This is a genomic window from Ruegeria sp. L12, assembly GCF_056531745.1.
The window spans coordinates 57,672-399,013 of record NZ_JBQFMH010000004.1; the positions used below are offsets into that span (position 1 = coordinate 57,672).

Annotated in this window: 331 protein-coding genes, 5 tRNA genes, 1 pseudogene and 2 riboswitches (1 of these 339 only partly in view); of the genes and pseudogenes, 176 read left to right on the top strand and 161 right to left on the bottom strand. The window is 59.6% G+C overall.

Features of this window, described 5'->3' with window-relative positions; translation table 11 throughout:
- The 6 genes from ACR0K9_RS08025 to ACR0K9_RS08050 form a co-directional block, all read right to left on the bottom strand.
- Positions 1-2,494 carry the 5' portion of a reductive dehalogenase gene (locus ACR0K9_RS08025; protein ID WP_480822174.1) on the bottom strand. It extends 716 nt beyond the left edge of the window, so 2,494 of the gene's 3,210 nt are visible here — the first part of the coding sequence; the start codon lies at positions 2,492-2,494; its stop codon lies off the left edge, out of view.
- 6 nt (positions 2,495-2,500) lie between these two features.
- Complete coding sequence (locus ACR0K9_RS08030; protein ID WP_480781922.1) at positions 2,501-3,787, bottom strand: TRAP transporter large permease; 1,287 nt, start codon at positions 3,785-3,787, stop codon at positions 2,501-2,503.
- A complete protein-coding gene (locus ACR0K9_RS08035; RefSeq protein ID WP_480822176.1) occupies positions 3,784-4,314 on the bottom strand; it encodes a TRAP transporter small permease in 531 nt (176 codons plus the stop codon). Before ACR0K9_RS08035 ends, ACR0K9_RS08030 begins: the two co-directional genes overlap by 4 nt.
- A gap of 11 nt (positions 4,315-4,325) precedes the next feature.
- Positions 4,326-5,327 carry a TRAP transporter substrate-binding protein DctP gene (dctP, locus tag ACR0K9_RS08040; RefSeq protein ID WP_170456460.1) on the bottom strand — a complete coding sequence of 334 codons (1,002 nt, stop codon included), beginning with the start codon at positions 5,325-5,327 and terminating at the stop codon, positions 4,326-4,328.
- A 78-nt stretch (positions 5,328-5,405) separates the two neighbouring features.
- On the bottom strand, positions 5,406-6,365 hold the full coding sequence (locus ACR0K9_RS08045) for a hydroxymethylglutaryl-CoA lyase (protein ID WP_480781924.1): 960 nt from the start codon (positions 6,363-6,365) through the stop codon (positions 5,406-5,408).
- Positions 6,362-7,510, bottom strand: a complete 1,149-nt coding sequence (locus ACR0K9_RS08050) for a CaiB/BaiF CoA transferase family protein (protein ID WP_480781925.1) — start codon at positions 7,508-7,510, stop codon at positions 6,362-6,364. Before ACR0K9_RS08050 ends, ACR0K9_RS08045 begins: the two co-directional genes overlap by 4 nt.
- Before the next feature lie 103 nt (positions 7,511-7,613).
- Between ACR0K9_RS08050 and ACR0K9_RS08055 the strand changes: the two genes are divergently transcribed.
- On the top strand, positions 7,614-8,546 hold the full coding sequence (locus tag ACR0K9_RS08055) for a LysR family transcriptional regulator (RefSeq protein ID WP_170456454.1): 933 nt from the start codon (positions 7,614-7,616) through the stop codon (positions 8,544-8,546).
- A gap of 96 nt (positions 8,547-8,642) precedes the next feature.
- On the opposite strand, the gene ACR0K9_RS08060 is transcribed toward ACR0K9_RS08055, so the two are convergent.
- The 3 genes from ACR0K9_RS08060 to hppD form a co-directional block, all read right to left on the bottom strand.
- The gene (locus tag ACR0K9_RS08060; protein ID WP_480822178.1) at positions 8,643-9,005 is read right to left on the bottom strand and encodes a Rieske (2Fe-2S) protein; all 363 of its coding nucleotides are present in this window, start codon (positions 9,003-9,005) and stop codon (positions 8,643-8,645) included.
- A gap of 90 nt (positions 9,006-9,095) precedes the next feature.
- Complete coding sequence (locus tag ACR0K9_RS08065) at positions 9,096-9,638, bottom strand: VOC family protein (protein WP_480822659.1); 543 nt, start codon at positions 9,636-9,638, stop codon at positions 9,096-9,098.
- 109 nt (positions 9,639-9,747) lie between these two features.
- Positions 9,748-10,854, bottom strand: coding sequence for a 4-hydroxyphenylpyruvate dioxygenase (gene hppD, locus ACR0K9_RS08070; protein ID WP_170456450.1), 1,107 nt, complete (start codon positions 10,852-10,854; stop codon positions 9,748-9,750).
- Between the two features lie 759 nt (positions 10,855-11,613).
- Between hppD and ACR0K9_RS08075 the strand changes: the two genes are divergently transcribed.
- The 3 genes from ACR0K9_RS08075 to ACR0K9_RS08085 all read left to right on the top strand — a co-directional run bounded on the left by ACR0K9_RS08075 (position 11,614) and on the right by ACR0K9_RS08085 (position 13,692).
- Positions 11,614-12,246: a tyrosine-type recombinase/integrase gene (locus tag ACR0K9_RS08075; RefSeq protein WP_480822180.1), complete on the top strand. Its 633-nt coding sequence runs from the start codon at positions 11,614-11,616 to the stop codon at positions 12,244-12,246.
- Between the two features lie 358 nt (positions 12,247-12,604).
- Entirely contained in the window at positions 12,605-13,198 is a 594-nt protein-coding gene (locus ACR0K9_RS08080) for an ankyrin repeat domain-containing protein (protein WP_480822182.1), read from the top strand.
- Positions 13,199-13,212: 14 nt separating this feature from the next.
- Complete coding sequence (locus ACR0K9_RS08085; protein WP_480822184.1) at positions 13,213-13,692, top strand: YHS domain-containing (seleno)protein; 480 nt, start codon at positions 13,213-13,215, stop codon at positions 13,690-13,692.
- Between the two features lie 19 nt (positions 13,693-13,711).
- Here the strand turns inward: ACR0K9_RS08085 and ACR0K9_RS08090 are convergent, their stop codons facing one another.
- The 3 genes from ACR0K9_RS08090 to ACR0K9_RS08100 all read right to left on the bottom strand — a co-directional run bounded on the left by ACR0K9_RS08090 (position 13,712) and on the right by ACR0K9_RS08100 (position 17,586).
- Positions 13,712-16,090, bottom strand: a complete 2,379-nt coding sequence (locus tag ACR0K9_RS08090) for an adenylate/guanylate cyclase domain-containing protein (protein WP_480822186.1) — start codon at positions 16,088-16,090, stop codon at positions 13,712-13,714.
- 237 nt (positions 16,091-16,327) lie between these two features.
- Positions 16,328-16,882 carry an ActR/PrrA/RegA family redox response regulator transcription factor gene (locus ACR0K9_RS08095; protein WP_050604676.1) on the bottom strand — a complete coding sequence of 185 codons (555 nt, stop codon included), beginning with the start codon at positions 16,880-16,882 and terminating at the stop codon, positions 16,328-16,330.
- Between the two features lie 86 nt (positions 16,883-16,968).
- Positions 16,969-17,586, bottom strand: coding sequence for an SCO family protein (locus tag ACR0K9_RS08100; RefSeq protein WP_480822188.1), 618 nt, complete (start codon positions 17,584-17,586; stop codon positions 16,969-16,971).
- 89 nt (positions 17,587-17,675) lie between these two features.
- Between ACR0K9_RS08100 and regB the strand changes: the two genes are divergently transcribed.
- The 10 genes from regB to ACR0K9_RS08150 all read left to right on the top strand — a co-directional run bounded on the left by regB (position 17,676) and on the right by ACR0K9_RS08150 (position 30,277).
- On the top strand, positions 17,676-19,067 hold the full coding sequence (regB, locus tag ACR0K9_RS08105) for a sensor histidine kinase RegB (protein ID WP_480534864.1): 1,392 nt from the start codon (positions 17,676-17,678) through the stop codon (positions 19,065-19,067).
- A 65-nt stretch (positions 19,068-19,132) separates the two neighbouring features.
- Positions 19,133-20,641: a PAS-domain containing protein gene (locus ACR0K9_RS08110; protein ID WP_480822190.1), complete on the top strand. Its 1,509-nt coding sequence runs from the start codon at positions 19,133-19,135 to the stop codon at positions 20,639-20,641.
- A gap of 41 nt (positions 20,642-20,682) precedes the next feature.
- Complete coding sequence (gene tsaE / locus ACR0K9_RS08115) at positions 20,683-21,153, top strand: tRNA (adenosine(37)-N6)-threonylcarbamoyltransferase complex ATPase subunit type 1 TsaE (protein ID WP_480822192.1); 471 nt, start codon at positions 20,683-20,685, stop codon at positions 21,151-21,153.
- Complete coding sequence (locus tag ACR0K9_RS08120; RefSeq protein ID WP_480822194.1) at positions 21,150-22,154, top strand: aminoglycoside phosphotransferase family protein; 1,005 nt, start codon at positions 21,150-21,152, stop codon at positions 22,152-22,154. The genes tsaE and ACR0K9_RS08120 overlap by 4 nt, the downstream gene beginning before the upstream one ends.
- On the top strand, positions 22,151-22,837 hold the full coding sequence (locus ACR0K9_RS08125; protein ID WP_480822196.1) for a nucleotidyltransferase family protein: 687 nt from the start codon (positions 22,151-22,153) through the stop codon (positions 22,835-22,837). Before ACR0K9_RS08120 ends, ACR0K9_RS08125 begins: the two co-directional genes overlap by 4 nt.
- Positions 22,830-25,757, top strand: coding sequence for a double-strand break repair protein AddB (gene addB, locus ACR0K9_RS08130; protein ID WP_480822198.1), 2,928 nt, complete (start codon positions 22,830-22,832; stop codon positions 25,755-25,757). The genes ACR0K9_RS08125 and addB overlap by 8 nt, the downstream gene beginning before the upstream one ends.
- A complete protein-coding gene (gene addA, locus ACR0K9_RS08135) occupies positions 25,754-29,113 on the top strand; it encodes a double-strand break repair helicase AddA (protein ID WP_480822200.1) in 3,360 nt (1,119 codons plus the stop codon). Before addB ends, addA begins: the two co-directional genes overlap by 4 nt.
- A 60-nt stretch (positions 29,114-29,173) precedes the next feature.
- Positions 29,174-29,494: a thioredoxin gene (gene trxA / locus ACR0K9_RS08140; RefSeq protein ID WP_480471313.1), complete on the top strand. Its 321-nt coding sequence runs from the start codon at positions 29,174-29,176 to the stop codon at positions 29,492-29,494.
- Between the two features lie 73 nt (positions 29,495-29,567).
- A complete protein-coding gene (locus ACR0K9_RS08145; RefSeq protein WP_480534878.1) occupies positions 29,568-29,918 on the top strand; it encodes a Lin0512 family protein in 351 nt (116 codons plus the stop codon).
- Positions 29,915-30,277 carry a Lin0512 family protein gene (locus ACR0K9_RS08150; protein WP_480822202.1) on the top strand — a complete coding sequence of 121 codons (363 nt, stop codon included), beginning with the start codon at positions 29,915-29,917 and terminating at the stop codon, positions 30,275-30,277. Before ACR0K9_RS08145 ends, ACR0K9_RS08150 begins: the two co-directional genes overlap by 4 nt.
- Before the next feature lie 56 nt (positions 30,278-30,333).
- On the opposite strand, the gene ACR0K9_RS08155 is transcribed toward ACR0K9_RS08150, so the two are convergent.
- The gene (locus ACR0K9_RS08155) at positions 30,334-30,531 is read right to left on the bottom strand and encodes a DUF1127 domain-containing protein (protein WP_480534882.1); all 198 of its coding nucleotides are present in this window, start codon (positions 30,529-30,531) and stop codon (positions 30,334-30,336) included.
- A gap of 196 nt (positions 30,532-30,727) precedes the next feature.
- Here ACR0K9_RS08155 and hslV point away from each other — a divergent pair, with 196 nt between their 5' ends.
- The gene (gene hslV / locus ACR0K9_RS08160; protein WP_480822204.1) at positions 30,728-31,285 is read left to right on the top strand and encodes an ATP-dependent protease subunit HslV; all 558 of its coding nucleotides are present in this window, start codon (positions 30,728-30,730) and stop codon (positions 31,283-31,285) included.
- Here hslV and ACR0K9_RS08165 read toward each other — a convergent pair.
- Positions 31,277-32,518 (bottom strand): MFS transporter, encoded by a 1,242-nt coding sequence (locus ACR0K9_RS08165; protein WP_480822205.1) that lies wholly within the window; start codon positions 32,516-32,518, stop codon positions 31,277-31,279. The two genes, hslV and ACR0K9_RS08165, sit on opposite strands and share 9 nt — an antisense overlap.
- A gap of 102 nt (positions 32,519-32,620) precedes the next feature.
- Positions 32,621-33,019 carry a DM13 domain-containing protein gene (locus ACR0K9_RS08170; RefSeq protein ID WP_480534888.1) on the bottom strand — a complete coding sequence of 133 codons (399 nt, stop codon included), beginning with the start codon at positions 33,017-33,019 and terminating at the stop codon, positions 32,621-32,623.
- 192 nt (positions 33,020-33,211) lie between these two features.
- Between ACR0K9_RS08170 and hslU the strand changes: the two genes are divergently transcribed.
- The 3 genes from hslU (at position 33,212) to ACR0K9_RS08185 (ending at position 36,932) form a co-directional block, all read left to right on the top strand.
- Complete coding sequence (hslU, locus tag ACR0K9_RS08175; RefSeq protein WP_480822207.1) at positions 33,212-34,519, top strand: ATP-dependent protease ATPase subunit HslU; 1,308 nt, start codon at positions 33,212-33,214, stop codon at positions 34,517-34,519.
- Between the two features lie 98 nt (positions 34,520-34,617).
- Positions 34,618-35,715, top strand: a complete 1,098-nt coding sequence (locus ACR0K9_RS08180; protein ID WP_480822209.1) for an alpha/beta hydrolase — start codon at positions 34,618-34,620, stop codon at positions 35,713-35,715.
- Positions 35,712-36,932, top strand: a complete 1,221-nt coding sequence (locus ACR0K9_RS08185) for an MFS transporter (RefSeq protein ID WP_480822211.1) — start codon at positions 35,712-35,714, stop codon at positions 36,930-36,932. The genes ACR0K9_RS08180 and ACR0K9_RS08185 overlap by 4 nt, the downstream gene beginning before the upstream one ends.
- Here ACR0K9_RS08185 and ACR0K9_RS08190 read toward each other — a convergent pair.
- Genes ACR0K9_RS08190 through ACR0K9_RS08200 form a run of 3 tightly spaced genes read right to left on the bottom strand, consistent with a single transcriptional unit; the run spans position 36,929 to position 39,212 of the window.
- Entirely contained in the window at positions 36,929-37,516 is a 588-nt protein-coding gene (locus ACR0K9_RS08190) for a Smr/MutS family protein (protein ID WP_480534896.1), read from the bottom strand. The genes ACR0K9_RS08185 and ACR0K9_RS08190 overlap by 4 nt on opposite strands.
- Positions 37,516-38,556 carry a murein transglycosylase A gene (gene mltA, locus ACR0K9_RS08195; protein ID WP_480822213.1) on the bottom strand — a complete coding sequence of 347 codons (1,041 nt, stop codon included), beginning with the start codon at positions 38,554-38,556 and terminating at the stop codon, positions 37,516-37,518. The genes ACR0K9_RS08190 and mltA overlap by 1 nt, the downstream gene beginning before the upstream one ends.
- Positions 38,553-39,212 carry a Tim44/TimA family putative adaptor protein gene (locus ACR0K9_RS08200; RefSeq protein WP_480534900.1) on the bottom strand — a complete coding sequence of 220 codons (660 nt, stop codon included), beginning with the start codon at positions 39,210-39,212 and terminating at the stop codon, positions 38,553-38,555. The genes mltA and ACR0K9_RS08200 overlap by 4 nt, the downstream gene beginning before the upstream one ends.
- Positions 39,213-39,320: 108 nt before the next feature.
- On the opposite strand from ACR0K9_RS08200, the gene ACR0K9_RS08205 reads away from it, so the two are divergent.
- Positions 39,321-39,821 (top strand): FxsA family protein, encoded by a 501-nt coding sequence (locus tag ACR0K9_RS08205; RefSeq protein ID WP_480534902.1) that lies wholly within the window; start codon positions 39,321-39,323, stop codon positions 39,819-39,821.
- 54 nt (positions 39,822-39,875) lie between these two features.
- Positions 39,876-40,379 (top strand): protein-export chaperone SecB, encoded by a 504-nt coding sequence (gene secB, locus ACR0K9_RS08210; protein WP_480534904.1) that lies wholly within the window; start codon positions 39,876-39,878, stop codon positions 40,377-40,379.
- A gap of 27 nt (positions 40,380-40,406) precedes the next feature.
- Here the strand turns inward: secB and dnaQ are convergent, their stop codons facing one another.
- Genes dnaQ through ACR0K9_RS08230 form a run of 4 tightly spaced genes read right to left on the bottom strand, consistent with a single transcriptional unit; the run spans position 40,407 to position 43,141 of the window.
- The gene (dnaQ, locus tag ACR0K9_RS08215) at positions 40,407-41,129 is read right to left on the bottom strand and encodes a DNA polymerase III subunit epsilon (protein WP_480822215.1); all 723 of its coding nucleotides are present in this window, start codon (positions 41,127-41,129) and stop codon (positions 40,407-40,409) included.
- Positions 41,122-41,715 (bottom strand): dephospho-CoA kinase, encoded by a 594-nt coding sequence (coaE, locus tag ACR0K9_RS08220; protein ID WP_480822217.1) that lies wholly within the window; start codon positions 41,713-41,715, stop codon positions 41,122-41,124. Before coaE ends, dnaQ begins: the two co-directional genes overlap by 8 nt.
- Positions 41,712-42,545, bottom strand: a complete 834-nt coding sequence (locus tag ACR0K9_RS08225) for a shikimate dehydrogenase (RefSeq protein WP_480822219.1) — start codon at positions 42,543-42,545, stop codon at positions 41,712-41,714. The genes coaE and ACR0K9_RS08225 overlap by 4 nt, the downstream gene beginning before the upstream one ends.
- A complete protein-coding gene (locus ACR0K9_RS08230) occupies positions 42,542-43,141 on the bottom strand; it encodes a Maf family protein (RefSeq protein WP_480822221.1) in 600 nt (199 codons plus the stop codon). Before ACR0K9_RS08230 ends, ACR0K9_RS08225 begins: the two co-directional genes overlap by 4 nt.
- 405 nt (positions 43,142-43,546) lie before the next feature.
- Between ACR0K9_RS08230 and ACR0K9_RS08235 the strand changes: the two genes are divergently transcribed.
- The 7 genes from ACR0K9_RS08235 to ACR0K9_RS08265 all read left to right on the top strand — a co-directional run bounded on the left by ACR0K9_RS08235 (position 43,547) and on the right by ACR0K9_RS08265 (position 50,919).
- On the top strand, positions 43,547-43,996 hold the full coding sequence (locus ACR0K9_RS08235; RefSeq protein ID WP_480534914.1) for a CopD family protein: 450 nt from the start codon (positions 43,547-43,549) through the stop codon (positions 43,994-43,996).
- A 122-nt stretch (positions 43,997-44,118) separates the two neighbouring features.
- Positions 44,119-45,390, top strand: coding sequence for a transcription termination factor Rho (gene rho / locus ACR0K9_RS08240; protein ID WP_480534916.1), 1,272 nt, complete (start codon positions 44,119-44,121; stop codon positions 45,388-45,390).
- A 31-nt stretch (positions 45,391-45,421) separates the two neighbouring features.
- On the top strand, positions 45,422-46,708 hold the full coding sequence (gene mnmE, locus ACR0K9_RS08245; protein ID WP_480822223.1) for a tRNA uridine-5-carboxymethylaminomethyl(34) synthesis GTPase MnmE: 1,287 nt from the start codon (positions 45,422-45,424) through the stop codon (positions 46,706-46,708).
- Between the two features lie 12 nt (positions 46,709-46,720).
- Positions 46,721-48,589 carry a tRNA uridine-5-carboxymethylaminomethyl(34) synthesis enzyme MnmG gene (gene mnmG, locus ACR0K9_RS08250; RefSeq protein WP_480822225.1) on the top strand — a complete coding sequence of 623 codons (1,869 nt, stop codon included), beginning with the start codon at positions 46,721-46,723 and terminating at the stop codon, positions 48,587-48,589.
- Positions 48,586-49,209, top strand: coding sequence for a 16S rRNA (guanine(527)-N(7))-methyltransferase RsmG (gene rsmG / locus ACR0K9_RS08255; RefSeq protein ID WP_480822227.1), 624 nt, complete (start codon positions 48,586-48,588; stop codon positions 49,207-49,209). Before mnmG ends, rsmG begins: the two co-directional genes overlap by 4 nt.
- Positions 49,202-50,005 (top strand): ParA family protein, encoded by an 804-nt coding sequence (locus tag ACR0K9_RS08260; RefSeq protein ID WP_480822229.1) that lies wholly within the window; start codon positions 49,202-49,204, stop codon positions 50,003-50,005. The genes rsmG and ACR0K9_RS08260 overlap by 8 nt, the downstream gene beginning before the upstream one ends.
- A 20-nt stretch (positions 50,006-50,025) precedes the next feature.
- Positions 50,026-50,919: a ParB/RepB/Spo0J family partition protein gene (locus ACR0K9_RS08265; protein WP_480822231.1), complete on the top strand. Its 894-nt coding sequence runs from the start codon at positions 50,026-50,028 to the stop codon at positions 50,917-50,919.
- Here the strand turns inward: ACR0K9_RS08265 and ACR0K9_RS08270 are convergent.
- Genes ACR0K9_RS08270 through rph form a run of 4 tightly spaced genes read right to left on the bottom strand, consistent with a single transcriptional unit; the run spans position 50,909 to position 53,734 of the window.
- Positions 50,909-51,262: a YbaN family protein gene (locus tag ACR0K9_RS08270; RefSeq protein WP_480534928.1), complete on the bottom strand. Its 354-nt coding sequence runs from the start codon at positions 51,260-51,262 to the stop codon at positions 50,909-50,911. The two genes, ACR0K9_RS08265 and ACR0K9_RS08270, sit on opposite strands and share 11 nt — an antisense overlap.
- Before the next feature lie 3 nt (positions 51,263-51,265).
- Positions 51,266-52,420 carry a radical SAM family heme chaperone HemW gene (hemW, locus tag ACR0K9_RS08275; protein WP_480822233.1) on the bottom strand — a complete coding sequence of 385 codons (1,155 nt, stop codon included), beginning with the start codon at positions 52,418-52,420 and terminating at the stop codon, positions 51,266-51,268.
- A complete protein-coding gene (rdgB, locus tag ACR0K9_RS08280) occupies positions 52,410-53,024 on the bottom strand; it encodes an RdgB/HAM1 family non-canonical purine NTP pyrophosphatase (RefSeq protein WP_480822235.1) in 615 nt (204 codons plus the stop codon). The genes hemW and rdgB overlap by 11 nt, the downstream gene beginning before the upstream one ends.
- Entirely contained in the window at positions 53,021-53,734 is a 714-nt protein-coding gene (gene rph, locus ACR0K9_RS08285) for a ribonuclease PH (RefSeq protein ID WP_170712218.1), read from the bottom strand. The genes rdgB and rph overlap by 4 nt, the downstream gene beginning before the upstream one ends.
- Before the next feature lie 112 nt (positions 53,735-53,846).
- Between rph and hrcA the strand changes: the two genes are divergently transcribed.
- Together hrcA and ACR0K9_RS08295 are read left to right on the top strand one after the other, a co-directional pair.
- A complete protein-coding gene (hrcA, locus tag ACR0K9_RS08290) occupies positions 53,847-54,911 on the top strand; it encodes a heat-inducible transcriptional repressor HrcA (protein ID WP_480822237.1) in 1,065 nt (354 codons plus the stop codon).
- Positions 54,912-54,921: 10 nt separating this feature from the next.
- Entirely contained in the window at positions 54,922-55,485 is a 564-nt protein-coding gene (locus ACR0K9_RS08295; RefSeq protein WP_480534936.1) for a nucleotide exchange factor GrpE, read from the top strand.
- Positions 55,486-55,543: 58 nt separating this feature from the next.
- Here the strand turns inward: ACR0K9_RS08295 and mutS are convergent, their stop codons facing one another.
- On the bottom strand, positions 55,544-58,159 hold the full coding sequence (mutS, locus tag ACR0K9_RS08300) for a DNA mismatch repair protein MutS (RefSeq protein WP_480822661.1): 2,616 nt from the start codon (positions 58,157-58,159) through the stop codon (positions 55,544-55,546).
- Positions 58,160-58,272: 113 nt separating this feature from the next.
- On the opposite strand from mutS, the gene ACR0K9_RS08305 reads away from it, so the two are divergent.
- Genes ACR0K9_RS08305 through ACR0K9_RS08315 form a run of 3 tightly spaced genes read left to right on the top strand, consistent with a single transcriptional unit; the run spans position 58,273 to position 62,607 of the window.
- A complete protein-coding gene (locus tag ACR0K9_RS08305) occupies positions 58,273-59,475 on the top strand; it encodes an ATP-binding protein (protein ID WP_480822239.1) in 1,203 nt (400 codons plus the stop codon).
- A 3-nt stretch (positions 59,476-59,478) separates the two neighbouring features.
- Complete coding sequence (locus tag ACR0K9_RS08310; protein ID WP_480822241.1) at positions 59,479-61,734, top strand: NADP-dependent malic enzyme; 2,256 nt, start codon at positions 59,479-59,481, stop codon at positions 61,732-61,734.
- Between the two features lie 3 nt (positions 61,735-61,737).
- Positions 61,738-62,607, top strand: a complete 870-nt coding sequence (locus ACR0K9_RS08315) for a ribokinase (protein WP_480822243.1) — start codon at positions 61,738-61,740, stop codon at positions 62,605-62,607.
- Here ACR0K9_RS08315 and msrA read toward each other — a convergent pair.
- The 3 genes from msrA to ACR0K9_RS08330 form a co-directional block, all read right to left on the bottom strand.
- Positions 62,604-63,275 carry a peptide-methionine (S)-S-oxide reductase MsrA gene (msrA, locus tag ACR0K9_RS08320; protein ID WP_480822244.1) on the bottom strand — a complete coding sequence of 224 codons (672 nt, stop codon included), beginning with the start codon at positions 63,273-63,275 and terminating at the stop codon, positions 62,604-62,606. The genes ACR0K9_RS08315 and msrA overlap by 4 nt on opposite strands.
- A 105-nt stretch (positions 63,276-63,380) precedes the next feature.
- Positions 63,381-63,662: an SCP2 sterol-binding domain-containing protein gene (locus ACR0K9_RS08325; protein ID WP_480534946.1), complete on the bottom strand. Its 282-nt coding sequence runs from the start codon at positions 63,660-63,662 to the stop codon at positions 63,381-63,383.
- A 133-nt stretch (positions 63,663-63,795) separates the two neighbouring features.
- The gene (locus ACR0K9_RS08330; RefSeq protein WP_480822246.1) at positions 63,796-65,022 is read right to left on the bottom strand and encodes an argininosuccinate synthase; all 1,227 of its coding nucleotides are present in this window, start codon (positions 65,020-65,022) and stop codon (positions 63,796-63,798) included.
- Between the two features lie 139 nt (positions 65,023-65,161).
- Here ACR0K9_RS08330 and ACR0K9_RS08335 point away from each other — a divergent pair, with 139 nt between their 5' ends.
- A complete protein-coding gene (locus tag ACR0K9_RS08335; RefSeq protein ID WP_480822248.1) occupies positions 65,162-65,929 on the top strand; it encodes a hypothetical protein in 768 nt (255 codons plus the stop codon).
- 58 nt (positions 65,930-65,987) lie between these two features.
- Positions 65,988-67,214, top strand: coding sequence for a threonine ammonia-lyase IlvA (ilvA, locus tag ACR0K9_RS08340; RefSeq protein ID WP_480822250.1), 1,227 nt, complete (start codon positions 65,988-65,990; stop codon positions 67,212-67,214).
- 18 nt (positions 67,215-67,232) lie between these two features.
- Here the strand turns inward: ilvA and ACR0K9_RS08345 are convergent, their stop codons facing one another.
- On the bottom strand, positions 67,233-67,574 hold the full coding sequence (locus tag ACR0K9_RS08345) for an Hpt domain-containing protein (RefSeq protein WP_480822252.1): 342 nt from the start codon (positions 67,572-67,574) through the stop codon (positions 67,233-67,235).
- 142 nt (positions 67,575-67,716) lie between these two features.
- Between ACR0K9_RS08345 and ACR0K9_RS08350 the strand changes: the two genes are divergently transcribed.
- Entirely contained in the window at positions 67,717-68,991 is a 1,275-nt protein-coding gene (locus ACR0K9_RS08350; RefSeq protein WP_480822254.1) for a PP2C family protein-serine/threonine phosphatase, read from the top strand.
- Here ACR0K9_RS08350 and ACR0K9_RS08355 read toward each other — a convergent pair.
- Positions 68,988-69,431: an NUDIX hydrolase gene (locus ACR0K9_RS08355; RefSeq protein ID WP_480822256.1), complete on the bottom strand. Its 444-nt coding sequence runs from the start codon at positions 69,429-69,431 to the stop codon at positions 68,988-68,990. The genes ACR0K9_RS08350 and ACR0K9_RS08355 overlap by 4 nt on opposite strands.
- A 77-nt stretch (positions 69,432-69,508) precedes the next feature.
- On the opposite strand from ACR0K9_RS08355, the gene hslO reads away from it, so the two are divergent.
- From hslO to ACR0K9_RS08395, 8 genes are all read left to right on the top strand, one after another.
- Positions 69,509-70,495, top strand: coding sequence for an Hsp33 family molecular chaperone HslO (gene hslO, locus ACR0K9_RS08360; protein ID WP_480822258.1), 987 nt, complete (start codon positions 69,509-69,511; stop codon positions 70,493-70,495).
- Entirely contained in the window at positions 70,485-71,084 is a 600-nt protein-coding gene (locus tag ACR0K9_RS08365) for a CoA pyrophosphatase (RefSeq protein ID WP_480822260.1), read from the top strand. Before hslO ends, ACR0K9_RS08365 begins: the two co-directional genes overlap by 11 nt.
- Positions 71,081-72,235, top strand: a complete 1,155-nt coding sequence (locus ACR0K9_RS08370; protein WP_480822262.1) for a CCA tRNA nucleotidyltransferase — start codon at positions 71,081-71,083, stop codon at positions 72,233-72,235. Before ACR0K9_RS08365 ends, ACR0K9_RS08370 begins: the two co-directional genes overlap by 4 nt.
- Before the next feature lie 194 nt (positions 72,236-72,429).
- Positions 72,430-74,268 carry an ABC transporter ATP-binding protein gene (locus tag ACR0K9_RS08375; protein WP_480822264.1) on the top strand — a complete coding sequence of 613 codons (1,839 nt, stop codon included), beginning with the start codon at positions 72,430-72,432 and terminating at the stop codon, positions 74,266-74,268.
- Positions 74,265-76,097, top strand: coding sequence for an ABC transporter ATP-binding protein (locus ACR0K9_RS08380; RefSeq protein ID WP_480822266.1), 1,833 nt, complete (start codon positions 74,265-74,267; stop codon positions 76,095-76,097). The genes ACR0K9_RS08375 and ACR0K9_RS08380 overlap by 4 nt, the downstream gene beginning before the upstream one ends.
- Before the next feature lie 50 nt (positions 76,098-76,147).
- Positions 76,148-77,377 (top strand): class I SAM-dependent RNA methyltransferase, encoded by a 1,230-nt coding sequence (locus ACR0K9_RS08385; protein WP_480822268.1) that lies wholly within the window; start codon positions 76,148-76,150, stop codon positions 77,375-77,377.
- A gap of 17 nt (positions 77,378-77,394) precedes the next feature.
- Entirely contained in the window at positions 77,395-78,180 is a 786-nt protein-coding gene (locus tag ACR0K9_RS08390) for an ion transporter (RefSeq protein WP_480822270.1), read from the top strand.
- 57 nt (positions 78,181-78,237) lie between these two features.
- Positions 78,238-78,756: a L,D-transpeptidase family protein gene (locus ACR0K9_RS08395; protein WP_480534972.1), complete on the top strand. Its 519-nt coding sequence runs from the start codon at positions 78,238-78,240 to the stop codon at positions 78,754-78,756.
- Here the strand turns inward: ACR0K9_RS08395 and ACR0K9_RS08400 are convergent, their stop codons facing one another.
- From ACR0K9_RS08400 to cysQ, 6 genes are all read right to left on the bottom strand, one after another.
- Positions 78,757-80,190, bottom strand: coding sequence for a nodulation protein NodH (locus tag ACR0K9_RS08400; protein ID WP_480822272.1), 1,434 nt, complete (start codon positions 80,188-80,190; stop codon positions 78,757-78,759).
- 6 nt (positions 80,191-80,196) lie between these two features.
- Positions 80,197-81,894 (bottom strand): DUF5927 domain-containing protein, encoded by a 1,698-nt coding sequence (locus tag ACR0K9_RS08405; protein WP_480822274.1) that lies wholly within the window; start codon positions 81,892-81,894, stop codon positions 80,197-80,199.
- Positions 81,891-82,877, bottom strand: a complete 987-nt coding sequence (locus ACR0K9_RS08410; protein WP_480535072.1) for a glycosyltransferase family 2 protein — start codon at positions 82,875-82,877, stop codon at positions 81,891-81,893. Before ACR0K9_RS08410 ends, ACR0K9_RS08405 begins: the two co-directional genes overlap by 4 nt.
- Before the next feature lie 147 nt (positions 82,878-83,024).
- Positions 83,025-84,071 carry a glycosyltransferase family 2 protein gene (locus tag ACR0K9_RS08415; protein ID WP_480534977.1) on the bottom strand — a complete coding sequence of 349 codons (1,047 nt, stop codon included), beginning with the start codon at positions 84,069-84,071 and terminating at the stop codon, positions 83,025-83,027.
- A gap of 31 nt (positions 84,072-84,102) precedes the next feature.
- Positions 84,103-84,903 (bottom strand): 3-deoxy-manno-octulosonate cytidylyltransferase family protein, encoded by an 801-nt coding sequence (locus tag ACR0K9_RS08420; protein WP_480534979.1) that lies wholly within the window; start codon positions 84,901-84,903, stop codon positions 84,103-84,105.
- Positions 84,903-85,700: a 3'(2'),5'-bisphosphate nucleotidase CysQ gene (cysQ, locus tag ACR0K9_RS08425; protein WP_480822276.1), complete on the bottom strand. Its 798-nt coding sequence runs from the start codon at positions 85,698-85,700 to the stop codon at positions 84,903-84,905. The genes ACR0K9_RS08420 and cysQ overlap by 1 nt, the downstream gene beginning before the upstream one ends.
- Positions 85,701-85,823: 123 nt before the next feature.
- Between cysQ and ACR0K9_RS08430 the strand changes: the two genes are divergently transcribed.
- Positions 85,824-86,645 carry an ABC transporter permease gene (locus ACR0K9_RS08430; RefSeq protein ID WP_480822278.1) on the top strand — a complete coding sequence of 274 codons (822 nt, stop codon included), beginning with the start codon at positions 85,824-85,826 and terminating at the stop codon, positions 86,643-86,645.
- On the opposite strand, the gene ACR0K9_RS08435 is transcribed toward ACR0K9_RS08430, so the two are convergent.
- Positions 86,642-87,244 carry an alpha-ketoglutarate-dependent dioxygenase AlkB family protein gene (locus tag ACR0K9_RS08435; RefSeq protein WP_480822280.1) on the bottom strand — a complete coding sequence of 201 codons (603 nt, stop codon included), beginning with the start codon at positions 87,242-87,244 and terminating at the stop codon, positions 86,642-86,644. The genes ACR0K9_RS08430 and ACR0K9_RS08435 overlap by 4 nt on opposite strands.
- A 213-nt stretch (positions 87,245-87,457) precedes the next feature.
- Between ACR0K9_RS08435 and dnaK the strand changes: the two genes are divergently transcribed.
- The 13 genes from dnaK (at position 87,458) to radC (ending at position 99,062) form a co-directional block, all read left to right on the top strand.
- Entirely contained in the window at positions 87,458-89,365 is a 1,908-nt protein-coding gene (gene dnaK / locus ACR0K9_RS08440) for a molecular chaperone DnaK (protein ID WP_480534987.1), read from the top strand.
- 74 nt (positions 89,366-89,439) lie between these two features.
- Entirely contained in the window at positions 89,440-90,588 is a 1,149-nt protein-coding gene (dnaJ, locus tag ACR0K9_RS08445) for a molecular chaperone DnaJ (RefSeq protein ID WP_480822282.1), read from the top strand.
- 172 nt (positions 90,589-90,760) lie between these two features.
- A riboswitch (TPP riboswitch) is annotated at positions 90,761-90,867 on the top strand.
- Positions 90,868-90,913: 46 nt separating this feature from the next.
- Positions 90,914-91,717 (top strand): bifunctional hydroxymethylpyrimidine kinase/phosphomethylpyrimidine kinase, encoded by an 804-nt coding sequence (gene thiD, locus ACR0K9_RS08450; RefSeq protein ID WP_480822284.1) that lies wholly within the window; start codon positions 90,914-90,916, stop codon positions 91,715-91,717.
- The gene (locus ACR0K9_RS08455; RefSeq protein WP_480822286.1) at positions 91,714-92,691 is read left to right on the top strand and encodes an FAD-dependent oxidoreductase; all 978 of its coding nucleotides are present in this window, start codon (positions 91,714-91,716) and stop codon (positions 92,689-92,691) included. The genes thiD and ACR0K9_RS08455 overlap by 4 nt, the downstream gene beginning before the upstream one ends.
- Positions 92,675-92,869 (top strand): sulfur carrier protein ThiS, encoded by a 195-nt coding sequence (thiS, locus tag ACR0K9_RS08460; RefSeq protein WP_480822288.1) that lies wholly within the window; start codon positions 92,675-92,677, stop codon positions 92,867-92,869. Before ACR0K9_RS08455 ends, thiS begins: the two co-directional genes overlap by 17 nt.
- Before the next feature lie 2 nt (positions 92,870-92,871).
- On the top strand, positions 92,872-93,636 hold the full coding sequence (locus ACR0K9_RS08465; RefSeq protein WP_480822290.1) for a thiazole synthase: 765 nt from the start codon (positions 92,872-92,874) through the stop codon (positions 93,634-93,636).
- Complete coding sequence (locus tag ACR0K9_RS08470) at positions 93,633-94,229, top strand: thiamine phosphate synthase (RefSeq protein ID WP_480534999.1); 597 nt, start codon at positions 93,633-93,635, stop codon at positions 94,227-94,229. Before ACR0K9_RS08465 ends, ACR0K9_RS08470 begins: the two co-directional genes overlap by 4 nt.
- Positions 94,226-95,191 (top strand): ThiF family adenylyltransferase, encoded by a 966-nt coding sequence (locus ACR0K9_RS08475; protein ID WP_480822292.1) that lies wholly within the window; start codon positions 94,226-94,228, stop codon positions 95,189-95,191. Before ACR0K9_RS08470 ends, ACR0K9_RS08475 begins: the two co-directional genes overlap by 4 nt.
- Before the next feature lie 20 nt (positions 95,192-95,211).
- Positions 95,212-96,147 (top strand): ABC transporter substrate-binding protein, encoded by a 936-nt coding sequence (locus tag ACR0K9_RS08480; RefSeq protein WP_480822294.1) that lies wholly within the window; start codon positions 95,212-95,214, stop codon positions 96,145-96,147.
- A complete protein-coding gene (gene tenA, locus ACR0K9_RS08485) occupies positions 96,144-96,818 on the top strand; it encodes a thiaminase II (protein ID WP_480822296.1) in 675 nt (224 codons plus the stop codon). Before ACR0K9_RS08480 ends, tenA begins: the two co-directional genes overlap by 4 nt.
- Entirely contained in the window at positions 96,815-97,540 is a 726-nt protein-coding gene (locus ACR0K9_RS08490; RefSeq protein ID WP_480822298.1) for an ABC transporter ATP-binding protein, read from the top strand. Before tenA ends, ACR0K9_RS08490 begins: the two co-directional genes overlap by 4 nt.
- Complete coding sequence (locus ACR0K9_RS08495; protein ID WP_480822300.1) at positions 97,537-98,271, top strand: ABC transporter permease; 735 nt, start codon at positions 97,537-97,539, stop codon at positions 98,269-98,271. Before ACR0K9_RS08490 ends, ACR0K9_RS08495 begins: the two co-directional genes overlap by 4 nt.
- Positions 98,272-98,306: 35 nt before the next feature.
- On the top strand, positions 98,307-99,062 hold the full coding sequence (gene radC / locus ACR0K9_RS08500; protein ID WP_480822302.1) for a RadC family protein: 756 nt from the start codon (positions 98,307-98,309) through the stop codon (positions 99,060-99,062).
- A gap of 3 nt (positions 99,063-99,065) precedes the next feature.
- Here the strand turns inward: radC and ACR0K9_RS08505 are convergent, their stop codons facing one another.
- The 3 genes from ACR0K9_RS08505 to secA form a co-directional block, all read right to left on the bottom strand.
- On the bottom strand, positions 99,066-100,613 hold the full coding sequence (locus tag ACR0K9_RS08505) for a phosphate ABC transporter substrate-binding/OmpA family protein (protein ID WP_480822304.1): 1,548 nt from the start codon (positions 100,611-100,613) through the stop codon (positions 99,066-99,068).
- A 25-nt stretch (positions 100,614-100,638) separates the two neighbouring features.
- On the bottom strand, positions 100,639-101,559 hold the full coding sequence (locus tag ACR0K9_RS08510) for a hypothetical protein (RefSeq protein WP_480822306.1): 921 nt from the start codon (positions 101,557-101,559) through the stop codon (positions 100,639-100,641).
- A 100-nt stretch (positions 101,560-101,659) separates the two neighbouring features.
- On the bottom strand, positions 101,660-104,377 hold the full coding sequence (gene secA, locus ACR0K9_RS08515) for a preprotein translocase subunit SecA (protein ID WP_480822308.1): 2,718 nt from the start codon (positions 104,375-104,377) through the stop codon (positions 101,660-101,662).
- 176 nt (positions 104,378-104,553) lie between these two features.
- Here secA and ACR0K9_RS08520 point away from each other — a divergent pair, with 176 nt between their 5' ends.
- Genes ACR0K9_RS08520 through ACR0K9_RS08530 form a run of 3 tightly spaced genes read left to right on the top strand, consistent with a single transcriptional unit; the run spans position 104,554 to position 107,030 of the window.
- Positions 104,554-105,402, top strand: a complete 849-nt coding sequence (locus tag ACR0K9_RS08520; protein ID WP_480822310.1) for a peptidylprolyl isomerase — start codon at positions 104,554-104,556, stop codon at positions 105,400-105,402.
- 6 nt (positions 105,403-105,408) lie between these two features.
- On the top strand, positions 105,409-106,635 hold the full coding sequence (argJ, locus tag ACR0K9_RS08525; RefSeq protein ID WP_480822312.1) for a bifunctional glutamate N-acetyltransferase/amino-acid acetyltransferase ArgJ: 1,227 nt from the start codon (positions 105,409-105,411) through the stop codon (positions 106,633-106,635).
- On the top strand, positions 106,632-107,030 hold the full coding sequence (locus ACR0K9_RS08530) for a (deoxy)nucleoside triphosphate pyrophosphohydrolase (protein ID WP_480822314.1): 399 nt from the start codon (positions 106,632-106,634) through the stop codon (positions 107,028-107,030). The genes argJ and ACR0K9_RS08530 overlap by 4 nt, the downstream gene beginning before the upstream one ends.
- Positions 107,031-107,036: 6 nt before the next feature.
- Here the strand turns inward: ACR0K9_RS08530 and ACR0K9_RS08535 are convergent, their stop codons facing one another.
- Positions 107,037-107,501 carry a c-type cytochrome gene (locus tag ACR0K9_RS08535; protein ID WP_480822316.1) on the bottom strand — a complete coding sequence of 155 codons (465 nt, stop codon included), beginning with the start codon at positions 107,499-107,501 and terminating at the stop codon, positions 107,037-107,039.
- A 165-nt stretch (positions 107,502-107,666) separates the two neighbouring features.
- Here ACR0K9_RS08535 and ACR0K9_RS08540 point away from each other — a divergent pair, with 165 nt between their 5' ends.
- The 10 genes from ACR0K9_RS08540 to ACR0K9_RS08585 all read left to right on the top strand — a co-directional run bounded on the left by ACR0K9_RS08540 (position 107,667) and on the right by ACR0K9_RS08585 (position 118,638).
- Positions 107,667-109,658: an AMP-binding protein gene (locus tag ACR0K9_RS08540; RefSeq protein ID WP_480822318.1), complete on the top strand. Its 1,992-nt coding sequence runs from the start codon at positions 107,667-107,669 to the stop codon at positions 109,656-109,658.
- 67 nt (positions 109,659-109,725) lie between these two features.
- Complete coding sequence (locus ACR0K9_RS08545; RefSeq protein ID WP_480535025.1) at positions 109,726-110,544, top strand: ABC transporter ATP-binding protein; 819 nt, start codon at positions 109,726-109,728, stop codon at positions 110,542-110,544.
- 29 nt (positions 110,545-110,573) lie between these two features.
- Positions 110,574-111,560: a branched-chain amino acid ABC transporter permease gene (locus ACR0K9_RS08550; protein WP_480822320.1), complete on the top strand. Its 987-nt coding sequence runs from the start codon at positions 110,574-110,576 to the stop codon at positions 111,558-111,560.
- 3 nt (positions 111,561-111,563) lie between these two features.
- Complete coding sequence (locus tag ACR0K9_RS08555) at positions 111,564-111,821, top strand: hypothetical protein (protein WP_480822322.1); 258 nt, start codon at positions 111,564-111,566, stop codon at positions 111,819-111,821.
- A gap of 3 nt (positions 111,822-111,824) precedes the next feature.
- On the top strand, positions 111,825-112,901 hold the full coding sequence (locus ACR0K9_RS08560) for a branched-chain amino acid ABC transporter permease (RefSeq protein ID WP_480535029.1): 1,077 nt from the start codon (positions 111,825-111,827) through the stop codon (positions 112,899-112,901).
- A gap of 72 nt (positions 112,902-112,973) precedes the next feature.
- Positions 112,974-114,257 carry an ABC transporter substrate-binding protein gene (locus tag ACR0K9_RS08565; protein ID WP_480822324.1) on the top strand — a complete coding sequence of 428 codons (1,284 nt, stop codon included), beginning with the start codon at positions 112,974-112,976 and terminating at the stop codon, positions 114,255-114,257.
- Between the two features lie 109 nt (positions 114,258-114,366).
- On the top strand, positions 114,367-115,200 hold the full coding sequence (locus ACR0K9_RS08570) for an ABC transporter ATP-binding protein (RefSeq protein WP_480535033.1): 834 nt from the start codon (positions 114,367-114,369) through the stop codon (positions 115,198-115,200).
- Positions 115,201-115,219: 19 nt separating this feature from the next.
- Positions 115,220-116,437, top strand: coding sequence for a phenylacetate--CoA ligase family protein (locus ACR0K9_RS08575; protein WP_480822326.1), 1,218 nt, complete (start codon positions 115,220-115,222; stop codon positions 116,435-116,437).
- A gap of 105 nt (positions 116,438-116,542) precedes the next feature.
- The gene (locus ACR0K9_RS08580) at positions 116,543-118,207 is read left to right on the top strand and encodes an ABC transporter permease (RefSeq protein WP_480822328.1); all 1,665 of its coding nucleotides are present in this window, start codon (positions 116,543-116,545) and stop codon (positions 118,205-118,207) included.
- 80 nt (positions 118,208-118,287) lie between these two features.
- The gene (locus tag ACR0K9_RS08585; protein ID WP_480535039.1) at positions 118,288-118,638 is read left to right on the top strand and encodes a DUF2794 domain-containing protein; all 351 of its coding nucleotides are present in this window, start codon (positions 118,288-118,290) and stop codon (positions 118,636-118,638) included.
- A gap of 3 nt (positions 118,639-118,641) precedes the next feature.
- On the opposite strand, the gene ACR0K9_RS08590 is transcribed toward ACR0K9_RS08585, so the two are convergent.
- The 3 genes from ACR0K9_RS08590 to ACR0K9_RS08600 all read right to left on the bottom strand — a co-directional run bounded on the left by ACR0K9_RS08590 (position 118,642) and on the right by ACR0K9_RS08600 (position 121,357).
- Positions 118,642-119,523, bottom strand: a complete 882-nt coding sequence (locus ACR0K9_RS08590; protein WP_480822330.1) for a C40 family peptidase — start codon at positions 119,521-119,523, stop codon at positions 118,642-118,644.
- The gene (locus ACR0K9_RS08595; protein WP_480822332.1) at positions 119,520-120,902 is read right to left on the bottom strand and encodes a leucyl aminopeptidase family protein; all 1,383 of its coding nucleotides are present in this window, start codon (positions 120,900-120,902) and stop codon (positions 119,520-119,522) included. The genes ACR0K9_RS08590 and ACR0K9_RS08595 overlap by 4 nt, the downstream gene beginning before the upstream one ends.
- A 65-nt stretch (positions 120,903-120,967) precedes the next feature.
- Entirely contained in the window at positions 120,968-121,357 is a 390-nt protein-coding gene (locus ACR0K9_RS08600) for a hypothetical protein (RefSeq protein ID WP_480822663.1), read from the bottom strand.
- A gap of 143 nt (positions 121,358-121,500) precedes the next feature.
- Here ACR0K9_RS08600 and ACR0K9_RS08605 point away from each other — a divergent pair, with 143 nt between their 5' ends.
- Both ACR0K9_RS08605 and ACR0K9_RS08610 read left to right on the top strand, forming a co-directional pair.
- On the top strand, positions 121,501-122,151 hold the full coding sequence (locus tag ACR0K9_RS08605) for a carbonic anhydrase (protein WP_480535047.1): 651 nt from the start codon (positions 121,501-121,503) through the stop codon (positions 122,149-122,151).
- Positions 122,152-122,245: 94 nt separating this feature from the next.
- Complete coding sequence (locus tag ACR0K9_RS08610; protein ID WP_480822334.1) at positions 122,246-122,776, top strand: SRPBCC family protein; 531 nt, start codon at positions 122,246-122,248, stop codon at positions 122,774-122,776.
- Positions 122,777-122,827: 51 nt separating this feature from the next.
- On the opposite strand, the gene ACR0K9_RS08615 is transcribed toward ACR0K9_RS08610, so the two are convergent.
- The gene (locus ACR0K9_RS08615; RefSeq protein ID WP_480822336.1) at positions 122,828-123,706 is read right to left on the bottom strand and encodes a LysR family transcriptional regulator; all 879 of its coding nucleotides are present in this window, start codon (positions 123,704-123,706) and stop codon (positions 122,828-122,830) included.
- Positions 123,707-123,802: 96 nt separating this feature from the next.
- On the opposite strand from ACR0K9_RS08615, the gene ACR0K9_RS08620 reads away from it, so the two are divergent.
- Entirely contained in the window at positions 123,803-125,110 is a 1,308-nt protein-coding gene (locus ACR0K9_RS08620) for an aminotransferase class I/II-fold pyridoxal phosphate-dependent enzyme (protein ID WP_480822338.1), read from the top strand.
- Positions 125,111-125,222: 112 nt separating this feature from the next.
- On the opposite strand, the gene ACR0K9_RS08625 is transcribed toward ACR0K9_RS08620, so the two are convergent.
- From ACR0K9_RS08625 to ACR0K9_RS08635, 3 genes are all read right to left on the bottom strand, one after another.
- Positions 125,223-126,245 carry an aspartate-semialdehyde dehydrogenase gene (locus ACR0K9_RS08625; protein ID WP_480535055.1) on the bottom strand — a complete coding sequence of 341 codons (1,023 nt, stop codon included), beginning with the start codon at positions 126,243-126,245 and terminating at the stop codon, positions 125,223-125,225.
- A gap of 113 nt (positions 126,246-126,358) precedes the next feature.
- Positions 126,359-127,393 (bottom strand): glycosyltransferase family 4 protein, encoded by a 1,035-nt coding sequence (locus tag ACR0K9_RS08630; RefSeq protein ID WP_480822340.1) that lies wholly within the window; start codon positions 127,391-127,393, stop codon positions 126,359-126,361.
- 18 nt (positions 127,394-127,411) lie between these two features.
- The gene (locus ACR0K9_RS08635; RefSeq protein ID WP_480822342.1) at positions 127,412-128,584 is read right to left on the bottom strand and encodes an MFS transporter; all 1,173 of its coding nucleotides are present in this window, start codon (positions 128,582-128,584) and stop codon (positions 127,412-127,414) included.
- Positions 128,585-128,728: 144 nt separating this feature from the next.
- Here ACR0K9_RS08635 and ACR0K9_RS08640 point away from each other — a divergent pair, with 144 nt between their 5' ends.
- Positions 128,729-129,871: a DUF3095 domain-containing protein gene (locus ACR0K9_RS08640; protein WP_480822344.1), complete on the top strand. Its 1,143-nt coding sequence runs from the start codon at positions 128,729-128,731 to the stop codon at positions 129,869-129,871.
- Here the strand turns inward: ACR0K9_RS08640 and ACR0K9_RS08645 are convergent.
- Positions 129,868-131,277, bottom strand: coding sequence for a pyridoxal phosphate-dependent decarboxylase family protein (locus tag ACR0K9_RS08645; RefSeq protein WP_480822346.1), 1,410 nt, complete (start codon positions 131,275-131,277; stop codon positions 129,868-129,870). The genes ACR0K9_RS08640 and ACR0K9_RS08645 overlap by 4 nt on opposite strands.
- Before the next feature lie 140 nt (positions 131,278-131,417).
- Between ACR0K9_RS08645 and hpaR the strand changes: the two genes are divergently transcribed.
- Both hpaR and ACR0K9_RS08655 read left to right on the top strand, forming a co-directional pair.
- On the top strand, positions 131,418-131,852 hold the full coding sequence (gene hpaR / locus ACR0K9_RS08650) for a homoprotocatechuate degradation operon regulator HpaR (protein ID WP_480822348.1): 435 nt from the start codon (positions 131,418-131,420) through the stop codon (positions 131,850-131,852).
- Positions 131,853-131,936: 84 nt separating this feature from the next.
- Positions 131,937-132,827, top strand: coding sequence for a helix-turn-helix transcriptional regulator (locus ACR0K9_RS08655; protein ID WP_480822665.1), 891 nt, complete (start codon positions 131,937-131,939; stop codon positions 132,825-132,827).
- Between the two features lie 9 nt (positions 132,828-132,836).
- Here the strand turns inward: ACR0K9_RS08655 and ACR0K9_RS08660 are convergent, their stop codons facing one another.
- Entirely contained in the window at positions 132,837-134,048 is a 1,212-nt protein-coding gene (locus tag ACR0K9_RS08660; protein ID WP_480822350.1) for a winged helix-turn-helix domain-containing protein, read from the bottom strand.
- A 6-nt stretch (positions 134,049-134,054) separates the two neighbouring features.
- Positions 134,055-135,080, bottom strand: a complete 1,026-nt coding sequence (locus ACR0K9_RS08665; RefSeq protein ID WP_480822352.1) for a LacI family DNA-binding transcriptional regulator — start codon at positions 135,078-135,080, stop codon at positions 134,055-134,057.
- Between the two features lie 115 nt (positions 135,081-135,195).
- Here ACR0K9_RS08665 and ACR0K9_RS08670 point away from each other — a divergent pair.
- A tRNA-Arg gene (locus tag ACR0K9_RS08670) sits at positions 135,196-135,272 on the top strand.
- Positions 135,273-135,422: 150 nt separating this feature from the next.
- A complete protein-coding gene (locus tag ACR0K9_RS08675) occupies positions 135,423-136,910 on the top strand; it encodes an ArnT family glycosyltransferase (RefSeq protein ID WP_480822354.1) in 1,488 nt (495 codons plus the stop codon).
- Positions 136,911-136,936: 26 nt separating this feature from the next.
- Here the strand turns inward: ACR0K9_RS08675 and ACR0K9_RS08680 are convergent, their stop codons facing one another.
- A complete protein-coding gene (locus tag ACR0K9_RS08680; RefSeq protein WP_480822356.1) occupies positions 136,937-138,427 on the bottom strand; it encodes an ArnT family glycosyltransferase in 1,491 nt (496 codons plus the stop codon).
- 116 nt (positions 138,428-138,543) lie between these two features.
- On the opposite strand from ACR0K9_RS08680, the gene ACR0K9_RS08685 reads away from it, so the two are divergent.
- The 4 genes from ACR0K9_RS08685 (at position 138,544) to ACR0K9_RS08700 (ending at position 142,213) form a co-directional block, all read left to right on the top strand.
- Positions 138,544-139,305 carry a glycosyltransferase family 2 protein gene (locus tag ACR0K9_RS08685; RefSeq protein WP_480533755.1) on the top strand — a complete coding sequence of 254 codons (762 nt, stop codon included), beginning with the start codon at positions 138,544-138,546 and terminating at the stop codon, positions 139,303-139,305.
- Positions 139,302-139,601, top strand: coding sequence for a lipid-A-disaccharide synthase N-terminal domain-containing protein (locus ACR0K9_RS08690; RefSeq protein ID WP_480822358.1), 300 nt, complete (start codon positions 139,302-139,304; stop codon positions 139,599-139,601). Before ACR0K9_RS08685 ends, ACR0K9_RS08690 begins: the two co-directional genes overlap by 4 nt.
- A 128-nt stretch (positions 139,602-139,729) precedes the next feature.
- Complete coding sequence (locus ACR0K9_RS08695) at positions 139,730-140,365, top strand: GNAT family N-acetyltransferase (RefSeq protein ID WP_480822360.1); 636 nt, start codon at positions 139,730-139,732, stop codon at positions 140,363-140,365.
- A 78-nt stretch (positions 140,366-140,443) separates the two neighbouring features.
- Positions 140,444-142,213 carry an adenylate/guanylate cyclase domain-containing protein gene (locus ACR0K9_RS08700; RefSeq protein WP_480822362.1) on the top strand — a complete coding sequence of 590 codons (1,770 nt, stop codon included), beginning with the start codon at positions 140,444-140,446 and terminating at the stop codon, positions 142,211-142,213.
- Positions 142,214-142,267: 54 nt separating this feature from the next.
- On the opposite strand, the gene ACR0K9_RS08705 is transcribed toward ACR0K9_RS08700, so the two are convergent.
- The 4 genes from ACR0K9_RS08705 to ACR0K9_RS08720 form a co-directional block, all read right to left on the bottom strand.
- Positions 142,268-143,173, bottom strand: a complete 906-nt coding sequence (locus tag ACR0K9_RS08705; protein ID WP_480533749.1) for a pentapeptide repeat-containing protein — start codon at positions 143,171-143,173, stop codon at positions 142,268-142,270.
- 137 nt (positions 143,174-143,310) lie between these two features.
- The gene (locus ACR0K9_RS08710; protein WP_480533747.1) at positions 143,311-144,621 is read right to left on the bottom strand and encodes a gluzincin family metallopeptidase; all 1,311 of its coding nucleotides are present in this window, start codon (positions 144,619-144,621) and stop codon (positions 143,311-143,313) included.
- A gap of 12 nt (positions 144,622-144,633) precedes the next feature.
- Positions 144,634-145,959 (bottom strand): TfuA-like protein, encoded by a 1,326-nt coding sequence (locus tag ACR0K9_RS08715; RefSeq protein ID WP_480822364.1) that lies wholly within the window; start codon positions 145,957-145,959, stop codon positions 144,634-144,636.
- Positions 145,956-147,149, bottom strand: a complete 1,194-nt coding sequence (locus ACR0K9_RS08720) for a YcaO-like family protein (protein WP_480822366.1) — start codon at positions 147,147-147,149, stop codon at positions 145,956-145,958. The genes ACR0K9_RS08715 and ACR0K9_RS08720 overlap by 4 nt, the downstream gene beginning before the upstream one ends.
- A 294-nt stretch (positions 147,150-147,443) precedes the next feature.
- Between ACR0K9_RS08720 and ACR0K9_RS08725 the strand changes: the two genes are divergently transcribed.
- Positions 147,444-147,519 (top strand) — tRNA-Thr (locus ACR0K9_RS08725).
- Positions 147,520-147,711: 192 nt separating this feature from the next.
- Here ACR0K9_RS08725 and ACR0K9_RS08730 read toward each other — a convergent pair.
- The 10 genes from ACR0K9_RS08730 to ACR0K9_RS08775 form a co-directional block, all read right to left on the bottom strand.
- Positions 147,712-150,090 (bottom strand): DUF5906 domain-containing protein, encoded by a 2,379-nt coding sequence (locus ACR0K9_RS08730; RefSeq protein WP_480822368.1) that lies wholly within the window; start codon positions 150,088-150,090, stop codon positions 147,712-147,714.
- A complete protein-coding gene (locus ACR0K9_RS08735; protein WP_480822370.1) occupies positions 150,083-150,292 on the bottom strand; it encodes a helix-turn-helix transcriptional regulator in 210 nt (69 codons plus the stop codon). The genes ACR0K9_RS08730 and ACR0K9_RS08735 overlap by 8 nt, the downstream gene beginning before the upstream one ends.
- Before the next feature lie 421 nt (positions 150,293-150,713).
- Positions 150,714-152,075 carry a tyrosine-type recombinase/integrase gene (locus ACR0K9_RS08740; RefSeq protein ID WP_480822372.1) on the bottom strand — a complete coding sequence of 454 codons (1,362 nt, stop codon included), beginning with the start codon at positions 152,073-152,075 and terminating at the stop codon, positions 150,714-150,716.
- 30 nt (positions 152,076-152,105) lie between these two features.
- Positions 152,106-154,397, bottom strand: coding sequence for an AAA family ATPase (locus ACR0K9_RS08745; RefSeq protein WP_480822374.1), 2,292 nt, complete (start codon positions 154,395-154,397; stop codon positions 152,106-152,108).
- A 188-nt stretch (positions 154,398-154,585) separates the two neighbouring features.
- On the bottom strand, positions 154,586-155,869 hold the full coding sequence (locus ACR0K9_RS08750) for a ComEC/Rec2 family competence protein (protein WP_480822376.1): 1,284 nt from the start codon (positions 155,867-155,869) through the stop codon (positions 154,586-154,588).
- Positions 155,870-156,004: 135 nt separating this feature from the next.
- The gene (locus ACR0K9_RS08755; RefSeq protein WP_480822378.1) at positions 156,005-156,913 is read right to left on the bottom strand and encodes a NaeI family type II restriction endonuclease; all 909 of its coding nucleotides are present in this window, start codon (positions 156,911-156,913) and stop codon (positions 156,005-156,007) included.
- Positions 156,914-156,979: 66 nt separating this feature from the next.
- A complete protein-coding gene (locus ACR0K9_RS08760; protein WP_480822380.1) occupies positions 156,980-157,939 on the bottom strand; it encodes a DNA cytosine methyltransferase in 960 nt (319 codons plus the stop codon).
- 1,081 nt (positions 157,940-159,020) lie between these two features.
- Entirely contained in the window at positions 159,021-160,205 is a 1,185-nt protein-coding gene (locus ACR0K9_RS08765) for a M10 family metallopeptidase C-terminal domain-containing protein (RefSeq protein ID WP_480822382.1), read from the bottom strand.
- A 736-nt stretch (positions 160,206-160,941) separates the two neighbouring features.
- Entirely contained in the window at positions 160,942-161,406 is a 465-nt protein-coding gene (locus tag ACR0K9_RS08770) for a GNAT family N-acetyltransferase (protein ID WP_480822384.1), read from the bottom strand.
- Positions 161,407-161,517: 111 nt separating this feature from the next.
- Positions 161,518-161,603 (bottom strand) — tRNA-Leu (locus ACR0K9_RS08775).
- A 178-nt stretch (positions 161,604-161,781) separates the two neighbouring features.
- Here ACR0K9_RS08775 and ACR0K9_RS08780 point away from each other — a divergent pair.
- Complete coding sequence (locus tag ACR0K9_RS08780) at positions 161,782-162,813, top strand: pyridoxal-phosphate dependent enzyme (protein ID WP_480822386.1); 1,032 nt, start codon at positions 161,782-161,784, stop codon at positions 162,811-162,813.
- 93 nt (positions 162,814-162,906) lie between these two features.
- On the opposite strand, the gene ACR0K9_RS08785 is transcribed toward ACR0K9_RS08780, so the two are convergent.
- From ACR0K9_RS08785 to ACR0K9_RS08880, 20 genes are all read right to left on the bottom strand, one after another.
- Positions 162,907-163,803: an FAD:protein FMN transferase gene (locus ACR0K9_RS08785; RefSeq protein ID WP_480822388.1), complete on the bottom strand. Its 897-nt coding sequence runs from the start codon at positions 163,801-163,803 to the stop codon at positions 162,907-162,909.
- Positions 163,800-164,315 carry a nitrous oxide reductase accessory protein NosL gene (locus ACR0K9_RS08790; RefSeq protein WP_480822390.1) on the bottom strand — a complete coding sequence of 172 codons (516 nt, stop codon included), beginning with the start codon at positions 164,313-164,315 and terminating at the stop codon, positions 163,800-163,802. Before ACR0K9_RS08790 ends, ACR0K9_RS08785 begins: the two co-directional genes overlap by 4 nt.
- The gene (locus ACR0K9_RS08795) at positions 164,312-165,133 is read right to left on the bottom strand and encodes an ABC transporter permease (RefSeq protein WP_480822392.1); all 822 of its coding nucleotides are present in this window, start codon (positions 165,131-165,133) and stop codon (positions 164,312-164,314) included. Before ACR0K9_RS08795 ends, ACR0K9_RS08790 begins: the two co-directional genes overlap by 4 nt.
- On the bottom strand, positions 165,130-166,023 hold the full coding sequence (locus ACR0K9_RS08800) for an ABC transporter ATP-binding protein (RefSeq protein ID WP_480822394.1): 894 nt from the start codon (positions 166,021-166,023) through the stop codon (positions 165,130-165,132). The genes ACR0K9_RS08795 and ACR0K9_RS08800 overlap by 4 nt, the downstream gene beginning before the upstream one ends.
- Complete coding sequence (locus tag ACR0K9_RS08805) at positions 166,013-167,269, bottom strand: nitrous oxide reductase family maturation protein NosD (protein WP_480822396.1); 1,257 nt, start codon at positions 167,267-167,269, stop codon at positions 166,013-166,015. The genes ACR0K9_RS08800 and ACR0K9_RS08805 overlap by 11 nt, the downstream gene beginning before the upstream one ends.
- 3 nt (positions 167,270-167,272) lie before the next feature.
- Positions 167,273-169,180, bottom strand: coding sequence for a TAT-dependent nitrous-oxide reductase (nosZ, locus tag ACR0K9_RS08810; protein ID WP_480822398.1), 1,908 nt, complete (start codon positions 169,178-169,180; stop codon positions 167,273-167,275).
- Between the two features lie 14 nt (positions 169,181-169,194).
- The gene (locus tag ACR0K9_RS08815) at positions 169,195-171,318 is read right to left on the bottom strand and encodes a 4Fe-4S binding protein (RefSeq protein WP_480822667.1); all 2,124 of its coding nucleotides are present in this window, start codon (positions 171,316-171,318) and stop codon (positions 169,195-169,197) included.
- 44 nt (positions 171,319-171,362) lie between these two features.
- Positions 171,363-171,827, bottom strand: a complete 465-nt coding sequence (locus ACR0K9_RS08820; protein WP_480822400.1) for a DUF2946 family protein — start codon at positions 171,825-171,827, stop codon at positions 171,363-171,365.
- Positions 171,828-171,931: 104 nt separating this feature from the next.
- On the bottom strand, positions 171,932-172,195 hold the full coding sequence (locus tag ACR0K9_RS08825) for a hypothetical protein (protein ID WP_480533723.1): 264 nt from the start codon (positions 172,193-172,195) through the stop codon (positions 171,932-171,934).
- On the bottom strand, positions 172,152-173,675 hold the full coding sequence (locus ACR0K9_RS08830; RefSeq protein ID WP_480822402.1) for a cytochrome D1 domain-containing protein: 1,524 nt from the start codon (positions 173,673-173,675) through the stop codon (positions 172,152-172,154). The genes ACR0K9_RS08825 and ACR0K9_RS08830 overlap by 44 nt, the downstream gene beginning before the upstream one ends.
- 76 nt (positions 173,676-173,751) lie before the next feature.
- Positions 173,752-174,966, bottom strand: coding sequence for a heme d1 biosynthesis radical SAM protein NirJ (gene nirJ / locus ACR0K9_RS08835; RefSeq protein WP_480533719.1), 1,215 nt, complete (start codon positions 174,964-174,966; stop codon positions 173,752-173,754).
- Positions 174,967-174,969: 3 nt separating this feature from the next.
- Entirely contained in the window at positions 174,970-175,452 is a 483-nt protein-coding gene (ahbB, locus tag ACR0K9_RS08840; RefSeq protein ID WP_480822404.1) for a siroheme decarboxylase subunit beta, read from the bottom strand.
- The gene (locus ACR0K9_RS08845; RefSeq protein WP_480822406.1) at positions 175,449-175,898 is read right to left on the bottom strand and encodes an Lrp/AsnC family transcriptional regulator; all 450 of its coding nucleotides are present in this window, start codon (positions 175,896-175,898) and stop codon (positions 175,449-175,451) included. The genes ahbB (ACR0K9_RS08840) and ACR0K9_RS08845 overlap by 4 nt, the downstream gene beginning before the upstream one ends.
- Positions 175,895-176,884, bottom strand: coding sequence for a siroheme decarboxylase subunit beta (ahbB, locus tag ACR0K9_RS08850; protein ID WP_480822408.1), 990 nt, complete (start codon positions 176,882-176,884; stop codon positions 175,895-175,897). The genes ACR0K9_RS08845 and ahbB (ACR0K9_RS08850) overlap by 4 nt, the downstream gene beginning before the upstream one ends.
- A gap of 3 nt (positions 176,885-176,887) precedes the next feature.
- Positions 176,888-178,033 (bottom strand): cytochrome D1 domain-containing protein, encoded by a 1,146-nt coding sequence (locus ACR0K9_RS08855; protein WP_480822410.1) that lies wholly within the window; start codon positions 178,031-178,033, stop codon positions 176,888-176,890.
- Positions 178,030-178,326: a c-type cytochrome gene (locus ACR0K9_RS08860; protein WP_480822669.1), complete on the bottom strand. Its 297-nt coding sequence runs from the start codon at positions 178,324-178,326 to the stop codon at positions 178,030-178,032. Before ACR0K9_RS08860 ends, ACR0K9_RS08855 begins: the two co-directional genes overlap by 4 nt.
- 82 nt (positions 178,327-178,408) lie before the next feature.
- Positions 178,409-179,170, bottom strand: coding sequence for a uroporphyrinogen-III C-methyltransferase (gene cobA / locus ACR0K9_RS08865; RefSeq protein ID WP_480822412.1), 762 nt, complete (start codon positions 179,168-179,170; stop codon positions 178,409-178,411).
- 200 nt (positions 179,171-179,370) lie between these two features.
- On the bottom strand, positions 179,371-179,772 hold the full coding sequence (locus tag ACR0K9_RS08870) for a cupredoxin domain-containing protein (protein WP_480822414.1): 402 nt from the start codon (positions 179,770-179,772) through the stop codon (positions 179,371-179,373).
- 54 nt (positions 179,773-179,826) lie between these two features.
- Positions 179,827-181,611: a NapC/NirT family cytochrome c gene (locus ACR0K9_RS08875; protein WP_480822416.1), complete on the bottom strand. Its 1,785-nt coding sequence runs from the start codon at positions 181,609-181,611 to the stop codon at positions 179,827-179,829.
- 124 nt (positions 181,612-181,735) lie between these two features.
- On the bottom strand, positions 181,736-183,412 hold the full coding sequence (locus ACR0K9_RS08880; protein ID WP_480533703.1) for a cytochrome D1 domain-containing protein: 1,677 nt from the start codon (positions 183,410-183,412) through the stop codon (positions 181,736-181,738).
- A gap of 230 nt (positions 183,413-183,642) precedes the next feature.
- On the opposite strand from ACR0K9_RS08880, the gene ACR0K9_RS08885 reads away from it, so the two are divergent.
- The 7 genes from ACR0K9_RS08885 (at position 183,643) to ACR0K9_RS08915 (ending at position 190,370) form a co-directional block, all read left to right on the top strand.
- Positions 183,643-184,830, top strand: a complete 1,188-nt coding sequence (locus ACR0K9_RS08885) for an NnrS family protein (protein ID WP_480822418.1) — start codon at positions 183,643-183,645, stop codon at positions 184,828-184,830.
- A gap of 121 nt (positions 184,831-184,951) precedes the next feature.
- Complete coding sequence (locus ACR0K9_RS08890; protein WP_170398152.1) at positions 184,952-185,401, top strand: c-type cytochrome; 450 nt, start codon at positions 184,952-184,954, stop codon at positions 185,399-185,401.
- Positions 185,402-185,417: 16 nt separating this feature from the next.
- Positions 185,418-186,785, top strand: a complete 1,368-nt coding sequence (locus ACR0K9_RS08895; protein ID WP_480822420.1) for a cbb3-type cytochrome c oxidase subunit I — start codon at positions 185,418-185,420, stop codon at positions 186,783-186,785.
- Between the two features lie 5 nt (positions 186,786-186,790).
- Positions 186,791-187,600 carry an AAA family ATPase gene (locus ACR0K9_RS08900; protein WP_480533697.1) on the top strand — a complete coding sequence of 270 codons (810 nt, stop codon included), beginning with the start codon at positions 186,791-186,793 and terminating at the stop codon, positions 187,598-187,600.
- Positions 187,601-187,609: 9 nt separating this feature from the next.
- Positions 187,610-189,532, top strand: coding sequence for a nitric oxide reductase activation protein NorD (locus tag ACR0K9_RS08905; protein WP_480822422.1), 1,923 nt, complete (start codon positions 187,610-187,612; stop codon positions 189,530-189,532).
- Complete coding sequence (locus tag ACR0K9_RS08910; RefSeq protein WP_480822424.1) at positions 189,529-190,077, top strand: cytochrome c oxidase subunit 3; 549 nt, start codon at positions 189,529-189,531, stop codon at positions 190,075-190,077. Before ACR0K9_RS08905 ends, ACR0K9_RS08910 begins: the two co-directional genes overlap by 4 nt.
- A gap of 5 nt (positions 190,078-190,082) precedes the next feature.
- Positions 190,083-190,370 (top strand): cytochrome C oxidase subunit IV family protein, encoded by a 288-nt coding sequence (locus ACR0K9_RS08915; protein WP_480822426.1) that lies wholly within the window; start codon positions 190,083-190,085, stop codon positions 190,368-190,370.
- A 54-nt stretch (positions 190,371-190,424) separates the two neighbouring features.
- Here the strand turns inward: ACR0K9_RS08915 and hemA are convergent, their stop codons facing one another.
- Positions 190,425-191,648, bottom strand: coding sequence for a 5-aminolevulinate synthase (gene hemA / locus ACR0K9_RS08920; RefSeq protein WP_480822428.1), 1,224 nt, complete (start codon positions 191,646-191,648; stop codon positions 190,425-190,427).
- 186 nt (positions 191,649-191,834) lie between these two features.
- Here hemA and ACR0K9_RS08925 point away from each other — a divergent pair, with 186 nt between their 5' ends.
- A complete protein-coding gene (locus ACR0K9_RS08925; protein WP_480533687.1) occupies positions 191,835-192,536 on the top strand; it encodes a Crp/Fnr family transcriptional regulator in 702 nt (233 codons plus the stop codon).
- A 27-nt stretch (positions 192,537-192,563) separates the two neighbouring features.
- Here ACR0K9_RS08925 and ACR0K9_RS08930 read toward each other — a convergent pair whose 3' ends face one another.
- The 14 genes from ACR0K9_RS08930 to ACR0K9_RS08995 form a co-directional block, all read right to left on the bottom strand.
- On the bottom strand, positions 192,564-192,821 hold the full coding sequence (locus ACR0K9_RS08930; protein WP_480533685.1) for a hypothetical protein: 258 nt from the start codon (positions 192,819-192,821) through the stop codon (positions 192,564-192,566).
- A 13-nt stretch (positions 192,822-192,834) separates the two neighbouring features.
- Positions 192,835-193,530 (bottom strand): NapC/NirT family cytochrome c, encoded by a 696-nt coding sequence (locus tag ACR0K9_RS08935; RefSeq protein WP_480533683.1) that lies wholly within the window; start codon positions 193,528-193,530, stop codon positions 192,835-192,837.
- 26 nt (positions 193,531-193,556) lie between these two features.
- Positions 193,557-193,991 carry a nitrate reductase cytochrome c-type subunit gene (locus ACR0K9_RS08940; RefSeq protein ID WP_480822430.1) on the bottom strand — a complete coding sequence of 145 codons (435 nt, stop codon included), beginning with the start codon at positions 193,989-193,991 and terminating at the stop codon, positions 193,557-193,559.
- A 12-nt stretch (positions 193,992-194,003) separates the two neighbouring features.
- Positions 194,004-194,921, bottom strand: a complete 918-nt coding sequence (gene napH, locus ACR0K9_RS08945) for a quinol dehydrogenase ferredoxin subunit NapH (RefSeq protein WP_480822431.1) — start codon at positions 194,919-194,921, stop codon at positions 194,004-194,006.
- Positions 194,918-195,736 (bottom strand): ferredoxin-type protein NapG, encoded by an 819-nt coding sequence (gene napG / locus ACR0K9_RS08950; protein ID WP_480533677.1) that lies wholly within the window; start codon positions 195,734-195,736, stop codon positions 194,918-194,920. Before napG ends, napH begins: the two co-directional genes overlap by 4 nt.
- 27 nt (positions 195,737-195,763) lie before the next feature.
- Positions 195,764-198,256, bottom strand: coding sequence for a nitrate reductase catalytic subunit NapA (napA, locus tag ACR0K9_RS08955; RefSeq protein ID WP_480822432.1), 2,493 nt, complete (start codon positions 198,254-198,256; stop codon positions 195,764-195,766).
- A 17-nt stretch (positions 198,257-198,273) separates the two neighbouring features.
- Positions 198,274-198,546, bottom strand: a complete 273-nt coding sequence (locus tag ACR0K9_RS08960; RefSeq protein WP_480822433.1) for a chaperone NapD — start codon at positions 198,544-198,546, stop codon at positions 198,274-198,276.
- On the bottom strand, positions 198,543-199,052 hold the full coding sequence (gene napF, locus ACR0K9_RS08965; RefSeq protein WP_480822434.1) for a ferredoxin-type protein NapF: 510 nt from the start codon (positions 199,050-199,052) through the stop codon (positions 198,543-198,545). The genes ACR0K9_RS08960 and napF overlap by 4 nt, the downstream gene beginning before the upstream one ends.
- A gap of 205 nt (positions 199,053-199,257) precedes the next feature.
- Positions 199,258-201,186 carry a 1-deoxy-D-xylulose-5-phosphate synthase gene (gene dxs, locus ACR0K9_RS08970; protein ID WP_480822435.1) on the bottom strand — a complete coding sequence of 643 codons (1,929 nt, stop codon included), beginning with the start codon at positions 201,184-201,186 and terminating at the stop codon, positions 199,258-199,260.
- 16 nt (positions 201,187-201,202) lie between these two features.
- Complete coding sequence (locus ACR0K9_RS08975; RefSeq protein ID WP_480822436.1) at positions 201,203-202,069, bottom strand: polyprenyl synthetase family protein; 867 nt, start codon at positions 202,067-202,069, stop codon at positions 201,203-201,205.
- Positions 202,070-202,312, bottom strand: coding sequence for an exodeoxyribonuclease VII small subunit (locus ACR0K9_RS08980; RefSeq protein WP_170484940.1), 243 nt, complete (start codon positions 202,310-202,312; stop codon positions 202,070-202,072). It abuts the gene before it with no gap.
- Positions 202,309-203,235, bottom strand: coding sequence for a histone deacetylase family protein (locus ACR0K9_RS08985; protein ID WP_480822437.1), 927 nt, complete (start codon positions 203,233-203,235; stop codon positions 202,309-202,311). The genes ACR0K9_RS08980 and ACR0K9_RS08985 overlap by 4 nt, the downstream gene beginning before the upstream one ends.
- 67 nt (positions 203,236-203,302) lie before the next feature.
- The gene (locus tag ACR0K9_RS08990) at positions 203,303-204,004 is read right to left on the bottom strand and encodes a response regulator (RefSeq protein ID WP_480533658.1); all 702 of its coding nucleotides are present in this window, start codon (positions 204,002-204,004) and stop codon (positions 203,303-203,305) included.
- Positions 204,001-204,513 carry a MarR family winged helix-turn-helix transcriptional regulator gene (locus ACR0K9_RS08995; RefSeq protein WP_480533657.1) on the bottom strand — a complete coding sequence of 171 codons (513 nt, stop codon included), beginning with the start codon at positions 204,511-204,513 and terminating at the stop codon, positions 204,001-204,003. The genes ACR0K9_RS08990 and ACR0K9_RS08995 overlap by 4 nt, the downstream gene beginning before the upstream one ends.
- A 157-nt stretch (positions 204,514-204,670) precedes the next feature.
- On the opposite strand from ACR0K9_RS08995, the gene ACR0K9_RS09000 reads away from it, so the two are divergent.
- The 3 genes from ACR0K9_RS09000 (at position 204,671) to ACR0K9_RS09010 (ending at position 207,080) form a co-directional block, all read left to right on the top strand.
- Complete coding sequence (locus tag ACR0K9_RS09000) at positions 204,671-205,537, top strand: branched-chain amino acid aminotransferase (RefSeq protein ID WP_480533655.1); 867 nt, start codon at positions 204,671-204,673, stop codon at positions 205,535-205,537.
- Positions 205,538-205,652: 115 nt separating this feature from the next.
- Positions 205,653-206,603, top strand: a complete 951-nt coding sequence (locus ACR0K9_RS09005; RefSeq protein WP_480822438.1) for an AraC family transcriptional regulator — start codon at positions 205,653-205,655, stop codon at positions 206,601-206,603.
- Between the two features lie 111 nt (positions 206,604-206,714).
- Complete coding sequence (locus ACR0K9_RS09010) at positions 206,715-207,080, top strand: SPW repeat domain-containing protein (protein WP_480822440.1); 366 nt, start codon at positions 206,715-206,717, stop codon at positions 207,078-207,080.
- Between the two features lie 119 nt (positions 207,081-207,199).
- Here the strand turns inward: ACR0K9_RS09010 and cobO are convergent, their stop codons facing one another.
- The 5 genes from cobO to ACR0K9_RS09035 all read right to left on the bottom strand — a co-directional run bounded on the left by cobO (position 207,200) and on the right by ACR0K9_RS09035 (position 211,177).
- Positions 207,200-207,799 (bottom strand): cob(I)yrinic acid a,c-diamide adenosyltransferase, encoded by a 600-nt coding sequence (gene cobO / locus ACR0K9_RS09015; RefSeq protein WP_480822442.1) that lies wholly within the window; start codon positions 207,797-207,799, stop codon positions 207,200-207,202.
- Positions 207,800-207,856: 57 nt separating this feature from the next.
- Positions 207,857-208,792, bottom strand: a complete 936-nt coding sequence (locus tag ACR0K9_RS09020) for a DMT family transporter (protein WP_480822444.1) — start codon at positions 208,790-208,792, stop codon at positions 207,857-207,859.
- A 53-nt stretch (positions 208,793-208,845) separates the two neighbouring features.
- Positions 208,846-209,508, bottom strand: a complete 663-nt coding sequence (locus tag ACR0K9_RS09025; protein ID WP_480822446.1) for an HD domain-containing protein — start codon at positions 209,506-209,508, stop codon at positions 208,846-208,848.
- Complete coding sequence (aroC, locus tag ACR0K9_RS09030) at positions 209,492-210,592, bottom strand: chorismate synthase (RefSeq protein ID WP_480822448.1); 1,101 nt, start codon at positions 210,590-210,592, stop codon at positions 209,492-209,494. The genes ACR0K9_RS09025 and aroC overlap by 17 nt, the downstream gene beginning before the upstream one ends.
- Positions 210,593-210,736: 144 nt before the next feature.
- Entirely contained in the window at positions 210,737-211,177 is a 441-nt protein-coding gene (locus tag ACR0K9_RS09035) for a 6,7-dimethyl-8-ribityllumazine synthase (protein ID WP_480822450.1), read from the bottom strand.
- A 73-nt stretch (positions 211,178-211,250) separates the two neighbouring features.
- A riboswitch (FMN riboswitch) is annotated at positions 211,251-211,451 on the bottom strand.
- A gap of 54 nt (positions 211,452-211,505) precedes the next feature.
- Here ACR0K9_RS09035 and ACR0K9_RS09040 point away from each other — a divergent pair.
- On the top strand, positions 211,506-212,117 hold the full coding sequence (locus ACR0K9_RS09040) for an FMN-binding negative transcriptional regulator (protein WP_480822452.1): 612 nt from the start codon (positions 211,506-211,508) through the stop codon (positions 212,115-212,117).
- A gap of 19 nt (positions 212,118-212,136) precedes the next feature.
- On the opposite strand, the gene ACR0K9_RS09045 is transcribed toward ACR0K9_RS09040, so the two are convergent.
- Complete coding sequence (locus ACR0K9_RS09045) at positions 212,137-212,583, bottom strand: c-type cytochrome (protein WP_480822454.1); 447 nt, start codon at positions 212,581-212,583, stop codon at positions 212,137-212,139.
- A 451-nt stretch (positions 212,584-213,034) separates the two neighbouring features.
- On the opposite strand from ACR0K9_RS09045, the gene petA reads away from it, so the two are divergent.
- The 4 genes from petA to ACR0K9_RS09065 all read left to right on the top strand — a co-directional run bounded on the left by petA (position 213,035) and on the right by ACR0K9_RS09065 (position 216,336).
- Positions 213,035-213,619, top strand: a complete 585-nt coding sequence (gene petA / locus ACR0K9_RS09050; protein WP_480533635.1) for a ubiquinol-cytochrome c reductase iron-sulfur subunit — start codon at positions 213,035-213,037, stop codon at positions 213,617-213,619.
- A 14-nt stretch (positions 213,620-213,633) separates the two neighbouring features.
- Positions 213,634-214,965: a cytochrome b gene (gene petB, locus ACR0K9_RS09055; RefSeq protein WP_480533633.1), complete on the top strand. Its 1,332-nt coding sequence runs from the start codon at positions 213,634-213,636 to the stop codon at positions 214,963-214,965.
- Positions 214,966-214,982: 17 nt separating this feature from the next.
- Positions 214,983-215,771, top strand: coding sequence for a cytochrome c1 (locus ACR0K9_RS09060; protein WP_480822456.1), 789 nt, complete (start codon positions 214,983-214,985; stop codon positions 215,769-215,771).
- A gap of 151 nt (positions 215,772-215,922) precedes the next feature.
- Positions 215,923-216,336: a nuclear transport factor 2 family protein gene (locus ACR0K9_RS09065; protein ID WP_480822458.1), complete on the top strand. Its 414-nt coding sequence runs from the start codon at positions 215,923-215,925 to the stop codon at positions 216,334-216,336.
- Positions 216,337-216,345: 9 nt separating this feature from the next.
- Here the strand turns inward: ACR0K9_RS09065 and mtaB are convergent, their stop codons facing one another.
- Both mtaB and dapF read right to left on the bottom strand, forming a co-directional pair.
- Positions 216,346-217,602 (bottom strand): tRNA (N(6)-L-threonylcarbamoyladenosine(37)-C(2))-methylthiotransferase MtaB, encoded by a 1,257-nt coding sequence (gene mtaB, locus ACR0K9_RS09070; RefSeq protein WP_480822460.1) that lies wholly within the window; start codon positions 217,600-217,602, stop codon positions 216,346-216,348.
- On the bottom strand, positions 217,599-218,444 hold the full coding sequence (gene dapF, locus ACR0K9_RS09075; protein ID WP_480822462.1) for a diaminopimelate epimerase: 846 nt from the start codon (positions 218,442-218,444) through the stop codon (positions 217,599-217,601). Before dapF ends, mtaB begins: the two co-directional genes overlap by 4 nt.
- 212 nt (positions 218,445-218,656) lie before the next feature.
- On the opposite strand from dapF, the gene ACR0K9_RS09080 reads away from it, so the two are divergent.
- A tRNA-Lys gene (locus tag ACR0K9_RS09080) sits at positions 218,657-218,732 on the top strand.
- Between the two features lie 180 nt (positions 218,733-218,912).
- Here the strand turns inward: ACR0K9_RS09080 and ACR0K9_RS09085 are convergent.
- The 4 genes and pseudogenes from ACR0K9_RS09085 to ACR0K9_RS09100 form a co-directional block, all read right to left on the bottom strand.
- Complete coding sequence (locus tag ACR0K9_RS09085) at positions 218,913-219,164, bottom strand: RNA 2'-phosphotransferase (RefSeq protein WP_480822464.1); 252 nt, start codon at positions 219,162-219,164, stop codon at positions 218,913-218,915.
- A gap of 117 nt (positions 219,165-219,281) precedes the next feature.
- Positions 219,282-219,419, bottom strand: a pseudogene (locus ACR0K9_RS09090) (IS3 family transposase); the annotation flags it as partial.
- A gap of 38 nt (positions 219,420-219,457) precedes the next feature.
- The gene (locus ACR0K9_RS09095; RefSeq protein ID WP_480822466.1) at positions 219,458-219,991 is read right to left on the bottom strand and encodes a 2'-5' RNA ligase family protein; all 534 of its coding nucleotides are present in this window, start codon (positions 219,989-219,991) and stop codon (positions 219,458-219,460) included.
- A 2-nt stretch (positions 219,992-219,993) separates the two neighbouring features.
- Positions 219,994-221,007: a LacI family DNA-binding transcriptional regulator gene (locus ACR0K9_RS09100; protein WP_480822468.1), complete on the bottom strand. Its 1,014-nt coding sequence runs from the start codon at positions 221,005-221,007 to the stop codon at positions 219,994-219,996.
- Positions 221,008-221,150: 143 nt separating this feature from the next.
- On the opposite strand from ACR0K9_RS09100, the gene ACR0K9_RS09105 reads away from it, so the two are divergent.
- The 5 genes from ACR0K9_RS09105 to ACR0K9_RS09125 all read left to right on the top strand — a co-directional run bounded on the left by ACR0K9_RS09105 (position 221,151) and on the right by ACR0K9_RS09125 (position 225,969).
- Positions 221,151-222,323 (top strand): ABC transporter ATP-binding protein, encoded by a 1,173-nt coding sequence (locus ACR0K9_RS09105; protein ID WP_480822470.1) that lies wholly within the window; start codon positions 221,151-221,153, stop codon positions 222,321-222,323.
- A gap of 17 nt (positions 222,324-222,340) precedes the next feature.
- On the top strand, positions 222,341-223,483 hold the full coding sequence (locus ACR0K9_RS09110) for an extracellular solute-binding protein (RefSeq protein WP_480822472.1): 1,143 nt from the start codon (positions 222,341-222,343) through the stop codon (positions 223,481-223,483).
- Between the two features lie 74 nt (positions 223,484-223,557).
- Positions 223,558-224,394 carry an ABC transporter permease gene (locus tag ACR0K9_RS09115; protein WP_480822474.1) on the top strand — a complete coding sequence of 279 codons (837 nt, stop codon included), beginning with the start codon at positions 223,558-223,560 and terminating at the stop codon, positions 224,392-224,394.
- On the top strand, positions 224,391-225,194 hold the full coding sequence (locus ACR0K9_RS09120; RefSeq protein WP_480822476.1) for an ABC transporter permease: 804 nt from the start codon (positions 224,391-224,393) through the stop codon (positions 225,192-225,194). Before ACR0K9_RS09115 ends, ACR0K9_RS09120 begins: the two co-directional genes overlap by 4 nt.
- Position 225,195: 1 nt before the next feature.
- Positions 225,196-225,969 (top strand): inositol monophosphatase family protein, encoded by a 774-nt coding sequence (locus ACR0K9_RS09125; RefSeq protein ID WP_480822478.1) that lies wholly within the window; start codon positions 225,196-225,198, stop codon positions 225,967-225,969.
- Here the strand turns inward: ACR0K9_RS09125 and ACR0K9_RS09130 are convergent.
- The 3 genes from ACR0K9_RS09130 to ACR0K9_RS09140 all read right to left on the bottom strand — a co-directional run bounded on the left by ACR0K9_RS09130 (position 225,950) and on the right by ACR0K9_RS09140 (position 229,712).
- Positions 225,950-226,090: a hypothetical protein gene (locus tag ACR0K9_RS09130; RefSeq protein WP_480822480.1), complete on the bottom strand. Its 141-nt coding sequence runs from the start codon at positions 226,088-226,090 to the stop codon at positions 225,950-225,952. The two genes, ACR0K9_RS09125 and ACR0K9_RS09130, sit on opposite strands and share 20 nt — an antisense overlap.
- Positions 226,091-226,420: 330 nt before the next feature.
- Positions 226,421-227,836, bottom strand: coding sequence for an RtcB family protein (locus ACR0K9_RS09135; protein ID WP_480822482.1), 1,416 nt, complete (start codon positions 227,834-227,836; stop codon positions 226,421-226,423).
- Positions 227,837-228,155: 319 nt separating this feature from the next.
- Positions 228,156-229,712: an RNA-binding protein gene (locus ACR0K9_RS09140; protein WP_480822484.1), complete on the bottom strand. Its 1,557-nt coding sequence runs from the start codon at positions 229,710-229,712 to the stop codon at positions 228,156-228,158.
- A gap of 173 nt (positions 229,713-229,885) precedes the next feature.
- Between ACR0K9_RS09140 and rtcR the strand changes: the two genes are divergently transcribed.
- Positions 229,886-231,448, top strand: coding sequence for an RNA repair transcriptional activator RtcR (gene rtcR, locus ACR0K9_RS09145; protein WP_480822486.1), 1,563 nt, complete (start codon positions 229,886-229,888; stop codon positions 231,446-231,448).
- Positions 231,449-231,462: 14 nt separating this feature from the next.
- Here rtcR and ACR0K9_RS09150 read toward each other — a convergent pair whose 3' ends face one another.
- From ACR0K9_RS09150 to ACR0K9_RS09165, 4 genes are all read right to left on the bottom strand, one after another.
- Complete coding sequence (locus ACR0K9_RS09150; protein WP_480822488.1) at positions 231,463-232,707, bottom strand: AAA family ATPase; 1,245 nt, start codon at positions 232,705-232,707, stop codon at positions 231,463-231,465.
- A gap of 1 nt (position 232,708) precedes the next feature.
- Positions 232,709-233,350: a peptide chain release factor H gene (prfH, locus tag ACR0K9_RS09155; protein ID WP_480822490.1), complete on the bottom strand. Its 642-nt coding sequence runs from the start codon at positions 233,348-233,350 to the stop codon at positions 232,709-232,711.
- The gene (locus tag ACR0K9_RS09160; RefSeq protein WP_480822492.1) at positions 233,347-234,480 is read right to left on the bottom strand and encodes an RNA ligase RtcB family protein; all 1,134 of its coding nucleotides are present in this window, start codon (positions 234,478-234,480) and stop codon (positions 233,347-233,349) included. The genes prfH and ACR0K9_RS09160 overlap by 4 nt, the downstream gene beginning before the upstream one ends.
- 629 nt (positions 234,481-235,109) lie before the next feature.
- Positions 235,110-235,295 (bottom strand): hypothetical protein, encoded by a 186-nt coding sequence (locus ACR0K9_RS09165; RefSeq protein WP_480822494.1) that lies wholly within the window; start codon positions 235,293-235,295, stop codon positions 235,110-235,112.
- A gap of 159 nt (positions 235,296-235,454) precedes the next feature.
- Here ACR0K9_RS09165 and ACR0K9_RS09170 point away from each other — a divergent pair, with 159 nt between their 5' ends.
- A complete protein-coding gene (locus ACR0K9_RS09170) occupies positions 235,455-238,094 on the top strand; it encodes a hypothetical protein (protein WP_480822495.1) in 2,640 nt (879 codons plus the stop codon).
- A 460-nt stretch (positions 238,095-238,554) separates the two neighbouring features.
- Here ACR0K9_RS09170 and ACR0K9_RS09175 read toward each other — a convergent pair whose 3' ends face one another.
- The 4 genes from ACR0K9_RS09175 to ACR0K9_RS09190 are packed head-to-tail and all read right to left on the bottom strand — an operon-like array spanning position 238,555 to position 242,231.
- Positions 238,555-239,190, bottom strand: a complete 636-nt coding sequence (locus tag ACR0K9_RS09175; RefSeq protein WP_480822497.1) for a DUF3833 family protein — start codon at positions 239,188-239,190, stop codon at positions 238,555-238,557.
- Positions 239,187-240,410, bottom strand: coding sequence for an MFS transporter (locus ACR0K9_RS09180; protein WP_480822499.1), 1,224 nt, complete (start codon positions 240,408-240,410; stop codon positions 239,187-239,189). The genes ACR0K9_RS09175 and ACR0K9_RS09180 overlap by 4 nt, the downstream gene beginning before the upstream one ends.
- Positions 240,410-240,946, bottom strand: a complete 537-nt coding sequence (locus tag ACR0K9_RS09185; protein WP_480822501.1) for a hypothetical protein — start codon at positions 240,944-240,946, stop codon at positions 240,410-240,412. The genes ACR0K9_RS09180 and ACR0K9_RS09185 overlap by 1 nt, the downstream gene beginning before the upstream one ends.
- Positions 240,903-242,231 carry an NAD(P)/FAD-dependent oxidoreductase gene (locus tag ACR0K9_RS09190; RefSeq protein ID WP_480822503.1) on the bottom strand — a complete coding sequence of 443 codons (1,329 nt, stop codon included), beginning with the start codon at positions 242,229-242,231 and terminating at the stop codon, positions 240,903-240,905. The genes ACR0K9_RS09185 and ACR0K9_RS09190 overlap by 44 nt, the downstream gene beginning before the upstream one ends.
- A gap of 192 nt (positions 242,232-242,423) precedes the next feature.
- On the opposite strand from ACR0K9_RS09190, the gene ACR0K9_RS09195 reads away from it, so the two are divergent.
- A complete protein-coding gene (locus tag ACR0K9_RS09195) occupies positions 242,424-243,149 on the top strand; it encodes an SDR family NAD(P)-dependent oxidoreductase (RefSeq protein WP_480822505.1) in 726 nt (241 codons plus the stop codon).
- Between the two features lie 2 nt (positions 243,150-243,151).
- Here the strand turns inward: ACR0K9_RS09195 and ACR0K9_RS09200 are convergent, their stop codons facing one another.
- Positions 243,152-243,439 carry an I78 family peptidase inhibitor gene (locus ACR0K9_RS09200; RefSeq protein ID WP_480822507.1) on the bottom strand — a complete coding sequence of 96 codons (288 nt, stop codon included), beginning with the start codon at positions 243,437-243,439 and terminating at the stop codon, positions 243,152-243,154.
- 130 nt (positions 243,440-243,569) lie between these two features.
- Here ACR0K9_RS09200 and ACR0K9_RS09205 point away from each other — a divergent pair, with 130 nt between their 5' ends.
- Complete coding sequence (locus ACR0K9_RS09205) at positions 243,570-244,682, top strand: S-(hydroxymethyl)glutathione dehydrogenase/class III alcohol dehydrogenase (RefSeq protein WP_480822509.1); 1,113 nt, start codon at positions 243,570-243,572, stop codon at positions 244,680-244,682.
- A gap of 61 nt (positions 244,683-244,743) precedes the next feature.
- Here ACR0K9_RS09205 and ACR0K9_RS09210 read toward each other — a convergent pair whose 3' ends face one another.
- Positions 244,744-245,682, bottom strand: a complete 939-nt coding sequence (locus ACR0K9_RS09210) for a DMT family transporter (protein WP_480533592.1) — start codon at positions 245,680-245,682, stop codon at positions 244,744-244,746.
- A 184-nt stretch (positions 245,683-245,866) separates the two neighbouring features.
- Between ACR0K9_RS09210 and ACR0K9_RS09215 the strand changes: the two genes are divergently transcribed.
- Positions 245,867-246,334, top strand: coding sequence for a DUF1203 domain-containing protein (locus tag ACR0K9_RS09215; RefSeq protein WP_480822511.1), 468 nt, complete (start codon positions 245,867-245,869; stop codon positions 246,332-246,334).
- Here the strand turns inward: ACR0K9_RS09215 and ACR0K9_RS09220 are convergent.
- Positions 246,331-247,323, bottom strand: a complete 993-nt coding sequence (locus ACR0K9_RS09220; RefSeq protein ID WP_480822671.1) for an ABC transporter ATP-binding protein — start codon at positions 247,321-247,323, stop codon at positions 246,331-246,333. The genes ACR0K9_RS09215 and ACR0K9_RS09220 overlap by 4 nt on opposite strands.
- A gap of 87 nt (positions 247,324-247,410) precedes the next feature.
- On the opposite strand from ACR0K9_RS09220, the gene ACR0K9_RS09225 reads away from it, so the two are divergent.
- The 3 genes from ACR0K9_RS09225 (at position 247,411) to polA (ending at position 251,193) form a co-directional block, all read left to right on the top strand.
- Entirely contained in the window at positions 247,411-247,584 is a 174-nt protein-coding gene (locus tag ACR0K9_RS09225) for a zinc-finger domain-containing protein (protein ID WP_480533588.1), read from the top strand.
- A 45-nt stretch (positions 247,585-247,629) separates the two neighbouring features.
- Positions 247,630-248,328 carry a YrbL family protein gene (locus ACR0K9_RS09230; protein ID WP_480822513.1) on the top strand — a complete coding sequence of 233 codons (699 nt, stop codon included), beginning with the start codon at positions 247,630-247,632 and terminating at the stop codon, positions 248,326-248,328.
- Positions 248,329-248,391: 63 nt separating this feature from the next.
- Entirely contained in the window at positions 248,392-251,193 is a 2,802-nt protein-coding gene (gene polA / locus ACR0K9_RS09235; RefSeq protein ID WP_480822515.1) for a DNA polymerase I, read from the top strand.
- Positions 251,194-251,238: 45 nt separating this feature from the next.
- Here polA and ACR0K9_RS09240 read toward each other — a convergent pair whose 3' ends face one another.
- Together ACR0K9_RS09240 and ACR0K9_RS09245 are read right to left on the bottom strand one after the other, a co-directional pair.
- Positions 251,239-251,469, bottom strand: a complete 231-nt coding sequence (locus ACR0K9_RS09240) for a DUF2798 domain-containing protein (RefSeq protein ID WP_480533582.1) — start codon at positions 251,467-251,469, stop codon at positions 251,239-251,241.
- A gap of 73 nt (positions 251,470-251,542) precedes the next feature.
- Positions 251,543-252,298: a hydroxypyruvate isomerase family protein gene (locus ACR0K9_RS09245; protein WP_480822517.1), complete on the bottom strand. Its 756-nt coding sequence runs from the start codon at positions 252,296-252,298 to the stop codon at positions 251,543-251,545.
- A 240-nt stretch (positions 252,299-252,538) separates the two neighbouring features.
- Between ACR0K9_RS09245 and ACR0K9_RS09250 the strand changes: the two genes are divergently transcribed.
- Positions 252,539-253,417, top strand: a complete 879-nt coding sequence (locus tag ACR0K9_RS09250; RefSeq protein ID WP_480822519.1) for a DMT family transporter — start codon at positions 252,539-252,541, stop codon at positions 253,415-253,417.
- Here ACR0K9_RS09250 and ACR0K9_RS09255 read toward each other — a convergent pair.
- Positions 253,414-253,992: a DUF1285 domain-containing protein gene (locus ACR0K9_RS09255; protein ID WP_480822521.1), complete on the bottom strand. Its 579-nt coding sequence runs from the start codon at positions 253,990-253,992 to the stop codon at positions 253,414-253,416. The genes ACR0K9_RS09250 and ACR0K9_RS09255 overlap by 4 nt on opposite strands.
- 64 nt (positions 253,993-254,056) lie before the next feature.
- On the opposite strand from ACR0K9_RS09255, the gene ACR0K9_RS09260 reads away from it, so the two are divergent.
- From ACR0K9_RS09260 to ACR0K9_RS09280, 5 genes are all read left to right on the top strand, one after another.
- On the top strand, positions 254,057-255,064 hold the full coding sequence (locus ACR0K9_RS09260) for an AAA family ATPase (RefSeq protein ID WP_480822523.1): 1,008 nt from the start codon (positions 254,057-254,059) through the stop codon (positions 255,062-255,064).
- On the top strand, positions 255,061-255,936 hold the full coding sequence (locus tag ACR0K9_RS09265) for a DUF58 domain-containing protein (RefSeq protein ID WP_480822525.1): 876 nt from the start codon (positions 255,061-255,063) through the stop codon (positions 255,934-255,936). The genes ACR0K9_RS09260 and ACR0K9_RS09265 overlap by 4 nt, the downstream gene beginning before the upstream one ends.
- Positions 255,933-258,695: a DUF4159 domain-containing protein gene (locus ACR0K9_RS09270; RefSeq protein ID WP_480822527.1), complete on the top strand. Its 2,763-nt coding sequence runs from the start codon at positions 255,933-255,935 to the stop codon at positions 258,693-258,695. The genes ACR0K9_RS09265 and ACR0K9_RS09270 overlap by 4 nt, the downstream gene beginning before the upstream one ends.
- Positions 258,692-260,734: a hypothetical protein gene (locus tag ACR0K9_RS09275; protein ID WP_480822529.1), complete on the top strand. Its 2,043-nt coding sequence runs from the start codon at positions 258,692-258,694 to the stop codon at positions 260,732-260,734. Before ACR0K9_RS09270 ends, ACR0K9_RS09275 begins: the two co-directional genes overlap by 4 nt.
- Before the next feature lie 66 nt (positions 260,735-260,800).
- Positions 260,801-263,017, top strand: coding sequence for a response regulator (locus tag ACR0K9_RS09280; protein ID WP_480822531.1), 2,217 nt, complete (start codon positions 260,801-260,803; stop codon positions 263,015-263,017).
- 111 nt (positions 263,018-263,128) lie between these two features.
- Here ACR0K9_RS09280 and yaaA read toward each other — a convergent pair whose 3' ends face one another.
- The 3 genes from yaaA to ACR0K9_RS09295 all read right to left on the bottom strand — a co-directional run bounded on the left by yaaA (position 263,129) and on the right by ACR0K9_RS09295 (position 266,338).
- Complete coding sequence (yaaA, locus tag ACR0K9_RS09285) at positions 263,129-263,899, bottom strand: peroxide stress protein YaaA (RefSeq protein ID WP_480822533.1); 771 nt, start codon at positions 263,897-263,899, stop codon at positions 263,129-263,131.
- A 33-nt stretch (positions 263,900-263,932) separates the two neighbouring features.
- A complete protein-coding gene (gene recQ, locus ACR0K9_RS09290; RefSeq protein WP_480822535.1) occupies positions 263,933-265,972 on the bottom strand; it encodes a DNA helicase RecQ in 2,040 nt (679 codons plus the stop codon).
- A 78-nt stretch (positions 265,973-266,050) separates the two neighbouring features.
- Positions 266,051-266,338: a YggT family protein gene (locus tag ACR0K9_RS09295; protein WP_480471526.1), complete on the bottom strand. Its 288-nt coding sequence runs from the start codon at positions 266,336-266,338 to the stop codon at positions 266,051-266,053.
- 130 nt (positions 266,339-266,468) lie between these two features.
- Here ACR0K9_RS09295 and ACR0K9_RS09300 point away from each other — a divergent pair, with 130 nt between their 5' ends.
- From ACR0K9_RS09300 to smpB, 10 genes are all read left to right on the top strand, one after another.
- A complete protein-coding gene (locus ACR0K9_RS09300) occupies positions 266,469-267,836 on the top strand; it encodes an MFS transporter (RefSeq protein ID WP_480822537.1) in 1,368 nt (455 codons plus the stop codon).
- Positions 267,833-268,696, top strand: a complete 864-nt coding sequence (mepA, locus tag ACR0K9_RS09305; RefSeq protein WP_480822539.1) for a penicillin-insensitive murein endopeptidase — start codon at positions 267,833-267,835, stop codon at positions 268,694-268,696. The genes ACR0K9_RS09300 and mepA overlap by 4 nt, the downstream gene beginning before the upstream one ends.
- Positions 268,669-269,553, top strand: a complete 885-nt coding sequence (locus ACR0K9_RS09310) for an esterase-like activity of phytase family protein (RefSeq protein WP_480822541.1) — start codon at positions 268,669-268,671, stop codon at positions 269,551-269,553. Before mepA ends, ACR0K9_RS09310 begins: the two co-directional genes overlap by 28 nt.
- 91 nt (positions 269,554-269,644) lie before the next feature.
- Entirely contained in the window at positions 269,645-270,289 is a 645-nt protein-coding gene (locus ACR0K9_RS09315) for a queuosine precursor transporter (protein WP_480822543.1), read from the top strand.
- Positions 270,290-270,552: 263 nt separating this feature from the next.
- On the top strand, positions 270,553-270,972 hold the full coding sequence (gene arfB, locus ACR0K9_RS09320) for an alternative ribosome rescue aminoacyl-tRNA hydrolase ArfB (protein WP_480533553.1): 420 nt from the start codon (positions 270,553-270,555) through the stop codon (positions 270,970-270,972).
- 60 nt (positions 270,973-271,032) lie between these two features.
- Complete coding sequence (locus ACR0K9_RS09325) at positions 271,033-271,779, top strand: SDR family oxidoreductase (RefSeq protein WP_480822545.1); 747 nt, start codon at positions 271,033-271,035, stop codon at positions 271,777-271,779.
- A gap of 85 nt (positions 271,780-271,864) precedes the next feature.
- Positions 271,865-272,878, top strand: coding sequence for a P1 family peptidase (locus ACR0K9_RS09330; protein WP_480822547.1), 1,014 nt, complete (start codon positions 271,865-271,867; stop codon positions 272,876-272,878).
- Positions 272,879-272,991: 113 nt separating this feature from the next.
- Positions 272,992-273,405, top strand: a complete 414-nt coding sequence (locus ACR0K9_RS09335) for a c-type cytochrome (protein WP_480822549.1) — start codon at positions 272,992-272,994, stop codon at positions 273,403-273,405.
- A gap of 145 nt (positions 273,406-273,550) precedes the next feature.
- The gene (idi, locus tag ACR0K9_RS09340; RefSeq protein ID WP_480533545.1) at positions 273,551-274,093 is read left to right on the top strand and encodes an isopentenyl-diphosphate Delta-isomerase; all 543 of its coding nucleotides are present in this window, start codon (positions 273,551-273,553) and stop codon (positions 274,091-274,093) included.
- Between the two features lie 44 nt (positions 274,094-274,137).
- The gene (gene smpB, locus ACR0K9_RS09345; RefSeq protein ID WP_480822551.1) at positions 274,138-274,620 is read left to right on the top strand and encodes an SsrA-binding protein SmpB; all 483 of its coding nucleotides are present in this window, start codon (positions 274,138-274,140) and stop codon (positions 274,618-274,620) included.
- Here the strand turns inward: smpB and glpK are convergent.
- The 3 genes from glpK to panB all read right to left on the bottom strand — a co-directional run bounded on the left by glpK (position 274,617) and on the right by panB (position 277,852).
- Positions 274,617-276,095 (bottom strand): glycerol kinase GlpK, encoded by a 1,479-nt coding sequence (glpK, locus tag ACR0K9_RS09350; RefSeq protein WP_480822553.1) that lies wholly within the window; start codon positions 276,093-276,095, stop codon positions 274,617-274,619. The two genes, smpB and glpK, sit on opposite strands and share 4 nt — an antisense overlap.
- 78 nt (positions 276,096-276,173) lie before the next feature.
- Positions 276,174-277,016: a pantoate--beta-alanine ligase gene (panC, locus tag ACR0K9_RS09355; protein ID WP_480533539.1), complete on the bottom strand. Its 843-nt coding sequence runs from the start codon at positions 277,014-277,016 to the stop codon at positions 276,174-276,176.
- The gene (panB, locus tag ACR0K9_RS09360) at positions 277,013-277,852 is read right to left on the bottom strand and encodes a 3-methyl-2-oxobutanoate hydroxymethyltransferase (RefSeq protein WP_480822555.1); all 840 of its coding nucleotides are present in this window, start codon (positions 277,850-277,852) and stop codon (positions 277,013-277,015) included. Before panB ends, panC begins: the two co-directional genes overlap by 4 nt.
- Before the next feature lie 176 nt (positions 277,853-278,028).
- On the opposite strand from panB, the gene ACR0K9_RS09365 reads away from it, so the two are divergent.
- From ACR0K9_RS09365 to ACR0K9_RS09390, 6 genes are read left to right on the top strand one after another with little or no spacing between them, the layout of a single operon-like run.
- A complete protein-coding gene (locus tag ACR0K9_RS09365; RefSeq protein WP_480822673.1) occupies positions 278,029-279,510 on the top strand; it encodes an ABC transporter substrate-binding protein in 1,482 nt (493 codons plus the stop codon).
- 26 nt (positions 279,511-279,536) lie between these two features.
- Complete coding sequence (locus ACR0K9_RS09370; protein WP_480822557.1) at positions 279,537-280,559, top strand: hypothetical protein; 1,023 nt, start codon at positions 279,537-279,539, stop codon at positions 280,557-280,559.
- 40 nt (positions 280,560-280,599) lie between these two features.
- Positions 280,600-281,547, top strand: coding sequence for an ABC transporter permease (locus tag ACR0K9_RS09375; protein WP_480822559.1), 948 nt, complete (start codon positions 280,600-280,602; stop codon positions 281,545-281,547).
- Positions 281,544-282,359 (top strand): ABC transporter permease, encoded by an 816-nt coding sequence (locus tag ACR0K9_RS09380; protein WP_480822561.1) that lies wholly within the window; start codon positions 281,544-281,546, stop codon positions 282,357-282,359. The genes ACR0K9_RS09375 and ACR0K9_RS09380 overlap by 4 nt, the downstream gene beginning before the upstream one ends.
- A complete protein-coding gene (locus ACR0K9_RS09385; RefSeq protein WP_480822563.1) occupies positions 282,356-283,954 on the top strand; it encodes an ABC transporter ATP-binding protein in 1,599 nt (532 codons plus the stop codon). Before ACR0K9_RS09380 ends, ACR0K9_RS09385 begins: the two co-directional genes overlap by 4 nt.
- Positions 283,955-283,986: 32 nt before the next feature.
- Positions 283,987-285,438 carry an aldehyde dehydrogenase family protein gene (locus ACR0K9_RS09390; RefSeq protein WP_480822564.1) on the top strand — a complete coding sequence of 484 codons (1,452 nt, stop codon included), beginning with the start codon at positions 283,987-283,989 and terminating at the stop codon, positions 285,436-285,438.
- On the opposite strand, the gene pncB is transcribed toward ACR0K9_RS09390, so the two are convergent.
- A complete protein-coding gene (gene pncB / locus ACR0K9_RS09395) occupies positions 285,435-286,727 on the bottom strand; it encodes a nicotinate phosphoribosyltransferase (protein ID WP_480822566.1) in 1,293 nt (430 codons plus the stop codon). The genes ACR0K9_RS09390 and pncB overlap by 4 nt on opposite strands.
- A gap of 164 nt (positions 286,728-286,891) precedes the next feature.
- Between pncB and ACR0K9_RS09400 the strand changes: the two genes are divergently transcribed.
- Entirely contained in the window at positions 286,892-287,422 is a 531-nt protein-coding gene (locus tag ACR0K9_RS09400; protein ID WP_480822568.1) for a hypothetical protein, read from the top strand.
- On the opposite strand, the gene pncA is transcribed toward ACR0K9_RS09400, so the two are convergent.
- Positions 287,419-288,012, bottom strand: a complete 594-nt coding sequence (gene pncA, locus ACR0K9_RS09405) for a bifunctional nicotinamidase/pyrazinamidase (RefSeq protein ID WP_480822570.1) — start codon at positions 288,010-288,012, stop codon at positions 287,419-287,421. The two genes, ACR0K9_RS09400 and pncA, sit on opposite strands and share 4 nt — an antisense overlap.
- Positions 288,013-288,108: 96 nt before the next feature.
- On the opposite strand from pncA, the gene trhO reads away from it, so the two are divergent.
- Together trhO and ACR0K9_RS09415 are read left to right on the top strand one after the other, a co-directional pair.
- A complete protein-coding gene (gene trhO, locus ACR0K9_RS09410; protein WP_480533519.1) occupies positions 288,109-289,014 on the top strand; it encodes an oxygen-dependent tRNA uridine(34) hydroxylase TrhO in 906 nt (301 codons plus the stop codon).
- 64 nt (positions 289,015-289,078) lie between these two features.
- Positions 289,079-289,579: a potassium channel family protein gene (locus ACR0K9_RS09415; protein WP_480533517.1), complete on the top strand. Its 501-nt coding sequence runs from the start codon at positions 289,079-289,081 to the stop codon at positions 289,577-289,579.
- Positions 289,580-289,586: 7 nt separating this feature from the next.
- On the opposite strand, the gene ACR0K9_RS09420 is transcribed toward ACR0K9_RS09415, so the two are convergent.
- The 6 genes from ACR0K9_RS09420 to ACR0K9_RS09445 all read right to left on the bottom strand — a co-directional run bounded on the left by ACR0K9_RS09420 (position 289,587) and on the right by ACR0K9_RS09445 (position 295,116).
- Positions 289,587-289,916, bottom strand: coding sequence for a hypothetical protein (locus ACR0K9_RS09420; RefSeq protein WP_480822572.1), 330 nt, complete (start codon positions 289,914-289,916; stop codon positions 289,587-289,589).
- A gap of 560 nt (positions 289,917-290,476) precedes the next feature.
- The gene (locus ACR0K9_RS09425; RefSeq protein ID WP_480822574.1) at positions 290,477-292,609 is read right to left on the bottom strand and encodes a hypothetical protein; all 2,133 of its coding nucleotides are present in this window, start codon (positions 292,607-292,609) and stop codon (positions 290,477-290,479) included.
- Positions 292,606-293,475, bottom strand: coding sequence for a flagellar motor stator protein MotA (gene motA, locus ACR0K9_RS09430; RefSeq protein WP_480533511.1), 870 nt, complete (start codon positions 293,473-293,475; stop codon positions 292,606-292,608). The genes ACR0K9_RS09425 and motA overlap by 4 nt, the downstream gene beginning before the upstream one ends.
- Positions 293,476-293,515: 40 nt before the next feature.
- Positions 293,516-294,109, bottom strand: coding sequence for a MotE family protein (locus ACR0K9_RS09435; RefSeq protein WP_480822576.1), 594 nt, complete (start codon positions 294,107-294,109; stop codon positions 293,516-293,518).
- The gene (locus ACR0K9_RS09440) at positions 294,106-294,576 is read right to left on the bottom strand and encodes a hypothetical protein (RefSeq protein ID WP_480822578.1); all 471 of its coding nucleotides are present in this window, start codon (positions 294,574-294,576) and stop codon (positions 294,106-294,108) included. Before ACR0K9_RS09440 ends, ACR0K9_RS09435 begins: the two co-directional genes overlap by 4 nt.
- Before the next feature lie 9 nt (positions 294,577-294,585).
- Complete coding sequence (locus ACR0K9_RS09445) at positions 294,586-295,116, bottom strand: flagellar basal body-associated FliL family protein (RefSeq protein WP_480822580.1); 531 nt, start codon at positions 295,114-295,116, stop codon at positions 294,586-294,588.
- Between the two features lie 86 nt (positions 295,117-295,202).
- Here ACR0K9_RS09445 and fliF point away from each other — a divergent pair, with 86 nt between their 5' ends.
- From fliF to fliP, 4 genes are read left to right on the top strand one after another with little or no spacing between them, the layout of a single operon-like run.
- A complete protein-coding gene (gene fliF, locus ACR0K9_RS09450) occupies positions 295,203-296,792 on the top strand; it encodes a flagellar basal-body MS-ring/collar protein FliF (protein WP_480822582.1) in 1,590 nt (529 codons plus the stop codon).
- Positions 296,792-297,388, top strand: coding sequence for a FliH/SctL family protein (locus tag ACR0K9_RS09455; RefSeq protein ID WP_480822584.1), 597 nt, complete (start codon positions 296,792-296,794; stop codon positions 297,386-297,388). Before fliF ends, ACR0K9_RS09455 begins: the two co-directional genes overlap by 1 nt.
- Positions 297,381-297,668, top strand: coding sequence for a FliM/FliN family flagellar motor switch protein (locus ACR0K9_RS09460; RefSeq protein WP_480822586.1), 288 nt, complete (start codon positions 297,381-297,383; stop codon positions 297,666-297,668). The genes ACR0K9_RS09455 and ACR0K9_RS09460 overlap by 8 nt, the downstream gene beginning before the upstream one ends.
- Positions 297,668-298,390: a flagellar type III secretion system pore protein FliP gene (fliP, locus tag ACR0K9_RS09465; RefSeq protein ID WP_480822588.1), complete on the top strand. Its 723-nt coding sequence runs from the start codon at positions 297,668-297,670 to the stop codon at positions 298,388-298,390. The genes ACR0K9_RS09460 and fliP overlap by 1 nt, the downstream gene beginning before the upstream one ends.
- A gap of 173 nt (positions 298,391-298,563) precedes the next feature.
- Here fliP and ACR0K9_RS09470 read toward each other — a convergent pair whose 3' ends face one another.
- Entirely contained in the window at positions 298,564-299,172 is a 609-nt protein-coding gene (locus ACR0K9_RS09470) for an MlaC/ttg2D family ABC transporter substrate-binding protein (RefSeq protein WP_480533496.1), read from the bottom strand.
- Positions 299,162-299,977, bottom strand: coding sequence for an MlaA family lipoprotein (locus ACR0K9_RS09475; protein WP_480822590.1), 816 nt, complete (start codon positions 299,975-299,977; stop codon positions 299,162-299,164). Before ACR0K9_RS09475 ends, ACR0K9_RS09470 begins: the two co-directional genes overlap by 11 nt.
- Positions 299,978-300,272: 295 nt before the next feature.
- Between ACR0K9_RS09475 and ACR0K9_RS09480 the strand changes: the two genes are divergently transcribed.
- From ACR0K9_RS09480 to ACR0K9_RS09495, 4 genes are read left to right on the top strand one after another with little or no spacing between them, the layout of a single operon-like run.
- Entirely contained in the window at positions 300,273-300,728 is a 456-nt protein-coding gene (locus tag ACR0K9_RS09480) for a RidA family protein (RefSeq protein ID WP_480533492.1), read from the top strand.
- Complete coding sequence (locus ACR0K9_RS09485; RefSeq protein WP_480822592.1) at positions 300,725-301,495, top strand: glycerophosphodiester phosphodiesterase family protein; 771 nt, start codon at positions 300,725-300,727, stop codon at positions 301,493-301,495. The genes ACR0K9_RS09480 and ACR0K9_RS09485 overlap by 4 nt, the downstream gene beginning before the upstream one ends.
- Before the next feature lie 46 nt (positions 301,496-301,541).
- Positions 301,542-302,729 (top strand): GNAT family N-acetyltransferase, encoded by a 1,188-nt coding sequence (locus ACR0K9_RS09490; RefSeq protein ID WP_480822594.1) that lies wholly within the window; start codon positions 301,542-301,544, stop codon positions 302,727-302,729.
- Positions 302,726-303,019, top strand: coding sequence for a 4a-hydroxytetrahydrobiopterin dehydratase (locus ACR0K9_RS09495; RefSeq protein WP_480533486.1), 294 nt, complete (start codon positions 302,726-302,728; stop codon positions 303,017-303,019). Before ACR0K9_RS09490 ends, ACR0K9_RS09495 begins: the two co-directional genes overlap by 4 nt.
- Here the strand turns inward: ACR0K9_RS09495 and ACR0K9_RS09500 are convergent.
- From ACR0K9_RS09500 to ACR0K9_RS09515, 4 genes are all read right to left on the bottom strand, one after another.
- On the bottom strand, positions 303,016-303,327 hold the full coding sequence (locus tag ACR0K9_RS09500) for a hypothetical protein (protein WP_480822596.1): 312 nt from the start codon (positions 303,325-303,327) through the stop codon (positions 303,016-303,018). The two genes, ACR0K9_RS09495 and ACR0K9_RS09500, sit on opposite strands and share 4 nt — an antisense overlap.
- A 31-nt stretch (positions 303,328-303,358) precedes the next feature.
- Positions 303,359-303,706, bottom strand: coding sequence for an EF-hand domain-containing protein (locus ACR0K9_RS09505; protein WP_480533482.1), 348 nt, complete (start codon positions 303,704-303,706; stop codon positions 303,359-303,361).
- An 11-nt stretch (positions 303,707-303,717) separates the two neighbouring features.
- A complete protein-coding gene (locus tag ACR0K9_RS09510; RefSeq protein ID WP_480822598.1) occupies positions 303,718-303,963 on the bottom strand; it encodes a glycine zipper 2TM domain-containing protein in 246 nt (81 codons plus the stop codon).
- Between the two features lie 104 nt (positions 303,964-304,067).
- Positions 304,068-304,553 carry a redoxin family protein gene (locus ACR0K9_RS09515; protein WP_480822600.1) on the bottom strand — a complete coding sequence of 162 codons (486 nt, stop codon included), beginning with the start codon at positions 304,551-304,553 and terminating at the stop codon, positions 304,068-304,070.
- Positions 304,554-304,652: 99 nt separating this feature from the next.
- Between ACR0K9_RS09515 and ACR0K9_RS09520 the strand changes: the two genes are divergently transcribed.
- From ACR0K9_RS09520 to ACR0K9_RS09535, 4 genes are read left to right on the top strand one after another with little or no spacing between them, the layout of a single operon-like run.
- Positions 304,653-305,864 carry an NAD(P)/FAD-dependent oxidoreductase gene (locus tag ACR0K9_RS09520; RefSeq protein WP_480822602.1) on the top strand — a complete coding sequence of 404 codons (1,212 nt, stop codon included), beginning with the start codon at positions 304,653-304,655 and terminating at the stop codon, positions 305,862-305,864.
- Positions 305,861-306,418 carry a 16S rRNA (guanine(966)-N(2))-methyltransferase RsmD gene (rsmD, locus tag ACR0K9_RS09525; protein WP_480822604.1) on the top strand — a complete coding sequence of 186 codons (558 nt, stop codon included), beginning with the start codon at positions 305,861-305,863 and terminating at the stop codon, positions 306,416-306,418. The genes ACR0K9_RS09520 and rsmD overlap by 4 nt, the downstream gene beginning before the upstream one ends.
- Position 306,419: 1 nt before the next feature.
- Positions 306,420-307,055, top strand: coding sequence for an HAD family hydrolase (locus tag ACR0K9_RS09530; RefSeq protein ID WP_480822606.1), 636 nt, complete (start codon positions 306,420-306,422; stop codon positions 307,053-307,055).
- A gap of 7 nt (positions 307,056-307,062) precedes the next feature.
- Positions 307,063-307,260 (top strand): hypothetical protein, encoded by a 198-nt coding sequence (locus ACR0K9_RS09535; protein WP_480822608.1) that lies wholly within the window; start codon positions 307,063-307,065, stop codon positions 307,258-307,260.
- Here the strand turns inward: ACR0K9_RS09535 and map are convergent.
- On the bottom strand, positions 307,248-308,060 hold the full coding sequence (gene map, locus ACR0K9_RS09540; RefSeq protein ID WP_480822610.1) for a type I methionyl aminopeptidase: 813 nt from the start codon (positions 308,058-308,060) through the stop codon (positions 307,248-307,250). The genes ACR0K9_RS09535 and map overlap by 13 nt on opposite strands.
- A gap of 186 nt (positions 308,061-308,246) precedes the next feature.
- A tRNA-Ser gene (locus ACR0K9_RS09545) sits at positions 308,247-308,336 on the bottom strand.
- A gap of 307 nt (positions 308,337-308,643) precedes the next feature.
- Between ACR0K9_RS09545 and ACR0K9_RS09550 the strand changes: the two genes are divergently transcribed.
- Together ACR0K9_RS09550 and ACR0K9_RS09555 are read left to right on the top strand one after the other, a co-directional pair.
- On the top strand, positions 308,644-309,609 hold the full coding sequence (locus ACR0K9_RS09550; protein WP_480822612.1) for a FecR family protein: 966 nt from the start codon (positions 308,644-308,646) through the stop codon (positions 309,607-309,609).
- A gap of 48 nt (positions 309,610-309,657) precedes the next feature.
- Positions 309,658-311,892, top strand: coding sequence for a CHASE2 domain-containing protein (locus ACR0K9_RS09555; protein WP_480822614.1), 2,235 nt, complete (start codon positions 309,658-309,660; stop codon positions 311,890-311,892).
- A gap of 227 nt (positions 311,893-312,119) precedes the next feature.
- Here the strand turns inward: ACR0K9_RS09555 and hemC are convergent, their stop codons facing one another.
- The gene (hemC, locus tag ACR0K9_RS09560; protein WP_480822615.1) at positions 312,120-313,076 is read right to left on the bottom strand and encodes a hydroxymethylbilane synthase; all 957 of its coding nucleotides are present in this window, start codon (positions 313,074-313,076) and stop codon (positions 312,120-312,122) included.
- A gap of 107 nt (positions 313,077-313,183) precedes the next feature.
- On the opposite strand from hemC, the gene hemE reads away from it, so the two are divergent.
- Entirely contained in the window at positions 313,184-314,218 is a 1,035-nt protein-coding gene (gene hemE / locus ACR0K9_RS09565; RefSeq protein WP_480822617.1) for a uroporphyrinogen decarboxylase, read from the top strand.
- A gap of 56 nt (positions 314,219-314,274) precedes the next feature.
- Here the strand turns inward: hemE and ACR0K9_RS09570 are convergent, their stop codons facing one another.
- A complete protein-coding gene (locus ACR0K9_RS09570) occupies positions 314,275-315,369 on the bottom strand; it encodes a CaiB/BaiF CoA transferase family protein (RefSeq protein WP_480822619.1) in 1,095 nt (364 codons plus the stop codon).
- 138 nt (positions 315,370-315,507) lie between these two features.
- On the opposite strand from ACR0K9_RS09570, the gene ACR0K9_RS09575 reads away from it, so the two are divergent.
- The 8 genes from ACR0K9_RS09575 (at position 315,508) to uvrC (ending at position 322,797) form a co-directional block, all read left to right on the top strand.
- The gene (locus ACR0K9_RS09575; RefSeq protein WP_480822621.1) at positions 315,508-316,023 is read left to right on the top strand and encodes an SRPBCC family protein; all 516 of its coding nucleotides are present in this window, start codon (positions 315,508-315,510) and stop codon (positions 316,021-316,023) included.
- Positions 316,024-316,114: 91 nt separating this feature from the next.
- Positions 316,115-317,044, top strand: a complete 930-nt coding sequence (locus tag ACR0K9_RS09580) for an ABC transporter ATP-binding protein (protein ID WP_480822623.1) — start codon at positions 316,115-316,117, stop codon at positions 317,042-317,044.
- Positions 317,041-317,802, top strand: a complete 762-nt coding sequence (locus ACR0K9_RS09585; protein WP_480533454.1) for an ABC transporter permease — start codon at positions 317,041-317,043, stop codon at positions 317,800-317,802. The genes ACR0K9_RS09580 and ACR0K9_RS09585 overlap by 4 nt, the downstream gene beginning before the upstream one ends.
- A 104-nt stretch (positions 317,803-317,906) precedes the next feature.
- A complete protein-coding gene (locus ACR0K9_RS09590) occupies positions 317,907-318,704 on the top strand; it encodes a S49 family peptidase (RefSeq protein WP_480822625.1) in 798 nt (265 codons plus the stop codon).
- Position 318,705: 1 nt separating this feature from the next.
- Positions 318,706-318,876 (top strand): hypothetical protein, encoded by a 171-nt coding sequence (locus ACR0K9_RS09595; RefSeq protein WP_480822627.1) that lies wholly within the window; start codon positions 318,706-318,708, stop codon positions 318,874-318,876.
- Positions 318,873-319,835, top strand: coding sequence for a calcium/sodium antiporter (locus ACR0K9_RS09600; RefSeq protein WP_480822629.1), 963 nt, complete (start codon positions 318,873-318,875; stop codon positions 319,833-319,835). Before ACR0K9_RS09595 ends, ACR0K9_RS09600 begins: the two co-directional genes overlap by 4 nt.
- Before the next feature lie 17 nt (positions 319,836-319,852).
- The gene (locus ACR0K9_RS09605) at positions 319,853-320,632 is read left to right on the top strand and encodes an SDR family oxidoreductase (RefSeq protein WP_480822631.1); all 780 of its coding nucleotides are present in this window, start codon (positions 319,853-319,855) and stop codon (positions 320,630-320,632) included.
- A 290-nt stretch (positions 320,633-320,922) separates the two neighbouring features.
- Positions 320,923-322,797 (top strand): excinuclease ABC subunit UvrC, encoded by a 1,875-nt coding sequence (gene uvrC / locus ACR0K9_RS09610; protein WP_480822675.1) that lies wholly within the window; start codon positions 320,923-320,925, stop codon positions 322,795-322,797.
- Here uvrC and ACR0K9_RS09615 read toward each other — a convergent pair.
- Positions 322,794-323,678, bottom strand: coding sequence for a DMT family transporter (locus ACR0K9_RS09615; RefSeq protein ID WP_480533446.1), 885 nt, complete (start codon positions 323,676-323,678; stop codon positions 322,794-322,796). The two genes, uvrC and ACR0K9_RS09615, sit on opposite strands and share 4 nt — an antisense overlap.
- A 182-nt stretch (positions 323,679-323,860) precedes the next feature.
- On the opposite strand from ACR0K9_RS09615, the gene pgsA reads away from it, so the two are divergent.
- The 3 genes from pgsA to ACR0K9_RS09630 are packed head-to-tail and all read left to right on the top strand — an operon-like array spanning position 323,861 to position 325,223.
- Entirely contained in the window at positions 323,861-324,529 is a 669-nt protein-coding gene (pgsA, locus tag ACR0K9_RS09620) for a CDP-diacylglycerol--glycerol-3-phosphate 3-phosphatidyltransferase (protein WP_480533444.1), read from the top strand.
- A gap of 3 nt (positions 324,530-324,532) precedes the next feature.
- The gene (gene moaD / locus ACR0K9_RS09625) at positions 324,533-324,778 is read left to right on the top strand and encodes a molybdopterin converting factor subunit 1 (RefSeq protein WP_480533442.1); all 246 of its coding nucleotides are present in this window, start codon (positions 324,533-324,535) and stop codon (positions 324,776-324,778) included.
- A 1-nt stretch (position 324,779) separates the two neighbouring features.
- Complete coding sequence (locus tag ACR0K9_RS09630; RefSeq protein ID WP_480533440.1) at positions 324,780-325,223, top strand: molybdenum cofactor biosynthesis protein MoaE; 444 nt, start codon at positions 324,780-324,782, stop codon at positions 325,221-325,223.
- 7 nt (positions 325,224-325,230) lie between these two features.
- Here ACR0K9_RS09630 and ACR0K9_RS09635 read toward each other — a convergent pair whose 3' ends face one another.
- From ACR0K9_RS09635 to ubiA, 3 genes are all read right to left on the bottom strand, one after another.
- The gene (locus tag ACR0K9_RS09635) at positions 325,231-325,551 is read right to left on the bottom strand and encodes a hypothetical protein (protein ID WP_050603973.1); all 321 of its coding nucleotides are present in this window, start codon (positions 325,549-325,551) and stop codon (positions 325,231-325,233) included.
- A gap of 1 nt (position 325,552) precedes the next feature.
- Complete coding sequence (locus ACR0K9_RS09640) at positions 325,553-327,457, bottom strand: OmpA family protein (RefSeq protein ID WP_480822677.1); 1,905 nt, start codon at positions 327,455-327,457, stop codon at positions 325,553-325,555.
- A 66-nt stretch (positions 327,458-327,523) separates the two neighbouring features.
- Positions 327,524-328,486: a 4-hydroxybenzoate octaprenyltransferase gene (ubiA, locus tag ACR0K9_RS09645; RefSeq protein WP_480822633.1), complete on the bottom strand. Its 963-nt coding sequence runs from the start codon at positions 328,484-328,486 to the stop codon at positions 327,524-327,526.
- Positions 328,487-328,498: 12 nt separating this feature from the next.
- Here ubiA and ACR0K9_RS09650 point away from each other — a divergent pair, with 12 nt between their 5' ends.
- The 9 genes from ACR0K9_RS09650 to ACR0K9_RS09690 all read left to right on the top strand — a co-directional run bounded on the left by ACR0K9_RS09650 (position 328,499) and on the right by ACR0K9_RS09690 (position 338,948).
- On the top strand, positions 328,499-329,224 hold the full coding sequence (locus tag ACR0K9_RS09650) for a 16S rRNA (uracil(1498)-N(3))-methyltransferase (RefSeq protein WP_480822635.1): 726 nt from the start codon (positions 328,499-328,501) through the stop codon (positions 329,222-329,224).
- The gene (locus tag ACR0K9_RS09655) at positions 329,221-330,069 is read left to right on the top strand and encodes a GNAT family N-acetyltransferase (RefSeq protein WP_480822637.1); all 849 of its coding nucleotides are present in this window, start codon (positions 329,221-329,223) and stop codon (positions 330,067-330,069) included. Before ACR0K9_RS09650 ends, ACR0K9_RS09655 begins: the two co-directional genes overlap by 4 nt.
- Positions 330,066-330,593 carry a hypothetical protein gene (locus tag ACR0K9_RS09660; protein ID WP_480822639.1) on the top strand — a complete coding sequence of 176 codons (528 nt, stop codon included), beginning with the start codon at positions 330,066-330,068 and terminating at the stop codon, positions 330,591-330,593. Before ACR0K9_RS09655 ends, ACR0K9_RS09660 begins: the two co-directional genes overlap by 4 nt.
- A gap of 64 nt (positions 330,594-330,657) precedes the next feature.
- A complete protein-coding gene (locus ACR0K9_RS09665) occupies positions 330,658-332,028 on the top strand; it encodes a glutamate--cysteine ligase (protein ID WP_480822641.1) in 1,371 nt (456 codons plus the stop codon).
- A gap of 70 nt (positions 332,029-332,098) precedes the next feature.
- The gene (gene pheS, locus ACR0K9_RS09670) at positions 332,099-333,172 is read left to right on the top strand and encodes a phenylalanine--tRNA ligase subunit alpha (RefSeq protein WP_480822643.1); all 1,074 of its coding nucleotides are present in this window, start codon (positions 332,099-332,101) and stop codon (positions 333,170-333,172) included.
- 802 nt (positions 333,173-333,974) lie between these two features.
- A complete protein-coding gene (locus ACR0K9_RS09675) occupies positions 333,975-334,769 on the top strand; it encodes a CE1 family esterase (RefSeq protein WP_480822645.1) in 795 nt (264 codons plus the stop codon).
- 78 nt (positions 334,770-334,847) lie between these two features.
- Positions 334,848-337,244 carry a phenylalanine--tRNA ligase subunit beta gene (gene pheT / locus ACR0K9_RS09680; protein ID WP_480822647.1) on the top strand — a complete coding sequence of 799 codons (2,397 nt, stop codon included), beginning with the start codon at positions 334,848-334,850 and terminating at the stop codon, positions 337,242-337,244.
- Positions 337,245-337,377: 133 nt separating this feature from the next.
- Positions 337,378-338,472, top strand: coding sequence for a Hint domain-containing protein (locus tag ACR0K9_RS09685; protein WP_480822649.1), 1,095 nt, complete (start codon positions 337,378-337,380; stop codon positions 338,470-338,472).
- 29 nt (positions 338,473-338,501) lie between these two features.
- Positions 338,502-338,948, top strand: a complete 447-nt coding sequence (locus ACR0K9_RS09690) for a YtoQ family protein (protein WP_480822651.1) — start codon at positions 338,502-338,504, stop codon at positions 338,946-338,948.
- A gap of 59 nt (positions 338,949-339,007) precedes the next feature.
- Here ACR0K9_RS09690 and ACR0K9_RS09695 read toward each other — a convergent pair whose 3' ends face one another.
- Positions 339,008-339,706: a glutathione S-transferase N-terminal domain-containing protein gene (locus tag ACR0K9_RS09695; RefSeq protein ID WP_480822653.1), complete on the bottom strand. Its 699-nt coding sequence runs from the start codon at positions 339,704-339,706 to the stop codon at positions 339,008-339,010.
- A 151-nt stretch (positions 339,707-339,857) separates the two neighbouring features.
- Between ACR0K9_RS09695 and mscL the strand changes: the two genes are divergently transcribed.
- Both mscL and ACR0K9_RS09705 read left to right on the top strand, forming a co-directional pair.
- Entirely contained in the window at positions 339,858-340,286 is a 429-nt protein-coding gene (gene mscL, locus ACR0K9_RS09700; RefSeq protein WP_480822655.1) for a large conductance mechanosensitive channel protein MscL, read from the top strand.
- Positions 340,287-340,401: 115 nt separating this feature from the next.
- A complete protein-coding gene (locus tag ACR0K9_RS09705) occupies positions 340,402-341,196 on the top strand; it encodes a mechanosensitive ion channel family protein (RefSeq protein ID WP_480822679.1) in 795 nt (264 codons plus the stop codon).
- Positions 341,197-341,342: the final 146 nt, after the last annotated feature.

The following is a 341,342-nucleotide window of genomic DNA, read 5'->3' on the forward strand; positions in this document are numbered from 1 at the left end:
GCTTGGACCCACCGCGCCCTTCCTCCTCGCGCAAGACTGCGATCTGGTACTTGGTACGATCCGCCGGGTCGCCTGAAATTGAGTATTGCCTCAGGAATTCCGGCGCGATGACGATATCCAGATGTGCGCCCGCCTGCCATGCTGGCAGTGGTTCACCCGAAACGGCCTGAAACTCAAATTTCATGACGCCCTTCGCCGTTTCCTCAGCCAGAGTAACAATGCCCGGGATCACCGGGCTTTCCTCGTCATTGTTGTATCGGTGCAGCACACTCTCGTCCCCAGTCGCCACGCTCCGTTTATGCTCTTCGGCAGAGACCATCGCCTCGTAGGCCCTAATCCCTTTTTCCCGGTCCATCACGTGAGGGTAAAGATAGGGCGGCGGTGCCAGAGTCGCAGGATAGACGGCCAGGGTCTGATCCTCGAATTTGAGGTCCAGATCTTTTGAGAGGCCGCGCACATTCACTGGCTTTTTCGTAGGGCGAAAACCGCCGTCTTCCTCAAGTTCGAGGTCCCACCACCACTTCTTCACGGGGTTAAGTGAGCCGTTGTCGACCACGTCGTCGAGTTTGGCCAACGCCGGCGCGAGTTTAGGCACGTTCATCGCCGCCCAGCGAAAAGGCTTCTCTTTGAAAATCCCTTCTAGATTCCATGGGCAGGTCTTCATGCAGCGTCCACACATCGCACCGCCCTGATTTGTCAGGCGATAAGAGGTGCATTTCTGGCTGTCTGATTTCCAGATCTCATAACCATTGAACATGGTCTTTGGCCCGGCAGTGATCGCGCCAGAGGGGCATTCGCGGGCGCATTTGTTGCAGGAATTGCAGAATTTTTGCAGGCCAAAGTCGATGGGCTTGTCATGGGCCAGCGGCAGGTCGGTTGTGACCGTTCCCGATTTCAAACGCGGGCCGAGGAAGGGGTTGAGGATCACCTCGCCAATCCGGCTCACCTCTCCCAGACCCGAAAGCAGCAGCAGAGGCGGTTGCAACACCTCGCCATCCGTCACCGTGTGCGCCCTGGCGCTATAGCCCATATTGCGGATCTGCTTCGCAATCACGCCGCCCAAAAGCGAAAAGCGCAAATAGGCGCGCATGGACTGTACCACCGCGATCCAGTCATCGCCCGAGGCGCCTTCCATTGTTTCATAGCCCTGATCGATCACCAGATTGATCGCCTGGTCATGGGGCGGATCGATTGCATCTCCGCGCGCATCATGGCTGTACCAGGCCCAGTCCGGGCAGCGGGAGATGCCAACCGCATCAGCGCCAAGCCAATAACAGGTGGCCTTGATCAGTTCCGATGCTTCTTTTGGCGAAAGCGGCACACGCTCTTCGGCAACCTCGCCGTCTTGCAACAGAACAAAGGCCCCCAAGGGCTTGCGCGTTGCCATGGAGGGCGCTGATTTGATGACGTGGAGGCCGTTTTGGGACGCGTCCTGAACCTTTTTACCCAGATCGCCAAACTTGGCACGGGCGAACATGTCCGTGCGTTTTGGAACGCGGGGAATGTTGGGTTCATCGATATAGGTCGTAGGCGTATCCACGCGTTTGAGCGTCTCAAATGGATGTGCACCATCCACGAAGCGGCGCTTGGCATAAGGCACTGCATTGGCGGCATTTTTGATCGTTGACGTGCCAAATTTCCACGTGGGTCCAAAGGCGGATTTCGGCTGCTCGGCCATTGGGGCAAGCGGTTTGTCCGGCTCGATGACGAAAGTTGTGGTGACAGCGGCGAGGCCGAAGCGCGCCCCGATATAGGGATGGCTCAGCAAGCCGTCTTCCACCGTGGCCAGCCCGGCCGCAACGGCGAGTTTGTTAAGGTCCACGTCACTGCTGGAAACGGTGTGCCCGCGTGAATCGTATCCAAGGATGCGCAGGTAATTTGCCAGAACAACGGCAGTTTCAGCTGCGCGCAGACCGGCGCGATGCGCCTGGGCGCCCTGAATCCACGCGGTGCCAGCCTCATCAACGTCCGGCGTACGGGGGTTTTCGTAGAGGAAAACGAGGCAATGAGTATGGCCGTCGATGCTTGTGGGCGCCGCCTCAACCGCCTCTTTGAGGCTGGCCATGATTGTGTCGATCCCGGCAGAGAGGGTCTTTGTCTGCCGTGTCTTCAGGTCATGGGCCAGGCGGTTCACATCCGGGTTCTTATAGGGTGAAGGCAGTAAGGCGTCCTGCGGTAGAAGGCAGGTGCCAACGACGGCTGCATCCGCGAAGTAGCCGAATGCCTTCAGATGGTTCGCCCGCTCCACTGGGTCGGTCGGTGTATCGGCCATGGCCTTGTTGATATGCCCATCCCGGATCGCATCCATCATCGCCTGATGTTCACGCATGGCGTTGATGATAGAAGCCGGATCGACATCGTCGCGATAAGTCAGATGCGGCGCGGGCGGCACAGCTGACAGATCAGGAAGCTGTTCGGTACGTGCCAAAAGCTCGGTCGGATAAGGCCCCATATGGACAGGTCGGTCTTTGGTGGAAAAAAAGCGATTAGCCATGGGGTATTACCTTCCAAACCCGGCGGAATAAGGCAGCCATGTCGCAATTCCTGGAACCAGCAAGAGCAGAACCATGGCCATCAACATCAACACCACATAGGGAAAAGCCCCCCTCACCACATCCCAGAGCGGCGCGTTGGTTATACCCTTGATGACAAACAGGTTCATCCCGACCGGTGGCGTGATCATGGCCAGTTCGAGGTTGATCATCAACAGAACGCCGTACCAGATCAGATCGATGTCAAGCGCGGCCATCGTCGGCAAGAGGATCGGAGTTGTGATCAGAATGATCGCGATGGATTCAAAGAACATGCCCATCACGAAGATCATCGCCATCACAACCAGGATAAAGGCAAGCGGGCTGAGACCCATAACCGCCACCATCTCCGCAACCCCGTTGGGCAGACGGATGATTGTGATGGCATGGCCAAACATTGCCGCTCCCGCAATGATCATGAAGACCATCATCGACATGCTCATCGTTCTTGAGAGACACTCCCACAGGTCGGTAAGAGTGATGTTGCGGTAAATCACGAAGGCGACGAACAGGGCATAAAGGCACCCAACGGCCGCTGCTTCGCCCGCGGTGAAGATACCCAGGTAAATCCCGCCCATGACCACCGGCGGTGCCATGACAGCCCAGAAAGACCGTTTTAGGGCGCGTCCTACTTCCGGCAGACCCGCCCAGGGTGGCGAGTCAAACTGTGGGTTCAGCGACGATTTTATGATGCAATATGCTGAAAACATAACGGCCAACATCACGCCCGGAATGATCCCCGCGAGAAACAGCGCACCAATGCTGGCATCGCTGACAATGGCGTAAAGGATCATCGGACCGGACGGCGGGATGAGAATTCCAAGTGTGCCCCCAGCGGCGACAAGGCCAAGCGCGTCCTTTTCCGGGTAACCGAAACGTTTCATTTGTGGCACCGCGCTGGAGCCGATCGACAGCGCCGTAGCAACGGAAGACCCTGAAATGGCCGCAAAGATTGTGCAAGACAGGACAGTCGCCGCGCCAAGACCGCCCCGGATATGGCCTATCATAGTATGTGCCATACCAAAGAGATCGTCGATCACTTTGGCTTTGATCATGATCTGGGCCATGAAAACGAACAGCGGAACCGTCATCAGAACGGGCTTGTTGAAATGGGCGTAAACCGTTTCTGCCGCCGGATTTACGTCCCCTTCAAAGATCAAAAGGATACCCGTTGCTGTCAAACCAAGCGCCGCGAAAATCGGCATGCCTGTTAGAAGAAGAACGACCAGGCAAAGAAAGATCAAAAATGCGGTCACGACGCGCTCCTACCTAAAAAACACTCAAGAAGCTTGGAAAAGGCCGTAACACCCAGCAGAACCGAGCCCAGAAAAAGCGGAGCCTGCGGAATCCATAGTAGGATCTCGATCGAGCCAGAGGTGAACGCCTGCCATTCATAGGCGAAATGCACCATATGCCACGAGCTCATGGACAAAACGATGGCGACGGCGAGCACTGAAAGATGTGCCCAGACCACTTGAATTTTCTTAGCCTTACCGGCCAATCCTTCGGTAAGAAGGTCCATCGCGATATGATCGCCGCGACGATAGGCTTCGCTTACGCCAAGCATGATTAACGCCACAAGCGTCCAGCCAGTCATATCGTCGGTCCACAGAAGCGGGTCGGAAAGAACATAGCGCCAAAACACTGCGATGATCGTAATAAAGAAAGCGACCAGAATGAGAAGCGCGCTCAGCGCTCCCCCTAACCAGACCAGCCCGTAAATTAGCTTGATCGGGAAAGGGGCCGCGGATGCCGCCCCTTCGTTGCTAGGTTGAGTTAACATTATCCAGAGCCTCAGGAGCCGCTGCGCAGCTTGTCGATCAGGCCGATCAGCTCTTCTGCACCGTCGATGCCTTCGCCGAAATGCGCATCAAAGGCTGGTTGCATGATTGCCTCCAGAGCCGCGTTCTCTTCGTCGGTCAGACGATAGACATTCACGCCTTTCGCCGCGAGAGCTTCGGGCGCGCTTGCGGCGGCTTCGGCAGAGGCGTCAACGGCCCAGCCTGCGGCCAGCCTGCCCGCTTCGTCGAGCGCCGCCTTGGCCTCGTCCGAGAGGTTAGCGTAGAAGTCGGGGTTCACGTAGCCGTGGAAATAGACCGAGACGACCGGCACGATGCTGAAGTGATCCTGCACCTCGAAATACTTGCGCTTAACGGCGGCGCCGACGCCGGTCATGGCCGCGTCGATGACGCCGGTTGCCAACGACTGATAGACCTCGCCGCCGGACATCGAGACCGGGCTGGCGCCCAGGGCTTCGAGCGAGGCGTTAAAGGCAGGCACTAGGCCGCGCATTTTGATGCCTTCGAAATCCTCGGGCTCGGTCAGGTAGCCGCCCTTGGAGGTAAACACGGAGTCGCCGGCATCAAAGAGCCATACCACGTTCTCGACGCCGCGATCCCTAAGCTTGCCTGCCAGAAAATTCGCGGCTTCGGAGTCGTGCCAGTTGCGCGCGATGTTAGGGTCTTTGAACGCAAACGGCCGGGTCGTGACCGTCATGATCGGCAGCGTGCGACCCCATTGAAACTGTACCGAGAAAGCACACTCGATGTTGCCCGACGCGACGCTGAGGATGTTTTCCTTGGCACCAACCAAGCTGTTGGCGGGAAAGATCTGCACGTCGATTTCACCACCGGACCGGGTCTCGACCTCGGCCGCCCAGCGGTCGATCACTTGCGCGATGGCGTGCGACGGCGGCAATTGGTGGCTGCACCGCATGGGTGTCTCGGCCTGAGCTGCGGTGAAAGTGCCTGTTGTCAAAGCAGCGCCAAGCGCCGCGCTTAGTAGTGTTCTTTTCATGTCAGTTTCCTCCCGTTTGACATTCAATCCGAGTGTCGCCCAATGCGACCCGAAAATTGGATAAAGTGCGAAAAAGTGTCAGGCCGCACAGGCCCGCCAATTTGCAGTTTTTGGTAGACCGGCCTGCGCCATAGCTCCGTGGAGCGTCGCCTCCGGCAGGGCATCGGTCAGAAGCGCGCGCGTTTCAAACAACGCTTCGATGTCGATGCCGGTGTAAAAGCCCTTGGTCTCGGCAAGGAAAACAAGGTCTTCTAGCACGACATTTCCAGTTGCACCGGGCGCATAAGGGCAGCCGCCAAGACCCGCGATCGAAGCGTCAAAAATGCGACAGCCTGAGTCTAGCGCCGCTGAAGCATTGGCAATGCCCATGCCACGCGTATCGTGCAGATGGATCGCGTAGGGCAGACCCCCAAGACGCCTTTCCATGCGGGCACAAAGCGACGCAACCTGACGCGGCCCGCCATAGCCGACCGTGTCCGCAGGGGTGACCATGTCGACCCCAGCCTCAAAACAGCGATCCACCATGCGCATAACGTCATCTTCCGGGACGTCTCCTGACAATGAACACCCGAATGACATCGCGATGCCAGCGCTGATGATTGTGTTGCTGCCAAGGTCATTCCGAAGTTTTACGACGTTGGCGATCTCGGCTAGGCTTTGCTCTTGCGTGCGTCTGACGTTGGCCTCGTTGTGCGCTTGGCTGGCCGAGACGACGACGGTGATCTCTTCAACGCCGGTTTCCAACGCGTCGGCGGCTCCTCGTTGGTTCAGCGCCAGAGCAATCCCATGGGCATCACCCTTGGTCTGAACCGCCGCAATAACGTCGCGCACATCAGCAAAACGCGGGAACTTGTCGGCGGGCAAAAACGACCCGACTTCGAAGTAGCGGAGCGCCGCTTTGTAATCCCGGTTCACCCATTCGACTTTTTGAGCTGTGCTGGGCCAGGATTTCGTGAGTTGCAGGCCATCGCGAAGACCAACCTCGCGGATCGCGATGCCATCTTTCGGATAGGCATTGAAAACGTATTTCTGGCTCATTCGATAGCCTCCACCTTCAATGCGCCAAGGATCTCGGCGTTGTGCTGGCCAATCGCAGGGATGTCGACATCGTTGGAAACAAGGGGTGCTCCGTCCATCTCGAGAGGTAGTACAGGTGCGCGGAAATCCTTCTTGTCGGCATAATGCGACGTATAAAGCCCGCCAGGCCGGTTCACGTGAGGGTCATCATACATCTCGGCCGGACGAGCGACCGGCGCGAAGAGAAGATCGTTTTCTTGCATGATCTTCAGTGTGTCTTCATAAGGACGGCCCGCCACGATCTCTGCGATCATTGGCAATGTCCAATCTCGGGCGGCAATCTGGTCGCTCCGTGTCTGAAGACGCGGATCATCAAGCAGATGCGTTAGACCAAGGCCCTTGCAGAGTTTCTCCCACTGCCCATCAGTGGCTGCACCTAAAAAGATCTGGCGCCCGTCGCTTGTCGGGAAGAGGTCGTAAACCGGCCATGAAAAGACACGCTCGGGCATTGGTGGTGCCTCGGTGCCTTCGATATCAAATTGAACCATGTGTTGCGCAACGAGAAGCAGGCAGTTCTCAAACAACCCCGTACGGACAGCGGCGCCTTCGCCGGTTTTACAGCGCTGAATAAAAGCAGCAAGCACACCTAAAGCAGCAAAGAGTCCCCCCATGATATCGTTGGCCGATGAGCCAATACGTAGCGGACGATTGGTGGGGCCAGTCATATAGGCCATTCCTGTCATCATCTGCACCACTTCGTCCATGGCTGCGCGGTTCTCATACGGCCCCTTCAGGAAACCCTTGCACGAGGCCACGATCAGCGTCGGATAACACTCGCGCAGCTGATCAGGCGCCAAACCCATTTTGGCCAGCGTCTCATCACGGAAATTTTCAACGAAGACATCTGCGGTCTTCAGCAGAGCATGCAGCTTTGCCAGATCGTCAGCGTCCTTGATATTCAGAGTCACTGACTTTTTGCCACGGTTGAAGGTCGGAAAGAACCCAGCGCCCATACCCGTTAGATCGCGTGTCTTGTCACCCTGAGGAGGCTCGATCTTAATGACTTCTGCGCCAAGAAAACCAAGAAACTGTCCAGTCGATGGCCCCATCACCATGTGGCTCATTTCCACCACACGCACGCCCTCCAAGGGTAAAGCGTTTGCCATAAGTTCCTCCCGCGGTTTTATATTAAGGTAACCATGGCGGAACTTGAGCAATCGGAAAATAATATACTTTCGAAAATAGCGTTCTTGATATTAGAATGCACGTATGGACTCTCGACAACTTAGATATTTTGCTGCCGTATGCGAATTCCGAAATCTTTCGCACGCGGCTGACCACTGCAACACCGCCGCGTCAGCGCTGAGTCACCATATCGGTAGCTTGGAGGCAGAGCTTGGAACCAAGCTCTTTGTCAGAAAACCAAGGGGCATGGAGCCAACGGCTGCAGGACTGAAATTGCTTGAGCATGCGCAGTTTATTCTGGCGGCATTCGACACTGCCGCATCAGAGATTAAACATGGTCAAGCCGAAGTTTCTGGAAACATTGCGATCGGCATGCCCTTCTCGGTGATCAAAGTGATAGGTGGGGCGCTGATGCGCCAGGTTATTGAAGAGTTGCCCCTAGTCCATCTGGTTCTGAGAGAAGGGCTGTCCGGCGTGACATATGATGCCCTACGGTCCGGCGAGATTGATACTGCACTGATTTTCAACCCGCCTCCGGATACGCAAACAATTCGAACGCCATTAATCGAAGAGGAAATCTACTGTTTGGGTGCTCCAAACATCGTTGGCCATTCCAGCGAGCCGATCAGCCTTGAGCAAATGGCTCAGCTGCCTGTCGCATTATTGCAGAGTGGTGCGCTGTCCCGCGCGCTCGTTGATCGTCCTGCAGAACTGGCGAAACTCGAGGCAAACGCCCGCATTCAGCTGGCGTCAATCGCAGGTACGTTAAGTGCTCTGAAGGAGGGTTTAGCTTGCACTCTCGCACCTAAAATTCTAGTGAGCGAAGAACTTCGACGGGGCGAGCTTGTTGCTCGTAAAGTCGTGGATACACGGCTTATCCGGACACTCTATCTCGTGTCTGCACTCGGCACACGCCCGACGTTTTTAAGAGAAAGCATCTCAAATCTGGTGGTCGATTTTGTTCAGGACGCGGTCCGAAATGGCAACTGGGAAGGTGCAAAACTAATCGATATTTAAAGGGCGCACTTTAGTGCAGTCCTTGGCCAATCAGGGTCGCCGCTCGCCTGTCATGAGCATTCTGGCATGTCCCGTTCGTCCAAGAGAGCAACTTCGTCAGTCATCGATGACCAACTGCCCGTGTTCGTCCTCTTTCGTAGGCACCGGGTCCAGCGCGCAGCCGGTTCCGAAACCCGAAATGCCTGCGCCGGTCGCCAGATCGAATCCAGCTTCGTGATTTGAGCAAATCAACACACGACCATTAGATGAAATGACCGATCCGCCCCTATAGTCGAGCGGAAGGAATTGGTGCGGGCAGGCATTCACGTAGGCAAAAACACCGCTTTCGTTCCTTGCAAGAAGGATTGGAAAGTCGCCCAGTTCCACGCAATGTGCCCGGCCCTCGGGTACCTCCGAGGCCGCGCAGACGACCGTCCCTCCTGCTGGTGCTGATGAATAGCTCTTCCAATTGTCGTTCATAGCATGTGCATCATGGAAACCGTGAATGTGCCTTGTCGCTTATTCATAATTCCTCTCCCAAGGGGTGACGGAAATGCGGAAGGCTGCGCCTTACTCCCGGTTCAGTTCCTTGGCGTGAAGCCAGTCAGCGTGTTTCGGCGCCTTCTTGGTCTTCGACCATTCGTCCAGCATCAGCCATTTGACTTCATCCATGCGCTTGAGCATCGCTTCTTCCTCCGGGTCCGGGCAGGCCAGTTCAATTCGGTGGCCATTGGGATCGAAGAAATAGATCGAGTGGAATATCGAATGGTCGGTGACACCCAGAACCTCGACGCCGTCTGCTTCGATATGTTCTTTGAAGGCCACAAGGGTTTCGCGGTCCTTCACTTTGAAAGCAATATGCTGCACCCAAATTGGGGTATTGGGGTCGCGGCCCATTTCCGGTTTGGTTGGCAGCTCAAAGAAGGCCAAAACGTTGCCCATCCCCGCATCAAGAAACAGATGCATGTACGGGTCAGGCTCGTGGGTTGAGGGTACGTGGTCTTCTGCAATCGCCAGGATGAATTCCATGTTGAGGATACGGCCGTACCATTCGACCGTCTCCTTAGCGTCTTTGCAGCGATAGGCGACATGGTGAATTTTTTCGATTTTCAGGTCCATGAGACACTCCTTTCCGAAGCGCACCCGAGGGGTGCAAAATCAAGTCTGTCTGTGGAATACGCCGTGGGCGGGGGTGCGCCGCCCACGGCACGGGGAAATGGCGTTAGTCTGAAACTTTCAGAACGCCGCGCTGAATCTGGTCCTCTTCGATCGACTCAAAGAGAGCCCGGAAGTTGCCTTCCCCAAATCCGTCGTCTCCCTTTCGCTGGATGAACTCAAAGAAGATCGGGCCGATCACGGTTTTCGAGAAGATCTGGAGCAGGATGCGGGTCATTCCGCCGCCCACAACGCCTTCACCGTCAATTAGGATGCCGTGTTTCTTCATGCGTTCCAGCGGCTCTTCATGGTCCTTCACGCGAGCCTTGGATTTGTCATAGTAGATGTCCGGTGGTGCAGGCATGAAGTCGATACCGTGATTGCCAATTGTGTCGGTCGAGGCGTAGATGTCGTCGGTACCGATTGCGACGTGCTGGATGCCTTCTCCTTTGTATTCCTTCAGGTACTCCTCAATCTGGCTCTGATCATCCGAGCTTTCGTTAATTGGAATACGAATCTTGCCGCATGGCGAAGTTAGTGCGCGAGAGGTCAGGCCGGTCAGCTTGCCCTTAATGTCGAAGAATTTGATTTCCTTGAAGTTGAAGGCGGTGGAATAGAACTTGTACCAAGTGTCCATGTTCCCCTGCATCACGTTGTGAGTCAGGTGATCCATGTAGTAGAACCCTGCGCCGTTCGGCTTGGGATCACGTTTGTCGATCCATTCAAAATCGGTGTCGTAAGGTGATTTGCCTTCATCATAGTCCTCGATGAAGTAAAGCAGCGAGCCCCCGATGCCTACGACAGCTGGGACTTCGATGGATTTGCCGTCGCCGGTGTACTCTTCGGCACCATAATCTAAAGCGCATTGCAACGCGTGCTGCGCGTCAACGACACGCCAGGCCATTGCAGGCGCACAGGGTCCATGATCCTTAACAAATTGTGCGGCGTGGCTGTCTGGGTCGCGGTTGACCAGGTAATTCACGTTACCCTGACGATAGACTGAGATGTCCTTAGTCTTGTGTTTGGCAACTTCGACAAACCCCATTTGAGAAAAAAGCTCTTCTAACTTTCCTGCTTCGGGGTGCGCGAACTCGACGAATTCGAATCCGTCAGTTCCGGCGATATTAAAATCGTCGATTTTGGCCTTGGGTGCATCGTGCGGAAATGGTCCCATAGGAATTCTCCTGAACTTTGATGCGGCTTTCGTGCCCTCCACACCTTGATCTGGAACCCGGCCCGCGGGAAATTTCTCGCGAAATAAAACAAACGTAATTCGTTCTGGCAATTATTAAATATGAAATGTTGCGTTCTTGAATTTAGAAAACTCAGATTTTCCAGCATATTATCAATTAACTACCGAGACGAAATTGAGATAGAGACGGGGTCGCGACGCTGATCGCGATTTAAATTTTCGTGATTTCGAAGGCTGCTGGGGTCCCCATTGCATCTGTTGGATCTGCGAAGCGCTGACGCTCTGTGAAAGGTTAACTTGACCTCTCAAAGGACTGTGAACATTCAATGTGGTTATCTCAAATCGATGCAAATTAAATCAAATGCCGTAGTAGCAAGTTCGTTTTAGGGTGTTACCGTCCGTGATAATTCTCAGTGTAAACACACAATTATGTGTGAAATTTGCGCCGTAGTTTTGGTCGCGCAACAAGCGGCAGCTATTCGGGTTGATTCCGTGGCATATTGAATACCGCTTGAAAGCCCGGAATCGGCCGCTTCCCAACGCCAATGTCTGCAATCGGTGCTTCGCAGCTGTTTGCACACATTTCGGCATCTAGAACTAAGGGCTCAAAGCTGCCTAATGCCCATGCGGCATTCCGCCGATCGGCGGCTTCCCGGGACCTGACATTCGAAAGGGATGGTAAAATCGCCCGTCAGCACAGTGTTGATGTCTGGGCCTGGAGGGAGGGTTGGAGGCAAAACCATGCCTAGAATTCAACTTCCCGCAACCACTCCCAAGCGCCGCGCCTGGAACAAAGGCCGCATCATCGGCCAGAAACGCCCGCTCCTGCCAAAACAGGTTTGGGCGATCCGCGCACGATTGGAACTGGCAGGCAATCTGCGCGACCTAGCGCTCTTCAATGTCGCCATCGACAGCAAACTGCGTGGGTGCGATCTGGTTCGGCTGAAAGTGACTGACCTTGCGAGCAGCGACCGTGTTCGGGAGCGGGCGACAGTAGTTCAAAGCAAAACTGGTCAGCCGGTTCAGTTCGAACTTACTGAAAACACGCGCGATTCCGTGACGGCTTGGGTGAACGCCCCTGAGATGATCTGTTGTGCGTTCATGTTTCCAAGTCGGTTTCACAACCGACCGCACATTTCGACGCGCCAATACGGAAGGCTGGTCCGCGACTGGGTGACCGCGATTGGGCTGGAGCCGAGCGGATACGGCACCCATTCTCTGCGTCGAACCAAAGCGTCAGAAATCTATCGTAAGACCGGCAATCTGCGCGCTGTTCAACTCCTACTTGGCCACACCAAGGTGGACAGCACGGTGCGCTACCTTGGCGTCGAGCTCGAAGATGCGCTGAGCATCGCTGAAAAGATCGATCTCTGATCGAACCTGGCGGGCGGCTCTAGCCGTTCGCCATCCGGGACCGCCCATTCCCGAAATCAAAACGTTCGGCAGCTTCGAGCCCAAGGCAGACCTTCTCGAGTAGTAGACCTCGCCGCTGCAGCATTACTTTGCGTCAACCGGAGCATCGCGGCGCAGATTAAAGACCGGACATTCATGCTGGCTGCGGCGAAATTCGGAGGCACTACGTCTCCATCGCGGACAAAAAAACTCGTTGTCTCTGGGGCCGCTACATGGACTAAACCCACTCGACCGAAACCGTCTTCAACACCGTAGCAAATAACCCGTCGTTGCGCGCAACAGCGGCTCATTGTAGACTTTAAACAGGGGAGGTAAATCCATGCGTTGGATTAGTGCCATCTTTATAACGGCATTCTTTATGCTTGGGCCCGCTCAAGCAGGTCAGTTATTCGATGCTGCAAAGCAGGGTGATACAGCGACCGTTAAGGCTCTGTTGGAAAGCGGTACCTCAGTCGATGAGCGGGGGCCGAACAGGGCTACTCCCTTGATTGCCGCTGCGTTGGCTGGGAACACCGAGACCGCTGCGGCCCTAATCGAGGCGGGGGCTGATGTAATGGCCCGCAACCACAGCGGCTTCACACCGCTTCACGCAGCAGCTTTTGGCGGCAATGTTGAAACAGCGCGCCTGCTTCTCGCCCGTGGCGCAGATGTGAATGGGCGTATCAACAGGGCTGAAAAATCACCCATTTTCATGGCGGCCGACGAAGGCCATATCGAGGTGATCGAGCTATTGCTCGACCATGATGCGGATATAGTGACACTCGACAACGATGGCTTTTCGGTTCTGATCCGAACGATGTTCCGTAAACACTATGATATCGTTGGGCTCCTCAAGCAGAATGGGGCCACATGCCCCCCGCCAGACGCCTTCGGCCCGGAATTTCATCGCCTGTGTTTGGAGGCAGGCTCATAAGGGAAGGTCAATACATGAACTTTCGACTTCTGATGAGTGGCCTGTTTCTGGCAGGCATGACCATTGGCGCGCTGGCCAATGAGCCCATTAATACTGGGCCGTTCGGCGGTGTTGCGATCAAGGGCTATGACACCGTTGCCTATTTCACCGAAAACCGTGCGGTCAAGGGATCAAGTGATTTCGCATATGATTGGCTTGGCACGCCATGGCACTTCAACAGCGCGGAAAACCGCGACCTGTTTATGTCTGACCCAGCCAGATACGCACCGCAATACGGTGGGTATTGCGCATTGGGTGTCGGGCTTGGGGCCAACGCGTCCGAAAACATCGACCCAGTAAATTCCTGGCGGATCATCGATGGGAAGCTTTACTTCATATCGGACCCAACCGGCGCAGAAATGCTTGACCACCCAGAAGGGGCAGCGGTGATCGCCAAGGCGGATGCGAATTGGGAGAAAACCAAGCCGCTGGCAGCCAAGGATTACTCCAACTGACGCACACCTCGATTGAGGGTCATCCGCCCGGGCTAAAGTGAAACAGAATATGCGCGTTGACGTAGCTGTACGGCGAACCCGCTGCGGCTTCTTCTTCGGTACTTTTGTAGATTGGACCACAAGCAGGGCGTCCGAGCGCAAGACCTGGTGGTCTTATGCACAAAACATCATCTTTCACATATGCCGAGCCGGTGATGAACATCGTTGATGCGCGCAACGCCACGTTTCCGTTGTCGGAAATTTGCATCAAGCCAGGTCCGCGGCCTTCGAAGTTTCCCTGCCACACGTTCCCGTCGATCAGGGCGGTAACCGCGTCGGCAGATAGCTTTTCGCGCGCACCAGGTTGAAAATCAAAGGGCCATTCCTGCACGCCCGCATTCAACATTGCATTAAGGATCCGATCGAGTTCTTCCTGCTTACGAAAATGCGCAAACATGACCCTGTAGAGTTGCGCCGAAGTATGCGGTGCAAACCGCGCCACCTCATCTGCAGTTGTTTGCGCCTTTTGCGTTTGGCCAGCCTCCGCATAGGCGGCCGCGAGGATGTTGAAGTAGTCCTCGATGCCTTGAGAATTGCCCTTTATCTCCTCAAGGATTTCAACGGCATGTTGGGGACGACCTGCCAGAATATAGGACAGGCTTGCGATCTGCCGTGCATAGCCCGGCAATTGCGGGTTCAGGCGCAGCGCCGTTTCAAAATTCTCGATCGCCTCTTCGTGTTGCCCGTAGAATGTTTGCGCAAAGCTCAGCGCAAGATAGGCAGATGCTTCACCGGGGGCTTTTTCGACAGATAATTGCGCTGAGCGCATCGCTTCCTCATACCTTCGATCTACAGTTTGAAGCTCGCTCAATACGGCAAATGGCATTGCCGCATCGGGATCAATTTCTAAGGCACGACCGGCATGTTCGTAGGCACGTTTTCGGGCGACCGGAAACGGCAGGACATCGTCATAGTTGCGGCGCATGACTAATGCCTCGGCGCGCGCCTGTGCCGCGAAAGCCCTCGCAAAAGCCGGATCGATTGCGGTTGCGTCCGAATAGAGGCTCAACGCTTCGCGCAGCCCGGGCCGAAAGCCGCTGCGAGCGGCTTCTTCGGCCCTGAGGAAGAAGTCATATGCTTCCAGATCCCTTGTAGGGAGGCGTTCGATCCGCTCCCTTTCGGACATACTTACATCCACACCAAGTTGATCAATGATCTCGTTTATCAGACCAGCTTCCATGGAGAAAATCTCGGCTTCGTCTCGCTCCAGCCGCTTGGCCCATACTGTCTGCCCGCTGCTCACATCTGTCAGCCGCGCGTTGACCAAAAGCCGAGTTCCCGCTCTGCGCACGCTGCCTTCGAGAACATGGCCCACCCCCAACTCGCGACCGATGGCCCTGCTGTCGATTGTCCGGTCCCGATAGGAAAACGCGGTGCTGCTGCCGATCACCATCAGCCCGGCGACTTTCGAGAAATCTGTAATCAGATCGTCCGTGAGCCCATCTGCGATGTAGCGTTCCGCATCTGGCAGCCCGAGGTTTTCAAAGGGCAACACAATGAGAGAAGGCAGCCCGTCCTCTGCCGCGATGATTTCACTTTCAGTGCCGCCGAAAAGGGCAACTACGTCATCACGCAATATAAAAGCGGTACTTGAAAGAATGGCTATTACGGCCACCGCCGTGACAGCGCCTCGAACTTTGAAGCGAGACAGTGAAGTGTATTTCGAGCCATTCGGGTCCGCCATCCGAAATACCGTGAGAGGCTCAGGTATGTTTTTGACCCGGTGGACGCCCGCAGATTCAAATGGCTTACTGACTTTGCCGCGCGTGTGTTCGTACACCTCGCGCGAGATGCAGATGCCTCCGGGCGTAGCTAGGGGTTCCAGGCGCGCCGCAATGTTAACACCGTCTCCGTAAATGTCGTCGCCGTCGATGATCAGATCGCCTAGGTTGATACCGATCCGCAATTCGATACGTTGATGGGGATCAATGGTGTCGTTTCTGTCCTTAACCGCCTCCTGTATCTGGATCGCAGCCTCCACGGCATCAACAACGCTTGCAAATTCGGCCAGTAGCCCGTCGCCGATAAGCTTGACGACCCGCCCGCTCTTTTCCTCTATCCAGCGGGCGAGGATGTCCTGGCGTAACGTGGTCAAACGTTCGAACGTGCCCACCTCATCCTCGGCCATCATACGGCTGAAACCCACCACGTCTGCGGCAAATATGGCAGCAAGCCGGCGTTCCAAGGTTTGCCCCTCTCCTCCAAAATGCGGGCGGTACTGCGAAGGTAACACTGAAAAAACGTGACGGAAACTGCGCTCGCTCAAAATATTTAGCTGGGCGGGCACTTGTCGTTTAAAGGTACGGTGGGGCAACAAGCCAATTGTCTCCGCAGCAGCATAAGGCAGCTTGCTGCGCATGTGAGACATTATATCCGAGCGAAGCGAACGGCCGGATTGGGTTTTGGCCCATATGCATGATTTGAACGTCCGGTATCGAGAAATCGTGCTGCGCCGTCGCTGGCGATACCGTGACACTGTCGAGCAACCGATGTGGATTTCGCTGCATCAGCATCAGGCGGGTCTGTCCCGCTTAGCGGACTCGCTGATTTTTGCTAACTAGCCTTGAGTTTTAGTGCATCGCTTCTAGGCGGTTTCTTACCGAGGACTACGCTTCGCCAATATCCGCTGCAACGTCCGGCGATGCATGTTTAGCCTCCGCGCCGTCTCCGAGACATTCCGATCACACAGCTCATACACCCGCTGGATATGCTCCCAGCGCACGCGGTCCGCGCTCATGGGGTTTTCCGGCGGTGGGGGCAGTTCGTCGCCCTTGGCCAGCAGCGCGTTGGTGATGTCGGTGGCATCCGCCGGTTTCGACAGATAGTCCGTCGCGCCGATCTTGACCGCGGCCACGGCGGTGGCAATCGCGCCGTAGCCGGTCAGAACCACAACCCGGCTGTCGGGGCGTTTTTCGCGCAGCACTTCGACCACGTCCAGCCCGTTGCCATCCTCAAGTCGCAGATCGACCACCGCATAGGCCGGCGGGCGGGCGGTGGAAATGGCGCGGCCTGCAGCGACGGAGCCTGCGGTCTCAACCTCGAACCCGCGCTTTTCCATGGCCTTGGCCAGACGTCTCAGGAACGGCTCGTCGTCATCCACCAGAAGCAGGGACTTATCAGGGCCGATATCAAGCTGGGAACTGTCTGCCATATGTTGGTCTTTCCGCTATTTCATGCCTTTGGCTTGAGCATGAGTAATAGCAGCGCCATTCCAAAGGTCAAACAACCCGTTGCCACTCAGACCTGATCGAGGAAGCAGCCAACCTTGTCCGCCATCTGTTCAGCCGTGTCATCGCGTTTGAAAAACTCAAGGAATCCATCCTCGGGCGTGACCAGATAGGTGAAGGTGGAATGATCGACCAGATAATACTCGTCGCTTTTGTCCTGGGCCTTGTAATAGGTCTTGTAGGCCTTGCTGGCCGCCTTCACCTGCTCGGGTGAACCGGTCAGCGCGATCATGCGTTCATGCAGGTTGAAAGCATAGTCATCCACCACCTCGGGGGTGTCGCGGTCCGGGTCGATCGAGATGAACACGGGCGTCACGGACTGGCCGCGCTCGGCCAGAATGTCGACGGCTTCGGCGTTGCGGGACATGTCGAAGGGGCAGATATCGGGGCAGAACGTATAGCCGAAGTAAACCAGCGTCGGTTCCGTGATCACATCCTTGTCGGTCACGGTCTCGCCCTTGCCGTTGACCAGTTCGAACGGCCCGCCAATGGCAGCAGCACCGCCAGCGATCTGGCTAGACCGGCATTGCGCGAACTTGTCGCCCGACCCGCCACGCGTCAGCAGCCACATAGCACCCAGACCAATGGCCAGAACAACGGTTGCGAGGACGGCATAAAGGCGGATCATGGCGGTTTTCCCCACATGAAGGATGTTGATCGGTTCGGCCCGCACTCCTATCAACATGATGGGCGGACGCAATAGGACATAATCGACAGATGACGGATTCCAATATCAGCCTCTGGCGCGGACAGGAACGCAGCACCTGGATCAGGCTGCGCACCCTGATCTTGCTGCGCTGGGTCGCCATCATCGGTCAGTTCACCGCCATTACCGTTGCCCAGCAATATTATCATGTGCAGCTGGAACTTGGGCTTTGCTACTTCGCCATCGGTGTTTCGGTGATGGGCAACCTGACGGCGATTCTTCTGTTTCCGGAAAACAAGCGCCTGTCGGAGTTCGAGAACTTCCTGATGGTGCTGTTCGATCTGCTGCAGCTGTCGATCCTGCTGTATCTGACCGGCGGGCTGAACAACCCCTTCGCGCTGCTGCTGGTTGGCCCGGTGACGATCTCTGCCAGCGTCATGAGCACACGCTCGACCCTGATTATCGGTGCAGTCGCGGTGATCCTGACCACGCTGCTGGCGCAGTTTCATCTGCCGCTGCGCACCAATCTGGGGCTGGTTCTGGATATCCCGGCCATCCTGCTGTTCGGCAACTGGGCCGCGATAATCATCGCCATCGTGTTCATCGGCGCCTATTCCCATCGCATCAGTTCCGAGGTTCAATCCATGTCCGAAGCGCTGTCGGCCACGCATATGGCCCTGGCGCGCGAACAGAAACTGACCGATCTGGGTGGCGTGGTGGCCGCTGCGGCGCATGAGCTGGGAACACCTCTGGCCACGATCAAACTGGCCAGTTCCGAACTGATCGAAGAGCTTGAGGATCGGCCGGACCTGAAAGAAGACGCCGCTCTGATCCGCGAACAGGCCGACCGTTGCCGGGATATCCTGCGCGATATGGGCCGGGCGGGCAAAGACGACCTGCATCTGCGTCAGGCACCGCTGTCGACGGTCATACATGAAGCGGCGGAACCTCATATCAACCGCGGCAAAGAGGTATATTTTGCCGAAGGCCCGGTACTGGACGGCGATGTGCAACAACCCTCGATCCTGCGCAAGCCCGAGATCATTCACGGGCTGCGCAACCTGATCCAGAACGCGGTGGATTTCGCCCGCCACACGGTCTGGGTCGAGGCCGAATGGACCACAGACCAGATCATCGTCTTGATCATGGATGACGGGCGCGGATATCCGTCGCATATGATCGGGCGGATCGGTGATCCGTTCATGCGCCGACGGCGCGTGGATCGCAGCAGCCGACCGGAATACGAAGGTATGGGACTGGGCCTGTTTATCGCCAAGACCCTGCTCGAACGCAGCGGAGCGCAGCTTTACTTTGCCAATGGTGCAGATCCCTATCAGACGCTGACCGATCAGTCCGAAAGGATCGGAGCGATCGTCAAGGTGGTCTGGCCGCGCAAACTGATCGACGCACAAATCGGCGACACCCCGGTTCCCTCAGGGGCCAACCAGCCGTTTCAGATCTGAGTTAACAACCCGTTAACACTTGCCCGGCATACAGGTCCGGATGAGGCAACTGAGGCAATGAACCGATGGCCGACTGGATAATACTGGCTGCAATCAGCCTGGTTTCGGCGGGTTTTGCGATTCGCTGGCTGACACCCAGCCGTGTCTCGGTGCCCAAGGATTATGGGTTGTGCTGCCCCGGCGCACTGTCCTACGCGGTGTTTCTGTTCGATGGCAGCCGTCTGATCAGTCACTCTGACATCGCCCTGAACGGCTTCGAAACCGTCAACACCTGGGGCGATCTCAGGCGCTTGCTGCAACGGGATTTCCCGGCCTTTCCCGAAACCCCGGATCTGGTCCGCGCCAAGCGCAGCCTCGTGGTTTCGGCGATTGATTGCACCGTTGATCGCGAGGTTCGGTGCGAATGGATCGACGGGGTCATTCGGGTCGAGCTGCGCGACCTGACCGGGCAAGCGCCGGACCTGCGCCGGGACGTGAATGACCCGATCCGACTGGCGATGGATCAGGCACCTTACCCGGTTTGGCTGCTGGATGGGTCCAATCAGGTAAGCTGGTGCAATGCGGCCTATGTCGCGCTGGTGCGCAAGGTCGGCGGCCCCGACGCTGACCTGACCGAGCCGCTTATCCCCACGCTGGGGGATGAAGCGCAGCTGGGCCGCAAATCCCGTGTCTCTGTGGTGGTGAAGGACAGTGATGCGCGGCTCTGGTTCGATCTGACCCGTGTGATCCGTGAGGAAGGGCATCTGTGCTATGCGGTCGATATCAATGCGATTGTCGAGGCCGAAACCGCCCAACGCAAATTCGTTCAGACCATGACCAAAACCTTTGCCCAGCTGTCGACGGGGTTGGCCATCTTCGACCGCAACCGGCAGCTCGCCCTGTTCAATCCCGCGCTGATCGATCTGACAACTTTGCCACCCGACTTCCTGAGTTGCCGGCCCAGCCTGTCCAGTTTCTTTGACCGGCTTCGCGATCAGCACATGATGCCCGAACCCAAGAACTATCGCAGTTGGCGGCGGCAGATGAATGACCTGATCGAAGCCGCGCAGGACGGGAATTATCAGGAAACATGGTCGCTGCCTTCGGGGTCTGTATATTCCGTCAGCGGCCGCCCGCACCCGGACGGCGCGGTTGCGTTTTTGTTCGAAGACATTACCGCCGAAATCACTCTGACCCGGCGGTTCCGGTCCGAGATGGACCTGATGCAATCCATCCTCGACAAACTCGCCGATGGAATCGCGGTTTTTGCGGATGACGGAACGCTCGCATTCACAAACTACGCCTATCAGATGCTCTGGGGCGACACGGGCGAGGCCGGGCTTGAGTCCGCAACCGTGCTGGAGGTGACACTTAAATGGCAGGAACATTGCACCGCCACTCCGGTTCTGGGCGAAATTCGAGATTTCGTGCATTCACGCGAAAATCGCGCCGACTGGTCAGCTGAGCTGACCCTGAAAAACGGCACCAAAATGACCTGCACGGTCGACCCGATGCAAAACGGCGCGACCATCGTTCGGTTCAGCGCCCCCGATCTGTTCGAAAACCGTTTGGTGCCTGAAAAAATCAGCGCCTGAACCGGGTTGCAGCCGACCGGGCGCGGGTTCATTGTGGCGCCATGACTGCGCCGTTGACTCTGACCGTGAATTCCCCCGAAGAAACAGCCTCATTCGCCGCCCATCTGGGAGGCGCGCTGCAGCCGGGTGACACCATTTTGCTGGAGGGCACGATCGGCAGCGGCAAAACCCATTTCGCACGGTCACTGATACAATCCGTTCTGGCCATGCCCGAGGACGTCCCCTCGCCCACATTTACACTTGTGCAGGTCTATGACACCCGAATTGGTGAGGTCTGGCACTCTGATCTCTACCGTCTTTCGTCGGTTGAAGAGATCGAAGAGCTGGGGCTGACCGAAGCGTTTGAGACCAGCATCTGTCTGATCGAGTGGCCCGGGAAGCTGGACGCGCTGGCACCTCAATCGGCCCTGTTGATCCGGTTCTCGGCCGACGCAGACAGCCAGGACACAAGGCATCTGGAATTCGGCTGGACCGACCCGAAATGGAACCCCAGACTGGAGGGACTTGGATGACAAACCGCGCCGTTCTGGCCGAAGCCCTGATTGCCCGGACACCGTGGTGTGGTGCGCAGCACGCGCCTCTGGCCGGGGATGCCTCGAACCGCCGGTACGAGCGGCTGACCGATCCCGCGACGGGCCAAACCGCCGTGCTGATGGATGCCCCACCCGACAAGGGCGAAGACATCGCATCCTTTGTGCGCATGGCGAACTATCTGCGGTCGCTGGGCCTGAGCGCGCCGGAAATTTATGCCGAAGACACCGAATTCGGATTCCTGCTGCTTGAAGATCTTGGCGATGCGCTGTTTGCCCGCGTTCTGCGCGATGACCCCTCGCAAGAACGAACGCTTTATGACGCGGCGACGGATGTTCTTGTGCATCTTCACCAGGCTGCAACCCTGTCACTCGACAGCTATGACCCTGCCCTGATGACCGAATATGCAGCGCTGTCTTTCACCAAATATGCGCAGGGCATTCTCGGGTCTCATGACACCGAGGCACGCGGCCGGTTCGAGCAGCGTTTTGCCGATATCCTGCACCGGGAAACCGGCGGTACACGGGTGGTGGTGCAACGCGACTATCACGCCGAAAACCTGATCTGGCTGCCTGATCGCGAAGGATTGGCGCGGGTTGGCTTGCTGGATTTTCAAAGCGCGATGCTGGGTCATCCCGCCTATGATCTGATGTCCCTTCTGCAGGATGTGCGCCGCAACGTACCCGCCGGGATCGAGATGCGGATGATCGACCGTTATATCTCGGCCACCGGCGTGGACGGCCACGATTTCCGCACCGCCTATGCGGTGTTGGGTGCGCAGCGGAACCTGCGTATTCTGGGCGGTTTCGCGCGGCTGGCGACGGATTACGGCAAGCCGCACTACGTCGATCTGATCCCGGCCGCCTGGACCCATCTGATGCGCGATTTGGAACATCCGGCGCTTGTCCCGGTGGCCGATCTGCTGCGCGAGGCCCTGCCTGCCCCCAGCCCCGAAAACCTTAACAAGCTGAGGCCGCAATGACCGGTACGCCACAGGCCGTGATGCTGTTCGCTGCCGGTTTCGGCACGCGCATGGGTGCCCTGACCAAGGATCGCCCCAAGCCGCTGATCGAAGTGGCCGGGCGGCCTCTGATCGACCACGCGCTGGATCTTGCCGCGCCGCTGCAACCCTCACGCATCGTCGCCAACACCCATTATCATGCGGATCAATTGGCCAGACATCTGACCCCGAAAGGCGTGCTGCTGTCACATGAGTCCCCAAAGATTCTGGAAACCGGAGGCGGGCTAAAGGCCGCGCTGCCGATGCTTGGATCGGATCCGGTGTTCACCCTCAACAGCGACGCGATCTGGGCTGGGCCCAACCCGTTGCAAATGCTGCAAGATCATTGGGACCCCGGCCAGATGGATGCGTTGCTGATGTGCATCCCGACAGGTCAGACGCTTGGGCACACGGGATCGGGTGATTTCACGCAGGACGACTCCGGCCGGATCACTCGTGGTGCTGGTCTGATCTATGGCGGTGCGCAAATCCTGAAGACCGGTGGCCTGCATGACATCGCCGAGGATGCGTTCTCGCTGAACGTTCTGTGGGATCGAATACTGCAGGAAAAACGCCTGTTCGCGCTTTCGTATCCCGGTCGCTGGTGTGATGTCGGACGTCCCGAGGGGATCGCTCTGGCCGAAGGACTGATCGCGGATGTTTGAGCCCAGCCCCCAGCCCCGGGTCTTTGCCGTTCCACCGGGCGCGGACTTTCCGCAAGTGTTGGTCAACGGGCTGCGGAATCGATTTGCAAACCAGCCGCCCGAGGCGCTGGCGCGGGTTCAGCTGGTGGTCAACACCCGCCGCATGGCACGCCGTGTTCGCGAGCTGTTTGATCAGGGACCGCCCTGCCTGCTGCCGCAGCTGTCGCTGGTCACCGATCTGGGCGAAGGCGCTGATCTGGCACAGGTGCCGCCCGCAATTCCACCGCTGCGACGACGGCTGGAACTGACGCAACTGATCGCCAAGCTGCTGGATCAGCAACCCGATCTGGCCGCACGGTCGTCTCTGTTCGATTTGTCCGACAGTCTGGCGGCGCTGATTGACGAGATGCAGGGCGAAGGCGTCTCACCTGATGCGATCCGCAATCTGGATGTCAGCGATTTATCGGGCCACTGGGCGCGGGCGCAGGCCTTTATCGGGATCGCCGATCATTTCATGCAAACCGGCCCCGACGCGATGGACCCGCAGGCGCGGCAGCGGCGCGTGATCGAAAACCTTATCACACGCTGGCACGAGGCCCCGCCGCCGCACCCGATCATCCTTGCCGGGTCTACCGGATCGCGCGGCACGACGATGATGCTGATGCGAGCCGTCGCGCGCCTGCCGCAGGGGGCGCTGGTTCTGCCCGGCTACGATTTCGACCAGCCTCAGCACGTCTGGCACAGCCTCGATGATGCCCTGACCTCGGAAGATCATCCGCAGTATCGCTTTCGCAAGCTGATGTACGAACTTGATCTGACACCAGACCAGATTCTGCCGTGGACAGAGGATCACCCCCCCTCGCCCGCACGCAACAAACTGATTTCGCTAGCTTTACGCCCTGCGCCGGTCACCGATGCGTGGATGTCCGAAGGGCCAAACCTGACCGATCTGCAAGGCGCAACCAAAGACGTGACGCTGATCGAGGCCTCCTCGCCCCGGTCCGAGGCCTTGGCGATTGCGTTGCGTCTGCGTCAGGCCGCCGAGACCGGCCAGACCGCCGCGCTGATCACGCCTGACCGGATGCTGACCCGTCAGGTCAGCGCCGCGCTGGATCGCTGGAACATCCTGCCCGATGACAGCGCCGGCCTGCCGCTGCAACTGTCGCCTCCGGGGCGGTTTCTGCGCCATGTGGCTGGCCTGTTTGCCCGCCGTCTGGATGCCGAGGCGCTGCTGACCCTGCTCAAGCACCCGCTCTGCCATGACGGCGCGGATCGCGGTGCGCATCTGCTGCATACCCGTGATCTGGAACTCGACCTGCGCCGCCACGGCCCGCCCTTCCCCGACAGCGCCAGCCTGACTGCTTTTGCCATCCGCTCTGAAGCGCCCGAGGATTGGGTTCGCTGGATGATCCGGTCTTTCTGCGATCAACACAGCCCCGCGGAACGCCCGCTGACCGATTGGGTCGCACAATTGCGCAAACTTGCCGAGGCGATATCGGCTGGATCATCCGGTACGCCCGGTACGCTTTGGGACAAGAACGCCGGTCAAAAAGCACTGGCGGTCATGACCGCTCTGGAAGCCGAGGCGCAGCATGGCGGCGCGATGACGGCGCATGACTTCGCGGATCTGCTGGGCGCATTGCTGGCCGGTGAAGAGGTCCGTGACCGCGATGCACCCCATCCGCACCTGATGATCTGGGGTACGCTGGAGGCACGGGTTCAGGGCGCTGATCTGCTGATCCTCGGCGGCCTCAATGAAGGTAGCTGGCCCGAGGCCCCCGCGCCTGATCCGTGGCTGAACCGGCAGATGCGCAATGCTGCCGGGCTGCTGCTGCCCGAACGCCGCATTGGTCTGTCTGCCCATGACTTTCAACAGGCGGTGGGTGCCGCTGAGGTCGTCCTGTCCCGCGCCACCCGCTCGGATGACGCGGAAACTGTACCGTCACGGTGGCTGAACCGCCTGACAAACCTGCTGCAAGGTTTGCCAGATCAGGGCGGCACCGATGCGCTTGCAACGATGCGCGCGCGCGGGTCCAGGTTATTGGGCTGGGCAGAGGCGCTGGAACACGCCCCCCGGATCGACGCCGCGCATCGCCCCTCGCCGCGACCGCCTGTGGCCTCCCGCCCCCGGCGTTTGAGTGTCACCGAGATCAAGCGCCTGATCCGCGATCCCTATGCCATCTATGCCCGCCACGTTCTGCGCCTGAAACCGCTGGACCCTCTGGTCCACGCGCCGGACGCGTTGCTGCGCGGGATCGTTATTCACGAAGTGCTGGAGCAGTTCGTGCGTGACAGCGTGCTGGATCCGGCCCTGCTGACCCGCGACAATTTCCTGAAACGGGCCGAGGCGCTGCTGGAGGAGCATGTCGCATGGCCCACGGCACGAAAGCTCTGGCTGGCGCGGCTGGAACGGATCACCGACAGCTTTCTGTCTGCCGAAATCCAGCGCCGCACAGATGGTGGGCCCGTAGCCTTCGAGGTGATGATGAAACTGGCGCTTGCGCCGCTGGACTTCACCATCTCGGGTCGCGCGGATCGGATCGACCTGAACAGCCGGGGCGCGATGCGGATCATCGACTACAAGACCGGTGCGCCCCCAACCGAAAGTCAGCAGGCCAAATTCGACAAACAACTGCTGATCGAAGCCGCCATTGCCGAACAGGGCGGGATTGAAGGCTTCGACCCGTTGCCTGTCGCACAGGCCGTCTTCATCGGTATGGGCGGCAGCTATAAAGAGGTCGCTGCGCCGCTGGCGAAGGAACCGGCGGACAAGGTTCTGGACGAACTCAAACAGCTCATTTCCGCTTATTTAGAGCCTGATCAAGGCTTCTCATCCCGCCGGATGCTGCACAAGGATACGGACCTTGGCGATTATGACCATCTGGCCCGCTTCGGTGAATGGGACCGTTCTGCCGAAACCCTTCCGGAGGACCTGACATGAGCCCGCGCAATGACGCCACCGAACGACAGGTGCAGGCGGCGCGCCCGGATGCGTCAACCTGGCTGGCGGCGAATGCGGGGTCAGGAAAGACGCGGGTTCTGACCGACCGGGTGGCGCGGCTGCTGCTGGATGGGGTGCAGCCGCAGCACATTTTGTGCCTGACTTACACCAAGGCCGCCGCCAGCGAGATGCAGAACCGGTTGTTCAAGCGGTTGGGGCAATGGGCCATGCTGGGCGACGCGCCGTTGTTGGCGCAGCTCACTGATCTGGGGGTCGAAGGCCTCATCAGTGCCGACCGTCTGGCACAAGCAAGAACATTGTTTGCCCGCGCGATCGAAACGCCGGGCGGGTTGAAAATCCAGACGATCCACTCGTTCTGCGCCGCGCTGCTGCGGCGGTTCCCGCTTGAAGCGGGGGTCAGCCCTCAATTCGCTGAAATGGAGGACCGCGCTGCCGCGCTGCTGCGCGAAGAGATTGTCGAGGATTTTGCCGAAGGCATGCAGGCCGCGTTGGTCGAGGATGTCGCCCGGTTCGTCACCGATACCGGATTCGAAAAACTGACCGCCGCCATCACGCAGAAACGCAGCCATTTTACGCAGTCCTTGCAATGGGATGATCTGCTGCACTTGTTTGAACTGCCCGCAGGTTTTAACGAAAGCGCACTACTGGAACGGGTTTTTCTGGGCGGCGAGGTTGAACTGATCCAATCCATGCTGCCCGTCCTGATCGAAAGCGGCGGCAACAACGCCAAGGCTGCCGACAAACTGGCGGCGTTCACCGAAGCGCGGCTTGGCCATCTACCGCTGTTGGAAAGCGTACTCCTGACCGGAAAAGGTGCGAGAGAGCCGTTCACTGCCAAGATCAATGGCTTTCCCACCAAAGCCCTGCGCGAAGGCGCACTGGCGGATCGAATGCCCAAACTCGAAGCGCTGATGCTGCGTGTCGAAGCTGCACGGGAACAGCGGCTGGCGCTGGTTGCAGCGCAGAAAACGCATGTATTACACCGATTTGCCACGGCCTTCCTGCCGGAATACGAACGGTGCAAACAACTGCGCGGCTGGCTCGATTTCGATGACCTGATCCTGCGAGCGCGTCAGGTGCTGAACGATCCGGCGGTGGCGGAATGGGTGCTGTACCGGCTGGATGGCGGCATCGACCATATTCTGGTGGACGAGGCGCAGGATACCAGCCCGGATCAGTGGGACGTAATCGAAAAACTGGCGCAGGAGTTCACCAGCGGGGAAGGGGCGCGATCTGGGGTCGAGCGCACGATCTTCGTGGTTGGAGACAAGAAACAGTCGATCTATTCATTCCAAGGCGCCGACCCGCAGGCCTTTGATCGGATGCAGTTGGAGTTTGGGCGGAAATTGGAGGAATCAGGCTCTAAACTGTGGGATTCAACGTTGGAATATTCGTTCCGATCCTCCAGCGCGATCCTCGGGTTGGTCGATATTCTGTTCGAAAACCGCACGGATGCCGGGTTCCACAAGGAAGCACCGCACCGGGCATTCAAGGCCGATCTTCCGGGCCGTGTCGATCTGTGGCCGGTGGTCGAGAAGGTGGAAGACAACGAAGAGGGCGACTGGACCGACCCCGTGGACCGGCCCGGTGCAAGGCACCACACCGTCGTTCTGGCCGAGCAGGTGGCGCATTCGATCAAGAATATGATCGAGCAGGGTGAGACTATCCCGGAAGACGGCGACACGCCCGGCGCATTCGTGCGCAGAAAGGTACAACCGGGCGATTTCCTGATTCTGGTCCAGCGCCGCTCGGACCTGTTTGCCGATATCATTCGCGCTTGCAAGGCGGCCAATCTGCCGATCGCCGGGGCGGACCGTCTGAAGGTGGGCGCCGAGCTGGCGGTCAAGGATCTGGCCGCATTGCTCAGCTTCCTTGCCACGCCCGAAGACAGCCTGTCGCTGGCGACGGTTCTGAAGTCCCCTCTGTTCGGCTGGTCGGAACAGCAACTGTTCGATCTGGCGCACCGGCGGAATGAGGGGTTCCTGTGGGCGGCGCTGCGCAACCGGGCCGAGGAGTTCTCCGATACGCTCGCAATTCTGAATGATCTGCGTGGACAAACCGACTTTCTGCGTCCTTACGATCTGATCGAACGGATTCTGACCCGGCACGGCGGACGTCGGAAGCTGCTGGGTCGGTTGGGGGCCGAGGCCGAGGACGGGATCAACGCATTGCTGTCGCAGGCGCTGGCCTATGAGCGCACGGATATTCCCAGCCTGACGGGTTTCCTCGTCTGGATGCAAACCGATGATCTGGAGATCAAACGACAGATGAGCGGTGTCGGCAACATGATCCGGGTGATGACCGTGCATGGCTCGAAAGGGCTGGAAGCGCCGATCGTGATTCTGCCGGACACGGGCAAACGGCAGCCGCCGCGCGATGCCGAGATCATGATGGCCGGAGAGACGCCGCTGTGGAAAGTGTCCGCCGACGCATCGCCCGCTTTGGTTGCGGCAGCGCGGGAAGAGGCGCGCCAGAGGGAAGAAAACGAACGGCTTCGTCTGCTGTATGTGGCTCTAACACGAGCAGAAAAGTGGTTGATCGTCGCCGCGGCGGGGGATGTCGGAAAGGACGGCAACAGCTGGTATCAAATGGTCGAGGCCGCAATGGCCCGCGCCGGAGCAACGCAGATTCCCGGAACGCACACTCAAAGGCTGGCGCATGGTGATTGGGACGCACTGCCCCCAATCGAACGCCACGTTGATGCGCCCGAGCCGCTAAACCTGCCTGAGATGTTTTATCAAGCCGCGAAAGAACCGCACGCGCCCGCAGAAACGCTCAGCCCGTCCGATCTGGGCGGCGCAAAGGCGTTGCCCGGCGATGCGGGGCAGGACGAAGAGGCCGCCAAGCTGCGCGGAACACGTCTGCACCTGCTGCTTGAACATCTGCCCGCCATTGACCGAGGCCAATGGCCGCAGCTTTGCGCCCGATTGTTGCCGGATATGCATGACGTCGAAAGGCAGAACATACTGCGCGAAGCAGAAACAGTGCTGACCGCAGATCACCTGAAACCGGTCTTCGCGCCTGAGGCATTGGCCGAGGTTCCCGTCTCGGCCGATCTGAACGGCACAAGACTGCATGGCGTCATCGACCGGCTGATCGTCTCGGATACCGAGGTCCATGTCGTTGATTTCAAATCGAATGCAACCGTCCCGGAAACCCCCGAAACCTGCCCGGACGGCCTGTTGCGGCAGATGGGGGCCTATGCGCATGCGCTGGCGCAGATCTACCCGGATCACAGCATCCGAACTGCGATCCTGTGGACCCGCACGGCGCAGTTGATGTGGCTGCCACACGATCTTGTGACGGATGCGCTGACCCACCACCCGATATCTTGACCTCACCGAACACCGCACCTAGGTTCTGTTCCCAAGCATTCCCCATTCAGGAGACAGAATATGTCGACCGTTGCCGTCACCGACGATACCTTTGACGCCGAAGTCAAGAACTCTGACATCCCCGTTGTGGTGGATTTCTGGGCCGAATGGTGCGGCCCCTGCAAGCAGATTGGCCCCGCTCTGGAAGAGCTGGCCACCGAATATGGCGGCAAGGTGAAGATCGCCAAGGTTGACGTGGACAGCAACCCGAACTCTGCCGCCGCCATGGGCGTGCGCGGCATTCCTGCGCTGTTCATCTTCAAGGACGGTCAGGTCGTGTCGAACCGCGCCGGTGCTGCGCCCAAGGCGGCACTGCAAAGCTGGATTGACGAATCGATCTGATCCGATGTGATTTGACGATGATGAAAGGCGCCTGCAATCGGGCGCCTTTTTTTTGAGATATCGGAGGGGGCAGATGGCCAAGACACGGGTATTGGTGGAATTCGGGATGGGCACATCTTTGCGGCGGGCCGACTATACCGAGGCTGCGCTGCGTGCGATCCGGGATGCGCTGTGGCACAACTCGATCAACATGGCCGAACTGTTCGGTTTTCCAAAAGAGGCCATGATCATAGACGTCGAAATCGGCGTGCAGCAGCCGGAACAGGTCGAGATCGACAAGCTGACGTCGATATTTCCGTATGGGACGCCAAATATCACCGTCGCAAAAGGCGGGCTGGATATCGACAAACCGGGCAACGCCGGGCGCACGGTCATTGCCAACGCGGCGCTTGCGGTCTCGTTCGATATGGAGGACGCGCGATGAGTGAACAACGCATCATTCTGGAAATGGGTATGGGAAATGACCTCTATGGTCAGGATTATACCAAGGCAGCCCGGCGCGCGGTGCAGGATGCGCTGCATCATTCGTCGATCACATTGTTCTCGAAGCTGGGGATCGATCACAGCGATATGCGCGTGAAGGTGACCATCGGCGTCCAGAGCCCTGAAAAGGTGGATTGCGCCCTGGTGGCCGCAGACCTGCCCAGAGGGCGCGCCGAGGTACGGGCGGTTCTGGGTGGGCAGGACGTCGTGGATGACGCAGCGGGCACCCGCCACGTGGTCGCAACCGCCGCGATTGAGGCGTTTTTACCGTCTCAGGCCGGAAAATACGCGCTGCGTTGACAAAGAAAAAGCCGCTCGGGTGAGCGGCTTATCTTACGTTTGTGACTGAAGTCGGATCAGAACTTGGCGATGTCGCCGCGGTTCAGGCCGATATCGTACAGCTGCGCATCGGTCAGGTTTTCCAGTGCCTGGCGGGTTTTGCGGGACTGGTACCATGCGACAACGCCTTCAAAGCGATGGAAGATTGCGTCCACTGCGTGCAGGATGGTGACTGCTCCGAGCGGCGCATGGGTTTTTGCGATTGCGTTTGCCATGTGCTTATTCCTTTTGACAGAAACAGCCGACCCGTTGTCGGTTGTGAGGCTGATTTAGCTCTGACCCTCTGTTCTTACAAATGCCGACTCAACAGCCCTGGTTTGCACCTGTTGCATATCTTTTGGGCAGTTTAAGCACGGTTGCGCCGCCGGCGCGCGCGGCCCATATAGAACGCCAGAGAAAACGGAGGCTTCCATGGCAGACAGCGATTTTCCCGGATGGCACGGCACGACCATTATGGGCGTCAAGAAGGGCGGGCAGGTTGTCATCGCCGGGGACGGGCAGGTCAGCCTGGGCCAGACCGTGATCAAAGGCACCGCCCGCAAGGTACGCCGCCTGTCGCCGGGCGGGTTTGAGGTTGTCGCAGGGTTTGCCGGATCGACCGCCGACGCCTTCACGCTGTTGGAACGGCTGGAAGCCAAGCTTGAAGCAACACCGGGTCAGCTGGCCCGAGCCTCGGTCGAGCTGGCCAAAGACTGGCGCACCGACAAGTATCTGCAAAAGCTCGAGGCGATGCTGATCGTCACCGACGGTAAGGACCTGCTGGTGATCACCGGGGCAGGGGACGTGCTGGAGCCCGAGCACAATGTGGCCGCCATCGGATCGGGCGGCAATTTTGCATTGGCCGCGGCCCGCGCGATGATGGACAGCGACAAGGATGCCGAACAGGTCGCCCGCGAAGCGATGGCGATTGCCGCCGATATCTGTGTCTATACCAACGGCAATCTGACCGTCGAGACGATCTCAGGCTAAAAGCGCCTTTATCTCTTTACCTTTCCAGCGGATGTGCATTCCGATCAAGCCCATGATCGCGGTCGCAATCACGATGTAATAGGGCAGGCGGATATCGACGCTCATCAATCCACCACCGATCAGGGACATGACGCCACCCGCCAAGCAGAAGACGGCGGTGGTTACCCCCATGACCCAGCCTTGATCGGTTTCGCTAACCGCCGAAGAGAACAGGCCCAGCAGGGTCGGGTATGAGACGCCGAAGAAGAAATAGAAGAAGAAAACCGGAACGTAACTCAGCACGCCGCTGGGGCTGAAGGCGAAGGCAAAGCCACAGATCACCATCACCACCAGCGAGGTATAGATGATGGAATGTTTGCTAAACTTTTCCTGCGCGGGTTTGACGAGGAAGGTGCTGGAAAAGGCCAACGCAAAGCCGATCACCACCATCGCCATACTGCCGCCGATCACACCATAGCCCCAGGCGCTGGTCAGAAAATTGTCGACAAACACGTAGAACGTGACATTGGCAACCATGAACAGCGCATAGACCGGCAGGATTTTCAGCACCATCGGATGTCCGCGCACAGCAATCAGGCTGTCGGTGATGTCGCGGGGGCGGAAGACAAAGGGTTCGCGCTCGGTCCGGGTGTCCTTGAAGAAGGTCAGCACAAGGAAGATGGCGACCAGCACCAGAACAAAGGCACCGTAGAACGGGGTTTTCAGGGTCGCAAAGCTGCCAAGCAGGGCGGTGTCCGACAGGACCGCTCCGATGATGGGACCACCGACAAGGCCGAAACTGACCCCGGTGATGATATAGCCCATGTTGCGGTCGCGGTCGGCGGCATCGGTGCTGCCATCAATCATCGCCGCCTGCGCGATGGGCTGGTTTCCGGCTGTAAACCCGGTGATGGATCGACCGATGATCAGCAGCAGAAGACTGTTGAGATAAAGTGCGGCAATGGTCAGCGCATACCCCGCCAACGCGCCGCCAAGACAGACCAGCAGCGCGTTCTTGCGGCCGATGGAATCTGAGACTTTCGACACATAGACCACGCCCAGAAACCACGACAGGAAAAAGCAGCCGATCACCAGCCCGTAATACAGATGCCGGGTGCCAATGGCGGTGCTTTCCGGCAGGAACCCGGATTTCGTCTCCATGATCAGGGAATTGATGATGGGAAAGACCAGCCCTTGCCCGATCAGATCCACAAACACCACAAACAAAAGGGTAATCTTGGCAATTTTTGTCATCAAATACGTCCCCGGTTTCGGGGAGTGTAGCAGACAAGCGCCATGTCACCTAACGGCGCGTCAGGGGCGGGATGTACCCGCCCCGTACCGGCATTCCAGTGTTTATTTGTTCAACTTGGCAACGCCCAGCGGCACGCCTGCGACCTCGCACCAGATATAGACTTCATTGTATTTCGACACGTCCAGCGTCGGCGGCACCGCATAGGATTGCTTGCCGGTCAGGTTCAGCAACGCGCCCAGCTTGGTGTCGGGGTCGTACTTGCCATCCTTGCCCAGTGCCACGCGCGGGTCCGGACCACCGTCCAGCGAAAAGTCATCGCCCAGCTCGACGATATAGCGGTCGCCTTTCTTGACCACCTCTACCGATCCGCTGGTGACATGGTTTGACAAACCTTCGAAATGGCCCGCATGGCCACCGGCCAGGGCAACATTGGCGCTGGTCAGGGTCAGTGCGGCACCGGCAGCGGCGGCGGTCAGGAACAGTGAGCGGCGGTTGATCATGATGAATTCTCCCTTCAGAGGTAAAAGGCGTAGGCCCGTCGCTGTTTATGCTGGATATGACGCCGGGGAAGCCACTCACGTTACAACGCCATTGCGTGTAGATTCCGTGAATTTCCGTGAACTTCGCCCGCGTGGCTTGTGTTTTCGCGCCCCATGACTAGGTTCCGATGCGAAACAAACGGATGGACACGCATGACCGACCTGACCCCGCGCGAGATTGTCTCGGAACTGGACCGCTTCATCATTGGCCAGAAGGATGCCAAGCGCGCCGTGGCCGTGGCGCTGCGCAATCGCTGGCGGCGCAAGCAGCTGGCCGACGACATCCGCGACGAGGTCTATCCCAAGAACATCCTGATGATCGGCCCCACCGGCGTCGGCAAGACCGAGATCAGCCGCCGTCTGGCCAAACTGGCCCGCGCGCCCTTCATCAAGGTCGAGGCCACCAAGTTCACCGAAGTTGGTTACGTGGGCCGCGACGTGGAACAGATCGTGCGCGATCTGGCCGATGCCGCCATCATCCAGACCCGTGAATATATGCGCGAAGACGTCAAGGCACGCGCCCATCAGGCCGCCGAGGACCGCGTGATCGAGGCTATCGCAGGCGAAGACGCCCGCGAAGGCACGCGTGAGATGTTCCGCAAGAAGCTGAAAGCGGGTGAACTGGACGACACGGTGATCGAGCTGGAGCTGTCCGACACCTCGAACCCGATGCCGATGTTCGATGTTCCCGGCCAGCCCGGCAGCCAGATGGGGATGATGAATCTGGGCGACATCTTCGGCAAAGCCTTTGGCGGGCGCACCGTCAGGAAACGCATGACTGTCGCCGAAAGCTATGACGCGCTGATCGGGGAAGAGGCCGACAAGCTGCTGGATGACGAAACCGTCAACCGGGTGGCTTTGGAATCGGTGGAACAGAACGGCATCGTGTTTCTGGACGAAATCGACAAGGTCTGCGCCCGGGCCGAGGCCCGTGGCGGCGATGTCAGCCGCGAAGGAGTGCAGCGCGACCTGCTGCCTTTGATCGAAGGCACCACCGTCAGCACCAAACATGGCCCGGTAAAAACCGACCACATCCTATTCATTGCCTCGGGCGCGTTCCATATCGCAAAACCGTCGGACCTGTTGCCGGAATTGCAGGGCCGTCTGCCGATCCGTGTCGAACTGCGCGCGCTGACCGAAGAGGATTTCGTGCGCATCCTGACCGAGACCGACAATGCCCTGACCCGCCAGTACACGGCCCTGATGGGCACGGAACAAGTCACCGTCAGCTTTACCGAAAATGGCATCGCCGCATTGGCGCGTATCGCCGCGGACGTGAACCAGAGCGTGGAAAATATCGGCGCCCGGCGGCTTTATACGGTGATGGAGCGCGTGTTCGAAGAGCTTTCGTTCAATGCCCCCGATCAGGCCGGGGCCGAGATCACGGTGAACGCGCAGTTCGTCGAGGATAATCTGGGCGAGTTGACCAAATCCACCGACCTCAGCCGTTACGTTCTGTAACATGGCTCAGCCGGTTTTTGCCGGTTTCGGACGGGCCAAGGCTGGACGCGCGGCGGGAATACGGTAGCGTAGCGGCAGAACCGAGTAGGGACGGGCCCGTGCTGCGCTATCTGATCCTTGTTGCCCATCTGTGCCTGCTGACCGCCTGTGTCGATCGGTCGGTGTCGCGAACCGTGCCCGAAGCGCTGAAGGTCGGCACCCCCGCCACTGTCTTTGCCGCCACCACCCGCGCCCGCGAGGCCGACGGCATTTATGGCGCGCGCCGTGCCGAGGCGTTGCGCTATCTGGAACTCACGGTCTCGATCCCGCCGTCTCATACACCCGGCGAGTTGAAATTTTCATACGGCAACCCAAACCCCGACAAGCAGTTTGTGATGGCGGACGTTACCGAATTCTCGGGCCCGGACGAGTTGAAATCGCGCCTGCGCGGGGTCGAAGATGTCAGCATTTTCGTGCATGGCTACAACGCCACGCAGGCCGAGACTGCGTTTCGGGCGGCACAGTTGAGCCATGATATCGGCATTCCCGGCACCACCCTGATCTATTCCTGGCCCAGTCAGGCGCGCGGCACCGGCTATGCCTATGATCTGGACAGCATGTTGTTCGCCCGCGACGGGCTGGAACAGACGGTGCGCTATCTGAAATCCATGGGCGTCAAGCGGGTGATCGTGATCGCTCATTCCATGGGCGGCGCCCTGACGATGGAGATGATGCGGCAGGCCGAACTGCGCGAACCGGGCTGGGCGAACCGCAATCTGGAAGGGGTGATCCTGATCTCGCCCGATCTGGATGTGGATCTGTTCCGGTCGCAGATGAACAGCATCAAGACCCCGCCCGATCCGTTTGTGGTGATGGTGTCGCAGAAGGACAAGGTGCTGAACATCTCATCCCGCCTGCGCGGTACGGCGGATGGGGAAAGGCTGGGCAATATCAGTTCTGCCGAGGCTTTGGCGGAATATCCGATCAACGTGATCGACACGACCGCCTTCAACAGCGACGCAGGATCGTCACATTTCGTGGCCGCGACCTCACCGGCGCTGCTGGCCATCCTCAGTTCGGTTCGCCGGGTCAGCAACACCTTCGGGCCCGACCGCCCCGGCATCGACGTTCTGGTCCCGCCCAGCGAACGCAATACCGATGGCGCGACCGAGATCGTACTCAGCGAAACCGGTGAGGCGGAGGTCAGCTCTCCGTGACGCAGTTCAGACTGCGCCAGTATCTTGTCCGGAATGCCACCTGGCTGGGTGCGGGCGTCTTGCTGACCTTTCTGTCCAGTTTCGGCCAGACTTTTTTCATCTCGATCTTCGCAGGCGAGATCCGCGCCGAGTTCGGGCTGAGCCATGGGGCATGGGGCGGGCTTTATACGCTGGGCACCACCGCAGCCGGGCTGGTGATGATCTGGGCCGGCGGGCTGACCGATCAGTTCCGGGTGTGCGTACTGGGGCCGCTGGTCCTTGGCGGTCTGGCGCTTGCGGCGGCAGCCATGGCGCTGAACACGTGGCTGGCACTGCTGCCGCTGGTCATCTTCCTGCTGCGCATCTTCGGGCAGGGGATGACCACCCATCTGGCCCTGGTCGCCATGGCACGATGGTTTACCGTGACGCGGGGCAAGGCGCTGTCGATTGCCTCGGTCGGCTATACGATGGGCGAGGCGCTGCTGCCGCTGGGCTTTGTTGCGGCGATGGTGTTTCTGGACTGGCGCGTTTTGTGGGGGGTAGCAGCGGGCGTCACCCTGCTGGGCATCCCGGTTCTGATAGGCCTGCTCAGGCAGGAACGCACCCCGCAAAGTCTGGCCTCCGAATACTCCGCTACCGGTATGGAAGACCGCCACTGGACCCGGAAACAGACGCTGTTTCATCCACTGTTCTGGTTCATGGTGCCTGCGATCCTTGGTCCATCCGCCTTCATCACCGCTTTTTTCTTTCAGCAGGTCCATCTGGCCGAGGTCAAAGGCTGGCAACACCTGCAGCTGGTGGCGCTGTTTCCGGTTTATACCGGGGTATCCCTGCTTTCGATGTTCGCGGCTGGCTGGGCGCTGGATAAATGGGGAACAGCGCGGATAATGCCGTTTTATCAACTGCCTATCGCGTTGGGGTTTGTGATTCTGGGTTTTGCCGACACGATTGGCGGTGCCGCGTTGGGGCTGTTGTTTCTGGGGCTGACCGTCGGGGCCAATGCAACCCTGCCCAGCGCCTTCTGGGCCGAGTTCTATGGCACGCAGCATGTCGGAGCCATCAAAGCGATGGCAACAGCGGTAATGGTACTGGGCTCGGCCATCGGGCCGGGCCTGACCGGAGTTCTGATCGACCGGGGCGTCTCACTCGATACGCAATTTCTGTGGATCGGCGGCTTCTTCGTGCTGGTCAGCGCTGTGGTCTGGGTCGGCATATCCCGCGCCGCACGCAGCCTTTAACGCACGCGGCGCAGATAGACGTAATAGGCCCCGTCGCCACCATGGCTGATATGGGCGGGCGTGACCTGCATCACCGCCTGCGCCAGAGGCGGTATCGACAGCCAGTGCGGCACCTGATTGCGCAGCACACCCCGCGGCGTCGGGATCGGTCCGGGTTCGTCCCTGTCCTTGCCCTTGCCAGTGACCACCAGAACCAGCCGCTTTCCCTGCGCCTGCGCTGTCAGGACGAACCTGATCAACGCGGGGTGCGCCGTGTCCACGCGCATCCCGTGCAAATCAAGCTTGCCCTCGGGCTTCAGCTTGCCACGTTTCATCCGGCCAAACGCCTTGGTGTCCATCTGCACCGGACTGGCGCGCAAACCCTCGGTCACAGACGGTTTCAGACTATGCCGCGCAGGTTTCGTGGGTGCCGTCTGACCCAGTTCGAACGCTTCGATCCGGGGTTTCGGCGTTTTGGTCGGTTTCGGCTTGGGCAAGGTGGTGGGATGAACTGTCTGTGGCAATTCGGGATGCAGCCGCTCGGCCTGTTTGGCGACCTTGCGCCACAGCTCGATCTCATCCGAGGTCAGTTTGCGCCGGGTCATCAGAACTCATCCGGCAACAGGGCATAGGCCCGCTGGATCGGTAGCAGCACGACCATACGGCCGGGGTCTTTCAGACGACCGGCAGCCTGACCGGCCGAATCCCCGGTACCAAAGAAGATATCCGCCCGCTGCGCCCCTTTGATGGCCGATCCGGTATCCTGCGCAATCATCAATCGCCGCAAAGGGTCTTTGCCATCCTTCTCAACCCAGACCGGCGCGCCCAGCGGAGTGTAAGCCGGATCAGCCGCGATACTGCGCATTGTAGTGACCGAGCGGTTCATCGCCCCCAAAGGCCCCAGCTCGGGCGCAACGCGCGTCACCTCGCGGAAAAACACGTATGAGGGGTTGTGAAACAGCAGCTCGGCCCCGGCCTCGGGGTTTTTGCGCACCCAGGCCCGGATCATCTGCGCGCTGACCTGATGTGCGCCCAGCGTACCGCGCCGCACCAGTTCCGCGCCGATGGAACGGTAGGGGTGCCCGTTCGCACCGCCATATCCAACCCGCAGAGCACTACCATCGGGCAGCCGGATACGGCCCGAGCCCTGAATCTGCAGAAAGAACAGCTCGACCGGGTCATCGACCCATGCGATCTCGAGACCCCGGCCTGTCATCGCATCGCCGGTCAGCAGCTCGCGACGGCTGAGCCATTGGCCTGCCCCGCGCGCCTCGGGCGGCATGCGGTAAACCGGATAGCGGTAGGTGTCTGTCGGGGTTTTCGAGCCGTCCAGTTCGGGTTCGAAATATCCGGTGAACAGGGAGTCATTGCCGTCTTCCACCACAACCGGGCGAAAGAACAGCTCGAAGAAAGCCCGTGCCGCGTCCGGTTCATAAGTCTTCGCCACGCCGCACAGCGCTTGCCAATCCGGGTCATCCAGATCGCCGCAAGTGTTCAGAAAAACCGAAAGGGCCGCCCCGTGATCGTCGGCGGCCCAGCCATCGAGGTCATCGAATGACAGGATGGATCGCGTCGCCTCGGCTCCGGCGGCGCTGGCAGTGGTCATGGCGACCCCCAGAAAAAGCGACCGGAGCGCTGCAATCATGCGTCCGTGGCAACAAGCAGCCAGTTCGGATCGTCCGAGCCCATGACGCGGGCAAAGGTCCAGCTGTCCTTTTGACGTTTGACGGTGTTGGGGTTGCCTTCGATGATATCCCCGCCGCGATCCCGCACGACCGAGGTCAGCTCACCGATAAAGCGCATGGTGATCTCGGCCTGATTGCTGTCCTTGTCGAACGAGGCATCGACCAGAGCAGTTTCGCGCACGCCGATGAACTCGGCCTCGATTGTCAGGCCTTTGTCTTCACGATCTGCCACGACAGAGACAAAGCTGTCGAAGACTTCCTCGGACAGGAACGGTTGGATTTCGTCCAGATTGCCCTTTTCGAACCCCATCACGATCATCTCATAGGCGCCACGGGCACCCTGCACGAATTCACTGACGGAAAAACTGGGCTCGACCCGCTTCATCGCGGCCAGGGTTTGCGCCTGTTCGCTGTCTTCCGCAACATGATCGGTGATGTCATGATCCGGGCCGCCTTCGATCACTTCGAAGTCGCGGCGCGTACCATTGGTGTCGGGCTGCTGCTGAAGGGGCGGTTTCTCAAAACCTTCCCGCGTCCCAAGCACGCTTTTCAAGCGCAGGATCAGGAAAATGGCAATTCCGGCCAGCACCAGAAGCTGGATCAGGGGTGAGTTCATTTCGTCCTCATTTCAGAACCCGGGCTTTGTATACGCTGCCCTATGCCACTATGTAGGTGACAGTCGGGGCCAAGTCCACAGCCCGGACCATGCTAAAGGATACCGCAAATGTACTTGTTCCTGGCTTTTTTATTGGTTCCGATCATCGAGATCGCCCTGTTTATACAGGTTGGCGGTCTGATCGGGCTTTGGCCAACGCTTGCAATCGTGGTCCTGACGGCGGTTTTGGGCACGGTTCTGGTGCGGACACAAGGTCGCATGGCATTGGCCAATCTGCAGCGATCCTTCGCCGAACTGGACGACCCGACCGAGCCGCTGGCCCATGGGGCGATGATCCTGCTGTCCGGCGTGCTGCTGTTGACACCGGGGTTTTTCACCGATGCCGTTGGTTTTGCTCTGCTTGTTCCGGGCATCCGGGTCGCGGTGTTCCGTTATCTCAAGTCCAAGGCCACCATCACACATTTTCAGATGGGCACCGGCGCGCAGTTCCGGTCCGGGCCAAACCCGTTCAATCAGGACGATGTGATCGACGGCGAATATACCGAAGTGCGACCCCGTCAGGAGCCGTCGAAGCCTTCGAAATGGGTGGAAGGTCCGCACCAGCATTGAGCTACCCGGCCCAACTTGCTAAGCAGTGGCGAAATTCATTTTCGGAGTAGATCCATGGCCGACGAAGACGCCACAGAAAACACCGCGGCCCAGGCCGCCCCGCAGGTCCAGATGCGCGTGCTGGGACAGTTCATTCGCGATTTGTCCTTTGAAAACGTGATGGCGCAAAAAGGCGTCTCGGGTGACGTACAACCCGAGATTTCGGTTCAGGTGAATCTGGATGCCAAGAAACGCCCGGCGGATCACCAGTTCGAGGTTTCGGTAAAGCTGAACCTGAAATCCAAAGCCAAGGGCCTGGAAGATATCCTGTTCCTGTGCGAGCTTGACTATTGCGGTCTGTTCCACGTGGAGGGCGTGCCCGAGGATCAGATGCATCCGTTCCTGATGATCGAATGCCCGCGCATGCTGTTCCCATTCCTGCGCCGCATTGTCAGTGATGTCACCCGTGATGGCGGCTTCCCGCCGGTGAACCTCGACAATATCGACTTCGTGGCGCTGTATCGCAACGAACTGGCACGCCGTCAGGCCGCTGCACAGGCACAGCAGGCCGACGCCTGATCGCTTCTGACCCGCGCGTGGCCTGGGTCAGGCGCGGGTCCACAGGGCGTTTTCGCCCAGTTTCTCGACAAATTGCTGATGTGCCGCACGCTCGTCTTCGGTGATCCGGGACGGCAAAGCCGATGGCCGTGCCGTCGGGCGCCATTCATCTGCACCTCCGGCTGCATTTGAAGCCGCGGTCGACAGACCAAAATCGGGCTGACGCCCGCCGATCAGTTCAAGATAGACCTCGGCCAGAATTTCCGAGTCGAGCAGAGCGCCGTGCAGCACCCGGTTCGAGTTATCGATGTCAAACCGGCGGCACAGTGCATCCAGCGAGGCAGGCGATCCCGGGAACCGCTTGCGCGCGATGGCCAGTGTATCGATCGCCTGATCCATAGGGATCAGCGGAACACCCATCCATTTGAGTTCCGCATTCAGGAATTTCATATCGAACGCGGCGTTGTGGATCACCAGCTTGGCGTCGCCCACAAAATCCCGAAATCCCTGGCCCACCTTAGCGAAGACGGGCTTATCCTTCAGCGTGACCTCGCCCTTTTCCGGCGGGCGTGGATTTTCCAGCAGGTCCGGGCCGATACCATGCACGCCAAACGCCTCTTCCGGCATCGACCGTTCAGGGTTGATATAGACGTGATAGGTCTCGCCCGTGGCCACATGATTCCACAGCTCAACCGCGCCGATCTCGACAATCCGGTCGCCGCTTTCGGGGTCAAAGCCTGTGGTTTCGGTATCGAGCACAATCTCACGCATCTGCCATCCCCGCCTGTATCTGCCTGATCACATCCTGCACCTGCGCGCGGGCGTGGTCCAGAGTGTCCGTCACGATCACGAAATCCGACCGCGCACATTTCTCGGCATTTGGCATCTGTTTGGCGCGAATCTGTTCGAACTGCGCCTCGGTCATCGTGCCGCGCTCCATCACCCTGCGTTTTTGTTCTTTTGCCGGGATCGACACACAGGCAACGGCATCCATGGCGGCATCGCCTCCGGTCTCGAATAGCAAGGGAATGTCAAAGACCAGAATATCCGCCGTCGCCGTCGCGCGGAAGGCGGCCCGGTCCGCAGCAACCAGTGGATGCACAATCGCCTCGATCCGCCTCAATGCAGTGGCGTCCCCCGCGATGATCCGCTTCAACGCATCCCGGCTGACCACGCCGTCGATAACGGAACCGGGGAAGGCCGCGCGCATCGGCTCGACAGCAGCACCTGTGTCAGAATACAGCCGATGCACCGCTGCGTCCGCGTCCCACAACGCACAGCCCTCATCCACGAACATCTGCGCCGTGGTGCTTTTGCCCATTCCGATCGAGCCGGTCAGACCCAGCGCAAAGCTCATGCCAGCACAGCCGCGCGCAGATCGTCATCCACCTCGGGACGGATACCGAACCAGCGTTCAAATCCCGGAACCGCCTGATGCAACAGCATGCCAAGCCCATCGACCGTGGTGCAGCCAGTCTCTTCCGCGGTTTGCAGTAGGCGGGTTTTCAGCGGTGCATACACCAGATCGGTGACCACTGCACCGGGCTGCAACCCATCCAGCGGCACGCGTAGTTCCGGCTGGCCCTGCATCCCCAGCGAGGTCGTATTGACCACCAGTTCGGCGTTTTCGATCACATTGCCGGCCTGCACCCAGTCGACCACAGTGATCCGCTGCCCGAATTCCTCTTTCAGGTGGTCGGCACGGGTGCGGGTACGGTTGGTCAACAGAATCTCGGGCACACCAGCCTCCGCCAAAGCCTGCAATACAGCACGCGCGGCCCCGCCTGCGCCAAAGACAACCGCAGGCCCGTCGGATGGATTCCAATCCGGCGCGCCTGAGCGCAGGTTCTGCATGAACCCGTAACCGTCGGTGTTATCCGCATGGATCGAGCCATCTTCCCGGAACACCAGCGTATTCGCGGCCCCGATCACCGACGCCCGGTCCGAGACATGATCAGCCAACCTGAGCGCGGCTTCTTTATGCGGCACGGTGACATTGGCTCCGACAAACCCGGCCTTGGGCAAACTGCGCAAAACCGTCTCGAGGTCAGCCGGGGCAACGTCCATGGGGATATAGTGCCCGCGCAGCCCATAGGATTTCAGCCAATACCCATGAAGTGTAGGAGATTTGGAATGCGCAATCGGATGCCCGATCACACCGGCCAGAGGAATTCGGTTTTCTGTCATTGATCAATAACCCCTTTGACGGCCAGAAAATTCAACAGCTCCAACAGAGGCATACCCAAGACGTTAAAATAGTCCCCGTCAATGGTGGCGAACAGGCGCACGCCTTCCTCTTCCAGCTTGTAGGCGCCGACCGCATGGCGGATGCTATCCCAGTTGCGGTTTATATAATCGCGCAGATAAGCATCCGAACTCATCCGCATCCGCAGACGGACCTGACCGACATGCCGCCAGATCGGCTCGCCATCCTGATAGATCACGGCGGCAGAAAGCAGCATATGACGTTTGCCCCGCATCGCCTTCAATTGCGCCAGCGCGTCTTCGGGGGTTTCAGGCTTGGAAAGCAATCGGCCTTCGAAATCCAGCACCTGATCACATCCCAGAACCATTGCGCCGGGGAACTTGTCGCTGACCTTGCGCGCTTTCATCTCGGCCAGAGTGTCGGCAATATCGCGGGGTGCGGCCTGTTCGGCCAGCAACGCGCGCTTGGCAGTATCCTCATCCACGCGGGCGGTTTGAACCGTAAACGGCACTCCTGCATTGCGCAGCAGTTGCGCGCGGATTTCCGAACCCGAGGCCAGAACGATGGGGACAGACATGTGGAAAACCCCGTGTGCAAATCGATGACTGTTCTGGGGTGGTTTGTATGGTTTTCCGGTTGACACGCAACCCCGGGAATTTCGCCAAAAACTTCTCCGAGTCGCCCGGAGACTATCCAGCCGGGACAAGGATAAGTTTCATCCTCGGGATAACCTGAATGTCCCAGGTTGTTCCGCTGGTTATCCACATCGCCTTATATTCATAACCATGGTAATTTATTGTTTTTAAATGATAATAAATATACTCAACAGAAACACGACACCCTGCCGTGAACTTATCCATGCTGGGGAAAACAGATGGGTAAATAAGTAATCCACGGATTCTGATCACCCTACAAAACCATCATCCTTTTTCTTTTCATATTTTTTTATTAGGGAGGGTTCCGAACAACGTTCGGAGCCGGAATGACCGATCTTCTTTTCTCGATCTATCCATGGGTGAAAGCACTGCACATCATGGCCGTGATTTCTTGGATGGCCGGATTGTTTTATCTACCCAGACTGTTTGTTTATCATGTTGAAAAGGCGCAGGCGGTTGAGGGCGCAGAGCAGATATTCTTTGAAATGGAAGAAAAGCTGCTGCGTGTAATCATGCGCCCGGCGATGGTTGTGGCGTGGGTCTGCGGGCTGATCATGGTGTTCACCCCCGGCATTGTCGGGTGGGACTGGTCATGGCCCTGGATAAAGGGCGCGGCCGTGATCGGGATGACCTGGTTCCATCATTGGCTGATGGCCCGGCGCAGGGATTTCGTAGAGGGGCGAAATAAGCTCACTGGACGGCAGTATCGCATGATGAACGAGGTTCCGACCATTCTGATGGTTGCCATCGTCCTGGCGGTTGTTCTGAAGTTCTGAGGGCCTGTTTGACTCGGGCGGCTGTAGCGCTTATGTAAGGTGTCAACACGCCCGTCCGGGCGGCGTATCTTCCGTACTGAAATTCCACTTCGTGCCGCGCGTCAGCGGTGAAGGTATATATCATGTCCACTGAATCCCTGAATTTGGCCGACCTGAAGGCCAAAAGCCCCAAAGACCTTCTGGCCATGGCCGAAGAGCTGGAGATCGAAAACGCCTCGACCATGCGCAAGGGCGAGATGATGTTCCAGATCCTGCGCGAACGCGCGGATGAGGGTTGGACCGTTGGCGGCGATGGCGTTCTGGAAGTGCTGCAGGACGGGTTCGGTTTCCTGCGTTCGCCCGAGGCCAATTATCTGCCGGGTCCTGACGACATCTATGTCTCGCCCGACATGATCCGCCAGCACTCGCTGCGCACCGGCGACACGGTGGAAGGGGACATTAAAGCCCCGGATGAGAACGAGCGGTATTTTGCGCTGATCAAAGTTACCAAGATCAACTTTGAAGAGCCCGAGAAAGCCAAACACAAGATTCTGTTCGACAACTTGACGCCGCTGTACCCCGATGAGCGTCTGAAGATGGAGATCGAAGATCCGACCATCAAGGACAAGTCGGCCCGGGTGATCGATCTGGTTTCGCCCATCGGTAAAGGCCAGCGGTCGCTGATCGTGGCGCCACCCCGGACCGGTAAAACCGTCATCCTGCAGAACATCGCGCATTCGATCGAACAGAACCACCCGGAGTGTTACCTGATCGTCCTGCTGATCGACGAACGCCCCGAAGAGGTGACCGACATGCAGCGCTCGGTGAAGGGGGAGGTTGTGTCATCGACATTCGACGAACCGGCAACCCGTCACGTGGCGGTGTCCGAGATGGTGATCGAAAAAGCCAAGCGTTTGGTCGAACATAAACGAGATGTTGTAATTCTTCTCGATTCGATCACAAGACTTGGTAGGGCATTTAACACTGTGGTGCCTTCTTCGGGTAAAGTTCTGACCGGTGGCGTAGACGCAAACGCTCTGCAACGTCCCAAGCGGTTCTTTGGTGCTGCGCGGAATATCGAAGAGGGCGGTTCGCTGACCATCATCGCCACTGCGCTGATCGACACCGGCAGCCGGATGGACGAGGTGATCTTTGAAGAATTCAAAGGCACCGGTAACTCGGAAATTGTTCTGGACCGCAAGATCGCGGACAAGCGCGTATTCCCGGCCATCGACATCCTCAAATCTGGTACCCGGAAAGAGGATCTGCTGGTCGACAAGGGCGATCTGGCCAAGACTTTCGTGCTGCGCCGCATCCTCAACCCGATGGGGACCACCGACGCAATCGAATTCCTGTTGTCCAAGTTGAAGCAGACCAAGACGAACTCGGAATTCTTCGACTCGATGAACACCTGACGCCGGTCCGGCACTGACGCGGGGGCTATGCATGGATACGATATTCGCCCTGGCCAGCGCCCAGGGTAAAGCAGGTGTAGCGGTTATTCGCCTTTCGGGGCCTGAAGCCCATGAAGCGGCAAATGTTCTTGCGGGTGGCGGATTGCCACCACGCGGGATGCATTTGCGCACGCTGCGCACGCTTGACGGCGCGCGTCTGGATGATGGCTTGGTACTGACCTTTCAGGCACCGGCCAGCTTTACCGGCGAAGATGTGGCTGAGCTGCAAATCCATGGCAGTACCGCTTCGGTTGATGCGGTGTTGCGCTGCCTGTCGGACATGGCCGGTCTGCGATTGGCAGAACCGGGCGAGTTCACGCGCCGGGCATTGGAAAATGGCAAGATGGACCTGACGCAGGTCGAAGGGCTTGCTGACCTGATCGACGCTGAAACCGAAGCGCAGCGCAAACAGGCGCAGACCATTCTGGCCGGTGCGCTCGGATCCCTGGCTGAGGGCTGGCGACGAGACTTGATTCGCGCGGCGTCATTGCTGGAAGCTGTGATCGATTTTGCCGATGAAGAGGTGCCAACCGACGTCACCCCTGAAGTGCGCAGCCTGATCTCTGGCGTGAAGGCGGATCTGACGCGCGAGGCCTCCGGGGTTCAGATTGCTGAGCGAATCCGTACCGGATTTGAGGTGGCCATTGTTGGTCTTCCAAATGCCGGGAAATCAACATTGCTGAATGCTCTGGCGGGTCGGGAAGCCGCGATAACCTCGGAATACGCGGGTACCACGCGCGATGTGATTGAAGTTCGGATGGATTTGGCGGGATTGCCTGTCACCCTGTTGGATACGGCAGGGCTGCGCGAAACCGAAGATCATGTCGAAAACCTTGGAATCGAGCTCGCGCGCAATCGCGCCGAATCTGCTGACCTGCGCGTGTTTCTGACTGATGACCCGAATGCGTTGGGTATTGCGATGCAGGCGGACGACATTCATGTTTTACCCAAGTCCGATCTGCGTGAAGGCTCTGCAGATGGTATATCGGGTAAAACAGGGCAGGGGATCGATAGACTCATAAACAACATATCGCGTGTGTTGAATCAACGTACCACCAGCCATGGTATTGCGACGCGAGAAAGGCACCGCGCTGCCATGATGCGCGCCAGTGAAGCACTGGCTGCTGCGCAGGCGGTTCTGAAATCGGGCCCCGATATGTATGATATAGCAGCGGAAGAACTGCGGACTGCCATTCGCGCACTTGAATCCTTGGTGGGCAGGATAGACGTTGAAACTCTTCTTGATGAGATATTCGCTTCGTTCTGCCTGGGTAAATAAGGAGTGTTTCACGTGAAACATTCAGACTTTGACGTTGTTGTGATTGGTGCCGGCCACGCCGGAGCTGAAGCTGCCCATGCTGCTGCACGTATGGGTGTTTCGACGGCGTTGGTTACCTTGTCTGACAGGGATATCGGCGTGATGTCGTGCAACCCTGCGATCGGAGGACTTGGTAAAGGTCATCTGGTCAGAGAAATCGATGCGCTTGATGGGGTAATGGGCCGTGTTGCAGACAAGGCCGGGATTCAATTCCGTCTTTTGAACCGTCGCAAAGGTCCGGCCGTGCAAGGACCGCGCGCGCAGGCTGACCGCGCTTTGTATCGGGCGGCAATGGTTGATGAGACGCGGCACCAACCGAACCTGACGATCATTACTGGTGAGGTGACCGACTTTCAGTTAGATGGAAATCGTGTTACGGGCGTTGTTCTTGCGGATGGGTCTGAAATTTCATCAAAAACTGTGATCCTGACATCAGGAACCTTTTTGCGCGGCGTGATTCATATTGGCGACGTATCAAGACCTGGCGGCCGTATGGGGGATCGCCCTTCGGTAAAGCTGGCAGAGCGTTTGGATGGGTTCGAACTTCCGATGGCGCGCCTGAAAACAGGTACACCACCGCGACTGGATGGCCGAACAATCGATTGGGATAACCTCGAACGACAGGACGGCGATCCGGAGCCAACACTGTTTTCGTTCCTTTTCAAATCCGTTTCGGCGCCTCAAATTGCCTGCGGTATTACCCATACCAACGCACAAACCCATGAAATCATTGAGCGCAACCTGACGCGATCTGCGATGTATGGTGGTCATATTGATGGGGTCGGACCCAGATATTGCCCCTCGATCGAGGACAAGATCGTCAGGTTCGCAGATAAGGACTCGCATCAGATATTTCTGGAGCCTGAGGGTGTAAATGATCACACCGTTTATCCTAACGGTATTTCGACCTCGTTACCCGAGGATGTGCAACGGCAATATGTGCATTCGATCAAAGGGCTTGAGCGCGCAGAGATCCTGCAGCCGGGTTACGCGATTGAATACGACTATGTCGATCCGCGCGTACTGACCGCGTCCCTGTCGCTTCCTGATGTTCCTGGCCTATATCTTGCGGGTCAGATCAATGGGACCACAGGATACGAAGAGGCGGCAGCACAGGGGCTGGTGGCGGGATTAAACGCTGCATGTGAAGTTAAGGGACGGGAACCGGTGATGTTCACACGTTCCAATAGCTATATCGGTGTTATGATCGATGACCTGACAACGCGTGGTGTCGCTGAACCATATCGCATGTTCACGTCGCGGGCCGAATTCCGACTGTCCCTTCGTGCAGATAATGCGGACCAAAGGCTGACCCCATTGGGCATTGATATCGGGTGCGTGGGAGAACACCGCTGGGCCGTATTTTCGGAAAAGTCAGATAAGCTGCAGGATACTAAGGCAAAATTGACCGAGCGGACATATACCCCGAAAGAAGTTCGTGCTGCAGGCATCGACGTCAACCAGGACGGAAATCGTCGGGATGGTATGGCGGTTCTTGCATTTCCGGATGTCACCTTCGAAGATCTGATAGCGCTTGATCCGGAGTTGGCCGACACGGATACCGAGACGCGTCGCCAGATTGAACGTGATGCGCTCTATGCTAACTATATCGCTCGGCAACAGAGAGATGTTGAAGCCATGAAGCGTGACGAATCCTACGTGATTCCAAGGGATTTTGACTATTTCGGGCTTGATGGCCTTTCGGCAGAAATGAAGCAAAAACTGTCTCAGGCGAAGCCGGAAAACATCGCGCAAGCTGGGCGGGTCGAAGGTGTGACGCCAGCGGCGCTGACTCTTGTTCTGGCAAAGCTTCGTCGCGATATGAAAGTACGAAAAGCATGAGCGAAGAAAAGGGTGCAACACCTGACGCTCTGGATGTTTCACGTGAAACATTTGATCGGCTGAGTACATATGTCGATCTGGTTGAGCGCTGGAATCCAAAAATAAACTTGGTTTCCCGAAATAGCCTGAAGGAAATCTGGACCCGACATATTCAGGATTCGATTCAGGTGTTTCATTGCGCAAACCCGGCAAATCATTGGGTTGACTTAGGTAGTGGCGGGGGATTTCCCGGTTTGGTTTGTGCAATTATGGCGCAAGAGGTCGCGCCCATTATGCGTTTTACGCTTGTCGAGAGTGATCAGCGCAAAGCAGCATTCCTGCGCAATGCGGCACGCGAATGTGGTGCGAACTGCAAAGTCCTATCTCGGAGAATCGAGGCAGTCGAATCGTTGCAGGCAGATATATTATCGGCCCGTGCGCTCACAGATTTGTCTCGGCTATTGTCCTTTTGCGACAGACATTTAGCGCCAGACGGCATTGCTTTGTTGCCAAAAGGCGTAAGCTGGAAAAAAGAACTGGACGATGCGCGCAAGGAATGGAATTTCAATGCCGAGCCGATTACAAGTTTAACTGAACCCCAAGCCGTTATCCTTAGGATCAAAGGAGTCACTCGTGGTTGATCTGTCTCGCCCCACCGGGCCCCGGATTATCGCGGTCGCCAATCAGAAGGGCGGAGTGGGAAAGACAACGACAGCGATCAATCTGGCCGCTGGTTTGGCCGAGGCCGGATGCAAGGTTCTGGTCGTTGACCTTGATCCGCAGGGCAATGCGTCGACAGGTTTGGGTGTCGAGGATCGGGATTGGACGACCTATGATCTTATCCTGGATGATGCCCCGCTTGAGGCGGTCGTTCAGGAAACCGAGATCGGAGGTCTGTTTGTCGTCCCGGCGACTGTGGATCTTAGTTCGGCGGATATCGAACTGATTTCGAACGAGAAACGCAGCTATCTGCTGCATGATGCCCTGCGTCAGACCGCGATAGACGGTTTTGGGTTTGATTTCGTTCTGATCGATTGTCCGCCCTCTCTGAATTTGCTCACCGTGAACGCGATGGTTGCGGCGCATTCGGTGCTTGTGCCGCTGCAGAGCGAGTTTTTTGCTCTTGAGGGTCTGTCTCAGCTGATGTTGACCATTCGAGAGGTGCGGCAGACCGCTAATCCTGACCTCAGAATCGAAGGTGTTGTGTTGACCATGTATGACAACCGCAACAACTTGTCCCGTCAGGTCGAAAAGGATGCGCGTGACAATCTGGGTGAGATGGTATTTAAAACCAAAATACCCCGGAATGTGCGGGTCAGCGAGGCGCCGTCTTATGCGCTGCCGGTTTTGCAGTATGATTCCGGGTCTCTGGGGGCGATGGCTTATCGGCATCTGGCCCGCGAGATCATGCACAAGAACAACAAAATAGCCGCTTAAGCGGTCGTCAGGAGGGCATAATGAGCGTCAAGAAAAGCAAATCCCGTGGGTTGGGTCGCGGTTTGTCGGCGCTGATGGCTGATGTGGCGCCCGAAGCGGATGGCCGGATTTCAGCCGCGCCGCGCCGCCCGGATCTGAAGGTCCCGATTGAGAAATTGCAGGCCAACCCGGATCAGCCGCGCCGCCGGTTCGCACAAGAGCAGCTGGACGAGCTTGCAGCCTCGATCAAGGAAAAGGGGATCATTCAGCCTCTGATCGTGCGCAGCATCTCGGGTGGGCAGTACGAGATTGTTGCGGGCGAACGTCGCTGGCGCGCGGCTCAGATGGCGCAACTGCATGAAATTCCAGTCATTGTGCGAGAATTTGATGATACCGAGGTGCTGGAAGTCGCCATCATCGAAAACATCCAGCGTGCTGATCTGAACGCAGTGGAAGAAGCTGCCGGTTTCAAGCAATTGATGGACCGGTTTGGCCACACGCAGGAAAAACTGGCCGAGGCCTTGGGTAAGAGCCGCAGTCACATCGCCAATCTGCTGCGCCTGCTGTCATTGCCGATGGATGTGCAGACCTTGGTCATTGAGGGTAAGCTTTCAGCGGGTCATGCACGCGCCCTGATCACTGCGGAGAATCCCTCGGAACTGGCGAAACAGGTGGTTCGGGATGGACTGTCGGTGCGTGCGACCGAAGCTCTGGTGAAGAAGCAGCAAGGCGGGTCTGACAAGCCAGCGCCACGGTCCCGGGATCTGAATGCGGGCAAGGATGCGGATACAAGAGCGCTTGAGAAGGACCTGTCGGCCATTCTGGCGATGAAAGTGGCGATCAACCACAAGGCCGGATCGGAAACTGGGCAGGTTGTGTTGACCTATGAAAACCTGGATCAGCTGGATGATCTGTGTGCCAAGCTCAGCCGTTAGGGCGGGTCCAGATAAAGGCCATAACACAACCAAGCACCACGGCCTGGATGATCAGGACGTGGCTCGGAACCGAAATCAGCGCTGAGAAGCCAAATACGGCAGCAACCGAAACGGTGGCTGCCTTTTTTGCCGCTGGGCGGATTGCGCCCGAGCTTTGCCAGTCAACGATCATGGGTCCGAAGGTACGGTGCGTCAGCAACCAATTGTGCAGCCGCGACGATGAGCGGGCAAAGAAAAACGCGGCCAGCAGAAGGAACGGGACGGTCGGAAGCAATGGCAAGGCAACACCAATCATGGCAAGCGCAACGCAGAGCAATCCCAGACCGGCCCAGAGGTACTGCATAATCTACTCCAACAATTCCCGGATAACGGCATTCAGAATTGCACGCCCATCGGCGGTTGCGCACAATCGGTTATTTTCGATGGAAATCATGCCTAATTCAGCCAGAGATCTAAGCTTGTCCTGCGGTAAAGTCGCGTTCGACAGCGCATGATATCGATCTATATCTAGGCCTTCGGAGATTCGAAGACACATCATAAGGTATTCAGCAGCCTGATCCTGTAGGCTAAGCTCTGACCGATGGCTTTCCCCGGAACCGTCCTTTGCAGCATTGAGCCATTTTGACGGGGCCAGATGCGTCTCGGTCGCGAATTTATGACCGTTCAGTGTGACCCGCCCGTGCGCGCCGGGGCCGATGCCGACATAATCGCCATAGCGCCAATAGATAAGGTTGTGCTGCGATTCCGCGCCGGGACGGGCGTGGTTTGACACCTCATAGGCGGGCAGGCCATGCGCTTCGCAAATCTCCTGCGTGGCCAGATACATATCGGCGGCGTTGTCGTCTTCGGGCAGGCCGCGCAGCTTGCCCACCGCATAACGGTCACCGAAGGCGGTGCCGTCTTCGATGGTCAACTGGTAGAGAGACAGGTGATCAACGGCCATCGAAAGCGCTTCGGTCAGTTCTGCGCGCCAGTCGTCCAGCGTTTGGTGCTGGCGCGCATAGATCAGGTCAAAACTGACGCGATCAAAACAAGTGCGGGCGATGTCGAAGGCCGCGCGCGCCTCGGCGACGGTATGAATGCGGCCCAGACGGCGCAGGTCTTCGTCATTCAGGGCTTGCACGCCCATTGAGATACGATTGACCCCCGCGTCACGATAGGCTGCGAACCGCCCGGCCTCGACCGAGCCGGGATTGGCCTCAAGCGTGATTTCCATGTCGTTGGCGGGCCGCCAGATGGCGCGGGCGGCATCGATGATGGCAGCAACGGTTTCAGGGGCCATCAGCGACGGCGTACCGCCGCCGAAAAAGATCGTGTTCAACACCCGGTCCGGCGTTTCAGCGGCAGAGCGGCCCAGTTCGCTCAGATAAGCTTTAAGCCATTGTTTTTGAACAATACTTTTTGAAACATGACTGTTGAAATCGCAATAGGGGCACTTGGCCTCGCAAAAGGGCCAATGCACATACAGGCCAAAGCCCCCGTTGCGCCAATCATCCGCCAAAACAGCCTTTCACGAACATCTCCACCGCGCGTCCGCGATGGCTGATCTTGTTCTTTTCCCAGCGATCCATCTCGGCAAAGGTAATGTCATGGCCGTCGGGGACAAACATCGGATCATAGCCGAACCCGTCTTTGCCGCGGATCGGCCAGGTCAGATGGCCGGGGGCGATGCCCTCGAACACCTCGTCATGACCGTCGGGCCAGGCCAGTACCAGAGTGCACCGGAATTGCGCGGTGCGCGGATGCGGGGCGTTCTTCGCCTCCAACTCGGTATGCGCGCGAGTCATCGCCATCAGGAAATCGCGGCCATTGCCGGTCTCGGCCCAGTCGGCGGTGTAGACCCCCGGCGCGCCGTCCAGCGCGTCAATGGTAATGCCGGAATCGTCCGACAGCGCAGGCAGGCCGGTGGCCCTGGCAGCGGCGTGAGCCTTGATCCGGGCATTGCCGACGAACGTGTCCTCGGTTTCTTCCGGTTCAGGCAGGTTCATCTCACTCACACCGATAACGGTCACGCCAAAGGGTTCCAGCAGATGCGCCATCTCCTCAAGCTTGCCTTTGTTGTGGGTGGCCACCAGCAGCTTGTCGCCGACGAACCTGCGGGTCATGCGGTGGCGGCCTTTTGCGCGGCAGCCAGTTCGCCCACACCTTTTTCTGCCAGATCCATCAGCTGATCCATCTGCGCGCGGCTGAACACCGAACCCTCAGCGCTCATCTGCACTTCGATCAGCTTACCCGAGCCGGTCATGATGAAATTGCCATCCACGCCGGCCTCGCTGTCTTCGGGATAGTCGAGATCAAGAACCGGCTGACCGGCATAGATGCCGCAGGACACGGCGGCGACCGGATCGACCAGCGGATCGGAAATCACGTCGCCCGCCTTCATCAGCTTGTTCACAGCCAGACGCAGCGCCACCCAACCGCCGGTGATCGAGGCGCAGCGGGTGCCGCCATCGGCCTGAAGCACGTCGCAGTCCACGGTGATCTGCCGTTCGCCCAATGCAACCCGGTCCACGCCTGCGCGCAGGGCACGCCCGATCAGGCGCTGGATTTCCACCGTGCGGCCGCCTTGCTTGCCCGAGGCCGCCTCGCGCCGCATCCGGGTATTGGTGGCGCGGGGCAGCATGCCGTATTCGGCAGTGACCCATCCCAGACCCGAGCCCTTGATGAACGGCGGCACGCGATCCTCGATGGTGGCGGTACACAGCACATGGGTGTCGCCCATCTTGATCAGGCAAGACCCTTCAGCATGTTTGGTAAAGCCCGTCTCGATTGAAACGGCGCGCATTTCGTTTAGATCACGTCCTGAGGGTCGCATGGGAATTCCTTTATCTACTGGGTTGGGGATAACGCCCCGCAGCATTACGATGCAACCCCGATTGACCTTTCATTTGCCTGCGATTTAATGACGATCCAGCAGGGGACCGCCGATGAGCGAAGCGAGCAAAATTCTGAACGAGATGAATGACCGGTCGCGCGAAGTGTTCCGGCTGATCGTCGAGAGCTATCTGGACAGCGGCGAGCCCGTCGGCAGCCGCACCCTGACCCGCACCCTGTCGGAAAAAGTCAGCGCCGCGACCGTGCGCAACGTGATGCAGGATCTGGAGTTTCTGGGCCTGCTCGACAGCCCGCATGTCAGTGCGGGCCGGATTCCGACGCAACAAGGTCTGCGCATGTTCGTGGATGGCTTGCTTGAGGTTGGTGATCTGGGCGCAGATGATCGGCAAAAGCTGGATGAGACTTTAGGCTCTAACGCAGGCGATGTGGGCGGGATGCTGGACCGGGTCGGCTCAGCCCTGTCACACGTGACACATGGCGCGTCGCTGGTGTTGACGCCCAAGCATGAGGCAGAAATCAAACATATCGAGTTTGTTTCGCTGGCGCATGACCGTGCGCTGGTGGTGCTGGTGTTCTCGGACGGTCAGGTGGAAAACCGCCTGTTCACACCGCCGCCGGGGCAGACGCCCAGCTCGATGCGCGAGGCGGCGAATTTCCTGAACGCATTGATCGAAGGCCGCACCCTCAGCGAAGTGCGCCGTCAGATGCAAAGCCAGATTGCCGCGCGGCGGCAGGAGATCGACCTGCTGGCACGCGACATGGTCGAAAGCGGCATGGCGGCCTGGGACGGTGACGGGGGCGACTCGGCCCGGTTGATCGTGCGCGGGCGGGCGAATCTGCTGGGTGAGCCCGGTCAAGCCGAAGAGCTGGACCGAATCCGCACCCTGTTTGACGATCTGGAACGCAAACGTGACATCGCTGAATTCCTTGAATTGACCGAAGAAGGCGAGGGTGTGCGCATTTTTATCGGCTCTGAGAACAAACTTTTCTCACTTTCGGGTTCCTCTTTGGTGGTGTCTCCATATATGAACGCTGATCGTAAGATAATCGGTGCGGTTGGGGTCATCGGGCCCACACGTCTGAATTACGGACGGATCGTGCCGATCGTGGATTATACGGCGCAACTGGTTGGGAAGTTGATTTCCGACCGGAGCTAGAGGGTAAGAGATGGCAGAGCCCAAGAACGAAGATTTTCTGGACGATATCATGGCGGCCGAAGCGGAAGAGCTGGCCGAGGAATTTGCTGAGATCAGCGAAGAGGCGCTGGAGCTTGATGAGCTGCGCGCCGAGCGGGACGATTACAAAGACAAGTTCATGCGTGCGCTGGCCGACGCAGAGAATGCCCGTAAACGCGGCGACAAGGCGCGTCGGGATGCCGAGCAATATGGCGGATCGAAACTGGCCCGCGACATGCTGCCGGTTTACGACAACATGAAACGAGCGCTTGAGGCCGCGACCGATGAGCAGAAAGAGGTTGCCGCAGGTCTGCTGGAAGGCGTGGAACTGACCATGCGGGCGCTGAAGGATGTTTTCCAGAAGCACGGGATTGAGGTGATCACGCCCCAGGTCGGCGATCGGTTTGATCCGAATGTGCATGAGGCGATGTTCGAGGCACCCGTGCCGGGAACCCGTGCCGGTGACATCATTCAGGTCTCGGCCGAAGGGTTCATGCTGCATGACCGCTTGTTGCGTCCGGCGCAGGTTGGCGTGTCCTCGACGCCCGCAAGCTGATTGGCCTCTGCGAGGCCAAGCCTTCGGCGAGAGTATTTTTGAAAAGATGAAGGGGCGGTCAGGATCTGACCGCCTCTTTCAGTTTGTAGATGAGGTCAAGGGCTTCGCGTGGGGTGAGTTCGTCGGGCTGGATGTCGGCCAGCATGTCGGTGACGGGTGACGCCTTGGGTGCGGGCGGCGGTGGCGGCGGCGCGGCGGAGAATAGCGGCAGATCGTCGATCAGGGCCTTTTGCTTGCCGCCTTCGCGTTCGGTTTTCTCCAATTGGTCCAACACGATGCGGGCGCGGTCAACGACGGATGCCGGCAGGCCCGCCAGTTGCGCCACCTGCACGCCGTAAGAGCGGTCGGCGGCGCCCTTGTGTACCTCGTGCAGGAAGATCACCTCGCCTTCCCATTCCTTGACTGCGACGGTGGCGTTGTCGACGCCTTCCAGCTTGCCGGCCAGTGCGGTGAGTTCGTGGTAATGGGTGGCGAACAGGGCGCGGCATTGGTTGGCGGCGTGCAGATGTTCCAGCGTAGCCCAGGCGATGGACAGGCCGTCATAGGTTGCAGTGCCGCGCCCGATCTCGTCGAGGATCACCAGCGCGCGGTCATCGGCCTGATTCAGGATGGCGGCGGTTTCCACCATTTCGACCATAAAGGTCGAGCGGCCCCGCGCCAGATCGTCCGACGCGCCGACGCGGCTGAACAACTGGCTGACCACACCGATATGGGCCTGTTCCGCCGGAACATAGCTGCCCATCTGGGCCAGCAGAGCGATCAGCGCGTTCTGGCGCAGGAAAGTCGATTTACCGGCCATATTGGGGCCGGTCAGCAGCCAGATCGCCGCGCCCTGATCGGCAGTCAGGTCGCAATCATTGGCGATGAAAGCATCGCCGTTTTGCTGGCGCAGCGCGTATTCCACCACCGGGTGTCGACCGCCCTGCATATTGAAAGCGCGCGAGGTGTCGACCTGTGGGCGGCACCAGTTCTCTCCGCGCGCCAGATCGGCGAGGGCGGTGGTCAGGTCCAGCTCGGCCAGCCCTCGGGCGGCCTGATTCAGTCGGGCAGCGAGGGTCAGGATTTTGCTAGAAAGTCTTTGATAGAGCCGCTTTTCGATCTCCAAAGCCAGATTGCCCGCGTTCAGGATGCGGGTTTCGATCTCGGACAGTTCGACGGTGGTGAACCGGACCTGATTGGCGGTTGTCTGTCGGTGAATGTAGGTTTCGCTGAAGGGCGGGTTAAGCATTTTTTCGGCATGGGTGGCCGTGGTTTCGATGAAATAGCCCAGCACGTTGTTGTGCTTGATCTTCAGCGACTGGATGCCGGTGTGCTCCGCATATTTCTGCTGGAATCCTGCAATGACTGAACGGCCTTCGTCGCGCAGCGTGCGGGCTTCGTCCAGTTCGGTGTCAAAGCCAGGGGCGATGAAACCGCCGTCGCGGGCCAGCAGGGGGGGCTCGGCAATCAGGGCCTCGTCCAACAGGGTCAGAAGGTCATCGAAGCCGACAAGGTTCTGCACGGCGGTGGCCAACAGTACGGGCAGGTCCTGAGTGCTGCAGGTTTCGGCGATGGCCGCCGCTTGGGTCAGGCCATTGCGGATGGCGGCCAGATCGCGAGGGCCGCCGCGATCAAGTGACAGGCGGGACAGGGCGCGGTCCAGATCGGGGGTTTTGCGCAAGGCCTCACGCAGGTCCGAGGTGGTCAGGCTGTCTTCGGTTGCAAATGTCACCGCATCCAGCCGGGCATGGATCACATCCAGATTGCGCGACGGGCTGGACAGGCGCTGCTCCAGCAGCCGCGCTCCGCCCGGGGTGACGGTGCGATCGACCACCGACAACAGCGATCGGGCGCGGCCACCGGACAGCGACCGGGTCAGTTCCAGATTGCGGCGTGTGGCGGCGTCGATCTGCACCACACGATCCTCGGATTCCTTCAGTGGTGTTTGCAGCAGGGGCAGTTTGCCCTTCTGGGTGATTTCCAGATAGTCGATCAACGCACCCATGGCCGAGACCTCGGCGCGTCCGAAGGCACCGAAGGCATCCAGCGCGCCCACGTGAAACAGCCCGCAGATGCGCTTTTCCGCAGCTGTGCTGTCGAAACTGGCGCGCCCGATGGGGGTCAGCGAGATGCCCAGATCGCGCACCGGTTCGTGCAGTTTATCCTGCACCCCGTCGGCCACGATCAGCTCGGATGGGGCCAGCCGCGCCAGTTCCGGGCTGAGCCGGACCGAGGTCAAAGGCATCACGTGAAACGCGCCGGTCGAAATATCGGCCCAGGCCAGCGCGGCCTCATCCCGAACCTCGGAATAGGCGGCCAGAAAGTTGTGGCGGCGGGCTTCCAGCAGGGCGTCCTCGGTCAGGGTGCCCGGGGTGACCAAACGCACGACATCGCGCCGAACCACAGATTTAGAGCCTCTTTTCTTCGCCTCCGCCGGGCTTTCCATCTGTTCACAGACGGCCACACGGAACCCTTTGCGGATCAGCGTCAGCAGATAGCCTTCGGCGGCATGCACCGGTACACCGCACATGGGGATGTCGTCGCCATTGTGCTTGCCGCGCTTGGTCAGGGCGATGTCCAGCGCCTCGGCGGCGTTGACGGCGTCTTCGAAGAACATCTCGTAGAAATCGCCCATACGATAGAACAGCAGGGCGTCGGCATGGGCCTCTTTGATTTCCAGATATTGTGCCATCATTGGGGTGACACCACTGGATTCTGATTTTGCCATTGGCCATCCTACCTAAACTTGGCGAAATTATCGAAATTATTTGGATTGCAACTAATTTCAGTAACTTCTAACACTTCGACATGGATCAGATCGCCAATCCTTACACGCCCGGTGCCGGGACACCTCCGCTTGTACTTGCCGGACGTGACGACATCTTGCAAGCCGCCGAGACCGCGCTGAAGCGGATCAAGATCGGGCGTCCGGGCAGATCGCAGGTGTTTTTGGGCCTGCGAGGGGTCGGCAAGACCGTGCTTCTGAACCACGTCTTCAATGCCGCCGAAGACGAAAACTTCTTCACTGTCAAAATCGAAGCCCCTGAAAACGGTGATTTTGCCCAGCGATGCTTTCCGGAGCTCAAACGTATCCTGCTGCGCCTGAGCCCGCAGAAAAACCTGCGGCATAAGCTGGACAAGGCGGGAACCGCGATGCGCAACTTTGCATCGGTGTTCCAGTTGTCCTTCGAAGGGTTTGAGTTCGGTGCAACGGCCAGCCCGGGAATTGCCGATACAGGTGATTTTGAAACTGACTTTTCGGAAATGATGCGCCTGGTGCTGGAGGCGGCGCAAGCTGCCGACCGGCACGTGGCACTATTTGTGGATGAAGTGCAGTATCTGTCGTCGGAAGAATTGGCTGCAATCACCGTCACCTGCCATGATGCGGCGCAGCGGCGGTTGCCTTTTGTGTTTTTTGGGGCCGGTCTTCCACAGATTGCCAAGCTGGCCGGGGATGCAAAATCCTATGCCGAGCGGTTGTTCGAATTCCCCGAGGTTGGATCCCTGGACAATGAAGCTGCGACCGAGGCGCTGGTGAAACCTGCCCGCGATGAAGGCGCGGACTACAACCCGGATGCAGTTCAACAGGTTCTGGATCGATCTAGGAATTACCCCTATTTTTTGCAGGAATGGGGATCGCATATTTGGATTGCAGCAGAGACATCCCCCTTTACGATCGAGAATGTCAAAGAGGCCGAGCAATCCCTGATCCGGCACCTGGACGCCAGTTTCTTCCGCGTGCGGTTTGATCGGTGCAAGCCTGTGCAGCAGAAATATCTGCGGGCAATGGCGGAATTGGGTCCGGGGCCCTACGCGACCGGTGATATCGCAGCCGCATTGGGATGTGAGCCGTCGCAGGTTGCAGCCACACGTGCCCAGCTGATCCAGCTTGGCATGATCTGGAGCCAGCGACATGGTGAAACCGCATTTACCGTGCCGCTCTTTGACGAATTCATGAGACGCCAGATGCCCGAACTGGTTAAACACACGCCCAAGAAACGAAAGTCGTAGCCCATGCCCAAAACGAAGATCACCAAAGAAGAGGCACTGGCCTTTCACCTGGACCCGACCCCCGGCAAGTGGGAGGTGCAGGCCACCGTCCCTATGACCACTCAGCGCGATCTGTCGCTGGCCTACAGCCCCGGTGTCGCTGTTCCATGTGAAGCAATCGCCGAAGCGCCCGAGACCGCCTATGACTATACCAACAAGGGCAATCTGGTCGCGGTGATCTCGAACGGGACGGCGGTGCTGGGCCTTGGCAACCTTGGCGCGCTGGGCTCGAAACCGGTGATGGAGGGGAAATCCGTCCTGTTCAAGCGCTTCGCCGATGTGAACTCGATCGATATCGAACTGGATACCGAAGACCCGGATGAGTTCTGCCGCGCCGTGCGGCTGATGGGGCCGACCTTTGGCGGCATCAATCTGGAAGACATCAAAGCGCCCGAGTGTTTCATCATCGAACAGCGCCTGAAGGAAGAGATGGATATCCCAGTCTTCCATGACGATCAGCATGGTACGGCGGTGATCTGTGCGGCAGGTCTGCTGAATGCGCTGCATATCTCGGGCAAGAAGATCGAGGATGTGAAGATCGTCCTGAACGGGGCCGGGGCTGCAGGTATCGCCTGTATCGAATTGCTCAAGGCGATGGGTGCGCGGCATGAGAACTGTATCGTCTGCGACACCAAGGGCGTGATCTATCAGGGCCGAACCGAAGGGATGAACCAGTGGAAATCGGCCCACGCGATCACCACCGATCTACGCACGCTTGAGGATGCGATGAAAGGGGCCGACGTGTTCCTGGGTGTGTCCGTCAAAGGCGCGGTGACGCAGGATATGGTCGCCAGCATGGCCGACAATCCGGTGATCTTCGCCATGGCGAACCCCGACCCCGAGATCACTCCGGAAGAGGCCCACGAAGTGCGCGTCGATGCCATCGTTGCAACGGGCCGCAGCGACTATCCCAATCAGGTCAACAACGTTCTGGGCTTTCCCTACCTGTTCCGTGGCGCGCTGGACATCCACGCCCGCGCTATCAATGACGAGATGAAGATTGCCTGCGCCCACGCGCTGGCCCGTCTGGCGCGCGAGGATGTGCCGGATGAGGTCGCGATGGCCTATGGCAAGTCGCTGACCTTCGGGCGTGACTACATCATCCCGACGCCGTTCGATCCGCGTCTGATCCACCGGATCCCACCCGCCGTGGCCAAGGCGGGGATGGATACCGGCGCGGCGCGGCGTCCGATCATTGACATGGACGCGTATGAGCTGAGCCTCAAGTCCCGCATGGACCCGACCGCCAGCATCCTGCGCGGCCTGAACGCCCGGGCGCGTCAGGCGCAAAGCCGGATGATCTTTGCCGAGGGCGACGACCCCCGCGTCTTACGCGCCGCGGTCACCTATCAGCGATCGGGCTTCGGCAAGGCGCTGGTGGTCGGCCGCCCTGAAGAGGTCAAACAAAAGCTGGAAGAGGCCGGTTTGGGTGATGCGGTGCGTGAACTTGAGGTGGTGAATGCCGCCAACACTACGCATTTGGAAAACTACAAGGATTTCCTCTACCAGCGCCTACAGCGCAAAGGGTTCGATCGCAAGGATATCCACCGTCTGGCGGCGCGCGACCGGCATGTGTTCTCATCCCTGATGCTGGCGCATGGCCATGGCGATGGTTTGGTGACCGGGGCAACGCGCAAATCGGCGCATGTGCTGGACCGGATCAACCATGTGTTCGACGCCGATGCAGCCCACGGCGCAGCCGGTGTAACCGCACTGTTGCACAAGGGCCGGATTGTTCTGATCGGCGATACGCTGGTGCATGAATGGCCCGATGAAAACGATCTGGCCAATATCGCCGAACGCTCGGCTGCCGTCGCCCGCCATATGGGGTTGGAGCCCCGGGCGGCCTTTGTCAGCTTTTCGACCTTCGGCTATCCGGTCTCGGAACGGGCCGAGAAAATGCACCGTGCACCGACGGTTCTGGACCAGCGCGGCGTCGATTTCGAGTATGAAGGCGAGATGACCGTGGATGTCGCCCTGAACGTGGATCAGCAAGAGGGTTATCCCTTCTCGCGTCTGACCGGACCGGCCAATATCCTGATCGTCCCGGCGCGGCACTCGGCCTCGATCTCGACCAAGCTGATGCAGGAAATGGGCGGCGCCACGGTGATCGGCCCCATCCTGTCTGGCGTCGACAAGCCGATTCAGATCTGCTCGACCGTGTCGACGGCGAATGACATCCTGAACATGGCCATTCTGGCCTCCTGCGATATTGGATAGACCATGACAATCTGGAACCTGGGCTCGATCAACGCGGATATGGTGTATGCGCTGCCGCATTTGCCGGAAGCGGGAGAAACCCTTGCGGCCAGCGGGCTTGATCGGTTTCTGGGCGGTAAGGGGGCCAATATGTCGGTGGCTGCGGCCCGCGCAGGTGCGCCGGTATCGCATATCGGCGCGGTTGGGCCGGACGGGCGCTGGGCGCTGGATCGGCTGACCGAATACGGGATCGACACACGCCGTATCGCCGAGGTGGATGTCCCGACAGGTCACGCGATCATCGCCGTGGATGCGCAGGGCGAAAACAACATCATCCTGTTTCAGGGTGCCAATCACGCGATCACCCAGGATCAGATCGGTCAGGCGTTGTCATCCGCCGCACAGGGCGATCTGCTGGTGATGCAGAACGAAACCAACCTGCAGGTCGAAGCCGCGCGCATGGGGCGCGAGCTGGGCTTGACGGTCTGCTATGCCGCCGCGCCGTTTCAGGCTGAGGCCGCGCAGGCCGTGCTGCCCTATCTGGATTTCCTGATCCTGAACGAGGTCGAGGCCGAGCAGTTGCGGCAGGCCACCGGTCAGGATGTCGCCGACCTTGGCGTCCGGCATGTAATTGTCACGCTGGGGTCCAAGGGCGCGCGGTATTACAATCAGGGCACGGCCTCGGATTTTCCGGCGCACAAGGTTCAGGCGGTGGATACTACCGGGGCGGGCGATACCTTCACCGGGTATGTTCTGGCCGGTATGGACCGGGGGATGCCGATGGAACAGGCCATCCAACAGGCAAACCGCGCCGCGGCCCTGATGGTCACGCGGCACGGCACGGCGGATGTCATTCCCGACCTGAAAGAGGTGCGGGACGCACGGTTCGATTAGGACCCGGCAAAGGGCGCGTCACTGCCCCACAACTGCCTGACGCGGGCGTCACGGCCGCAGGCGTTGCGATAGGCCTTGTATGCGCTCTTTTGCCGTTTGGGGCCAAAGCGCGTGAACACCAGCTTGTCGCCCTTGTAGTAATCCTGATGATATTCCTCGGCTGGGTAGAACGCGCCTTCCTGCAGGATCGGGGTTACCACAGTCTGGCCAAGTGCGGCCTGCGCATCAGCCTTGGCCTTCTCGGCCAGCGCTTTTTCGCCAGTGTTAGAGACGAAAATAGCCGTGCGATAGCTGTCGCCCCGGTCGCAGAACTGACCTCCGGCATCGGTGGGATCGACCGAGCGGAAGAACATGTTCAGCAGTGTTTCACGGGAGACACGGGTCGGGTCAAAGGTGATCTGCACCGCCTCGTAATGGCCGGTATTGCCGCCGGTGACCTGCTTGTAGGTCGGGTTTGCCGTATTGCCGCCAGTAAAGCCCGAGATGGCCCCAACCACGCCGGGGACGGATTCGAAATCGGATTCGACGCACCAGAAGCAGCCGCCGGCCACCGTCAGCGTCTCGGTTCCTGCTGCAGGCGCAGGCAGGGCGCGCAGCATCGCGGTCAGCAGGATCAGAACAAACAACAGAGAGGGTTTGATGCAGTCAAGGTAAACGGTCCGGGTCATGGCAGGTCTCCTTCCGGGACCAAGCTGCCCCCAGTTTCGCCGTGTTGCAATGCGCTGACATCGTTTGTCACGGGCTGGTGAGACGAGTTTATCCGTGAACGCGCGTTACCCCAGCAACTGCCCCAACTTCATCGCCACAGCCATATTGCCGGAAACCTTCAGCTTACCCAACGCAACACCGGTCATCGGGTTCAGCTTGCCGGTCAGCAGTTTGGTGAGGTTGTCGCGCGAGAGACGGATGGTGCAATCAGTGTCGCGATCCTGTGTCGAGGCCATATTGTCGGCCAGAACAATCACCCCATCCTCGCCGCAGTCGAATTTGAGCGATCCGTCAAAGCTCTTGCCGTTCAGACCCTTCTGAATACCCTCGGCGATCTCTTGCAGCATGGTGTTCCTCCCTGATTGACCCACGCGTAAGGGCAAGCCCGCGCGATGCACAAGCCTGACCTGACGGGAACCGCGCAAAGAAAAACCCCGGTGCCTGATCGGACACCGGGGCCGTATCTTGAATTGAGGTTGCTTACTTGCTCAGCCGCTTGTCGCGTGCTGCCAGCAGTTTAAGGCGCAGCGCGTTCAACTGAATGAAGCCTGCCGCGTCTTTCTGGTCATAGGCACCGGCGTCTTCCTCGAAGGTCACATGCGCCTCGGAATAGAGCGAATGGTCCGACCAGCGGCCGACGGTCGAGGCCAGACCTTTATACAGTTTGACGCGGACGGTGCCGGTGACATGCTCTTGCGATTTGTCAATGGCGGCCTGCAGCATCTCACGCTCGGGGCTGTACCAGAAACCGTTATAGATCAGTTCCGCATATTGCGGCATCAGCTGGTCTTTCAGATGCATCGCGCCGCGGTCCATGGTGATCGACTCGATCCCGCGATGCGCTTCCAGCAGGATGGTGCCGCCCGGGGTCTCATAGATGCCGCGCGACTTCATACCGACAAAGCGGCCTTCGACCAGATCGAGACGGCCAATGCCGTGCTTGCCGCCATATTCGTTCAGCTTGGTCAGGATGGTCGCCGGGCTCATCGCCTCGCCATTGATGCTGACCGCGTCGCCTTTTTCAAAGCCGATTTCGATGAACTCGGGCTCATTCGGCGCATCCTCGGGGTGGACGGTGCGCTGGTAGACATAGTCCGGCGCCATATCGGCGGGGTCTTCCAGAACCTTACCCTCGGAGGAGGTGTGCAGCAGGTTGGCATCGACCGAGAAGGGCGCCTCGCCACGCTTGTCCTTGGCAATCGGGATCTGGTTCTGTTCGGCAAACTCCAGCAGCTTGGTGCGGCTGGTCAGGTCCCATTCACGCCACGGCGCAATGACCTTGATTTCGGGGTTCAGCGCGTATGCCGCAAGTTCAAAGCGAACCTGATCGTTGCCCTTGCCGGTCGCACCATGGGCGACTGCGTCGGCACCGGTCGCCTCGGCAATCTCGACCAGACGTTTCGAGATCAGCGGACGTGCAATCGACGTGCCCAACAGATACAGCCCTTCATACTGCGCATTGGCGCGGAACATCGGGAAGACGAAATCGCGTACGAATTCCTCGCGGATATCCTCGATATAGATGTTCTCGGGCTTGATCCCCAGCAGCTCGGCCTTCTGGCGCGCCGGCTCAAGCTCTTCACCCTGACCCAGATCGGCGGTGAAGGTCACGACCTCACAGCCATACTCGGTCTGCAGCCATTTCAGGATGATCGAGGTATCAAGGCCACCGGAATAGGCCAGAACAACTTTCTTGGGCGCGGACATCTGATTTCCCTTTGTACGTAGAACGACTGGCCCCTAGCGGGTTTTGGACGCGGGGGCAAGCGGCGTGCATTGACGCAGGGCGGGAATTGCGGTGAAACGGGCGGATAGAGAACAAGGATTGGTTGAGAGGGCGGTATTCATGCTGGGGCTGGAGATTTTCGTACATTCGGTGAAGATGGTTCTGAGGAACCTGAAGCAGGCGCTGCAAATTTCAGTTGTGCCAGCGATGATCGGTGGCGTTCTGGTCATTGGACTGTTCTTTCTTTTTGGTATCCCGTTTGAAGATTTCGACAGTGAAACCACCGGATTACCCGCTGGTGTAACGTCCGGTGCTTTCCTTGGATTTTTGCTGAGCCTCATGGCAGTTGTTTTTGGCGTCATGCTCTGGATTGTCGTGTCCTGGCATCGGTTTGTGTTGCTGGAAGAATACCCAACCGGTCTGGTACCGCCTTTCAGATTCGATAGGGTTCTTGCCTATTTCGGGCGTCTTGTGATGTTGGGCCTTCTGGCCCTTGTCATAATGATCCCGGCATCGGTGATGATGGGCGTGTTGGCGCAAGGTTCTGCGGCAATGGGAATTCTGTTCTGGATCGTACTCGTCATTCTACTGACCATCGGTTTCTATCGGGCGTCACCCATTCTTCCCAGCGCTGCAATTGGAAGGCCGATCAAGCTGACTGAGGCCTGGCAGTCGACCTCGGGCGCGAGTGGAGCTATTGTCCTTTTGGTTATCCTGTCGATGTTGTTTCAGCTCATGCTTCAGTTTCTGGCGTCGTTGCTGCTCTTCATTCCGATCATCGGTGTTTTGATCGTCGTGTTTGCGTCCATGTTGATCCTTCCGCTGATAAACGTCAGCATCCTGACAACGATTTATGGCGTCTTTATCGAAAAGCGCGAACTCGCCTGACGCCCGTACACATATGTATTCCTTGCCCTTTCGTTGGTGATGGGGCAGGGAAACCGGCATGAGTGATTTCATGACCCGCGCCCGCGCTGCCGAACAGGCGATGCGCTCTGTTTTTCCGGCAACGCCGCTTCAGCGGAATGCCCATCTGTCCGACCGTTATGGGGCCGATATCTGGCTGAAACGCGAAGACCTCAGCCCGGTGCGATCCTACAAGATCCGGGGCGCGTTCAACGCCATGCGCAAGCAGCAGGGGCAGGACCTGTTTGTCTGCGCCAGCGCCGGTAATCACGCTCAGGGCGTGGCCTATATGTGCAAGCATCTGGGCGTGAAGGGCGTGATCTTCATGCCCGTCACCACACCGCAGCAGAAAATCCAGAAAACCCGTATTTTCGGTGGCGACAATATCGAGATTCACCTGATCGGCGACTATTTCGACGACACTCTGGCCGCTGCGCAGGCCTGGTGTGCCGAACAGGGCGGCTATTTTTTGTCGCCCTTCGACGATGAGGATGTGATCGAAGGGCAGGCCTCATTGGCGGTCGAGATCGAGGCGCAGCTGGGCGGCGTTCCGGATCATGTTCTGCTGCCGGTTGGCGGCGGCGGCATGTCGGCAGGGGTGGCAAACTGGTTCGGGGACCGTACCCATTGCCTGTTTGTCGAACCCGCAGGTGGGGCCTGCCTGCGCGCCGCGTTGGCGGCGGGACATCCGGTGTCACTGGATCATGTCGACACGTTTGTCGACGGTGCGGCGGTGGGCCGGATCGGAGAGAAGCCGTTCAAGTTGCTGAAATCGCGCCATCTGTCGGATGTGCTGACCCTCTCCGAGGATCGCATCTGCGCCACGATGATCGAAATGCTGAATGTCGAAGGCATCGTGCTGGAACCCGCCGGCGCGCTTGCGGTAGAGGCGATCGCAGATGTGCAAAGCTTTATCCGGGGCAAAACCGTGGTCTGCGTCACCTCGGGCGGCAATTTCGATTTCGAACGTCTGCCCGAGGTCAAAGAGCGCGCGCAGCGCTATTCCGGCGTCAAAAAATACTTCATTCTGCGCCTGCCGCAGCGCCCCGGCGCGCTAAAGGAGTTTCTGAATATCCTTGGCCCCGAAGACGATATCGCCCGGTTCGAATACATGAAGAAATCGGCGCGCAATTTCGGCTCGGTTCTGATCGGGATTGAAACCCGCAAGCCCGAGAATTTCATGCGCCTGTTCGCCCATCTGGACGAGGCCGGGTTCACCTATACCGACATCACCGAAGATGAAACTCTGGCGCAATTCGTGATCTGACCGCGTAACCGATCCCGGTCAGACATCCTGCGCATGCAGGTTTTCGGCCAATCCCGCCTGAAACGCCTGCCTTGATACGTCATAGGCCGAGATGATCTGTGGCAGGTCCACCGCAGCCCCATCCCCGGCTGCCGCGCGGCGTTCACCGTCCTGACACAGCTTGGAAAAACTGTCGAAACCCAGGCTCAGCGCGCTGCCTTTGAGGAAATGCAGGTTCTGTTCAATCTCGCAACGCGCGGTATCTGCGCGTAGTTTTGCGATCACTTCCTGCACCTCGTCCAGAAAAATTTCGACCACCTCATCGAATTCATCCGCGCCGACCTCGTCGCGCAATTGTCTGACTCTGGTCCACTCAATCATGCCACCCTCTTGCGGTTGCCTATTGCTAACGCGCTGCGGGTAAAGATGCGGTTAAGCCATAAGCCTGGAATTTTTCACCAGATGTTAAGCCAGCGCCCGTAGCGTTGCGACAATTGGGATGTTGAACAAACGCAGGGATTCCATGGTGCCGGACGTCAGACAGTCAGACAGCCGGGTCGAGCTGGATTTTGGCGCGATCCGGAAGGTTCTGGTTGTGGATGACAGCCGGTTGCAACGGCGGATTCTTGTGGCCTCGCTCAAGAAGTGGGGGTTCGAGGTGCTCGAGGCCGATACCGGCGAAGCGGCGATTGATCTGTGCGCCGGTGATCCGCCCGATCTGGTCCTCAGCGATTGGGTCATGCCGGGGATGAGCGGGTTGGAATTCTGCCGGACTTTCCGCGGGCTGGAGACGGAGCAATACAGCTATTTCATCCTGCTGACGTCAAAAAGCGAAAAGCAGGAAGTGGCGAAAGGGCTGGATGCGGGTGCGGATGATTTCCTGATCAAACCGCTTGAGGCGGACGAGCTGCGGGCGCGCATCTCGGCCGGGGCGCGTATTCTGGATATGCAGCGCGAGCTTTCCGAGAAGAACCGCATGATCGAGACCGCGCTGAATGAGCTGAAACTGGCCCATGACGCCATCGACAAGGACCTGATGCAGGCGCGCAAGATACAGGATTCGCTGGTACCCGAACTGTCGGGTCAGTTCGGCAAATCCCGTGTCAGCCTGCTGCTGAAACCTTGCGGCCATATCGGGGGCGATCTGGTCGGAATGTTCTCGCCCGGGGTCAACCGGATCGGGTTCTACAGCATCGATGTCTCGGGTCACGGCATCACATCGGCGATGATGACGGCGCGGCTGGGTGGATATCTGTCCAGCACTTATTTTAACCAGAATGTCGCGATGGAGCGGCGGTTCAACAAGTTCTATGCCCTGCTGCCCCCGGAAGAGGTTGCGGCGCTTCTGAACGCGCGCCTGATTGCCGATACCGGGGTCGAGGAATACTTTACCATGGTCTATGCTATCGTTGATCTGCGCAATGGCCATGTGAAGATGGTTCAGGCCGGTCACCCACACCCCCTTTTACTGCGCGCCGACGGCAAATCCAAATTTCTCGGGGAAGGCGGGTTGCCGATCGGCCTGCTGCCGGATGTCTCGTTCCGGCAATGCGAAACCTATATGCAGCCGGGTGACAAGCTGCTGCTCTATTCGGACGGGTTCACCGAATGCCGCCTGAAAGATGACACCCTGCTGGATGATGACGGGCTGCGCGACATGGCCCTGGATTGCCTGACCGAGAATGTGGGCTCAGAATTTCTGGACGACATGTTCTGGCGCCTGACGCAGGTCATGTCCCCGAAACACGGGCTCGAGGACGATGTCTCGGCCGTGTTCTTCGAATATAACGGGACCTAGAACCCCTGCAGGTGGCGCTGCGCAAAAAAGGCATCCCCCTCATTGCCCAGCAGATGCACCGCATCTGTGGTTTCCATCCAAATGGCTTCGTGAATGGGCTCGGTCGGCGGACCCATGCGGCGGACAGGGCGGGCGCGGTAGATCAGGCAGATTTTCTCGGCCCACAGATCGTATTCGGGCATGTAGGTAAAACGCCGAAACGCACCGATGCGACGGGGCGCGGCGATCAGCCAGCCGGTTTCCTCGTACACTTCGCGGTGCAACGCGGTGATTGGGGATTCGCCCGGATCGATGCCGCCGCCAGGTAGTTGCAGATCGGGGCCGGGTTCCAGCTGACAGGTCAGCAGCAGGCGATTGCCTTGTGGCAACAGTGAATAGACACCGACCCGCCGTGTATATGTTCGCCCGGCTTCGGGGCTTTCACCAAACCGCCTGATCATGTATGGCCCCTTTCAACCCAATTTGTTCGACCTATATGGTGGCGGTATGCCAACCCGTGGCGTGTAAGGAAACCCTCATGTCTCTTGGAACCAAAATCGCGTGGGACGATACCGTCCTGCCCTTTCAACTCGACGTATCGGACATGCGAGGCCGCGTGGCCCGGCTGGATGGCGTGCTCGACGGCATCCTGAAGCAGCATGACTACCCCGAGGTGGTCGAGGCGCTGGTGGCCGAGATGGCCCTGCTGACCGCCTTGATCGGACAGACGGTTTCGCTGCGTTGGAAGCTGTCGCTACAGGTGCAGTCCAAGGGGGCGGTGCGGATGATCGCAACCGATTACTATGCGCCGCAGGTCGAGGGCGAGCCTGCGCAAATCCGCGCTTATGCCAGCTTTGACCCGGATCGGCTGACCGATGCCGCGCCTTTTGAACAGGTGGGCGAAGGGTATTTCGCCATCATGATCGATCAGGGCGAGGGCACGCAGCCCTATCAGGGCATCACGCCGCTGGCCGGTGGATCGCTGAGCGCCTGTGCCGAAGCCTATTTCGCGCAGTCCGAACAGCTGCCGACCCGGTTCTCGCTGAGCTTCGGCAAATCGACCGAGCCGGGCGTCGGTGAACACTGGCGCGCCGGTGGCATCATGTTGCAGCACATGCCTAAAGCCTCGCCTTTCGCTGCCCCCGGTGAAGGGACCGGAGAGATTCTGACCGCCGCCGATCTGGTGGATGGTGAAGAAGGCGAGAATTGGGGCCGCGTCAATATCCTGCTGGATACCGTGGACGATCTGGAACTGATCGGTCCGTCGATTGCGCCGACCGACCTGCTGGTACGCCTGTTTCACGAGGAAGGGCCCCGCGTCTATGACGCGCAGCCGGTTCAGTTCGGCTGCACCTGTTCCGAGGATCGCGTGCGCCAAAGCCTGTCGATCTATTCGGCGCAGGACATCGAGAAGATGACGACCGATCATGGTACCGTCACCGCTGACTGCCAGTTCTGCGGCGCGCATTACGTGCTGGACCCGGCCACCGTCGGGTTCGAGGCCGAAGGTCCGGATGGCGCGTGATCTGATCTCAGACCTGACGGCGGCGCTTGGCCAAGATGGTTCGGGCTCCAGCGATTTTGATCTGAACCCCGAGACGGTGCTGCCTGCGGGGCGCAAATTGCGCCCTGCCGGTGTGTTGGTGCCGGTTTCTCTGACCCATGACACGCCCCGACTGATCCTGACCAAACGGTCTTCGGCGTTGAAACATCACCCCGGCCAGATCGCCTTTCCGGGCGGCAAACAGGACGAGGGCGATGCCGATGTCACCGCCACCGCGCTGCGCGAGGCGCAGGAAGAGATAGGATTGCCCCCCGGTCTGCCGCGCATTCTGGGCCATCTGCCGACACATGAAACGGTCACCTCTTTCTCGGTGACCCCCGTTGTTGCGGTGCTTGAATCCCGCTTCGACACCGTGCCCGAACCCGGAGAAGTCGACGAGGTCTTTTCAGTTCCGCTTGCGCATGTGCTGAACCCGGCGAATTATGTCGTCGAGTCGCGCCGTTGGCGCGGTCAAAGACGTTATTACTACGCCGTGCCCTATGGTCCCTATTACATCTGGGGTGCAACGGCGCGGATGCTGCGAGGGCTGGCGGCGCGGATGAGCGAATGATGCGGATCACCGAAGACTGGATCACCGAACCGGCAACGCAGAAAGTGTGTGCCGCGCTGACCGACGGCGAGGCGCAAGCGTTGTTTGTCGGCGGCTGCGTGCGCAACGCGTTGCTTGGGGCTCCGGTCTCGGACATCGATATTGCGACCGATGCACGCCCTGAACGGGTGGTGGAACTGGCGCAAAAGGCCGGGCTGAAACCGGTGCCGACCGGGATTGATCATGGCACGATTACCGTGGTCAGCAGCGGCATCCCGCATGAGATCACCACATTCCGCCGCGATGTCGAAACCGATGGTCGCCGCGCTGTTGTGGCCTTCTCCGACAAGGTGGAAGAAGACGCCGCGCGCCGCGATTTCACCATGAACGCGCTTTATGCGCGGCCCGACGGCACGATCCTCGATCCTTTGAACGGGTTGCCGGACCTGCAGGCGCGCCGCGTGCGCTTCATCGGCGAGGCGCAGGATCGCATCCGAGAGGATTATCTGCGGTCGCTCAGATATTTCCGCTTTCACGCCTGGTACGGGGATGCGGCTGAAGGGTTCGACACCGCCGCGCTGTCTGCAATAGCCGCAAATTTGGACGGATTAGAGTCACTTTCGCGCGAACGGGTCGGGGCCGAGATGCTGAAGCTTCTGGCTGCGCCCGACCCGGCACCTTCGGTCGCGGCCATGCGCGGCACCGGCGTTCTGGCACAGCTTCTGCCCGGCGCGGATGACCGGGCGCTGGCGATACTGGTGCACCTGGAAAGGGACGCGCGGGCAAAGCCCGAAGCGATTCGCCGTCTGGCTGCAATTGTCCCGCCCGAAGTGGCCAAGACCTTGCGTCTCAGCAAGGCGCAGCTGCAGCGCCTGACCCGGATGCGGGATGAGGCTGCGGCGACAACCAGTGTCGCAGAACTGGGCTATCGCTATGGCGCCGAAGGTGGCCTGCACGAAACGCTGCTGCGCTGCGCCTTTTTGGAGCAGCCATGGTCCGACGATCTGAACCGTGCCTTGAAACAAGGGGCCGCCGCCAGTTTCCCGATCAAGGCGGTCGATCTGATCCCCGCCTTCTCAGGTCCTGCGCTTGGCGCAAAACTGGCCGAGCTCGAGACGCGCTGGATTGCCTCGGATTTCGCGCTCAGCCGCGAAGATTTGCTGGCGCATTAGTAGGAAGTCTCAAAAAGGGATGACAAACTCGATTTGATTTGGCAGGGTGCGCCTGTCTCATGTTGGAGGGAGGAATGCGAATGTATTACGGGATCTGGTTCGGCTAAAGCCCGGAACACGTGACCCGTAGGGGTGGTGTTCTGGCGCCATCTTTTTTCGCATGACCTTGTATCTGCTCAATCGGAGCACTCTCCATGTTTCGCTATTTTGAAAATCTTGTTGACCCTTTTGTCACCTATGAAGAAACCGACACGCCGCCCACGCGGCTGTGGCCCTTCATGCTGGACTATACCCGACCTTTCTACCGCGTGTTCCTGTGGACGGGCCTGATCTCGGTTGTCGTGGCCGCGGTTGAGGTCGGATTGATCTATTACATGGGTCGCGTCGTCGATTTGCTGTCCGGTTCGCCAACCGAAGTCTGGCAGGCACATGGAACAGAACTGATGCTGATGGCCGCATTTGTCCTGCTGCTGCGGCCCTTGATCCATGTCGCGGACGTGGTGTTGCTGAACAACGCAATCCTACCGAATATTGGCACCATCTTCCGATGGCGTGCGCATAAACATGTGTTGCGTCAATCGGTTGGCTGGTTCGAGAACGATTTTGCCGGTCGCATTGCCAACCGGATCATGCAGACCCCTCCTGCGGCGGGCGAGGCTGTTTTTCAGGTCTTTGACGCCATTTCGTTTTCGCTGGCCTATCTGGTCGGCGCGGGGATTTTGTTGATGGCAGCCGATCCCCGGTTGTTGCTGCCGCTGGTTATCTGGTTCGCGCTTTATGCGCTGTTGGTGCGCTGGGCGGTTTTGCGGGTTGGGCCTGCGTCCAAGGCCGCGTCCGATGCGCGCTCGGCGGTGACGGGACGGGTGGTGGACAGCTATACCAACATCCATTCGGTCAAGATGTTTGCCCATGACTCGCAGGAACTGGACTATGCCCGCGAAGCCATCGAGGAAACCCGGCGCACGTTCCAGATCGAGATGCGGATCTTCACCATCATGGATGCGGTACTGGTCACGCTGAACGGCATGTTGATCGTCGGGGTTGTCGGCTGGGCGCTTATTCTGTGGATGCAGGGCAGCGCTTCGGTCGGGGTGGTTGCAGCGGCGACGGCCCTGACGTTGCGGCTCAACTCGATGACCGGCTGGATCATGTGGGCGCTGACCAGTTTCTTTCGCCAGCTCGGTGTCGTGGCCGAGGGGATGGAGACCATCGCGCAACCTATCGAGCTGCTGGACGGTGCCGGTGCCGAACCTCTGCGGCTGGAGCAGGGGCAGATCGAAATCCGCGATCTGTCGCACCATTATGGTCGCGAGACGGGTGGGCTGGATCACATCAATCTGACCATCAAGCCGGGTGAAAAGATCGGCCTGATCGGGCGGTCTGGCGCCGGAAAATCGACCCTGGTCAAGCTGCTTTTGCGGTTTTATGACGTGGAACAGGGGGCGATCCTGATCGACGGTCAGGACATCTCGACCGTGACGCAGGACAGCTTGCGCAGCCATATCGGCATGGTCCAGCAGGACAGCGCTCTGCTGCATCGTTCGGTGCGGGCCAATATCCTCTATGGTCGTCCCGGCGCCACCGAGGCGCAGATGATCGACGCTGCAAAACAGGCCGAGGCGCATGACTTCATCCTTGATCTGCAGGACCCGCAGGGTCGCACCGGTTATGATGCGCATGTGGGCGAGCGGGGCGTGAAACTGTCCGGCGGTCAGCGGCAGCGTGTGACCCTTGCGCGGGTGATCCTGAAAGACGCGCCGATTTTACTGTTGGACGAGGCGACATCCGCCCTAGATTCCGAGGTCGAAGCTTCGATTCAGGAAACGCTCTACGGCATGATGCAAGGCAAGACCGTGATCGCCATCGCGCACCGGCTCAGCACGATTGCGCAGATGGACCGCATTCTGGTGATGGATGGTGGCCGCATCGTCGAACAGGGCGGTCATTCCGACCTGTTGGCGCAAGGAGGGCTTTACGCTCAGTTCTGGGCGCGGCAATCTGGGGGCTTCCTGAACCCGGAGGCCGCTGAATGAGGATTGCCGACCTCATCCAACCATTCAAAAACATCGACACGCCCCCGCCGCAGACGCTGGGGGCGTTCATCCGTTGGTGCCTGTCCGGGGCCTGGCCGATGCTGTTCGTGGCCGCCTTCTTTTCGGCTACCGCAGGCGCGATGGAGGCCGGAACCGCTTGGATTCTGGGCCGTGTCATCGATGTGGCAACCGCCAGCGGCCCCGACACGCTATGGGCCGGCGGCAATCTGTGGATGATCCTGGGGGCTGCGGCGTTTTTCATGCTGCTGCGTCCGGCGCTGTTCGGGCTGTCGTCGCTGTCGAACAACTATATCGTCATGCCCAATATCGCGCCGCTGGTGCTGGCCAAGCTGAACCGCTGGACGCTGGGCCAGTCGGTGACCTATTTCGACGATGATTTCGCCGGTCGGATCGCACAGAAACAGATGCAAACCTCGAACGCGATGACATCGGTCGTGTCCGAGACGATCAGCGCCATTGTCTTTGCGCTGGCCTCGCTTGCGGGCTCTTTGCTTTTGTTAGGGTCTATTCATCCGTTGGTGATGCTGCCGTTTGCGGGTTGGCTGGTGGTCTATTTTCTGCTGGTGCGCTGGTATCTGCCGCGTATCCGCAAACGCTCGGCTGCACGGGCCGGGGCGCGGGCGATGGTATCGGGGCAGGTGGTGGATACGATCACCAACATCAAAACCGTCAAACTGTTCGCCCATTCCGCGTTCGAAGATCAGGCCGCGCGCAACTCGATGGTCGACCTGCGCGAAAGGTCTCTGGATTTCGGCAGGCTGTCGGCCAGCTTCCGCTTTATCCTGATGGTGCTGGCAGGGGTGCTGCCGGTTCTGCTGATCGGGGCGACGCTGTGGCTGTGGCAGGTGGGTACGGCGACGGCTGGGGATATCGTGGCCGCAGGGGCAGTGTCGATCCGCATCTCGCAGATGACCGGCTGGGTCAGTTTTACGCTCATGGGCCTTTACGCCAATGTCGGCGAGATCGAGAACGGGATGAACACGCTGGCCAAGCGTAACCGGGTCGAGGACGCGCCTAATGCAGCGCCTTTGACCGTTACCGAGGGCGAGATCGCCTTTGATCACGTCAGCTTTGCCTATGGTCGTGATATTGGCGGTGTCTCCGATCTGCATTTCACCGCAGCGCCGGGTGAAAAACTGGGCATTGTCGGGGCCTCGGGTGCTGGAAAATCTACCCTGGTTTCGCTGTTATTGCGGCTCTATGACGGGGAAAAAGGCGATATTTGCATCGACGGGCAGGATGTCGCGACAGTGACGCAGGACAGCCTGCGCCGCCAGATCGGGATGGTCACGCAGGAAACCGCGATGTTCAATCGCTCGGCCCGCGAGAACATCCTCTACGGCCGCCCCGATGCCTCCGAAGCCGAGCTGATCGAAGCCGCCACCAAAGCCGAAGCGCATGAGTTCATTCTGGGCCTCGAGGACGCGCAGGGCCGTACCGGTTATGACGCGCATCTGGGCGAGCGTGGGGTGAAGCTCAGCGGTGGGCAGCGACAGCGCATTGCGCTCGCACGCGCCATCCTGAAGGACGCACCGATTCTGGTGCTGGATGAAGCAACCTCGGCGCTGGATTCCGAGGTCGAGGCTTCGATTCAGGCCGCCTTGCACCGGGTGATGCAGGGCAAGACGGTGCTGGCCATTGCCCATCGCCTATCAACGCTCAGCGAGATGGACCGGATCATCGTTCTGGATCACGGACATATCGTGGAAAGCGGTACGCACGAGGCGCTGCTGGAGCGTGGCGGGCTTTATGCCCAGTTCTGGCACCGTCAGTCGGGCGGGTTCATTCAGGCCGAGGCGGCGGAGTAAAACACCGCAGAGGGGTTTTGTTGCGCCCAAACCCCCGCTATCAGGCCCCCATGACGCAGCACTACACCATAAACCGCCTTGGCCATCAGGGCGATGGCATCGCCGATGGGCCTGTCTACGCGCCCCGCACCTTGCCGGGCGAGGTGGTCAGCGGAACGCTCGACGGACAGGTCTTGTCCGACATCCGTGTTGAAACCCCGTCGGATCAGCGGGTCAAAGCGCCCTGCCGCCATTATAGGGCCTGCGGTGGTTGCCAGTTGCAGCACGCGGCCGATGATTTTGTCGCCGACTGGAAGGTTGCGGTGGTGCGCAACGCGCTGGCCGCGCAGGGGCTCGATGCCCCGATGCGGCCCATTCACACCTCACCCGAGCACTCGCGTCGCCGTGCAACCATCGCGGTGCGGCGCACCAAAAAGGGCGCTCTGGCCGGGTTCCATGGCCGCGCGTCGGACACGATCACCGAAATCCCCGATTGCCATCTGCTGCACCCCGCCCTGATCGCCGCCATCCCGGTGGCCGAGGCGCTGGCCCTTCTGGGCGGCAGTCGCAAGGGTGTGCTGGCCGTAACACTGACCCTGTCCGAAAGCGGTCTGGATGTGGCGGTGAAAGGCGGCAAGCCGCTGGACGGCCCGCTGGAACTGGCGCTGGCGCAGGCGACCGAACATCACGGCCTTGCCCGGCTCAGCTGGGACGATGAGGTGATTGCCATGCGGGAACCGCCCCTGCAGCGCTTTGGCGCCGCCGGTGTGGTCCCGCCGCCCGGGGCTTTCCTGCAGGCCACAAAAGACGGAGAACAGGCTCTGTTACAGGCCGTTTCCGAGGCAACTCAGGGCGCTAAGCGGATTGCCGATCTGTTCGCGGGATGCGGTACCTTCTCTTTGCCGCTGGCCCAATCAGCTGAGACACACGCGGTCGAGGGCGAGGCCGAGATGACACGCGCGCTGGATCAGGGCTGGCGCAAAGCCCAGGGGCTGAAACAGGTCACGACTGAGGCACGCGACCTGTTCCGTCGCCCCCTGATGTCCGACGAGCTGCAGAAATTCGACGCCATTGTTATTGACCCGCCCCGCGCCGGGGCCGAGGCGCAGGTGGCCGAGCTGGCGCAGGCCAGACGCCCGGTGCTTGCTTATGTGTCGTGCAACCCGGTCACCTTCGCGCGGGATGCAAAAATGCTGGTTAATGCCGGATACACCCTTGAATGGGTGCAGGTGGTTGACCAGTTTCGATGGTCGTCACACACCGAACTGGCCGCCCGGTTCACATTGAACCCGAAATCCTGACACGAAGGACCATCCGAATGGGGATCACCCAACACCTGCTGACCATCATTGAAGCGCCGGGTTTCGGGCGGTTCATCACCGGTGTCATCATTTTCAACGCGGTGCTGCTGGGGATGGAAACCTCACCCAGCCTGATGCAGGCTGCAGGCCCGGTGATCGCGACGCTGGACAGCGTTTGCCTTGCCATCTTTGTGGCGGAAATTGCGATGAAGCTGGTCGCCACCGGGCGCCGGTTTTTTACCAGCGGCTGGAATGTCTTCGATTTCGTGATTGTCGGCATTGCGCTGGTTCCCGGCGGCGCGGGCCTGTCGGTGCTGCGGGCGTTGCGTATCCTGCGGGTGCTGCGCGTCATCTCGGTCGCGCCGCGCCTGCGCCGGGTGGTCGAAGGGTTTATCTCGGCGCTGCCGGGCATGGCCAGCGTGTTCCTGCTGATGGCGATCCTGTTCTATATCGGCGCGGTGATCGCGACCAAGCTGTTCTCGGTCACCTTTCCCGATTGGTTTGGCGATCTGGGCCTGTCCGCCTATACGTTGTTCCAGATCATGACGCTGGAAAGCTGGTCCATGGGCATCGTCCGACCGGTGATGGAGGTCTATCCCTACGCCTGGCTGTTCTTTGTGCCCTTCATCATGGTGACCACGTTTGCGGTGGTGAACCTGCTGGTCGGTCTGATCGTGAACTCGATGCAGGACGCGCACCACGCCGAGGATGAGGTGAAAACCGACGCATATCGTGATGAGGTGTTGGAACGGCTGGAAGCCATAGAGCAACGTCTTGTCGAACAGATGAACAGCAAAAAGTGATTTCAGTTTTGCGATTTTTTGGCATAATGCTGAAAAAAAATTGCAGGCAGTGAAACTATGGATCGTCGAGCATTTGGATTAGGGGCGATGGCAACGCTGAGCCTTTCGGCATGTGCCTCAGCCAGCCCCAGATTTCTTCCTTATAACGGACCCGAGGTGACCTCATTGGTCATCAATAAAGGTGCGCGCAAACTCTATCTTCTGCATAACGAGCAGATTCTGAAGGAATACAAGGTTGATCTTGGCTTTGCGCCAAGCGGGACCAAGACCAAAAAGGGCGACGGGCGCACCCCCGAAGGCACCTATCTGATCGACCGGCGCAATCCGCGCAGCCGTTACCATCTGTCGCTGGGGATTTCCTACCCGAACTCTGCCGATATCGCACAGGCCAAGGCTGCGGGTGTCGATCCGGGGGGCGATATCTTTATCCACGGACAACCCAACAAGCGGTCCGAACGCAAGCGCGCCAAGAAAACACCGGACTGGACTGCTGGCTGTATCGCGGTCAAAAACGATGAGATTGAAGAGATCTATGCGATGGTGAACGAGGGCACGGTCATCACCCTGCGCGCCTGATCAAAGCGGTTTCCAGGCCTCAAACCCGAACTGCACATAGTCGCGCTGGTAGGCTTTCACGGCCAGCGCCTCAAGCTGGGCGTCGTAGATCTGTTCCAGTGTAAAGGGCGTGTCGGCGTGCGGCGGGTTCGGGACGTTCGGGGCAGGGTAACCCAATGTGCCTGCAAGCGCAGGCAGTGCGGTGGGCATCTCTTCCTCGCGCAGGATCAGATCGGGTAAGGCGAAGCTGGCCATTCCTTCAAGCGTTTGCGCCTGACCGCACCATTCCCCGTCGATCCGGATCGGCGTTTGACCCGCCAGAATGCGTTGCAGCATTTCGAGATAAGCCGCAAACGCCGTGCGATGCTGGTCACGTGTATATGTGCCCAGATCAAGCTTCTCAGGGATCGGCAGCTCGTACCGGCGGCGCAGCATGTTACGGATTTTCTTGTAGGCGCCCGGCCCGGTGCCAAGGATACGTGTGCAGAACACCTCATGTGCGCGCGCCAGCGGGTGGCGCAAAACGGTGAATTTGCGATGTCCGGGACGGGACTGCATCCACGCGCGAACCTGTTTCTGATTGCGCCCGGTCAGCAGCTCATCCGTTTCGACCCCGTCCAGATCGGCCAGCCATTGCGCCACCTCAACCTCAGGCCCACCACGCACTGGCAGATACATGAGCGGTGTTTGCGGCGCGGCCACATATCGCGACACCGCAGCCCCGCGTTTCGGTTCATAACTGGGAATGTGATGCAGGTTGAACCGGTCCTGATGCGACAGCGCGCGGGCCATATCGTCAGGGTTTGTCACCTTCGACAGGGCAGGTTCGGGGTTCTGGCGTTTCAGATGCTGGTCCAGCACTTCAAGCCGCGTATCGACCCCCAGCCAGGCAACCAGTCCGTTCAGGACCTCAAGATCGTTCAGGTCTTCATAGTCGATGCAGAACGGCACCTGACCGGTCTTTTGCAAATGGTTCAGCATGGTCTGCTGAAACCCCTGCCGCTGCTCCAGCTGTTCGGCGAATTCATCCGCGTCGAACGTCACCTGCGCCTCACGCCGCTGTTTGATATTCACCAGCTTCCATTGTTTGGTCGCATTTGCGATTTTCCACGACAGATAGCTGTCCAGCGGATTGCGGGACAGGAGGATCTTGGCGCAGCGCGGATCATCCAGCACGGGTGCGAGCCCCCGAATGTCATGATCACTGAAAAAGCGAAAACCGTTGATCGCGCCAGGGGCGTTCCGGATCGCCTTGATCAGGGCTGCCGGGTCGGCATCGCGATCCTTCAGGGTAAAGCCCAGAAGCTGATCCAGTTTCGGCAGGCCCACGAAATAGGGGTTGAACGCCTCGCCATGGCAGGTGACGCCGTCGAACGCATTCAGATGCTGTTCCAGCAGGTTCGACCCTGTGCGCATATCGGCGAGCACGACGAAAGTGTCAAAGGCGCGGGTCATTTCGGATTACTGAACCAGATAGGGTTTCTTGAAGGTCTTGGGCTGCGCACCGAACACGTCATCGACCGGAAAATCCCCCATCAGATACGGGTGCATCCCCTGATTTTTCAGGTTTTGCAGGAACCGCCCGAACCCGGTCAGATCCACCATTTTCGGCGCCTCGGTCAGATGGTTGGGCTGCGGGGCGCCCATGTCCTCAAGGATTGTTTGCAGCGGGTCCATCGGAGATTCGACGAGATCCGCCATCGTCCAGATCCGGATGCGGGCCTTGGCGCAGGCCGTGTCCAGCAACTCCAGTTGTTTGGTTTCCAGTTGTTGCAACCGCGCGGCCTCGCACCGGATATCGGCGAAGTTCATGTTCGAGCGGAACAGTGGCACGGCCCAGGCACCGCTCACAACCGAAATCCGGGCGTTCTTGTCCCGCGCCAGAAAGTCGTTGATCTTTTGTGTGTCCAGTGGACAGAACTGGAAACATTGCTGCTCTCCCCGCGTGTTCCAGATCAGGTTCGACAGAAACGCCTCGGGGTTATAGTCGCGCAGGGTGGCGCAGTCGCTCAGACCGCCATTGATCAGGTTTTCCAGGCCTGCAAACTGCGCGCGATCAGGGTGAAACAGGCGGCCATGCACCCGCGCACCGGTGATGTTGGCCAGCCAGGGTTCGAAATCCTCGAACAATTCGGCAAAACCTTGAAACACTGAATACGGAAATGCGGTCAGGCTTAGCTCCGCATTCTGGCGCGGAAACCGGCTTTGCATATACAGCCCGTCGCGCCCGCGAACGCGCCGTTCAACCGCCTTCGAGAACAGCCGGTCGATCTTGCCCGGATTGGGCTCGGCCGGGGTCATGGCGCTGTTCTGATCGGTCAGAAAGGACTGATACAGCCGATCTGCCTTGTGCCAGACTTTGCGGGCCACAAAGCAATCGGATCGGCGCAGCAGCTGCAGATGATCGTCATAGAACATGTGGGGCCGGCCCTGATAGTCGAACTTCGACAGGGTCAGCGACCGGCTTTCGATATGGGTCGAATACAGCCGCGCCAGTGTCTGGAAATAACTCTCATCAGGTATCCAGACGCGCCGGAAATATCGGTCATAGTCCTTGCGCTTGGGGTCCTGCAGAATGGCGGACAGGGTCTGCCGGGTCAGGCACCACCATTGGCTGCCCATATGGGGCACCAGTTCTTCAGGAATGGTGCGGCGCAACCCCAATGCCCGCTGTAGACGGACATAGGCGTCGAACAATCTGCGCTGTTTGCGCCATGAGAAGGGGAAGCGCAGGGTGAACCTCTCTAGGTCCAGACCACCCATGGTCCAGCTGACATCCCGTGTTGTGGCGCTTTCGATAAAATCGACTCGGGGGCGGTCGGCCAGATAGTCGATCAGTTCGCCGACAGGGCGCAGCGGCAGGCAGGCCCCCGATGACAGATAGACATGCCGAACCTCGGGAAACCGTTCCAGCATCAGTGTGGCGGCGGATTGCGAGGCGGCAACGATGCCCCAGCCGCCCCACTCGCAGACATGCCGGTCAGAAAACAGGATCAACGGATTGTCGGCGCACGCGGCGATAAATTCGCCATAGGTTCCCTTGTCCACCTTGCGATCCACATGGATCACCACCGGGCAGCCCGAAGCCGTCCAATGGCGCGCCACCTGCTCGACCCGGTCCAGCGCGGTGTGCACCAGCATGACGACGCCGAGGCTCATGCCCAGTTCCCTTTCGACATCAGGCCAAGGATCTCAAGCTGGCGCCAGTTGATATATTTCTCGGACCATCTGTTCCAGAAAACCGGTTTGTCCTCCAGCTGCGCCGCATAGGCCTTGTATTCGCCCGAGGCGCGATAATGCTCGCCGCGTTGCATCTCTTCGCGCGCCTTGTCACCCAGCGTGTCGATCAGCTTGGCATGCAGCAGCGCACCGCTGGTCTTTTCGCCGCCTTTTTCCTCGTAGACCTGATTGAGCCCGCGCGGCAGCAGCGCATGGGTCGAGCTGACATAGGCATAGCGGCGATGCCATTTCACCAGCGGGATCTTGTTCAGGGCAGGGGCTTTCTTTGGCGCGTCCTGAAAGAACACCCGCGCCCGCGCACCGCCCTGTATCCACAGGTTTCCATAGGTCGGGTTGCGGGTGATCATGTAGTTCCCGGCGTCAAACCACGGCGCCAGCTCGAACGGGTTCTGCCCTTCCTGATAGGGCGCATCCCCGATGGTGCCTTCGGGATACATATCGATCAGCATGGTGCCAAAGCTGCGCACGCCGGTATCCTCCAGCCAGTCGGTCAGCGCGCCGATGGGGCGGGTGTCGCAAAACGGGTAGATCAGAAATTCGTCCGGATCGACCGTCAGCACCCAATGGTCATGGGCGTAGCTGCGCAGCAGATAGTTCGACCAGTCCACCCCATAAGTTGACCGCTTGTAACTGGCATCAGTCCACCACAGCGACACGTCTGGCTGGTCCGAGAGATATTCGCGCGTGCCGTCGTCGCTGTTGTTGTCGACGAACAGGAAATGGCTGACGCCCAGCTTGCGATAGTAGTCCAGAAAATAAGGCAGTCGGATTTTTTCGTTTCGCACCACGCTCATCAACAAAACGTCCGCGGGGCGGATTTGTGCGGTCCGGTTGCTGATCGCCTTCAGCTCGCGCCGTTTGCGCAGACAGCGCAACAGGCGGCGCTTGCGCCGCAATCTCATGCGATAGGAATCCAAAAGGCTCACGCGGCTGCCCTATCCTTTTTGATACGCGCGTCTGCCCGGGGCCGCCTGAGGCCTGAGTGGTGCCGGAGCATTATCGTTTTATGACATTTCCGCACCTTGCGAGGCAACGGGTTTAAATCCGGTTTACTTCCCCACTGTGGCCTCAAACCCCGCCGCATTCATCAGGCCGAGCGCCTGCAACTGCTGCCAATCGCGCAGTTTTTGCGATTGCGGGGTCCACAGGTCCGGGCCGCTGATGATCCCGTCGTAATAGGCGCTGAACTGATCGGGATCATGGAAATGCTGACGGCGTTTCTTTTCGAACCGGGATTTCTCGATAATCCCGGGCAGAAACTTTGTGTGCAGCAACACGCCCGACGGGGCCTGCCCACCGGGTCTGTCATAGGCAAAGTTCAATCCGCATGGCAGGGCGGAATGGCAGGAGTTCACATACGCCATGCGCCGCGACCAACGCACCAGAGGGATCTTGTTCAGCGTCGGGGATTTCGACGGCTGATCGGCAAAGAATGCCCGCTCTCGCACGCCGCCCTGGACCCACAGATTACCCAGCGGCTGCTGGCGCCGGGCGCGATAGGGACCGGGATCGAACCAGTTCAGGGTCCGGGTCGGATCGGTCGCGGGATCATGGCTCTGCGTCCCCAAAGGACCTTTGGGATACAAATCCAGCATGAGGGCACCAAAGGCGGGCTGGCCTTGTGCGTCCAGCCATGCGGTCAGGTCTTGCAGCGGGCGCATGTCGTGATGGGCGTAGATCAGCAACTCATCTGCATCGACCATCAGCGTCCAGTGACCGTGGCCATAGCGCATCTGCAGCCATGTCAGCCAATCCAGCCCAAACCGCGCGGCGCGATAGCTGGCACCGGTCTGCCACAGCGACACGTCGGGCTGTTCCGCCAGATAAGCCACCGAGCCATCGTCGCTGCCATTGTCCACCATCAGAAAGTGGTCCACGCCAAGCGCGCGATAGTGATGGAGGAACCAGGGCAGACGGGCGATCTCATTACGCAGGGTGGTGAAGGTCAGAATGCCGCCCGGCCTGATCTGGCGGGTGCGATCCGACAGCGCCGTCAGCTGATGGCGGCTGCGAAACGACCGCCACAACAGCCGCCTGCGTTTGAGGCGCAGCTTATAGCGCTGCAGCCAACCCGGCGGCTGTTCGGTGGCGCTCATGCCCGATAGCAGCCGGTCATCGGAATATGGGTCATTCCAACCCCATGGCGGCCATCATCTCTTCGATCTTGGCGACGTCCTGCGGGTTGTTCAGCTCCCAGAACTGGCGGCCCTTGGCTTCGACCTCGACGCACAGAACCTTGCGGCCGTTTTCCATGAAGCGCAGTTGCTCCAGCCCTTCCAGCGTCTCCAGCGGGCCGCTGGTCCAGCCGGGATAGGCAGCCAGCGCATCCGGGCGATAGGCATAGACGCCGACATGGTGAAAGACCGGGGTCGGATCGGTGCTGGCATAGGTATCCGAGGTAAAGGGGATCACCTCTTTCGAGAAATACAACGCGCTGTGGTCATTGCCGAACACCGCGGTGGTGCCGCCCACGCGGCCATGTTTGCGGTCGTTCAGCAACCCGTTCAGCGCATCGCCGTCGCAGCGCAGAACCGGGGTGGCAACACCGGCCTCCGGCGCGTTGCGCAGACCGGTGATCAGATCCTCGACAAACCAATGCGGTGTCAGCGGTGCATCGCCCTGCAGGTTGACCACGATGTCATAACCACCGCCCAGGGCCGCATGCGCCTCGGTGCAGCGTTCAGTGCCATTGCGGCAGGTGTCCGAGGTCATCACCACCTCGGCCCCGAACCCCTCGGCGACCTCGCGGATGCGGTCATCATCGGTGGCCACAACCACCCGGTCCACGCCCGAGACGGAAATCGCCGCGCGCCACGACCGCTCGATCAGGGTCATGCTGGTGCCATTAGCACCGGTGAGCGGCACCAACGGTTTGCCCGGATACCGGGTCGAGGCATAGCGGGCGGGAATGGCGATCAATACGGACATCAGGCTTCCTTCAGGTCTACGCCCGGAGCATAGGCGATGAAAAACGGATTGGCATAGCCGTCCTTGCCATAGGTCAGCGGCGAATGATCGTCAAAGCGCACCACATCTCCGCCCGCACCGGTCAGCACGGCGTGGCCCGCGGCGGTGTCCCACTCCATCGTGCGGCCCACGCGCGGGTAGAGATCGGCCTCGCCGGTCGCGACCAGACAGAATTTCAGCGAAGACCCGGCGCTTTTGCTGTCACGGACCTGATATTTATTGATGTAATCTTCGGTCGCCTGATCCCGGTGGGATTTTGAGGCAACGATCATCAACGCCGAATTGTCCGGTTTAGAGACTGATATCGGCGTCACCTCACCCGGTTGATCCTTGTCCAATGCGCCGGTTTCCTCAACCGATTGCCCGTTTGACTGCGTATAGAACATGCGGCCGCGCGCGGGGGCATAGACCACGCCACGCGTCGGCACGCCGTTTTCAACCAACGCAATGTTCACCGTGAAATCGCCGCGCCGGTTGATGAATTCCTTGGTGCCGTCCAGCGGATCAACGATCAGGAAGGTCTCGCCCTTTTCCGTATGCGAGGTTGCCTGTTCCTCGGTCACCAGCAGGATATCGGGAAACGCCTCGCGCAATCCGGCCGAGATCAGCGCATCCGCCGCCTCATCCGCCTCGGTCACCGGGCTGGCATCGGATTTGACTTTGACGTCGAAATCATCCGCCTCATAGATCTGCATGATCTTGTCTCCGGCCTGCAGGGCCAGTCGCCGGATGATAGGTATCAGGGCGTCATAGGTCACAAAAATGCTCCGTTCCTGTGGTTTGTTGATCCGTATTACTGACGGACTTATGATGCGGCGGATACGGAACGGCAAGAATTTCGTGCCACAGTCGCAGGCAACGCAGCAGAAAAGAGCGGTCGGGTGTTCAGGTACCAACGAAATCAGACATTGCTGGGCGGGGCCCTTACCACGGCCGAGCTGATTTTTCATGCGGTGGTGCGCAATATTCGCAACCAGCATTCAAATGCTGTTTTGGCGATTGTGATCAACATTCTGCAGGTGGTTGTGGTTGCAACGGCTTTCTATTTTCTGTTGTCCATCATGGGCACGCGGGTCGCAAAAATCCGGGGAGAGTTCATTCTTTATCTGCTCTCGGGGGTATTTCTGTTCATCACACATATCAAATCTGTCAGTGCGGTTTCCAGCGTGGGAACGGGCAATAACCCGATGACCCTGCATTCACCGATGACGATGATGGTGATGTTGTCGGCAAAGGCATTCGGCGCTCTTTACACGCAGCTAGTTTCGATCCTGGTGATCCTGTTTGTCTATAGCGTCACGGTGTCCCCGCTTGAGATTCAGGAGCCCGGCGGCGCCTTTGCGATGCTGGTATTGGCGTGGTTCACCGGTTGCGCGGTGGGATTGGTGTTCCTGGCGATCACTCCGTGGTTTCCGAGTGTCACGGGGATTTTGAACAATATGTACCGCCGCATGAACATGGTGTTTTCCGGCAAGATGTTCGTGGGCAATGCGCTGGGCGGTTTCATGCTGACCATGTTTGCCTGGAACCCGCTGTTTCACATCATCGATCAATGCCGGGGCTTTGTGTTTCGCAACTATTTCCCGCGCAATTCCAGCTGGGAATATGCGCTTTGGGTCGGCATCGTTCTGACGATGATCGGGCTTCTGGCCGAGTTCTACACTCGCAAGCAGGTGTCAAAAAGCTGGGACGCACGCCGTTAGGTCGCGACCCGCAGCGTCAGGTTGATGCGTCCGCCCTTGGGCAGCAGCCGGGACGAACCGAACCGGATGCGATCCACCCCATGATAGGCCAGTCTTGCGTCTCCGCCCATGATCACCACATCGCCCGAGCTCAGCCAGGTCGATTCCGTCTTGCCGCCGCGCGTGGTGTTGCCGATGCGGAACAGCGCGTCATCGCCCAGTGAAATTGACAGCACGGGCCAGGAAAAATCAGCCTCGTCCTTGTCCTGATGCAGGCCCATCCTGGTTCCTTCACCATAGTAGTTGATCAGGCAGCAATCGGGCTGCCGGTCCGCACCGGTCAGGTCCTGCCAGACCGCAAGGATTTCATCGGGGATTGCGGGCCATGTCATGCCCTTCGGATGGCTGTCCTGATACCGATACCCCGCCCGGTCCGTCACCCAACCCAGCGCCCCAGCCGAGGTCATGCGCACCGACATCTCTTTGCCCGAAGGCGTAACGGGCCGATACAGCGGCGCCGCTTTCAGAATCGGCCGCAGCAGATCGATCAGGCCGGTTTGCGCCGCCGCATCCAGATAACCCTTGCGAATATCAAATCCGCGCAAAACCAGCCGCGCCATTCAAGAATCCCCAAACCTTGCCAAAACCTTGCCAAAAAAGGCCACAGAATCCCGAAAACCTGCGTTTCTGAACGCTTGCAGGCCCCAGATTGCGCCCTTATATACGCCTCGACGCGCGATGGTGTAGTGCTGTCGCGCACATCAATCGGGGGCAGGATGCCGCAACGGGTCCAACCCTCGGGACATCGCCTTGAAGAGAAAGGGATTGAAAATATGGGAAAAGTAATCGGGATTGACCTCGGTACCACCAACTCGTGTGTGGCCATCATGGACGGCTCTCAGCCGAAGGTCATCGAAAACGCCGAAGGGGCGCGGACCACGCCCTCGATCGTCGCCTTCACCGAAGATGAGCGTCTGGTCGGTCAGCCTGCAAAACGTCAGGCGGTCACCAACCCCGACAACACGATCTTTGGCGTCAAGCGCCTGATCGGTCGTCGTGTGGATGATGCAGAAGTCGAAAAAGATAAGAAAATGGTGCCGTACGCCATCGTCGATGGCGGCAATGGTGACGCGTGGGTTGAAGCCCGCGGTGAAAAGTACTCCCCAAGCCAGATCTCGGCCTTCACTCTGGGCAAGATGAAGGAAACTGCGGAAAGCTATCTGGGTGAGGACGTCACGCAGGCGGTTATCACCGTTCCGGCATATTTCAACGACGCACAGCGTCAGGCCACCAAAGACGCCGGTAAAATCGCTGGTCTCGAAGTGCTGCGGATCATCAACGAACCGACCGCCGCCGCTCTGGCCTATGGTCTGGACAAGGAAGAAACCCAAACCATCGCGGTTTATGACCTTGGTGGCGGTACCTTCGACGTGACCATCCTGGAAATCGACGACGGCCTGTTCGAGGTCAAGTCGACCAATGGTGACACCTTCCTGGGTGGTGAAGACTTTGACATGCGCATCGTCAACTACCTGGCAGATGAGTTCAAAAAGGAACACGGTGTCGATCTGTCCGCTGACAAGATGGCCCTGCAGCGTCTGAAAGAAGCCGCTGAAAAAGCCAAGATCGAGCTGTCCTCGACCTCGCAGACCGAAATCAACCAGCCGTTCATCTCGATGGGTTCGAACGGTCAGCCGCTGCACATGGTCATGAAACTGACCCGTGCCAAGCTGGAATCGCTGGTCGGCGACCTGATCAAGAAGTCGATGAAGCCTTGTCAAGCCGCTCTGAAAGACGCGGGCCTGTCGGCGGGTGACGTGGATGAGGTCGTTCTGGTCGGTGGTATGACCCGGATGCCGAAAGTGATCGAAGAGGTCACCAAATTCTTCGGCAAAGAGCCGCACAAGGGTGTGAACCCGGACGAAGTGGTTGCGATGGGCGCCGCCATTCAGGCCGGTGTTCTGCAGGGCGACGTCAAAGACGTTGTTCTGCTGGACGTGACCCCGCTGTCGCTGGGCATCGAAACGCTGGGTGGCGTGTTCACCCGCCTGATCGACCGCAACACCACGATCCCGACCAAGAAGTCTCAGGTCTTCTCGACCGCCGAGGACAACCAGAACGCCGTCACCATCCGCGTGTTCCAGGGTGAGCGTGAAATGGCTGCGGACAACAAGATCCTAGGTCAGTTCAATCTGGAAGAGATCCCGCCCGCACCGCGCGGTATGCCTCAGATCGAGGTGACTTTTGATATCGATGCCAACGGCATTGTCTCGGTTTCGGCCAAGGACAAAGGCACCGGCAAAGAGCAGAAGATCACCATTCAGGCCTCGGGCGGTCTGTCGGATGACGACATCGAAAAGATGGTCAAGGACGCCGAGGAAAACGCCGAGGCAGACAAGGCCCGCAAAGAGCTGGTCGAAGCCAAAAACCAGGCCGAAAGCCTTGTCCACGCGACCGAGAAATCGATCGAGGAACATGGCGACAAGGTCGATCCGTCGACCGTCGAAGCGATCGAACTGGCGGTTGCCGCGCTCAAGGATGAGCTGGAATCGGATAATGCCGACAAGATCAAGTCGGGCATCCAGAACGTCACTGAGGCGGCCATGAAACTGGGTGAGGCGATCTACAAGGCGCAAGCGGAAGAGGGCGAAGATGAGCCCGCAGCCGCCGACGCAGCGCCGGGTGAAGATGACATTGTCGACGCCGAGTTCGAAGATCTGGACGACGACAAGCGTAACTAACGGGTAACCGGGCCAATTTGGGCCGGTCCGGTTGCCGGGCCGGCCCAATTACGTTGAGGCAGAAGGAAGAACTGATGTCCAAACGCGACTATTACGAAGTGCTCGGTGTGTCCAAGGGCGCTTCTGCGGATGAGATCAAGAAGGGCTTTCGCAAGAAAGCCAAGGAATTGCATCCTGATCGCAACAAGGACAATCCTGATGCCGAGTCGCAGTTCAAAGAGGCCAACGAGGCCTATGACGTGCTGCGCGATGCCGACAAAAAAGCCGCCTATGATCGCTTTGGCCACGCCGCCTTCGAAAACGGCATGGGCGGCGGCGGTGGTCGTCCCGGCGGTGGCTTTGGGCAGGGCGATTTCTCAAGCGCGTTCTCGGATGTGTTCGACGATCTGTTCGGCGACTTCATGGGCGGTCAGCGGGGCGGCGGCGGACGCCGTGCCGCACGCGGATCTGACCTGCGCTACAACCTGCGGGTGACGCTGGAAGAGGCCTATGCTGGCCTGCAGAAAACCATCAATGTGCCCACGGCGGTGGCCTGTTCGTCCTGTGAAGGTACAGGGACCGAAGGTGGCGTCGAACCCACCGCCTGCCCGACCTGTTCGGGGATGGGTAAGGTTCGCGCGCAGCAGGGCTTTTTCACCGTTGAGCGCACCTGCCCGACCTGTTCCGGTCTGGGGCAGATCATCAAGAACCCCTGTAAATCCTGTGGTGGCGCCGGTCGCGTCGAAAAAGAGCGCGCCCTGTCGGTCAACATCCCTGCCGGTGTCGAGACCGGCACCCGCATCCGTTTGGCGGGCGAGGGCGAGGCCGGAATGCGCGGCGGCCCTCCGGGTGATCTTTATATCTTCGTCGAAGTGTCCGACCACAAGCTGTTCGAACGCGACAGCGTGAACCTTTATTGCCGCGTGCCGGTCAGCATGGCCAAGGCTGCGCTGGGCGGGTCAATCGAGGTGCCCACCATCGACGGTGGCCGCGGCCGCGTCCAAATCCCGGCCGGCAGCCAGTCAGGCCGCCAGATGCGCCTGCGCGGCAAAGGCATGCCGGCCCTACGAGGAGGCGGCATCGGTGACATGTTCATTGAACTGGCTGTTGAAACGCCGGTCAATCTGACCAGCCGCCAGAAAGAACTGCTGCGCGAGTTTGACGATCTGGGCGAAGACAACCACCCGGAATCAAAAAGCTTTTTCTCTTCCGTCAAATCCTTCTGGGACGGTATGAAAGGCTGATACCGCACCAAGGGGGCTCAGTCCCCGCCGCCCTTTGGGCGACTCCCCCGAGATATTTATAGCCAGATGAAGTTGGGATCCCCTGCTTCATCTGGCCAAAAATATCCCGGAGCGCGAGGCAGAGCCTCGCAAAAAACACCTTGCGTCTTTCCTCCTTCCCTGAGATGTTCCGCGCCAACCGTTGGGGTGCCCTGATGAAGGGGCTGAGAGGTGCTGTTGCATCAACCCATCGAACCTGATCCGGGCAATACCGGCGTAGGGAACGGTCTCAACAAATCAGACGTTTTCCATGCCCCCGTTGCCCTCAAACAGATGGAGCACACGGATGGCACCTATTGCGTTGACAATCGCCGGATCCGACAGTGGCGGCGGGGCGGGAATACAGGCCGATTTGAAGGCCATGTCAGCTTTGGGCGTTTATGGCGCCAGTGTCATAACAGCTGTGACCGCGCAAAACACCCGAGCCGTGACAGCCGTGCATGGCATCCCATTGGATGTGATCACAGCACAGATCAATGCAGTCCTCGGTGATCTTGATGTGCGGGCGATCAAGATCGGCATGCTGGCCACACCTGACATCATTCAGGCGGTGGCGGATGCAACTTCTGGTTTCGAAGGTCCTATCGTGCTCGATCCGGTCATGACTGCCAAATCAGGGGATGCTCTGCTGGCGGATGAGGCGGTTCAGACGTTGCGAGAGCTTCTGTTGCCGCGCGCGACGGTGCTGACCCCGAACCTGCCCGAGGCCGCGCGGTTGCTCGATCGACCCTCAGCTGAGACGCCTGAAGACATGAATGCTCAGGGTCGGGCGCTGTGTGCGTTGGGCGCGAAATCTGTTCTGATGAAGGGGGGGCATGGCACCGGGGATGTTTGCCGCGATCTGCTGATCGAAGCCTCGGGGCCGGTCTATGAATTCAAGGCACCGCGGCAGGAGACCAGAAACACCCATGGCACCGGCTGCACTCTGTCCTCTTCGATAGCTGCTGGTCTGGCCCGGGACCTCACGCTCGTGGATGCTGTCGCGCAGGCGCATGGCTATCTGCAGGGCGCAATCTCGGCGGCGGATGATCTGAAGATCGGTCGGGGCCACGGGCCGGTACATCACTTTTACCGGGTCTGGCCCGCGTGATGGTCTGGTCCGTCATCGGGGCAGGTGTCGCCGGTCTGGCAGTGGCCAGTGAACTGGTTTCGCGCGGGGCGCAGGTGCAGGTGTATGATCCGGGCGGCCCACCGGGTCCGCATGGCTGTTCCTGGTGGGCCGGGGGGATGCTGGCCCGCTGGTGCGAATTCGAAAACGCCGAAGAACCGGTGTTGCGATTGGGGCAGATGGCCATCGACTGGTGGACTGCCCGCACGCAGGTGCATCAATGTGGCACGCTGGTTGTGGCTAATCCCCGTGACCTGCCGGACTTGCGCCGCTTTGCTCGTCGTACGCGCGGGTTTCAAGAGGTCAGTAACGGCGATATCGCCATGTTAGAGCCTGATCTACACGGGTTCAGCAGGGGCCTGCATTTCACGGACGAGGCCCATCTCGACCCCCGACAGGCCATGCTGGATTTATGCCGCGACCTGAAGGATCGAGGGGTTGTGTTTCACCGCAAACTCGCCCCCGCGCGGCTTGAAAATGCCATTGATTGCCGCGGGCTCCACGCGCGTGAAATCCTGCACGACCTGCGCGGTGTGAAGGGTGAGATGCTGGTGATCCGATGCCCCGACGTGACTCTGACCCGCCCGGTGCGCCTGCTGCATCCGCGTATGCCGCTCTATATCGTGCCGCGCGGCGACGGCGTCTACATGCTGGGCGCAACGATGATTGAATCCGAGGACAGCAGCCGGATCACCGCCCGTTCGATGCTGGAACTGCTCAGCGCGGCTTATGCGCTGAACCCGGCTTTTGGTGAGGCTGAGGTGCTGGAAATCGGCGTCGATCTGCGCCCCGCCTTTCCGGACAACCTGCCGCGTATCCGGCGCCTGGGGCGGACGATCTATGCCAACGGGCTGTATCGCCATGGCTATCTGCTGGCTCCGGCCCTGGCGCAGGGCGTGGCCGATCTGGCGCTGGAAAACAAACATTCGGAGATGGTCGATGAAGATCGTGCTTAACGGCGCGCCGCGCGACGTGCGCGCCGAAACCCTGTCAGAGCTGCTGGAGGAATGCGGCTTCTCGGGCCGCGTTGCCACGGCGGTGAACGAGGATTTCGTGCCCTCCAGCCTACGCATCGCCCACAAGCTGGCGGATGGCGACCGGGTCGAAGTGGTTGCTCCGATGCAGGGAGGTTGAGGATGAAAACATTCTATGGCACCGAACTGCCTAACCCGCTGATGCTGGGCACAGCGCAATATCCCAGCCCGGCGATTTTGGAACAGGCGTTTCGTGACAGCGGGGCAGGGGTGGCGACGGTCTCTCTGCGCCGGGAATCCGGGGCCGGGCAGACGTTTTGGCAGATGATTCATGATCTTGGCGTGCTGATCCTGCCCAACACCGCCGGTTGCCACACGGTGAAAGAGGCGGTGACCACCGCACATATGGCACGCGAGGTGTTTGGCACCACGTGGATCAAGCTGGAGCTGATCGGCCATACCGACAGCCTGCAACCGGACGTGTTCCAGCTTGTCGAAGCGGCGCGTATCCTGACCGAGGATGGGTTTCAGGTCTTTCCCTACACCACCGATGATCTGATCGTGGGGGAACGCCTGCTGGCCGCCGGGTGTGAGGTGCTGATGCCCTGGGGCGCGCCGATTGGTTCGGGGCGCGGGCTGAACAACGAATACGCCCTGCGCGCGATGCGGGCCGAGTTTCCCGATGTGCCGCTGGTGGTGGACGCGGGCATCGGCCTGCCCAGCCATGCCGCCCACGCGATGGAGCTGGGCTATGACGCGGTGCTGCTGAACACCGCCGTGGCGCGTGCGGGCGATCCCGCGTTGATGGCGCGCGCGATGATGCAGGCGACTCTTGCCGGGCAACTGGCCCATCAGGCCGACCCGATCGAGGCGCGCGATATGGCCGAAGCCTCGACGCCGGTGATCGGAAAGGCGTTCCTGTCATGAGTTTGGATCGGTTTTATCCCATATTCGATCACTCCGACTGGCTGCGGCGAATGCTGCCCCTCGGCGTGAAACTGGTGCAGCTTCGGGTGAAGGATCAGCCTGACGATGTGGTGCGCGACCAGATTGCCATATCGCGTGATCTGTGCCGGGAACATGGCGCGGTGCTGGTGGTGAACGACTATTGGCAGGCCGCCATCGATGCGGGCTGCGACTGGATTCATCTGGGGCAAGAGGATCTGGACGACGCCGATCTGAAAGCCATCCGCAATGCGGGGCTGAAGCTGGGCGTGTCCACCCATGACGATGACGAGCTTGAGCGCGTCCTGGCCATGGAGCCCGAATATGTGGCGCTGGGGCCGGTCTATCCGACCATTCTGAAAAAGATGAAATGGCATCAGCAGGGCCTGCCGCGCGTCACCGAATGGAAGGCCCGTGTGGGCGATATCCCTCTGGTCGCGATCGGCGGCATGAGTGTCGAGCGTGCGCCGGGCGTGCTGGCGGCGGGGGCGGATATCGTCTCGGCCGTCACCGACATCACTCTGAACGCGGACCCCGAGGCGCGGGTGCGGCAGTGGATCGAGGCCACCAGATGAGCCGCTATGCCCGCCAGACGCTGCTGCCCGAGGTTGGCCCAGGCGGGCAGGCGCGCCTGTCCTCGGCCCGTGTGCTGGTGGTGGGTGCGGGCGGGCTGGCCGCGCCGGCCCTGCCTCTGTTGGCCGGGGCCGGGGTGGGGCAGATCACCATCGTCGATGGCGATACTGTCGATCTGTCGAACCTGCATCGTCAGACCTTGTTTGCCGAATCCGACTGCGGGCAACCCAAGGCCGAACTCGCCGCAGCCCGCTGCCATGCGTTGAATGGTGAGGTTGAGGTCGTTGGCCGAAAACAGACTCTAACAAATGAAAATGCCGCGACATTGGTGGCGCAGGCGGATGTGGTTTTGGACTGCGCCGACAGTTATGCGGCCAGCTATATCCTGTCGGACACCTGTCTGGCGCAGGGCAAACCGCTGATCAGCGCCTCGGTGCTGGGGCTGTCGGGCTATGTCGGCGGGTTCTGCGGTGGAGCGCCGTCGCTGCGGGCGCTGTTTCCGGATGCGCCGGACAGCGGCGCAAGCTGCGCCACGGCGGGCGTTCTGGGCACCGTGGTGGGGACTGTCGGCGCAATGCAGGCGCAGATGGCGCTGAACCTGCTGCTGGGGCTGGCCCCCTCGCCCTTGGGTCAGATGGTGCAATTCGACGCCCGTACCTTGCGCAGCAGCAGCTTTCGTTTCGACAATGCGCCCGAGCCAGACCGGTGTTTTCGTTTTCTCTCGGCCCGCCAACTCAGCCCCGATGATCAGATATTCGAGTTGCGCGACACCGCCGAAGCGCCGGTTCCTGCACATCCGAACGCGGTGCGGATGTCGCCGGATGACCTGACAAATATAGACCCTAATAAGGGAAAAAGACTGGCGCTGTGCTGCGCCACTGGCCTGCGCGCCTGGCGCGCCGCCGAACGTATTCAACCGGATTGGCCGGGCGAGATTGTCCTCGTCGCGGCGTCGACCCCGTAAAGCAAAAGGAAATGCGAGACATGAAAAAGCTGATCACAGCCGTGGCCCTGCTGGCCGCCGCGCCCGTCTGGGCCGAGGACAAGATGACCGTGCTGCTGGACTGGTTCATCAACCCCGACCATGGCCCCATCATCGTGGCGCAAGAGAACGGCTATTTCGCTGAACAGGGACTTGAGGTCGAAATCGTCTCGCCTGCCGATCCGTCTGCGCCGCCGCGTCTGGTCGCTGCCGGACAGGCCGATCTGGCGGTGTCCTACCAGCCGCAACTGCACCTACAGATCCATGAAGGTCTGCCGCTGAAACGTGTCGGTACGCTGGTCGCGACGCCGCTGAACTGCCTGTTGGTACTGGAAGACGGCCCGATCAAATCCCCCGCCGACCTGAAGGGCAAGAAGATCGGCTTTTCCGTCGCCGGTGTGGAAGAGGCGGTTCTGGGCACCGTTCTGGGCAAATACGATGTCGCGCTGGATGAGGTTGAGCTGATCAACGTCAACTTCTCGCTGTCGCCGTCGCTGATGACCGGACAGGTGGATGCGGTGATCGGTGCCTATCGCAATTTCGAGCTGAACCAGATGGATATCGAAGACCGCCCCGGCACCTGCTTCTATATCGAGGAGGAAGGCGTGCCGTCTTATGACGAGCTGATCTATGTCGCCAACCCGGACACCATGGATGCCGACAAGGTGGCCCGTTTTCTGGCCGCGACCGAGAAAGCCACCCAGTTCATCGTCAACAACCCGGAAAAAAGCTGGGAAGTGTTCGCGTCCACCTCGACCGAATTGCAGGACGAGCTGAACGCTCGCGCCTGGGTCGACACGCTGCCGCGCTTTGCCTTGCGCCCGGCGGGTTTTGACGCCGGCCGTTATGCCCGGTTCGAGGAATTCCTGAACCAAAGCGGCATGATCGACAGCCTCAACCCGGTCAGCGCCATCACCGTGGACGTGACTGCACGATGAGCGATTATGGCAAAGCCTTCGCGCTGATGCGCGACGCGGCGCAGGGGCCGTGGCGGGACTATTCCCGCCACGCCTTTGTCGAAGGGGTGAAGGACGGCACCTTGCCGCGCGAAGCGTTCCTTCATTATCTGCGGCAGGATTACGTGTTCCTGATCCACTTTGCCCGCGCCTGGGCGCTGGCGGTGGTGAAATCGGAAACGCATTCCGAAATGCTGACCGCCGTGGGCACCGTCAACGCGCTGGTCGCCGAGGAGATGCAGCTGCATATCGGCATCTGCGAGGCGGCGGGGATCTCTCGGGACGAACTGTTCGCTACCCCCGAACGCGCCGAGAATCTCGCCTATACCCGCTTTGTGCTCGAGGCCGGGTACAGTGGCGATCTGCTCGACCTGCTGGCGGCGCTGGCGCCCTGCGTGATGGGCTATGGCGAGATCGGCGCGCGGCTGACGTCCGAGGCGACCTCGGACACCTATCGCGACTGGATCGACACCTATTCCGGTGAGGATTACCAAGGGGCCTGCAAAGCGGTTGGAGATTTGCTGGATCAGGCTCTAACACAGCGACTTGGCGCGGGTTTTGAAACCTCGCCGCGTTGGGAGCGCCTGTGCCAGACCTTCCGCACGGCTACCGAGCTGGAGGTCAATTTCTGGCAGATGGGCCTGACCCCGTGACCACAGCGCCCGATCTGATCATCAGCGGCACGGCCACCATCGGTGGCGCGACCCTGTTCGCTCCGTTGTCCCTGACGTTGGGGGCAGGCCAGTGGACCTGTCTGCTGGGCGGATCGGGCGTTGGCAAAACCACCGTCCTGCGGTTGATCGCGGGGCTTGAGACCGGGGCTGAATTCACGGGCCGGATCACCGCCAGCGACGGGCAGGCGGTGGCGCAACGGGTGGCCTATATGGCGCAGGACGATCTGTTGCTGCCCTGGGCGACCGTGGCGCAGAACGTCTCGCTGGGTGCGCGGCTGCGGGGCGAGAAACCCGATCTGGCGCGCCGCGACCGGTTGATCGAACGAATGCGGTTGCAGGACCACCTGCACAAGAAGCCCTCGGAATTGTCCGGCGGCCAACGTCAGCGCGTGGCGCTTGCCCGCACACTGATGGAGGATCGCCCCATCGTGCTGCTGGACGAACCGTTCTCGGCGCTGGATGCCCGCACCCGCGCCGACATGCAGGATCTGGCCGCCGAAGCGCTTCAGGGCCGCACCGTCCTGTTGGTCACTCATGACCCGGCCGAGGCCGCGCGGCTGGGTCAGTCCATCGTGGTGATGACCCAAGCGGGTCTGACCGCCTGCGCACCGCCCCTCGCACCCGCGCCGCGTCAGGTCGACGATCTGGAGACGCTGGAGACGCAGGGCGCGCTTTTGAAACTGCTGCGCGAGGCAGCATGAAGTTCTTATCAGCCCTTGCAGCAACAGTTTTCGCACTGGCCGTCTGGCAGACAATCGTCAGCCTGACCGGATTGCCGAAATTCATCCTGCCGGGACCGGCACTGGTGGCCGAGACCTGGTGGCAGAACCGCTGGCTGATTGCCGAACACACCTGGATCACTGCCATTGAGGTGCTGATTGGCCTCGCCTGCGGCACGGTTCTGGGGGCGATCACCGCGCTACAACTGGCCAATTCCCGCGCCGCGCGGGTGCTGGTGCAGCCGATGCTGGTGTTCACGCAGGCGCTGCCGGTCTTTGCGCTGGCGCCGCTGTTGACGCTGTGGCTGGGCTATGGCCTCTGGTCCAAGGTGGCGATGGCGGTGCTGATCATCTATTTCCCGATCACCTCGTCCTTTTTCGACGGGCTGATGCGCACGCCGCCCGGATACTTGGACCTGGCGCGCACCATGCAGGCCAGTCCGCGCGCGGTGCTGTGGCATATCCGCATTCCGGCAGCCTTGCCTTCGCTGGCCTCCGGGATGCGGCTGGCGGCGGTTTATGCGCCGATCGGGGCGGTGATTGGCGAATGGGTCGGCTCGTCGCAAGGCTTGGGCTATCTGATGCTGCTGGCCAATGGCCGGGCCAAAACCGATCTGATGTTTGCCGCGATGCTGACGCTGGGGGTGTTTTCGATCCTGCTGCATATCGTCGTGCGCCGCGCCACGGCACGCATGGCGGGTGAGGCGCGTTAACCAATCAGAAACCGATTCTGCGTCAGGGTAGACCCATGACACAGGACGCCTTTGCCGAAGCCCCCATGCTGTTCGATACGGACGAAGCGCCAGCGCAGCCGCTGCCGAGTGGTCGGTTACCCTCCTACATCAAAGACCATCGCAAGCGGCTGCGCGAACGGTTCATGTCCGGCGGCTCGGCGGCGATGCCGGATTATGAGCTGTTGGAGCTGGCGCTGTTCCGCTCGATCCCCCGGCAGGATGTGAAACCGCTGGCGCGCGCGCTGATGGACGCGTTCGGCGATTTCAACCGCGTCCTGACCGCGCCCGAGGAACGGCTGCGCCAGATCAAGGGTGTCGGGGAAACGGTGATCACCGATCTGAAAATCCTTGAGGCCTGCGCCCATCGCATGGCCCGCGCGCGGGTGATGCAGCGGCATGTGATCTCGGGCTGGGACGCGCTGCTGGATTATTGCCACACCACCATGGCCCATCGAGAGATTGAGCAGTTTCGGGTGTTCTATCTGGACCGCAAAAACGTGCTGATCGCCGATGAAGAGCAAGCCAAGGGCACCGTCGATCACGTGCCTGTCTACCCGCGCGAGGTGGCGAAACGGGCGCTGGAACTGAACGCCTCGGCGCTTATTCTGGTGCATAACCACCCGTCCGGCGACCCGACGCCGTCGCAGTCGGATATCGACATGACGGGCCGCATTCAGGATGCGTGCTCGGCCTTGGGGCTGACCCTGCACGATCATCTGATCATCGGAAAATCAACCGAGCTGAGCTTTCGGTCGCAGGGTTATCTGTAACCGCTACTGCACCCAGACCTCGACCCGGCGGTTCACCTTGCGGCCCCATTCGGTGTCGTCGCAGGCCATCGGCATCGCCTCGCCAAATCCTTCGGTTGCGATCTCGACGCTGTCGGGGATGCTGGTTTCAACAGCGGCCAGCACCAGATTGCGCACAGTCTGAGCCCGCCGCAGGGCGATCCGTGTGTTCGCCCCGGCCCCGCCAACCCCGTCGCTGAACCCGACAAAACTCAGCTTGCGCAGGTCCAGAGCGCCACTTTCCAGCGCCTGTGCCAGCTGCAGGATGTTCGAGCGCGACTGCGCGTCGGGGCGGGACGATCCCGGCTCGAACCGGAAGGACAGCGACAACCGCGCCATCGGGCGCAGCGTCTCGATCATCTGTTGCAGCGCGTCCAGACCGACCTCGGTTCCGCCGGTGGCGATGGCGTTGGCCAGCCGGTCGCCTTGCAGGCCGATGCGGATCACCTCGGGCGATTGGTCGACAAACCCGGCCCGCCGGATCACCTCCTGCGCAGCTGCGCTTTGGGTGAAGGCGAGAAACTGCCGTGCCATTTTGGGCAGGCGGCGTTGCGGTAGATACAGGAACATGGGCGCGGTCAGCGGGTAATCCTCGGTCTTTACCGATTGGCGCGTCGCCATGATGGCATGGCCGCACCCCCCCGCCAGCGGCAGCGCGCGCGCCGCGCCGGTTTCGGCCAGGCTGGCAATACCGATGGCAAACGGATCATCCGCCACCGCGCGCACCAGATCGCTGTTGCGGGGATGCCGTTCAACCGCCGCGGACAGTGGTGCGTCTACCGGTTTCATCAGCAAGTCCTCCACCGCCTGCGCCAGCCCAGAACCGGCCACGGTCAGATTCAGCGCAATCGGCGCGTCCGGGCCGCCCAGGTCGGTCCAGTTGGTGATCTCGCCTGCAAAAACCCGCGCCAGATCGGCGGCCGATATCTGCTGCACCGGGTTATCCGCCGCGACCACCGGTACCATGGCGTCCAGCGCCAGCACCCGGGACCTGCGCGGGCGGGTCAGATCGCCCAGCCCGGCCTCTTGGGCCATGTCTTGTTCCGAGGGCCGAATCTCACGCTGGGCCAGTACGATATCCGCGGTGTTTTCAGCCAGATCGCTGAACCCCTGACCGGTGTCGGTAGCCCGCAGGATCAGGCGGGCCAGTGGCGCCTGCCGGTCCGGATGGTGCAACGCATAGGCGGTCTCATCCTCGGATTGCGTCACCGTCAGGCCTTCCTGATCGGCAAACCCTTGTATCAGCGCGGGCAACAGCGTCTCGGCCATAACCGACGCACCGGACAGGCGAATCTCAGCCACGAAATCGGTCAGGCTGGGGCAGGCAGGTCCGTCGCAGGTCACGCCCGAGCCGTCCACGGTCAGCTCTCCGAACTGGGTATCGACGCGGTAGAACTCGCCGTCATAGCCCAGCAATGTGCCTACCACTTCGACCTTGCCATCATGTGAGGTCAGGATGATGTCCTGTGCCTTTGCGCCCGTCACAAAGGACAAGGCGCAAAGCACGGCCATTGCCGCGCGAAGAAACGTCATGAGGAAGTGTCGACCTGACTGCTGTTTATTTTGCAGCGATTGTCAGGTCTGGGAACAGATTATTCAACACCAGAAAATCACCGGTTGCATCGCAGCCGGGCATATCGAGTGTCAAATCGCGTGACCGCAGGCGCTGATCCGCGCGCCATTCCAGCGATTGTACATGCAGATCAGCACCGCAATTCGCCTCTGTCACCTCGGCCTCGACCGACAATGCGATCGATCCGGCCTGAGATACGGCATCAGAGGGGAAGGAATAGACCTCGATATTGCGCGCCTGCGCTGAATCGCCCTGACCCAGATGCACGACAGAACCGGCACCGTTGGCCTCGGGGCCGGACCAGACATGACCTTCTTCACCATAGCTGGCACCAAATTCCAGCGCGTGCAATTGCAGGTCGGTCTGACCCTGCCACTGCAAGGCGATGCGGTTGAATTTTTTGATTTCAGGCACATGGGTTGTGGCCACGGTGCCTTTCCGCTCGGGCAGGGAAATCAGGAAAATGGCGTATTCCGCCAGCGCCGGAATGGTCAGGTCCAGCCGGCCAAGCCGATCAGTGCGGGTCGAAAACACCAGTCCGCTGTGGTGGATTTCGATCGGTTGATCCATATGGCAGGGTGCTTTGACCTGCAGTCTGGCATTGGCGCCGGGCACCGCCATCGCCCGTGCGCTCAGATCACAATTCGAGGGGAAACCGGGTTGCGCGCGAAGAGTCCGAGGGGGTTCGGGTGACACCTCACCACGTGCCGAGGTCGGGGAAGATGAGGTCAGCACGATCGCTTCCAGTCCGGACAGACCTGCCGCCTGCGCCGAGACCGAAGCCACCCGTTCCGTGCCCGGTTCGGGCGCGGTCGGCTGAGCTGATCCGCTCTGCATCAGGTATCCGATGGCCAGGGCGCAGGCAACGGTTCCGCCCGTGGTCACGTAATTCTTTATTACAAACAAAACACCCTCCCCAGTTGAAGGAGCGAGTCGCAATCTGGTCCTCAAACACGGCCAATATGTGGCCGCGAGGCGGACTCATTGTGTCGGAATGTGGCTGACGTTAGGTCAGTCTGCCATGACAATGCTTGAATTTCTTACCCGATCCACAGGGGCATGCGTCATTGCGCGACGGATTACCCCAGGTTGACGGGTCATCCTCGACGAATCCGGGGCGGCTGTCGCCCGAGGCTTTGGCCTCGGCCACCGCTTCGGCCTGACCTGCCGCCTGATCCACCGCTTGCTGCGCCTGTGCCTGCTGCGCCTGCATCTGCGCCAGCATCTCGCGCTGCTCTTCCTCGGTCAGCGGGCGGACGCGCGACAATTGCTGTGTCACCGTCTCGCGCAGGCTGTCGAGCATGCTTTCGAACAGCTGGAAGCTTTCGTTCTTGTATTCGTTCAGCGGATCGCGCTGGGCATAGCCCCGGAAACCCACGACCGAACGCAGATGTTCCAGCGTCAGCAGATGCTCGCGCCATTTGCCGTCAATGGTCTGCAGCAGAACCTGCTTTTCGATGTTGCGCATGTTTTCCGGGCCAAAGGCCGCAGCCTTCTGCGCCATCATCTCGTCGGCAGCGTTGATCAGACGCTCGCGCACCTGTTCATCGTCCACGCCTTCCTCGGCGGCCCAGTCCTGAACCGGGGCGTCGATGGACAGCTTGTCCTTTATCGCCTCGTGCAGGCCATCCGTATCCCACTGGTCGGCATAGGATTTCGGCGGCATATATTCGTCGATCAGATCGTCGATCACCTGTTCGCGCATGTCCGAGACGATCTCGGACAGATCGTTCGAGGACATGATCTCACGCCGCTGGCTAAAGACCACCTTACGCTGGTCATTCATCACATCGTCGAATTTCAGAACGTTCTTGCGCATGTCGAAGTTGCGGCCTTCGACCTTGGATTGCGCCCGTTCCAGCGATTTGTTCACCCAAGGGTGGACGATGGCCTCACCCTCTTTCATGCCCAGCGTGGTCAGCACTTTGTCCAGCCGTTCCGAGCCGAAAATGCGCATCAGGTCGTCTTCGAGACTCAGGTAGAACACGGTGCGGCCCGGATCACCCTGACGGCCCGAACGGCCGCGCAGCTGGTTGTCGATGCGGCGGCTTTCGTGGCGTTCCGAGGCCATCACATAAAGACCACCCGCAGCCAGCACCTTTTCCTTTTCCTCGGCGTGGTTTGCCTCTTCGGCGGCGCGCAGTTGGGCCGGGTCCGCCTCGGGGTTTTCCGCCAGCGCTTTCAGCACCTTCATCTCGACATTGCCGCCCAGCTGAATATCGGTACCTCGTCCCGCCATGTTGGTGGCGATGGTCACCGCGCCCAGACGTCCCGCATCGGCCACGATCTGCGCCTCCTGCTCGTGCTGGCGGGCGTTCAGAACGTTGTGTGCGATGCCTTCCTTCTGCAGCAGCTGGCTCAGCAGTTCGGATTTCTCGATCGAGGTGGTGCCCAGCAGGACCGGCTGGCCCTTTTCCTGCGCTTCCTTGGTCTCGCTGATCATCGCGCCGTATTTTTCACCAGCTGTCCGAAAGACCTGATCGTCTTCATCCAAACGGGCAATCGGCTTGTTGGTCGGAACCTCGACCACGCCAAGGCCGTAGATTTCGGCAAATTCCTCGGCTTCGGTCAGGGCGGTGCCGGTCATGCCGCCCAGCTTGTCATACAGACGGAAGTAGTTCTGGAAAGTCACGCTGGCCAGCGTCACGTTCTCGGGCTGAATCTGTACACCTTCTTTGGCCTCGATGGCCTGATGCAGACCTTCCGACAGGCGGCGGCCCGGCATCATGCGGCCGGTGAATTCGTCGATCAGCACCACGTTGCCGTCACGCACGATGTAATCCTTGTCGCGCTGGAACAGCTTATGGGCGCGCAGGCCCTGATTGACGTGATGCACCACCGTGGTGCTTTCGGGATCGTACAGGGAATGCCCTTCGGGGATCAGCCCGGCTGCGATCAGCCGCGCCTCCAGAAACTCGTTGCCTTCATCGGTGAAGGTCACGTTGCGCGACTTTTCATCCAGCGTGAAATGATCATCGCTCAGCGACGGGATCAGGCCGTCGATGGCGGTATACAGATCCGACCGGTCCTGCGACGGTCCCGAGATGATCAGCGGCGTCCGCGCCTCGTCGATCAGGATCGAGTCTACCTCGTCCACAATCGCGAAATTGTGGTGTTTCTGATAGACCGTCTCAAGATCGGCCTTCATGTTGTCGCGCAGATAGTCGAAGCCAAGCTCGTTATTGGTGGCATAGGTGATGTCGCAGGAATAAGCGGCCATCTTCTCGGCGTCGGGCTGGCCCGACCAGATCACGCCGGTGGTCATGCCTACGGCTCCGAACACCTTGCCCATCCATTCCGAGTCGCGCTTGGCCAGGTATTCGTTCACCGTGACCACATGCACGCCTTTGCCGGTCAGCGCGTTCAGATAGGCCGGGAAGGTGGCGACCAGCGTCTTGCCCTCACCGGTCTTCATTTCCGAGATATTGCCCTGATGCAGGAACGCGCCGCCCATCAACTGCACGTCAAAGGCACGCAGGCCCAGCGCCCGTTTCGCGCCCTCGCGCACGTTGGCAAAGGCCTCGGGCAGCAGATCATCCAGCTTTTCCCCGTCCAGCGCCCGTTTGCGCAGCTCGGCGGTCTTTTCGATCAGGCCCTCGTCGGTCAGTTTCTCGAACTCGGGCTCCAGCGCGTTGATCTTGTCGATCAGGGGGCGGGTCGCCTTGATCTTGCGGTCGTTCGGTGTTCCGAACACCTTTTTGGCGAGCGTTCCGAGTCCCAGCATGTTCACTCCAGCGGATCTGTTCTTGTCTTGGTTGCGACAGGCTTGCCCACCTTGCGCGCAACCCATAGATACGGGGGGTGAAAGGCGGCCCTGTCCAAGGCTTCAAAGCGATGTAAGCGGCAGGTTCTGAAGTGTCAACGCTGCGCCCTGTCGCGGCAAAGAAATAGGATGATTCCATGCCCAAAGGCCTCACTTTTCTGCCATCGCTGGCGCTTGCTGCCGTGTTGGCGCTGCCGCTGGCCGCTCAGGACGCGCCGGATGCGTCGACCGTTGTGGCGCGCGTGAATGGCGACGAGATCACATTGGGTCACGTCATCGCCACCGCCTCGGCCCTGCCGGCACAGTACCAGCAACTGGAAGATGACGTTCTTTATGATTTCATCCTTGAACAACTGATCCAGCAGCACCTGCTGAGCCTTGAACAGGACGAGCTGAACACCCTGAACGCGCTGCGGCTGGAAAACGAAACCCGATCCCTGCGCGCGGTACAAACCGTCGAAGCGCTCACAGCCGCCAGTGTCACCGACGAGGCCATTCAGGCCGCCTATGACGCGCAATTCGCCAATTTTGAAGGCGAAGATGAATTCGAAGCCAGCCACATCCTTGTCGAGACCGAGGAAGAGGCCAACGCCATCAAGGCGCAACTGGATGACGGCGCCGATTTCGCCGAACTGGCGAAAGAGAAATCCACCGGTCCCTCGGGTCCTAATGGCGGCGCGCTGGGCTGGTTCGGTAAGGGCCAGATGGTGCCGGAATTTGAAAACGCCGTTGTAGCGCTGGAAAAAGGTCAGGTCTCCGACCCGGTTCAGACCCAATTCGGCTGGCACGTGGTCGCGCTGAACGACAAACGTAAATCGCAGGCGCCCGAACTGGCCACTGTGCGGGGTGAACTGGCCCAGACCATCCGGCAGGACGCCATTCAGGCCAGGATCGACGAGCTGACTCAGGGCGCACAGATCGAACGCCCCGCGCTGGTAGGTGCAGGTCCCGAGATCATGCGCCAGATCGAACTGTTGCAGGAGTAAGTTTCCGTGGCGACGATTACCAAGGTCTCTCCGCTGGCCCCGGCGGGCTTTCCCGATCTGCCCGCCATCGACGGCGTGCGTTTTGCCACGGTCGAGGCAGGCGTGCGCTATCAGGGCCGTACCGATGTGATGCTGGCGGTGCTTGATCCGGGCACTTCGGTGGCCGGGGTCTTCACCCGCTCGGCCACCCGCTCGGCCCCTGTTCTGGATTGTCAGGACAAGATCGGCGGGTCCAGTGACGGGCCTGCGGCGATCCTTGTGAACTCGGGCAATGCCAATGCCTTTACCGGCCATTACGGCCAGACCTCGGTGGCCGAGGTGACGCAAGCCGTCGCCAAAGCCACCGGCGTAGCGGTCGAACGGGTGTTTACTTCGTCGACCGGCGTCATCGGCGAACCGCTGCCGCATGACCGTATTGTCGCGCAGCTTGAGACGCTGAAAACGGGCCTCAGCCGTCACGCTATCGAGGACGCGGCGCGGGCGATCATGACCACGGACACTTTCCCGAAAGGGGCTTCCGCTCAGGTCGAGATTGACGGCAAAACAGTCTCTATTGCGGGGATTGCGAAGGGGTCCGGCATGATCGCGCCCGATATGGCGACGATGCTGGTCTATATCTTCACCGATGCGCAGGTGGATCAATCCGCGCTACAGGCAATGCTGGGCGCGCAGACCGACCGGACCTTCAACTGCATCACCGTGGACAGTGATACCTCGACCTCGGACAGCCTGCTGCTTTGTGCTACCGGAGCCTCGGGCGTTGATGCCACCGGCAACGCCGCGTTTGAGCAGGCTTTGGAAACAGTGATGCTGGACCTCGCGCAGCAGGTGGTGCGCGACGGCGAAGGGGCCACGAAATTCGTGGAAATCCGCGTGACCGGCGCCGCCACGGACGCCGACGCCAAGACCCACGGGCTGGCCATCGCCAATTCCCCACTGATCAAGACCGCCATCGCGGGCGAGGACCCGAACTGGGGCCGCGTGGTCATGGCCATCGGCAAATCCGGGGCCGCCGCCGACCGTGATCTGCTGAGCATCTCCTTCGGAGACATTCTCGTCGCTGAAAAAGGCTGGGTCAGCCCCGACTACCGCGAGGAAGACGCTGCCGCCTACATGAAAGGTCAGGATCTGGTGATCGCCGTCGATCTGGGATTGGGCGAGGGCGCATCCACCGTCTGGACCTGCGATCTGACCCACGGCTATATCGAGATCAACGCGGATTACCGCTCGTGAAAACAGTTTTGGTATCTGCCGTCGCCCTGATCGACATCGAGGGCCGCGTCCTGCTGGCCCAACGCCCCGAGGGTAAATCCATGGCCGGTCTCTGGGAATTCCCCGGCGGCAAGATCGAACCCGGCGAAACCCCCGAAGCCGCGCTGATCCGCGAGATGCACGAGGAACTGGGCATCGACACATGGGCCTCGTGCCTCGCACCCCTGACCTTCGCCAGCCACCGCTATGACGATTTCCACCTGCTCATGCCGCTGTTCGCCTGTCGCAAGTGGGAGGGGATACCGCAATCGAAAGAAGGGCAGGCGCTGAAATGGGTGCGCGCGAATGATTTGCGGAACTATCCTATGCCCGCGGCAGATGTGCCGTTGATCCCGATTTTACGGGATTGGTTGTAATTGAGTCTAAAACCGCTTCTGTGCCTCGAAGAATGCGGCAATGTCTTGTAGGTCTTGGTTGCTCAGCTCTTTTAACTTCCTGGTCATTGCCGCGTTCTTACTACTATCTACGCGGGCGCCGGATGCGTAGTTCCGCATCTCTTGTAACAGGTAAACAGCCGGTTGCCCGGCCAACATAGGTACTGGCTGAAACGACGTTGATCGGGCATTTCCATCGATTCCATGGCAGTGGGAACAGTCTCTTTGCGCAAGATCCCGACCGTTTTCCAGGTCACCCTCTGCTAGTACGGGACTAGTCATGCAAGTGACTGCCGCAGCCATTATCGCTAGGACAGCTTTGATCATATCGTGCCTCCTCGCAATCCTTTGCTTATCAGATGGTAGCACAATCATATTCAATGTGAGAATCGCAGCGATTTGGTCTCCAACCGAAATCCGCAAAAACTCAAACGATCCATCCGTGCTTCGCATCAACGTTCACTCATCCCACTCAATAGCTCCGCCCCTGTTACAATTCGTAAGAATTGAGAAAACATCAGGAAAAAGTTGACGCTGATCTTTCTCACGTCCCTTATCGGGGCATTGGCGTCCGGGGCTTGACCCGGACCCGCCATTTCCGGCTTTGAGGAGAGCCGGATGGGGAGGAGAAAGAGATTGGCTCAGACGCAGTCGGGCGCTGAAGGGGTGCACTCCCTTCCGGCGCTGTTACACCGCAATGTCATGCAGTTCGGGGATGCCCCGGCTTACCGCGAAAAGGAATTCGGCATCTGGCAATGCTGGAGCTGGGCCGAGGCCGCCAAGGAAATCCGCGCCATCGCGCTGGGGTTTCTGGAAATCGGTGTTGAACCGGGCGACCATATCGCCGTCATAGGCCGCAACCGTCCGGCGCATTACTGGTCGATGGTCGCCGCGCAGATGGTGGGCGCGGTTCCGGTGCCTCTGTATCAGGACTCGGTCGCCGAAGAGATGGCCTATGTGCTGGAACATTGCGGTGCGAAATACGTCGTCTGCGGTGATCAGGAGCAGGTCGACAAAGTCATCGAGATTCAGGAAAACCTGCATCAGGTCAAACACATACTCTATACCGACAAGCGGGGGATGCGAAAATACGACCACTCGCAGATGAACGCGCTTGAGGACATCATGGCCGAAGGCAATGCCGGTCACGCGCGGTTCGATGCGGAGCTGGACAAGCGTATCGCTGCGATTACTTATGACGACACCTGCGTGATGCTGTACACCTCGGGCACGACCGGCAAGCCCAAGGGCGTGGTGCTGTCGAACCGCAATGTCATCGAGAGCGCTAAGAATTCCGCTGAGTTTGATCACCTGACCCGGAATGAAGATATTCTGTCCTACCTGCCGATGGCGTGGGTGGGGGATTTCATTTTCTCCATCGGACAGGCCTATTGGTGCGGGTTCTGCGTGAACTGCCCCGAAAGCGCCGACACAATGATGACCGACCTGCGCGAGATCGGACCGACCTATTTCTTCGCCCCGCCGCGCGTGTTCGAGACGCAGTTGACCAATGTAATGATCCGGATGGAAGACGCGGGTAAGCTGAAGCAGCGCATGTTCCATCACTTCATGGCGCACGCCAAGAAGGTTGGGGGATTGTTGCTGGACGGCAAGCCGGTTGGCTTTGGCGATAAACTGAAATACGCGCTGGGCAATCTGCTGGTCTACGGTCCGCTCAAGGATACGCTGGGCTATGGCCGCTTCCGCGTGGGTTATACGGCGGGTGAGGCGATCGGGCCGGAGATCTTTGATTTCTATCGCTCTTTAGGCATCAACCTGAAACAGCTGTATGGCCAGACCGAGGCGACCGTATTCATCACCGTGCAGCCCGACGGCGAGGTGCGCGCCGATACCGTTGGCGTACCCGCACCGGATGTCGAGCTGAAGATCGATGACAAAGGCGAGATTCACTATCGCTCGCCCGGGGTGTTTGTGGAGTATTACAACAACCCCGACTCCACCGCGTCGACCAAGGATGCCGAGGGCTGGGTGGCCACCGGAGATGCCGGGTTCATCGAGGAAAGCAGTGGCCATCTGCGCATCATCGACCGGGCCAAGGATGTGGGCAAGATGGCTGACGGCTCGATGTTTGCGCCGAAATATGTTGAGAACAAGCTGAAGTTCTACCCGGATATCCTTGAGGTTGTGCTGTTCGGCAACGGCAAGGATCGCTGCGTTGCTTTCATCAATATCGACCTGACGGCGGTGGGGAACTGGGCGGAACGCAACAACGTGGCCTATGCCTCATATCAGGAGCTGGCGGGCCATCCGCGTGTGTTAGAGACGATTAAGGCCCATGTGGAAGAGGTCAACAAGTCGGTTGCCGCCGATGAAATGCTGTCGGGCTGTCAGGTGCATCGCTTTGTGGTGCTGCACAAGGAACTGGATGCTGATGACGGCGAAATGACCCGGACCCGCAAGGTGCGGCGCGGCTTTGTCGAGGACAAGTTCAGCGACATCATCGCGGCGCTCTACGACGGGTCGTCGAGTGTTTCGACCACAACCGAGGTTACTTACGAGGATGGTCGCAAGGGCTCTATTTCTGCGACGCTGGAGATCGTCGACGCACCGGTTGTGCCGGTCGCTCAGCACAAGGTGGCGGCGGAATGACGCGCGCCGCTCGACCTGTGGTCATCGCCCCGCCCGCCATCCCGTTTTTCGTGTCAGGGAGGTTCTGATGCTGGATAATTCCGAAGGTTATGTCACCGAGGACGGTCGCAAGATCGGCGGCGTGGTGATGGAGATGAAGAACATCACCCTGCGCTTTGGCGGTGTGGTGGCGATCAAGGATATCTCGTTCGATATCCGCGAGGGTGAGATCCGGGCCATTATCGGGCCGAACGGGGCGGGCAAGTCCTCGATGCTGAACGTGATCTCGGGGTTCTATGTCCCGCAAGAGGGTGAGGTCTGGTTTCACGGCGCCAAACGCCCGCCGATGCGGCCCTTTGAGGTGGCGCAGCAGGGCATTGCGCGGACGTTCCAGAACATCGCTCTGTTCGAGGGGATGAGCGTTCTGGACAACGTGATGACCGGGCGCCTGAGTTTCATGAAGACCAACATTCTGCAGCAGGCGCTGTGGAAGGGAAAAGCCGAGGCGGAAGAGACGGAAAACCGAGAGGCGGTCGAGAAGATCATCGATTTCCTTGAGATTCAGCACATCCGCAAGACGCCTGTTTCCCGCCTGCCCTACGGCTTGAAGAAACGCGTTGAACTGGCGCGGGCGCTGGCGGCGGAACCGAAACTGCTGTTGCTGGATGAGCCGATGGCCGGGATGAATGTCGAGGAGAAAGAGGACATGAGCCGCTTTATCCTCGACGTGAATGACGAGTTTGGCACCACCATCGCGCTGATCGAACATGACATGGGCGTGGTGATGGACCTGAGCGACCGGGTGGTGGTGATGGATTACGGCAAGAAGATCGGTGACGGCACACCGGACGAGGTGCGCAGCAATCAGGAAGTCATCGACGCCTATCTGGGGGTCAGCCATGACTAAAGCCTTGGCAGAATTGGGGAGGGGCTGACATGCCTGAACAACTCGTATTTGCGATGGAGGTTATCCTCAACGGTCTGATGGCCGGGGTGCTCTATGCGCTGGTCGCGCTGGGCTTTGTGCTGATCTACAAGGCGTCGGGGATTTTCAATTACGCGCAAGGGGTTATGGCCCTGTTCGCGGCGATGACGCTGGTCGGGATAATGAACGGTCAGGTGCCGTTTGCGCATCTGATCAATGCCACTTTCGGCACCCATGTCTATAATTTCGGATGGAACGTGCCGGCGCTGCTGGCAATTCTGCTGACTATGGCGGTGATGGTGCTGCTGGCCTGGGCGGTGCAGCGGTTCGTCATGCGCCATCTGGTAGGGCAGGAGCCGATCATCCTGTTCATGGCAACCATTGGTCTGGCCTATTTCCTTGAAGGTGTGGCCGACCTGATGTGGGGGTCGGAAATCAAGACTCTGGATGTGGGTCTGCCACAGGGCATCAACCTGTGGATTGACGAGACCACCTTCAACATCTTCGATTACGGCTTCTTCATCGACAATCTGGACATTGTGGCCACGATCATCGCAGCGCTTCTGGTGGCGGCTCTGGTCGCGTTCAGCCAATACACCAAGCAGGGCCGGGCGATGCGTGCGGTGGCGGATGACCATCAGGCGGCGCTATCGGTCGGGATTTCGCTGAACTTCATCTGGATCATGGTCTGGTCGGTGGCCGGGTTTGTGGCTCTGGTCGCGGGCATCATGTGGGGCACAAAGTCGGGCGTGCAGTTTTCGCTGAGCCTGATCGCGCTCAAGGCGCTGCCGGTGCTGATGCTGGGCGGGTTTACCTCGATCCCCGGTGCCATCGTCGGCGGGCTGATCATCGGTGTGGGCGAGAAGCTGTTCGAGTTCGCCATCGGCCCGATGGTCGGCGGCGCGACCGAGAACTGGTTTGCCTATGTGCTGGCGCTGATCTTTCTGGTGTTCCGGCCACAGGGCTTGTTCGGTGAGAAGATCATCGAGAGGGTGTAGGGCATGACCAAGCTGATTGCCATCATCAACGTGATCGCATGGGCGGGGTTCTGGGCCTTCGGCTACATCGCCCTGACGTCCAGCGATCTGAGCGAAGGCCAGCTTGTGATTGCGGTGCTTCTGGCCTTTGCCGGATTGGTCATGGGCGTTCTGGCCTACATGAAACTGGTGCGCGCCTCTGAGGCGACCGGATATGCCAAAGGGTCCAATCAACTGGATGCCGCTGCCCGCGACCGGGCGCAGGAAGAATGGGGAAAGTAAGATATGTTCTATCGTGAGGCCGGGGATTTCAAAACCTCATACACCGCCGACAGCCAGACTTTCCCGATCAAGTTCGACAGGTATCGGTATTACGTCGTACTGGCGGTGGCGTTCGGGATCATTCCGTTCATCATCAACGACTATTGGGCCAACGCGCTGCTGCTGCCGTTCCTGATCTATGCCATCGCTGCGATCGGGTTGAACATTCTGGTGGGCTATTGCGGGCAGGTCAGCCTGGGCACCGGCGGGTTCATGGCTGTGGGGGCTTATGCCTGCTACAAGCTGATGACGGCCTTTCCCGATGTCAGCATGTTCATCCATGTGATCCTTGCAGGCGGCATCACCGCCATCGTGGGGGTGCTGTTCGGCCTGCCATCGCTGCGGATCAAGGGCTTCTATCTGGCGGTTGCGACGCTGGCGGCGCAATTCTTTCTTGTGTGGTTGTTCAACCGGGTGCCGTGGTTCTACAACTACTCGGCTTCGGGCCAGATCAACGCACCGGAACGCGACGTGTTCGGCATCATCATCACCGGCCCGAATGCTCCGGCCTGGGCCACCTATCTGTTCTGTCTGATCTTCCTGACTGTCTGCGCCATCATCGCGCGCAATCTGACCCGCGGCACCACTGGTCGTACGTGGATGGCAATCCGCGACATGGATATCGCGGCCGAGATCATCGGGGTGAACCCGCTCAAGGCCAAGCTGACCGCCTTTGCCGTCAGTTCCTTCTTCGTGGGCGTCGCGGGCGCGCTGTTCTTTGCGGTGTATCTGGGCGCGGTCGAGGTGGGCGAAGTGTTTGGCATCCAGAAATCGTTCCTGGTGCTGTTCATGGTGATTATTGGCGGATTAGGGTCTATTTTCGGTTCCTTTGCGGGCGCGGCCTTTCTGGTGCTGCTGCCGGTGGTTCTGAAGGTGGTCGGCGTCGATGTGCTGGGCTGGCCCACCGATATCGTGGCGCACCTGCAATTGGTGATCGTCGGTGCGCTGATCATCATGTTCCTGATCCTCGAACCACACGGGCTGGCGCAGCTGTGGCGTGTGGCGAAAGAGAAACTCAGACTCTGGCCGTTCCCGCACTAAGGACCGGCCCAACCAGAAGACGGGTGCAAAACCCGAACTCAACATCGGATCAATCAAGGGAGGAGACACCCGATGAACAAGAAACTGGCAACCCTGGCGCTGGGTGCGCTGATGGCCTCGGGCCCCGCACTGGCGGATCTGGTGATCCCGGATCTCAGCTATCGCACGGGGCCCTATGCGGCGGGCGGCATTCCGTTCTCGGACGGGTATAACGACTATTTCACCCTGCTGAACGAGCGTGACGGCGGTATCGGCGGTGTTCCGGTGCGCGTGGTCGAATGCGAGACCGGGTATAACACCGAAAAAGGTGTGGAATGCTATGAATCTACCAAGGGCGAAGGCGCGCTGGTCTATCAGCCGCTGTCGACCGGGATCACCTATCAGTTGATTCCCAAAGTGACCGCCGATGGCATCCCGCTTCATACCATGGGCTATGGCCGGACATCGGCTGCAAACGGCAAGGTGTTCAGCAATGTGTTCAACTATCCGGCCAACTACTGGAACGGTGCGTCGGGCGCGATCAACTACCTGCTGGATGAAAACGGCGGCGACCTGAGCGGCAAGAAAATCGCGCTGGTCTATCACAACTCGGCCTACGGCAAAGAGCCGATCCGCACGCTGGAGATGCTGGCCGAGAAACACGGCTATGATCTGACGCTGCTGCCGGTCGACCATCCCGGTCAGGAACAGAAGTCGCAATGGCTGCAAATTCGCCGTGAAAAGCCCGACTATGTGGTCATGTGGGGCTGGGGCGTGATGAATCAGGTCGCGGTTCAGGAAGCCGCCAACATCCGTTTCCCGATGGAAAACTTCATCGGTGTCTGGTGGTCGGGTGCCGAATTCGACGTGGAACCGGCAGGTGACAAAGCCACGGGCTATAAGGCGCTGACCTTCACCGGTCTGGGCGACGACTACCCCGTCTATGACGATCTGCGGAAATACGTTGTCGATGGCGGCAAGGCTGCCGGTGCTGGCGACCAACTAGGCGCCGTTCAGTATAACCGCGGCCTCTATGCGGCGATGCTGGCCTCAGAGGCCATCAAGACCGCACAAGAGATGCACGGTGTCGCCGACATCACCCCTGCGATGATGCGGGACGGTATGGAAGCGCTGGAAATCACCAACGCCAAGATGGAAGGGCTCGGCATGGCCGGGTTCGGACCTGAATTCTCGGTCAGCTGTGACAACCACGGCGGTCCGGGTCTGGTGGGGGTCGTGCAGTGGGATGCATCGACCGGAAGCTGGAACCAGATCCAGGAGTTCAAGCCGACAGACGCAGAGGTGATTGGTCAGTTGATTGCAGAAGATTCTGCAGCTTACGCGGCCGAAAACAACATCTCGCCGCGTTGCGAATAAGCCTAACGCGTCCCGGAGCGATCCGGGACGCCCAGACAACCGGAGCGGCGGGCTGCCTGCCGCTTCTTACGAACCACCCTTTCCGGGGCAGGCATGAGGACACGCGCTGATGCTGGATGCGGCACAAACCACTGACGTGCAGGCGGAAACCCTGCTTGAGGTCAACAATATCGAGGTGATCTACAACCATGTGATCCTCGTGCTGAAAGGCGTCAGCCTGACGGTGCCCAAGGGCGGCATCACGGCCTTGCTGGGTGGCAACGGTGCGGGCAAGACAACCACGTTGAAGGCCGTGTCGAACCTGTTGCATTCGGAACGGGGCGAGGTCACCAAAGGCTCGATCAAATACCGCGGCGAAAGCGTGCATGAAAGCGACCCGGCTGCGCTGGTCGAAAAGGGCGTCATTCAGGTGATGGAAGGCCGCCACTGTTTCGAACACCTCACGGTCGAAGAAAACCTGCTGACCGGAGCCTATACCCGCAAGGACGGAAGCGCCGCGGTCCAGCAGGATCTGGAGCTTGTTTACAATTACTTCCCGCGCCTCAAGGAACGCCGCCGGTCACAGGCCGGATACACCTCGGGCGGGGAACAACAGATGGTGGCGATGGGTAGGGCGCTGATGTCACGGCCCGAGACCATCCTTCTTGATGAACCCTCGATGGGTCTGGCCCCGCAGCTGGTCGAAGAGATTTTCGGCATCGTCAAGGACCTGAACGAAAAGGAAGGCGTGTCCTTCCTGCTGGCCGAGCAGAATACCAATGTGGCGCTGAGGTTTGCCCATTACGGCTATATTCTGGAATCGGGCCGCGTGGTGATGGACGGCCCCGCTGCTGAACTGCGCGAGAACCCGGACGTCAAGGAATTTTACCTCGGCATGTCGGACGAAGGCCGCAAAAGCTTTCGCGACGTGCGCTCATACCGCCGCCGCAAGAGATGGCTGTAAGCGGGTGGAGGATATTTCGATGACCTATTTTGACGAACTTGAAACCCGATCCACCGATGAACGTGCTGCCGATCACGCGCGCGCCTTGCCCGCCCAGATCGCGCGCGCGCAATCGGCCCCGGGCTATGCGGATATCCTTGCGGGGATCGACGCAGCTGCGGTGACCAGCGCCGAGGCACTGGCCAAACTGCCGGTGCTGCGCAAATCTGATCTGACGCGGGCGCAGGGAGCTCGCCCGCCCTTTGGTGGCTTTACCGTCAAACCGGCGCGGCATTTCCAGCATGTGTTTCAGTCGCCGGGCCCGATCTATGAACCCGGCAGCACCGATCACGACTGGTGGCGGATGGGCCGGTTCCTGAACGCCGCCGGAGTTGGTCCGGGCGATATCGTGCAGAACTGTTTCGGCTATCACCTGACCCCCGCCGGGATGATTTTCGAAAGCGGCGCGCAGGCGGTTGGCGCGGCCGTGCTGCCTGCGGGCACGGGGCAGACCGAACTTCAGGTGACAGCCGCGCGCGACATTGGCTGCACCGCGTATGCAGGAACGCCGGATTATCTGAAGATCATCCTCGACAAAGCCGATGAGATGGGCGTTGCCCTGCAATTCTCGAAGGCCGTTGTGGGCGGCGGCGCGCTGTTCCCGTCGTTGCGTCAGGAATACGCGGACCGGGGCATTGCCTGCCTGCAATGCTATGCCACTGCCGATCTGGGCAACATCGCCTATGAATCCTCTGCGATGGAAGGGATGATCATCGACGAGCATGTGATCGTCGAGATCGTCACCCCCGGCACCGGAACGCCTGTCGCACCCGGTGAGGTGGGTGAGGTCGTGGTCACCACGCTCAACCCCGACTATCCGCTGATCCGCTTTGCCACCGGGGATCTGTCCGCGATCATGCCGGGCGCGTCCCCTTGTGGCCGGACCAATCTGCGCATCAAGGGCTGGATGGGCCGCGCCGATCAGACCACCAAGATCAAGGGCATGTTCGTCCGCCCCGAACAGGTTGCGGCGCTGGTCGACAAGCATGACGAAATCGTCAAGGCGCGGGTCATCGCCGCCCGTCAGGGCGAGATGGATACCATGACCGTCCAGATCGAAAGCCCCTGCGAGAATGATGGCGCCTATGCCAAATCCGTGGTCGAGGTGCTGAAACTGAAGGGCGCGGTCGAGGTGGTGGCGCCGGGATCTCTGCCCAAGGACGGCTTGGTGATCGAAGATCAGCGCGTCTACGAATAACGGTCTGCGGCGCTGTGTGCCGCAGATTTGTTGGCCTGCCCACTGGTGTTTCTTAGCATTTTGGTCGATTAAAGGCAGACCCTGCGGGATTATCAGTCAGACGCCATGGCCGAAGTCGAATATTCAGAACACGGAACGCACAATCGCGGTGCATTTGGCACGCGTCTTGTCGGCGGCATTGCCTACGTTGTCGCCGCGGCCTGTCTGCTGCCAATGGTGGCGGTTGTTCTGGCCGCCGTAACCGGCGGGACGGAAACGATTTCCCATTTGTTAGAGACTGTTTTGCCGGGATACGCACTGACCACAGCCATCCTTGTGGTGCTGGTCGCAGCGGGCACATTCTCGATCGGGGTAGGCGCTGCGTGGCTGGTCACGATGACCCGCTTTCCCGGGGTGCGATTTCTGGAAATCGCCCTGGTCCTGCCGCTGGCCTTCCCGGCCTATGTACTGGCCTATGCCTACACGTTCATCCTGGATCACCCCGGAATCGTTCAGGCCACGCTGCGGGATGTGACCGGCTGGGGCCCGCGCGACTATTGGTTCCCCGAGATCCGCTCGACCGAGGGCGCGGCGGTGATGCTGATCCTCGTGCTCTATCCATATGTCTATCTGCTGGCCCGCGCGGCGTTTCTGCAGCAAAGCGCCACAGCGTTTCTGGCTGCCCGCGCGCTGGGCAATGGCCCGTGGCACGCCTTCTGGCGCGTCTCTTTGCCCATGGCCCGCCCGGCGATTGCAGGCGGCGTCTTGCTGGCCGTGATGGAGACCATCGCCGATTTTGGCACAGTCGCCTATTTCGGCGTGCAGACCTTTGCCACTGGCATCTACACCAGCTGGTTCTCTATGGCCGACCGCGCCGCGGCGGCGCAACTGGCCTTGTGTCTGCTGGCTTTTGCACTGGTCATGGCGGTGACCGAACGCACCCAGCGCGGCAAGGCCAAATACTATCAGGCGGGTAAGCGCCACGCGGTTCTGCCTGCGGCACAGCTGAAGGGCTGGCAGTCGCTTGCTGCATTTCTGCTCTGTGCCATTCCGGTCCTGTTCGGGTTCCTGCTGCCGGTGGCGATTCTGGTGCAGATGGGGCTTGAATCCGAGCAAAATCTGCTGTCGCGCCGCTATGTCGGGTTTGTTCAGAACTCACTGACGTTGGCAGGCACGGCCGCCGTGATCACGGTCAGCGCGGCGGTCTGTATCGGCTTTTTCCAACGCCTCAGACCCGGGCGGGGGTCGGCCACTGCCGGGTATCTGGCGCGGCTTGGCTATGCGGTACCGGGTGGAGTGATCGCGGTGGGTCTGATCGTGCCCTTCGCAAGCTTCGACAATGCGTTGGACGCGTGGATGCGCCAGACCTTTGACATATCGACCGGACTGCTGGTCACCGGCTCGATCTGGCTGCTGATTGCGGCCTATATGGTACGGTTTCTGGCTGCCGCGCTCAGCGCTTATGAAGGCGGGCAGAGCACGGTTCACGCCAATATGGATGCCGCCGCACGGTCGCTGGGACAGACCCCGTTGGGAACGCTTCGCCGGGTACATCTGCCGATCCTGACGCCGTCGCTGCTGACCGCTTTGCTGATCGTCTTTGTCGACGTGATGAAGGAATTGCCTGCCACCCTGATCATGCGCCCCTTCAACTTCGACACGCTGGCGGTGCAGGCTTATCGGCTGGCTTCGGACGAACGGCTGGAAGGTGCGGCGGTGCCGTCGCTGGTCATTCTGGCCGTAGGGCTGCTGCCGGTGATCCTGATTTGCCGTCAGGTCGGGCGGCGTTAACCCCTCACAGCGCTTCAAAAATACCACACCCGTTTTGCGTCGGGCTTGATTCGAGCGCGATTTCCGGCAAGGCTTGTGACATGAACATGCAGCCTCCCAGCCGGTTCGGGTCCGGCTCTGCCCAGATGCCGGTCGCCTTTGACCGGCGTGAGATGTCTCAAATCCTGTCAGTCTATGGCCGAATGGTCGCCGCCGGCGAATGGCGTGATTACGGGATTTCGAACCTGCGGGACATGGCGGTGTTTTCGATCTTTCGCCGCACGGCGGAACATCCGATCTATCGGGTCGAGAAACACCCCCGCCTGCGGCAGCGGCAGGGGATGTATTCAGTGATCGGCATGGACGGGCGCATCCTGAAACGCGGGCACGACCTGCGCGCCGTCCTGCGCGTGCTTGAGCGCAAGCTGATCCGCTCGGTCGACCTTGATTAGAGTCTAAAACTCAGGGTGTCGGGCATATCCCGTTACTGCTCCGAATTCTTTTTGACCAATACGCGCAATGGCCTCCTTCAGAGGCTCTTTGGCAACAGCCATGTGATATGCGTTCGAATGCAAAAGCGTGTCGTGATTCAGCATCATGCCCACGTGACCTTTCCAAAACACCAGATCGCCACGACGCAGATCAGGTTTTGAGATCGGCCTGAAGAACTCAGATTGCATGTCGGCATCGCGTGGGCAGGGCAATCCGCAGGACTGAAACGCAATCTGAACCAACCCCGAACAGTCAATCCCAAGCCCTGTGTCACCGCCATAGAGGTAAGGGGTCGCAAGAAACTGTTCTGCGACGCTCACAGGGTCTGACGCCACCCAGTCCAATTCGGCCAGCTGTGTTTCGCGAATATACCGAGGCGTAGGGACATGACCCTCTTCCTTCACGCAAACCCAGCCGGTTGACCGAATGGCGTTTTCGCGCTCCGGGTCACGGCGTGGCCAGTATTCAACGCAAGTCCCAAAAGGCAGAACATGTTCATTCGCGTTTTTGGTCACATCGGGGTGTTGCAGCGATACTGCACGCGGAACGCAAACCCGATGCGTTGGTTGAATCGGACGTCTCTGTATTTCGTTGCGCACCCATCCGACATAGCCATCTTTTTCGCGAAACCCGAACAAATCGTTCTGCGCCCTGTCCAGGATGATGAACACTTCACCACACACCATTTGGCACTGACGGCTGCCATCGGGTTTATCCAGAACGTCCCGTACAAAGGACTGAATGCGATAGGGTTCACCGTCCGTAAAAACCTCGGCCTCGACCTGACCTTTCAGCAATGAATGCGCGACCCGGCCGTTGAACGGCAGCAACCTTCGATCCGTCATAGTTCTAAAATCTCCGGCAGGGCGGTCAGCAGCGCGCGCGGGCCTTGTCCCAGCCCGCCCTTGCTGCGCCCCGGTTCCTTGCCGCGCTGCCAGGAATAGATGTCGAAATGCATGTACCGGCTGTCACCGGCAAAGCGGCGCAGGAACAGCGCGGCGGTGATCGAGCCCGCAAACCCGCCCGACGGTGCATTGTCCAGATCGGCGATCCCCGGTTCGATCAGCGCCTCATAGGGATCATGAAACGGCATCCGCCAGACCGGATCAGCGGCAGACCGGCCCGCCCGCGCCAGCGCATCCGCAGCCCCGTCATCATCGGTATAGAACGGCGCCAGATCGGCCCCGACAGCCACCCGAGCCGCCCCGGTCAGTGTCGCCATCGAGATCACAAGGTCCGGCTTGCTCTCGTCTGCCAGCGTCAGCGCGTCGGCCAACACCAGACGCCCTTCGGCATCGGTGTTGTTGATCTCGACCGTCAGCCCGTTGCGGGCGGTCAGGATATCACCGGGGCGGAAGGCATTGCCTGCCACCGCGTTCTCGACCGCCGGAATCAGCACGCGCAGCTGCAGGTTCAGCCCCAGCTTCATGATCATCTGAGCCAGCCCCAGCACATTGGCCGCGCCGCCCATGTCCTTTTTCATCAGACCCATCGACGCGCCGGGCTTCAGGTTCAGCCCGCCAGTGTCGAAACAGACGCCCTTGCCCACCAGCGTCAGTCTGGGCCCGCTATCGCCCCAGTTCAGCTCGATCAGACGCGGCGCTTGCGCGGCGGCGCGCCCGACCGTGTGGATCATCGGAAATCCCTGTTCCAGCAACGCATCGCCAGTGATGACCGTGCAGCGTGCGCCGCAATCTTTGGCCAAAGTCTCTGCCGCATTCTGCAATTGCTCAGGGCCCATATCCGAGGCGGGCGTGTTCACCAGATCCCGGATCAGCCGCTCGGCATTGGCCAGGGTTTCGATCCGCGCGGCATCAACGCCATCCGGCGCCACCAGCCGGGCCCTGCCCGCCGAGCCGGACGCGTAGCGGTCAAAGGCGTAACCGGTCATCAGCCAGCCGAAACACTCGGCCTCCAGCACCTCGGTCGGAACGCCCGAGGCGATGCGATAGGTGCCCTTTGGCAAGATGTCGGCAGCGGCCGCCAGTGGAAACCGCTTGCGCGCACGTTTGCCGGCGTTGCCATATCCTGCCAGCGCAATCTCGGGTACCCCATCGGTACCGGGGATCAGCAAGGCTTGCCCCAAAGCAGCGGTAAAGCCATTTGCTGCGATCCAGCTTTGCACCCGGTCAAGCTGATCCGCCAGCCATTCGTCAAACTCGGACTGGTCCAGAACATGCAGCGGCAGCGCAGGATCAGAGGGCGGGGCGAAGGATAGGGTCATAGGCATCTCGGTTGCTTCATGTCGAGCCCAGACTAGCCGCCTGCGATCCGCCCGCAACCCCCCATTCAGACCGATAGGTCCTGCTGATCCCAGACCGCCGTCAATGAGCGTTCACCGACCCGGATCAGACGTCCCAGCGTGGCCCCGGTGGCCACCGCATCACCGGAATCGACGGCCTGAGCGACGTCGCCCGCTACGCGGGCCAGCACCGTCATTCCGATCTGATCCGCAATCGCCACCAGAGACCGTGCGCATTTGCGCAATCCAGCCCAGTCCCGCTGCCGCCAGAACCGTTCGCAATTCGACAGTCGCACCGCCAGTTCTTCGACCGTGCGGCACAGCACGTCCATCGCATTCGAGTCGCCCAGCTGGTGATACAGGCTGTTCAGCCGGTCCGGATCCAGACGCACGGATTCTTTCTGTTCAAGCGTGATTATCTTTTCCACCACATTCACCCCAATTCTCATGCCCCCACGGCATGACGTCACCTTGCCATCACATATCTTTGCAATTCCTTGCGCCGCACCGGGATAATGTCTCGAATTTTGCGCGAATTCAGGTTAGAGAGCGGGTCAGTCAGGACCATGGGAACATCAGAATGAACTTTGCCAAGCCATTGCCAAACTATCTGGTCAAACGATACCACGGCTGGAAAGCGACAACTTACTCGGAAAATCAGGTTTGGTATCGCAGACTTGCGACCGAGGGGCAGCGTCCGCGGGCGATGGTGATTTCCTGCTGTGACAGCCGGGTGCATGTGACCTCGATGTTCGGCGCGGATCAGGGGGATTTCTTCATCCACCGCAACATCGCGAACCTAGTGCCGCCTTATCTGCCTGACGGCGATCACCACGGTACAAGCGCCGCCATCGAATATGCGGTCACCGCGCTGAAGGTGGCGCACCTGATCGTTCTGGGCCACTCTCAATGCGGCGGTGTGCAGGGCTGTATCGATATGTGCAAGGGGCAGGCCCCGCAGCTTGAGGACAAAAGCAGCTTCGTAGGGCGCTGGATGGAAATCCTGAAACCCAAGTTTGAACTGGTCGCCGATATCGAGGACGGCATCGATCAGGCCCGTCAGTTTGAACGTCATGCGGTTGTTGCCTCGCTCGAAAACCTGATGACCTTCCCCTTCGTGTCCTCGGCGGTCGAAGCCGGCGCGCTCAGCCTGCATGGGTTGTGGACCGATATCGGTGAAGGCGGGTTGGAATGCTATGATCCAAACGAGAAGAAATTCGTTACCGTCTGATCATGCGGATCGCTGACGGCGCAGAACTGTGCTCTGAAAAACTGTCGTTATTTGGTATGATCCGGTTATCCTTTTCTGATATCGGATCATACTCATGCGATTGATCAAACGAATTTTTGTCTTTCTTCTGGTGATTGTCGTGACTCTGATCGGGGTCTCATACCTGTTGCCCGGCAAGGCCGAAGTGTCGCGCAGTATCACCATCGACGCCGCACCCGCTGCGATCTTCCCCTATGTGAACTCGATGCAGGAGACCGAGAAATGGTCGCCCTGGCTGGCGCGTGATCCTGAGACCAAGCTGAGCTATAGCGGCCCCGACGCAGGCGTCGGCAACACCCTGAACTGGAGCTCGGATCACCCGCAGGTCGGCACCGGTTCGCAGGAAATTGTTGAAAGCGTCGAGAACCAGCAGGTGCGCACTGCGCTGGATTTCGGCCCGATGGGCCGGGCTTCGGCCTCGTTCGTGTTGCAGCCTGACGGGGCGGGCACGCAGGTCACATGGGGTTTTGAGAGCGATCTGGGCCTGAACCCCATGTCCCGCTGGATGGGTCTGATGATGGATAAGTGGGTTGGCGGCGACTATGAGCGCGGGCTGCAGAATTTGAAGGTGCTGGTTGAAGGGTAAGGGTGAAGGCGTGAGTTCGCGCGAAACGCGGTGACTGCTTTGAATCCTCACTCAAACCGACAGCAAAGCGACGACCTGATCCGTTTCGGGCCTTCGTCGTGACGGCTGTGGCATCTCGACCACCAGAGATCGATCTGTTTGGCAGGACTGCGTATGCGCAAGCGTTAACGTTCCCGATGCCAGGGCGTCTTCGATCAGACACAAATGCCCGATCAGGACACCTGCGCCAGCTTTGGCCTCTTCCACGGCAAGGCTGTAGAGCGAGAACTGAGGGCCGCTTTGATCATCGCGCAGATGACAGCCAGTTTCGCGGGACCAGATGGCCCAGTCGTCTTTCCAGATCTGATCGTGCAGCAATGGAACGTCTGCAAACCCGTTTGCTTTTTGAATGCGATCCAGAAGCGCAGGCGCACAAACCGGCGCTATCGTATCCTGACTGACCTCAATTTGGTTTGGCGAGCGGCCCGGCGGGGCAAAAAAGATCGACAGATCGAACAGTTCACGCGCAAGACTTGGCGGGGTTTCCATGGCGGTGACGGAAAAACTGACATCAGGCAGGCGTGCTCTGATCTGACGCAATCGTTTGGGCAACCAGAGCTGGGCGATGCTTGGCAGGGCTGCGATATGAAAGTCTGCCTTTGGCTTCAGGTTGCGCAGCGCGCGGGCCGCGTCGGCCATTTGGTCAAAGGCGGCGGTGAAATCCGCGACTAGAGAATGCCCCTCAGGTGTGAGTTCAACCCCTTGGGCATTGCGACGAAAGAGCGGCGTGCCAGCCCAACCCTCCAGCGCTTTGATGTGCTGAGAGATCGCGCCCGGCGAAACGCTCAACTCGTCGGCGGCCGCAACAAAACTGACGTGGCGCGCAGCTGCCTCGAACGCGCGCATGGCATTCAGGGGTGGTCCCTTTGGGCGTTTGGGGGCAACGCTCATTTCTTTAGCCTTAGTTTTTCTACGCCAAGAAATAGCAATTCTGCTTTGCGATGTCACGCCACAGCGGTCAGACTGAGAAAAACAGGAGATCGTCAAATGACACTTGCACAAAGAGATTGGGTGCCTGCGACAAGCGAAACTTTGGTTCAGGACATCGCGACAAAGACCGCATCGACGCCATCGGGCGATCTGTTGGCCCGAATCGAGGATCTGGCTGAGGAAAACCGACGCATTCACGAAAAAGAGTGCTTTAACCTCAACCCGGCAACAAATGTGATGAACCCCAGGGCCGAGGCACTGTTGTCTTCGGGTATCGGGTCCCGCCCCTCGCTGGGATATCCCGGTGACAAGTACGAGATGGGGCTGGAGGCAATTGAAGCGATCGAAGTCATCGCTGCCGAGCTGTGTGCCGAAGTATTCGATGCCCGATTTGCCGAAGTTCGGGTGCCTTCAGGCGCTATTGCCAACCTCTATGGTTTTATGGCGACGTGCCAAGCGGGCGATACAATAATCGCTCCGCCTGCATCGATTGGCGGGCATGTGACTCACCATTTGGCTGGGTGTGCGGGGCTTTTTGGTCTGCGCACCATCGAAGCCCCCGTAAATGCTGACGGTTACACCGTCGATCTGGATCAATTGCGTAATCTGGCGAAGGCGGAAAAGCCCAAGCTGATCACGATCGGCGGGAGTCTGAATCTGTTCGAACATCCGGTGGCCGAAGTCCGCTCGATCGCGGATGAAGTTGGTGCAAAAGTTATGTTCGACGCTGCCCATCAGTGCGGTATCATTGCCGGGCGTGCGTGGTCTAACCCGTTGAAAGAGGGTGCGCATTTCATGACCATGAGCACCTACAAGAGCCTCGGCGGTCCGGCCGGTGGTCTGATCGTTTCGAATGATGCCGAAATCGCGAAAGCCCTGGACACAATCGCCTTCCCCGGCATGACCGCCAATTTCGACGCCGCCAAGACAGCAGCGCTTGCGGTCACCATGCTGGATTGGAAAGAATTTGGTGCGGCCTACGCGCAAGAGATGATCGCGCTGTCGAAGGCGCTGGCCGAAGCACTGCATGCGCAGGGTGTTCCTGTCTTCGCAGGAAGGGATGGCTTTACCAATTCCCACCAGTTCGCGGTTCTGGCAGAACCGTTTGGCGGTGGTCAAACGGCATCGAAACTGTTGCGCAAAAACGGGTTTCTGTCCTGCGGAATTGGCTTGCCTGTCGATCCTGTCGAGGGTGACATGAACGGCCTTCGGATCGGCACACCCGAATTGGTTCGCTGGGGCATGACCTCTGACGATGCAGCGCGTTTGGCCAGCCTGATCAAACGAGGTCTGAGTGATGAGCCTGTACTGTCAGAGGTGTCTGCCTGGCGCCGCGAGTTTGACAGGCTCTGTTTCGTGAATTGAGTACAGCGTGGTTCAATGCGCATATCTCAAGAATGCTTCGCCCATCCATAAATCAGAAAACCCCGCTGGCAGTGCAGCGGGGTTTTGTTAATCGGGGATATGGGAAAGGATCTCAGCCCTTTTTCAGAACCTCACGGCCTAGCAGTTCGGCGATTTGCACTGCGTTCAGAGCCGCGCCCTTGCGCAGGTTGTCCGAGACACACCACAGGTTCAGGCCGTTTTCGATGGTCGAATCCTGACGAATACGGCTGATGAAGGTCGCGAAATCGCCCGCGCATTCGATGGGCGAGACGTAGCCACCGGCCTCGCGCTTGTCGATCACCATGATGCCTGGTGCTTCGCGCAGGATGTCGCGAGCTTCGTCTTCGTCCAAGAATTCCTCGAACTCGATATTCACGGCCTCGGAGTGGCCAACAAAGACCGGAACGCGGACGCAGGTGGCTGTGACCTTGATCGACGGATCGACGATCTTCTTGGTCTCGACAACCATCTTCCACTCTTCCTTGGTCGAGCCGTCTTCCATGAAGACGTCGATCTGCGGAATGACGTTGAAGGCGATCTGTTTTTGGAACTTCTTCGGCTCAACCTCGGTGGTGGGGTTGTAGACGGCCTTGGTCTGATCCCAAAGCTCGTCCATGCCTTCCTTACCGGCGCCCGAGACCGACTGATAGGTCGACACGACAACGCGCTTGATCCTGGCGCGGTCATGCAGCGGTTTCAGCGCGACAACCATCTGCGCGGTAGAGCAGTTGGGGTTGGCGATGATGTTCTTGTTCTTGTAGTCGTGAATCGCTTGCGGGTTACATTCCGGCACGATCAGCGGAATCTCCGGGTCATAGCGATAGAGCGACGAGTTATCGATCACCACGCAGCCCGCCGCCGCCGCCTTGGGGGCGTAGACTTTGGTGGCCTCGGACCCCACGGCAAACAGCGCCATGTCCCAGCCGGTGAAATCGAAGGTGTCCAGATCTTTGGTAGTGAGTGTCTTGTCGCCAAAAGTCACCTCAGTCCCCAGCGAACGACGGCTTGCCAGAGCAGCAAGTTCATCGACCGGGAACTGGCGTTCTGCCAGAATGTTCAGCATTTCGCGGCCCACGTTGCCCGTGGCGCCGACGACTACGACGCGATAGCCCATTTCATGTCTCCAAAGTTAAGGACGCGCGTTCATAGCTGCGTTGCGGCGAAGAAAAAAGGGCCTTTGGGGCATATTCTGCCCGCTCACACCGATTTGTCGCGATTGCCGGGCTCTTAGTCCGTGTCCAGAAGCTGCCGATAGATGTTCACGATCGCCTGCGCCTCGCCTTCGATTCGAAAATTCTGTTCGACATGGGCGCGGGCGGCTATCCCCGCAGCGGCCAGCGCGGCGCGGTCCCGCAGCATATCCTGCAGCGCCTCAGTCAGAGCTTGGGCGTTGTCTTTTTCGACCAGCCGTCCGGTCTCACCATCCTTGATCTGCGCACTGAATGCGCCCACCCCGTGGCAGGCAATCGCAGGCACGCCCGAAGACATCGCCTCGAGCGGGGTCAGTCCGAACCCTTCGTGCCGGGCAGGGGCGACGAAGAGGTCCAGCGCGCGGTAGGTCTCGACAATCTCGTCCCAGGGGCGTTCGCCCAGAAAGTGAACGCGGTCGTCAAGCCCGGCTTCTTGAAGTTTTTGTTCCTGTTCGGCCTGAAACGCCTCGAATTCTTTGGCGGTGCGCCCGGTGAAGATCACATGGGCATCCGGATGGTCAGGCAGCACTTGAAGGGCAGCATCCACCAGCAGGTCGATCCCTTTCTGGGGGCGGATACGGCCAAAACAGCCGATCAGCACTCCTTTGGGCAGGCCGAGTTTCTGACGTAGGGCCTGCTTGTCCGGCTCCGGATGAAGCAGTTCGGTGTTCACCCCATGCATGATCACCGTCGAGGGGTGCTGAAGAAACGATGCCGCCTGCGGCGTCGTGGCGATCAGCGCGTCCATCTTGTTGATCAGCCATTTGGTGAACCCGGAATGGTCCCGCTGGGCCGCCGAGGTGAACAGCAGTTTGTAATTGCGCCGGAATACCGCGCGCAGGATCAGGCCCATCAGCATCTCGGTATTGCGGCGCGCGTGCCAGACCCGTTTGCGATTGGGCAGGAACAGCAGTTTCCACAGACTGATATGGGGCAAATCCCCGGGCAGGCCGGGGCCGGTGGCGCGGATACCGATCATGTTCTGCTGGATCGGCAACAGTCGGATCACCGTGGTCGTCACGCCCGACAGGGAATGCTTCAGATTGGGCGCAATCACCTCAATGTCCTGCACGGGGGGCCTCCGGCTGCTTCAGTCCACGCTGTCCCGACTGAATAGATAGATCACGCAGCCAATGGCAAGGGTGACGGCGAAAAAGCCGAAGATCGCGATGTAAGGCGCGGCCGGGCTGATGCCAGCGCTGGCTGCATGGATGCGCCCGGTGGCAAACTGCGCCAGCCCGACACCGCCGATCCCAAAGAGGTTCAGCAGCGTGACCCCCCGCCCGACCAGATGCGAGGGGATAAAGGCCCGCCCATGGGCCATGATGACCGGAAAACTGGCCCCCAGAAAGCCAATGACCGACAGCAGCAGGACCGAAAGCCAGACGCCGCCTTCGATCTGCAGGCAGAGCAGCGCCAAGGTCGCAGCCCCCAACGCATTGCCGCCAAAGATCACCCATTTGCGGGTCTTCAGGATGCGGTCCAGCGGCCCATAGGCAAAGGTCCCCGCAATCATTGCCGCGCCCATGATCAGCGTTGCCTGACCGATCTGCGTGGTGCTGAGGTCAAAGACATCGCGCAGATACGGCCCAGCCCAAAGCCCGCGCAGGGCCGCAGACGGCGCATAAGCCACCAGCATCAGCGGCAGAATGGCCCACAGCGCCGGTTCTTTCAGCAGGTCCAGCACCGATCCCTTTTGCTCGGTCTCGACTTTTTTGGGGTCATGCACCGTCAGCCAGATCCCCGCAGCCACAACACCCGAGATAACTGCCAGTCCGGCCAGTGTGGCACGCCAGCCCATCAACTCGACCGCCAGCGCCGTGGGGTACGAGGCGACCAGATTGCCGACCGACCCCACGCCCAGCATCACGGCAGCAAGGGTGGCGAATTTGGCAGGGGGGAATTCGCGGGCGAAGATATAGTAGGAGGCCATCAGGACGGGCGAGCAGCCGACCCCGATCAGTGCCATCGCCAGCGCCACGTGAAACGGCGTCGTGGCGACAGCGAACAGGCCAGCCCCACCCGCGCCGCCGATCAGCAGCAGCGCGGCGGCGCTGCGCCTTGGTCCGACACGGTCCAGCGCCCAGCCCACCGGGATTTGCATCGCCGCAAAGACCAGAAACCAAAGACCTGATGCAAAGGCGAGGTCTTCGGGGCTGGCCCCGATATCGCGGCCCAGATCTGTGGTCAGCACGGCCAGAAAGGCGCGGAAAAACTGGCTGAGGACATAGGCCAGACACAACACCACCAACCCTGCCTGCATCGCGCGCCCCTTTGTCCGAATGCTTTGCGGTGATGCTTGACACGTCGCGCAGGCCCGCACAAGCGCAAGGGCGTTTCGCCGGGGGCAGACATCCGTCACATTTGGGCTATCATCATATCAGATTTGAGATTTTCAGAGAGTGTCATGGCCCCTTCAGACTCTGTGTTTTATGATTCAGTTCCCATTTCGGACAGTTTCCTGAGCCTTAGCGACCCGGCCCGGTTCACACCCCTGCCAGAAAGCTGGGTTATGGGCGTGGCCGATATCGTGGACTCGACCGGAGAGATCGCGCGCGGCCGCTACAAGACCGTCAACATGGTCGGGGCTGCCGTGATCTCGGGTATGATCAACGCGATGCAGGGGCGCGTGTTCCCGTATGTCTTCGGCGGTGACGGTGCCGGGTTTGCGGTGCCGGGCGAAGACGCCGATACCGCGCGGGAAACACTGGCAGCGTTGCAAAGCTGGGCCGAGACCGAATTCGCCATCACCCTGCGGGCGGCGCTGGTTCCGGTGGCCGACATCCGCGCTGCGGGACGAGATCTGCGCGTCGCCCGTTATGCGCCGTCCACCGGTGTGGATTATGCGATGTTTTCCGGCGGCGGTCTGGCTTGGGCCGAGGCGCAGATGAAATCGGGGCGGTTTACAATTCAACGCGCAGGCCCCGACGCACAGCCCGACCTGACGGGCCTGTCCTGCCGCTGGTCGAACAGCCCGGCCCGGCATGGTCAGATCGTATCGCTGGTGATCCAGCCTGAAACAGGCTCTAACGAGGCCGATTTTGCCACTTTGGCCCAATCCGTTCTGTCGGTTGCCGAAGGGTTGGAGCGCGCTGGCCATCCGGTGCCGCCCAAGGGTCCGCCGATGAGCTTTCCACCGCCCGGTGTCGATATCGATGCCCATGTCTCGCGCGCCGGGCGCAGCCTATTGTTGCAGAAGTTACGGCTGATGATCGGCAACATGCTGATCGGGTTGTTGTTCAAAACCGGAATGCGGCTTGGGCAGTTTGAACCCGACCATTACAAAAAGATGGTCAGCCGAAACGCCGATTTCCGCAAGTTTGATGACGGGCTGAAAATGACGCTGGATTGCGACCCGACCACGCTGGACCAGATCACCCGGATGCTGGAGGATGCGCAAACGCAGGGCAAAATCCGTTACGGCCTGCACGTTCAGCAAGAGGCGATGATGACCTGCTTTGTCCCCTCGGCCATGCGTGACGACCATGTGCATTTCGTCGACGGGGCCTCGGGTGGCTACGCACAGGCGGCGGCCACCATGCGGATCTAGAGCCCGCGCGCGATCTCGGTGATGACGTCAAAGGCCATCATGACATCGCTTTCGGTGGTTTCGAACTGACCGGCCTGAAAGCGGATGGCCAGATCACCATCCACACGCGTCTGGGTCAGGTAAATCCGTCCGTCATCGTTGATTGCGTTCACCAGCCGCAGGTTCAATTCGTCCAGATCGGCGGCGCCGTCCGGTTCATACCGAAAGGTCCACAGCGACCACATCGGAGGTGTCACAATCCGAAAATCCGGCTCAGACTCCAACCGGTCATGCAGCGCCACGGACCAGTTGACGTGATTGCGCAACCGTGCGCGCAGCCCCTCCAACCCATAGGCGCGGATGACAAACCACAGCTTCAGCGCCCGGAACCGGCGGCCCAGCGGAACCGACCATTCCGAATAGTTGATGATCCCGTCCTTGCCATGGGTTTTCAGGAATTCAGGGCTGATTGCCAATGTGCGCACCAGATCATCGGGGTTTTTCAGGAAATGCGCGCAGCAATCGAACTGAACACCCAACCACTTGTGCGGATTGAACACGATACTGTCGGCCTGTTCGACACCCTCCCAGTAATGGCGGTATTCAGGGCAAATCATTGCCGAGCCTGCCCAGGCCGCATCGACATGGGAATAAAGCCCATGTTTCTGCGCCACATTAAGGCATCGGTCGACCGGGTCGGTGCCTCCGATACTGGTTCCGCCCACGGACAGAATGACGCCTGTTGGCTGAAATCCAGACTCTAAATCAGACTGAATCATTGCATCCAACGCCTCGGGATCCATGCCGCGCCAATCTCCCTGAACCGGGATGCGCACCAGATTGTCCTGACCAATACCCGCAATCCACAGCGCCCGGTCGACCGAGGTGTGCACTTCGGAAGAACAATAGATGCGCAGCGGTTTGTGACCGAACAGACCCGTGTGATTGCCCTGCCAGTCCATCGCTTTTTCGCGCATGGTCAGCACCGCGGCCAGTGTCGCGGAGGAGGCCGAATCCTGTATCACCCCGGAAAACCCCTCGGGCAGACCCAGCGCGTTGCGCAGCCATTCCATCATCCGGGTTTCCATCTCGGTCGCGGCCGGAGAGGTCTGCCACAGCATACATTGCGGCGCGATGGCGCTGGTCAGAAACTCGGCCAGAACCGAGGGGGCGGAGGCGTTGGCATTGAAATAAGCAAAGAAACGAGGGTGCTGCCAATGGGTGATACCGGGCATCACGATGTCTTCGAAATCACGAAAGATGTCCTCGACCGGCTCGCCCTGTTCGGGGGGATGTGCGGGAAGGGCGTTCAGTACCTCGCCGGGCTCGGTCCGGGCGCGCACGGGACTGTCACCCACGGTCTGGTGATAGTGCTGCGTCCATTCGGCGACTTTCTTGCCCCAGTCCGAAAACTCATCCCACTTCATCTTGCCGCTTCCTTTTGACCGATCCTTCGATCTGCTTTGGTTCGTTGCATGTTAGCCAAGTTCATTAGTGTCCGGTCCAGGCGCCCTGCACAAGCGCAACGTTCTATTGCGATATACCTGAATTTGCGCCAAAATTCCTTATGGCTGACGACCTGCCCCTTACCTCTCGTTCATTGCCGATCGCATTGTTGCGCGCGCGGGAAAAGGTGATGGGCCCCATTCGCAGTGTGCTGGCAGATGCCGGCGTGACCGAGCAGCAATGGCGCGTGTTGCGCGTGCTGCAGGAAGAAGGCCCGAAAGACCCTACCGCAATTGCCGAGCGCGCATGCCTGCTGCTGCCCAGCCTGACGCGCATTCTGAAAAAGCTGGAAGACAAAAAACTGATCCTTCGGCGCCCCGATCTGAAAGATCGTCGTCGCCAGATCGTTGAAATCACCGACGATGGCCGCGCAATCATTCAAGCTAACCTGACAGCGATCCTGAAACAGGCGGCGCATTTGCGCGCGCTTTTGGGCGAAGATCGACATGAGATGCTGCTGGATCTGCTGGGAGAGTTGCACGATCTGGACCTGTAGCAAGGCAAGCCCGGGCAAAACCGTTGCCCGATTGCTGTTCGCGTCGTAGCTTACCCATTACTCAATGCAAGCGGTTTGACCGAAATGGATGCCGAAACGCCGCCCGACGCGGCCAATGAAACAGAACCTCAGGATCTGAGCGCCCGTGTCGGCGCCCGCGTCCGGCGCGCTCGACAGATGCGGGGCATTTCGCGTCGGGTTTTGTCGGAAAGCTCCGAAGTGTCGCCGCGCTATCTGGCGCAGCTTGAAGCGGGTGAAGGCAATATCTCGATCGGTCTGTTGCAAAGGGTGGCGCAGGCGCTCGACTACAAGGTCGAGTGGCTGATTGGCGAGGATGATCCGTGGGAGTCAGACGTCCTGCAGGTGGCCGAACTGTATCGGCAGGCCAGCGATGAGGTCAAAGCAACCGTGATGAATACCCTGCGCCCGCAGCCCATCGGGGACGCGCAGGCGGACCGGATTTGCCTGATCGGGCTGCGCGGGGCGGGGAAATCGACACTGGGCGCGTTGCTGGGGGCCGAACTTGGCCTGCCTTTCATTGAGCTGACGACCCGGATCGAGGAAATGGCCGGTATGCCCCTGTCCGAAGTCATGGCCTTCTACGGTCAGGACGGCTATCGCAACCTCGAAGCGCAGGCGCTGGACCGGGTGATTGCCGCGTATGACCGGGTGGTTCTGGCGGTCGCCGGCGGGATCGTGGCCGAGCCCGGGACCTATACCAACCTGCTGAACCGGTTTCACACGATCTGGCTGCGCGCCTCACCCTCCGAGCATATGGACCGCGTGCGCGCGCAGGGTGACGAACGCCCAATGGCTGGAAACCCCGAAGCGATGGAGCAGCTCAAGTGCATTCTGGCCAGCCGGGAGGTGCTCTATGGTCGTGCCGACGCCCAGATGGATACCTCGGGCCGTACGGTGAAGGCGTCGCTGACGGAACTTCGGCAACTGGTCGAACAACAGGGATTTCTAAGCTGAAAACAGGCTCTATTTCGGCTCTTTTAGCCAGTCTTTCGCAAATTCCACGCTCTCCAGTTCGACAAACCGGCGCACCCGATCCAGCTCGGCCTGTAGTCGTCTGGTGCGGGCATCGGACCACCGCAGCTTGCGTTCGGGCCACAGGGCCCGGACCTGCAGCACGCCCTTGTCGCGCTGCGCCTTCATGTCGATGCGACCGATCAGCCGGTCACCTTCCAGCAGCGGGAACACGTAATACCCATAGATGCGTTTGGGTTCAGGCACGAAGACCTCGATCCGGTAATGAAACCCAAACAGCCGCTCGGCCCGGTTCCGGTCGCGCAGCATCGGATCAAACGGGCTGAGCACCCTGATCCGTCCGGGGGCGGCATCCAACGCTGCCGCTTCAGCGCAGAGACCGGGGCGGGCAAAGACCTTGCGTTCCCGCCCACCCGCGCAGACGACGATAATTTCCTCGATATCACCCTGTGTTAGAGCCTGTTCGCACCAAGTCTTCGCCTCGGCCGCGCTGACCGTATCCCAGAATGCCGCCAGTTCACCGGAGGTCGCAAACCCCAGCCGGTCCAGCGCCGCGTTGCACAACCAATCCACAGTGGCATCGGCATCGCAGGCCCCTCCGGGGCAAAGATGCGCGTCGATCACCCGTTCGGTCAGGTCATAGCGTTTCTGAAACCCGTCCCGCCCCACCACCGTCAGGGCACCTGACCGCCAGAGATATTCCAGCGCGGTCTTGGACGGGTGCCAGTCCCACCAGCCGCCCGACCCCTTCTTTTCGTCCTTGCCCACATCAGAGGATCCGACCGGGCCATGGTCGCGGATATGCTGCAGGACGGTCTCGAACTTCTGTTCAAACCCGTCCCGCCGCCAGTTCTTCCAGCGCGCTTTCAGCATGTCGGCATCGCGCAAAAACCTCAGATGCCAGTGGCGATAGAACTCCATCGGGATCACCGCGGCGTCATGCGTCCAATGTTCGAACAGGGCGCGGTCGCGCTCATAAAGCCGCTTGAGGTGGCGCGCGCGATAGCTGGGTCTGCGCGCATAGAGGATCATGTCATGGGCGCGGGCAACGGTGTTGATACTGTCAAGCTGCACGAACCCCAGACGATGGATCAGCCCCAACAGGTCCGCGCCCTTTGAGCCGCCCGCTGGCTGCTCCAGCAGCGCATGGCGATCCATGAACAAGGCGCGCGCCGCCCGATTGTCCAGACGCTGCAGCGCCATCGGGCGTTAACGCCGTTTCAGCGTGTCGCCATAGCTGATCTTGGGGGTCAGGGTGACGCGGGTTTCGACCTCTGATTCCGGGTCGGCCAGCTTAGCCGCGATGATCTCGGCGGCGGTGCGTCCGATCTCGGTCCGGCAGGCATCCATCGTCGCCAGCTTGCGCGGCAGACCCTGCAACAGCTCGACATTGTTGAACCCGGCCAGACCGATCTGACCTGGAACTTCGATGCCCTGATCCAGCAGATACAGCAGTCCGCCTGCACCGATCATGTCGTTGGAATAATACAGAAAATCCAGATCGGGCGAACGTTCCAGCATGGCCTGCGTCATCTCGCGCCCCTTGGCCAGCGCCGACCCGCCCGAGTAGAATTCGCGATCCTCGATCTCGACCCCGTGCTTGCCCAGAACCTCGGTGAACCCTTCGAACCGCTTTCGCGCGCGATGGTCCAGCGGCATCTTGGTGCCCATAAATCCGATATGCTCGTAGCCTGCCTTCAGGATCGCCTGCGCCATCTCGCGCCCGGCGCGGCGATGCGAAATACCCACCATCGCATCGACGGGTTTGCCGTCGGTATCCATGATCTCGACCACCGGAATGCCGGCAGAATCCAGCATGGCACGCGCCGCTTCGGTATGTTCCAGCCCGGCGATGATCACGCCCGAAGGCCGCCACGAGAGCATTTCATACAGGACCTTCTCTTCCTTTTCGGGAAGATAGTCGGTGACGCCGACCACCGGCTGCAGCTCGGTATCCTCAAGCACCTGATTGATGCCGGTCAGCACCTCGGGGAAAACCATGTTCGACAGTGATGGGATGATCACCGCCACCAGGTTCACTCGGCTGGACGCCAACGCGCCAGCGATCTTGTTGGGCACATACCCAAGCTCTTTCGCGGCGGCCAGAACGCGGGTTCTGGTGGCGTCCGAGACATCCCCGCGATTGCGCAGCACCCGGCTGACCGTCATTTCCGACACTCCGGACGCTTCTGACACATCACGAAGGGTAAGCGGGCGTTTTGTTTCTGTTGTCACCGGGGATACCTGCATTGTTCGTTTCCCCGATGGTAGCGTGAACAGGGCAATCTATTCAACACTTGTGCAAAGCCCATGACAATCGGAAAAAACCCCGCTACAGAAAACGACGCGCGGCCCCGTGGCTCAACTGGATAGAGCAGCCCCCTCCTAAGGGGCAGGTTGCAGGTTCGAATCCTGCCGGGGTCGCCAGTTTGGTGACCTGAGTGTCACCGCCGAGATATTCGTGCGTGGGAATGGATTGAAGATACGCCCGGTCCCGCATACAGAGCCAGAAATAGTTCTATGTAATTCAGATTGCCCGGCGAATTGATTGCGCGGGACCCAAATAGCCGGAATGAAATGCTTCGATCACGCCTCGATGCCCCTCAGCGCCTCATTTATCTTGTTACCGCCATTGTCATTTGCCTGATCTGGTCGTGGTACCTGATTGATCTCGATGCCGGTCATATCTGGCGCTTTGACGAGTTCTATACTTATGATCGAAGCACAGGTTTTGCGCGCAATGACGACTGGTTTGCGGTTTATTCCAACAATGAACCCAGTCTGAAGAAGCCGCCGCTGCAATATTGGTTCTCGGGCCTGCTGATCGAATTCGGCGTGCCGGATATGCTGGCGCTGCGGCTGCCCTCCATGGTGTTCGCGCTGGGCGTTCTGATTGCAACGGCATGTCTGGCACGCGCCATGCTGCCGAAATTGCCCTGGGCGATGCCTCTGTCGGTGCTGCTGTTGGCAACGTCGCTTGAATTCTGGCGCTATGCCAGTTCGGCGATGCTGGATGCGGGGGCTGCGTTTTTTACCACGCTGGGATTTGCTGCGATGTTTGTGGCGTTCGAGCGGCCCAGATACTGGCCTCTCTTTGGTGTGGTCGCGGTACTGGCGGCGCTGCAGAAAAGCCCGACCCCGCTGGCGTTTCTGGCGCTTGCCCTGCTTGGGTTGGTGGCGACCCGCCGCTGGCAGACCTCGCCGCCGCGCGACATCTGGCGTGATCCGAGGTTTCGCAAAACCATCATGATCTCGGTGCTTCTGTCCTTTGCCTGGCCGATTGTGCAAGAGGCGCGGTTCGCGCTGGACGGTTCTCTGGACGGCAGCGTCAAACGGCAGATGCTTGACCGGTTTGCCCCGTCAATATCGGCCCGGGGCCTGAGCGGCATGTCCGAGCTGATCCTGGGTAAGGAAATCTGGCTGCGCGTCGTCGGGTTCCTGGGCATCTGCGCATTGCCATTCATCCTGAGGCGTCCGCGACTGTTTGCGGCGACGGGCATCGCAGTCCTGTTTGTGGTCATGATGTGGGCTGCGTCCGGACGGGTTTACGCACGCTACACCCTTCTGATTCTGCCGCTTCTGATGGTTGGAGCCGCCGGTTTGGCCTTGTCTCTTGGCCGGTTCCGCTGGATCGCGACAGGCGCGTTGCTGGCGCTGGTCTTCGCCGCAGGCGGACCGATCAAGGATCGCTCAATAATCCAGCCCAGCACAAGCAACTATCGCTTCGGGATGCCGATGTCCGAGGTGCTGCTGCCACTTGGACAGGCCCTGCAACCGCATGAGGCACTGGTGATCTGCGCTCTGGATAAATCACGGCCCCGCGTTCCGCCCGGTGCGGCGTCAGTCTATGCCTCGAACGGGCAGCGGTTCGTGTTTCTGTCACGGATGGAGCTTGCATCGGAACTCCGCGAGATCGGATATTCAGCGGGCCCCTTGCGTGGGTTCTGTCATGCCGAGGAACTGGAACAGATTGCGTCCGAACTTATCGGGCTCGAAACAACCCCGTCACCCGCAGAGGGGTATGTTTATTGGACCGCATCCGGGCACCGGTACCTGCAGGACTGAGGGTCACAGGCAATTCGCACCGGTTTCTATTCGGCGGTAAGGCCCTCGGCCGTCCAATACACAAACTCGGTACCCTCGACGGGTTGACGGGTAAGGCCGGTCAGGTCTTCCGAGATACGCTCAAGCTCTTTCGCTCGGCAGACACCGCGCAGGGGGCCTGCGTTATAGTCAAACTGCGCAAGGTACCCGCGTAGATTGGGGCGTCTCATGTAGACGAAGCGATTGTCAGGCGAGGCATAGACCGAGGCCGCGCCCAGGGGTAGACGGCGGCGGTTGTCAAAGCCGCACACCACCAGTGTTTCACCGGGTTGCACCATGGTCTGCATCGGTTCTAGCAAATCCTGCAGGTCGATGCCGAATTGCTCGGCGGTTGTGGGATGGTTGTAGGCGGCAGCGTGTTTCATCGGGCCTTTTTCGGACAGGCAGAGCACCGCCAGAAGCAGGACGCGCACCCACATCCGTTTGGAGACCAGCATGATGCCGCCCGCCGCGCCAACCATCAGCATCGGCAGGATCAGCAGCGTATAGCGGTCATAGATCTTTCCCGATGCCATCCACATGGCGAGGAAGAAAAACACCGCGATCCCCGTCGTTGCCAGCAGACGCGGGCGTCCAAACTTGAAGGGCAAAAAAAACAGTCCGATCAGCCCGAACAGCCGTAAACCGGGCTCGTTCCCCAGAATGATCTCCGACAGCTTTTTCAGACTCCGGTCGGCTACGCTCGGGGCGAAACGATCCAGCATTTCGGTGCGCACGCTGCCCTGAAACTCGGCCCCGAAGCCAAAGCGCAGGTATTGAAACAGCGGCCACAGGAAGGCCAGCAGCAGACAGGCGGCCATGGTCCACAGGAAGGTTCTGTTCTTCCAGATCTCGCTTGTCGGGCGATCCTGCCAGCGCTGCGTCAGAATCAGGGTCAGCAGACCCAACGCAAGAAAGACCAGCGGTGTCGGGCTTTTCTGCATCCCGGCCAGAAACACCGTGACGGCGAACCAAGGCCACAGGCGCGGGCGTTCAAACGCGGCCAACATGACCGCCACACCCAGGGTCGAGAAGAACATCGCGCCATTGTCCAGCATGGCCGACGTCGCATGACCCCAGAAATTCTGTGAGCTTGAGACCAGCAGAACCGCAGGCAGCATCAGCCAGGGATGATCGGGCACCATCACCCGCGCCAGCCACGCGGTGGCGATCAGCGTGCCCAGCGCAAACAGCATCGAAGGCAGATGCAGGGCGGTCATATGCGACCACCCCATCTCGATCATACCGGCTGTCATCCAGTATTGCAGAGGCGGCTTTTTCAGGCTGGGTTCGTTTTGCGAAAAAACGGTGAACCAATCGCCGTTGCGGGCAAATCCCAGGCTGCGGTCATAGGTGAAGAATTCGTCGATCTTCGACAGCCCGTCCTGCCCCAGCCCGACCATGTACCAACACCACAAAACCACGATAACCGCGCCTGTCACCACATAAGGCGCCCAATCCGTGGCCCACAGACGTTCCGATGTCGATCTGACGTTCACCGCGCCCGCCTTTCGATTTGTTGTGCTGAAACCCGCTTCAAAACGGCTGGCTACTTGAATTTACGCTCCTGATCAATCACAAGCCTTTGTGTCTGAATCAAGAACGTATTTTCATCATGTTTAGTGACGCTCAACCCCAGCCCGATACCCGACCGGCCGTGTCGGTCGTCATCCCGATGCACAACGAGCAGGGGGCCGTGGCGGATTTGCTGCAGGGCATTTGCACCGCAGCGGCGGATCTTCCGGATTTTGAGATCATCGCGGTGGATGACGGATCAACCGACGGCACCTATGACGCGCTGCAGGCGTTTCAGCAGACCTGCCCGCAATTGCGCATCCTGCAGCACAAACCCGCCGGTGGCCAAAGCGCCGCCGTGCACTCCGGCGTTCAGGCCGCACGGGCCGAGGTTTGCTGTACGCTTGATGGCGACGGTCAGAACCCGCCCGAGGAACTGCCAAAGATCTGGGCTCCGCTGTTGGCGGATGACAGCGGCCAGATCGGGCTTGTCGCCGGGCAACGGCTGGGCCGCAAGGATACCGTCTCGAAAAAGCTGGCCTCGCGCATGGCGAATGCGCTGCGCGGCTGGATGCTGAAGGACGGCACCCGCGACACCGGATGCGGTTTCAAGGCCTTCCGCCGACAGGCCTTTCTGAACCTGCCCTATTTCGATCACATGCACCGCTATCTGCCCGCGCTATTCAAGGCCTACGGCTGGCAGATCGCGCTGGTCGACGTGGCCCATCAGCAGCGCCTGTCGGGTCAGTCCAAATACACCAATTTCGGCCGGGCGATGGTCGGTATCTGGGACCTGTTCGGCGTTGTCTGGCTGATGCGCCGCGCCAAATCGGTCTCGGCAAAAGAGGCGGGCCGGTCGTGAAAGACACCATTCTTGAAATCCTGCACGTAGATAGCCCGACCGAGGCGCTTTGGGTCTTTATCGGACTTGCTGGTCAGCTGATGTTCAGCGCCCGTTTCATCGTTCAGTGGATCACCTCGGAACGGGCCAAGAAGTCGGTCATCCCGATGGCCTTCTGGTATCTGTCCATCGGCGGCGGGCTGATCCTGCTCAGCTATGCGATCTACCGCCGCGACCCGGTCTTTATTCTGGGCCAGTCGATGGGGCTGTCGATCTATTTGCGCAACATCTTCCTGATCCGGGCTGAAAACCGGTAACAGGCGGCCCGCTCAGCGGGTCTCGGCCTATCCGAATCCTTGTGTGAACAAGATGTTTCTTGTTTTCGAATCATTTGTGCTAGTATCGCGCGAATAGATTTTTACATTTGAATTCGGAGGCTTTGCCTTTGCCTGATGCTACACCCCGGTTGTTCCGGCTGCGTCCGCTTGAGAAAGCGGATATGGAAACTGTTGCGCGCTGGTTTCAGGATGTTCGTGATCTGGCGCTGTTTGACCGCACCTCGCGCGTTCCGCTGAATTTGCAGCAGACCGAACAGATTTGGGAGGAGGCGCTCAGTTCCTCGCGCGACTGCGGAAAATGCTGGTTCATTATCGAATCCGGCAGCGCCGAGCCGCAGGGCATGATCGGGCTTGAGGCGATCTCGCAAGTCAACCGCGACGCGGTGATCCCGATCTTCATCGACAAATCGGTACGGCGGCACGGGGTTGCCGTGCGGGCCATTGCCTTGCTGCTGGATTTTGCCTTCCGGCAGCTGGGCCTCAACCGGATCACCTCATATTACCGGGCAGACAATCACGGCAGCCGCGATCTGATCAGTCAGGTGGGCTGTCAGGTCGAGGGAACAATGCGGCAGGCCTGGTTCGCGGACGGTCGGTTTCACGACATGATCGTGGTGGGCATGTTGCAGCAGGACTGGTCGGCACGGCGACAGGAGCTGGCGCAGGAGTTGCATACAGATACTGTGGTCACTTTCGGCGCACCTGAATGGAGCTGGCCACCCCCGGCCCATTGCGATGAGTGAATTAGTACAAGTATTGAGCCAGAATTTGATAACATTCCCGCATAAATTTAGACACGACAATCGATTCGAGTATTGCCAGTGAATACAACCGGTTCGAATCCCACACTCCGACAAAAGCTCGGCGCGGTGCTGTTTGCCGATGTGGTCGGCTATTCCCGCCTGATGGGCGAGAATGAGATGGATACGTATAACGCGTTGAACTCTCTGTTGTCGCAACTCGAGGCGATTTGCCAGCAGTATCAGGGCAGGGTGATCGAAGTGCGCGGGGACGGTATCCTGGCGCTGTTCGAAACCGCCACCAGCGCCGTCGAGTTCAGTATCGAGCTTCATCGGATTGCCGCACAGCACAATCAAAACCGAATGGCGCATGAGCAGATCAAGTTCCGTGCCGGTGTCCATATGGGCGAAGTGCTGCAGGATGATCGCGGCATTCATGGTGACAACGTGAACATCGCCGCCCGTCTGCAGGAAATCGCTGAACCCGAACGGGTCTATGTCAGCGCCGCTGTCTATGAACAGATCCGCAACCGCCTGCGCTATGGCTATGAGTTTCTGGGGCCCAAGCAGCTCAAGAATATCCTGTTACCGGTGGCCACCTATTGCGTGCGCAGCGAGGTCGAGGGCGCGACAATGGCCGCGACCCTGCGGCCCGACATGCAGCTTGAGGTGCTGGAACGGCCCGATATCCCCTCGGTCGCTATCCTGCCCTTTGTCAGCCAGGGCGGGGGCGAGGATGACAGCTGGGTCGCCGAAGGGCTGACCGATGACATCATCATGAACCTGTCAAAGTTCCGGAACCTGTTCGTCATTGCCCGCAACTCGTCCTTCTTCTTCAAAACGCAGTCGATGTCCCCGCACGAGGCGGCGCGCCGGTTGAACGTGCGCTATGTGGCGCGCGGCAGCGTCCGCCGTTCTTCCAGCCGCATCCGCGTCACCGCTGAATTGCTGGATGCCAACACCGAGCGCACCATCTGGGGCGAACGCTTCGACCGCAAGCTCGACGACATATTCGACATTCTGGACGATGTGACCGAATGCATAGTCGCGGCCATGGCGGTGATGATTGAATCGCACGAAAAACAGCGCATGGTGCAGGCGGCGCCCTCTGACCTCAGGGCCTATGGTTCGGTCCTGCAGGGTCAGCATCATATCTTCAAATATACCCGCAATGACAACCGCAAGGCGCAGCATTGTTATGAATCCGCGCTGGAACGGGATGGCGGCTATGCCCGGGCGGCGGCGGCGCTGTCCCGCACGCTCAATATCGACTGGCGCTATTCCTGGACCGAGGACCCGAACAGTGCGCTGGACAAGGCCCTGTCGCTGGCCCTGCGCGCGGTCGATCTGGACCCCACCGATGCGCGCGGGTTCGGTGAGCTGGGGTATGTGCAGCTTTACCGCAAGGAACACGCAGCAGCGCTTGAATCCTACAAACGCGCGCTGTCACTGAACCCCAATGATGCTGATATGCACTCGGATTATGCGGATGCTCTGGCACATTCAGGCGACAATGAGACCGCGATCGAACACCTTCAGCAGGCGATGCGCCTGAACCCCTATTTCCCGGATCAGTACCTCTGGCATCTGGGTGGGGCCTATTACAATCTCAAGCGCTATGACGATGTGATTGCGGCCGTGAACAAGATGAACAACCCGACCGAGGGGCAACGGGTGCTGGCCGCAAGCTATGCGCACAAGGGAGACATGGATATGGCGCGCCAGATTGCCGACAAACATCGCGCGGCGCATCCCAATTTTTCGCTGGAGCGCTGGACGAGGGTCCAGCCCGATCTGCTGGAAGACGACACTCAGCATTTTCTGGAAGGTCTGAGAAAGGCCGGGTTCTGAGCTACAAAAAAGGGCGCGTGATCCACGCGCCCCGATCCTCGGAAATATCCGGTCCTATTCGCCCCGTGCCTTGGCGCCGCTGACTTTGGCACCGCTCACCTTGGCCCCGCTGACCTTGGCGCCGCTGACTTTGGCACCACTGACCTTGGCCCCGCTGACTTTGGCGCCACTGACCTTGGCCCCGGCCATCATCGGTGCGTCATATTCGAAATAGACGTCCAGCAGCACCTCTTCGATCTGACCCGCAGCGATGTCCATGCGGAGGGTGTAATCGGCCTGATCATAGTTCCAGACGCGAATATCGCTGGCGATCTGATAATCCGCCGCCGCGACACCCGAAACGGACGGGTTCATCGGAGCGCGTGCAGCTTGCTGTGTCGTGTCCGGCCCTCCGGTGTTTTCAAGGCTGAACCCGCGGGGCAGGTTGCCACCCGTGGCACTTTCGCCCTCGCCATGAACCAGGAAGATCGTCGGTTCCGGCATCTCGTAATAGGTGCCGTCATATGCGAAGCCATAAATCCGGGCCAGCCGGGCATCGCCTCCGAACTGGTCCCCCATGAAGTTGTTGACGCCACGACCCCTTCTGCGCTCGTCCTGTTCTTCGAACATTTGCCGTTTGTGGCTATTGGCTGTTTGTTCCCAGAAAGAATGCTTGAATACGCGGCCCTTCTGGACGTAGACGAATGTCTGAAACTCGACTTTCTTGCGCTTCACGAGCGTCAGATTGCCACCGACGTCGGCAACCTTGTAGATGCCCGATATTTCATTTTCGGTCTCGCCGCTTTGAACCAGAATCCGGTCATGGGCTTTCACCTTCACCCCGTCAATGACATCGACCTGTGCCGGCAGCGCGCCTGGAATCTCAAGCGCCAATCGAACCGATTTCTGTTTCAGTTTAAGATCGTTTAACTCTCGCCCAAACAATAATACCTCGGAAAAACTGAGTAACGACTCAGACATATCACTTTCTCCCTATCGGGGGCCGACGCAGCCGCTGGCCTCGTCTGTCCCGGTTTGCGCATTTGACTGCGCGTTGATTGTCAAATTATCACCCCGTGCGCATAAACTGCCATAAAACCGAGGTAAAAACAAAGACTTTAAGGCTCTTTCACCTCGGGCGACAATGTGCGGACCGATGCGGCGTGGCTGGCGCCATCGGGCTTGCTCAGACGTGGACCGGGGCGTGTCAATCCGATGTCGCGCATGCGGAAATTGCCTTCGATGATCTGCCGGAACGCGCCGCCGGTGATCTCCTGATCGACCATGACCAGTGCGCGTTCGACGCCGAAATAGCTCAACATGTCGGGGTCCAGCTTTTCCCACGCATCGGCCAGGTAGGTCCCCAGCAGATCGCGCGCCTCGATCAGCGCCACCCGGAATCCTTCAGGATCGGCAGCGTAATGTTCGTCGAACAGGTCCTGCATGATGGCATTGTATTCGTCGGTGCCTTCCAACTCGTCCGACAGCTCCTCCATTTCCGGGTCGATCACGTCATGGGCAACCAGCCGTTCGTGATAGATATCGACCAGAATGTCGAACATCGCCCCGGTCAGCGGTTCCGACAGCGCGTGTTCGCTGGACCAGCCATGCGAGAAATCTGACAGGGTCCGGTCATTGGCGGCGATCCTGATCTGCGCGTTCTGCGACAGTTCGGCAAAGCGGCTGAGCCGGTTATAGGTATAGAGATTGCCGCGCGTGTTCTTCAGCACCTCATCCACGACCGAACCGAAATGCAGCGATGCCAGCAGCGCCACCATATCCGCCGCCGATTCATGGAAGCCATAATACTCGCCCGTCGCATCCTCTTCGGACGGCAGGCCGATGACGCTGTAGATGATGGCATGGCCGATCTCATGCGCCACAACGTCGAAATTCAGACTATAGGGGCGGTATTCGTCGCCATGTTCACGGGTGCCGCCGGTTTCCAGAAACCCCCAACCGATATGCGCATTGTCGAGGCCAGGCAGCAGCGACAGTTCCAGCCGTTCGAAATCACGTTCGAAATGCCAGGGGATCGGGCGGCCGAAATACCCCTCCCACACATCCATGGTGAAATGGGCCGCGCCAAACAGATGCGCTGCCTCAAAGGCAGGATCGTCGGGGTCGATATGGATGAAATTGCCGAACTCATCGGGTTCCGGCGGCGGCAGGATATAGCCGTCCCAGGCGGGCAGATACATCTCGGGGCCGTCCTCGCCCTCGATCATTGTGCCATAGGGGATCGTCTTGTCGATCGGGTACATCGCATACATGCGCGGCCCCGACGGCCCCGGTCCGATCGTTCCCTGCGGGGCCGAGATTTCGACCAATTCGGGCTTCGAATTCGGCTCAAGATAGGGCGATTGCGGATACAGCAGGAACCGCGTGCCCGGAGTTTCGTTTTCCGAGTAATCGGGCCAGATCGTCAATGTCCCCTCCCGTTATCGTTCCGGTTCACCTTCGGCGCGGCAAAACATGAATTCGGCTTCAATCAGATCAACAAACGCCTCGCGCCCGTCCAGACCAAGCGCGATTGCATAGGATTCAAGATCATCTGGCACCGCCTGGTCAAGCCGTGTTTCAAAATACCAGACCAGAGACTGCATTCTGCCCGTGCCGCCAGCGGTGCCGTTCACTCGCCCCAGCGCTCCGATCTGGTCAGCTTTGCGCCGTGCCCGGTCGCGCAACGCACCATAGCGGCCATCGTGGCGCAGCTCGGCCAGCAGGGCGGTGTCCAGATCATCCGCGTGCGCCGCGATGGCCGCATCCTTATGGGCGCGGTCGGTCAGTAGCGCCTCGTATTGCGCAAGCGTCAGGTCGTTGTCCTGCAGCCACTCCATCAGATCGACCTGACGGGGCAGGCGGGCCGCAAACCTGTGCGCGGCCATGTGTTTTCGCAGCGTGGTGCGGTCCGGTTGGTGTTCGGTCCTGTGCGCCTCATCCCGCGCCAGCAGGTGCAAAGCGGCGCGGTCGCGCAACCGGGCATAAAGGTCGGGGTCCAGCCGCAACTCATCCACCAGCGCCCGCGTGTCCTGATCTGGCGGCGTGGTTTCCGAGTCGACCCGATCCCGCAGCTCGCGCCAGGCCAACGTGCGTTCGACGCGCGGCGCGGCGGGGGTGTCGGTGTCTGCCTCCAGATACCGCGCCATCTGCGCCAGCATCGCCCGGGCGTCATCGCCCTTTGCATCCACCTGCCCCGCGGGCAGCCAGTTCCGAAAATCGTCCAGACCCGAGGCGATATCTGTTGCCGCGATCACCCTGTCCCAAACCCGGTCGCGATAGTGCAGAGCCTTGGCAGCCTCCAACAGGATCCGGGCATCCTCTTCCGACAGCACCCCGGCCGTCTGTGCCATGCCCAGCGTGGCACGGATCGACACCATCGGCTCGCTCAGCGGCATAAAGCCCAACTCGGCAGGGCCATGCAGCACCGCCACCTCGTCATCATCCATAATCGCGCCGCTGAGGTAATCCTCGAACACCCGTCCGACGCCGATCATCCCGAAATCGGAAAGTTCCGCCGCCCGCAACGCGCCCATGCTGGCGCTGCCAAAGACCGGGATGCCCTGTTCCAGCGCCCACAGGATTTCCTTGTGCCAGACCGAGGGCACGCCATCAAAATATCCATCGATGATGCCGATGGCCCGCGGCCTGTCCTGTACCACGCGATACACATCCCCCTGCCGGACCGGGGGCAGGATGGTCGCGTCCAGATGCTCCTGCACTGCTTCGGACCGCAGGGTGGGGCCGACGAAGATAACCACGCTCATGCCGTCACCGCCCGCGCCCTTGGGCCTGCAACGTAATCGGGATCGTCATGCGGTGCCTCCAGCCCCGGGATGATCGCGCGGATGACCGCGATGTCGATCTCGGGCCGGGACAGATCGACCGTCACCACCTGGCCCATGCCGACCACCGACAGACAGGTCAGCAGCAGCTCTAGGTCTTCCGTGAAAGATCCCGTGACATGCGATGGGCAATCGGTGAAACACACGGTCGCCGGCGCGCCATCGATCAACTCAAGGATATACCGGCTGCGCCATGTGCGCGCCTCGTCCGAGAACTCCCCGGGGTCCAGATCATCGCGCGCGCCCGAGATATAGGTCAGTCGCGTCTGCGCCGCTTCGGTTAGTGCCCGCAGCAGCGCGATGGCGCGGTCGGGGTGACAGCCATCGCCGATGCCGATATGGCCGGTGACCTCTCCGGCCTCGCAGATCACACAGCGAAAACTGGCAATGCCAATATCCGAGGTCGTATCCCAAATCCCCAGATCCAGCCCCGCCGCCACGATTTGGTCCATCGCCTGACGGCAACGCGGATCATCCACCGTTTCGGGATCAACGCGCGGCACCGCCCCCCGGTGGTGCCACAAGGTCGTGGCATCCCGCTCGATCAACTCGCAAATCGCGTGGCAACTGGCCTCTACCGCGTCATTGCCCGAGGCCAGACCATTCGTCGTGCGCGGAAACGCCCGTCGCCCGGCGACCGGAGAGGTGGTGTAATCCGTATCCACCATCTCATAAGGCACCCAACAGGCCGCATTCGCGTTCAGATCGCGCCCCTGCACCCAAAGCATTGCTCCATGCGGGTCAAACTGTCCGCCGGTCACGCGCGGCAGACGGTCGACATCCACCACGTGATCCCGCGCCAGATCGGCATGGCTGCACAGCCGAAGCGGCAACTCGATCCGCTCCGCATGCCACGATTCGATCGCCTCCATCACCCCCGAGGCCTGCGCCGCGCTCAACGACAATCCCTTGCCCAGCGACACCGCGACCGAGCGTGAATTGGGCCGTGTCACCATCACCGTCGGCAACCCGACCCGGTCCAGCCCGGTCAGATTGGCAATGCGCGTGATTCCCATGTCCTTGAGAAACGGCCTGACGATGGCCAGCGTCTGTTCCGGGTCTCGCAGGCGATGCGTATCCAGCACATAAGTCTTCTGCGAAATCCCGGACATTCAAATGACCTTGCCAAATATCTGATAACCCGCCCAAACCCGAAGGCCCGGGCTGGCCCGGGCGCAGGATGGGCGAGGAACGCCAGCCGGTCAACCGCAGGGCAACTGCGAACTGCCCCTTGCATGGGCCGCGCCCTGCAGCTAAACGATCTGTCGCACGCCTCAATAGCTCAGCTTGCAGAGCAGGTCCTTCGTAATTAGCGGGTCCCCGCGAGAATGACTTGCGAAACCAATGAGTTCGCGGCAAAGACATAGAACTAGTAGGGCCATAGTAGGGCCAACGCAGAGAAGAATGCCGCTGTAGCTCAGCTGGTAGAGCACGTCATTCGTAATGATGGGGTCGTAGGTTCAAGTCCTATCAGCGGCACCATTCTTCTCAGAAAATCTCCAAATCCGGCAGACCCTTGATAAAGTCGAAAGAGCAGATCCTTCCAGGCTCCCTGAAGAGGAGAGCGCCGCAAGTGTATAGGTTGTATGGGGGGTATAGGTATTTGAAATTTATGCAAAAAGGTGCGGCTTAACGGGGCGGCTAGCACCACCCCGTTTGGCTATATCGCCCATATCAAAATGGCTTGTTGCGATCCCGTTTGAAGTCGCCATAGTCCGGCGGTGGATCAACGTCTCCGAGCCAATCCGTGGTGGTGTCTGACCAGGGTATTTCCTGACCGATGTATAATTCGAAGCTCTCCCGACATGCGGTGAGCGGCGGGAAATGATATCGAGTTGAACGCTCAAGAACCGGATCGCCGGATCGCAAGTATCCCTCCACGAACTTTCCATTTTGTGCCGTCCGAAGGTTTGGAAACATCTTCCGCAACTCCCGACCAAACATCGTCCGCTGCACGTACTGTGCGGGTTGGGTTCGACGCAACTCCGAATACATCGCTGCGATGGTGGTCACACCAGGTCCGTTCCCCGGAGCATCGGGCTGCGGCAGGTAACCAGCATCCAGGATTTGATAGACGTATTTCTCTATCGGTCCCTGTGCTTGGATGATCTGATCAAACAATTCTGGTGTCTTGATCGTCACCCGAGGGTCGGGACCCAGGGAGGTGTCACGTCGGAGCAGGTCGTAGAGCATAGCCTCATACCCGCCGTCCTCCATTTGTCGCATTAGAGCAGAAAAATAGGCTTTGTTGTCCCGCCGCTGCGGCGACACTTGGAATACCTGCCATCGCCTGTCGCCAATGTCCGCAGGCACCACGGAGCGCTCATTTGAAGTTGCCATAAAGATCATCCGATTGTCGTAGGCAATGGGATCAACGCCCTTTCGCTCGATCATGATTTTAGGCTCGGTTAACATCGTCTTGATAGCCCCAGCGTTGCGCCGATCACCTCCGAACATAGCTTCGTCCACATAGACAAAACGCCTGCCTTCCAAATGCTGATTGAACTTACCACTGACGTGGTCGTCCTTTGTGATCGAGACAAAGTGTGGTCGCCATAGGCGACCGTAGGCATTCGCTAGGACTCCCTTTCCGGTACCTGGCAAACCAACGAGAACCGGCGCGGTTCCGATTACATAGGCCGGTTGTTGAACCCCCAGAGCTAACCAGTTTAGGAGCCAATCTGCACGGTCCAGATTCCCGCCGCAGATGTTGTTGCGGATATGCTCTTCTAGTTTGCTCCAGTCACCCTCGGTGGGCCGAACAGCAAATCCCCTCCAGACGTTCCAAGTCTTGCCATTGTGGCCAGGTGGCCGCGACGGGTCAAAGACCGTTTTGTGATAGTGATTGGCAAGTGGATGGCTGAGCCATAGCCTCGCCCTAGGTACCGTCACTGAATTGCCCGCTGCATTCTCATAAGAGTGCTTGTCAGCGGCTAAGCGGTCCAAGAAAGCCTGCCTTCCGAGAAAGGCAAAGACCTCATCTTCTCCACTGTCCTTCAGAATGATCTTGGACGTATTGGCGTATGTGTAGATGCCATACTTGGCATTGTATTCCCGTACGAGCGGGTTACTGGGTCCGTCCCAACCGGCCTCTTTGGCATGATGGAAGATGGTCCCAATTGTCAGCGATCCGTCTGGTTCGAAGGCGTCCCAAGTTTCCTGAGATTTCTCCTGACCATCATATTTTGCTGACTTGCTTGCCCAGTCGTCCCATACAGAAAACGCGCCAACGCCGAGGCTAAACTTGACAGCCATGCCAAACCGAAACCATTGATCGTAGTCATCGGCATCAAGCCTTTTTAGCGCTTCCCGAACTTGCTCTTTGTCGCCAGGCAAGACGTCGCCGGAATACACAACTTTCGTCTTCTTCCGCTTCTGTGGCTTCGCCTGACGAGGCGTTGGCTTGTACAGTTCACTTACATCTGGAGAAAACAGTTCCGACAACACCGGGGTCTCAATTTTCTCCCACGTGATAGGTTGAAGAGCGTCGTCCAGTGGGACTGAGTTTCTGGCATATGGAAGCGCGATCAGGCTCCCGAATTTTCCCTCTTCAACCTTCTCGTTTTTTGGAAAGACCTCGACTGTCTTTTCCTCTACGCCTTTGTTTCCATTCTTAAAGCCAGCATCTGCAATCGCTTTAGAAAGAAACAGCTTGATTGTTTTCGCAGACTGCGGCTCTTTCCAGAACATCCAGGCATGAAGCCCCGCTCCGCCGCCAGAACGGCAAAGCAGAAGCTTGAGTCCGAGTTGGCGCAGCTTCTCCACAACTGGCATCGCCTTCGAAACCATCTCGTCCCAAGGCAGCGCTCCGTCGTGATCATCGAAGTCAATGATCGCCGCAGAGGTGACATCGTAGCGGACCAGATAGGCCCCTACAGGCTGCGTACCGTTTAGGTGGGCCAAAGCCACCTCTGGCGTTACTATGCCCGCCTTCGGCCGATATTTGGGCCTGCCAGTGCGTTGGTAGGTTGCGTAGTGCGTGGGGTTGCCTGTTGCGGCAACCTCCACCAAAAAACCGGCTAGTTCGGGAAGCTTCTTTTCGTGGTCAGGCATTGGAACCTCCGCGCGGCTTACGGATTTTTGACTCTAACCATTCGTCCACGTCTGTTCGGCGGTAGAGTACCTTTCCGCCAATTTTGAGGTACTTTAGACCCTCGCCACGTGAGCGTAGCTTCTCGAAAAAGGACTCACTCAATGAGGTGTATTGGGCGAGCTGCCCCGTTGTCAGTAGATCGAGTTTATTTGGATCGGGCATAGCCACCTCCGAACTAAAGCACTCCGCTTCTCAGGCAGAACAGTGCTTTTGTGGGTGACTACGGCGGGGGGTTTCCGTTCCTTTAAGAGACCACTACACGTTATCTGGCCTCGCCGTCCTGCTATCGGCCTTTCACCGACCTTGCGCTTGTCTTTGACGCTCTTGGGGCGTGTTCTTGCAGGCACAATTTAAATGGCCGCCCTGCGCGTGTTCGTCAAGCAGAGTTCGTTCCTATTCCGGTCTCGTCTGGAAACATCCAAAGGCATGATGCGCGCGCGTAAGGTTGAAGGACGTGATCACCCCTTAAATAGATGTACTGCTCGTCCAAATGGGATCAAAACGACTCGGCAGAGGGCCTGGACCGAGAGCGGCTATGCCTTTGAGACACCAACTCCCGTCGATGGGGTGGGGTCACCGGGGGTCAGTCCTGGGGTTCTTTTAGCTCTAGGATGCGCTGTGCGACCAGTTCGACAGGCTCACGCAGACGCTCCGCATTCACCACGATATACCCGCCAGTCACATCTCCATTGGTGCGATGATTTAGCAGGCGCTTTAGCGCATAGTAGGGCACGTCGAGGCTTTCGGCGATTGTGATGAACGTGCGACGCAGATCGTGAAGGGTGAAGCTCACGCCAGACCCTGCCGTGACGCGCAGCAGAAACTTCTTTGTTTCGATTAAGTGGCCCGTGCGGCCTGGCCCTGGAAATACCCAAGGGGACCCATTTTTGCGGTCCAGGCGCTCCCGCAATAAGCTGGCCAGGAAGTTGGACAACGGAAGGTCCAGCGGATCGCCATTCTTGGTGGTTGGCAGGTGCAACACCCTGCCTTTCAGGTCGACGTTTTCCCATCTGAGTTTGGTCAACTCCCCCCTCCGCATCCCTGTAAACAGCGCGGAGAGAAGGAAGTCACGGGAGTATTCTGGCTCCGCCATTACAGCCGCCCACCATGCTGGGAGGTCCGGCGCAGCAATCAAGGTCTGACGCCGCCGTTCTTTGTTCCAAGCGCGGGCTTGTGTCAGGATTTGCACTGGGTTCGGAGGGAAGTCGTCTTGTGTGGCAGCAATAAAATTGTAGATCGACCGGAAGTGTCGCATGGCATTGTTCGCGGTGGTTTCCCCGTGCCTTTTGCCAATGTCTTGATGCTTCTTCAGCACCATTTGGCGCGTGATTTCATTCAGTGGTTTCTTGCTCCAAGACTTAAGGTAGAGGCGTTCTGTGCGCTGATAGTGGCTGATTGTATGTGGAGTCAGAATGCGTACCTCGAGGAAGCGTTGAAGCGCTAGCTCCAGAGTTACCTTTTCGATGGCTTCTTGGCGTTTCTCCGCGTTGGGATCATGCCCGTCTGCCATTTCGCCCAAGATCGTTAGGGCCTTCTTGCGAGCAACTTCAGGTGCAAAGACATCCGCGCGACCTATGGTAACGCGCCGCGTACGCCTGTTCACCTGCCCTTCTGCAAAGAACACCTTGGACTGAGCCCCAACGCGAAGCCCGAAACCTGGTAGCATGGTGTCTCGGTACAGAACCTGCCCTTTTTTCGAGAAAGGGATTTCATCAATCGCGCGGCGGGTAAGACGTAAATTAGGCATCGTGACCTCCTTCTGGCCACGCTCCATTATAGGCGTATTCCGAGAAAAAGCTCGACTTTTCATCAGGTTATGAAAGCGCAAGAGGCGCAGTACGAAAAGATGAAACGCCGTCTGGCTTGATGAAAATTCCGAGGTTTTGCCGTGAAGGATAGGGCCAATGAACTGCGGAAATACAATGCATGAAATCCGAACAGCCACGCCACACTCTAGCCTTGCATACGCTCTTCCCTATCGTCGAGAAGCAAAGATGAGTGTCCGCCGCGCAAAATCTGAAAGCTCAGCGTCGTTGATGTGTTCGGTTTCCCAAGCTTGATTGCTGTCATGGTGAAAGCGGTTGGCGTAGTCTTTCAAAGCTCTCAATTCATCAAGATCGTTCTGAGAAAGTATTTCATTGTTGGTTCCGACCCTTTGACCACAAAGGCCAAGAAATGGTCCGATCAACTGTCCAGGAGGAAAATGCTCTGGATAAGCAACTCTCAAGAAGCGCTCCAAGATTGGCCTGAGCGCCTGTGCAACTTTTCTCTCTTCACCAGGATCAGCCACTTGAAGATAGCTGCGCACAAGCTCGTGCCGCTTGTCATGTTCGGAAATACTATCGTTGCGCACGTCCCATGTAGCGATTTCGGAACCGGCAGCGGCCCTGTTGATCCGCAAAGCCGTTCTAGCGTTCCGGTCAGCCTGCTCCCAAAGGTTACACAAGAATGGCTTGGAATGGGATAACACAATGATCTGTCGCACGCGCCCAAACAATCTGATTATCTCGGCACGTGTGTGTAGTGTACGGTGCTCATCTAGGCTGGTCATCGGATCATCAATCACAACCATTTTATTAGCTAGATTCGCGTCTTGATCGAGTGATGCGAAGAAAAAAGCCAGCGCCAGTGTATTTCGGTCTCCTGCGCTCAACGTATTGCGGAATGATGGGCCTTCATCGGCGGCTACATCAACGTTTTCATTATTGATAACTACACAAAATGACGCAGATGACCCGCCGCGCTGGTTGACCGACTGAACCTGCCCTAACCTAAATGCTGCCGCAAAACGTGCTAGATAAGCATTAATAGCATCTTCGTAGGCCGGGAAGATTTGTTCACGGTATTGATCGAGCGCGGCCCGAGCTTGATCCCTAAGGTTCTCAGTGTTGGTTTTCGCAGTTTTTTCAGCCGTATACGCGTCGCAAGCCTGAACAACACTTTGCTCATACCGCGCCTTCTTCGCTTGGAGCTTTGAAAGATCATCGGTAAGAGCGGCTAAGTCATCAGCGGCGGCTTGCTCACGTACTAAGTCCAGGCGCTCGTTTACACCAATCAATCGCTCAGAAAGCGCTTGTACTTCTGCAATTCTTGCTCGGTATGTTCGTACGGCCTGACGGGTTTCCGCGGAAAGGTCCATCTGTTCTAGCGGCGCGGTTGCCTTTGCGCGAAGCTGAACAAGTACGGCATCTTTGGCTGCATTCCACTCTCGTGCGATAGAGGCGGTATCGATTTCAATTTCTGGGATATCTATGAAGTCTTTCCAGAACTCATGACTTTGCACACAGGTGCGAATTCCCCGTTCGAATGCGGCCAGAATATCTCCCGAGTGAGCGTTGCGTACACTAACGCCCGTTTCCCGTACAGCATCTTTCAGTGCTTCGTACGCATCGCTAAAGTAGGCACGGTAGTGCTCAATGATATCTGACCGTTGAAGTTCCTGTGTGCAGAAGGGGCATATATCTTGATCTTGCCCTTGTGATGCTTGCGCAATCCTCGGCATTCCATCGGCCACCCAGTTTTCACCGCCTCCTCCAATATTGTTTAGATGGCTGCGAACACGATCGGCGGCGGATGCTTCTAGATCAGGAAGAGATTGCGCCAATACGCCTTCAATTGCGTGAAGGTCAAAGTCAGGTAAAGAAATCTCCTGAAATCCTGGCCTTTGACGGATAGCATCTGCCGAACGAGCGGCCGCGAGCCTTCTCTGGGCATCCTCGATTTTGTTGTCGATGTCTGGGTCTTGTTCCAAATTGCAAAATGTATCCACACGGTAAGGACCGCGCGCCGCTGCCGGAATTGCATTGGACAGGTCGCGTAAAGTGACATTATGCATTTCCACCCGGTCGATGTGGCCCTGCAAGGTATTGGACAGTGCGACGCCTTGCGCACCTAGAATTAACTCATGAAGATTCTTTCTGTGCGCAGCCTGAACTTCGATTCCAGAGCAAACGTTGGCTGCGACAAACGCATCATCAAAGATGGCAATGTCTGGCAGCGTCTGGGACCAGTTCCCGTTTTGAAAAGTGATCGAGGCACCACCATACCCAAGTACAAGGCGAGGTGGGTGCTGCGCGCCCAAGCGGTGGCGCTCGGTGACCAGTGTTCCATCACCAGTTGCCAGCGAACGTAGCATCGTTGCGACGGTAGTCTTGCCACGCCCGTTTTCAGCATAAAGCAACGTGAACGGCGTTAGAGCTGTGTTCTGCGGCGGGGAGACGTTGCTGAACTGGCCGAAATTCTGGAGCAACTGGACTCGATCAATCATATGAGGCCTCCTTCGTCATAATTTTAGTCTACTTGCCGATCGATCGGCTAGTCTCAGGGAACTCCTTACTTAACGTTCGCCAAGCCTACGATACAGTCTTGGAACGCACAGTATTTTGGATTTAGCCCAAATATCGAATGCTTTCACACAAAGCGCTTTAATGAATCAAAAGTCAAAATGAGTACCGTTTAGCGCTCTAAGATCATCTTTAGGTTTAAGCCGGAATGCTGGTCTACTTGAATTGCACGGTGGTTCCAAAAATCGCGAAGAACTTCTGCGTGCGGGTGGCCATAACTGTGACTTGGATCGGAACAAAAAACGCTCATTGCTGGCGATACCGCATCTGCCAAGCCATCGTGCCAGTTCGCACGTGCGCCATGGTGGGGAACTTGGAAGACACTCGTGCGGAATGCTCTGCGGTGGTCAAGGTATTGTTCCAGCGCGTCCCACTTGGGAACGCTGCTCAAATTGCCATCGCCGGTTAGCAAGATTGCGGCCTTTGTTTCGTGTTCTCGCCAGCAATCGCAAGTGCCAATTAACCCTTGGAGACAACAATTGCAGTAACGATGCCCGCGCCACGTGCCTATAGCGCCACCGTAGAGTGTCAGGCTTACATCGTTCATGGCCGTCTTACCGAACGTTGCCACGTATAGGCTCCGCAGGCTCTGCAGAGCGTCCTTGCGCTCGCTTTCGCTTCCTCCAAGTAACGAATGTCTATGGGAAGCAACTTTTGCCGCAAAGTTTGTCGGGTCAGACGGTCGCGTGTCGGGATCGTTGTAGGGAATGAACTCCCAAACGCCAAACACAGGAATTGCCTGACCGGGTTGAAGAACTCGGACGCGCCGTTCACCATGTTCGTAAATCAGGTCCAGTTCGTCGTATGAAGCAGTAGTACCAGGACCATACACCTTGTCGGCATCGTCCAAGTCTTCCGGTGGTTCCGGTTCGAAGGTTGGTTCAGTGGAATATGGCGGCCCCTCACCGTCAGAAGGCATGACAAATAAGACCTGTCCAAAGTCGTCACCGGCCCGCTGGGTCAAATATTGCACTGGATCGACGAAAAACAACATTTCGTCGTCATAAGCCCGTAATCCCTGCGCAAATCCGATAATCAGACGATGCCATAAGGGCGCCCAAGGTAACATGACTGTCTTGGCACCTATAGCTTTCAACAGGTCGACCATGCCACTGGTATGATCATTGTGGAAATGTGAAATCGTTAAAAGGTCGATCTGCGCACCGGCACAGCTGCCTTTCAAATCGGCGATAGCGTTAGAAACGAGACGTTTTGCAGTCGAACTGCCACAATCATAAACCCACCGATATGGCGGATGAACGGGAGGCTCTTCGTTCCCCTCGATGTAAATTCGCCGTCGCCTCTTCGTTGGCGGAGGCCAGAACTCTATCGAGCCAGCTGCAAACAGACCCTGCCCCACGGGGAAGAATGTGTGATAGGCGCAGATTTCCGTCACTCGGCGGCCTTCAATTCTGTTTCGGGCGATAGAATACTTTCATGTTTTTTGCTTCCAATTGTGGTAACATCGGATGCGTCGTTACCGACAACTTCCCAAACATCCTCGTACCTAACGCGGCTGAATGCTTCCAGGTTATTCATTATCGAAAACTCGTTCTATTGCGATACCGTGATTGGCTGCTAGGTCGATTTCGGTTTGCGATACCGGTCTGTAAGAAACAAATTCGCTACCGGAACAATTCGGCAAACCCAACGCAGTAATTAGCGGTGTATCGTAGTGTCCAGAAAGGAGCAAAATGCCCTCGCGAGCGAGGTGATCCCTCGTGCCCTTCCCGTTGTCTGACCTAATGCGCCGCATGAAATCTTGCTGCTGAGCGACAGCCTCGACAACATCCCGCGTGATTGGTTGCCGTTGCACTTCACGAAATAGATTGGCCATGCGCTGATTACCCGACTTACCTGAGAATATCCGCTCAATTGCGTCAGGGGCGACAGTGCGCCAGAAATTCGGAGGATATGGATGGCTCATCAACATCCAAAAGATGTTTGCGAACCCAAGCGCTGAGATGCTCTTTTTCGAGTCCTTATTCTTACCAAGAGTAAGATATTCGGCGCGAGCTACGATGAGCCCCAAATAGCACTTTGCGCGGACTTCGTCCGCTGCCACAAGGATGCAGGGATGATCTACCGCTTCGGTCGGTATCATCCAGTTGCTGCCCATCGTGTTCTTAATGTCGACATCATGCCCTAGGATCACCGTATCGAGCGTACCTTTGGGTAGGTTGAGCGTGGCGCGTAATTCTATTTCCACCCGAGTTCCGATGTACGTCTTTTCGGTTTTCTCCAATTCCTCATAGGATCTTCGCCCGGTTTTTGGAGTCATAATTACGTCGTCGACACACTGGCGAAGCATTGCAGAGAACTTTGTGGCCAAATGTTCGGTGCCGCCAGCACGTCTATTAATGTCGCTCGCAATGGCGTCCAACAGCTCATAGTCAGGATGGCCTGCTACGACTTTGCTTTCGGGAATCTTCTGTTTCAAACGCTTGTTTCTCTGCGAGTACGGATACTCTCAGCAAGCTGTCATAATTCTCAAGCGTTTGGAAGTTCAGCCATTTACGGCACGCAAGACGCGCTTACGCAGTGTCCTCGCAATTTGACCAGATACAGCCTGGGCAACCGGAGGAGGGAATGCATTGCCTACTTGCCGATATGCATTGGTCTTTGCGCCTGTGAAGTGCCAGTCATCAGGAAAGCCTTGAATCCGAGCAACCATCGGCACCGTTAATCTTGGCATTCCATTATGGAACGGATCGGGTGCTTCGGGAGCAATAGTTCTGCCTTCGACGCCGAGGGTGGCCCATGCCGCACGTGCGCGGGTCGGACCGAGGTCGGGACCGCCGTGCTTTTTGGAACCACCAACAATTGTTGGCGCAATTTCATCAGCTTGTGACGCCCATTCTTCAGCACCACGCCAGCCACGTGCTGCCATAAGATCGTGAAGCGTCTCGCCAACAGTTGGTGGGTTGTGGGGGTTCGGCTCTGGCCAATCGAAAAGTTCTGCTCGTTCCTCTTGAATGGCAACGATCACCACGCGAGGTCGAAGTTGTGGAACGCCATAGTCAGAGGCATTCAAAAGTCGCCAATCGGTTTTGTAGCCTAGTTTCTCCAACTGAGTCTTTAGACGTTCCCGGTAGTCGTGAAACACAGCATCCAAGAATCCGCGCACGTTCTCAATCATCACTGCGCGAGGTCGGGTTGCATCCACAACATCGATAGCGTCGTCGAACAGATTGCGTTCGTCTTGCTCGCCAAGCTGTTTGCCTGCGACGGAAAATGGAGGGCAAGGTAAGCCGCCTGCTAGGAGATCCATACCCTTGTAGTCAGCGGCGCGCTCCTTGAAGATCCTTAGGTCCTCTTCAAGCACATTCCACTCCGGTCGGTTGTGGCGGAGAGTATTGCAGCAATGCTTGTCGATTTCGATGAGCGCAGTGTGAGAAAAGCCCGCCGTTTCAAGACCAAGCGCTTGGCCACCAGCGCCAGCGCAAAGTTCCACAGATGTCAGCATGTTGCCCTCCTCATTGGTTCGCATACAACTCGTTGTGGTTTACGAGATCAACTGCCAACGCTGATTTTTCACATTGTTCTTGATATGTTCTTACTCCAACGCCGATGCAGCAGACAACCCTCATTAGCCACCGTGTACGAACCGAGTTTTTCTGTGGAAACTGAAAAGACCACTCTCCAGCAAATGACTGCATGGCCAAACCAACCTGGTTCACCCGAATTTGCCGGATTAATAGGGCAACTAGCAATCCGTAGGGGATTAGTAGGGGAGCGGGAGGCAACTCCAGAGGACAGAGGGCAGCGCCATACAAAGCCATGACAAGAAAATCGCTTTTTGTATCATAACGTTGTACGTCGTTTGAGTGTTCGGTGTGTCCGTATCCAAGACTGTCCACCAAGACTGCAAAATAATTCGTAATGATGGGGTCGTAGGTTCGAGTCCTATCAGCGGCACCACCCTTCTCAGACAGAACCCGGAATTTAGCACTGGAATCAACGCCTTCGGAAAGTCCGCAAGGTGACGTTTGCGCTTTCGATTTTCAGACATCCGGGCTAGGCTGCGTTCAGGATTGGCAGATAGAGCCAGTCTCGGGGCGTAGTAACCCCTCCGCAAGCGGTCGGTGTCGGCCGAAATGACACCTCCTCGAACTCTATGGTCGGGGAGTCACTGGCGTACCTTAGCGAAAACCCCGCCATCAGGCATGAGACTGCCAGGCTATTGGATTGGCAAGCATATGTTGCCGCCTTTTCCTGCGGGTAAAGCGCACTCATTCCATCACCTCGAATAAGCAAGCTCAATCTGTAACCCGGATCACTGACCGCCCCTCCGAATCCAGCCATATTGGGAACAGTTGAAGAGTTAGCGCTCATGGTGTGTTGAGAGCGCAGGTTTTTCACTTTCCTCCCTGTCCTTGGGGCGCGCTTGTGGTGGGTGCGCCTCTTTTTCATTTTAGAGTGTAAATTCAACATCTATGCCGATAGAGCAATGGCTGCAAAAGCCGCTGCCACCCTTTGCCGCCTCAACGTCCTCTTTGTCAGTCTACATTGAACGCAAACAATGCGCGGCAAGATTTGCCACCGAATTACAGGATAAAGTCGTCTGCGCTTAGATTCATTTTCCCAGTCAATTCTATTTGAAAATCCGCGACGCCATCTCCGTCAATATCGCCGGAGACCACGGTCTTGTCGTCAGATTTTCGGTATCGCAACTCGCCTTCGGCACCCGAAAAGTCGTTCTCCCCAATAAAAGTAAATGCTTGGTCACCTTCGGCAGATCCAGCATCAATAAGCACTAGATTGATTACATCGACGCCTCTGTCAAAATCTTTGATGACATCGCGATTGTCTTTCCCAAGTCCGCTATCCATAGCCTCCACGAATACGAATTGGTCATGGCCCCTTCCGCCCTTCAGTATGTCCTTTCCAGATCCACCATCAATCCAATCGTTGCCATTATTACCATCAATTTTGTCATTACCTCCGTTCCCGGAAATAGTATCATGCCCTTTTCCACCGTCTACTTTGTCAGCGCCGCTACCTGCGGAAATAATGTCACTCCCGCTTCCACCTTTGATATCGTCTTTACCTTGACCGCTGGAAATGGAGTCGTTCCCGGCTCCGCCAGAAATTTCGTCTTTCCCATTTCCTGTGAACAAATCATCATCGCCTTCTCCGCCCGACAGTTTATTGTCGCCCAGATAATCGAAAAGGAAGTCATCTCCATCACCGCCAAACAGATTATCGTTTCCAGCACCACCATTTATGGTGTCTTCGCCGTTCTGACCGTATAGAAAGTCTTTTCTGTTTCCGCCAAAGAGTTCGTCGTCACCGCCACCGCCTTTAACCACATCCCTACCATCAGTGCCGTCAAATTGGTCGTTTCCACCGCCAAGGCTCATAGATACGCCATCTGCGAAGACAAGCTCGGTCAACGCTGTGGGGTTTAGAGGCAGATTCATAGTTTGAACGATGTAGTCCCAGAGGCTTACACCTTTAATTTCTGTTATTTCGTAGAGCTTCCCATTTGGACCGACTAATTTAATGCTCTTTACAGCACCCGTGAGTGTCGTACCAAACATTTTGAAATTGCCCTTTAGGACAACTTTATGAGATCCAATTGGCTCGAAATTTGGAGCAATCGCTTCGGCCTTATCTGATTCAAATCTAGATTTGCTTGCATTGAACTCTGGATTGACGAGTGTAGGAACAAACACTTGATGGTTGAGTTGTGAAAATGTGAATCCATCATAGAACTTTACTTTAGCCATAAATCCCCCAGCAATTTCATGTCGCTAAGCAATTGGTATATAATACATTTTCTGAAAATTATTGTATCAAACACAATCACCAGTAAACACCACAGTAAATCTCATTGTGACAATTGAATTCATTCTATGTCAATCAGCTTTTAACCCAGATCATTGTTGTTTCGTGTTGCCAAACAAATCGGAATAAATGACTGAATTGTATTGCAATGTCAAAACCCAGTAGATCAATTCCGGATGAATTTGGAGCCTCTGGGCGAGATCCGCTCTTACTCCAGATGTGGTTATAGATGTCGTTCCCGCGCCGCCAACTTGCGACAACCTTCCTTGCAATACTTGGCGTCCACCCGTTTCCATTCCGAAAGGTGATTGCTGTGCTGACAGGTATTCAGCCTTTCCGGCCATTCCTCGTGTGTCTACCCGGCAAGTGATGCAGCGCAGCTACAGGTCAAGCAACAAACACCGTCACAAAGTTCCCGAGACCATGGCCTAGGCAATTCCACGCCGCAGCCGCAGCAAGTTTCCGCTGCGTAAACACGCCCGGCCTTTGCGCGCGACTCGAATTGCTCTAGGTCAGGCTATCCGTTTTGATGGGGGTCAAAATGAAGCTTAGTGCATTTGAGATTTGTTGCATTCTGCTGGCCAGCGCAGTGGCCGTGGCAGGATTTGTAAAAGCCGCAAATGCCGTGATTTCGGTTATCTGAGCAGGCTGTGATAAGCGGCTCATTTCAGCAGCGCGCTAGCTGAGTGCCATGACCATCTCGACCTCACCGTCGACAATCCTGCCTGTCGGGTCAAAGCCAAACCGCTTGTAGAGCGGCAACGCGCTTCCGGGCTCATCGACAACGCTGATTACCAGATTTGCACGGCCCTTCTTCTGAGCCAGCGCTTTTGCGAATTCCAATGCAGACCGGCCATGGCCTTTGCCCTGATGCGCCTGATCAACCATAAGCCGCCAGATGTATATGCTGTCGGGATCGTCACCCTCATCCAAATCCGCATCGGGATGGAACATATCGACGACTGCCAGCAACCCGACAGGGGTTTCATCTTCCCAGATGCCATAAATCTCGGACCCTGGTTCAAATCTCGATTGGGCCATTGTCATAAGGTTTGATGCAACGAACGTAGACTGTTCGGCGCGCACGCTCAGCGCTGCCAGAGGCCGGAGAGTGTCTCGTGTCAAAACTCGGAAGTCAGGCATGTGTTTACTCTACGGGACGAATACCAGCGCGTGAAGCTTCATGGTCCGGATGGACCCTCTGGCCTTCCTGGTCACGCCTTAAGCGCGCATTTGTTTGCTTGTTTATGAAACTGGTACGGGCGGTGGGACTCGAACCCACACGGCACCAAGGCCTTCGGATTTTAAGTCCGATATGTCTACCATTCCATCACGCCCGCAGACCTGTTTGTGCGGCGGATCAAGCCGAAACCAACAGGATCGCCACACACTTACAGCCAACCAAATGGATTGAAAAGACGCTCGTTTCGCAGATCGGATTTGAGCGTAGCCGAAGCGCGCGGTTGACAGGGCTTGACCCTTCCGCTCTCGTCGGCGGATCAGCAGAAGGAGCGCGCGATGAAAGCGGTCAGCAACCCGTATCGGAACGGGACCAAACTGGCGGATGATGCGCCTTATCCGTCGACCGACATTTCGGGGTTGGGGCGGCATCGCCTGTTCTGCCCGGATTTCGTTGAAACACCGCTGGTGGATGCAACGGCGCTGGCACCGGTGGCAAAGCTTTGGGTCAAGGATGAGCGGCCCCGGATGGGGCTTGGGTCGTTCAAGGCGCTGGGCGCGGCTTATGTCATTGCGTGTCAGGCCGACGCGGCAGCCGATAAGATGCTGAACGGGCGCACCTATGTCACCGCAAGCGCAGGCAATCACGGCATGAGCATGGCTGCCGGGGCGCGGGTCTTCGGGGCAGATGCGGTGGTTTACATTGCCGAAACCGTACCCGAGAGCTTTGCCGATAGGTTGCGGGCGCAGAACGCGCAGGTGGTACGCGAAGGCATTGACTATGCCGCCAGCATGGAGGCCGCCGCGCAGGCGGCGCAGCAGAACGGCTGGACCCTGCTGTCGGACAGCTCGTGGGAGGGTTACACCGATCTGCCCCATCTGCTGATGGAGGGGTATCTGCAAATGGCGCTGGAAACGACCGAGCAATGCCCTGAGGCACCAACCCACATCCTGTTGCAGGCCGGGGTTGGCGGCATGGCCGGGGCCGTGGCCGCCTATGCGCGCAAGGTCTGGGGGGACGCGCCGCAGATCACCGTGGTCGAACCCGGTTCAGCGCCGGCGCTGCAGGCCAGTATCGAGGCTGGGCAATGCGTTTTCGCCGATGGCCCGGACAGCATCATGGGGCGGTTGGACTGCAAAGAGCCGTCGCTGATTGCCCTGAACGGGCTGGCACGGGATGCGGATCTGTTCCTGACGCTGGACGATTCCGAGGTTGCCGCGCAATTGCCGGCCATGGCCGAGACCGGTTTGGACACCAGCGCCTCGGGTGGGGCGGGCATCGCGGCGGTGATGAACGCGGCGGTGCGACAGGCGCTGGAGATCGGACCCGAGGCGCGTGTTTTGTGCATGCTGACCGAGCAGCCCGCCTGACCGGCTTTGCCTTCTCGATGATCCGCGGTCAGGCCGTCAAACGCTGCGGTGGCGTCAGGTATCATGATCAGGCGGTGGCGTGATGTCAGGCGCTCAGATCAGCATCTCGATCCGGGCGTCCGGAAAACGGGCCAGTGCGGCCTTGGTCCGGTCTGGTGAGGTCACGCAAAGTGCGGTCGAAAGCCCGTCCGCCACCGCGGCCTGCGGGGCAGATATAGACACCGCCCGATGTGTCGGCCCCGCGCCCAGAGGGTTCAGGATATGGCCCAGCCCCCCGTTCAGCCGCGTGCCGTCCGGGGCCGAGGTGGCAACGGCACGGTCCCGCAGAGTGATCCGTTTGGCGACCGTGCCATCCGGTCCAGCCAGTCCGACGCGCCAGGGCTCAGCGCCGCCGCGTTCACCCAGTGCGGCGACCTCGCCCATATCCACCAGAACATCGCTCAGGCCATAGGACCGGAGCAAAGCGGCAATCCGGTCGGTGACCGCCCCTTGCGCTATCCCGTTCAACGTGATCGCCGACAGTCCCGGCTGCGGCAGGCGGATTTCATCTGCGCCGACATGGACTCTGTTCCAGCCAATCGCCTGCCGCGCACGATCCACATGCGCATGCGCCGCCCCGCTGGCGAGCGCCAGCCATAACGGCTGAACCGTCGGATCGAAGGCCCCCTCTGACGCGTCGTGGAGCGCGGAACACAGGCTCAGCACCTCCAACAGCTCAGGCGCAGGGGCGCGCAGGCGGCCCGCGCGGTTCAACCGGCTGATCTGCGACCGCGTGCGATAAAGGCTGAAGATATCCTCAAGCCGGTGCAGCTCGGCCTCGACCGCAGCGAAGATCGGCGCGGCTTGCGTATCTGTCAGACCCTCCAGCCGCAGGCTGGCGGGCGCGCCCAACGCGATGCCGCGCCATTGGGCCACGCCGCTGGCAGCGGCGGGCACAGCGGCGCAAGCGGCCGAAATGGTCAGGAACCGGCGGCGGGTCAGGCGGGTCATGCGGGGGTCTCCAGAATCAGGTCCAGATCGACGGGGCCCAGAACCTCGGCATCGGGCACCTCGGACAGGGGCAGGGCAGACCCGCCATAGCGCAGGATAAAGGCTTCGGCCTCGGCGGGTTCTGCAAAGGGCACAACCTCGCGCGCGCCCATGCCGCCAGCGACATCGGCGCCGACCACGAAGGTGGCGCCATCGGCTGCGATCCAGTTGGAAATCCCCGGCTGTCGCCAACTTGGGGCCACACCCATATCGCTGACGTAAACCGCAGTGATCTTGGCGTCGCGCTCGGGGCTTTTCAGATAGGCCAGCATGTCACGCACCTGTGCGAAGAACAGCGGCGCGGGGTAACCTTCAAGATGAATCTGCCCCTTTGGCCCGCCATGTTCGGCGATGTTCATCTGGCAGAAATAGCTCAGAGCATCCGGGGTCAGGTCCACCGGGTCGGGGGCTTCGGCCACCTCTTCCTTGCAGGCGGCCATCGTGACCAGTGCGATCAGGGCGAGACGTTTCATGGCTCGACCCTCCGGAATGCGAGACGGGCGAGGGCAAAGCCCAGCACCGGCCAGATCAGCAGCGAAGCGGGCGCGGCCCAGACCGGCAGGGCCTGCGCGGCCCCGGTCATGCCGGATGCCATCGCGACGCCCTCGGTCGCGGCGATGTTCCACAGACGGAACGCGTCGGCCGGGTTGGCCACCATCACCCATGGAAAGACGGATTGGGTGAAAGCGCCGCCCTTGTCCATGACGACAGCCCCCAACAGGCCCAGATCATAGAGGACGACAAAGACCAGCCAGAGCCCGGCCGACAGACCTGCCGCCGCCGTGGCCCCCTTCGCCAAAGCGGACAGCAGGTATCCCAGCGCCAGAAAAACAGCGCCCAGCAGGATGGATGTGAGGATGAGACGCGCCAGCGCCATCAGACTCTCCGGCCCCGCGCCGCCAAAGAAAGCGGCCACCGCGCCTGCAGTGCCGAAACCGATGGTCATGGCGAAAGCCAAAGCTGCCAGATGGGCGGTGAACTTGCCCAGCAGGATTTCTCCGCGCCCCGCCGGATAGGACAGCAGCAGCGACAGGCTGCCCCGGTCCACGTCGCCCGCGATGGCGTCGAAGGAAATCATCAGCGCCAGCAGCGGCGCGAGGTAAACCGACAGCGTGGTCATCGACGCAACCGAGACGGTCAGCATATCGACGCCCAAGGTGCCGGTGGGCGCGCTGCCCGCAAAGGTCAGCGCCAGTGCGAACAGCACCATGATCAATGTGGCGACCAGCAGCCAGCGGTTGCGGCGCAGGATCAGCATCTCGGTGCGGGTGATGGCGAGGAAGCGGGTCATTGCAAATCCTCCTGTGCGTAATGGCGATAGAGGTCTTCCAGCTTGGGCGGGGTCATCTCGACATCCGCCACCGCGTCACCCAGCCCGGCGATCCGGCGCAGCGCCTCCATCTTGTCTTCAGGCGTGCAGAGCAGTTCCACCGACGCCCCATTGATCCGGTTGCCACCCAGCTCGGCGGCCAGCGCATCGGCGTTGGCGCTGGCGCGCACCTTCAGGCGGATCGGCAGACCAGCCAGCGCCGACAGGTTGTTCAGCGTGTCATCGGCGACCATCCGACCCTTGCGCATGATGGCGATCCGGTCGGTTCGCGCCTCGACCTCGGTGAGCGCATGGCTGGCAATCAGCACCGCAGAGCCTTGCGCCGCCAGTTCATCGATGATGGCATAGAGATCCTGCCGCGAGATCGGGTCCAGCCCGCTCGTCGGCTCGTCCAGAAGCGCCACCTTAGGCTGGCCCAGCAGCACCTGCGCCAGACCAAGACGTTGCCGCATCCCCTTGGAATACGTTCCGATCCGGCGGTCCAGCGCATCGCTCAAGCCGACGCGCTCCAGCAGACCGGGCACATCGGCTTTCGCGCCTGAAAGCTGCGCGAACAAGGTCAACTGCTCACGCCCGGTTAGCGCGGGATGAAATGACACCGCCTCGGGCAGATAGGCCGTCTCGCGCCGTGCCTGAGCACTACCGGGGGTGACGTCTCCGATCCGAATGGCTCCGCCATGGATCGGCGTCAGGCCGAGGATAGATTTGATCAGGGTCGACTTACCCGCACCATTATGGCCCAGCAGCGCAACGCGCTGGCCAGGGGCAAGAGACAGTGTGATATCGTCAAGAACGCGGGTTTTTCCACGGTCCTTGAGAACATGGTCGATTGACAGGGCCTTATCCGTCATGAGGCACCTTTTTCATAGCTGGGGGTTCAGGGGCTTGCATCAATGGGTTGCTGTCCATCACGCCGCCCGGCAGCAGTGCCGGAAAGGCCGATTGTGACCAGCGCACCAGTTGCACGGCAGGGGAGCCGAGCAACAGTTTGGCTGAGGGTTGGGTCCACAGCACATGGTCCATACTGTCATTGGGGCGATAGGGGGCATCGGCAATGCCGTTGCCATCCACATCATAAGCGGCGAAATCGGACCAGTAGTTGCCGCGTCCGTCCTCGGACCACTCGACCCATTTGGTCGAGACGTATTTCACCTGAGTCCGGTTTCCGATGAATGAGTTGCCAAGGATACGGTTGCGCTCAGACCCGGCGGTAAAGTGAATACCGATGCCGCATCCCTGGAACCAGTTGTCGGTGAATTCGTTCTTGTTGGAGTTATAGAGGAAGGTGCATTTTTCCTTGGCACCTTTTACCACGTTGCCGGTGATGGTGCTCTTGTTGGCATAATTCAGCATCACGCCATGTTCGCGGTCACCAATCGAGACATTGTTGGCGACAGTCACATTACTCGTGAACATCACCGCATAGCCCAGATCGTTGCCGATCGAGACATTGTCGCTGACCACCGAATTGTCCGCATACATGTAATGCACAGCAAAGCGCAGATCGCGGAACAGGTTGCCGGTGAAGGTGTTCTTCTTCGACGAGTTCACGAAGATCCCGTCGCGCCCGTACCGGATGTCATTATCCTCGACCACCGCACCCGGCGCATTCCAGACATAGACCCCGTTGCCGCGCGCGTTCATATGGCGGTCCTGTCGCCCCTCGATCCGGTTGCGGCGCACGATGCTGTCCTTGGCACCGTGAATGTCGACGCCATAGAGATTGCCCAGCAGCACGTTATCCTCGACCACCGGCGCATGGGCTGTCTTGGTCAGTTGAATGCCGCTGTCGATTCCGTCATGGCCAGAGCCCGAGCCGATCACCGTCAGCCCGCGCACCGTCACGCCCGGCCCGGTCACGGTGATTACGCTGCCTTCGCCTTGTCCGTCAATGGTGGCCTGTCCCAGCCCGTCGATGGTGACGGGCCGGTCCAGCACCAGTCTTTCAGCATAAACGCCGGGGCTCAGGCGGAGGGTGTCTCCATCCGCCACCTGCGCCAGTATCTCGTTGATGGCCCCCGCCCGGTTGGGCACATCCCAATCCGCCGCCCAAAGGGGCGAGCCGAGCAGGAGCGGTATGAGCAGGGACCAACGCATCGCTTACGCGCTCCGCGGCTCAACGAACATCCGACCGCGCATCTCCATGTGCAGTGCGTGGCAGAACCACTGGCAATAGAACCAGTGCACGCCCGGACGGTCGGCGATGAAGGTGACCGAGGCGGTGGCCTGCGGCGCAACCTCCATCGCGATGCCGAAGTTCGACAGGCACAGTCCGTGGGTCACGTCATCCACGTCATCCAGGTTGGTGACATACAGCGTCACCTCGTCACCCTGTTTGACGGTGAACTTCTCAAGGCTGAACACCGGCGCGGTCGAGGTCATGTAGACCCGCACCTTGTTGCCATCGCGGATCGGCTCCTCGGCGCCTTCTTCAAGGTCTACACCATCGGCGGCAGCCTGCTGGCGCGCTTCTTCCCACATCGGGTCGTTGCGATCCCAGACATTGACCGGGTTCACCTTGGACCGGTGCACGATGATCGAGTCATGTGGTTCCGCAAAGGTCGGGCCGTCATGGACCACCTTCATCTTGTCGCCCGAGATATCGATCAACTGCTCGTTTTCAGGCTTCAGCGGACCGACATTCAGGAACCGGTCTTTCGAGAACTTGTTCATCGAAATCAGCCACTTGCCGTCAGCCTCGGAGGTTTCACCCATCGAGGTCGAGTTGTGGCCCGGCTGATAATGCACATCCACCTTGTCGAGGATCGGATCAACATCCGCACCACCAAAGGCTTCGATGGCCTTGGCGATGTCCCATTTCACCACCTGGCTGTCCAGGAACAGGGTGGTGTAGGCGTTGCCCTTGCCATCAAACGCGGTGTGAAGCGGGCCCAGACCCAGCTGCGGTTCCGCCACGATGGCCGAGCGCGGATCGGCGTTGTCGGCAAACAGCGCGTCGACCTTTTCCACATCGATCACCGAAACGGTCGGCGACAGCTTGCCGTTGATCATGATGTGTTTCTTGTCGGGTGCTGCGTTCACACCATGCGGCGAGTTCGGGATCGGGATGTAACGGGTCAGGTTGCCGCCCGCCTCTTTGCGCCCGTCCACGACCTTGACGCCGTTCAGCTCCTGATAGTTGCCAGCAGCAATTGCGTCTTCGATGCCTTTGAGGTTGAACACGACCACATGGTCCAGCTCATTCTCGGTCATCTCGGCCAGGTTCATACCCATTTCCGAGTTATAGGACGTCGAGAACGCATATTTGCCCTGATAGTCGCAATCGGTGTTGTCGAGGTTACCCGACACCATCACCTGCCATGCGATCTCCATCGTGTCGCCGTCGATGGCGGTGAAGATGTTCACGTATTGCGACGGATCGTCGAGGATTTCGCCATCATTGACCAGCGGCGCCTCATGTTCACCATTGGCGAAGATGTAACCGGTGCGGGGGTATTTCTGCGGGCGCAGACCGTGGATGTCATGCGCGTTCGGGATCTCGATGATCTTGTCGCATTTCATCACGTCGCAGCGGATACGCGCCACGCGGGTGTTGGCCTTGTCGTTCATGAACAGATAGCGACCGTCATAGGTGCCATCGGTGAAGGACATGTGCGGGTGGTGCAGGTCGCCATTGTCATAGGTGACCTTGCCGTTGGCGGCCAGATACTGCTTGGTCTCGGGCAGCAGCCCTTCGGTCAGGACCTTCAGTGACTCGTTGGTCTGGCCCCAGCCGGTGGCCGAGCAGCGGTTGAACACCGGAATGCGCATCAGCTCGCGCATGGACGGCACGCCGAGGATGCGCACCTCGCCGGTCTGACCCGAGGACCAGAAGCCGTAATATTCGTCCAGCTCACCGGGCTCCAGCGCGGCATTGGCGGCGGCGCTGGCCTCTTTCGCGGTCATCAGGGTGCTGCCCAGACCGGTTCCGGCCAGCACGGCGCCGGTTGCAGATGCACCCAGCAGCCCGCGGCGTGTGACGTTCAGTTTCTTATCGTGTTCCGACATGATCGTTCCTCCTTTTAGGAAACAGATTGCGGTTTGGCGTTCGGATGGTTCGCCGGTGGTTGTCCGAGCGGGGTCTTGATGTTGACCGACCCTGTCTTGGCCCGCCGTTTAAGCTGGCGGATAACGACGGGACATTTGCTCTCGGACTGATAGAGCACCTGACAATGCAGGCAGGTGACGCACTCGTTCGGGTTGATCTCACCGGTGGGGTGGATGGCCTGAACGGGGCATTCGTTGGCGCAGGTCTGACACGGCGTGCCGCAATCCTTGTAGCGGCGCAGCCAGTCGAACATGCGAATACGGGCAGGGATCGCCAGCGCGCCGCCCAACGGGCAGAGATAGCGGCAGTAGAACCGTTCGACGAACAGCCCGATCCCCAGCAGGGCAAGCGCAAAGACCACAAACGGCCAGTCGCGCATGAATTTCAGAATGATCGCGGTCTTGAATGGCTCGATTTCGGCATAGGTCTCGGCCAGCGGGATCGACACAAAGCTGAGCCCGAAGAGTCCAAGGAAGATCATGTATTTCGCCGGCCACAGCCGTTCGTTCAGGCCCCAGGGCAGGGTCCATTGCGGCACCTTGAAGGCCCGCGCGATCTTGTTGGTCAGTTCCTGCAGCGCGCCGAACGGGCACAGCCAGCCGCAATAGGCCCCGCGCCCCCAGAACAGCAGCGCGGCAGCGACGGCAAACCACTGGATAAAGACCAGCGGGTCCAGCAGGAAGGCATCCCAGCTAAAGCCGGTGCGCAGGCTGCCCGCAAGCGCCATCAGGTTCACCACGCTCAGTTGCGCATTGGCGTACCAGCCGATGAAGAACAGCGTCATGGTCAGGTAACCGATGCGGAACCAGTAAAAGACCCGGGCGTTCATGGTGGCGTGGAACTGGAAGAAGAACGTCGCCGTCAGCACCAGCAGCATCAGACCCAGCACCCCGATCTCGACGGTGCGGTCCTTCCAGATGCGCTGCCACAGGGCGGCCTTGGCGGCGGCCTCGCCGGTGGCATCGTCAACCACCGTGGGCGCCGCGACGGGCAGCAGGTATTGCTCGGGCAGTTTGTAACCCAGATCGAAGGTCAGGAATGTCTTCTCAACCGCGCCCACGGCCCGCTGCACCAGCAATTGCAGGCGGAACGGCTCGGCCGGATCGAACTCGGCATCGGCGGGGATTTTGAAGATGTCGAGTTCGGAAAAGGTGGGCGCATCCGCTGCCGCAACCTTGCCCAACCGACGCTGTTGCTTGTCGAAGAACCGGACCGAGCTGTCGCCCTGGATCAGCTGTATCCGGTCAAAGATACCGCCCCGCACATAGCCCGATCCCTTGAAGCTGTAGGCCCCGCGCCCCAGCACCAGAATGGCTTGCTCGCCCTCGTCCAGCCAGTTCAACAGGTTCTGATATTCGGCCTCGCCCAGCAGCGATTTGCCGATCGACGGCACCGAGACCAGCGCCATATGCATGTCGATAAACGTATCATCCGGCGCGCCCGGTTCCGGGCGTTTGATGGCCCGTTGATCACCGGTGGCCTCAAACGCGGCGTTGACCTGCCCGATATCCAGCGTCAGCCGCCGGACCGAGCCGTCACCCGACAGGGTGGTCCAGTCGTAAACCGCATCCTGCGCCAGATCGACCTCGCGCTTCGGCCCATCGGCCTGCAGCGGAGACAAACCGCCCAGCCCCAGCGCCCGCGCCACCTTGATGCCGCCGCGCACAAGGCTGTCGTCGATCACCATGATCGTCACCGTCGCGCCCGAGATAATGTCGAGGTCATGCCCCTCGCCCCCGGTCTCGGCCTCGCGTTTGAGGTCCAGACCGGTATAGCCTTCGGTCAATTCAACCATGCGCGAATTGGGGATGCCGATCAGCACGATGGGTTCCGAGTGCTTGACCAGCTTTACCCCGGTCAGCACCGCATCATCGTCTATGGCCGCAACCACATGGATGGGCTTGCCGGAATAACCGGTGGTGCCAACGAAATCGGATGTCAGAAAAGCCCAGGCCACGGTCTCGCCGCCCTTCAGGACGGGCGCAACCTTGACGTCATCGCGCACCGGGCCAAAGGCATCGGCACCGGGGGCCAGATCGGCGGGCTCAAGCTCGGGCAGGAAGCTGGCAAGGCTGTCGGCATTGGCGCTGATCGCCATCAGACAGGACAGGGCAAAGGCCAGCACAAAGTGGTATGCGCGACTTACGACCACGGCGCACCTCCGGATAGTTGGGTGGACGCCATGGACGCGCGCAGGGCGCGTTCAGATTCTATTTGGGTCGCGCACGGGGGTCCCCGGGTTTCGGGCCACAGCCAGTTCGAGTTGTACAACACGAAAGATTTGCTGTTTTGGACCTGTACAAATCGGACGATTCCGGATTGTGGCGTTTGCGCCATCTCCGGTACGGGTGCCGCGCTTGTGATCGCGCACAGCGCGCATTCGGCGCATTTCGGGCAGGGCGCGGTCGGATCTTCGGGGCCTTCTTCAAGGTCAACCTCGACCCAGACCGCGCCGCCCTCCGAGCAGATCTCCATCCAGACACTTTGACCGGGACTCGCCAGCGCCGGAGCAAAGCTCTGCAACAACAGAAGGAGTATGCCCGCCAACCCGGCTGCCGCGCGAACCGCGCGGACAGGGAGATTGTGCAGATGGGTCAGGGCGGACATGGAGACTCCGACTCGGGAAGCTATGCCTGCGTTCTAGAGGATTCTCTCGGTGCGATACTTGACTTAGGTCAGGTGGTGCGACTTTCCGATTTTATGGATTGAAATCAACCGTCTGCCTCATCCATCAGGCCCCGCAACCAGCGCCCCGCCAACCACGCGGCCGGAACGCCCAGAGGGATCGACCACAGGATCGCCGGAACCGGGCGGATCACGCTGAATCCGATGCCGTGCAGGATCAAACCCAGCAGGAACAGGTTGATCGCCACGGTCAGCATCGTGGCCGGATACAGCAAGATGGCCAGTTTCCAGACCGGCCATTTGCCATCAGTGGCTGGTGCCTTCCGAGAAGGTGATTTTGTTCCAGACATTGTACTTCCCAGACGGTTTGCGCATCGGCAGGCGGCGAACCTCTTCCAGCGTCTGCGCGTCATAGACGATCACCGCGCCATCATCCTCCCAGATCGACACCAGCGCGTGACTGCCATCCTTGGTGAACTCCACATGAGCCACGGTCTTGCCCGGCGCGGGGCGCAAAGTTTTCACGATTTCAAGGCTTTGCTTGTCGATCACATGCATGGCGTCCTTGTTCGGCCCGAAGAACACGTCGGCCCAGACATAGGGCGAATTCTCATGGCTGCGCATGAAGAATCCCGGTCCTTCGGTCTTGATCCGCTTGACGGTTTCCCATGTCTCCATGTCGATCACCGACACAGTGCCATCGGTCAGATGCGGCGTCGCCATCACGGTGGAATCGCCATGTTTCCAGGTAATCCCCGAACCTAGGTGAGGCATCCCAGGCAGGTCCAGATCAGCCACCTTGTGCCCGATGACCAGATCGATCACCTGCCCACCCTTGCCGTCTCGGGACGCCCCCATGACGTATTCATAGGTCTGATCGAAAAAGAAATCGTCCAGATAGTCGGGCGTAGTGATTTTGCGTACAGGGAAGGGATCGGGGTTCTTGAACTGTCCTTCGATGCGGAAATCATGGCCAATGCCGAATTGCGGCGGGTTTGCACCATAGAAAACCTCCCAAATCTCGGGGACATCCTTCAGCGCCAGCACAAAGCTCTCGCGCGGCGGTGCCTGATAGACGGCCGAGACCCGGCTGGGGACGCCATTTTTACTTTTAACTTCAATGACTTTCGCCACTGATAGATCTTCGGTCGAAAGCAGCGTCAATGAGTTCGGCAGGTAATTCGCCACCGCCACCCATTTGCCGTCACCCGACATGGCGATGTTGCGGCTGTTCAGCCCCGCGCGCACGCGGCCCACCTGTTTCAGCGCCCAGATATCATATTTCTGCACCCAGCCATCGCGCGACATGATGAAGACATAGCGCCCGTCCGGGCTGAACTTCGGCCCGCCATGCACGGCGAAGGGCGTCTCGAACCGGTCCAGAACCTCGAACGTGTCGCCATCCAGAACGCTGACATGGTGATCGCCGGTCTCAACGGCCAGCGTGATGTTCATCGGATCGCTGTCCCAGACAGGCGCGTCCACCGACACATAATCCTCGTCCAGAGTGCGGCTGGCCATGATATCGGCCTCGCCCCATTCGGGATCATTCTCCAGCGGAGATTTCAACCAGCCGGCCAATTCCTCAATCTGCAACGCGTCCAGTTCATGCGAAAACGCGGGCATCTGCGTCGCCGCGCGCCCCTCGGCAATCACCGCCGCCACGCGCGGCCCGCGCATCCGCTTCAATGTCTCGGGGATCAACGCCGGACCCACCCCGCCCAACCGGTTCTCACCGTGGCACGAGGCGCAAAACTCGGCATAATCCGATGGGGCATCAGCCCAGGCTGCGCCCACACTCAGGGCTGCGCACAAAGCCCCCGTCTTCATCTTTTTAAAAATACTCCCGCCGGAGGCTCCCGCGCTCACCACCCGCGCACTGGCTGGGCGGGCAGAGCCAACGGTGTCAAAAGAACTGATGCGCCGGATCATGGCTTTTCCCCCGGAACGGCGTGACCTGCAGACGCTCGCCTGCGTCCTGCACGCCGATTTCTTCGTTTGACAGATAGCAGGCCGGGTCCTCGGCCCACGGATCGCCGGTCAGTTGCAGGGCCCGGATGCGGGTGTTGCCGCCACAGACATCCTTCAACTGGCACGCTCCACAGCGCCCTTTCAGCGGTCTTGGACGGGTGCGCAGCAGCTCCAGCATCTGATCGCCACCGGTCCACAGCTGGGAAAACGGGGCCGTCTTGACGTTGCCGACGGTGTAATCCGACCAATAGGTATCGGGATGCACGCGGCCCAGATTGTCGATATTGGCCACGCCCAAACCGCTGGAATTGCCACCCCAGGCGGCCAGATGTTCGCGCACATGCGCGGCCTTTTCCGCATCGAAATGCGCCCGGACCCAATTCAGGAAATACCCCGCATCCGCATCGTTATTGCCGGTCACGATATCCAGCGGACGCCCGCCCGAAGCCGCCTCCCACGCGCGATCCAGCAACAGGTCCATCCCCTTGCGGGTGCGCAGGTGTTCAGCATCCTCACCCCGATTCTTGTCGCCGCGCCCGGCATAGACGAGGTGAGACAGATAGAACTTGTCCACCCCTTCGTCGTCGCACAATTGCAGCAGATCGGGCAGGTGATGCTGGGTGCCTTCAGTCAGGCAGAACCGCAGCCCCACCTTGATGCTGCGCCGCTTGCATTCGCGCACACCGCGCAGGGCATCGGCAAAGGCACCCTCGACCCCGCGGAACCAGTCATTGGTGGCCCCGATCCCGTCCAGCGAGATACCGACATAGCTGAATCCCACATCGGCAATCCGGTCGGCGGTTTCGCCGTGAATTTTCGTGCCGTTGGTGGAAAGCGCCAGCATCGGCACCAGCTTGCGTGCGCGTGTGGCGATGTCGAAGAAATCGAACCGGTCCAGCGGCTCCCCGCCCGAGAGGATCAGGGCCGGGACGCGAAATTGGCCCAGATCCTCAAGGGTTTCCATGGCTTGCTGATGGCTCAGCTCACCGGGGAATGCCACATCCGCCGAAACGGTATAGCAATGGCGGCATTTCAGGTTGCAGCGTCGTGTCAGGTTCCAGATCACCACCGGTTTCACCGGCCCGGAGCGGCGTTTGCGCACCGGAGTCGGTTTCACCAACTGGTGCATGTATTCGGTCAGGCGGAACATGTCTCAGCCTTTCTTTTTCAGGCGCAGCCCGGTCTTCTTCAGGATGCGCGTGGAATAGAGGATATCTTTCGCGCCGCAGGCATCGCCAAGGATATCCGCGATCTGCGCGCGTTTTTCCTCGACCTCATCCCGGTCAGCACCGTGGACCATGGCAAACAGGTTGTAAGGCCAATCGGGCAAGGCGCGGGGGCGTTCATAGCAGTGGGTGACAAAGGGCAGGGCACCGATCTGCGCGCCCAGTTCGGCGATGCGGCTGTCCTCGACATCCCAGACGGTCATGCCGTTCGAGGTCATCCTCAGCTTATAGTGATTGGGCGCAGCAGCGATGCGGCGGATGACACCGCGTGCCTTCAATTCAGCCAAACGACCAATCAGCGCGCCCTCGTCCAGGCCCAACCTGTCGGCCACGGCGGCATAAGGCGCGGGCACCAGCGGCAGGCCGCCTTGCAGCGCTTCGATAATCTCTCTGTCCTTTGCGTCGATCATGCCGCCACCCGGAAACCGATGAAGAATTCCTGCAGTTTGGGGAAACGGAGAACCTTGATCCCCGTTTCCTGTTCAATGGCATCGGCAGCGGCCGCGATCCCCTCGGGCGTTTCGGTGGCCAGCACGAACCACATGTTCAGCCGGTGCGTGCGTTCATAATTATGGGCGACCTCTGGATGTGCATTGACTTTGGTCAGGACGGTTTCGAAATCCGCGCTCGGCACCGCCATAGCACACAGGCAGAACGCGCCACCCATGGCAGCGGCGTCGAAGAACGGCCCGAACCGGGTGATCACGCGATCTTCTTTCATGCGTGCCAACCGGGTCAGCAGATCGGCTTCCGAAATTCCCAGATCCCGCGCCACTTCGGCATAGGGATGCGGTGTCAGCGGCAGGTCATCCTGCATTCGGTTCAGGATGGCGCGGTCGGTTGCGTCCAGCGTCATGCGGCGACCTCCTTCGGTTGGATCAGCGCGCCGGTCTGTTTGAAGCAGCGGGTCGAGAACAATACCTTATGCCGGACACCGGCCAGTTCCGGCAGCGCGGTAGCCCCGGCAAGCACCGCGCGCGCCTCGGGGCGCGAACGGGCGTGGATCATGGAGTACAGGCGATAGGGCCAGAGGTCCGCGACCGGGCGGCGCTCGTAACACAGGGTAATGCCGGGATGGGCAGCAAGGGCCGGACCGGCGCGGTCGATCTGCTGCGACGGCAGGTCCCAGACCACCATCGCATTGGCCGACCAGCCCAGGGCCCGGTGCCGCACGATGACCCCAAGGCGCGAGACAATGCCCGCCATGTGCAGCGCCTCAATCCGCGCCATCACCTCATCAGGGTCGCGATCCAGCGATTGCGCCAGCGCGGCATAGGGTTCGGCGACCAGCGGCAGTCCGGTGCTCAGCGCCTGCAACAGCGCGCGGTCGCCGGGCTGCATGGCGGAACGGTCCACCTTGCGCCGGTTCGGGACCATCTGCGCGTCACTCGCCATGCGAAAGCCCAGATCGATGTTGAACGGACGCACCAGCCGCAAATCCAGTACTCGCAACCCGGTACGCTGGCTGATCCGGGCTAGTGTGTTATCGACATGCGCGCGGTCCGGACCGGTGGCCACGAACCACAGATTCCAGTCGTCTTCCCGCTGATAATTGTGGTTCACGCCCGGTTCGGCGTCGATCAGAGCAGCCACTTGTTCCAGCCGGTCCTCGGGCGCGGCAACAGCGGCCAGAGTGCTGGCCGATACCGTCCCCGGCGCGATGGTCGCGCCCACCCGTGTGATCCGGCCCGTGGCGCGCATGTGGACCAGACGGTTCAGCACTTCGACCTCGTCCAGACCCAGCAGATAGGCCAGCACCTGAAACGGGCGGTCGGTGAGGGGAAAGTCGCGCTGAAACTCGTCCAGCAGGCGGCGGTCGGCGGGGTCGGTGATATGTTCCATCGCTTACAACCCCGTTCTGTGCGCGCGAGCGGTGAAGAAAATGCCGGATGGGCTGTCGGCCTCGATCTCGCGCAGTTTTTCGAAGGTCTGCGTGTCGTAGACCATCACCTTGTTGGCGTCGCGCACACTGATCCAGACCTCATGCCCGCGCGGCGTGAATTCCATGTGCAGCACGGCGGGGCCGGGTTTGAATTCGTGGATGATGTCCTTGGTCACTGAATCAATCACCTGAATCGTGTCGTTCAGCGGATGGGCGAAATTCACCCAGACCTGCCGCCCGTCGGGCCGGGCCATGGCAAAGACCGGCTGGCCATGGGTTTTTGTCCGCCCGGTCTCGGTCAGGGTATCGGCGTCGATCCACAGAACCTCGTGATGGCCGACGGCGGGGAGGACGAATTCGCGGCCCGTCAGCGCCCAGCCTTCGAGGTGGGGCATCTTGTAGACCGGCATCTCCTCTTGCCCGCGCCCATAGTTGGGCAGCACGCGAATGGGTTCGGGCGTCTCGGCCCACAGGTCCAGCGCGGTCAGGCCGTCCTCGCCGAACAGGCCGGTGATATAGGTGCGGCCATTGGCGGTGATCAGCGCGTCATAAGGGTTTTTGCCCATCTCGGGGATCTTGGTGATCGCGGGCGCGCCTGCGGCGAAATCAGCGATCCAGGTCTCGCCCGTGTCCCACATGGTGAAGACGAACCGGCGGCCCGGTGCATCGACCAGACCGATGGTTTTGCTGCCGGTGGGGATGTCGGCGACCATCTCCAGCGTCTCGGCGTCGAACACCCGCACGCCGCCGGGTTCATAGTTCGACACGGCGACCAGTTGCCCATCGTCTGAGATCGCCCCGCCGATGGCATTGCCCGCCTGCACCACGCGGCCTGCGATCTGGCGGGTGACGATATCGACCTTGGTCAGACCGCCGTCGCGCCCGAACACATAGGCGAAACGTTCATCGGGCGAATAGACCAATGAGGCATGGGACAGATCGCCCAGCCCTTCGATCCGCGCCAGCGCCGCGCGGTCGGATTGATCGACCAGCAGGACCGAGCCCTTGGCCCGTTCGATCACCAGCCCCAGATCTCCGGTGGCGGTGGGTTCCGCCTGCGCTGTGGTCATCATCAGGGTGGCCGCAAGGGTAAGGATGAGCTGTTTCATTGTGCCTCCGGTTTCAGAAGGTAACGGGCGATCCATTCGGCCTCTTCCTGACTGATCAGGGGCCGCCAGGGGGGCATCGCGGTGTCGGGGATACCGTCGAGGATGACGCCGGTCAGGACGTCCGCGTCGTAATGTTCCAGCGTCTCGGACCTCAGGTCGGGGCCGAGGCCGCCTTTCAGCGACAGTCCGTGGCAGGAACCGCAATCCTGATGGACCAGCCGCTTCAATGCGTTGGGATCAAGCGTGTCGGCAGCGAACGCGGTTGTGGCCACCAGCACGGCAGAGGTGAGCAGAACTGATGTCAGCGACCGGCTGCGGGGGGCGGTCGGGCGTTGTCTGGCGCTGCTGCCAGGTGCAGCGTATCGGCGTCCAAGCTTAGCCATTGGCCTGCTCCAGCAATTCTGCCGCAGACCGTTCGGCGTAAAGCGACACAACCTTGCCAATGATGAACAGTGTGGGCGCTTTCAGGTCGGCGGCGCGGACGTCCGCCGCCAGACGATCCAGCCGGGACACCATGCGGTGTTCGTCCGGGGTGGTCGCTTTGCCCACGGCCAGAACCGGGGTCGAGCCGGGCAGGCTTTCGGTCATCAGGCCCATGGCGATCTGGCCGATATTGGCGACGCCCATATAGACCACCAGCGTTGTGTCGGGATCGGCCAGACGCTTCCAGTCCAGATCCAGCACCTTGTCGGCCTGCCGATGCCCGGTGACATATTGTACCGAGGTTGCCAGCCCACGATGGGTCAGCGGCACGCCGGTGGAACAGGACGCGCCCTGTGCGGCAGTGATGCCCGGCGCGTATTCGACCGGGATGCCGTTTGCCATCAGATGCGCCGCCTCTTCCGAGCCGCGTCCGAAGATCATCGGGTCGCCGCCCTTCAGGCGCGCTACGGTGTGACCGGCGCGGGCTTCTTCGACAAGGATTTCATTGATGCGATCCTGCGGCACTGTATGGCATTTCGGTGCCTTACCCACCGGGATCAGGCGAGCGCCCACGGCGTGCAGATTCAGGATATCGGCCGAGACCAGGCGATCATAAACCACCACGTCCGCCTCTTGCAGCATCCGCAGTGCGCGCAGGGTCATCAGTTCGGGGTCGCCGGGACCTGCGCCAATCAGAAAAACCTTACCGCTCATGTGCACACTCGCTTGGTCTGAATGTCTTCGGAGCCCGGTGTGCCTGCGCAAATCCGCAGCGAATTTGGGACGTTGCTGGGCGAGCCGGGCGAGTCATGACGGCAGACTGGCGCAATCGAAAAGGAACCTCCTTGACATAAGTTAAGGAGCGCGGGAATTGGTCCCGCGCCCCTTCAATCTGCCTGTATGCTTGCCTCGGCTCAGGGTTCGACGGTGATCATTCCGATCATGTTCTGTGTCTCCCAGTGCGGCCCGCACAGGTAATCCTGCGGCCCGGGGGTGAGGAAGGTCAGCTCGACCGTCTCCTCGGGGAACAGCCGGTCGCTTTCGGGCTCGCTGCCGTCTTTCAGCAGCACTGAATGGCTGGTGCGTTTGTCCACATTGACCCAGCGCACGGTGGTGCCCGCTTTCACGGTCAGTTCGAATGGACAGAAATTGTATTTGTACATCAGCACCACCTCGGCATCCTCGACGGCGGAGGAGGGCTGACCGAACAGCTCGACATAGCGTTCCTCGGCCTCGGCACACAGCGCGGTGGTGTCCTCTGCCCAGGCTGGCGCGGCCAGAAGCAGCAGCGCGGGAAGAAGGTGTTGGGGTTTCATCGTCCAAGTCTCCTCTTCTATCGGCAAGGGGCCGGAATGCCCGGCCCCTGTCCCTTATTGTTTGACCACGTTGATGAAGGCGCTGTCGTCGTCCAGCGCCAGGCTGGTATCCAGCGTCACGTGGTGGAACCGTGCGGCGGCAAAGTCATCGTGGATGGCAAAGCCCACCGTATAGGTCTGACCGGCCTCAAGCGGCACATCGCCGGGCGCGCCCGAGTTCAGCGGACGGGTGAACACCACGGTCCACATGCCCGCATCCAGACTGGCCGAGGCGGCGATTTCGCCGTCATTGACCACGCGCTGCTCCAGCAGATAGCCGTTGGTGGCGCTTCCGTCCGCATAGACGCGCATCAGGTCCAGATAGGTGCCATCGGCCAGATACTGTTCGATCTGATCGGCGGCCTGCAGCTTGTCCCAGCCACCCAGCGCCTTGCCGCGACGGCCTTTGATCTCGACCTCGGTCCGGCTTTCGCTGATGTATTTGGTCACCGTGTCCTGCGTGCTCAGCCGACCCGAGACATCCCCGTTTGCGGCGATGGCTTCGGCACCCGGATCAAAGGGCATATAGCTGTTGTCCGCGTGGCACGAGGCCCAGCAACCCACCTGATCGCCCATCTCGATCCCGGTGCCGGTGATCATCATGGCAACCTTGATCTGGTTGTCGGGGTCCATCTTGCCGCCATCGACGAAGGGCGCAGGATTGTGGCCCGCATCCGGCCATTGCAGACGGATATACAGGGTCTCATCATCATGCGCGGCCTGCACGGTTGCGTCGATCACGCCGCGTTTGCCTGGAATGGGCGTCGGTTCCAGATCGCCACCGGCCACGATCTTGTTGCCGATCGTGTCGAGTTCCTTGGCGTGGCAGGTCGTGCACTGATCTCCGCCCTTGGTCAACGGGCGGGCGCCGCCGTGGGATCTGCCGTTCTGGACCCATTCGAACGAGGCCTGTCCGGGGTAGAACAGTTTCATGTCCGCACCGGGAACAGCGGCCCAATCGATATTGGTGCCAACATCGCTGCCACCGCCTGCAGGTGCTGCGGCTTCCTCGCCAGAGGCTTTGGCGCGTTCTTCAGCCACGGCCGCATCGACCGCTGCTGCGATCTGGGCCTGCACGGCCTCTTGCTGGGCGACGCGTGCGGCCTTTTCGGCTTCGGCCTCGGCGGCTTCCTTGGCTTCGATCCGTTCCAGACTGGCTAGGTATTCGGCGGGGATTTCGCGAATGAAATCAGGGTTCGGCGCTTCAAGCTTTTCCAGATATTCTTCTTCGGCCCGGTCGCGGGCGTCCGAGTGTGCGATCCCCTTGTGGCAGTCGATACAGGTCTGACCAACCGTCATCGCATTCAGGTGCTGCTGACGGGCGCGGGGTTTCTGGAATTCCGGCATCATCGATTCAAAATCGTGACAGTTGCGGCATTCGCGCGAGTCGGTGGCCTTCATCCGCTCCCATTCATTCATGGCCAGATGCACGCGCTTGGCTTCGAACTTTTCGCGGGTGTTGATGGTGCCGACCATTTTGCCATACAGCTCTCTGGACGCTTTGATCTTGCGGATGATCTTGTGCGTCCAGTCCTTGGGCACGTGGCAGTCGGAACAGACCGCACCCACGCCCGAGCGGTTCACGTCGTGGATCGTGCCGGTGTATTCCTCATAGACGAAATCGCGCATCTCGTGGCACGAGACGCAGAATTCCTTGGTGTTGGTGGCTTCCATGGCGGTGTTGAAACCGCCCCAGAAGATGATGCCGGCGACGAACGCGACGGCAATACCGGCCACGGGCATTCCCCACAGGAAATACCGGCGCCAGATCGGTTTTTTCTTATCCGGTTCGGAGGTCATATCCGGGCTCCGTTTTGGCTGTCTTGTCTGGCCTTGGATGGCAGGCCGGTGAGTTTGGCTGATGTCTCAAACGAAGAAAGGGCGGGCGAGGGGCCCGCCCTTTCCTGTGTTGGTATCAAACCCGTCAGGTGACGTGGTTCGAGCGGTTGTAGACGTTGAACTTGCCGGTCGGGGCGAACAGACCCTTCACGCGGCCGATCTCTTCCAGCGTCTTGGCGTCGAAGATCACGATCTCACCATTGGCCTCTTTCGAGGTCGAGCGGTTCCACTTGGAAACCCAGACCTCGGAGCCGTCCTGGTTGAACTCGAAGTGGACGGCGACGTTGCCTTCCTCTTCGGTGATCTGGATCGTTTTCACGATCTCACCGGTTGCCTTGTCGATGACCTGCACCGATTGCTGAATCTCGGGCTCGGGGTGCTTGGTCTGGTCAGCCCAGATGTAATCCGATTCCGGGTGTGTCCTGATGAACAGACCGGGTCCGTCGGTTTCCACCTCATAGCAGACTTTCCAGGCGTCGTCCGGGCGACCTTCGGGGTCGTTGCCCCAAACGGTGACCGTGCCTTCGCCCAGGTGGGTCGTACCGGCAACCGGGCCACAATTCGGGTCATCCCAGTTGGCGCCCGGGCCGGGGTGCGGCAGCGGCGCGGTGTCGATCAGAGCTTCCAGCTTGTGGGTCTCGGTATCGACCACGACCATCTTGTTCGACGCGTTTGCGGCGATCTGGAAATAACGACCGGTCGGATCAAAGAACCCGTCATGCAGGAACTTGGCACTGTCGATTTTGTCGATCCGCAGGTTGTCCAGGTCGGAGTAATCCACCTGCCAAAGCTGACCGAGTTCCTTGACGGCCACGATCCATGTGGGCTCGTTCGGGGTGGTGTAGATGGCGGCCACGCGGGCCTCTTCCACGTAATCCCCGTCCACGTTGTAGCCACGGGTCGAAACGACCTTTTTCGGCTCCATGGTTTCGGCGTCGACGATGGCAAAATGCGGCGGCCAATAGGCGCCACCGATGACGTATTTACCATCGCCCGATACAGCCACGTCGCGGGCGTCATAGCCAATGGTGACCTCGGCCACGAGCATGTTTTCGGGGTTCTGCCACAGGTCGATCTTGGTCATCTTGCCGTCACGGCCCATGGTGTACCAGAAGCGGCCCGGATTTTCCGGCTCTTCCAGTTTATGGTGCTCGGACGCTTTCAGGACGTGCACGGCGTAGCCGGTCGGGATGTGCGCCAGCACTTCCTTGGTGTCACCGTCGATCACGGCCACCTTGCCCACGTCACGTTCGATGACCACGAAGAAGTTTTCCCAGTTGCGCCCATGCAGCGGCTCGGTCGGGTAGTCTTCGGGTTCGACATAGACCTTGCGGGTCGCCATCATCTGTTCAAGCGACATCTCCGGCGGCTTGGGCGGCTCCATCTGGATATAGGTCGCCATATCGCGGATTTCTTCTTCGGACATCACGTCCGAGAAGTTGTTCATACCGCCCTCGGTACCCCATGCGATGATTTTTTCCAGCCGGTCCTGACCCAGTTTCAGGGTGCCCGACTCGGTTACGGTGCCATCGGCGTTCTTCGTTTCAACCAAAGGCTCAAGGCTTTTGCCTGTTGCCCCTTTGCGCAGTACGCCGTGACAACCGGCGCAGCGTTCAAAGTAAAGTTGTTTAGAGGATTCAAAGGCTTCCTTGCTCAGGGTTGGCTCTTCGGCTAAGGCTGGCGCAGCGACGCTGCCCAGCAGCATCGCCAAACCGACCCCGAAGGCGCGGCCAGTTTTGTTGTAGCTGATTCCAAGTGACATGATCACTCTCCATTTGCTGGTGAGGCAGGTCCTAGGGTGAGACATCACGCCTTTGTCATCCTTGACGAAAGTCAACGGGAGCGGTGTTAACCGCGCGGAGCGACAAAATTTCCGCCAATAAAATAAGGGTTCTTGAGGCATGTTTTGGCCTGCTTGATTTCGGTTAAGTAAAGCCGGAATGACCCTCGCTAGGGTCGGAGCCAAAGCCACCAAAGCCGAGGAGAGCAGTCATGTCGGCGGTCATCGCGCGAATTTTTGGCGAAGGATTTCGGGTGTTTTTCCTGTCGGCTGGCCTGTACGGGCTGTTTGTCGGTGGTGTCTGGGGTATCTGGCTGATGGTTCAGGCCGGTGCCGTTCCTGCATCGGATACGAGCTATGCGATGGCCCCGCCAATGTGGCACGCGCATGAGATGATTTTCGGCTATGCCACCGCCGCGCTTGGCGGGTTCTTCCTGACCGCCGTGCCGAACTGGACCGGAGCCCCCGACGCGCGCGCGCGATTCATAGTGGTGGCTGCGGGGCTGTGGCTGCTGGGGCGTCTGGCCATGTGGTATTCGGGAGTGCTGTCGCCTGTTCTGGTTGCGGTATGCGATCTGGCCTTTGTGCCGATTCTGGCGGCGAAGATCGCGACCCAGCTGATCCGCCGCCCGAAACCGCAGAACATGGTATTTCTGCTGCTGCTCAGCCTGATCTGGATTGCCAATCTGCTGACCCATCTGGAATGGATCGGGGTCACCGGCGATACGCTCGATGTGGGGCTGCGCGCCGGGTTACTGACCCTGTGTTCCATGATTGCAATCCTTGGGGGCCGGATCACGCCTGCCTTTACCCGCAACGCGATGAAACGCGCGGGCGCGCCGGAAGAGGCCTGGCCGGTCTCGGTGGCCGCACTGGACAAGTCGGCGATGCTGATTGCCCTGCTATTGCCTGTCAGTGCACTGGTATTTGGGATCGGTCAGATGACCGGTTTTGTCGCGCTGTTGCTTGGCGTGGTGCAAATACTTCGCATGGCGCGCTGGCGCTCAGCGTGGGCCATGCGCCAGCCGATCCTGATCGCCCTGCATGTCGGTCTTGGTATGCTGGCGCTTGGGCTGATCCTTTGGGGCCTGTCGCTGCTGGGGTTTGGCAACGAAACCGCGGCGCTGCACGTGCTGGGCATCGGCTGCGTCGGGGGTACGACTCTGGCAGTCATGAGCCGCGCCGCGCTGGGCCATAGCGGGCGTGCGTTGATCGCGCCGCCGCCGATGGCGGTGGCATACGGGTTGATGGCGGCGGCCGCGATCCTCAGATGGGTGGGATCGGATCTGAACACCGGCTATCTGACCGCGATGCTTGTGGTGGATGGGCTTTGGGTCGGGGCTTTCGCGCTTTACCTGATCGCCATGTGGTCGGCGTTGACAGGCCCGCGCGCGGCCTGAACAATTCAGTCATTCTGATAACTTGCTTCATCGCGTCGGCTGTCTTGACTTTCGTTAAGGCAGCCCGGCCCCCCAGTCGCCATTGTCGTCACACTAGCTAATCTGCGCAAAGGAGAGCGCAATGCGAGAAGTCATGACAAAGAGCATGGCTCGCAACATATTCTATGGCGGGTCACTGTTCTTCATCCTCATCTTCCTGGCCCTGTCGGCCCACTCGCACTGGTACATCGTCAACTCCGAGAATTCGGCGAAGCTCGATGACAGTGTGGTGCGGGGCAAGCACGTCTGGGAAAAACATGCCTGCATCAACTGCCACACGATCCTGGGCGAGGGCGCCTACTATGCGCCTGAAGTCGGGAACGTGATGACCCGCTGGGGTGTGCTGGACGACCCGGAATCGGCCTTTGAAGCGCTCAAGGGCTGGATGGAGGCGCAGCCGACCGGCATTCCCGGTCGCCGGCAGATGCCCAATTTCAACCTCAGCGACGAAGAGATCCGCGACCTGACCAACTTCCTGATCTGGACGGACAACATCGACGCGCAGGGCTGGCCGCCCAACGAGGCAGGCTGAGAAAGGGAACGGAGCAATGAAATACGAATCCCAAAAAATCGCCTACGCCTACTTCGCAGTAGCGATGGCCCTGTTCGCGGTACAGGTGATCGGCGGCCTTCTGGCCGGTTTCATCTATGTATTCCCGAACTTCCTGAGCGAGCTTCTGCCGTTCAACATCGTGCGGATGCTGCACACCAACTCGCTGATCGTCTGGCTGCTGCTGGGCTTCTTCGGTGCGGCCTACTTCCTGATCCCGGAAGAGACCGAGCGCGAGATCCACTCACCCACGCTGGCCTATTTGCAGTTGATCATTCTTGTGGTCGGCACGCTGGGTGTGGTCGTGACCTATGTCTTCAACCTGTTCGAAGGCAACTGGCTGCTGGGCAAAGAGGGGCGCGAGTTCCTTGAGCAGCCCAAATGGGTCAAGGCGGGCATCGTCGTGGCCGCGCTGATGTTCCTTTACAACGTGTCGCTGACCGTTCTGAAGGGCAAGAAGTCGGCAATTTCGAGCATCCTTGTGCTGGGCCTCTGGGGTCTGGCGCTACTGTTCCTGTTTGCCTTCTACAACCCCGGCAACCTGTCGCTCGACAAGCAATACTGGTGGTATGTCGTCCACCTTTGGGTCGAAGGCGTGTGGGAGCTGATCATGGCCTCGATCCTGGCCTATCTGATGCTGAAACTGACCGGCGTTGACCGTGAGATCGTCGAAAAATGGCTCTATGTCATCGTTGCCGCCGCGCTGTTCTCGGGCATCCTTGGCACCGGCCACCACTACTACTGGATCGGTACGCCCGGTTACTGGCAGTGGATCGGTTCGATCTTCTCGAGCCTCGAAGTGATACCGTTCTTCGCGATGATGGCCTTTGCCTTCGTCATGGTCTGGAAAGGTCGCCGGGACCATCCCAACAAGGCCGCACTGCTGTGGTCGCTGGGTTGTGCAACGCTTGCCTTCTTCGGTGCCGGTGTCTGGGGCTTCCTGCACACGCTGCACGGGGTGAACTATTACACCCACGGCACGCAGATCACCGCCGCGCATGGTCACCTGGCCTTCTATGGTGCCTATGTCTGCCTCAACCTGGCGATCTTCAGCTATGCGATGCCGATCCTGAAAAACCGTGATCCGTACAATCAGGTGCTGAACATGGCCTCGTTCTGGCTGATGACCAGCGGCATGGTCTTCATGACCTTCGTGCTGACCTTCGGCGGAACCGTGCAGACCCATATGCAACGTGTGGTTGGCGAGTACTTCATGGACGTACAGGACCAGATTGCGATCTTCTACTGGATGCGTCTCGGCTCTGGTGTGGTCGTGGTGCTTGGTGCGCTGTTGTTCATCTACTCGATCTGGGTGCCCCGGAAAGAGGTGATTGAACCCGGTGCCTCTGAAACCCCTGCGGAGTGATGGATATGGACGGCTCCATGAAACTGAATGAGGGGGCGGCGAACGCCCCCTTCTACCTCGCCCAAGGCGATGAATGCGATGTGTTCTGCGCCGCTTACAACAACGACCTGCCGGTTCTTCTGAAAGGCCCGACAGGCTGCGGCAAGACCCGCTTTGTGGCCCATATGGCCGCCCGTCTTGGCCGCCCGTTATATACCGTGGCCTGCCACGACGATCTGGCCGCTGCCGACCTGATCGGCCGCTACCTTCTGAAGGGCGGCGAAACCGTCTGGGTCGATGGCCCCCTGACCCGCGCGGTGCGCGAAGGCGCGATCTGCTACCTCGACGAAGTGGTCGAGGCCCGTAAAGACGTCACCGTTGTGTTGCACCCGCTGACCGATGACCGGCGCATCCTGCCGATCGATCGCACCGGCGAAGAACTTGAGGCCGCACCCGGCTTCATGCTGGTCGCCTCATACAACCCCGGCTACCAGAATATCCTGAAAACCCTGAAACCCTCGACCCGGCAGCGGTTCATCTCGCTGGAATTCGACTTTCCGTCGCCCGAAATGGAGGCGCAGGTCGTCGCACAGGAAAGCGGCCTGCCGCTGGAGCGCTGCAAACCGCTGGTCCGACTGGCCGGTAAGCTGCGCGGGCTCAAGGGTCAGGATCTTGAGGAAGGCGTTTCCACCCGTCTGGTTGTCTATGCCGCGACGCTGATCGCACAGGGCATGTCCACCGACCGCGCCATCCTTGCCGCGATGATCGAACCTCTGACCGATGATGAGGATATCAAACGCGGGCTCCTCGATCTTGTCACGGCTGTCTTTGGGTGAGGCCGGCCGATGGTCAGGATCGATTTCGAGCCATGGGAACCCGAAGAAACGATCGGGAAACTGTGGCACACCCTTGCCAGCCGTCTCGATGCACCCGAGGTGCATGTTGGAGCCGCGGTCGACCTTTCTGAGGTCGCGGGGCGGCTGGCTGTCCTCTTTCGAGGGCTTGGGGGTAGTTCGGGCGTAGAATTGCGCCCGGTCTCACCCGAGGTTTCGCGCCACCGTCTGGGATGGCGCCGCCGTCTGGCAACCGAGGTCGAGCTGATGCCGCGTGCCTCGTTCGATGGCGAAGTTCTGCGCCTGCCCGACCGGCTGGCGGTGTTTCCCGCGCGTGAAGCCAACGGCGCGCTCTATGTCTGGCTGGCCGCCGCCGCCGCCCATGCCGGAACCCGTATCGACGAAGACGACCCGTTGCGCGCCGACCTGCATGCGCTTGTCGCCGCCCGGCAGATGGTCGAGGCGGCATTGCACAACGCCCCCGGCCTGCGCCCGCTTTATACCGAGCTGTGCAAGGGCGTCCTGTATCAACGCGACATTTCCGGGTTGCCACCCGTCGAGGCAGCGGTTGAAGAACTGATCCGCGACATGCTGGGCGACCCCGCGCCTTTGTCACCAAAGGCCGAGCAGCTTCTGGCGCTGGGTGATGACGTGACCGCCCCGCGCGGCTATCAGCATTTCCGCCCCGTCCCGCTGTGGCCCGAGCTGCGCCCGGTCGGGTTCTCCGAACATAACGAGGTGGAAAACCCCGACACCGAAGGTCCGCCCGAGGAATCCGGCGAGAAAACCCACCGCGCCCGCCGCCGCAAATCCGATCAGGCCAACCGCAGCGACAGTTTCATTCTGCACAAGTTCGAAGCGATCCTTAGCTGGGCCGAATTCCTGAACATCAACCGGCGCATCGACGATGACGATCCCGACAACGCCAAAAAGGCCGCCGACGATCAGGAAGAGATCGGGTTGGGCCAGATCTCCAAGGCGCCACCGACCAAGCTGAAACTGCATCTGGACCTGGCACCCGAGGACGTGAACCGCGAACGCCTGTCGGGTCGGGTTCTCTATCCCGAATGGGATGTGCGCACCGGGCAGTACCTGCCGGATCATGTCAACGTGCTGACCTCGGATGCCGAGATCCGCGAAGATGCCGCTGAGTTCGGCAAGGACCCCGCCACCGCCCGCCGCATCCGCGCCGTCAAACGCCAGTTCGAGGCGCTGCGCCCGGGCCGCGTGATGACGCGCGGCCATCTGGATGGCGACCAGCTGGATATCGAGGCTGCCGTCCGGGCGCAGGTGGACCGCTGCGCCAATGGCGAGGGCACCGAACGCATCTGGATGCAATCCCGCCCCGAGGCCCGCGATCTGGCGGTGTCGATCCTGCTGGACGTCAGCCGCTCGACCGAAAGCGCCGTCACCGGCCGCGCAGTGATCGACATCGAACGCGAGGCGCTGGCCGCACTCGCCTGGGGCCTGAACGCCTGTGGCGACGATTTCGCCATCCACGCCTTCAGCTCGCTGAAACGCCAACGCGTCTATGTCCAACGCTGCAAACGCTTCGATGAGCCGATGGGCGGCTTGGTCGAACAACGTATCGCCTCGCTGCGCCCCGGCCACTATACCCGCCTTGGTGCTGCGATCCGCCATTGCTCCGCCGATCTGGCCGGTCAGACGCGCAAACGCCGTTTGCTGCTGATCATCACCGACGGCAAACCCAACGATCTGGACCATTACGAGGGCCGTCACGGCATCGAAGACACCTGTATGGCCATTCGCGAGGCCCGCCGCGCCGGACAATCGGTGTTCGGCGTCACCATCGACAAAACCGGCAAAAGCTGGTTCCCGCGCATGTTCGGTCAGGGCGGTTTCGCCGTCATCCCAGACCCGCACCGCCTGACCATGGCGCTGCCGCAGATCTACCGCCAACTGGTCGGCGCATGAGCGATGCCTCTCTGATCGACGAGCTTCCGGGCGAGTTGCTGATGTGGGTGTTGATCATCTCGGAACTGCTGGTGTTCGGCGCTGGTCTGATCGCCTTCATGGGCGTGCGCCTGACCGATCCGGTAGGTTTTGCCGAGGCGCAATCGCACCTCTACCGCACCGGGGCGGCGCTCAATACGGCGGTGCTGGTGACATCGGGCTATCTGGCCGCGCAGGCGTTGCACTGGCGGCGGATCGCGCGCCGGGGTGCGGCCCGTCTGGCGCTGATCGCCGCCGCCGCGCTGGGCGTTGTGTTCCTGATCATCAAAGGCGCGGAATACGCAGGCAAGGCCGCGCAAGGGATCACCTACGAGACGCACCCGTTCTTCCTGTTCTACTATCTGCTGACCGGCTTCCACGCCGCCCATGTGCTGGCCGGGGTCGGTATCCTGCTGCTGGTCGCCTGGCGTGACGATCCCCGCAACATCGAGGCGGGCGCGCAGTTCTGGCACATGGTCGATCTGGTCTGGATCATGCTGTTCCCCGTGATCTACCTGCTGGGATGAACACGATGCCAGTCACTTCATCTTTTTCCAAATACTCCTGCCGGAGGCTCCCGAACGCACTCACCCGCGCCTGGGTCACCCTTCTGGTGCTGAGCGTGGCCTCCGCGCTGTTGACCGTGCTACCAATACCGCCCGAGCTTCTGGGCGGCGGTATCCTGATCCTCGCCTTGGCAAAATGCCGGGTCATTCTCGCCCGCTATCTGGATCTGGCCGCCAGCCCCGCCTGGCTGCGGGGATTCACGATGGTGATGACCGGCTTTGCCCTCCTCATCTTTGCCCTCTACCTGATCTGACAAAAAAGCCGCCTCCGAAGAGGCGGCGAGGTCTCACGCTAGGGGCGCTTTTGATTACTGGGCTGCCAACGGTTGCCGCGCGATCTGACAACGTTGCCAGAGGGCGGACAGCGCGCCGACCAGATGATCGATATCCTCATCCGTATGCACCGGAGACGGCGTGATCCGCAGCCGCTCGGTCCCTTTTGGCACGGTGGGATAGTTGATCGGCTGAATGTAGATACCGAACTCTTCCAGCAGCGTGTCCGAGATGAACTTGCACTTCACCGGATCGCCGACCATCACCGGGATGATGTGGCTGGGGTTGGGGATATGGGGAATGCCTTCCGCATCCAGACGGGCGCGCACCTGTGCCACGCGGGCCTTTTGCAGGTCGCGCTCGGCATTCGACTGTTTCAGGTGCCGGATCGACGCCGCAGCCCCGGCAGCGATTGACGGCGGCAAGGCGGTGGTAAAGATGAACCCGCTGGCAAAGCTGCGCACGAAATCACACAGCGCTGCCGAGGCCGCGATATAGCCCCCAACCACGCCGAACGCTTTACCAAGTGTCCCTTCGATCACGGTCAGGCGATCCATCAGACCTTCGCGTTCGGCGATGCCGCCGCCGCGCGGGCCGTAAAGGCCAACCGCGTGGACCTCATCCAGGTAGGTCATCGCACCGTATTTGTCGGCCAGATCGCAAATCTCTTTGATCGGCGCGATGTCACCGTCCATCGAATATACCGATTCAAAGGCGATCATCTTGGGCGCATCGGGATCGGCGGCGGCCAGTTTCGCCTCAAGGTCTTCCAGATCGTTGTGTTTCCAGATCACTTTCTGGGCCCGGGAATGCCGGATGCCTTCGATCATCGAGGCATGGTTCAGCGCGTCGGAGAATACGATCAGTCCGGGGATTTTTGCGGCGAGAGTGCCGAGGGCCGCCCAATTCGAAACATATCCGGAAGTAAAGAGAAGCGCGGCTTCCTTTCCGTGCAGATCGGCCAGTTCGGCCTCAAGCAGCACATGGTCGTGAGTGGTGCCCGATATGTTCCGCGTGCCCCCGGCCCCCGCGCCGCAGCGGTCCAATGCGTCATGCATCGCACCGATCACAGATGGGTGCTGACCCATGCCGAGATAGTCGTTTGAACACCAGATCCGCACGTCCCGCTGCACGGAACCATCGGTTTGGCGGGCATTGGGGAAGGATCCGCAGCGGCGTTGCAAGTCAATGAAAACGCGATAGTTTCCCTCACCTCGCAGGGCTTCAAGGCTCTGATCAAAAAAACGCTCGTAGTCCATGTTGCGGGCTCCCCGGATTACTGGCTTCGGGCTGAGGATAGGGCAGGGTCACGCCCCACAACATGACAATTGTCAAGTTGACGTCGTATTATAAGGGTAGTGCAGCGGCGCTGCGTCTGGCATAGCTAGAGGCCGGGATGGACGGACGTCGTTAGACATCGGCGGCAAAGACAAAGGGGTGTTTTCATGTCTCATGAGGCACAAAAAGCAATTGCACGCCAGTCGCTGCTGCTGCGCAGTTTGCCGGATCAGCATGTCGAAACGCTGCTGAGCCACGCGATCTGGCGTCAGTATGATCGCGGCGAGACGATCTTCCTGCAGGAAGAGAAAGCACAGGCCGTTCACGTGGTTCTGGAAGGTTGGGTCAAACTGTTCCGCATGACACCAACCGGGGCCGAGGCCGTGGTGAGCGTCTTTACCCGGGGCGACAGCTTTGGCGAGGCCGTGGCGCTGCGCAATGTGGCGTATCCGGTCTCGGCCGAGGCGGTGTCGGCCTGCGATGTCATGCATATCCCCAGCCCGGTCCTGATCTCGCTGATGAAGGAAGACCCGGAAATCGGGATCTCGATCCTGGCTGCGACCTTTACCCACCTGCATTCGCTGGTGGCGCAGCTGGAACAGCTCAAGGCGCAGACCGGTGCGCAGCGCGTGGCCGAGTTTTTGCTGAACCTTTGTGACAGCGATACGGGTGGCTGCGAAGTATCGCTGCCATACGACAAGATGCTGATCGCCGGTCGTCTGGGGATGAAGCCCGAAAGCCTGAGCCGGGCGTTTTCGCGACTCAAGGCGGTGGGGGTAAAGATCAACCGCAATCACGCTGAAATATCGGATATCGCGTTGCTGCGGGATTATGCCGAAAGCGATCCGGCGGAAAACTGGGGGCGGTAACCCGGCATTGCTGCCGGGTTCACTTGTTCAGACTGTCGCGCCCTTGCGGCGAATGGCGGTGCCAAGACTGCCGGCGCAGACGCCAACGATGATTGCGATCAACAGCGGCACCGTTCCAATGTGGGAAAATTGCCACCCGGCAAAGAGCAGTGGCGCGATCAGGCCGACCAGACCGCCCAACAGGGCGCCCAGCCACAACTGACGCGTCATCATGCCCAGTGCCAGACCAAGAATGCCGGGCAGGCCCAGCACGTTGCCGCCGATGGTTCCAAGTATCTCTAACATCTCTGTCCCCGCTTTAATCCGAGCTTTTGTTCAGGAACGCACGGATGTCGTCGCCTGATGCGGCTGCGTGTTTCTGCAGAACCTCACCATCCACCGCGTCCGAGATCTTCTGGTACTCTTCCAGATATCCGGGCGGCAGGCTGTGCGCGATGCCCTGATGGCAGTCAATACAGGTCATGCCGGTATCAAGGGCGCGCTGGTGTTCGCTGGCGGCGCGGGTTTCCTGAAGGGTGAAGTCCATATAATCGAAATTGTGACAGTTGCGGCATTCGCGGCTGTCGGATTCCTTCATCTTCTTCCACACGGCGGACGCCATCGCCAGACGGTGATCTTCATACTTCTCGGGTGTGCTGATGGTGCCTGCCAGCTCGTGATAGACATCCTTCACGGCCATGATCTTGGCCTTGATCTTGTGGTTCCATTCATCCGGGACGTGGCAATCGGAACAGATGGCCCGCACGCCTGAATCGTTGTTGTAGTGAACCGTTTCTCGATACTCGCCCAGATTGGTTTCCATCGTATGACAGGATACGCAGAATTCTTCCGTGTTGGTCAGCTCCAGCGCCCAGTGGAAACCACCCCAGAACAGGATGCCTGCCAGAAACCCGGCCAATAGGGTGAAACCGACGCTGAGGACGGCGATCGGGCTCCAGAACCAGGTCCAGAGGCGTCGGATGAGCCCTTGTTTTTCTTGGGAGTCGTCGGACATGTCGCGCTCTCCTTTTCGACCTGAGTTCAGTTACCGGAGGAAGGTTCAAAAGTGTTGTCGACCAGCGGCAAAGCATCCGCTTGCGGTACGTGACACTGATTGCAGAAATACCGGGTGCCCGCGATCTGATCCAGCTCGCGGCCTTCGCGGTCTAGATAGTGGGTCATTGACAGCGTCGGTGCGTTGCGCTCGCCCGCTTTGGTCCAGTCATGGCAGGACAGGCACTGGTTGGTGCGCAGGTCGATCTGATATTGCTCGATCGAGTGCGGGATCAGCGGCGGTTGCTGGCGATAGTTGCGCTGCAGGCGGCCTTCGACATTCCGGTGAGCCTGATCCAGAACGACGGGTTCATCGACATCGGCTCCGCGCAGAGTGGTGACCCCGGTAGATTGTGCAAGGGCCAGGCCACCGAGGAGCAGCGGCGGGATCAGGGCAAGGCCCACAAGGATCGGCTTTTTCATCTTCTCACTCCTTCAAAAAGGTCTCGAGGCGCGCGGCTGGGGCGCGGCGGTTGGTTCCGGTGGCGCGACGGTCAGGGCGTCGAACCGATGGGTGAATTTGAAAACGTCTTCGGCGCAGACATCGATGCAGCGCCCGCAATTGGTGCAGTCAGGCGACAGGATCAGCGGTGTGTCATTGCCTTTGCCTTTCAGGGCTGGCGAGATCACGTGGTTTTCCGGGCAGACCGCGTAACAGTCCATGCAATCGTCGCAGGCGGCGCGGTTGGCGGCGCTGACCCGCAGTATCGCTTTTTGCCCTACCAGCCCATAGAACGCGCCCACGGGGCAAACATGGCCGCACCATCCGTGGCGCGAGACAAACAGGTCGAACAGGAAAATCGCGGCGACCATCGCCCAGACGAAACCCATGCCAAAGATCAGCCCGCGGTGTAGCATGGTGATCGGATTGATCAGCTCCCATGCGATGGCTCCGGTCATGCCGGACACGATCAGAACGGTTGCCATGATCCACAACCGTGTGCCGCGTTTGGGTTGCCAGCCCTTTTGCAGGCCCAGCTTGCGGTGCAACCAATGCGCGCCGTCGGTGACCGGGTTGATCGGGCAGACCCAGGAACAATAGACGCGGCCTCCGACCAGCGCGTAGGCCACCAGAACGATGACGGCACCGATGGCGGCGGTCAGCTCGGGCCAGTGTCCGGCAATCAGGCTTTGCAGAAAGACAAACGGGTCGGTCAGGGGCAGCACGCCCAGTGTCAGTGATCCGGCCAGAGTGCCCTGCACGATCCAGATCCCGAACCACGGGCCCAGCAGGAACAGCACCAGAAAGAGCAGCTGACTCGCCCGGCGCAGCAGCAGGTATTTATGGGCACCCAGCCAGCCTTTGGCGGCGATGGCTTCCTGCCCCAGTGGCATATGTGTGCGGGAGGTCATTGGGTGACCTCCGGCAGATTGAACGTGGGTTCAAAGCCGCCCGGTGCGACGAGGTTATCGGTGCCCGGTCCCGGCAGGCGGTCGGGCAGGTCGATGATGCCTTCGACGACGGGTGCGCCTTTGGCTTCTTTTTCTTCCCAGCCCTTGCGGTAGTGATCGGCACTGCTGCCACGGGCCAGCCGGGCGGGCAGAACCTTGATCGCAGCTTCGGGCAGAACGCAGCTTTTCTCGCAGACACCGCAACCGGTGCAGCGATCGGCATGAACAGTCGGGATGAAGATCGCGTGACTGCCTGAACGGGCGTTGTGCTCGGTTTCCAGCGTGATCGCCTCGTCGATGACGGGGCAGACGCGATAGCAGACATCGCAACGCAGGCCGAGGAAGTTCAGGCAGTTTTCCTGATCGACCAGAACGGCCACGCCCATCTTGGCATCGTCGATATTGTCCAGCCCGGGGTCCAGCGCTCCGGTGGGGCAGGCCGCGACGCAGGGGATGTCGTCACACATCTCGCAGGGAATATCACGGGCGGTAAAGTACGGCGTGCCGGTGGCCACCGCATCGACCCCCAGTTCGGCCAGTTTCAGTGTGTCATAGGGACAGTCCCGAACGCACAAGCCACAGCGGATACAGGCGGACAGGAAGTCTTTTTCCGGCAAGGCACCGGGGGGGCGCAACGCCTCGGCCGGCAATGCCCGTGCGTCCCGTGCCAGCCAGGCCAACAGGGACCCGGCTGCCACGCAGCCGCCCGCTGCGCGCGCCGAGTCCTGCAGGAACCGGCGCCGCTGCGGAGAGAGGGGAGAGCCAACACGAGACATGGGTCTTACCTTTGCCTTGCCTGCCCTTTACGCGCGCTCGACCTTACAGGCGCATTTCTTGAAGTCGGTCTCTTTCGACAGCGGGCAGGTCGCGTCCAGCGTCAGCTTGTTGGTCAGCTGGCCTTCGTCGAACCACGGCATGAAGACTAGACCGCGCGGTACCTTGTTGCGGCCCCGGGTTTCGACCCGGCTGGTGACCTCACCACGGCGGGTGGACAGCACGATCTCCTGTCCGCGCCGCAGACCACGGTCGCGCGCGTCCTCGGGGTGCATATAGACCACGGCGGCGGGATAGGCGCGGTGCAGTTCCGGCACCCGACGGGTCATCGAACCCGAATGCCAGTGTTCCAGCACACGACCGGTGCACAGCCACAGATCATATTCCGCATCCGGTTCCTCGGGGGCGGGTTCGTATGGGGCAAAGATGATGCTCGCCTTGCCATCTTTCTTGCCGTAGAACTTCACACCCGCGCCTTCGGGCACGTAAGGATCATAGCCTTCGCGGAAACGATAGAGTGTTTCCTTGCCGTCCACGACCGGCCAGCGCAGACCGCGGGCCTGGTGGTAGGTTTCGAATGGTGCCAGATCGTGCGCGTGGCCGCGACCGAAATTGGCATATTCTTCGAACAGGCCTTTCTGGACGTAGAAGCCGAAATGCTCGGATTCGTCGTTGTCGAACCCTTCGGCGGTCTCAGACAGCGGGAACTGGTCGACCGAGCCGTTTGCGAACAGCACCTCGTACATGGTCTTGCCGCGATGTTCCGGCATTGTGGCCAGTAGTTCCTCGCCCCAGACCTCTTCGACGGTGAAGCGTTTCGAGAACTCCATGACCTGCCAGAGGTCCGACTTCGCCTCGCCCGGGGCTTTGACCTGCTGGCGCCAGAATTGCGTGCGGCGCTCGGCGTTGCCATAGGCGCCTTCCTTCTCGACCCACATGGCGGTGGGCAGGATCAGGTCGGCAGACAAGGCCGTCACGGTCGGATAAGGATCGGACACGGCGATGAAGTTTTCCGGGTTGCGATAGCCGGGATAGCCTTCTTCGTTGATGTTCGGTGCAGCCTGCATGTTGTTGGTGCACTGCACCCAATAGGCATTCAGGTCGCCATCCTTCAGCTTGCGGTGCTGCAATACGGCGTGGAAGCCGGGTTTGGGTGGGATGGTGCCCGCGGGGATGTTCCACGCAGTTTCGCAAATCTCGCGGTGCTTGTCGTTTGCCACGACCATATCGGCGGGCAGGCGGTGGGCGAAGGTGCCGACCTCACGTGCCGTGCCACAGGCCGAAGGCTGACCGGTGAGCGAGAAGGGCGAGTTGCCGGGTTCGGAAATCTTGCCCACCAGCAGGTGCACGTTGTACATCAGCGAGTTCACCCACGATCCGCGGGTGTGCTGGTTGAAGCCCATGGTCCAAAGGCTCATTACTTTGCGGTTTGGATCGGCATATTGCTGGGCCAGACGCTCAAGCTGCGCGGCGGGGACGCCGGACAGTTCGGATGTGTATTCCAGCGTGTATTCCGAAACAGCTTCGGCATATTCCTCGAAGCTGATCGGGTCCATCTTGCCGACATTGGGATTTTCGGCTTCTTGCTGCAGCGGGTGATTGTCGCGCAGGCCATAACCGATATCGGTGGCGGTCTTGGTGATGTTGACGTGGTTCTTGACGAATTCTTCGTTCACTGCGCCATTCTGGATGATGTAATTGGCGATATAGTTCAGGATCGCCAGATCGGTTTGCGGCGCAAAGATCATGCCATTGTCGGCCAGCTCGAATGAGCGGTGCTCATACGTAGACAGCACATGCACCTCGGCACCCGGTTTGGTCAGGCGTGTGTCGGTCAGGCGAGACCACAGGATCGGGTGCATTTCGGCCATGTTCGAGCCCCAGAGCACGAACGTATCGGCGTGTTCGAAATCGTCATAGCAGCCCATCGGCTCGTCAATGCCAAATGTCCGCATAAAGCCGACCACCGCCGAGGCCATGCAGTGGCGCGCGTTGGGGTCGATGTTGTTGGACCGGAAGCCCGCCTTCATCATCTTGGCGGCGGCATAGCCTTCCCAGACGGTCCACTGGCCGGAACCGAACATACCAACGCTGGTCGGGCCTTTCTTGGCCAGCGCCTCTTTCCATTTGGCGGCCATTACATCGAAGGCTTCGTCCCAGCTGACGGGCTCGAACTCGCCGTTCTTGTCGTATTCGCCGTTGGTCTTGCGCAGCATCGGCGTGGTCAGACGGTCCTTGCCGTACATGATCTTGGACAGGAAATAGCCCTTGATGCAGTTCAGGCCCCGGTTCACCGGCGCGTCCGGGTCGCCCTGGGTGGCCACGACGCGCCCGTCTTTGGTGCCGACCAAGACCGAACAGCCGGTGCCGCAGAACCGGCAGGCGGCCTTGTCCCAGCGGATGTCCGGGTTTCCGACCTGGGCGCTGGCTTGCCCGGTTGCAAGCGGCAGACCTGCTGCCGAGGCCGTCGCAGCGGCGGCGGTTGATTTCAAAAAGGTCCGGCGGGATTCAGAGATGGTCATGATATGGGTCTCCGGCTTTAGGTCTGGCGAGAAGCGTTAAGGTGCGGACGGGTCTCCGCGAGGTCTTCGAAATGGTGATAGGTCAGGGACAGAGAGATCACGCCCGGGATCTGATGCAGATCCATGATCGTCTCGGACGCCAGTTTTTCCGGCGTATCCTCGACCACAACAACAAGGCGGCCATCCTCGGCCGCCGCGTGGATTTCGGCCCCGTTCGTCGCGGCAATCGCTGCTTTGGCGCTTTGCGTGGTTTCGGGTGTCACATGGATGAGGCAACCACAGATGTTCATAAGGCAACCTCCTGAGTTGGCGGGGTGTGGCGTTCAAAGCTGACGGAACCGGCGGGGCAGGCGCTGGCGCATGCGCCGCAGCCGGTGCAGCTGTCGGTATCAAGTACGGGTTCTGCGCGGCCGCCGGTTTGCAGGCGGAAGCGGATTGCGCGGTGGTCGCAGACATCCTGGCATATGCGGCAACTGACGCCGTTCATCGACAGGCAGGACGCTGACACCGCGGCGCGCCATGGCCAGTCTGCCACATGTTCGGGGTTCAGAGCCCCGGTCGGGCAGGCGTTGGCGCAATCGCCGCAGAACGTGCAGGGTCCCGCATCCAGCTTGACCACGGGCCAGCCTTGCGCGTCAAAACGGATGATGTCCTCGGGGCAGGCTTCCTGGCATTCATCGCATTGGGTGCAGAGGTCGTAGAATTCCGCATCCTCCGCCCCGGGAGGGCGGATGGCAGATTTGTCCATGCGCAACTTGCCGCGCAGGAATGCGCGTCGGCTGGCTAGCTTGTTCATTCGCTCGCGACCCTTGAGTTTTTGGCAGGGGTTGGCCTGCCTGACTCGGGTGTTAGCCTAGCACGGCGCGCAAGAAATTGACCTATGTCATTTCTGAAATGTTTATTATTTGGGCGCTATTAGAATAATATGAGTGAGGAATGCGCTATTCCGGCGTATTTGATGCCTCACCTCGGTTTGCGCGCTGCGCCTACACGCCTGATGCTCAGGCGCGTTTTTCCCCGATCGTGGCGATGCCCAGCACAGAAAGAACTTTGGCTTCGATCTGTTTGGCGTTCATGCCGGCCACCGCGTACATGTCCGCCGGGCTGGCCTGATCGATGAAGATATCGGGCAAAACCATCGAGCGGTACTTAAGCCCCGCATCAAACACGCCCTCATCCGCCAGCAACTGAGCTACATGGCTGCCAAAGCCGCCGATGGCGCCTTCTTCGATGGTGATCAGCGCCTCGTGGTTCGTGGCCAGATCAAGGATCAGATCCCGGTCCAGCGGCTTGGCAAAACGGGCATCGGCAATGGTCGGAGTGATGCCGCGCGCGGCCAGCGCCTCGGCCGCCTTTTGCACTTCGGCCAGTCGCGTGCCGAAGGACAGCAGCGCCACGCGGGCACCCTTCTGGATCAGTCGGCCTTTGCCGATCGTCAGCACTTCGCCCCGTTCCGGCAGGTCAACACCCACCCCTTCACCGCGCGGATAGCGGAAGGCGATCGGGCCGTCATCATGGGCCGCAGCGGTGGCGACCATATGCATCAGCTCGGCCTCATCGGCGGCGGCCATCACCACCATACCGGGTAGATTGGCCAGATAGGCGATATCGAACGAGCCCGCATGGGTCGCGCCATCGGCCCCCACCAGCCCCGCGCGGTCAATGGCGAAACGCACCGGCAGGCGCTGAATGGCCACGTCATGCACCACCTGATCATAGCCGCGCTGAAGGAAGGTGGAATACATGGCGCAGAACGGCTTCATCCCGCCCGCCGCCAGCGCTGCGGCAAAAGTCACCCCATGCTGTTCCGCAATCGCCACGTCGAAACAGCGCGAGGGGTAGCGCTCTGCAAACAGGTTCAGACCGGTGCCATCGGGCATCGCCGCAGTGACGGCCACGATCTTATCGTCGCGCGCGGCTTCCTCGACCAGGGTCTTGCCGAAGACCGAGGTATAGGAGGGCGCATTGGAGGGCGCCTTTTTCTGCTCGCCTGTCACAACGTCGAACTTGGCGGTGGCATGACCCTTGTCGCGGGCCTGCTCGGCGGGGGCATAGCCCTTGCCTTTTTTGGTCAGCACATGGATCAGGATTGGCCCCGTGGCCCGCGCCCTGACGGTGCGCAGAACCGGCAGCAGCTGGTCCATATCGTGACCATCAATCGGGCCGATATAGGAAAAGCCCAGTTCCTCGAACAGTGTTCCACCCACCGCCATGCCTTTCAGCATCTCCTTGGCCCGCTTGGCCCCTTCGCGGAAGGGTTCCGGCAACAGCGAGACCGCGCCCTTGGCAGCGGCTTTCAGATCGTGGAACGGTTCTTCGGCATAGATGCGCGACAGGTAAGACGACAGCGCACCCACTGGCGGGGCAATACTCATCTCGTTGTCGTTCAGGATCACGATAAGGCGTTTTTTCAGGTGGCCCGCGTTGTTCATCGCCTCGAACGCCATGCCGGCGGACATCGAGCCATCGCCGATCACCGCAATCGCGTCGCCCAGACCCTCAGACGTCACGCCGCCCAGATCGCGCGCTACGGCAAACCCCAGCGCGGCGCTGATCGACGTACTGGAATGGGCGGCGCCAAACGGATCATAGGGGCTTTCGCTGCGCTTGGTGAAGCCGCTCAGGCCGTCTTTCTGGCGCAGGGTGCGGATACGGTCGCGGCGCTCGGTCAGGATTTTATGTGGATAGCACTGATGGCCTACATCCCAGATGATCTTGTCCCGTGGTGTGTCGAATACCGCGTGCAACGCCGTGGTCAGTTCGACCACGCCCAGACCCGCGCCCAGATGACCACCAGTGACCGACACGGCAGAGATCGTCTCGGCCCGCAACTCTGCCGCCACCTGATGCAGCTGCGCGTCCGAGAACTGCTTCAGGTCCGCGGGGCGGTTCACAAGGTCCAGCAGGGGCGTATTGGGGCGGTCAGACATTTGGCGCGTTCCTGGCTTAGCTGTCCCGGGCAATAACGAAGCGGGCGGCCTGCTTCAAGGTTTCAGCCGGTGCGCCGTACGCTTCCAGCGCGGCGCAGGCACTTTCCACCAGCTCGGCCGCGCGGGATTTGGCCGCCTCAAGACCCAGAAGCGAGACAAAGGTCGCCTTGCCCGCCTCGGCATCTTTCTGCAGCCGCTTTCCGGCCTTTTCGGCATCACCCTCAACATCCAAAATGTCATCGGCGATTTGAAAAGCAAGGCCAAGGGCTTGGGCATATTGGCGCAAGGGTGCCGGATCGGTCTGCGCCATCCGTGCCCCCGCACAGGCTGACCATTCGATCAAGGCACCGGTCTTGCCCGCTTGCAGCCGGGTGATTTCATCCAGCGTCAACGGCGCAGCCGCCGTTTCGGCCGCAATATCCAGCGCCTGCCCCAGAACCATCCCCTGCGCGCCACTTGCCTTGGCCAATGTTAGGGTCAAATCCGCACGGATTTTGGCATTTCCAACCTCGGGCCGCGCGCACAACTCAAAAGCCAGAGTCTGCAGCGCATCTCCGGCCAACACGGCGATGCCCTCATTCCATTTCACATGCACCGTAGGCCGCCCGCGTCGCAGATCGTCGTCATCCATGCAGGGCAGATCGTCATGCACCAGCGAATAGGCGTGCAGCGCTTCGATCCCGGTTGCGGGCCAGATTGCACAGCTTGCGTCGATGCTATGGAGCCGGGCGCTTTCCAGTACCAGAAATCCGCGCAACCGCTTGCCGCCCTCGGTGGCATAGGCCATCGCCCGGGTCACGTCCAGATCGTCCAGCGCGCCCAGAATCACATCGAACTGATCCTGAATCCGCGCCGCATCCTGCGCCAGTTGTTCGTGAAACATTTACTGACCTTCGACAGGCGTCGTCCCGGTCGGCTGACCGCTGGCGTCCAGAGTGATCGCGGCCACCTTCTCCTCGGCGCGCTTCAACTCATCCTCGCAGCGCTTTTTCAAGGCCGCCCCGCGCTCATACAGTGCAATGGACTGATCCAGCGCCACATCGCCACGTTCCAGCTGGCCCACCACGGCCTCAAGCTCTTTCATCGCCTGTTCGAACGTCATCTGCTCAACTGGGGTATCGGTCATTTGGCTGCCTTCATCAGTTCTTCCACATGGGCGCGTGTCGCCGCGGCCAGTGCGTTCAGATCATACCCGCCTTCCAGAGTCGAGACGATACGGCCCTCGCAAACCTCATCGGCGATCCTGCACAGTTCCGCTGTGATCCATGCGAAATCACCCGTAGACCAGTTCAGATTGGCCAAAGGATCATCCTGATGGGCATCGAACCCGGCGGAAATGATGATCAGTTCGGGCCTGAATGCGCGCAGACGCGGAAAGGCCTGTGCCTCATATGCCGCGCGCATCTCGGCCCCGCCGGACCCGGGGGCGAGCGGCATGTTCAGAACCGTCTCATACGCACCGGTTTCATCCGGGCGGCCTGATCCCGGCCACAGCGGCATCTGCTGACTGGTGATCACCAGCGCACGGGCCTCATCCCACAGCAAATCCTGCGTGCCATTGCCGTGGTGCACATCGAAATCCACCACCGCCACACGGTTCAGCCCGTGATGATCAAGCGCATGTTTCGCCGCCAGCGCAGCGTTGCCGATCAGGCAGAACCCCATCGCGGTCTCGCGTTCCGCATGGTGCCCCGGCGGGCGAATAGCGCAGAACGCGTTCGAGGCCTCGCCGCCCAGCACCAGATCAACCGCCCGCACTGCCGCGCCCGCCGCGCGATAGGCCGCATCGACCGAACCCGGAGACATGAATGTGTCGCCATCTATCTGCGCGAAACCCTCGGCAGGCCGTGTGGATTGTATCTCGCGAATATGGCTTTCGGGATGTACCCGCAACAGATCGTCATCTGCCGCCAATGGCGCGGTTACCCGCTTCAGCTCCAGCCCCTCCAGAGCGTGCAGAATATGTTCCAGCCGCGCCACCCGCTCGGGATGCCCGTCCGGCGTCACATGGCCCAGGCAATCGGCATGGGTCAAAAGGGCTGTGGTCATCGGGGTCCCCTGTTCATCTGGCCAAAATATCCTCGCCGAAGGCATGAAATTGCCGCGCAGCGGTGCTTTAATCCGGCGCCAGCATATACCCGGCCCCTCGCACGGTCTGCAGATACCGAGGCTGTTTCGGGTCTTGTTCTATTTTGCGGCGCAGGCGGGTGATCTGTACGTCCACCGCACGTTCTTGCGCTTGCCCCTTGTCACGGCCAAGATCCTCGACCAGCTTGGCGCGGCTGATCGGCTCGCCCGGCTGGGCCGAGAAGATCTTCATCAACTGGCTCTCGGTCGCGGTCAGACGTACCGGATCGTCCCCCTGCCACATCTCGCCCCGTTCAATGTCGTAACGAATCGGGCCGAGGGTCAAAATCTTCGTCGCCGCCTCCTGCGCTGGAGTTTCCGGCATCCGCCGCAGGATCGCGTTGATCCGCAGCAGCAGCTCTTTCGGCTCGAACGGCTTGGCGAGATAGTCATCGGCGCCTGCCTCAAGACCCGCGATGCGATGTTCGGTCTCACCTTTCGCGGTCAGCAACAATATGGGGGTCGTATGGGTGTCCCGCAGCGCTTTGGTCAGGCTGACGCCATCCTCGCCCGGCATCATCACGTCCATCACGATCAGGTCGAAATCCAGCCCCGACAACACCCGCCGTGCATGCGCCGCATCCCGTGCCGCAGTCACCAGGAACCCGCTGCGCATCAGAAATTTCTTGAGCAGATCGCGAATGCGCTCGTCATCGTCGACGATCAGAAGATGGGCGTCCATATCGCTCATGAAGTCGTATCCCGCAGTTTCGTATATGCACGACGCATATCAGCATCCATCATCGCTTCAAGCACTTTACGAAAACCGGCCACCGCTTCGGGGCCTGCGTCCTTGAATGCCGCCCGCATCCGTGCCCGCTGTGCATCGGACAAAGTGGCCTCCAGCGCCTTGCCTTTGTCAGTCAGAAATAGGTGGCGTTCGCGTTTATCCACCTTTCCCACGCGGCTTTCGACCAATCCGTCTTCGATCAGGGTGCGCAGGACCCGGTTCAGAGACTGTTTCGTCACACCCAGGATGCCCAGCAGATTGTTCACGGTGGTGCCCGGCGCGCGATTGATGAAGTGAATCGCCCGGTGATGCGCGCGGCCATAGGCCATGTCGGACAGAATGCGATCGGGATCGGCGGTAAAGCCGCGATAGGCAAAGAACATCGCCTCAATACCCTGCCGTAACTGCTCATCCGTCAGAAATAACAGGCTTTCTCCGCCAAAGATCGGGGCGGGGCGGATTTCGGACATAACGGGCCTCATGCACAATACGGCCTCAGTTTATGTCAGCCTTATTGACATTCCAAGAGTGCACAGGTATCGAATCGCAGTTTTTGCGCAACAATATGTCCGATACGGACTTAATCAGCGCAATATTTGGAAATTTGACCCGGTTCAGGAGGTTCGCATGGCGGGGTATGATGATCGTGACGGTGTCATCTGGATGGATGGCAAACTGGTGGATTGGCGCGAGGCCAATGTGCACATCCTGTCACACGCGATGCATTATGCGTCCTCGGTGTTCGAGGGTGAGCGCGCTTATAACGGCAAGATCTTCAAAAGCCGGGAACATTCCGAACGCTTGATCGCCTCGGCCGAGGCGCTGGACATGCCGATCCCCTATACGCTGGACCAGATCGAGGCCGCCAAGCAAGAGGCGTTGAAAGCCAGCGGCCTGCAGGACGCTTACATCCGCGCGTTGGTCTGGCGCGGCTCGGGTGAGGATATGGGCGTCGCGTCGGCCAAGAACCCGGTGCGCATGGCCGTCGCCGTGTGGCCGTGGGGGGCCTATTACGGTGACGCCAAGATGCAGGGCGCCAAGCTGGACATCGCCGAATGGAAACGTCCCAGCCCTGAGACCATTCCGGTTCATGCCAAGGCCGCGGGTCTTTATATGATCTGCACCATCTCCAAGCACAAGGCCGAGGCCAAAGGCTGTTCGGACGCGCTGTTCATGGATTACCGCGGTTATGTGGCCGAGGCGACGGGCGCCAATGTGTTCTTCGTCAAGGATGGTGAGGTCCATACCCCGCTGGCCGATTGCTTCCTGAACGGTATCACCCGCCAGACCGTGATCCAGATGCTGAAAGACAAGGGCATCACCGTCCACGAGCGCCGCATCAAGCCCGAGGAAATGGCTGATTTTGAGCAGTGCTGGCTGACCGGCACCGCCGCCGAGGTCACCCCGGTCGGGCAGATCGGAGACTACACCTTTGAGGTCGGCGACCTGACCCGCGAGATTGCCGAGGATTACGAAAAACTGGTCCGCTCGTAATCGGAAACATCTGGAACCCTCGCTTCGGCGGGGGTTTTTGTTGCAGGGCGTGCAAATTTTCGTGCAGATCGTCCCACGTCGTGGACTTGGCTGACCAAGCCGATATTTATGATCCATGTTGGACCTTCTCAGCGATATTCTCACCCGCCTGTCCTTGCGCGGTACATTCTATTTCCGCACGTCTTTCACGCCACCCTTCGGCGTTCAGGTGCCGGGCTTCGAAAACGTCGCGCGGTTTCATTTCGTCCAACGCGGTGAGTTGAAGGTTCATGTCCCCGCATCCGGCGAAACACTGCGCCTCAAGCAGGGTGACCTGATCCTGATTCCGCATGGCGCGCCGCATGCCTTGTTGTGTAACGAGGTCCGGCCATTTGATGCGCTGCCTTTGGAGCAGGTGTTGCAGATTTCCGGTTACAAAGGCGACGGTGTTCTGGTCTATGGCGGCGCGGATGAGGAACGGGATACGCAGTTGATCTGCGGCCATTTCTCGTTCACCGGCCCTGCCGGGCGTAATGGCACCGGGCATATGCTGATTGACCGGCTGCCGCCTTACATCCTGATCCAGAATTACGGGGAAGAGGCGGGTTCGTGGATCGAGGCGACGTTGCGCATGATCGGCTCGGAGGTCTCGGGCGCGCGGATCGGTGGCGACCTGATCGCCCTGAAACTGTCCGAGGTTCTGTTTGCGCAGGCCATCCGCGCCTATCTGGAACATCAAAGCCCCGATGACGCGGCGCTGGCCGGGTTTGCCGACCCGCGCATCTCGCGCGCGCTGACAGCGTTCCATCAGTCTCCGGCTCAGGACTGGAGCGTTGCGACGCTGGCACGCGAGGCGGCGATGTCGCGGACCGCCTTTGCCCAGCTCTTCGCCGAGAAGATGGGCACCACGCCCATGCAATATCTGACCGACTGGCGGATGCAGATCGCCTGCCACGGCCTGACGGAAAGCCGCTGGAACGTGGCCGACGCGGCGGCCGAGGTCGGCTATGCCTCGGAGGCAGCGTTTTCGCGCGTGTTCAAGAAGCAGGTCGGCGTGTCACCTGCGGCCTATCGGGCCATGCACTGATCCATCGTCGGTTCTGAACGATCTGCAATATCTCGCAAACGATCTGGAATGCTACGTTCGCATGGGCGCACCTATTCTTACCTCATCACTGATTGAGGAAAGGAAGTTCAGATGTCCCTGCGTTTCGTTACCCGCACTGTTCATGCGTATCTCGACTATCCGGTTGCCATCGCGCTGATGGTGCTGCCCTTTGTTCTGGGATTGGGTCAGTCCAATCCGCTGGCGCTTTGGTTATCCGTGGTGACCGGTGTCGCTGCTTTTGTGCTGACGGTGCTGACCGACCATCATCTTGGTATCTGGCGGGTGTTGCCCTACAAGTTCCATCTGGCCGTGGACCTGATCGTCGGCATCACTTTCCTGCTGGCACCCAGCCTGCTGGGATTTACCGGTATCGATGCGCTGTTCTACTGGCTGAATGGTGCGGCCGTTGTGGTCGTGATCTCGCTCAGCGCGCCTGAGCAGATCGCCACCGCCTGATCACATCCGGCATCCGCTGATCGACAAGCCGCGCAGCTCTGCGCGGCTTGTCCATTGTTAGGCTCTGTTTTTCATCAGCACTGGTCAAGTGACCCGCGGGTCGAACGAAAACGTCAGTATCAGAAATCCACACCGCGCTGAGCTTTGATGCCAGCCTGAAACGGATGTTTTTCCACAGTCATTTCGGTGACCAGATCGGCATAATCGCGCAGTGCCTGCGGTGCGTCGCGCCCGGTCAGGAACACGCTTGTCTTGTCTGACCGTGCCTTCAGCCCCGCAATCACCTGATCCACCGACAGGTATTCATAACGCAGGGCGATATTGATCTCGTCCAGCACCACCAGATCATACTCACCGCTGGCCATCAGCGCGCAGGCCTTGTTGAAGGCGGCGTTGGCGGCGGCGATGTCACGCTCGCGGTCCTGTGTGTCCCAGGTAAAGCCTTCGCCCATCGTGTGCCAGGTGACCAGATCGCGATCTTCGAAAAAGCGTCGCTCGCCGGTTTTCCACTTGCCCTTGATGAACTGCACTACGGCAACCTTCTGGCCCCATCCCAGCGCGCGGATAACCACCCCGAACGCGGCCGAGGATTTGCCCTTGCCCTTGCCGGTGTTGATCAGCACCAGACCGCGCCCGGGATCGGTCGCCTCGGACACTTTCTTGCGGTGCTCGGCCTGCACCTTCTGCATCTTTTCCTTGTGATCCTGCGCGTCGCTCATCGGGGAACCCTTTGTGATTGTCGCGGGTAACCTAAGCGAAGTTTGCGAAAGGTAAAGTCACGGTTTGTGATCGGTCAGCGCGCGGGCCTTGCCCCGCTCCAGCCCCAGTTGGTGCTCGCGCCAGACGACCACGATATTGCCTGCGATGACCAGCGCGGCACCGGCGAGGATCGCCACCGTGGGCAGTTCGTCGAACCAGACATAGCCAATGACAATCGCAAACAGCATGGTCGCATAATCATAGGGCGCCAGCATTGAGGCCTGTCCAAAGCGATAGGACGATGTGACCAGAATCTGCGCGACCCCGCCGATTAGTCCGATTGTGACCAGTATCAGAGCCTGATTCAGCGTCGGCATCTTCCATCCCCAGAACACGGTCAAAGCCGACAATAAGGTTGCGGTCATCGAGAAATAGAACACGATGGCGGCCGGGTGATCGACCTTGACCAGTTGCCGGATGTGGATCTGGACAAAGGCGCGGGCGACCGTTGCGGTCAGGACGCACAATGCGCCGATGGTTGCTGCCAGCTCCATCTGAGTGCTACCGAGCCGGGGCCAGATCATGATCAGAACGCCCAGAAGCCCCAGTGCCACCGCGCCGATGCGGATCATTCGGATACGTTCACCCAGCATCAAGGCGGCCAGAATCAGAGTAAAGATCGGGGTGGCATAACCGATAGCCGTGACCTCGGGCAGGGGCAGCAGGCTGAGGCCGGTAAAGGTCAGACCCATAGCGCTGGTGCCCAAAACGCCGCGCCAGAAATGTCCCATGGGTTTCTTGACTATGAATCCCTGCGCCAGCTCTCCGCGCCAGATCAGCCACGCGATAATGACCGGAATGGCAAAGAGCGAGCGGAAGAACACCAGTTCACCCGGCGGGAAATCCTCGGACAGGGCTTTGACCAGTGCCGACATCGAGGTGAACAGCATCAGCGCAGCCAGTTTGAGACCCACGGCCAGCATGGGTCGATGCGATGTTAACGATTTTGCCATTGGCCGGACCCTGCGCTTTTGGCGACAAAAGATCAACGCCGGGATTGTACCAATCAGGTCGATTTCCAGTGATCGGGCAGCGGGTGGCCGATTTCATCCCCGAATTCTTCCAGAAACCGGATCATGCGGTCGGTGCGGTGCCGCGCGATCTGGCGGCCCGTGTCAGTCAGCATCTCATCCGGCAGGTTCAGCAGTTTGACCTTCCAGTGATCCAGCGAAAATCGCAGATCGTCCAGAGGCCGCGTGTTGGCAAACGGATCAGCCGGATCGTAAAGAACCCGACCCAATGCGCCGGACACCGAGAATGTGCGCGCAATGCCGATAGCCCCAAGCGCATCCAACCGATCAGCGTCGCGCAGAATCCGGGCTTCGGGCGTTACAGGCGGGATGTTGGCCGAATAACTATGTGCCGCAATGGCATGTTGCGTGACGTTGATCCGGGCAGGGGAAAAGCCCAATTCCGCCAGAATAGGCTCTGAATTTTCAGCCGATCGGCGCGAAGCGAGGTGCCGGTCGGGTGAATTTTTGGGCAGGTTGACCAGATCGTGCAGATAGCAGGCCGCCAGCAGCACCGATCTGTCGGTCTGTTCATCCGCCATGGCCTGCGCGTTCACCCAGACGCGATCCAGATGGGCCAGATCATGCGCCGGGTCGGTCTGCATCCGCTGCGCGACGGTGCGGCGCAGCCGGGTGCGCAGATCAGCCGATATGTCCACGATTCTCGCCGATCTGACCACGGTGCAGCAACAGGTGATCGAGGATCATACAGGCCATCATCGCCTCGCCCACGGGGACGGCGCGGATGCCGACGCAGGGGTCGTGTCGGCCTTTGGTGATAATCTCGGTCTCTTCGCCGGATTTGGTGATGGTTTTGCGCGTGGTCAGGATCGACGAGGTCGGCTTGACCGCAAACCGCACCACGACATCCTGCCCGGTCGAGATGCCGCCCAGTATGCCGCCCGCGTGGTTCGAACTGTATTGCGGGCCGTTCTGGCCCATGAAAATCTCATCCGCGTTGGCCTCGCCGGTCAGCTCGGCGGCGGCCATGCCTTCGCCAATCTCGACACCTTTGACGGCGTTGATCGACATCATCGCGGCGGCCAGATCAGTGTCTAACTTGGCATAAACCGGGGCGCCCAGCCCGGCGGGAACGCCGCGCGCGACAACCTCGACCACTGCGCCGACCGAGTTGCCGGATTTGCGCAGTTCGTCCAGATAGGCGGCCCAGTCCTGCGCCGCCTGCGCGTCGGGCGTCCAGAACGGGTTCTGTTCGATCTGAGACCAGTCGAAATTGCTGCGGTCGATCTTGTGCGGGCCGATCTGGGTCATGTAGCCGGTGATCTGCACATTCGGCGCGATTTGTTTGATTGCTTCCCGCGCTAGCCCTCCGGCAGCAACACGCGACGCGGTTTCACGGGCCGAACTGCGCCCGCCGCCGCGATAATCGCGGATGCCGTATTTCTGCCAATAGGTGATATCGGCATGGCCCGGGCGGAACTTGTCCATGATATTGCCGTAGTCTTTGGAACGCTGATCGGTGTTTTCGATCATCAGTTGGACGGGCGTACCGGTGGTCTGGCCTTCGAACACGCCGGACAGGATTTTTACCTGATCGGGTTCGCGCCGCTGGGTGGTAAACTTGTTCTGCCCCGGTTTCCGTTTGTCGAGCCAGTGCTGGATCATGCTTTCGTTGATTTCAACTCCCGGCGGGCAGCCATCAACGGTCGCGCCCAAGGCGGGACCGTGGCTTTCACCCCAGGTGGTGACGCGGAAGAGGTGTCCAAAGCTGTTCATCGACATGGGGCGTGCTCCTTTGCGGATCGTGATTAGCGGGCGCGGGGCTCGGCCTCAAGCGGATTTCGGTGAAGCGGGGGAGGGGGCCAGCCCCCTCTTGAGCCTATGGCTCAATTCACCCCGGAGATATTTTTGGCCAGATGAAGCGGATCAGAGTCCGGCCTTCAGGGACTGGCGGGTTTTGGTGATCGAAAGCGCGGCTTGCGCGGCCTCGCGGCCTTTTTTGACGAAATGCACTCGGTAGATGGCGTTGTGGTGGTCGGTTTCCTGATACTGATGTGGGGTCAGTGAGACCGACAGGACCGGAACGCCGCTGTCCAGCCCGGCGCGCATCAGGCCGTCGACCACGGCCTGAGCGACGAAATCGTGGCGATAGATGCCACCATCAACGACAAAGGCGGCGCAGGCGATGGCGGCGTATTGGCCGGATTGGGCCAGATCGCGGGCCAGAAGCGGCATCTCGAACGCGCCGGGGGCGTCGAAGACATCGACCTGCTCGGCAGGGATGAGTTGTAGAAACCCCTCAAGTGCGTGCTCGACGATATCGGAATGCCAGTTGGCCTTGATAAAAGCAAAGCGGGTGTGTGTCATAGTGATCTCCTGAGTTTACAGACACGTCACCCAAGGCGATCACGAGCAATCGCGCCGCATCACCGGCGCGTCTGCGCGTTCTCTTTCATCCGGACTGTAACCGTCGGCTCTGGCTTCTCACCAGATCTGCTTGTCACCCTTTGGTGGTTCCACAATTTGTCCGAAAACCGGTTCCCACTTTTCGGATCGTGGACACTGCGGGGCCGCTCGCGGGCTTACGGGTCGATGCCCGCATACCGCCGGTGGGGAATTCCACCCCGCCCTGAGAACGAGGCGGACCTTGCCAAGAAGCATCTGCCTCTGCAAGAGGATTGACAGGAGGATCGTTATGCACCCCAATCCCATGTTTCGCGCCGAAGATCGTTCGCGCCATATCGAATTCGCCCGGGATCGGGCTTTTGGCGTTCTGGCGGTGTCTGCCGACGGTGCTCCGTTACTGAGCCATGTGCCGTTTCTGTTGTCCGAAGACGGAACTGTGGCCGAGCTGCATCTGGTGCGTTCGAATCCCATCGTGCGGGCGCTGCGTGACCCGCAGCAAGCGAAGATCGCGGTGCAGGGACCGGATGGGTACATCTCGCCAGATTGGTATGGCGTCGAAGATCAGGTACCGACATGGAATTACGTGGCCGTTCATCTAAGCGGGGTTCTGGAACTGTGCCCGCAGGACGATCTGTTGGATTTGCTGCAGCGCCAGTCGGCATTCTATGAGCGGCGCCTGTTGCCCAAGCCCCCATGGGTCACCGATAAGATGTCCACGGAAGCTTTGGCCAAGATGTTGCGGATGATTGTGCCCTGCCGGATGCAGGTGGACGATCTTCAGGGCACCTGGAAGCTGGGTCAGAACAAAGTCGAGGCCGTGCGGGCCGCCGCCGCTGGTCACGTGACGGACGGGTTCGGCAGCGAAACCGGGCAGCTGGCCGCCTTGATGCACAAGGCGTAGCCAGCGCCGGTGATCAAGGTCACTGGGGACTGAACGTCGTCAGATAGGCGGCGATGTCTTCGGCGCCTTTCTTCAGTTTGACGCTCATGTTCGGGCGTGCGGACTCGTCATCCAGATAATCCTGAATGAACCGGATGGGATCCTTGGAATAGGCGGCGATATTGTCTTCGGTCCAGACAAGGCCTTCTTCGCCGGCGCGGATCATGTCATCGGTGAACATGCCAACGGGCAGGCGTTCGCTGCCATAGCGATAGTCGTTCTCGGATCCGGCAACGCGGCCCACGACTCCATAGAGATTCGGTCCGGTGATGCCGCCTTTTACCAAAACCTCACCATCTTTGATGATCGCGTGGCAGGAAGAGCAGCGGTTATAAAGTTTTTCGCCTTTCGCCGGATCACCGGCGGCGGCGACCTGAGTGGTCAGTGCAATCGTTAACAGAACGGCGGCCAAGGGGGGCTTTGACATTGGGGTCTCCTGATCGGCGTTCGCGCGGGGTCGGATGTCTGGCATTCGCGTAATAAGTGCAACAGGAAACGGATTGGTTGTGTGCAGAATAAATGGTCTATCTCAAACCTGTCATTTGCACGGGAACAAAGCCGAATCTGAAGGTGACACCTTGCACGATTCTGCATCAATCAAGAGATGGGGGTGCAGCGTGCCATCGATTCTGCCCGAAATCCGAGATCGCGGGCGAATCAAACCCTTTCGAATCGGCGGCTTGCGAAAAGATGTGGCGCTGAAACATCAAAAAAGTCAGATGCCCTGTGATAAAAAACCCAGATGCGGCGTATTGCGCGTTTATGACCGCTAGACGAACACTAATCTCCCCGATAGACAGCGCGGTTAAGACGCCGCATTCGTGCGGTGCGCGAGCTATTTGCCCGTCCGCGGGCGCCAGACAATCGGAGAAAACCTCGTGTCCCACGCAGAAGACCACGAAGGCACCCGCAGAGATTTCCTGTATTACGTCGCTGGCGGCGCAGGTGTCGTGACTGCCGGTGCAGCCGTATGGCCCCTGATCAACCAGATGAACCCATCGGCAGACGTTCAGGCCCTGTCCTCGATCCGAACCGACGTCAGCGGGGTTGAGCCGGGCACACAGCTGACCGTCAAATGGCTGGGTAAACCCGTCTTTATCCGTCACCGCACCGGTGCCGAGATCCAGGAAGCACAGGAGCAGGACGCCGACGGCGTTGATGCCCTGCCGGATCCGCTGGCGCGCAACTTCAACCTGAACCCTGATGCACCGGCGACCGACGCCAACCGCGTGATGCCGTCGCCTGAAGGCGAAGCGCCGGGTGCATGGATCGTTCAGATGGGCGTCTGTACGCACCTGGGCTGTGTGCCTCTGGGGGATGCTGGTGACTTTGGCGGCTGGTTCTGCCCCTGCCACGGCTCGCACTATGATCTGGCTGGCCGGATCCGCAAAGGTCCCGCGCCTGAAAACCTGCCTGTTCCGCCCGCTGAGTGGGTCGACGCAACAACCATCAAACTCGGCTAAGGGAGACCCAACTTATGTCCGGAATTCCCCACGATCATTACGAGCCGAAGACAAACGGCGAGAAGTGGCTGAACAGCCGCTTGCCCATCGTCGGCCTGCTGTATGACACCCTCATGATCCCGACCCCCAAGAACCTGAACTGGTGGTGGATCTGGGGCATCGTCCTGGCATTCTGCCTGGCGCTGCAAATCGTCACCGGTATCGTTCTGGTGATGCACTATACCCCGCATGTCGATCTGGCCTTTGCCAGCATCGAGCACATCATGCGTAACGTGAACGGCGGCTATATGCTGCGATATCTGCACATGAACGGCGCTTCGCTGTTCTTTGTAGCTGTCTATATCCACATCTTCCGTGGCCTGTTCTACGGCTCGTACAAAGCCCCGCGTGAGATCACGTGGATCATCGGTATGCTGATCTACCTGATGATGATGGGCACCGCCTTCATGGGCTACGTTCTGCCCTGGGGTCAGATGTCCTTCTGGGGTGCGACCGTGATCACCGGCCTGTTTGGCGCGATCCCGTTTGTAGGTGACGCGATCCAGACCTGGCTGCTGGGCGGACCGGCGGTGGACAACGCCACGCTGAACCGCTTCTTCTCGCTGCACTACCTGCTGCCCTTCGTGATTGCGGCGCTGGTGATCGTGCACATCTGGGCCTTCCACACCACCGGCAACAACAACCCCACGGGTGTTGAAGTGCGCCGCGGTTCGAAAGCCGAGGCCGAGAAAGACACGCTGCCGTTCTGGCCCTATTTCGTGATCAAGGACCTGTTCGCGCTGGTTGTCATTCTGGTCGTGTTCTGGGCGGTTGTCGGCTTCATGCCGAACTATCTGGGTCACCCGGACAACTACATCGAAGCCAACCCGCTGGTCACACCCGCACATATCGTGCCCGAATGGTACTTCCTGCCGTTCTACGCGATCCTGCGCGCCTTCACCGGCGAGGTCTGGGTCGTGCAGTTCGCCAGCTTCATCACCGGCGGCATTGTCGACGCCAAGTTCTTTGGTGTGGTGGCAATGTTCGGTGCGATCCTGGCCATGGCTCTGGCTCCCTGGCTGGATACCTCGAGCGTGCGTTCGGGCAAGTACCGCCCCATGTTCAAGTGGTGGTTCTATCTGCTGATCATCGACTTCTTTGCCCTGATGTGGCTGGGTGCGATGCCCGCGGAAGAGCCTTACGCGACCTTCTCGCTGATCGCTTCGGCCTACTGGTTCGCCTATTTCTTCGTGATCCTGCCGATCTTGGGTGTCATCGAAAAACCCGATGCCCAGCCAGAGACCATCGAAGAAGACTTCAACGCGCATTATGGCAAGGCTGACGCCGATGCCACGCCGGCCGAGTAAGAAGAGGGACCGGAAACATGTTCAAGAAACTTGCAATCGGTGCCGCTCTTGCTTTGGCCTTCGCGCCTGCCGCAACCTTTGCGGCCAGCAGCGAAGTAAAGCAGCATATCGAAGACTTCGACTTTTCGTTCGAAGGTCCCTTCGGCACCTGGGACAAGAACCAGCTGCAACGCGGTCTTCAGATCTATACCGAAGTCTGCGCAGCCTGCCACGGCCTGAGGTACGTGCCTCTGCGCGACCTTGAAGCGCTGGGATATTCGGAAGAACAGGTCATCGTATATGCGGCCGATAATTTCGAAGTGTTCGACCCTGAGCTGGACGATTTCCGCCCGGCCATTCCGACCGACCACTTCCCGGTCAACGACGGTGTCGGCGCACCGGATCTGAGCCTGATGGCCAAGGCCCGCGCCGGGTTCCACGGCCCGTATGGTCTGGGGATCAACCAGTTGGTCAAAGGTATGGGCGGCGCAGAATACATCGCATCACTGCTGGACGGCTATACTGGTAAGGAAAAGACTGAAGCTGGCGCTACCCTGTATGAAAACACCGCCTTCCCCGGTGGCTGGATCTCGATGGCACCGCCGCTGGCGGATGAGCAGGTTGAGTTTGCCGATGGTCATGCCAACACGGTTGAAGCCATGTCCGAGGATGTTGCAGCCTTCCTGATGTGGACTGCTGAGCCGAAAATGATGGAGCGCAAAAACGCCGGTTTCGTTGGTGTTCTGTTCCTGTCGGTCCTGTCGGTCCTGCTGTATCTGGTGAACAAACGCCTGTGGGCACCGGTCAAAGGCAAGAAGTCCGTCTGACCCGCCACCTCAATCTGAAATCTGCAAAAACCCGGCGCCCCGCGCCGGGTTTTTCTGTTTTATGGTGTCGAGTGTTATCATTCAGCCTGACCGAAGCCGCGCTTCTGTTTCGGTCCGCCATTTTCAACAAGTGATATTGGGAGGGATTTTCATGACTGCTCAGACACATGCTGCCAAACTGCGTGAGGCGTATACGGCCTGGAATGCGTCGAAGGGGGCGGATTTGTCGATGTGGGATCAATATACCACCGATGATCTCCGCCTGTGCTCGATCGGGCGCGGAAAATACGGGCTGGAATTCAGTTGCACCCGGCATGGCAGGGCCGAAATGCACGCCTATCTGAAAGCGCTGACCGATGCGTTCGAGATGCAGCATTGGACTCTGCAAGATACGATTTCCGAAGGCGACAGGGTTGTTGGTATCGGCACAACGGCCTGGACCCACAAAACCACGGGAAAACGTGTGGAAACACCAGTCGTGGTGATCTGCCGCTTCCGCGATGGTCTGGTCTGCGAATATGAAGAGTTCTACGACACTGCAGCCGTGGCCGCCGCAGCGAATTAACGCAAGCCGTCAGGCTGTCAGTTGCGTGCCGGTTTGACCGGATATTTCGGCCTGCACAATCTGACCCTCGGTCTGAGGGGTGTCGAATGTAACCTCGGCAAACTGCTCGGTCCGGCCCATGTGGGGGTTCTCCATCAGGATGTGATGGGTCTTACCAATCTGCGCGGCCAGGTGTTTTGAGACCTGCACTTCGCCCGCGGCACGCAAACGCGCGGCGCGGTCTTTGATCACATTGCCATTCACCTGCTGCGGGATGCGTGCAGCAGGCGTGCCCTCGCGCTTGGAATAGGGGAAGACATGCAGCCAAGTCAGGTTGCAATCGGTAACCAGCTTCAGCGAGTTTTCGAAATGCGCCGCTGACTCGGTCGGGAATCCTGCGATGATATCGGCCCCGAATGTCATTTCGGGCCGCAGTTTACGGGCCTCTTCCGTAAAGCGGATGGCGTCGTCGCGCAGGTGGCGGCGTTTCATCCGTTTCAGGATCAGGTCGTCGCCATGCTGCAGCGACAGATGCAGATGCGGCATCAGGCGTGGCTCGGTTGCGATGGCCTGCATCAGGTTCTCGTCCACCTCGATCGAGTCGATCGAGCTGATGCGCAGGCGCGGCAGGTCCGGCACCAGCTTCAGGATACGCATCACCAGATCGCCCAGCTTTGGCCCGGCGGGCAGATCTGCGCCCCACGAGGTCAGGTCCACTCCGGTCAGAACCACTTCATTATATCCACGATCCACCAGCCGCTTGATCTGATCCACCACCACGCCCGCCGGGACACTGCGCGAGTTGCCGCGGCCATAGGGGATGATGCAGAACGTGCAGCGGTGATCACAGCCATTCTGGACCTGCACATAAGCGCGCGAGCGGGTGCCGAAACCGTCGATCAGATGGCCTGCGGTTTCGGTGACCGACATGATATCGTCGACTTGTACCGCCTCGGTCTCGCCGATGAAATCGGCAGCCATACTTTTCCAGGTTTCGGGCTGCATCTTCTCGGTGTTGCCGATCACTGCATCGACCTCATCCATTTCAGCAAAGGTCTGAGGCTCGGTCTGTGCGGCGCAACCGGTGACGATCAGGCGTGCGTCCGGGTTTTCACGCCGCAGCTTGCGAATCTCCTGCCGGGCTTTGCGAACGGCCTCGGCGGTCACAGCGCATGTGTTGACGATTACGGCATCCGTCAGCCCGGCCTGCTGCGACAACTCTTTCATTGCCTCGGTTTCATAGGCGTTCAGGCGGCAGCCAAGAGTGGTAAACTTGGGCGGATTCATCCCAGCGACCTCAGAAACTCTGGCGTCAAAGTGCCCGAGAAGACATGGGCCGTGGGTCCGGTCATCCAGACACCATCCTCGCGCCAGTCAATCCAGATTGTGCCGCCATCCAGATCGATCTGCACCTTCCGTCCGGTCAGACTGCGCCGCGCTGCCGCCACTGCAGTGGCGCAGGAAGACGATCCCGAGGCGAGCGTGATCCCGACGCCGCGCTCCCAGACCCGCATACGGATGTGGTCCGGCCCGATCAGCTGCGCGACCTGCACATTTGTCCGCTGAGGGTACAGCGGGTGATGTTCGTATCGCGCGCCAAATTCGGCCAGGGGGATGGCTTCGGCATCTTCGACAAAGAACGTGCAATGCGGGTTTCCCATGCCCGTAGCGGTCGGCCCGCCTTCGACCGGCAGTTCCAGCGTGTCCACATCCTCGGCCAGTGGAATGTCCTGCCAGTCGGTTTGTGGATGCCCCATATTGACCGCCGTCAGGCCGTTACCGGCGTCCCGGGCGAGCAGCGTTCCACGTTCGGTGGTCAGTGTCAGGCTGGATTTGCCAATCTCTTCGATCAGGAACCGGGCAATACAGCGGGTGGCATTCCCACATGCGGCCGAGGTCGACCCGTCGGCATTATAAAAAATCAGATGCGCATCCGCATTGTCGCTGCTGCCGATCACCGCCAGCTGATCGAACCCGACACCGAATTGACGATGGCCGATTCCCGATGCCTGTGCCGGAGTAATCGACACTGCCTGCGCGCGCGCATCCACAATGACAAAGTCATTGCCCAGCCCGTGCATCTTCATGAAGGGCAATCCGGTGTCGTTTGATCGTTGCATGGCGGGCATATAACCTTGGTCTGAAGGCGAATCCACCCTGTCGTGAAGATTCCTGAAAAAAGGGGTTGACCCCCCTGCATCACCTGCCTAATTAGGCCGCCTATCGGGTCGCCGATCCTGTATGGGAAGACGGCGAAACGCGGTGCAAAATAAGGTCTTGAACCCGATCGGGAAAATGCCTTACAGAGCGCCACGGATCATAAAGATCCAGATAAAAGAGTGGGCCGTTAGCTCAGTTGGTAGAGCAACTGACTTTTAATCAGTGGGTCGCAGGTTCGAATCCTGCACGGCTCACCACTTTTCATAATGAAAGATGACACGAAGTTTGTCTCTTTTGACAGGATTCCGTCGCTTTTTAGCGCAGATCAGTAGAATTTGCACATCGCGATTTTTTTGTGTGCCTCGGATTTTGGCGCTCTCGATAGTATTCAGACAAAACCGCGTTCATAGCAGCCCATTTGCGAACTGTTCTCGTTTCTATGCAGTCTTCCCGAATCCCAAGTAGTCCGCTGGCACCTTGTCAGTGAGCCAAACGCCGTTGTCGGCGCAATAGAACAGAAACCCGTCCTCAAACATTCGTTGCGCCTCAACTCTTAGGACGACTGGTTTTCCGTGTCTTTGGCCGACGCGTTCAGCCGTGTCAGAATCCAAAGAGAGGTGAACTTGATGACGACGCCCAGGGTTCGAGATCCAATTTCCCGAGTGAAAGTGTTGCAAGGGCATTGCCATTTTGTTTGCACGCGGATGACCGGCTCCAATTCTGAAGCCGTTTCAGTTCCTTCAACTGATCTACGCCCATTCCGCATTCGCCGTTGGGCTCGAACCAATGGCGCCTTCAACGGTTCATTTCTTGCGCCAACGGTAACAGGTTTGTTCGGCAACACCGATCTGCCTGATCGCATCAAGGCGGGACATGCCTTGCCCAATCAGATCTTCAACCTGCCGTAACTTCGAGACAATCTCCTCGGGCTTCGGTATTTTCAGAAATAAAAAAACTCTGCGGCATGAGCTCAAGAACCTGTCTAATAGGTTTTGAGTCTAAATGCTTGCAATGTTTCCCAGTCCTCAATCGGCACATTTTGGCTGGACTTAACCAGATGCAAATACCTGAAACTCAGCGTTGTGCCGATCAGGTTCTTCAGGACTTTGGTCTCTGTAGCTTTAACCTCGGGTTTGATTGGACCATAAGCCACGCTGATATGAGGTTGAAACGCGCGAGGGCGCTGAGAGGCCGGTAAACCTTGCGTCAGTGACGCTTGCTCGCAGAGCAAGTCGGGCGTTGGCGACAGGTCAAGATACAAAGACTTAAAGAAAATATCTTCGGCCTTCACGCCGGTTACGGTCAGGTCATGACATGAGAACCCGGTCGACATGCGGCCAAGCAGAGCGGCCAACTCGGTTTCTTCACCCGCAAGATCACCTATAAGCGTAACATGCGGCACAAAGGACGGAGTGCCATGTGCATCGGCAAAATTTCTGATCCTGATGCTCAGGTTGGTCAGGTCCGGTTCCTCCGGGATCATCCACACGGAATAGGTTGCGACATCGGCCTTCATGATCAGTGCGTCCCTCGAGAAATAAATTCCGGAGCGATGAATACGGTCTCGCTGGGTTTTTCCGGATGATCCAATCTTTCGGACAGCAGCCGCAAAATCTCTGAAACTGTCTGATCCATGTCGTTGCGCACTGTGGACAGCTGAAAGCTGGGCCATTGGGCAATCGCGATGTCATCAAAGCCCACCACTGAAAGCTCGGTCGGGATAGTCAGGCCAAATTCCTGCCGTGCCGCCGCCAATGCGCCCAAAGCCATCGCATCATTCGCGCAAAAAAGCCCATCCAGATCGCATTTGTCGCGCAGCATCTGAGTGATGGAGCGATACCCGCCCTCATAGCTAAAGTCGGAATGTCTGATGATGGCGGGTTTCAGACCCGCTTTGGTCAGTGCCGCTACGAAGCCCGCCTTGCGCTCCTGGTCAGAAGAAAGATGCTCCAGCCCGCCAAGATAGCCCAAACGGGATTTCCCTTGGGCAATGAGATGGGATACGGCCAGTTCAGCCCCCTGCGTGTTGTCGCAACAGACACAATCCACCCGCTCAGCCTGCATCACGCGTCCGGATATGATCAGCGGGATGTTCAGTTTGGCACAGTGAATTGCAACTGATTCTTCTACGCTCCCGCCGCGCAGAATCAGGGCATCCAGCGGGTAAGCCAGGACCTCAAGCACTTCTGCCTCTGACGTTTCGACGGATCCGCCAAGCACCACAGGCCACTTGCCCATCCCGTGCAAACCCTGCATCAGTTTGCCCAGAATCTCACTGTCGTAATGGTTCACCAGATCGCCTGTGACGATAGCCACAAGGTTAGATCGACCGGTGCTTTGCAGCCCTGCCGCCAGCGCATTGGGTCGATATCCAAGCTGTTCGGAAACCTGAAGAATTTTCTTTTTCTTGTCTTCATCCAAAGGAGAGCCTGGCGTGAACGCACGCGACACCGCCGAGCGCGAGACACCGGCCGCCTGCGCAACCTGTTTCGCTGTAACGCGTCGAGGTTTGGAAGTTTTGCCTGTATTCATATTTCAGCCGGGTCTCGTCTCGCTGCGATGGTGTTACTTTTGTGAATATCTGAAATTTTAGCTTGCGTCATAAAGGTGTCATTTCTTACCGTTGGGTGAACACGTGTTCACTACGTATGTAGCAGAATTATGAAAGATGCAAAATGAACCTTGCGCCGGTCGATTACGAAAACACCTCCTCCACCCTCGGAGCCGAGATACAGCTGCGTGGCTTGCGGGTGGGGTATGCCGAGCAGGATGTGCTGTCGGAAATAGATCTTGATGTAGGGGCCGGAGAGTTCATCGCATTGCTTGGTGCATCTGGCTGCGGCAAGACCACGCTCTTGCGCGCGCTCGCTGGGTTCGTACCGGTACGCGGTGGGTCGATTTCCGTCGACGGGCAGGACATGAGCCACACCACGCCCGAGAAGCGCGGAATGGCGATGATGTTCCAATCCTATGCCCTGTGGCCGCATATGAACGTGGCGCAGAATATTGGATACGGGTTGAGGCTGCGCAAGAAAAGCAAGGCGCAGATTTCGGCGCGGGTCCGGGAAATGGCCGCACTGGTTGGGTTGAGTGATTTGATCCACCGCAAGATCGGGGCCTTGTCCGGTGGTCAGAGGCAAAGGGTTGCTTTGGCGCGGGCGCTGGCAATTGACCCTCCGGTGCTGTTGCTGGATGAACCGCTGTCCAACCTCGACGCCGGTATCCGCGCCAATATGCGGCACGAGATTCGCAGCCTGCAACAACGGCTGGGTCTGACCACCGTTCTTGTCACTCATGACCGAGAAGAGGCGATGTCGATGGCGGACCGGGTGGTAATCCTGAATCAGGGCCGCATCGCGCAGGTCGGCACACCCGAGGACGTTTTTCATACGCCCGCAAACCCCTATGTCGCCCGGTTCATGGGGGCTGGAAACAGCTTGACCGGCAACGCCACCGTTGGCTCACAGTTTGTCGACCTAAAGGTCGATGGCCACCTGCACCGACTACCGATCTTGGACGAAAACACCTCTGGCGTCCATTTCCCCGAGCCCCGAAATGGTCCGGTCGACATCCTGTTTCACAGTGATGCTGCGCAGCTGGGTCGGGCGGCAGGTCATGCTTTGACATTGCCCGGAACGGTGGTTCAGCATTCGTATCTGGGATCGGTCTACCGTCATGAAATTCAGGTCGGCGAGACCCGTATCATGGCCGACAATACCCACAAGATGCCCATCGGCTCGGCGGTCGATGTAAGCGTACCGGCCACGGCCCTTAGTCTGTTTCCTGCAAAGTCCCAGACAGCCGTGACCGGACCCGAGGCGGCGAGCCAGGCCGCACAACACCTCTGAGACCCTGGAGAAACACCATGACTTCAAAAATTGCAAATCTTTTTGCATCAGCAGCCATCGCTCTGATCGCAACCAGTGCGGCGCAAGCCGAAAACGTATTGAACGTGGCCTCTGGCGGTAGCCAGAACATGGTCGACTATGTCACCGACTATCTGGGCCCTCTGTTCGAGGAACAAAACCCGGGCTGGACCGTAAACGTGGTTGGCACCGGCCCCGGCAACGCGGGCAGCCAGGCGATCCTTGAAAAAATCAAGGCACAGGCCGGAAATGATGCGTGGGACACTGATGTCGTCGTCATGACCCAGCTGAAAACCGGAGAAATGGTTACCGAGGGCCTGCTGCAGCAATATGTCGATGATATCGACACTGGCAAACTGGCCACGCGCGACACGTCCAGAACGGCTCTGGGCACTGATGTAACGGGCTACGTCATGCCGATGTTCCACAGCCAGACAGCGATCGCCTATAATCCCGATCTGGTTGAAAACCCACCTAACAGCTTCGACGAGCTGAAAACCTGGACCGCGGAAAACAAGGGCGCGTTCGGCTATAACGGTATCAAGAACGGTATGTCCGGCGTCGCCTTTACGGCTGCCTGGATGTATGCCTATGCGGGCAACACTGATCAGCTGATGAATGGTCCCTACGACCCAGAACTGAAGAACAGCTGGGATCAGGCCCTCAACGATCTGAAAGCGTTCAATGAAAACGTCACCTTTACCCCGGGCAACGCTGGCACGCTGGACATGATGAACCGGGGCGAGATCGTGATGGGTCCGGTCTGGGTCGATATGTTCTACACTTGGCAGGCTGACGGGCGCCTGAACCCGAACCTCAAGCTGCTGCTGCCCGAGCCGGGAATGCCGGGTCAGCCGTACTACTACGCGGTTCCCGCCAAGGCCGAGAATGCCGAAGCCGCGCGCAAGTTCATCGCGCTGGCCACCAGCCCCGATGTACAGGCCGAGGGCATCGTCAAACGTTTCAACTGGTATCCGGGCATCGATGCCCAGCATGTTGAGCCCTCGTTGGACAAAGAGGTCTGGGACAAGTTGTTCACGGACGTGACGCCGGAAGATTTGGCTGCCAAAGGCAAATCCTTCCCGCTGGGCCCGTATTTTGACGACATCCGCGAGGCTTATGAGCAGAAGGTTTCCAACTAAACTGCCAATAGCGGAAACCTTGGTGCGGGCCCGTTCCGTTCGGCCCGCACCTGAACACTCTGGACCGAAAAAAGATGATCACACGCAAAACCTCTTTGGTTCTGGTCGCTCCGGCCATCGTACTGCTTGGACTGCTGTTTCTCTATCCCTTGGGCTATTCGTTGCTTTGGGCGTTCCGGGATGAGGAACTGGGCGGCTGGGGTCTTCAGAATTTCATCAAGGCTTTTGCACTTTATTCGAACGACATTCTGTTCACGCTGATTATCGTGACCCTGTCCACCATTATCATCGGCGCCATATCGATTGCCATTGGCGGTTACCTGACGCTTGGTGAAAACCGGGTTGCCCTTGTGGTCTTGCGCTGGCTCTATCGCTGGCCCCTATTCATTCCTTTTGTGGTCGCTGCGCAGTTGATGCGCACATTTCTGGCCAAGAACGGCATGATGAACAACATCATCGTCTCGACCGGATTGATGGAGCCCTTGCAAGCCACCAGCTATCTGGACTGGCGTGGCATTGTTATCACCTTTGTTTGGAAACAAACGCCTTTCGTGGCACTTCTGGTGGCGGGTGCCATGGCAGCGCTTAACCGTTCAACGATCGAAGCCGCCCGCAATCTGGGTGCGTCCCGTTTCCGCATCCTGTTCGAGATTGTGGTGCCACAGGTGGCCACCACGCTAATGGTGGGGCTGATCCTGTCTTATGTGGTGATGATGTCGGTCCTGTCCGTTCCGCTTATGATCAACGCACAGACACCGACGATGATCACAGTCGACATGGCATGGCGCATCAACGCCTATTCGGATTACGGCGTCGCAAACGCGCTTGGCTTCATCTCATATGCCATGACGGCCGTCATCGCATGGATCTACCTGCGCCAGGGTGTGCGGGAAGGGGGAAAACCGGTATGACTGTTCTGCGCACGACCGTGACCGCCATCCTTTTGGCTCTGCTGGCCTTCGCCATTTTTGGCCCGATCACCAACATGCTGATCTGGTCAGTGGCGGAGACATGGTACTTTCCCGCCAAACTTCCCCAAAGCTATGGCTTTTCATTTTGGGAGCGTGTGTTCCGTCCGCAGGGCAACGCCATGGAGTCGCTTTGGAGTTCGGTTCTGATCGCATTTTTCACCGTGTTGGCCTCGCTGGCGGTGGCGATCCCTGCGGGGCTGGCACTGGGTCGCGGCAGCCTGCCATGGCGGACGTTCTTTCTGCTTCTGTTTCTGTTGCCGCAGGCCTTTCCGTCGATTGCTGTGCATATGAACATCGCGCGCATTTTCTATGGCCTGGGCCTGAACGGCACATATCTGGGCGTTGTTCTGGTGCACACGATCCAGGGGCTGGTGTTTTCGGTCTGGATTGCCACCGCCGCCTTCGCTGCCGTTGACCGCGAACTTGAGGAAGCCGCAGCCAATATAGGTGCCTCGCCTTTCACCGTATTCCGCACAGTGACTTTGCCGCTTGCGCTGCCGGGCCTGATGGCCAGCGCCATCTTCGTTTTCCTCATCTCACTGGATGAGTTCACCGGCACTTACTTTGTCGGCGTACCAGACGTGACGACCATGCCACTGCTGCTGTTCACAGCATCGATGGAGGGGAACTATCAGATCGCCTCGATCACTGCGCTCATTCTGCTTGTTCCTTCGGTGGGATTTATGCTGTTCATCGAACGGTTTCTGAAATCGGATGTTCTGGCGAAAGTAGGAAGCTGACATGACCGACATCGACGACCGTCTGTCATTCGCCAAATCTCTGGCGCAAGAGGCCGGACAACTGGCCCAACGCCTCAGGACAGAACGAAGCGCCGAGTTTGTCGCGGAAAAAGGCCCACAGGATTTCGTAACATTTGCGGATCGCGCCGTCGAAGACCTGATCCGTAAGCGTATTGCCGAACATTGGCCATCCGACGCGATGCTGGGCGAGGAACACGGTGTTTCCGGCAGCGGGCAGGCTATCTGGGTTGTGGATCCGATAGACGGCACCGCCAATTTCATGCGCGGTCACCGGGATTGGGGTGTATGCATCGCGTTCTATGAAGGTGGCCAGATACATTTGGGCGTGATCTGCGCGCCGGATCTGAACATGCTCGCCTGGGCCGCTACCGGAAACGGCGCCTGGCTGAATGGAGAGCGTCTGAGCGTGTCAGACTGCGCTGAACCTGATCGCGCAGTGCTGATGTTGGGCTGGTCGAACCGGCGGACGATTGCTGAGCACACCGCTATAATCCAGACGCTTCTGGATGCCGGGATGGAGTACCGCCGCAATGGATCGGCCGCGATCAGTTTGCTGGCGGTCGCCTCGGGTCAGGCCGAAGGGTATTTCGAGGCGCATCTGAACGCCTGGGACGCCTTCGCTGCGATACCCATGATTGTGGAGGCTGGAGGCCAGTTTGACTGCGATCCTCTGGACCGTTTCTTGGCCCATGGCAGCCGGGTTCTGGCTTGTGGCAAGCCTATGCACGCTGCGATCAGCGAATGCGTGCGATGATTTTGACGAAGGTGCGGTTCGATATGTTCGACACCTCGGCCAGTGTTGCGGCATCAAAGCCCTGCCAACGCCGGTCACCATAGGTCAGGCTGCCCATCTGCAGCGTAACATGCGCAGCCATGGCGTCTCTGGCCTGATTGAGCCGCAGCTTGCGGTGCGCAACGGAGTTATTTCAGGGTAGAAAATCGTGAACTAACCCGCCGATGTCTCTCGCCAGCGCATGTGGTCAGGATGCTTGTGCTGCATGAATCCAAGATCATTACGCGGCGTAGCCAGCAGCATCGGGTGCGGCAAGGGTAAGTTCGATTTGCACAATTTGGTCAATCAGTAACGCGTTGGGGTTTAGGGCACACAGGCCAATTTGGGCGGACACAAATCAACCGAATCCGATGTGTGCCTAGAGCCGGAACCCAATGTCCACTCATGGATGGATGGCAAAGGGCGCCGGTGATCACCGGCGGCCTTTCTTCTTGTTTTTCCAGAACGGCGGCACGTCTCCTGCCATGATGCAGCCGTAAGGGTCGATATAGTCTTCGATCTCAGCCAGATCGTAGGATTTGATCTGGGCAACCACATTGTCGGCGTTCTTATAGCTCGACGGCAGTTCCGAGGCGTCAACGCCCCCGGCATGGAACCGAATATCCAAGCCCTCGGTTTCCGCCTTCAGCATCTGCTCGGGCGTGACCGTACCCATTCGGCGCTTGTGCTCGGACCGCGAGAAGTTGCGCCCTGCACCATGGGGGCTGAACCCCAGACCGTGATCCGCGTCCTTGCCGCGCACAACAAGCACGGGTTCGGACATGTTCAACGGAATAAGCGTCAGCCCTGTCGCATCCGATGCATACCCATCCCAGGCAGGGGTCGCGCCCTTGCCGTGGTAATAGATATCGCCCCGCTTGAAGACGAAGTTGTGCTCATTCCAGAACCGTTCGCCCACATCGCCCACGCGCGCGGTCTCGACCGTTGCTTGGTGGATGGCGTTGTGGTTGGCCTTGGTCCACTTACGGATCAGCTGAAGCGCCTCCCAATAGTCGCGTCCTTCCTCGGTATCTGCCGGGATCCAGGCATTCTGCTTGGCAGTCTCGGGCGACAGTTCTTTGCGGAACTTCTCGGCCACATGCATCCCATGCTTATACAGAACCGCCCCCGGTCCGCGCGACCCATGGTGGGTCACGATGGCCGTGCGCCCAGTCTTGCGTGAGCGCCCGACAAACAGGAAGTGGTTCCCGTCCCCTTGTGTGCCCATATGCTCCTGCGCCATGCGCAGGGATTTCGGGTTGTCCAGAAACGGATTTTCCCGGAACGCGTCCATCAGCTTCATCGAGGTTGTGAACCGCTTGCCTTGCGGTCGCCCACCGGGTCCGAAATGCGTGACCGACTGGGCCGCGTCCAGCACCGCCTTGGGATCGGCATGGCCCAGATCCGTGATCATGACTGAACAGCAGATGTCAGCCGAGTGCATTCCCGGATGGATCGCATTCCGCGCCGCTGCCACGCCGCCCACCGGAATGGTGCCAACAGGCCCCGCCGGACAGGCATCCGGCATGATCGCCCCGGCCTCGATCGTCGGCGTCCGCATCAGCGCCGTCATGGTCTCGCGCACCTTGTCGACATTGTCTTCCTCGTCCGGATGATCCATGTCGATGTTTTCATGAAACGGCACTTCTCCGGCTGCGCGCAGATCCATGGTCACCGGGGCGGGTGGAATCTCACCCTCCAGCTCCTGCCGGATACGCACTAGCCCGAACCCTTCGGCCCGCATCTCGTTCGCGCGTGCCAGCAGGGCGGGAAATTGCTTGCCGGGGCGATGCCCCCAGCCTTTCAAATGCTCCCCGGTCACCGGGTCGAATGTGTTTTCCTGTGTCATTGTCATTTTCTTTTGCTCAGGCCCCGGCGACAAAAGGTGAAGAAACAGTTCGGGAGGCCCGCCCCGCATCTGAATGGGCAGATGCGTTTGCCATCTGGGCGCCGGCACGGAGGGGAGTTGAACCCGCTCGACCTGTCCCTGTTGAGCCATGTAGTTCCTTCGGCATTCGCCGGGATATTCCTTATAATTCGGGTCAGGCAGACAAGGGATGGTGAGACGGCGCCCTCTACGGGCGCGGATCGGTCATAGCGATGTAGTCCCACCGGCATTCTGCCTGATGTTGTCTGGCGGCCCGGGCGGCGTACCGCCCCAGCCTTGATTATATGTCGATCTTTTCGATCTCGCCGACCCAATGATCCGGGCCGGTTTGACCGGCGGCAAAACCCGCGATCTGGTCAAAGACCGCATCCGAGAAGCCGCCGACATTCAGCACATCGGCACGCGTCTGCACCTGCGTGGTCCCGTATGGGGCGATGTCGATGCAGACCAGTTTGGCCTTCAGGTTGCGACGCTTGATCACCTCCCATTCCTTCAACATCGCCGTTCCCTGACCACCGTTGCGGGCGTCCACCCACGACTGGTTGTCAGACACGAACACCACCAGATCCGGCGCGCGGCCACGTTTGTTCAGCCAGGCCAGCGGTGCGGAACAGTTCGTCCCGCCACCTGCCAGAGCGGCCAGACGCTCGGCATTGGTCAGGATCGTGTCGCGCGGCTCCAGACGTACGTCACGCACGTCGAAGTCGAACGGCAGAACCTGACACCCGCGGTTCACGCGCTGGAAGGCTGCCGCCACCAGCGCCGCCACATCCACGTGCCGCACAGCCGAGGTCGCCCCCGGGCGATACCCGGTCACGGCCCATGTCATCGAGCCCGATACATCCGGGCACACGACAACCTGACCGTCGATCTTCGGCACGTTCTGCACCGCGATCTCCATCGCATCGTGCAGCGCGTCCACGATCTGACGCGGCATATCACCGGTCACGTTCTGCGCCGCCACCATCAGTTGGTACGGAAACGCTCGCGCCTTGGCGATGGCCTTCGGGTCCCGCAGCAGTGCAGCCACATGATCCACATTCTTGGCCACGTTGAAAACGCCATGACGCTGAAACGTGTTCAGGTTCTGTCGCACCATCTGCCACGAGCTCTTGCGCGCGATCCGCGCCCAATGTTCCGGCGACAGCTCCAGCTGCGTCAGCATCTGGTACGGTACATCCGGCACCGAGCCTTTGCCGGTCTCACGAAACGCGATCCAGTCCTGCAGGGCCCGTGGCAGCCGTGCCAGATTGCACGGCCGCCCGACGATCCAGGCAAACAGCGCTTCCCGCTCGGCCGAGGCCGGTTTCGGGTGCACCATCTTGATCACGTCTGCCAAAGACGGGTCATTCCCGATATTGGCGTTCAACAGCGCCCGGTCAGACGCAGTGTTCAGCCAGTTCTGCACCATCGCTTTCGGCGCGGACCCCAGAGACTTCCGCCCTGTCTGCCCCGACCGGATGACCTGCACAAAAGTGCGCAGCATCTTGCCGTTATCGACCACCCGACCAAAGGCCGCGCGGAACAGCGCCGGGTCGCGCCGGGCCAGGATAGCTAGCAGAACCGCAGGCATATCCTTCATGTATCCCGACTGGCGGGCATAAATCGCCGCCTGCGCCAGAAACTTCGGCTCAACGGTCTCGGCCACATCCAGAACGTATTCCAGTTCTTCCTGTGGCGATTGATAGAACATACCTCCGAATGTGCCGGTCACGGCGACCTGTGCCAGAGCATGAGCATCACAATACGCATAGGCCGGTGCGCCATGGGCGTTCTTTGCAGTTGCCTTCGGCAGCAACCGGCCTTTGATCGATGCAAACACGGATTTGTTCGCCATGTCTTCGTCCTCGTTTGTTTGTGAGGATGTTTTGCCATGGATAGGGGCACGGTCAGAGAAAAACTTTAGATCAGCGTAAGTGGTTGAATTATTTTATAAATCCTACCTGTTGATGAGAGGCGTGCTTAGAGATACGATACATCAAGAGCGTAAATTATAAAATTAGATAGACCATGAAGAACGTTGTCATCGGATTCCTCGGCACGCAGCTCGATATGGGCAAGAAACGGCGCTGGAAACCGACGCCCAGCCTGACCACCCATGACCATTTCGACCTGCACCGGCTTGAACTGCTGCATGACCGCAAACACAATCGTCTTGCCCATCAGGTCAAACGTGAAATCGAAGACGCCTCGCCCCGGACCGAGGTGCTGCTGCAACAGATGGATCTGGACGACCCGTGGGATTTTCAGGAAGTCTACGGCAAGCTGTTCGATTTTGCCCGCAGCTATGGGTTCGACGAGGATCGCGAGCAATATCACGTCCACCTGACCACCGGGACACATGTGGCGCAAATCTGCTGGTTCCTGCTGACCGAGAGCCGCCATATCCCCGCGCGGCTGATCCAGACCGGGCCGCCCGGCCCGGATGACGACACGCCAAAGTTCGACATCATTGACCTGGATCTCAGTCGCTACAATGCGCTGCAGCAGCGGTTTGACCAACTGTCGCGCGAATACAGCGACCAATTGAAGGGCGGAATCGAAACGCGCAACGTGCGCTACAATGCGTTGATCGACCGGATTGAGTTGGTGGCGAGCAATTCCGACGAACCCATCTTGCTTTTGGGAGAAACGGGTACCGGCAAGACTGAACTGGCTGAACGCATTCATGGCCTCAAACTTGACCGGCGCCGTATCAAGGGTCGCCTGGTCCACGTGAACTGCGCAACATTAAACGGGCCGGACGCGATGGCGACGCTGTTTGGTCAGCGCCGATCCTACCTTGGGGCGGCGGGGACTGAGCGCAGCGGGTTGTTGCGCGAAGCGGATGGCGGCGTTCTGTTTCTGGATGATGTGGATGAGTTGAACTCCAACATGCAGTCGGTTCTGCTGCACGCGATTGAAACCGGGCGGTTTTATCCGCTGGGGTCCGACCACGAAATCTCAAGCCGGTTTCACCTGATTGCCGGTGCCAACCGCGATCTGCGCAGTTTGACGGCGTCGGGGCAGTTTCGCCCGGATCTTCTGGCCCGGTTGAACACGTGGAGTTTCACCTTGCCCGCGCTGCGAAATCGTGCCGAAGACATCGAGGCCAATCTGCTACACGAGCTGGATCGCTGCGAACGGGATTTGGGCACCCATGTCGGTTTCAACTCCGATGCACGTGAGAAATATCTGGACTTCGCTAAAGACCCAGCAACCGGTTGGCCGGGGAATTTCCGAGACTTCTCGGGTTCGATCCGACGGCTGTGTACGCTTGCGCCACGTGGGAGGATAACCCGGGCGATGGTCGCAACCGAAATCGAGATGCTACTGGCTGATTGGAAATCGGCCCAGTCCAATGATGATTTCAAGCTGGTTGCTGATGTGATGGGCGACGCGGTGTCTGATGTGGATCCGTTTGATCTTGTTCAACTTGCCGAAGTGATCCGGGTCTGTCGCCGTTCCTCTAGCCTGAGTGCCGCCGGGCGCGCTTTGTTTGCCGTATCGCGTAGTAAACGCAAAACCCAGAATGATGCAGATAGACTGCGGAAATATCTGGGGAAATTTGGCTTGGATTGGGGCGCAATTTGATCAGTGAATGTGCATCATTCAGCGGCGATATCTTGCAGATGGCATTCAAGCCCCGAAGCCTGCGCTGCAGCCTCTGGGTCAGCACTGTTGGCCAAAAGCCAGCCCTGAATCTGGGCAGGGCTGTATTGCTGATCTTCTAACCGCTGTTCGAATGCCTCGGCCAAGTCGCGTTCACCGGGGAAAAAGCGCTCAAACAGTCGGCGGGCTGTTGCTGCGCCCACCAATCCAAGCTCGGTATGCACATCGGCGCGGCCCGGACGGATCAAAGCCGGGTCCAGCCTTTCTCTGTGGTTTGTGGTCATGACCAGAGCACGGCCCTCCTGAGCAGCGACGCCATCGATGGCATTGAGCAAACCTGAAAAGCTGACGCCCGAGCGTTTCTCGCCGCCTTCACGCTGGGTAAACACGGCATCCACATCCTCGATTGCGATCAGCGACCGTTTGGGGGCACACATCATCGCTTCACGCAGATCATCATCCGTCAGCGTGACGCGCCCGATATCCAACGACGCGATATCCAATGACAGGTCTGACGCCAGCGCGCGGACGAGGCTCGACTTGCCCGTGCCCGGAGGGCCGTAAAACAGATACCCCCGCCGCCACGGAACACCACGTTCCGCGTACCAGTCGCCGGCTCCATAGAACCATCGCATGTCCTCCAGAACCTTCTCGATGCGATCGTCATCCACCAGTACCGTATTGATGGAACGGCGCGGAACATCGCCGACATGATCCCACCAGTCCCCTTTCAGAATATGGAGGCCAGGGCCGATGCGATCCCTGGTTTGGGAAAGCGTACGTCCCTCTGCGATCCAGCCCAGAATTGTCTCGACTTTCCCAAACAGTATGGTGACATTCAGCACCTCCATTGGCCGCTGGTTGTGTGATGCGCCCACTTTTGACTTTTTATTGATGTCGCGTTCCAGTCGGCAAAGCTTTCCACGCCAGAAAAACCAGTGCCTACCCGGAGCAGGCGCATAACCCTTGGTGCCTCGGGCCCATTTGCCATCCGTCATACGCACATGCCGCGATTGGGACAGAACATTGTTCTGCTCCATCCAGATACAGAAATGGCGATAAGCCGCGCTTCGGTTATCGAGCGTCAGGCTCACCCAGACGCGCCGAACAACCACGCGGTACATGGCCATGAACGAGATGCGCAGAAAGGCCGCCGCGACCCCGAATGCACCGAGCGCCAAGCCGCCCGCGAAAAAATCACTGGTCAGGGCGCTGGTCAGGAATTGATCAAATGCTTCCATCTTAGCCCCCTTTCACTTCGCGAAAGTCGTGACCTTTGAAACACCGCACCGGGTTGCCGCGCTCGAGCGCATGATGCAGCGCGTTGCGGCTTGCCCTTTGTGCGGCTTCACCCGCTGCGGTTTGGGCGGCCATCAGATGCTGCAGGCGTTCCAACGCCAGCGCCTTATTGCGGTGTTGGGAGCGCTCCTCACGTGCCACCGCCGAAAGCCCGGTTGGCCTGTGCGTCGCCCGCACCGCGCTGTCGGTTGTGTTCTGGTGCTGCCCGCCAGGTCCGCCGGCGCGGAAGGAATCAAATGTGACATCACGCGCATGAACGCGTTCAGGTGTTTGCGCGGGCGCAGGCAAGTCGAACACCCCAATGAACCAGTTGGCCCGTTTATGCGTCGGACGCAGATTGCTTTGCGCCCGCCACTGGATCGTGCCGCGCCAAGTCCTAGCGAAGGCTTCTGCCTCAGCGCCGCTGATCACAACCACCGCAGATTTGAAACCATGTTTTGTACGCGCCCCATTGGTGTCGAAGTCCACAGCGAGGAGCTCCGCCTCGTTACGCATCGCATCCAGCACGCTTGCAACGGCTTGCTGGCATTCCGCCGGACCGCTGCCACTGGTGATCAGGAGTGAGATATGTCGGAATGCAATCATGACTGCCTCCCGTCACGCGTTTTCTTGAAGGTCAAAAGCGGATGAAACTCCGCCACAGAATGCGCAGCACCTGTTCGCTCCAGGTCTTCGGCGACGGACTTGGCCGATTTGTAGGCCAAAGGCGCTTCTTCAATCAGAAGGTCGCGATCCTCGCACAGAATACGGCCGCCGAAGGATGTACGCTGCATGGCCAGGATGTCAGATTTCTTGGCCCGTACTCGACCATGCATAGAGGATCGATCGTAGCGCCGCCCCGCCCCATGAGCGAGGCTGCCAAGCGAGTCAACATGGCCCATGGGGGACATCAGATAGCTCGCACTAGCCCGCGATCCGGCAAGCGGAACAAATCCCTGCTCGGCGACTGCCGCGCCCTTGCGGTGCAGCCAGCCATCGCCATGCCGCGCAAGTAAGTTATGCGGGGCATCAACCAACAGCATCAGATCTGCCCGCAGCGCCTCCGCCGCGCGTTCAGCGATGGTATGTCGGTTCAGGCTAGCCCAACGAACGGCCCGGTCATGATACCGCAAGTAAGCCAGCGCGGTGTCATTCTCGGGATCAAGGCCCGCGAACGCACCATCCGGTACCGAACCAAGAACCGCATTACCAAAACCACGCGATCCCGAATGCACCAGCAGAAACAGGCGTGATGCATCGAGGCGGATGCCATCATCCGCCTCGGCCAAGGTTTGCACTTCGCAGAAATGATTACCGCCACCAACCGTACCGAGTGACGTGGCAAACAGATCGGTCGGCAGGCCGGCCCCTTCCAGCCGCCAATGCTGATCCTCGGATGCAGGCTCTCCAAGAACACGCATCCGGCGCAGCGCTTTCTCCAGCTTCAGCTTCCGCACAGGCAGATCAAGCTGGAACAGAGACATGCCACAACCGATATCGTTACCGATGAGTTGCGGAAAAATACGGTCCGCCAGAACCGCACATCCAACCGGCCCGTATTTTCCCGGATGTAAATCGGGAAAGGCCGCGATTTTTAGCACGCCGGTCCAGCCGGCGATTTCTCCGAGTTGCTGTTCAGCCCGTCCTTCGATCCAGGCCGTAGGTGTGTAGAATTTCGTGATGATGCCGTCGCCGGACACGGCTGACGCGCGACCATCCAAGACAGAATTGCCCATGAGATAGTACCCAATAAACGTATATAGATGCGCCAGCGGCAAGCCGGCGAACTGGATCAAACCTGATCTGATTTCAGCTTAGGTGTTGATCGGCCCCGAAAGGGCGAAATGACGAATAAGCATGTATGTCCCTTTCCTTGTTGGGGGTTACGATTTGGGTCCAACGGACCGATTGGAGATCGTCACCTAATCGGGATCGATGATTCAAGCAAAGGTTTTGACCGCACTCGCATCGGTGTGTGTCCAAGTTGCAACGATAGTGTCTCTCGATGACCACGATGCTTTAGGCGCCCGACGGCTTCGGAGTCAAAAAAAACGAGAATGCCATGTCCATAAAATCTATTTGTTGTGCCTGAGCTCTGCTGTTACCCCCGCACTATTCTTCTCAAATCATTCCGTGGACTTAGTTTTGCGATTGCCCGTCGACGGATTGGGCAAGCCATGAACACGACGCAGAATGGCCGCCGCGATGCCGAAGGTTCCAAACCCTTTTTCCCATTGGTCAGGCCGCAAGTTTCTCGTTCACGAATTTAACTATATTCCATGAACTGCAGCCTCGGTGACGCTGCACGGGTGCAAGGGACTTGTAGTTCGTCCCGGATGAAATTTCATGTGTGGCGGATCGTACTTCAACCAAGCGCCGGGCAAAGGTTTTGCCCAATCCATGCGAAAATCAAAGGCGCCCAATCCGGGAATGCAGAGATTTTGTAACTGCCGCGAATCAATTCAAAGCTCTCAAAAGGAATTAGAGTGTTTGTGGAGATATTAGTTGAGCGGAATTTTGATCGCAATTCCTTTGGTTGTGCTTCGATCATTAAATTATTATTTTCATTGCCTTTTTTAGAAACCTGCCATCCCTTGACACAATAAAGAAGTCTCGAACACAATTATGTAATTGGGAAAGGGGGGTTGTGGTATTTGGGGCTTTTTTGCCCCCGTTCCCTCTTTGCTTTGGCGTATTTAAGGGGGGCAAAATGACTTTTCAGTATTTCGACACCAATCAGGGCTTTTATCGGGTTGGGCGATTTCGGGACTTTGATCTGACTGCGCTGTCAACTTCTGGCGCTACTTTTGAGTTCGACACCGTAGCAAATACCTACGATCCAACGCGGGATGCCTTTACAATAAATTTCGGGTTTAGCGGCGCCGTTGAAACAGAGGTTTTAACAGGTCCTGATTCAGGTGGATCGTCATTGCTTGATGGTGGGTATGTGTTCACCTCAGGCGTAATCGATTCAATTACATATCTTGATGATCTGGGGAATACGATCGCCCAAATTACAGATATTGATTATCGGCTTCCACTGTTCAACTTCTACTACAATGTCGAACCAAGACTTTGGGGGTTGTATGATGCGCTGATCGCGGGAGGGATGAATTTCCGGGGATCGAGCGTCTATGACGATGTAACAACCGGAATAGGGTCGGATGACGTAAGAACACGCGGCGGAGATGATTATATCTCTGATCGAGGTGGAAAAGATTATTATGACGGTGGCAGTGGTTTTGACACATTAACTTATGATGCCGCATTCTGGAATCCTAACCAGGCCTATCGCGGTATCAGCGTGAATTTGAGCGCGAAAAATAACAAAGATTACGTGAAGGGGTATGATGGGAAAAAAGACGCAGTAAAGAATATCGAGTTTTTTCGAGGAACCTTCCGAGACGATGAATTTGTCGGAGATGGTACGGACAACGTATTTATCGGACTCCAAGGGCGTGATTATTTTCACGGCAAGGGCGGATATGACATTCTCCGTTATGATCGGGGCGACCGCTTCGGCGCAAACGACGGTGTAATTATCGACGTCGAAAATAGATTGGTGCGTGACGGATCTGGCGATTACGACAGTTTCAGGAGTATCGAGGGTTTTCGCGGATCGAATTTTGCTGACACGTTTATGAATACCGGGGGCAAGAATAATGTGTTCTTCGACGGTCGTGATGGCGACGACGAGTTCATTTTCGTAGATGGCAGTGGTTACATCAGGGGCGGCGACGGGAACGACGCATTCCGTTTCTCTGGCAAAGATTTTTTCTACACCATCGATGAATTTGTATTCGGCGAGGATTCCATTGAAGTTGACGAATACGCATCGGGTGATTGGACAGTCGGTTCTTCTGGAGATGGCGACGCCTTGCTGATCTTTGAGGATGGTTTGGGAAACAGTGCAGAGATCGAATTCGACGGCATGTCCGAAGCCGATCTTTCAACAGAGATCAGCAACAACGGCATTGGTTCGATTGTCACGTTCAGTAGCCCGGGCAGCATCACGTATATCGGGTTGCAAGACAATGATGGGGGTGCCTCAGCGGGGCGGTTTACACCCAACGTGCAATGGTTTGACGGCAACCAGGGCTTTAATCGCTACACAGACTTTAGCGAAGCGATCCTTGATGACATCGGCTACATGTCCGAGATCGATCAAGAAGGTATTCGCTTTGTCCATGACGGCGGTAGCTTTGGTTATGATCGCACCCGTAATTGGGATACTGCGGTTTTGGGCATCGAAGATGCGGAATGGCATAGTTATGAAACCGGTTCGGCAACAACCCGCGGTGGTTGGTTCGATTCCGGCACGTATTCTGGTGGCTACATCACTTCCATTACCTTCTACAATGATTATGGCTTCAAGCTGATGGAAGCGACGAACCTAAGGGTCGATCTGGCCTGGTTCGCCGGGTACTACGCCGAAGAGCCGGACCTTTGGGAGTTGTGGAGGGCCGTGACCGCCTACGACGGTGTCTATTATGGATCGAATTTCGCTGGCGGTCCGGACACTGACTGGTCAGGGGATAATTTGCAATCAGGTGCTGGCGATGACCTCGTCAAGGCTTTGGCTGGTGATGACTATATTGCCGACCTTGGCGGGAAAGACCGGTATGACGGCGGTTCGGGTTTTGATGTCGTCAGTTACCGAGAAACATTTTGGAACCCTGAAATGCTGGAAAGTGGCATTCGAGCCGATCTGGGGGCAGAGAATAACAAGGACTATGTGAGAGGCCCTGATGGCGAAACGGACCGATTGGTGAAAGTCGAAGGCGTTGAAGGTACCATGCTCCGTGACGTCATGTATGGGGGAGGTGAAGACAACTATTTCATCGGGTTTGCTGGCAACGACTATTTTAACGGTCGCAAAGGACGTGACGAGGTTAGCTATCACAATGATGACGATCTTGGCGGCACTTCGGGAATCGTCGCAAGAATGCAATCCGGCACCGTGACAGATGGCTTCGGAAGCGTTGATACTCTTGTGAGCATCGAACGCCTGCGCGGGACGGATTATGACGATGACTATATCGACCGCAGCTCAAAGAGTGACTATTTCCGAGCGGGCGCGGGGAATGATACAATGGTGTTCCGTGGAGGCAATGATGTTGCGCGTCTCGACAACGATGGCGACGCCGACACAATCATCTTCCGTGGTGACGCGTTTGATGACAATGAAATCAGGGGCTTTGACGATGGGATAGACCTGATCCAGATTGAAAATGCACCAAGTTTCGCAGACCTGACGCTGACAGTGATTGACGGTGATACACTGGTCGAGTGGAACGGCAATTCCATTCTGGTTGAAGGAGTTATCCTCGATAACACCGACTTCATCTAAACGCAGATCAGGCTCTGGGGCTGGTTGCCGTCAATGCGACGGGCGAGAAGTAGACACTGAAACAATGGTCACAGCGTGTCGCAATGCACCTATGACCCCGGAGCCTGCCACGCACGATACAGATGCAGAGTATCCCTTATGTCTGCCCGGATCGATTGTGACCGTGCGCCCGCGTATCACGATGGGGGAATAGAGAACGGGTAATTCTTACAGCAAAGTTTAATCTATCAGACACATTCCGGACATCTCGTCACGCTACCAAGCTGGCACGGCGCGTCTGGAATATGTCTGATGATTTCCTGAGGGGGTACGAGTTTGGCGCGCCGTACCATCGGGGTTCTGGGGGACGGTTTTGCCTACAGGGAACTCCTCAGGGTTCGACTGATGATCGGCAGGAACGTCTTTGGTATGTTTGGTTTGGTCGAACATATAGCAACCCATGCAAGGATAGTGACCGCGGTCAGATTCCGGCGGACGATCCTTGCAAATACCTCAATTCAGACTCTGTATCGTGTCCGTTTGCACTATGCAGTCGGGTCGATTCCATTTCGGGGGCCGGGCGCATCGTAGCGATCAGTTCGGCCACCTTGATGCCGAATTTGCGCATCTCGGACCGGTTCATGATCGCCCCGTTCTCGGTCAGGTACATCCAGTCGGTCACATCCAAGGTGTGGCCCCCAGCGTCTTCGGGCAGGATGATCCGATAGGTCAGTTTCACGGTCGCGCCCGAGATCATGCCCTTGCCTTCACCTACAATGTCGTCGGCCATTGCTGTGAAGCTATTGCCGGTGTTCAATGTCAGATACCACTTGCGGCTCATTTGTTTGCCGTTTGAATAGGTGAAATATTCGGTCAGCGTACCGTTATTTCCGTTCCACTCTCCCACCATACGCGCGACAAAGCTGTTCGACATCTTTCCGCCGGGGCCATAGATCAGACCCTCTGAAAGAAGCTCTCCGTTCAGATTGTCTTGCAGCGAAAATTCAGGCCCGGTCCCACTGTAGTCGTCGGGCGATTGCGATCGGAAGCTGAAGAACCGGGTTTTCGCAACCAGCAGAGCAAAAAGAGCAAGCAGACAGATCAGAAGCATTTTCATTTGGCAGAGACCTCGGTCGGCAACGTCAGAACCATGCCAAACGCTCCGAGTTTCAGGATGCAGGGCAACACCGCATAGGCGAGGGTGAGTGTATTCAACGCCTCGGCTGAATTGGCCTGTCCCGGTGTGAATCCGCTGCGTTCCAACAACGGCAGGGTGAAGAAAGCAGCCAGAGCGAGCCCCAGCTTGCCCGCGAAAGACCAGATACCGAACGCGGCCGAGGCGTTCAGCCCGGCCCGGGTCAGAACGACCGAAAACATGGCAGGCAACACAACCATATCCGCCCCGAGGGCTGCCCCGGATGCGAAGCATATGATGGCGAAACCGGCCAGATCTCCGGGTGCCAGAAGGGCGGCTCCGACAAAGCCGAGAATGGCCAGCGGCATGGCAATAATAAGAGTCTGTTTCGGGCCATTTCGGTTGCTGAGCTTTGCCCAGAACGGCACACTTACTCCGGCACTGAGGAAGAACAGGATCAGCAGAGGCCCGGCTTTGCCCGGCAGTTGCAGCCGGTCCTCGACAAAGAACAGAAACAGGGTCGAGGTGATGGCGACGGGAAGGCTGTTGACCAATGCCAGCGCAAGCAGGCGCAGCGCGCCAGCCTGACCAAGCCCGGCAATGGACAGGCCGTGCCCGGTTATCGGTGCACGTCGCCACATCGGAAGTGACACAGCCAACGTCACCACGGACAAAATGCCCAGGAACAATCCAAAAGCCGGATATCCATGCGCTCCGCTGCCAAGGGCCACGAACAAGGCAGGCGCGGCGGCAGCGATGACGACACCGGTCAGCTGCCCTCCCTCCCGGAAAGCGGCCAAAGTCATCAGCTCTTTCGGATTGGCCTGTTTGGCGAGCGTCGCACTGCGGCCATACAGCAGGATTGTCCCGAGGCTGTAGGCCGAGAATAACAGGAGCAGTATAGATACTAATACGGCGATACTGGCTCCGTCTGGTAGGCCGAACAGCAAGGGAAACCCGATTGCAAGACCCAGCGCGGCAGCAGCGGCAAACAGAACCTGCGCGCCGGGCCAGCGGTCAATCGCCCATCCAATCAGCGGATCTTGCACCAGATCGATCAATCGGATCACCAGCAGCACGGTGCCGATTGCACCCAGACCGATGCCCAGATTAACGGCAGCAAATCGTGGCAGGTGGATGTAAAGCGGGATACCCGCCGCAGCAAGCATCAGCGCATAAAGGCTGACACGCGGATACAGCATCACTGCCCTTTCAGCGCCCGCGTGAACGCGGCGGACCGGGTGTTTTCACCCAGAAAGATCGACATGAAGCTGCGTTTGATGCCCGGATAAGACATGGTGCAGACTTTCTGGCCATTCAGCCAGAACCCGACCCGGTTCGGGCCCTGCGAGATCGCGAGATAACGATCGCCCTTGCTGACGGCGTCGAAGCAGACCTCTAACTGATCGCGAACAGGGGCCGCCTGCCCGATCCGTTCCATCTCGTCGAGAGTCGAATTCACCAGCGCTTTTTTGGACAGGTTTCGGCGATAGCGAAACTCGAGCCCAAAGTCCTTCGCCCAGTTCAGAGGCGCGCCGCCTTGGGTGAACAGCTGTGCATCGTAAATCGGGAAACCCAAATAGCGGAAGGTTGCCGTGCCGCGCAGTTCGGCATCGTTAAGAACGCCAAAAACGGGTGACGCCGCCAATCCCGCCGGGCTCAGTAGCGCCAGCGACACCAAAGCCGCGCCAAGGTTAAGCCGAGGCAGGAACGGCCGGTTCATTCTCAGAAATGCCATTGTCAGCTCCGATTATCTGCGGGAGGCCGGTGATGCGTTCGACAACATGCATCGCGCTGGCAATCCCGTCTTCGTGAAATCCATGCCGGTTATACGCACCAGCAAACCAGGTTCGGTTCTGCCCCTGGATCGTGCGGATTTGCCACTGCGCACGCAGGGCGGCTTTGTCGAACACCGGATGGGCGAATTCGACCTGATCATAGATTTTATCTGCCGGGATTTCCGATGCCGCGTTCAGCGTCACGAACAGCGGGTCGCTGTCGGGGATGTTTTGAAGCCGGTTCATCCAGTATGTGACCCCAACATTGCCCTTTTGCGACCGGTAGGTCCAACTGGACCAGCAGGCGCGCCGCCGGGGCATCTGGTTGGGATCGCAATGAAGGATGGCTGTGTTCGGTTGATATCTGATCGCGCCGAGCGCGGCTTCTTCATCTTTAGTCGCGGCATCGCCGAGAATTGCGAGGGACTGATCGGAATGGGTGGCCAGAATGATCTCGTCAAACAAAGCCGCTGCGCCACCCGCATGGACGGTCACGCCCAGATCATGCCGCTCGATCCGTTGCACAGGCGCGGCCAGACGGATGTCGGCACCGCGTGCGCGCAGCACAGATTCGATCCGGCGGACATATTCGATACTGCCGCCTTTCACAGTGTACCACTGGTGCTGATTGGCACGGCCCGAGGCCAGCAGCGCATGGTTGCGGAAGAACTGCACCAGCGAGCGGGCAGGGAACTGATCGACGAATTCGACCGGCGTTGACCATATCGCGCCGCACATGGGCATCAGGTAGTTGTGCCGGAACCAATGGCCGAGGCGCAGTTGATCCACCAACTCTCCGATTGTGGTGTCATCGTCCTGCGCGGCCTCGGGGGCTTCTTTCCCAAAGCGCAGAATGTCGGCGATCATCTTGTAATAGGCTGGACGCGCCAGATTGCGTTTCTGCGCCGTCAGCGTGCGCAGATTGTTCAGACCGTATTCGATGCGGCCATTGTCGATGGTGGCGCCAAAGCTCATCTCGGATTTCGTGACCGGCACGTTCAACTCGTCGAACAACCGTGTCAGATACGGGTATGTGGCATAGTTGAAAACGATGAACCCGGTATCGACCGGCTGATCGCCATTGCGGCCCGCCATCACCGTGCGGGCGTGACCGCCCAGGCGCGGCTCGGCCTCGAACACGGTGATATCGTGGTTTTCAGAAAGGTAATAAGCTGCGGAGAGACCTGAAATGCCTGCGCCTATGACTGCGATTTTCTTACGTACGCCCCGGGTTTCGTCGAACATTCCATCCTCGTTATTCGGCTTTTACAATAAGATACGCAGGATATGGGGCAGTGGATCAATTGGATCAGAAGTTTTTTGCAGTCGCACCAGCTTGTGATGTTCGGTGACCTGATGCACCGTGACGCCGGGACTGCGTGATCCAACATCGCCACCGGGTCGTACACTTCCTAAAAGAGCATGAATGGCGCGGATATGAGCAGCTTCAGCGGAAAAACCTATTGGATCATTGGCGCCAGCGAAGGGCTGGGCCGCGTCTTGGCCGAAAAGCTGAGCCGCGAAGGCGCGCATCTGGTCCTGTCCGCCCGCAACGCCGGGCGGCTGGCCGAGATTTGCAGCACGCTGCCCAATGCCCGCGCTGTGCCGATGGATGTGACGGATCTCGAAACCGTGCGCCGTGCCGTGGCCGAGGTCGGAGCCGTCGATGCGCTGGTCTACAATGCCGGGACTTATGAGCCGATCCGTACCGCGGATTGGGATACCGAGGCCGCGCTGGCCATCAGCGACGTCAATTATTCCGGCGCGCTGCGGGTGTTGGGGGAAACGGTGCCCGAGTTTGTGCGCAAAGGTCGCGGGGATATCACCCTGATCGGATCGCTATCCGGGTATCACGGCCTGCCCAACGCTATTTCTTATGGGGCCAGCAAGGCGGCCCTGATCTCTCTGGCGGAAACCATGCGGCATGATCTGGCGGAGTCCGGCGTGACGGTGCGCATCGTCAATCCGGGCTTTATCAAGACCCGCCTGACCGACAAGAACAGTTTCAGGATGCCCATGCTGATGACGCCCGAGGACGCGGCCGACCGTGTCCTTCGCGCCATGTCACGCCGCCGCTTCCGCACCGATTTCCCCGCGCCCTTTTCATGGGTGATACGCCTGATCGACTATTTGCCGGATGTTCTGGTCTATCGCGGGAAATGACCTCAGCCGCAGGTGAGGCGTTGGACAATCCCCGCGCCGTTCACATACACATTCAGCCGGTCAATCCGGTAATCCTGCGTTGCGATATCGTCCGGGCCCAGAACGCGCGACCGCTCGGGCAGTTGCGCCTGAATGGCCGAGGCCGGCTGACCGACCGCATCGGCAAACGGCTCGCCTTCGCAAAAGGCCAGATCAACCGGAGGCGTGTCGGCCAGCGGGGCAGGGTCCGCAATCTCGGTGGTCTCGGCACAGGCGGCCAAAAGGCACAGGATGGGAATAAATCGGTGCATTGGCGTTCCTTTTTCCGTCAATGTCGTTTCTGAAATATCAAAGCTTTAGCCACACTGTCATGAAAGCGCAGTTGAAAACACCCTGCAATTGACGCAGGGTCGGGGCGAATTAGACAGGGAGACAAGCACCATGCGTACCCGTGCCGCCGTTGCCGTTCAGGCAGGCAAACCTTTGGAAGTGATGGACGTGAATCTGGAAGGCCCCAAAGCGGGTGAGGTTCTGGTCGAGATCAAGGCAACCGGCATTTGCCACACCGACGAATTCACCCTGTCGGGTGCTGACCCCGAGGGGCTGTTTCCCGCCATTCTGGGTCACGAAGGCGCGGGCGTGGTGGTCGAGGTCGGCCCCGGCGTCACCAGCCTGAAGCCCGGCGATCACGTGATCCCGCTTTATACCCCCGAGTGTCGCGAGTGCGAATATTGTCTGCATCCCAAAACAAACCTGTGTCAGGCGATCCGCTCGACGCAGGGACAGGGCCTGATGCCCGATGGGACGTCCCGTTTCTCGACCTTGGATGGCGATCCGATCCTGCACTACATGGGGTGTTCGACCTTCTCGAACCACACGGTTCTGCCGGAAATCGCGCTGGCCAAAGTGCGTGAGGACGCGCCCTTCGACAAGATCTGCTATATCGGCTGCGGTGTGACCACCGGTATCGGCGCAGTGATCAACACAGCCAAGGTGGAAATCGGCAGCCGCGCCATCGTGTTCGGTCTGGGTGGTATCGGTCTGAACGTGATCCAGGGCCTGCGTCTGGCCGGGGCTGATCAAATCGTTGGCGTCGATCTGAACCCGTCAAAGGTAGAGATGGCCACTAAATTCGGCATGACCGATTTCGTGAATCCGAACGAGGTCGAAGGCGATCTGGTGCCTTATCTGGTTGATCTGACCAAGGGCGGCGGGGATTACACCTTTGACGCCACCGGCAACGTGGGAGTGATGCGCGCGGCGCTGGAATCAGCGCATAAAGGCTGGGGTGAGTCGATCATCATCGGCGTGGCACCTGCAGGGGCTGAAATCTCGACCCGTCCGTTCCAACTGGTTACCGGTCGTTCGTGGCGCGGGACAGCCTTCGGTGGCGCACGCGGCCGGACTGATGTGCCGAAGATCGTTGACTGGTACATGGAAGGCAAGATCGAGATCGATCCGATGATCACCCACACTATGGGGCTGGACGACATCAATCACGGCTTCGACCTGATGCACAAAGGCGAAAGCATCCGCTCGGTGGTTGTGTACTGAGACCCTAAATCGGAAGAAACAATTTGTACGGCGCGCTAACCGGCGCGCCGTTTGCGTTTGATCACTTCCCCGGGCGTGATGCCCCGGTATCTGACCGGGGCGATCGGACCCGCAGAACCGGGGTATTCGCGGATGTCGTGTTTACCCGGCTTTCGCGCCAGACTACGAAAACGCCCGAGGCGATGATGATGCTGGCCCCGACCGCGACCCAGATATCCGGATGCTCGCCAAAGAAGATCACTCCGAAGATCGTGGCCCAGATGATCTGGCTGTACTGGCTTGGGGCGATCACGCCAGCAGGCGCAGCGCGGTATGCGAGAATGATCAGATGTTGTGCGATCACCGATAGCACACCCACCAGCGCCATCATCGCCAGATGCAGCAGGGACGGCGCCTGATAGACCACTGGCTGTGCAAGGCTCATGACCACAATGGCCAACAGCATCGGATAGAGGATCAGAACGGCCGAACGTTCCTCATTGCCGATCTTTCGCACCAGAACCGAGGCGAAGGCGCTGCAAAATGCGGCCATCAGCGCGGCCATATGGCCCAATGTAATCTCGGTCGCGCCCGGGCGCAGGACAATCAGGACGCCGATCAGGCCCACTCCGACCGCGGCCCAGCGTTGGGCGCGGACAACTTCGCCCAACACCGGGATCGACAGAACCGTCACGATCAGCGGGAAGGAAAACAGCAGCGAGTAGACCTCGGCCAGTGGCAGAACCGAGAACGCGTAGAATGCGCAAGACATTGCGGTGATCATCAGCGCCGAGCGCAACAGGATCAGCCAGGGATGGCGCGGGACAAAGTTGCCGGTGGTTCGGTCGGCCAGTATCGTGACGGCCATGGGCACGAAAGAAAACAGCGTCGCGAAGAAGATGATCTGCAGCACCGAATAGGTGCCGCCCAGCACTTTGATCAGCACGTCATGGGAGGCAAAGATCGCAAATCCCAGAAATGCAAACCCTAACCCGCGCAGGGTGGTGTCTTGAGCGCTCATGTCAGCGGCCTCGATGAGTTTGGGGTGTTGCGGCCTGCTTAGACCCAAAAAGCAGGCACGAATAGAGTAAATTTTACCGCTAACATTTTTGATCAGCAGGGTTGCAGCATTTGCAATGCGCAGGAAACGGGTCGAAGGCGGGACCCGGCAGAAGCATGATCAGGTCAATGCAAGGAGACTTATTATGCAAATAATCACTGCGCTTCCGACAGATCAGGTTGAGGCCTACCGCAATGGTGCGCCGGACGCCTATGGCAACCCGCCCGAGCAAGCGATTTCAGATGGCGGAGGGAACCCGTGTCGCCATTGCCTGACTTACATACCAAAAGGCAAAGAGATGCTGGTGCTGGCGCACCGGCCCTTTCCCCAAGCGCAACCCTATGCCGAAACCGGGCCGATTTTCCTGTGTGCAGAGTCTTGCAGGCGTCACGACGCGGCTGTGGAACTGCCCGAAGCGCTGACCACCTCGCCGAACTACCTGATCAAGGGATACGGGGCAGATGACCGGATCGTCTACGGCACCGGGATCATCACGCCGCAGGCACAGTTGCAGGACGCGGCCAAGGCGATCTTTGCCCGCGCGGACGTGTCTTATATCCACATCCGATCGGCGTTGAACAATTGCTATCAGGCGCGGATTGATCGGGCTTAAAGCTTGACGCGGTGCAGGCCACGGCGCGGCTGATCCGGGTCGTCCGGGGGCAGACCGTCGGACCGGCTTGAAGTCAGGGCGAGGAAGACGTCTTCAAGGTCGGCTTCCTCGGTGCGGACGTCGCGGATGCGGATGCCAGCGGCGCGGACGGCTTCCAGAACCTGCTCAGCGCTGGTTTTGTTGCTGTGGTATTGCAGCACCAGATCACCGTCGCCCCGCAACGAAGCGGAGACATTCTCGGTCGCGGGCAGGTTTTGGACCGGGCTGTCGGGCACAATCACCATGGTGCGGCTGTCCATGCGGCCCAGCAGGTTGGCGGTGCTGTCTTGCGCCACCTTCTCACCCTGATTGATGATGGCGATCTCGTCACACATCTCCTGCGCTTCTTCCAGATAATGCGTGGTCAGGATGATGGTCATGCCCTGTTCGTTCAGCCTGCGCACATTGGCCCAGAGCATCTGGCGCAGCTCGATGTCCACGCCCGCAGTTGGTTCGTCCAGCACCAGAATCTTGGGGTGATGCACCAGCGCCTTCGCCAGCAGCAGCCGACGCCGCATCCCACCCGAAAGCGTGCGGGCATAGGCCTCGGCCTTGTCGCTGAGGCCCACCAGCTCCAGAATCTCGTCGCTGCGCCGTTCGGCTTTCGGCACGCCGTACAGGCCGGCCTGAACCTCCAGTGCGCCGCGCGGGGTAAAGAAAGGGTCTAGGTTCAGCTCTTGCGGCATCACACCGATGGCGGCGCGTGACTGGCGCGGGTTGCGGTCCTGATCGAAACCCCAGATCGATACGGCACCCGCCGATTTCACCACCAGACCCGCAAGGATGTTGATCAGGGTCGATTTGCCGGCCCCGTTCGGCCCCAGCAATCCAAAGACCGAACCACGCGGGATCGTCAGATCGATCCCCTTCAGCGCCTGTTTCTCAGGCTGGCCCTTACCGCCGCGATAGGTCTTGCGCAGCCCTTCGATCCTGATTGCCGCATCGCTCATGTGGCTCTTGCCCCTGGTTTGCTCATCGCTCATAAACGCACCTAGTACATGCCCGCGAGGCCGACAACCGAAGAAGGATCGCCAGCCGTGACCATCGAAGCGCCCGAAACCAGGATCGTCGAAACCACCCGTGTCGCCTGCGATGGCGGCGAAGGTGCGTTGGGCCACCCGCGCGTCTGGCTGCAGATTCCCGAGGATACCGGTTGGGTCGAATGCCCCTATTGCGACTGCAAATACGTGCTGCAGGGGCGCGAGGGCTGATCGGCCCGATCGCGGCCCCCATCGTGCAACCGGAAAGGAGACAGGATGCTGTTCGCAGCCAAGACTATTGACCTTTCCGACAGCCAGCCCATCGCAAACGGCACCGTCCGCAGCGTCTATGAGTTCCCCGGCCAGCCCGATCTGTTGATCAAGGTGTTTACCCGCGCCGAGGATCGCGTGTCGCACCGGTGGGGCAAACGTCTGGCATGGAAGCTGGCACCCGGCGCGCGCTTTCGCAACACGCTGAAAGAGATCGAGTGCGAGTTGCGCGCGGCGCTCAAACTCGGAGCGCAGATCGAAGACTCGCCGCTGTCGCGTATGCTGGGTGTGGTTCAGACCACACGCGGTCCGGGCGTGGCGGTCGAGCGGATCAGCGGGCCGGATGGCGCCTTGGCTGAAAAGCTTGGCACGATTACGGGTCAGGGCCGGATGACGGCTGCGATTCTCGAAGATCTGAACGTATTTGTCGCCAGAATGTTCGATCTGCACATCGTGGCGCGGGACGTCAAACGATCAAACATTGTTTACGGGGTTCGCAACAACGCCCCGGCCTTTTTCCTGATCGATGGCTACGGTGAGCGGAACCTTGTGCCCCTTCGCAGCATGTCCAAGCGTCTCAATGACCGGTCACTAAGCCGTCAGTTCGCAGTCATTGCGCAGAAAACGGGGTTTGATTGGGACCCTGATACGCGCAGGTTCTCGGGCGTCCCGACGCCTGCGTCCGATGGCGTTTCAGGATTGTGACCGGCCTCGTCTTTTCCACAAGCATTCGATACAACTTGGCGCAACCCAGCGCAGGAGCCTCATATGACCACGACCCAATTCGGAAAAGGCTGCCATCTGCATCTCATTGACGGATCGGCCTTTATCTTCCGTGCCTATCACGCGCTGCCACCGCTGACGCGAAAATCGGATGGGTTGCCGATCGGGGCCGTGTCGGGCTTCTGCAACATGTTGCAGAAATATGTCGAAGGGAATGCCGGACCAGACGCGCCGACCCATGTGGCGGTGATCTTCGACAAGGGGTCCCATACCTTCCGCAACGATCTGTATGACCTCTACAAAGCCAACCGCGAGGCGATGCCCGAGGATCTGCGCCCGCAGATGCCTCTGACCCGTGAGGCGACCCGCGCCTTCAACATCGCCTGTAAAGAGCTGGAAGGCTATGAGGCTGACGACATCATTGCCACGCTGGCCGTTCAGGCGCGCGAAGCAGGGGGGCGGGTGACCATCGTCAGTTCCGACAAGGACCTGATGCAACTGGTCGGCGGCGGCGTGGAAATGCTCGATGCGATGAAGAACAAGCGCATCGACCGTGATGGCGTGTTCGAGAAGTTCGGTGTGGGTCCTGAACGGGTGGTCGATGTGCAGGCGCTGGCCGGGGATTCAGTGGACAACGTGCCGGGGGCTCCGGGTATCGGGATCAAAACGGCGGCGCTGCTGATCAATGAATATGGCGATCTGGAAACGCTGCTGGATCGCGCGGAAGAGATCAAACAGCCCAAGCGCCGCCAGACCCTGATCGAAAAGCGCGACCAGATCGAGCTGTCAAAAAAGCTGGTGCAACTGGATGAGCAAACGCCGCTGGACTTCACGCTGGACGATCTTGAGGTGAAAGACCCGGATGCCGAAACTTTGCTGGGTTTCCTGGCCGAGATGGAGTTCCGTACCCTCACCAAACGCATCGCCGACAAGCTGGGGGCTGAAGCTCCGGTAATCGCCGATGCACCCGCGCCGGTTGAGGAAACGCAGACCGAAGAGATACCATTTGATGCGGCGAAATATGAATGCGTCCGCGATGCGGATGCTCTGCAGAAATGGATCGATCAGGCGTACGAACGCGGCTGGGTCGCTGTGGATACCGAAACCACCGGCCTGAATGAAATGATCGCCGATTTGGTTGGCATTTCTCTGTGCGTCGAGGCGGGGGAAGCCTGCTATATCCCGCTGATCCATCGTGAAAGCGCAACTGATGATTTGTTCGGGACGGATGCGCTGGCCGAGGGGCAGATGCCGTTGGAACAGGCTCTAACCCTGCTGAAACCCATGTTCGAGGACCCGTCGATCCTGAAGATCGGGCAGAACATGAAATATGACGCCAAGATTTTTGCGCGTTATGGCATCGACGTGGCCTCCATCGATGACACCATGCTGATGTCCTACGCGATGCATGGCGGCGAGCATGGGCATGGCATGGATACGCTGTCCGAACGCTATCTGGGCCACACGCCGATCCCGATCAAACCGCTGCTGGGCTCGGGCAAATCTGCGATCACCTTCGACAAGGTTCCGATCGATGAGGCAACGGCCTATGCTGCCGAGGACGCGGATATCACGCTGCGTCTGTGGAAACTGTTCAAGCCGCAACTGCATCAGGTTCAGGTGACGACGGTTTATGAAACGCTCGAACGTCCGCTGGTGCCGGTTCTTAAAGTAATGGAGATGCACGGCATCAAGGTCGACCGCGATGTGCTGAGCCGCATGTCGAACGCCTTTGCCCAGAAAATGGCCGGGTTAGAGGCTGAAATTCACGAACTGGCGGGCGAGAATTTCAATGTCGGCTCGCCTGCGCAATTGGGTGAAATCCTGTTCGACAAGATGGGTCTGGAAGGCGGCAAGAAAGGCAAGACCGGCAAGTACTCGACCGGGGCCGATATTCTGGAAGACCTCGCGACCGAGCATGAACTGCCGCGCCGGGTGCTGGACTGGAGGCAACTGTCGAAACTGAAATCGACCTACACCGACGCGCTGCAGACCCATATCAACCCGGATACGGGGCGGGTGCATACGTCTTATTCGATCACCGGGGCGAACACCGGTCGTCTGGCCTCGACCGATCCGAACCTGCAAAACATTCCGGTGCGCACCGAGGAAGGGCGGCGTATTCGCGAAGCGTTCATTGCCGAGCCGGGCAACCTGCTGGTCAGCCTCGACTACAGCCAGATCGAGCTGCGGATTCTGGCGCATATCGCCGGGATTGACGCATTGAAGAAAGCGTTCTCGGACGGGTTGGACATTCACGCCATGACTGCGTCCGAGATGTTCGATGTGCCGCTGGACGAGATGACGCCCGATATCCGCCGTCAGGCCAAGGCGATCAACTTTGGTGTGATCTATGGCATCTCGGGCTTTGGTCTGGCGCGTAACCTGCGCATTCCGCGCGCCGAGGCGCAGGGGTTCATCGACCGATATTTCGAGCGCTTCCCCGGTATCAGAGCCTATATGGACGACACGGTCGCCTTTGCCAAAGAGAACGGCTATGTGCAGACCCTGTTCGGCCGCAAAATTCATACTCCTGAGATCAACGCCAAGGGACCGCATGCGGGCTTCTCACGCCGCGCGGCGATCAATGCGCCTATTCAGGGGACGGCAGCGGATGTGATCCGGCGCGCGATGGTGCGGATGCCGGAGGCCATCAACGGTCTGCCTGCGAAGATGCTGCTGCAGGTGCATGACGAACTGCTGTTCGAAGTGGCCGAGGACGCAGTGGATCAGGTGGTCGGCGTGGCGCGCGACGTGATGGAAGGTGCGTCAGACCCGGCGGTGAGGCTGGATGTAAGACTGGTGGTCGATGCCGGGCAGGGGGCCAACTGGGCCGAGGCGCATTAGGGGCGGCGCTGCTCATCAGGCCCTGCGGGCTCTCTTCGCAACGCGTTAGGCCTCGGGCCTGACCAGACGCGCGATCAGGCGTTTCACGACAGGACCCAGCGTCAGAATCACGGTAAAGGCGATGGGCCAGCAGAAAGCCCACGAGGCCATCCAATCCCCCAATGTCGATGGACCGAAGCCGATGGCCTTGAGTGTCGCGATACCGGTGACGACGCAAGACATCAGGCCGGACATAATCAGGGCAAACAAGGCATTGGCAAAGCGGGCAGGGATCATGAGCGGTATCCTTGGCGTGTTGATGCCTTCAATTGCGCGATTTCAGTCGGAAAATCCAGCATTCATACCGGCTCTATTGCCGCATCCAGGCTAAAGAATCCTCGGTCCGCCGGGTTGAGGGCGTGTATTCTGCACTGACCCAGCCGTCATAGCCGGAACGGTCCATCGCAGCGAACAGCGCGGGGAAATCCATGCCACCGCGTCCCGGTTCGGATCGATCCGGTGCGGCCCCGATCTGTGCATGAACGATGCGAGTTTGAAAGCGGTGCCAGATTTCCAGTACATCACCATGGATCATCTGCGCGTGAAAGCTGTCATATTGCAGCCCGACATTTGGTCGGTCGACGCGATCCAGCACATCGGCGGCCAGATCATAGTCGTTCAGGAAGTAGTGTGGCTGCGACACCGGATTGAGCGGCTCGATGGTAAACTGTTGATCCGGCGCGATATCCGCGGCCCATCGCAGGTTTTCGACAAAACTGGCCATTGCATCCGGGCCGCAGGCATATCCTGCCATGATGTGGATAAACCGGGGCCGCAGGATATCGGCATAGCGCAAAACCCGCCGGATGTCGGACTGGAACCGGGCCGATCCGCCGGGCACAGCCGCATAGCCCGGCGCGCCGCCGGTGTAGTTCGGGGGCGGGGCGTTGATCAGGACCAGTTCCAACCCGCTGGCCAGCAGGGCGCGACGGGTTTCTTTGGCGGCCAATTCATAGGGGAAGAGAATTTCAACCGCGGTGAACCCGGCCTGCGCGGCGGCCGGGAAACGATCCAGATAGGGCAGTTCATTGAACAGCAGTGACAGATTGGCGGCAAATCGGGGCATGGGGCATCCGGTCTCGGTCTGCGGAAAGACTAGCGATCACGACTGCCGCGTGAAAGAGACCGAAAACGACAGATTGTCGAAAATCGGCCAGAACACCTATGGCTGATCGGGGACAGTCGCTTTGACGCGGCGAATCATTTTTCCTTCGCCAGGCCAACTGAAGGTTTGAACTCTATGCGGCTGAGCCCGAGATCCGTTCGCGGAAGCACACTGGTTGTGTCTGGTGGACGAGATGCAACGATGCAGGGGAATACTCTGGCTGTTGCCTCAATGCTGACATGGGCGGCGGGGTTTCCAGCGGCGGATATCCTGTTGCAAAACTGGCCACCAGTTGCCCTGTTCTCGGCCCGGTTGGCGCTGGCGTTGATGGTATTGATCCCGGTCTGGTTCCTGATCGATGGCCCGGCCCGTGTGTTGAGAGCTCGTTGGGGCCATGCGCTGTTGGTGGGTGGTTTCGGCATCGGATTGAGCATGTTTCTGTTGGTGCTGGCGCAAAAGCTGACTGATCCGGTGACCGTAGCGATTATCGCGTCATGCGCACCGTTGGTGGCCACTTTGCTTGAACTCGCAGCCGGGACTCGTCGGCTGAGTTGGAACTTCGCCCTCGGCGTTGCGATCTCGATCATCGGCGGGTTGATCGCCACCAGCGCCGTTGCGCCGGCGCATTTGGGGTTGGGCGCATCGCTCGCCATCGTTTCGACTGCGTTGTATTGCTGGGCCAGCATGGCGACTGCGCGGGATTTCCCTGAACTTGGTCAAGTCGGACGCACCACAATCACGCTGGCAGGCGGGATGGTGATGGCAGCTGTCCTGATCGTCGTCGCCGGTTGGCTGGGCATGGATGTGATGCCATCGTCAGCTATTGATACGCAGCAGATGGGGATGCTGGCCATCTATGCTTTTGTGTCTTTGGGTCTCAGCCAGATTCTGTTCATCGCATCTGTTGGCAGAATCGGCGTGGCGCTGAGTTCCTTTCACATTAACATCGCACCATTCTATGTGATGGTGATCATGGTGGTGCTGGGGGATGGCTGGAACTGGACCCGTGCACTGGGTGCGGGCATCGTTGCTGTAGCAGTCATTCTGGCGCAGGACCGGAAAGTGCCCGGGTCTGTTTAGCCGGTCAATTCGTCCGAACGGATCAGAGGAAAGAACTGACAATCGGACCATACCCCGAACCAACCCTCATGATGGGTGCCGATCTCAACCAGCCGATAAAAGCTCTTGCGATCAATGCGTGCCTCAAGGTTCGTGCGAACCAAAATATAAGGTGAGGGTTCATCTGTTTCCGCATCAAAGACAATGCGGATCGGGTGGTCGGGCCCGGCGATGGCTGTGTCGCCCACCCGCGTCGTGAAAGTCAGGCGCTGCGCCGTGCCTTCGCCGTCCTGATCGAAATCAACGGCAATGAACGGCGCATCCTCGACGGTGATTCCCACTTTCTCAACCGGGGTGACCAGAAAGTAATTGTCCTCTTCTTTCTTAAGAATTGAGGAAAATACCTTCACAAGCTCGAACCGGGTAATGGGCGACCCTAGATAGGACCATGTGCCATCTTTTGCGATCCGGATGTCCAGATCGCCGCAAAACGGAGGATTCCACAGGTGAACGGGCGGTAAACCGCGCGTTTTGGCCGCTTTGACCGATGCCGCCAGACCGTCTGGCGAGGGGGTCACGGGTTTTTGTCCGCTCATTGCTTTTGCCATTTCCTCTCAGCGCGATACACTTCAATCATAACAGTCCACGGAAGGGAACCTCATGTCCGAACCTGCCGACCTCGTGTCCGAGATCGAAGCGCTGGAAATCAAGCTGCAAGAGGCCAAATCCTCGATCACCCGCCGCTTTATCGGGCAGGAGAAGGTCGTGGATCTGACCCTGACCGCGCTTTTGTGCGGCGGTCACGCGCTGCTGATCGGCCTGCCGGGGCTGGGCAAAACGCGGCTGGTCGAGACATTGTCGACCGTGATGGGCCTGCATGGCAACCGCATCCAGTTCACGCCTGACCTGATGCCTGCGGATATTCTGGGCTCTGAGGTTCTGGATACCGCCGAGGATGGCAGCCGTCATTTCCGCTTTATCTCCGGCCCGATCTTCTGCGAATTGCTGATGGCGGACGAGATCAACCGCGCCAGCCCCCGGACCCAGTCGGCGCTGCTGCAGGCGATGCAGGAACGCACGGTGACGGTCGCCGGTGAGGATCGGGATCTGGGCGTGCCCTTCCACGTGCTGGCCACGCAGAACCCGATCGAGCAGGAGGGAACCTATCCGCTGCCCGAGGCCCAGCTTGACCGTTTTCTTGTGCAGGTCGATGTGGAATACCCGGATCGCCAGACCGAGCGGGATATCCTGCTGGCCACAACGGGCGTCGAGGAAGCCGAGGCGCATCAGATTTTCACCAAAGAGGAATTGCTGGCCGCACAGTTTCTGTTGCGCCGGATGCCGGTGGGTGAATCGGTTGTGGAACTGATCCTCGATCTGGTTCGTGCCTTCCGCCCGGATGAGGCTGGCGTGTCTGAGCGGGTCAAGGAAACCGTCGCCTGGGGTCCCGGCCCGCGTGCGGCGCAGGCGTTGATGATGACCGTGCGCGCCAATGCGATGCTGCAGGGGCGGCTGGCCCCCAATGCCGAGGATGTGCTTGAGATGGCGCGCCCGGTTCTCAGCCACCGTATGGCGCTGAACTTTGCAGCGCGGGCACGCGGCGACAGCCTGTCCGACCTGATCGAATCCACCGCCGCCGGTCTGGTCCGAACCGAGGCCGCGGCGTGAACGTCGCCCAGACCCTTCGCGAACGATCCGAGGCCGAGTCGTCCCGGCTGCCGCCCTTGTTGGCGCGCGCCGAGCATTTGGCCGGAACTGTACTGTTGGGCGACCACGGGCGCAGACGCTCGGGTCTGGGGGATGATTTCTGGCAATACCGCCCGGCGCAGATCGGTGACAGTCGCCGGATGATCGACCACCGCCGCTCGGCCCGTGGGGATCAGCAGTTCGTGCGCGAACGTGAATGGCAGATTGCACAGTCGATCATGCTGTGGGTCGATCAGGGCGCATCGATGCGGTTTGCTTCGGACAAGAATCTGTCGACCAAGGCCGACCGCGCGCGCCTGCTTGGGCTGGCAACGGCCATTCTGCTGGTGCGCGGCGGTGAACGTGTCGGTCTGACCGGCACCACGCTGCCCCCACGCCGGGGCAATGCGCAGATCATTCGGCTGGCGCAAGCCTGGTCTGAAGACGCGCAGACAGATTACGCGCCGCCTGAACACCGCGCCATGATCCCACATGCGCGTGCGGTGTTCATTTCGGATTTCCTTGGCCCCTTGGATGAGGTCGAACTGGCCTTGACCAAAGCCGCCGACCGTGGCGTGCGCGGCGTGTTGCTTCAGGTTCTGGATCCCAGCGAGGAGAACTTCCCCTATTCCGGCCGCACCATCTTTGAAAGCGTCGGCGGCACTGCCCGGCACGAGACATTGAAAGCTGCAGACCTGAGGGATCGCTATCTTGATCGGCTGGCCGCGCGGAAGGATGCGCTGACGCAGCTATGCCGCGCGACCGGATGGCAGATGGGGCTGCACCATACGGGCGACAGCGCGCAATCGGCTCTGTTGTGGCTCTATCGTGCACTGGATGGGGGTGCGCAATGACGGTTCTGGCGGGCATCGGCTTTACCGCGCCATGGGTGCTGCTGGGCCTTTTGACCCTGCCGATCCTGTGGCTGATCCTGCGCGCTGTTCCACCTGCGCCGATCCGCCGTCTGTTCCCCGCGGTCACCTTGTTGTTGGGCCTTAAGGATGATGAAAGCGTTTCGGACCGCACGCCGTGGTGGCTGTTGCTGCTCAGAATGCTGGCGGCGGCGGCGATCATTATTGGGCTGGCGGGGCCGGTGCTGAACCCCTCGCGTGATGAAACCGGATCGGGTCCGTTGCTGCTGGTTCTGGATGCCAGCTGGGCAGGCGCGACTCGCTGGTCATCGACGCTGGATCAGATCGACGTGCAACTGACCGAGGCCGGACGTGCGGGCCGTCCCGTCTCGATCCTGCGCTTGACCGAGCCCGAGGCCCCTGTGTTTCAGGCCGCCGAGACGTGGCGTGGGCGACTGCCGGGTTTGACACCGATGCCGTGGCAACCGACCGAGGCGCAGATCGACCAAACACTGGCTGCGCTGGCGCAGGCAGACGGCGGATTTGATACTCATTGGTTCAGCGACCAGCTGTCCTATGAAGGGCAAGACCGCCTGATCTCGGCCCTGCAAGGGCGCGGGGACGTGACGGTGTACCAATCCGCGGCACCTGTAACTGCGATCTTGCCTGCCACTTATCAGGATGGAGCGATCCAACTCAGCGTGCTGCGCGCCAACCCGGGTCCGGCAGACAGCGTCACTGTTCTGGCGCAAGGGCGTGATCCGGCTGGTGCTATGCGCGTTTTGCAATCCACGCCGCTGGCATTCGAAAACGGCTCTAACAAGGCGCAAATCGATCTATCACTGCCTTCGGAACTGCGCGCCCGGATTACCCGGTTCGAGCTGCAGGGCCAACGCTCTGCCGGTGCGGTAACATTGACGGATGACAGCCTGCGCCGGCGCGAGGTGGCGTTGATCGCGGGAACGCTGAATCGTGAAGGATTGGAGCTGCTTTCACCGTTGCATTACCTGACACAGGTGCTGATCCCGACGGCTGATTTTGTCGAAGGCGGCCTGGCCGAGGTCTTGCCTGCCAACCCGGATGTGATCGTGCTGGCGGATGTCGCCAAGCTGTCTGAGTCCGAGCAGGCCGGTGTGGCCGAATGGGTCGAACAGGGCGGTTTGTTGCTGCGCTTCGCGGGCCCGCGCATGGCGGCCAGCGATCTGGGGCGCGATACCGAGGACACGTTGCTGCCGGTGCGCCTGCGCAGCGGTGGCCGCTCGGTCGGCGGTGCCATGAGCTGGGGTGAGGCAAAAGGGCTTGCGCCGTTCCCCGAGACCTCGCCGTTTTATGGGTTGGAAATCCCCGAGGATGTATCGGTGACCACGCAGGTCATGGCACAACCAGACCCTAACCTGGCGGATCGGGTGATTGCCTCGCTGTCAGATGGAACGCCTTTGGTAACGCGCAAACCTCTGGGGCTGGGGCAGGTGGTGCTGTTCCATGTCACGGCGGATGCCGAATGGTCAAGCCTGCCGCTGTCGGGGCTGTTCGTTGAGATGCTCGACCGCCTTGCGGTCGCCTCGGCTGCGAAATCGCGGCAAGAGGCGCAAATGCAGGGCACTGTTTGGGAGCCGGTTCAGATACTGGATGGTTTTGGCACGTTGACCGACGCGGGAACACTGCCCGGGGTGGATGGGGTCGCACTGGTCTCGGGGCAGATTGGGCCTGACCTGCGCCCGGGACTTTACGAAAGCGGCAAGCAGAAACTGGCGCGGAATGTGCTGGCCGAGGATGCCGTGTTGTCGCCAGTAGTCTGGCCCGCCGATGTCCCGATTCGAGGTCAGGAGGTCAGCACCGAGACGCTGCTTGATGGTCTGTTGCTCAGCCTCGCATTGCTGTTGCTGACGGTGGATGTGATTGCGTCTTTGGCGCTGTCGGGGCGTTTGGCCAAGGCAACCCCTGTCGCCTTTGCTCTGGCTGCTCTTTTCGTTGCCCCTGACGTGCGGGCGCAGACACCTGACGATACCGATTTCGCGCTGGATGCGACGCAGGAGCTGGTGCTGGCCCATGTGCTAACCGGGGACGCCGAGGCAGACGATATCGCCTTGGCCGGGCTGCGCGGGCTTGTGCAGACACTGCATTATCGCACCTCGGTCGAACCTGCCGATCCGATAGGTGTTGATCTGGAACGGGATGAGCTTGCGTTTTTCCCGCTGCTCTATTGGCCGATCACGCCCGATCAGCCGCAGCCCTCGGTCGAGGCTTATGCCAAACTCAACGCTTATCTGCGATCCGGAGGGATGATCCTGTTCGACACGCGTGACGCCGATATCGCCGGTTTCGGGGCATCCAGCCCCAATGGCCGCAAACTGCAGCAATTGGCAGCGCCATTGAATATCCCTTCGTTAGAGCCTGTTCCGCGCGATCACGTGCTGACCCGCGCCTTCTATCTGCTTCAGGATTTCCCCGGTCGCTATTCCGGCACCGAGGTCTGGGTCGAGGCCGCGCCGCCTGATGCCGAGCAGATTGAGGGGATGCCGTTCCGCAATCTCAACGACAACGTGACGCCAGTGGTGATCGGCGGCAATGACTGGGCCGGAGCCTGGGCGGTCGATCGCAACGGTCAGTCCTTGCTGCCCGTGGGCCGGGGCTATGCCGGTGAACGGCAGCGCGAACTGGCCCATCGCTTTGGCGTCAATCTGGTGATGCACGTGCTGACCGGGAATTACAAATCCGACCAGGTCCACGTGCCCGCCCTACTGGACAGGTTGGGACAATGACCGGAACCGTCATATTCGATCCACTGATCCCGTGGCCAATACTGGCCGCCGTCGCCGTCGTGGCGCTTGGCGGTATTGTGCTGGCGCTTTGGCGTGGTCTGTCGGGCTGGGCTCTGCGCGGGTTGGCCGCCCTGGTTGTTCTGGCGGCGCTCAGCGGTCCTGTGTATCAGGTCGAGGATCGCGCGCCGCTGACCGATATCGTTCTGATGATCGAGGATGAAAGCGCCAGTCAGAAACTGTCTGACCGCGCCGAACAAACCATGCAGGCGGCAGACACGCTCGCAGCCGAAATCGAGTCCCGCGACTACACCGAGCTGCGCCGGATCAAGATCGGTGATGGGGAGGGAGACGAGGGCACGCAGGTTATGGCTGCCCTGAACGCTGCTCTCGCCGAAGAACCCCGCGCGCGGATTGCAGGCGTTCTTGTCGTCTCGGATGGTATCGTTCATGACGCGGATCAGGCCCCGGACCTGCCTGCGCCGATGCATCTGTTGCAAACCGGGCGCGCCACGGACTGGGATCGACGACTGGTTGTGCGCAACGCCCCCGCCTTCGCCATTATCGGAGAGCCCGTGACCCTGACGCTGCGCGTCGAGGATACCGGCGCCGCGCCCGCCGGTGTCGCCACCGCGCCGCTTGAGATTTCGGTCGACGGAGCCGAGCCCGAGCAGTTTACCATTCCTATTGGACTGGACGTCGAATTGCCGATCACGCTGCCGCATGGTGGGCGAAACGTCATCCAGTTCACCGTACCAGAGGCTGTGGGAGAGCTGACCGATCGCAACAACACTGCCTTGATCCAGATGAACGGTGTCCGCGATCGCCTGCGTGTTCTGCTGGTTTCGGGCGAACCGCATCCGGGCGGGCGCACATGGCGCAATCTGCTGAAATCCGACAGCTCGGTTGATCTGGTCCATTTCACCATTCTGCGTCCGCCGGAAAAGCAGGACGGTGTGCCGGTCGACGAACTCTCGCTGATTGCCTTCCCGACGCGCGAGCTGTTTCTGGAAAAGATCAACGATTTCGACCTGATCATCTTCGACCGCTACAAGCGACGCGGCATTCTGCCTGCGATTTATCTGGACAATGTTGGCGACTATATCGTCAACGGCGGTGCCGTGCTGGTCGCTGCTGGCCCCGATTTTGCCACCGCTGACAGCCTGTTCCGATCCCCGCTTGGGCCGGTGCTGCCGGCAAAACCCAGCGCCCGGGTCTATGAAGAACGCTATGTGCCGATGGTGACAGACCTGGGCCAGCGCCACCCTGTGACCACCGATCTCGGAGATGCCGAAACCTGGGGCGCGTGGTTGCGCCAGATCGACGTCAGGCAAAACTCGGGCGACCTGTTGATGACCGGCGTCGAGGACCGTCCGCTGCTGGTTCTGGATCGTGTCGGCGAAGGCCGGGTGGCGCTGCTGGCTTCGGATCACGCCTGGCTCTGGAGTCGGGGTTTCGAAGGCGGTGGCCCGCAGCTGGAGCTGCTGCGCAGGCTGGCCCATTGGATGATGAAAGAACCCGAGCTTGAGGAAGAAGCGCTGTGGGCCGAGGCCACCGGCCAGTCGATGCGGATCATACGCCAGACCCTTTCGGATGAGGTCGGGCCGGTCACCGTGACCCGCCCCAATGGCGACCAGTTTGAGGTCACGCTGAACGAAGTCTCGCCCGGTCGGTTCGAGGCGCAGTATTTTGGGCCCAAAATCGGTCTATACCGTTTGCTGGAAGGTGAACACTCCGCGGTGATCGGCCTTGGTCCCGCCGCCCCCAAAGAATTCGAGCGCACGATTGCCACCGATGAAATCCTCAGCCCGACGCTGGCCGTTTTGCGTGGCGGTGCGGTCCGCGTCGAAGACGGATTGCCCGCGATCCGCAATGTCCGCGCCGGTCGACCTGCGGCAGGGCGTGGCTGGATCGGGCTGACCCCGCGCAACGCGTATGAGACACGCGATGTCACGCAGGCCGGTCTGCTGCCGCCCTGGCTCGTGTTGTTGCTGGCGGGTGGTTTCCTGCTGGGCGGGTGGCTGCGGGAAGGGCGGCGCTGACGGCGTTTAAGCACTTTTTCATGCTCTGCCGCGATGCTGGACGCAAAGCATTGCGGGAATCCAGCTATGAGCCTTGCAGAAAAACTGGCGCAGGAACGACGCGCGCGCCTGGCCGCCGAACGGTTGTTGCAGCAGAAGCAGGCGGCGCTGTCCGCCGCCAATCGCAAACTGGGCCGTCATGCAATTGCCCTGACCCGGCAGATCGATGAAACCCAGGCCGAGGTGGCGACCGTTCGGGATGAAAACGAAAGGGTCAAATCCGACCTGACCGAAGCCAACGCCAAGGTCGAGGTTGCTGAACGCCGCCTCTGGCATTCGGTTCAGACAATCCCGGACGGGTTTGCCTTTTTCGACGGCAGTAACACACTGATCGGAGCCAATGCTGCTTATCTGAGCGTATTTGACGGTCTGGAAGAGGTGGCGCCGGGCGTTACCTATACTCGCATCCTCGAAATTCTAACCCATGAGGGGATTGTCGATATCGGGGCAGAGTCGATCGCCGATTGGCAGACCCGCATGCTTGCGCGCTGGAAGCAGGCGCACCCGGAGCCTGAGGTCATCCAGCTATGGAACGGGCAGTACATCCGTCTGATCGACCAGCGCGGGCACGGTGGCGATGTTCTGAGCCTGGCGCTGAACATCACCGCCTCGGTCCGGCACGAGGCCGAGTTGAACGCCGCCCGCGAGCGCGCCGAGGCCGCAAACCGTGCCAAATCCGCTTTTCTTGCCAATATGAGCCACGAGATTCGCACGCCGATGAACGGTATCGTCGGAATGACCGAATTGCTGACCGAAACCCCGCTCAGCGAAGAGCAGCTACTCTATGTCAGCACGATCCGCAACTCGGGCGAGGCATTGCTGGTCATCATCAACGACGTCCTGGATTATTCCAAGATCGAGGCCGACAAGCTGACCCTGCACCCGGAACAGTTTGATTTGGAACGCTGCATTCTTGAAGTTGCGATGCTGTTGCAGCCCAGCGTTCGCGACAAGGGCCTGACGTTGCTGGTCGACTATGACCTGTTCCTTCCCACGCTTTTTGTCGGTGATCCGGGCCGGATGCGGCAGATCATGACCAATCTGGTAGGCAATGCGGTCAAGTTCACCGCACAGGGCCATGTGCTGATCCGTGTGACCGGTGTGCCGGATGCCAGCGCGGAAAGCTGTGATATTCATGTGGCCATCGAAGATACCGGCATCGGGATCGAAGAAGATAAGATTCCTCATATCTTTGGTGAGTTCAATCAGGTCGAGGATGCTCAGAACCGTCAGTTCGAAGGCACCGGTCTGGGTCTCGCCATCACCAAGCGCCTGATCTCGATCATGGGTGGCAGCGTCTGGGTCGAAAGCGAGGTCGGCATGGGCTCGTGTTTCGGGTTCCGCATTTCTCTGCCCACCGCAGAGGGCCCGCAACCCGCTCCACCCGATCTGGATGGCCGCCTGCGGCATGTTTTGGTGGTCGAAGACCTGGCTGTGAATCGCGCCATCTTGACCAAGCAGTTGGGACGGCTCGGCGCGTGCGTAACGGTATGTTCGACGGGGGCCGAGGCACTTTCTCTGGTGGACGCGAATATGGATTTTGTCCTTTGCGACCATGATCTGCCGGATATGGACGGGTTGGAACTTGCCACGACCCTGCGCGACAAAGGGTGGGCCGAGCTACCGATCGTGGTGATGTCGGCCAATCCCGGTGTGATTGACGCCGACCCCGCCCAGCAATTGATCGAAGGCGTGTTGCAAAAACCCATTCCGCGGGCTGAGCTTTATTCCCGCCTGCTTGCGCTTGGCGCGCCCGGATTCAAACCCGATCAGCAGGAACCCGCTAGCGTTAGCACACATGTACCGCCCCACAGTCCTCAGGATGCAAGGCGCATGCGAGTTCTGGCGGCCGAGGACAACCGCACCAATCAATTGATCCTGAAGAAGATGATGAAAGACCTGAAAATCGACCTGAGATTTGTCTCAAACGGGCTTGAGGCCGTAGAGGTCAACGATGAATTCACCCCGGATCTGATCTTCATGGATATCTCGATGCCCGGGATGGATGGCAAAGAAGCAACCACCGAGATCCGCCGTCGCGAAATCGGAACCGACCGGCACGTTCCCATCGTGGCGTTGACTGCACATGCCATGGCCGGGGACGATCAGAGCATTTTGGCCGCAGGGTTGGATCACTATCTGACCAAACCGCTGCACAAAAACCTGATCCACCAGATGATCGTAAAGTATTGCCCCGACGGTGCTCATCCAGTCAGCAAGGACGCCGAGCCTGAAACGCTATAGGCTCGAATTCAGACCGGCCGATATACATCGATCCATTCTTCATCTGGCTAAAAATATCCCGGGGAGCGCGAGGGGCTGGCCCATCGCTCCGCCCTCGAAACCGGCAAAATATCAGGCCTGATAAGGGCGCACAAAGACCGGTTTGTCTGCTTCTGACAGTTCAGGGCGATACCCATATCCCCCCGCATCAAATTCGAGCAATCCAGCCGGATCGCGCAGCCGATGCTGGATCACATAACGCGCCATGGCGCCGCGCGCTTTCTTGGCAAAGAAGCTAACGATTTTCGGCGTGCCGCCTTTGTCTTCCATGAACACAGGTGTAATCACCCGCAATTTCAGCGCCTTGAGGTCCACCGCGCCAAAATACTCCTGACTGGCACAGTTTATCAGAATGTCTGACCCGATCTGTTCGCTTTGTGCATTCAAGGCTTTGCTCAACTGATCGCGCCAATATTCATAGAGGTTCTTGCCGCGGCGCGTTTTCAGTTTGCTGCCCATCTCAAGCCGATAGGGTTGTATCGCATCCAGCGGGCGCAGTACGCCGTAAAGGCCGGACAGGATACGCAGGTGATCCTGCGCCCACGCCAATTCATCTGCATCAAGCGATGCGGCCTCAAGGCCCTGATAGGTATCGCCCGCAAAGGCCAGCGCCGCAGGGCGGGTCAAATCAGCCACGGGCGCATCCGAGAAGGCCCGATAGCGGTCACGGTTCAGCCGTGCCAGATCATCGCTCAGATCCATCAGCTTTTTCAGATCGCCGAGCGTCAGGTTGCGCGCGGTTTTTGACAACCGGATCGCATCGTCCTGAAAATCCGGTTGAGTGACCTCGACATCGTGCTCTGCCCAATCCAGCCGCTTGGCCGGGGAAATCACTACCAGCATATCCGCCCTCTTTCCTTGCCTGTTCTGCGGTATCTAGCCCGCCTGACGCAGCACGTCCAGAAACGCAGCCCCAAACCTTTCGTGACGGCGGTCGCCCAGCACCTGTTCGACGCCGCGCGCATCGTCCGGGCGCAGCTGCGCCACCTTGGCCAGTTGCGAGGCCGAGCAGGTCAGGGGTTTGTCGATGCCGTCCGGTCCGCGCGACAGATCGTTCTGCACGGCCAGAAGCTGGTCATAAATCTCACCCTGATCCCGGCCCGCCAGCTTGCGGCGCGCCGGGTGCAGCGCTTCGGCCTCTCCGGCAATCACCTCAAAGAAGGTATCGCCATAGCGCTCCAGCTTCTTCGCGCCCACGCCGCCGATCCGGGCCATGTCATCCAATGTCATGGGCCGTTTCTCGGCCATCTCGATCAGAGTACGGTCTGGGAAGATGACATAGGCCGGAACCCGCGCGGATTCCGCCAGCGCCCGGCGTTTGGCCTTGAGCGCGGACAGCAGCGGCGCGTCTTCTTCGGCGACCATGGCCTTGACGGTGGGGCGACGCGTGGCCTTGCGGATCGTGTCCTTGCGCAGGTCGATCTGCGCCTCGCCCTTCAGGATCGGTCTGGCGGCTTCCGTCATACGCAATGCGCCATGGCGTTCCGGGTCGGGGCGCACCAGATCATGGCCCATCATCTGGCGGAAGATGGCCTGCCATTGCGGGCGCGACCAGTCCTTGCCGATGCCCCAGGTAGACAAAGCGTCATGGCGGCGGGCGCGGGTCTTGTCCGTCTCGTTGCCCAGCAGGATGTCGATCAGATGGCCTGAACCGAACCATTCCTCGGTGCGCAGGATCGCCGACAGCGCCATGCGAACCGGGGTGGTGCCGTCGAACACTTCGGGCGGTGTGTCACACAGATCGCATTTGCCGCAGGGTTCCGCCTGTTCACCGAAATAGCCCAGCAGGGTCTGGCGACGGCACACCAGCGCCTCGGCCAGTCCGAGCAGAGCGTTCAACCGCGCGTGATCGGCCATGCGGCGTTCGGGCGGGGCCAGCCCTTCGTCGATCTGTGACCGGCGCAGGCGGATGTCGTCGGGGCCGAACAGGGTCAGGGTCTCGGCAGGCCCACCGTCACGGCCGGCGCGGCCGATTTCCTGATAGTAGGCCTCGATGGATTTCGGCAGGTCGGCATGGGCGACCCAGCGGATATCCGGTTTGTCGATACCCATGCCAAAAGCCACCGTGGCGACCACGATCAGTCCGTCCTCGCGGGCAAAACGGGTTTCGACGATGCGGCGGTCCTCAGCCTCCATCCCGCCGTGATAGTGGCAAGCGGTGTGTCCTTCGGTGCGCAAGGCCTGTGCCAGCACTTCGGTCTTGTTGCGGGTGCCGCAATAGACGATGCCGGACTGGCCTTTTCGCGCACCGGCGAAATCGAGGATCTGCTTGCGCGGCCCGTCCTTGGCGGCAAAGGCCAGATGGATATTGGGCCGGTCGAACCCGCGCAGGAACTTGCGCGGGGCGGTGCCGTCGAACAGTTTCTCGACAATCTCGTCCTGCGTTTCTGCGTCCGCCGTGGCGGTGAACGCGGCCAGAGGCACGTTCAGGGCGCGCCGCAATTCTCCGATCCGCAGATAATCAGGGCGGAAATCATGGCCCCATTGGCTGACACAATGTGCCTCGTCCACAGCGATCAGGCTGACATTGATCTGGCGCAGCATCCCCAGCGCCGACCCGGCGGCCAGACGTTCGGGCGCCATATAGAGCAACTTGAGCCGCCCGGCCTCCAACGCCTCCCAAACTGCTTCGGTCTCTTCTGGCGTATTCCCGGACGTCAGCGCCCCAGCTTCGACCCCGGCCTCCTGCAGCCAACGGACCTGATCCCTCATCAGCGCGATCAGCGGAGAGATCACCACCGTAACCCCGTCGCGCAATAGCGCAGGCAGTTGGAAACACAGGGATTTACCGCCACCTGTCGGCATGATGGCCAGCACGTTTTCGCCCAGCGTGACGGCATCGACGATCTCTTCCTGACCGGGGCGGAAGGCGCCGAATCCAAAGACGTCTCGCAACAAGGGTGCGGAGTCGAACATGCGTCGGAAGGCCCTGTCTTATGGTTTATCTGCTCTTAAGACAGGACCATCACATACTAAGATTCGGTGAACAAGTGGTCAGTAGAAATAGACCGCATTGTTGATCAGGATGATCCGCAGCGCATAGACCGCAATCAGCACCACCAGCGGTGTCAGGTCCAGGCCACCCATATTGGGCAGAAAGCGACGGATCGGGCCGTAGATCGGCTCTAATATGCGGTTCAGCCCGTACCAGATCTGCGCCACCAGTTGCTGATGCAGGTTCAGCACCTGGAAATTGATCAGCCAGCTCATGATCACGTGGGCAAGGATGATGAACCAGACAATGTCCAGGATCAGCAAAAGGATTTGGATCAGCGACAGCATGGGCACTCCGTTCGTCAATTGCCCTGAGACCTAAGCGTCACAGCCGCAAAGAGCAAGTGCGCCCCAACAGAACGCTTGCGAATTGGCCCAAAGCCTCGTCTTATGATTGCAACAATAATATGGGGCAGTGATGGCTGAGATTTCCAAGCGCAAGCGTATCTGGGGCTGGTGGTTTTTCGATTGGGCCAGCCAACCTTATCATACCTTGCTGGTGACCTTTGTCTTTGGCCCCTATTTTGCAAGTGTTGCAGCGCAATATTACCTGACTTCTGGTCTGGCAGAGGAAGCCGCCAAGGCGCAAGCACAGGTCGTCTGGGCGAACTGCATGACCATCATTGGGCTGATCATCGCCTTTGGTGCCCCATTGCTGGGTGCGATGGCGGATGTCTCGGGGCGGCGCATCCCCTGGATCTTCGGGTTTTCGGTGATGTATGCGGTTGGCTCCGCCGCGCTGTGGTATACGATGCCCGATGGCTCGAATATGTGGTTGATGCTGTCGGCCTTTGGCCTGGGCTTTGTGGGTGCGGAATATGCGCTGATCTTCATCAATTCTCAGTTGCCCGAACTGGGAGATGACAACGAGGTGGGCGAGATCTCGGGCTCGGGCTTTGCCTTCGGCTATTTCGGTGGTCTGCTGTCGCTGGCCATCATGCTTGCGTTGTTCGTTGAGCAGCCCAACGGCAAGACCCTGATCGGGATGGACCCAATGTTCGGGCTGGATGCAACGGCACGGGAAGGCACGCGGTTTGTCGGCCCGTTCACCGCCGGGTGGTTTGTGTTGTTCATGGTGCCGTATTTCCTGTGGGTTCGGGATGATCCAACGACCGAGAAACAAGGCAGCGTCGGTGAAGCGCTGCGGCTGCTGGGGAAGTCCGTGGCGGCGCTGCGTCATCGGGTCAGTTTGGCGACCTATCTGGGATCTTCGATGTTCTACCGGGACGCGCTGAACGGGCTTTACACATTTGGTGGCACTTACGCTGCACTGGTGCTGGAATGGAATCTGGTCAAGATCGGAGTATTCGGGATCGTCAGTGTTCTGGCCTCGGCCATCTTTGCGTGGATCGGAGGCAAGATGGACCGCAAATACGGCCCTAAACCGGTGATTTTGGTCGCCATCTGGGTTCTGATCTTTGTCTGCCTGACCGTGGTTTCGATGGATCGGACACAAGTCTATGGCATTGCCCTGCCAGAAGGCTCGGGCCTGCCGGATCTGGTGTTCTTTGGCTGTGGCGTGCTGATTGGTGGGATGGGCGGAGTTTTGCAATCCGCCAGCCGCTCGATGATGGTGCGCCATACCGATCCGGCCACACCGGTCGAGAGCTTTGGCCTGTACGGATTGTCAGGCCGCGCCACCGCTTTTGCGGCACCCCTTCTGATCGGAATTGCCACAGCCGTGACCGGCAGCGCACGACTGGGGGTGTCACCGATCATTCTGTTGTTTATTCTGGGCCTAGTCCTGATGCGCTGGGTGAAACCGGAAGGGGATCAGAGCAGATGATTTTATTACGTTTTCTGGCCATGCTGGCCGCTTTGACATTGGCAGGCACCGCAGGAGCACAGCCCCTGGCGAAGCAGCTGTTCGGCTCCCAGAAGGTGGGATCACAACAGAAATCCGCCGCTTTCGGCAGTTATTCGCGTGGATGCGCCGCAGGGTCGGTGCAATTGCCCGAAACAGGCCCGACATGGCAGGCCATGCGCCTGTCGCGTAATCGCAACTGGGGGCACCCCGAAGCCATCGACTATGTGCAGGACCTCAGCCGCTTTGCCGCGAAACAGCCGGGGTGGAACGGTCTCTATATCGGGGATATCAGTCAGCCGCGGGGTGGGCCGATGACTTCTGGCCATCGCTCTCATCAGCTGGGACTGGATATCGATGTCTGGATGCTGCCGGGCGATAACATGCGCCTCAGCCGAAAAGCGCGCGAGAATATCTCGTCCATTTCGCTGCGCCGTGCCAACGGGGCCTATGTGAACGGCAACTGGACAAAACAACACCACGCCGTGTTGCGTGAGGCCGCCAAAGATAAGCGTGTCGCGCGTATCTTCGTGTTCCCGGGCGCCAAGGTGCAAATGTGCAACGACGAGAAAGGCAACCGCGCCTATCTGCGCAAGATCAGGCCCTGGTGGGGGCATCACTATCATTTCCATGTGCGCCTGAATTGCCCCCGAGGCTCAAACGGTTGCGTCGATCAGGATCCGCCACCAAGGGGCGATGGCTGTGCCGAGGCGCAGCAATGGGTGCAGAACATCCTCAATCCGCCGCCACCGAACCCGAATGCTCCGCCGCCAAAGAAACGTCGCGAATACCGTTTGGCCGATCTGCCCCAGCAATGCTCCGCCGTTTTGCAATCCAACTGATCGCTGCGTCCCTGCTGGCCGGGCCGGTGTCGGCGATGGAGGTCAAAGCCGCGACGCATCTGGGCAGTTTCACGTGGCGTTCGGAGGTGGACGGGTTCGGCGGGTATTCTGCTGTCCATATCTTTGAGGGCGGCACGCGCATGTACGCGCTGAGCGACCGGGCCAAGCTGATTGAGGCCCGGATCACGCGCAACGGGGACAAGGCAGTCGATATCCAGATCGTCAGTGCGTGGCCGGTCCTGTCCAGCACCGGGCGGTCCTTGCCGGGATATGTGGGCGATTCCGAAGGCATTGCTGTGGCCCCTGATGGCAGCCTGTATATCTCGTTCGAAGGCGTACACAGGGTTGCCCGATACGCATCCCCCGGGGGCCGCGCACAGGTGCTGCCAAGGCCGCGCGCGTTTCGGAAACTGGCATCCAACGGCTCATTCGAGGCGCTGGCCATTGACGGTCAAGGCAGGCTCTATACCCTGACCGAGAAGAACCGGACCGCGCAGGGGGACATCCCGGTCTATCGGTGGGACGGTCGCAACTGGTCGACCCCCTTTGTTATGACGGCGCGGGGCCGGTTCATGCCTGTCGCCGCCGATTTCGGGCCGGATGGGCGGCTCTATGTGCTTGAACGCGCCGTGTCCCTGACCGGCTTTCGCACGCGCCTGCGCCGGTGGCAGATCGCGGATGACACGCCGCGCGCCGAAGAGGTCCTGTTCGAAACCATCACCGGCACTCATGACAATCTCGAGGGTCTATCGGTATGGCGCGACCTGCAGGGCCGATTACGCGCCACCATGATCTCGGATGACAACTTTCTGGCGTTGCAGCGCACCGAACTGGTTGAATACCTGCTGCCCGATTGACTCGAGCCTTTCAAAGGTCTAGACGCACGGCTTGCCTCGGGATGGTCCCTTGGCCAAGTCGCCGCTACCTTGTCAAAACGGGCATCTGTACATGCAACGCAGCTTTATTCCCGGCATTATTGCCATGGCCACCATCGTCGTGGCCTCGAACATCCTGGTCCAGTTCCTGATCCTTGACGGACTGTTGACCTGGGGTGCTTTCACCTATCCGCTGGCCTTTCTGGTCACTGACATCATGAACCGCGTCTATGGCGTGGGTCCGGCGCGCAAGGTCGTGTTCGCCGGGTTCATCACCGGTATCATCTGTTCGCTGATCGGCAGTCAGATCATGCTGCAGGGCGATGGTTTCACCTATACCGCCGTGCCGCTGCGGATCGCCGTCGCCTCTGGAACAGCATTTCTGATCGCGCAGCTAACCGACGTCACCGTGTTCAATGCGATGCGCGGCGGTCGCTGGTGGCGCGCGCCGCTGGTGTCGACACTGATCGGCTCGGCGCTGGACACCGCGATTTTCTTCACCATCGCCTTTTCGGCCTCGGTCACCTTCTTCGGCGCAGACGCTGACGCCGCGATCAGCTGGGCGTGGGAGCCTGTGCCCTTCATGCTGTCCGGTCCGATGGCACCGCTGTGGGTGACGCTGGCCTTCGCCGATTGGCTGGTGAAACTGTCGTTGGCGCTGATCGCGCTGATCCCGTTCAAACTGATCGTTGCGCGGCTGACTGCGCAGCCGGCGTAAAAAAGTGCTTTGAGAATGGCGCATCTTGTGTCAGGCTCAAAGTTAACCGCAACAGATAGAAAAGGAGGTGATCCAGTGTCGAGAAAGAGATTGGAGAGAGGTGTCGGAACAACCGGGGGGAACGCCCGTTAGGGCAGCCCTTGGCGGAGCGTTCGCTCCGGCTGGTCGATTGATCTAACCGACCCGACCTCCTGAACTTTCGAAGGGCCGTCCCGCCGGGGCGGCCCTTTTTGTTTGCGGCTCTGGCGAGTAAGGTCCGCCCCATGTTGCGCATCAATGACGATATCACCCTGCAAGACTGGGAAATGACCGAGAGCTTTGTGCGCTCGTCCGGTCCCGGCGGGCAGAACGTCAACAAGGTCTCAACCGCTGTTGAGTTGCGGTTCGAAGCCGCGCGCTCGCCGTCTCTGCCCGATCCGGTGAAGAACCGGTTGAAACGGCTGGCCGGACGGCGCTGGACCAAAGATGGCGCGATTATCATTCAATGCGAAGAGACACGAAGTCAGGCCCGCAATCGCGAAATCGCCCGTGCCCGGCTGGCTGAATTGATCGCCCGCGCTCTGATCAAACCCAAGCGTCGGATCGCGACGAAGCCCACCTATGGCTCGGTCAAACGACGGCTGGCGGCGAAAAAGGCGCGGGGCGACGTGAAGGCGCTGCGCGGCAAGGTCTCGGAAGAATGATCTGGCATATTGTACGGGTCTTGGTAGTCTGCCCTGCAGGATAGGCGAGGGTGTAACACCATGAGGCTGGAAGGAAAAACCACGATTATAACCGGCGGTGCGTCCGGGTTCGGGGCTGGTATCGTCGAGAAATTCCTGGCCGAAGGTGCGCGTGTGATGATCGCGGATATCAACGGTGAAGCGGCGCGAGGATTGGCGGAGATGCTCGGCGGGCAAGCTGTCGCGCATCAGGTCGATGTCTCGGATCGCACTTCGGTTCAGGCCATGGCAGACGCTGTTCAAAGCCAGTTTGGCGCCCTTGACATATTGGTCAACAACGCGGGCGTCACCCATCTGCCAACGCCGCTCGAAGATGTCCCGGATGACGAATTCGACCGCGTCTTCAACGTGAACATGAAATCCGTCTACCTGACGGCTCGCGCTTTTGTTCCAGCCATGAAGGCGCGCGGGGCGGGGGCCATCCTGAACGTAGCGTCAACCGCAGGTCTGTCGCCGCGCCCAAACCTGAACTGGTACAACGCCTCGAAAGGCTGGATGATCACGGCAACCAAAACCATGGCGGTGGAGCTCGCCCCCTCTGGCGTCCGCGTCAACGCTATCTGCCCGGTTGCCGGAGAAACCCCGCTGCTGAAGTCCTTCATGGGCGAAGACACACCCGAAATTCGCGCCAAGTTCCTGTCAACCATCCCGCTGGGCCGCTTTTCAACCCCCGAAGACATGGCTAACGCGGCCCTCTTCCTGTGCTCGGATGAGGCCAGCATGATCACTGGGACTGCCCTGGAAGTGGACGGTGGCCGATGTATCTGATCCGCACTTCATCTGGCTATAAATATCCCCGCCGGAGGCAGCGCGCACCAGCGCGCTTTTCCCGCCTTGGCATCCGAGATTCAAGATGACCCCCGGACCCAGAAACCTGATCACCGATGTCCCCGGCCTGAAGGTCGGCAACGCGCAGGATGCGGCGCTGAAATCGGGCACGACGGTCCTGACCGCCGACCAGCCCTTTACCGCTTCAGTGCATGTCATGGGCGGTGCGCCGGGTACGCGCGAAACTGATCTGCTGGCCCCCGACAAGACAGTCGATCGGGTGGATGCGATCACCCTGTCCGGAGGTTCGGCCTTTGGGCTGGATGCCTGTTCGGGCGTATCAGACGCGTTGCGTGCGGCGGGACGAGGATACCGAGCAGGCGCTGCCATTGTTCCGATCGTGCCGGGGGCGATTTTGTTCGACCTGCTCAATGGCGGAAACAAGGACTGGACCGAAAACCCCTATCGGGCTTTGGGAAAGGCCGCATTTCTGGACGCTTCATCGCAATTTGAACTGGGCACGGCAGGGGCCGGGACGGGGGCGTTGTCGGCAATGCATAAGGGTGGGCTGGGTTCGGCCTCGCTGGTGCTTGAGGATGGAACAACCGTCGGCGCCCTGGTTGCAGCCAATCCGCTGGGCAGTGTGACGACACCGGGCGACCGCCATTTCTGGGCCGCTCCGTTTGAGATCGGTGCCGAATTCGGTGGTCTTGGGCCGGATCCCGCCTCGGGCCTTGGCCGCACCCATGTCAGCCGCAAAGCGCAAGCGATGCGTCCGGCGTCGCAGGATGACGCAAATACCACGATTGCCATTGTCGCAACCGACGCAGCGCTGACCAAGCCACAATGCCAGCGGCTGGCCGTGGCGGCCCATGATGGCATCTCACGTGCCATTGTTCCTGCCCATACACCGGGTGACGGCGATCTGGTGTTTGGCCTCAGCTCCGGTGCGCGTGCTGTTGAGGCGACGGCCATGGCCATGATTGGCCACGCGGCGTCGATCTGCCTTGCGCGGGCAATCGCGCGGGCGATCTATCTGGCCACGCCTGAACCCGGCGATCTTTTGCCGTGCTGGTCCCAGTTACATGACTTCGGTTAAGGACGGCCTATAAAAGACTGTGACACTGTGCCATCGCGCGGCAATCTGCGCGTTGACTCTCTGCTGTGCCAGCGGTCCATTCGGTGCAGCCAATTCGTATCGGAGCAAAAGCTATGAATCGTATCCTTGCCACCGCAATTGCCGGCCTGCTGGCCCTTCCTGTCTATGCTGAAGGTGACGCAGAAGCAGGTAAGAAAGCTTTCAACAAATGCAAATCCTGTCACCAGATCGCAGATCCCGCAGGCGAAGTGATCGTGAAGGGCGGCAAAACGGGTCCGAACCTCTATGGTGTCGCAGGCCGGACGGCGGGTACCGTCGAAGGGTTCAAATACGGTGACAGCATCGTGGCCGCCGGTGAAAACGGGCTGGTCTGGGATCAGGAGACCTTTGTTGCTTACGCACAAGACCCCAAAGCGTTCCTGAAGGAGTATCTGGGCGAAACCTCGGCCAAATCGAAAATGACCTTCAAGCTGAAGAAGGGCGCCGAGGACGTCTATGCCTATATCGTGAGCGTTTCCGGCGAGTAATTCAGCCGACACAATTCAGGACAAAGTACGAAAGGCCGCAGCCCCTGCGGCCTTTCGTGCGATTGATCAGAGGCCCGATCAGTACCACGTTGGAGAAAACCGGTAGCGCGAACCAAACCGGTAGATTGACAACAGGAGACGACTGATGGGCATCATGATCCCAGCCTGGGTCGAGGGTAAGCTGACCCCGGTCGACAAGCTGGAGGCGCATGAAAAGGGCCTCAAGCACAAGGCGGTCTCGGTATTTGTAGTCCGCGGCACCGAAATCCTGCTGCAACGCCGGGCGCTGGGCAAATACCACACGCCGGGCCTGTGGGCGAATACCTGCTGCACCCATCCTGACTGGAACGAGAATGCTTCGACCTGTGCCGTGCGCCGTCTGCGTGAAGAACTGGGGATCACCGGGCTTTATCCCGAATACCGGCACCGGCTGGAATATCACGCGGATGTCGGCAATGGGTTGGTCGAGAATGAAGTTGTCGATGTGTTCCTGGCCCATGTGCGCGGGCCATTGAATATCGAACCTGATCCGGACGAAGTCATGGAAATCCGCTGGATCGATTATCACGACCTGCTGGCCGAGGTGAAACGTCACCCGATGCGGTTCACACCGTGGCTTAAGATTTATCTGCACAACCACGCAGACACGATCTTTGGTCCGGACCTGATAATCTCGGCCAATTCCTAAGCCTGCCTTGCAAGGCGCGCGCAAGCGGCATAGATCATCGCGTCATGGCCAAGCAAAAGCAGAAGACTGACCCGAATTACAAAGTCATCGCCGAAAACCGGCGTGCGCGCTTCGATTATACGATCGAGGACGATATCGAGTGCGGCATCGTGCTGGAGGGGTCCGAGGTCAAATCCCTGCGTGCGGGCGGGTCGAACATCGCCGAAAGCTATGCCTCGGTCGATGACGGAGAGCTGTGGCTGATCAACAGCTATATCGCCCCCTATGAGCAGGCGAAGGTCTTCAAGCATGATGAACGCCGCCGCCGCAAGCTGCTGGTGTCGCGCAAAGAGCTGGCGAATTTGTGGAACGCGACCCAGCGCAAAGGCATGACGCTGGTGCCGCTGGTTCTGTATTTCAACCACAAAGGCCGGGCGAAGCTGAAGATTGGCATCGCCAAGGGTAAGAAGCTGCACGACAAGCGCGAAACGCAGGCCAAGCGCGATTGGTCACGTCAGAAGCAACGCCTGATGAAGGACCACAGCTAGAACGCCATAGTCGCCTGAACCGCCCGTTGCCATCGCGCATAGGCTGCATCGCGGTCCGTTTCGGCCATTTCCGGTTCAAATCGGCGATCCAGATCCCAGGTCGCGGCAAATCCGGCCTGATCCGGGTAAACACCTGCTTTCATCCCCGCCAGCCAAGCGGCCCCCAGCGCCGTGGTTTCCTGCATCACCGGACGATCCACCGGCGCGCCGAGGATGTTTGACAGGCCTTGCATGGTCCAGTCAGATGCGCTCATCCCGCCGTCGACACGCAGGATGACATCTGCTTCGCTGCCCCAGTCGCCCTGCATGGCGTGCCACAGGTCGCGGGTCTGAAAGGCGATACTTTCGAGTGTGGCGCGCGCGAACTCTGCCCGGCCCGAGTTGCGGCTCAGCCCGAACATGGCGCCCCGGCAGTCGGGTTTCCAATAAGGTGCGCCAAGCCCGGTGAAGGCGGGTACCAGCACCACATGCTGGTTCGGGTCAGCCTGCTGCGCCAACTCTCCGCTTTGCGGCGCCGCATCGATAATCTGCAATGCATCGCGCAACCACTGTACCGCGGCCCCCGCGATAAAGATCGAGCCCTCAAGCGCATAGGTTTTCTGACCATCCAACTGATAGGCGATGGTCGTCAGCAGACGGTTCTTCGACATCACCGGCTGCGTACCGGTGTTCAGAAGCGCAAAACAGCCTGTGCCATAGGTGGACTTCATCATTCCCGGCTCAAAACAGGCCTGACCAATGGTCGCGGCTTGTTGGTCGCCAGCGACGCCCAGAATCGGGATATTTCCGCCGAATAGGGTCGTTTCTCCAAAATCGGAGGCACAGTCCTGCACCTCCGGCAGCATATCTGTCGGCACGCCCAGCAAGTCGCAAATCTCGGTACTCCATTCGCCCTTGTGAATGTCGAACAGAAGCGTGCGCGCGGCGTTGGTGGCGTCGGTGACGTGGCTGCGACCCTCGGTCAGTCGCCAGATCAGGAAGCTGTCGATGGTGCCGAACAAAAGCTCTCCGGCCTCGGCCCGGTCGCGGGCGCCAGGGATCGTATCCAGCAGCCATTTGACCTTGGTGCCCGAGAAATAGGGGTCCAGCAGCAGACCGGTCTGGGCGGTCACGTCATCCTCGCACCCGGCCTGCTTGAAGCGTGCGCAAATCTCGGCGGTGCGGCGATCCTGCCAGACGATAGCGTTATGGATCGGCTTACCGGATGAGCGGTCCCAGATGACGGTGGTTTCACGCTGGTTGGTAATGCCGATCCCGGCGATCTGGTCGGCCTGAATACCGGTCGTCTGCATCACCTCTCGGCAGACATAGACCACACTTTCCCAGATTTCCTCGGGGTCATGTTCTACCCAGCCTTCCTGCGGAAAATACTGCGGGAACTCTTGTTGGGCTGTGCCGACGCGCTGCATCTGCGCGTCAAACAGAATAGCGCGTGACGACGTCGTGCCCTGATCGATTGCCAGAATATAGGTCATGCCTGCGCCCCTCCCGCTTTGGTTTTGCGGGACTTTAGCGCAAACACTGCTGAAACTGCCAGAGGCGATTTTCGGCTATCAGACCGGCAGATTGTCGATCAGCCGCACCCCGTCGGCCCATGCCGCCACGAACAGGCGGGCAGGGCGGTTTGCATGGGTCAGGGGCTCCAGCGTGTCGGCGCAGCGCAGTTGGATATATTCCACATCCGTGAAGCCTGCGGCCAGCAGATCGGTATGCGCCTGCGCGGCCAGCGTATCGAAGGCTGCTCCGTCGGCCAAAGCGTCGGCCAGCGCCCGCATGATGCGGTGTTTTTCGGCCGCAACCCGCAACCCTTCTGCCGAGAGCAGTTGATTGCGCGACGACATGGCAAGGCCCGAAGCTTCGCGGACCGTGGGGCAGCCGATCACCTCGGTCGGAATATCCAGATCGCGGGCCATGCGGCGCACGACCATCAGTTGTTGAAAGTCTTTTTCGCCGAAATAGGCTCGATCTGCCTGTGTCTGCAGGAACAGCTTGGCGACCACCGTGGCCACGCCATCGAAATGGCCGGGACGGAATTCACCTTCCATCACATCGGTCAGCCCCGCGACCGAAACGGTGGTGGCAAAGCCCTGCGGATAGATTTCCTCGGGATCGGGGACATAGATCGCGTCGACCTGGAACGGGGCCAGCTTCTTGGCGTCTTCATGTTCGGTGCGCGGATAGTTCGCCAGATCCTGCGGATTGTTGAACTGTTTGGGGTTCACGAAGATCGTCACGATGACCCGATCCGTGCCCGCTTTTGCAGCCTCGGCCAACGACAGGTGACCCTGATGCAGCGCCCCCATGGTTGGTACGACACCGATGGTCTGGCCAGAGCGCTGCCATTCCGTGGTCAGCGCACGCAGGTCGGCGCGTTTGCGCAGAATGGGCGCGCTCATGATTTGATGCCTTTGGTCGGGGCCTTATCGGCAAAGACGTGTTCATCCGCCGGGAAACTGCGAGCGCGCACCTCAGCCGCGTATTCGGCGATGGCGGCTTCGGCTTGCGGCCCTAGATCGGCATAGCGTTTGACGAATTTCGGTTTGAACGCGGTGAAAAAGCCAAGCATGTCATCGACCACCAGAATTTGCCCGTCGCATCCGGCCGAGGCGCCGATGCCGATGGTCGGGATCGGAACCTCGCGAGTGATCCGGTCCGCCAGACCTTGCGGTACCTTCTCTAACACGACGGAAAACGCGCCAGCTTCGGCCACGGCGCGGGCATCGGCCAGCACCGCCTCGGCCTGTTCGTCGCGACCCTGCACCTTGTATCCGCCCAACGTGTTGATCGATTGCGGTGTCAGACCGATATGCGCCATCACCGGGATACCACGTTTGACCAGAAAGCGGATCGTCTCGGCCATCTCAACGCCACCTTCCAGCTTGACCGCCCCGGCGCCGGTTTCCGACATCAGCCGCGCTGCATTTCGGAAGGCTTGCGCCGGGTCATGCTCGTAGCTGGCAAAGGGCATGTCGATAACCATCATCGCCTTGTCCAACCCGCGCGCGACAGCCTGGCCATGCAGGATCATCATCTCCATCGTCACACCGAGGGTCGAGGTCAGCCCATGCAGCACCATGCCGACGCTGTCGCCCACCAGAACAAAATCGCAATGGGCATCCATCAGACGCGCCATCGGTGTCGTATAGGCGGTCAGCGAAACCAGAGGATCAGTACCTTTCCGGGCGCGGATATCCTCGGCATTCGGGGCTGTCTTGCGGGCGGTGGCGCTCATGCTCGCTCCTCGCTGGGTTCATGTTGCAGTGCGGCATAGCAGATGCAGCATAGGCCGTAAAACCCCGGTTGCGCGAACATTTCCTTGATTGACCCAAGGTTTAAAGGGAAATTGGGCGTAGAACGATCCGCAACCAGCGGGCTAACCGTATACAGTAGGGAGACAATTTCATGGCAATGCTATCGGTTCGGAGTTTGGCCTCGGCCCTTGCGCTGGGTGCGTCGTTGCTGGCGTCGCAGGCGCTGGCCAAATCGGATATCACCATCGCAATGCAGCTGGAGCCGCCGCATCTGGACCCGACCAGCGCCGCCGCGCAGGCGATTGATTCGGTTGTCTACACCAACATTTTCGAAGGACTGACCCGCTTTATGGGCGACGGATCGGTTGTGCCCGGGCTGGCCGAAAGCTGGGAGATTTCCGAAGACGGTACAGTTTATACCTTCAAGTTGCGCGATGGGGTGACCTTCCATGATGGCACCGCCATGGATGCAGAGGACGTCAAGTTCAGCCTCGACCGGGCCCGCGCCGAAGACAGCGCCAACGCTCAGAAGGCACTGTTTGCCGGGATCGAAAGTGTCGAGGTGGTCGATCCTCTGACCGTCAGGATTACCTTGTCCGAACCCAACGGCAATTTCCTGTTCAACCTTGCCTGGGGCGACGCGGTGATCGTGGCCTCTGAGAGCATCGACAATATCAAGACAAACCCGGTTGGGACCGGGGCCTTCACCTTTGGCGATTGGGTTCAGGGCGATAGCATCACGCTGAACCGCAATCCCGACTACTGGGGTGACCAGCCTGCGTTAGAGACTGCGACGTTCAAGTTTATCTCAGATCCGACGGCGGCCTTTGCCGCGATGATGGCCGAAGATGTAGATGTGTTCGACATCTTCCCGGCACCGGAAAACCTGCCACAGTTCGAGGCTGATCCGCGCTTTCAGGTGCTTGTTGGCTCGACCGAAGGGGAAACGATTCTGTCCACCAATAATAAGCAGGCGCCTTTCGATGATATCCTGGTCCGGCAGGCTCTGGCCCATGCGATCGACCGGCAGGCCATCATCGATGGTGCCATGTTCGGTTATGGCACACCCATTGGCACTCATTTTGCGCCGCATAACCCTGCTTATGTCGATCTGACCGGCAATTCTGCCTATGACCCCAAAAAGGCCAAGGCGTTGCTGGCTGAAGCCGGGTTCGAAAACGGGTTTGAAACCACGTTGCATCTGCCACCTCCTTCTTACGCGCGACGCGGTGGCGAGATCATTGCGGCGCAGCTGGCCGAAGTTGGCATCACTGCCGAGATCATCAATGTCGAATGGGCGCAATGGCTGGAATCTGTCTTTAAAGGCAAGGAGTTTGGCCTGACCATCGTCAGCCACACCGAGCCGATGGACATCGGCATCTACGCCCGGCCCGATTATTACTTCCAGTATGACAGCACCGATTTTCAGGCGCTAATGGAGACATTGAACGCGACCACCGACCCGGAAGAGCGTACCCGTCTGATGGGTGAGGCACAGCGGTTGATCGCCAATGACTATGTCAACGGTTATCTGTTTCAATTGGCCAAGCTTGGTGTCGCCAAGGCGGGTGTGCAGGGGCTATGGACAAACGCGCCAACCGCTGCCATCGATCTGACCGCGATCAGTTGGTCTGAATAAACACCCGAGGGACAGGGGACCGGTACATGGTCAGATCCATTTTCGCCACGCTGATGACCATTGCGGCGCTGGCGATGAGCACAGTCACAGCCCGCGCTGACGCACCGTTGGAGCGGGCTGTGGACTTGTGGCTTGACGGTGATGACCAGATCGCCTTGTCCTTGCTGGCTGAACTGGCCGTTGAAGGCAACGCCAATGCGCGCCTGCTGCTCGCCCGGATCGAGACCCTGGACCTTGGGCCATCGCCTTTCCGTCAGTCGCTGGAGCCCGCACAATCGCGCGCGCTTTTTCGTCAGAAGGACTGGAGCGTGTTTGGCCGGTCATGGCTGAAGGCCGAGGCCGAAGGGGGGAATCCTGTGGCGCAGGCGTTGCTGGCGGCCCGACGCCCCCAGCCGGACCCGGGCCTGATCGACCGTCTGAACGCGCTGGGCGAGCATCAGGCAACCGACTATCCCACTCGTATCATCGCGCTTTACGGCGATGAGGCCATGCGCGCCGGTTTGCTGTCGAATCCGGGTCTGATGCAGGACCTCAGACCCTATCTGACCTATCTGACGCTGGACCCCGAACCGCGCGGCGATGGATTGGCCGCATTGCGCCATATTCAGCCTGAACCGGTTGATGCGACCTCTGATCAGGCGCTGGAAATGGCAGGAGTTCTGGCGCTTGGTCTGGGATATGGCGATCTGCCAGCCGAGAACCGGTGGCGCCCGGCGGTTGAGAACTGGTTGATGACCTCTGACGCAACCCGGCCCATCGCGCAACTGTGCACCGAACGCTGCGGTAACGAGGCCCCCGACTGCGCCTTTGCCTTTCTCGCCCTGTTGGGGGGGTATTTCGAAGTTATTCGCGTCGACAGCCCGCTGGAAACCGTCATTCCGCAGGATCGATTTCTGGACAGCCCGCGCGCGCGCTTGATGACGCTGCGCCGTGCTGCGCTGGCACGGACCGAGAACAATCTGGAATGGCTGTCCGATAGCACCCCGGCGTCCCGACTTTCGACCTGCGCCATCGATCTGGTCCGGACCGAGCGGCAAGCCTACAAGTAGCTGTTGCACCCGCGCGGCCCACGCACTTAACCTGATACCAATGCTAAGATATGCCCTCAAACGCCTGCTCTCGCTGATCCTGAGTCTGGCTGTCGCGTCCGTCGTGATCTTCGCGGTGATCGAGGTTGCGCCGGGCGATCCGGCATCCTTCATGCTGGGTGTCAACGCGCAAGAGGATACGCTGGCCGCCTTGCGGGCCGAGTTGGGTCTGGATGTGTCGAAGGCCGAGCGATATTTCAACTGGGTCGGCGGGATGCTGGTGGGGGATTTCGGCACCTCCTACACCTATCGCACGCCGGTGTCGCAGATGATCGCCGACCGGCTTTGGGTGTCGCTGCCGCTGGCGCTTTATGCGCTGACCCTGTCGACTCTGATCGCCTTTCCCGCCGGAATCTACGCCGCCGCGCGGCGTGGCAAGCCGGGTGATGTGGCGGTAATGGGCGCGACGCAGCTGGGCATCGCGGTGCCGAATTTCTGGTTTGCCATGATGCTGGTTCTGATCTTTGCCATCAACCTGCGCTGGTTCAATGCAGGTGGCTTTGTGGGTTGGGACAATGGTTTCTGGAGCGGAATTCATTCCTTGACCCTGCCTGCCATCGCATTGGCCCTGCCGCAGGCGGCGATTCTGGCGCGGGTGATGCGGTCATCGCTGCTGGATATTCTGGGCGAGGATTTCATGCGCACCGCCCGCGCCAAAGGGCTGTCCTCCCGTCAGGCGCTGTGGCGGCATGGGGTGCGGAATGCGCTGATCCCGGTGCTGACCATCATTGGGCTGCAGTTTTCCTTTCTGATGGCCGGCTCGATCATCATCGAGCAGGTGTTTTACCTGCCCGGCCTTGGGCGGCTGGTGTTTCAGGCCATCTCGGCCCGCGATCTGATCGTGGTGGAATCGGTGGTGATGCTGCTGGTCTTTGCCGTCATCACCGTGAATTTCCTTGTCGATCTGGCCTATGCCGCCGTTGACCCAAGGCTGAGGAGCCGGACATGAGCCGCAACCTGATCCTTGGCGCGGTGCTGTCGTCGCTGGTGGTGCTTGCGGCGTTGGTCTCGTTTGTCTGGACACCCTACAATTTCACCGTACTGGATATTCCGAACAAGCTGCAGCGCCCGAATGCCCAAAACTGGTTCGGCACTGACCATTTCGGGCGCGACATGTTCTCGATGATCATGGTCGGCGCGCGCACCTCGATTGCCGTGGCGCTGGTGGCGGTGGGAATCGGCATGGCGCTGGGCGTGCCGCTGGGCCTGACGGCGGCGGCGCGCAAGGGCTCGTGGCTGGACGAGGTGATCATGCGCGGCAACGATCTGGTCTTTGCCTTCCCCTCGCTGGTCATCGCCATCCTGATCACCGCCGTGTTTGGTGCAGGCGCGATCAATGCGATCATCGCCATCGGTATCTTCAACATTCCCGTCTTCGCCCGCATCACCCGCGGCGCGGCGCTGTCCCTGTGGGAGCGGGAGTTCATCCTCGCCGCCCGCGTGTCGGGCAAGGGCGCGGCGCGGATCTCGGCGGAACATATCCTGCCCAACGTCGCCAACCTGCTGATCGTGCAGGGTACCATCCAATTCAGCCTTGGCATCCTGGCCGAGGCCGGGCTGTCCTATGTCGGTCTGGGTGCACAGCCCCCCACGCCCAGCTGGGGCCGGATGCTGGCCGATGCGCAGACAATGGTCAGTTTTGCCCCGCATTTGGCACTGATTCCGGGATTGGCGATCATCGTCACGGTGCTGGGCCTGAACCTGCTGGGCGACGGGTTGCGGGACTGGCTGGACCCCCGAATCCGGGTGGCGCGCGCATGAGTTTGTTGCAGATCGAAAACCTGTCCGTGGCGATCCACGGGGTGGAAATCCTGAAACAGGTCAGCCTGTCCATCGATCCCGGCCAGATCGTTGCGGTGACCGGCGAAAGCGGTTCGGGCAAGTCGATGACCGCATTGGCCGTAATGCAGTTGCTGCCAAACGGGGCGCAGGCGGAAGGCGCGATCCGGTTGGATGGGCAGGACCTTCTGGATCGCCCCGAGGCCGAGATGTGCGCCCTGCGCGGCGCTTCGGTCGGTATGGTGTTTCAGGAGCCGATGACGGCGCTCAACCCGGTGAAAACCATCGGCGATCAGGTGATGGAGACGATCCTGATCCACAAGGCCATGCCCCCGGCTCAGGCCCAAACACGCGCCGAAGAGGTATTGGACCGCGTTGGCCTGCCGCCCGACAGGTTTCCGCTGTCCCGCTATCCTCATGAGTTGTCGGGTGGCCAGCGTCAGCGCGTGGTGATCGCCATGGCCATTGCTCTGCGTCCCAAACTGCTGATCGCGGATGAGCCGACCACGGCGCTGGACGTCACCACGCAAGCCCAGATCCTCGATCTGCTCAAGGGGTTGGTGCGCGAATATGGCATGGGGCTGCTGATGATCACCCATGATCTGGCCGTGGTCGCAGATATGGCCGATCAGATCACCGTCATGCGGCGCGGCGAGGTGGTCGAAAGCGGTGCATCCCGGCAACTGCTGCACAATATGCAACACCCCTATACCCGTATGTTGTTCGAGGCCTCGGGCCATCAGGTCAATCTGCCCGAGCCCGCTCAACCTGATCCGCTGTTGGAGGTGTCACAGGTCATCCGCGACTATCGCCTGCCACGCAAAGGACTGTTCCAGGCGCCGCGTCATCACCGTGCGGTGGACGGTGTCAGCTTTACCCTCAATCGCGGCGAACGATTGGGCCTTGTCGGAGAGTCCGGTTGCGGAAAATCGACCCTGACACGGGCGATATTGGGGTTGGAGGAGGTGCAGTCCGGCCATATCCATCTGGATGGCCAACCTGTCTTTGCGGGTCACAAACCCAACCTTGCCGTGCGGCGCAAGATGCAAGTGGTGTTTCAGGACCCCTATGGCAGCTTCAACCCAAGACATCGGGTTGCACGCCTGATCACCGAACCGTTTCATTTGCTGGATACACCGCCCACCGGCTCTGACAGGCAGGACCGGATCGCCGAAATGCTGACCGCCGTGGGTCTCTGCCCGGACGACGCGGGCAAATACATCCATGAGTTCTCGGGCGGGCAGCGACAGCGCATCGCCATTGCCCGCGCACTGATCATCCAGCCTGAGCTGATCCTGTTTGACGAAGCGGTCTCGGCGCTTGATGTGTCGGTCCGGGCGCAAATCCTCGATCTGCTGGCCGAGCTGTGCGCGACTTATGATCTGACCTATCTGTTCATCAGCCATGACCTGAGCGTTGTGCGCACCATCACCGACCGCGTTCTGGTGATGCAATCCGGCCAGATCGTCGAACAGGGTGAGACCGGGCAGGTCTTCTCGGACCCCCAGCATCCCTACACCCAAACACTGATCGCCGCTGCACCGCAATTGCCCGAAATCGGGCAAGGTGCCGCATAATTCCTAATGTTAGAGACGAAACAGAGGCCAAAATGATCCAGCAACCATGGTTTGATCCCACCCTGTGCCTGATCGGAGAGAGCTGGGTTCCGGCGGCTTCGGGCGAGACTCTGCCGTTGATCAACCCTTCGGTTGGCAGCGAGATCTGCCGCATCGCGCGCGGCGAAGTCCCGGATATCGATGCGGCGGTCGCGGCGGCCCGATCTGCGACAAACGGTGATTGGGGACGTATGACTGCACTGGAACGCGGTCGTATCCTGGCACGCCTCGGCCAACTGGTGCTGGAGCGGGTCGAGGAATTGACCGCGTTGGAGGCGATGGATGTGGGCAAACCTCTCACCCAGGCCCGGGCCGACGCCGTGGCGCTTGCGAGGTATTGCGAGTTCTACGGTGGGGCAGCGGATAAGGTGATGGGTGAAACGATCCCTTATCTGGACGGCTATACCGTCTATACCCTGCGCGAACCGCACGGGGTCACGGGTCATATCGTGCCGTGGAACTATCCGATGCAGATCATTGGCCGTTCTGTCGGGGCGGCGCTGGCGATGGGCAATGCCTGTGTGTTGAAACCCGCGGAAGAGGCCTGCCTGACCGCGCTCGCCTTCGCACATCTGGCGGTTGAGGCCGGATTGCCCGCCGGTGCGCTGAACGTCGTGCCCGGTTTGGGGGCCGAGGCCGGAGCGGCATTGTCAGGGCATCCGGGGGTTAACCATATCTCGTTCACCGGTTCGGTCGCCACCGGTGCCTTGGTGCAGCAGGCGGCAGGGCGCAACGTGGTGCCGGTGACGCTGGAACTGGGTGGGAAATCCCCGCAACTGGTGTTTGATGACGCCGATCTGGACGCTGCGCTGCCATTTCTGGTGAACGCAGGCATCCAGAACGCGGGCCAGACCTGTTCGGCGTCGTCCCGTATTCTGGTACAGCGTGGCATTTATGAGCAGGTCCGGTCGCGCATGGCCGAGGCTTATGGGCAGTTAACGGTTGGTCCCGCGATGCAGGACCTGCGCGTCGGGCCGCTGATCTCGGACCGGCAGAAACAGATCGTCGGCGGGTTTCTTGAGAAAGGCGCAGATCTGACCATTGCCGGGCAGGGACAGATCGTCGATGGCGCGCCCGAGGCCGGGGCCTTTGTCCGACCCACGCTTTTTGCCGACGTACCCCCGGATCATGTGCTGGCGCAGGATGAAATCTTTGGCCCGGTGCAGGTTTTGATCCCGTTCGAGACCGAAAAACAGGCTCTAACCATAGCCAATTCAACCGAATACGGCCTTGTTGCCAGCGTCTGGACCCGGGACGGGGGCCGCCAGATGCGGCTGGCCAAGGGGCTGCAATCAGGGCAGGTTTTCATCAACAACTATGGCGCCGGGGGCGGGGTCGAGCTTCCGTTTGGTGGCGTTGGCAAATCCGGTCACGGCCGCGAAAAAGGGTTCGAGGCGCTTTATGGGTTTTCGCAACTCAAAACGGTCGCCGCCTATCACGGCTAAACGATTACCTCGATCGCCTCTTGGGCACCCACGCCAAATACGCGTTTGTAGCGGTCGATCTGATCTGCCGGACCCATCGCCTTTTCGGGGTTATCCGACAGTTTCACCGTCGGGCGTCCGTTGGCCGCGATCGCTTTGCACACCAGCGAGAACGGCGCCAGCGCGTCGTTGGACACCAACCCGCGGAAATCATTGGTCAGCAGCGTACCCCAGCCGAAGGAAACGTTGGTACGATCCGCAAACTGCCCGTGTAGTTCCCGGATTTTGTCCACATCCAGACCGTCCGAGAAGATGATGCGTTTCTGCGTCGGGTCCTCACCGCGAGATTTCCACCACTCAATGGCGATTTCTGCCCCGGCAGCGGGGTCTCCGCTATCGATACGGATGCCGGTCCAGCCCGCCAGCCAGTCGGGCGCGCGGTCCAGAAAGCCTTGCGTGCCATAAGTGTCGGGCAGGATAATGCGCAGATTGCCATCATGTTCGTCATGCCAGTCGCTGAGAACATCATAGGGCGCCTGCGCCAGTTCCGCATCGCTGTCGGCCAGCGCGGAATAGACCATGGGCAGTTCGTGTGCGTTGGTGCCGATGGCCTCGACCTCGCGCCGCATGGCGATCAGGCAGTTCGAGGTACCGGTGAACGCGCCGCCCAAGCCCTCGATCATCGCCTGCACGCACCAGTCCTGCCACAGAAAGGAATGCCGCCTGCGGGTGCCGAAATCCGCAATCCCCAACCCTTCGATCTGACGCAGTTGGGCGATTTTTTCCCATACCCGTGTCATGGCGCGGGCGTAAAGAACCTGTAACTCGAACCGGCGCATGTCGTTCAGAACCGCGCGCGAGCGAAGCTCCATCAGCACCGCCAGCGCGGGGATCTCCCACAGCATGACCTCGTGCCACTTGCCTTCAAATGTCAGCTCATATTGGTCGCCGTGACGTTCAAGATGATAAGGCGGCAGGCGCAGATTCTCGAACCATTCCATGAAATCCGGGCGGAACATCTGCCTTTTTCCGTAGAAGGTATTGCCCCGCAGCCAGGTGCTTTCCCCCCGGCTGAGGCTGAGCGAACGTATGTGATCCAACTGCTCGCGCAACTCTCCTTCGTCGATCAATTTTGCCAAGGGCACGTGATTCGACCGGTTGATCAGTGAAAAAACCACGTCTGTTTGGGGCTTATTGCGAAACACTGACTGACACATCAGCAGTTTGTAGAAGTCAGTGTCGATCAATGACCGCACAATGGGGTCGATCTTCCATTTATGATTGTAGACCCGCGTCGCGATGTCGACCATGGGGACCTCCTGCGATTTCCGTTGTTAGATCAATCAGAGCGCTGATTGGCAAGAGTCGCCGGTTTGGTAACAATGCCCATGACTGGACACATTGCGGGCTTATTATGAGTAACCCTCACGCTTTAGTGAGGGAAGGGGATGGATAAGAAGGTTGAATGTAGTGAATGGGTCTCGAGTACGATTTTGACATAGTGGCGATCGCCCCGGATGAGGTTGATCCGGAACATGGACACACAGCGGTAACAGGGCGGCCTCCGGTACGGGCGCTGTTTCGGGATGTGAAGACGGCGGACGCGTTGCGTGCCGCATCGCCGAAGATTCGCAGGATATTTCTGGAATCCGGGTTCGGTCTGGATACGCGGGACAGGGAATCTGCTCGCGGGTATTATGCGCCCGAGGACATCGTGGATCGGCAACTGATCCTGAAACGGCTGTTTGCAAATATTCGAAACATGGGGGTGCAGGGCGAATACATTGGTGAGTTCGACTTTCACCAATTTCTGCAACACGTCCGATCCGCGAAACCGGGCGCGGCACCATCCAGAGCGCAATCGCGCTCGATGCAGCCGCCACGTCCAAGGGCGACGCGCCCCGAACGCCGCACGGTGCCGGGACGTATCGGATTTGCGCTGGGCCTGGCCGTGATCCTGTTTGTGATCCTTAAATACCTGGCTGAACGGGGGGCCACGCCCTAAACCAGTTTGACGCCCGCAGCCCGCATCGCCTGTTCGGCAGTGGCAAGTGAGCCATCCATGTCGATTGCGCGGCACAGATCGGTGCGGACGGTGATGTCAAAACCCAGGCGCGCCGCGTCCACGGCGGTGAAATAGACGCAAAAATCCGTGGCCAGCCCGACCAGCGTCAGTTGTTCGATACCGCGTGACTCAAGATACCCTTTCAGGCCGGTCGGAGTGGTCTGATCATTCTCGAAAAACGCCGAATAGCTGTCGATGGCGCTGCGAAAGCCCTTGCGAATGATCAGGTCGCCCTCGGTGCGCAGGTCGGGGTGAAAAGCCGCCCCTTCGCTGCCCTGCACGCAATGATCGGGCCACAGAACCTGCGGGCCATAGGGCATCTGGATCATCTCGAACGGCGCTTTGCCCGCGTGCACGCTGGCGAATGAGGAATGCCCGGCCGGGTGCCAATCCTGTGTCAGGATCACCGTGTCGAACGCGTCCATAAGCGCGTTGATCGGCGCGATGATCTCGTCCCCTCCGGGTACGGCCAACGCGCCGCCGGGGCAGAAATCGTTCTGGACATCGATGACGAGCAGGGCGTGTGACATTGGGGCCTCCTTCAACAGTAGTATCGGTATGGTGTGAAACAGGAGGCGTCAATGTGATCTCTTGCGTGTTGCTGTGCTGGGGTTTAGATCGCGCACATGTATACAATCGCTGCCCTCTACCATTTCACGCGTTTCCCCGACCCGGATGCGCTCCGCCCTGCGCTGCACGAGCTTTGCCGTGAGCAGTCGGTGAAAGGAACCTTGCTGCTGGCGCAGGAGGGGATCAACGGAACCATCGCAGGGCCGCGGGCTGGCATCGATGCGGTGCTGGCGCATATTCGCGCGCTGCCGGGTTGCGCCGATTTTGAGTGGAAAGAAGCAACCTCGGACCACCCGCCTTTTGGCAAGATGAAAGTGCGCCTGAAGAAAGAGATCGTGACGATGGGTCAGCCCGACGTCGATCCGCGCGCCAGTGTCGGGAATTATGTTGAACCTGAGGACTGGAACGATCTGATCCGCTCGGACGATGTGGTGGTGATCGACACCCGCAATGATTACGAAGTGGCGATTGGCACGTTCGAAGGCGCAATAGACCCTGAAACGGCCAGTTTCCGCGAATTCCCGGCCTGGTGGGAAGAGAACAAGGACCGCTTCCACAACAAGCGCGTTGCGATGTTCTGCACCGGGGGAATCCGGTGCGAGAAATCCACCAACTACCTGCTGGGACAGGGGGTCGAGGACGTCTATCACCTCAAAGGCGGTATCCTGCGTTACCTTGAGGAGATGCCGTCCGAGGACAGCACCTGGCAGGGCGAATGTTTCGTCTTCGACAACCGCGTCTCGGTCGGTCATGGTCTGGTCGAGGGCCCGCACAAGCTTTGCCATGGTTGCCGCCGTCCGATCTTGCCCGAAGATGTAAAGCGCCCGGAATATGAGCATGGCGTCTCATGCCACCAATGCATCACCGAAACCTCGGACGCAGACAAGACGCGCTTTCGTGAACGTCAGAAGCAAATCCAACTGGCCCGTGCGCGGGGTGAGGAACATCTTGGCGCGGATTGATTTCAGCTTGCAGCCCGTGCCGTAAGTCGGATGATTGCGCACAGGCCTGACGGATGGAGCGCCCATGACCCACGAACCCCGGTCCCTGGAAGAATGGAAGTCGACCTTGCTGGCAGCTTTGGGGCTGGCAGTGGCCAGTTTTCTTGCATGGTACGGGCTATCGCGTCTGAGCGAGGCAACCGCAGGGGATACAATCGGCACGATTGCCTCGGTCGGCCTGCTGATCTGGATCGCCTCGCAGTCGTGGTTCTATATGACTCAGGTGAAATCGCCACGCCGGTTGCTGTTCCTGATGGGGGTGTCCTTCATTCAGGTTGTGCCCTTCCTGTTCGCGGCGGTTTACGGCGCATTCGGATACAACGGGAATTGCGTCGTTGGGGCCGAAGGTCCGGCGGATATCCTGTATTTCTCATATGTCACCTTCACCACAGTCGGTTATGGCGACATGGCCCCAACCGGGTTGTGCCGCGCGCTGGCCGTGTCCGAAGCGGTGACGGGGTATATCCTATTGGGCATGTTCGTGGCCGCAGCTGTCGCGCTTTACGCACGCAATCACGGCAAATGACGCGGCCTTATTTGTTGTGATCGATCCAGCGCGACATCATCTGTTTGTCGCGAAAGCATTCCGACGGAATCGGTCGGCGCTTGCTGCGCGAGATACGCTCGGCAAAGGCCACCTGCTTGCCGGTGGGATAACTGGCAAAGGGCGAAGGATCCTGTGGTTTGTGTGCCGAAATCCAGTTTGACAGCGATCGGCGATCGCGTTGCGCCTCAACCGGAATCTCCAGCGCGGATTGCGCGGCAATCGCGCGGGCATAGCGCATCTGCCGGTCGGTGACAGGCAGCATGTGATAATCGTTGCTGGGTGCGTCATACCAGCTTTGACGGGCAGCGTTGGTCATAGCTCGAATACCTCCGTTCCGCGTCAGACATCTCTGCGGAACAAATATAGAACACTTTAGGAACTTTTTCAAGATTTCCGCTGATCCGAGCGGATTTCACCGCTGCGCAAATCAACCTGTCCCGTCGCGTTTCGACCATACCGGCACGTTTTCGTGCTCCGATACCAATCAAGGAATCGGGCTGTCTCATTTCAATACACGGATACTCACAACACCGCGCGCAGGGCTGAAAGAGGCGGCGATCCGCCGATATCGGGTGCCCAACTCCAACCGTTTATTCTGGTGTAGTGCGATAAAATTCACTGCATGATGTTTATGGCGGACGACGATTGTGGCGATGCCCCTGACATGAACGGGCGCATGCGTCAGATATGCATGCTGTGCGCCGTGATCAGGCGGTTCTGCCGGGGATTGGATTATACCCGTTGCGCAACAGTATTGAGACCGTGGGCGCAGAGCAGGGTCCGACCATATTCAATAGTTGGTGCTTAAAGACGACCTTTGGCCAGTATCGACAATCTGTCACTCAGCTTACCGTAGAAATATCTATCTATCGCAACTCAGTTTTGAGCCTGAATTTGAACACGATCAAGCAAGTCGGTGATCCGACCTCTCACAGTTGCACTGTCCTGCAGCAATGCAGTCGCATCGGCCAGCGGTTTGTCTAACTGCCTGTTGGCTGGTTGCGCCAATTGGTCACTGATCTGGTGTATCTCGCGAAATGCAGTGTGCGAGGCATCGACCATCGCATCCCCGGCCAACCAGGCATACCGGTCAGCAGCTTCTGACAAACCGATCTCGCGCAGCAATCGGGCCGCTTTGGCATAATCGTCGGTTAGCAAGATCGCCTGCGCCCGCAACTGTTCCGCTTCTTCCGAAGTGTCCTCGGCGATTTCCAGCAAAGCCTGGTTCGGTCTGCCTTGCTGCAGGGCGACGCGCGCCCTCAGCTGCGCCCGGTCCAGGCGGCGCGCATTGTCCTGAGGACGCGATGCCAGCGCAAGGGCCTGAGTGGCAAACCCCAATTCGGTAAGTCGATCTGCAATCGAAATTGCCGTTTCCACCGAAATCGCATCGCGCTTTTGATCGGGCCATCCGATGACGTATTGCAGGAACGTGATATCGTCCGCGCTTTCGGCCAACAGTTGCAGCACTTGATCTTCGGTGCGCTGCCATTCAGATGCTACAGGGGCGTCTTTGATTTGCTTCAGCGCGGTTTCAAAGTCCTGTGACAAGGCAAGCGCCAGCGTATGGGTTCGTGCCATCATCGGTCCCATGTCGGAACGGCGCAGTTGCCGCGCATAGCTTTCGGCAAGGTCCAGATCGGCCGGAGACACTGCCCCCCGATCAAACCAGCGTTTTTCGATCAGCCGCGCCAGAGCAATCGGGGCTTCAGTGGTTGTGGTTGGCGCGCTCGCGACCTCGGACAGTAGCGTTTCGGCGGTCCTATCCTCTCCTGTGGCGGATGCGATCTCGGCTTTGGCCAGAGTCACATTCGCCGACCCTTGATCCATAACGCGTTCGACCGAGCGCAATATACGGCGTGAGGCTTCCAGCTCTCCGGCGTCGACTAGAATGTCCACCAGTGTTGCGCCCAGATGCGTCCGCAAATGCCGGGGCATGCGTCCAAAACTCTGTTCGATCGCATTTAGCTGTGCATCCGCGGCAAGTTCGCCTTCTGTGATCAGTGCCCATAATGCCGACATCCCATCGCATCGCTGCTGGCCAACAAATGGATTAGATCCTGACGCGGCAATACCGTCCATCGCGTGGGCAATCGCTGAAATCCGCTCCGTCACGGGGGAATTTTGTGGTACCAGATCCAGAACCTGCAGCGCTTCGACGCCAAATCCGTGATATGTATAGAGGCGCGCAAGCCTCAAAGCCTGCGCCTCATCCACGCGGTCAAATTCCTGAAACAGACCGATCCGAAGCGAGGCCACCAGGGCGGCAAATGGTTTTTCTCCCGACCATTTGGTAAATCCCAGCTCGTTATCGGTGATACATTCAGCGCGAGGATCAAGTTGAGGCAGCTCCAGCGCCTCCAGCCCCCGTACCTCATCCAGGATCGAGCGCAGTTGCAAATTCGCCGTCAACTCTGCATTCGTGCGTAGTGGGCCAAAATCGGTTGAGGGTCTGTCGCCGACTTTCGCAAGTTCAAGGTCAATGACATTGCGGTCAGCACCCTGCAATATCCGCGACATCAACCGATCTTCGACCCCGGTCTGGTCCAGTTCCAGCAGCGGCAGCGCTAGTTGACTCGCAGGGATCGCATTAGGCAGCGGGTTCGGTGCCTGCGATGGCAGAGGCGGTATCGGAAGGGCGGTGACAGAAGGCGCATTCGGTTTTGGCGCGATATCGATCACGATCATGGATTGGCGATGCAAGAACGCTGTCGCCATGCAATCGCAACCAAAGGCCATGTCCAACGACCCGCCCGGTTTGGCCTGACTTAGCGTTTTCAGCCGATTGCCCGACAGACGATCGAAAACGGATCGGGTGTCGAAGGTCACGTCGTCGATGGCGACGCTCAGTTGCGCACCATTCGGACTGTGGGACAGTGTCCAGTTGGTCCCGACAGGCACCTGCACAACCACGCGGGTATATCCATCATGTTCACCAGATCGCACCCGCAAAGCTTGTGCCGAGGCGGTAGGCCCCCAAGCGAGCAGGACCAGTATCAATACCCGGATCATGCGGCGGCCTGCTTGAGCTCTTTCAGGGCTTCCTCAAGCTCAGAAAAGCCCGGGCGGTTATGGGTGGGTGTATTCTGGCGCCCAACCTCGATGCACATCGCGGCGTTATGATTGTGCAGATTGGCGACCAGAACCTCTTTGATCAGTTGGTAGAAGTGGTTGTCTTCCTCAACCACAGCCTTCAGCTTGCCCGCGAACGGGCCCACCAGCCCATAGGCAAGAAACACGCCCAGAAACGTACCGACAAGGGCACCACCGATCAGTTTGCCCAGTACTTCCGGGGGCTGGTCGATTGACCCCATCGTTTTGATCACGCCCAGAACCGCCGCCACAATCCCCAGCGCGGGCAGACCGTCCGCAACGGTCTGCAACGCATGGCTGGAATGCATGGCATGGTGGAAATTCGCCTCCATCCGCTTTTCAAGCACCTCTTCGACCTGATGCGGATCGTCATAATTCATCGAAGCCGAGCGCATTGTGTCGCAGATCAGATCGACGGCTTCCTTGTCGGCCAAAATCTTGGGGTAAGCGGAGAACAAAGAAGAGTTTTCGGGCTCTTCGATATGCTGTTCCACTTCGACCGGGTTGGCGCGCGCGATCCGGATCAGCGAAAACAGCAGGCACAGCAGGTCGCGATAATCCTCGGGTTTCCATTTCGGCCCCTTGAACACTTTCGCCATGTCCTTGGCCGTGTGTTTGACCCCGCCCATGTCGTTGCTGATTAGGAACGCGCCGACCGCAGCGCCGCCGATCATCATCATCTCAAATGGCAATGATTTCATGATGATGGCCATCTTGCCGCCCGCAGCCAGATAGCCGCCGAACACCATGACGAAGATGACGGCAATTCCAATGATCCCGATCATGTATGATCTCCGAAGTTATGAGGGGGTGTGCGCATGATGGCTACTCCTGCGGGGCGCGGGCATTGCGACCGGCCATGACGACGCTGATGGTATAGGCGGCCTCGGGGCTGAGCCCGGCCATAACGCTCGCGGCGGCATTTGGCGGCATCCGCGACAGAAACCCGGCGGCGAAAACAGCGTCCATCGTTTCGAACAGAGCGGCCGCATCCTTCGGCTTCATGCTCTGATAGACATCGGTCAGTTGGATCAGGTCGTTCTCGGCGGCTTTCTCGGCAATTGTCACCGTCTCACGCAGAGAGGCCTCGGCTTCCTGCAACTGGGTCAGCCGGGATTCGATGGCTTGATCCGCAAGGTTCAGCGCGTACTCACGATCCACAATCGCGGCTTCGCGCCGGTCCAGTTCTTCCTCGCGGCGCAGCAGTTCCGTCAGCAGAAGTTGCAGTTCCGCCGCTTCAGCGCCGGTCTTGGCGGGGTTTGCTTGCGCTGTTGACCCTAAATCGGCGCTTTTGGCCAGGGCTGGACCGGCCTCAAGCCCGATGCGGATGACAGCGGACCCGATCATCAGCAGAGAGATCACGGTTAAAACGCCGTTGCGCCCGCGTGGTTCACTGGGTTTTGCCGCGCGTCGCGTCATGATCCGGCCCCGCCCTGCACAGGGGCATGACGGAAGAACATCAGCCCTTCGGGTTTCTTTACGGGCTCATCAGGTGTTTCTGTGGATGCCTCCGGGGCAGGTGCTACGGCTTCCTCGGTGACCTCGGGCGCGTCAGGTACTTCAGGTGCCTCGGACAAGTCCTCAACCTCCACCTGAGGCCCTGGCACGACGTCATGCATCGAGGCCATCATCAGTTCAAGCCGCTGCGCCACCGTTTCGGCGCGTTCGGTCAGTTCCTTCAGCGCCAGCCCCGAATCGTCGGAGGCCTCGCGCGCGGTATCCAGTGATTTCCGCAGCTCATCGGCCTGTGCGGACAGAACCGAAACCGCGCCACCCACGCCCTTTTCAAGATCGGTAAATCGCCTCAGCCGGCGCGCCAGAACAAAGCAGTACAGCCCCGCCCCGAGCGCGCCTGCAACCAGCAGAATATCGGCAATCAGCTCCAATTTCGCCTCCTAGTTCAGTACAAATTCCATGACCAGAACATCGCGTACACGGCCTTCGCCCGCGACTATCCCGATGCGCCGCAGCAGGTGCCCGCGTATGCGCATCAGGGCCAGCGAATCCTCCAGATCCGACAGCTCGACCGCGCGCAGATAGCTGTTCAGCACGTCCATGATTCGGGGCTGCAGCTTCTCGACATCGGCGACATAGCTTGCATTGACCTCAAGCTCCGCGTGGAATTTCAGATGCCGCGAATCGTTCATGTTGACCGAAACAATCACCGGTGGAAGATCGACAAATGCGACATCGGGCAGCGGCTTCACGGATGCCTCTTTACCCTTCATTTCTGCCGGTTTTTCCGCCTCGGCACCACCGATTGGCAGCAGACCAGATGCCGTTGCAAAATAGCCGCCCGCGCCGCCTGCAAGGGCTAGAATCATCCCGATGATCAGGCCCTTTTTCCCTGACTTTTTAGGGGCTTCCGCTTCATCTGCAGTTGCGTCGGTCATGACGTCCTCATCCATCCGTTCGGTCAGTGTCATAACCCGTCAGGGACTAACCGATTGTTAAGGGCAATCGTCCAAACAGGGGCTGAGCCGAACAGAATGTCGGCGAGTCGGAGGTGAGCGTGCAGCAGATCGGAACTGTCTGGGGAAAATTGGACAGGCGCAAACAAATCATCGTGGCCGGGGCCGTGGCACTGGTCTTTCTGGGCGTATTGGCAATGTCTCGAATCGTGGCAGCACCGTCGATGACCCTGCTCTATGCGGGGCTCGAAAGCGGGGCTGCGGGGGATATCGTGCGGGCGCTGGACCAGCGCGGTGTTGCGTATGAGATCCGTGGCGGCTCGATCTACGTGTCGGGCGCGCAGCGGGATGAGCTGCGTATGACCCTGGCGAGCGAAGGTCTGCCCGCCAACGGCAATCGTGGATATGAGCTGCTGGATTCACTCAGTGGTTTCGGCACCACTTCACAGATGTTCGACGCCGCCTATTGGCGGGCGAAAGAAGGTGAGCTGGCCCGCACGATCGTCGGCAGTCCGCATGTCAGTCAGGCGCGGGTTCATATCGCCAACGGCTCAACCAGCCCGTTTCAGCGCAGTGTTGCGCCGAGCGCCTCGGTCTATCTGGTGCCGTCGGGGGGTCAGATCACTGGTGATCAGGCCAAGGCCATCCGGTTTCTGGTGGCGTCGGCAATCAGCAGGCTGACGCCTGAAAATGTCGCCGTGATCGATTCGAACGGGGCTGTGATCGGGGCGCAGGAGACGGCGGTCGCGGCGGAAACAGCGGATGACAAGGCGCGTCAGCTGCGCGACCGGGTTATGCGTCTGGTCGAGGCGCGTGTCGGGGCCAGGAATGCGGTTGTGGAGGTCAGCGTGGACACCGTGACCGAAACCGAATCGATCCGCGAGCGTCGCTTTGATCCGAAAGGTCGTGTCGCAATCAGCACCGATGTCGAAGAGCGCTCGGACAGTGCGCGCAACCAGTCTGCGGACGTGACAGTTGCATCAAATCTGCCCGATGGTGATGGCGCTGGCGGGGACGAATCGAACTCGAACGCCACACAGACGCGAGAGCGGGTGAATTATGAGGTCTCCGAAACCGAACTTGAGGTGCATCGCGCGCCCGGCGCGATCAAGCGGCTGACCGTTGCGGTGCTGGTCAATGGCGCACGCGAAGTCGGTGCAGATGGCTCCGAGACCTTTGTGCCGATGCCTCAATCCGAGTTGGACGCATTGGAGGAACTGGTCGCCTCGGCTGTGGGTTTCGACCCCGATCGGGGGGATGTGATTACTTTGAAGTCGCTGGACCTGCCTGTGGTTGAACCGCAGGGCACACTGGCTGCTGCATCAATCTGGTCCAAGGTGCATCTGGACGCGATGTCACTGATCCAGATGGCGGTTCTGGCGCTGGTGTCTCTTGTCCTGGGTCTGTTCGTCATCCGGCCGATCCTGACAAATGCGGCGGCCGAACCTGCGCTGCTGCCTGCGGCGACTGTGCCCGACGCGGATGCGACCTATCTGACGGGTGAGATTGCAACAGCCGAATCGCAGGACTTCGCCCCATTGTCCGACCCGACTCAGGCCAACGTGCCAGCCATCGCCGCTGCGCGCGGGGATGAAGCAGTTGACCGGCTGCGTGCGATGATTGGCGACAAGCAGGAAGAAACAGTTGAGATCCTGCGCAGCTGGCTCGAGGAAAGCGAGGCGAAAGTGTGATGTCGATTGCCCATCTCCTTGAGGATTTCGCCCTGCATTCCGGCGGCGGAGCGGTTCATATTCTGGATGAAGAAGCGCTTGAGGATCAGCGGTTGGCTGCGTTCGAAAAGGGCTATGGCGCGGGCTGGGAGGATGCGGTTCAGGCGCAGGAACAGGCCCGCGAACAACTGGGCTCTGACTTGGCAGCCACCCTGTCGGACCTGACCTTCACCTATCAGGAGGCGCTGACCCGAATGACATTGTCGCTGGAGCCCATGTTCCAGGCACTGGTCGAAACCGTCCTGCCGGAAACGGTCAAACAGGGGTTTGCAATGTGTTTGTCAGAGCAGCTTTCCGAAATGGCGCGGGAACAGATCGGGCAGCCGATGGAGTTAAGGGTGCCCGAGGGATCGTCGCAGCAGATTAAAGCGCTGCTGCCGCAAGGTCTGAGCTCTGCGCCTAAGATCGTCGAGGATCCGATCCTGGAAGAGGGTCAGGCGCATCTGCGCGTAGGTATTGCGCGGCAAGAGGTGGATTGCTCGGCCTTGCTCGACACCATTGCCGGGGCTTTCAACGCATATCTGTTTGTAGCGAGAGAGGCTTTATCAAATGAGTGACATAAACCCCCCGAAACCCGAGAAAACCAACCCGTTCGAGGCGGTTCCGATCGAGGTCACGGTCTCAGTCGGTCGCGCACGTCCGTTGATCCGGGATTTGCTGAACATGGGTGAAAACGCCGTGCTCACGCTTGATAAACGGATTGAGGATCCGGTGGATCTCTATGTCGGCGATCAGCTGGTCGCGCGCGGCCTGTTGGAGGAAATGGAGGGGAATCAGCGCGGTCAACTGGCCGTGCGGCTGACCGAAATATTTGATCTGCAAAATGGGATCGGCTGATGCGTCTGGCTGTCTGGCTGGTGATCCTGCTGCTGCCAACGGCCGCCGGAGCGCAGGAGCTGTCCTTTTCCTTGGGAGAAGGCGAGTCGATTTCGGCGCGCACGATCCAGCTGATCCTGCTGATCACGGTGCTCAGCCTTGCGCCGGGTCTGGCGATCATGATCACCTGTTTTCCGTTCCTGATCACCTCCCTTGCGATCCTGCGGCAGGGGATCGGATTGCAGCAATCGCCGCCCAACATGCTGATCGTCAGTCTGGCGTTATTTCTGACCTATTTCATCATGGAGCCGGTTTTCACCGAGGCTTGGACCGCTGGTATCCAACCCATGATAAACGAAACGCTGGAGGTCGAACCCGCGCTGGAACGGGCGCTGGAACCATTTCGCGGCTTCATGGCGGCGCGGCTTGATGCCGATACGTTTCAGGCAATGGCCGCATTGCGCCCTGGCGAGGAAGCGATGCAGCTATCGCCCGAGGCGCCGCTGTCTGTCCTGATGCCTTCGTTCATGCTGTCTGAAATCGCGCGGGCGTTTCAGATCGGGTTTCTGATATTCCTGCCCTTCCTGATCATCGATCTGGTGGTTGCGGCGGTTTTGATGTCGATGGGGATGATGATGGTGCCGCCTGCGACGGTCGCACTGCCGTTCAAGCTGGCTTTTTTCGTGATTGCCGATGGCTGGGCGCTGATCGCCAGCGCATTGGTGCGAAGCTACGCCCCGTGATGATGTCGCCTGTTGATTTGCAGGCAAACGTGTTGTGCCAGATCAGGTGCGGGTTTCAGATCTGACGTCACTCCAAAAAACACCTGAAAGCGTAAACAGCGGTGCTCTTGCGGACGAAAGGAAACCGCCGCGCGAAAGGATCGCGCGGCGGTTTCACCATAACAATCCCAAGCTTAGCCCGTCTTGCCCAAATCCTTGATCAACGTGTTCAGATTGCCGCCACGGGCATCCAGCATCGCCCCGATCTCGGTGCGTTCGGTCAGCAGCAGGTTCACTCCTTCGATGAACATGTTGAAGAATTTGCCACTGCCGGATTTGTCCGACACCAGGAACGTCACTTCAAACGGAGAGGATCCGCGCAGCTTGACCGAAGTGCGGACCTCGTATCCCGCCTTGATCTTACGGGCGTTGCGCACCGTCACTTCTCCGCCGATGAATTCCCGGAACCGGCGACCGTATTTACGTGAGATATAGCCCTGAAACGCCCGCGTGAACTGGCGCAGCTGCGCGGGCGAGGCGGTGCGGGCATCGGCCCCCAGCGCGTAACGCGCCATGATCGGAACGTCGCCATATTGCACAAAGATCTTCTCAAAATCGCGCAGCATGGCGTTTTCGGATTTGCCCGAGTCGATCACGCGGGTGATATCGGCCACCACCGAGTTGACCAGCTGCATCGCAGCCGCTTCGGTCAGCGCAAAGGCGGGCAGGGGCAGAGTAGCCGCTGTCAGCCCGGTCAGGGCAGTGGCGACAAATTTGCGTCGGTTCATCAGATTATTCGGCATAGGGGTCCTCGTAGGGGTCTAGGAAGGGGTCCCTGACAGGGTCGGTCCCGGTGTTTGCATAGGGGTCGTCATACAGTCCGAGATAGGCGTCCTCATCGTCCCGTGCCAGTTCGAAACGGCGATTTTGAAGATAGATCGTGCGGGCCTGCGCGTAACTGTCTGCGCTTTCATAGAGAATCGAGTCCACCGTATCCGAGAACCGTCCGCGATCTCCCATGCGCCGCACCACCTCGGCATAGACGCCCAGATTGTCCACCGGGCGGGTGGGGCTGAAATTGATCGGGTTCGAGAACAGGTTTATGACCACCCCCACCGCATCACGGGTGGTGGACGGGCCATAGAAGGGCAGCTCGATATATGCGCCTTCGCCAAAGCCCCAGACATGCAGCGTTTCGCCGAAATCGGTGTCGACTGGAGGCAGGTTCAGCTCATCCGCGGGGGCCGACAGACCAAAGCCGCCCACCGTCATGTTGATGACAAAACGCAACAAGGCGTTCCCCATCTGCTTGGGATTGCCCTGCAGCAGATAGTCAACCGCCTGACCCGGAAGGGATATGTTTTCTGCAAAGGTGCTGAAACTTGTGACCATCGGGTCAGGCACGATCTTCACATAACCTTTCGAAGCCGGGCGAAACAGGAACCGGTCCACGCCCAGATTGAAACTGTGGATACCGCGGTTGGTATTCTCATACGGGTCAAAAATCTCACCCCGGTCTGCGGCGTCCTGCGGTTGCGAGGCGCAGGCCGACATAACCACAAGGGCGGTCAAAAGGAACAGTTGCTTCAGACGGATGAGGCGTGGCACTTGCTTCGGTACTCCAAACTCGCCCGGTGGTGCTGCCGGGCCTTCAATCAATACGGCCTTTGCGGTCTCGGTGTGCAATTGGTCTCACATAGACCTTTCACACAGGATTTGAAACAACAACTCGCGTTTAACCCACGCGATGGGGACTGGTAAAGTGACACGATATCAACACTTCCTGAATGAGAGGAGATGCGCCCAGAACGCAGGATATCGGTGAAATGCCGCTTTCCGGCTTTCCGACAGCGCCGTTCCCGGTTAGCGTCCGCCCGAATTCATAACGTTGGAGACCCAATTCATGAGCATCGCAGCAAAACTGGACAGCCTTGGCATCAACCTGAGCGACGCGCCTGCTCCGGCGGCGAATTACGTGCCGTTCGTGCGGATCGGCAACATCGTCTATGTCTCGGGCCAGATCTCGAAAGATGACGATCTGATCACCGGCAAACTGGGCGACGACATGGATATCGAGGCGGGTGCCGCTGCGGCCAAGGTCTGCGCCATCAATCTGCTGGCACAGGTCAAGGCGGCCTGTGGTGGAGATATCGACAAACTGGTGCGCGTGATCAAGCTGACCGGCTTCGTGAACTCGACCGCTGATTTCACCGCGCAGCCGCAAGTGATCAACGGCGCGTCGGATTTCCTGGTCGAGGCGCTGGGCGACGCGGGGCGTCACGCGCGTTCAGCGGTCAGTGCAGCGTCGCTGCCGCTGGGTGTCGCGGTCGAGATCGAAGGTATCTTCGAGGTCCAATGACACCGTCCCTGCCTTCTGAATTTCTGCACCGCCCGATCGCGCATCGGGCGTTGCACGACGTCGCGGATGGACGGCCCGAGAACAGCCGGGCAGCGATCCGTGCGGCAATCGATGCGGGCTATGGGATCGAGATTGATCTGCAGCTCACCTCGGATGGCCACGCGATGGTGTTTCACGATTATGATTTGAAGCGTCTGACCGGACAGTCCGGCCCGATTCAGCAAATCAAGCTCGCACAGGCGCAGGGCCTGCCGCTGTTATATGCTCAAGACGAAGGCATCCCGACCCTGAGTGAAGTGCTTGAACTTGTTGGCGGGCGTGTGCCCCTGTTGATCGAGTTCAAGGATCAGGATGGCGCGATGGGCACGAATATTGGTGCACTCGAAGCGGATGCGGTGCGCGCTTTGCAGGGGTATGACGGGCCGGTTGCTCTGATGTCGTTCAACCCGAACACGGTTGCAGAACTGGCACGCATCGCCCCTGATCTGCCGCGCGGGATCGTCACCGGCTCTTACGATCCCAAAATCGAAGGGCTGCCTGCCAGGATCTGTGAGCATTTGCGTGCGATCCCGGATTTCGAGCGTGTCGGCGCCAGCTTCATCAGCCATGAAGTCGAAGACCTGACCCGCCCCCGCGTGGCCGAGTTGAAGGCGCAGGGCGTTCCGATCCTGTGCTGGACGGTTCGTTCGCCTGAACAAGAGGCTGAGGCCCGCAAGGTTGCCGGCAATGTGACCTTTGAGGGGTATTTGGCCGCGCATCCGGGTTGAAGCCTGGCCCGACTGTCACAGATAATGACCAAGGCGCGGAGGGCATATGGATCAGGCACAGATTGAAGTTCGGGTTCTGACCTCGCTCTCGCAGATTTCCGCGCGAGACTGGGACAGTTGCGCCTGCCCCGAAGCGGCCGATGGCGGACGGCCGCTTGATCCCTTCACCACGCACCGGTTTCTGCGGGCTTTGGAAGACAGCGGCTCGGTCGGGCGCGGCACCGGCTGGCAGCCGCAATATCTGACCGCCTATCTGGATGGGATGCTGATCGGTGCCGCACCCATGTATGCGAAATCGCATTCGCAGGGCGAGTATATCTTCGACCATAGCTGGGCCCATGCCTATGAAAGCGCAGGTGGGCGGTATTATCCGAAGCTGCAGATTGCCGTACCTTTTACGCCCGCGACGGGGCGGCGTTTTCTGGTCCGACCCGGCTATGACGCGGTGGGCATGTCGGCGCTGGTGCAGGGGGCGGTGCAACTGGCCGCCGAGAACCGTATCTCGTCCCTGCACGCCACCTTTTGCACCGAAGCCGAGGCGTTGGCGGGTGAACAGATGGGCCTGATGGTGCGGCACTCGCAGCAGTTTCATTGGCTCAATCACGGCTACGCGGATTTTGACGGGTTTCTGACGGCGCTGTCGTCGCGCAAACGCAAGAATATCCGCAAGGAACGGGCACAAGCCTGTGATTTCGGGGGCCAGATCCAGACATTTGTCGGCGACGATCTGCGTCCTGAGCATTGGGATGCCTTCTGGCGGTTTTATCAGGACACCGGTGCACGCAAATGGGGCGCACCATACCTCACCCGGCAATTCTTTGATATCGCTCAGGAAACCATGGCCGATGATATGGCTTTGGTGCTGGCCCATCGCAACGGATACCCGGTTGCGGGTGCTCTGAACTTCATAGGGCGTGAGACGCTTTACGGTCGCTATTGGGGCTGCATTGAGCATCACACCTTCCTGCATTTCGAACTGTGCTATTATAGGGCGATCGACTTTGCCATTGCCGAGGGGTTGGCCCGGGTTGAGGCCGGAGCGCAGGGTGAACACAAGCTGGCGCGCGGCTATCTGCCGACACGCACGCATAGCTTGCATTGGATCGGTGATCCGGGTTTTGCTGAGGCGGTGCAGAAATATCTGGACGCCGAAGCCCACGCAGTGGGAGAAGAGATCGAAATTCTGACGGGCTACGGTCCGTTCAGGAAATCGAACCCGGAGGAACAGCAATGACCGAACTTCTGTCGACCGAGACCCGCGGCCCGCTGCTGGACCCGCTGTTCAGGAATGGCTGGACCATGGTCGAAGACCGCGACGCGATCACCAAGACCTTCATTTTCGAGGACTTCGTGCATGCTTTCGGCTGGATGACCCAGGTCGCGATCTTTGCCGAGAAGTGGAACCACCATCCGGAATGGTCCAATGTTTACCGCACCGTCGAAGTGGTCCTGTCCACCCATGATGTGGGCGGCCTGTCAGCGCAGGATGCCAAGCTGGCGCGCAAGATGGACAGCCTGATCTAACGCCGATCTCCGCCTGATCCCACGCCACCGGCCAGCATGGCCCTGGTGCCCATTTCGGTGAACTCAGCGATGGTAACGGTGCCATCACTGACATCGATATTGCCGGGGATGCGGATCGCGCGGTTGCCGATCGAACGTACGCTGCGGGCCGCCGGATCGATATCCAGACAACGCGTCTGATAGCAGGTCAGGCCGCTGGTGTTGATCTGAATTCGCGCCTGCCCGTCCGGCCCGGTGATCACCGGGGATTGCGGCACATCGCAGGCTGCAAGGGCCGCCAGTGCTCCTATACCGATCCACAACCGCATGACGCCCTCCTGCTCTTGTCAAAATCGGTCGTCAGTCCAGCAGGCCGTTGCCATCCTGATCTGCCGCTTCGAAATCGCGCTGCATTTGTGTCGCGTATTCAGCCTTGGAGATAAGGCTGTCACCGTCACGGTCAACCGCCTGAAACTGTTTTATATCCAGAAACGGCTTGGCCTCGCTCAGGCCGAGGGTGCCGTTCTTGTCTTCGTCCATCGCCTGAAAAGCGTAATCCGAGAAGGCGTTGAACTCGTCCTGGGACAGGAAGCCGTCATTGTTGGTGTCGATATTCTTCAGTTCGGCCTCGTTCAGGTCCGAGACGCTTTCGGCACCTGCAGCCCCCGCCAGAGTCAGCGCAGTGATTGCGATCAGTACATGTTTCATCTCAATCCTCCTCAACACGCATAGCGCTGGCCGGATACGCCGCCTGCTGCCGCGCCTGCCGCAGTCAGGATCGCTTTGCCCGATCCGCCGCCAAACTGATTGCCAATCGCGCCACCAATAAGCGCGCCGCCCAAGGTGCCGCTGAGACAGGCAATTTCGTGCTGTCGGGCTGCCTGTTGCTGTGGGGTGGGGGCCGGACCACAGGCGGTCAGTGCGCCAGTTCCGGCAAGAAGTAGGGTGAGCAATTTCAAACGCATCAATCAACTCCCGAGCTATATGGGCCGAGTATCGGCAGATCGGCGCGTTGCATCAAGTTAATTACGCGTTTGGCTGGCCCCGGTTGGGCCGGGACCAGCGCAGATCAGATCGCTTCCAACAGGCCCTCACCGGCCGAGATTTCGCAGGTGCCGGGATTGTCTTCGATGTTCAGCGCCACGACTTTGCCATCCTCGACCAGCATGGCATAGCGTTTGGATCGTGCGAACAGACCCACGGGTGGCGCATCGAAATCCATACCGATGGCCTTGGTGAATTCGGATGCGGCGTCGGACATCATGGTCAGCCCGGCCTGCGCGGCACCTGTCGATTCACCCCAGGCGTGCATCACGAAAGGATCGTTGACTGACAGGCAGATGATTTCGTCCACACCCTTGGCGTCGAACTGGTCCTTGGTGCGCATGAAACTGGGAACATGGGCGGTCGTGCACGTGCCGGTATACGCGCCGGGGACGGCGAATATGACCACCTTGCGGCCCTTGGTCTTGTCTGAAATCCGGACCTCTTCGGGCCCGTCCGCGCCCATCTGGATCAGTGTGGCTTCGGGCAGGCTCTGTCCTGTTGAAATCATTTTTCGGCTCCTGTCATTTGGATTTGCAGAATGGGGCTTTGCCGCAATATAGGTGGTCGCAACAAAGAGACCATGGATATTCTGTAAGGTAGGCACAACATGAGCCATATCGTCGTGATCGGGGCAGGGCAGGCCGGTTCGTCCTTGGTAGCGCGGCTGCGCAAGGACGGGTTCGAAGGTGACATCACCATGATCGGGGCCGAGCCACATTTGCCGTATCAACGCCCGCCGTTGTCCAAGGCATACCTGCTGGGCGAGATGGAACTGGAACGCCTGTTTCTGAGGCCCGAGAGCTTCTATGCCGAAAACAACATCACCGTGCGTCTGGGCCAGCGTGTGACCGGAATCGATCCGCAGGCCAAGACGGTGACTGTCGGCGATGAGGTCATCGAATACGACGAACTGGCGCTGACCACCGGGTCCGACCCGCGTCGCCTGCCCGCTGCCATCGGCGGCGATCTTGAGGGCGTGCATGTGGTGCGCGATCTGACCCATATCGACGAGATGGAGCCTCGGGTGACCGAGGGCGCGCGCGCGCTGATCGTGGGTGGCGGCTATATCGGGCTTGAGGCCGCAGCCGTTTGTGCCAAGCGCGGGGTCCAAGTGACTTTGGTCGAGATGGCGGAACGCATCCTGCAACGTGTTGCCGCGAAAGAGACCAGCGACTATTTCCGCGCGCTGCACACGGAATACGGGGCCGACATCCGCGAAGGCGTCGGTCTGGATCGACTGGTCGGTGAAAACGGCAAGGTGGTCGGGGCGGTTCTGACCGATGGTACCGAGCTTGAGGTGGATTTCGTCGTTGTCGGCGTCGGTATCGCGCCGTCGACCCAGCTGGCCGAATTGGCCGGGTTGGAGCTCGAAAACGGCATCAAGACCGATGCGCATGGCCGCACTTCTGACCCATCGATCTGGGCGGCGGGCGATTGCGCCTCGTTCCCGCATGGCGAAGGCCGTATACGTCTGGAAAGCGTGCCGAACGCTATCGATCAGGCCGAGATCGTGGCGCAGAACATGCTGGGTGCTGCCAGGGATTACATCGCAACGCCTTGGTTCTGGTCGGATCAATACGACGTCAAACTGCAGATCGCCGGGCTGAACACGGGCTATGACCGTGTCGTGACCCGCAAGGGCGAAGGCACAACGGTGTCCTTCTGGTACTATAAGGGTGATCAACTCATCGCGGTCGATGCGATGAATGACCCGCGCGCTTACATGGTCGGCAAACGCCTGATCGAGGCGGGCAAAACCGCCGATCCGGCAGTGGTGGCCAACCCTGACGCGGACCTGAAACCGCTGCTTAAGGCGTGAGGATCATAGCCGGAAACTTCCGGGGCCGGGCCTTGGCCTCGGTTGGCAAAGGCGACGCGGGTGCCCATCTGCGCCCGACCACGGACCGGGTGCGGGAAAGCCTGTTCAACGTCCTCAGCCACCAGATTGACTTTGACGGTTTGCAGGTGCTCGACCTGTTTGCCGGGACGGGCGCGCTGGGGCTTGAGGCGCTGTCGCGCGGTGCTGCGCATGTCACTTTTGTGGATGATGGGCGCACGGCGCAGGGTCTGATCCGCAAGAATATCGACCTGACCGGAAGCGCCAGCCAGACCAGTTTGATCCGCCGCGATGCCACCCGGTTAAGCGAAAACCCGGGCGCCGCCTGCGATCTGGTTTTCCTCGATCCTCCCTATGGCAAAGCGCTGGGCCAAAAGGCACTGGCTGCGGCCCTGCAAGGCGGCTGGCTGGCCAAGGACGCGCTGATCGTGTGGGAGGAAAACGCCCCTATGACCGCGCCCGAGGGCTGCACTCTGCACGATAAGCGCAAATACGGCGACACGCATATCTCGCTGATGTGGCGCGCTGGGGCCTAAGATGCACGATCTGGTAATCTTCGATTGTGACGGCGTTCTGGTCGACAGCGAGGTCATTGCCAATCAGGTCCTGGTCGACAACCTTGCGGGCTATGGGCTGCACCTGTCCCTGTCCGACTGCATGTTTCTGTTTGTCGGCGGCACCATGACGGGCGTACGCGACAAGGCGCGAAATCTGGGGGCAGACCTGCCCGATGACTGGTTGGATCATATCTACTCGGAGATTTACGCCAGGCTGCGCGCGGGAACCCCATTGGTCGCAGGTATCCCGGAATTGTTGGCACGGCTGGATGCGCACGGCATCCCTTTCTGCGTCGCGTCGAATGGTCGTCCTGAAAAAATGCAGATCACATTGGGTCAGAACGGGCTGTGGGAGCGCTTCAGAGAGGCCATGTTCTCAGCCCACGTGCTGGGTAGTGGCAAACCAGATCCTACATTGTTCCTGACTGCGGCGCGGCATTTCAAAGCCACTGCCCCGGTCGTCATCGAAGACAGCGAAAACGGCGTCACCGCTGCCATCCGTGCCAATATGCGCTGCCTGGCCTATGCGCCACATGATGACGGCGCACGGCTGGCGACGCTGGGGGCCGAGGTTTTCACGGATATGTCACAGGTGCCCGCGCTCTTGGGACTCTGAGGCGGGAATGTGCTATGGTCACCTTATGGACCGCACCATCACTCCACCGCTCTGGGCTTTCTCAAAAGACAGCGACACCACCACCGGGCCGCCGACCAGACCGATGCGCGCGCCGGTGTTTATCCACGACGCCGTCATCCCCTGGCGGGATGAAACATTACTGCTGAAACTGCTGCGCGATCAGGCTGCCGATCAGGACGAATAGGTCGGGTGATACTTCCCGCCCGGTGACAGGGTGAAAATCTCAACCCCATCTGCGATCACACCTACCGAATGCTCAAACTGTGCCGACAGCGACTTGTCGCGGGTTACGGCGGTCCAGTCATCGGCCAGCGTCTTCGTTTCGGGACGACCCAGATTGACCATCGGCTCGATAGTGAAGAACATGCCTTCTTCCAGCACCGCGCCGGTGCCGGGACGCCCGTAATGCAGCACATTGGGCGGCGCGTGGAAGACACGGCCCAGCCCGTGGCCGCAGAAATCGCGCACAACGCTCATGCGGTGTGCCTCGACATAGGCCTGAATGGCGTGGCCGATATCACCAAAGGTGTTGCCCGGCTTGACCATCTCGATGCCCTTGAACAGGGCGTCATGGGTCACCTGAATCAGCCGCTCGGCCTTGCGCGGCAGCTTTCCTGCCACATACATGCGCGAGGTATCCCCGAACCAGCCATCGACGATCACGGTCACGTCGATGTTCAGGATATCGCCATCCTTCAGCCGCTTGTCGCCGGGAATCCCGTGACATACAACGTGGTTCACGCTGATACAGCTGGCATGCTGATAGCCCTTGTAACCAATGGTGGCCGAGGTCGCGCCGGCATCCTCGACCATCTGAGTGATCAGCCCGTCGAGTGCGCCGGTTGTCTGGCCCACAAACACATGCTCGGCAATGTCATCCAGAATCCGCGCAGCTAGTGCCCCTGCCGTGTGCATTCCGGCAAAGTCACCCTGTTCGTAAATGCGGATACCGTCCTTGGTCAGACGGCCACGATGTTCTTTCATCAGTGCGGGGCTCCAAATGTTCTGCGCAGCGCCCCTTTTACGCTGCTTGCGCAGAAAGTTCCAGAGGGCGCAGGGTCACTTTGTCGGAGTGAACAATCAGCCGGGTGGCTGCATCCAAAACGATGCGTTGCCCGCCCAAAAACAAGACAATTCTGACAGATGGCACCCGCGATAGCGTCGTATGGGTGGCGGAGACGAAGGGATTCGAACCCTCGAGACGGTTTCCCGCCTACTCCCTTAGCAGGGGAGCGCCTTCGACCACTCGGCCACGTCTCCGCTGGCCGGTATATCCTTGGCAGTTGGCGGGATACAAGGCGATTTTCCATGCCGACAGAAATTTTCTGAAAACCGGTAGAGAATACCACTGTTCCCTGTCCGCAGTCAGATCAGGGATGCGCGGCCTGAGAGGCCCTATCGAGCCCGTTTGAACCGGAAGCTTGCAAAAACCATTCGTTTTAGCGCATATTTGTTTAGATTTAATTTATTGCAAGACTATTCAGATTTAGCATTCTGAGGCGACAGATATCGGGCGCGGGGTAAACGTAAACCCCGATGGGTACCTTTGGGGGAAGGGAACTTTGGTTTGGCCTGGTTGAAGTTGTTGTTTGTTATCATTGCCCTGGCGGCATCTCCGGCACCGGTCATCGCATCAATCGGAAAGGTTCTGAGCGTCAAACAAGGTGCGGATGTAATCCGTGCCGGCAAAAAGATTCGCCTGCGCGAAGGAATGCAGGTGGTCTCGGGCGATACCATTTCAACCAACAAGACGGGCGTTGTTCAGCTGTTGTTTGTTGATGAAACCAAGATTGCAGTCGGCCCCAACGCGAAGATGATCCTAGACGTCTCGATGCTGAGAGGCAATCGGAAGGCCAAAAGCTTCACCGTTCAGGCGCTTGGGGGTAGTTTTCGCTTCATCTCGGGCAAAAGCCGTAAGCGGGCCTATTCGATCAAAACGCCCACCGCGACGATGGCGGTGCGCGGGACCACCTTCGATCTGTGGATCACCTCGCAGCAGCAAAGTGCGATGCTGGTGCTGGAAGGAACTGTCCAGATGTGCGGTCGAAACGGATTCTGCCGTTCGGCAAACCGTCAATGCAGCATGTTCGCAACCAACTCGGGCGGTCAGGTCGGGCGCCCTGTTGACCGGGCGCAGTATGACAAGGCTCTGAAGGGCGGATTTCCGTTTATCCGATCTCAGCAGACCCTGTTGCCCCCGTTCCAGTTCCGCGCTGAAGGCTGTGCGGGGCAAACGGCAAGCTTGCCAAAGGTTGAGCCGGATCGCCCTGAGCGATCCGGGCGGGTTGAGGAGAAACAGCGCGAAGTGGCCTCCCGAGGCGAGGTCGGGTCGCGTGCCGAATCTCCGTCGCGCGAAAGTGGGAACAATCCCGGCGCGCAGGCCAGCGCCGGATCGGGCGCTTCATCCGGCGCTGGTGTGAGCGCTGGGAGCGGCCCGAATGTTTCGGCCAATCCATCCGGAGGAACCTCTGCCGGATCAGGCGCGCAGGCAACGGCGACTGCGGGCGGGGTGACTGCGACCGCGGGATGGTAGGCCAGATAAGGACTTGAGTTCTTTTCCCCCTGCGCCAGGGAGGCGACCGTGGCGGGTAAGATAAAAGACAGAATTGGACGACGACTGGGCTTCAGACTTGTGGGCCTGATCCTGATCCTTCTGGGTTGCTTCATAAGGGTTCTGGACCCTTATCCCGTGCGCATGACGCGCTTGATCTACTTCGATGTGCTTCAGCGACTGGCTCCACGGGAATACAACCCGGATCTGCCTGTCCGGGTTCTGGATATAGACGAACAATCGCTGGCAAACTGGGGGCAGTGGCCGTGGCCGCGCACCTTATTGGCGCAGATGGTCCGGAACCTTGGGGAAAACGGCGCAGCAGCGATCGCCTTTGATATGTTGTTTGTCGAACCCGACAGATACTCGCCCGTGCGTTTGCTCAACGATCCGGCGCTTGAGGGAGTTTTGACCGTAGAGCGCCATGCGCAAAAGATTGATTACGATGCCTTGTTCGGGTTGGAGGTCGCTCAGTGGCCGGTCGTGATGGGCACAGCCGCGCGAACCTCGCAGGAAGGGACCGAAATAAGCGCGAAAGCGGGTATCGTCGAGATCGGCGAAAACCCAACGGCGGGCCTGGTTTCGGTTCCTTATTGGACGTCAATTGCCCCGCCGCTGGATCGCAGCGCTGCCGGAATCGGAGGCGTCAATGTCTCGCCCATCGGCGGGATGGGGGTCGTGCGGCGCGTCCCTGCGCTGTGGGGCGGGCCGAACGGAGCACTGCCGGGGTTGGGCATCGAAGCTTTGAGAATTGCTCTGGATGCGCCTTACATACTGGTTGAAGGATCTTCTGACGAGGAAGGGATCGTGCTTGCGGTTGAGGTCGGGGATTTTCGATTGCCGACAACCGAAAATGGCGAGGTTTGGGTCAGGTACCGACGAGACCAGCCAGAGTTATACCTATCTGCTGACGCGATCATGCAGACCCCGGACGACCCGGCTTTGCGTGCGGAAATCGAGGGCCGCATCATTTTGGTGGGCACGTCCGCCGCAGGCCTCTTTGACATGCACCAGACTGCGTTGGGAGAATCGGTTCCGGGCGTGTCGATTCACGCTCAGATACTTGAACAGATATTGGCGGGTGAGATGCTCAGCCGGTCAGATGTGACCGCCGCTCTGGAGCTTCTGGCTTTTGTCATTCTGGGCATAGTGGTCACCGTGGTGATGTCCAGCTTCGGCGCGGTCGCATCCTTTGTCGCGGGCGGGGTTGCGGCTGCGGTTGTGATGGCGATCAGCTGGCTGGCGTTCTACAATCAGTCGGTTCTGTTTGACGCCACTTTTCCGCTGGCCGGGGGCATGGCGAATTTCGGGTTGCTGGCCGGATACCTCTTTGCCTCGACCGAGCGCGAGAAACGGGTGATCCGGCAGACCTTTTCGCATTACGTTGCGCCCGAGATTCTCGATGAGATGGAAGCCAACGGCCATCAGTTGCAACTGGGCGGTGAATCGCAGGAGATTACTGTGATGTTCTCGGATATTCGCGGCTTTACGCCCTTGTCCGAGTCGGTCTCGGCCACCGATCTGGTGACCTTGCTGAATGAGCTGTTCTCGAAAATCGGGGATCAGATTCTGGACGAACGGGGGACCATCGACAAATTCATCGGCGACGCGGTGATGGCGTTCTGGAATGCACCATTGCCGGTCGAGGATCACCCCTGCCGGGCTGCCTGGGCTGCGCTGAAAATGCGCCACGCCCTGCAAGACTTTAATGCCTCGCCCATCATGCGGGGCCATCCGGAAATCGCTTTGGCCACCGGATGCGCGACCGGATTGGCCTGCGTCGGCAATATCGGATCGCGCAGCCGCTTCAATTACACGGTGATCGGCGATGTGGTGAATGTTGCGGCCAGAATCGAACAGAACTGCCGGCATGTGGATTATGACATCCTTGTTTCGCACGAGGTTCAAAAGGTGACCGGTGCGGATCTGGCGCTGCTAGAGGCGGGGTTTGTTGACCTCAAAGGCAAAAGCGAACCGGAACCGGTGTTCGTGTTGGTGGGCGACCGGCCACTGGCAGAGACGGCTGAGTTCCGGGCCCTGGAGGCCACGCATGAGCTGCTGTTGCAGGCCATTCGCGACCGCACGCCGCAGCATGTCGTGACGGCCCTGTGTGAGGAATGCCTGACCCAGGCGCCAAGGGTCGAACCCGGCCTCGCCAGTTTCTACCGATCGCTGTCGGGGCGCACCGCAGACTTCCGGTCCGAACCGCAAGCAGAGATGCTTGTGTTTAGCCATAGCGGTGGCGCAGAGAAAGCAGCGGAGTAGAAAAAGAGAACGGGACGCAATCGGTAATCGATTGCGTCCCGCCTCAATCGGACAGAAGGATCAATCTCGCCCCCTCGAATACTATCTAAAACAAAACGGGCTAAAACTTTCGATATATCCGAGACTGACCCTCTATCCTCATCGGGATAAACTCATACTGCACCATCGCCACAGGGGTGACAGTGAAGCAGTTCACATTAACATGAAATAAGTTAACTAAAATTGACTTAGCGCCAGTCGAAGAAACCCGGACCAGCCTGTTTAAGCAGGGATTTCGCCATTGCCCGGCCCAGTGCGGCCCCGTCTTCGGTGGCGCCGGTGACTTCGTCAGAGATCGCTTCTGATCCATCAGGGCGCAGCACTTCACCGCGCAGATGCAACTGCCCGTCGCGGATCTGGGCCAGCCCGGCAATTGGTGTCTCGCACGAGCCGTCCAGCCCGGCCAGCAGGCTTCGCTCGGCGGCAAGGCGCTGGCTGGTTTCGACATCATGAATGGCCGCCAGCATTTCGGCGGCACGGCTGTCAGCGCTGCGCCGCTCGATCCCGATGGTGCCCTGCGCGATGGCGGGCAGCATATCCTCGGGCGCAATCGCGGTGGCGGGAACCTCATCCATCTGCAACCGGCGCAAACCGGCCATGGCCAGAAAGGTGCAATCGGCCACGCCGTCCGCCAGTTTCTTCAGCCGGGTCTGCACATTGCCGCGAAACTCGACCACGTTCAGATCGGGTCGGCGGTTCAGCAATTGCGCCCGGCGGCGCAGTGACGAGGTGCCGACCACCGCCCCCTGCGGTAGGTCATGAATTGAGTTCAGGGTTGGAGAGATAAAGGCATCGCGCACATCTTCGCGCGGCAGGAACGTGTCCAGCACCAGCCCCTCGGGCTGTTCCACAGGCATGTCCTTGGTCGAATGCACAGCGATGTCGATCTCGCCTTTCAGCATCGCCTCTTCAATTTCCTTGGTGAAGAGGCCCTTGTTGCCGATCTCTTTCAGCGGTCGGTCCGCGTCGATCATGGCGCGGTTGTCGCCGGTGGTCTTGATCACCACGATCTCGAACGCATCTTCTGACAGGCTGAAGGCGGTGCTGAGCCTCTGGCGCGTCTCGTGCGCCTGTGCCAGCGCCAGCGGCGAACCACGGGTGCCGATTTTCAGAGGTGATGCGGGGGTTGGCAATGTCAGAGTCATAGGCACAGCTTTAGTCGCGTCACATTGCCCTGACAATGGGGGCAGAGCTTGACAAATTGCCACTGAGGGCCGACCCGTTGCGCAAGACCGGAAGATTGGGGGCAGGTATGGCCGAGACAAAGAAATTGCTGCGGGCGCTGGCGGGCGAGGTTCAGGATGTTCCGCCGATCTGGATGATGCGCCAGGCAGGACGTTATCTGCCTGAATATCGCGCGACCCGTGCGCAGGCCGGGGATTTTCTGTCGCTGTGCTACAACTCCGAGCTCGCGGCCGAGGTCACTTTGCAGCCGATCCGCCGTTATGGGTTTGATGCTGCGATCCTGTTTGCCGACATTCTGCTGGTGCCGCAGGCATTGGGCGCGGATTTGTGGTTTGTCACCGGTGAAGGCCCGCGCCTGTCCACCATCACGCAGCAATCGGATTTCGATGCGCTGAAACCGGTCGCCGATATTCACGAGACATTGTCACCGGTTTATGAAACCGTGCGCATCCTGTCGCGGGAGTTGCCGTCCGAGACGACGCTGATCGGATTTGCCGGCGCGCCCTGGACGGTTGCGACCTATATGATTGCCGGGCGCGGCACGCCGGATCAGGGGCCTGCGCACGCACTGCGCGAAGAAAATACCGCGTTGTTCGAGGCTCTGCTGGAGCGGATCACCCTTGCGACGATCGAGTATCTGTCGGCTCAGATCGAGGCGGGGGCAGAAGTGGTGAAGATTTTCGACAGCTGGGCCGGATCGCTGAAGGGCCAGGCATTCCGGAAATACGCGGTAGAGCCTTGCCGCGTGATCACGCAGGCAATTAAGGCGCGCCATCCGGGCATTCCGGTGATCGGATTCCCGCGTGAGGCTGGGGAAGGCTATGTGGGCTTTGCCAAGGCCACCGGCGTGGATTGTGTCGCGCTGGACAATTCGGTGTCGCCGGAATGGGCTGCCGAGCAGGTTCAGGTGGATGGATGTGTGCAGGGCAATCTTGCCTCATCGCATATGGTGACGGGCGGTCAGGCACTGGTCGATGAGACGCGCCGCATTGTCGAGGCGTTTTCGAACGGGCCGCATATCTTCAATCTGGGACACGGGATTACCCCGGATGCAGATCCGGAGAACGTGCAACTGATGATCGATACAGTGCGCGGGCAGTGAGCGTGTGAGGGGGCCAGCCCCTCTTGGCCTGCGGCCAATTCACCCCCGGGATATTTTTAGCCAGATGAAGCAGGCGGGAGGTCGTTCAGGATGTCCTGCGTGTGTTCTCCGCGTTCCGGGCTGGGTTTCGGGTGCCAGTCATGTGTTGAGAAACGAGGGGCGGCAGAGGCCTGTCTGGTGCCTTCGTGGTCGATCCACGTTTGGCGCGCGGTGTTCATGGGGTGAGCCAGAGCTTCTTCAGGTGACAGGACGGGGGCGACGCAGGCGTCGGTGCCATGGAATATCTCAACCCAATGGTCGCGCGGTTCGGCAGCAAAAAGGGTCGCGAGGCGTTCTGTCAGTTTCGGCCAGAGGGCGCGGTCATATTGACGGGTAAACTCGGGATCTTGCGAAAGGCCGAGCAGCTCGAGAAAACGGGTGTAGAATTTGGGTTCCAGACACTGTACCGCGATATGCCCCCCATCCGCGCAGATGTAAGTGCGGCACCAATGAGGCCCGTCCAGCAGGCTTTGACCGCGCGTGTCCGAGAGGTTGCCGGTTTGGCGCAGGCTCATCAGCAGGTTCATCATATGGGCCGAGCCGTCATAGATGGCCGCGTCGACCACGGTGCCTTGTCCGGTGCGCTGCGCGTTGAGCAATCCGGCCAGAAGGCCCGCCACCAGATACATGGCACCGCCGCCGATATCGCCGACCAGTGTGGCGGGGGTTTGCGGCGGTTGGCCGGGTTGGGATGCGTACCACAGTGCGCCTGACAGGGCGATGTAGTTCAGATCGTGACCTGCGGCCTCGGACAGGGGGGCGTCCTGCCCCCAGCCGGTCATCCGGCCATAGACCAGTTTTGGATTGAGGTGGCGGCAAGGTTCTGGGCCAAGGCCCAGCTTCTCCATCACGCCGGGGCGGAAGCCCTCGATCAGCGCATCGGCGGTGGCGATCAGGCGTCTGACTGTGTTCAGATCGCCCTCATCTTTGAGGTCCAGCGCGATCGAGCGTTTGCCGCGGTCCAGCAGTGAACGTTCAGGCATGCCGGGGGTGATCGCGCCGCCTTTGCGGTGGATGGTGATCACATCGGCCCCCATATCCGCCAGTGTCATGGCGGCAAAGGGGGCAGGGCCGAGCCCCTCGAATTCGATAATACGCAAACCTGCCAGCATGGGGTCCTCCTGCACGACAAGGTTTCGCCACAGGGTAGCGAATGCAAGCGGAGAATCCGGAAGCCGGATGCAAATGGGTTGCTTGCGCTGTCGTTTCGGGGCTAGGCCGGTCGCAGTATTACGAATGAGGTTTGCCAGATGCAGCTTAACGACACGCGTGAGATTCAGGCCCCGCCCGCCGCCGTTTATAACGCTCTGCTGGACCCGGAGGTGCTGAAAGCCTGCATCGGTGGCGCACAAGAGATTACCGGCAATCCAGCGGACGGTTATCAGGCGACTGTTGTGCAAAAGGTCGGTCCGGTGAAGGCAACGTTCAAAGGCACGGTTGCAATGTCCGATATGGTCGAGGCCGAGCGTTTGACCATAGCAGGTGAAGGCAAGGGCGGTGCCGCGGGCTTTGCCAAGGGCAGCGCGCATGTGATGTTGGCGCCCACCGACGCGGGTGGAACCGTGTTGACCTATGAGGTCGAGGCCAAGGTTGGCGGCAAACTGGCGCAGTTGGGAAGCCGTCTGATCGACGGATTCGCCAAAAAGATGGCGGACCAGTTCTTTGCCAACCTGCAAGCGCATTTCGATGGTCCCGAGCCGCAGGATGAAGCGCCGGAAGGCGAGGGCAAGACCGGCTGGCTGAGGCGTTTGACAGGGCGCGATTGACCTCTGCGTTGGTGCGCAGACTTCTGTGCGTAAGGGGGCTGTTCCCTGTCGGTCTGGCGCGATAGGCTCCGGGGTCAGAACGAGGGACCGCATGACAACGATTTTATCCATCCGGGATTTACGCAAATCCTATGACGGTGGCTTTGAGGCGCTGAAAGGCGTGTCTCTGGACATCGAAGAAGGCGAGATTCTGGCGCTGCTGGGTCCTAATGGCGCGGGCAAAACGACCCTGATCTCGACCGTGTGCGGAATAACCACGCCAACTTCGGGGTCGGTGACGGTGGGTGGGCACGATATCCAGACCGACTTTCGCGCCGCGCGCAAGATGATAGGTCTGGTGCCTCAGGAAATCGCACTGGAGCCGTTCGAGAAGGTCTGGAACACCGTCCGCTTCTCGCGCGGCCTGTTTGGTCACGGGCGCGATAATGCGCGGATCGAGGAAATCCTGCGCAAGCTGTCTTTGTGGGATAAACGAAAAAACGCGATCAAGGAATTGTCGGGCGGCATGAAACGCCGGGTGCTGATTGCCAAGGCGCTGGCCCACGAGCCGCGCGTGCTGTTTCTGGACGAGCCAACCGCCGGTGTGGATGTCGAACTGCGCAAGGACATGTGGGAGATCGTGGCCGAGCTGAAGCGGGCCGGGGTCACCATCATCCTGACCACCCATTATATTGAAGAGGCCGAGGCCATCGCCGATCGGGTCGGTGTCATCGACAAGGGCGAGCTGCTGCTGGTGCAGGACAAGAACACCCTGATGGCACAGATGGGCAAGAAGCAGATCGAGGTGATGTTGACCGAACCCATTCAGTCAATCCCCGACAGCCTGTCCGAGCATCAGCTGATCCTGAACGGTAATGGCGATGTGTTGATCTATACCTATGACACCCATGCCGAGCGCACCGGGATCACTACATTGCTGAATGATGTGGCGCAGGCCGGTCTGGTGCTGCGTGACGTGCAGACCCGGCAGTCAAGCCTTGAAGAGATTTTCGTCAATCTGGTGTCGGGAGAGGCCGCATGAACTGGTCCGCTATTGCCGCCATCTATCGGTTCGAGATGCAGCGGTTTTTCCGCACGCTGGCGCAGAGCTTCCTGTCGCCGGTGCTGTCGACCTCGCTGTATTTCGTGGTGTTTGGAACTGCCATTGGTAGCCGCATTCAAGAGGTCGAGGGCGTGTCTTACGGCGCTTTCATCGTGCCGGGGCTGATCATGCTGTCGGTGGTGATGCTGGCAATTTCGAACGCCTCATTCGGGATCTATTTCCCGAAGTTTCTGGGCACGATCTATGAATTGCTCTCGGCGCCTATCAATTTCATCGAAATCGTCATCGGGTATGTTGGCGCTGCGGCAACCAAAGCGCTGTTCGTGGGGATCGTGATTCTGATCACGGCGACTTTCTTTGTCGAGATACGGATCGAACATCCGTTGGCGATGATCGCTTTCCTGGTTCTGACCTGCCTCAGCTTTTCCCTGCTGGGATTCATCGTCGGTATCTGGGCCAGCAATTTCGAGCAAATGTCGCTGATCCCGCAGCTTGTTGTGACGCCGCTGATCTTCCTTGGAGGCACGTTTTATTCCATCTCGATGCTGCCGCCGGTATGGCAGACGATCACGCTGTTCAATCCGGTGGTATATCTGATTTCAGGCTTCCGCTGGTCCTTCTATGGCATCGCGGATGTTCCGATTTTCTGGAGCCTGCTGGCCATCCTGGCCTTTACCGGGCTGTGTCTTGCGGTGATCGGCTGGATCTTCAAAACCGGTTGGCGCATCCGCAGCTAGGGCGTTGCATTTTTGCCCATCGGGTGTGGGAAATTGGTTCACGTCGCGGTTATGGCGCGGCCTGTCCCTTGTTAACGGCCCGGGCGCCCTCTACATCGGCTTCCATGAAACTAAGCCTGCCGTTCCTGAAAAAGCAGCCCAGTGTGGCCGTGGTCCGTCTGTCCGGTGCCATCGGAATGGCGGGGCGTGGATCGATGAATGCCACCGCGCTGGCACCCGTGCTGGAAAAAGCCTTTCGCAAAGGCAAGCCTGCGGCCGTCGCGCTTGAGGTCAACTCGCCGGGCGGATCACCAGTTCAAAGCTCTTTGATCGGGGCGCGCATCCGGCGGCTGGCGGATGAACTGGAAATCCCCGTCTATGCCTTTGTCGAAGACGTTGCTGCCTCGGGTGGTTACTGGCTGGCCGCCGCAGCGGATGAAATTTATGCCGACGAAAGCTCGGTTCTGGGCTCGATCGGGGTGATCTCGTCGGGGTTCGGCGCGCATGTGTTTCTGGCCCGGCAGGGAATTGAGCGGCGCGTTCATACGGCAGGCACGTCGAAGTCGATGCTCGACCCGTTTGCACCCGAAAAGAAAGAGGACGTCGCGCGGCTCAAGGTGCTGCTGGGCGACATCCATGAGACTTTCATCACCCATGTCAGATCACGCCGGGACGGCAGGCTGGATGCCGATGCCGACCTGTTCAACGGCGAGGTCTGGCTGGCCCGTCGCGCGCAGGAGCTGGGCCTGATCGACGGCATCGCGCATTTGAAACCCAAGATGCAGGAACGTTTTGGCGACAAGGTCAAGTTCCGCCGCTATGGGCTGCGCAAGCCGATCTGGTCACGTTTAGGGGCCTCGCTGGCCGAGGACGCAATCGCAGGGCTGGAGGAACGCGCAGCCTTTGCGCGGTTCGGGTTGTAACGTGATCATCAAGGCCGTCACCCTGTTCCTGATTGCCATGGGCGTATTGGCAATGTTCGGCAAGCTGCGCTTTCCGGGGCAGAAAAAGCTGAGTTCCGCCAAATGTCCGCGCTGCGGGCGGTTTCGGATCGGCAAGGGACCCTGCCTATGTGAAAAGGGGGGCCGTGGATGACGGCATGGCTGTTCTCTGGTCTGGGTCTGCTGATTCTGCTGCTGGCCGGTGACGCGCTGGTCAGGGGGGCGGTGAATCTCAGCCTGCGTCTGGGTGTGCCCGCACTGATCGTCAGCCTGACCATCGTGGCCTTTGGCACCTCGGCACCCGAGTTGCTGATCGCGATCAGCGCAGTCAAAGAAAACGCTCCCGGCATCGCGCTGGGCAATGTCGTGGGCTCGAATACCGCCAATATTCTGCTGGTTCTCGGCCTGCCTGCGCTGCTGGCGACGCTGCACACAAGCGAGTGTGACAGCCGCAGGAACTATGTCTTCATGCTGCTGGCCTCGGTCCTGTTTATCGGGCTGGCCTTTTGCGGGGTGTTCAACCTGTTCAGCGGTGCGATCCTTCTGGCGGCGCTGACGCTGGTTCTGATGAATGCCTTCCGCGAGGCCAAGGCCCATCGCAAGGCCTGTGGCGAGGCCTGCGCCGACGAGGATGAGCTTGAGGGTCTGGAAGAAGCAGACCCCGACATGCCCTATTGGAAGGTAGCGGTTTACCTGATTCTGGGCCTGATCGGTCTGCCTCTGGGGGCGCATCTGCTGGTGGACAACGCAACCATCATTGCCCGGACCTATGGCGTTAGCGAAACGGTGATCGGTCTGACGCTGATAGCCGTGGGCACCTCGCTTCCCGAATTGGCCACCACCGTGATGGCCGCGCTGCGCCGTCAGGCGGATGTGGCGCTGGGCAATGTGATCGGGTCAAACATGTTCAACCTGCTGGCCATCGTCGGAATTGCCACGCTGTTTGGCCGCATTCCCGTCGATCCCGAATTCCTGCGGTTCGACCTCTGGGTTATGCTGGGCGCATCCCTGCTGCTGATCCCGTTCGTGTTCTTCAAAAAGGACATCACACGCGCCTGGGGGATGATCCTGACCTTGCTCTATGTCGTATACATAGTCAGTTTGCTGGCGTGACCTGACGGAGGACTGCGATGACCCGAGCACTGGTGACCGGCGCCGGAATTCGGCTGGGGCGGGCGATGGCCCTGTATCTGGCTGGGCGCGGCATGGATGTGGCGGTGCATTATGCAACCTCAGGCGACGCGGCGCAGGACACCGTGGCCGAGATCAAGGCGCTGGGACGCAACGCCGTGGCCTTGCCCGCCGATCTGCTGGACGAGGCACAGGTGACCACTTTGCTACCCCGCGCGGCCGAAGCTCTGGGTGGTCCGATCACCTGTCTGGTCAACAACGCCTCGATCTTTGAATACGACAACATCCGCACTGCGACCCGCGAAAGCTGGGACCGGCATCTCGACAGCAACCTGCGCGCCCCCTTTGTTCTGACGCAGGCCATGGCCGATCAGGGGCTGCAACCCGAACCTGACGCGATGGGAGAGCCGCAGGCGACCGGTCTGATCGTGAACATGGTCGACATGCGAGTGCGTAAACTGACGCCCGAGTTCATGTCTTATACCATCGCCAAGATGGGTCTGTGGGCGTTGACCCGCACCGCCGCGCAGGCGCTGACGCCGGCCATTCGTGTCAACGCCATCGGCCCAGGCCCGACGCTGCAGGGTCATCGCCAAAGCGACAGTCATTTCAGGGCACAGCGTCAGAACACCGTGCTTGAACGGGGCGCAAACCCGTCGGATATCACCGCAGCGTTGGGATATTTTCTGGATGCGCACGCAGTCACGGGACAGTTGCTATGTGTCGATGGCGGGCAGCATCTGGGCTGGCAGACGCCGGACGTTCTGGGCGTAGAATAGACATAATCGCTGCAAGTTTTGCACCGCTCTCATTCCTGTTACCGACGCGTTACAAAATTGTCTTATTTTTCATGTACTTGTTGCCTAGGTAAAAATATTACCTTTAAAAACAGAGCGTTAACTAAGTGCCTATTTTTTGTGCAGTTCAACGAAACGGCAATGATTCAAGGGGATTTCGCAGGCCGTCCGAAGTTATCTGCACAGTTATCCACAGAAGCCGTGGATTTGTTTTCTCTTGATCTGACGCGCTCAAGATTGCAGCCATGGACAGAGAATCATATCTCAGAGCCATGACCGCCAACAGCGATTCCAACACCGCCTCTCAACCTACCGGCTATGCCTGTATCCAGCGCTATGTGAAAACGCTGGACAGTTCGCCCGGCGTGTATCGGATGCTGGATGCCGACAGCCGGGTTTTGTATGTGGGCAAGGCGCGGAACCTGAAGGCGCGGGTGTCGAATTATACACGGCCCGGACATTCCGGACGGATCGAGAAGATGATTGCCGCGACCGCCTCAATGATGTTTCTGACCACCCGGACCGAGACCGAGGCGCTGCTGCTTGAACAGAACCTGATCAAACAGCTCAAGCCGAAATACAACGTACTGCTGCGGGACGACAAAAGCTTTCCGAACATTCTGGTCGCCAAGGATCATGCCTTTCCGCAGATCAAGAAGCATCGCGGTGCAAAAAAGGAGAAGGGCGCTTACTTTGGTCCCTTCGCCAGCGCGGGCGCGGTGAACCGGACGCTGAACCAGCTGCAAAAGGCGTTTCTGCTGCGCAACTGCTCGGATTCGATGTTTGACAGCCGTACACGGCCTTGTCTGCTGTATCAGATCAAACGCTGCTCGGGACCGTGTGTGGACCTGATCTCCGAAGCCGACTACCGCGAAAGCGTTCGCGATGCGGAACGGTTCTTGTCAGGCCGGTCGACCAAGGTGCAAGAGGATCTGGCTGAACAGATGATGGCCGCATCCGAGGCGATGGAGTTCGAACGCGCCGCCGGTCTGCGCGACCGTATCCGGGCACTGACGCAGGTTCAGACCAGCCAGGGCATCAACCCGCGCGGCGTGGCCGAAGCGGATGTGATCGGCCTTTATATGGACAGCGGTCAGGCCTGTGTGCAGGTGTTTTTCATCCGCGCGAACCAGAACTGGGGCAACAAGGATTTCTATCCGCGTGTTGGCCTGGATGTATCGCCTGCCGAGGTGATGGAGGCCTTTTTGGGCCAGTTCTACGACAACAAGGAACCACCCCGGCAGTTGATCTTGTCCGACGCCATCGAAAACGCCGACCTGATGCAGGAGGCGCTGACCGAAAAGGCGGGCCGCAAGGTTGAAATCCTCGTGCCTCAGCGCGGTGAGAAACAGGAACTGGTGGCCGGAGCGCTGCGCAACGCCCGGGAATCGCTGGCGCGGCGCATGTCGGAAAGCGCAACGCAGGCCAAACTGCTGCGCGGCGTGGCCGAGGCGTTCGATCTGGATGCGCCTCCGGGCCGGATCGAGGTTTATGACAACTCTCACATTCAGGGCACAAATGCGGTTGGCGGCATGATCGTGGCTGGCCCCGAAGGGTTCATGAAAAACGCTTATCGCAAGTTCAATATCCGGGGCGACGACCTGACGCCTGGTGATGACTTTGGCATGATGAAAGAGGTCCTGACCCGCCGTTTCACCCGTCTGCAAAAGGAAGACCCGGATCGCGACAAGGGGCTATGGCCCGATCTGCTGCTGATCGACGGCGGCGCCGGGCAGGTGAGCGCCGTGCATGAGATCATGGTCGAACACGGGGTCGAGGACATCCCGATGGTCGGCGTCGCCAAAGGCGTCGACCGCGACCACGGCAAGGAAGAGTTTCACCGGACCGGCCAGCGCCCCTTTGCGCTGAAACGCAACGATCCGGTGTTGTATTTTATCCAGCGTCTCAGGGACGAGGCACACCGGTTCGCCATTGGAACTCACCGGGCCAAACGCGCCAAGGCCGTCGGGGCAACACCTCTGGATGAAATCCCCGGCGTGGGCGCGGCGCGCAAACGGGCCTTGCTGGCCCATTTCGGCAGCGCCAAGGCGGTGAGCCGCGCCAATCTGGCGGACCTGAAAGCGGTCGAGGGGATTTCGGCCGGACTGGCGCAGAAGGTCTATGACTTCTTCCACGACAAGGGTTAGGCGCGCCGACCTCGCCACAGAATGTACAGCCCCGAAGCCACGATCAGCGCGCTGCCGATCCACATGGTCTGGTCCAGACGCTCGCCAAACAGGATCACACCCAGGGCGACGCCAAACAGCAGGCGTGAATAACGAAACGGTGTGACGGCGGATACTTCGCCTGTGCGCATGGCCTTCATCAATGATGCATAGGCGGCGGTACCCATCAGGATCGCCCCACCCACATGCAGGCTGGTTTGCAGGTCCAAGGGTGCCATCGGTGTGCCTTCCCAGAACCGATAGGCCAATCCGGCCACGATGATGCAGACAAAGCCGTAGAAACCCAGCACTTCGGTTCCCAGCGTTGCGGGTGCGGCGCGGCTTGCCAGATCGCGCCCGGCAAAGCCCAGCATTCCCAGTACCGCAAGGATGGATAGGGCCGAAAAGCTGTCTCCGGTCGGTTGGATGATCACGAGCACGCCAATCAGCCCGATCAGAATGGCGCTCCACCGTCGCCAGCCGACCGTTTCGCCGAAGAACAGGGCGGCTCCGGCGACGACGACTAGGGGCGTTGCCTGCAGGATAACGGTCGCCGCAGACAGCGGTGTCAGCGTGATGGCCAGAACGTAGAACAGCCGCCCGAAGATTTCGAACAGCACCCGAACTTTCATGGGGCGCGAGAGCACGTCCGGTTGAAACAACCGCGTCCCGCGCGCATATGCCAAAGCCGAAAAAATCAATGCGCCGCCCGCGCCGAACAAAAGCAGGATCTGCCAGATCGGCAGGGAGGCCGAAGCGCCTTTTAGAAATGCGTCTTCCAGCGCGAAAAGCGCCATCGCCGAGATCATCCAGGCGCTGCCGATCAGGTTAGATCGGGGGTCGGTTTGAATATGGGCCGTCATTGCTTTGCTGCTTTGAAACCGGGTGCCGGACTGACTGCAAGGCAGCCGCCTACCCAGGGGGTATCTTGCCGCGCGCTCGGGCTTGCAACCCAAATGCAAACAGTGCCGCAACTACCCGTGATCCGGTCAGTTTTTCGCGGCGCCATCTTTTATGTCCTGAACCGGCGATGTAGAGTTCAACCATGAAATGGAACCTGCCCAATATCCTGACCGTGCTGCGCCTGTTGGCCGCACCCGGTCTGGCCGTGATGTTTCTGTATTTCACCCGACCCTATGCGGACTGGTTCGCGCTGATCCTGTTCCTGTCGGCTGCGATTACCGACTGGTTCGACGGCTATCTCGCCCGCGCGTGGAAGCAGGAAACCAAGATCGGCGCGATGCTGGACCCGATTGCCGACAAGGCGATGGTGGTGATCGCGCTGATGATCCTGGTTGGGTATTCGGCCGAGCATTGGACGCCGTGGCTGGTGCTGCCCGCAACCGTGATCCTGTTCCGCGAGGTGTTCGTTTCGGGGCTGCGTGAATATCTGGGCGATGTGGCCGGAACGTTGAAGGTGACAAAACTGGCCAAGTGGAAGACAACCGCGCAAATGGTGGCCATTGCCATCCTGTTCTCGCAGGGGATTTTCGAACACCACTTTGTGATGGCCACTTTCGGCATGGATACGACTACGATTGATCAGGTGCTTGCAGGGCAGGTCGAAGACCTGAACAATATCCGCTGGCATCTGGAAGGCATGTTCTGGTCTGGCCGCATCGGGCTGTGGCTGCTGTGGATTGCGGCGGCGCTGACGTTGATCACGGGCTTCGATTACCTACGTAAAGCCATGCCCCACCTGAAGGAGAGCTAAGCGATGGACGTGCTGTATTTCGCCTGGGTGCGTGAACGCATCGGCCTGCCGAAAGAAAAGGTCGAGACGCAGGCAGCGACGGTCAATGATCTGGTCGCCGAACTCAGCGCGCGCGAGGATCGCTATGCGGCTGCTTTCGCCGACCTGTCGGCCCTGCGCGTGGCGCTGGATCAGGAATTGTCGGACTTTGACGCGCCCCTGAGTGGCGTGCGTGAGGTCGCATTTTTCCCGCCGATGACAGGCGGCTGATATGCGGATCGTCGTGCAGGAGGCCCCGTTTGATCTGGGGGCCGAAGCCAATGCTTTCGCCGCCGGGAACGACGCCAATGGGGCGATTGTCACCTTTACCGGCGTGGTGCGCGATCTGGCCTCGGGCGATCTGGACGTGATGGAGATCGAGCATTATCCCGGCATGACCGAACGCGCCCTGACCAAAATCGCCGAAGAGGCGCTGCAGCGTTGGTCATTGGGCGATGTTCTGGTGATTCACCGCCATGGGCGTTTGGCACCGGGGGACCGGATCATGATGGTCGCCACCGCCGCCCGGCATCGCAAGGATGCGTTTGAGGCTGCGGAATATCTGATGGATTACCTCAAATCCCGCGCGCCGTTCTGGAAGAAGGAAATCACCAATTCCGGCGCCGAATGGGTGGCCGCCAAAGATGAGGATGAGGACGCGCTGACCCGCTGGTAAAGACAGCTCAGTCCGCGTTGTTGATGCGACCACGCAGTTCTTCGGCTTCTTGCCGCGCCGCACGCAGCCCATCCATGGCGGCGGCCAGTTCCGCTTCGGTCTGGGTCAGCTGGTTGGTCAGTTCCGCCTCGCGTTGCTGCAGATAGGTGATGGCCTGATCGCGGGTTTCCTCTGCCTCGTGCAGCTCCTGACTCATGCGGTCCAGATCGGCCACGTCGCTTTGGCGAACGCGGGACAGGCGATGGGCCAGCCAGTTGGCGAACCACCCCATGCAGAAGGCGGCGAACAGGATGATGGCGGTGGCGATGATGAATTCGGTTCTGTTCAACTTACTGGTCCTCTGCGCCTGCATCCGTTGCGTCGGTTTCTGGTGTCGCGGCTTCGGCTTCGATCGCCTCTAGCGCGGTTTCGGTATCGGCCACCGGTTCGGGGCGGATCAGGCGGAATTCGATGCGACGATTATCTTCGCGGCCTGCTTCAGTGTCATTGTCGGCGATGGGTTGTGTTTCGCCATATCCGACCGCCGAATAGCTTGAGGTCGGCACGCGCCGTCCGCGCAGCTCGTTCAGGATCGACTGCGCACGCGACTGGCTGAGCTGCTGGTTCATCTCTTCGCGGCCCTGACTGTCGGTATGGCCCTGAATCTCCAGCCGGATCGGACCGCATTCGCGCAGGATGTCCGCAATCTGGTTCAGTGCATCGCGCGAATCGGCGGCCACGGTCGCCGAGCCGGGCTCGAACGCGATCTTGCTGGCGGCTTGAACCTCGGCCAGTTGTTCTTCGCAGATCTCGGGGTCAGGCGGGGCGTCTGCGGGGGCCGGAGGTTCCTGATATGTGATCGACAGGGTGTATTCCTGCGCCTCGCCCAGCTTGTCAGACAGCATACCCGCGATCCGGGCCTTGGCATCGGGATCGTGGCTGAGCCCCGACAGCGCGACATTGTCCGGCGTCACAGTCAGTGCGCCATTGTGCAGTTGCGACAGAGCCTCCAACCCGGCCAGCACCCGCACGGGCCAGTCTGCAGGCAAGTCCGGCGCGATCCGGGTGGCAGTGTGTACCTGTAGTGAGCCGAAAGCGGCGCGCGCAAAGCTGTCGGTCATGTCGCGCAGTGTTTCGTCACCCACCCGGCCACGCAGTTGCACCAGCCCTTCGGGGCTGCGGGTTGCCACGAATTCGACCGGCCCCGTTGGGTCATCCGGTTCGGGTTCGGGCAGAACGGCATGCAGGACGAAAACCTCGGGCAGCGCATTTTCAAGTTCTCCGACGATGCGATCAAATTCCAGCGGGTTGGTATCCTGCGCGGCGACCAGAGTGATGTCGGCATCCGACAGGGTGACGGAACCATGGCCCAGCTCGGACAGGGCCCGGATGCTCAGCTGTGCCGCGTTGGCCCAGCGTGGTGATGGCACGCCCAGACCGATGGTGCAGGAATAGGGGCCGGTCAGCCCGGCCTCTTGCGCGGCCTCAACGATCAGGTTGCGCGCGTCTTCGTCCTGGGCCGAACAGGCATCGAATTGGCCACCTTCTTCGTTGATCAGATAGCGCAGCGTGAAGGGCGTGATCACCGGGCGCGGTGCCGATATCGCCAGACCGATCCGAAGGCCGGGAGGCGCGGCGCGGCTCAGGTCCTGTTCCAGCCGGTCTTTTTCCTGCTGGCTGTCGGCAATGGCGGTGATGCGTACCAGCCCGGGGCTGGCCGAGATTTTGGCGCGGGGCAGATCAGAAAGCGCCTGAATCGCGTAAGACAGGGCCTGATCCCAGCCCTTGGGTTCAGGGAAATCGGCGATCTCCATCAAGTCCGAGACCGTTGCATCCCGATCCAGCCGTTGCAGACGATCCATCAGATCGTCGCGATCTTCGCTGGCGGGGATCAGTCCAATGATCGAAATGCCGCTGTCATTGCGCAGAATCTCGGCTGAAAAGCGTGGCGGGGTCAGGTCGGCGGTGGGCGCAACCTGCATCTCATCTATGACACGAGAGGTTTCGACCTCGGTTCCCGCGGCAGTCAGGGCGTTGAACCGCGTCGCCTCGTCAGGAGCAGTGCCGGTCAGTACGACACGCAGACCATCGGATTCGACCTCGGCCCAGTCATGCCCCTGCAGGTTCAGCGCGCGGCGCACCGCCAGCTCGGACGCGTCTTCGATCTTGCTGACCGCGAATCCGGCGGCCACCAGCGACAACGCGGAGGACACGATAAAGATCAACGCGACGGCAAGGGCATAGGGCATGCGCATGGACGGGTTCGAGGCTCCTCGGGCGGTTGGTTCCGGACTCATACAGAGCCCGGTGCACAGGTGCAATCAGAGCAGAAGGGCGACGCACAGGAAGATCAGCGGAATCAAGCCGGTGTCGCGGTTGGCCCGGAAAAGTTGCAACAGCTTGGCGTTGTCCTCGGTGTCGAGGCCGCGCAATTGCCATGCCATATGCCATCCCATCATCCACGGCCCGCCAAGCGCGACGACAAGCGCCGGAAACGATGCACCGGGAAGCGCTGCATCGATAATCGCCAGCCCCATCAGGGCAACTGTTGCGACCAGAAAATACTTGAGCCACCGGGCGGTATCGGTTCCGAACAGGCGGGCGGTGGATTTGATGCCGATCAGTTCATCATCTTCTGCGTCCTGATGGGCATAGATCGTGTCATAGAACAGCGTCCAGGCGATGCCCGACAGATAGAGGATGATTGCAGGCGAACCGACCGTGCCGGTATGGGCCGCCCAGGCCAGAAGCGCGCCCCAGTTGAAGGCCAGCCCCAGAAAGACCTGCGGCCACCACGTAAAGCGTTTTGCGAACGGATAGATTGTCACCGGCAGCAGCGACAGCACACCCATCGCAATGGCTGCCCGATGGAAGGTCAGCAGAATCAGCAGGGCGAGCAGGCATTGCAGAACCATCCAGAACACCGCCTGACGCACGCTGACCTGACCCGAAGGGATCGGGCGCGAGCGGGTGCGCTCCACTTTCCCGTCGAACTCGCGGTCGGTGATATCGTTCCAGGTGCAGCCCGCGCCACGCATCAGGAAGGCGCCGATGGCACAGCCGATGGCGATCCACAGGTCCTCCCATCGTGGGCTGCCATCGCTCAGGATCGCAAGCGCCAGCCCCCACCAGCAGGGAATCAGCAAAAGCCAGGTGCCAATCGGGCGGTCCGCGCGGCTGAGCCGCAGATAGGGGCGGGCAAAAGCGGGGGCATGGGTGTCGACCCAGTTGCCGGTGACCGCATCTGCGACCTGACCGTCTGGTGTTGGGGCATTGCCTTGCATATGTAGGGTCTCATGACTGCGAAGATCAGACTGTATGTAGAGCACCCTCTGGGTCCGGGGCAATCGGTTCCTTTGACGCGCGAACAGGCACATTACCTGTTCGGGGTCATGCGCCTGTCTGTGGGCGGGCAGGTCGCCCTGTTCAACGGGCAGGATGGCGAATGGCTGGCCGAGGTTGCCGAAGCGGGCAAACGGGGTGGTGTTCTGGCCTGTGCCCGGCAGACAAAGCCATTGCAACTGCCGCCTGACCTGTGGCTGCTATTCGCGCCGATCAAAAAGGCGCGCACCGACTTCATCGTTGAAAAGGCTGCCGAAATGGGTGCGGCCCGCATCCTGCCCGTGCAGACCGAGTTCACCAATTCCGAGCGCATCCGGCAGGACCGCCTGCAGGCCCATGCCGTCGAGGCCGCCGAGCAATGCGGCGGCACCTATGTGCCCGAGGTTGCCGACCTTCAACGGCTCGACCGGGTACTGGACACATGGTCTGACGACCGTCAGCTGATGTTCTGTGATGAGGCCGAGGTCGGGTCGGCCCTGCGTTTGGCTGCGCAGGGGAAAGACCAGCCCTGGGCCATCCTGATCGGCCCCGAAGGCGGGTTCTCGGACCGCGAGCGCAAGCGGCTTTCCGGTTTGCCCTATGCGCATGTCGTCAGCCTCGGTCCCCGCATCCTGCGGGCGGATACCGCAGCGGTGGCGGCGATGACCATGTGGCAACAGGCGCTGGGGGATTGGACGTGACCTGGCGCGTTGCGCAGGACAGCGATGTACCTTTGATCGGCCAGTTCCTCTCGCAGTACATTCAGAGCTCGATGTTTCCACTCACCAACCTGCGCGACTTTGGTCTGAACGGCCTGCACCCCCGCTCGCTGAAAATTTGGCTGCTAGGCGAACCGATACGCGCAGTTTTTGCCATTACGAACGAAGGCATGATCCTGCCGCAATGCCCGGACTGCACAGACGCGGAACTGGCAGAGGTTATCCGCATGATCCGTGGTCATGTCCTGTTTGGCATAGCGGCCGAAGCCGGGCAGGCACGCCGGATCATTCAGCTTGGCGGGTGGGAAAACCGACCTGCTACGCTCAATAATGACGAGCCGGGGTTTTCGCTGAATCTTGAGCAGCTTCTTGTGCCGAATGCAACGGGCGCTGAACTTGTTCCGATGGATGCTTTTGACAAATCGATCACCGAAAACTGGCGGCGCGACTATCTGGTTGAGGCGATGGACTTTGATCCTGCACGGGCTGCAAGACAAGCCAGCGAAGATTTCGAGGCTTATACAAAGCGCGATTCCCACAGGGTCCTGCTGATCGACGCTCAGCCTGTCGCCATGACCGGATTCAATGCCCGACTGCCCGAGATTGTGCAGATCGGCGGTGTTTATACACCGCCCACGCTGCGCGGACGCGGCTATGCGCGCCTTGCTGTCGCCCTGCATCTGATTGAGGCACGTAACGCCGGTGTTTCCCACGCCGTTCTGTTTGCGGCTTCCGATTCCGCCGCGCGTGCCTATATGGCGATCGGGTTCCAACCGGCGGGCCAGTTCTCGCTGATCCTGTTCACCAACCCGGAGGACACCGCATGAGTTTCATCCGACCCGAAGCCAAACTCGCCCTGTGGCGCTGGCGCGAAGTGCTGGTTGGCGGGGCTGTCCTGGTGGTCGGCCTCAGCTGGATCAGCGGGCCCGGAGGTTTGCTGGGCTGGTTGGGTTGGGTACTGGTGGTGATCGCGCTGGCTCTGGCCGTGATCGGGGTGCAGCGTGCACGGTTCAGAACCGGTGCGGGCGGTCCCGGGTTGGTGACCGTAGACGAAGGCCAGATCACCTATCTCGGGCCGCTGGATGGCGGCATTGTCGCTACTCGCGAAATCGAAAGGCTGGCGCTCGACCCGACCTCTGATCCGGCGCATTGGGTGCTGGATCAACCGGGCCAGCCGACGCTTCACATTCCGGTGAACGCCGAAGGGGCCGAGGCGCTGTTTGACGTGTTCTCGAACCTGCCGGGGCTGAAAACCGAACAAATGCTGGCCGAACTCAACGGTGGATCGCCCCATCCGGTGGTGATCTGGGAACGCACGCCGTCGCGGCCGGCGCATCTGCGGCTGCATTGACACTGACGCGGTTTGCGCTCAGGACTGAGCCGAAGACAGACACATCAGGATCGGAGCACGGTTCATGTCCATCCCCCAGTCCGGCGGCGGGCCGATTGAACGCCATGAGCAACTGGCCGAATATCTGGAATCGGGCTGCAAGCCCAAGGCCGATTGGCGCATCGGCACCGAGCATGAGAAGTTCGGATATTGCAGGGATACCCTGAAACCGCTGCCGTTCGAAGGCACCCGGTCCATCGTTGCGGTGCTGGAAGGCCTGCGCGACCGCCACGGCTGGGGCGAAGTGCGTGAGGCCGGGCATCTGATCGGGCTTGAGAAAGACGGCGCCAATGTCAGTCTGGAACCGGGCGGCGCGTTGGAGCTGTCGGGCGCTCCGCTGGAGACGATCCACGAGACCTGTGATGAGGTGAACACCCACCTGCGCGAGGTGAAGGACATCGCCGATGAGATCGGCGTCGGCTTCATCGGTCTGGGCGCGGCCCCGATCTGGACCCACGAGGAAATGCCGCTGATGCCCAAGGGCCGCTATCGGCTGATGAACGATTACATGGAAGAGGTCGGCACCATGGGCCGCGCCATGATGCGGCGCACCTGTACCGTTCAGGTCAATATCGACTTCGGGTCCGAGGCCGACATGGTGCAGAAACTGCGCGTGGCACTGGCCTTGCAGCCGGTCGCGACGGCGCTGTTTGCCAACTCACCCTTCTTCGAAGGCAAGCCCAACGGCCAGAAAAGCTGGCGCAGCCATATCTGGCGGCATCTGGACGATGCGCGCACCGGCATGCTGCCCTTCGTGTTCGAGGAAGGCTTTGGGTTCGAGCGTTACGTGCAGTATGCGCTCGATGTGCCGATGTATTTCGTCTATCGCGACGGGCAATATATCAACGCGCTGGGCATGTCTTTCCGTGACTTCCTGCAGGGCAAACTGCCTGCGCTGCCGGGTGAAACGCCAACGCTGTCCGACTGGGCCGACCACCTGACCACCGCCTTCCCCGAAGCGCGGATCAAGAAATTCATGGAGATGCGCGGCGCCGATGGTGGCCCGTGGCGTCGTCTGTGCGCGCTGCCGGCCTTCTGGGTCGGCCTGACCTACGATCAGGGCGCGCTGGATGCGGCCTGGGATCTGGTCAAGGGCTGGGATGCGGAAACCCGCGAGGAGTTGCGTGTCCAAGCCGCCGTCAACGGCCTGCAGGCGCAGGTTGGCGACATCAACATGCACGATCTGGCGCGCGAAGTGGTCAACATCGCCGATGCCGGTCTGAAAGCCCGCGCCTATCCCGGTGCAGGCGGTCTGGTCCCGGATGAGACACATTTCCTCAACGCGTTGAAAGACAGTATCGACAGCGGCAAGGTGCCCGCAGATGAGCTGTTGGAGCATTATCACGGCGACTGGCAGGGCGATCTGACGCGGATTTACCCCGAATACAGCTATTGATCCGCACCCAGCCGCTTGCATTCACGCGGCTGGGCCGATAGCAGGTTCCGGACCAAATTCAGAGGGCGTCATGGACGATCTTAAGGCAAAATATCTGGGCCAAATCGCCGAGGCTGGCGACGAAAACGCGCTTGAGGCGATCCGCGTCGCCGCCGTGGGTAAAAAAGGCGAGGTCGCGTTGAAGATGCGCGAGCTGGGCAAAATGACCCCCGAAGAGCGTCAGGTCGCAGGCCCCGCGCTGAACGCCCTGAAGGATGAGATCAACTCGGCCCTGTCCGCCAAGAAATCCGCGCTGGCCGATGCCGCGCTGGATGAGCGTCTGCGCACCGAATGGCTGGACGTCACTCTGCCGACCCGCGCGCGTCGTCAGGGCTCGATCCATCCGGTCAGTCAGGCGACCGAGGAGCTGACCGCGATTTTTGCCGAACTGGGTTTCTCGGTGGCCGAAGGGCCGCGCATTGAGACCGACTGGCACAATTTCGACGCCCTGAACATTCCCGGCCACCACCCCGCGCGGGCCGAGATGGATACGTTCTACATGCACCGCGCCGGGGGCGACAACCGCCCGCCGCACGTGCTGCGCACGCATACCTCACCGGTCCAGATCCGCTCGATGGAGCTGCAGGGCGCACCGATCCGCGTGATCTGTCCGGGCGGCGTGTATCGCGCCGACTATGACCAGACCCACACGCCGATGTTCCATCAGGTCGAGGGGCTGGCCATCGACAAGGACATCTCGATGGCGAACCTGAAATGGGTTCTGGAAGAGTTCGTAAAAGCGTTTTTCGAGGTCGACGATGTCGAACTACGCTTCCGCGCCTCGCACTTCCCTTTCACCGAACCGTCGGCTGAGGTTGATATCCGCTGTTCCTGGGATAACGGTCAGCTAAAGATCGGCGAGGGCGACGACTGGATGGAGATTCTGGGCTCCGGCATGGTCCACCCCAAGGTGATCGCCGCCGGTGGGATTGATCCGGAGGTCTACCAAGGCTTTGCGTTCGGGATCGGCATCGACCGTCTGGCGATGCTGAAATACGGCATTCCCGATCTGCGGGCGTTCTTTGATAGCGACCTGCGCTGGCTGCGCCATTATGGGTTCGCGGCACTGGATATGCCGAACCTGCATGGTGGTTTGTCGCGTTGAATCAAAACTCGTTGAGGTATGCCGCTCAACTTGTTCTCGGGCTTGTTTTTGGCACAATCCCAAGCCTGTCCACAGCAGAGCAAGTCGAAAAAGACCGCCTATGTTTCGAGCTTTGGCAGGACAAGGTTGCGGAGATCCAAAGTGCGTTCCCTGACGGGTTTTCATCGAACCAGGTTGTCTATTTTACCGGGAGTGATGGCAGGACTTTTGACTGCCTAAATGTCAATGCTCCTTCTAGCGTTCTTGAAGAATCAGAGTTTTGGTCGCAGCAAATCACACCGCACGCCGATGAAATGGCGCGAGAGTCAGGTGAGATCTCTGTCAACTTCTGTAACCTAAGTCGCCAAAAAATAGGTGGGTTTCAAGTCGTTGCAGTACACTTGCCTTATGAAGCAGGGGAACTGACTTCTTCAACATGCGAGAAGAGGCTCCGTGACCTCCCGGACCGAATTAAAGACAGCTTCAAGTAAGTAATATGTGGTGCCCGTCGAAGCTTATGGATTCATAGTTTGTAGCGCGGAGCAAAGGCCGATAGGCCGCCGCGCCATCGCCAGACCGCCCGCACGGGCTGGCGATTTGTCTCCGCCAGCGCTCCGTTTGAACGTTACACGGGTTTGGCTGGCATAAATTGGCCACCACTACTAGAGGATCGCCATCCCGCGGTCTGGCGATAGTGCGGCTCAGGGCTTTGTGCGGATGTAGGGTGGGGTTTCACCCCACCATAGGCGGATGGTGGGGTGAAACCCCACCCTACACCAATAAGTTACGTGACAGTATCGGAGACGTCGCTAGGCTCCGACGCATGATTTACCGACTGCTCTGCCTCTTCCTGCTGACCGCCACCCAAGCCGCCGCTGTGGATACCTGCCACGGCGATACCGCCTGCGAGGTCGGCGACCGTTCATATCATGTGCTGGAACCGGACGGGTGGGACGGGGTAACGCCGCTGCCGGTGCTGTTGCATTTCCATGGATGGGCGCGGCAGGGGACTGTGGTTGTCGATCATGAACGCATCGCAGGTGCCACGAAGCTGCGCGGCGTGTTGCTGGTGGCCCCCAACGGGCTGGGCAAAAGCTGGGATTTCTGGACTTCGGACACCGGGGATGTGCCTTTTGCAGACCGGGTATTGGAGGACGTCGCCAGGCGCTATCCGATTGATCCGGAGCGCATCTATGTCTCGGGCTATTCCTTCGGCGGCGCGATGGCGTGGCGCTATGCCTGCCAGTCGGGCAATGATATCGCCGCCTTGCTGGGTGTGGCCGGGACCATCCGCCAGACCGAGGATTGCCCGCAGGCCCCGCGCGAGGTGCGCCATGTGCATGGCCTGAGTGATACGGTGATGGATTTCCCTTATGGCGCGAATGGCGATACCACTTATCCGGTGGCTCTGTGGCGGCAGAAATACGGCTGCGAAACCGCCACCCCGCGCGGTGACTGGAGCGTTGTGCCGATCCTGACGCTCAGCCGTGTGGAATGGACCGATTGTGCGCGCGGGCGGGTCACGCTGGACACGCATCCCGGTGGCCATTTCATCCCCCATGGCTGGATCGGACGGCAGTTGGACGAGCTTTTGGGCCGCACCCCGACCTATCCATGACGCGCAGCGCTTGCACCCCGGCGCATTCTTTGCCATTGCCTGTGCCGACTGGATGTTTGCCAAAAAAGGCCCCGAGCAATGAAATTCACTCTGTCCTGGCTGAAAGACCACCTCGACACCGACGCTTCGGTTGATGAGATCGCCGAAGCGCTGACCGATCTTGGCCTAGAGGTTGAAGAGATCGTCAACCCGGCGGACCGGCTGGCGGGCTTTACGCTGGGCCATGTGAAACATGCCGAAAAGCACCCCGACGCCGACAAGCTGCGCGTCTGCACGGTTGAGACGGACGAGGGCGATCTGCAGATCATCTGCGGCGCGCCCAATGCGCGCGAAGGCATCACCGTCGTGGTCTGCAAACCGGGCATGTATATCCCCGGTCTGGATATCACCATCAGCGTCGGCAAGATCCGTGGCGTCGAGAGCTTTGGCATGATGGCCTCGGAACGCGAGCTGGAGCTGTCGGACGAGCATGACGGCATCATCGAGCTGCCCTCGGGCGCGGTCGGTGACAGGTTCGTGGACTGGCTGGCCGAGAACGACCCGTCCAAGGTTGACCCGATGATCGAGATCGCGATCACGCCTAACCGCCCGGATGCGCTGGGCGTTGAAGGGATCGCGCGTGATCTGGCGGCGCGTGGCATCGGTACGCTGAAACAGCGCGATTATGTGCCGGTGCCGGGTGATTTCGAGTGCCCGATCAAGGTGAGCATTGACGAGGACACGCTGGACGGAGCGCCGCATTTCACCGGACGTCTGATCCGGGGCGTGAAGAACGGCCCCAGCCCGCAATGGCTGCAGGATCAGTTGAAGGCAATCGGGCTGCGGCCCATTTCGGCGCTGGTGGATATCACCAACTACATGACCTTCGACCACAACCGCCCGCTGCACGTGTTCGATGCGGACAAGGTGCAGGGCAACCTGCGGGTGCACCGCGCCAAGGGTGGTGAGACGCTGGTGGCGCTGGACGAAAAGGAATACACCCTGCAGCCCGGTATGATGGTGATTTCGGACGACAAGGGGCCAGAATCCATCGCAGGCGTCATGGGCGGCGAGGAAACCGGTTGTACCGAGGACACGGTGAATGTGTTCCTCGAAAGCGCGTTTTGGGATCACGTGCAGATCGCTTTGACCGGGCGTGCGCTGAAGATCAACTCGGACGCGCGTTATCGGTTCGAGCGCGGGGTTGACCCGGAATACACCCGCGAGGGGCTGGAACACGCGACACAGATGGTTCTGGATATCTGCGGCGGAGAGGCGTCGAACGTGGTTGAGGCGGGCAAGGCACCAAACCATGCACGGGCCTACAGACTGGATGCGGAACGTGTGAAGTCTCTGGTCGGGATGGACATTCCCGAAAGCGATCAGCGTCAGACCCTGACCCGTCTGGGCTTCCGTCTCGAAGGTGAAATGGCCCATGTCCCGAGCTGGCGCCCGGATGTCATGGGCGAGGCCGATCTGGTGGAAGAGGTGGCGCGGATTGCCTCGCTGACCAAGCTGCAGGGCAAACCTCTGCCGCGTGTCACCGATGGTATCCCCAAGCCGGTGATGACTCCGACACAGCGCCGCCAGTCGATGGCGCGCCGGACCTGTGCGGCGCTCGGGTATAATGAGTGCGTGTCGTATACCTTCATCGATCAGGCCTCGGCGGCGTTGTTCGGCGGTGGCGAAGAAGCGACCCAGCTGGAAAACCCGATCTCGTCCGAGATGAGCCATATGCGCCCCGATCTGCTGCCCGGCCTGTTGCAGGCGGCAGCGCGCAATCAGGCGCGGGGTTATGCGGATGTGGCGCTGTTCGAGGTCGGCCCCGTTTTCCATGACGGCGAACCCGGCGATCAGAAAACCCAGATTACCGGCCTGCTGGTCGGTCGCAATGGTCCCAAAGACGTGCATGGCGCGTCGCGGCCGGTGGATGTGTATGACGCCAAGGCAGATGTCGAGGCGGTTCTGGCCGCGATTGGCGCGCCTGCGAAGGTGCAGATCCTGCGAGACGGGGATGTCTGGTGGCATCCGGGTCGTCACGGCAAGATCTGTCTGGGCCCGAAAAAGGTGCTGGGTGTGTTCGGTGAACTGCACCCGCGTATCCTGCAGGCGATGGACATCAAAGGTCCGGCAATGGCGTTCACCATATGGCCGGACGAGGTACCTCTGCCCCGTAAATCCGGCGCCACCCGCGCCGCTTTGGAACTGCGTGATCTGCAAGCGGTCGAGCGTGATTTTGCCTTTGTCGTCGATGCGGATGTCGAGGCGCTGACTTTGGTCAATGCCGCGGCCGGTGCCGACAAGGCGCTGATCGAAGACGTGCGTGTCTTTGACGAATTCATCGGTGGCAGTCTGGGCGAGGGCAAAAAATCGTTGGCCATCACCGTGCGCTTGCAGCCGACGGATGCGACGCTGAAGGAACAAGACATCGAAGCGGTGTCCGAGAAGATCATTGCCAAAGTGAAGAAGGCCACGGGCGGAACGCTCAGGGGGTAGCCCTGAGCCGCCCGTTGCGGAAAAGCTCTGCAAACGCCCGCTTTGCGGATCACGTCTTCTTGATGCTTAAGCGCTAAGCCTTTGGTTCCGTTGTTGTTATACCGGCCTCTGGCTTTTGTTGCCCGAGGATTCCATGGTTGCCACGACATTTACTGTTTACCGCGTTGGCGAAGACCTGTCCGGACCGATCGCGACCGGCAAAACCTTTGAATATATTAAGGGCAACGGCATCGATAACATCACCGTCACTGACGATGATGATTTCATCAACGACGTCGCCCCGAATACCGAGATTGGCGATCTGGTCAGCCTTGACTCGGCAGATACCGACCTGGGCATCACACGCGATTTTGTAGGGGTGAACCATTATTTCGAGGTGACCGGCAGCGACGGCAGCTCGTTTCGCCTGTATGCCGCTCATGCTTTCGACACGGCGTTCGAAGGCAGCACCGGCATCAACCGTGATGATATCGGATTTTTCTCGGACGGTCAGTTGACCCCCGGCGTGACCTATACGGTTGGCCCATTGGTCCGCACTTCGACCGATGGTACGCAGGAACATGTGGATCTGGTCATTCAGCTGTGCTTTGCCAAAGGCACCCGGATTGCTCTGCCGGACCGATCGACGCGACCGGTCGAAGAGCTGACACCCGGTGATCTTTTGCAGACCCGGGATAAGGGGCCGCAGAAACTCGTCTGGATCGGTCGTGACACGCGGTCGAAGGCGGATTTTGGGCGGCAACCAAATCTGCGCCCGGTACGGATCAGCGCGGGCGCGCTTGGCGATGGGCTGCCGCACCGCGATCTGGTGGTGTCGCGGCAACACCGCATTCTGGTTTCATCCGATGTGGCGGAACAGATGTTCGGTGCCCGTGATGTACTGATTGCAGCCAAGGATCTGCTGGAAGTGCCGGGTGTCTTTCTGGATGAAACGATCGAGGGAATCGAATACTTTCACTTGCTGATGGAACACCATGAGGTGCTATGTGCCGAAGGTTGCCCCTCTGAAAGCTTCTATCCCGGCCCCGTAGCGGTTCGGGCGCTGTCGGGTGTGCAGATACGCGAAATCCGGCAGGCGCTGCCCGTGATCCTGCGCGAAGATCATGTCCCCGCCGCCGCCGCGCTGATCCCCGCAAAAGGGTCCGAGCGGCGCAAGCTGGTTCGCAGGATGCTGAAACAGGGATTGACGCTGGTGTCGCAGGAAGCACAATGCGCCCAACGGGCCTGAGGCCTTAAGTCTGAACAAATGTGAGAACCATGCTGAACGTATACCTTTCCGGAGAAATCCACACGGACTGGCGTGAACAGATCATCGATGGTGCGCAGGGTCTGGATATCCGGTTCAACAGCCCGGTCACTGATCATGGTGCCAGCGACGATTGCGGAGTTGCCATCCTGGGAAGCGAGCCGAACAAGTACTGGCATGACCACAAGGGCGCGATGGTCAATGCCATCCGCACGCGCAAAGGCATTGCCGACGCGGACGTGGTCGTCGTTCGGTTCGGTGACAAGTACAAACAGTGGAACGCAGCCTTTGATGCGGGTTATGCGGCGGCGCTGGGCAAGTCGATCATCGTGCTTCATGGCCCCGACCATCAGCACGCGCTGAAAGAGGTCGATGCCGCTGCGCTGGCCGTCGCGGAAGAGCCGCGTCAGGTGGTTGAAATCTTGCGCTATGTGCTGACAGGTAATTTGCCGGGATAAATCAGAAAACGGGCTTGCGGTCCTGAGTGACCGCAAGCCCTGTTTCGATGGCCGCGCAATCAGTCCCGTGGCGGACTTACCAGCCCTTTCTGCACCGCAGGCCGGTCCAGGAACCGGTCGAGGTAAGCCGCCACGTTGGCGTGATCGCCCCAGCCGACAATCTCTTTGGCTTCGTAGAATTCCAGCCCGCGCAGCCAGGGTGCGATGGCCATGTCGGCGATCGAATAGTCTCCGGCGATCCAGTCCTGCCCATCCAGTTGCGTGTTCAGGACGTTCAGCAAGCGCTTGGCCTCGTTGATGTAACGCTCGCGCGGGCGGGGGTCTTCGATCTCGCTGCCAGCGAATTTGTGGAAAAATCCCAATTGGCCGAACATCGGGCCGATCCCGCCCATCTGGAACATCAGCCATTGGGTGATGCGGTGCTTGTCGGCGGCAGACTGACCGATAAACATCCCGGTCTTCTCAGCCAGATACAGAAGGATCGCGCCGCTTTCGAACAGGCCGATGGGCTCTCCATCCGGGCCGTTGGGATCGATGATCGCCGGGATTTTGTTGTTGGGATTCAGGGACAGGAATTCGGAGCTTTTGACATCCGCGTCCGCCAGCGTGACCAGATGCGCCTCGTAGGGCAGGCCGGTTTCTTCCAGCATGATCGAGGCTTTCACGCCGTTTGGTGTGGGAAAGGAATACAGCTGAATGACCGTCGGGTCCTGTGGGGGCCATCTGTCTGTAATGGAATAAGATGCGAAGATGGGCATGAAACCTCCTGAAAACTGCTGTCTGGGGAAAAATAGGTGCTGTTTCCCATAAAAACATACATTTATTAGTGCAATGAGCGCACAATTACCCTGCGCCTGCGCGCGAACACAATACGCAAGCGCCTGAACAAAAAACCGGAAAGAGGGAAGCATGATTCAGGAATTCAAGACCTTCATTGCCAAAGGCAATGTCATGGATATGGCTGTCGGCATCATCATCGGCGCGGCGTTTACCGCAATTGTCACGTCTCTGGTGGGCGATCTGATCAACCCGCTCATCGGTCTGTTTACGGGCGGTATCGACTTTACCAACAATTATGCCGTTTTGGCAGGGGACGTGGCCGAGGGTGCAAGCCTTGAAGCTGCACGCGAAACCGGCGCGTCGGTCTTTGCTTATGGGGCGTTCATCATGGCGATCATCAACTTCCTGATCATCGCGTGGGTCGTGTTCCTGCTGGTAAGAATGGTCAACCGGGTCAAGGACGCAGCAGAAACCGAGGAAGAGGCAGCGGAAGAGGCGCCTGCCGGTCCCAGCGAGCTGGACATCCTGATGGAAATCCGCGACGCGCTGAAGAAGTAATCACTGCGATGAACGCAGAACTGGCCTCGCCAGACTGGCGGGGTCAAATTTTCTGAAATGACTGAGAGAAGGAAAGGCCAGGATGGATCAGACGATCGAAATGGCGAACCAGGCCATGGATATGGCAAATGGCTATATGCCGGTATTGTTGAACGCGGGCAAGGCGCTGATCGTTCTGATTCTGGGCTGGATTCTGGCCGGAATGATCTCGGGTGTTGTGCGCCGCCGCATCAACAAGACGCCGCAGATTGACCCGACGCTGGGCAACTTTGCCGCCAGCATGATCAAATGGGCCATTCTGGCCATGGTCCTGGTCGCCGTGCTGGGTATCTTCGGGATCGAGGCCACCAGTATCGTCGCCATTCTGGGTGCCGCCTCGCTGGCCATCGGTCTGGCGCTGCAGGGCACGCTGAGCGATCTGGCGGCTGGCGTGATGCTGGTCGTGTTCAGGCCCTACAAACTGGGCCAGTATGTGGATATCGGCGGTACAGCAGGTACCGTCAGGGATCTGAACCTGTTCACCACCGAACTGGTGACGCCGGACAACGTGCAGATCATCGTGCCAAATGGTCAGGCCTGGGGATCGATCATCACCAATTTTTCGGCCCATGACACCCGGCGCGTCGATCTGGTATTCGGCATCGACTATGGCGACAGCGCGGATGAGGCGATGCAGATCATTCTGGATGTGGCCAAGGCGGATGACCGGATCATGAGTGACCCGGAACCCTGGGTGCGCGTGACCAATCTGGGCGACAGCTCGGTCGATTTGACGGCGCGTCTTTGGTGCGCGGCTGCGGATTACTGGGATGTGAAGTTCGAGCTGACCAAAACGGTGAAAGAAGCGTTCGATGCCAAGGGCGTGTCGATCCCCTATCCCCATTCGGTCGAGATCCAGAAACAGGGCTGAGCGCTCCCGCCCGTCATACGGGCATTGGAAATGCCCTTTTCCGGTTGGGCCCGGCGCAGCCGCGTTCCGCCCGCGGCTTTTTTTTTTTTTTTCAGGTGCCGATGGAGCAAACCCGGCCCGCGCCCGCCCGGCGGCCCCGCCCCCCC

Bases quoted from the DNA above. Each gene is read 5' to 3' on its own strand.
- hemE (WP_480822617.1), top strand. From the start codon at position 313,184: ATGGCCGAGACAAAGAAATTGCTGCGGGCGCTGGCGGGCGAGGTTCAG.
- ACR0K9_RS09325 (WP_480822545.1), top strand. From the start codon at position 271,033: ATGAGGCTGGAAGGAAAAACCACGATTATAACCGGCGGTGCGTCCGGG.
- ACR0K9_RS08390 (WP_480822270.1), top strand. From the start codon at position 77,395: ATGGGGATCACCCAACACCTGCTGACCATCATTGAAGCGCCGGGTTTC.
- ACR0K9_RS09140 (WP_480822484.1), bottom strand. From the start codon at position 229,712: ATGGCGAACAAATCCGTGTTTGCATCGATCAAAGGCCGGTTGCTGCCG.
- ACR0K9_RS09330 (WP_480822547.1), top strand. From the start codon at position 271,865: ATGACCCCCGGACCCAGAAACCTGATCACCGATGTCCCCGGCCTGAAG.
- ACR0K9_RS08370 (WP_480822262.1), top strand. From the start codon at position 71,081: ATGATGCGGATCACCGAAGACTGGATCACCGAACCGGCAACGCAGAAA.
- ACR0K9_RS09170 (WP_480822495.1), top strand. From the start codon at position 235,455: ATGACTTTTCAGTATTTCGACACCAATCAGGGCTTTTATCGGGTTGGG.
- ACR0K9_RS09295 (WP_480471526.1), bottom strand. From the start codon at position 266,338: ATGCTGTCGCTGATCCAAATCCTTTTGCTGATCCTGGACATTGTCTGG.
- hppD (WP_170456450.1), bottom strand. From the start codon at position 10,854: ATGGGACCATTTCCGCACGATGCACCCAAGGCCAAAATCGACGATTTT.
- ACR0K9_RS08205 (WP_480534902.1), top strand. From the start codon at position 39,321: ATGTACTTGTTCCTGGCTTTTTTATTGGTTCCGATCATCGAGATCGCC.
- ACR0K9_RS08380 (WP_480822266.1), top strand. From the start codon at position 74,265: ATGAGGATTGCCGACCTCATCCAACCATTCAAAAACATCGACACGCCC.
- ACR0K9_RS09370 (WP_480822557.1), top strand. From the start codon at position 279,537: ATGGTCAGATCCATTTTCGCCACGCTGATGACCATTGCGGCGCTGGCG.
- ACR0K9_RS08800 (WP_480822394.1), bottom strand. From the start codon at position 166,023: ATGACGGATAAGGCCCTGTCAATCGACCATGTTCTCAAGGACCGTGGA.
- ACR0K9_RS09470 (WP_480533496.1), bottom strand. From the start codon at position 299,172: ATGCCGAATAATCTGATGAACCGACGCAAATTTGTCGCCACTGCCCTG.
- ACR0K9_RS08880 (WP_480533703.1), bottom strand. From the start codon at position 183,412: ATGTCACTTGGAATCAGCTACAACAAAACTGGCCGCGCCTTCGGGGTC.
- thiS (WP_480822288.1), top strand. From the start codon at position 92,675: ATGAAGATCGTGCTTAACGGCGCGCCGCGCGACGTGCGCGCCGAAACC.
- ACR0K9_RS09660 (WP_480822639.1), top strand. From the start codon at position 330,066: ATGAGTTTCATCCGACCCGAAGCCAAACTCGCCCTGTGGCGCTGGCGC.
- ACR0K9_RS08350 (WP_480822254.1), top strand. From the start codon at position 67,717: ATGGTGCCGGACGTCAGACAGTCAGACAGCCGGGTCGAGCTGGATTTT.
- ACR0K9_RS09260 (WP_480822523.1), top strand. From the start codon at position 254,057: ATGTCCGAACCTGCCGACCTCGTGTCCGAGATCGAAGCGCTGGAAATC.
- recQ (WP_480822535.1), bottom strand. From the start codon at position 265,972: ATGTTCGACTCCGCACCCTTGTTGCGAGACGTCTTTGGATTCGGCGCC.
- ACR0K9_RS08505 (WP_480822304.1), bottom strand. From the start codon at position 100,613: ATGACGTTTCTTCGCGCGGCAATGGCCGTGCTTTGCGCCTTGTCCTTT.
- ACR0K9_RS08910 (WP_480822424.1), top strand. From the start codon at position 189,529: ATGAGCGATGCCTCTCTGATCGACGAGCTTCCGGGCGAGTTGCTGATG.
- pheS (WP_480822643.1), top strand. From the start codon at position 332,099: ATGGACGATCTTAAGGCAAAATATCTGGGCCAAATCGCCGAGGCTGGC.
- ACR0K9_RS08120 (WP_480822194.1), top strand. From the start codon at position 21,150: ATGACAAACCGCGCCGTTCTGGCCGAAGCCCTGATTGCCCGGACACCG.
- ACR0K9_RS08100 (WP_480822188.1), bottom strand. From the start codon at position 17,586: ATGATCCGCCTTTATGCCGTCCTCGCAACCGTTGTTCTGGCCATTGGT.
- ACR0K9_RS08885 (WP_480822418.1), top strand. From the start codon at position 183,643: ATGTCGGCGGTCATCGCGCGAATTTTTGGCGAAGGATTTCGGGTGTTT.
- ACR0K9_RS09420 (WP_480822572.1), bottom strand. From the start codon at position 289,916: ATGACCAACGCTGCCCGTCAAAGCTGGTATGACGCACCCAGCAACGAT.
- ACR0K9_RS09240 (WP_480533582.1), bottom strand. From the start codon at position 251,469: ATGATCCCTGCCCGCTTTGCCAATGCCTTGTTTGCCCTGATTATGTCC.
- ACR0K9_RS09005 (WP_480822438.1), top strand. From the start codon at position 205,653: ATGTTGGACCTTCTCAGCGATATTCTCACCCGCCTGTCCTTGCGCGGT.
- ACR0K9_RS08765 (WP_480822382.1), bottom strand. From the start codon at position 160,205: ATGGCTAAAGTAAAGTTCTATGATGGATTCACATTTTCACAACTCAAC.
- ACR0K9_RS08605 (WP_480535047.1), top strand. From the start codon at position 121,501: ATGAACTTTGCCAAGCCATTGCCAAACTATCTGGTCAAACGATACCAC.
- ACR0K9_RS09125 (WP_480822478.1), top strand. From the start codon at position 225,196: ATGACCGACATCGACGACCGTCTGTCATTCGCCAAATCTCTGGCGCAA.
- ACR0K9_RS08975 (WP_480822436.1), bottom strand. From the start codon at position 202,069: ATGTTTCACGAACAACTGGCGCAGGATGCGGCGCGGATTCAGGATCAG.
- ACR0K9_RS08940 (WP_480822430.1), bottom strand. From the start codon at position 193,991: ATGAAAAAGCCGATCCTTGTGGGCCTTGCCCTGATCCCGCCGCTGCTC.
- ACR0K9_RS09215 (WP_480822511.1), top strand. From the start codon at position 245,867: ATGCAAATAATCACTGCGCTTCCGACAGATCAGGTTGAGGCCTACCGC.
- ACR0K9_RS08095 (WP_050604676.1), bottom strand. From the start codon at position 16,882: ATGGCAGACAGTTCCCAGCTTGATATCGGCCCTGATAAGTCCCTGCTT.
- ACR0K9_RS09515 (WP_480822600.1), bottom strand. From the start codon at position 304,553: ATGATTTCAACAGGACAGAGCCTGCCCGAAGCCACACTGATCCAGATG.
- ACR0K9_RS08090 (WP_480822186.1), bottom strand. From the start codon at position 16,090: ATGCGCAGCAAGCTGCCTTATGCTGCTGCGGAGACAATTGGCTTGTTG.
- map (WP_480822610.1), bottom strand. From the start codon at position 308,060: ATGAAAGAACATCGTGGCCGTCTGACCAAGGACGGTATCCGCATTTAC.
- ACR0K9_RS08980 (WP_170484940.1), bottom strand. From the start codon at position 202,312: ATGACCGATACCCCAGTTGAGCAGATGACGTTCGAACAGGCGATGAAA.
- ACR0K9_RS09665 (WP_480822641.1), top strand. From the start codon at position 330,658: ATGTCCATCCCCCAGTCCGGCGGCGGGCCGATTGAACGCCATGAGCAA.
- ACR0K9_RS08855 (WP_480822410.1), bottom strand. From the start codon at position 178,033: ATGAAACAGCTCATCCTTACCCTTGCGGCCACCCTGATGATGACCACA.
- ACR0K9_RS08200 (WP_480534900.1), bottom strand. From the start codon at position 39,212: ATGAACTCACCCCTGATCCAGCTTCTGGTGCTGGCCGGAATTGCCATT.
- ACR0K9_RS08615 (WP_480822336.1), bottom strand. From the start codon at position 123,706: ATGAGCGTTGCCCCCAAACGCCCAAAGGGACCACCCCTGAATGCCATG.
- ACR0K9_RS08735 (WP_480822370.1), bottom strand. From the start codon at position 150,292: ATGCCCGATCCAAATAAACTCGATCTACTGACAACGGGGCAGCTCGCC.
- ACR0K9_RS09105 (WP_480822470.1), top strand. From the start codon at position 221,151: ATGAACCTTGCGCCGGTCGATTACGAAAACACCTCCTCCACCCTCGGA.
- ACR0K9_RS09195 (WP_480822505.1), top strand. From the start codon at position 242,424: ATGAGCAGCTTCAGCGGAAAAACCTATTGGATCATTGGCGCCAGCGAA.
- ACR0K9_RS09570 (WP_480822619.1), bottom strand. From the start codon at position 315,369: ATGCTGGCAGGTTTGCGTATTATCGAATTCGAGGGGCTCGGCCCTGCC.
- glpK (WP_480822553.1), bottom strand. From the start codon at position 276,095: ATGACCTATATTCTGGCAATCGATCAGGGCACGACGTCGTCACGCGCT.
- ACR0K9_RS08405 (WP_480822274.1), bottom strand. From the start codon at position 81,894: ATGAGCCTCGGCGTCGTCATGCTGGTGCACACCGCGCTGGACCGGGTC.
- ACR0K9_RS09250 (WP_480822519.1), top strand. From the start codon at position 252,539: ATGCAGGGGAATACTCTGGCTGTTGCCTCAATGCTGACATGGGCGGCG.
- ACR0K9_RS09045 (WP_480822454.1), bottom strand. From the start codon at position 212,583: ATGTCAAAGCCCCCCTTGGCCGCCGTTCTGTTAACGATTGCACTGACC.
- yaaA (WP_480822533.1), bottom strand. From the start codon at position 263,899: ATGCTGGTAGTGATTTCCCCGGCCAAGCGGCTGGATTGGGCAGAGCAC.
- ACR0K9_RS09480 (WP_480533492.1), top strand. From the start codon at position 300,273: ATGAGCATCGCAGCAAAACTGGACAGCCTTGGCATCAACCTGAGCGAC.
- ACR0K9_RS09150 (WP_480822488.1), bottom strand. From the start codon at position 232,707: ATGGAAGCATTTGATCAATTCCTGACCAGCGCCCTGACCAGTGATTTT.
- napF (WP_480822434.1), bottom strand. From the start codon at position 199,052: ATGAACAAGCTAGCCAGCCGACGCGCATTCCTGCGCGGCAAGTTGCGC.
- ACR0K9_RS09100 (WP_480822468.1), bottom strand. From the start codon at position 221,007: ATGAATACAGGCAAAACTTCCAAACCTCGACGCGTTACAGCGAAACAG.
- ACR0K9_RS08545 (WP_480535025.1), top strand. From the start codon at position 109,726: ATGCTGGATAATTCCGAAGGTTATGTCACCGAGGACGGTCGCAAGATC.
- ACR0K9_RS08555 (WP_480822322.1), top strand. From the start codon at position 111,564: ATGACCAAGCTGATTGCCATCATCAACGTGATCGCATGGGCGGGGTTC.
- ACR0K9_RS09210 (WP_480533592.1), bottom strand. From the start codon at position 245,682: ATGAGCGCTCAAGACACCACCCTGCGCGGGTTAGGGTTTGCATTTCTG.
- ACR0K9_RS09020 (WP_480822444.1), bottom strand. From the start codon at position 208,792: ATGGCAAAATCGTTAACATCGCATCGACCCATGCTGGCCGTGGGTCTC.
- ACR0K9_RS08760 (WP_480822380.1), bottom strand. From the start codon at position 157,939: ATGCTGACATCTGTGGAACTTTGCGCTGGCGCTGGTGGCCAAGCGCTT.
- ACR0K9_RS09520 (WP_480822602.1), top strand. From the start codon at position 304,653: ATGAGCCATATCGTCGTGATCGGGGCAGGGCAGGCCGGTTCGTCCTTG.
- mutS (WP_480822661.1), bottom strand. From the start codon at position 58,159: ATGATGGCACAATATCTGGAAATCAAAGAGGCCCATGCCGACGCCCTG.
- ACR0K9_RS08465 (WP_480822290.1), top strand. From the start codon at position 92,872: ATGAAAACATTCTATGGCACCGAACTGCCTAACCCGCTGATGCTGGGC.
- fliP (WP_480822588.1), top strand. From the start codon at position 297,668: ATGCGTCTGGCTGTCTGGCTGGTGATCCTGCTGCTGCCAACGGCCGCC.
- ACR0K9_RS09060 (WP_480822456.1), top strand. From the start codon at position 214,983: ATGTTCAAGAAACTTGCAATCGGTGCCGCTCTTGCTTTGGCCTTCGCG.
- ACR0K9_RS08075 (WP_480822180.1), top strand. From the start codon at position 11,614: ATGCCTAGAATTCAACTTCCCGCAACCACTCCCAAGCGCCGCGCCTGG.
- ACR0K9_RS08540 (WP_480822318.1), top strand. From the start codon at position 107,667: ATGGGGAGGAGAAAGAGATTGGCTCAGACGCAGTCGGGCGCTGAAGGG.
- ACR0K9_RS08415 (WP_480534977.1), bottom strand. From the start codon at position 84,071: ATGAGCGCCACCGAACAGCCGCCGGGTTGGCTGCAGCGCTATAAGCTG.
- ACR0K9_RS08190 (WP_480534896.1), bottom strand. From the start codon at position 37,516: ATGACCCGGCGCAAACTGACCTCGGATGAGATCGAGCTGTGGCGCAAG.
- ACR0K9_RS08060 (WP_480822178.1), bottom strand. From the start codon at position 9,005: ATGAACGACAATTGGAAGAGCTATTCATCAGCACCAGCAGGAGGGACG.
- nosZ (WP_480822398.1), bottom strand. From the start codon at position 169,180: ATGTCGGAACACGATAAGAAACTGAACGTCACACGCCGCGGGCTGCTG.
- panB (WP_480822555.1), bottom strand. From the start codon at position 277,852: ATGAGCGCCACCGCCCGCAAGACAGCCCCGAATGCCGAGGATATCCGC.
- rtcR (WP_480822486.1), top strand. From the start codon at position 229,886: ATGAAGAACGTTGTCATCGGATTCCTCGGCACGCAGCTCGATATGGGC.
- ACR0K9_RS09510 (WP_480822598.1), bottom strand. From the start codon at position 303,963: ATGCGTTTGAAATTGCTCACCCTACTTCTTGCCGGAACTGGCGCACTG.
- secB (WP_480534904.1), top strand. From the start codon at position 39,876: ATGGCCGACGAAGACGCCACAGAAAACACCGCGGCCCAGGCCGCCCCG.
- ACR0K9_RS08590 (WP_480822330.1), bottom strand. From the start codon at position 119,523: ATGACGGATCGAAGGTTGCTGCCGTTCAACGGCCGGGTCGCGCATTCA.
- prfH (WP_480822490.1), bottom strand. From the start codon at position 233,350: ATGATTGCATTCCGACATATCTCACTCCTGATCACCAGTGGCAGCGGT.
- ACR0K9_RS08315 (WP_480822243.1), top strand. From the start codon at position 61,738: ATGACAATCTGGAACCTGGGCTCGATCAACGCGGATATGGTGTATGCG.
- ACR0K9_RS08845 (WP_480822406.1), bottom strand. From the start codon at position 175,898: ATGACGCTGGACGCAACCGACCGCGCCATCCTGAACCGAATGCAGGAT.
- ACR0K9_RS08575 (WP_480822326.1), top strand. From the start codon at position 115,220: ATGACCTATTTTGACGAACTTGAAACCCGATCCACCGATGAACGTGCT.
- cobA (WP_480822412.1), bottom strand. From the start codon at position 179,170: ATGAGCGGTAAGGTTTTTCTGATTGGCGCAGGTCCCGGCGACCCCGAA.
- ACR0K9_RS09650 (WP_480822635.1), top strand. From the start codon at position 328,499: ATGACTGCGAAGATCAGACTGTATGTAGAGCACCCTCTGGGTCCGGGG.
- dnaJ (WP_480822282.1), top strand. From the start codon at position 89,440: ATGTCCAAACGCGACTATTACGAAGTGCTCGGTGTGTCCAAGGGCGCT.
- ACR0K9_RS08625 (WP_480535055.1), bottom strand. From the start codon at position 126,245: ATGGGCTATCGCGTCGTAGTCGTCGGCGCCACGGGCAACGTGGGCCGC.
- ACR0K9_RS09690 (WP_480822651.1), top strand. From the start codon at position 338,502: ATGCTGAACGTATACCTTTCCGGAGAAATCCACACGGACTGGCGTGAA.
- ACR0K9_RS08720 (WP_480822366.1), bottom strand. From the start codon at position 147,149: ATGTCCGGGATTTCGCAGAAGACTTATGTGCTGGATACGCATCGCCTG.
- radC (WP_480822302.1), top strand. From the start codon at position 98,307: ATGACACAGGACGCCTTTGCCGAAGCCCCCATGCTGTTCGATACGGAC.
- addB (WP_480822198.1), top strand. From the start codon at position 22,830: ATGTTTGAGCCCAGCCCCCAGCCCCGGGTCTTTGCCGTTCCACCGGGC.
- thiD (WP_480822284.1), top strand. From the start codon at position 90,914: ATGGCACCTATTGCGTTGACAATCGCCGGATCCGACAGTGGCGGCGGG.
- ACR0K9_RS09585 (WP_480533454.1), top strand. From the start codon at position 317,041: ATGAACTGGTCCGCTATTGCCGCCATCTATCGGTTCGAGATGCAGCGG.
- ACR0K9_RS08355 (WP_480822256.1), bottom strand. From the start codon at position 69,431: ATGATCAGGCGGTTTGGTGAAAGCCCCGAAGCCGGGCGAACATATACA.
- ACR0K9_RS08915 (WP_480822426.1), top strand. From the start codon at position 190,083: ATGCCAGTCACTTCATCTTTTTCCAAATACTCCTGCCGGAGGCTCCCG.
- ACR0K9_RS09695 (WP_480822653.1), bottom strand. From the start codon at position 339,706: ATGCCCATCTTCGCATCTTATTCCATTACAGACAGATGGCCCCCACAG.
- ACR0K9_RS08230 (WP_480822221.1), bottom strand. From the start codon at position 43,141: ATGTCTGTCCCCATCGTTCTGGCCTCGGGTTCGGAAATCCGCGCGCAA.
- ACR0K9_RS08830 (WP_480822402.1), bottom strand. From the start codon at position 173,675: ATGAAGACGGGGGCTTTGTGCGCAGCCCTGAGTGTGGGCGCAGCCTGG.
- ACR0K9_RS08960 (WP_480822433.1), bottom strand. From the start codon at position 198,546: ATGAACATCTGTGGTTGCCTCATCCATGTGACACCCGAAACCACGCAA.
- ACR0K9_RS08785 (WP_480822388.1), bottom strand. From the start codon at position 163,803: ATGACCCGCCTGACCCGCCGCCGGTTCCTGACCATTTCGGCCGCTTGC.
- tenA (WP_480822296.1), top strand. From the start codon at position 96,144: ATGAGCGATTATGGCAAAGCCTTCGCGCTGATGCGCGACGCGGCGCAG.
- ACR0K9_RS08050 (WP_480781925.1), bottom strand. From the start codon at position 7,510: ATGGCAAACGCTTTACCCTTGGAGGGCGTGCGTGTGGTGGAAATGAGC.
- uvrC (WP_480822675.1), top strand. From the start codon at position 320,923: ATGACCGCCAACAGCGATTCCAACACCGCCTCTCAACCTACCGGCTAT.
- mnmE (WP_480822223.1), top strand. From the start codon at position 45,422: ATGGATACGATATTCGCCCTGGCCAGCGCCCAGGGTAAAGCAGGTGTA.
- ACR0K9_RS09165 (WP_480822494.1), bottom strand. From the start codon at position 235,295: ATGATCGAAGCACAACCAAAGGAATTGCGATCAAAATTCCGCTCAACT.
- ACR0K9_RS09590 (WP_480822625.1), top strand. From the start codon at position 317,907: ATGAAACTAAGCCTGCCGTTCCTGAAAAAGCAGCCCAGTGTGGCCGTG.
- petB (WP_480533633.1), top strand. From the start codon at position 213,634: ATGTCCGGAATTCCCCACGATCATTACGAGCCGAAGACAAACGGCGAG.
- hslU (WP_480822207.1), top strand. From the start codon at position 33,212: ATGACCGACCTGACCCCGCGCGAGATTGTCTCGGAACTGGACCGCTTC.
- ACR0K9_RS09385 (WP_480822563.1), top strand. From the start codon at position 282,356: ATGAGTTTGTTGCAGATCGAAAACCTGTCCGTGGCGATCCACGGGGTG.
- ACR0K9_RS08655 (WP_480822665.1), top strand. From the start codon at position 131,937: ATGGATGCCGAAACGCCGCCCGACGCGGCCAATGAAACAGAACCTCAG.
- ACR0K9_RS08610 (WP_480822334.1), top strand. From the start codon at position 122,246: ATGCGATTGATCAAACGAATTTTTGTCTTTCTTCTGGTGATTGTCGTG.
- hrcA (WP_480822237.1), top strand. From the start codon at position 53,847: ATGAGCGAAGCGAGCAAAATTCTGAACGAGATGAATGACCGGTCGCGC.
- polA (WP_480822515.1), top strand. From the start codon at position 248,392: ATGACCACGACCCAATTCGGAAAAGGCTGCCATCTGCATCTCATTGAC.
- ACR0K9_RS08365 (WP_480822260.1), top strand. From the start codon at position 70,485: ATGGCGCGTGATCTGATCTCAGACCTGACGGCGGCGCTTGGCCAAGAT.
- moaD (WP_480533442.1), top strand. From the start codon at position 324,533: ATGGACGTGCTGTATTTCGCCTGGGTGCGTGAACGCATCGGCCTGCCG.
- ACR0K9_RS08715 (WP_480822364.1), bottom strand. From the start codon at position 145,959: ATGAGCGTGGTTATCTTCGTCGGCCCCACCCTGCGGTCCGAAGCAGTG.
- ACR0K9_RS08550 (WP_480822320.1), top strand. From the start codon at position 110,574: ATGCCTGAACAACTCGTATTTGCGATGGAGGTTATCCTCAACGGTCTG.
- ACR0K9_RS09035 (WP_480822450.1), bottom strand. From the start codon at position 211,177: ATGACACACACCCGCTTTGCTTTTATCAAGGCCAACTGGCATTCCGAT.
- ACR0K9_RS09460 (WP_480822586.1), top strand. From the start codon at position 297,381: ATGAGTGACATAAACCCCCCGAAACCCGAGAAAACCAACCCGTTCGAG.
- rsmG (WP_480822227.1), top strand. From the start codon at position 48,586: ATGAGCGAAGAAAAGGGTGCAACACCTGACGCTCTGGATGTTTCACGT.
- rph (WP_170712218.1), bottom strand. From the start codon at position 53,734: ATGCGACCCTCAGGACGTGATCTAAACGAAATGCGCGCCGTTTCAATC.
- ACR0K9_RS08055 (WP_170456454.1), top strand. From the start codon at position 7,614: ATGGACTCTCGACAACTTAGATATTTTGCTGCCGTATGCGAATTCCGA.
- ACR0K9_RS08580 (WP_480822328.1), top strand. From the start codon at position 116,543: ATGGCCGAAGTCGAATATTCAGAACACGGAACGCACAATCGCGGTGCA.
- panC (WP_480533539.1), bottom strand. From the start codon at position 277,016: ATGAGCGCGCCCATTCTGCGCAAACGCGCCGACCTGCGTGCGCTGACC.
- ACR0K9_RS09130 (WP_480822480.1), bottom strand. From the start codon at position 226,090: ATGGCTGCGCATGTTACGCTGCAGATGGGCAGCCTGACCTATGGTGAC.
- ilvA (WP_480822250.1), top strand. From the start codon at position 65,988: ATGAGTGATTTCATGACCCGCGCCCGCGCTGCCGAACAGGCGATGCGC.
- ACR0K9_RS08675 (WP_480822354.1), top strand. From the start codon at position 135,423: ATGCTTCGATCACGCCTCGATGCCCCTCAGCGCCTCATTTATCTTGTT.
- hslO (WP_480822258.1), top strand. From the start codon at position 69,509: ATGTCTCTTGGAACCAAAATCGCGTGGGACGATACCGTCCTGCCCTTT.
- ACR0K9_RS08645 (WP_480822346.1), bottom strand. From the start codon at position 131,277: ATGAAGTGGGATGAGTTTTCGGACTGGGGCAAGAAAGTCGCCGAATGG.
- ACR0K9_RS09190 (WP_480822503.1), bottom strand. From the start codon at position 242,231: ATGTTCGACGAAACCCGGGGCGTACGTAAGAAAATCGCAGTCATAGGC.
- ACR0K9_RS08410 (WP_480535072.1), bottom strand. From the start codon at position 82,877: ATGAGATTGCGGCGCAAGCGCCGCCTGTTGCGCTGTCTGCGCAAACGG.
- ACR0K9_RS08310 (WP_480822241.1), top strand. From the start codon at position 59,479: ATGCCCAAAACGAAGATCACCAAAGAAGAGGCACTGGCCTTTCACCTG.
- secA (WP_480822308.1), bottom strand. From the start codon at position 104,377: ATGCTGGGACTCGGAACGCTCGCCAAAAAGGTGTTCGGAACACCGAAC.
- ACR0K9_RS08795 (WP_480822392.1), bottom strand. From the start codon at position 165,133: ATGACCCGCTTCCTCGCCATCACCCGCACCGAGATGCTGATCCTGCGC.
- ACR0K9_RS08685 (WP_480533755.1), top strand. From the start codon at position 138,544: ATGTTTAGTGACGCTCAACCCCAGCCCGATACCCGACCGGCCGTGTCG.
- ACR0K9_RS08375 (WP_480822264.1), top strand. From the start codon at position 72,430: ATGTTTCGCTATTTTGAAAATCTTGTTGACCCTTTTGTCACCTATGAA.
- mepA (WP_480822539.1), top strand. From the start codon at position 267,833: ATGATTTTATTACGTTTTCTGGCCATGCTGGCCGCTTTGACATTGGCA.
- ACR0K9_RS08820 (WP_480822400.1), bottom strand. From the start codon at position 171,827: ATGTCCGCCCTGACCCATCTGCACAATCTCCCTGTCCGCGCGGTTCGC.
- ACR0K9_RS08925 (WP_480533687.1), top strand. From the start codon at position 191,835: ATGTCTCATGAGGCACAAAAAGCAATTGCACGCCAGTCGCTGCTGCTG.
- ACR0K9_RS08890 (WP_170398152.1), top strand. From the start codon at position 184,952: ATGCGAGAAGTCATGACAAAGAGCATGGCTCGCAACATATTCTATGGC.
- coaE (WP_480822217.1), bottom strand. From the start codon at position 41,715: ATGAGCTTTGCGCTGGGTCTGACCGGCTCGATCGGAATGGGCAAAAGC.
- ACR0K9_RS08270 (WP_480534928.1), bottom strand. From the start codon at position 51,262: ATGCAGTACCTCTGGGCCGGTCTGGGATTGCTCTGCGTTGCGCTTGCC.
- ACR0K9_RS08420 (WP_480534979.1), bottom strand. From the start codon at position 84,903: ATGTCCGTATTGATCGCCATTCCCGCCCGCTATGCCTCGACCCGGTAT.
- ACR0K9_RS08705 (WP_480533749.1), bottom strand. From the start codon at position 143,173: ATGTCTGAGTCGTTACTCAGTTTTTCCGAGGTATTATTGTTTGGGCGA.
- regB (WP_480534864.1), top strand. From the start codon at position 17,676: ATGACGGATTCCAATATCAGCCTCTGGCGCGGACAGGAACGCAGCACC.
- ACR0K9_RS09630 (WP_480533440.1), top strand. From the start codon at position 324,780: ATGCGGATCGTCGTGCAGGAGGCCCCGTTTGATCTGGGGGCCGAAGCC.
- napH (WP_480822431.1), bottom strand. From the start codon at position 194,921: ATGACCTCCCGCACACATATGCCACTGGGGCAGGAAGCCATCGCCGCC.
- ACR0K9_RS08535 (WP_480822316.1), bottom strand. From the start codon at position 107,501: ATGCGAAGCACGGATGGATCGTTTGAGTTTTTGCGGATTTCGGTTGGA.
- ACR0K9_RS08325 (WP_480534946.1), bottom strand. From the start codon at position 63,662: ATGCTGCAAGAGATCGCCGAGGGTATTCAGAAGGGTCTGAACGGCAAG.
- ACR0K9_RS09120 (WP_480822476.1), top strand. From the start codon at position 224,391: ATGACTGTTCTGCGCACGACCGTGACCGCCATCCTTTTGGCTCTGCTG.
- ACR0K9_RS09530 (WP_480822606.1), top strand. From the start codon at position 306,420: ATGCACGATCTGGTAATCTTCGATTGTGACGGCGTTCTGGTCGACAGC.
- tsaE (WP_480822192.1), top strand. From the start codon at position 20,683: ATGACTGCGCCGTTGACTCTGACCGTGAATTCCCCCGAAGAAACAGCC.
- ACR0K9_RS09400 (WP_480822568.1), top strand. From the start codon at position 286,892: ATGGGTCTCGAGTACGATTTTGACATAGTGGCGATCGCCCCGGATGAG.
- ACR0K9_RS08110 (WP_480822190.1), top strand. From the start codon at position 19,133: ATGGCCGACTGGATAATACTGGCTGCAATCAGCCTGGTTTCGGCGGGT.
- pheT (WP_480822647.1), top strand. From the start codon at position 334,848: ATGAAATTCACTCTGTCCTGGCTGAAAGACCACCTCGACACCGACGCT.
- ACR0K9_RS08790 (WP_480822390.1), bottom strand. From the start codon at position 164,315: ATGAAACGTCTCGCCCTGATCGCACTGGTCACGATGGCCGCCTGCAAG.
- ACR0K9_RS08305 (WP_480822239.1), top strand. From the start codon at position 58,273: ATGGATCAGATCGCCAATCCTTACACGCCCGGTGCCGGGACACCTCCG.
- rho (WP_480534916.1), top strand. From the start codon at position 44,119: ATGTCCACTGAATCCCTGAATTTGGCCGACCTGAAGGCCAAAAGCCCC.
- mtaB (WP_480822460.1), bottom strand. From the start codon at position 217,602: ATGAATCCGCCCAAGTTTACCACTCTTGGCTGCCGCCTGAACGCCTAT.
- ACR0K9_RS09220 (WP_480822671.1), bottom strand. From the start codon at position 247,323: ATGAGCGATGCGGCAATCAGGATCGAAGGGCTGCGCAAGACCTATCGC.
- ubiA (WP_480822633.1), bottom strand. From the start codon at position 328,486: ATGCAAGGCAATGCCCCAACACCAGACGGTCAGGTCGCAGATGCGGTC.
- ACR0K9_RS08520 (WP_480822310.1), top strand. From the start codon at position 104,554: ATGCCCAAAGGCCTCACTTTTCTGCCATCGCTGGCGCTTGCTGCCGTG.
- ACR0K9_RS09315 (WP_480822543.1), top strand. From the start codon at position 269,645: ATGCAACGCAGCTTTATTCCCGGCATTATTGCCATGGCCACCATCGTC.
- ACR0K9_RS09300 (WP_480822537.1), top strand. From the start codon at position 266,469: ATGGCTGAGATTTCCAAGCGCAAGCGTATCTGGGGCTGGTGGTTTTTC.
- dnaQ (WP_480822215.1), bottom strand. From the start codon at position 41,129: ATGCGTGAGATTGTGCTCGATACCGAAACCACAGGCTTTGACCCCGAA.
- ACR0K9_RS08170 (WP_480534888.1), bottom strand. From the start codon at position 33,019: ATGATCAACCGCCGCTCACTGTTCCTGACCGCCGCCGCTGCCGGTGCC.
- ACR0K9_RS08470 (WP_480534999.1), top strand. From the start codon at position 93,633: ATGAGTTTGGATCGGTTTTATCCCATATTCGATCACTCCGACTGGCTG.
- ACR0K9_RS08585 (WP_480535039.1), top strand. From the start codon at position 118,288: ATGAACATGCAGCCTCCCAGCCGGTTCGGGTCCGGCTCTGCCCAGATG.
- ACR0K9_RS09500 (WP_480822596.1), bottom strand. From the start codon at position 303,327: ATGCGGTTGTGGATCGGTATAGGAGCACTGGCGGCCCTTGCAGCCTGC.
- hemC (WP_480822615.1), bottom strand. From the start codon at position 313,076: ATGACTCTGACATTGCCAACCCCCGCATCACCTCTGAAAATCGGCACC.
- ACR0K9_RS08480 (WP_480822294.1), top strand. From the start codon at position 95,212: ATGAAAAAGCTGATCACAGCCGTGGCCCTGCTGGCCGCCGCGCCCGTC.
- ACR0K9_RS08895 (WP_480822420.1), top strand. From the start codon at position 185,418: ATGAAATACGAATCCCAAAAAATCGCCTACGCCTACTTCGCAGTAGCG.
- cobO (WP_480822442.1), bottom strand. From the start codon at position 207,799: ATGAGCGACGCGCAGGATCACAAGGAAAAGATGCAGAAGGTGCAGGCC.
- pncB (WP_480822566.1), bottom strand. From the start codon at position 286,727: ATGGTCGACATCGCGACGCGGGTCTACAATCATAAATGGAAGATCGAC.
- ACR0K9_RS08905 (WP_480822422.1), top strand. From the start codon at position 187,610: ATGGTCAGGATCGATTTCGAGCCATGGGAACCCGAAGAAACGATCGGG.
- ACR0K9_RS08475 (WP_480822292.1), top strand. From the start codon at position 94,226: ATGAGCCGCTATGCCCGCCAGACGCTGCTGCCCGAGGTTGGCCCAGGC.
- rdgB (WP_480822235.1), bottom strand. From the start codon at position 53,024: ATGACCCGCAGGTTCGTCGGCGACAAGCTGCTGGTGGCCACCCACAAC.
- ACR0K9_RS08660 (WP_480822350.1), bottom strand. From the start codon at position 134,048: ATGGCGCTGCAGCGTCTGGACAATCGGGCGGCGCGCGCCTTGTTCATG.
- ACR0K9_RS08495 (WP_480822300.1), top strand. From the start codon at position 97,537: ATGAAGTTCTTATCAGCCCTTGCAGCAACAGTTTTCGCACTGGCCGTC.
- trhO (WP_480533519.1), top strand. From the start codon at position 288,109: ATGTATACAATCGCTGCCCTCTACCATTTCACGCGTTTCCCCGACCCG.
- ACR0K9_RS08150 (WP_480822202.1), top strand. From the start codon at position 29,915: ATGAGTGAACAACGCATCATTCTGGAAATGGGTATGGGAAATGACCTC.
- ACR0K9_RS09390 (WP_480822564.1), top strand. From the start codon at position 283,987: ATGATCCAGCAACCATGGTTTGATCCCACCCTGTGCCTGATCGGAGAG.
- ACR0K9_RS08385 (WP_480822268.1), top strand. From the start codon at position 76,148: ATGACGCAGCACTACACCATAAACCGCCTTGGCCATCAGGGCGATGGC.
- ACR0K9_RS09435 (WP_480822576.1), bottom strand. From the start codon at position 294,109: ATGACGCGACGCGCGGCAAAACCCAGTGAACCACGCGGGCGCAACGGC.
- ACR0K9_RS08640 (WP_480822344.1), top strand. From the start codon at position 128,729: ATGGCCCCTTCAGACTCTGTGTTTTATGATTCAGTTCCCATTTCGGAC.
- ACR0K9_RS09255 (WP_480822521.1), bottom strand. From the start codon at position 253,992: ATGAGCGGACAAAAACCCGTGACCCCCTCGCCAGACGGTCTGGCGGCA.
- hslV (WP_480822204.1), top strand. From the start codon at position 30,728: ATGGCAGACAGCGATTTTCCCGGATGGCACGGCACGACCATTATGGGC.
- ACR0K9_RS08620 (WP_480822338.1), top strand. From the start codon at position 123,803: ATGACACTTGCACAAAGAGATTGGGTGCCTGCGACAAGCGAAACTTTG.
- ACR0K9_RS09575 (WP_480822621.1), top strand. From the start codon at position 315,508: ATGCAGCTTAACGACACGCGTGAGATTCAGGCCCCGCCCGCCGCCGTT.
- ACR0K9_RS08995 (WP_480533657.1), bottom strand. From the start codon at position 204,513: ATGTCCGAAATCCGCCCCGCCCCGATCTTTGGCGGAGAAAGCCTGTTA.
- ACR0K9_RS09180 (WP_480822499.1), bottom strand. From the start codon at position 240,410: ATGCTGTATCCGCGTGTCAGCCTTTATGCGCTGATGCTTGCTGCGGCG.
- ACR0K9_RS09495 (WP_480533486.1), top strand. From the start codon at position 302,726: ATGACCGAACTTCTGTCGACCGAGACCCGCGGCCCGCTGCTGGACCCG.
- ACR0K9_RS09175 (WP_480822497.1), bottom strand. From the start codon at position 239,190: ATGAAAATGCTTCTGATCTGTCTGCTTGCTCTTTTTGCTCTGCTGGTT.
- ACR0K9_RS09445 (WP_480822580.1), bottom strand. From the start codon at position 295,116: ATGACACTGACCGAACGGATGGATGAGGACGTCATGACCGACGCAACT.
- ACR0K9_RS09280 (WP_480822531.1), top strand. From the start codon at position 260,801: ATGAGCCTTGCAGAAAAACTGGCGCAGGAACGACGCGCGCGCCTGGCC.
- ACR0K9_RS09580 (WP_480822623.1), top strand. From the start codon at position 316,115: ATGACAACGATTTTATCCATCCGGGATTTACGCAAATCCTATGACGGT.
- ACR0K9_RS08345 (WP_480822252.1), bottom strand. From the start codon at position 67,574: ATGATTGAGTGGACCAGAGTCAGACAATTGCGCGACGAGGTCGGCGCG.
- ACR0K9_RS08125 (WP_480822196.1), top strand. From the start codon at position 22,151: ATGACCGGTACGCCACAGGCCGTGATGCTGTTCGCTGCCGGTTTCGGC.
- ACR0K9_RS08730 (WP_480822368.1), bottom strand. From the start codon at position 150,090: ATGCCTGACCACGAAAAGAAGCTTCCCGAACTAGCCGGTTTTTTGGTG.
- smpB (WP_480822551.1), top strand. From the start codon at position 274,138: ATGGCCAAGCAAAAGCAGAAGACTGACCCGAATTACAAAGTCATCGCC.
- ACR0K9_RS09115 (WP_480822474.1), top strand. From the start codon at position 223,558: ATGATCACACGCAAAACCTCTTTGGTTCTGGTCGCTCCGGCCATCGTA.
- dxs (WP_480822435.1), bottom strand. From the start codon at position 201,186: ATGTCTGACCGCCCCAATACGCCCCTGCTGGACCTTGTGAACCGCCCC.
- ACR0K9_RS08825 (WP_480533723.1), bottom strand. From the start codon at position 172,195: ATGTCTGGAACAAAATCACCTTCTCGGAAGGCACCAGCCACTGATGGC.
- ACR0K9_RS08400 (WP_480822272.1), bottom strand. From the start codon at position 80,190: ATGACCCGCGCCTTTGACACTTTCGTCGTGCTCGCCGATATGCGCACA.
- pncA (WP_480822570.1), bottom strand. From the start codon at position 288,012: ATGTCACACGCCCTGCTCGTCATCGATGTCCAGAACGATTTCTGCCCC.
- ACR0K9_RS08815 (WP_480822667.1), bottom strand. From the start codon at position 171,318: ATGGCGATCAGCGCCAATGCCGACAGCCTTGCCAGCTTCCTGCCCGAG.
- ACR0K9_RS09455 (WP_480822584.1), top strand. From the start codon at position 296,792: ATGTCGATTGCCCATCTCCTTGAGGATTTCGCCCTGCATTCCGGCGGC.
- ACR0K9_RS09380 (WP_480822561.1), top strand. From the start codon at position 281,544: ATGAGCCGCAACCTGATCCTTGGCGCGGTGCTGTCGTCGCTGGTGGTG.
- motA (WP_480533511.1), bottom strand. From the start codon at position 293,475: ATGATCGGGATCATTGGAATTGCCGTCATCTTCGTCATGGTGTTCGGC.
- ACR0K9_RS09375 (WP_480822559.1), top strand. From the start codon at position 280,600: ATGCTAAGATATGCCCTCAAACGCCTGCTCTCGCTGATCCTGAGTCTG.
- arfB (WP_480533553.1), top strand. From the start codon at position 270,553: ATGTTGCGCATCAATGACGATATCACCCTGCAAGACTGGGAAATGACC.
- ACR0K9_RS08935 (WP_480533683.1), bottom strand. From the start codon at position 193,530: ATGTCCGACGACTCCCAAGAAAAACAAGGGCTCATCCGACGCCTCTGG.
- ACR0K9_RS09505 (WP_480533482.1), bottom strand. From the start codon at position 303,706: ATGAAACATGTACTGATCGCAATCACTGCGCTGACTCTGGCGGGGGCT.
- ACR0K9_RS09200 (WP_480822507.1), bottom strand. From the start codon at position 243,439: ATGCACCGATTTATTCCCATCCTGTGCCTTTTGGCCGCCTGTGCCGAG.
- ACR0K9_RS09615 (WP_480533446.1), bottom strand. From the start codon at position 323,678: ATGACGGCCCATATTCAAACCGACCCCCGATCTAACCTGATCGGCAGC.
- ACR0K9_RS08295 (WP_480534936.1), top strand. From the start codon at position 54,922: ATGGCAGAGCCCAAGAACGAAGATTTTCTGGACGATATCATGGCGGCC.
- ACR0K9_RS09230 (WP_480822513.1), top strand. From the start codon at position 247,630: ATGCTGTTCGCAGCCAAGACTATTGACCTTTCCGACAGCCAGCCCATC.
- ACR0K9_RS09490 (WP_480822594.1), top strand. From the start codon at position 301,542: ATGGATCAGGCACAGATTGAAGTTCGGGTTCTGACCTCGCTCTCGCAG.
- dapF (WP_480822462.1), bottom strand. From the start codon at position 218,444: ATGCCCGCCATGCAACGATCAAACGACACCGGATTGCCCTTCATGAAG.
- ACR0K9_RS09365 (WP_480822673.1), top strand. From the start codon at position 278,029: ATGCTATCGGTTCGGAGTTTGGCCTCGGCCCTTGCGCTGGGTGCGTCG.
- ahbB (WP_480822404.1), bottom strand. From the start codon at position 175,452: ATGATCGACGCAAAGGACAGAGAGATTATCGAAGCGCTGCAAGGCGGC.
- ACR0K9_RS08780 (WP_480822386.1), top strand. From the start codon at position 161,782: ATGAAAGCGGTCAGCAACCCGTATCGGAACGGGACCAAACTGGCGGAT.
- ACR0K9_RS08165 (WP_480822205.1), bottom strand. From the start codon at position 32,518: ATGACAAAAATTGCCAAGATTACCCTTTTGTTTGTGGTGTTTGTGGAT.
- napA (WP_480822432.1), bottom strand. From the start codon at position 198,256: ATGACCATCTCTGAATCCCGCCGGACCTTTTTGAAATCAACCGCCGCC.
- mscL (WP_480822655.1), top strand. From the start codon at position 339,858: ATGATTCAGGAATTCAAGACCTTCATTGCCAAAGGCAATGTCATGGAT.
- ACR0K9_RS08635 (WP_480822342.1), bottom strand. From the start codon at position 128,584: ATGCAGGCAGGGTTGGTGGTGTTGTGTCTGGCCTATGTCCTCAGCCAG.
- ACR0K9_RS09705 (WP_480822679.1), top strand. From the start codon at position 340,402: ATGGATATGGCAAATGGCTATATGCCGGTATTGTTGAACGCGGGCAAG.
- ACR0K9_RS08565 (WP_480822324.1), top strand. From the start codon at position 112,974: ATGAACAAGAAACTGGCAACCCTGGCGCTGGGTGCGCTGATGGCCTCG.
- ACR0K9_RS09065 (WP_480822458.1), top strand. From the start codon at position 215,923: ATGACTGCTCAGACACATGCTGCCAAACTGCGTGAGGCGTATACGGCC.
- ACR0K9_RS09205 (WP_480822509.1), top strand. From the start codon at position 243,570: ATGCGTACCCGTGCCGCCGTTGCCGTTCAGGCAGGCAAACCTTTGGAA.
- ACR0K9_RS08770 (WP_480822384.1), bottom strand. From the start codon at position 161,406: ATGCCTGACTTCCGAGTTTTGACACGAGACACTCTCCGGCCTCTGGCA.
- ACR0K9_RS08335 (WP_480822248.1), top strand. From the start codon at position 65,162: ATGCTGGGGCTGGAGATTTTCGTACATTCGGTGAAGATGGTTCTGAGG.
- addA (WP_480822200.1), top strand. From the start codon at position 25,754: ATGAGCCCGCGCAATGACGCCACCGAACGACAGGTGCAGGCGGCGCGC.
- ACR0K9_RS09245 (WP_480822517.1), bottom strand. From the start codon at position 252,298: ATGCCCCGATTTGCCGCCAATCTGTCACTGCTGTTCAATGAACTGCCC.
- trxA (WP_480471313.1), top strand. From the start codon at position 29,174: ATGTCGACCGTTGCCGTCACCGACGATACCTTTGACGCCGAAGTCAAG.
- mltA (WP_480822213.1), bottom strand. From the start codon at position 38,556: ATGATTGCAGCGCTCCGGTCGCTTTTTCTGGGGGTCGCCATGACCACT.
- ACR0K9_RS09110 (WP_480822472.1), top strand. From the start codon at position 222,341: ATGACTTCAAAAATTGCAAATCTTTTTGCATCAGCAGCCATCGCTCTG.
- ACR0K9_RS08435 (WP_480822280.1), bottom strand. From the start codon at position 87,244: ATGGCGCGGCTGGTTTTGCGCGGATTTGATATTCGCAAGGGTTATCTG.
- ACR0K9_RS09270 (WP_480822527.1), top strand. From the start codon at position 255,933: ATGACGGTTCTGGCGGGCATCGGCTTTACCGCGCCATGGGTGCTGCTG.
- napG (WP_480533677.1), bottom strand. From the start codon at position 195,736: ATGTCTCGTGTTGGCTCTCCCCTCTCTCCGCAGCGGCGCCGGTTCCTG.
- ACR0K9_RS09335 (WP_480822549.1), top strand. From the start codon at position 272,992: ATGAATCGTATCCTTGCCACCGCAATTGCCGGCCTGCTGGCCCTTCCT.
- ACR0K9_RS08155 (WP_480534882.1), bottom strand. From the start codon at position 30,531: ATGGCAAACGCAATCGCAAAAACCCATGCGCCGCTCGGAGCAGTCACC.
- ACR0K9_RS09640 (WP_480822677.1), bottom strand. From the start codon at position 327,457: ATGCGCATGCCCTATGCCCTTGCCGTCGCGTTGATCTTTATCGTGTCC.
- ACR0K9_RS09040 (WP_480822452.1), top strand. From the start codon at position 211,506: ATGCACCCCAATCCCATGTTTCGCGCCGAAGATCGTTCGCGCCATATC.
- aroC (WP_480822448.1), bottom strand. From the start codon at position 210,592: ATGTCGATGAACAGCTTTGGACACCTCTTCCGCGTCACCACCTGGGGT.
- ACR0K9_RS08330 (WP_480822246.1), bottom strand. From the start codon at position 65,022: ATGTCCGCGCCCAAGAAAGTTGTTCTGGCCTATTCCGGTGGCCTTGAT.
- ACR0K9_RS08035 (WP_480822176.1), bottom strand. From the start codon at position 4,314: ATGTTAACTCAACCTAGCAACGAAGGGGCGGCATCCGCGGCCCCTTTC.
- ACR0K9_RS09000 (WP_480533655.1), top strand. From the start codon at position 204,671: ATGGCGGGGTATGATGATCGTGACGGTGTCATCTGGATGGATGGCAAA.
- dctP (WP_170456460.1), bottom strand. From the start codon at position 5,327: ATGAAAAGAACACTACTAAGCGCGGCGCTTGGCGCTGCTTTGACAACA.
- hpaR (WP_480822348.1), top strand. From the start codon at position 131,418: ATGGCTGACGACCTGCCCCTTACCTCTCGTTCATTGCCGATCGCATTG.
- ACR0K9_RS09185 (WP_480822501.1), bottom strand. From the start codon at position 240,946: ATGGCATTTCTGAGAATGAACCGGCCGTTCCTGCCTCGGCTTAACCTT.
- ACR0K9_RS09685 (WP_480822649.1), top strand. From the start codon at position 337,378: ATGGTTGCCACGACATTTACTGTTTACCGCGTTGGCGAAGACCTGTCC.
- ACR0K9_RS08745 (WP_480822374.1), bottom strand. From the start codon at position 154,397: ATGATTGATCGAGTCCAGTTGCTCCAGAATTTCGGCCAGTTCAGCAAC.
- ACR0K9_RS08395 (WP_480534972.1), top strand. From the start codon at position 78,238: ATGGATCGTCGAGCATTTGGATTAGGGGCGATGGCAACGCTGAGCCTT.
- ACR0K9_RS08085 (WP_480822184.1), top strand. From the start codon at position 13,213: ATGAACTTTCGACTTCTGATGAGTGGCCTGTTTCTGGCAGGCATGACC.
- ACR0K9_RS08805 (WP_480822396.1), bottom strand. From the start codon at position 167,269: ATGCGTTGGTCCCTGCTCATACCGCTCCTGCTCGGCTCGCCCCTTTGG.
- ACR0K9_RS09605 (WP_480822631.1), top strand. From the start codon at position 319,853: ATGACCCGAGCACTGGTGACCGGCGCCGGAATTCGGCTGGGGCGGGCG.
- ACR0K9_RS08045 (WP_480781924.1), bottom strand. From the start codon at position 6,365: ATGAGCCAGAAATACGTTTTCAATGCCTATCCGAAAGATGGCATCGCG.
- ACR0K9_RS08225 (WP_480822219.1), bottom strand. From the start codon at position 42,545: ATGACAGAAAACCGAATTCCTCTGGCCGGTGTGATCGGGCATCCGATT.
- idi (WP_480533545.1), top strand. From the start codon at position 273,551: ATGGGCATCATGATCCCAGCCTGGGTCGAGGGTAAGCTGACCCCGGTC.
- ACR0K9_RS08870 (WP_480822414.1), bottom strand. From the start codon at position 179,772: ATGAAACCCCAACACCTTCTTCCCGCGCTGCTGCTTCTGGCCGCGCCA.
- pgsA (WP_480533444.1), top strand. From the start codon at position 323,861: ATGAAATGGAACCTGCCCAATATCCTGACCGTGCTGCGCCTGTTGGCC.
- ACR0K9_RS08080 (WP_480822182.1), top strand. From the start codon at position 12,605: ATGCGTTGGATTAGTGCCATCTTTATAACGGCATTCTTTATGCTTGGG.
- ACR0K9_RS08265 (WP_480822231.1), top strand. From the start codon at position 50,026: ATGAGCGTCAAGAAAAGCAAATCCCGTGGGTTGGGTCGCGGTTTGTCG.
- nirJ (WP_480533719.1), bottom strand. From the start codon at position 174,966: ATGTTCCGCCTGACCGAATACATGCACCAGTTGGTGAAACCGACTCCG.
- ACR0K9_RS09095 (WP_480822466.1), bottom strand. From the start codon at position 219,991: ATGAAGGCCGATGTCGCAACCTATTCCGTGTGGATGATCCCGGAGGAA.
- ACR0K9_RS09160 (WP_480822492.1), bottom strand. From the start codon at position 234,480: ATGGGCAATTCTGTCTTGGATGGTCGCGCGTCAGCCGTGTCCGGCGAC.
- ACR0K9_RS09600 (WP_480822629.1), top strand. From the start codon at position 318,873: ATGACGGCATGGCTGTTCTCTGGTCTGGGTCTGCTGATTCTGCTGCTG.
- ACR0K9_RS08900 (WP_480533697.1), top strand. From the start codon at position 186,791: ATGGACGGCTCCATGAAACTGAATGAGGGGGCGGCGAACGCCCCCTTC.
- ACR0K9_RS09415 (WP_480533517.1), top strand. From the start codon at position 289,079: ATGACCCACGAACCCCGGTCCCTGGAAGAATGGAAGTCGACCTTGCTG.
- ACR0K9_RS09085 (WP_480822464.1), bottom strand. From the start codon at position 219,164: ATGGCAATGCCCTTGCAACACTTTCACTCGGGAAATTGGATCTCGAAC.
- ACR0K9_RS08145 (WP_480534878.1), top strand. From the start codon at position 29,568: ATGGCCAAGACACGGGTATTGGTGGAATTCGGGATGGGCACATCTTTG.
- hemA (WP_480822428.1), bottom strand. From the start codon at position 191,648: ATGGACTACGAGCGTTTTTTTGATCAGAGCCTTGAAGCCCTGCGAGGT.
- ACR0K9_RS08235 (WP_480534914.1), top strand. From the start codon at position 43,547: ATGACCGATCTTCTTTTCTCGATCTATCCATGGGTGAAAGCACTGCAC.
- ACR0K9_RS08570 (WP_480535033.1), top strand. From the start codon at position 114,367: ATGCTGGATGCGGCACAAACCACTGACGTGCAGGCGGAAACCCTGCTT.
- ACR0K9_RS09535 (WP_480822608.1), top strand. From the start codon at position 307,063: ATGTGCTATGGTCACCTTATGGACCGCACCATCACTCCACCGCTCTGG.
- msrA (WP_480822244.1), bottom strand. From the start codon at position 63,275: ATGACCCGGACCGTTTACCTTGACTGCATCAAACCCTCTCTGTTGTTT.
- ACR0K9_RS08985 (WP_480822437.1), bottom strand. From the start codon at position 203,235: ATGACCACAGCCCTTTTGACCCATGCCGATTGCCTGGGCCATGTGACG.
- ACR0K9_RS09310 (WP_480822541.1), top strand. From the start codon at position 268,669: ATGCTCCGCCGTTTTGCAATCCAACTGATCGCTGCGTCCCTGCTGGCC.
- ACR0K9_RS09425 (WP_480822574.1), bottom strand. From the start codon at position 292,609: ATGATCCGGGTATTGATACTGGTCCTGCTCGCTTGGGGGCCTACCGCC.
- ahbB (WP_480822408.1), bottom strand. From the start codon at position 176,884: ATGGAACATATCACCGACCCCGCCGACCGCCGCCTGCTGGACGAGTTT.
- ACR0K9_RS08990 (WP_480533658.1), bottom strand. From the start codon at position 204,004: ATGAGCGATATGGACGCCCATCTTCTGATCGTCGACGATGACGAGCGC.
- ACR0K9_RS09485 (WP_480822592.1), top strand. From the start codon at position 300,725: ATGACACCGTCCCTGCCTTCTGAATTTCTGCACCGCCCGATCGCGCAT.
- ACR0K9_RS08560 (WP_480535029.1), top strand. From the start codon at position 111,825: ATGTTCTATCGTGAGGCCGGGGATTTCAAAACCTCATACACCGCCGAC.
- ACR0K9_RS09135 (WP_480822482.1), bottom strand. From the start codon at position 227,836: ATGACACAGGAAAACACATTCGACCCGGTGACCGGGGAGCATTTGAAA.
- ACR0K9_RS08930 (WP_480533685.1), bottom strand. From the start codon at position 192,821: ATGTTAGAGATACTTGGAACCATCGGCGGCAACGTGCTGGGCCTGCCC.
- ACR0K9_RS09010 (WP_480822440.1), top strand. From the start codon at position 206,715: ATGTCCCTGCGTTTCGTTACCCGCACTGTTCATGCGTATCTCGACTAT.
- ACR0K9_RS09675 (WP_480822645.1), top strand. From the start codon at position 333,975: ATGATTTACCGACTGCTCTGCCTCTTCCTGCTGACCGCCACCCAAGCC.
- dnaK (WP_480534987.1), top strand. From the start codon at position 87,458: ATGGGAAAAGTAATCGGGATTGACCTCGGTACCACCAACTCGTGTGTG.
- ACR0K9_RS09275 (WP_480822529.1), top strand. From the start codon at position 258,692: ATGACCGGAACCGTCATATTCGATCCACTGATCCCGTGGCCAATACTG.
- ACR0K9_RS08875 (WP_480822416.1), bottom strand. From the start codon at position 181,611: ATGACCTCCGAACCGGATAAGAAAAAACCGATCTGGCGCCGGTATTTC.
- ACR0K9_RS08595 (WP_480822332.1), bottom strand. From the start codon at position 120,902: ATGACCCTATCCTTCGCCCCGCCCTCTGATCCTGCGCTGCCGCTGCAT.